General features: G+C 70.2%; 417 protein-coding genes, 8 tRNA genes and 3 pseudogenes. 211 read left to right on the top strand and 217 right to left on the bottom strand.

From position 1 onward, the window contains the following. Positions 1–130 (bottom strand): annotated as a pseudogene (locus ACQKQD_RS03160) (DNA-binding response regulator); the annotation flags it as partial. A gap of 419 nt (positions 131–549) precedes the next feature. Here ACQKQD_RS03160 and fliI point away from each other — a divergent pair. The 3 genes from fliI to ACQKQD_RS03175 all read left to right on the top strand — a co-directional run bounded on the left by fliI (position 550) and on the right by ACQKQD_RS03175 (position 3,670). After that, positions 550–1,902 (top strand): flagellar protein export ATPase FliI, encoded by a 1,353-nt coding sequence (fliI, locus tag ACQKQD_RS03165; RefSeq protein WP_020092905.1) that lies wholly within the window; start codon positions 550–552, stop codon positions 1,900–1,902. Positions 1,903–2,051: 149 nt separating this feature from the next. Continuing rightward, positions 2,052–2,459, top strand: coding sequence for a flagellar export protein FliJ (fliJ, locus tag ACQKQD_RS03170; RefSeq protein WP_012322462.1), 408 nt, complete (start codon positions 2,052–2,054; stop codon positions 2,457–2,459). 143 nt (positions 2,460–2,602) lie between these two features. Then, positions 2,603–3,670: a lysylphosphatidylglycerol synthase domain-containing protein gene (locus ACQKQD_RS03175; protein ID WP_100250756.1), complete on the top strand. Its 1,068-nt coding sequence runs from the start codon at positions 2,603–2,605 to the stop codon at positions 3,668–3,670. Positions 3,671–3,854: 184 nt separating this feature from the next. Here ACQKQD_RS03175 and flhA read toward each other — a convergent pair whose 3' ends face one another. After that, positions 3,855–6,002 carry a flagellar biosynthesis protein FlhA gene (flhA, locus tag ACQKQD_RS03180; RefSeq protein ID WP_020092902.1) on the bottom strand — a complete coding sequence of 716 codons (2,148 nt, stop codon included), beginning with the start codon at positions 6,000–6,002 and terminating at the stop codon, positions 3,855–3,857. Between the two features lie 237 nt (positions 6,003–6,239). Between flhA and ACQKQD_RS03185 the strand changes: the two genes are divergently transcribed. Then, on the top strand, positions 6,240–6,836 hold the full coding sequence (locus ACQKQD_RS03185) for a hypothetical protein (protein ID WP_042675231.1): 597 nt from the start codon (positions 6,240–6,242) through the stop codon (positions 6,834–6,836). A 40-nt stretch (positions 6,837–6,876) separates the two neighbouring features. Here the strand turns inward: ACQKQD_RS03185 and ACQKQD_RS03190 are convergent, their stop codons facing one another. Together ACQKQD_RS03190 and ACQKQD_RS03195 are read right to left on the bottom strand one after the other, a co-directional pair. Then, positions 6,877–8,118, bottom strand: coding sequence for a capsule biosynthesis protein (locus ACQKQD_RS03190; RefSeq protein WP_042675235.1), 1,242 nt, complete (start codon positions 8,116–8,118; stop codon positions 6,877–6,879). Between the two features lie 140 nt (positions 8,119–8,258). Continuing rightward, entirely contained in the window at positions 8,259–8,912 is a 654-nt protein-coding gene (locus ACQKQD_RS03195) for an ABC transporter ATP-binding protein (protein WP_012322467.1), read from the bottom strand. 395 nt (positions 8,913–9,307) lie between these two features. Between ACQKQD_RS03195 and ACQKQD_RS03200 the strand changes: the two genes are divergently transcribed. The 3 genes from ACQKQD_RS03200 (at position 9,308) to ACQKQD_RS03210 (ending at position 12,350) form a co-directional block, all read left to right on the top strand. Next, the gene (locus tag ACQKQD_RS03200; RefSeq protein WP_427507466.1) at positions 9,308–9,781 is read left to right on the top strand and encodes a PAS domain-containing protein; all 474 of its coding nucleotides are present in this window, start codon (positions 9,308–9,310) and stop codon (positions 9,779–9,781) included. A 55-nt stretch (positions 9,782–9,836) separates the two neighbouring features. Continuing rightward, positions 9,837–11,087, top strand: coding sequence for a formyl-CoA transferase (gene frc / locus ACQKQD_RS03205; protein WP_020092898.1), 1,251 nt, complete (start codon positions 9,837–9,839; stop codon positions 11,085–11,087). A gap of 84 nt (positions 11,088–11,171) precedes the next feature. Then, the gene (locus tag ACQKQD_RS03210) at positions 11,172–12,350 is read left to right on the top strand and encodes an HPP family protein (RefSeq protein WP_427507467.1); all 1,179 of its coding nucleotides are present in this window, start codon (positions 11,172–11,174) and stop codon (positions 12,348–12,350) included. Positions 12,351–12,353: 3 nt separating this feature from the next. Here ACQKQD_RS03210 and ACQKQD_RS03215 read toward each other — a convergent pair whose 3' ends face one another. From ACQKQD_RS03215 to ACQKQD_RS03245, 7 genes are all read right to left on the bottom strand, one after another. Next, a complete protein-coding gene (locus tag ACQKQD_RS03215) occupies positions 12,354–13,049 on the bottom strand; it encodes an alpha/beta hydrolase (protein ID WP_091682032.1) in 696 nt (231 codons plus the stop codon). Between the two features lie 280 nt (positions 13,050–13,329). Further along, a complete protein-coding gene (gene oxc, locus ACQKQD_RS03220; protein WP_427507468.1) occupies positions 13,330–15,075 on the bottom strand; it encodes an oxalyl-CoA decarboxylase in 1,746 nt (581 codons plus the stop codon). A 145-nt stretch (positions 15,076–15,220) separates the two neighbouring features. Next, a complete protein-coding gene (gene oxlT, locus ACQKQD_RS03225) occupies positions 15,221–16,507 on the bottom strand; it encodes an oxalate/formate MFS antiporter (protein ID WP_056531965.1) in 1,287 nt (428 codons plus the stop codon). A 134-nt stretch (positions 16,508–16,641) separates the two neighbouring features. Then, positions 16,642–18,447, bottom strand: coding sequence for a hypothetical protein (locus tag ACQKQD_RS03230; RefSeq protein WP_427507761.1), 1,806 nt, complete (start codon positions 18,445–18,447; stop codon positions 16,642–16,644). 174 nt (positions 18,448–18,621) lie between these two features. Continuing rightward, positions 18,622–19,710, bottom strand: a complete 1,089-nt coding sequence (locus ACQKQD_RS03235; RefSeq protein ID WP_427507469.1) for a branched-chain amino acid aminotransferase — start codon at positions 19,708–19,710, stop codon at positions 18,622–18,624. A gap of 115 nt (positions 19,711–19,825) precedes the next feature. Next, positions 19,826–21,586: an ABC transporter ATP-binding protein gene (locus tag ACQKQD_RS03240; protein WP_427507470.1), complete on the bottom strand. Its 1,761-nt coding sequence runs from the start codon at positions 21,584–21,586 to the stop codon at positions 19,826–19,828. Positions 21,587–21,678: 92 nt separating this feature from the next. Then, complete coding sequence (locus ACQKQD_RS03245; RefSeq protein ID WP_091682022.1) at positions 21,679–22,224, bottom strand: Spy/CpxP family protein refolding chaperone; 546 nt, start codon at positions 22,222–22,224, stop codon at positions 21,679–21,681. A 155-nt stretch (positions 22,225–22,379) separates the two neighbouring features. Here ACQKQD_RS03245 and ACQKQD_RS03250 point away from each other — a divergent pair, with 155 nt between their 5' ends. The 4 genes from ACQKQD_RS03250 (at position 22,380) to ACQKQD_RS03265 (ending at position 27,566) form a co-directional block, all read left to right on the top strand. Continuing rightward, positions 22,380–23,324 carry a metal ABC transporter solute-binding protein, Zn/Mn family gene (locus ACQKQD_RS03250; protein WP_427507471.1) on the top strand — a complete coding sequence of 315 codons (945 nt, stop codon included), beginning with the start codon at positions 22,380–22,382 and terminating at the stop codon, positions 23,322–23,324. Positions 23,325–23,497: 173 nt separating this feature from the next. Beyond that, positions 23,498–25,246, top strand: coding sequence for a heparinase II/III family protein (locus tag ACQKQD_RS03255; protein ID WP_091925096.1), 1,749 nt, complete (start codon positions 23,498–23,500; stop codon positions 25,244–25,246). An 84-nt stretch (positions 25,247–25,330) separates the two neighbouring features. Continuing rightward, on the top strand, positions 25,331–26,929 hold the full coding sequence (gene purH, locus ACQKQD_RS03260) for a bifunctional phosphoribosylaminoimidazolecarboxamide formyltransferase/IMP cyclohydrolase (protein ID WP_091980118.1): 1,599 nt from the start codon (positions 25,331–25,333) through the stop codon (positions 26,927–26,929). Positions 26,930–27,326: 397 nt separating this feature from the next. Then, positions 27,327–27,566 (top strand): hypothetical protein, encoded by a 240-nt coding sequence (locus ACQKQD_RS03265; RefSeq protein ID WP_020092886.1) that lies wholly within the window; start codon positions 27,327–27,329, stop codon positions 27,564–27,566. 600 nt (positions 27,567–28,166) lie between these two features. On the opposite strand, the gene ACQKQD_RS03270 is transcribed toward ACQKQD_RS03265, so the two are convergent. The 5 genes from ACQKQD_RS03270 to ACQKQD_RS03290 all read right to left on the bottom strand — a co-directional run bounded on the left by ACQKQD_RS03270 (position 28,167) and on the right by ACQKQD_RS03290 (position 37,089). Beyond that, complete coding sequence (locus ACQKQD_RS03270; RefSeq protein ID WP_020092885.1) at positions 28,167–29,801, bottom strand: MFS transporter; 1,635 nt, start codon at positions 29,799–29,801, stop codon at positions 28,167–28,169. Positions 29,802–30,095: 294 nt separating this feature from the next. Then, positions 30,096–31,778, bottom strand: a complete 1,683-nt coding sequence (locus ACQKQD_RS03275; RefSeq protein ID WP_427507472.1) for a cation acetate symporter — start codon at positions 31,776–31,778, stop codon at positions 30,096–30,098. Continuing rightward, entirely contained in the window at positions 31,775–32,146 is a 372-nt protein-coding gene (locus ACQKQD_RS03280) for a DUF485 domain-containing protein (RefSeq protein WP_020092883.1), read from the bottom strand. The genes ACQKQD_RS03275 and ACQKQD_RS03280 overlap by 4 nt, the downstream gene beginning before the upstream one ends. Before the next feature lie 135 nt (positions 32,147–32,281). Next, on the bottom strand, positions 32,282–34,228 hold the full coding sequence (gene acs, locus ACQKQD_RS03285) for an acetate--CoA ligase (protein WP_020092882.1): 1,947 nt from the start codon (positions 34,226–34,228) through the stop codon (positions 32,282–32,284). A gap of 266 nt (positions 34,229–34,494) precedes the next feature. Next, complete coding sequence (locus tag ACQKQD_RS03290; protein WP_427507473.1) at positions 34,495–37,089, bottom strand: PAS domain-containing protein; 2,595 nt, start codon at positions 37,087–37,089, stop codon at positions 34,495–34,497. A 259-nt stretch (positions 37,090–37,348) separates the two neighbouring features. Between ACQKQD_RS03290 and ACQKQD_RS03295 the strand changes: the two genes are divergently transcribed. Continuing rightward, positions 37,349–37,837: a phasin gene (locus ACQKQD_RS03295; protein ID WP_012322487.1), complete on the top strand. Its 489-nt coding sequence runs from the start codon at positions 37,349–37,351 to the stop codon at positions 37,835–37,837. Between the two features lie 129 nt (positions 37,838–37,966). Continuing rightward, the gene (locus ACQKQD_RS03300; protein ID WP_020092880.1) at positions 37,967–38,302 is read left to right on the top strand and encodes a hypothetical protein; all 336 of its coding nucleotides are present in this window, start codon (positions 37,967–37,969) and stop codon (positions 38,300–38,302) included. Between the two features lie 113 nt (positions 38,303–38,415). Here ACQKQD_RS03300 and ACQKQD_RS03305 read toward each other — a convergent pair whose 3' ends face one another. The 5 genes from ACQKQD_RS03305 to ACQKQD_RS03325 form a co-directional block, all read right to left on the bottom strand. Then, positions 38,416–39,063 (bottom strand): L,D-transpeptidase, encoded by a 648-nt coding sequence (locus ACQKQD_RS03305; RefSeq protein ID WP_091925084.1) that lies wholly within the window; start codon positions 39,061–39,063, stop codon positions 38,416–38,418. Between the two features lie 147 nt (positions 39,064–39,210). Then, on the bottom strand, positions 39,211–40,029 hold the full coding sequence (locus ACQKQD_RS03310) for a transglutaminase-like domain-containing protein (RefSeq protein WP_042672245.1): 819 nt from the start codon (positions 40,027–40,029) through the stop codon (positions 39,211–39,213). A gap of 75 nt (positions 40,030–40,104) precedes the next feature. Beyond that, positions 40,105–41,034 (bottom strand): transglutaminase family protein, encoded by a 930-nt coding sequence (locus ACQKQD_RS03315; RefSeq protein WP_042672246.1) that lies wholly within the window; start codon positions 41,032–41,034, stop codon positions 40,105–40,107. A gap of 72 nt (positions 41,035–41,106) precedes the next feature. Then, a complete protein-coding gene (locus tag ACQKQD_RS03320; protein WP_427507474.1) occupies positions 41,107–41,703 on the bottom strand; it encodes a NepR family anti-sigma factor in 597 nt (198 codons plus the stop codon). A gap of 120 nt (positions 41,704–41,823) precedes the next feature. Next, positions 41,824–42,990 (bottom strand): transglycosylase SLT domain-containing protein, encoded by a 1,167-nt coding sequence (locus ACQKQD_RS03325; protein ID WP_056531990.1) that lies wholly within the window; start codon positions 42,988–42,990, stop codon positions 41,824–41,826. Positions 42,991–43,219: 229 nt separating this feature from the next. Between ACQKQD_RS03325 and alaS the strand changes: the two genes are divergently transcribed. Beyond that, the gene (gene alaS, locus ACQKQD_RS03330; RefSeq protein ID WP_427507475.1) at positions 43,220–45,898 is read left to right on the top strand and encodes an alanine--tRNA ligase; all 2,679 of its coding nucleotides are present in this window, start codon (positions 43,220–43,222) and stop codon (positions 45,896–45,898) included. A 170-nt stretch (positions 45,899–46,068) separates the two neighbouring features. Here the strand turns inward: alaS and ACQKQD_RS03335 are convergent, their stop codons facing one another. The 6 genes from ACQKQD_RS03335 to mdeB all read right to left on the bottom strand — a co-directional run bounded on the left by ACQKQD_RS03335 (position 46,069) and on the right by mdeB (position 53,689). Beyond that, positions 46,069–46,338, bottom strand: a complete 270-nt coding sequence (locus tag ACQKQD_RS03335) for a hypothetical protein (protein WP_012322495.1) — start codon at positions 46,336–46,338, stop codon at positions 46,069–46,071. Between the two features lie 104 nt (positions 46,339–46,442). Then, the gene (locus ACQKQD_RS03340; RefSeq protein WP_020092873.1) at positions 46,443–46,853 is read right to left on the bottom strand and encodes a DUF2147 domain-containing protein; all 411 of its coding nucleotides are present in this window, start codon (positions 46,851–46,853) and stop codon (positions 46,443–46,445) included. 34 nt (positions 46,854–46,887) lie between these two features. After that, positions 46,888–47,496 (bottom strand): hypothetical protein, encoded by a 609-nt coding sequence (locus ACQKQD_RS03345; RefSeq protein WP_427507476.1) that lies wholly within the window; start codon positions 47,494–47,496, stop codon positions 46,888–46,890. 319 nt (positions 47,497–47,815) lie between these two features. Beyond that, the gene (gene lpdA / locus ACQKQD_RS03350; protein WP_427507477.1) at positions 47,816–49,543 is read right to left on the bottom strand and encodes a dihydrolipoyl dehydrogenase; all 1,728 of its coding nucleotides are present in this window, start codon (positions 49,541–49,543) and stop codon (positions 47,816–47,818) included. A gap of 8 nt (positions 49,544–49,551) precedes the next feature. Then, the gene (locus ACQKQD_RS03355) at positions 49,552–50,928 is read right to left on the bottom strand and encodes a 2-oxo acid dehydrogenase subunit E2 (RefSeq protein WP_427507478.1); all 1,377 of its coding nucleotides are present in this window, start codon (positions 50,926–50,928) and stop codon (positions 49,552–49,554) included. 76 nt (positions 50,929–51,004) lie between these two features. Next, complete coding sequence (mdeB, locus tag ACQKQD_RS03360; protein WP_427507479.1) at positions 51,005–53,689, bottom strand: alpha-ketoglutarate dehydrogenase; 2,685 nt, start codon at positions 53,687–53,689, stop codon at positions 51,005–51,007. Positions 53,690–53,869: 180 nt separating this feature from the next. On the opposite strand from mdeB, the gene ACQKQD_RS03365 reads away from it, so the two are divergent. Then, positions 53,870–54,358 carry an Lrp/AsnC family transcriptional regulator gene (locus ACQKQD_RS03365; RefSeq protein ID WP_020092868.1) on the top strand — a complete coding sequence of 163 codons (489 nt, stop codon included), beginning with the start codon at positions 53,870–53,872 and terminating at the stop codon, positions 54,356–54,358. Positions 54,359–54,592: 234 nt separating this feature from the next. Here ACQKQD_RS03365 and ACQKQD_RS03370 read toward each other — a convergent pair. The 3 genes from ACQKQD_RS03370 to ACQKQD_RS03380 form a co-directional block, all read right to left on the bottom strand. Further along, positions 54,593–54,668: transfer RNA gene (locus tag ACQKQD_RS03370), tRNA-Ala, on the bottom strand. A gap of 55 nt (positions 54,669–54,723) precedes the next feature. Continuing rightward, a tRNA-Ala gene (locus ACQKQD_RS03375) sits at positions 54,724–54,799 on the bottom strand. A 153-nt stretch (positions 54,800–54,952) separates the two neighbouring features. Continuing rightward, positions 54,953–55,339, bottom strand: a complete 387-nt coding sequence (locus tag ACQKQD_RS03380) for a TIGR02300 family protein (RefSeq protein ID WP_026604880.1) — start codon at positions 55,337–55,339, stop codon at positions 54,953–54,955. Positions 55,340–55,606: 267 nt separating this feature from the next. Here ACQKQD_RS03380 and aroA point away from each other — a divergent pair, with 267 nt between their 5' ends. The 4 genes from aroA (at position 55,607) to ACQKQD_RS03400 (ending at position 58,172) form a co-directional block, all read left to right on the top strand. Next, a complete protein-coding gene (aroA, locus tag ACQKQD_RS03385; protein ID WP_427507480.1) occupies positions 55,607–56,956 on the top strand; it encodes a 3-phosphoshikimate 1-carboxyvinyltransferase in 1,350 nt (449 codons plus the stop codon). A gap of 5 nt (positions 56,957–56,961) precedes the next feature. Further along, complete coding sequence (cmk, locus tag ACQKQD_RS03390; RefSeq protein ID WP_427507762.1) at positions 56,962–57,600, top strand: (d)CMP kinase; 639 nt, start codon at positions 56,962–56,964, stop codon at positions 57,598–57,600. Positions 57,601–57,692: 92 nt separating this feature from the next. Then, positions 57,693–57,768: transfer RNA gene (locus tag ACQKQD_RS03395), tRNA-Lys, on the top strand. 116 nt (positions 57,769–57,884) lie between these two features. After that, complete coding sequence (locus tag ACQKQD_RS03400) at positions 57,885–58,172, top strand: hypothetical protein (RefSeq protein WP_012322505.1); 288 nt, start codon at positions 57,885–57,887, stop codon at positions 58,170–58,172. Between the two features lie 73 nt (positions 58,173–58,245). On the opposite strand, the gene ACQKQD_RS03405 is transcribed toward ACQKQD_RS03400, so the two are convergent. Beyond that, entirely contained in the window at positions 58,246–59,184 is a 939-nt protein-coding gene (locus ACQKQD_RS03405; RefSeq protein ID WP_427507481.1) for an alginate O-acetyltransferase AlgX-related protein, read from the bottom strand. Positions 59,185–59,447: 263 nt separating this feature from the next. On the opposite strand from ACQKQD_RS03405, the gene ACQKQD_RS03410 reads away from it, so the two are divergent. Further along, positions 59,448–59,627, top strand: coding sequence for a hypothetical protein (locus ACQKQD_RS03410; protein ID WP_020092863.1), 180 nt, complete (start codon positions 59,448–59,450; stop codon positions 59,625–59,627). Between the two features lie 18 nt (positions 59,628–59,645). Here the strand turns inward: ACQKQD_RS03410 and ACQKQD_RS03415 are convergent, their stop codons facing one another. Continuing rightward, positions 59,646–59,936: a PilZ domain-containing protein gene (locus tag ACQKQD_RS03415; protein WP_020092862.1), complete on the bottom strand. Its 291-nt coding sequence runs from the start codon at positions 59,934–59,936 to the stop codon at positions 59,646–59,648. A 407-nt stretch (positions 59,937–60,343) separates the two neighbouring features. Between ACQKQD_RS03415 and ACQKQD_RS03420 the strand changes: the two genes are divergently transcribed. Further along, the gene (locus ACQKQD_RS03420) at positions 60,344–61,387 is read left to right on the top strand and encodes a hypothetical protein (RefSeq protein ID WP_091682001.1); all 1,044 of its coding nucleotides are present in this window, start codon (positions 60,344–60,346) and stop codon (positions 61,385–61,387) included. A 16-nt stretch (positions 61,388–61,403) separates the two neighbouring features. Here the strand turns inward: ACQKQD_RS03420 and ACQKQD_RS03425 are convergent, their stop codons facing one another. Together ACQKQD_RS03425 and ACQKQD_RS03430 are read right to left on the bottom strand one after the other, a co-directional pair. Continuing rightward, positions 61,404–61,745 carry a hypothetical protein gene (locus ACQKQD_RS03425; protein WP_020092859.1) on the bottom strand — a complete coding sequence of 114 codons (342 nt, stop codon included), beginning with the start codon at positions 61,743–61,745 and terminating at the stop codon, positions 61,404–61,406. A gap of 82 nt (positions 61,746–61,827) precedes the next feature. After that, positions 61,828–62,691: a formyltransferase family protein gene (locus tag ACQKQD_RS03430; RefSeq protein ID WP_020092858.1), complete on the bottom strand. Its 864-nt coding sequence runs from the start codon at positions 62,689–62,691 to the stop codon at positions 61,828–61,830. Positions 62,692–62,891: 200 nt separating this feature from the next. Between ACQKQD_RS03430 and ACQKQD_RS03435 the strand changes: the two genes are divergently transcribed. After that, positions 62,892–64,490 (top strand): cryptochrome/photolyase family protein, encoded by a 1,599-nt coding sequence (locus tag ACQKQD_RS03435; protein ID WP_427507482.1) that lies wholly within the window; start codon positions 62,892–62,894, stop codon positions 64,488–64,490. Here ACQKQD_RS03435 and bcsS read toward each other — a convergent pair. Next, positions 64,457–65,182: a cellulose biosynthesis protein BcsS gene (gene bcsS / locus ACQKQD_RS03440; protein WP_427507483.1), complete on the bottom strand. Its 726-nt coding sequence runs from the start codon at positions 65,180–65,182 to the stop codon at positions 64,457–64,459. The two genes, ACQKQD_RS03435 and bcsS, sit on opposite strands and share 34 nt — an antisense overlap. 293 nt (positions 65,183–65,475) lie before the next feature. Here bcsS and ACQKQD_RS03445 point away from each other — a divergent pair, with 293 nt between their 5' ends. Next, positions 65,476–66,078, top strand: a complete 603-nt coding sequence (locus ACQKQD_RS03445) for an exopolysaccharide biosynthesis protein (RefSeq protein ID WP_267965786.1) — start codon at positions 65,476–65,478, stop codon at positions 66,076–66,078. A gap of 9 nt (positions 66,079–66,087) precedes the next feature. On the opposite strand, the gene ldtR is transcribed toward ACQKQD_RS03445, so the two are convergent. After that, positions 66,088–66,600 carry a transcriptional regulator LdtR gene (ldtR, locus tag ACQKQD_RS03450; RefSeq protein ID WP_056527383.1) on the bottom strand — a complete coding sequence of 171 codons (513 nt, stop codon included), beginning with the start codon at positions 66,598–66,600 and terminating at the stop codon, positions 66,088–66,090. A gap of 160 nt (positions 66,601–66,760) precedes the next feature. After that, positions 66,761–67,219: a DUF6163 family protein gene (locus ACQKQD_RS03455; protein ID WP_026604878.1), complete on the bottom strand. Its 459-nt coding sequence runs from the start codon at positions 67,217–67,219 to the stop codon at positions 66,761–66,763. A 211-nt stretch (positions 67,220–67,430) separates the two neighbouring features. Here ACQKQD_RS03455 and hemB point away from each other — a divergent pair, with 211 nt between their 5' ends. The 9 genes from hemB to ACQKQD_RS03500 all read left to right on the top strand — a co-directional run bounded on the left by hemB (position 67,431) and on the right by ACQKQD_RS03500 (position 76,353). Beyond that, positions 67,431–68,489, top strand: coding sequence for a porphobilinogen synthase (gene hemB / locus ACQKQD_RS03460; protein WP_026604877.1), 1,059 nt, complete (start codon positions 67,431–67,433; stop codon positions 68,487–68,489). Continuing rightward, positions 68,486–68,854, top strand: a complete 369-nt coding sequence (locus tag ACQKQD_RS03465; RefSeq protein ID WP_091980143.1) for a hypothetical protein — start codon at positions 68,486–68,488, stop codon at positions 68,852–68,854. Before hemB ends, ACQKQD_RS03465 begins: the two co-directional genes overlap by 4 nt. Positions 68,855–68,963: 109 nt before the next feature. Next, positions 68,964–69,452 (top strand): RDD family protein, encoded by a 489-nt coding sequence (locus ACQKQD_RS03470; protein ID WP_427507484.1) that lies wholly within the window; start codon positions 68,964–68,966, stop codon positions 69,450–69,452. A 124-nt stretch (positions 69,453–69,576) separates the two neighbouring features. Next, positions 69,577–70,323, top strand: coding sequence for an arginyltransferase (locus tag ACQKQD_RS03475; RefSeq protein ID WP_091925038.1), 747 nt, complete (start codon positions 69,577–69,579; stop codon positions 70,321–70,323). A 119-nt stretch (positions 70,324–70,442) separates the two neighbouring features. Next, a complete protein-coding gene (gene purB, locus ACQKQD_RS03480; RefSeq protein ID WP_026604876.1) occupies positions 70,443–71,750 on the top strand; it encodes an adenylosuccinate lyase in 1,308 nt (435 codons plus the stop codon). A 79-nt stretch (positions 71,751–71,829) separates the two neighbouring features. Further along, entirely contained in the window at positions 71,830–72,687 is an 858-nt protein-coding gene (locus ACQKQD_RS03485) for a D-amino-acid transaminase (RefSeq protein ID WP_103985902.1), read from the top strand. A 112-nt stretch (positions 72,688–72,799) separates the two neighbouring features. Next, a complete protein-coding gene (locus ACQKQD_RS03490) occupies positions 72,800–73,102 on the top strand; it encodes a hypothetical protein (RefSeq protein WP_020092845.1) in 303 nt (100 codons plus the stop codon). A 157-nt stretch (positions 73,103–73,259) separates the two neighbouring features. After that, complete coding sequence (locus ACQKQD_RS03495; RefSeq protein ID WP_091925032.1) at positions 73,260–74,552, top strand: adenylosuccinate synthase; 1,293 nt, start codon at positions 73,260–73,262, stop codon at positions 74,550–74,552. 280 nt (positions 74,553–74,832) lie between these two features. Then, on the top strand, positions 74,833–76,353 hold the full coding sequence (locus tag ACQKQD_RS03500) for a histidine kinase (protein ID WP_427507485.1): 1,521 nt from the start codon (positions 74,833–74,835) through the stop codon (positions 76,351–76,353). A gap of 75 nt (positions 76,354–76,428) precedes the next feature. On the opposite strand, the gene rpoH is transcribed toward ACQKQD_RS03500, so the two are convergent. Next, the gene (gene rpoH, locus ACQKQD_RS03505) at positions 76,429–77,322 is read right to left on the bottom strand and encodes an RNA polymerase sigma factor RpoH (RefSeq protein ID WP_042672026.1); all 894 of its coding nucleotides are present in this window, start codon (positions 77,320–77,322) and stop codon (positions 76,429–76,431) included. Positions 77,323–77,559: 237 nt separating this feature from the next. Beyond that, a complete protein-coding gene (locus ACQKQD_RS03510) occupies positions 77,560–78,564 on the bottom strand; it encodes an RluA family pseudouridine synthase (protein ID WP_427507486.1) in 1,005 nt (334 codons plus the stop codon). A gap of 103 nt (positions 78,565–78,667) precedes the next feature. Between ACQKQD_RS03510 and ACQKQD_RS03515 the strand changes: the two genes are divergently transcribed. Continuing rightward, positions 78,668–78,743: transfer RNA gene (locus ACQKQD_RS03515), tRNA-Glu, on the top strand. On the opposite strand, the gene ACQKQD_RS03520 is transcribed toward ACQKQD_RS03515, so the two are convergent. Further along, entirely contained in the window at positions 78,703–79,524 is an 822-nt protein-coding gene (locus ACQKQD_RS03520) for a tyrosine-type recombinase/integrase (RefSeq protein WP_307188509.1), read from the bottom strand. The two genes, ACQKQD_RS03515 and ACQKQD_RS03520, sit on opposite strands and share 41 nt — an antisense overlap. On the opposite strand from ACQKQD_RS03520, the gene ACQKQD_RS03525 reads away from it, so the two are divergent. Next, on the top strand, positions 79,451–79,636 hold the full coding sequence (locus ACQKQD_RS03525; protein WP_234082252.1) for a hypothetical protein: 186 nt from the start codon (positions 79,451–79,453) through the stop codon (positions 79,634–79,636). The two genes, ACQKQD_RS03520 and ACQKQD_RS03525, sit on opposite strands and share 74 nt — an antisense overlap. 229 nt (positions 79,637–79,865) lie before the next feature. Here ACQKQD_RS03525 and ACQKQD_RS03530 read toward each other — a convergent pair whose 3' ends face one another. Continuing rightward, positions 79,866–80,126, bottom strand: coding sequence for a helix-turn-helix transcriptional regulator (locus tag ACQKQD_RS03530; RefSeq protein WP_020092840.1), 261 nt, complete (start codon positions 80,124–80,126; stop codon positions 79,866–79,868). Beyond that, on the bottom strand, positions 80,123–80,815 hold the full coding sequence (locus tag ACQKQD_RS03535; RefSeq protein ID WP_427507487.1) for a hypothetical protein: 693 nt from the start codon (positions 80,813–80,815) through the stop codon (positions 80,123–80,125). Before ACQKQD_RS03535 ends, ACQKQD_RS03530 begins: the two co-directional genes overlap by 4 nt. Positions 80,816–80,958: 143 nt before the next feature. Here ACQKQD_RS03535 and ACQKQD_RS03540 point away from each other — a divergent pair, with 143 nt between their 5' ends. From ACQKQD_RS03540 to ACQKQD_RS03555, 4 genes are read left to right on the top strand one after another with little or no spacing between them, the layout of a single operon-like run. Then, complete coding sequence (locus ACQKQD_RS03540; protein WP_427507488.1) at positions 80,959–81,576, top strand: helix-turn-helix domain-containing protein; 618 nt, start codon at positions 80,959–80,961, stop codon at positions 81,574–81,576. Then, a complete protein-coding gene (locus ACQKQD_RS03545) occupies positions 81,573–83,051 on the top strand; it encodes a DEAD/DEAH box helicase (protein WP_427507489.1) in 1,479 nt (492 codons plus the stop codon). The genes ACQKQD_RS03540 and ACQKQD_RS03545 overlap by 4 nt, the downstream gene beginning before the upstream one ends. Further along, positions 83,032–83,961 (top strand): DUF7146 domain-containing protein, encoded by a 930-nt coding sequence (locus ACQKQD_RS03550; protein ID WP_427507490.1) that lies wholly within the window; start codon positions 83,032–83,034, stop codon positions 83,959–83,961. The genes ACQKQD_RS03545 and ACQKQD_RS03550 overlap by 20 nt, the downstream gene beginning before the upstream one ends. After that, positions 83,958–84,665, top strand: a complete 708-nt coding sequence (locus ACQKQD_RS03555; protein ID WP_427507491.1) for a hypothetical protein — start codon at positions 83,958–83,960, stop codon at positions 84,663–84,665. The genes ACQKQD_RS03550 and ACQKQD_RS03555 overlap by 4 nt, the downstream gene beginning before the upstream one ends. Positions 84,666–85,197: 532 nt before the next feature. Here the strand turns inward: ACQKQD_RS03555 and ACQKQD_RS03560 are convergent. Both ACQKQD_RS03560 and ACQKQD_RS03565 read right to left on the bottom strand, forming a co-directional pair. After that, on the bottom strand, positions 85,198–85,701 hold the full coding sequence (locus ACQKQD_RS03560; RefSeq protein ID WP_427507492.1) for a hypothetical protein: 504 nt from the start codon (positions 85,699–85,701) through the stop codon (positions 85,198–85,200). Positions 85,702–86,252: 551 nt separating this feature from the next. Continuing rightward, positions 86,253–87,419 (bottom strand): matrixin family metalloprotease, encoded by a 1,167-nt coding sequence (locus tag ACQKQD_RS03565; protein WP_427507493.1) that lies wholly within the window; start codon positions 87,417–87,419, stop codon positions 86,253–86,255. A 126-nt stretch (positions 87,420–87,545) separates the two neighbouring features. Here ACQKQD_RS03565 and ACQKQD_RS03570 point away from each other — a divergent pair. The 5 genes and pseudogenes from ACQKQD_RS03570 to ACQKQD_RS03590 form a co-directional block, all read left to right on the top strand. After that, positions 87,546–87,960, top strand: a pseudogene (locus tag ACQKQD_RS03570) (transposase); the annotation flags it as partial. Between the two features lie 309 nt (positions 87,961–88,269). Beyond that, a complete protein-coding gene (locus ACQKQD_RS03575) occupies positions 88,270–88,833 on the top strand; it encodes a P27 family phage terminase small subunit (protein WP_427507494.1) in 564 nt (187 codons plus the stop codon). Further along, a complete protein-coding gene (locus ACQKQD_RS03580) occupies positions 88,830–90,890 on the top strand; it encodes a terminase large subunit domain-containing protein (RefSeq protein WP_427507763.1) in 2,061 nt (686 codons plus the stop codon). The genes ACQKQD_RS03575 and ACQKQD_RS03580 overlap by 4 nt, the downstream gene beginning before the upstream one ends. Then, on the top strand, positions 90,890–91,276 hold the full coding sequence (locus tag ACQKQD_RS03585) for a hypothetical protein (RefSeq protein WP_427507495.1): 387 nt from the start codon (positions 90,890–90,892) through the stop codon (positions 91,274–91,276). The genes ACQKQD_RS03580 and ACQKQD_RS03585 overlap by 1 nt, the downstream gene beginning before the upstream one ends. 582 nt (positions 91,277–91,858) lie before the next feature. Further along, the gene (locus ACQKQD_RS03590) at positions 91,859–92,713 is read left to right on the top strand and encodes a class I SAM-dependent methyltransferase (RefSeq protein ID WP_427507496.1); all 855 of its coding nucleotides are present in this window, start codon (positions 91,859–91,861) and stop codon (positions 92,711–92,713) included. A gap of 162 nt (positions 92,714–92,875) precedes the next feature. Here ACQKQD_RS03590 and ACQKQD_RS03595 read toward each other — a convergent pair whose 3' ends face one another. Both ACQKQD_RS03595 and ACQKQD_RS03600 read right to left on the bottom strand, forming a co-directional pair. Beyond that, positions 92,876–93,793, bottom strand: coding sequence for a hypothetical protein (locus tag ACQKQD_RS03595; protein ID WP_427507497.1), 918 nt, complete (start codon positions 93,791–93,793; stop codon positions 92,876–92,878). 241 nt (positions 93,794–94,034) lie between these two features. Beyond that, a complete protein-coding gene (locus ACQKQD_RS03600; RefSeq protein WP_427507498.1) occupies positions 94,035–94,400 on the bottom strand; it encodes a hypothetical protein in 366 nt (121 codons plus the stop codon). A gap of 1,038 nt (positions 94,401–95,438) precedes the next feature. Between ACQKQD_RS03600 and ACQKQD_RS03605 the strand changes: the two genes are divergently transcribed. Together ACQKQD_RS03605 and ACQKQD_RS03610 are read left to right on the top strand one after the other, a co-directional pair. Further along, entirely contained in the window at positions 95,439–95,945 is a 507-nt protein-coding gene (locus tag ACQKQD_RS03605; protein WP_427507499.1) for a helix-turn-helix domain-containing protein, read from the top strand. Between the two features lie 2 nt (positions 95,946–95,947). Beyond that, positions 95,948–96,304, top strand: coding sequence for a DUF3467 domain-containing protein (locus tag ACQKQD_RS03610; protein ID WP_427507500.1), 357 nt, complete (start codon positions 95,948–95,950; stop codon positions 96,302–96,304). A gap of 129 nt (positions 96,305–96,433) precedes the next feature. Here the strand turns inward: ACQKQD_RS03610 and ACQKQD_RS03615 are convergent, their stop codons facing one another. Together ACQKQD_RS03615 and ACQKQD_RS03620 are read right to left on the bottom strand one after the other, a co-directional pair. Further along, a complete protein-coding gene (locus tag ACQKQD_RS03615) occupies positions 96,434–96,703 on the bottom strand; it encodes a hypothetical protein (RefSeq protein ID WP_427507501.1) in 270 nt (89 codons plus the stop codon). A 133-nt stretch (positions 96,704–96,836) separates the two neighbouring features. Further along, positions 96,837–97,016, bottom strand: a complete 180-nt coding sequence (locus ACQKQD_RS03620) for a hypothetical protein (protein WP_427507502.1) — start codon at positions 97,014–97,016, stop codon at positions 96,837–96,839. 622 nt (positions 97,017–97,638) lie between these two features. Between ACQKQD_RS03620 and ACQKQD_RS03625 the strand changes: the two genes are divergently transcribed. After that, a complete protein-coding gene (locus ACQKQD_RS03625; RefSeq protein ID WP_427507503.1) occupies positions 97,639–98,100 on the top strand; it encodes a hypothetical protein in 462 nt (153 codons plus the stop codon). Positions 98,101–98,383: 283 nt separating this feature from the next. Here ACQKQD_RS03625 and ACQKQD_RS03630 read toward each other — a convergent pair whose 3' ends face one another. The 7 genes from ACQKQD_RS03630 to ACQKQD_RS03660 all read right to left on the bottom strand — a co-directional run bounded on the left by ACQKQD_RS03630 (position 98,384) and on the right by ACQKQD_RS03660 (position 103,775). After that, positions 98,384–99,778: a peroxidase family protein gene (locus ACQKQD_RS03630; RefSeq protein ID WP_427507504.1), complete on the bottom strand. Its 1,395-nt coding sequence runs from the start codon at positions 99,776–99,778 to the stop codon at positions 98,384–98,386. A 358-nt stretch (positions 99,779–100,136) separates the two neighbouring features. After that, entirely contained in the window at positions 100,137–100,355 is a 219-nt protein-coding gene (locus tag ACQKQD_RS03635; protein WP_427507505.1) for a hypothetical protein, read from the bottom strand. Positions 100,356–100,561: 206 nt separating this feature from the next. Next, positions 100,562–100,762, bottom strand: a complete 201-nt coding sequence (locus ACQKQD_RS03640; RefSeq protein WP_427507506.1) for a hypothetical protein — start codon at positions 100,760–100,762, stop codon at positions 100,562–100,564. Continuing rightward, positions 100,759–100,941 carry a hypothetical protein gene (locus ACQKQD_RS03645; RefSeq protein WP_427507507.1) on the bottom strand — a complete coding sequence of 61 codons (183 nt, stop codon included), beginning with the start codon at positions 100,939–100,941 and terminating at the stop codon, positions 100,759–100,761. Before ACQKQD_RS03645 ends, ACQKQD_RS03640 begins: the two co-directional genes overlap by 4 nt. A 202-nt stretch (positions 100,942–101,143) precedes the next feature. After that, positions 101,144–101,413 carry an exonuclease domain-containing protein gene (locus tag ACQKQD_RS03650; RefSeq protein WP_427507764.1) on the bottom strand — a complete coding sequence of 90 codons (270 nt, stop codon included), beginning with the start codon at positions 101,411–101,413 and terminating at the stop codon, positions 101,144–101,146. An 83-nt stretch (positions 101,414–101,496) separates the two neighbouring features. Beyond that, a complete protein-coding gene (locus tag ACQKQD_RS03655) occupies positions 101,497–102,747 on the bottom strand; it encodes a hypothetical protein (RefSeq protein WP_427507508.1) in 1,251 nt (416 codons plus the stop codon). A 704-nt stretch (positions 102,748–103,451) separates the two neighbouring features. Further along, entirely contained in the window at positions 103,452–103,775 is a 324-nt protein-coding gene (locus ACQKQD_RS03660; RefSeq protein ID WP_427507509.1) for a hypothetical protein, read from the bottom strand. A 131-nt stretch (positions 103,776–103,906) separates the two neighbouring features. Here ACQKQD_RS03660 and ACQKQD_RS03665 point away from each other — a divergent pair, with 131 nt between their 5' ends. The 4 genes from ACQKQD_RS03665 to ACQKQD_RS03680 all read left to right on the top strand — a co-directional run bounded on the left by ACQKQD_RS03665 (position 103,907) and on the right by ACQKQD_RS03680 (position 105,995). Beyond that, positions 103,907–104,278, top strand: coding sequence for a hypothetical protein (locus ACQKQD_RS03665; RefSeq protein WP_427507510.1), 372 nt, complete (start codon positions 103,907–103,909; stop codon positions 104,276–104,278). A 37-nt stretch (positions 104,279–104,315) separates the two neighbouring features. Continuing rightward, positions 104,316–104,732 carry a hypothetical protein gene (locus tag ACQKQD_RS03670; RefSeq protein WP_427507511.1) on the top strand — a complete coding sequence of 139 codons (417 nt, stop codon included), beginning with the start codon at positions 104,316–104,318 and terminating at the stop codon, positions 104,730–104,732. A gap of 35 nt (positions 104,733–104,767) precedes the next feature. Next, positions 104,768–104,977 (top strand): hypothetical protein, encoded by a 210-nt coding sequence (locus ACQKQD_RS03675; RefSeq protein WP_427507512.1) that lies wholly within the window; start codon positions 104,768–104,770, stop codon positions 104,975–104,977. An 820-nt stretch (positions 104,978–105,797) separates the two neighbouring features. Continuing rightward, complete coding sequence (locus ACQKQD_RS03680) at positions 105,798–105,995, top strand: hypothetical protein (RefSeq protein ID WP_091980151.1); 198 nt, start codon at positions 105,798–105,800, stop codon at positions 105,993–105,995. A gap of 55 nt (positions 105,996–106,050) precedes the next feature. Here the strand turns inward: ACQKQD_RS03680 and ACQKQD_RS03685 are convergent, their stop codons facing one another. Continuing rightward, positions 106,051–106,338: a hypothetical protein gene (locus ACQKQD_RS03685; RefSeq protein WP_427507513.1), complete on the bottom strand. Its 288-nt coding sequence runs from the start codon at positions 106,336–106,338 to the stop codon at positions 106,051–106,053. Positions 106,339–106,461: 123 nt separating this feature from the next. Between ACQKQD_RS03685 and ACQKQD_RS03690 the strand changes: the two genes are divergently transcribed. Then, the gene (locus ACQKQD_RS03690) at positions 106,462–108,282 is read left to right on the top strand and encodes a hypothetical protein (RefSeq protein WP_427507514.1); all 1,821 of its coding nucleotides are present in this window, start codon (positions 106,462–106,464) and stop codon (positions 108,280–108,282) included. Positions 108,283–108,360: 78 nt separating this feature from the next. Here ACQKQD_RS03690 and ACQKQD_RS03695 read toward each other — a convergent pair whose 3' ends face one another. Then, positions 108,361–109,047 (bottom strand): hypothetical protein, encoded by a 687-nt coding sequence (locus tag ACQKQD_RS03695; RefSeq protein ID WP_427507515.1) that lies wholly within the window; start codon positions 109,045–109,047, stop codon positions 108,361–108,363. Positions 109,048–109,397: 350 nt separating this feature from the next. Continuing rightward, positions 109,398–110,354 (bottom strand): class I SAM-dependent methyltransferase, encoded by a 957-nt coding sequence (locus ACQKQD_RS03700; RefSeq protein WP_427507516.1) that lies wholly within the window; start codon positions 110,352–110,354, stop codon positions 109,398–109,400. A 694-nt stretch (positions 110,355–111,048) separates the two neighbouring features. On the opposite strand from ACQKQD_RS03700, the gene ACQKQD_RS03705 reads away from it, so the two are divergent. After that, complete coding sequence (locus tag ACQKQD_RS03705) at positions 111,049–111,546, top strand: DUF6894 family protein (RefSeq protein WP_427507517.1); 498 nt, start codon at positions 111,049–111,051, stop codon at positions 111,544–111,546. 89 nt (positions 111,547–111,635) lie between these two features. Here ACQKQD_RS03705 and ACQKQD_RS03710 read toward each other — a convergent pair whose 3' ends face one another. Then, positions 111,636–112,412, bottom strand: coding sequence for a sigma-70 family RNA polymerase sigma factor (locus ACQKQD_RS03710; protein WP_244603161.1), 777 nt, complete (start codon positions 112,410–112,412; stop codon positions 111,636–111,638). A 113-nt stretch (positions 112,413–112,525) separates the two neighbouring features. Between ACQKQD_RS03710 and ACQKQD_RS03715 the strand changes: the two genes are divergently transcribed. From ACQKQD_RS03715 to ACQKQD_RS03730, 4 genes are all read left to right on the top strand, one after another. Then, positions 112,526–113,986 (top strand): helix-turn-helix transcriptional regulator, encoded by a 1,461-nt coding sequence (locus ACQKQD_RS03715; RefSeq protein WP_427507518.1) that lies wholly within the window; start codon positions 112,526–112,528, stop codon positions 113,984–113,986. Between the two features lie 216 nt (positions 113,987–114,202). Further along, entirely contained in the window at positions 114,203–114,385 is a 183-nt protein-coding gene (locus tag ACQKQD_RS03720; protein WP_427507519.1) for a CsbD family protein, read from the top strand. Positions 114,386–114,479: 94 nt separating this feature from the next. Further along, complete coding sequence (locus tag ACQKQD_RS03725; RefSeq protein WP_427507520.1) at positions 114,480–115,895, top strand: TAXI family TRAP transporter solute-binding subunit; 1,416 nt, start codon at positions 114,480–114,482, stop codon at positions 115,893–115,895. Positions 115,896–115,958: 63 nt separating this feature from the next. Further along, on the top strand, positions 115,959–116,435 hold the full coding sequence (locus ACQKQD_RS03730) for a YidB family protein (RefSeq protein ID WP_026605449.1): 477 nt from the start codon (positions 115,959–115,961) through the stop codon (positions 116,433–116,435). Between the two features lie 63 nt (positions 116,436–116,498). Here ACQKQD_RS03730 and ACQKQD_RS03735 read toward each other — a convergent pair whose 3' ends face one another. From ACQKQD_RS03735 to ACQKQD_RS03780, 10 genes are all read right to left on the bottom strand, one after another. Beyond that, on the bottom strand, positions 116,499–117,485 hold the full coding sequence (locus ACQKQD_RS03735; RefSeq protein WP_331299645.1) for an ABC transporter substrate-binding protein: 987 nt from the start codon (positions 117,483–117,485) through the stop codon (positions 116,499–116,501). A 138-nt stretch (positions 117,486–117,623) separates the two neighbouring features. Beyond that, the gene (locus tag ACQKQD_RS03740) at positions 117,624–118,889 is read right to left on the bottom strand and encodes an adenylate/guanylate cyclase domain-containing protein (protein WP_020096376.1); all 1,266 of its coding nucleotides are present in this window, start codon (positions 118,887–118,889) and stop codon (positions 117,624–117,626) included. Beyond that, entirely contained in the window at positions 118,886–119,284 is a 399-nt protein-coding gene (locus tag ACQKQD_RS03745) for a response regulator (RefSeq protein WP_020096377.1), read from the bottom strand. Before ACQKQD_RS03745 ends, ACQKQD_RS03740 begins: the two co-directional genes overlap by 4 nt. Further along, positions 119,281–121,359 (bottom strand): sensor histidine kinase, encoded by a 2,079-nt coding sequence (locus ACQKQD_RS03750; RefSeq protein ID WP_427507521.1) that lies wholly within the window; start codon positions 121,357–121,359, stop codon positions 119,281–119,283. Before ACQKQD_RS03750 ends, ACQKQD_RS03745 begins: the two co-directional genes overlap by 4 nt. After that, positions 121,356–122,333: an ABC transporter substrate-binding protein gene (locus ACQKQD_RS03755; RefSeq protein WP_056527425.1), complete on the bottom strand. Its 978-nt coding sequence runs from the start codon at positions 122,331–122,333 to the stop codon at positions 121,356–121,358. The genes ACQKQD_RS03750 and ACQKQD_RS03755 overlap by 4 nt, the downstream gene beginning before the upstream one ends. 123 nt (positions 122,334–122,456) lie before the next feature. After that, positions 122,457–124,766 (bottom strand): TonB-dependent receptor family protein, encoded by a 2,310-nt coding sequence (locus ACQKQD_RS03760; protein WP_427507522.1) that lies wholly within the window; start codon positions 124,764–124,766, stop codon positions 122,457–122,459. Between the two features lie 56 nt (positions 124,767–124,822). Next, positions 124,823–125,215 carry a DUF2946 family protein gene (locus ACQKQD_RS03765; RefSeq protein ID WP_427507523.1) on the bottom strand — a complete coding sequence of 131 codons (393 nt, stop codon included), beginning with the start codon at positions 125,213–125,215 and terminating at the stop codon, positions 124,823–124,825. Between the two features lie 25 nt (positions 125,216–125,240). Beyond that, positions 125,241–126,617, bottom strand: a complete 1,377-nt coding sequence (locus ACQKQD_RS03770) for a PepSY-associated TM helix domain-containing protein (protein ID WP_427507524.1) — start codon at positions 126,615–126,617, stop codon at positions 125,241–125,243. A 39-nt stretch (positions 126,618–126,656) separates the two neighbouring features. Then, on the bottom strand, positions 126,657–127,016 hold the full coding sequence (locus ACQKQD_RS03775) for a hypothetical protein (RefSeq protein WP_056527437.1): 360 nt from the start codon (positions 127,014–127,016) through the stop codon (positions 126,657–126,659). A gap of 153 nt (positions 127,017–127,169) precedes the next feature. After that, positions 127,170–127,243 (bottom strand) — tRNA-Gln (locus ACQKQD_RS03780). A 178-nt stretch (positions 127,244–127,421) separates the two neighbouring features. Between ACQKQD_RS03780 and ACQKQD_RS03785 the strand changes: the two genes are divergently transcribed. Next, positions 127,422–127,511 (top strand) — tRNA-Ser (locus ACQKQD_RS03785). A 72-nt stretch (positions 127,512–127,583) separates the two neighbouring features. After that, positions 127,584–127,808 (top strand): hypothetical protein, encoded by a 225-nt coding sequence (locus tag ACQKQD_RS03790; protein ID WP_427507525.1) that lies wholly within the window; start codon positions 127,584–127,586, stop codon positions 127,806–127,808. 384 nt (positions 127,809–128,192) lie between these two features. On the opposite strand, the gene ACQKQD_RS03795 is transcribed toward ACQKQD_RS03790, so the two are convergent. Then, entirely contained in the window at positions 128,193–128,642 is a 450-nt protein-coding gene (locus ACQKQD_RS03795; RefSeq protein ID WP_427507526.1) for a MucR family transcriptional regulator, read from the bottom strand. A 1,110-nt stretch (positions 128,643–129,752) separates the two neighbouring features. Between ACQKQD_RS03795 and ACQKQD_RS03800 the strand changes: the two genes are divergently transcribed. The 3 genes from ACQKQD_RS03800 to ACQKQD_RS03810 all read left to right on the top strand — a co-directional run bounded on the left by ACQKQD_RS03800 (position 129,753) and on the right by ACQKQD_RS03810 (position 132,019). Beyond that, complete coding sequence (locus tag ACQKQD_RS03800) at positions 129,753–131,444, top strand: methyl-accepting chemotaxis protein (protein ID WP_427507527.1); 1,692 nt, start codon at positions 129,753–129,755, stop codon at positions 131,442–131,444. A gap of 166 nt (positions 131,445–131,610) precedes the next feature. Continuing rightward, positions 131,611–131,754 (top strand): hypothetical protein, encoded by a 144-nt coding sequence (locus tag ACQKQD_RS03805; RefSeq protein WP_244435328.1) that lies wholly within the window; start codon positions 131,611–131,613, stop codon positions 131,752–131,754. Positions 131,755–131,812: 58 nt separating this feature from the next. Further along, a complete protein-coding gene (locus ACQKQD_RS03810) occupies positions 131,813–132,019 on the top strand; it encodes a hypothetical protein (protein WP_427507528.1) in 207 nt (68 codons plus the stop codon). 445 nt (positions 132,020–132,464) lie between these two features. Here the strand turns inward: ACQKQD_RS03810 and ACQKQD_RS03815 are convergent, their stop codons facing one another. Next, on the bottom strand, positions 132,465–133,682 hold the full coding sequence (locus tag ACQKQD_RS03815) for a flagellin (protein WP_427507529.1): 1,218 nt from the start codon (positions 133,680–133,682) through the stop codon (positions 132,465–132,467). Between the two features lie 200 nt (positions 133,683–133,882). Next, positions 133,883–134,335, bottom strand: a pseudogene (locus ACQKQD_RS03820) (transposase); the annotation flags it as partial. Positions 134,336–134,556: 221 nt separating this feature from the next. Here ACQKQD_RS03820 and ACQKQD_RS03825 point away from each other — a divergent pair. Further along, positions 134,557–134,949 carry an Ivy family c-type lysozyme inhibitor gene (locus ACQKQD_RS03825; protein ID WP_427507530.1) on the top strand — a complete coding sequence of 131 codons (393 nt, stop codon included), beginning with the start codon at positions 134,557–134,559 and terminating at the stop codon, positions 134,947–134,949. Between the two features lie 67 nt (positions 134,950–135,016). On the opposite strand, the gene ACQKQD_RS03830 is transcribed toward ACQKQD_RS03825, so the two are convergent. Continuing rightward, a complete protein-coding gene (locus tag ACQKQD_RS03830) occupies positions 135,017–135,325 on the bottom strand; it encodes a hypothetical protein (protein ID WP_091678191.1) in 309 nt (102 codons plus the stop codon). 170 nt (positions 135,326–135,495) lie between these two features. Between ACQKQD_RS03830 and ACQKQD_RS03835 the strand changes: the two genes are divergently transcribed. The 8 genes from ACQKQD_RS03835 (at position 135,496) to ACQKQD_RS03870 (ending at position 146,566) form a co-directional block, all read left to right on the top strand. Beyond that, positions 135,496–136,104: a PAS domain-containing protein gene (locus ACQKQD_RS03835; RefSeq protein ID WP_427507531.1), complete on the top strand. Its 609-nt coding sequence runs from the start codon at positions 135,496–135,498 to the stop codon at positions 136,102–136,104. A gap of 846 nt (positions 136,105–136,950) precedes the next feature. Beyond that, entirely contained in the window at positions 136,951–137,847 is an 897-nt protein-coding gene (locus ACQKQD_RS03840) for a LysR substrate-binding domain-containing protein (protein ID WP_427507532.1), read from the top strand. Between the two features lie 219 nt (positions 137,848–138,066). Continuing rightward, positions 138,067–138,816, top strand: a complete 750-nt coding sequence (locus ACQKQD_RS03845; RefSeq protein WP_091924205.1) for an SDR family NAD(P)-dependent oxidoreductase — start codon at positions 138,067–138,069, stop codon at positions 138,814–138,816. A 13-nt stretch (positions 138,817–138,829) separates the two neighbouring features. After that, entirely contained in the window at positions 138,830–139,681 is an 852-nt protein-coding gene (locus ACQKQD_RS03850; RefSeq protein WP_427507533.1) for a transketolase, read from the top strand. After that, entirely contained in the window at positions 139,678–140,700 is a 1,023-nt protein-coding gene (locus tag ACQKQD_RS03855) for a transketolase family protein (protein ID WP_427507534.1), read from the top strand. The genes ACQKQD_RS03850 and ACQKQD_RS03855 overlap by 4 nt, the downstream gene beginning before the upstream one ends. Before the next feature lie 303 nt (positions 140,701–141,003). Continuing rightward, complete coding sequence (locus ACQKQD_RS03860; protein WP_091678176.1) at positions 141,004–142,020, top strand: TRAP transporter substrate-binding protein; 1,017 nt, start codon at positions 141,004–141,006, stop codon at positions 142,018–142,020. A 12-nt stretch (positions 142,021–142,032) separates the two neighbouring features. After that, a complete protein-coding gene (locus ACQKQD_RS03865; RefSeq protein WP_427507535.1) occupies positions 142,033–143,934 on the top strand; it encodes a TRAP transporter large permease subunit in 1,902 nt (633 codons plus the stop codon). A gap of 757 nt (positions 143,935–144,691) precedes the next feature. Continuing rightward, a complete protein-coding gene (locus tag ACQKQD_RS03870) occupies positions 144,692–146,566 on the top strand; it encodes a Hint domain-containing protein (RefSeq protein ID WP_427507536.1) in 1,875 nt (624 codons plus the stop codon). Positions 146,567–146,593: 27 nt separating this feature from the next. Here the strand turns inward: ACQKQD_RS03870 and ACQKQD_RS03875 are convergent, their stop codons facing one another. The 3 genes from ACQKQD_RS03875 to ACQKQD_RS03885 form a co-directional block, all read right to left on the bottom strand. Then, the gene (locus ACQKQD_RS03875) at positions 146,594–148,282 is read right to left on the bottom strand and encodes a putative bifunctional diguanylate cyclase/phosphodiesterase (protein ID WP_427507537.1); all 1,689 of its coding nucleotides are present in this window, start codon (positions 148,280–148,282) and stop codon (positions 146,594–146,596) included. Beyond that, positions 148,279–150,129, bottom strand: coding sequence for an ATP-binding protein (locus ACQKQD_RS03880; RefSeq protein ID WP_427507538.1), 1,851 nt, complete (start codon positions 150,127–150,129; stop codon positions 148,279–148,281). The genes ACQKQD_RS03875 and ACQKQD_RS03880 overlap by 4 nt, the downstream gene beginning before the upstream one ends. A 290-nt stretch (positions 150,130–150,419) precedes the next feature. Beyond that, positions 150,420–150,620: a hypothetical protein gene (locus ACQKQD_RS03885; RefSeq protein ID WP_056522129.1), complete on the bottom strand. Its 201-nt coding sequence runs from the start codon at positions 150,618–150,620 to the stop codon at positions 150,420–150,422. 190 nt (positions 150,621–150,810) lie between these two features. Here ACQKQD_RS03885 and ACQKQD_RS03890 point away from each other — a divergent pair, with 190 nt between their 5' ends. The 3 genes from ACQKQD_RS03890 to ACQKQD_RS03900 all read left to right on the top strand — a co-directional run bounded on the left by ACQKQD_RS03890 (position 150,811) and on the right by ACQKQD_RS03900 (position 152,685). Continuing rightward, the gene (locus ACQKQD_RS03890) at positions 150,811–151,053 is read left to right on the top strand and encodes a hypothetical protein (protein ID WP_020091367.1); all 243 of its coding nucleotides are present in this window, start codon (positions 150,811–150,813) and stop codon (positions 151,051–151,053) included. Between the two features lie 34 nt (positions 151,054–151,087). Then, entirely contained in the window at positions 151,088–151,303 is a 216-nt protein-coding gene (locus tag ACQKQD_RS03895; protein ID WP_331299638.1) for a hypothetical protein, read from the top strand. A gap of 101 nt (positions 151,304–151,404) precedes the next feature. Beyond that, complete coding sequence (locus ACQKQD_RS03900) at positions 151,405–152,685, top strand: O-acetylhomoserine aminocarboxypropyltransferase (protein ID WP_020091369.1); 1,281 nt, start codon at positions 151,405–151,407, stop codon at positions 152,683–152,685. A gap of 128 nt (positions 152,686–152,813) precedes the next feature. Here ACQKQD_RS03900 and ACQKQD_RS03905 read toward each other — a convergent pair whose 3' ends face one another. Continuing rightward, entirely contained in the window at positions 152,814–154,601 is a 1,788-nt protein-coding gene (locus tag ACQKQD_RS03905) for an acyl-CoA dehydrogenase C-terminal domain-containing protein (protein ID WP_427507539.1), read from the bottom strand. 301 nt (positions 154,602–154,902) lie between these two features. Here ACQKQD_RS03905 and ACQKQD_RS03910 point away from each other — a divergent pair, with 301 nt between their 5' ends. Both ACQKQD_RS03910 and ACQKQD_RS03915 read left to right on the top strand, forming a co-directional pair. Further along, on the top strand, positions 154,903–158,172 hold the full coding sequence (locus ACQKQD_RS03910; RefSeq protein WP_427507540.1) for a hypothetical protein: 3,270 nt from the start codon (positions 154,903–154,905) through the stop codon (positions 158,170–158,172). A 138-nt stretch (positions 158,173–158,310) separates the two neighbouring features. After that, positions 158,311–158,748, top strand: coding sequence for a DUF3429 domain-containing protein (locus ACQKQD_RS03915; RefSeq protein ID WP_020091372.1), 438 nt, complete (start codon positions 158,311–158,313; stop codon positions 158,746–158,748). Between the two features lie 31 nt (positions 158,749–158,779). On the opposite strand, the gene ACQKQD_RS03920 is transcribed toward ACQKQD_RS03915, so the two are convergent. After that, on the bottom strand, positions 158,780–159,010 hold the full coding sequence (locus ACQKQD_RS03920) for a hypothetical protein (RefSeq protein ID WP_427507541.1): 231 nt from the start codon (positions 159,008–159,010) through the stop codon (positions 158,780–158,782). 150 nt (positions 159,011–159,160) lie between these two features. Here ACQKQD_RS03920 and ACQKQD_RS03925 point away from each other — a divergent pair, with 150 nt between their 5' ends. From ACQKQD_RS03925 to ACQKQD_RS03935, 3 genes are all read left to right on the top strand, one after another. After that, positions 159,161–159,889 (top strand): autoinducer binding domain-containing protein, encoded by a 729-nt coding sequence (locus tag ACQKQD_RS03925; RefSeq protein ID WP_020091374.1) that lies wholly within the window; start codon positions 159,161–159,163, stop codon positions 159,887–159,889. A 175-nt stretch (positions 159,890–160,064) separates the two neighbouring features. Beyond that, positions 160,065–160,688: an acyl-homoserine-lactone synthase gene (locus ACQKQD_RS03930; protein WP_026604656.1), complete on the top strand. Its 624-nt coding sequence runs from the start codon at positions 160,065–160,067 to the stop codon at positions 160,686–160,688. Positions 160,689–160,690: 2 nt separating this feature from the next. After that, a complete protein-coding gene (locus ACQKQD_RS03935) occupies positions 160,691–160,870 on the top strand; it encodes a hypothetical protein (RefSeq protein WP_020091376.1) in 180 nt (59 codons plus the stop codon). 78 nt (positions 160,871–160,948) lie between these two features. On the opposite strand, the gene ACQKQD_RS03940 is transcribed toward ACQKQD_RS03935, so the two are convergent. After that, on the bottom strand, positions 160,949–162,163 hold the full coding sequence (locus ACQKQD_RS03940; protein WP_020091377.1) for an NADP-dependent isocitrate dehydrogenase: 1,215 nt from the start codon (positions 162,161–162,163) through the stop codon (positions 160,949–160,951). Between the two features lie 206 nt (positions 162,164–162,369). On the opposite strand from ACQKQD_RS03940, the gene ACQKQD_RS03945 reads away from it, so the two are divergent. Further along, complete coding sequence (locus tag ACQKQD_RS03945) at positions 162,370–163,155, top strand: RNA methyltransferase (RefSeq protein ID WP_427507542.1); 786 nt, start codon at positions 162,370–162,372, stop codon at positions 163,153–163,155. Here ACQKQD_RS03945 and ACQKQD_RS03950 read toward each other — a convergent pair whose 3' ends face one another. Further along, positions 163,156–163,341, bottom strand: a complete 186-nt coding sequence (locus tag ACQKQD_RS03950) for a hypothetical protein (RefSeq protein ID WP_427507543.1) — start codon at positions 163,339–163,341, stop codon at positions 163,156–163,158. It lies immediately after the preceding gene. Positions 163,342–163,468: 127 nt separating this feature from the next. Here ACQKQD_RS03950 and ccmA point away from each other — a divergent pair, with 127 nt between their 5' ends. The 6 genes from ccmA (at position 163,469) to ACQKQD_RS03980 (ending at position 169,460) form a co-directional block, all read left to right on the top strand. Further along, positions 163,469–164,107, top strand: coding sequence for a heme ABC exporter ATP-binding protein CcmA (gene ccmA, locus ACQKQD_RS03955; RefSeq protein WP_091980482.1), 639 nt, complete (start codon positions 163,469–163,471; stop codon positions 164,105–164,107). Next, positions 164,104–164,772 (top strand): heme exporter protein CcmB, encoded by a 669-nt coding sequence (gene ccmB, locus ACQKQD_RS03960; RefSeq protein ID WP_012322650.1) that lies wholly within the window; start codon positions 164,104–164,106, stop codon positions 164,770–164,772. Before ccmA ends, ccmB begins: the two co-directional genes overlap by 4 nt. A gap of 311 nt (positions 164,773–165,083) precedes the next feature. Beyond that, a complete protein-coding gene (rpsT, locus tag ACQKQD_RS03965; protein WP_007561677.1) occupies positions 165,084–165,350 on the top strand; it encodes a 30S ribosomal protein S20 in 267 nt (88 codons plus the stop codon). 489 nt (positions 165,351–165,839) lie between these two features. Continuing rightward, a complete protein-coding gene (gene dnaA, locus ACQKQD_RS03970; RefSeq protein WP_427507544.1) occupies positions 165,840–167,336 on the top strand; it encodes a chromosomal replication initiator protein DnaA in 1,497 nt (498 codons plus the stop codon). 279 nt (positions 167,337–167,615) lie between these two features. Then, entirely contained in the window at positions 167,616–168,824 is a 1,209-nt protein-coding gene (locus tag ACQKQD_RS03975) for an acetyl-CoA C-acetyltransferase (protein ID WP_427507545.1), read from the top strand. 120 nt (positions 168,825–168,944) lie between these two features. Then, positions 168,945–169,460 carry a hypothetical protein gene (locus ACQKQD_RS03980; RefSeq protein WP_427507546.1) on the top strand — a complete coding sequence of 172 codons (516 nt, stop codon included), beginning with the start codon at positions 168,945–168,947 and terminating at the stop codon, positions 169,458–169,460. Positions 169,461–169,490: 30 nt separating this feature from the next. On the opposite strand, the gene ACQKQD_RS03985 is transcribed toward ACQKQD_RS03980, so the two are convergent. Then, positions 169,491–170,270 carry an EAL domain-containing protein gene (locus ACQKQD_RS03985; protein ID WP_020091385.1) on the bottom strand — a complete coding sequence of 260 codons (780 nt, stop codon included), beginning with the start codon at positions 170,268–170,270 and terminating at the stop codon, positions 169,491–169,493. A gap of 113 nt (positions 170,271–170,383) precedes the next feature. Between ACQKQD_RS03985 and ACQKQD_RS03990 the strand changes: the two genes are divergently transcribed. Continuing rightward, positions 170,384–172,585, top strand: coding sequence for a 3-hydroxyacyl-CoA dehydrogenase NAD-binding domain-containing protein (locus tag ACQKQD_RS03990; RefSeq protein ID WP_427507547.1), 2,202 nt, complete (start codon positions 170,384–170,386; stop codon positions 172,583–172,585). Here the strand turns inward: ACQKQD_RS03990 and ACQKQD_RS03995 are convergent. After that, positions 172,555–173,517, bottom strand: a complete 963-nt coding sequence (locus tag ACQKQD_RS03995) for a LysR substrate-binding domain-containing protein (RefSeq protein ID WP_427507548.1) — start codon at positions 173,515–173,517, stop codon at positions 172,555–172,557. The two genes, ACQKQD_RS03990 and ACQKQD_RS03995, sit on opposite strands and share 31 nt — an antisense overlap. 185 nt (positions 173,518–173,702) lie before the next feature. Between ACQKQD_RS03995 and ACQKQD_RS04000 the strand changes: the two genes are divergently transcribed. Together ACQKQD_RS04000 and ACQKQD_RS04005 are read left to right on the top strand one after the other, a co-directional pair. Then, positions 173,703–174,587 carry an amino acid ABC transporter substrate-binding protein gene (locus tag ACQKQD_RS04000; protein WP_056522091.1) on the top strand — a complete coding sequence of 295 codons (885 nt, stop codon included), beginning with the start codon at positions 173,703–173,705 and terminating at the stop codon, positions 174,585–174,587. Positions 174,588–174,602: 15 nt separating this feature from the next. Continuing rightward, complete coding sequence (locus ACQKQD_RS04005) at positions 174,603–175,661, top strand: GntG family PLP-dependent aldolase (RefSeq protein ID WP_427507549.1); 1,059 nt, start codon at positions 174,603–174,605, stop codon at positions 175,659–175,661. A 6-nt stretch (positions 175,662–175,667) separates the two neighbouring features. Here ACQKQD_RS04005 and ACQKQD_RS04010 read toward each other — a convergent pair whose 3' ends face one another. The 3 genes from ACQKQD_RS04010 to ACQKQD_RS04020 all read right to left on the bottom strand — a co-directional run bounded on the left by ACQKQD_RS04010 (position 175,668) and on the right by ACQKQD_RS04020 (position 180,399). Then, complete coding sequence (locus tag ACQKQD_RS04010; RefSeq protein WP_091678135.1) at positions 175,668–176,537, bottom strand: 3'-5' exonuclease; 870 nt, start codon at positions 176,535–176,537, stop codon at positions 175,668–175,670. 72 nt (positions 176,538–176,609) lie between these two features. Then, entirely contained in the window at positions 176,610–179,042 is a 2,433-nt protein-coding gene (gene ligA / locus ACQKQD_RS04015) for an NAD-dependent DNA ligase LigA (protein WP_427507550.1), read from the bottom strand. Between the two features lie 64 nt (positions 179,043–179,106). Then, positions 179,107–180,399 (bottom strand): MFS transporter, encoded by a 1,293-nt coding sequence (locus ACQKQD_RS04020; protein ID WP_427507551.1) that lies wholly within the window; start codon positions 180,397–180,399, stop codon positions 179,107–179,109. Between the two features lie 130 nt (positions 180,400–180,529). Here ACQKQD_RS04020 and ACQKQD_RS04025 point away from each other — a divergent pair, with 130 nt between their 5' ends. Both ACQKQD_RS04025 and ACQKQD_RS04030 read left to right on the top strand, forming a co-directional pair. Next, on the top strand, positions 180,530–181,246 hold the full coding sequence (locus ACQKQD_RS04025; protein WP_427507552.1) for a 4'-phosphopantetheinyl transferase family protein: 717 nt from the start codon (positions 180,530–180,532) through the stop codon (positions 181,244–181,246). Positions 181,247–181,331: 85 nt separating this feature from the next. Beyond that, positions 181,332–181,408: transfer RNA gene (locus ACQKQD_RS04030), tRNA-Pro, on the top strand. Positions 181,409–182,192: 784 nt separating this feature from the next. On the opposite strand, the gene ACQKQD_RS04035 is transcribed toward ACQKQD_RS04030, so the two are convergent. After that, positions 182,193–182,903: a restriction endonuclease gene (locus tag ACQKQD_RS04035; protein WP_427507553.1), complete on the bottom strand. Its 711-nt coding sequence runs from the start codon at positions 182,901–182,903 to the stop codon at positions 182,193–182,195. A 147-nt stretch (positions 182,904–183,050) separates the two neighbouring features. Next, the gene (locus ACQKQD_RS04040) at positions 183,051–183,803 is read right to left on the bottom strand and encodes a class I SAM-dependent methyltransferase (protein WP_100250882.1); all 753 of its coding nucleotides are present in this window, start codon (positions 183,801–183,803) and stop codon (positions 183,051–183,053) included. A gap of 211 nt (positions 183,804–184,014) precedes the next feature. On the opposite strand from ACQKQD_RS04040, the gene ACQKQD_RS04045 reads away from it, so the two are divergent. Next, positions 184,015–185,058: a hypothetical protein gene (locus ACQKQD_RS04045; protein ID WP_427507554.1), complete on the top strand. Its 1,044-nt coding sequence runs from the start codon at positions 184,015–184,017 to the stop codon at positions 185,056–185,058. A gap of 7 nt (positions 185,059–185,065) precedes the next feature. Here ACQKQD_RS04045 and tgt read toward each other — a convergent pair whose 3' ends face one another. Together tgt and queA are read right to left on the bottom strand one after the other, a co-directional pair. Beyond that, positions 185,066–186,202 (bottom strand): tRNA guanosine(34) transglycosylase Tgt, encoded by a 1,137-nt coding sequence (gene tgt / locus ACQKQD_RS04050; protein WP_427507555.1) that lies wholly within the window; start codon positions 186,200–186,202, stop codon positions 185,066–185,068. Next, entirely contained in the window at positions 186,199–187,263 is a 1,065-nt protein-coding gene (gene queA, locus ACQKQD_RS04055; protein WP_427507556.1) for a tRNA preQ1(34) S-adenosylmethionine ribosyltransferase-isomerase QueA, read from the bottom strand. Before queA ends, tgt begins: the two co-directional genes overlap by 4 nt. A 98-nt stretch (positions 187,264–187,361) precedes the next feature. Between queA and ACQKQD_RS04060 the strand changes: the two genes are divergently transcribed. The 3 genes from ACQKQD_RS04060 (at position 187,362) to ACQKQD_RS04070 (ending at position 188,819) form a co-directional block, all read left to right on the top strand. Then, positions 187,362–187,619, top strand: coding sequence for a hypothetical protein (locus tag ACQKQD_RS04060; RefSeq protein ID WP_427507557.1), 258 nt, complete (start codon positions 187,362–187,364; stop codon positions 187,617–187,619). Then, positions 187,616–187,834: a hypothetical protein gene (locus ACQKQD_RS04065; RefSeq protein ID WP_091924294.1), complete on the top strand. Its 219-nt coding sequence runs from the start codon at positions 187,616–187,618 to the stop codon at positions 187,832–187,834. The genes ACQKQD_RS04060 and ACQKQD_RS04065 overlap by 4 nt, the downstream gene beginning before the upstream one ends. Before the next feature lie 97 nt (positions 187,835–187,931). After that, positions 187,932–188,819 carry a cation diffusion facilitator family transporter gene (locus ACQKQD_RS04070; RefSeq protein ID WP_427507558.1) on the top strand — a complete coding sequence of 296 codons (888 nt, stop codon included), beginning with the start codon at positions 187,932–187,934 and terminating at the stop codon, positions 188,817–188,819. A 7-nt stretch (positions 188,820–188,826) separates the two neighbouring features. Here the strand turns inward: ACQKQD_RS04070 and ACQKQD_RS04075 are convergent, their stop codons facing one another. From ACQKQD_RS04075 to coxB, 10 genes are all read right to left on the bottom strand, one after another. After that, on the bottom strand, positions 188,827–190,083 hold the full coding sequence (locus ACQKQD_RS04075; RefSeq protein ID WP_427507559.1) for an SfnB family sulfur acquisition oxidoreductase: 1,257 nt from the start codon (positions 190,081–190,083) through the stop codon (positions 188,827–188,829). Positions 190,084–190,125: 42 nt separating this feature from the next. Beyond that, positions 190,126–191,241, bottom strand: coding sequence for a dimethylsulfone monooxygenase SfnG (sfnG, locus tag ACQKQD_RS04080; RefSeq protein WP_427507560.1), 1,116 nt, complete (start codon positions 191,239–191,241; stop codon positions 190,126–190,128). A gap of 212 nt (positions 191,242–191,453) precedes the next feature. Next, on the bottom strand, positions 191,454–192,218 hold the full coding sequence (locus ACQKQD_RS04085; protein ID WP_427507561.1) for an SURF1 family protein: 765 nt from the start codon (positions 192,216–192,218) through the stop codon (positions 191,454–191,456). Then, the gene (locus tag ACQKQD_RS04090) at positions 192,215–192,625 is read right to left on the bottom strand and encodes a DUF983 domain-containing protein (protein WP_427507562.1); all 411 of its coding nucleotides are present in this window, start codon (positions 192,623–192,625) and stop codon (positions 192,215–192,217) included. The genes ACQKQD_RS04085 and ACQKQD_RS04090 overlap by 4 nt, the downstream gene beginning before the upstream one ends. A gap of 115 nt (positions 192,626–192,740) precedes the next feature. Then, on the bottom strand, positions 192,741–193,604 hold the full coding sequence (locus tag ACQKQD_RS04095; RefSeq protein WP_427507563.1) for a cytochrome c oxidase subunit 3: 864 nt from the start codon (positions 193,602–193,604) through the stop codon (positions 192,741–192,743). A gap of 147 nt (positions 193,605–193,751) precedes the next feature. Then, the gene (locus ACQKQD_RS04100; RefSeq protein ID WP_427507564.1) at positions 193,752–194,363 is read right to left on the bottom strand and encodes a cytochrome c oxidase assembly protein; all 612 of its coding nucleotides are present in this window, start codon (positions 194,361–194,363) and stop codon (positions 193,752–193,754) included. Positions 194,364–194,373: 10 nt separating this feature from the next. Then, on the bottom strand, positions 194,374–194,538 hold the full coding sequence (locus tag ACQKQD_RS04105) for a hypothetical protein (RefSeq protein WP_020091409.1): 165 nt from the start codon (positions 194,536–194,538) through the stop codon (positions 194,374–194,376). A 5-nt stretch (positions 194,539–194,543) separates the two neighbouring features. Further along, complete coding sequence (locus ACQKQD_RS04110) at positions 194,544–195,494, bottom strand: heme o synthase (RefSeq protein ID WP_020091410.1); 951 nt, start codon at positions 195,492–195,494, stop codon at positions 194,544–194,546. A 215-nt stretch (positions 195,495–195,709) separates the two neighbouring features. Beyond that, positions 195,710–197,338: a cytochrome c oxidase subunit I gene (gene ctaD / locus ACQKQD_RS04115; RefSeq protein ID WP_020091411.1), complete on the bottom strand. Its 1,629-nt coding sequence runs from the start codon at positions 197,336–197,338 to the stop codon at positions 195,710–195,712. A 50-nt stretch (positions 197,339–197,388) separates the two neighbouring features. After that, on the bottom strand, positions 197,389–198,228 hold the full coding sequence (gene coxB, locus ACQKQD_RS04120; RefSeq protein ID WP_056522032.1) for a cytochrome c oxidase subunit II: 840 nt from the start codon (positions 198,226–198,228) through the stop codon (positions 197,389–197,391). Between the two features lie 370 nt (positions 198,229–198,598). Between coxB and fdhD the strand changes: the two genes are divergently transcribed. Continuing rightward, positions 198,599–199,372 (top strand): formate dehydrogenase accessory sulfurtransferase FdhD, encoded by a 774-nt coding sequence (gene fdhD, locus ACQKQD_RS04125; RefSeq protein ID WP_244540015.1) that lies wholly within the window; start codon positions 198,599–198,601, stop codon positions 199,370–199,372. A 23-nt stretch (positions 199,373–199,395) separates the two neighbouring features. Here fdhD and ACQKQD_RS04130 read toward each other — a convergent pair whose 3' ends face one another. Then, positions 199,396–200,220, bottom strand: a complete 825-nt coding sequence (locus tag ACQKQD_RS04130; RefSeq protein WP_427507565.1) for a hypothetical protein — start codon at positions 200,218–200,220, stop codon at positions 199,396–199,398. A 585-nt stretch (positions 200,221–200,805) separates the two neighbouring features. On the opposite strand from ACQKQD_RS04130, the gene gltB reads away from it, so the two are divergent. Together gltB and ACQKQD_RS04140 are read left to right on the top strand one after the other, a co-directional pair. Beyond that, positions 200,806–205,521 carry a glutamate synthase large subunit gene (gene gltB / locus ACQKQD_RS04135; RefSeq protein ID WP_091678091.1) on the top strand — a complete coding sequence of 1,572 codons (4,716 nt, stop codon included), beginning with the start codon at positions 200,806–200,808 and terminating at the stop codon, positions 205,519–205,521. Positions 205,522–205,623: 102 nt separating this feature from the next. Beyond that, complete coding sequence (locus ACQKQD_RS04140; RefSeq protein ID WP_427507566.1) at positions 205,624–207,057, top strand: glutamate synthase subunit beta; 1,434 nt, start codon at positions 205,624–205,626, stop codon at positions 207,055–207,057. Between the two features lie 35 nt (positions 207,058–207,092). On the opposite strand, the gene ACQKQD_RS04145 is transcribed toward ACQKQD_RS04140, so the two are convergent. The 3 genes from ACQKQD_RS04145 to galE form a co-directional block, all read right to left on the bottom strand. Further along, positions 207,093–208,520 (bottom strand): DUF459 domain-containing protein, encoded by a 1,428-nt coding sequence (locus ACQKQD_RS04145; protein WP_427507567.1) that lies wholly within the window; start codon positions 208,518–208,520, stop codon positions 207,093–207,095. A gap of 93 nt (positions 208,521–208,613) precedes the next feature. Next, the gene (locus ACQKQD_RS04150) at positions 208,614–209,801 is read right to left on the bottom strand and encodes a lytic murein transglycosylase (protein WP_427507568.1); all 1,188 of its coding nucleotides are present in this window, start codon (positions 209,799–209,801) and stop codon (positions 208,614–208,616) included. A 4-nt stretch (positions 209,802–209,805) separates the two neighbouring features. Then, a complete protein-coding gene (galE, locus tag ACQKQD_RS04155; RefSeq protein ID WP_020091419.1) occupies positions 209,806–210,798 on the bottom strand; it encodes a UDP-glucose 4-epimerase GalE in 993 nt (330 codons plus the stop codon). Positions 210,799–210,969: 171 nt separating this feature from the next. Between galE and galU the strand changes: the two genes are divergently transcribed. Further along, positions 210,970–211,839 (top strand): UTP--glucose-1-phosphate uridylyltransferase GalU, encoded by an 870-nt coding sequence (gene galU / locus ACQKQD_RS04160; RefSeq protein ID WP_020091420.1) that lies wholly within the window; start codon positions 210,970–210,972, stop codon positions 211,837–211,839. Between the two features lie 341 nt (positions 211,840–212,180). Here galU and ACQKQD_RS04165 read toward each other — a convergent pair whose 3' ends face one another. Then, the gene (locus ACQKQD_RS04165; protein WP_056522017.1) at positions 212,181–213,083 is read right to left on the bottom strand and encodes an N-formylglutamate amidohydrolase; all 903 of its coding nucleotides are present in this window, start codon (positions 213,081–213,083) and stop codon (positions 212,181–212,183) included. Positions 213,084–213,289: 206 nt separating this feature from the next. On the opposite strand from ACQKQD_RS04165, the gene cpdR reads away from it, so the two are divergent. The 4 genes from cpdR (at position 213,290) to ACQKQD_RS04185 (ending at position 215,355) form a co-directional block, all read left to right on the top strand. Further along, complete coding sequence (gene cpdR, locus ACQKQD_RS04170; RefSeq protein WP_003603128.1) at positions 213,290–213,646, top strand: cell cycle two-component system response regulator CpdR; 357 nt, start codon at positions 213,290–213,292, stop codon at positions 213,644–213,646. Positions 213,647–213,762: 116 nt separating this feature from the next. Continuing rightward, positions 213,763–214,032 carry a glutaredoxin 3 gene (gene grxC, locus ACQKQD_RS04175; protein WP_091678081.1) on the top strand — a complete coding sequence of 90 codons (270 nt, stop codon included), beginning with the start codon at positions 213,763–213,765 and terminating at the stop codon, positions 214,030–214,032. Continuing rightward, the gene (locus tag ACQKQD_RS04180) at positions 214,025–214,882 is read left to right on the top strand and encodes a carbon-nitrogen hydrolase family protein (RefSeq protein WP_091678078.1); all 858 of its coding nucleotides are present in this window, start codon (positions 214,025–214,027) and stop codon (positions 214,880–214,882) included. Before grxC ends, ACQKQD_RS04180 begins: the two co-directional genes overlap by 8 nt. A gap of 20 nt (positions 214,883–214,902) precedes the next feature. Continuing rightward, positions 214,903–215,355 (top strand): DUF1178 family protein, encoded by a 453-nt coding sequence (locus tag ACQKQD_RS04185; protein WP_091980542.1) that lies wholly within the window; start codon positions 214,903–214,905, stop codon positions 215,353–215,355. 23 nt (positions 215,356–215,378) lie between these two features. On the opposite strand, the gene ACQKQD_RS04190 is transcribed toward ACQKQD_RS04185, so the two are convergent. After that, complete coding sequence (locus ACQKQD_RS04190) at positions 215,379–215,867, bottom strand: disulfide bond formation protein B (RefSeq protein ID WP_427507569.1); 489 nt, start codon at positions 215,865–215,867, stop codon at positions 215,379–215,381. Between the two features lie 2 nt (positions 215,868–215,869). Continuing rightward, complete coding sequence (locus ACQKQD_RS04195; protein WP_056522002.1) at positions 215,870–216,451, bottom strand: YqaA family protein; 582 nt, start codon at positions 216,449–216,451, stop codon at positions 215,870–215,872. A 124-nt stretch (positions 216,452–216,575) separates the two neighbouring features. Between ACQKQD_RS04195 and ACQKQD_RS04200 the strand changes: the two genes are divergently transcribed. From ACQKQD_RS04200 to ACQKQD_RS04220, 5 genes are all read left to right on the top strand, one after another. Next, positions 216,576–216,660, top strand: a tRNA-Leu gene (locus ACQKQD_RS04200). Between the two features lie 171 nt (positions 216,661–216,831). Beyond that, positions 216,832–217,773: an NAD(P)/FAD-dependent oxidoreductase gene (locus ACQKQD_RS04205; protein ID WP_427507570.1), complete on the top strand. Its 942-nt coding sequence runs from the start codon at positions 216,832–216,834 to the stop codon at positions 217,771–217,773. Further along, positions 217,770–218,690, top strand: coding sequence for a histone deacetylase family protein (locus ACQKQD_RS04210; RefSeq protein WP_427507571.1), 921 nt, complete (start codon positions 217,770–217,772; stop codon positions 218,688–218,690). The genes ACQKQD_RS04205 and ACQKQD_RS04210 overlap by 4 nt, the downstream gene beginning before the upstream one ends. A 185-nt stretch (positions 218,691–218,875) precedes the next feature. Then, positions 218,876–219,049 carry a hypothetical protein gene (locus ACQKQD_RS04215; RefSeq protein ID WP_165923050.1) on the top strand — a complete coding sequence of 58 codons (174 nt, stop codon included), beginning with the start codon at positions 218,876–218,878 and terminating at the stop codon, positions 219,047–219,049. Positions 219,050–219,192: 143 nt separating this feature from the next. After that, positions 219,193–219,435, top strand: coding sequence for a hypothetical protein (locus ACQKQD_RS04220; protein ID WP_020091430.1), 243 nt, complete (start codon positions 219,193–219,195; stop codon positions 219,433–219,435). Between the two features lie 209 nt (positions 219,436–219,644). Here the strand turns inward: ACQKQD_RS04220 and ACQKQD_RS04225 are convergent, their stop codons facing one another. Then, the gene (locus ACQKQD_RS04225; RefSeq protein WP_427507572.1) at positions 219,645–220,280 is read right to left on the bottom strand and encodes a 2-dehydro-3-deoxy-6-phosphogalactonate aldolase; all 636 of its coding nucleotides are present in this window, start codon (positions 220,278–220,280) and stop codon (positions 219,645–219,647) included. Next, on the bottom strand, positions 220,277–221,155 hold the full coding sequence (locus ACQKQD_RS04230) for a 2-dehydro-3-deoxygalactonokinase (RefSeq protein ID WP_427507573.1): 879 nt from the start codon (positions 221,153–221,155) through the stop codon (positions 220,277–220,279). The genes ACQKQD_RS04225 and ACQKQD_RS04230 overlap by 4 nt, the downstream gene beginning before the upstream one ends. A 211-nt stretch (positions 221,156–221,366) precedes the next feature. Between ACQKQD_RS04230 and ACQKQD_RS04235 the strand changes: the two genes are divergently transcribed. The 8 genes from ACQKQD_RS04235 (at position 221,367) to ACQKQD_RS04270 (ending at position 229,573) form a co-directional block, all read left to right on the top strand. Further along, a complete protein-coding gene (locus ACQKQD_RS04235; protein WP_026604669.1) occupies positions 221,367–222,125 on the top strand; it encodes an ABC transporter ATP-binding protein in 759 nt (252 codons plus the stop codon). Further along, positions 222,118–222,858: an ABC transporter ATP-binding protein gene (locus tag ACQKQD_RS04240; protein ID WP_042674624.1), complete on the top strand. Its 741-nt coding sequence runs from the start codon at positions 222,118–222,120 to the stop codon at positions 222,856–222,858. Before ACQKQD_RS04235 ends, ACQKQD_RS04240 begins: the two co-directional genes overlap by 8 nt. 94 nt (positions 222,859–222,952) lie before the next feature. Beyond that, positions 222,953–224,170, top strand: a complete 1,218-nt coding sequence (locus ACQKQD_RS04245; RefSeq protein WP_100250902.1) for an ABC transporter substrate-binding protein — start codon at positions 222,953–222,955, stop codon at positions 224,168–224,170. Between the two features lie 28 nt (positions 224,171–224,198). After that, a complete protein-coding gene (locus ACQKQD_RS04250; protein ID WP_043380394.1) occupies positions 224,199–225,086 on the top strand; it encodes a branched-chain amino acid ABC transporter permease in 888 nt (295 codons plus the stop codon). 20 nt (positions 225,087–225,106) lie between these two features. Continuing rightward, entirely contained in the window at positions 225,107–226,093 is a 987-nt protein-coding gene (locus ACQKQD_RS04255) for a branched-chain amino acid ABC transporter permease (RefSeq protein WP_020091437.1), read from the top strand. Between the two features lie 144 nt (positions 226,094–226,237). Further along, positions 226,238–226,588, top strand: a complete 351-nt coding sequence (locus ACQKQD_RS04260) for a hypothetical protein (RefSeq protein WP_100250903.1) — start codon at positions 226,238–226,240, stop codon at positions 226,586–226,588. Positions 226,589–226,646: 58 nt separating this feature from the next. Next, positions 226,647–228,593: a DNA mismatch repair endonuclease MutL gene (gene mutL / locus ACQKQD_RS04265; protein ID WP_100250904.1), complete on the top strand. Its 1,947-nt coding sequence runs from the start codon at positions 226,647–226,649 to the stop codon at positions 228,591–228,593. A 212-nt stretch (positions 228,594–228,805) separates the two neighbouring features. Then, positions 228,806–229,573 (top strand): SDR family NAD(P)-dependent oxidoreductase, encoded by a 768-nt coding sequence (locus ACQKQD_RS04270; protein WP_100250905.1) that lies wholly within the window; start codon positions 228,806–228,808, stop codon positions 229,571–229,573. 40 nt (positions 229,574–229,613) lie between these two features. Here the strand turns inward: ACQKQD_RS04270 and ACQKQD_RS04275 are convergent, their stop codons facing one another. Next, positions 229,614–231,266: an AMP-binding protein gene (locus tag ACQKQD_RS04275; protein ID WP_020091441.1), complete on the bottom strand. Its 1,653-nt coding sequence runs from the start codon at positions 231,264–231,266 to the stop codon at positions 229,614–229,616. 220 nt (positions 231,267–231,486) lie between these two features. Between ACQKQD_RS04275 and ACQKQD_RS04280 the strand changes: the two genes are divergently transcribed. The 4 genes from ACQKQD_RS04280 to ACQKQD_RS04295 all read left to right on the top strand — a co-directional run bounded on the left by ACQKQD_RS04280 (position 231,487) and on the right by ACQKQD_RS04295 (position 234,230). Beyond that, a complete protein-coding gene (locus ACQKQD_RS04280) occupies positions 231,487–232,026 on the top strand; it encodes a phasin family protein (RefSeq protein WP_020091442.1) in 540 nt (179 codons plus the stop codon). Next, positions 232,023–232,961, top strand: a complete 939-nt coding sequence (locus tag ACQKQD_RS04285; protein WP_020091443.1) for an alpha/beta fold hydrolase — start codon at positions 232,023–232,025, stop codon at positions 232,959–232,961. Before ACQKQD_RS04280 ends, ACQKQD_RS04285 begins: the two co-directional genes overlap by 4 nt. Before the next feature lie 397 nt (positions 232,962–233,358). Continuing rightward, positions 233,359–233,799, top strand: a complete 441-nt coding sequence (locus tag ACQKQD_RS04290; protein WP_056521969.1) for a helix-turn-helix domain-containing protein — start codon at positions 233,359–233,361, stop codon at positions 233,797–233,799. 56 nt (positions 233,800–233,855) lie between these two features. Next, positions 233,856–234,230 (top strand): cupin domain-containing protein, encoded by a 375-nt coding sequence (locus tag ACQKQD_RS04295; RefSeq protein ID WP_427507574.1) that lies wholly within the window; start codon positions 233,856–233,858, stop codon positions 234,228–234,230. 7 nt (positions 234,231–234,237) lie between these two features. On the opposite strand, the gene rsmD is transcribed toward ACQKQD_RS04295, so the two are convergent. The 4 genes from rsmD to ACQKQD_RS04315 form a co-directional block, all read right to left on the bottom strand. Further along, positions 234,238–234,795, bottom strand: a complete 558-nt coding sequence (gene rsmD / locus ACQKQD_RS04300; RefSeq protein ID WP_091978370.1) for a 16S rRNA (guanine(966)-N(2))-methyltransferase RsmD — start codon at positions 234,793–234,795, stop codon at positions 234,238–234,240. Continuing rightward, on the bottom strand, positions 234,792–236,621 hold the full coding sequence (locus tag ACQKQD_RS04305; RefSeq protein ID WP_427507575.1) for a pseudouridine synthase: 1,830 nt from the start codon (positions 236,619–236,621) through the stop codon (positions 234,792–234,794). Before ACQKQD_RS04305 ends, rsmD begins: the two co-directional genes overlap by 4 nt. A gap of 132 nt (positions 236,622–236,753) precedes the next feature. After that, positions 236,754–236,930, bottom strand: a complete 177-nt coding sequence (locus tag ACQKQD_RS04310) for a DUF1328 domain-containing protein (RefSeq protein ID WP_012317097.1) — start codon at positions 236,928–236,930, stop codon at positions 236,754–236,756. Between the two features lie 77 nt (positions 236,931–237,007). Then, positions 237,008–237,199 carry a CsbD family protein gene (locus ACQKQD_RS04315; RefSeq protein WP_020091448.1) on the bottom strand — a complete coding sequence of 64 codons (192 nt, stop codon included), beginning with the start codon at positions 237,197–237,199 and terminating at the stop codon, positions 237,008–237,010. Between the two features lie 146 nt (positions 237,200–237,345). Between ACQKQD_RS04315 and ACQKQD_RS04320 the strand changes: the two genes are divergently transcribed. Beyond that, a complete protein-coding gene (locus tag ACQKQD_RS04320) occupies positions 237,346–237,834 on the top strand; it encodes a nucleoside deaminase (RefSeq protein WP_427507576.1) in 489 nt (162 codons plus the stop codon). 58 nt (positions 237,835–237,892) lie between these two features. Beyond that, positions 237,893–238,597, top strand: a complete 705-nt coding sequence (locus ACQKQD_RS04325; RefSeq protein WP_427507577.1) for an SDR family oxidoreductase — start codon at positions 237,893–237,895, stop codon at positions 238,595–238,597. A 7-nt stretch (positions 238,598–238,604) separates the two neighbouring features. On the opposite strand, the gene ACQKQD_RS04330 is transcribed toward ACQKQD_RS04325, so the two are convergent. Further along, on the bottom strand, positions 238,605–240,383 hold the full coding sequence (locus ACQKQD_RS04330) for an outer membrane beta-barrel protein (RefSeq protein ID WP_427507578.1): 1,779 nt from the start codon (positions 240,381–240,383) through the stop codon (positions 238,605–238,607). Positions 240,384–240,698: 315 nt separating this feature from the next. Between ACQKQD_RS04330 and ACQKQD_RS04335 the strand changes: the two genes are divergently transcribed. Both ACQKQD_RS04335 and ACQKQD_RS04340 read left to right on the top strand, forming a co-directional pair. Next, positions 240,699–241,208 carry a MucR family transcriptional regulator gene (locus tag ACQKQD_RS04335; RefSeq protein WP_100250913.1) on the top strand — a complete coding sequence of 170 codons (510 nt, stop codon included), beginning with the start codon at positions 240,699–240,701 and terminating at the stop codon, positions 241,206–241,208. Between the two features lie 153 nt (positions 241,209–241,361). Continuing rightward, entirely contained in the window at positions 241,362–242,537 is a 1,176-nt protein-coding gene (locus ACQKQD_RS04340) for an MFS transporter (RefSeq protein ID WP_100250914.1), read from the top strand. A 4-nt stretch (positions 242,538–242,541) separates the two neighbouring features. Here the strand turns inward: ACQKQD_RS04340 and ACQKQD_RS04345 are convergent, their stop codons facing one another. After that, positions 242,542–247,386, bottom strand: a complete 4,845-nt coding sequence (locus ACQKQD_RS04345; RefSeq protein WP_427507579.1) for an NAD-glutamate dehydrogenase — start codon at positions 247,384–247,386, stop codon at positions 242,542–242,544. 159 nt (positions 247,387–247,545) lie between these two features. Here ACQKQD_RS04345 and ACQKQD_RS04350 point away from each other — a divergent pair, with 159 nt between their 5' ends. The 4 genes from ACQKQD_RS04350 (at position 247,546) to ACQKQD_RS04365 (ending at position 251,263) form a co-directional block, all read left to right on the top strand. Beyond that, on the top strand, positions 247,546–247,962 hold the full coding sequence (locus ACQKQD_RS04350; RefSeq protein WP_100250916.1) for a MarR family winged helix-turn-helix transcriptional regulator: 417 nt from the start codon (positions 247,546–247,548) through the stop codon (positions 247,960–247,962). A gap of 29 nt (positions 247,963–247,991) precedes the next feature. Continuing rightward, on the top strand, positions 247,992–249,278 hold the full coding sequence (locus ACQKQD_RS04355; protein ID WP_427507580.1) for an MFS transporter: 1,287 nt from the start codon (positions 247,992–247,994) through the stop codon (positions 249,276–249,278). A gap of 192 nt (positions 249,279–249,470) precedes the next feature. Then, complete coding sequence (locus ACQKQD_RS04360) at positions 249,471–250,637, top strand: multidrug effflux MFS transporter (protein WP_427507765.1); 1,167 nt, start codon at positions 249,471–249,473, stop codon at positions 250,635–250,637. A gap of 98 nt (positions 250,638–250,735) precedes the next feature. Continuing rightward, positions 250,736–251,263 (top strand): DoxX family protein, encoded by a 528-nt coding sequence (locus ACQKQD_RS04365; protein WP_427507581.1) that lies wholly within the window; start codon positions 250,736–250,738, stop codon positions 251,261–251,263. Here ACQKQD_RS04365 and ACQKQD_RS04370 read toward each other — a convergent pair whose 3' ends face one another. Then, entirely contained in the window at positions 251,264–252,712 is a 1,449-nt protein-coding gene (locus ACQKQD_RS04370) for an MFS transporter (protein ID WP_427507582.1), read from the bottom strand. A 207-nt stretch (positions 252,713–252,919) separates the two neighbouring features. Here ACQKQD_RS04370 and ACQKQD_RS04375 point away from each other — a divergent pair, with 207 nt between their 5' ends. The 3 genes from ACQKQD_RS04375 (at position 252,920) to panE (ending at position 256,474) form a co-directional block, all read left to right on the top strand. Continuing rightward, complete coding sequence (locus ACQKQD_RS04375) at positions 252,920–253,810, top strand: DUF3313 domain-containing protein (RefSeq protein ID WP_020091460.1); 891 nt, start codon at positions 252,920–252,922, stop codon at positions 253,808–253,810. A gap of 218 nt (positions 253,811–254,028) precedes the next feature. Continuing rightward, positions 254,029–255,522: an IMP dehydrogenase gene (gene guaB, locus ACQKQD_RS04380; protein WP_091678020.1), complete on the top strand. Its 1,494-nt coding sequence runs from the start codon at positions 254,029–254,031 to the stop codon at positions 255,520–255,522. Positions 255,523–255,529: 7 nt separating this feature from the next. Next, on the top strand, positions 255,530–256,474 hold the full coding sequence (gene panE, locus ACQKQD_RS04385; RefSeq protein WP_427507583.1) for a 2-dehydropantoate 2-reductase: 945 nt from the start codon (positions 255,530–255,532) through the stop codon (positions 256,472–256,474). A 21-nt stretch (positions 256,475–256,495) separates the two neighbouring features. On the opposite strand, the gene ACQKQD_RS04390 is transcribed toward panE, so the two are convergent. Beyond that, positions 256,496–256,669, bottom strand: a complete 174-nt coding sequence (locus tag ACQKQD_RS04390; protein WP_165923052.1) for a hypothetical protein — start codon at positions 256,667–256,669, stop codon at positions 256,496–256,498. Between the two features lie 155 nt (positions 256,670–256,824). On the opposite strand from ACQKQD_RS04390, the gene ACQKQD_RS04395 reads away from it, so the two are divergent. Then, on the top strand, positions 256,825–258,183 hold the full coding sequence (locus ACQKQD_RS04395) for an RsmB/NOP family class I SAM-dependent RNA methyltransferase (RefSeq protein WP_427507584.1): 1,359 nt from the start codon (positions 256,825–256,827) through the stop codon (positions 258,181–258,183). 115 nt (positions 258,184–258,298) lie between these two features. Then, complete coding sequence (locus tag ACQKQD_RS04400) at positions 258,299–259,312, top strand: alpha/beta hydrolase (protein WP_427507585.1); 1,014 nt, start codon at positions 258,299–258,301, stop codon at positions 259,310–259,312. A 4-nt stretch (positions 259,313–259,316) separates the two neighbouring features. Here ACQKQD_RS04400 and ACQKQD_RS04405 read toward each other — a convergent pair whose 3' ends face one another. The 4 genes from ACQKQD_RS04405 to ACQKQD_RS04420 all read right to left on the bottom strand — a co-directional run bounded on the left by ACQKQD_RS04405 (position 259,317) and on the right by ACQKQD_RS04420 (position 262,964). Continuing rightward, positions 259,317–260,555, bottom strand: a complete 1,239-nt coding sequence (locus ACQKQD_RS04405; protein ID WP_427507586.1) for a peptide ABC transporter permease — start codon at positions 260,553–260,555, stop codon at positions 259,317–259,319. 106 nt (positions 260,556–260,661) lie between these two features. Next, a complete protein-coding gene (locus tag ACQKQD_RS04410) occupies positions 260,662–261,186 on the bottom strand; it encodes a DUF2937 family protein (RefSeq protein ID WP_427507587.1) in 525 nt (174 codons plus the stop codon). Between the two features lie 93 nt (positions 261,187–261,279). Continuing rightward, the gene (locus ACQKQD_RS04415; protein ID WP_427507588.1) at positions 261,280–262,293 is read right to left on the bottom strand and encodes a WD40 repeat domain-containing protein; all 1,014 of its coding nucleotides are present in this window, start codon (positions 262,291–262,293) and stop codon (positions 261,280–261,282) included. Continuing rightward, positions 262,290–262,964, bottom strand: coding sequence for a YoaK family protein (locus tag ACQKQD_RS04420; RefSeq protein WP_026604673.1), 675 nt, complete (start codon positions 262,962–262,964; stop codon positions 262,290–262,292). The genes ACQKQD_RS04415 and ACQKQD_RS04420 overlap by 4 nt, the downstream gene beginning before the upstream one ends. Before the next feature lie 207 nt (positions 262,965–263,171). On the opposite strand from ACQKQD_RS04420, the gene ACQKQD_RS04425 reads away from it, so the two are divergent. Beyond that, on the top strand, positions 263,172–263,603 hold the full coding sequence (locus ACQKQD_RS04425; protein ID WP_020091470.1) for a response regulator: 432 nt from the start codon (positions 263,172–263,174) through the stop codon (positions 263,601–263,603). Between the two features lie 24 nt (positions 263,604–263,627). Continuing rightward, positions 263,628–264,014: a photosystem reaction center subunit H gene (locus tag ACQKQD_RS04430; protein WP_427507589.1), complete on the top strand. Its 387-nt coding sequence runs from the start codon at positions 263,628–263,630 to the stop codon at positions 264,012–264,014. Positions 264,015–264,043: 29 nt separating this feature from the next. On the opposite strand, the gene ACQKQD_RS04435 is transcribed toward ACQKQD_RS04430, so the two are convergent. The 16 genes from ACQKQD_RS04435 to ACQKQD_RS04510 form a co-directional block, all read right to left on the bottom strand. After that, a complete protein-coding gene (locus tag ACQKQD_RS04435) occupies positions 264,044–264,673 on the bottom strand; it encodes a DUF2939 domain-containing protein (RefSeq protein WP_427507590.1) in 630 nt (209 codons plus the stop codon). A 24-nt stretch (positions 264,674–264,697) separates the two neighbouring features. Continuing rightward, positions 264,698–265,252: an RNA pyrophosphohydrolase gene (locus ACQKQD_RS04440; RefSeq protein ID WP_427507591.1), complete on the bottom strand. Its 555-nt coding sequence runs from the start codon at positions 265,250–265,252 to the stop codon at positions 264,698–264,700. Between the two features lie 94 nt (positions 265,253–265,346). Next, positions 265,347–266,582: a divergent polysaccharide deacetylase family protein gene (locus tag ACQKQD_RS04445; RefSeq protein ID WP_427507592.1), complete on the bottom strand. Its 1,236-nt coding sequence runs from the start codon at positions 266,580–266,582 to the stop codon at positions 265,347–265,349. Positions 266,583–266,757: 175 nt separating this feature from the next. After that, on the bottom strand, positions 266,758–268,095 hold the full coding sequence (locus ACQKQD_RS04450) for a S41 family peptidase (RefSeq protein WP_020091475.1): 1,338 nt from the start codon (positions 268,093–268,095) through the stop codon (positions 266,758–266,760). After that, complete coding sequence (locus ACQKQD_RS04455; RefSeq protein ID WP_091678000.1) at positions 268,095–269,450, bottom strand: murein hydrolase activator EnvC family protein; 1,356 nt, start codon at positions 269,448–269,450, stop codon at positions 268,095–268,097. The genes ACQKQD_RS04450 and ACQKQD_RS04455 overlap by 1 nt, the downstream gene beginning before the upstream one ends. A 12-nt stretch (positions 269,451–269,462) precedes the next feature. Continuing rightward, positions 269,463–269,957: a 23S rRNA (pseudouridine(1915)-N(3))-methyltransferase RlmH gene (rlmH, locus tag ACQKQD_RS04460; RefSeq protein WP_091978388.1), complete on the bottom strand. Its 495-nt coding sequence runs from the start codon at positions 269,955–269,957 to the stop codon at positions 269,463–269,465. A gap of 15 nt (positions 269,958–269,972) precedes the next feature. Beyond that, positions 269,973–270,305: a ribosome silencing factor gene (gene rsfS / locus ACQKQD_RS04465; protein WP_085986769.1), complete on the bottom strand. Its 333-nt coding sequence runs from the start codon at positions 270,303–270,305 to the stop codon at positions 269,973–269,975. Between the two features lie 129 nt (positions 270,306–270,434). Next, positions 270,435–271,094: a nicotinate-nucleotide adenylyltransferase gene (locus tag ACQKQD_RS04470; RefSeq protein ID WP_427507593.1), complete on the bottom strand. Its 660-nt coding sequence runs from the start codon at positions 271,092–271,094 to the stop codon at positions 270,435–270,437. A gap of 19 nt (positions 271,095–271,113) precedes the next feature. Further along, positions 271,114–272,412: a glutamate-5-semialdehyde dehydrogenase gene (locus ACQKQD_RS04475; protein ID WP_427507594.1), complete on the bottom strand. Its 1,299-nt coding sequence runs from the start codon at positions 272,410–272,412 to the stop codon at positions 271,114–271,116. A 159-nt stretch (positions 272,413–272,571) separates the two neighbouring features. Next, positions 272,572–273,687 carry a glutamate 5-kinase gene (gene proB, locus ACQKQD_RS04480; protein WP_427507595.1) on the bottom strand — a complete coding sequence of 372 codons (1,116 nt, stop codon included), beginning with the start codon at positions 273,685–273,687 and terminating at the stop codon, positions 272,572–272,574. Positions 273,688–273,757: 70 nt separating this feature from the next. Continuing rightward, entirely contained in the window at positions 273,758–274,786 is a 1,029-nt protein-coding gene (gene obgE / locus ACQKQD_RS04485; RefSeq protein WP_427507596.1) for a GTPase ObgE, read from the bottom strand. An 88-nt stretch (positions 274,787–274,874) separates the two neighbouring features. Continuing rightward, positions 274,875–275,471 (bottom strand): GNAT family N-acetyltransferase, encoded by a 597-nt coding sequence (locus tag ACQKQD_RS04490; protein ID WP_132366200.1) that lies wholly within the window; start codon positions 275,469–275,471, stop codon positions 274,875–274,877. Between the two features lie 186 nt (positions 275,472–275,657). After that, positions 275,658–275,924: a 50S ribosomal protein L27 gene (rpmA, locus tag ACQKQD_RS04495; RefSeq protein WP_012317134.1), complete on the bottom strand. Its 267-nt coding sequence runs from the start codon at positions 275,922–275,924 to the stop codon at positions 275,658–275,660. Positions 275,925–276,008: 84 nt separating this feature from the next. Next, positions 276,009–276,323 carry a 50S ribosomal protein L21 gene (gene rplU, locus ACQKQD_RS04500; RefSeq protein WP_010683509.1) on the bottom strand — a complete coding sequence of 105 codons (315 nt, stop codon included), beginning with the start codon at positions 276,321–276,323 and terminating at the stop codon, positions 276,009–276,011. Positions 276,324–276,512: 189 nt separating this feature from the next. Continuing rightward, positions 276,513–276,917 carry a hypothetical protein gene (locus ACQKQD_RS04505; RefSeq protein WP_234081062.1) on the bottom strand — a complete coding sequence of 135 codons (405 nt, stop codon included), beginning with the start codon at positions 276,915–276,917 and terminating at the stop codon, positions 276,513–276,515. A gap of 208 nt (positions 276,918–277,125) precedes the next feature. After that, positions 277,126–277,758, bottom strand: a complete 633-nt coding sequence (locus ACQKQD_RS04510) for a YceI family protein (RefSeq protein ID WP_091978391.1) — start codon at positions 277,756–277,758, stop codon at positions 277,126–277,128. 131 nt (positions 277,759–277,889) lie between these two features. Here ACQKQD_RS04510 and ruvA point away from each other — a divergent pair, with 131 nt between their 5' ends. The 8 genes from ruvA (at position 277,890) to ACQKQD_RS04550 (ending at position 284,152) form a co-directional block, all read left to right on the top strand. Next, positions 277,890–278,507 carry a Holliday junction branch migration protein RuvA gene (gene ruvA / locus ACQKQD_RS04515; RefSeq protein ID WP_020091486.1) on the top strand — a complete coding sequence of 206 codons (618 nt, stop codon included), beginning with the start codon at positions 277,890–277,892 and terminating at the stop codon, positions 278,505–278,507. Positions 278,508–278,700: 193 nt separating this feature from the next. After that, complete coding sequence (locus ACQKQD_RS04520) at positions 278,701–278,973, top strand: (2Fe-2S)-binding protein (protein ID WP_083916283.1); 273 nt, start codon at positions 278,701–278,703, stop codon at positions 278,971–278,973. Between the two features lie 44 nt (positions 278,974–279,017). Continuing rightward, positions 279,018–279,515 carry a bacterioferritin gene (bfr, locus tag ACQKQD_RS04525; protein ID WP_012317139.1) on the top strand — a complete coding sequence of 166 codons (498 nt, stop codon included), beginning with the start codon at positions 279,018–279,020 and terminating at the stop codon, positions 279,513–279,515. A 119-nt stretch (positions 279,516–279,634) separates the two neighbouring features. Further along, positions 279,635–280,432, top strand: a complete 798-nt coding sequence (gene dapB, locus ACQKQD_RS04530) for a 4-hydroxy-tetrahydrodipicolinate reductase (protein ID WP_056521879.1) — start codon at positions 279,635–279,637, stop codon at positions 280,430–280,432. Between the two features lie 17 nt (positions 280,433–280,449). Continuing rightward, positions 280,450–281,088 carry a 2,3-bisphosphoglycerate-dependent phosphoglycerate mutase gene (locus ACQKQD_RS04535; protein WP_427507766.1) on the top strand — a complete coding sequence of 213 codons (639 nt, stop codon included), beginning with the start codon at positions 280,450–280,452 and terminating at the stop codon, positions 281,086–281,088. Next, positions 281,089–281,736, top strand: a complete 648-nt coding sequence (locus ACQKQD_RS04540; protein WP_427507597.1) for an alpha-ketoglutarate-dependent dioxygenase AlkB — start codon at positions 281,089–281,091, stop codon at positions 281,734–281,736. It begins immediately after the preceding gene. A gap of 13 nt (positions 281,737–281,749) precedes the next feature. Further along, the gene (locus ACQKQD_RS04545) at positions 281,750–283,108 is read left to right on the top strand and encodes a DUF817 family protein (RefSeq protein WP_427507598.1); all 1,359 of its coding nucleotides are present in this window, start codon (positions 281,750–281,752) and stop codon (positions 283,106–283,108) included. 75 nt (positions 283,109–283,183) lie between these two features. Further along, on the top strand, positions 283,184–284,152 hold the full coding sequence (locus ACQKQD_RS04550; RefSeq protein ID WP_020091491.1) for a hypothetical protein: 969 nt from the start codon (positions 283,184–283,186) through the stop codon (positions 284,150–284,152). A 4-nt stretch (positions 284,153–284,156) separates the two neighbouring features. Here the strand turns inward: ACQKQD_RS04550 and ACQKQD_RS04555 are convergent, their stop codons facing one another. The 3 genes from ACQKQD_RS04555 to ACQKQD_RS04565 all read right to left on the bottom strand — a co-directional run bounded on the left by ACQKQD_RS04555 (position 284,157) and on the right by ACQKQD_RS04565 (position 287,296). Further along, on the bottom strand, positions 284,157–285,776 hold the full coding sequence (locus tag ACQKQD_RS04555; protein WP_427507599.1) for a gamma-glutamyltransferase family protein: 1,620 nt from the start codon (positions 285,774–285,776) through the stop codon (positions 284,157–284,159). Between the two features lie 157 nt (positions 285,777–285,933). Next, positions 285,934–286,356, bottom strand: coding sequence for a hypothetical protein (locus ACQKQD_RS04560; RefSeq protein WP_427507600.1), 423 nt, complete (start codon positions 286,354–286,356; stop codon positions 285,934–285,936). A gap of 136 nt (positions 286,357–286,492) precedes the next feature. After that, complete coding sequence (locus ACQKQD_RS04565) at positions 286,493–287,296, bottom strand: hypothetical protein (RefSeq protein WP_427507601.1); 804 nt, start codon at positions 287,294–287,296, stop codon at positions 286,493–286,495. Between the two features lie 361 nt (positions 287,297–287,657). On the opposite strand from ACQKQD_RS04565, the gene ACQKQD_RS04570 reads away from it, so the two are divergent. Next, the gene (locus ACQKQD_RS04570) at positions 287,658–288,695 is read left to right on the top strand and encodes an aspartate-semialdehyde dehydrogenase (protein ID WP_020091495.1); all 1,038 of its coding nucleotides are present in this window, start codon (positions 287,658–287,660) and stop codon (positions 288,693–288,695) included. A 71-nt stretch (positions 288,696–288,766) separates the two neighbouring features. Here ACQKQD_RS04570 and ACQKQD_RS04575 read toward each other — a convergent pair whose 3' ends face one another. The 4 genes from ACQKQD_RS04575 to ACQKQD_RS04590 all read right to left on the bottom strand — a co-directional run bounded on the left by ACQKQD_RS04575 (position 288,767) and on the right by ACQKQD_RS04590 (position 290,574). After that, positions 288,767–288,979 carry a hypothetical protein gene (locus tag ACQKQD_RS04575; RefSeq protein ID WP_427507602.1) on the bottom strand — a complete coding sequence of 71 codons (213 nt, stop codon included), beginning with the start codon at positions 288,977–288,979 and terminating at the stop codon, positions 288,767–288,769. Positions 288,980–289,043: 64 nt separating this feature from the next. Beyond that, positions 289,044–289,322, bottom strand: coding sequence for a DUF2312 domain-containing protein (locus ACQKQD_RS04580; RefSeq protein ID WP_026604676.1), 279 nt, complete (start codon positions 289,320–289,322; stop codon positions 289,044–289,046). Between the two features lie 116 nt (positions 289,323–289,438). After that, complete coding sequence (locus ACQKQD_RS04585; protein ID WP_020091496.1) at positions 289,439–289,747, bottom strand: DUF1244 domain-containing protein; 309 nt, start codon at positions 289,745–289,747, stop codon at positions 289,439–289,441. A 62-nt stretch (positions 289,748–289,809) separates the two neighbouring features. Further along, a complete protein-coding gene (locus ACQKQD_RS04590; RefSeq protein ID WP_427507603.1) occupies positions 289,810–290,574 on the bottom strand; it encodes an N-formylglutamate amidohydrolase in 765 nt (254 codons plus the stop codon). 190 nt (positions 290,575–290,764) lie between these two features. On the opposite strand from ACQKQD_RS04590, the gene ACQKQD_RS04595 reads away from it, so the two are divergent. The 3 genes from ACQKQD_RS04595 to pyk all read left to right on the top strand — a co-directional run bounded on the left by ACQKQD_RS04595 (position 290,765) and on the right by pyk (position 294,108). Then, a complete protein-coding gene (locus ACQKQD_RS04595) occupies positions 290,765–292,084 on the top strand; it encodes a glycerate kinase type-2 family protein (RefSeq protein ID WP_427507604.1) in 1,320 nt (439 codons plus the stop codon). Further along, the gene (locus ACQKQD_RS04600) at positions 292,050–292,532 is read left to right on the top strand and encodes a DUF1036 domain-containing protein (protein ID WP_170868104.1); all 483 of its coding nucleotides are present in this window, start codon (positions 292,050–292,052) and stop codon (positions 292,530–292,532) included. The genes ACQKQD_RS04595 and ACQKQD_RS04600 overlap by 35 nt, the downstream gene beginning before the upstream one ends. Before the next feature lie 139 nt (positions 292,533–292,671). After that, a complete protein-coding gene (gene pyk / locus ACQKQD_RS04605; RefSeq protein WP_056521857.1) occupies positions 292,672–294,108 on the top strand; it encodes a pyruvate kinase in 1,437 nt (478 codons plus the stop codon). Between the two features lie 36 nt (positions 294,109–294,144). Here the strand turns inward: pyk and ACQKQD_RS04610 are convergent, their stop codons facing one another. The 6 genes from ACQKQD_RS04610 to ubiG all read right to left on the bottom strand — a co-directional run bounded on the left by ACQKQD_RS04610 (position 294,145) and on the right by ubiG (position 298,344). Continuing rightward, the gene (locus tag ACQKQD_RS04610) at positions 294,145–295,161 is read right to left on the bottom strand and encodes an alpha/beta hydrolase (protein WP_427507605.1); all 1,017 of its coding nucleotides are present in this window, start codon (positions 295,159–295,161) and stop codon (positions 294,145–294,147) included. Then, the gene (locus ACQKQD_RS04615; protein WP_427507606.1) at positions 295,158–295,769 is read right to left on the bottom strand and encodes a tetratricopeptide repeat protein; all 612 of its coding nucleotides are present in this window, start codon (positions 295,767–295,769) and stop codon (positions 295,158–295,160) included. Before ACQKQD_RS04615 ends, ACQKQD_RS04610 begins: the two co-directional genes overlap by 4 nt. Before the next feature lie 138 nt (positions 295,770–295,907). Next, positions 295,908–296,033: a type B 50S ribosomal protein L36 gene (ykgO, locus tag ACQKQD_RS04620; RefSeq protein ID WP_003601867.1), complete on the bottom strand. Its 126-nt coding sequence runs from the start codon at positions 296,031–296,033 to the stop codon at positions 295,908–295,910. Positions 296,034–296,209: 176 nt separating this feature from the next. Then, positions 296,210–296,830: a PAS domain-containing protein gene (locus ACQKQD_RS04625; RefSeq protein WP_091677951.1), complete on the bottom strand. Its 621-nt coding sequence runs from the start codon at positions 296,828–296,830 to the stop codon at positions 296,210–296,212. A gap of 133 nt (positions 296,831–296,963) precedes the next feature. Further along, positions 296,964–297,536 (bottom strand): YbhB/YbcL family Raf kinase inhibitor-like protein, encoded by a 573-nt coding sequence (locus ACQKQD_RS04630; RefSeq protein ID WP_427507607.1) that lies wholly within the window; start codon positions 297,534–297,536, stop codon positions 296,964–296,966. 46 nt (positions 297,537–297,582) lie between these two features. Beyond that, on the bottom strand, positions 297,583–298,344 hold the full coding sequence (gene ubiG, locus ACQKQD_RS04635) for a bifunctional 2-polyprenyl-6-hydroxyphenol methylase/3-demethylubiquinol 3-O-methyltransferase UbiG (protein WP_331299581.1): 762 nt from the start codon (positions 298,342–298,344) through the stop codon (positions 297,583–297,585). Between the two features lie 226 nt (positions 298,345–298,570). Between ubiG and ACQKQD_RS04640 the strand changes: the two genes are divergently transcribed. From ACQKQD_RS04640 to ACQKQD_RS04660, 5 genes are all read left to right on the top strand, one after another. Continuing rightward, entirely contained in the window at positions 298,571–299,806 is a 1,236-nt protein-coding gene (locus ACQKQD_RS04640) for an aspartate kinase (protein ID WP_056521840.1), read from the top strand. Between the two features lie 186 nt (positions 299,807–299,992). Beyond that, positions 299,993–302,254 (top strand): phosphoenolpyruvate--protein phosphotransferase, encoded by a 2,262-nt coding sequence (gene ptsP, locus ACQKQD_RS04645; RefSeq protein WP_331299580.1) that lies wholly within the window; start codon positions 299,993–299,995, stop codon positions 302,252–302,254. A 221-nt stretch (positions 302,255–302,475) separates the two neighbouring features. Beyond that, entirely contained in the window at positions 302,476–303,561 is a 1,086-nt protein-coding gene (gene prfA / locus ACQKQD_RS04650; RefSeq protein ID WP_331299579.1) for a peptide chain release factor 1, read from the top strand. 8 nt (positions 303,562–303,569) lie between these two features. Further along, the gene (prmC, locus tag ACQKQD_RS04655; protein ID WP_056521834.1) at positions 303,570–304,469 is read left to right on the top strand and encodes a peptide chain release factor N(5)-glutamine methyltransferase; all 900 of its coding nucleotides are present in this window, start codon (positions 303,570–303,572) and stop codon (positions 304,467–304,469) included. A 420-nt stretch (positions 304,470–304,889) separates the two neighbouring features. Next, positions 304,890–305,942, top strand: coding sequence for a DUF4167 domain-containing protein (locus ACQKQD_RS04660; protein ID WP_100250945.1), 1,053 nt, complete (start codon positions 304,890–304,892; stop codon positions 305,940–305,942). A 69-nt stretch (positions 305,943–306,011) separates the two neighbouring features. Here the strand turns inward: ACQKQD_RS04660 and ACQKQD_RS04665 are convergent, their stop codons facing one another. From ACQKQD_RS04665 to ACQKQD_RS04680, 4 genes are all read right to left on the bottom strand, one after another. Beyond that, complete coding sequence (locus ACQKQD_RS04665; RefSeq protein WP_091677936.1) at positions 306,012–306,773, bottom strand: hypothetical protein; 762 nt, start codon at positions 306,771–306,773, stop codon at positions 306,012–306,014. Positions 306,774–306,784: 11 nt separating this feature from the next. Further along, positions 306,785–307,510 (bottom strand): RlmE family RNA methyltransferase, encoded by a 726-nt coding sequence (locus tag ACQKQD_RS04670; protein WP_020091511.1) that lies wholly within the window; start codon positions 307,508–307,510, stop codon positions 306,785–306,787. Positions 307,511–307,520: 10 nt separating this feature from the next. Beyond that, positions 307,521–308,603, bottom strand: a complete 1,083-nt coding sequence (locus tag ACQKQD_RS04675) for a Ppx/GppA phosphatase family protein (RefSeq protein WP_020091512.1) — start codon at positions 308,601–308,603, stop codon at positions 307,521–307,523. 110 nt (positions 308,604–308,713) lie between these two features. Next, entirely contained in the window at positions 308,714–309,187 is a 474-nt protein-coding gene (locus ACQKQD_RS04680; RefSeq protein WP_012317168.1) for a response regulator, read from the bottom strand. Positions 309,188–309,501: 314 nt separating this feature from the next. On the opposite strand from ACQKQD_RS04680, the gene ACQKQD_RS04685 reads away from it, so the two are divergent. The 9 genes from ACQKQD_RS04685 to ACQKQD_RS04725 all read left to right on the top strand — a co-directional run bounded on the left by ACQKQD_RS04685 (position 309,502) and on the right by ACQKQD_RS04725 (position 316,283). Then, positions 309,502–310,284: a cold-shock protein gene (locus tag ACQKQD_RS04685; RefSeq protein ID WP_091677933.1), complete on the top strand. Its 783-nt coding sequence runs from the start codon at positions 309,502–309,504 to the stop codon at positions 310,282–310,284. A gap of 96 nt (positions 310,285–310,380) precedes the next feature. Beyond that, the gene (locus tag ACQKQD_RS04690; protein WP_056521820.1) at positions 310,381–310,647 is read left to right on the top strand and encodes a hypothetical protein; all 267 of its coding nucleotides are present in this window, start codon (positions 310,381–310,383) and stop codon (positions 310,645–310,647) included. 161 nt (positions 310,648–310,808) lie between these two features. Then, a complete protein-coding gene (locus tag ACQKQD_RS04695) occupies positions 310,809–311,120 on the top strand; it encodes an iron transporter (RefSeq protein ID WP_427507608.1) in 312 nt (103 codons plus the stop codon). Between the two features lie 26 nt (positions 311,121–311,146). Then, on the top strand, positions 311,147–312,640 hold the full coding sequence (locus ACQKQD_RS04700; RefSeq protein ID WP_427507609.1) for a PepSY-associated TM helix domain-containing protein: 1,494 nt from the start codon (positions 311,147–311,149) through the stop codon (positions 312,638–312,640). Then, on the top strand, positions 312,637–312,984 hold the full coding sequence (locus ACQKQD_RS04705; protein ID WP_020091518.1) for a DUF3325 domain-containing protein: 348 nt from the start codon (positions 312,637–312,639) through the stop codon (positions 312,982–312,984). Before ACQKQD_RS04700 ends, ACQKQD_RS04705 begins: the two co-directional genes overlap by 4 nt. A gap of 308 nt (positions 312,985–313,292) precedes the next feature. Continuing rightward, positions 313,293–314,816: an aldehyde dehydrogenase gene (adh, locus tag ACQKQD_RS04710; RefSeq protein WP_020091519.1), complete on the top strand. Its 1,524-nt coding sequence runs from the start codon at positions 313,293–313,295 to the stop codon at positions 314,814–314,816. A 162-nt stretch (positions 314,817–314,978) separates the two neighbouring features. After that, positions 314,979–315,404, top strand: coding sequence for a DUF779 domain-containing protein (locus tag ACQKQD_RS04715; protein ID WP_026604679.1), 426 nt, complete (start codon positions 314,979–314,981; stop codon positions 315,402–315,404). A 28-nt stretch (positions 315,405–315,432) separates the two neighbouring features. Next, positions 315,433–315,846, top strand: coding sequence for a carboxymuconolactone decarboxylase family protein (locus ACQKQD_RS04720; RefSeq protein WP_427507610.1), 414 nt, complete (start codon positions 315,433–315,435; stop codon positions 315,844–315,846). Next, entirely contained in the window at positions 315,843–316,283 is a 441-nt protein-coding gene (locus ACQKQD_RS04725) for a cupin domain-containing protein (protein WP_020091523.1), read from the top strand. The genes ACQKQD_RS04720 and ACQKQD_RS04725 overlap by 4 nt, the downstream gene beginning before the upstream one ends. Positions 316,284–316,287: 4 nt before the next feature. Here the strand turns inward: ACQKQD_RS04725 and ACQKQD_RS04730 are convergent, their stop codons facing one another. The 7 genes from ACQKQD_RS04730 to gap form a co-directional block, all read right to left on the bottom strand. Next, on the bottom strand, positions 316,288–317,319 hold the full coding sequence (locus ACQKQD_RS04730; protein ID WP_427507611.1) for a tetratricopeptide repeat protein: 1,032 nt from the start codon (positions 317,317–317,319) through the stop codon (positions 316,288–316,290). Positions 317,320–317,336: 17 nt separating this feature from the next. Further along, the gene (locus ACQKQD_RS04735; RefSeq protein WP_427507612.1) at positions 317,337–317,981 is read right to left on the bottom strand and encodes a thiamine phosphate synthase; all 645 of its coding nucleotides are present in this window, start codon (positions 317,979–317,981) and stop codon (positions 317,337–317,339) included. 20 nt (positions 317,982–318,001) lie between these two features. After that, positions 318,002–319,072: a class II fructose-bisphosphate aldolase gene (fba, locus tag ACQKQD_RS04740; protein ID WP_020091526.1), complete on the bottom strand. Its 1,071-nt coding sequence runs from the start codon at positions 319,070–319,072 to the stop codon at positions 318,002–318,004. 63 nt (positions 319,073–319,135) lie between these two features. Next, entirely contained in the window at positions 319,136–319,360 is a 225-nt protein-coding gene (locus tag ACQKQD_RS04745; protein WP_427507613.1) for a hypothetical protein, read from the bottom strand. 91 nt (positions 319,361–319,451) lie between these two features. Next, a complete protein-coding gene (locus tag ACQKQD_RS04750) occupies positions 319,452–320,654 on the bottom strand; it encodes a phosphoglycerate kinase (protein WP_427507614.1) in 1,203 nt (400 codons plus the stop codon). Positions 320,655–320,688: 34 nt separating this feature from the next. After that, positions 320,689–321,183 (bottom strand): hypothetical protein, encoded by a 495-nt coding sequence (locus ACQKQD_RS04755; RefSeq protein WP_026604681.1) that lies wholly within the window; start codon positions 321,181–321,183, stop codon positions 320,689–320,691. An 89-nt stretch (positions 321,184–321,272) separates the two neighbouring features. Next, complete coding sequence (gap, locus tag ACQKQD_RS04760; RefSeq protein ID WP_012317185.1) at positions 321,273–322,277, bottom strand: type I glyceraldehyde-3-phosphate dehydrogenase; 1,005 nt, start codon at positions 322,275–322,277, stop codon at positions 321,273–321,275. Positions 322,278–322,729: 452 nt separating this feature from the next. Between gap and ACQKQD_RS04765 the strand changes: the two genes are divergently transcribed. After that, positions 322,730–323,014 carry a DUF4164 family protein gene (locus tag ACQKQD_RS04765; protein ID WP_091978416.1) on the top strand — a complete coding sequence of 95 codons (285 nt, stop codon included), beginning with the start codon at positions 322,730–322,732 and terminating at the stop codon, positions 323,012–323,014. 42 nt (positions 323,015–323,056) lie between these two features. Then, on the top strand, positions 323,057–323,428 hold the full coding sequence (locus ACQKQD_RS04770) for a cell division protein ZapA (RefSeq protein ID WP_427507615.1): 372 nt from the start codon (positions 323,057–323,059) through the stop codon (positions 323,426–323,428). Positions 323,429–323,500: 72 nt separating this feature from the next. Here the strand turns inward: ACQKQD_RS04770 and ACQKQD_RS04775 are convergent, their stop codons facing one another. Continuing rightward, complete coding sequence (locus ACQKQD_RS04775; RefSeq protein ID WP_427507616.1) at positions 323,501–323,935, bottom strand: winged helix-turn-helix transcriptional regulator; 435 nt, start codon at positions 323,933–323,935, stop codon at positions 323,501–323,503. 74 nt (positions 323,936–324,009) lie between these two features. Here ACQKQD_RS04775 and ACQKQD_RS04780 point away from each other — a divergent pair, with 74 nt between their 5' ends. Beyond that, complete coding sequence (locus tag ACQKQD_RS04780; RefSeq protein ID WP_427507617.1) at positions 324,010–324,894, top strand: NmrA family NAD(P)-binding protein; 885 nt, start codon at positions 324,010–324,012, stop codon at positions 324,892–324,894. A 15-nt stretch (positions 324,895–324,909) separates the two neighbouring features. Here ACQKQD_RS04780 and ACQKQD_RS04785 read toward each other — a convergent pair whose 3' ends face one another. The 3 genes from ACQKQD_RS04785 to madL form a co-directional block, all read right to left on the bottom strand. Then, a complete protein-coding gene (locus ACQKQD_RS04785; RefSeq protein WP_020091534.1) occupies positions 324,910–325,578 on the bottom strand; it encodes a GntR family transcriptional regulator in 669 nt (222 codons plus the stop codon). A 122-nt stretch (positions 325,579–325,700) separates the two neighbouring features. Next, complete coding sequence (gene madM / locus ACQKQD_RS04790; RefSeq protein WP_427507767.1) at positions 325,701–326,465, bottom strand: malonate transporter subunit MadM; 765 nt, start codon at positions 326,463–326,465, stop codon at positions 325,701–325,703. Positions 326,466–326,482: 17 nt separating this feature from the next. Next, positions 326,483–326,914 carry a malonate transporter subunit MadL gene (gene madL / locus ACQKQD_RS04795; protein ID WP_056521778.1) on the bottom strand — a complete coding sequence of 144 codons (432 nt, stop codon included), beginning with the start codon at positions 326,912–326,914 and terminating at the stop codon, positions 326,483–326,485. A 227-nt stretch (positions 326,915–327,141) separates the two neighbouring features. On the opposite strand from madL, the gene mdcA reads away from it, so the two are divergent. The 8 genes from mdcA to ACQKQD_RS04835 all read left to right on the top strand — a co-directional run bounded on the left by mdcA (position 327,142) and on the right by ACQKQD_RS04835 (position 335,055). After that, entirely contained in the window at positions 327,142–328,788 is a 1,647-nt protein-coding gene (gene mdcA / locus ACQKQD_RS04800) for a malonate decarboxylase subunit alpha (protein ID WP_427507618.1), read from the top strand. A 38-nt stretch (positions 328,789–328,826) separates the two neighbouring features. Continuing rightward, positions 328,827–329,135 carry a malonate decarboxylase acyl carrier protein gene (mdcC, locus tag ACQKQD_RS04805; RefSeq protein ID WP_427507619.1) on the top strand — a complete coding sequence of 103 codons (309 nt, stop codon included), beginning with the start codon at positions 328,827–328,829 and terminating at the stop codon, positions 329,133–329,135. Positions 329,136–329,137: 2 nt separating this feature from the next. Beyond that, a complete protein-coding gene (locus ACQKQD_RS04810) occupies positions 329,138–330,067 on the top strand; it encodes a biotin-independent malonate decarboxylase subunit beta (RefSeq protein WP_056521772.1) in 930 nt (309 codons plus the stop codon). Then, positions 330,054–330,770, top strand: a complete 717-nt coding sequence (gene mdcE, locus ACQKQD_RS04815; RefSeq protein WP_427507620.1) for a biotin-independent malonate decarboxylase subunit gamma — start codon at positions 330,054–330,056, stop codon at positions 330,768–330,770. Before ACQKQD_RS04810 ends, mdcE begins: the two co-directional genes overlap by 14 nt. After that, on the top strand, positions 330,763–331,422 hold the full coding sequence (gene mdcG / locus ACQKQD_RS04820) for a malonate decarboxylase holo-[acyl-carrier-protein] synthase (RefSeq protein ID WP_427507621.1): 660 nt from the start codon (positions 330,763–330,765) through the stop codon (positions 331,420–331,422). The genes mdcE and mdcG overlap by 8 nt, the downstream gene beginning before the upstream one ends. Further along, positions 331,419–332,345 carry an acyltransferase domain-containing protein gene (locus tag ACQKQD_RS04825; protein WP_427507622.1) on the top strand — a complete coding sequence of 309 codons (927 nt, stop codon included), beginning with the start codon at positions 331,419–331,421 and terminating at the stop codon, positions 332,343–332,345. Before mdcG ends, ACQKQD_RS04825 begins: the two co-directional genes overlap by 4 nt. A 176-nt stretch (positions 332,346–332,521) precedes the next feature. Then, complete coding sequence (gmd, locus tag ACQKQD_RS04830) at positions 332,522–333,505, top strand: GDP-mannose 4,6-dehydratase (RefSeq protein ID WP_091677880.1); 984 nt, start codon at positions 332,522–332,524, stop codon at positions 333,503–333,505. Positions 333,506–333,573: 68 nt separating this feature from the next. Next, entirely contained in the window at positions 333,574–335,055 is a 1,482-nt protein-coding gene (locus ACQKQD_RS04835) for an aldehyde dehydrogenase (protein WP_091677877.1), read from the top strand. A 38-nt stretch (positions 335,056–335,093) separates the two neighbouring features. On the opposite strand, the gene ACQKQD_RS04840 is transcribed toward ACQKQD_RS04835, so the two are convergent. The 9 genes from ACQKQD_RS04840 to ACQKQD_RS04880 all read right to left on the bottom strand — a co-directional run bounded on the left by ACQKQD_RS04840 (position 335,094) and on the right by ACQKQD_RS04880 (position 347,696). Beyond that, positions 335,094–336,323, bottom strand: a complete 1,230-nt coding sequence (locus tag ACQKQD_RS04840; RefSeq protein WP_244491763.1) for an O-antigen ligase family protein — start codon at positions 336,321–336,323, stop codon at positions 335,094–335,096. A 115-nt stretch (positions 336,324–336,438) separates the two neighbouring features. Then, positions 336,439–337,950 carry a lipopolysaccharide biosynthesis protein gene (locus ACQKQD_RS04845; RefSeq protein WP_427507623.1) on the bottom strand — a complete coding sequence of 504 codons (1,512 nt, stop codon included), beginning with the start codon at positions 337,948–337,950 and terminating at the stop codon, positions 336,439–336,441. Then, positions 337,947–339,170: a glycosyltransferase family 4 protein gene (locus ACQKQD_RS04850; protein ID WP_427507768.1), complete on the bottom strand. Its 1,224-nt coding sequence runs from the start codon at positions 339,168–339,170 to the stop codon at positions 337,947–337,949. The genes ACQKQD_RS04845 and ACQKQD_RS04850 overlap by 4 nt, the downstream gene beginning before the upstream one ends. Before the next feature lie 110 nt (positions 339,171–339,280). Beyond that, positions 339,281–340,537, bottom strand: coding sequence for a glycosyltransferase family 4 protein (locus ACQKQD_RS04855; protein WP_427507624.1), 1,257 nt, complete (start codon positions 340,535–340,537; stop codon positions 339,281–339,283). Further along, positions 340,518–341,654, bottom strand: a complete 1,137-nt coding sequence (locus tag ACQKQD_RS04860; protein ID WP_427507625.1) for a glycosyltransferase family 4 protein — start codon at positions 341,652–341,654, stop codon at positions 340,518–340,520. The genes ACQKQD_RS04855 and ACQKQD_RS04860 overlap by 20 nt, the downstream gene beginning before the upstream one ends. A gap of 44 nt (positions 341,655–341,698) precedes the next feature. Further along, a complete protein-coding gene (locus ACQKQD_RS04865; protein ID WP_170862904.1) occupies positions 341,699–342,925 on the bottom strand; it encodes a glycosyltransferase in 1,227 nt (408 codons plus the stop codon). Further along, on the bottom strand, positions 342,922–345,117 hold the full coding sequence (locus tag ACQKQD_RS04870) for a GumC family protein (RefSeq protein ID WP_427507626.1): 2,196 nt from the start codon (positions 345,115–345,117) through the stop codon (positions 342,922–342,924). Before ACQKQD_RS04870 ends, ACQKQD_RS04865 begins: the two co-directional genes overlap by 4 nt. Positions 345,118–345,128: 11 nt before the next feature. Next, positions 345,129–346,298: a glycosyltransferase gene (locus ACQKQD_RS04875; RefSeq protein ID WP_427507627.1), complete on the bottom strand. Its 1,170-nt coding sequence runs from the start codon at positions 346,296–346,298 to the stop codon at positions 345,129–345,131. Between the two features lie 309 nt (positions 346,299–346,607). Further along, complete coding sequence (locus ACQKQD_RS04880; RefSeq protein ID WP_427507628.1) at positions 346,608–347,696, bottom strand: acyltransferase family protein; 1,089 nt, start codon at positions 347,694–347,696, stop codon at positions 346,608–346,610. A 390-nt stretch (positions 347,697–348,086) separates the two neighbouring features. Here ACQKQD_RS04880 and ACQKQD_RS04885 point away from each other — a divergent pair, with 390 nt between their 5' ends. The 8 genes from ACQKQD_RS04885 to ACQKQD_RS04920 all read left to right on the top strand — a co-directional run bounded on the left by ACQKQD_RS04885 (position 348,087) and on the right by ACQKQD_RS04920 (position 357,820). Next, positions 348,087–348,335 carry an acyl carrier protein gene (locus ACQKQD_RS04885; RefSeq protein WP_427507769.1) on the top strand — a complete coding sequence of 83 codons (249 nt, stop codon included), beginning with the start codon at positions 348,087–348,089 and terminating at the stop codon, positions 348,333–348,335. Next, positions 348,332–349,495 (top strand): acyl-CoA dehydrogenase family protein, encoded by a 1,164-nt coding sequence (locus tag ACQKQD_RS04890; protein WP_427507629.1) that lies wholly within the window; start codon positions 348,332–348,334, stop codon positions 349,493–349,495. The genes ACQKQD_RS04885 and ACQKQD_RS04890 overlap by 4 nt, the downstream gene beginning before the upstream one ends. Further along, positions 349,495–350,451 carry an amino acid--[acyl-carrier-protein] ligase gene (locus tag ACQKQD_RS04895; protein WP_427507630.1) on the top strand — a complete coding sequence of 319 codons (957 nt, stop codon included), beginning with the start codon at positions 349,495–349,497 and terminating at the stop codon, positions 350,449–350,451. The genes ACQKQD_RS04890 and ACQKQD_RS04895 overlap by 1 nt, the downstream gene beginning before the upstream one ends. 4 nt (positions 350,452–350,455) lie before the next feature. Then, positions 350,456–351,427, top strand: a complete 972-nt coding sequence (locus tag ACQKQD_RS04900; protein ID WP_427507631.1) for a DUF1839 family protein — start codon at positions 350,456–350,458, stop codon at positions 351,425–351,427. An 8-nt stretch (positions 351,428–351,435) separates the two neighbouring features. Beyond that, complete coding sequence (locus ACQKQD_RS04905) at positions 351,436–353,871, top strand: glycosyl hydrolase 2 galactose-binding domain-containing protein (RefSeq protein ID WP_427507632.1); 2,436 nt, start codon at positions 351,436–351,438, stop codon at positions 353,869–353,871. Next, positions 353,861–355,651 (top strand): alpha/beta fold hydrolase, encoded by a 1,791-nt coding sequence (locus ACQKQD_RS04910; RefSeq protein WP_427507633.1) that lies wholly within the window; start codon positions 353,861–353,863, stop codon positions 355,649–355,651. The genes ACQKQD_RS04905 and ACQKQD_RS04910 overlap by 11 nt, the downstream gene beginning before the upstream one ends. After that, the gene (locus ACQKQD_RS04915) at positions 355,648–356,931 is read left to right on the top strand and encodes a hypothetical protein (protein ID WP_427507634.1); all 1,284 of its coding nucleotides are present in this window, start codon (positions 355,648–355,650) and stop codon (positions 356,929–356,931) included. The genes ACQKQD_RS04910 and ACQKQD_RS04915 overlap by 4 nt, the downstream gene beginning before the upstream one ends. Before the next feature lie 64 nt (positions 356,932–356,995). Beyond that, complete coding sequence (locus ACQKQD_RS04920; protein WP_427507635.1) at positions 356,996–357,820, top strand: alpha/beta hydrolase; 825 nt, start codon at positions 356,996–356,998, stop codon at positions 357,818–357,820. 73 nt (positions 357,821–357,893) lie between these two features. Here the strand turns inward: ACQKQD_RS04920 and cydB are convergent, their stop codons facing one another. Both cydB and ACQKQD_RS04930 read right to left on the bottom strand, forming a co-directional pair. Further along, entirely contained in the window at positions 357,894–358,907 is a 1,014-nt protein-coding gene (gene cydB, locus ACQKQD_RS04925) for a cytochrome d ubiquinol oxidase subunit II (protein WP_091677838.1), read from the bottom strand. A gap of 4 nt (positions 358,908–358,911) precedes the next feature. Then, complete coding sequence (locus ACQKQD_RS04930; RefSeq protein ID WP_427507636.1) at positions 358,912–360,354, bottom strand: cytochrome ubiquinol oxidase subunit I; 1,443 nt, start codon at positions 360,352–360,354, stop codon at positions 358,912–358,914. A gap of 55 nt (positions 360,355–360,409) precedes the next feature. Here ACQKQD_RS04930 and ACQKQD_RS04935 point away from each other — a divergent pair, with 55 nt between their 5' ends. Beyond that, positions 360,410–360,538: a hypothetical protein gene (locus ACQKQD_RS04935; protein WP_020091564.1), complete on the top strand. Its 129-nt coding sequence runs from the start codon at positions 360,410–360,412 to the stop codon at positions 360,536–360,538. Positions 360,539–360,586: 48 nt separating this feature from the next. On the opposite strand, the gene ACQKQD_RS04940 is transcribed toward ACQKQD_RS04935, so the two are convergent. Together ACQKQD_RS04940 and ACQKQD_RS04945 are read right to left on the bottom strand one after the other, a co-directional pair. After that, complete coding sequence (locus ACQKQD_RS04940) at positions 360,587–361,537, bottom strand: substrate-binding domain-containing protein (RefSeq protein ID WP_427507637.1); 951 nt, start codon at positions 361,535–361,537, stop codon at positions 360,587–360,589. Positions 361,538–361,573: 36 nt separating this feature from the next. Further along, positions 361,574–363,202, bottom strand: a complete 1,629-nt coding sequence (locus ACQKQD_RS04945) for a methyl-accepting chemotaxis protein (protein ID WP_427507638.1) — start codon at positions 363,200–363,202, stop codon at positions 361,574–361,576. A 996-nt stretch (positions 363,203–364,198) separates the two neighbouring features. Here ACQKQD_RS04945 and ACQKQD_RS04950 point away from each other — a divergent pair. Together ACQKQD_RS04950 and ACQKQD_RS04955 are read left to right on the top strand one after the other, a co-directional pair. Further along, positions 364,199–364,387, top strand: coding sequence for a hypothetical protein (locus tag ACQKQD_RS04950; protein ID WP_427507639.1), 189 nt, complete (start codon positions 364,199–364,201; stop codon positions 364,385–364,387). Positions 364,388–364,602: 215 nt separating this feature from the next. Continuing rightward, entirely contained in the window at positions 364,603–365,322 is a 720-nt protein-coding gene (locus ACQKQD_RS04955) for an HWE histidine kinase domain-containing protein (RefSeq protein ID WP_056521700.1), read from the top strand. 25 nt (positions 365,323–365,347) lie between these two features. Here the strand turns inward: ACQKQD_RS04955 and ACQKQD_RS04960 are convergent, their stop codons facing one another. After that, the gene (locus ACQKQD_RS04960) at positions 365,348–366,832 is read right to left on the bottom strand and encodes a methyl-accepting chemotaxis protein (protein ID WP_427507640.1); all 1,485 of its coding nucleotides are present in this window, start codon (positions 366,830–366,832) and stop codon (positions 365,348–365,350) included. A 413-nt stretch (positions 366,833–367,245) separates the two neighbouring features. Then, positions 367,246–368,088: a factor-independent urate hydroxylase gene (gene pucL / locus ACQKQD_RS04965; RefSeq protein ID WP_427507641.1), complete on the bottom strand. Its 843-nt coding sequence runs from the start codon at positions 368,086–368,088 to the stop codon at positions 367,246–367,248. Positions 368,089–368,261: 173 nt separating this feature from the next. Here pucL and ACQKQD_RS04970 point away from each other — a divergent pair, with 173 nt between their 5' ends. Genes ACQKQD_RS04970 through ACQKQD_RS04980 form a run of 3 tightly spaced genes read left to right on the top strand, consistent with a single transcriptional unit; the run spans position 368,262 to position 373,173 of the window. Further along, positions 368,262–369,101 carry an FAD binding domain-containing protein gene (locus ACQKQD_RS04970; protein ID WP_427507642.1) on the top strand — a complete coding sequence of 280 codons (840 nt, stop codon included), beginning with the start codon at positions 368,262–368,264 and terminating at the stop codon, positions 369,099–369,101. Next, on the top strand, positions 369,098–371,833 hold the full coding sequence (locus ACQKQD_RS04975; protein WP_427507643.1) for a molybdopterin-dependent oxidoreductase: 2,736 nt from the start codon (positions 369,098–369,100) through the stop codon (positions 371,831–371,833). Before ACQKQD_RS04970 ends, ACQKQD_RS04975 begins: the two co-directional genes overlap by 4 nt. Beyond that, positions 371,833–373,173 carry an NCS2 family permease gene (locus ACQKQD_RS04980; protein ID WP_427507644.1) on the top strand — a complete coding sequence of 447 codons (1,341 nt, stop codon included), beginning with the start codon at positions 371,833–371,835 and terminating at the stop codon, positions 373,171–373,173. Before ACQKQD_RS04975 ends, ACQKQD_RS04980 begins: the two co-directional genes overlap by 1 nt. Here the strand turns inward: ACQKQD_RS04980 and ACQKQD_RS04985 are convergent. After that, entirely contained in the window at positions 373,170–373,799 is a 630-nt protein-coding gene (locus ACQKQD_RS04985; protein ID WP_427507645.1) for a hypothetical protein, read from the bottom strand. The genes ACQKQD_RS04980 and ACQKQD_RS04985 overlap by 4 nt on opposite strands. A 252-nt stretch (positions 373,800–374,051) precedes the next feature. Beyond that, entirely contained in the window at positions 374,052–374,288 is a 237-nt protein-coding gene (locus ACQKQD_RS04990) for a hypothetical protein (RefSeq protein ID WP_427507646.1), read from the bottom strand. Between the two features lie 239 nt (positions 374,289–374,527). On the opposite strand from ACQKQD_RS04990, the gene ACQKQD_RS04995 reads away from it, so the two are divergent. Next, entirely contained in the window at positions 374,528–375,088 is a 561-nt protein-coding gene (locus tag ACQKQD_RS04995; protein WP_427507647.1) for a hypothetical protein, read from the top strand. 43 nt (positions 375,089–375,131) lie between these two features. On the opposite strand, the gene ACQKQD_RS05000 is transcribed toward ACQKQD_RS04995, so the two are convergent. The 15 genes from ACQKQD_RS05000 to ACQKQD_RS05070 all read right to left on the bottom strand — a co-directional run bounded on the left by ACQKQD_RS05000 (position 375,132) and on the right by ACQKQD_RS05070 (position 389,734). Then, positions 375,132–376,304, bottom strand: coding sequence for a DUF3800 domain-containing protein (locus ACQKQD_RS05000; RefSeq protein ID WP_427507648.1), 1,173 nt, complete (start codon positions 376,302–376,304; stop codon positions 375,132–375,134). Positions 376,305–376,567: 263 nt separating this feature from the next. Then, positions 376,568–376,963 (bottom strand): hypothetical protein, encoded by a 396-nt coding sequence (locus ACQKQD_RS05005; protein ID WP_427507649.1) that lies wholly within the window; start codon positions 376,961–376,963, stop codon positions 376,568–376,570. A gap of 278 nt (positions 376,964–377,241) precedes the next feature. After that, positions 377,242–378,318, bottom strand: a complete 1,077-nt coding sequence (locus tag ACQKQD_RS05010) for a hypothetical protein (protein ID WP_427507650.1) — start codon at positions 378,316–378,318, stop codon at positions 377,242–377,244. Positions 378,319–378,664: 346 nt separating this feature from the next. Continuing rightward, entirely contained in the window at positions 378,665–378,946 is a 282-nt protein-coding gene (locus tag ACQKQD_RS05015) for a hypothetical protein (RefSeq protein WP_427507651.1), read from the bottom strand. Positions 378,947–379,635: 689 nt separating this feature from the next. After that, positions 379,636–380,082 (bottom strand): PTS sugar transporter subunit IIA, encoded by a 447-nt coding sequence (locus ACQKQD_RS05020; protein ID WP_427507652.1) that lies wholly within the window; start codon positions 380,080–380,082, stop codon positions 379,636–379,638. A 45-nt stretch (positions 380,083–380,127) separates the two neighbouring features. Continuing rightward, positions 380,128–380,856 carry a response regulator gene (locus ACQKQD_RS05025; protein ID WP_091924434.1) on the bottom strand — a complete coding sequence of 243 codons (729 nt, stop codon included), beginning with the start codon at positions 380,854–380,856 and terminating at the stop codon, positions 380,128–380,130. Beyond that, positions 380,853–383,570 (bottom strand): ATP-binding protein, encoded by a 2,718-nt coding sequence (locus ACQKQD_RS05030; RefSeq protein WP_427507653.1) that lies wholly within the window; start codon positions 383,568–383,570, stop codon positions 380,853–380,855. The genes ACQKQD_RS05025 and ACQKQD_RS05030 overlap by 4 nt, the downstream gene beginning before the upstream one ends. 185 nt (positions 383,571–383,755) lie before the next feature. Beyond that, a complete protein-coding gene (locus ACQKQD_RS05035; protein WP_427507654.1) occupies positions 383,756–384,361 on the bottom strand; it encodes a K(+)-transporting ATPase subunit C in 606 nt (201 codons plus the stop codon). 21 nt (positions 384,362–384,382) lie between these two features. Beyond that, a complete protein-coding gene (kdpB, locus tag ACQKQD_RS05040; protein ID WP_427507655.1) occupies positions 384,383–386,473 on the bottom strand; it encodes a potassium-transporting ATPase subunit KdpB in 2,091 nt (696 codons plus the stop codon). 106 nt (positions 386,474–386,579) lie between these two features. Continuing rightward, positions 386,580–386,774, bottom strand: a complete 195-nt coding sequence (locus tag ACQKQD_RS05045; RefSeq protein WP_091677801.1) for a hypothetical protein — start codon at positions 386,772–386,774, stop codon at positions 386,580–386,582. Position 386,775: 1 nt separating this feature from the next. Further along, positions 386,776–388,491, bottom strand: coding sequence for a potassium-transporting ATPase subunit KdpA (gene kdpA / locus ACQKQD_RS05050; RefSeq protein ID WP_427507656.1), 1,716 nt, complete (start codon positions 388,489–388,491; stop codon positions 386,776–386,778). A gap of 23 nt (positions 388,492–388,514) precedes the next feature. After that, positions 388,515–388,604, bottom strand: coding sequence for a K(+)-transporting ATPase subunit F (locus tag ACQKQD_RS05055; RefSeq protein WP_020091582.1), 90 nt, complete (start codon positions 388,602–388,604; stop codon positions 388,515–388,517). A gap of 222 nt (positions 388,605–388,826) precedes the next feature. Next, positions 388,827–389,090 (bottom strand): hypothetical protein, encoded by a 264-nt coding sequence (locus ACQKQD_RS05060; protein WP_056521660.1) that lies wholly within the window; start codon positions 389,088–389,090, stop codon positions 388,827–388,829. Next, positions 389,087–389,227 carry a hypothetical protein gene (locus tag ACQKQD_RS05065; RefSeq protein ID WP_020091584.1) on the bottom strand — a complete coding sequence of 47 codons (141 nt, stop codon included), beginning with the start codon at positions 389,225–389,227 and terminating at the stop codon, positions 389,087–389,089. The genes ACQKQD_RS05060 and ACQKQD_RS05065 overlap by 4 nt, the downstream gene beginning before the upstream one ends. Before the next feature lie 297 nt (positions 389,228–389,524). Continuing rightward, entirely contained in the window at positions 389,525–389,734 is a 210-nt protein-coding gene (locus ACQKQD_RS05070; RefSeq protein ID WP_427507657.1) for a hypothetical protein, read from the bottom strand. Positions 389,735–390,036: 302 nt separating this feature from the next. On the opposite strand from ACQKQD_RS05070, the gene ACQKQD_RS05075 reads away from it, so the two are divergent. The 4 genes from ACQKQD_RS05075 (at position 390,037) to ACQKQD_RS05090 (ending at position 395,042) form a co-directional block, all read left to right on the top strand. Beyond that, a complete protein-coding gene (locus ACQKQD_RS05075) occupies positions 390,037–392,964 on the top strand; it encodes a response regulator (protein ID WP_427507658.1) in 2,928 nt (975 codons plus the stop codon). 49 nt (positions 392,965–393,013) lie between these two features. Beyond that, on the top strand, positions 393,014–393,373 hold the full coding sequence (locus ACQKQD_RS05080) for a response regulator (RefSeq protein WP_026604690.1): 360 nt from the start codon (positions 393,014–393,016) through the stop codon (positions 393,371–393,373). A 33-nt stretch (positions 393,374–393,406) separates the two neighbouring features. Continuing rightward, a complete protein-coding gene (locus tag ACQKQD_RS05085; protein ID WP_427507659.1) occupies positions 393,407–394,462 on the top strand; it encodes an adenylate/guanylate cyclase domain-containing protein in 1,056 nt (351 codons plus the stop codon). Between the two features lie 97 nt (positions 394,463–394,559). Next, positions 394,560–395,042 (top strand): DUF1203 domain-containing protein, encoded by a 483-nt coding sequence (locus ACQKQD_RS05090; RefSeq protein WP_427507660.1) that lies wholly within the window; start codon positions 394,560–394,562, stop codon positions 395,040–395,042. Positions 395,043–395,085: 43 nt separating this feature from the next. On the opposite strand, the gene ACQKQD_RS05095 is transcribed toward ACQKQD_RS05090, so the two are convergent. The 4 genes from ACQKQD_RS05095 to ACQKQD_RS05110 all read right to left on the bottom strand — a co-directional run bounded on the left by ACQKQD_RS05095 (position 395,086) and on the right by ACQKQD_RS05110 (position 401,653). Next, positions 395,086–397,947 (bottom strand): putative bifunctional diguanylate cyclase/phosphodiesterase, encoded by a 2,862-nt coding sequence (locus ACQKQD_RS05095; RefSeq protein WP_091677786.1) that lies wholly within the window; start codon positions 397,945–397,947, stop codon positions 395,086–395,088. Continuing rightward, entirely contained in the window at positions 397,944–398,753 is an 810-nt protein-coding gene (locus tag ACQKQD_RS05100; protein WP_427507661.1) for a PstS family phosphate ABC transporter substrate-binding protein, read from the bottom strand. The genes ACQKQD_RS05095 and ACQKQD_RS05100 overlap by 4 nt, the downstream gene beginning before the upstream one ends. A gap of 75 nt (positions 398,754–398,828) precedes the next feature. Further along, complete coding sequence (locus tag ACQKQD_RS05105; RefSeq protein ID WP_091677781.1) at positions 398,829–399,866, bottom strand: 2Fe-2S iron-sulfur cluster-binding protein; 1,038 nt, start codon at positions 399,864–399,866, stop codon at positions 398,829–398,831. Positions 399,867–399,880: 14 nt separating this feature from the next. Continuing rightward, positions 399,881–401,653 (bottom strand): ethylbenzene dehydrogenase-related protein, encoded by a 1,773-nt coding sequence (locus ACQKQD_RS05110; RefSeq protein WP_427507662.1) that lies wholly within the window; start codon positions 401,651–401,653, stop codon positions 399,881–399,883. A 750-nt stretch (positions 401,654–402,403) separates the two neighbouring features. Here ACQKQD_RS05110 and ACQKQD_RS05115 point away from each other — a divergent pair. Both ACQKQD_RS05115 and ACQKQD_RS05120 read left to right on the top strand, forming a co-directional pair. After that, entirely contained in the window at positions 402,404–404,005 is a 1,602-nt protein-coding gene (locus ACQKQD_RS05115) for a porin (RefSeq protein WP_427507663.1), read from the top strand. Positions 404,006–404,567: 562 nt separating this feature from the next. Beyond that, positions 404,568–404,861: a hypothetical protein gene (locus ACQKQD_RS05120; protein ID WP_020091594.1), complete on the top strand. Its 294-nt coding sequence runs from the start codon at positions 404,568–404,570 to the stop codon at positions 404,859–404,861. A 78-nt stretch (positions 404,862–404,939) separates the two neighbouring features. Here the strand turns inward: ACQKQD_RS05120 and ACQKQD_RS05125 are convergent, their stop codons facing one another. Genes ACQKQD_RS05125 through ACQKQD_RS05140 form a run of 4 tightly spaced genes read right to left on the bottom strand, consistent with a single transcriptional unit; the run spans position 404,940 to position 411,820 of the window. Further along, positions 404,940–406,325 carry a sensor histidine kinase gene (locus ACQKQD_RS05125; protein WP_427507664.1) on the bottom strand — a complete coding sequence of 462 codons (1,386 nt, stop codon included), beginning with the start codon at positions 406,323–406,325 and terminating at the stop codon, positions 404,940–404,942. Beyond that, positions 406,312–407,163, bottom strand: a complete 852-nt coding sequence (locus tag ACQKQD_RS05130) for a response regulator transcription factor (protein ID WP_307188506.1) — start codon at positions 407,161–407,163, stop codon at positions 406,312–406,314. Before ACQKQD_RS05130 ends, ACQKQD_RS05125 begins: the two co-directional genes overlap by 14 nt. Positions 407,164–407,168: 5 nt before the next feature. Continuing rightward, entirely contained in the window at positions 407,169–408,554 is a 1,386-nt protein-coding gene (locus tag ACQKQD_RS05135) for an efflux RND transporter periplasmic adaptor subunit (RefSeq protein ID WP_427507665.1), read from the bottom strand. Continuing rightward, positions 408,554–411,820 carry an efflux RND transporter permease subunit gene (locus ACQKQD_RS05140; protein WP_091677762.1) on the bottom strand — a complete coding sequence of 1,089 codons (3,267 nt, stop codon included), beginning with the start codon at positions 411,818–411,820 and terminating at the stop codon, positions 408,554–408,556. The genes ACQKQD_RS05135 and ACQKQD_RS05140 overlap by 1 nt, the downstream gene beginning before the upstream one ends. 589 nt (positions 411,821–412,409) lie before the next feature. Between ACQKQD_RS05140 and ACQKQD_RS05145 the strand changes: the two genes are divergently transcribed. The 3 genes from ACQKQD_RS05145 to ACQKQD_RS05155 all read left to right on the top strand — a co-directional run bounded on the left by ACQKQD_RS05145 (position 412,410) and on the right by ACQKQD_RS05155 (position 413,663). Then, entirely contained in the window at positions 412,410–412,697 is a 288-nt protein-coding gene (locus ACQKQD_RS05145; protein WP_427507666.1) for a hypothetical protein, read from the top strand. A 291-nt stretch (positions 412,698–412,988) separates the two neighbouring features. Then, entirely contained in the window at positions 412,989–413,294 is a 306-nt protein-coding gene (locus ACQKQD_RS05150) for a hypothetical protein (protein WP_020091600.1), read from the top strand. 117 nt (positions 413,295–413,411) lie between these two features. Further along, positions 413,412–413,663, top strand: coding sequence for a PilZ domain-containing protein (locus tag ACQKQD_RS05155; RefSeq protein WP_020091601.1), 252 nt, complete (start codon positions 413,412–413,414; stop codon positions 413,661–413,663). Between the two features lie 115 nt (positions 413,664–413,778). Here ACQKQD_RS05155 and ACQKQD_RS05160 read toward each other — a convergent pair whose 3' ends face one another. Further along, entirely contained in the window at positions 413,779–415,068 is a 1,290-nt protein-coding gene (locus tag ACQKQD_RS05160) for a D-serine ammonia-lyase (RefSeq protein WP_427507667.1), read from the bottom strand. A 108-nt stretch (positions 415,069–415,176) separates the two neighbouring features. Here ACQKQD_RS05160 and ACQKQD_RS05165 point away from each other — a divergent pair, with 108 nt between their 5' ends. After that, positions 415,177–416,130 (top strand): LysR substrate-binding domain-containing protein, encoded by a 954-nt coding sequence (locus ACQKQD_RS05165; protein WP_427507668.1) that lies wholly within the window; start codon positions 415,177–415,179, stop codon positions 416,128–416,130. 52 nt (positions 416,131–416,182) lie between these two features. Here ACQKQD_RS05165 and ACQKQD_RS05170 read toward each other — a convergent pair whose 3' ends face one another. Then, a complete protein-coding gene (locus ACQKQD_RS05170) occupies positions 416,183–417,073 on the bottom strand; it encodes a LysR family transcriptional regulator (RefSeq protein WP_427507669.1) in 891 nt (296 codons plus the stop codon). Positions 417,074–417,195: 122 nt separating this feature from the next. Between ACQKQD_RS05170 and ACQKQD_RS05175 the strand changes: the two genes are divergently transcribed. Next, the gene (locus ACQKQD_RS05175; RefSeq protein ID WP_427507670.1) at positions 417,196–418,074 is read left to right on the top strand and encodes an SDR family oxidoreductase; all 879 of its coding nucleotides are present in this window, start codon (positions 417,196–417,198) and stop codon (positions 418,072–418,074) included. Positions 418,075–418,127: 53 nt separating this feature from the next. On the opposite strand, the gene ACQKQD_RS05180 is transcribed toward ACQKQD_RS05175, so the two are convergent. Continuing rightward, on the bottom strand, positions 418,128–419,039 hold the full coding sequence (locus ACQKQD_RS05180; RefSeq protein WP_427507671.1) for a LysR family transcriptional regulator: 912 nt from the start codon (positions 419,037–419,039) through the stop codon (positions 418,128–418,130). A 95-nt stretch (positions 419,040–419,134) separates the two neighbouring features. On the opposite strand from ACQKQD_RS05180, the gene ACQKQD_RS05185 reads away from it, so the two are divergent. After that, complete coding sequence (locus tag ACQKQD_RS05185) at positions 419,135–420,229, top strand: aldo/keto reductase (protein WP_427507672.1); 1,095 nt, start codon at positions 419,135–419,137, stop codon at positions 420,227–420,229. A 55-nt stretch (positions 420,230–420,284) separates the two neighbouring features. Here ACQKQD_RS05185 and ACQKQD_RS05190 read toward each other — a convergent pair whose 3' ends face one another. Together ACQKQD_RS05190 and ACQKQD_RS05195 are read right to left on the bottom strand one after the other, a co-directional pair. Beyond that, the gene (locus tag ACQKQD_RS05190; protein WP_427507673.1) at positions 420,285–423,488 is read right to left on the bottom strand and encodes a glycosyltransferase family protein; all 3,204 of its coding nucleotides are present in this window, start codon (positions 423,486–423,488) and stop codon (positions 420,285–420,287) included. A gap of 32 nt (positions 423,489–423,520) precedes the next feature. Further along, the gene (locus tag ACQKQD_RS05195) at positions 423,521–424,516 is read right to left on the bottom strand and encodes a glycosyltransferase family protein (protein WP_427507674.1); all 996 of its coding nucleotides are present in this window, start codon (positions 424,514–424,516) and stop codon (positions 423,521–423,523) included. 158 nt (positions 424,517–424,674) lie between these two features. Here ACQKQD_RS05195 and ACQKQD_RS05200 point away from each other — a divergent pair, with 158 nt between their 5' ends. From ACQKQD_RS05200 to ACQKQD_RS05210, 3 genes are all read left to right on the top strand, one after another. Next, a complete protein-coding gene (locus tag ACQKQD_RS05200; RefSeq protein WP_427507675.1) occupies positions 424,675–426,372 on the top strand; it encodes a hypothetical protein in 1,698 nt (565 codons plus the stop codon). Then, positions 426,372–428,156 carry a glycosyltransferase gene (locus ACQKQD_RS05205; RefSeq protein ID WP_427507676.1) on the top strand — a complete coding sequence of 595 codons (1,785 nt, stop codon included), beginning with the start codon at positions 426,372–426,374 and terminating at the stop codon, positions 428,154–428,156. The genes ACQKQD_RS05200 and ACQKQD_RS05205 overlap by 1 nt, the downstream gene beginning before the upstream one ends. Before the next feature lie 88 nt (positions 428,157–428,244). After that, positions 428,245–428,958, top strand: a complete 714-nt coding sequence (locus tag ACQKQD_RS05210; RefSeq protein ID WP_427507677.1) for a hypothetical protein — start codon at positions 428,245–428,247, stop codon at positions 428,956–428,958. Positions 428,959–429,010: 52 nt separating this feature from the next. Here ACQKQD_RS05210 and ACQKQD_RS05215 read toward each other — a convergent pair whose 3' ends face one another. The 3 genes from ACQKQD_RS05215 to ACQKQD_RS05225 form a co-directional block, all read right to left on the bottom strand. Next, positions 429,011–429,829 (bottom strand): hypothetical protein, encoded by an 819-nt coding sequence (locus ACQKQD_RS05215; RefSeq protein WP_427507678.1) that lies wholly within the window; start codon positions 429,827–429,829, stop codon positions 429,011–429,013. A 171-nt stretch (positions 429,830–430,000) separates the two neighbouring features. Further along, a complete protein-coding gene (locus ACQKQD_RS05220; protein ID WP_427507679.1) occupies positions 430,001–431,485 on the bottom strand; it encodes a methyl-accepting chemotaxis protein in 1,485 nt (494 codons plus the stop codon). A gap of 442 nt (positions 431,486–431,927) precedes the next feature. Then, positions 431,928–433,367, bottom strand: coding sequence for a PLP-dependent aminotransferase family protein (locus ACQKQD_RS05225; protein ID WP_427507680.1), 1,440 nt, complete (start codon positions 433,365–433,367; stop codon positions 431,928–431,930). Between the two features lie 359 nt (positions 433,368–433,726). On the opposite strand from ACQKQD_RS05225, the gene ACQKQD_RS05230 reads away from it, so the two are divergent. The 10 genes from ACQKQD_RS05230 to ACQKQD_RS05275 all read left to right on the top strand — a co-directional run bounded on the left by ACQKQD_RS05230 (position 433,727) and on the right by ACQKQD_RS05275 (position 443,557). Then, complete coding sequence (locus tag ACQKQD_RS05230; protein WP_020091615.1) at positions 433,727–434,209, top strand: MSMEG_0572/Sll0783 family nitrogen starvation response protein; 483 nt, start codon at positions 433,727–433,729, stop codon at positions 434,207–434,209. A 69-nt stretch (positions 434,210–434,278) separates the two neighbouring features. Next, entirely contained in the window at positions 434,279–435,364 is a 1,086-nt protein-coding gene (locus ACQKQD_RS05235; RefSeq protein ID WP_427507681.1) for a Nit6803 family nitrilase, read from the top strand. Further along, the gene (locus ACQKQD_RS05240) at positions 435,318–436,421 is read left to right on the top strand and encodes an MSMEG_0568 family radical SAM protein (RefSeq protein ID WP_427507682.1); all 1,104 of its coding nucleotides are present in this window, start codon (positions 435,318–435,320) and stop codon (positions 436,419–436,421) included. The genes ACQKQD_RS05235 and ACQKQD_RS05240 overlap by 47 nt, the downstream gene beginning before the upstream one ends. Further along, positions 436,421–436,963, top strand: a complete 543-nt coding sequence (locus tag ACQKQD_RS05245) for an MSMEG_0567/Sll0786 family nitrogen starvation N-acetyltransferase (protein ID WP_427507683.1) — start codon at positions 436,421–436,423, stop codon at positions 436,961–436,963. The genes ACQKQD_RS05240 and ACQKQD_RS05245 overlap by 1 nt, the downstream gene beginning before the upstream one ends. After that, complete coding sequence (locus ACQKQD_RS05250; protein ID WP_427507684.1) at positions 436,960–437,955, top strand: sll0787 family AIR synthase-like protein; 996 nt, start codon at positions 436,960–436,962, stop codon at positions 437,953–437,955. Before ACQKQD_RS05245 ends, ACQKQD_RS05250 begins: the two co-directional genes overlap by 4 nt. Beyond that, positions 437,952–439,133 (top strand): MSMEG_0565 family glycosyltransferase, encoded by a 1,182-nt coding sequence (locus ACQKQD_RS05255; RefSeq protein WP_427507685.1) that lies wholly within the window; start codon positions 437,952–437,954, stop codon positions 439,131–439,133. The genes ACQKQD_RS05250 and ACQKQD_RS05255 overlap by 4 nt, the downstream gene beginning before the upstream one ends. After that, positions 439,130–440,398, top strand: coding sequence for an MSMEG_0569 family flavin-dependent oxidoreductase (locus tag ACQKQD_RS05260; RefSeq protein WP_091977978.1), 1,269 nt, complete (start codon positions 439,130–439,132; stop codon positions 440,396–440,398). The genes ACQKQD_RS05255 and ACQKQD_RS05260 overlap by 4 nt, the downstream gene beginning before the upstream one ends. A 260-nt stretch (positions 440,399–440,658) precedes the next feature. Next, complete coding sequence (locus tag ACQKQD_RS05265) at positions 440,659–441,108, top strand: DUF3617 domain-containing protein (RefSeq protein ID WP_427507686.1); 450 nt, start codon at positions 440,659–440,661, stop codon at positions 441,106–441,108. A 227-nt stretch (positions 441,109–441,335) separates the two neighbouring features. Next, positions 441,336–443,024 (top strand): methyl-accepting chemotaxis protein, encoded by a 1,689-nt coding sequence (locus ACQKQD_RS05270; RefSeq protein ID WP_427507687.1) that lies wholly within the window; start codon positions 441,336–441,338, stop codon positions 443,022–443,024. A 344-nt stretch (positions 443,025–443,368) separates the two neighbouring features. After that, positions 443,369–443,557 (top strand): hypothetical protein, encoded by a 189-nt coding sequence (locus ACQKQD_RS05275; RefSeq protein WP_020091625.1) that lies wholly within the window; start codon positions 443,369–443,371, stop codon positions 443,555–443,557. A 185-nt stretch (positions 443,558–443,742) separates the two neighbouring features. On the opposite strand, the gene ACQKQD_RS05280 is transcribed toward ACQKQD_RS05275, so the two are convergent. The 4 genes from ACQKQD_RS05280 to ACQKQD_RS05295 all read right to left on the bottom strand — a co-directional run bounded on the left by ACQKQD_RS05280 (position 443,743) and on the right by ACQKQD_RS05295 (position 445,184). Further along, positions 443,743–443,901, bottom strand: a complete 159-nt coding sequence (locus ACQKQD_RS05280; protein ID WP_165923055.1) for a hypothetical protein — start codon at positions 443,899–443,901, stop codon at positions 443,743–443,745. A 94-nt stretch (positions 443,902–443,995) separates the two neighbouring features. After that, a complete protein-coding gene (locus ACQKQD_RS05285) occupies positions 443,996–444,253 on the bottom strand; it encodes a hypothetical protein (protein ID WP_020091627.1) in 258 nt (85 codons plus the stop codon). Positions 444,254–444,373: 120 nt separating this feature from the next. After that, positions 444,374–444,580, bottom strand: a complete 207-nt coding sequence (locus ACQKQD_RS05290; protein ID WP_427507688.1) for a hypothetical protein — start codon at positions 444,578–444,580, stop codon at positions 444,374–444,376. Between the two features lie 109 nt (positions 444,581–444,689). Beyond that, entirely contained in the window at positions 444,690–445,184 is a 495-nt protein-coding gene (locus tag ACQKQD_RS05295; RefSeq protein WP_427507689.1) for an HD domain-containing protein, read from the bottom strand. Positions 445,185–445,295: the final 111 nt, after the last annotated feature.

Consider the following 445,295-nt stretch of genomic DNA (forward strand, 5'->3'; position numbering starts at 1 on the left):
CGTACAGCTTACCGAGATCGACACCCTCTTCCCCGAGGTCGGTGGTGTAGGTGTTGAAGTTCTCGGACTTGAGCATCAGCTCGATGCTCTGCGCGGTCGCGCTGTCGTCCTCGATCAAAAGTACCCGCATCGTCGGTCCCCAGCCCCGCCGGCCGCATCAGCGCGCAGACACGTCCCAGCCTTCGCCCGCCACCGGCCTGTGGACGGGCGCTCCGTCGCTCTTGACGTGGAACGCTATGGATTAATCGTTAACAAAACCTGATTCCTGCCCGCAAGCGTCTCGTTCGAAGTTCCGCGAGCTTGACAGGAGAAACACCGTTCCTCCGGCCTCGCCCTCGGCCCCGATTCCGATCCGCCCCCGTCCAGGCCGCTCGCCCCCTTCGGCGTAAGTACTTCCTGCGCAACGGTTCGATCCCCGGTGTTGTCCGTCGGACACACCGGTACGACTTCGTCGGGCGCGATTGTGGTCGCGACCCGGATCGAGCCGCTACGAGCCCGTGACCCGCAGTGTTAAGGAGGCCGGTAAACGAAGCGTTGAGAGCCAGGCCGATGACACAGGATCCGGCAAGATCCGTTGCTTCGCTCGCGTCGGCGCAGGCCGCCCTCGAGCGGATCGAGGTGCTGGAGACGTTCGGGCGGGTCGTGGCGATCCGCGGCCTGCTGGTGGAGGTCGCCGGACCTGTGGCCGCGATGCGACTCGGTGGCCGGGTCGACGTCGAGGGTGCTAACGGCCACGGGCTGGTGCCCTGCGAGGTCATCGGGTTCCAGGGCGATCGGGCGCTCGCGATGCCGTTCGGCTCGCTCGAGGGCGTGCGGCGCGGATGCCCCGCCTATGTCCGCGACGAATCGGCCGGCGCGATCCGGCCCTCCGGCGCTTGGCTCGGCCGGGTGATTGACGCCCTCGGGCGGCCGGTCGACGGGCTGGGCCCCCTTGTGCAGGGGCCAGACGTCTACCCCCTGCGCGCGGACCCGCCCCCCGCCCATGCCCGCACACGCGTCGGTGGACCGCTCGATCTGGGCGTCCGGTGCATCAACACCTTCCTGACCATGTGCGCGGGCCAGCGGATGGGCATCTTCGCCGGGTCCGGCGTCGGCAAGTCCGTGTTGCTGTCGATGCTGGCCCGCTACACGGCCGCCGATGTGGCGGTGATCGGCCTCGTGGGCGAGCGCGGCCGCGAGGTGCAGGAATTCCTCCAGGACGATCTGGGCGCCGCCGGGCTCGCGCGCTCGGTGGTCGTGGTGGCGACCTCCGACGAGCCGGCCCTGATGCGCCGGAACGCGGCCTACGTGACCCTGTCGGTCGCCGAGCACTTCCGCGATCAGGGCGCCAAGGTCCTGTGCATGATCGACTCGATCACGCGCTTCGCCATGGCCCAGCGCGATATCGGCCTCGCCGCCGGCGAGCCGCCCACCGCCAAGGGCTACACGCCGACCGTCTTCTCAGAGCTGCCGCGCCTGCTCGAGCGCGCCGGTCCCGGGGTGGGGCAGGGCACGATCTCGGCCCTGTTCACCGTCCTGGTCGAGGGCGACGACCACAACGAGCCCGTGGCCGACGCGGTGCGGGGCATCCTCGACGGTCACATCGTCATGGAGCGCGCCATCGCGGAGCGCGGGCGCTACCCGGCGATCAACGTTCTGCGCTCGGTCTCGCGCACCATGCCGCGCTCCTGCGACCCGGCCTACCTCCCGGTCGTGCGGCGGGCGCGGCGGCTGCTGTCGACCTACGCCGACATGGAGGAGCTGATCCGGCTCGGCGCCTACCGGGCGGGCTCCTCCCAGGAGGTCGACGAGGCGGTCGCGCTCATGCCCGATCTTGAGGCTTTTCTGGGGCAGGGTAAGGAAGAAGCAACGTCCATCGGCGATGGTTACGCACGGCTCACCGAGATCGTCGGCAGGGCCTAGGCACCATGGGCCGGGGCGTTAACGCTTCGGCGCGATCATGGTGCACGTGGGGGATCCGGGCGGGTCTGCCGTGGGCAGGCTCGCACACAGGCTCGGTCCGGGCACGATCCCGGTCGCGGCCTCAAGCGTTGCGTGGAGTGAGCGTCCTGATGAAATCGCGTGACACGCTGATCCGCCTGCGCCGCTTCCAGGTCGACGAGAAGCGCCGGCGCGTGACCCAGATCGAGATGATGATGGCCGACTTCCAGCGCATGGCGGTGGAGCTCGATCGCGAGGTCGCCGTCGAGGAGGCCCGGGCCGGAATCACCGACGTCGGTCACTTCGCCTACCCGACCTACGCCCGGGCCGCGGCGACGCGCCGGGACAACATGATCCAGTCCGCCCAGGCGCTTGAGGGCCAGCTCGCCGAGGCGAAGGCCGAGCTGGGCGAGGCGTTCGAGGAGCTCAAGAAGGTCGAGATCCTGAACGACCGCGAGCGGACCGCCGAGCGCGCTGCCGAATCGGCCCGCGATCAGGCCGCCATGGACGGGATCGGCCTCAACCGCGCCCGGGGCTGACGCGGCCCGTCGGACCGCTCGGCCGGCTTCCGCGGCACGAAACCGTCACGATCACCTGACAAGGGGGATCGCGGCGGCGCCATGCCGCTTGCAGCGCGTCGCGTGCCGGCGCATCAGGGGCTCTCCCCAGGGCGTCGGTGTTCATGAAGAAGATCAGCGAGTTCATCTGGCCCTTGATCGGCCTCGCGGCCGTCGTGATATCGGGCTACTTCCTCTACCAGGAATTGAAGACGACCTCGCTCGCGGCGATCTGGGCCGCGATCCTCGCGATCCCGCCCCACCGGATCCTGCTGGCGGCCCTGTCGACCCTGGTCGCCTACGCGGCGCTCGCCTGGTACGACCGGATCGCCCTGCTGCATCTGGGCGTGCGCCACATCTCGTGGCTCTTCGTCTCGCTCTGCTCGTTCACGACCTACGCGCTCTCGCACAATATCGGCGCCTCGGTCTTCTCGGGCGCCCTGGTCCGCTACCGGGCCTACACGGCCAAGGGCCTGACGGCGGCGCAGGTCGCCGTGCTGGTGGCGCTCTGCTCGTTCACCTTCTTCCTCGGGACCGTCCTCCTCGGCGGCTTCACGCTGGTGGTCGATCCGAACCTGCTGACGCGCCTCGAGGGAAAGCTCCCGGGCTTCCTCACCGATTCCAAGACCGCGCTGATCGTCGGCATCGGCATGCTGGGCTTCGTCGGCCTGTACGTGATCGGCTCGATCCTGCACCTGCGGCCGCTGCACATCCGGTCGTTCAAGCTCGAGTATCCCCGGCCCGGCATCATGGGGCGCCAGCTGCTCGCGGCGCCGCTGGAGCTCCTGGGCGCGGCGGGCATCATCTACTTCGCCCTGCCGGAGGCGATGAACCCGGGCTTCATCCCGGTCCTGGCGATCTTCCTGGCCTCCTTCTCGGTGGCGCTGGCCTCGCACGCGCCGGGCGGCCTCGGCGTGTTCGAGATCGTGTTCATCACCGCGATGCACATCACCGACGAGGCGCAGAAGGACGCGATCATCGCGGCGGTGATCATCTTCCGGATCTTCTACTTCTGGCTTCCGGCCCTGGTCTCGGTGATCGTGGTGATCGCCTTCGAGCGCTCGCGGTTGGCCGCGGCGATCGGCTCGGCCGCGCACGGGCACAAGGCGGCCGCCGTGCCGGAACCGCCCGTCGTCGTTCCCGGTCTCGACGCGCACGAGTTGGAGCGGGAGCTCAAGCAGAAAGCGATCTGAGGGCCTGACCGCCGTCTCGACGCGGGGGTGACGCCGCCTCAGCCCCCGCGCGCCACACCGCGAAACCCGGGATCGCTTCGCCGCGCGCTTCGTCTGCGCGCGGCGCGCGCCGATCCCGTGATTGCTCCCTCGGCCCGTGCGCCGGCACGAGTCTGCCCATGCCGGTGTCGCGGCCCCTGGGGCCTCAGATCGAGTTCACCGTCCGCAGTCGCGCCCGCGGGTGGATCTCCGCCTGGCTCATCACCGGCGTCTCGCGGCGGAAGCGCTCGATGATCGAGCGCACGAAGGGCCGCGTCTGGGCGGAGGTGACGAGCACCGGCATCTCGCCCTGGCGCGCCGCCGTCTCGAAGCGGTCGCGCACGGTGTTGACGAACTCGCTGAGCTTCGAGGGCTGCATCGCGAGGTAGCGCTCCTCGCGCTCGCCGACGATCGACTCCATGAACGCCTGCTCCCAGGCCGGCGACAGGGTGATGATCGGCAGCATGCCGTTCGGGTCCTGGTACTGTGCGCAGATCTGCCGGCCGAGGCGCGCCCGGACGTGCTCGACCACGTCGCGGGGGTTCTTCACGGCGCCCGCCACCTCGGCGATCGCCTCCACGATCGCCCCGAGATCGCGGATCGAGACCCGCTCGGCGAGCAGGAACTGCAGCACGCGCTGGATGCCGGTGGTGGAGATCTGCGACGGCACGATCTCCTTGAGCAGCTCGGCATGCTCCTTGGGCAGCTCGCGCAGCAGCTTCGAGACCTCGACGTGGTTGAGGAGCTCGGAGACGTGGGCCTTGATGATCTCGGTCAGGTGCGTCGACACGACGGTGGCGGCATCGACCACCGTGTAGCCCTTGAGCTGCGCTTGGTCGCGCAGGGCCGCGTCGATCCAGGTTGCCGGCAGGCCGAAAGTCGGCTCCAGCATGTGCTGTCCGGGCAGCTGGACCTGACCGCCCATCGGATCCATCGCCATGAACTGGCCTGGGAAGATCCGGCCGGTGCCCGCCTCGATCTCCTTGACCCGCACCACGTAGGCGTTGGCGTCGAGCTGGACGTTGTCGAGGATGCGCACCGACGGCATCACGAAGCCGAGTTCCGCGGCGAGCTGGCGGCGCAGAGCCTTGATCTGGTCGGTGAGCCGGTCCTGGCCCTCACCGTTGACCAGGGCGAGGAGCGCGTAGCCCATCTCGAGCTTGAGGTCGTCGAGCTTCAGCAGGTCGGTGACCGTCTCCTCCTTGGCGGCGCTCGCCGCGGCGACCGCGGCCGCATCCATCGGGGCGCCCAGGGCGTCGAGCGGCGGCGCGAGCTTGGCGGTCTTGTTGATGCGCCACGCCGCATAGCCGGCGCCGCCGCCCAGCAGGACGAAGGGCAGCATCGGCATGCCGGGCAGGAGGGCGATCAGCAGCATCACCGCGGCCGACATGCCCAGCGCCTTGGGATAGTGCGCGAGCTGCTTGCCGAGCGCCTTGTCGGCGGCGCCGCGCACGCCGGCCTTCGAGACCAGCAGGCCCGCCGCCGTCGACACGATCAGCGCCGGGACTTGGCTCGCGAGGCCGTCGCCGATGGTCAGCAGGGTGTAGCTCTTGGCGGCCTCGCCGAAGCTCAGGCCCTGCTGCGCCACCCCGATGATGATGCCGCCGACCACGTTGATGAAGGTGATCAGCAGGGCCGCCACCGCGTCGCCGCGCACGAACTTCGAGGCACCGTCCATGGCGCCGAAGAAGGAGGATTCTTCCTCGAGCGCCGCGCGCCGCGCCTTCGCGGTCTTCTCGTCGATCAGGCCGGCCGACAGGTCGGCGTCGATGGCCATCTGCTTGCCGGGCATCGCGTCGAGGGTGAAGCGGGCCGCGACCTCGGCGATGCGGCCCGAGCCCTTCGTGATCACCACGAAGTTCACGATGATCAGGATCGCGAACACGATGATCCCGATGACGAAGTTGCCGCCCATCACGAAGTGGCCGAAGGCCTCGATGACGTGCCCGGCCGCCGCCGTGCCCTCGTGCCCGTGCCCGAGGATCAGGCGCGTCGAGGCGAGGTTGAGGGCGAGCCGCAACATCGTGGCGATGAGAAGCAGCGTCGGGAAGACGGTGAATTCCAGCGGGTTGTCGATCGACAGGCCGGTCATCATGATCAGGACCGACAGGATGATCGACACGGCCAGCAGCAGGTCGAGCAGGATCGCCGGCAACGGGAAGATGAGGACCGCCAGGATCCCCAGCACGCCGGTCGCGAACAGCAGGTCCGACCGCTTCGACAGCGCCTGGAGATCGCCGCGCGTCGGCAGCGCGAGCTGGCCGAGGACGGCCGCCGCTCCTGTCTGTGCCGGCACGCTCGCCGTCTCTGCCATCGCTGCCATCCGCTGCCGTTCGCCCGGGACAGGCCCGGGACGTACCCGGCAAGATCTGCCGAGCGGATGGTTAGCGCGGCGTTAAGATGGGGCCGGCGCTCGCGGGAACCCGGGCCGCCGCGATCGCTTGATCGGTCGGCGAGAGCGTCGATCCGGCATCCGACCGCGCCCGCGTCCGGGCCGACCGCGCCGCCGCCACGTCTCCGGGCCCGGGCCCGGACATACCGGGAGAGCTCGATGGCCCTGCGCGCCCTGACCGCCCTGTTCGACGATTACGACGCCGCCGCGGGGGCGGTGGACCGGCTGGAGGCCGCCGGCATCCCCCACGCGGACATCAGCATCATCGCGAATCGCAACGAGCCCGCGGTCCCGCCGCGGGCGCCCGGGACCGCCGTTCCCCGACCGGTGGACGCGGCGGATTCCGCCGGCACCGGAGCCACGGTCGGCACGGTCCTGGGCGGCGGCGCCGGCCTGCTCGCTGGGCTGGGCCTCCTGGCGATCCCGGGGCTCGGGCCGGTGGCGGCGGCGGGCTGGCTCGTCGCCACCGTGACGGGCGCCGGCGTGGGCGCCGCGGCCGGCGGCCTGATCGGCGGCCTGACCGCCGCGGGCCTCAGCGCCGACGAGGCCGAGACCTACGCCGAGGGCGTGCGTCGCGGCGGTACCCTGGTGACGGTGCGCGCCGACGAGTCCCGGGCCGAGCGCGTCCTGTCCATTCTCGACCAAGCGGGATCGATCGATCTCGACCAGCGCGCCGAGGGCTGGCGCGCCCAGGGCTGGACCGGCGGCACCATCGGCCCGGCGGCGGTCGACCGGGGCACCGGGACCGGCCGCTGAGGATACCGGACCGTCCCGGGCGAACCCGGCGGGACGCGCGTCAGGTCATCATCTTCCGGGCGAACATCGCGGCGCCGAACAGGACGCCGGCGCCCGCGGTGATCAACGCGATCATCAGGAGCCGCCGCGGTTCGGTGGAGGATTCGGCCTTCACCGGCTCGACGATCGGGCTGAAGAACTCGATCTGCCGGGCCGCGATGATGCGCGCGCGCTCGTGGGCAGTCAGTACCTGCTGATAGTACTTCTCGGCGTTCTTGCGGTCGTTCTCCAGGACCTCGAATTTGGTCAACGCGTCGGAGAGCAGGCGCTTCTGCTCCGGATCCTGGCTGGCGGATTGCCGCTCGATCCGGGCGATGTTGTCGTCGAGGTCCTTCATCTGCTGCTTGATGTCGATGATCCGGCGGGCGTCGGGACCGAGGTCCCGCTGCCCGATCGCGAGCTGGAGCGCGAGGTTGATCCGCGAGGCCCGCATCTCGGCGATCATCTTGACGTTGATGTCGTTCGTCTTCTGCGCGTCGAGCACGCCCTCGCGGTTGCGCAGGTCGCGCGTCGCGAGGCGGATCTTGGTCATGCGCTCCTCGGCGAGCCGCAGCTCCCGCGTGCTCTCGGCGACGGCATCCTCGCGCGACTTGACGCTGAGGTCGTTCACCTTGCGCTCGGCCTCCTTCATGATGGCCTTGGCGATGGCGAGGGATTCCTGGGGATCGAAGGCCTCGACCTCCACCGACAAGATGCCGGATCCGGCCTCGACCTCGACGCCGACGCGCCGCTTCCAGTAGCGGACGAACTTCTCGATCGGCTTCTCCGGATCGAACCGCGAGAAGTAGTCGATGGACTCGTTGCTGAACCACTGGCGCAGCGGAAGCTGCGCCTCGAGGAGCTCCAGCATCGGACGGCTGAGGATGAACTCGCGCGTGATCAGCGTGTCCTGCGCCACCATCTGGTTCGCCATGCCGGAATTCGTCCCACCGGTCTCCGAGGACGTCTTCTCGGCGGAGCCGATGGCCGGCCGGATCGCGAATCGCGCCTCGCTGACGTAGCGGTCCGAGGCGATCAGGCCGTAATAGGCCGCCCCGGCGAGCGTCGGTAGCAGGAAGCAGACGACGAACAGGATCGGGATCCAGGGATCGTTCTTGGCGTCGGCCTGAAAGGACCGGATGCCCTTCTTGCGGTCGGCGAAGCGCGACATGCGCGCGATCTGCCGCAGCGACTCGCTCACCGCCTGCTGGCGGTCCGCGGGCGTGACCGGCTGCCCCTCGGCCTTCCGGATCTCCATGTTCATGGCCTGATTCCCGGCCTCCCCGGCCTCGAAGATCGACCCGTTACCGGGATCCCGCGCGCGCCGCACCCGGCGCCGCGACCGTCTCTCGCACGGCGAGGCGGCAAAAGCATGTCGTCGCGGTCCGGCCGCCGCCGGCGCGGTCAGGCGTTGAGGCGCCGGTACACTTCGATGGCGTCGTTCACGTCCTCGTAGATGATCGCGCGACCGTTCAGCAGGACCAATCCCTGCGTGCACCACTGCCGGATGGTCTCCATGGAGTGCGACACCATGATGATGTCGGCGTTCTTCCGGCGCTGCGAGAAGACCTCGTCGCAGCGCTTCGAGAACCGCGCGTCGCCGACCGAGGTGATCTCGTCGATCAGGTAGCAGTCGAACGGGATCGCCATGCTCATGCCGAAGGCGAGCCGCGCGCCCATGCCCGACGAGTACGTGTAGATCGGCACGTCGAGGTAGCTTCCGAGTTCCGAGAAGTCCTCGACGAAATCGAGCACCTTGCGCGGGTCCTCGCCGTAGATGCGCGCCACGAAGGTGACGTTGTCGCGCCCGGTCATCTTGGGATGGAAGCCGCCCGCGAAGCCGAGGGGCCACGAGACCCTGAGGCCGCGGTGGATCCGGCCGCGCGTCGCGTCCTCGGTGCCGGCGATCAGCCGCATCGTGGTGGATTTTCCGGCGCCGTTGATGCCGAGGATGCCGTAGGACACGCCCGGCTTCAGGGTGAACGACACCTGTTCCAGGATGGTCCGCCGGTGGCCTTCCGTCCGGTAGACCTTGCTGACTTTCTCGAAACGGATCACCGAAATGGTCTCCCGGGCGGTGTGCCGAACCGCCGGTCCGAGCTGCCTGACGGGCGGAGTCCTGCTCGCCGAAAGCGGCAAATCTGAGAAGGACATGAGCGCCTTGCCGCGTCGCGCGGCGGCGGTCGAACGGCGCGCGTCGGCAGACGGCCTCGCCCGGAAAGCTTCACCGGTCGCTTGAAGAAAAGTGCCACCTGTCACCCCGTCGGTTGACGCCATTCTCCATTTGGCATACCAAATACCAACCGAAGAGGGCGGGTGACAGCCCTTCAAGGATGCGGGACCGGAATTTTACCGCCGTTTCCGCGCGTGACGTTCAGGAAGGGCCGCCCCATGACAAGGCGCCGGACTGCCGCGATCCACCTCTCATCCGCGCTGCCGACCGGGTGGCGCCCATGACGGCGACCGGGCCGACTCTGGCCGCGCCCGGTTCCCTCGAAATACACGGTCTGGCCGAGGCGATCGGCGACGCGGTGGTGGTGTCCGATCCGGACGGCGCCATCACGGTCTGGAACCCGGCCGCGGAGCGCATCTTCGGCTTCACCGCCGCCGAGGCTCTGGGCAGGACCCTCGATCTGATCACACCCGAGCGGCACCGACGCCGCCACTGGGACGGCTACGCCAAGACCATGCGCACCGGCGTCACCCGCTACGGGGCAGAGACCCTGAGGGTGCCGGCGCTCCACAAGGACGGCCGCCAGCTCTCCATCGCCTTCACGGTGGGGATGGTGCGGGACGCCTCCGACCGGGTGACCGGGATCGTCGCCGTGATCCGCGACGAGACCGAGCGCTGGGCCGAGGAGAAGCGCCTGCGCCAGCGCGTCGCCGAACTCGAAGCTTCCTCGGATCCGGCCCGTCGGGCGCCTTGAGCCCGCCGGACGATCCGAAGGACCCGATCACCGAACCGCACAGGGAGAACGCCCAATGAGCAAGCCGCTGGAAGGCATCAAGATCATCGACTTCACCCACGTCCAGGCCGGCCCGGCCTGCACGCAGCTCCTCGCCTGGTTCGGCGCCGACGTGATCAAGGTCGAGCGCCCCGGCGCCGGCGACGTGACCCGCACGCAGCTGCGCCACGTCGAGGACGCGGACGCGCTCTACTTCACGATGCTGAACTCCAACAAGCGCTCGCTCACCCTCGACACCAAGACCCAGGCCGGCAAGGAAGTCCTCGAGAAGCTCATCCAGGACTCCGACGTCATGGTCGAGAATTTCGGCCCCGGCGCCCTCGACCGGATGGGCTTCTCCTGGGCCCGCATCCAGGAGCTGAACCCGGGCATGATCCTCGCCTCGGTGAAGGGCTTCTCGGACGGCCACCACTACGAGGACCTGAAGGTCTACGAGAACGTCGCCCAGTGCGCGGGCGGTGCCGCCTCGACCACGGGCTTCTGGGACGGGCCGCCCACCGTCAGCGCCGCCGCGCTCGGTGACTCCAACACCGGCATGCACCTCGCCATCGGCATCCTCACGGCGCTCCACCAGAAGAACAAGACCGGCAAGGGCCAGAAGGTCGCCGTGTCGATGCAGGACTCGGTGATCAACCTCTGCCGCGTGAAGCTGCGCGACCAGCAGCGCCTCGACGCGCTCGGCTACCTCGAGGAGTACCCGCAGTACCCCCACGGCGAGTTCTCCGACGTGGTGCCGCGCGGCGGCAACGCGGGCGGCGGCGGCCAGCCGGGCTGGGTGCTGAAGTGCAAGGGCTGGGAGACCGACCCGAACGCCTACATCTACTTCACGATCCAGGGCCACGCCTGGGCGCCGATCTGCAAGGCGCTCGGCAAGGAGGAGTGGATCACCGACCCGGGCTACAACACGCCGCGGGCCCGCCAGGACAAGATCTTCGACATCTTCAAGACGATCGAGGAGTGGCTCGCCGACAAGACCAAGTTCGAGGCGGTCGACATCCTGCGCACCTACGACATCCCCTGCGCGCCGGTGCTGTCGATGAAGGAGATCGCCGAGGACAAGTCCCTGCGCGAGAGCGGTACCGTCGTCGAGGTGGCGCACCCGAAGCTCGGCAAGTACCTGACCGTCGGAAGCCCGATCAAGTTCTCCGACATGCAGGTCGAGGTGAAGGCGTCGCCGCTGCTCGGCGAGCACACCGATGAGGTGCTCGCAGACCTGGGTTACACCCAGGAGCAGATCCGGGCGATGCACGAGGCCCGCGCGGTCTGATAAGGACCGCCCGACCTCAGTGACCCTGAGACAGGACGGCGCTCCCCGGGGCGCCGTCCTTTTCACGTGCGAGCCCCGGATCCGATGCGCGCATTCCTCAGCCGTTTCCTGCCGGAGCTGACCCCGGTCAGCAAGCGCGAGCGCCTGCGCTCGGCGGCCGGTGCCCTCGTGGGCATCCTGGCGACCGGCTTCGTCTGCCGGGTCTCCGTCCCGGCCGAGGCCCTGCCGGTGCTGATCGCCCCGATGGGCGCCTCGGCGGTGCTGCTCTTCGCGGTGCCGGCGAGTCCTCTGGCGCAGCCCTGGTCGATCCTCGGCGGCAACATCGTGGCGGCGCTCGTCGGTGTCACGGCGGCGGCCTGGATCGGCGACCCGTTCGTGGCGGCGTCCTGCGCCATCGGGGTGGCGATCGCGCTGATGATGGCCCTGCGCTGCCTGCACCCGCCGAGCGGGGCCGTGGCGCTGACGGCGGTGCTCGGCGGCCCGGCGATCCGGGAGCTGGGCTACGGCTTCGTGCTGTGGCCGGTGGCGGTCAACTCGCTGCTGCTGCTGACCACCGCCCTGCTGTTCAACAACCTCACCGGGCGCGCCTACCCGCACCTGCGCTCGGCCGGGCCCCGGACGGCGGATCCGCCCTCGGACGCCCGGGTCGGCTTCCGGGCCTCGGACCTCGACGCCGCGCTGGAGGATTTCGACCAGCTCCTGGACGTCGACCGGGGCGACCTGGAGCAGATCCTGCGGCGCGTGCAGATGCGGGTCTACGGCCGCCGCTCGGGCCCGATCACCTGCGCGGCGATCATGTCGCGCGACGTGATCGCGGTGGCGCCGGACGCGCCGCTCTCCGAGGCCATGCGGCTGCTGCGCCGTCACCGCATCAAGGCGCTTCCGGTCACCGACGAGGGCGCGCGCGTCCTCGGCATCGTCACGCAGACCGACCTGCTCGACAAGGCGGCCTGGGACCGGAGCGGGCCGCGCCTCGGTCTCGGCCGCCGCCTGCGCCTCACCGCCGAGCGCGGCCGCGCCCCCCACGGCTGCGCGGCCGACATCATGAGCGCGGTCGAGCCGGTCGGTCCCGACACGCCCGTGGCCGCCCTGGTGCCGCGGATGTCGGAGGCGGGGCTTCACCACCTGCCGGTGGTCGACGACGACGGCCGCCTGGTCGGGATCGTCTCGCAGACCGACCTGATCCCGGCGCTCCTGTCCGAGGCCGACGCGCCCGAGGCGCCGATCCGCGCCCGCGCGCCGGCCCGGGCCGCCCTGGCCTGACCCTCACCGGCCAGCGGGCGGATCCGCCAGGAAGAACCTGACCGCCTGCGCCACCACGGCCGGCTGGTGGGCGTGCGGTCCGTCATACTCGACGTAAGTCACGGGATAGCCGGCCTCGCGCAGGGCCGGCACGTGGACCCGGGCGCTCCGGTCGATCGGGATCTGCTCGTCCTGGGTCCCGTGCGACAGGAAGATGCGCGGCGCGCCGACCTGCAGGTGCACCGACAGGAACCCCGCCGACGAGACGATCAGGTGGCTCGCCACGTCGCCGTTCGCGAGCCCCGACGAGAGCGTGTAGCTGCCGCCGTCGGAATGGCCGGCGAAGCAGAGCCGCTGCGGATCGAGCAGGAACCGGTCGGCGACGTGACCCAGCGCCGCCGCGACGCGCTCCCGGTCGGGCCCGTGGCCGGCGATGACGATGTCCCAGGTCGGGAACAGGGATTGCGGCGCGAGGAGCAGGAAGCGCTCGGTCCGGGCGTGCGCCTCCAGCATCGGCAGGATGCGCTCGGCGCTGCCGCCGCCGCCGTGGAACAGCACCACGAGCGGGCAGGGCCGGCGCGGATCGAGGCCCTCGGGGACCACCAGCACCGCGTCGCGCTCGGCGAAGAGGCCGAGGTCGTGCCGGCCCGGGGGGAGGGGCTCCTCGGTCGGGAGCCGGTGGCGGAAGTGCAGGCGGCCGGCGAGGTCGGGGTCGATCATGGATGCACCGTCACCGAACGGATGACGGATCCGGCGCCGTCACTGCGGGCGCGGCGAAGCCATCCCCGCGCTCCGCGCGGAACTGGACCGCGCCGGCCCGGGTCGCTTCGCTTCACTCGCGATGACGGTGCGGGGAAGGTCTCCCGGGGGCCGGGAGCTTCAGCGGAACACCGTCCCGCGCGGATCCGCGACGCCGTTCTCGTCAAGGCAAAGAGCCGGGCTCGACACGCGAGCCCGGCTTCGATGGTGTGGGATCAGAGATCTCGCGAGGGTCTCGCCCTCACTTCTTCTTCCTGATCCCGCTCTGCGGGTTGAGGCTGCCGATGTTGCCGCTCTCGCTGCCGGCCGCCGGGTCGATGACGGCGTTGACGAGGGCCGGGCGGCCCGAGTTCATCGCCTCGTTGACCGCGCGGGTCAGCTCGTCCGGCGTGGTGACGTGGTAGCCGACGCCGCCGAAGGCCTCCATCATCTTGTCGTAGCGGGAATCCGGCACGAACACGGTGGTGGCCGGGTCGCGGCCGGTCGGATCGGTGTCGGTACCGCGGTAGATGCCGTTGTTGTTGAACACCACGATGCAGACCGGCAGGCCGTACCGGCAGATCGTCTCGACCTCCATGCCGGAGAAGCCGAAGGCGCTGTCACCCTCGACGCAGAGCACCGGCTTGCCGGTCTCGACGGCGGCCGCGACGGCGAAGCCCATGCCGATGCCCATGATGCCCCAGGTCCCGACGTCCAGGCGCTTGCGCGGCTGGTACATGTCGATGATGCCGCGGGCGAGGTCGAGGGTGTTGGCGCCCTCGTTGACGAGGATCGCGTCCGGCCGCTCCTTGACGATGGTGCGCAGCGCGCCGAGCGCGGCGTGGAAGTTCATGGGCGAGGCGTTGCTCATGAGCTTCGGCGCCATCTTGGCGACGTTCGCCTCGCGCTTCGACCTGAGCGTCTCGATCCAGTCGGACGGAGGCTGCTGCCAGCCCTGGCCCATGCCGTCGAGCAGCGCCTGCACGCAGGAGGCGATGTCGCCGACGACGGGCGCCACGATCTCGACGTTCGAGTCCATCTCGCGGGGCTCGATGTCGATCTGGATGAACTTGGTCGAGCCCGGCTCGCCCCAGCTCTTGCCCTTGCCGTGCGACAGCAGCCAGTTCAGCCGGGCGCCGACCAGCAGCACCACGTCCGAGTCCTTCAGCGCCGTCGAGCGCGCCGCGCCGGCCGAGAGCGGGTGGGTGTCGGGCAGGAGGCCCTTGGCCATGCTCATCGGCACGTAGGGGATGCCGCTGGTCTCCACGAGGGCGCGGATGGCGTCATCGGCCTGGGCGTAGGCGGCGCCCTTGCCGAGCACGATCAGCGGCCGCTTGGCGGATTTCAGGACCTCGAGCGCCCGGGCGATCGCCTCGGGGGCGGGGTGCTGGGCAGGCGCCGGATCGATCACCTTGACCAGAGACTTCTGGCCAGCCTCGGCGTCCATCACCTGGGAGAAGAGCTTGGCGGGCAGGTCGAGGTAGACGCCGCCCGGCCGGCCCGAGCAGGCCGCGCGGATGGCGCGGGCGACGCCGATGCCGATATCGGCGGCGTGCAGCACCCGGAAGGCCGCCTTGCACAGGGGCTTGGCGATGGCGAGCTGGTCCATCTCCTCGTAGTCGCCCTGCTGCAGGTCGACGATCTCGCGCTCGGAGGAGCCCGAGATCAGGATCATCGGGAAGCAGTTGGTGGTGGCGTTGGCGAGGGCGGTCAGGCCGTTGAGGAAGCCCGGCGCCGAGACGGTGAGGCAGATGCCCGGCTTCTGGGTGAGGAAGCCCGCGATCGCCGCGGCGTTGCCGGCGTGCTGCTCGTGGCGGAACGAGATGACCCGCATCCCCTCGGCCTGGGCCATGCGCCCGAGATCGGTGATCGGGATGCCCGGGACACCGTAGATGGTGTCGATGCCGTTGAGCTTGAGCGCGTCGATGACGAGGTGGAAGCCGTCGGTCAGATCGGGCTCGGCCTCGACCTCGGGGGCGGTGTGGACGATCTTGGCGACTGCGGTCATCACGGTTTCTCCCGGAAGATCGGTTTGGACGGGCGGCGCTCGGCGCCGGCTGGCTGGAGGATCCCCCGCACTCCCGAGGAGGGGGAGGGTGGGAGATCCGCGAAGGTCGGGCGTCGCTTGCGCGACGTCGTGGGGCGGGGGCCTATCAGGCCGCCCGGATCGGCTGGGCGCTGAGCGCCGCGGGCTGGTCCTCCGAGGCGAGGTAGCGGGCCCGCATCGGGCGCAGGACGAACATCGCCAGCGCCGCCGCCGTCACGTTGAGGACGATGATCAGCGTGAACACCGCCGACCAGCCGTAGGCCGCCGACAGGATGCTGGCGAAGGGGACGAGGAAGGCCGCGGTGCCCTTGGCAGTGTAGAGCAGGCCGGCGTTGCTGGCGGCGTACTTGGAGCCGAACGTGTCGCCGCAGGTCGCCGGGAACAGCGAGTAGATCTCGCCGAAGACCCCGAAATACACCGCGGTGGCCAGGACGAAGACCATCGGGACGTGACCGTAGGTCAGCAGCACGATCACCGCCAGCGCCGCCGTCGAGAAGGCGATGAACATCGTGTTCTCGCGGCCGATGTTGTCGGAGACGTAGCCGAAGAACGGCCGGCCGAACCCGTCGAAGACCCGGTCGAGCGAGATCGCCAGCGTCAGCGCCGCCATCTGGAGGCCGAACAGGCTCACCGGCACGCCGGCCACCTGGAAGTCGTGGGCGATCGGGGCGATCTGCGCCGCCGCCATCAGGCCGCCGGAAGCGACCATCACGAACATCACGTACATCACCCAGAAGACCGGGGTGCGCACCGCCTCGCGGGGGCTGCGGTCGACCTTAGTCTGCGGCAGGCGGGTCTTCTTGCGCTGGACCGGCGTGTTGGTCGACGGCTTGCGCAGCAGGAAGGCGAGGGCCAGCACCACGGCGCCCTGGCCGATGCCGAAGTACAGGAACGCGTCCTGGTAGCCGCTCGACGCGATCATGCGGGCGATCGGCACCACCGTGATGGCGGCACCCGCGCCGAAGCCGGCCGCGGTGGCGCCGGCGGCGAGGCCGCGGCGATCCGGGAACCACTTGAGCGCGTTGCCCACGCAGGTGCCGTAGACCGAGCCCGCACCGATGCCGGCGACGACGGCGCCGAGATAGAGCATCGCCAGGCTGTCGGCGTAGGCGTTGATGGTCCAGGCGAGGGCGATCATCACGCCGCCGAAGGCGACGACGATCTTCGGACCGTAGCGGTCGACGAACCACGCCTCGACCGGCACCAGCCAGGTCTCCGTGGCGACGAACAGCGTGAACGCGAGCTGGATCGCCGCGCGACCCCAATGGTAGCGCTGGTCGATCGGGTCCACGAACAGGGTCCAACCGTATTGAAGGTTGGCGATCATGGCCATGCAGATCACGCCGAAGGCGAGCTGCCACCATTTCGCCGAAGGCGAATCCTGGCGTTCCATCCCTGAGCCTCTCTCTTGGGCGGCGCGGCCTTGCTCTGGCGGCGTCTCTCGTGCCCCGACGATCATGCACATCCGTTCTAGGTATGCAATATACCAGGGTGAGACGGACTGGGTGAGGTGTCAGGACGGCGATATTATTCCGTTTGCCCGGCCGGAGGAATCGGTCCCCAGGCACCGAGCGTCGGTGCCTCCGCGGGGCTCAGAATCTCGTCGAGGGCGGGGATCGAGGCCGGGTCGGCCGGGAAGCCGATGAGGGCGCAGGCGGCCTCCCAGTCGGGTCCCGACTTCACCGCCGCCAGGGTTCCCGGATCCAGCGCCGTGATCCGACCGCGGTCGAGACGCATGAAGGCCCGGCCGGTCTCGGCCTGAACGAAGCGGACGACCGTCATCCGGCGCAGGCATTCGCGCAGGAAGCTGGTGTTGGCTGAGGCCGAGAGGTCGGCGCCGTCGAACACCGCGTCGGGCCCGTGGGCGAAGATGTCGACCTTGCGGAAGCGGTCGATGTCGATCAGCCCCTTCACGTCGAGGATGTTCAGAGTTCCGTCCGCCCAGAACGCGATGGTGCGCGGGCGCTCGCCCAGCGGCACGCTGTTGTCGAGGAACTCGCAGACCACCTGCTTGTCCCGGGCGAGCGCCCAGTTGAAGAACAGGCGCGGCATGCCGGTATAGGCCTCGACGTTGTGGGCCAGCAGGTCCTCGACGGCCTTGTAGCGGCCGAACAGCTCGCCGCGCTTCCAGGCGCGCTCCACGGTGTCGGCCGGAGGCGTGACCATGAACTGCATGTAGACGCGGTCGCCGAACCGGGTGAGCAACTGGCCGCCGCCGTCCGAGCCCGCGTCGGCCTGGAAGCTGTCGAACCGGAACCGGTCGATCAGCAGGTTCGAGATCCGCCGCTCCGCCGCCTTGCGGGTGACGTAGCGGTCGAGCTTCATGTCGATGATCTCGACCTCGTAGCCGGTCAGCGTCCCGGCGTACCGCGAAGCTTCGCCCAGGCTGTCGTAGTCCAGGAGGTACTTGCGCCAGACGTCGGGGGTGATCACCGCGAAGTCCGACCACGCCATGCCCAGCCGCCTGGCGAGGCCGAGCTGGTAGGGGCGGATCGTGCTCTTTCCGGACGCCGAGGCGCCCTTCACGTTCATCACCACCGGATGATCCTGCGGCGCCAGCCGCCGGTAGCGCTGCGCCTCGACGACGGCGTCGATCCAGGGCTCGATCTGCTCGCCGACGCGCCGGCTGCCGTAGCCGTTCGAGACCAGCGTCCCCGCGATGGTCCGCAGCCGCGCGGCGTCGCGGATGACCGCATTCTGCCGCGCGATGAGGCCCGACACCACGGCGCGCAGGGCCTCGCAGGCGGCCGTCTCCAGGGCGTCGCCGGCTTCGGCGGCGCGTCGCTGCCAGCTCTCGAGATGGCGCAGGGCCCGGGTCGCGAGATCCTCGCGCGGCGCCTGGACCGTCGGCGGGCGGCGCCCGAGCAGGCGGTCGAGCCAACGCGGCTCTGGCGGCGGCTGGGGAGGTCTCTCCTCCAGGATGGCGGCGATCTCGCGGGCGAGCACCGCGTCGGCCTCGGCGCGGATCCGGTCGAGGGCGGACTCGACCTCGGCGAGGCGCGGCTCGATGCCCTCGCGCAGGATGGTCGCGACGATGGCGCGGAAGTTCACGCCGAGATCGGCGTAGACTTCCCCCACCGGCACGGAGAGATCCGACATCACCCGGATCAGGACCTCGTGGACGACGAGGCGCCCGGCCCGGAACCGGGTGAGCTGGCGGGCGGGCAGCCCGCAGAGATCGCTCAGGTCCAGGGCGTCGCGGAGCGGCGTCTCGACGTGCTCCGGCCGGTAGACGGTCACGAGGGGCAGGAAGGCGGACGGCAGATCGGACCGGACGCCCGGGTTCCAGGGGCCGATGGGCGGCTCGGGAGAGTGGACCGACGCGTCCGTCACGCGCGCGGCAGCCGTATCCGTCACCGCGCGCCCCGCTGAAGACCGCCCGAGAAGTCCGCAACGCCCGCCGCGACCTCGGGACGAGGGCGTGGATCGGGCAGACGCCTGCCCGGTCCTCGCGGCGAACCCGGCAGTCCCGACCCCGACCACACGGCCGCGGGCGGACGCCGGTTCTCAGAAGATCTTCTGGAACCAGCCGTGGGCGTCATTGGAATTGCCCCGCTGGATGTCCACCAGCAGGCTCCGCAGCCGCTGGGCCACGGGGCCGGCCTTGCCGTTCCCGATGGTGAAGCTCTCCTCCCGGCCCTTCACGGTGCCGATCGGCGTGATCACCGCGGCGGTACCGCAGGCGAAGGCCTCGGTCAGGCGGCCCGCCCGCACGTCGGCGCGCCACGCGTCGATCGTGTAGGGCTCCTCCTTCACGGTCAGGCCCGCCTCCCGCGCCAGCGTGATCACCGAGTCGCGGGTGATGCCGGGCAGGATGCTGTCCGAGAGCGGCGGCGTCACCAGCGTGCCGTCCTCGAAGACGAAGAACACGTTCATGCCGCCGAGCTCCTCGACGTAGCGGCGCTCGGCCGCGTCGAGGAACACAACCTGCTCGCAGCCCTGCGACGCCGCCTCCGACTGCGCCGCGAGGCTCGCCGCGTAGTTGCCGCCGCACTTGGCCGCGCCCGTGCCGCCCGGGGCCGCGCGGGTGAAGTGCTCCGAGACCCACACCGTCACGGTGCCGGTCGGATCCTTGAAGTAGGAGCCGACGGCCGAGGCGATCGTCACGAACAGGTATTCCGAGGCCGGCTTGACCCCGAGGAAGGCCTCGCTGGCGATCATGAACGGGCGCAGGTAGAGGCTGCCGTCCGGCGTGTCGGGGATCCAGGCGCGGTCGATTTCGACGAGCCTGCGCATCGCCTCGACGAAGGCGTCCTCCGGGAGGGGCGCCATCGCCATCCGCTCGGCGGAGCGGCGGAAGCGCAGGGCGTTGGCCTCCGGCCGGAACAGGGCCGCGCCGCCGTCCGCGGTGCGGTAGGCCTTCAGGCCCTCGAAGATCTCCTGCGCGTAGTGCAGCACCGCGGCGGCGGGATCGAGGGGGATGGCCTCGCGCGCCTGGATCCGCGCGTCGTGCCAGCCGCGGCCGGCGGTGTAGCGCGCCACCACCATGTGGTCTGTGAACACCTTGCCGAAGCCAGGATTCGCCATCAGCGCGGCCCGCTCCTCGGCGGTCCGCGGGGCCGGATGACTTTGGATCTCGAACGTCAGGTCGCTCACGGTGTGGTCCTCATCGACTGAGGCCCTTATGGCGCGCTCCGGCGCGCGAATCTACGGAGCCGGCGCATGACGGCGTCGCCGCACATGCGCGTCACTCGGCGCGTCACTCGGCGCGTCACTCGGCGGTCGCGGGCTCCGACAGCTGCAGACGGTGCAGGCGCGCGTAGGCGCCGCCGGCGGCGAGCAGGTCGTCGTGGCGCCCGGTCTCGATCACCCGGCCCGCCTCCATCACGGCGATCTGATCGGCGTCGCGCACGGTCGAGAGCCGGTGGGCGATCACCAGGGTGGTGCGGCCGCGCATCAGCCGGGTCAGCGCCTCCTGGACGAGCCGCTCCGATTCGGAATCGAGGGCCGAGGTCGCCTCGTCGAGGAGCAGGATCGGCGCGTCCTTGAGGAAGGCGCGGGCCAGCGCCACCCGCTGCCGCTCGCCGCCCGAGAGCCGGCCGCCGCCCGGGCCGACCCGGAACCCGTAGCCTTCCGGAAGGGCCGAGACGAAGGTGTGGGCCGCGGCGGCCTCGGCCGCCGCCTCGATCTCCGCGGGCGTCGCCCCGGGCCGGCCGAAGCCGATATTGGCGGCGATCGTGTCATCGAACAGCACGACCTCCTGCGAGACGACCGCCACCGCGGCGCGCAGGGAGGCCAGCGTCACGTTCCGGACATCCTGGCCGTCGATGGTCACGGCGCCGCCGGTGACGTCGTAGAGGCGCGGAACGAGGTTGAGCAGCGAGGACTTGCCCGAGCCTGAGCGCCCGACGAGCGCCGTCACCGATCCGGCCGGGACCGCGAGGTCGATGCCCTCCAGCGCCGGCGCGTCCGGCCGGTAGCGGAACCGGACGTCGGCGAAGCGGATCGCGCCGCCGGTCACCGCCAGCGGCCGGGCCTCCGGCGCCTCGCGGATCGTGGCACTCTCGTCCATGACGTCGAAGTAGCGCCGCAGCGCGGCGGCGGCCTCCTGCAGGATGGCGTTGAGGTTGCCCAGCGCCCGGGCCGGCTGGGCGGCGAGGAGCAGGGCCGCCACGTAGCCGGTGAAGTCGCCGACCGTCTTCTCGCCGGCCAGGACCCGCTGGCCGACCAGCACCAGGACGCCCGCCACCGCGATGCCGCCGCCGATCTCCAGCAGCGGGTCGAGGCGGCCGCGGGCATTGGCGGCCTTCATCTTGAGGCGCCGCACCTCGTCGAGGGCCTCCGCGGCGCGGCCCTTGAGGTAGGCCTCCATCGCGTAGGCCTTGGCGACCCGGGCCCCCTGCAGGCTCTCGGAGATCAGGCTGGCGGTGGCGCCCATCTGCTCCTGGGTCGAGGTCGAGACCCGCCGGAGCTTCCGGCCGATCCGCCCGATCGGTCCCGCCACGAACGGGACCGTGACGCCGGCCACGAGGGTCAGCACCGGATCCATCCAGATCAGCGCCGCCACGAGCCCGATCAGCATCGCGATGTCGCGGAGCAGGACCGTCGAGATGCGGGTCAGCGCCTCCTTGATGAAGGCGAAGTCGGTGGTGAAGCGCTGGGTGAGCGCCGCCGGGCTCTCGCGGCCGAGCTGGGCGAGATCCGAATCGATGAGATGCCCGTAGAGCGCCGCCTGCATGTCGGCCTCGACCCGGGTCACCACCCGGTTGGTCAGCACCGTCTGGCCGTAGAGGGCGAAGCCGCGCGTGGCCGTGACGACGATCACCACCAGCGGTCCGTACGCGAGGGCGGCGGCGTCCTTGCGGTCGAAGGCGTCGAAGGCGGCCTTGATCAGCGCCGGGTAGAGCCCGGTCGAGGCGCCGACCAGGGCGATCAGCACCAGCACCACCGCCAGGGTGGCCCGGTGCGGGTACAGCCACGTGCGCCAGAGCCGGGCGAGGAGGGGAGCCGTGTCGCCGGGAAGGCGCGCCATGAGACCTACCGGGTCGGATCAGTGCCGCCCCGGGGCAGGATGCGCGGCGGCTGCGGTTTGCCGCCGCCGCCGCCGCGGATCAAGGCTTTTGCTCAGCGGCCGTCGCCGCGCGGCCCGTGATCGTCGCCGCGATCGTCACCGCGGTCCCGGTGCCAGCCGCCCCGCATGCCGTGGCCGCCCATCGGGCCCATCGGCCGGGCGAGGATCATGGCGCGCCGCTTCTGGTCCTGGTCGAGGCTGGCGTAGAGCGGCTGGGACGCGTCGGCGAGCTTGCGCAGGGCGTCGCCCCGCGCACTCGCCGCGTCCGCCATCGCCCGCAGCGCCGCCGGGGCGTCGTCGCTGAACTTCGGCCGGTCGCGCATCGCCTCGCGGCGCTGCTGGCGCAGCTTGGCCATGTCGCGGATCGCCGTCTCCACCGGTGGCCACAGCTTCTCCTGGTCGGCGTTGAGCTTCAGGCCGGCATGCAGGGCGGCGATGCGGGCATCCGTGAAGGCCGCGCGGTCCTCGGGGGTCAGCGCGCTCCAGCGGCCGTGCCCGCGGAAGCCCTCGGGTCCGTGATCGCGCGCGACCGCCGCGCCGGCGAGCCCGAGGCCGAGCGCCCCGGTCACCAGGATGGCCGCCGTCAAAGGTCGGGACATGGAAATCTCCGTCTCACGCTCGGGACGTCGCCGCGGCCCGCGGCGGCGCCCAACGCCGCGCATAGGGCACCCGCCGTGTATCCCGCTTGTGTATGTAACAATGTTACATTAGTGGCAGGCGCGACGGGGTTGCGGCAGGTGGAGCGGTGCGGCGCGTGGCGAGAACATTCCGGATCGCGGCGCTCGCGATCCTGTCCCTGTGGTTCGGATCGGCGGGGCCGGTCTCGGCCGCACCGCAGGACCGGCCGGTGCGGGCGGTGGCGACCTTCTCGATCCTGGGCGACCTCGTCCGGCAGGTCGGCGGATCGCACGTGACGGTGGCGACGCTGGTCGGTCCGGACTCCGACGCGCACGGCCTGAGCCCGTCCCCGGCCGACGCGCGCAAGCTCGCCGAAGCCGACATCGTGTTCGTCAACGGCCTCGGGCTGGAGGGCTGGTTCGACCGGCTTATCCGGGCCTCCGGCACGCGCGCCCCCGTGGTGGTGGCCTCCGCGGGCGTGAAGCCGATCCCCGCGCAGGACGAGCACGCCCACGAGGACGGCGACCACGGACACGGACACGGCGACCACGCCGTGGACCCGCATGCCTGGCAGGACGTCGCCAACGTGCGGACCTACGTGGCGAACATCCGGGACGGCCTCGCCAAGGTCGATCCGGCCCATGCCGACGCCTACCGGGCGGCGGCGGCCGCCTACCTCGCCGAGCTCGACGCGCTGGAGCGGGACGTCCGGGCGGCGATCGCCCGCATCCCCCCGGAGCGGCGGCGGATCATCACGACCCACGACGCCTTCGGCTACTTCGCGGCGGCCTACGGCCTGCGCTTCATCGCGCCGCAGGGCGTGTCGACGGACAGCGAGGCGAGCCCGCGGGACGTGGCCGCGATCATCCGCCAGATCCGGAAGGAGCGCGTGCCGGCGGTGTTCCTCGAGAACATCAGCGACCCGCGCCAGATGCAGCAGATCGCCCGCGAAAGCGGCGCCCGCGTCGGCGGCAAGGTCTATTCCGACGCGCTCTCGGCGCCGGACGGCCCAGCCGCGACGTATCTCGACCTGATGCGGTCGAACCTGAAGGCGTTCGACGCCGCGCTGATGCCGAGCTAGCCCGCCGGGAGGGCGCGCCGCCGCGATCCTTCGCCTTCACGGCGTCGGACATGACATAGCGTAAACCGCCGGTTAAGAGGCCCCCACTAGCCTTACGAAACGGGTGCCAGCCGATCCTCGTGCGCGAGGGCTCAAGGCCTTGGGGCCTTCAGAACGCGTAGCTCGGAGATCGCGTGGCTTGGGGGCCTGACCGCTGGCGCTTCTATCGGCTCGTCGCGCGCGAGACCGCGCGCGCGGTCCGCGCCGCCGGCGCCAGCGTCACAGCCCCGCCCGACATCCTCGCCCGGATGCGGGTCGCCGGCCTGGTGATCGCGCCGCAGGACCTGCGCACCTCCGACGCGACCTTCGCGGACGACATCTATGCCGGGTTGTTCGTCTTCGCCGGCCGATCGCTCGCGGCGAGCGGCGGCTCGCCCTTCGACTACGCGGCACCGTCGCCGGAATGGGCCGACGAGCTCTACGGCTTCGGCTGGCTGCGCCACCTGCGCGCCGCCGACACCGCGCTGGCCCGCGCCAATGCCCGCGCCTTCGTGGCCGATTTCATCGCCGGCCGCGGCGACGCGGCGCTCGCCCGCCAGACGCCGGTGGCGGCGCGCCGGCTGATCTCGTTCCTGTGCCAGTCGCCCCTCGTTCTGGAGGGGGCCGACCACGGCTTCTACCAGAACTTCCTAAAGGCGATCGGCCGCAACGCCCAGCAGCTCGAGCGCGACCTCCGGCGCGGTGTGCCGCCGCAATGGCGCCTGAACGCCGCGGTGGCGCTCTGCTACGCCGGCCTGTGCTGCGACGGCATCCAGCCGATCCTGCGCCGGGCGACCCGCATCCTGACGCGGGAGCTCGACCGGCAGATCCTGACCGACGGCGGCCACCGCTCCCGCGACCCGCGCTACGCCATGGAGCTGCTTCTCGACCTCCTGCCGCTGCGGCAGAGCTACCTGAGCCGCAGCGTCGAGCCGCCGCTGGCGCTCCTGCGCGCGGTCGACCGGATGCTGCCGCTGCTGCGACTGCTCCGCCACCCGGATGCCTCGCTGAGCCACTTCAACGGCATGGGCGCCACGGACGCGGACCATCTCGCGACCCTGCTGGTCTACGACGGCGCGCTCGCCCGCCCGCTGATGCACGCGCCGAACTCGGGCTACGAGCGCCTGGAGGGTGGCCGGGTGGTGATCGTCGCCGATGTCGGTGCCAGCCCGCCGCTGCCCTACGCGGTGAATGCCGGTGCGGGCTGCCTCGCCTTCGAGATGTCGAGCGGGCCGCAGCGCATCGTGGTCAATTGCGGCCTGCCGGCCAGCGGCGCGGATCTGCGCCTCCTCGCCCGCTCGACGCCGGCCCATTCGACGGCCTCGGTGGCCCACGCCTCATCCTGCCGGTTCCTCACCCGCACCGGGTGGTGGGGCGAGCGGCTGCTGGCGGACTGGCTGATCGGCCGGCGCGGGCCCGTGGTCCTGAGCGGTCCGTCGGCGGTGGCGGCCGAGCGGGCCGAGGAGGCCGACAGCGTCGTCCTCGCGGCCCGGCACAACGGCTACGCCCCCGAATTCGGCATCGTGCACGAGCGCCGCTGGCAGCTCTTCCACGCGACGGCGCGCCTGGAGGGCCGCGACGCCTTCCTGCGCCAGGGCAAGGGGCTCAGCCGCGGGCGGCGGCTGCGCCCGCAGGACGTGGCGATCCGTTTCCACCTGCATCCCGGCATCGCGGTGCGCAGCGTCCCGGAGGGGCTGGAACTCGCCTCGGCGCTCGGGGAGGTCTGGGTGTTCAGCGCCGAGAACGCCGAGATCGCCATCGAGGAGAGCGTCTACTTCTCGGGCCTGACCGGACCGCGCCGGACCGACCAGATCGTCCTTCATCTGCGGGTATCCGACGATGTGGAAGTCCGGTGGAGCTTCGAGCGTCGGGCCTCCGCGCCCCTGCGCGGCGTGGCGCCCTGACGGGTCTCCGGACAGGGCCGGCTGGCCGGGCTCACCGTTTCCATGCTACCGCGCCGGAAAATCTCGAACTTTCGGCACGAAGCTATGGCGCACGATCAGGTGCGGGTCTCCCGCGCGCTCCTCTCGGTCTCGGACAAGACCGGCCTCGTCGACTTCGCCCGGGCGCTCCACGCCCGCGGCATCGCGCTGGTCTCGACCGGGGGCACCCACCGGACCCTGCAGGAGGCCGGCCTGCCGGTCACCGAGGTCGCCGACCTGACGGGGTTCCCGGAGATGATGGACGGCCGGGTCAAGACGCTGCACCCGGCGGTCCACGGCGGCCTGCTCGCCATCCGCGACAACCCGGAGCACCAGGCCGCGCTCGCCGCCCACGGCATCGGCGCCATCGATCTCCTCGTGGTCAACCTCTACCCGTTCGAGGCGACCATCGCGGCCGACCGGTCCGACGCCGACTGCATCGAGAACATCGATATCGGCGGCCCGGCGATGATCCGCGCGGCGGCCAAGAACCACGCGGACGTCGCCGTCGTCACCGACGTGTCGGACTATGCCGGCGTCCTCGCCGCCCTCGAGGCGCAGGACGGCGCACTCGGCGCGGATCTGCGCCGGAGCTTGGCGCAGAAGGCCTTCGCCCGCACCGCCTCCTACGATGCCGCCATCGCCAACTGGATGGCGGGCCGCTTCGGCGCCGAGGCGCCGGCCCGCTTCCGGGCCTTCGGCGGTTCCCTTGGCCAGGAACTGCGCTACGGCGAGAACCCCCACCAGTCGGCCGCCTTCTACCGCGCCCCCGGTAAGGTCCGGGCGGGCGTGGCCACCGCCCGCCAGCTCCAGGGCAAGGAGCTGTCCTACAACAACTTCAACGACACGGACGCCGCCTACGAGTGCGTGGCCGAGTTCGACCCGGCCCGGACCGCCGCCGTGGCCATCATCAAGCACGCCAACCCCTGTGGCGTCGCCGAGGGGGCGAGCCTGCTCGAGGCCTACGAGCGGGCCCTGAGCTGCGACCCGACCTCCGCGTTCGGCGGCATCGTCGCCCTGAACCGGACCCTCGACGCCGAGGCGGCCCGCCGGATCGTCGAGATCTTCACGGAGGTGATCATCGCCCCCGACGCCACGCCCGAGGCGGCGGCCATCGTGGCCGGCAAGAAGAACCTGCGCCTGCTGCTGGCCGGCGGCGTGCCCGACCCGCGGGCCGGCGGGGAGACCGTGCGGACCCTCGCGGGCGGGCTGCTGGTTCAGAGCCGGGACGCGGCGGTCGTCGACGACATGCCGCTCACGGTCGTGACCAGGCGCGCGCCGACCGAGGCCGAGCTGGCCGATCTCCGGTTCGCCTACCGGGTGGCCAAGCACGTGAAGTCGAACGCCATCGTGTACGCGAAGGCCGGCGCCACGGTCGGCATCGGCGCGGGCCAGATGTCCCGGGTCGATTCCTCGCGCATCGCCGCCTGGAAGGCCGCCGAGGGGGCGAAGCGTCTCGGGCTGGCCGAGAGCCTCGCTGTCGGCTCGGTGGTGGCGTCGGACGCGTTCTTCCCGTTCGCGGACGGCCTCATGGCGGCCGCCGAGGCGGGCGCCACCGCGGTGATCCAGCCCGGCGGCTCGATGCGCGACGCGGACGTGGTCGCGGCGGCCGACGAGGCCGGTCTCGCCATGGTCCTGACGGGGCACCGCCACTTCCGGCACTGAGCCGGCGGGCCGTCTCCCGCCCTCCGGGACGGCGCGCCACCTCGGGGGCGGCCGCACCGGTCCGGACGCCCCGGAACGCCCGCGGTCGCGTCGCCGCGCCGCGTTAACGATACGCCGCGATCGGATCGGCCGGGTCGATTGTTTGCCGAGCGGGCGCTTCCGCCCAGCATTGCCGTGAACAGACGCGTTGCTCGACCAAGCTCGGCAATGAATGGTCGGCGTCCGGGAAAACTATCTTTGGTGCAACATTACGGGTGTAATATTCCAAACTTGTCGAATAGGCGCGGTGTCTGCGCCGCGGGTTGAAATTTTCTCGGCCGCACGCCATCATCGCGGGGAAATGCGCCGGAAGCTCGCGTGGAGAACTTCCTGGAACAGCTCCGGGTCGAGTGACGAGATGGTGGTCGCAGCGCTGTTGTTTCTCGTGGGATGGCTTCTCGGCCGATCCTACTCGGTGATCATCCTTGCCCTGACCTCGTCGGTGATCCTGTTCACCGCCACGACGATCTTCGTGTCGGTCTACGGGATCGACCTGCTGCGCGTCCTGATCGTGTTGGGATATCTCACCGCGCATCAGGCCGGGTATCTCCTCGGCGCCTATCTCACCGGGTACCCCGAGAGCGATCGGGGGCGGTGAGGCGCATCACCACCACCAGACCAGCCGTCCGGCGTACCCGTTGATCAGGATCCAGAGCCCAGCGGCGACGAGGGACCAGGTAATCACAAGGAGAAGCGGTGGCTTCGTGCCGGGCTGACTGCGCAGAAGTGTCAGGACGGTATTCACGTTCGATATCCCAGGGGCCCGGTGCGGAGGGAAAGCCGATACGGGCTCGTACCGCATCGGGTTCCACCGGGCCGATTGTCGGCAGGTTAAATCTTGTCCAGGCTCGGGTGACGGGCGCGCCCTCGATGAGCTCAGGGTCGCCGGTAAGATTACTTGCAGTTGCAATAAGTCGCCTCTCGCAACATCAAAATTTTGAACCAGGACAATTGACGCTCCGGATCCGGTCGGTGGAGGCCTGTTTCCGCCGGGCCTCGATACTTGACACATCCGTATAGGATCAGACGAAACGCAATCCGTGAGGAACCGCACGGGTCGCTATTTCGCCGCCGCGTTGCAGGCTCGACACAAGGGGGACGGCCGCGTCGTGCCGTACGAACGAGAACGCCCAGGCAGCGTGAGCTGCCTGGGCGTCTTTGACACGCGCCGGACCTCGGTCCGGCCGGCTCGCGCCGATCAGGTGTCGGCGAAGATGTCGCGATCCTTGGTCTCCGGCACGAAGAACACGCCGATGATCACTGTCGCGACCGCGATGACGATCGGGTACCAGAGGCCGAAATAGATGTCGCCGGTCTGGGCCACCATGGCGAAGGCGGTCGCCGGCAGGAGGCCGCCGAACCAGCCGTTGCCGATATGGTAGGGCAGCGACATCGAGGTGTAGCGGATCCGGGTCGGGAACAGCTCCACCAGCATGGCGGCGATCGGGCCGTAGACCATCGTGACGAAGAGCACGAGGATGAACAGCAGGCCGATCACCTGCGCGACCTGCGGCCGGAAGATGTCGAACGGGTTCGACATCTTGACGATCTCGGGGTCGCCGGCCTTCGGGTAGCCCGCGGCCTGCAGCGCGGCGGTCGTGGCCTTGTTGGCCTCGACGTTGCCGCCCTGCGGGTACGGGATCTCGGTGTCGTTGACCCGGATCGTGGTGGGCTGGCCGGCCGCGCCGGGGGCGGTCGAGTAGCGGACCGACGACTTCGACAGGAAGTCGCGGGCGAGGTCGCAGGGCTGGGTGAACACCCGGGTCCCGACCGGGTTGAACAGGGTTCCGCAGGCGGCCGGATCGGCCGTCACCGTCACCTTCACGTTCTCGATCGCGGCCTCGAGCTTCGGGTTGGCCGTCGAGGTGATCCCCTTGAAGATCGGGAAGAACGTCGCCGCCGCGATCGCGCAGCCCGCCAGGATGATGACCTTGCGGCCGATCTTGTCGGACAGCCAGCCGAAGACCACGAAGAAGCCGGTGCCGAAGAGCAGCGACCACGCGATCAGCAGGTTGGCCGTGTAGCCGTCGACCTTCAGGATCGATTGCAGGAAGAACAGCGCGTAGAACTGGCCCGTGTACCAGACCACGCCCTGGCCGGCGACGAGGCCGAACAGGGCGATGATCGCGAACTTCGCGTTCCGCCACTGGCCGAACGCCTCGGTGAGCGGCGCCTTGGAGGTCTTGCCCTCCTCCTTCATTTTCTGGAAGGCCGGCGATTCGGAGAGCTGGAGGCGGATCCAGACCGAGATGCCGAGCAGCAGCACCGAGACCAGGAACGGGATGCGCCAGCCCCACTCGGCGAAGGCGGCCTCGCCGGTGATGGTCCGGGTCGCCAGGATCACCATCAGCGACAGGAACAGGCCCAGGGTCGCGGTCGTCTGGATCCAGCTCGTGTAGAAGCCGCGCCGGCCGTTGGGGGCGTGCTCGGCCACGTAGGTCGCCGCGCCGCCGTACTCGCCACCGAGCGCGAGGCCCTGGGCGAGGCGCAGGACGATCAGGATGATCGGGGCCGCGATGCCGATGGTCGCCGCGTTGGGCAGGATGCCGACGATGAAGGTCGACAGACCCATGATCAGGATCGTGACGAGGAAGGTGTACTTGCGGCCGACGAGGTCGCCGACGCGGCCGAACACGAGGGCGCCGAACGGGCGGACGATGAAGCCGGCCGCGAAGGCCAGCAGGGCGAAGATGTCGCGCGTGGCCGGTGGGTAGGCCGAGAAGAATTGCGCGCCGATGATCGCCGCCAGAGAGCCGTAGAGATAGAAATCGTACCACTCGAACACGGTGCCAAGCGAGGACGCGAAGATCACCCGCTTCTCGGCCGACGTCATCGGCCTCGCGGCGTCCCCTGTCCGCGCACTCGCGGTTGCCACAGCCATGAAACAGGTCCTCCCAGACGCATTCGGGCGGCCCGCGACACGGATCGCCCCCTTACCGGCCCGATTCCCGGACGGTTCTGCGCACGGCGCAGATCACCTATGCGTTATCGCACCGATCAGGGCGGTCAACCGGTAAAGCGATTGTGAAGACCTTCATCAACATGGGCGCGTACGCAGTTGTCACCGGAACGACGAAGGGCGCGGCTCGCGCCGCGCCCTCCGCCCGTTCGACGCTTCGGAAGGCCGTCAGTGCGCGTGCGCGCCGGCCGCCCCGATGCCGGTCTCGGAGCGCACGTACTGCGCCTCGAAGGCGGCCCGCTCGCGCTGGGCCCGGCGGGACTTGTCCACGAGAGACACGATCCAGATCGTCGCGAAGGCCAGCGGCATCGAGAACAGCGCCGGGTTGTCGTAGGGGAAGAGCGGGGCGGGATTGCCCAGCGTGGTCACCCACACGGCCTTCGACAGCACCACCATGATGACCGCCGCGAGCAGGCCGACGAGGCCGCCGGCGAGCGCGCCCCAGGTGGTGGTGCCGCGCCACAGGATCGACATGGCCAGCACCGGGAAGTTGCAGCTCGCCGCCACCGCGAAGGCGAGACCGACCATGAAGGCGACGTTCTGGTTCTCGAACACGTAGCCGAGGTAGATCGCCACGATCCCGATCACCACCGCCGAGATCTTCGACAGGTTGACCTCGTGCTTCTCGGTGGTGCGCCCGCGGGCGATCACCTGGGCGTAGAGGTCGTGGCTGATCGCCGAGGCCCCGGCGAGCGTGAGCCCGGCGACGACCGCTAGGATCGTCGCGAAGGCCACCGCGGAGATGAAGCCGAGGAAGTACGGCCCGCCCACCGCGTTGGCGAGGTTCACCGCCACCATGTTGGTGCCGCCGATCATGTCCTTCAGCTTGTCGAAGGCGCCGGCCGGCCCGAGCTTGAAGTAGACCGGGTCCGACATCAGCAGCGCGATGCCGCCGAAGCCGATGATGAAGGTCAGGATGTAGAAGTATCCGATCAGGCCGGTGGCGTAGAACACCGACTTGCGGGCGGCCTGGGCGTCCGAGACCGTGAAGAACCGCATGAGGATGTGCGGCAGGCCGGCGGTGCCGAACATCAGGCCGACGCCGAGCGAGATCGCCTCGACCGGGTTCGACACCAGACCGCCCGGCGCCATGATCGCCTCGCCCTTCGGGTGGACCTGAACGGCGCTGGCGAACAGCAATTCCGGGTTGAAGCCGTACTTGTACAGAACCGCGCCGGCCATGAAGGTCGCGCCGCCGAGCAGCAGGCAGGCCTTGATCACCTGCACCCAGGTGGTCGCCTTCATGCCGCCGAAGGCGACGTAGACGATCATCAGGACGCCGACGATGATCACCGCGTAGAGGTAGGGCAGGCCGAACAGGAGCTGGATCAGCTTCCCCGCGCCGACCATCTGGGCGATCAGGTAGAAGGCCACCACCACCAGGGTGCCCACCGCCGAGATGATGCGGATCGCGGTCTGGTCGAGGCGGAAGCTCGCCACGTCGGCGAAGGTGAACTTGCCGAGGTTGCGCAGGCGCTCCGCGATCAGGAACAGCACGATCGGCCAGCCGACCAGGAAGCCCGTCGAGTAGATCAGCCCGTCGAAGCCCGAGGTGTAGACGAGGCCGGAGATGCCGAGGAACGAGGCCGCCGACATGTAGTCGCCGGCGATCGCGAGCGAGTTCGTCCCGGCCGAGATGCCGCCGCCCGCCGCGTAGAAGTCGGCGGCCGACTTGGTGCCCTTGGCGGCCTTGTAGGTGATGCCGAGCGTCAGCAGCACGAAGAACAGGAACATCAGGATGGCCGGCCAGTTCGTGGCCGATTGCGCGACGGCACCGAGATCCGGGCCGGCCGCGTAGGCGGCGCTCGCGACGATGGTGGCGAGCGTCAGGCCGAGGAGGAGGCGGTTCATCGGGCCACGCTCCGCTTCAGGGCTTCGCTCAGCGCGTCGAAGCGCGTGTTGGCCCGGGCGACGTAGACCCCCGTGAGCGCGAAGGCGAACAGGATCACGAACACGCCCGCGAACAGGCCGAGGGAGGCGGTGCCGCCGACCTTCACGGCGAGGAGCGACTTGTCGAAGGCGATCAGGCCGATGAAGCCGAAATAGACGACCAGCATCAGGATCGTCAGGATCCAGGCGAAGCGGGTGCGCTCGTGAACGAGCTGCTGGAACTCGGGGGTTCGGGCGATCCGCTCGACCTGCGGATCGGCGGCGGTCTCGCGTGGGCGTGGTCCCGGGGGCGCCGCGCGCCCTCGGGTGTTCAGTGTCGTGCCGCTCATGGGTGTTCCTCCCGCGAGGGCCTGCTCTGGCCCCCCGGTTCTTCGCGTTGAGACTCGTGGTTCTTGTTGGGAGCGGGCGCCGCCCCGGCACCCGCCCCGGTCCGAACCCGCGCCGCCGGGGCGGCGCGGGTGCGATCAGCCCCGGTTCTGCCGGTTCTCGATCAGGTCGTCGACGACGGCCGGCTCGGCGAGCGTCGAGGTGTCGCCGAGCGAGCTGAAATCGTCCTCGGCGATCTTGCGCAGGATCCGGCGCATGATCTTGCCCGAGCGAGTCTTGGGCAGGCCGGGCGCGAACTGGATCAGGTCCGGCGAGGCGATCGGCCCGATATCCTTGCGGACCCAGGTCACGAGCTCCTTGCGCAGGGCGTCGTCGCCCTCCTCGCCGTCGTTCAGGGTCACGTAGGCGTAGATGCCCTGGCCCTTCACGTTGTGCGGGTAGCCCACCACCGCGGCCTCGGCCACCTTCGGGTGGGCGACCAGGGACGACTCGACCTCGGCGGTGCCCATCCGGTGGCCCGAGACGTTGATGACGTCGTCGACCCGGCCGGTGATCCAGTAGTAGCCGTCCGCATCGCGGCGGGCGCCGTCGCCGGTGAAGTACTTGCCCGGGTAGGTCGAGAAGTAGGTCTGCTCGAAGCGCTCGTGGTCGCCGTAGACCGTGCGCATCTGGCCCGGCCAGGAATCGGCGATGCAGAGATTGCCCTCGCAGGCGCCCTCCAGGACCTTGCCCTCGGCGTCGACCATCTCGGGCTTCACGCCGAAGAACGGCCGGGTCGCCGAGCCCGGCTTCAGGGCGGTGGCGCCCGGCAGCGGGGTGATCAGGATGCCGCCGGTCTCGGTCTGCCACCACGTGTCGACGATCGAGCAGCGCTGGTCGCCGACGACGTTGTAGTACCACTCCCAGGCTTCCGGGTTGATCGGCTCGCCCACGGAGCCCAGCACGCGGAGCGATTGCCGCGAGGTCTTCTTCACCGGTCCCTCGCCGCCGCCCATCAGCGAGCGGATCGCGGTCGGCGCCGTGTAGAAGATGTTGACCTTGTGCTTGTCGACCACTTCCCAGAACCGGGAGGTCGACGGGTAGGTCGGGATGCCCTCGAACATCAGCGTCGTGGCGCCGTTCGCGAGCGGCCCGTACACGATGTAGCTGTGGCCCGTGACCCAGCCGACATCGGCGGTGCACCAGTACACGTCGCCTTCGCGGTAATCGAAGACGTACTCGTGCGTCATCGACGCGTAGACGAGGTAACCGCCGGTGGTGTGCACCACGCCCTTCGGCTGCCCGGTCGAGCCGGAGGTGTAGAGGATGAAGAGCGGGTGCTCGGCCTCCACCGCCACGGCGGGGCACTCGTCCGTCACCTGCTCGGCGGCCTCGTCGTAGTAGACGTCCCGGCCCGCCTCCATGGCGACGCTGCCGCCGGTGCGGCGCACGACGATCACGTGGTCGACGAGGTCGGTCCCGAGACGCTTGATCGCCTCGTCGACATTGGCCTTCAGCGGCACCTTGCGGCCTCCGCGCAGGCCCTCGTCGGCGGTGATCACCACCTTGGAGCCGCAGCCCTGGATGCGCGAGGCGAGGGAATCCGGCGAGAAGCCGCCGAACACGATGGCGTGGATCGCCCCGAGCCGCGCGCAGGCGAGCATCGCGTAGGCGGCCTCCGGGACCATCGGCATGTAGAGCGTGACGCGGTCGCCCTTGCCGACGCCGCGGTTGCGCAGGACGTTGGCCATCCGGCAGACCTGCGCGTGCAGCTCGCGGTAGGTGATGTGCTTGGATTCGTCGGGGTTGTCGCCTTCCCAGATGATCGCGGTCTGGTCGCCGCGGGTCTCGAGATGGCGATCGATACAGTTATGGGCGACGTTGGTCTTGCCGTCCTCGAACCACTTGATCGAGACCTTGCCGGGCTCGAAGCTGGTGTTCTTCACCGTCGAGAACGGCTTCATCCAGTCGATGCGCTTGCCGTGCTCGGCCCAGAACGCGTTGGGATCGGCGACCGAAGCCGCGTACATCTCCCGGTACTTGGCATCGTCCACGTGCGCACCCTCGCGCCACGCGGATTGAACCTCGATCACCTTGCCTACCATGGCGTCCCATCCCTGTTTTGGCGCCCGATCGTATCGCGGTCTCCGCCGCGCAGCCAGGACTTCCAAAGTAACGTAGCCGCCAATCTACGATGACGATATCATCGCAGTTTGGCGCGCTCCTGCGCAGCTCAATTCCCGTGAATAGATTGGGCGCAATGTAAGGGCTGATTGGGGCTTCGATGCTGCGCTGTCAAGCGCGCGCGCCCGAGCCCGCTGTCACCGGCGGCCCTCTGTTTCCGCCCCGCGGGGGTGGGGGGCGCTCACCCCTAGCCGTTGGCCGCCCGCCGCGCGGGCATGATGATCTCCACGAGCGTGCCGTCTTCCGGTCGGGCGGAGAGCTGCAGGCGCCCGCCATTGGCCTCCACGAGCGCCCGCGGCAGCGCCAGCCCGTCCTCGACATCGCCCTGCGGCGCTGCCGCCCGCGGCGCGTGGCCGGCGCCGGTCTCGCGCACCCGCACGGCGATCCCCGCGCGCTCGGCGGACCCGGTGGACACGATGATCTGGCTGCCGGCCGTGGAGCGTCGGATCGCGTTCTCGATCACCAAGCTGGCCGCGCGGCTGACCGAGCGCTCGTCGGCCTCCAGGTCGCCGATATCGGTCGAGAAGCTCGTCCGCATCACGATGCGCCCCCGCGCCGCCTCCGCCTGGAGCTGGGCGACACAGCTCGCCACGACGTCGTTGAGGTCGAGGGCGCGCGGCTCCAAGTGGAGCGCGCCGGCCTCGACGGCGGCGAGGTCCAGGAGTTTCCCGACGCGCTCCAGCATCGCCTCGCCCGAGGCCTTGATCTCGGCGAGGCAGCCCCGGTAGCGCGCGTCGCCGAGGGGGCCGAACGGTTCCTTCAGCATCGCGCCGGCCAGGTCGACGATCCCGGACACGGGCTCGCGGACGGCGCAGCCGAGCCGGTCGAGGGCATCGGCGCGGCCCGGCGCGGGCTCCTGGCCGCCCTCCGCGCTCCGCGCGAGGGCCTCGTCCTCGGCTCGGGCGATCTGGGCCACGCGCCGGCCCGCCGTCGCCGCCACGGTCAACGACATCGGAGCGCCGTCGATGCGCACGATCCGCCGCCCCGGGGCGGTGCCCCTCAGGGCATCGGCGACCGTCAGGACGCTCTCCCGGTCGAAGAGCGTGACGAAGCTGCTGCCGACGATCTCGCGCGGATCGCAGCCGAACAGGCTGGCCGCCGCGCGGTTCAGCGCGACGATGCGCCCGGCCCCGTCGACCGTGACGACGCTTGTTTCCAGCGCGTCCAGAGTCGCCTCGGCGCTGGCCGTCCGTTCGGTCTCAGCGGCGCGGGCGAGGCGCTCGGCCGTGAGGGCGTCGGCCATGTCGGCGTCCTCGACCGGGCGCACGACCAGGCACGTCGCGGTCGCGCCCGACCAGGGGAGGGCGCCGGCCCGGATTTCGACGGGACGGGCGCCGCCGTCGGCCGTCGCGACGGTCGTCCGGCGCGCGGATGGGTCGACCGTCTCCGCCGGGGGGAGGCCGGGCAGCAATCCCGGAAGACCGAGGCGCGCGAGGCTCGGCAGGTCGGGGTGGCCGGTCAGATCGAGGAAGGCGCGGTTCGTCGCGACGATCGCTCCGTCGCGATGGACCAGCACCGGCACCGGCAATCCGCCGAGGAGATCGGATTCCGGGGACGGCGGCGCGTCGGCGACCGGCTCGGCCTCCGCCGTCCCGGTCTCGACATCGGGATCCGCGGCGGTCGCGCTGGTCTCCGCCGGACCGGCCTGCGGCGCCGGGAACGGCATCACCGCCCCTCCCGCGGTCCGGGGCGACCCCGATCCGGCCTCGTCACCGGCGTAGCGGGCGCCCAGCGCGCGGGCGATCTCGCGGAACGCGGCGTGCTCGTCGTTCGACAGTGGCGCGGCGACGGGATCCGCGTCGACCGCGACAGGAATCGCGACAGGTATCGCGGCGTTGCCGGTCCCGGCCGGGACGGCAGCGGGCTTGGTAACCTCGGACCTTGCCGGCTCCGGCGTCGCGGAGGGCACGGGCTCGGGAACGCGCTCGGGAACGCGCTCGGGCATGGGCTCCGGGATCGGCTCCGGCGTCGCGACCGGTCTCGGGCTGCCGGGCGGGGCGCTGCGGATCAGGCCGAAGCCGCCGAAGCCCGAGAAGGCCGCGTCGCCCCGCCCGAGTGGGGCTCCGGACAGGTCGACCCGGAACGCCCCGGTGCCGGCATCGAGGACCGCCGGTTCCCCGCGGAAGGTGCGCCGGTCGCGCAGGGCCGCCAGCACGGCGTCGGCGCCGGAGAGGCGCCCGCTCTCGGCCAGATCCTGCCAGCGCTGCCCGACCAGCCCGGCGAGCGCCTCCGGGCCTGTGAGGGTCGTCAGGACACCCGCGGCATCCAGGCGCCAGAGGAAGCGGTCGTCGCGCCGGAGCGGCGTCGCCGGAGGCGATTGCGGCTCCTGGGGAAGCGCCCGCGCCGCCACGGTATGCCCAGCGGGCGCGTCGACCGGTGGATCGAACGGGCGGATCGGACGCGCGCGGCCAGCCGCCACCGGCGCGGTCGGCACGACGAGGATCGCGGGCCGGCCGTCGGCCTGCGCGCCGCGCGCCAGCCAGCACAGGACCGGCGGCGCGATCCGGCGGACATCGAGGCGCAGGCGCGCGAGGCGGGGCGCGGCGTCGCCCGCCACCGCGGTCGCGATCTGACGGGTCAGGTCGGCGAGGGCCGGGCCGTCCAGAACCGCGGCGAGACCCGCCGCCGCTTCGGACGCGGACAGGATCCGGGCCTCCGACGGGTCGATCACGAGATGCACGGCGTCGCGCGCGCCCAGAGCGGCCGCCAGCGCGGGCAGGCGCTCCCAGATCGCGAAGGCAGTCCCCAGCCCGGGCGGGGCTGCAGCGGCCGTCGGTGTCACTGTCGTCTCCAAAGCCCGCGACCTCGAACCCTAACGCGATCCTGACGCTCAACGGTCCCGCTTTGCCCGAGAAACGCGCGCGACCGTAGCCCTATTGTAAACTCCCCCGCGCCGCGGCGCTGGACTCTCGGCGCAACCGTCACACGTTTACGTTATGTCAACCTTAACGCCGTGAGCGCGGGTGGCATATGGCGGCGAATCAGTTATTGTGCACCGCACAAAGCGCCATCCACAGGCCAATGAAGAGAGGAGACGACGTATGAGCAACCCCCCGAACTACGAAGTTCCGGCCGAGATGCGCGACTTCGCCGAGAAGAGCGTCGAGCAGGCCCGGAAGGCGTTCGACAGCTTCATCGGCGCGGCTCGCCGCACCGCCGACACCGTGCAGGGCTCTGCCGAGCTGGCGCGCTCCAACGCGCTGGACGCGTCCTCGCGCGGCTTCGAGTATGCCGAGCAGAACGTGAACGCGGCCTTCGACCTCGCCCAGAAGCTCGTCCGCTCCAGGGACATGCAGGAGGCGATGCAGCACCAGGCCGAGTTCGTCCGCAGCCAGTTCGCCGCCATCCAGGCCCAGGCGAAGGAGTTCAGCGGCCTCGCGCAGAGCGCGATGCAGCAGGGCGCCGAGCGCGCCAAGTCGGCGATGCAGCAGGGTGCCGACGAGGCCCGCAAGGCCATGGAGCAGGGCCAGGACGCCGCGAAGCAGACGGCCCAGAACGCCCAGGACGCCGCCGAGCGCGCGTCGCACTGACGCTCGCACCGACGAACGGGGCCGCGGCCCGCTCCCAATCCGGGGGCGGGCCGTCTCGTTTTCGCCGGTATTGCCGCCGAGAGCCGCCGGGCGGACGCGTTGGGTCCGCGCCGAGTGAAGGGTTCAGGGATGCGCCTCACTGTTTCCGGCCGATCCGGCCTGCGTGGACCTCTCCGTCTGGCGGTCGCCGCCCTGGCGCTCGCCGCCGTCGCTCCGAGTAGCGCGGCCTTCGCCCAGTACTACGACGATCCGGGCTACGACGGCGGTTACCGGCCGGTCCCGCGCCGGGCGCAGCGCGCCCCGGTCGGCTACAATTGCGACGCCGTCCAGCAGGGAATCACCGGCCCGAAGCCGTACTCCTGCCCGCTGCCGGGGCCGCGGCCCCTCGGCGTGCGCTGCTTCTGCGACATGCCGATCGCCTCGTTCAGCCCGCCGCAGACGGCCGTCGGCCGCGTCGTTCCCTGAGGCGCAGCCCCGCGCAGGCGACCGCACACGCGACGGGCCGCGCGCCCGGGTGGGATGACGCGGCCCGTGCGGCACAGGCGGGCTAGGGGCGCGGGTGATCCCGCGCCGCGCGCTCAGTTCAGGACGACGACCTTGGCGCCGACCTTCACGCGCTCGTACAGGTCGGTGACGTCGTCGTTGGTCATCCGGATGCAGCCCGACGAGACCGCCTGACCGATCGTGTCCGGCTCGTTGGAGCCGTGGATGCGGTACTCGGTGCTGCCGATATACATGGCCCGGGCGCCGAGGGGGTTCTCGATGCCGCCCGCCATGTAGCGCGGCAGGTCGGGACGACGGGCGATCATGGCCTTCGGGGGCGTCCACGACGGCCACTCGCGCTTGGCGGTGATCTTGTTGGTGCCGCTCCAGCTGAAGCCCGGACGGCCGACGCCGACGCCGTAGCGGATCGCCTCACCGTTGCCGAGCACGTAGTACAGGCGCCGCTCGGCGGTGGAGACCACGATCGTGCCGGGCGCGTAGGGCGCGTTGAACGCGACGATCTCGCGGGGGATCGGCTGGACCTGCGCCTGCGGCGCGGCCTGCACGCCCTGGCCGTAGCCCGGGGCGTAAGAGCCCTGGTAACCGTACTGTCCCTGATCGGAGTAGTACTCGTCGGCATTATCCGTGCCGAAGGGATCGTACGACGAAGCGGCGAGGACGGGCGTGGCGGCAAGAACAGACACGCCCAGGAGCGCGGCGAGTGCGGTGACCGTGGTCTTCATGAGTGGCCTACCTGTGCAATAACCTTTGCCATTACAAGCGTGAGCATAGGCTGGCAGTTCCATACTTCCGCCCGGAATTTGCTGTCCGGCGGAATACGCAGGCCGGCTTGGCCGTGCGGTGCGCGATATCACGAACGCGTGCGCGGCTCAGGGGGCCTCGTCCGTGTGGACGTCGAAGCGCGCGAGGTGGGCGTAGCCGAAGTTGGTCGAGATGGCGCAGTCGGTGGCGTCGCGGCCGCGGGCCATGACGATGCGGCCGATGCGGGGCCGGTTGTGGCGGGCGTCGAACGTGTACCAGCGCGGCCCCTCTGGCCCTTCGAGGAAGACCTCGAACCACGCGGAGAAATCCATCGGCGCCGGGTCCTTCGGCACGCCGATATCGCCGAGGTAGCCGGTGGCGTAGCGCGCCGGGATGTTCATGCACCGGCACAGGGTGATCGCCAGGTGCGCGAAGTCCCGGCACACGCCCTCGCGCTGCATGAAGGCGTCGTGCGCGCTCCGGGTCGCGTCGGCGCGCTGATAGTCGAAGCGGATCCGCTCGTGCGTGTAGTCGACGATCGCCTGGACGCGGGCCCAGCCCTCCGGCGTGCCGCCGAACAGGGACCACGCGGTCTGCGAGAGCTTGTCGGTGTCGCAGTAGCGCGAGCCCAGGAGGAAGATCAGGACGTCGTCGGGCAGGTCCTGGACCGGGATCTGCCGGGCGTCCGGCACGACCGGATCGGGCTCGCCCGAATCCTCGACCGTGAAGTCGGCCGCGATGGTCAGCTGACCGGGCGGCGCGACGATGCGGTGGCAGATGTTGTCGAAGCCGTCCCGGTACGTCCGCGCCTCGAGCGGCGGATCGAACCCGATCGCGTGCGGGGTCAGCACGTCGTCGATCCGCGAGGGATGGACGCTCAGCATCAGGATCATCGGTGTCGGCTGCGACAGCGTGAAAGCGATATCGAAACCGGTCCTGATCTTCATCGGGGCCACCTTGCTCTGTCGCCGTCCGCGCGGAGTCGCCACGCACGCTCGTTCCGGGTCCGGGTGCGCGCGAACTCAACGCGCCAGGGACGTCTCCGGCCCCTGCACGGTTCGGGCCGCCGGCCCGTCGGCCGGCAGTTCCACCACGTCGACGTCGACGCGCATGCCGAGATCGTCGCTGGCGAGGCCGAAGAATGAGCCGTGCAGCGGCACGGCCTGGGCCGGATCGCGGGTCACCGCCACGCGGATCAGGTCGCGGTTGCCCACGATGCCGTTGGTCGGGTCGAACTCGACCCAGCCGGCGCCCGGGAGGTAGACCTGCAGCCAGGCGTGGGTGGAGCCGCCCCCGACGTGGCGCGCCCGGTCGTTGCGCGGGTTGTAGAGGTATCCGGAGACGAAGCGGGCGGCCATGCCGAGCGCCCGGACGCCCTCCATCATCAGCACCGCGAAGTCCCGGCACGAGCCGAGCTTCGTGCGCAGGGTCGTGAGCGGGTCCTGCACGCCCTTCTCGGAGCGGGCGAGGTAGGTGAAGTTCGCCCGCACGCTGCGCGTCATCGCGGCCAGCAGCTCCTGCGTCGGGATACGACCCTGCGGCGGCAGGAAGCTCCGCGCCCAGGCATCGACCTCGTGCCGCGGGTCCGGCCATTGCCGCTCGATGGAGCGGGCGAGGTCCGGCATGTCCTCGGCCCCGTAGCCGAACGGGTAGTGGGTCGCGTGCGGCGCCAGGGGGAAGACCGGCGCGTGCTCCGGGGTGTGGTCGAGGGTGATGCCGCAGTCGAAGGTCAGGGTCTCGGCGCGGGTGTCGAAGGTGGCGACCGCCACGCAGTTGCCGAACACGTCGAACAGCCAGCGCAGGGCGGCCGGCTCCGGGGCGATGTCGAGGGTCGCCGCGATCAGCCGCTGATCGTAGCTGTCGCGCGGCCGGAACATGATCCGGTGCTCGCCGAAGGCGACCGGACGCCGGTACCGGTAGACCGTGCGGTGGCGGACGGAGAGGATCGGCAAGTCGCAGGCTCCGGGCTCGCGCCGACGCGGTCACCGGCGATGCAAGGGCCGGGCCCTGCCGCGCGGAACGCCTCAGACCACCGGCGGGGCCGGGTCGGCGGCGGCGCGCTCGGCCTCGACCAGCACGTCGAGGGGGCGCCACGGCTTGGCGATGAAGACGGCCTCGGCCGGCAGCTCGGGGCGGGGAATGCCGTGGCCCGAGGTGATCACCAGACGGGCCCGGGGCCACAGGGTCGCCACCGCGCGGGCGAGCTGGAGCCCGTCCATCTCGCCGGCCAGCCGGACGTCGGCGAAGACGAGGGCGACGTCGCCCCCGCGCGCCTGGAGGACCGACAGGGCGGCCTCGGCGCTGTCGCACCCGACCACGTCGAGTTCGGTTTCCTCCAAGAGGGTCTCGGCGAGCGCGCGGATCTCGGGATCGTCCTCCACGACGAGCGCGAGACGCGGCGGACCGGCCTCGGCCGCCACGACGCTCGGCGCGCCCGGGGCGGCCTCGTCGCTCTCGTTCTGCCGCACGCGGCGGACCAGGGCCGCGAGGTGTTCGGGCACACCCTCGGTGACCAGATCATCGTAGAACGACGCCAGTTTCTGACCGATCTGATCGAGCGGAATACCCGGTGACAGCGTATCGGTGAGCGGCAGGGGTGCGCTCGTCTGGTGCTTTTTCAAGGACTCCCCCCGAAGTCGACTTCCGCGCCGCCCGAGGATGCGGCGCTCGAAGGAGGAAAGTCGGCAATCCGCCGCTGGTTGCGCCGGGCGTTCGGAATCCCGCCCGGCGTCACAGAGCCGTTACTGCGTGGCGAGCCCGGCGTCGGCGTCGGCATACGCCATGATTCCAGAGACTTGGCGGACGTTCTGGTAGCGCGTCCCGCGGGTGCTCATCATCGCCTCGAACTTCTCGTGCACCTGCGCGACCGACAGGCTCAGGGGCTTGCGGTGGCGGCCGCGCCCGACGAAGCGCCCGGCGGCGAAGAAGATCGAGCGGTTGGCCCGGGCCGGCCCCGGGAGCAGGGCCGCCGCGGCGGCGGCCGGCTTGTTCACGACGTTGGCGAGGAACTCCTCGGCGTCGTCCGGTCCGAGGAAGTGGGCGAGGTAGACCTCGCCGAGGGTCAGCTCGCGGCCGATGCGCAGGGCGATGCGGGCCGCGTCCCGCTTCAGCATCTCGCCGGCCATCAGCGCCGAGAGGTACGGGTCGCGGCGCAGTTCCAGCACCCTGGCCCGCTCCGCCGGATCGGTGATCACCGGCCGGTCGTTGGCGTCGGAGGTGATCAGCGCGGCGTCCTTCTCCAGCCCGTACTTGGCGCCGAAGTCGCGAACCACGCCGAGCCAGGTCCGCTCGATGAACTGGTAGAGGCCCGTCGCCGAGGAGGTCTTGGCCTGGACCGCCGTGACGAAGCTCGATTCCTTGTCGGCTACCGCCATCAGCAGCACCGGATCGGTCTGGACGGCCTGGGCCGCCCGGACAATCGTCTGCACGAGGTGGCGCCGGATCTTCATCGGGCCGAACTCGAGGATGTCGTTCGGGTCGCCGACGGCGCTCTCGGAGAGCAGGAAGTCGTACGACACGCGGTCGACCGTGTTGGAGCCGAGCTCGGTGTCGAGGTCGTGCACCGGGGCGAAGCTCGCGGCGGCGCGCAGCGGCGTCTGCTCCAGCGGGGTGCTGAGGGCGACGGTGTGGATGCGCGGGCGCGGCATCGGGAGCTCGGTGGCGGCCTCCGCGACCGACACGGCCGGCGACAGGCCGACCTTGGCGAGGTCCACGCCCGACCCGATCAGCGCGGCGCTGAGGCCGCCGGCGATCATCGAGACGGTGAGCAGGGAGCGGAACAGCGCGGGGCGGCTGCCATGGGCACGGCCCAGCATGGGCTGTGCGGCGATCACGTCGGCGCGGCCCGAGCCGAAATGGCCCTGCTTGCCGGTGATGGTCCTCGGCGATCCGACCGTGCGGCCCTGCATCGTTATCCCGACTCTCCACACGCCGCTGTGGCGCTACGGACTCACCATCGCTTGACAGATGTGGCGACAACACGGCCGCGCTTGTGGCCGAGTTGCGGCGTCCCGTGGAGATTTCGGGGCAGGCCGCCCGTGACTCGCGCGGCATCCCTCCTTAAGAGGGCGCCATGCGGGCGCCGGGCGGATGACGCGCGGCCGCCCTTTCCCGTCCGTACTGCCAGAGTCAGCCCCGATGAGCGGCGTCAACGAGATCCGGTCGACCTTCCTCGACTACTTCGCCAAGGCGGGCCACGAGGTCGTGCCGTCCTCGAGCCTCGTGCCGAAGAACGACCCGACGCTGATGTTCACGAACGCCGGCATGGTGCAGTTCAAGAACGTCTTCACCGGGATGGAGAAGCGCGCCTACGACCGGGCGACGACGGCGCAGAAATGCGTGCGGGCCGGCGGCAAGCACAACGACCTCGACAATGTCGGGTACACCGCGCGCCACCACACGTTCTTCGAGATGCTCGGCAACTTCTCGTTCGGCGACTACTTCAAGGACCGCGCGATCGAGCTGGCCTGGACGCTGATCACCAAGGAGTTCGGCCTCAAGCCCGACAAGCTCCTCGTCACCGTCTACGCCGACGACGACGAGGCCGCAGGCCTGTGGAAGAAGATCGCCGGCTTCTCCGACGACAAGATCATCCGGATCGGGACCTCCGACAATTTCTGGCAGATGGGCGATACCGGCCCCTGCGGCCCCTGCTCGGAGATCTTCATCGACCAGGGCCCGGCGCTGCAGGGCGGCCCGCCCGGCTCGCCGGACGAGGACGGCGACCGCTTCCTCGAGTTCTGGAACCTCGTGTTCATGCAGTACGAGCAGCTGGAGCCGGGCGTCCGGAACCCGCTGCCGCGGCCGTCGATCGACACCGGCATGGGCCTGGAGCGCATGGCGGCGATCCTCCAGGGCGTCCACTCGAACTACGACACCGACCTGTTCCGCGCCCTGATCGACGCGGTGGCCCACGCGATCTCGCGGGCGCCGGAGGCGGCCACGATGGCGTCCTACCGGGTGATCGCCGACCATCTGCGGGCGGCCTCCTTCCTGGTGGCCGACGGCGTGCTGCCGGGCAACGAGGGCCGCGGCTACGTGCTGCGCCGGATCATGCGCCGCGCCATGCGCCACGCCGAGATCCTGGGGGCCCGCGAGCCCACCATGTTCCGCCTCGTGCCGACCCTCGTGCACGAGATGGGCCAAGCCTACCCGGAGCTGATGCGGGCCGAGAGCCTGATCGCCGAGACCCTGAAGCTGGAGGAGACCCGCTTCCGCCGCACCCTCGAGCGGGGTCTGTCGATCCTCGACGCCGAGAGCCGTGAGCTCAAGGAAGGCGACAAGCTCTCCGGCGACACCGCCTTCACGCTCTACGACACCTACGGCTTCCCCCTCGACCTGACACAGGATGCCCTCAAGGCCCGCGGCATCGGCGTGGACACGGACGCTTTCGCGGCCGCGATGCAGCGCCAGAAGCAGGCGGCCCGCGAGGCCTGGAAGGGCTCGGGCGAGGCGGCGACCGAGACGGTGTGGTTCGGACTGCGCGAGCGCGTCGGCGCCACCGAATTCCTGGGCTACGAGACCGAGACCGCCGAGGGCATCGTGACCGCGCTCCTGCGCGACGGCGCCGAGGTGAAGGCCCTCGAGGCTGGTCAGACCGGCCTCGTCCTCGTCAACCAGACGCCGTTCTACGGGGAGTCGGGCGGCCAGGTCGGCGATACCGGCCTGATCCTGGCGCCGGGCGTGCGGGCGCGGGTGACCGACACCCAGAAGAAGCTCGGCGACGTGTTCGTCCATCACGTCACCGTGGAGGAGGGGTCGGTGAGCCTCGACCAGCCGGTCGAGCTGAAGGTCGACAACGCCCGCCGCAGGGCGATCCGGGCCAACCACTCGGCCACCCACCTGCTCCACGAGGCCCTGCGGCAGGTGCTGGGCGACCACGTCGCCCAGAAGGGCTCGCTGGTCAGCCCCGACCGGCTGCGCTTCGACATCAGTCACCCGAAGCCGATCGAGGCCGACGAGCTCGGCCGCGTCGAGGACATCGCCAACGCGGTGCTGCTGCAGAACGCGCCCGTCGTCACGAAACTGATGGCCGTGGACGACGCGATCGCGTCGGGCGCCCGCGCGCTGTTCGGCGAGAAGTACGGCGACGAGGTGCGGGTGGTCTCGATGGGGCTGCCGGTCGACGGCGACGCCGCGCAACCGCGCGCCAAGAACTTCTCAGTGGAGCTCTGCGGCGGCACCCACGCCGCGCGCACCGGCGATATCGGGGCGATCACCATCGTGGCCGAGAGCGCGGTGGGCGCGGGCGTGCGCCGGATCGAGGCGCTGACCGCCGACGCGGCGCGCCGTCACCGGGCCGAGGAGGCCCGGACGCTGGCGGCGCTCGCCGGCATCCTCAAGGCGCCGGTCTCGGAGGCGCCCGACCGCCTGACCGCGCTGATGGAGGACCGGCGCCGCCTGGAGCGCGAACTGGCCGAGACCCGTCGCAAGCTCGCCATGGGCGGCGAGGGCGGCCCGGGCTCGGGCGCGCAGCAGACCGAGATCGGCGGGGTGGCCTTCCGCCGCTCCGTCATCGAAGGGCTCGACATGCGCGACCTCAAGCCGATCGTCGACGAGGAGAAGAAGCGCCTGGGCTCCGGCATCGTGGCGGTGGTCGGCGTCGGACCGGACGGCAAGGCCGGGCTGGTGGTCGGCGTCACCGACGACCTGACCGCGCGCTACGACGCGGTCGGGCTGGTCCGGGCAGGGGCCGGGGCGCTCGGCGGGAAGGGCGGCGGCGGCCGCCGCGACATGGCGCAGGCCGGCGGCCCGAACGGGGCCGGGGCCGAGGCCGCCCTCGACGCCGTCGCGCAGGCCCTCACCGAGGCCGCCTGAGGCACGACGCGCCGTGGAAGGGCCGCACCCGTCACGGGTGCGGCCCGATCGTCCTCCGCGAGACCGGCGCGGTCGGCTTGAGAGAGCCCCGCGTCCGTTCCGGTCCCGGGCGAACATCGCGGCCCCCTCGCGGGTCCTGCGCCGCTCGGGTTACCGGGGATCAGGCGAGATCACCGGCTGCCGCCGCCGCCACCGCCCTGCGGCGCGACCCGCGACGGCTGGTTGGCATTGCCCGCCGCCGCCGAGTTGTTGGAGATCGTGTCGGCAGGCCGGCCAGTGGGCGAGTAGCTCACGGCGGCTTCGTTCCCGGTGGCGTCGATCTGCTGGCTCACCACGCCCGGCGCGCCGGGAGCGGGCGCGACGGGCCGGGCCTCGACCTGGGCGCTGGCCGGCGCGACGGTGGCGAGGGCGAGAAGGGCGGCGAGACATGTCCGGGTCATGAGAATCCTTGCTGGTTCCAGGCTCAGGCAACCTCAGTCGCGCGCGATCGATCCCGCGTTGTTGCGACGCGGCACCGCCTCGCCCCGGCGCCCGCCGCGCGCGATCACTTCACGCGCGTCCAGGTCTGCCGCTTGCAGAACACGCTCATGACGCAGCCGGAGACCTCGAGCGAGTCGGGTCCCGTGAGCTTCAGCGAACCGGAATAGGTCTTGCCGTCGTTCGGGTTGTAGAGCGACCCCGAGAAGCCGCCGCCTTCGGGCTGTCGCGCGTCGAGGATCTGGACGCCGACGACGCTGCGGCCACGCAGGGCCGGATCCGGGTTCTTCGCGTCGAGCCCCTTCCCGGGTGCGCTGATGATCGTGCCGCAGAAGCCGCCGCCGCAGGGCGCGATGCGGACCTTCGAACTGCCGGTTTCCGTCAGCCATACGCCGGCCGGATCGGCCGCCAGGGCCGGCGCGCACGCCGCGCCCGTCGCGAGCAGGGCCAGAACCGCGCGACGAAACCTCGAACCCATACCTGTTCCTCCCAACCGAGAACGCGGCCGGGTTCTACCGCGATGCCTGCGGCAGCGCACCGCCCAGATACGTCTCGACGACCTCGCAGAACGGCTGCCCGGCCCCGGTCGACAGCACGGCGTCGATCTCGAAGAGCGGATCGTCCGGTCCGGGCGCGGCGCTCCGGACCGGCGCGCGCACCTCGACGGTGCTGCGCACCGGGGCGAGGGGACGCACGACCCGGCCGAAGGGCGTGCGGGTGGTGTCCAGCGTCGCGTTCATCTCCGGCGTGAGCCGGGCCGGCACGTACCAGTTATCCGCCTCGGACAGGACGCGGTCCCCACAGGCAAGACGGACGCGGCGGTAGCGCACCGGCTCGTCCGGGCCGATCGCGAGACGGGCGCGCTGCGCGGCCGTCAGGGGCTTGTCGGCGACGGCCACGCGCTCCGCCACGAGGTGCGGGTCTCCGGCGAGCTTGTAGTCGGCACACCAGCTCTCGAGGGCGAAGGTCGCGCTGTGCGCCGCGAGGATACGGCTCCGCAGCGAGGCGATGAGCGCCTGCGGCCCGTCGGCGGCGGACGGCATATCGGCCGGCTTCGGCGCCTCGGCGGCATCGCGCGCCCAGCTCGGCGACCCGGTCACCGCGACCGACCCCAGCAGCACCGCGAGGGCCAGGGGCGGTACCCGGAACGCCTGTGCGGCCGTTGCGGGCCGCGGGGCCCCGCGCGCCGATCGATCCCGTGCCAGTAACGGCAAAATGCGGACGGCATGGCGGAAAGACTTTCCGATGTGCCACAGCATCTCGGATCATATCCTCCCAGCTGAACCACCAGATCTTCGCTACGTGCCGCCGCATCGAGGCCCGGCAGAACGCTCCGACCGGACGGCTTCCCGGCCGAGGCGGCGACGCGGGCCGAGATCTATACAAGACGCGGCGATCCGTCGAGCCGCCGGGCGGACGGGCCCGGCGCCGATGTCGTGTCTACCGACGGGCGACCGGCGGCAGGTCGGTGCAGAGGCCGAGCCCGGCCTCCGCCGCGAGACCGATCGTCTCGCCGAGGGTCGGGTGGGGGTGGATCGTCCGGCCGATATCGGTGGCGTCGGCGCCCATCTCGATCGCCAGCGCGACCTCGCCGATCATGTCGCCGGCGCTCGGGCCGACGATGGCGCCGCCGACGACGCGCCTGGTCTGCGCGTCGAACAGCAGCTTGGTCAGGCCGTAATCGGCGCCGTTGGCGATGGCCCGGCCCGAAGCGGCCCAGGGGAAGCGCGCCACCTCGACGGCCCGCCCGGCCGCCTTCGCGGCCGTCTCGGTGAGCCCAGCCCAGGCGATCTCCGGGTCGGTGTAGGCGACCGACGGGATCACGGCGGCGTCGAACCCGGCCTTGTGGCCGGCGGCGGCCTCGGCGGCGACGTGGCCCTGATGCACCGCCTTGTGGGCGAGCATCGGCTGGCCGACGCAATCGCCGATGGCGAAGATGTGCGGCACGTTCGTGCGCATCTGGGCGTCCACCGGCACGAAGCCGCCGTCCAGCGCCACGCCGGCCGCGTCGAGGCCGAGCGTCGCCCCGTTGGGCCGGCGGCCGGCGGCCTGGAGAACGAGGTCGTAGGTTCCGGGCTCGGCCCCGCCCGAGAAGGTCACGGCGATCCCGTCCGGTTTCGCCTCGGCGGAGACGACCTCGATCCCCGTCAGGACGCGGTCGAAACGGTGGGCGTTGCGCTTCGTCCAGACGCCGACGAGATCCCGGTCGACGCCCTCGAGCAGGCCGGGCAGGCGCTCGACCACGTCGACCCGCGCGCCGAGCGCGCTGTAGACGGTCGCCATCTCCAGGCCGATGATGCCGCCGCCGATCACCAGGAGCCGGCGCGGCACGGCGGGCAGTTCCAGCGCCCCGGTGGAATTCACGACCCGCGGATCGTCCGGGAGCATCGGCAGGGCCACCGGCGCCGAGCCCGCCGCCACGACGGCGCCCGTGAAGGTGACGTCCCGCGTGCCGCCGTCGTGCAGCGTCACCGAGACCGTGTCGGGCCCGGTGAAGCGGGCTGTCCCGCGGACCACCTCGACCTTGCGCTGGCGCGCCATCTGGGCGAGCCCGTCGGTGAGGCGGCGGACGGTGCCGGCCTTGAACGTCCGCAGCTTCTCCAGATCGACCGTCGGCGCGCCGAAGCTGATCCCGTGCGCGGCCAGCCGGACGGCCTCCTCGGTGACCGCGGCCACGTGGAGCAGCGCCTTCGAGGGGATACAGCCCACGTTGAGGCAGACGCCGCCGAGGGTCGCGTGGCGCTCGACCAGGATGACCCGCTGCCCGAGATCGGCGGCCCGGAAGGCGGCCGAGTAGCCGCCCGGTCCTCCGCCGATCACCAGGAGATCGCAGCCCGCGCCGGCCCGCGGCTTCGGCGGCGGCGCGGCGGGCGTGGGCGCGGGGGTCGGGGCCGAGGCAGGGGCCGGTTCGCCGCGCGCGTCGGTCGCCTCGACCGCGAGGCGGGCGACGAGGGTGCCGGCCGAGACCGTGTCGCCGAGGCCGACCAGCATCTCCACGAGGCGGCCCGCCGCGGGGGAGGGGATGTCCAGCGTCGCCTTGTCGGATTCGACCACCAGCAGGGTCTGGTCCTTGGCGACCGGCTGGCCGGGCGCCACCGGGATCTCGATGACGGGCACGTCGGCGTAGTCCCCGAGATCAGGGATGCGGATGTCGAGGGTCTCGGGCATGGCGGCGGTCACAGGAGTGCGCGGCGCAGGTCCGACAGGACCGAGGCCACGTGGCCGAGGAAGCGGGCGGCGGCGACGCCGTCCACGACGCGGTGGTCCCAGGACAGGCTGAGCGGCAGGATCAGGCGCGGCTGGAAGGCCTTGCCGTCCCAGACCGCCTCGGTGCGCGAGCGCGCCGCGCCCAGGATCGCGACCTCGGGGGCGTTGATGATCGGGGTGAAGCCGTCGCCGCCGATGCCGCCGAGCGACGAGACCGAGAAGCAGCCGCCCTGCATGTCGGAACCCGGGAGGGTTCCGGCCCGAGCCCTCTCGGCCATCGCGGCCATCTCGGTGGCGATCTCGATGAGGCCCTTGCGGTCGCAGTCGCGCACCACCGGCACCATCAGGCCCTTCGGCGTGTCCACCGCGAAGCCGACATGGACGTAGTCCTTCAGGACGAGGTCGCTGCCCTCCAGGGAGGAATTGAAGCGCGGATAGGCGCGCAGCGCCGAGGCCGCCGCCTTGATCAGGAAGGCCACCATGGTGACCCGGGCGGGCGGCGTGCGTGTCTCCGTGTTGAGGCCGACCCGGAACGACTCGATCTCGGTGACGTCGGCCCGGTCGAAGTTGGTGACGTGCGGGATCGTCAGCCAGTTGCGGCTGAGATTGGCCCCCGAGAGGCTCTGGATGCGCGACAGCGGCTCGCGCCGCACCGGCCCGTACTTGGCGAAGTCGACCTCCGGCCAGGGCGGCAGGCCGGCGCCGATGCCGGACGCGGCGGCGGGCGCCTGGGCCGGCGCGTCGAGGGCCGCCTTGACGAAGGCGTGCACGTCCTCGCGCAGGATCCGCCCCTTCGGCCCGGTGGCGGCGACGCGGTCGAGCCCGACGCCCAGCTCGCGGGCGAGCTGGCGGACCGACGGGCTGGCATGCACGTCGCCGCTTGTCGCCTGGATCGGGTCGGCCCGCATCGGCTCCGGCGAGGCCCGACCGGCTCCCTCTCCCGTGCGGGCGAGGGCTGGGGTGAGGGGGGTGCCGTCTCCGGACAACCCGGATCCCTCACCCTGTCCCTCTCCCGCACGGGAGCGGGGACCCGCGCCCTGCCCGGAAGCCGACGGCGCTGCGGCCGCGGCAGGCGGTGCGGCCGCGGTCTCGACCCCGCCGCCCTCGGCAGGCTCCACCGTCAGGATCGGCGTGCCCTCGGACACCTTCGACCCCACCGACACCAGCAACTCGCGCACGATGCCGGCGACCGGGGAGGGGACCTCCATGGTGGCCTTGTCGGACTCGATGCTGAGGATCAGGTCGTCCACCGCGAGGCGGTCACCGGGCTTCACCAGAAGCTCGATGACCGGCACGTCCCGGTAGTCGCCGATATCCGGGAGGGCGATCTGCAGCGCGGCGCTCATGCGGTCGGATGTCCGTGGCTCGGGCGTTCGAAAAGGGGGTGGGGGCGGGCTGCGCCCTGCGACGGGGCGCCCGGCCTCAGATCGTCCAGGGCGCGGGCGCGTCCGCCGCGATGCCGTAGCGGCGGATCGCGTCCGCCACCGTGGCGCGCGGCACCGTGCCGGCCTCAGACAGGGCGTGCAGGGCGGCGATGACCACGTGCTGCCGGTCGACCTCGAAGAAGCGGCGGAGCGCGTTGCGGGTGTCGCTGCGCCCGAACCCGTCGGTGCCGAGGGTGACGAAGCGCGCGCCGACATAGGAGGCGATCAGCTGCGGGTAGGCCCGGACGTAGTCGCTCACCGCGACGATGGGCGCCGTGCCCGGCAGCAGCGCCGCCACGTGGCTGACCGGCGCCTCGGCCTCCGGGTTGAGCATCGCCTGCCGCTCGGCCTCGCGGGCATCGCGGGCCAGCTCGCTGAAGCTCGTCACGCTGAACACCTCGGCCGCGACGCCGAAATCGTGCGCGAGCAGCGCCGCCGCCGCGATCACCTCCGGCAGGATCGCCCCGGAGCCGAGGAGCCGCACAGCGGCGCCCGTCCCTTGTCCGGCCTCCGCCCCCGACAGGCGGTACATGCCCTTCAGGATCCCGGCCTCCGCCCCCTGCGGCATGGACGGCTGGGCGTAGTTCTCGTTCATCGCCGTGAGGTAGTAGAAGGCGTCCTCGCCTTCCTCCATCATCGCCCGGGCGCCCCGGTCGACGATCACCGCCATCTCGTACGCGAAGGCCGGATCGTAGGCCCGGCAGTTCGGGATCGCGGCTGCCTGCATGTGGCTCGACCCGTCCTGGTGCTGCAGGCCCTCGCCGCCCAGCGTCGTGCGGCCCGCCGTGGCGCCGATCAGGAAGCCGCGGGCCCGCTGGTCGGCCGCCGCCCAGATCAGGTCGCCGACCCGCTGGAAGCCGAACATCGAGTAGTAGATGTAGAACGGCAGCATCGACAGGCCGTGGACGCTGTAGGACGTGGCCGCCGCCGTCCAGGACGAGATCGCCCCGGCCTCGGTGATGCCCTCCTCGAGGAGCTGCCCGTCCCGGGCCTCGCGGTAGTAGAGCATCGAGCCCGCATCCTCCGGCTCGTAGAGCTGCCCCTGCGGCGCGTAGATCCCGACCTGCCGGAACAGGTTGGCCATGCCGAAGGTCCGCGCCTCGTCGGCGACGATCGGCACGATGCGCGGCCCGAGATCCTTGTGTTTCAGGAGGTTGCCGAACAGGCGAACCACCGCGGTGGTGGTCGACATCTCCTTGCCGGCGGCCTCGAGGGCGAAGCCCGCGTAGGTGGAGAGCTCCGGAACCGGGACCGTCGGCGCCGTGCGGCGGCGGGCCGGCAGGACGCCGCCGAGCATCTCGCGCCGCTCGCGCAGGTAGCGCATCTCGGCGCCGTCCTCGGCCGGCTTGTAGAAGGCCAGGCCCTCCACCTGCGCGTCCGACAGCGGCAGGGCGAAGCGGTCGCGGAAGGCGCGCAGCGCGTCGACGTCGAGCTTCTTGGCCTGGTGGGCGGTCATGCGCGACTCGCCCGCGCCGCCCATGCCGTAGCCCTTCTTGGTCTTGGCCAGGATCACCGTCGGCCGGCCCTTGGTGGCCTTGGCGGCCGCGAAGGCCGCGTAGAGCTTGCGGAAGTCGTGGCCGCCGCGCTTCAGCCGGTCGACGTCTGCGTCCGACATGTGGGCGACGAGCTCGCGCACCTCCGGGTCCTCGCCGAAGAAGTGCGCGAGGTTGTAGGCGCCGTCCTTGGCACCGAGCGTCTGGTACTTGCCGTCCACCGTCTCGGCGAAGCGGCGCAGCAGGGCGTGGTTGGTGTCGCGGGCGAAGATCCCGTCCCACTCCGAGCCCCACAGCACCTTGATGACGTTCCAGCCGGCGCCGCGGAACAGGCTCTCCAACTCCTGGATGATCTGGCCGTTGCCGCGCACCGGCCCGTCGAGCCGCTGCAGGTTGCAGTTGATGACGAAGGTCAGGTTGTCGAGATTCTCGCGCGCGGCGAGCGCCAGGCCGCCGATCGACTCGGGCTCGTCCATCTCGCCGTCGCCGAACACGCCCCAGACGTGCCGGCCGGTGGTGTCGGCGAGGCCCCGGTCGCCGAGGTAGCGCATGAACCGGGCCTGGTAGACCGCGTGGATCGGGCCGATGCCCATGGAGCCGGTGGGGACCTGCCAGAAATCCGGCATCAGCCAGGGATGCGGGTAGGAGCAGAGCCCGTCGCCGGCGATCTCCTGGCGGTAATGCTTCAGCTGCTCCTCGGACAGCCGGCCCTCGAGGAAGGCCCGCGCGTAGACGCCCGGCGCGGAGTGCGGCTGGAAATAGACGAGGTCGCCGTCCGTGCCGCCCTTGAAGAAGTGATTGAAGCCGACCTCGAACAGCTCCGCCGCCGAGGCGTAGCTCGCCACGTGGCCGCCGAGCTCGCCGTAGGCCATGTTGGCACGCACCACCATGGCCAGCGCGTTCCAGCGCATGATCGAGGTCAGGCGCTCCTCGATGTCGAGGTCGCCGGGGTAGCGCGGCTGCTTCTCCAGCGCGATCGTGTTCCGGTAGGGCGAGTAGGGCAGGGCCTCGTCGAGGATGCCGATCTCCTTCGAGCGCCGCTCCAGGCGATCGAGGATGAAGCGCGCCCGGGCCGCGCCCTCGGTGCGGAAGACGGATTCCAGCGCGGCGAGCCAGTCCTGGGTCTCGGCCGGATCGTGATCCACCTCGGCGGACCGCGCAATCGTGGCTTTCGGCGGTATGGCGTTCATCGGCGCGGCCTCCCTGGTCGGCGCGATCATACGAGGATCGCGGCGGCGGGACATGCCGGATATTTGCCGCGATGCCGGGGCTCGCGGATTGATATTCCCTGATGCGAGCTGTAGGCGGCAAAACATGCCGCATCCTGCGCCTCAGGCCGCGCACGCGGCTCCCGACCGGAGACCGATCGCATGCCCGCCCGACCGGCCGCCCTCGACGCCGCGAGCCTGCGCATCCTCGAGTGCCTGCAACAGGACAGCGAGATCAGCATCGCGGATCTCGCGGAGCGGGTCGGCCTGTCGACGTCGCCGTGCTGGCGACGCGTCAACGACCTGAAGGAGGCGGGGGTGATCCGCGGCTGCGTGGCGGTGGTCGACCCGCTGAGCCTCGGGCTCGCGGTCAACGTCTTCGTCCACGTGTCGCTGGAGAAGCAGACCCAGGCCGCGCTCCAGGCCTTCGACGAGGCGGTGCGCAGCCGCCCGGAGGTGATGGAGTGCTACCTGATGAGCGGCGAGGCCGACTACATGCTGCGCGTCGTCGTCGAGGATCTGGGCCAGTACCAGAAGCTCGTCCTCGACCACCTCACGCGGATCCCCGGCGTGGCCAACATCCGCTCGAGCTTCGCCCTGGGGCAGGTGAAGTACACGACCGCGCTGCCGCTCGGTCACCTGACCCGCTGAGCCGGATTGATACAGCGAGGAGTTCCGATGCGGGCCTGGTCGGCCGGGACGGGTTCCGCCTGAAACCCTCGGGCGATGTCCTCTCCGCCATCACGAGCAACGCGTGGTGACTCAGGACCGCGCGACCTCAGTCGTCGCGCCGACGGGATCGCTTCGCTGCGCGCAGGGACGGTGCTGTGGGGATCTGCCTGACGGCGCGGAAGGCCGGGACGGCCGCGTCGCGCACGCGAGGAATGGTGGAGCCTAACGGGATCGAACCGATGACCTCTTCCATGCCATGGAAGCGCTCTCCCAGCTGAGCTAAGGCCCCATATTTTTAAACGCGGTCCGCGTCCCCGACAGGGCCGCATCGCGCGAGGGTGGGATGGTGGAGCCTAACGGGATCGAACCGATGACCTCTTCCATGCCATGGAAGCGCTCTCCCAGCTGAGCTAAGGCCCCACTTTTTACATCCACCGCGGTTTGGGTGCCGCGGGGTCTCGCCGGTCCGGGTCGCGGTCGGCGAGGCCGGTTCTATAGGCGGCTCGCATCGCGGACTCAACCCCCTTTTTCGCTGCCGCCGGGGGTTTTTGGTCGGGAGAGACGGAGGCCGCCTCAGCCCTCCTCGTCGTTCTCGATATCGCCGTCGATCAGGTCGGAGACGTCGTCGTCGCCGGAATCCTCTTCCTCCAAGAAGGTATCGTCGTCGGAGGATTCCCCGTCCTCGACCGAGTCGTCCTCGGGCGTCGGATCCGCGTCGTCCTCGGCGGCCTCGACCTCGTCGAGGGAGACCATCTCCGGGCCCTTCTCGTCCGTCTCGTCCTCATCGTCGGTGTTGGCCGGGCCCCGCGACAGCGCCGGGGGGGCCGCACGGCTGGAGGTGGCCACCGCCTGATAGACCGCGCCGCATTTCGGGCAGACCGCGGGATCGCGGGCGAGGTCGTAGAACTTCGCGCCGCAGCTCATGCACTGGCGCTTCAAGCCAAGTTCCGGTCGGGCCACGGGCGGACACCTCGTCGTCAGTACTGTCTCGGGGGAGGCGCCCCGTTAGTCGCGGTGAAAGCGCCTGTCAATCGAGCCCGCGCAGGGCGTTTCGGGCGGCGCGCCCCCGCGTGCGGCGCCCGGGATCGGCGCGGGCAGCGGATGGATGACGGCGGGCGGTGCCCGTGTTAACGGCGCGGCGATTTCACCGTCCGATTGCAGCGCCGCGGCAGGGCCGCGCGACGCGCCGGATCCAGGCCCACGTCTCAGAGCCCGAACGGACGTCCCGTGTCGCACGATTCGACCCCCCAGCCCCTCACCGCCGCGCCGGGCGCCCCGCTGCGCGGACGCCTGCGCCCGCCCGGCGACAAGTCGATCTCGCACCGGTCGATGATCCTCGGCCTGCTCAGCCAGGGCGAGACGCGGGTCGAAGGCCTGCTGGAGGGCGACGACGTCCTGCGCACCGCCGCCGCCGCGAAGGCGCTCGGGGCAGGGGTCGAGCGCCTCGGGGCCGGGAGCTGGCGGGTCCGGGGCGTCGGGATCGGCGGCCTCGGCGACCCGGCCGAGGTTCTCGATTTCGGCAATGCCGGCACCGGCTCGCGGCTGATGATGGGCGTGGTCGGCGGGCAGCCGGTGACCGCGACCTTCGACGGCGACGCCTCCCTGCGCTCGCGGCCGATGCGCCGCATCCTCGACCCGCTCACCCGGATGGGCACGCAGGTCCTGGCCGAAGCCGAGGGTGGCCGGGTGCCCCTGACCCTGCGGGGCCCCAGAGAGGCGATCCCGATCACCTACGAGACCCCGGCGGCCTCCGCGCAGATCAAGTCGGCGGTCCTGCTCGCCGGCCTCAACGCCCCCGGCGTCACGACCGTGATCGAGGCGGCTGCGACCCGCGACCACACCGAGCGGATGCTGCGCCTGTTCGGCGCCGCGGTCAGCGTCGAGCCGCACGGTCCGGGCGGCCACGGCCGCAGGGTCGCGCTGACGGGCCAGCCGACGCTGCGCGGCACCGACGTGGTGGTGCCGGCCGACCCGTCCTCGGCGGCGTTCCCGCTGGTGGCGGCGCTGATCGTGCCCGGCTCCGACGTGGTGATCGAGGGCGTGATGATGAACCCGCTGCGCATCGGGCTGATCACGACGCTCCTCGAGATGGGCGCGCAGATCGAGCGCGTGGCCGAGCGGGAGGAGGGCGGCGAGACCGTGGCCGACCTGCGCGTGCGCGCGAGCCGCCTGACCGGCGTCGACGTCCCGGCCGAGCGGGCGCCCGCGATGATCGACGAGTACCCGGTGCTGGCGGTGGCGGCGAGCTTCGCCGAGGGCCGGACCCGGATGAACGGCCTGCACGAGCTGCGGGTGAAGGAATCGGACCGCCTCGCGGCCGTGGCGGCCGGGCTCGCCGCGAACGGCGTCCGCCACGCGGTCGAGGGCGACGATCTCGTGGTCGAGGGCGACGGCACCGCGGCGCCGGGCGGCGGGACGGTGGCGACCCACCTCGACCACCGCATCGCCATGGCGTTCCTGGTGATGGGGCTCGCGGCGCGGAACCCGGTCACGGTGGATGACGGCGCGATGATCGCCACGAGCTTCCCGAGCTTCCTTCCGACCATGCAGGCCCTCGGCGGCCAGATCGGGGCGTGACCGCCATGCCGCTCGTCATCGCGATCGACGGACCGGCCGCGTCCGGCAAGGGTACCCTCGCCAAGCGTCTGGCCGACCATTACGGCCTGCCGCATCTCGACACCGGGCTCCTCTACCGGGCGGTGGCGCTCGCCCTGATCGACGCCGGCCTGTCGCTGGACGATGCCGCCGCCGCGGCGCGGGCGGCCCAGGCCCTCGACGCCGGTCGGCTCGACGATCCGCGCCTGCGCGAGCGGGCGATGGGCGAGGCGGCCTCTCGCGTCTCGTCGGTGCCGGAGGTCCGCGCCGGACTGCTCGCGTGGCAGCGCCGCTTCGCCGCCGACCCGCAGGGGGCGGTGCTCGACGGGCGCGACATCGGCACGGTCGTGTGCCCCGAGGCCGCGGTGAAGCTGTTCATCACCGCCTCGTCCGAGGAGCGTGCCCGCCGTCGCCACCGCGAACTGGCCGGCCGCGGCGAGGCGGCGACCTTCGCGGCGATCCTGGCCGACATCGAGGCCCGCGACGCCCGGGACGCGTCGCGCAGCGCCGCGCCCCTGCGCATGGCCGACGACGCGGTCCGGCTCGACACCACCGAGCTCGACGCGGACGCGGCCTTCGACGAGGCCCGGGACATCGTGGAGCGCACCCGCGGCAACGCGGCCTGAGGGTTGTCCACCTCCGTCGTGTTGACCCCCCGGTCCCGCTCACCTATTGCGGACGCGCCGTCCCCGACGGGCCGCCGCGCGGCCCGGGACGCGAGCGCGTAGCTCAGCTGGTAGAGCAACGGACTTTTAATCTGTAGGTCCTGGGTTCGAGTCCCAGCGCGCTCACCACATCATCGATCCTCACTTTTGACATCCGGCGCGGTCGGCGCCCTGCCCACATGAAAATCGGAACCCCTGGTTGCGCTTTGGGTTGGGGTCCCAACGCAACTGCGAAGGAGTCACCGATGCGCAAGCTCGCTCTCATCTCCGCCGTCACCCTGTCCCTCGGCGCGCTCGGCGCCACCGGCGCCCAGGCGCAGGGTTATGGCTACGGCTACGGCGGCCACCACGGCTACGGCTACGGCCGCGGCTACGATCGCGGCTACGGCCACCGGCGCGATTTCGGCTACCGCCGTCACCGCGGCCTGTCGACCGGGGCCGCCATCGGTCTCGGTATCGCGGGCGCAGCCGCCGGCGCCGCCGCGGCGGGCGCCTTCGACCGGGGCCCGGGCTATTACGGCCGCGGTTACTGAGCCGCCGCGCACCTGAGGGAGCAGAGCCCCGCCGCCACCGCGGCGGGGCTCTCGCTTTTAGAAGCGGCCGGGTTCAGCGCAGCCAGCGCCGGATCCGCTCCCGGAGCGTCGGGCGGACGGCCCGCCGCGCGCGCGCCGCCGCGAAGCGATCGATGCGGATCCGGTCGTTCGGAACCTGCCGCAGGAACCGCTCGGCGATCTCGAAGATGACGATGTCGGGCCGGACGTCCTCGACGTAGGCCCAGTCGATGTTCGCCGACCAGATCGCGTGCACCTCGGCGAAGGTCTCGGCCAGCATCGCCGTGAGCCGGGCGCCCGGGCTGTAGATGTAGGAATCGCCGAACAGCACCACGCGGCGCGGATCCGGCGCCTCCGGGTTCCTCAGGACGACGCGGGATCCGACGAACAATCCGCGCGGCCGCACCGCCCGGCCGGATTCCCGCACAGCCACCAGGGCGTTCGCGTCGATCCGTGCCGCGCGGCGCGCGAAATCGTAGGCGACGTACGCCTCGTCGACCGGCGGGACGAGCTTCTCGCCGAGGTCGAAGGTGAAGCGCTCGGTCGCGCCGGTCCCCGCGAAGACGTGCGCCGCCACCGGCGCGTCCAGGGCCTCGCAGAGCGCGCGGTACGCCGTCAGGTAGCCGCGGTAGGTCCAGTGGGTGTCCGTCCGCAGGTAGACGGGCTCCTCGGCCCGCGCCGCCAGCAGCGGTGCTTGCAGGTCGACCATCGGGGCGCCGCTGTCGCCGGCGACCAGCCGGGCGAGCCGAACGCCGGGCGGATCGTCGAGCCCCGGGAAGGGGCGGCCGAGCAGGTCCGGATAGATCGCGAGCTTGTCGGGGACGACGGTGTGCACGTGCCGGATCCCGAGGTCGTCGAGGCGCCGCGCGCGCCGCCCGATGAGCCGCGTCCAGCGCTTCAGGATCCGCCGCGAGGTCGCGGTGTCGCCGTAGAAGGCTTCGACCTCGCGGGCGCGTCCGACCCAGTACAGCCAGCCATCGTGTCCGACGGCCACGCCGTTGCCGCTCGTCTTCAAAGCTTCCGGCCTCCCGCCGCCCGCGACAATCCCCGTCGATGACGCTGGGCTCCCGCCTCGACGGATCCGCGCGGGATTGCAACCCCTTCGTCCCCGGGAGCGGCGGGAGCGCGCCGGCGGCTTTCCCGGCGCGCCGCCGCTTTCGCCGGCGTATCCGCGCCGCGGTGAAACTTTATGGCCGCGCCGCGGGTACTCCCGTCAGGCGCATCACACGGCGCGGCGTTGCGAAGAAGGGTCGACCCATGTCCGCGCTTGTCACGTTCGTCGGCTGCGGCCTGGTCCTGTCCGGGTTCGCGGCCGAGAAGTTCGCCGAGCGTCGCTGGCTCGCGGCGAGCCGGCCTGCACCCCTCGACACCCTCGCGGTCCTGGCGCTGGCGCTGCCGGCCGTCGGGCTCACGCTGATGGCGACGCTCGCGGTCTGAGCCCGCAGGGTCGACCTCTCACACGGCCTCGCCGCAGAACAGGACGCCGACCGTCCGCTCCTTCCGCCAGACGAGCTGGACCGCGTAGCGCATCTCGGCGCTCGCCAGCACGAGGTCGAACACGTCCTCCAGCAGCACCGCCTGCGAACCCAGGAACTCCAGCATCGCGCCGCGATCGGAGATGTTCATGACCTGGCAGGGATAGCGCGCGCCGTCCCGTTGCTGGGCGAAGGCCAGCAGGGCGGTGGGTCTCCGCTCGGTCGCCCGGCGTTCCGCGACGGCGGCAGGGGTGCTGGCGTTGCGGGACACGGCCGAAGTTCCTGCCCTGGTCGGCCGGTATGGCGCGATATCAGTAAAAATGCGCCGGATTCGCTAACATGTTATTGATGATCGACATCCGAGCGTCAGAATAGCAAGTCGCGCCCTGTCTATCGGACCGGTCTCCGGTAATCACCGCCGGTCTCGTCTCGGCGGCCCTTCGCCGGCCTTGATGAACCGGCCGATCAGGAGGCCAAGCGGGATCGACACCAGGAACCAATTGCGCAGGAATCGCAGGGCGGTCATCGGCTCGCTCCCAAGGCGCGGCGGGTGCCGCATCCGCGGGCGCCCATGGCCGGCGTCGCCGATGCGATGCTGTAACCTATCTGGTCCCGCGGGCGGGTTCTGCCAGTGCGATCCTGGGCGAGGCCGCGCCGAGAGGATATCCGGAGACGATCATGCGCATCCGCCCCGGCACCGCCCTGATGGCGTGCTTCGCGATCGGCGTTCCGACGGTCGCGGCCGCCGAGGCGCCCGGACAGCCGCCGCGCGCCGCGCCGGCGACGGATCCGGCGTCCGCACCGCAGCCGTGGCCGCCGAATTTCTCCCGCAGCGTGCAGGGGACCGGGGTGATGGGCCTCGATGGCGGCCACGTCTTCCTCTGGAACCGGCCCCAAGGCTTCGATCCGGTCTCGACGCTGCGGGTCGACCGGCACGTGCCGGAGGGGTCGGGCGAGGCCACCCACACCTACAAGGCGCTCTGGGCGCTGGGCTCCACCGGCCCGCACAACGCCGGCTACGAGTGGACGATCACGGGCGAGCTGCACAACCGCGCCCTCGCGAGCACCGGCGCGCAGAACGTCGCGGTCAACGGCACGATCTTCAAGGAGCCCAACGGGCTGGGGCCGGTCGGGCCCTCCTGGGCCGGCAATTTCAACTGTGTCGACATGACCGACGAGGCCGATCCGGTCGCATCCTGCATCGGCGCCGAGATCGACGTCTCGGCGCAGTCACCGACCACCGACCGCAACCGCCAGCGGGTCGGACTGCAGATCTCCACCGGCGGCGTTCCGGGCGCCCATACCGGCTACGGGATCCTGATGGGCAACCTCACCGGCTCCATCACCGACCGGGCGATCTCGTTCCAGGGGGAGGGGACCTACGGCATCGGCATCGACGCCGCCGCCGCGCGCTTCACCGGCGTCCCGATGCTGCTCGCGGCCGGGCAGGCGATCGGGCTCGACGGCAACCGCGAGGGCGGCTTCTCCCGCAGCCTCGGCTTTGACGGGCGCGATCTGGTCTACGGCACGGCGGCCGGGCCGGTCATGCGCGTGAGCGACAACGGGCAGATCGAGGCCGCTTCCCTCCGCGAGAGCCTGCCGCGGCCGCCCGCGAGCAGCCGCGCGCCCTGCACCCCCGGCGACCACGCCTGGGACGAGGCCTACGAGTACCGCTGCGTCGCGCCCGACCGCTGGAAGCGCGCGGTGCTCAGCGACTGGTGAGCGCCGCCGCCCGCCGTCAGCGGTCGAGGATGCGAACCACCGCGCGGGTGTCGGGATCGACGACCACGATCTTGTCGCCCGGCGCCACGAAGTAGCCGAAGCGGCGTAGGCGCGGGTTCGGGGCCTCCGTGAAGGGCGCGAGCCGCACGTCGGGCGGCACGATGCTGCCGGGCCGCAGCGGGATCGATCCGACGATCGGGCCCGGACCCACCGGCCGGCGCACGATGTAGTCGCGCACCACCACGTCGTCGTCGGGGCCGAACTCGTCGGGCGTGACGATCACCGCCTGCGCGAGGGCGGAGCCGGTGAACAGCGCGGCGAATCCGAGGGCTGCGGCGAGGCTGGCGCGGGTCGACATGGCGGACTCCCGTGGGGCCCCGGCGGAGTGCCCGGGCCGCCGGAAACATCGGGGTCGGCGTTCGGGTTCCCGGACGGGCCGGTCAGCGGCCGATCTGCCCGGCCTCCGCGAGGGGAACCGGCGACCAGCGGGTCAGCTGGACGTACCCGTCGAGGGCCGCCACCACGACGTGGCGGCGGTGGCGGTGCACCACCGCTCCGGGCGTGTGCGCGTGGCGCTCCTGCCACCCCTGCGCCTCCGCCACGTAGACCCGGGCATCGCCGAGCCGCGCGATCGTCTCGACCGTGCCGAAGGCCCGCACCCGGCGCAGGACCGTCTCGACGTCCTGCCGGAAGTCGAGCGTCCGGTCGGCGTCGGTCGCGCGCGGCCAGTAGGAGCCGTCACCCTGCGGCTCGGAGCGCCGCCAGCGGTTGGGCAGGTCGCGGCCGAGGGGGCCCGCGGCGAGGCGGCGCGCCGCCATCTGGCACTTGGCGAGCAGCGTCTCGTGGCTCTCGCGGGGGCTCAGGCCGAAGATCTCCTGCGCCAGGATATCGCCGGTGTCGAACCCGTCGGCGAGCACGTGCGCGGTGACGCCCCAGGTCTCGTAGCGGTCGAGGACCGCCCGGAACAGCGGGTAGGGGCCGCGGCCCGTCGGGAGCGGGGAGGGGTGGAAGTTGAGGCCGTAGGCGGCGCGGCCCTTCCAGCCCTTGATGAGCCAGGGATAGCCCGCGACCACGAGTGCCCAGTCGCGCCCGTGCTCGGCCTGGAGCGCCTCGATGTCCCGCTCGCGGATCCGCGAGAGCTGGATCGGCAGCCGCAAGGACCGGGCGCGGGCGACGACGACCTCGTTGTGGTCGTAGACCCCGTCGCAGGGGCGCGTGAACAGCTTCACCGGCGTCCAGCCGGCGTCCAGCAGACCCTCGAAGACCCCGCCGAGGAAGTCGATGCCGGCGAACGCGAACTTCATGTTTGCCGCCTGCGACCTTGTGCACGTGGAGGGCGCGGGTCCGCCGCCTGCCCGGCCGCGTCCCCGGGCCTACCTTGATTGGGCCGGCGGCGGTGGCAAGGGGGAACGGCGTGGTTCGGGTGATCTTCGACGGCGGGACCGGAGGGTTCGGCCGCGCCGCGGATGGCGGCCGCTCCGCCCCGGACGGGAAGGTCTGAGGCATGGCCGGGAAACGCCGCGCCGCGCCGTCCGGAACCCTGCGCTTCGTCCTCGGCGATCAGCTGACCCGCCGGGTGTCGAGCCTCGTCGACCTAGACGCCGAGCGCGACGTCGTCCTGATCGTCGAGGTCCGCGACGAGGCGACGTATGTCCGCCACCACAAGCAGAAGATCGCCTTCCTGTTCGCCGCCATGCGCCACTTCGCGGCCGAGCTGGAGGCGGAGGGCATCACGGTCGCGTACGTGCGCCTGACCGACGCGGGCAACACCGGCAGCTTCACCGGCGAGCTGGAGCGCGCCGTGGCGCGCCACCGGCCGGAGCGGGTCGTGGTGACCGAGCCGGGCGAGTGGCGCGTCTGGGAGATGATGCAGGACTGGCGCGAGACCCTGGCGGTCCCGGTCGAGATCCGGGCCGACAACCGCTTCCTGTGTCCGCGGGAGGATTTCGCCCGCTGGGCGGAGGGCCGGCATCACCTGCGGATGGAGACCTTCTACCGGGGCATGCGGCGCCGGACCGGCCTCCTGATGGACGACGGCGAGCCCGCGGGCGGCCGCTGGAACTACGACCCCGAGAACCGCAAGCGCCTGCCCAGGGGGCATCGTCCGCCGGACCGGATCGGCTTCCAGCCCGATTCCGTCACGCGCGCGGTCATCGCCCTCGTGGAGGCCGAGTTCGGCGACCATTTCGGTGATCTCACCGGCTTCTCCTGGCCGGTGACCCGGGCCGACGCCCTCGCGGCGCTCCGGCACTTCCTGGCCGACGCCCTGCCGACCTTCGGCGATTATCAGGACGCGATGAAGACCGGCGCGCCGTTCCTGTACCACGCGCTCCTGTCGCCCGCCCTCAACGCCGGGCTGCTCACCGCCGAGGAGGTGTGCTGGGCCGCCGAGCGCGCCTACCGCGACGGCGCGGCGCCGCTCCACTGCGTCGAGGGCTTCATCCGGCAGATTCTCGGCTGGCGGGAATACGTGCGCGGCCTCTACTGGGCCCGGATGCCCGCCTACCGCGACAGCAACGCCCTCGGCGCGGGCCGCGACCTGCCGTGGTTCTACTGGTCCGGCGAGACGGCGCTGAACTGCGTCGCGCAGGTCGTCGCCGAGACGCGCGCCCACGCCTACGCGCACCACATCCAGCGCCTGATGGTGACCGGCAACTTCGCCCTCATCGCCGGCCTCGACCCGGCTCAGGTTGAGGAATGGTACCTGATCGTGTTCGCGGACGCCTACGAGTGGGTCGAGCTGCCCAACGTCCACGGCATGGTGCTGTGGGCCGACGGCGGCGTCATGGGCTCCAAGCCCTACGCGGCCTCGGGCGCCTATATCGACAGGATGTCCGATTACTGCGCGTCCTGCGCGTACGACGTGAAGGTCAAGGCCGGGCCGGAGGCGTGCCCGTTCAACTATCTCTACTGGAACTTCCTCATCGAGAACGAGGACCGGCTGGCGGGCAATCAGCGGATGGCCATGCCGTACCGGACGCTCCGCGGGCTGGGCGACAGGCGCCGCGCCGAGATCCGCCGCGACGCGGCCGCGTTCCTCGACACCCTCGAGGCCCGGCCGAGCGCCGATCAGAGGGGCGACCAGACGGACAGGCTCAGGTAGGGGCAGGCACGGCCCCGGCCGCTCTCGGACTGGAGGCCCGCGGACGCGCGGAAGCTGTACCGGCCGAGGGCGAAGTCGGTCCCGTGCAGGCCGAAGCTCCACTTCGCGTAGCCGGTCCTGTCTGTGTAGAGGGCGGCCTCGGGACCCAGATAGGTCTCCCAGAGCCGGTAGCCCCAGGCGAGGCGCGCCCACAGGCTGTCGCGGGCCGACCCCGCGACGGCGCTCGCCTGGAGCAGCGTCGCCTCGCTCGGGCGTGCCCAGACCTCGCCGTGGAGCCGGAGCCCGAAGCGCGTCGGCAGGGCGTCGAAGAGCGGCCCCGCGATCAGCATCTCCCGCGCGATCTCGGGCCCGGCAAAGGCCGCGACCGCGCCCCAGTCGAAGACCCACTGGTACCCGGCCAGGGCGGCGGCGGCGACCGTGTAGCGCGTGCGGGGGCCGTCCGGACCGGACTCCGCGCGCCGCCCGCCACCGACGCTCGCCAGCGCGGTGAAACCGTCCTGCGCGAGGGAGGTGAGGCCGGCCTTCGCCCCGACGGTCAGGAAGGTGTCGCCGCCGGCATCGAGGCTGCCGAACAGCAGCGTGTCGATCTCGCTGCCGCCGGCGGGGTGCGAGACGGCCGCCTGTCCCGCGAGCAGAACCGCGAGAACGGGCGCGCGTCCAGCGATCTTCGGGCAAGGGCGCTGGTTCGGCACAGTCGAGCCTCCGACATCTGCGGAGGACGGTAAGAGAAAATTAACCGCGTTTCATCGCGATCCGCTCGCGATCCCCCGGAATTGTCGGATTCGCGCGCCGATCTTCGTGTCGCAGGGACGAGGTTGCTTCGGAAAGGTGCGTCGGCGCGCGCGCTGTGCTTGCCGGGACTTCGCGGGCCGTCCGCCGCGCGTCCGCCCGCGGGACGCCATCGCGCTGTCGCGAATCTGCCGTGCTTGGCGTGCCAGATGTTCTCGGCTAGAGCCCCCGCGGGAAAGCGAAGGTTGGCAGATCCTTGACCTCCGGTGCACGAACGTCGGACGTCCTCACCGTGCTGGCGAGCCAGGAGGGCGAGCGCCTCACCGTGGGCGACATCGTCGCGGTCCTGCGGGACCGTGCCTTCGCGCTGCTCGTGGTCCTGCTCGGGCTGCCGAACTGCCTGCCCATGCCGCCGCCGATCCCGCTGATCTGCGGCCTGCTCCTGCTCCTCGTGGCGATCCAGATCGCCGCCGGGATGTCGGCGCCGTGGCTGCCGCGGATGCTCCTCGGCCGCTCGATCGCCCTGACGGATGTCCGCCGCGCCGTCACCCGCGCGGTGCCGATCCTGCGCCGCCTGGAGCGCTGGTCGCGTCCCCGCGTCAGCGTGTTCGAGACCGCGCTCGGCATGCGCGGCATGGGGATCGTCCTGCTCGCCCTGGCGCTGGCGCTGATCGTGGCCGCGCCCATCGTCGGGCAGATCCCGCTGGGTCTCGCCGTCTGCCTGGTCGGGCTCGGTCTCGTCGAGCGCGACGGTCTGGTCGTGCTGGGCGGTCTCGTGATCGGGATGTTCGGCGTCGCCATCAACGCCGGCTTCGCCTACGCGGTGATCGCCGGGATCATCGGCCTGCTGAACCTCTGAGGGCGCGCCTCAGAGGCGGTAACGGATCTGATCGGTCCAGAAGCGCTCAAGGCGGGTGAGGGCCTGGTTCAGGCGAATGAAATCCTCCTCCGAGATCCCGCCGATCGGCGTGATCGTCCGGGCATGCTTGTCGTAGAGCCCCTGGATGATCTCGTGGACCTGGCGGCCCTTGTCGGTCAGGCTGATCCGGACGGAGCGCCGGTCGGTCTTCGAGCGGGCGTGGTGGAGATAGCCGGCCTCGACAAGCTTCTTCACATTGTACGAGACGTTGGAGCCCAGGTAGTAGCCCTTGGTCCGCAGCTCGCTCGCGGTCAGCTCCTTGTCGCCGATGTTGTACAGGAGCAGCGCCTGGACGCTGTTGACGTCCTCGCGGCCGCGGCGCTCGAACTCGTCCTTGATCACGTCGAGCAGCCGGCGATGCAGCCGCTCCACGAGGTGCAGCGCCTCGAGGTAGGAGCCCTTGGTGGAGGCGGCTTCCTCGGGGGCCTCGATCTGCGCGACTCGGGCGTTCTGGGTCTTCATCTCTGCCTCGCCATCCGATGATCCGGCACCCGTTGGATGCGGCGCCGTTGATGATGGCTAAGCTAGGGCTCGGGAATGAAAGGCGATTTAAGCGACAGGATGAATTCGCGATTTACTCTTCGCGGTAAAGACAAACTGAATGAAGACAAGAACGGTTCGTTCACCGTGCTTCCTGTGCGGCCAGCCAGGACAGCAGGAAGTACAACGTCACAACACAGCCTCCGAATACGAGCAGCGGCACCGATAACGGCAAGAGTTGCGGTGTCAGGACAGCGAGCGTCATCGCCGACGTGACGGCGAGCAACCAGATCACGCCGCCCCAGGCGCTCGTCAGCCACAATCCGATCGCCGCCGCGGCGTCGATCACCGCGAAGTAGACGATCGCGGATTGGCGGCCGAACGGCTCGGCCTCGAAGGGGCGCACGCCCGGCAGGACGTCGAGGATGGTCGCCCAGGCGAAGACGCTCTTCAGCAGCCAGACGAGGGCCGTGAGCCGCATGAACCAGATCAGCACTGTGTCCCACGTGCCGGACGCGGGGCCCTGGGCCCGCTCGATGCGGTCGCTCGGGATGCCGCCCGGCCGCGGCGTCCTGCGCCGGATCGGAAAGTAGCTGGGCACTATCGAGCGCTCGCGGATGGTGGGGGCCGGTTCATGGCGAAGGGCCGGGATCCTGATCGATCGGGCGGGGGTCGCCGGGTTGAAGCGGTTCCGCCGTCCGGCGTCAACGGTCGGGTTTCGTTGCGCCGGCCCGGTGTGGTAGTCGATCGCCTCCGGCGCACGGGCGCCGCGCGATCCGCGGCGTGGTCCGCGCGAACGGTAGCGAAGCCGCATGTCAGACACCCTGCCAGAGCCGCGCCCTCTCGCCGTGGAGGCCGCCCGCGAGGGCGCCCGCGTGGAGGGTCTGAAGATCACCCAGCGCCCGCGCCGGAACCGGAAGGCCGACTGGTCGCGCCGCCTCGTCCGCGAGCACACCCTGACGGTCGACGACCTGATCTGGCCGATGTTCGTAATCGACGGCGAGGGCCGCCGCGAGCCGGTCGCCTCGATGCCGGGCGTCGAGCGCCTCTCGGTGGACGAGATCGTCCGCGACGCGGAGCGCGCCGCGAAGCTCGGCATCCCGGCGGTGTCGTTCTTCCCCTACACGGAGGTGTCGCTGCGCGACCCGACCGGCTCGGAGGCGCTGAACGCCAACAACCTCGTCTGCCGGGCGGTCCGCGCCGTGAAGCGGGCCGTGCCCGAGATCGGGATCATGACCGACGTGGCGCTCGATCCCTACACGAGCCACGGCCACGACGGCCTGATGCGGGACGGCGCGATCCTTAACGACGAGACGGTCGCGGTCCTCGTCGAGCAGAGCCTGATCCAGGCCGAGGCCGGGACCGACATCATCGCGCCCTCCGACATGATGGACGGGCGCGTCGGCGCGATCCGCGCGGGCCTCGACAAGGCCGGCTTCCTCGACGTGCAGATCATGGCCTACGCGGCGAAATACGCCAGCGCCTTCTACGGGCCGTTCCGGGACGCGATCGGCACCAAGGCGGCGCTGGTCGGCGACAAGCGCACCTACCAGATGGATCCCGGCAACTCGGCCGAGGCCCTGCGCGAGGTCCGGCTCGACCTCGACGAGGGCGCGGATTCGGTGATGGTGAAGCCGGGCCTGCCCTATCTCGACATCATCCGCCGGGTGCGAGACGAGTTCCAGGTGCCGACCTTCGCCTACCAGGTGTCGGGCGAGTACGCGATGATCGAGGCGGCCGCCCGCAACGGCTGGCTCGACGGCGACCGCGCGATGGTCGAGGCGCTCCTCGCCTTCAAGCGGGCCGGCGCCGACGGCGTCCTCACCTATCACGCGCCGCGGGTCGCGGAGCGCCTGCGCAACCATCCGTGAAGCGCGGGCACCGCTGGCTCCTCGGGGCCGCGGTCGTGGTCGGCTTCCTCGCGGGGCTCGTCGCCTGCCAGGACACCCTGCGCCGGGATCGCGTCGCCACCTGCCGCCGGGCGCTCCCGGCGGTCGCGCCGCAGGACGGGATCCGGCTCCTGCGCGCGGCGCCGGGGCCGTCGGCGAATTCGGTGCGGGTCGACTACGCCGACGGGAACCGGCAGCACTGGCTGACCTGCCGCTTCGATGCCGGCACGACCCTGGTCGCCCTCGCCACCGAGGCGAGCACCCTGTCGGGCCCGTCCCTCTACATGCTCAAGCGCTTCTACCTCGACACGCCCGACGCCGCGGCCGGAGACCCGGCCGGGCGCTGAGGCGCGCCCACGCCCGCCGACCGACCCGCATCGGCACCGGATCCCCTTGCGGCCTCCGCGACGCGCACCCACCTTCACGTCCGCAGCCTCGCTTGCAGGACGCGACACCATGCAGAACCCACAACCCGGATACGCGCAGCGCTTCGAAGCGCCCGGCTACGCCACCGCGTTGCCGATCCCGTTCGTGCGGGCGAGCCTGGGTGGCCGGACGGTCGCCTATCTCCTCGACATCCTGTTCATCTTCGGCTTCACGGCCCTGCTGACCCTCGCGATCACCGTGATCGGGGTGGTCACCTTCGGCCTCGGCTGGACGCTGTTCGCGATCCTTCCGGCGAGCGGCATCATCTACAGCGCGATCACGGTGGGCGGGCCGAAGCAGAGCACGATCGGCCAGCGGATGATGGGCCTGCGGACCGTTGCGCCCGAGAGCGGCGCGCGGGTTGACGTCATCACGGCCGCGGTCCACGCGCTGCTGTTCTACGTGGCGATCTCGACCTTCCTGCTCTGGTGCGTCGACATCGCGTTCGGGCTCATGCGCTCCGACCGCCGCCTCGGGCACGACCTGCTCCTCGGCCTCGCCGTCGTCCACGCGCGCTGAGCCGCGATTCCGCTGATGAAAATCTGACGGTGCGACCGGCCGGGCCATTGAGCCCCGGCCGGTCGCCTGTACACTGTCACGCCGGCGCCGCGAGGATGAACCCGGCGCAGGGTCTGTGAGAAGCGTGACCAGCCACCCGCGCGACACACCGCAATTCTACCTCACCGCCCCCTCGCCGTGCCCCTACCTGCCGGGGCAGGAGGAGCGGAAGGTCTTCACCCACCTGGTCGGACGGCGCGCCCGCGACCTGAACGAGATCCTGACGCAGGGCGGCTTCCGCCGCTCGCAGACCATCGCGTACCGGCCGGCCTGCGAGACCTGCCGGGCCTGCGTCTCGGTCCGCGTGGTGGTCGACGAGTTCGAGCCGAGCGCCAGCCAGCGGCGCATCCTGGCGCGCAGCGCCGACTGGGTCGGCACGCCGGAGCCGAACCGGCCCGCCTCCGAGCAGTACGCTCTGTTCCGCCGCTACCTCGACGCCCGGCACGGCGACGGCGGCATGGTCGACATGACCGTGCTCGACTACGCCATGATGGTCGAGGACAGCCACGTCGACACGCACCTCGTGTCGTATCGCCGGCACGGGCCGGACACGGCGATCACCGGCCGCGGCTCCGGACCGCCGCTCGCGTTCTGCCTGACCGACGTCCTCTCGGACGGCCTGTCGATGGTCTACTCGTTCTACGATCCCGCGGAGGCCGCGCGCTCGCCCGGGACCTTCATGATCCTCGACCACATCCGCCGGGCTCGCGGGCTCGGGCTGCCGTACCTCTATCTCGGCTACTGGGTCGAGGGCTCGCGCAAGATGGACTACAAGTCCCGCTTCCGGCCGCAGGAACGGCTGATGGGCCAGGGCTGGGTTCGGATCGACTGAGCCCGGCGCGGCGCGCGTTTCACGTCGGTTGCCGTCCCGGCATGCCCGATGCGCATTGAGCGGCCGGCCCGGCGCATGCTACCGGCCACGCACGCAATCCGGACCGTGCCGAGGCCCCCATGATCCCCCGCTATAGCCGCCCCGCGATGACGGCGATCTGGTCGCCCGAGAGCCGCTTCCGGATCTGGTTCGAGATCGAGGCCCACGCCACCACGGCGCTCGCCGAGATCGGCGTCGTGCCGAAGGCGGCGGCCGAGACGATCTGGACCAAGGGCAAGGACGCGGTCTTCGACGTCGCCCGCATCGACGCGATCGAGGCGGTGACGAAGCACGACGTCATCGCCTTCCTGACCCACCTCGCCGAGATCGTCGGTCCCGAGGCGCGCTTCGTCCACCAGGGCATGACCTCCTCGGACGTGCTCGACACCTGCCTCAACGTGCAGTTGGTGCGGGCCGCCGATATCCTGATCGCCGACGTCGACTCGCTGCTCTCCGCCCTGAAGACCCGGGCCCTGGAGCACAAGCTCACCCCGACCATCGGCCGGTCGCACGGCATCCACGCCGAGCCGGTCACCTTCGGTCTGAAGCTCGCCCAGGCCTACGCCGAGTTCGAGCGCAACCGCCGCCGCCTCGTCGCGGCCCGCGAGGAGGTCGCCACCTGCGCGATCTCGGGCGCGGTCGGCACGTTCGCCAACATCGACCCGCGGGTGGAGCAGTACGTCGCCGAGAAGATGGGCCTGACCGCCGAGCCGGTCTCGACCCAGGTGATCCCGCGCGACCGGCACGCGATGTTCTTCGCGACCCTCGGCGTCGTCGCCTCGTCGCTGGAGCGGCTGGCGATCGAGATCCGGCACCTTCAGCGCACCGAGGTCCTCGAGGCGGAGGAGTTCTTCTCCGAGGGGCAGAAGGGCTCCTCGGCGATGCCGCACAAGCGCAACCCGGTCCTCACCGAGAACATCACGGGCCTCGCCCGGATGGTGCGCGGCTACGTCACCCCGGCCCTGGAGAACGTCGCCCTCTGGCACGAGCGCGACATCTCCCACTCGTCGGTGGAGCGGATGATCGGCCCCGACGCCACCGTCACCCTCGACTTCGCCCTAGCACGGATGACCGGGGTGATGGAGAAGCTGCTGGTCTACCCGGCCAACATGCAGAAGAACCTCGACCGGCTCGGCGGCCTGATCCACTCGCAGCGCGTGCTGCTGGCGCTGACCCAGGCCGGGGTCTCCCGCGAGGATTCCTACCGGCTGGTCCAGCGCAACGCGATGCCGGTCTGGCGCGGCGAGGGCGATTTCCTGGCGCTGCTCAAGGCGGACCCGGAGGTCGCCGCGGCGCTCCCGGCCGAGCAGATCGAGGCGTGCTTCGATCTCGGCTACCACTTCAAGCACGTGGACACGATCTTCGGGCGGGTCTTCGGCGACCGCTGAGACTCCGCACGATTCCTGCTTCGACCCGCGCTCGCGGGCCCGCGTTTCCGGGCCCGCGCCGAACACAGGACAGCTCCCCGTGACCGCTCCCCGCATCGTCTACCTCAACGGCCAGTTCCTTCCCTACGAGGAGGCGCGCGTGCCGATCATGGACCGCGGCTTCCTGTTCGCCGACGGCATCTACGAGGTCTCGGCGATCATCGACGGCAAGCTCGTCGACAACGCCGCGCACCTCGCGCGCCTCGACCGCTCGCTCGGCGAGATCGGCATCCGCAACCCGCACGACGCGGCGGGCTGGGAGCGCCTGCAGACCGAGCTCGTCGCCCGCAACGGCGTCAGCGAGGGGCTCGTCTACATGCAGGTGACCCGCGGGGTGGCCGAGCGCGACTTCGCCTTCCCTAAGGCCGGCACCGAGCCCACCGTGGTGATGTTCACGCAGGCCAAGACCGTGCTCGCCAACCCGCTCGCCGAGAGCGGCGCCCGGGTGATCACCGTCGAGGACCTGCGCTGGAAGCGGCGGGACATCAAGTCGGTGGCCCTGCTGGCGCAGGTGCTCGCCAAGCAGCAGGCGGCCGAGGCCGGCGTCGCTGAGGCCTGGATGGTCGAGGACGGCGCGGTCACCGAGGGCTCCTCCTCGACCGCGTTCATCATCGGCCGCGACCGCGTGCTCGTGACCCGGCCGCTCTCCACGGCGCTCCTGCCGGGCATCACCCGGGCCTCGGTGTTGCGCCTCGCGCAGGAGGCCGACCTGCGCATCGAGGAGCGGCTGATCCCGGTGGACGAGGTCTACGCGGCCCAGGAGGCCTTCTACACCAGCGCCTCCGCCTTCGTGATGCCGGTCGTCGAGATCGACGGGCGGTCAATCGGCGAGGGGCGGCCGGGCGCGCTGACCCGGCGCCTGCGCGAGCTCTACATCGAGGCCGCCCGCCAGGGTTGAGGCCGCCGGATCCGGTCCACAGGACGGGACGTCGGACCCGATCGCGGACAGGAACGGATCCCGTCTCCGACTGTTCCTCCCCGAATTCGTGTCTCGAACCGGGGAGGCCCTCGTGCCGAACAAGACCCTGCTCGCCGCCCTCGCGACGACCTTGGCGGCGACCGTCGCGGCAGTACCCGCCGGCGCCCAGACGACCAGTCCGGCCCCGGCGCCGCCCGAGCGCGTTCGCCCGAACGCGGACGCGCCGCCGCAGGACCAGTCGCTCAGCGACAAGCTCCAGAAGAACGACGGCGTGATCAAGCCGCCGGATTCCGGCACGACCGGCACTGTGGTGAAGCCCGATCAGTCCGGCTCCATGCCGGTGATCAAGCCGCACGAACTGCCCGGTCGCGACCCCGGTACCGAGGCCAAGTAAGCCGGTCGTGACCGGCTCCGGCCGACCGCCATGCGGTCCGAACATGCGGCCCCTTGCTTGATTTCGTTGCCCGGATCGCGGAAACGGCTCACGACGTACGTTGCCTGCACCCGTGGGCGGCGCCGTCCCGGTTTCCGTCGCGGGTAAGCAGGCAGGCATGGCCAACGTCGTCGTTGTGGGCGCCCAGTGGGGCGACGAGGGCAAGGGCAAGATCGTCGACTGGCTCTCCGAGCAGGCCGACATCGTGGTCCGTTTCCAGGGCGGCCATAACGCCGGCCACACGCTCGTCATCGACGGCGTGACCTACAAGCTGGCGCTGCTGCCGTCGGGCGTCGTCCGCGGCGGCAAGCTCTCGGTCATCGGCAACGGTGTCGTGGTCGATCCCTGGCACCTGATCGACGAGATCGAGCGGATCAAGGCGCAGGGCGTGGACGTCTCGCCGTCCTCCCTGCGGATCGCCGACAACGCGACGCTGATCCTGCCGCTCCACCGCGAGCTGGATCATTTCCGTGAGACGGCCAATGCCGGCCTGAAGATCGGCACGACCAAGCGCGGCATCGGGCCGGCCTATGAGGACAAGGTCGGCCGCCGCGCGATCCGGGTCGTCGACCTCGCCGACCCCGACGCGCTGCCGGCCAAGATCGAGCGCGTGCTGACCCACCACAACGCCCTGCGGCGCGGTCTCGGGATCGACGAGGTGAATGCCGAGGCGCTGCTGACCGAGCTGAAGGCGATCGCGCCGAAGATCCTGCCCTTCGCCGACACCGTGTGGTCGCTGCTCGACGAGGAGCGCCGGGCCGGCAAGCGCATCCTGTTCGAGGGCGCGCAGGGCGCGCTGCTCGACGTCGACCACGGCACCTACCCGTTCGTGACCTCCTCCAACATCGTGGCCGCCCAGGCGGCCACGGGCTCGGGCCTCGGCCCGGGGGCGATCGGCTACGTTCTGGGTATCGCCAAGGCGTACACGACCCGGGTCGGCGAGGGACCGTTCCCGACCGAGCTGTTCGACGAGATCGGCGAGACCATCGGCAGCCGCGGGCGCGAGTTCGGCGTCAATACCGGCCGCAAGCGCCGCTGCGGATGGTTCGACGCCGTGCTGGTGCGCCAGACGGTCCGGACCTCCGGCATCCACGGCATCGCGCTGACCAAGCTCGACATCCTCGACGGCTTCGAAGAGATCCGCGTCTGCACCGGCTACATGCTGGACGGCCAGCCGATCGACCATCTGCCGGCGAGCCAGGCCGCCCAGGCCCGGATCGAGCCGGTCTACGAGGTGATCCCGGGCTGGTCGGAGACGACAGCGGGGGCCCGGTCCTGGGCGGATCTGCCCGCGCAGGCGATCAAGTACGTGCGCCGGATCGAGGAGCTGATCGGGGCGCCGGTGGCGCTGCTGTCGACCTCGCCCGAGCGCGACGACACGATCCTCATGCACAACCCGTTCGAGGATTGACCCTTCGCGCGCTATCCCGTTGACGACGCGTGTTTTCGGCGGCCCTGCCTGTATCCAGTCCGCGCGGGCTTGATCTAGAACGGGCTGGCGGCCGGGCGGTCCGTATCGCGATCCGCCCGCCGTCTCGAAGGCAACCGGCGCGCGGGCCCTGATCCCGCGCGGCGGGATACGACAAACCGGCCGACGGCCGCGACCGGACCTGTCGGGCGGGCGCGGACCTCGGTCCCCGGCCTCCGACCGGCGTTGCCGGACGGCGGCCGAAGGGGCGGACCAGAGTATCATGGCCGATTACTACCCGCTTCTGGCCCGCGCGCTCGACGCGCTGCCGGACCGAACGCCCGCCCTGCGCAAGGCGGTCTACGACCGCGCGCGCAACGCCCTCATCAGCCAGCTGCGCTCCCTCGATCCGCCACTGTCGGAGGCCGACATCGATCTCGAGCGCCGGGCGCTCGACGCCGCGATCGAGCGGCTCGAGGTCGATCACGGCGGCCTCCCGGCCCCCGCCAACGATGCCGCGCAGGCGCCCGGGACGCCCGCTCCGGCCCCGGCCACGGTTTCGGCGCCGGCACCAGCACCGGCCGTCCCCGCACCCGCCGCGCCAGAACCCGCCGTCCCCGAGCCGATCGTCCCCGCGGCGACGGAGCCGGAGATCCCGGAGCCTTCCCCGCCGGAGCCGGGATCCGGTCCCGCGCTGGCGCCCATCCTCCCGTCGGCGAAGCCGCCGTTCGCGGTGGCGGCCCGCGACGGGGATCGGGAGGCCGCGGACGGGCCGCGTGAGGCACCGATCCCGATCGCGCCGCCGCGTCCGGGCACGCCGCAGACGGCCGCGCCCGACACGGCCCCGCCGGTCGCCGAGACGTCCGGCGCTGGGACGTTTGCCGCCGAGGCGCCCGCCGCCGAGGACCCTGACGCCGAGACGGCCGAGGGCGCGGGCGGGCGTCAGCGTCCGCGGATCGAGGTGGTCCCCCCGCGCACCGGTCGGTCGCGCGTGCTGCGCAACGTCTTCGTGGGCGGTGTCCTGGCTGTGGTGATCGGCCTGATCGCCGTCGCGGCCTTCCTGCTGCGCGACCGGCCGCAGAACCTGCCGTCGAACGGCACGGAGACCGCGGACACGCAGCAGCCGGAAGGCGAGACCAAGTTCGGCGACCGGGTCGGCGGCGACGCCGCCCCGGCCCCCAAGGCCCCGACGCGCGTCGAGAACGGCGCGCCGGCACGGGCCGCGGCCACGCCCGCGCCGGCCGACGCGGGCGTCGCGGTCGCGCAGAGGGCGGAACTCGTCGAGGAGGCGACGGGGGCCGAGGGCGGTCAGCCGACCGTGACGCCGGGGCGGGTGACGTGGCGGCTCGAGACCGTCAACGGGGATCAGGGGCAGCCGGTCCAGAACGCCGTCGTCGCCACCGTGACCATCCCGGATGCCGGCCTGACGCTGGTGATGACCATCCAGCGCAATCTCGACGCGACCCTGCCGGCCTCCCACACGGTGAGCTTGGCCTTCAGCCAGAGCGGCAGCAACGCCGCGTCCAGAACCGTCCAAGATGTCGGGTTGCTCCAGGCCAAGGACGAGCAGAGCGCCCGCGGCTCGCCGGTCTCGGGCCTGCCGGTTCGGGTCCGCGACAACCTGTTCCTGATCGGCCTGTCGTCGCTGCAGAACGACGTCGAGCGCAACACCGACCTGCTCCTCCACCGGAACTGGTTCGATATCGCGCTGCGCTACACGTCCGGCCGCCGGGCGGTGCTGACCTTCGAGAAGGGCGCCGCCGGCGCCCAGGTGATGCAGAACGCCTTCGACGCCTGGCAGTGATCGGTCGACGGCGCCCGCCGTCCGAGCCCCGACCCGAACCGGCGCGCCCGGCGCGTCGCGCGCCGGGCGCGCGGCTCAGCGGGCCTCGATGCCGGTCCGGGGCAGCTCGCGGCTCGCGATGTTGCGCTTGACCGCTTCCTGCACCTTCTCGAAGGCGCGGACCTCGATCTGCCGGACGCGTTCGCGAGACACGCCGAACTCGCCGGAGAGGTCCTCCAGGGTGATCGGGTCCTCGGCGAGGCGCCGGGCCTCGAAGATGCGGCGCTCTCGCGGATTGAGCACACCGAGGGCGTCCTTGAGCGCGGAGAGGCGGTTCTGACCCTCCTGCTCCCGCGCCAGCACGGTCTCCTGGCTCGGGCTGTTGTCCACGAGCCAGTCCTGCCACTCGCCCTCGCCCTCCTCGCGCAGGGGCGCGTTGAGCGACGTGTCGCCGGACAAGCGCCGGTTCATGTCGATCACGTCCTGCTCGGGCACGCCGAGACGGGTGGCGATCTGCTTCACCTGATCGGGCTTGAGGTCACCCTCGTCGAGCGCCGAGATCTTGCCCTTCGCCTTGCGCAGGTTGAAGAACAGCTTCTTCTGGTTCGCGGTCGTGCCCATCTTCACGAGCGACCACGAGCGCAGGATGTATTCCTGGATCGCCGCCTTGATCCACCACATCGCGTAGGTGGCCAGACGGAAGCCCTTGTCGGGATCGAAGCGCTTGACCGCCTGCATGAGGCCGACATTGCCCTCCGACACGACTTCGCCGATCGGCAGGCCGTAGCCGCGGTAGCCCATGGCGATCTTGGCGACCAGGCGCAGGTGCGACGTCACGAGGCGGTGCGCGGCCTCGCGGTCGCCGGCGTCGCGCCAGGCCTTCGCCAGCGTGAACTCTTCCGACGGCTCCAGCATCGGGAACTTGCGAATCTCGTCGAGGTAGCGCGAGAGGCCACCTTCGTTGGCGAGCACGGGCAGCGTACCGGCCATGGCATTCTCCTGGACCTTATGTCCCCCTGTCGGGCGGACGCGACGGACAACAGTGCCGTCCACTCGGGCCGCTCTTGAGCCGACCCTGCCGGCCCCCCATCTCGTACGGGACGCCGGGGAGCCGGTCGCGGTCGGTGACACCCACGTCGTCAACAACGCGCCACCGGCGATTTTGGTCGTACCATGTCACGATGTGACGCGGTACGGCGTGATCTTTCGCACGCCGCGACGCGGCGGTTACGGGCGCGGCGGCCCGTCCTCTTCCGCCCTCAGGGCCTGCACCAGCGCGGCCATATCGGGCGGTAGCGGGCTCTCGAACCGCAGCGTCGCGCCGGTCCGCGGGTGGCTGAAGCCGAGCAGTTCCGCGTGGAGTGCCTGGCGCCCGAGCGCCGCGAGGGCGGCGCGGGCCTCCGGCGTCAGGCGGGCCGCCTTGGTCCGGAAGGCGCCGCCGTAGACCGTGTCCCCGAGCAGGGGGTGTCCGCGATGGGCGAGATGCACGCGGATCTGGTGGGTGCGGCCCGTCTCCAGGCGGCAGCGCACGAGGGCGGCCTCGCGATACGCCTCGGCCACCGCGTAGTGGGTCACGGCGTGGCGCCCGCTCGCGTCCGAGACGACGGCGATCTTCTCCCGGTGGAAGCGCGACCGCGCGAGGCTTGCCTGGATCGTCCCGGCCCGCGGCTGGGGCAGGCCCCAGACGACGGCGGCGTAGGCGCGTTCCAGCGGTCCGGACCGGCCGTGATCGGCGAACTGGGCGGTGAGGCCCTGGTGGGCCACGTCGTTCTTGGCGACGACGATCAGGCCGCTCGTGTCCTTGTCGAGGCGGTGGACGATGCCGGGCCGGCGGACGCCGCCGATGCCCGACAGGCTGGCCCCGCAATGGGCGATCAGGGCGTTGACCAACGTGCCGCTCTCGTGGCCCGGGGCGGGATGGACCACGAGGCCGGCGGGCTTGTCGATGACGATCAGGTCGTCGTCCTCGTGGACGATCGGCAGATCCGCGGCCTCGGCCACCGGCTCCGCCGGGGCTGCCGGGGGCACCGTGAGCACGATGCGCGCGCCCGCGGCGACCTTGGCGGCCGGGTCGAGCGCCGGGAGACCGTCCCGCTGAACCTGGCCGGTGCGGACCAGATCCTGCAGCCGGGCCCGGGACAGCTCCGGGAACAGCGCGACCAGCGCCCGGTCGAGCCGCACGCCTCCCTCGGCCACGATCCCGGCCCGCTCGTCCTGCACGTTATCCACCACGACCGCTATCCGTCCCCGATCTGACCCGCCGCGGCGGATTTTCTGACGAAGGCACTTGCTCCCCCGCCGAGTGGTGGCTATAGCAGCCCCGCGCCGCCGGAAAGCTCCCATCGTCTAGCGGTCTAGGACGTCGCCCTCTCACGGCGAAAACAGGGGTTCGATTCCCCTTGGGAGCGCCACCGGCGCATTTTTATTCATCTCTGCCAGTGGTTTACCGGAAGTGGGACCTTCACCCGCCTCCGCGGTGGGACCACGACGCCCCGCGGCGAAGCGCTTCCAGGCACTGTCGGCGAGCCCCGCACGCTGGGCCTCGCGCGTGTACCGCTCCACCTCTTCCAGCGTCTGATGGCCCGTGACCGCCATGATCTCGTGCGGCGTGCACCCGCGCTCGGCGAGTCGCGCCGCTGTCGCTTTTCGCAGGCCGTGTGCCGAGCAGTGCGGGAGCCCGGCCTGATCGCACCACTCGCGGAAGCGGTTGCCGAATCCCGCCACCGAGAACGGCTTGCCGTAGTCCGTGACTAGGAAGGTCAGGTGCGAGGAGGGCAGGGCGGCGATCGCCTCGGCCAGATCGGGAAACACCGGCACGTCGACCGAGATGGGCTTGCGGTGCTCGTTCTTGGCCTGGATGTAGCGCAGGCGGCCATCGCGGATGTGCTGAGGGCCAAGGCGCGTCGCGTCCTCGCGCCGGCAGGCCGTGTAGAGCAGTAGCGCGAAGGCTAGCCGTGGCTTCGAGCCGAGCGGGTGCCGACGCTCAAACTGGTCGACCTCGTCCAGTGTCCAGGTGTGGTGCCCTTTGGTGACGTACTGAGCGCGCTTCACATCCCGCGTTGGATCTGCGTCAACGATGTCCTCCTCCATGGCCCATTGGAACATGGCCCGGAGCGCCTTGAGCATCGTGTTGGCGGCGGCCGGTGTCTCGGCCTTCTCGTCGCGCAGGCGCCGCACATGGCGCGGCTGCATCAGCGCGACCGATGCCGTGCCCTTGTCGCTGGCGGCGATCTCGTTCAGTGCGCGCTTCTGCCAGCCCTGTGTCGAGGCATCGAGCTTCTTGAAGGTCGGGCTTGCGATGTAGCGCTGCGACACGTCGATGAACGAGCCAGCGGCCGGGCGGCCGCCCTTCGCCGGCGTGACCTCAGACGCCCGGTCGCGAGCTGCCTCGTAGGCCTTCTGGAACTCGGCGGAGCCGGGCTTGCCATGGAGGCGCACCTTCTTCTCAGGCCGTCTGCGGAAGTAGTACCGGACGTTGCCGTGTCGATCGGTGTCGGCGACGACGAACGGCAGATCGATGCTGACCACGGAGTTCAGTCCCACGGGTTGTGGCCTGCATCATCGCCGCCGAGAGCGTCCCACGCCAAGTCGAGACGCCGGAGGTCCCAGACCACGCACCCGTCGATCCGTTTCGGCTTCGGCATTCGGCCGTCCCGGACCATCTCGTCGAATTTCGAGGGGCTGACGCCGACGTAGCGGGCCGATTCTTCGCGGCGCAGGCCGCGCCGGGGGCTGATCTCGAACCGAGCCGCCGGTAGAGGTGTCGCGTCATCCTGGCGGCCGCGTAGGCTCATCGCTTCGCACCCATCGCCACCGCCCATTCTGGGTTCTGGCCGGCTGAGCCGAACAGGACCGGCAGCACGTCCTCAATGACAGTGTGCAGCTCGGTCAGCCGGCGGCAGGAAGCATCGCTCGCCTCGCCGCGGATCGTCTGCGCCCACTTGCTACGGCCCGGCACCGGCTGATCCTTCGGGCCGAAGGCGTCGCCGGACACGAAGGCTTGAAACACCATATCGGTGGCGACGACGCCGATCCGGTCTTGGGTCTCGTCCGGCAGACCGCGCCAGGCCGCCTCGACCTGAGCTTGGTCCGGAACGCCGAGGCTGCGCCGATTTCCGCCCGACAGAATCAGTGGCTCAGGCGACTGATTTAGCTCAGCTTTTTGCTGCCGAACCGCCGAAAACCGCCCGCCCGACTCACATGCTATCAGAGCCCGTGCGAGATGCTCGATATGCTCGCCGTCTCGGTCGTATAGCGCTGCATCCCGGACGTAAAATGCGGCAAGCGCACGCAGCCCTTCCGCGGTGACCGGCATGGCCTGCCGAACCACTATCAAGGCATCGTGAGCGTCGGCTGCGGCTTGGTTGCAGGCCCGCATCTGGGCATCGTCGTCCTCGTCGAGATCCCGGCAGGCGACGGTGTGGGCCGCAGCCGCGGCGTCGGCCGCCTCAATCAGACTGAAGATCGGCTCGAGCTCTGGCACGTGCGGAAGGATCTCGGGCGCGCGGACGCCGGCCAGCGCCCCGGCGATGTGCTTGAGATCGTCTGAGGCTACCCGACGGCTGCGGAGCACGCCTACCGAGCCGCCGACGACCTCGTCGCGTCCTCCTCGCAGGAGGCCGGCCGATGAGCGTCGCAGCCGCCAAATGGGCCAAGCGCCAGCGCGTCCGTACCACCTGCCGGGTCGTCCTGACGGCCCTGGCCGACTTCGCCGATAAGCAGGGCCAGTGCTGGCCCTCACAGGCGACCCTGGCCGCCGAGACGGGACTGGCGGTCCGCACGGTCCGCCTCGTCCTCGCCGAGCTGACGGCCGCCGGGGCGATCACCCGCCAGCACCGGGGCAACGGATTCGGTGGCCGAGCCTCCGACCTGTTCGCCCTGACCATGGATCGGGACTTCGATCTGACGGCCGCCGAGCAGGCCCCCGAAGTCCCCGCCATTCCGGCAGATGATGCCGGTAAGGGAGGGGGGAGTTACCGGCATATTAAGGTAAGGTTAGCGGCATCTCACGGTAGGGTTAGCGGCACCACGTGCCGGGGAAAGAACCTACCAAGAACTACCAAGAACTATAGACCTAGCCGTGATGAGAGGTTTCAGGAGGAACCACTGCACGGGCACGACACGCCCGCCCCTGGCCCGCTCGACCCGTTCGGGGATGACGCATTCGGCCCCCCACCCTCTGACCGCGGCTTGGACAGCGACGCTTGGCTTGACCGCCAACTCGCCAGTGAGGGCGCCCGATGAGCCGGGAGCTTCGCCCCCACCAGATCCGGATCATCGAGCGGCTTCGGCAGTCGCTCTCGACCGGGCACCGCCGGCCGATGCTCCAGGCGCCCACTGGGTTCGGCAAGACCGTCGTCGCCGCCGCGATCGTGAAGGGCGCCCTAGCCAAGGGCAACCGGGTGCTGTTCGTGGTCCCGGCCCTGTCGCTGATCGACCAGACCGTGCGGTCGTTCTGGGCCGAGGGGATCACCGATGTCGGCGTGATCCAGGCCAGCCACCCGAAGACGGACGCGACCCGGCCCGTGCAGGTCGCCTCGATCCAAACGCTGCAGCGCCGTGCCATCCCCCGGTTCGACATCGTCGTGATCGACGAGGCCCACCGCTGGTTCGAGATGCTCGGGCTCTGGATGAAGGCCCCGGACTGGGCGTCGGTGCCGTTCGTCGGCCTGTCGGCCACGCCGTGGACCAAGGGACTGGGGAAGTTCTACGACGACCTCGTGCAGGTCACCACCACGGCCGAGCTGATCGAGGCCGGCTACCTGTCGCCGTTCCGGGTCTACGCTCCCTCGCACCCCGACCTGTCGGGTGTCCGTACCGTGGCCGGCGACTACCACGAGGGTGACCTCGGCGAGGCAATGAACAAGCCCGCGCTGGTCGCCGACGTCGTCGAGACGTGGCTCAAGCACGGTGAGCGCCGTCCGACGTTCGCCTTCGCGGTCGACCGAGCCCACGCCAAGAACATCCAGGCCCAGTTCGAGGCCTCGGACGTCCGCTGCGGGTACATCGACGCCTACACCAAGCCGCCGGAGCGGGAGGCACTGTTCCGGCAGTTCACGGCCGGCGAGCTGCAGGTGATCGCCTCGGTCGGGTGCCTGACCACCGGCGTGGATCTGGACGTCCGGTGCATCATCCTCGCTCGGCCGACGAAGTCCGAGATGCTGTTCGTCCAGATCATCGGCCGCGGCCTCAGGACGGCGCCGGGCAAGGCCGATTGCTTGGTGCTCGACCACTCCGACACACACCTGCGGCTCGGCTTCGTCACGGACATCCGCCACGATGCCCTGGACGATGGCCGCCAGCGGCAGAAGCAGGAGCGCAAGCAGCGCACCGAGGCACTCCCGAAGGAATGCCCGTCCTGCAAGTACCTGAAGCCCGCCAAGGTGCCGAAGTGCCCATCCTGCGGGTTCAAGCCGGAGAAGCAGACCGAGATCGAGTGCGAGGACGGCGACCTCGTCGAGATGACCCCGGCCCGGGCCAGAGCCGGCACGGTCGAGAAGGAATCGCTGTTCGGTCAGCTGAAGCACTACGCCAAGCGGCGCGGCTACAAGGACGGGTGGGCGGCCAACAAGTTCCGCGAGCTGACCGGCGTGTGGCCGGACCGGTACCACAACGCCCCGCTCGTCGAGCCGTCCCCGTTCATCCTGTCGTGGATCAAATCCCGCCAGATCGCCTGGGTGAAAGGCCGAGGAGGATCGCATGCGCACGCCGCTCGCTGAACGGGCTCGCGGGCACTGGGCGGCCCTCCTGCCGGATCTGGGCGTCGATCGGCGCTACCTGACCGCGAAGCAGGGGCCGTGTCCGATCTGCGGGGGCAAGACCCGCTTCCGGTTCGACGACAAGGAGGGCCGCGGCACCTGGATCTGCAATCACTGCGGTGCGGGAGACGGCGCCGACCTCGCGATGAAGGTCACGGGCATCAGCTTCAGGGATCTGGCCGAGCGGCTGGACCCGATCATCGGCGAGGCGCCCCCGGCAACGGTGAAGGCCGGTCGGACGCGGGAGGACTGCCGGGACAGCCTGAACCGGCTGTGGCGCTCGGCTTCGCCGGTCCGCCCCGGTGATCCGGTGGCTCGGTATCTCCGGAACCGGGTTGGGCTCACCTCCGTCCCGACCTGCCTCCGGACGGTCGACCACCTCCGCTACCAGGACGACGAGCCGTCCTTTCACCCGGCCATGATCGCCATGGTGACAAATCCGGACGGCTACCCGACAACCATCCACCGGACGTACCTGTCTCAGGACGGGCGCAAGGCCGACGTCGCCTCGCCGCGGCGGCTGATGCCCGGGACGATCGCTCCAGGCTCTGCGGTCCGCCTGTTCGACGCCGGCAGCACGCTGGGGATTGCCGAGGGCATCGAGACCGCCCTCGCGGCAGCCGCCCTGTTCGCCATCCCCGTCTGGGCAGCTGTGAACGCCTCTCAGCTCGCCAAGTGGGTGCCGCCGCCCGAGGCGACGGAAATCGTCGTGTTCGGCGACGCGGATGCGGCCTTCGTTGGACAGGCCGCCGCCTACGCCCTCGCGCACCGACTGGCACGGAAGGATCGCACCGTCACGGTGAAGCTCCCCGACCGTGTCGGCACGGACTGGAATGACGTCCTCCTCGAGCAGATGCGGGTTGAAGCATGAGCAAGCCGGGCAAGAAACAGCGCGAACGTGAGCGTCGTCAGCGCCGGGCAGACCGCAGGGCGGCTCAGCGGTCGCTCGGCACCCAGCCCTCTAAGGGGGCCACGGATCAGCCGTCGGCCGCCGATCCCGTGCGCGGTGGCGCGTCGAGCTTCATCGACCCGGCCCTGCGCTGGCACATGATCAAGACCGCCCCGCTGCTCGGACCGTTGGGCCGGCGGCGCCTCGACGACGCGCTCCGCCAGCGGGACGTTCGCGCCTTCCGGCCCCGGACTAGCGAGATCGTGGTCCGTCGCGGCCGCCGGGTCGTGCGGCACACGCCGCTGCTAGTGAAGACGATCATCGTCGGCGTGAGGGATCAGGATCACCTCGACGCCGTCGTTGGCCTGCCAGGCGTCGCGGAGGCGATCACGTACACGGCCGTCGACACGGAGAACGAAGGCAACATCCCCGGCTTGGTCCGCCGGGTCGCCCGCCTCGATCCCAAAGCCCTACAGCGGTTCTTCAACGCCTTGGCCGAGGGCGAGATCGTCAAGCCTGTCGGAGTCGAGGTCGGCAGCAACGTTGTGGTGATGGTCGGACCTTTCGCATCGTTCCCGGCGATCGTCGAAGCCATTCTCCCGAACGACCGCTTGAAAGTCGCAGTCAGTATCTTCGGTCGACCATCTCCCGTTGAGTTAGGGATTGCAGACGTGACGCTCGTGTAATATCTTCCAACCGTTCGAGCCTATTGTCGCCGCCGTACTCCACCTTTGGGTGTCGACGTTGTGCCGCGACGGAGACGGGTCAGACCGCTTCTCTGCAATGGCAGCGCAAGACCGGAACCGTGCACTCACAGGGCACGGCATCGAATGTCATCGATGTCGGCCTATTACGATGGGCAGACTTAATCAGCGAGGCCCGAAGCCCGTAGTTGGCTGGCTTCGCTTAATTTCTTCAAAGATGAGGCGGGCTGCCAGCCCGTGCGCCTCCCCTTCTGTTTGTACGTCCTGGATAATTCTGTACCTGTGCCGCACTCGGTATCCGCGGTGACGCTCGCTCTTGCACCTGAGATTCAGTCGTTCAACGCTCGTCCCGACCATGTGCGCCTCCTGTTCCCCAGGAGAGAAGCGCAGACTTCTGAAAGCTGCAAGGCGTACTGATGGTAGAGCCACCATCATGGTTTCCCTTTCTGAGCCGGGCGCGACCACTCTGAGGCGCCCCGCCCGTCGAACAATAATCGCACGCTGAGATTGATTCTCAGATTTTAGGACAAATTTTCCCAGGTCCGATCTGGTCTTTCAGTACATCAGAAACAATGTAGTCGTAGTGTTTCTGATTGGCAATTGCTCGTTCACACATGATTGGGCTTGACCGAAACGCATCATGAAAAACGGAAATCCAACCTGCGATCTCGGTATTGGTCCAAATATCTTCCGATACTCCGTATATATTATCAATTAGCTCGAGCCGGACATCCGCCATCGCTATCACGCGGCTCCGCTTCAGAGGATCGGAGCCGTCGACCTGCTTGCCTTCGAAGAAATATGGATGCAGATCCGGCTCCTTAACGAAATACAGAAGATGATCTTTCCAATCAGCCTCTAGTTTCTGATCATTTGCCAATCTCAATGCTTCATTCTGCGAACTCCACTGCCAAACTGCTAATGCAACACCAACTAGCGTCGAAAGAGCGATTGCCGTTTTAATGTACTCAAGGATGAGCTTAATTTCTTCTCTGCGCTGCTCTCGATCTCCAGACATATTGCCCTCCGCAATATATGCGACACTCGGACGATAGTTATTCGCTCAATTGTCGAACCGCAGCAATGGCAACGCATGAGCGCCGAGCCGCGATGGCTGAGCCAACCAAAGATGCGCGGACAATTCAGCGCCGCTCCGCATAAGGAAGCCCTTCTGATCCTGGTCTTTCCTGATCCAGATCTTTCTCGACAATGTGGTGGCGCATGCCGTGCAAATGGCACCACTCTCGGCATCGCTCGGCTGTAGAGACGCCGTCTAGGATGGCTGAACGCAAGCTCGGTCACCGCCGACCCGGAAATGCCGGCCCTCGCTGCCCGCACCAATCGCACTGGCCGGGCATTCGGGCTGCCCGGTGGATCTGCCCGCTCCAGAAGCGGGGCGAGCTCGTCTGGGGGGCGCCTGCGGCACCATGTCCTTCAGGTGCCCCTCATGTCGCGTCCGATGTCGATCCGTCCACGTCTGCTCTCCATCCCACCCCTCCAATTGGAATTTGTGTTTGCTCCGAGGCAGATGGAGATGGTGGGCAGAAGACCGGAAACAGCCTCTCAGTCCTAGCTGATAAGGAGGCCCACGCCGTCCCGAGAATCTACGAAGTTGGTTCGGGTCGAGATCACGTAAGGCCGACCGGCGATCAGCTTGGTCTCGATCATCAGGTTGGCATCGGCGCCGGAATCGTCCTCCGAGATGTGATGGCGCGGCTCGCCGTCCCGCTCTTCGAAGACGACGACACGCATGTCGGACTGGCCGACCGTCTGGATGCGGTACACCCGCGTGTCCTCAGGCACGAACGTGAACGCCGCCTGCGCGCCAATCTCCGCCGGAAGCGCCTCCATGCGCATTACCTGAATGTTGCGCCGCCGGAGTGATGGATAGGCCTCGAGGATGACGGTCTTGTCGGAGCTGTCCAGGTTATACGTAGCCGCGATGCCCGTCGCATTGTACGGGGCGGGATGCCTGATCATAGCCGCCGTAAATTCGTAGTGCATGATCGACTGAGGCCGCCATGACGATCCCCGCAGGCTGATACCCTGCAATTTGTTCAAAATGTTGTGCTGAATTCCAGGGAGTTTCCAGTTATTCGGTTCGCCGCTGAAAACTCGAATTACTTCTTCCTCGTTCCAAACAATACCGGAGTTCGGATTCTGGTGCTCGTGCTCAAGACCGAGCGCGTGCCCGATCTCGTGCAAGGCTGTCGCCCGACCCCAACGCGTTCTCACATCCCAACCGAAATTCATTGTCCGGCCGAGATCCTCGTTGCGCAGGCAGTCCGTGCCTACGTACGACCAGCTCTCGTTGTTGTGGTAGTTGCCAATCTTGATCTCTGCATCACCGGGGCGTTCGACCTCGACGAAGTCAAGCCCGATGCCGACGCGTTTCCACTCTTGGAAGGCGTCTCGCACGACGTCCTTCTCAGTCTCGGACCAACTCCAACTCGGATTAGAAGCGCGCTCTACGAAGCAGTAGTGGAGCGTTGTCGTGCTGACCCACCGCTTGTTATTGGAGTAAATTGCGTAAGCTCGATCAGTTCGGATATCGGGCGGCAGAACAATTGGTGTAACGGGAGGCTGCGCACAGAAGCACCGATCCCCGGGCTTAGGCTCCGCAACAGCTGGATCATCTGCTACAATCCTAGGATTGCTCTTCTTTACGTTGGCAGCTCTGCTCTCTTTCGCCATAGCAATAAGCTCCAGTTGACGCCGAATATCCGAACGAATCATCGCGCGCGAGATGAGTATATCAAATAATATAAGCTTTCAGGACGACATGACAGCGCGAAATCGCTTTTGCTACAGTCTGTTTGACCTGAGGGTGCAGTCGCGCGTTTGCCTCTTTAGGATAGGCCGATGTGGACGGGTGGATCGCGAGATCTGCAAAGACGAGGGGCTTCGCTACCCGAGCGACCTGACGGATGCACAGTGGGCGACGATCACCCCGCTTCTGTCGGGCTACGACTCGTTGAAGGTGGACCTCCGGGAGATGGTCAACGGCAGCCTGTCTCTGGAGAAGATCGGCTGTCCGTGGTGCTATCTGCCAACGGACTTCGTGCCACGCCCGACGGTACGCACGTGGCACGACTGCTTCCGGGCTGACGGGCTGTGGTCGAAGATCGCCGCATTGATGACGCATGCCGTGCGGCAAAAGCGCGGATGCGAGCCCGAACCCTCCACCGGCATCCTCGGCTAGCAGAGTGTCACTGGCGGACCACAGGCGGGGCCGCGCGGCACGGACGGCAACAAGAAGGTGCGCGGCATCAATCGCAGAGATCAACCCTGGCGCGCATGGTACGGTCTCAAGCGTTGGAGGGTGCTGAGAGCCGCCCAACTGACCCGCCAGCCCCTGTGCGAGAGGTGCAATGGGCGAGGCGTCCTGACCCCCGCCACCGTGTGCCACCACGTCGTGCCGCACCGAGGAGATGAGGTGCTGTTCTGGTCTGGCCCGTTCGCTTCGTCATGCTCTGATTGCCACGACAGCGATGAGAAGCGGATCGAGAACGGCGGGAAGGCCAGACCAGTCGTCGCCGAGGATGGATGGCCTGTCGACGGGTAGGGGCGGGTCAAAAGTCGTGGAGTGGGGGAGCAGCAACCGCATGGGAAGCCCCGCCCGAAACTCCGCAGGTTTCCAGCAAAAATCCGGATTCTGACCATGGGCGCCCGTGGACCACGCAAGAAGCTGGCTGAGCAGGATCGTCTCGACGGCAATCCCGGCAAGCGCGCCTTCATCGACCCGGGCGTCAGCGCGCTCGGCGACGTGTTCGTGCCGGAGCACCTTCACGAGGATGCGCAGGCCTGCATCGAGGTGATCCGCGGCTCGATGCCGCCGAAGGTCTACGCTGCCCTCGACAGCTTCCTCCTCTCCGGCTTCGCCACCGCCTGGACCGTCCACAAGCGGGCCGCGCACGAGGTCAGCAACCCCGAGTTCCCGTGGACCGTGGTCAACGGAGCCGGCAGCCTCGCGAAGAACCCATGGCTGAACATCTTGAGCGGCGCGCTGCGCGACATGATGGCGGCGGGCGACCGCCTCGGGCTCGACCCCAAGGCGCGCGCCGCGCTCAAGCTCCCCGCGGAGCAGCCGGCAAGCAAGTTCTCCGGCCTGATCGGGCAGCGCGGGTCATCGCGTTCGTTGAATGCCTGACCGTCCCGAGCGGTGAGGGTCAGGGCGGCCGGTTCAAGCTTCGGCCCTGGCAGAAACGCTTCATCCGGGACGTCTACGAGCCGCACGGCCTCGACGGGAAGCGGCGGGTCCGGCGCGCCATCCTGTCGATCGCCCGGAAGAACGGGAAGACGGCGCTCATCGCCGCGCTGGTGCTGGTGCACCTCGTGGGCCCGGAGGCGATCCAGAACGGCGAGATCTACTCGGCGGCCAACGACCGGGAGCAAGCCGCCCAGGTGTTCAAGGTCGCCGCGCAGATCGTGCGGGCGGATCCCGAGCTGTCCGGCCTGTGCCGTGTCGTGGATTCGACGAAGCATATCGCCTGCTACGGCAACGGGAGCTTCTACAAGGCCATGTCGGCCGAGGCCGGCACGAAGCACGGCCTGAACCCATCGCTGGTGATCTTCGACGAGCTCGCCCAGGCGCGGAATCGCGAGCTGTACGACGTCCTCGATACCTCGATGGGTGCCCGGGCCGAGCCGCTGTTCGTCACGATCAGCACGCAGAGCAACGACCCAGAGCACATCCTGTCGAAGCTGATCGACGACGGGCTGAGCAACGTGGACCCGACGATCGTCTGCCACCTGTACGCGGTGCCGGAGGACACGCCGGACGCGGAGATCTACGACGAGAAGACGTGGCGCCTCGCGAACCCGGCGCTCGGTGACTTCCGGTCTCTGGACGACATGCGCACGCTGGCCGCCAAGGCGCAGCGCATGCCGGCCGAGGAGCCGAAGTTCCGCAACCTCTACCTCAATCAGCGGGTCGCGCCGGTCTCGTCTCTGCTTACCCGGGCGGAATGGACCGCCTGCGCGGGGGCAGCCGAGATCGAAGACGGCGAGGATGTCTACCTCGCCCTCGACATGTCGGCGATCGTAGACCTCTCGGCGCTGGTGATGGGCACGGCCGGCGACCGCACGCGGATCCGCCCGTTTCTGTGGAAGCCGGCCGACCTGCTGGCCGAGCACAGCCGGCGCGACTTCGGTGCCGGGCATATGCGCTACGCCGAGTGGGCGAAGGCCGGCCAGCTGCTGACCTCGCCCGGCCGTTCGATCGATCCGGCGGTGATCGCGCTGCACGTCGCCGGCCTCGTCGACCGCTACAACGTGCTCGGGCTGGCCTACGACCGGTGGCGCATCGCCGACCTGAGGCGCGAGTTCGACCGGATCGGGCTCGCCACCTACGTCGACGGCGAGAAGGGCAGCGGCCTTCGGCTGGTCCCATGGGGCCAGGGCTTCAAGGACATGGCGCCGGCGGTCGATGCGCTGGAGTTCGGCATCATCGAGCGCAAGCTGGAGCACCCGGAACGTCGTGACGAAGTACAACAACGAGAGCGGCGAGAAGCCCCCGGTGATCGAGGAAGGGGCCGACATCAACATCACCGACGACAAGGGCAACCCGATCGGCAACACCGGCTTCACGGTCAACCACGTCCGGGACGTCTACACCCCGACCGTGACCCGCGAGACCGGCTCCCCGACGGCGGTCACCGCCAGCGCGGACTTCCGCCGGTTCGGTCGCGAGATCCTCGGCATCCGCCTCGACATCAAGGTCACGGGCGGCTCGGGCTACATCCGGGTCGCCCTGCCGTGTTCGAGTGGTGCATGGCGACGATGATGGTCCTCATCGCCATCACGCTGATCATGCCGGGCGACACGATGGAGCGGGCGGCGTTGAAGCCGATCGCCGAGATGGGCGCCAGCGAGGAGAACATGGCCCTGTTCTTCGGCGCCGTGGGCGTGCTGCGTGCCATGGCGCTCTACCTGAACGGCCACATCAACAACGTCGTGGTCGGACTGAAGGGGGCCTACATCCGCGCCGTTTGCGCGGCCGCCGGCTGCTTCATCATGGGGCAGCTCACGGGCGCGCTGGTGTTCGAGGCGTTCAAGGGGCCGGACGCGCCGAGCTTCGTGATCCCGGTGTTCGGGACGCTGGCCGGGTTTGAGGCGCTGTCCGTCTACATCGCCGCGCTCGACGGGGTGTCTCGCAAGACCCGGCTCGGTAAGGCTCTGGACCAGTTGGAGAGGGTGGTTGGTTGATGGATGCGTTCCTGACGTTCCTGGCCAACATCGTTGCGACCCAGCAGTTCTTCCAGGTGTGTGTCGGAGCCTGCACCATGTGGCTCGTCGGGTGGATGGTCACCCGCGGCCGCAGCGATAAAGACGCCCTGCCGGCGCCAGCCTCCGGGACAATCGCTGACGTGCCGGTCGTGCCGTTCACTGGCGGTCCACGCGACACGCTCGACATGCTGCGGGAGCTCCGCGACATGGCGCGCCGCCGCACCGAGGACAGCGGCCACATCAGGGAGTGCGTCCGGATCATCCGCGAGGAGACGAAGAAGCAGACGGAGCTCCTGCAGGAGATCGCCGAGGATCAGCGCATTGAGCATCGCCTGAACGCTGAACGCCAGCACCGTCATCCGTGACATGGGCGCCTGTCGAGCAGGACCTCGGCCTCGTCTGGGCCCTGGTCGCCCTCATGGTCGGCCTGATCCTTGGCGGCTGGGTCGCGGACCGGCAGCGGCCGCCGCGCGGCTAACCGGAACCGCGCCGTCTCCCGCGCGTGGACCAAGCCTCGACATTCCCCGAAGAGACCACCTTCAGCCCCGCCGGCGCCCGCCGTGCGGGTTTTTTCATGCGCTCTGCTCTGTGGCGCGGCGGCACCGCAGCAGGTCTGGCGCGGGCGCCCCATGGTTCACCGAAGGTCGATGCGCTGCGAACCGGATCGCTTCCAGGTTGTGGTAGAATGCCGCCCGGCGCCGCGCGCGACTGCGTGTTGCCGGTGTCCTTGGAAACATTCGGAAATAATGCGTATAGATTGCTGCGGATGTGATCAGTCCGTGTCCACAACTTGGTTTATCTGGAGTTTTCGCTACGTCGGCCGGAAGTATATTCAGACATTAGAATGTATAAATACGCACATATTACGTTCTGATATTTGATTAATTGCCGGAACGCATGCTAATGCCCCCGCCCTGTGATTTGCCGGCGGGCGGGCTCAATCGATAATGAACCAAGCAAGCGACAAGACACCACAGCCCACAATCGAAATGTTCAGCGGCGCTCATACGTTGGTGCCATACTACACCAATGGGCGGGTGCTCATGCCTGGATACCAAAATCCGGGCCTAGCTGTGCCGCTCGACGGCGACTATGTTGTCAAGACTGACCTGAATAGATCGCCATATCCCTGGCTGCGCGAGCGTATGGAGCGCAAGAGCAGGCAGTTCACGACCTTCGCCAGCGACATGAAGCAGTTCGCCGATTTCTCCGACGTGCGGGATCGCGACGTTGACGGCCGGACCCCATACCTGCCGAACGGCTACTTCAGCTACGGCGACGCGCTGGCCTTGACGACCATCCTCGCCACTCGCAAGCCTGCCCGCTATGTCGAGATCGGCAGCGGCAACAGCACGAAATTCGCACGTCGAGCAATCGGCAAGTACGGGCTGAACACCAAGATCGAGTGCATCGATCCCAACCCGCGTTCGAGCGTCCGCGAGATCGCCGATAAGTGGGTTCCCGAGGGCCTTCTCGATGTTGACCCGTCCTACTTCCAGTCGCTGGAAGATGGCGACGTGCTGATGCTGGACGGCAGCCACCTTCTGTTCCACGGCAGCGACACGACGCACTTCTTCCTCAGGATTTATCCCCTCCTGAAGTCCGGCGTCATCGTGCACGTGCACGACATTCATCTGCCGTATGAGTACCCTGAGGTTTGCGACCGGCTGTTCTGGAACGAGCAGTACATCCTCGCGATGTTGTTCTACTACAAGCCGATCTCTGACATCATTGCCCCCATCAAGTTCATGCATCACGAGGGAATGTGCGAAGAGGGCGCGAGCTTCTGGTTCGAGGTCTAGCGGGGTCCGGACCGGAAGCCGCCGCCCTGGCGCGCCGGCCCCTTCCCGGCATACGCTCGGCGGCGCACGCAATGACGGGCTGGACATGAGCGACACGGCATTCACCTCGAACCGCCCGGCTCCGGCCGCGGCGGTTTTTTCACGCCCGGTCCCGAACCTGCGCTACGCCAGTCCGGCCGCCTCTCGCAGATGGTTCAGCGCCCGGACGTAGCCGACGCGCGCTGGCCGGCGGCTCGCCAATCGGACCCGGACCAGACCGGCCAGCTTTTTCGGACCCTCTCCTGCCGGGTAGAGGTGGTCCGGGTCCCCGAAATCCTCCCAGGCGAAAGCGGAGTCTGCGAAGGCCTCGACGAGCTGAACCCGCCCCCGAGCGCAGAGGGCCCGAAGCTTGTCGAACAGCGGTGCGCCGTGCGGCAGCGCGGCCAGGTAGTCCGAGCGCATGGGCGGGACGACGACCACGACCTCGTCCCCTCGGCGCTTCGCGAGGGCGATGATCGCTGCGAGATGCGGGAGCTGGTCGGCCCGCTGGTGCTGAACCTCGCTCATGGCGACGTGCCGCGAGACGCGACGCGCGAGCGCATCTGGGGCTTCCGAGAAGAAGTCACGGGCGTTCGAGCGGATGAAGCCCCGATCGAGCACGGCCGGCGGCGATAGGGACTGATGCGGCCAGCGGGCGTTCAGGTCTATCGACCAGAGCAGGTCGTCCAGATCCTCATCCCACCGAACACCGAACGCCCGGCGCAGGAAGACGCATCGCGCATGATCGGAGCTCCGTGAGCAGTCAAAGCCGTAGGAGAACAGCGAGTAAAAGACGATGACGCGGCGCAACTGACGATTCCGACGCGCCGCCCATGCGTACATGGACGCGCTCTGCCGGATATCCTGACTCGCCGTGCCGAGGTTGAAGCTTCCGTCGAGGTGATCCGGATCGAAGCCGTACTCGCCATGTGACGAACCGACGATGACCGTGTCGATCTCGTCGCGGCTGTCCATGAAGGCATCCCGCTTCGCCTCCAGATTGGCGAAATAGGCGTTGGGGTCGAACGGAAGGCTGAGCGGCGGTTTGATGTGCTGCGACATGGCTGGGGCTGCGGAGCCCATGCCGGGCCGGAACCGCAACCATATCTAGAGCCGTGCGCCGGGTCTATAATCTGAGCTGTGATCGCTTTGAGCGTCGCGCGTCGGACCCTCAGATCTGGGCTCCCGCCTCGCTCGGACCTGCGCCACTATCGGCGCGGCACCTACGCTCCTCTGGATTGCAGCCCCGCCAGCACCGCCGCGCGGGGCTTTTTCGCATTCGGCACTATTCTCCAGATGCACCCTAATTGCAGGTCAACTTCCTGCCTTCGGCCATCCCGACCTTCCGGTAGTGTTCCAGACCGGACTTGATCGCCCGGCCTATGACCGCTCGGCGCACGTCTGGATTGCAGCGCAGATACTCCTCCTCGTTGAAAGCGTAGTCGCCACGCCCGCCCCGCGAGCCTCGGTCATAGTCCCGATCGTAGTCGCGGCGGTCGCGGTCGCCATAGCCCCGATCACCATAGCCCCGATCTCCGTAGCCTCGGTCGCGGGGTCCGTAGTCGCCGCGATCGTAGCCGTAGTCGCGCCCGCCGTATGGCTGTGCGAAGGCCGGAGCGGCTCCGCCGAGTAGCGCCAAGCCAAGGACGGTCGCTGAGATCACCTTCATGTCGTGCTCTCCGTTGTTGCGGTGCGTGAACGCTTTCAACGGCAGGCGGTTCGATTTGCCAGGGCGGGCGTCGAATCCTCGCTTTCAGCGTCACTACCGATGGGGGGCTTGTCTTTCCTTGCTCCTCACCCACTCTCAGTTGCAGGTTTGGTGGGATTCCTCCCTTGTCGATGCCGAGCCTGAGAAGCCCGCCCGGTCAGCCGGCGCGGGCTTTTTCGTGCCCGGAATCCCGGCCCGGGACGCGCGCGCTGCCAACCCCGCACGGCCCGGTAACCGCAGCCGGCCATCCTATCCGCGAGCCAAGTTGCGTATCGGCTCGGCTCACACGCTGGTGAGATCAGGCGCTCCCCCGCCCCGTGAGCAGATCGGGCCGGGGCTGAGCGGCAGCGAACCGTCTCATAGTCTCCAAGATTTGCTACTCACCGCTTGATCCATCCCAGAAGGTGTGGTTGCCGGTCACCGACCTATCCCTAGATGCATCTCGCTCAAGAACCTCGTCGCGAACGGAGGGGAACTCCCCACCGGCGATCTTGCGCTCTGCCGGATTGATTTATATGTCAATAGGCCAGTTTCTGGTAGGCCACTTGAGAACAGGAGCGTTGGCACCCGTCCCACATTCCCTCAGCCTACCAGCAGCGCGGGAGGTTTACGCCACGCCGTCCGTTCGCGAGATGCTCGATGGAATGTCAGCTGATCGCAGGAAGCTGAACCGTCATGTACGAGCTCGAGCCCACGTCGACACTTTCACGGAGGGATTACGGATCCCAGTTCGATGGCCACCATCACGGTCGGCAGAAGGTCATACTGCACTGTTAGATCGGCGAGATGAAGAAGTTTGGGAGATGAGAGCGAGAGACCCTAGCCCTGGGATTAGGATTTTTGGACGTTTTTTAGCTAAGGACAAATTTGCAGCACTTATATGGGCATATAAAGAGGAATGCATAACAGACGAGGAATACGCGTACTACAAATCTCAATGCTCTCGCGAATGGGGCGGTCTATTCGCAACGTTGCAGCCATATATAGGTCAGATCGCACATGACTACGTTACCAACTGCGTGGTTATCGAGTCTTGATCCACGGGACGACGCCACTATTCCGCAAGTTTGTCTTGTTTATTTGCAAGAACGCCTCAGAAGCCGTGTCTACGACGCTGTGATGATGGAATTTGAAAAAGCGTCGATCGAAAATGCGCTGACTCAGGCGAAGTTAGCGAGGCGTTTGGGCAGACGCCCCGAGCAGATAACGAGATGGCTCTCTTCGCCCGGGAACTGGACACTTGACACTATAAGCAACTTGTTAGCTGCTATTAATGGCAAAGAACTTGTTGCTGAAACTAAATACATACCGGGAATCGATACACAAAAGCTGTTCGAAAGCTCGATTTTAAGTGTCAACCTGTCAGAATTTTCTTCTAGCGCGCAGATCGAATACGATTTGACAGGCTTCGAAAAAGACGTCTGGTTTCAAATTTCCAGTTTTTCGGATCAGACCTATAGTATCGCGCCCCCCACCTTCTCTGAAGACGCAGAAATGGAGATATAAAAATGGCAGAACAACAGCTCGTCAGGTCGCCAAATTTCCAAGATATTTATAGCAACAGCACCACGCTGTCGATATCGCCATACGATGCGACGCTCGCTTTCGCCAGGATGGGAAATTTTGGGCCCAGCCGCACTTTGGAAGAGCTTGTACACGTTAGGGTTTCGCCGCAACAGTTGAAGTATCTTGCGCAAAATCTGTCTACTGCCGTAGAAGCCTGGGAGGCTGAGTTTGGAAAGATTGAAACCGTTGGCCGGAAAGGTCCAAGCCTCGAGCAAATGCGCAAGGGTCTTAGTTCGCTCAAGCCGACTCCAAAACCGGTAGATGCAGAACAAGACGCGACAAAGACTGGAAACAAGTAATATTTACCGCAGATGACGTCGTGCAAAATTAGTTCCTGGCGCGACCAGATCGAGCGCCTGTCCGAGCACGCCTCGCCGTGCTGATTGATGCTGCTCAGGCCGAGCGAGACGGGGCTAGTGCCGTCTGCCCTAGATCGGGCGAGCGACTTGGAGCGCGGATCTGATTGCCGCCCGCCGGCTGCCGGCCTTGGCCGTCGGCTCTTTGAAGGTCGCTGTCGCATGCCGATCGGCCTTCACGGCCGCCGTGAGATCGACGACGCAGCCGGGGGCAAGTTCGAAGGCGCCGATCTTCGGATTGGCGATAAATGCCTCGATCGCGACATCGAGTTGAGACCGCGTGATCATTCCGGCGTGAAGAAGATCGCCAACGGTCTCCAGCTGCGATCTCGACGAAGCCACTGCGCATCCTGCTTGATCTGAAGGCTCGGCCAACCGATCAGACCGCTTTTGGTTCGCCGCCTCATGTCTGATCGGTTTCGAAACCCTTAAGTGGCACCCCGGGTCAGACCTGGCAGATCGCGGCCAAAGGGCGCTAGCTCTCATCGTCGTTCACGGCAGCAATGGCCTGCTCGCGTCGGTGGATCTCCTCTACCAGGGCGTAGAGCAGCATGCGCGAAGCCGTCTGCATCTCTTGCGAGCCGTGGCGGAGGATCTCTTCGTGGTTGGAGATGCAGGCCTCTGCCATTGCCTCGAAATCGTCCCCTGCCGTCATCGCTCGCCCCCAGTGCGCAGACGGAACTGGCTCCCTAAGATTCAATTTCTAAGTGATTAATGTGTGGCAGTTTATCGCACCTAGGTAGAGCCTATGAGAGCAGGCAGGGCATCCCTTCGACCGCTGGGTTGGTCGACGCCTTCGTGTCGTAGGATCTGACGTTGGTGGTCATGAGCGAGGCAGATCAAGGACCTATGGGCCCCGCCCCAAGCGGCGAGCTTCTCAGTCGCATCGCAGCTGCACTTGACGTTCAGCCTGATGCGCTTCTGAGCGACCAGTCTCTGGAGATTGAAGCTCGTGATGCTTGTGAGCTGCTGCGGCTTTGGCATGGGCTCAACGTACCCGCGAACCGCCAAAAGCTACTGGCATTCGCTCGCACGCTCTCACTGAGCGAGAGCGCCAAGTGACCTGCAATGCTGCAAGCAAGATTTCGGCTGCACCCAGGTTGAGCGGCCTGCTCTGATCCAACCGCGATTCCCCCGCAAACCGATGGCCTGACAAAGGGAATCGGCGGCCATTCACATTCGTCCACCGGGCGCGAAGATCGTCGGCGCGGGCACCTTGAAGGCAGCGCCGGCCTCAGGCTTGTTCCGTGTTCGTTCGCGAGCGGAGGGCCACCAGAATGGGGCGCCTGGGGGATGCGGGGCCGGGTCGGGTGTATGTCGACTGCGCGACCTGCAAGCGCTCGGGCCGCTACACGATCGCCAGCCTGATCGATCGGTACGGGGCCGACATCTCGACGCTCGACCTACTGCGGCACCTGACGGCCTCGTGCCGTTACCAGCGCGCGCCAGGGGCGCCGCCCGCGCGGAAGTACGAGCACCTCTGCCTCGCCGCGATCACGCTGCCGCCGCCAGCCAAGCAGATCCCGCCGGTGCCGCCGGGCACCCCCTACACGGTCGAGATCTGGCGCGAGACCGGCGGCAACGTCGAGCTGCACCTCGCGACGATCTACCCGCTGTCGATGGCCAAGGCGGCGTTCGATGCAGCCTGCCTGGAATGGCCGACGCACGAGGTCACGCTGCGAGATCGGGCGCGGATCATCGAGAGGCGGGAGCGGCGGCCGCGGCGCGCCACCGGGTGACGTTCCGGCGCAACTCGCTGACCGCGAGACCGTCAGCCTCCAGGCGCACCAGCGCGCGGGCAGCGTGCGTGCCATGCTCCCAGCCGGTTATACCGGCGCGCTCGGCAATCCCGGTGGCGGTGGACGGCTCGCACGTCAGCGCCGCCAGCACGCGCGGGCGGATGTCAGGGCGCGGCCGTTTTTGTGTTCATTTGCGTCATTTAGAGATAATACGCGTCCACACACCTTCGAGATTGAGGGCTAGTGCTCATCGGCAGTTGAGCCTCCGAGATGTTTCGGCGCCTCAGAGATCGAAGCTAACTTTATCAAGCTTGGCCTCGTCGCAGTTTCGCTTGACTAGGTCCATCAATCCTCCATGGTTCTGGATGTGTTTCCATCCCCAGGGTGAGTAGGTATCCGCGCAGTGGACTTCGCTCGCGAGCACAGGGTTCGTGAGGATATGGGTGAACGCGTCGTAGGCGACCATGCGAGTTAGGGTCTCCGGCATGGTCTCACCGTCTCCGCGCTTTTCCGCAAAGAGGCCGATCATGAACTCGACCTCGTCCATCGACCGGTAGACCTCCTTCAAGGCGTCTGCGACTGTCTGGTTCTCCGCAAATTCATCGATAGTCTTGTAACGCCCTAGCTCGAAGCGCTCGCGGTAGTCGTTGAAGGACCGCAGACCAAAATCCCGAGACCATTTGAGACTACGTGCGTCCGCCTTCTCCAGAAAGCTCGGAGAGTTAAACAATCCAATGTGACCCGCGGGCTGGCGCGAGGCGGCGTCGAGGATGGCCTCAATGCCGTGCGTCTCAATGAGCTGGTTGTTAAAGCGGTACTCGCTGTGCGGAAGGTCCGCCCCAAGGAAGCGGAAGGTGTTGGGCACCAGCGGGTGCCAGCGGTAGAGCAAGTTAAATTCGATGGAGATCCGGTTGGTCCGGTACCAGCGCTTGCTCTCCGCGAAAGTCCTGTCGAGGGTGAAGGGGAAGACGCCGCCGATGTGGCGGATGTAGTCGTTGACGACGATGTCGAGTACCTGCCGGATGTTGATGAGCCGCGCCGTCTCAAAGAGACGGTTGTCATCCCAGCTCGGATATGCCTTGGCCAGCTCCCCTGCGAGCCGGTTGTGCTCACGCAGAAACAGGACGTTAAATACTGAGTAGGCCACGGTGGAGCCGCCGCGGTCGAGCCCAAGAGCGTAGACGTTCGCCTGACGCATGGGATCGGTCAGGGCTCCTGGTAACGATTGCTCGATGGCCTCCACCCATACGTCCAAGCGGCCTCCCCGGAGGTACGACAGGCCTGTCTCACGGATCGGGTCAGGATCATAGAACTGGGGATCGACCGAGCCGTTCTTAAACAGAAGCGGCGGCAGGTCGCGTCCGTCAGGCCCCTTGCGGGCTTTCATCCGACCGCCCTGCCCGTCCCGGAGTGCCCAGGTCGACGGTTCGTCGAGGCCGTAGAGCTGGCACAGGTCAATTTCGTGGTTAGACGTGTTGCGCCTTGGATCCAGTGGATGAGTGCGCAGAAAGCTATCAGTGAACCACTGCGCAAAGAAGGTAAACAGGAACGACGAGCGCTTGCTGTCGACCTGCGTCTGGGGGCGCTTCAGCAGCGCAAGGACCTGGGCCTCGGGCGGGTAGGGCCGCTGCTTCGGATCGTGCGGGCCGAGATGCCGACCGCTGAAGGTCCGATCCACGAGACTTGGCCAGGATGTGTAGCTCTCCGGAGCCGAGACAGGATCAGGCTTAGTATCGGTGTTGGGCTGCGTCGCAGGCGTTCGGGCCACGACTGGTGTGTAAGGCTTGCTGGGTGTCCACAGGGAGAACCGATGAGGTCTTGCCGGCGTTCGCGACGCAAAATAATCGATAATCATACGGTTGACCGCTGGTATAGCGCCCGGAACGAAGGAGCCAATCTTAACGAGCGACCCGCTGTAACCGGTCACAACGCCGGCTACGGAAGAAATAAACTTTTCGAACACCGGACCAACCTCCAGCCTAACGCCAGACTGGGTCCGGCTTTTCAATAAACGATCGCGCAATATCGGTAATTGGTCAATCAATTTTCTTCGGGTCTATGGGATTATTTTGCGTGCAATCTAATTTCCAAGTGGCCCAGATATTGAGCTTGGCAGCCACCATGCTGATCACAGAATGAGGAGGCGCTTCAACATGAGGGCGCGCGGTATCCAGAGCCGGAACCTCGTGACCCCGTAACCAAACCTGGGAATAGACTGCCACATTCGGCTGTTTCAGGTCGTGAGTGGGTGCCACGGTGGTATCTGCTTCTATCAACTCCCACCCGGAAGCAGACCGGCAGAAATCCACCCGTATCGGCCGGCTCGGAACTTCCGGACTGGGGCACCAGAGAACGGCAGTGTTAGCGGTCGAGTTCGTCGCCGATCGGCACCGCCGCGACGCCGGCGGCCCGCGGCGCGGTCACCGCCTCCACGATCGGGTCGGCGTCGTCGTCCATGCCGCTAACCCAGCGCGATCAGCATCCAGGTGCGGGCTTTGGCCATCAGGTCGCCGTCCCCGGCTGACGGTCCGGATGCGATCACGCGGGCGATGATGTTGCGCGCGTCCGCGCCGCTCATCCCAATTCCCTGCACGAAGCCGCTCAGCCGCTCCATCAGGCGGTCGACGGTCGCCGTGGGGTCGGGATCGGTGTCGCCGCTCATCCCTCCACCGGGTGCGCCAGAAGGATCGCGGTCCGGACCATGTTGCGCTTCCAGGCCGCCATGTCGGTGGTGAGCGCCTCGGCCGCGCGGGTGTTCGTGCGGAGCATCCCGACGAGGTCGAGGGTCCAGCCGTTCGCGAGGGGGTAGGGCTTCGGTCGCCAGATCCGCGAGCACCGCATCGACCGCGGCGTCGATCTCCTGGTCGGTGACCTCGGCCGCCTTGCGCAGTTCTGCGACGTTCGGTGCTTCTTTCGCCATGGCGGCGGCCTATTGCAGCCGGCCGGGCGAGTCCATCACACCGAGTTGCACGGTCAAATCGAGAAGATCGCCGCCGGCCGGGGCGCGGGCAGCCGCGTCAACTCGGCGTTGAGGAAGCCGACGTCAGACGGCGCGCTGTGGTAGACCCAGCGCGGCATCGCCGATGAATACCAGCAACTCGGGGACGATCGCGGCAAACAGCAGCTTATCGGTTAGGAACGCGTTTGTCAGCCCATGCACCACGAATGCGTCCAGATGCACGGCCATCTGCGGGTTGCTGTAGCGGTGGAAGGTGCTTCCGATGAGCGCGTGGCTCACCAGCTCGACTCCGCCAACTTCGACGATGCGGTCGACATTCGCATCGATGCTGAGGGTTTCGGCATCGAAGACGATCTCGTGCGTCCCACGACTTCATATCACTCGTTTATTCGTTCCGCCTACCGCGCTACAGAGACGTCCGAGCGCGATTGGCACGTTCACCACGTTTGTGTAAGAAATTTTGTATATGGATCTTCGGCAATCTCGCGAGCAGTATTGATAAATTCCGCCTGTGTCATGCCAAGTTTTTTTGGGATGCTGCACAATATTGCCACGCAGATGCAAGCTTTAGCGCTGGAGAGATCAGAAGTGCAGAAATCATCGTCTTTAATGTTTGTGATGATGTCCCCAGTTTCAGGATTGAGGCGGTAATTTAATTTCGCCGCGACTAAATCCTCTATAAATAAGTTGATTTCTACGGCTCCGCGCAATCCAATCAATCTTAGATTGTCCAACTTATCTCCCATATAAATCCAAACTAAAGCTTGGCCGACAATATCAGAGATATACGCGAAAGGAAGATGCGTTCTCATTGTCAATTGTATCGGATCGCAGTATGCTAGTTGCGCAATTGTGTTAATATCAGCATCACCTATCCGCTCAGCCGTAGTTTGATCGACTCCTGAGAGGCGCGTTACTTTTTCGGATGCCATGTCGCTCACAGCTTCTAATCCAAGCTGCTTGTTCGAAAGACGCTGCAAAGCGGTTTGAACTGATTGCAGCGGAAAGGCACCAACCGCGAATGATATGAAAGGACCTACTTCGTCTTTCACGAGCGATCCAAATGCGTAGCCAATAGGTATGGCTATGCTAAGCCTAATAGTATTACCTAAAATATCGGACGCGGACAAATTCCGGCGCGCGACCCTCAATATTATGTCCCATGAAACAAAAGCATAGGAACCAGCTGCGGCAGCGCAAGCTGTCAGCGGTACATTGAGATATGGATTTTCTAACAATATCCCATTGTACTTGTGGAGCATTGCTTCGCCAGTCGATCCAATCACATACGCGTTGATGGATGCAACGAAAATGAATATAGCTGAGGGGAATACAAGGTACTTCCTTCCGTACCAATTGTTGTAAAATTCATCAAATAGTTGCTTGGCATTTCCTGTGTCGACTTTCTTTTTCTGAAAAACTTCAAAATATGCTTGAGCAGCATCGCTATTGATAGCGGAAAGTATATCGTCTGCTTTTCTTTTCCATCCGTGTATAAAATAGATAAGCAAAGGATAAGCGGCGATAGTCGTAAGAATGACTGTTATGCATACTTTCAGCATGGGAATGTGGACAATTGTCAAATAAAACGCCACTGCAACAATTAAGGCAATTATTATAACTATCTCGAATCTTCTCTTCAATAAATCATCCAAATCACCCCAAAAAAAGCTCTCGCGCATTCTCATGTTGGCGGCCCACGATCGTATGAAAGCAATGGATTGTAACTTCCGCTTCTAGTGCCGGCAAGTGCAAGCTACACGGAGATTGATAATGGGCCCCTGGATTCCTAGCTTTGAAGCTGGCAGGGCGAACTCTCGAAGTTTCCCTTCGCCCATTCCGCGGCGGACGGCGCGGCGTGGCGGGTCAAGCTACGCCCGTCGGCGTTGATCGGCGTTTTGCAGTTGTGTCGCGGGCCGTATGGTGCACAGAGACCGGTTGCGTTCCTGGCGGCTGTCAAGATGCCGTCAGCGGTAACGATATTTTTATAGATCGACGACATTACCCGCCTGTTGATCGCTCTATCGCAAGCCGAATCTTAGCTGGAAGATGGCAAGCCCGAGCCGTAGCGGCGTCGGCATCGCAGACGGGTAGGCCTGGTGCCGCATCTCCTGCAAGTAGAGGAGATACGAGCGAAGAGCCGCAAGCTTAAGGCCGCGGATCGGCGCGGACGGTTCGAATGCCATAGCCATTCGGCTCTGCAGTTTGTCCGTCGTCGAGCTCATGGAGCCGACTCGCGGAGCGAGAGCATCAGATTGCCGTCCGTCAGCGTCTCGCCGTCGATCAAGCAGTAAGGCAGGCGGCCGGTCCAGAGCTCGACTGTGTGGCCACGGGCTGGAGGCGTTGCAACGGCTTTGCGAATCGAATCGTGGCCATCGCTCATAAGGCGAGGCTACCGCGGGCAGGGGAGGGGGCTAGTCACGCAAAAGTGGTTGCGCACCGACTGATTGCCGCCAACCACGGCTGCACCAAACGCTTTGATGGCGGCCGCCGGATCCACGTCCATCATCGCCTGCGCGACCCGTTCAAAATCCTTCGGCTGGACGCAGATCACGGCTTCCGCAGTACCCTTTCCGGCTGTAAATCGGACGCTGAAATCGACCGATGCGGGCGTGAGCTCAGGACCATAGCCCACCTTCATCCATGCCTCGTTCCCACTGTGAACGATGCCGCCTGAGTGTGTTCTGCGAAGCGATTTCAGGTTCATGGCTTCCATCCATTCTCGGATTTTGGCTGCGACTTTTCTGTTATCCGAAGGGCTGAGCGGTTGTGCGCATCAAGCCTAAGCCGAGTTGGTCTCACGTCGAGCAACACTTTCTAGCCAACCCGATCGGAGACACGGACAGCATGGCGCACGATGTGGACGGCTTCGATGTCAGCTACACCAGCCGAACGAGCTGGAAGGCGCATGTAAGCCGCAACGGCTCCGTCGTCGCTACGGCTCCGGTCACGTGGACGAAAGGCACGCGGAAGGATCCGGCGACCGGAAAGTGGTTTCAGCAGGTTTGGTTTCAGAATGCGGGCGAACTTGCAGCCGTGAATGGCAGCACAGACGCCTTTTTAGTAGCCGTGGCCGAGGCACACGACTACGCGACGCACCCCCATGCCTTCAAGCACTTCAATTGCATCTACGAAGTGCGGCCGACCGGCAAGCAGGTTGATCAGCACAGCATTGAATGCGAGGTTTTGCGCCGGGTGACAAAGGCCAGCGCAATTTAGCTCCGTCTTCTAGCAAAGTCGCGTCGCAGGCATCTCCATGTTTGGATTCTTCAAGCGCAAGCCCGGCACGCTCACCCTTATGGCGCAGGCCATTGACGATGCCCGCGAGCACGCAAGCGGCGCCATTCAAGGGGAGTCGGCGCTGTTCGTCGACGACGTGTTCAACGCCGTCGAGCGCATCATTGGCGACCATCGTGCTCGCGTGGACAAGTCGTTAGCGGACGGAATGACGCCGTACAGCCTTGCGGTGCTTCTGGCGCACAACCACTGCCTCAGCGAGCTTCAGACCGGGCGGCACATGGTTTATCGAGGCGTGACGAATATGGAGGGGGCAGGCTACCTCGCTATTTTCAGCTGGTCGTCGAATCGGATGGCTGAGATCGGGAACCGTACCGCCGACGAGGCTTCCTCGGAGCAATCCGAGGTCCGCGCTATGCTCAGAGAGGTCGGATAACCTCTGCTGGGTCGCGAAGCGAAAGGACGCGTCCCATGGACGATGACGTGTACGACCGGATCGTTGACCCCGATGGACAACCGCCATGGCTCCATCTCCTGCCGCCTCAAGGCAAGGCATGGCGAGCCAACGAGATCCTGAGGGGCCGCAACCCGGATCCATATCTCGAGGGGCAGCTTCGCAAGTCAGGCGAATGGCCGCCTGGAGCGAGCAAACTGACCCCCGTGCCCGAGGTCGATTCGTGAAGAAGTGGAGGGAGCAGCCGGTGGGACCTCAACGTCAAAAAACCCAATGATCCCGTGGGCGGATTTCGGGTCCCACTCCGACCTAAGCTGTTGATGCATCAGGCTCGGCGCGGTCCCCTTGGGAGCGCCAGCGCGCTGGCAGTCACCAGAATCTGCGAACTTTCTCCAAGAGACCTGATCGCGCGGAAAGTCCGGCTCGTTCCGTGGGCGCTCCGCGCCCTCGAGGCACGCGCGTCGTCCAGCCGCTGAGCTTCTTTACAGGCGATGGTTTGCGCCGGCCCTGTCGCGACCTTCCGGGGGCTGGGAAGCTCCGGCGGGACGGGGCCGGGTGTCCCGCCTCACCAGAACCAGATGGCGCGTCCGGCCACCGCGTAGATGACGAACCAGAGGCCGATGGCGAGGACGATAGACGCCACGACAAGGGCCGGATGAGGCCTCCTGCGGGTGCGGCCGGTACGAGCGGGGGCGATCTGATCCATGAGCGAGGCGGAAGCATCTCCGGCCGAACGCATGCCCGAAGGCTGCTCGCCCGGGGCGCTCGGGGCCCCGTGGATGCGGTCGGCGATAACGGTGCCTTACGACCAACATCCGCCGTCGCTGTCCTCATCAAAAGATGCCTACGCGCCGATCGGGTTGCCGGCTCAGCGCGTCGTGCGAATCTCCGAACGATCGCTGCCGAGCGTCGCAGCCTGTGATCGGCGGGGATATCGGGGATGGAACGCGATCCCACCGACATAGGATGTTGCGCGGCGCAACCCATTAACACGGCGCGACTTTCCGCCGGGCATGATCGCACGATGCCTCAGCCTGCGAGTTCGCGATGCATTTCAGGATCCAAGCCACCGGACAGCATCTCTGGACCTGGGTGCTCCTCGACGCGACCGAGATGACGGTGGCCGAATCCGATCGGTCGTTTCCCTCCCGGACGCAGGCCTCGGCGGCGGCTCTAGCCTTCGCGAAGCTGGTCGCGCGCGCCAGCCGCTCGCTGAACGGGGGCGCGTCGAGCGGCCTGCTGTAGGTGATCGCGTCCGCTGCAACCCCGCTGCGGGTTCTCGCGCCGCGGCCGCGGTCGATCAGCGCCAGCGCTCCTTCATGCAAGCGAGCAGATGGACGGTGCGCATACATCCCTCGCGATCTGACTGGGTGCGCGCGTTGACCATGCAGGCATCCATTCCCAGGGCCAGCAATTGACGATCAACGTCCGTCGTGCGGGCGCAGGAGAAGATCGGCTGAAAGCCCTCGAACCGGCTGACCTGCCAGAAGATCGCGACGAACGCCGTCAAGCAGAAGCCGAAGACCATTAGTCGGCTGTCGTAGAACCAGTGCCTACGCTCTCGGTTGTCGACGCCGCGCACGCGCATCCCTGTCCTCATCGCGCAGTCGTATGCCATCGTATCACGGACGGCTCCGCCCTGGCACAGGCGGGCCCCGCCACGCGGCGCGTGGCGTCGCGCGGGAAACACGCGGAAAACGGGATCTGAACTATGCGCCGCGGTCACCTCATCGCCCTGTGCCTCGCGCTGAATGCAGCTCGCGCATGGGCCCTGGATGCGCGAACGGTTCCTCCCGCGCACGAACCGGAGCGGCCTCGTCCTGCCGAGAATGGCAGACAGTGGCGCGGTTCGAGCGACGCGCGATCCGAGGCGAATGCGGCGGCGACCCTGCCGAGCGGCAGCGTCCTGAGCCTCGTCCAGCTGGCAGACCCGGTCGACAGCCCGCTCGTCGCCAAGTTCAGGGCCGTCCTGGCGACATACGATGATTTTGCCGCCCACGGTGATGGCAAGGCGTGGACAGAGTCCGCGGACGTGTGTCCCGCCATCAACGCCGCGTCGGCCTTCCTCGACGCCCGCGGAGGCGGGACCCTGGTCCTGCCTCCCGGCGTCGCCCGATGCGCGACGTCGCTGCGCGCGCCCAACATGTCCCGGATCAAGATCATCGGCCAGGGGGCAGGCGCCTTCTCCATCGCGGGAACCGAGCTGAAATGGGTCGGTGCGCTCGGTGTCGTGATGCTCGATCTTCGGAGCATGACACCCCAGACACCGGTGACCGCCGTGACGCTTTCGGACCTGACGCTGAACGGGAATGGACGAGCGAAGACCGGACTGCTGGTGCGCGGGCTGAAGAACTCCAGGATCGACATCATGGTGCGGGACACGACCGGTCCGGGCGTCGATATCGACGTCGACGAGGCTCGTGGTCCCCTCGCCAAGGGCCTCCTCACGGGATCCGTCTGGGCGGCGTTCACACCCGGTTCCGGCGGCCGGAGCGGGACCTACTCCGGTGTTTTCCTGGTGAGCGCCGGCATCGACACAGGAGAGGGCGCCAAAGCGACGATCACGGTCAAGGACGGGTCCGTGTCCACCATCGACGTTACGGAAGGTGGATCGAATTACGTGTTGGGCGATGTCCTGACTGTCCGGCCTTCCGACATCGGTGGGACGCGGGACGTAGCCATTACCGTTGCCAACTCCGGCAACGCCGCGTCCTCGTTCCTCGATACGTCGCAGAACGAGTGGAAGCTGCGCGTGACGCAGCAGGGCAGAGCGAGCCTGCGCGCGCAGGGCGTCCGTATCGGCCCTGGATCGCCTTGGCTCGACACCAACTCGAGTCAGTGGATCAACGTTCTGACGCTGACCCAAGAGGGAACAGGGTTCGAGATCGGCAACGCCGATACCAACGAGTTCATCTTCATCCGCGCCGATCGCGAAGGACGGACCGGAATTGGGATCGACCTGAAGGCCGGAGCCTGGACGTCGCCGTCCGCCGCGCGGGCCAATCGCTTCGGTACGATCTCCGCCACGGGCGGCTTGGTCGCGCGCGGGGGCGCTCGGCCGAGCGTCAGAAATGTCGTGGCCAAATACAATACCGAGAGCGGTGAGGCGCCGCCGAAATGGGAAGATGGTGCGGGCGTCAATATTACCGATGACAGCGGCCAGCCCATCGGGAATACGGGCTTTACGACGAACCTCGCGCGAACCGTCTACACGCCCGTCGTCGCCCGCGGCGGTACAGCCGCCGCGACTGTTTCGGCAACGGCCGATTACCGCCGATTCGGTCGCGAGATCCTCGGCATCCGGCTCGACGTCAGGGTAGTCGGCGGCTCGGGCTACATCACCGCATCGCTTCCCTGCCTGCCGTTCAAGGATACGGTCCTGACAGGATTCGACCGGGCGACCGGTCGATCCGTGCAGGGACGGATCGGTTTCGCCGATCCGAAAGTCTACATCTACAGCATGGACGGGACGGTGCCGGCGACCGCCAATGCCCAGCCTCTGCTCACCGGCGATCTGGAATGCAAGGATTGACGCCCAAGCCAGCTTCCATGATCGCGGTCTGACGTCGGCCGCATAGCTCCTTTCCTGCGAGCGGGGAGGACCCGTCGATCAGAGCTGACGCCCCGGAGGCAGGACAGCCCGGGCCAATTCCTGGCCATCCGCGCTGCGGCGAAGCACGATGGTCTGCTCCACGTCTTTGCGCAGCGGTGGAAAGAACGCGTATGTGAAGCCGTGATGCGCGTTGCCGATACCCGCCTCGCGTAGATCCGGACGAAATTTGCCCGCGATGACCGTATTGACGGTTGATTGATTGACGACGATGGCGATCACGGTCGGTGAGTGAGGGGTGGAGGGCGTGAAGGCCCAGCCGCGGATCCGGCTGTGGTCGGCCTCGTCGATGAAGCCCTGCAGCGATACGGGATCATGCCCTCCCGGCGACGCGGGCGTGCCGTGAGCCGGTGCAGATCCGGTCTTTGTCACCGCACCCATCGACAAGGCGGCGCGGGCGTAACCGCTTCGTCCTTCGGCAAGACCGTTCTGCAGAAAGTGGAGCAGCGGATTCTGTTCCGCGACAGCAACGTCCGGGTTCGCGGCCAGATAGCCTGTCGTGCTGAAACCTGGGCTCGGGTCACGCCCTTCCTTCCAGCCATGTTCGAGGAAGTGTTTCAGCGGATCCAGGCCGGCTTCGCGAACATCGGGGTTGCGATCAAGGTAGTAGGCCGGGTCGAAGCCGGGGAGCGGGTTGCCGAACAGGGGGCGGCGCTGATTGGATGAGAGGGGCAATCGGAACTTCATGGGTCATCCGAGCACGTCAGGGCTCGTGCTCGGTCTACCATTGCGGGTGAGGCCGCAAGCCCGGCGAACCGATTTCGAGGTGGCACGAAAGTCTCAGCGTCAGATGTGTCGCTGGCTCGCGGCGCGAGATCGATCTTGGGCCTCGCCGCTTCCGCGGGCTTCCGCGCTACGTCGATAGCTCCGCGTGTCGGTGGCTCGCTCGAGCCGCGAGCGTTGACCGTTCGCGGAGGACTGGATCCGATCCTCGCCATGCGCGATGGAGTGGAGGCGCGGTATTGCGAAGCGTCCGCCGCAGACCATCGCGCATCGAGGCTGGTGGGTGCCGAGCCATCACCGGATCGAGACGTGATCTACGTGCCTGTCCACGGTGCGTTTTCCGGTTGACGGCTGGCTACGATATGGAAGCCGAGTTCCGGATTGGCGTGTGCGTCCCAGTCGTAGGCGCGGGGATTGCCCGAACCACGCGGATAGTCGCGAAGCTGGAACGGGCTCTGGACCGGGTCTAGTCCTGACGCCGCGAAGGCGGTCTCCCACCAAGTGCGATCGCGGATCGTCGCGTGAAACTCGTGACCCGCCGCGTCGCAATCCGCGAAGGTCGCGATGGAGGCCACTACGACTCCGCCCGGTCTCAGGTGCTGGTGGATCGAATGCAGCAGTGTGGGCAGGTCCGTTTCCGGTATGTGCTCGAACAATTCCCAGGCCGTCACCAGATCGAACTGCTGGACCGCGCCGGCGCCGTCCTCGACGCGAAACGGGAATCGTACGTCGGCAGTGAACAGCCGGTCCGGAATGGTGCGCCACTCGGCGCGCTGCTCCTTCCGCGACCAGTCCGAGCCCTCGATCCCGATCGAGAAATGTCCGCGCCGTGTGAAATCCCAGACGAGCCCTCCGCCGGCCGAACCGACATCGAGGTGACGCAAGGGGAAACCGAAATGGGTTTCGCACGCCGCGACGAAGCGGGGCGAGCGCGTGTTGTCAGCCGCTGTGCCTCGCGGAAACAGATGGTCGGGCGTGTCGCCGGCAAGCGGGTTCGCTGTCGCGACACGCAAGTCGACTGGTTCGACCGCGCTTCCTCTGATCAAGGTCTCCAAGATATCTCGCTGCCGATCCTCGCATTCGAGGACGAATCGATCGAATCGAGCCTTGAAGTTATTCCAATTGATCGAGTCATAGTAGCAGTGTGTCTGCAGCGCCGAGATGCGTCCCAAGAGATCGTCGAGCTTGGCGTCGATGGCCGCGACCCGATCGGAGAGTGGGAGGTCGGGCTGCTCGATAGTTGTCGCGCGAGCCGCGTCGCTGTTGTCCACCAACCCACTCCGTTAACGCGCACGAGCCCAGCAGAACGACAGGCGTGATCGCGCATCTCCACTGTTCAGAGATATCTTAAGCCAAGCGGAGAGAGAAATACATTCATGTGAGGATTTCGGCGGAGCCGCCTGTGGACGAATCGCTGTATAATTGGGAAATTTCGCGCAGAAGTTAGTGTTTCAGATCGGGCTCCTATATTATAAGGTTGCTGACAACAACTCCGAGTTGATTTATGTCCGAGTTTGGCGGGGATGCTGTCATTGTGATTGGGCGCGTCGGATGGCCGACGGAATGGGACATCGGCGACGTATCCATTACCGGCCCGGGCGAAGGCGCCGCTGAGATCCGATAGGCTTTCGATCAGACTGCGCGGTGCGTGGCGCGCGAGGTCCCGTCAGTCGACACGTGCAGGCTCACGAGATTGTGCCTCTCCGCGTGCGCCAGATCTCGCGATCCGAGCGCTCGACCGCGTTCCGATCGCTGGATGAACCATCGACCAGCTACCGCGCGAGACGGATTTCGGCGCCCTGTGTTCGCTCTTCACGCGGGATACTCGATCCGTCGGTCGCTCGAGTAGCGTTAATTTCAGCCCGTCCCGTCGAACGCGCACCGATTGTCAGGACGTTCTTGCGGACCGGAGTTTTGCCGTATACCCCACATCGGAGAGCCAACGCGCGATCGAGGGCCGGGGGGATGCCGCTGGTTGTCATCTTAGCCGCCCTGTGCGGCGGACTGGCTGTGCTTGCCTTTGGCTGGCAAACGTTCGGCTTCTACACGGTAATACTCGCGTCCTGTGTCGCCAGTTCAGCCGCCGTACTGGTGGGTGGCGGACGCGCGCTCCTGAAGGTCGCGAGGTCCCGGACTTCGCAGGATCCGGCGAAGATCTTCGACATCGACAGGCTCACGAGCGGCGACCGCAGCGACTTTCGGCTCGTTCCGCGGCGCCTCTACTTCGACATCGAGCACGGTCGCGAGATCATCAAGGACGAGATCGGCATCGAGGCCGCGAGCATCGACCAGGCGCTCGACGACGCCCGGAGCGTGATCCGGGACATGGTCCAGGAGCTCGCCGACGAGGGCTACGCGGAGGACTGGGTGCTGGTCGTGCGCGATGCCAGAGGGGCTTCGGTCGCGCGCCTGCCCATCGAGCGGACGCCCGCGCAGACACGGCCCGACCGCCGCTCCGCCTGATCGATCGGGTGCGGCGTTCGCGTCCCCGCGATTGCTGGCTCGCGACCATGGCCCAGCATCCTGCGCCGGCCACCGGAGTCGCGCGTGTGTCAGCGCTCGCCCAGCTCGTGAAGCAGGCGGTCGCGGGCGCGGCTGACCCGGCTCTTCACCGTGCCCGGCGGGCACCCGATTACGGAGGCCGCGGCCTCGTAGGCAAGACCGTCGACGGCCACGAGGATCAGCGCCTCGCGATAGGCCGGGTCGAGCCGATCGATCGCGGCCCGGACCTCCTTCAGGCCCATGCTGTGCTCCTGGGCGGCCGGTTCGAAGAGGGTGACGGCGTGCGCGCCGTCGGGATCGGGGACCTCGAAGCGTCGCTTGCGTCGTCCGTTGATGAAGCCGTTGCGCAAGATCGTGAACAGCCAGGCCACCAGGCTCGTGCCGGGCTGGAAGCGCTGCCGGTGCTCCCACGCCTTGAGCAGCGTGAACTGCACGAGATCGTCGGCCTCGACACCGTCGAACGTCAGCGACAGGGCGTAGCGGCGCAGGCGCGGCACCAGGGCGATCAGATCGTCCTTGAACGCACCGGGAACCTGCCGTTCGGACTCGGCGGCATCCAGGGCCGCGGACAGGCGGCCCAGCACGCCGGCCAGCCGTGAGCTCATCTCGATCGGTGCAACTTCTGAATAGTACTGGCGCAGCCGATGACCGAGTTGCGCCTGGATATACGAGATGACGGGATCGGACGCGCCGGCCGGATCGCGCTCTTCGACAGCGGGCTTCACGGTGAAGCTCTGGGCTCGATGGGGTGGAGACAGCGTCGCGACGGGCACGACATCTCGCGGGAGGGCTGCGAACTTATCTCTGGTTGATCTCGACGACGTCAATGATGCAGGTATACCAGTGAAAATTGCGGATCGGGCGGAACCTGCTTGCGCGCAACCCGTTTGTGCCCCGCTGCGAGGGGCGCGGCGTCGAGGCGGCGGGGACCGGACGGATCGTGACGGCGGGTGTCGACAGGCATGAGCTCCGGCAGATCATCGCCGGCCTGAGCGAGGGCGTGATCCTGGTCGAGCCCGACCAGACCATCGCCTACGCCAACGCGGCCGCCCTGGCGATGCACGGTGCCGAGAGCCTCGACGAGCTCGGCCCAACCGTCGACGCCTATCGCGACCGCTTCTGCCTCCGATACCGCAACAATCACGAGCCGGAGAACTACCCGATCGAGCGCGTGATCGCCGGCGAGACCTTCCACGACGTGGTGGTCGAGGTCACGCGGACAGACCGGCCCGGTGTCGAGTTCGTTCACTCCCTCAGAGGCTTGGTCGCCACCGACCGCGACGGCAACCCGAGCTGCCTCGCGCTGATCCTGAAGGACGTCTCCGACCAGTTCGAGGCCGAGGAACGGTTCGAGCGCACCTTCAACGCCAACCCGGCCCCGGCGGTGATCACGCGGCTGTCCGACCTGCGCCACGTCAGGGTCAATCTCGGCTTCCTGGAGATGACCGGCCACACCCGCGACGCCGTCATCGGCCGCAGCGTCTACGAGGTCGACGTCCTGGCCGGCGCGCGCAACCGCGACCTCGCCGTCGCGCGGCTCAATGCGGGCGGCACGATCCCGCAGATGGAGGCCTGCCTCGACCTGCCCGACGGCGGGCGTCGCTTCGTGATCGTCGCCGGGCAGCCGATCGAGATGGGCGACGAGCCCTGCATGCTGTTCACCTTCGCGGACCTGGAGCTGCGCCGGAAGGCCGAGGCCGCCCTGCGCCAGAGCGAGGAGCGCTTCGCCAAGGCGTTCCGGCTGACGCCGATCCCGACCGTGCTGGTGCGGGCCGAGGACGGCCAGGTCACGGGCGTGAACGAGGCGTTCAGCCGGGTCTTCGGCCTGGGCGAGGACCGCGTCGTCGGCCGCTCGCTGGAGGAGGCCGGCCTGTGGGTGACGTCGTCCCAGCGGGAAGCCTTCGAGAAGAGGCTGGTGAGCGAGGGCTACGTGCTGGGCACCGAGGTCTGCCTGCGCCACGAGAGCGGCGCGAACCTCGACCGCCTGGTCTCGGCCGAGCGGATCACGATCAACGACGCCGATTTCCTTCTTCTGGTGCTGCAAGACATCACCGAGCGCAAGCACTCGGAGCGGGAGCTGTTCGACGCGATCGAGACGGTGATGGCCGACACGTCGTGGTTCAGCCGCGGGCTGATCGAGAAGCTGGCGAACCTGCGCCGGCCTGGCCGGGAGGGCGGCGACGCAGGGGCGCCGAACCTGACCGTGCGCGAGCGCCAGATCCTCAACCTGATCTGCTCGGGGCTCAGCGACGACGCGATCGCGCGCAAGCTCGGGCTGTCGCGCAACACGGTGCGCAATCACGGCGCCGCACTGTACCGGAAGCTCGGAGTCCATCGGCGGACCGAAGCGGTTGTTTGGGGCCGGGAGAACGGATTTCCACTCCAGGGACCCGGTGGCTGAATTTCATTGTACTGGTAATTTGGAACTATTGATCCACCAGACGTCGCCATCATCTGACCGCCATCTCACCGTCGGCGGACCGTTCCCCGGTCACCCGGTGATCCCCTCGGCCCCCGCGTGCATGCGGGGGCCGTCTATCCCGGTGGGCCGCGCGCCCGACCGGACCTCTCGACCGACGAGTACGACCGCCACCACGACCGTGAAGGAGCGCACGCGATGAGCAGCACGACCGACAAGATCAAGGGCTTGGCCAACGAGGCGGTGGGCAACGTCAAGCAGGCGGCCGGCAAGGCGACGGGCAACGACAAGCTGGTGGCCGAGGGCAAGGCGCAGAAGACCGTCGGCGACGTCAAGGACGGCGCCAAGTCCGTCGCCGACAAGATCACCGGCAAGCACTGAGCCCGTCCCGCGGCGCCGTCCCCTCGGCGCCGCCCTCAGGCCCTCGCCCGGCACGGTGCCGGGCCTGGCCGCTCGATGCGCGAGAGCAGAGCCGATGCGGCGCTTCGCCAGCCTCTTCCTGCGTCAGGAATTCGTCTTCCTGATGCTGGCCATCCTGCTGAGCGTCGGCGCGGGCGTGGCCTACTGGGCGTCGCGGGCCACCGTCCTGACGATCGCTGTCGCCCCGAAGGACGGAACCGAGCCGGCCCTGATCCAGGCCTACGCGGACGCTCTGGCCAAGCGCCACAAGGAGATCCGCCTCAAGATCCTGCCCTTCGACGACGTGCGCGACAGCGCCGAGGCGCTGGGCGACGGCCGCGCCGATCTGGCGATCGTGCGGCCGGATGTGGAGCTTCCGGATAATGGCCTGACGCTGGCGATCCTGCGCGACCAGGCGATGATCATCGCGTCGCCAGAATCCGCCGGGATCGCCCGCTTCCCCGATCTCGACCGCAAGCGCCTGGCGATCCTGGCCCACAGGGACGCCGACGAGGCGCTCATCCGCGCCATGCTGGAGCATTACGGTCTGACGCTGGTGACCACCGAGCCGGCAGGCGCGCTGCCGCCGCGCCACGTCGCCCTGGTCGAGATGGCCGAGAGCGACCTGGGCGCGGCCTTCGCCCGGAAGCGGGTCGACGCGGTGATCTCGGTCATCGCGCCGACCGCGCCGACGGCGCAGCGGATCGTCGGCCTCGTCCAGGCGGCCAGCCGCGATCGCAAGATCTCCTTCGTGGATGTCGAGAACGCCGAGGCGATCGTTGCCCGTCTGCCGCGGCTGCAGGTCGTCACCATGCCGGCCGAGACCTTCGGCGGCAGCCCCAAGGTGCCCGACGCGGAGGTTCGCACGGTCGGCGCCTCGTACCGCCTGATGGCGCGCGCGAACCTCGCCCGGTCGGTGGCGGCCGACGTCACCCAGCACCTGTTCGAGCTGCGCAGCGCCATGGCCAACGTCACGCCCGCGGCCGACTATTTTCAGGCGCCCGCCTATGACGGGACCGTCGGCGCGACGAGCGCCCGGCTGCCGATCCATCCCGGCGCCGTCGACTATTACGAGCGCGAACAGCAGAGTTTCATCGAGCGCTACGAGACCTGGATCTACCTGCTCGCCTTCCTCGGCGGCGGTATCGGCTCCGCGCTCGCCTGGATCGGCCAGCGCCTGTCGCGCCTGCGCCGGGAGCGCGTCGAGGAAGCGACGGACCGCCTGCTGAGGATCCGCCAGGAGGCGCAGGAGAAGACCGACCCGGCGCGTCTCGAGAGCCTAGCCCGGGAGATCGACGATCTCGCGGGCGACATCGCCAAGCACGCCCTCGAGCGACCGACCGAGGCGCGGACCATGTCGGCCGCGGCGATCGCCATCGACGCCGCCCGATCGACCGTCAAGCGCGCCATCACGACCGGCCGGAGCGCGGAGGACGGGTCCGCGTTGGCTGGCCGGACGGTCGCGAGCGACGCGGGCCCGAGCGGGGCCTGACCCATTGCGGCGGATGACCGCCGTACCACCCGGGCCGAGGGCCCGCCTCAAGAGGACGACGCGATGAGCAAGGGATACCCTTCGATGACCGCCCTGCTGGGCCTGCTGGCCGTGGCCGGTTACCAGAACCGCGACCGGATCGCCGAGTGGCTCGGCGGCCACGCCAAGGACGCGTCCCGGTCGCCGGCGCCGCAGGTCCCGCCCGCGACGGGTTCGACCATCCCGGCGAACCTGGATCGGCTCCTCGGCGGCGCCAGCGCGGGCGGCGTCGGCGGCCTCATCGCCGGGGGCCTGACCGAGCTGGTCGACCATTTCACCAAGGGCGGTCACGCCGAGACGGCCCAGTCCTGGATCAATCACGGGCCGAACCGCGACATCCCGACCGCGGATCTGGAACGCGCCATCGGACCGGACACGCTCGCGGCCCTGGAGCAGCGCACCGGCCTGAGCAAGAGCGAGCTGCTGGCGCGCCTCTCGCGCGACCTGCCCTCGGCCATCGACCGCTACTCGCCCGACGGACGCCTGCCGGCTTTCAGCTGATCCGCTCCATCGCGGTCGTCGCGGCGGTGCCGCCGCGACGACCGGCACCGGTTCCGGCGGCCGCTACTCGACCAGCTCGTCCACCTTCGCCATCAGCGAGGGCGAGATGGTCAATCCCAGGGAGGCGGCCGTCGTCAGGTTGAGCAGCGTGATGAAGCGCTCGCTCGCCTGCACCGGCAGGTCGCCGACCACCGCGCCGCGCAGGATCCGATCAATGTAGCCCGCCGCCCGCTGCACGTCCTGCTCGACGCTGGTCGTGTAGGCGGCGAGGCCGCCGAGATGGACCGGCGCCGCGTAGGCGTACACGGCCGGCAGGCGGTGGGTCGCCGCCAGATCGACGATCAGCTGGCCGTACACCCCGGTCACCGCGTCCGGCAGCGCGATGAGGCCGCCCTCCGGCTGGGCGGCGAAGCCGGCGATCGCCGCCTCGATCTCGGCCGCGTCGTGCACGCCCGCGATCCGGGCATCGATCCCGAGTGCCGGGCCGATCCGGGCCATCTCGGCCGTGTAGCCCGCCAAGCGCGCCCGGTAATCGGGGTTGATGAGGGCGAGCGCCCGCGTCACGCCGGGGCTGAGTTCCTTCAGGAGCTGCAGCCACTTGCCGACGAGGACGAAGTCGAAGTTGGTGAAGCCGGTGAGGTTCCCGCCGGGCCGCGACAGGTTCGTCACGAAGCCGCCGCCGACCGGGTCCTGAAGCATCATGAAGACGATCGGAACCGTCGTGGTCGCCCGCTGTAGCGCGGTCGCGCCGACGACGCCCTGCGCGAGCACAACGTCGGGCGCGCGGGCGACGATCTCCTCCGCCTGGACGCGCATCCGTTCGGCGTCGCCGTTGCCGTACTGCAGGTCGACCGTGAGGTTCTCACCCCAGATCCAGCCGGCCCGCTTCAGGCTCTCCTTCAGCGTCTCGACGATGACGGGACTGTCGGGATGCGCCTCGCCGTAGACGAGCAGGATCCCCAGGCGACGCTGACCCTTCGCCGGCGCGGCGGCGAGGGCCGGCCACGCGGCCGCGCCGCCGAGGGCCGCGATGACGTCGCGCCGTCTCATCCGCCGGTCTCCCGTCCGAACCCGTTCCGAGCATCGCCGATCGGGAGGGATTCCGATCGCACGCCCTCGGACGGTAATAGGCGCTGCCTTAAAGCGGGGCTATCGGGGCGGGCGACGGGGAAGCCGGGCGCGCGCGACTCAGCGGACCTCGACCCGACTGCCGCTGCCGCCGTTCAGCAGCCGCTTCAGGTGGAAGGCCGCGACGCCGTCGTCGGGGCGCAGACCGACCAGGGCCGCGAAGGCGGCCAGCGCGCCGGCCTCCCCGGTATCGAGCTTGGCGTAGGCGTCCTGGTACTGGGCGAGCAGCGCGTCGCCGTAGGCCGCTTCCGTCAGGGGTTCGTAGGCGCGCAGGGCCGTCTGCTTGCCGCGCAGGAGGAGGTCGCCGAGGGGGCGGCCGCGGAACTGTCCGGCGCGGATCACGACGGCGTCGCTGACGCAGATCCGCGTGCCGAAGGCCTTGTTGGCGTTCTCCAGACGGGCGGCCGTGTTGATGGTGTCGCCGTAGGCCGTGTAGTCGAAGTAGCGGCCGCCGCCGAAATTGCCCACGATCGCCGGTCCGGCATGGACGCCGATCCGCGTCACGCCGATCTCGATTCCCCGCTCGCGCCAGCGATTGCGGAAGCCCTCGGCCGCCTCGTCCAGGGCGAGGGCGCAGGCCACCGCCCGCGCCGCGTGGTCCGGCTGATCCCCCGGCGCGCCGAACAGGACGTGCAGGGCGTCGCCGACGATCTTGGCCACCGTCCCCTCGTGGGCGAAGACCACGTCGGTCATCTCGGCGAAGTAGCCGTTGAGGATCTCGGCGAGCTGCGCGGGGTCGAGGCTCTCCACCAGGCTGGTGAAGCCCGCGATGTCGGTGAACAGGGAGGCCACGTCGCGGCGGTGGCCGCCGAGTTCGAGGCCCGACGCGTCCCCCGCGAGCCGCTCGGCGAGGTTCGGCGAGAAGTACCGGGCCAGGGAGGCGTGGGCCCGCTCGGCGAGCGATTGCCGCCGCCGCCCCTCGCGCAGGTCCTCGACGTGGCGCAGCGTCCGCTCGATCGTCGTCTCGAGGTCGGCGAAGTCGATCGGCTTCGTCAGGAAGTCGAAGGCGCCCCGGTTCATCGCCGTGCGGATGTTCGCCATGTCGCCGTAGGCCGAGACGATGATGATCGAGGGGCGCTCGGCCAGCTCCTGCAGCTTGGCGAGCAGGGTCAGTCCGTCCATCCGCGGCATGTTGATGTCGGAAACGACCAGATCGACGTCGCGGCTCTCGGCCAGGCGGTCCAGCGCCTCCTGCCCGTCGTGGGCGAACAGGAACGTGACGAGGCCCTGCCGGATCTGGCGGCGGAACTTCTGGGTGATCAGCGCCTCGAGATCCGGCTCGTCGTCGACGACGAGGATCTTGGCGCTCGGGGCGCCGGGCGTCATTCGGTCCCCGCGAAGGCGGACAGACGGCGATCGATCTCGGCCTTCAGAACGGCGAAGTCGATCGGCTTGGTGATCAGGCCCACGGCGCCGGCGGCGCGGACCTTCTCGCGCGTCTCGGCGTCGCCGTAGGCCGTGATCATGATCACCGGCACGTCGGGGCGGGCCGCGCGCACCAGGGGCAGCAATTCGAGGCCGGTCATCCCCGGCATGTTGATGTCCGACAGCATCAGGATCAGGCTCGGCTCGTTCGAGCCGTTGATCCGCTCCAGGGCCTCCGCGGCCGAGTGCGCGAAGGCCATCGCGAAGCGTCCGGCGCGCAGCTCGCGGCGAAACTGCTGCCGGAACAGGTCCGTCACGTCGGGTTCGTCATCGACGACGAGGATCAGGACGTTCATGGCTGGCTCTCAGTCTCGGTCGCCGCCTCGGTCGCCGGCTCGGTCACCAGCTCGGCCGCCGTCACGGTCGGTGGCCGAGGCGGCGCGTCCGGCGTAACACTCTGCCGCGGCAGGGTGATGATGAATTCCGTGAAGGCACCCGGTTCCGTGGCGACGTCAACCGTTCCGCCGTGCTGCTTGACGAGGATGTCGTGGCTCAGCGACAGGCCGAGCCCCGTTCCCTCGCCGGCCGGCTTGGTGGTGAAGAACGGGTCGAACATCTTGGCCTTGACGCTGTCCGGGATGCCGGTGCCGTTGTCGCGCACCCGGATCTCAACGCCGTCGCCCCGGTCCCGGGTGGCGACCGAGAGCGTGGGCGCATAGCCGGGTTCGCCGTCGGCGGCCCGCTTCTCGGTGGCGTAGAATCCGTTCGACATCAGGTTCAGCAGGACCCGCGTGATCTCCTGTGGGTACAGGTCGGCGAGGCCGGCCGCCGGATCGTAATCGCGCACGAGGGTCACGTTGAAGCCGGGTTTCGCCGCACGGGCCCCGTGATAGGCAAGATTCAGGCTCTCCTCGACCAGCGAGTTGACCTCGACAGGGCGATGCTCGCCGGACCCGGTGCGCGAGTGGAGCAGCATGTTCTTGACGATCGAGTCCGCGCGCTTGCCGTGCTGGACGACCTTCTCGAGATTGCCCTTGAGCAGGCCGGCGAGTTCCTCGACCTCCGCGCGCGTGTCGGGGTCGAGGGTCGTCGGTTCGAGCAGCTCCCGCAGCTCGTCCACCAGCTCGTTCGAGAGCGACGCGAAGTTGTTGACGAAGTTCAGCGGATTCTTGATCTCGTGGGCGATGCCGGCGGTGAGCTGTCCGAGCGAGGCGAGCTTCTCGGACTGGACGAGCCGGCTCTGCGCCCGCTGGAGATCGTCGAGCGACCGGTTGAGGTCGCGGGTCCGCTCCTCGACCTTGGCCTCGAGCGTCTCGTAGGAATCCTGGACCCGGCTCGCCATCGTGTTGAACCGGTGCGCGAGGGTCTCGATCTCGTCGCCGGTGCGGATCACGATCCGCTCGGACAGGTCACCCGCGCCGAACCGCTCCGCCCCGTCCTCGAGCTCGCGGATGGGCACGACCATGCGCCGCGCGAGGAAGGTGCCCGCCACCGCCGCCAGCAGGACGCCGAGACCCATCAACGACGTGGTCTGGATCACGGATTCGAGTGCCGGCCCCATGGCGTCGCGCAGCGATTCCTGCACGAAGACGATCCAGTCGACCCGCGGGATGGTGGCGTGAGCCGCCAGCACCCAGCCGCCGTCGAGGCCGGTCGTGATCTCGTAGTCCTGACCCGCCATGCGGGAGCCGGGCAGGGCCGCCGCGACCTCGGGCAGGCCGGAGAGGTCGGTGTCGCGCAGGACGAGGCTCAGATCCGGGTGCGCGATCAGGCGACCGGTCGCCGTCGTCACGAAGGCGTAGCCGTGCTCGCCGACGTTGATCGCGCTGACGACGTCCCAGATCAGCTTGAGATTGACTTCCGCGACGGTCACGCCCGGGTCGCGGCCGGCATGGGCCACCGAGACGGTCATGTACGGCTCGGACCCGCGCCGGAAATAGACCGGGCCGAACCACGTCTTCTGGGCGAGCGCCTGGGTGAAGCGCGGCGAGGTCGAGAAATCCTTGCCGCTGGCGACGGCGTCCGGCTCCAGCCGGGAGACGCGCAGCTGCTCCTTGCCGGCCGGATCGAGGTACGCCACCTCCGTGATGGCCGGCGCCTGGCGCAGCAGGCGGATGAAGTCGTAGCGCTGCTGCTCGGGGGAGACGCGCCGCCACTCGGCGCGCGTCGTCCAGCCGATCTGGCCCTCGATCGAGGATAGGAAGGCGTCGACGCGCTCGGCGGCGGCGCGCGCCTTGGTGCGCTGCGTCTCGATCGCGGTCCGCTTGGCGTCCTGGTAGTTCAGCGTCAGGTCGACGGCGCCGTTGATGAGCAGCACGAGGCTGACCAGGCCCACGAAGGCCACCGCGAACTTCCCCGCGAGCGGCAGGCGGAACCAGCGCGGCGGCGCTGTCGCGGCCGGCGGGGAGGCTGTCGGGCGCGGCGCCGTCATTCGACGATCTCGTCCGCCTGGGCGAGGAGCGCCGACGAGATCGTCACGCCCATGCTGCGGGCCGTCTTGAGATTCACGATGAAGTCGAACTTCGTGGGCGCCTGGACCGGCAGGGTCGCGGGGTTCTCGCCGCGCAGGATGCGGCCGACATAGGCGGCGGCCCGGCGGACCGTCTCCACCGGATCCGGTCCGTACGACATCAGGCCGCCTCGGTAGGCGAAACGCCGGATCGCGAAGACCGCGGGGACCCGGAGACTCGTGGTGAGCGCGACGATGTGGTCGCCGTTGGCCTCGCTGAACGTGCCGGGGGCGACGATCAGGCCCCCGTCGCCCCGCCGCGCGAGCGCGGCGATCACGGGCTCGATCTCGGCCGCCTTGTCGATCTTCACCACCACCGGCTCGATCCCGAGCGCGGCCGCGGTGGCGCGGAACGGCTCGGCATAGAGGTTCTCGCCGCGGATCTCGGTGCTCGGATTGGACAGGAGCGTGACGTGCCTGAGGCTCGGAACAGCCTCCTTGAGGGCCGCCACCCATTTCCCGCCCAGCGGCGCCTCGTAGAGCGTGAAGCCGGTGATGTTGCCGCCCGGGCGCTGGAGACTCTCCACGTACCCGAAGCGGACCGGGTTCGAGGCGCCGACGAACACGATCGGGATCTGCTTCGTCAGAGCTGCCACGGCCGTGAGCTGCGCGCTGAGGTAGGCGAAGATCACCTGCGGCTGTGCGGCCACGAGTTCGGTCGCGAGGAGACGCGTGCGCTCGCGGTCGGCCCCGGTCCAGCGATCGTCGACCCGCTGATCGGGATGACCGTGGTCGCGCAGGCCGGCATGAAACGATTCCGCCAGCACCCGGCCCTCGGGATCGCCCTCCGCGAACGGCCAGAGGGCCGCGACATGGGCCTGACCCTGCGCCAGCACGGTGCGCGGCCACCCGGCGAGCGCCAGGGGCAACCCAGCGAGTACGGTTCGCCGCCTCATCGGACCATCGCGCCACATCCCCGCCCACGGCCCCGCCGCGCGCTCAGGCCCCGCCCTGCGATCGACTGCCGAAGCATAGTGTACGCTCGACGGCGACACCACGCGCGAGCCGCCGCGCAGTTATCAAAATGCCAGCCGCATGCCGCCGACGATGTTTCGCGGAGCACCCGCGAAGACCGATCCCGTGGTGGTCGCCAGCACGGCGGCGCCGTTCTGGAGTCCGGTCGTGCCGCTGATGCTGTTGGCGAGGTTCTGCGCGGAGGCGACGTAGGTCGTGTCGAACAGGTTGCGCACCTCGACGTACAGGCTCAGCCGCTTCGCGTAGCCGCCCGTCAGCTCCGTGGCGTAGTGCAGGTTGGCGTTGACCACCGCGTAGCCGGGCGCCTTCAGCAGGTTGGCGTTGTCGAGGTAGAAATCGCCCTGGACGACCGTCTCCACGAAGGCGCCGAGACCCGCGAGCGGGCCGCTCGGCACGTCGTAGCCGAGGCGGGCGAGGAGCTGGTGGGCCGGAACCCCGGGGATCCGGTTCCCGGCCCGGTCGAAGGACCGGCTCAGGCTGCCGGCGCTGAGCTGCTCGGTGTAGCGGGTGTAGATCTGGTCGTCGAACGTGTAGGCCAGCGTTCCGCGCCAGCCGGGCGCGAAGGCCCAGTCGGCGCCGACCTCGATGCCGCGATGCTCCGAGGCCGGCGCGTTGAACGTGTAGGCGAGGAGGCCGGCCCCCGGCGATTGCGAGACCAGCTCGTTGCGGAAGAACTCGTAGAACACGGTCACGCTCAGGCGGAGATCGGTCACCGGGCTCCACTCGGCGCCGAGATCGAAGCCGAGGTTCTCCTGCGTCCGGAGCTGCGTGTTGTTGCCGGGCAGCCCGGCCGGGGTGATGAACAGGTTGCTGGCGGCCGGCGTGGTGTAGCCGGTGGCGACCCGGCCGCGCAGCGCCCAGGCCGCGTCCGGCCGGTAGACCAGGGCCAGTTCGGGGGCGACGTTGAGGAAGGACCGGTTCGCGTCCGCCACCGTCCGCGTCGTGCCGCTCGCCGCGTACGCGTAGGCGACGTTGCGCCCGGTGATCGCCGTGGTCTCGGCGCTCAGGCCGAGGATGCCGGTCCACTGGTCCGACAGGCCCAGCTCCAGTCGCGCCCGGCCGCCGAGATTGGACTGCACCGCCGACTGATCGCCGATCAGCGCCCCCAGGCGCGGGCCGACGTAGGGGGCCCGGTTGAAGGTGGTGATGTGGTTGTCGATCGTGTTGTAGGCGAGCGCGACGTAGCCCGTCGCCGGCAGGCCGAACACGTCGCCCCGCCGGGTCAGGTCGGTCAGGAAATTCCAGGACGGGTAGGAGCCCCGCGACGCGGTCGTGTAGAACGGCTGGTCGAAGTTGCGCTCGTCGAAGCCGAGCTGCGTGCGCCACGTGGTGAACGCGTCGATGTCGTGCTCCCAGCGGGCGGCCACGATGGTCCGGCGGTCGTTGCGCCCGAAGCCGCCCTCGTCGGCGGTCACCGGCACGGTCGCGCCGAAGGCCCCGTTCCGGAACAGGTTGAAGGTGGTGCAGCCCGGGGCCGCGCTCGCCGCGGCGGCGCAGCTGCGCTGGTACGGGTTGATCTGGTACTGGGCCAGCGACGCGCGGGCGGGCAGGTTGGCGTCGAGGGTGTTGTTGATCACCTTCAGGGTGAAGCGGTTGTCCGGCGTCGGGGTGTAGCTCGCGAGCAGGTTGATGGTCTGCGTGTCGTAGCTCGCGTGGTCTTGGTAGCCGTTCGCGCGGACATCGCTGGCGAACAGACTGATCTCGAACGGGCCGCTGACGCCGCCGACGGTGAAATAGTTGCTGAGGTAGCCGAAGCTGCCGGCATCCACCCCGATCTCGTAGCCGTCGATCTCCCGCCCGGTGCGTGTCCGGAACGCGATGGCGCCCCCGGTGGCGTAGTTGCCGAAGAGCGGCGATTGCGGCCCGCGGAACACGTCGATCCGGCCGTAGGCGCGGGGGTCCGTGAGGTCGAAGCGCGACGCCCCGTCCGGCTGGGTGAGGATGAAGCCGTCCTCCAGGACGACGGTGTTCTTGATCACGCCGGTGGAGCGGGCGTTGTTGCCGCGGATCGAGATGACCACGTCGCGGCCGCCGTTCCCCTGCCGCACGGTCACGCCGGGGCTGTTCACCAGGACCGAGCCGATGCTGGTCGCCGGCCGGTTCGCGATCGTGTCGTCTCGGCCGATGCCGGTGACGATCTCGCCGACCGGGTGCTCGATCACCGCGGGCGCCGAGCCCGGCGGCGCCGCCACTCCGAAGGCCGGCGCGGCGGGCCGGCCCGCAACGGGCGCGGCCTCGCCCTCCACGGAGAGTTCCTCGAGGGTGACGGCGGCCTGGCCGAGGGCGGGGAGGGGGCTTCCGGCGAGCAGGAACGCGAGGGCGCCGCCGCGCAGGACGGGGGAGTCGGAGGTCATCGGAGGTCTCGTCTGATCGATGGGGCGAGCGGCGGCGCCGCCCGGAGGACGGGCGATCAGGCGGCGCGGGGCGGCCCGCGGGGCTGGCCGATGACGGCGGGGACCGACGCGGTCCGGACGGGGGGCGGGATCGGCCACGCCACCGCCGTCCAGCGCAGGCGGCGCGCGAGGCCGGGCGCGTGCGGGAGCAGCGGCGGGACGGCGCCGGCGCGACATAGCCGGCAGAGGGCGCAGGACCCCGGTGCCGACGCGCCAGGGCCGACCGCTGCGTCACCGGCCTGATCCGGCGCGTGCCCGCACACGATCTGGCCGGGCAGCGCGCCCCGATCCGCCTGCGCCATCCGGAGCGCGACGGCCGGCGCGAGCGCCTGGATCCAGAGCGCGAGCGCGATCAGCACCGCGCCCGGGAGGCCCGGGCGCCCGCGTCTCAGGCGTGGAGACGTGTGCACGGGCACGGCGCCCGCCCGCACCGGCTCAGCGCGCCCACCGTCTTCGGAGCCGGCCCGCGGCGAGGTCGAGGCCGACCATGGCGGCGATGGCGAGCCCGGTCAGCGGGAAGAGCGCCCCGAGCCCGAGGATGATCGCGGTCACGGTCGCGGCCACCCGCCGATCCGCGGGCCAGGGTGGCGCGCCGAGGCCGCCGGCCGGGCGCCGCTTCCACCACATCGTCCCGGCGGTGACGGCGAGCAGGAATGTGGCGAGGCAGAAGCCCAGCATCGCCAGCTGGTTCGCACGGCCCCAGTGCTCGCCCTTGTGGATGCCGATCCCGTACTGGATCGCCCGGCCGACCGGTCCGAGATCGGTGAAACGGACGTCCACCAGCGGGCGGCCGGAATACTGGTCGAGGGTGATGACCCGCTGCCGCGTGACGTCGCGCGGGTAGATCGCGGCGGCGTAGACGCCGTCCGCGCCGACGGGCAGCGCCAGCTCGAAGCCGGGGGGCATCCCCAGATGTCGAAGGATCGCCACGGCTTCGTCGATCCCGACGCTCGCGGCCGCGGCCGGCACGGAGCGCGGCACCGGCGCGTCCTGCAGGGTCCACCCGGCATCCTCCAGCCGGTCGCGCAGCGGCACCGTCGAGACCGGCCGATTCGCCCAGAGCGCGGCCGGTTGCCCGAGGCCGGCGGCGTTCGACCACGCGCGCAGTTCCTGCCCCCACCAGATCGACCAGGGCAGGCCCGTGAGGGCCAGGAAGAGCAGCCCGCCGCCGGCCACGAACCCGGTGACGGCGTGAAGGTCGCGCCACCACACGCGCCGGCGCGGGCCGCCGCGCACCGTGACGACGCCGCCCGCGCGGCCGCGGGGCCACCAGAGATACGCGCCGGTCAACACCAGGACGATCGCGAAACCCGCGACGATCTCGATGACGGCGTTCGCGAGGGGACCGACCAGGGCGAGGCTGTGCAGTCCGCGGACCACCGCCATGAACTCGCGGTCACGGTCGACGCGGTCGAGCACGTCGCCGGTATAGGGGTTCAGGTAGACGTGGATCCGGCGGTCGCCGGAAGCGAGCGTCACTCGCGCCGCGGCGTCCGGCGCGGCCGGGTCGATGTAGGTGACGGGCGCGCCGTCGGGCACGGCCTGCAGCGCGTTGAAGATCAGCCGGTCCGGGCCGATCGGCGCCGTCGCCTGCGGCGCGACCCGGGTCCGGTACGCGAACAGGCTGCCGTTGATCTCGTCCTTGAACAGGTAGAGCGCGCCGGTGGCCGAGAGGCCGATCAGGAAGGGCAGGCAGAGCAGGCCGGCGTAGAAGTGCCACCGCCAGACGGCCCGATAGACGGCGTCGCGGGACAGTCGCCGCGTTGCGGACGCCCCGTACGCGGGGGCGTCGCCGTGGAGAACAATCGACATGATGGGAGGTCCGGGCCTGAACGATCGGGAGCGGGATCGTCAGGCCTTGGGTGGACCTCGCGCGGTGCCGGTCGAGGCCGGCGGGCCGGTCGTCGGGATCTCGGATTCGGGGCGCCACGCGCGGCGCGTCTCGGCGGCGACGGGCCAGCCGGTCTCAGTCGGGTCGACGGTCGGCAAGACCAGCGCGCCGGCCTGCACGAGCGTGCAGCACGGATGAGCGTGCACCACCGGGCCGGCGGGGTCACTCGAGGCGTGACCGGCGCAGATCACCGCGTCCGGATCGACCCGGGCCTGTGCCGGGATGGCGAAGCCGAGGAAGGCTTGGAGCAGCAGCGCGTAGAGCGCGACCAAGCCGATGATCGCGCGCCCTCGAACCGTGAGAGGCTGGCACCGGCGCATGGACCGATCTAGGCGGCCGCGCCGCGGCGCGTCAACGGCCGACCGCTGTTCGGTCCGTGCCAGACCCACACCTCGCTGAGGATCAGAGGAGGATGCGCCGGGCTCTGGGCAAGAAAAAACCCGCCGGATCTGAGATCGGGCGGGCCGGCGCGGTGGCTGGGGGACCTGGATTCGAACCAGGACTAGAGGAGTCAGAGTCCACCGTTCTACCGTTAAACTATCCCCCAATCAGCCGTGAGCCCTGCGCATCCGGTTTCGAAGATGGCGGGGCAGAGCCCGCAGCGCATCGAGCGGCTCCGGGCGTGGGCGGTGAGATAGGCGGAATGGTTCGGGAGGTCAACCGGTTGTTCTGCTGTTGACGCCACCTCGGCCGCGGCCGTAACCGTGAGGTCGCGGATGCTGCCAGGAAGGGTGGCCGAGTGGTTTAAGGCAGCGGTCTTGAAAACCGCCGTGGGGGCAACTCCACCGTGGGTTCGAATCCCACCCCTTCCGCCAGCAGGCCTGGATCGTGGACAGAGTCCCGCCGTTTGGCGGTCCACCCCACCGTCTGCCCCACCCTGGGACTCGTTGGCTCAGGAACCCAAGACCGTCTCCGGACTGCGCGAGGCCGCCGAGATCACGGATCAGGCGATCGACGCCGCGGTCGACGTGGTGCTCGCGGATCTGGCGACCGAATCGTACCCGTTCACGAAGGGCTGCGTTCTCGACCTCATCGAGACGCTCGGCATGAACACTCGCGCGGCCGAGCCGCTGACCGCCGACAAGCCTGTCTGGAAGCGCATCCTGATCTGAACCGCAATCCTGCGCGCCCATCCGGTGAAGGGATGAGCGGGTTCATCGCCTGCCGGGCCGATCGGCAACACGGGTTCAATGACAACACGCATCTCGTCGCGGTTGGCGATCACCAAATCGTCGGAGCGGGCAGCGTCGTCACGAAGAACATACCGCCGAATATCGTCGCCGCAGGCGTGCCCTGCCGGGTCATTCGCCCGATCACGGAAGGGGATCGCACCGGCTTCAGATCGGTCCAAGATCGGCAGCGGGCCGGATGGCGATGTCCGCTCCTTTGCCTCTGCCCCCTGAAAGCGGACCGGGGCAGAACCACTCTGGCCAGCCATCACCTTTCGAATATTTCGCGAACGTCATGACTGGGCACGAAGCGTCGGAATGCGCCCGCTATCCGGCTGCAGTTTCCGGACCGGGATCGCGCTGGGACCGACCCTGAGCCAAGTTCCTGGCGATCCTGGACCGCTTCGCCGCGTAGGCAGGAGCGACCATCGGGTAGTCGTTCGGCAGGCCCCACTTCGCCCGGTACGTCTCCGGCGTCAAACCACAGGCGGTCAGATGCCGCTTGATCGTCTTGTACCGCCTACCATCCTCGAAGCTGATCAGTGCCTCGCGTGTGATCGACGCCCGGACCATCACCGGTGTCGCTTTCCTGTCTCCATCCGCGGTCGACGGATCGGTGGGCTGAAGGCCGGTCAGGGCAGCGGCCGCCGTCGCGATCAGCGCCGGCATCTCCGAGGCTGCGACGCGATTGTGAGACACGTAGGCCGCCACGAGGTTCGCCGTCATTGCGCTGTAATCGATGGAGACGTTGCATGCGTTGGCCGCATCATTATTCATTTCTCTGTCTACTCCCGCACATTTCGGTCGAAAATTGTCTATACGCCTTAGAAAGACGCGGCGCATATGAAATCTAATCCACATTAATGTAATGTATTCATAATGACTACTTTAGGTAAAGGCACTCGCGTTGATCTGGCTATCGGTGGTTGATATCCGGGCGATACAGCGCTTCGAGGCACTCGGAATCGCGTGCTTAGGACAATGCGCTTATCGTGATTCAACGCAGGGTGGCGTCGAGCGCATGACGCGCCTCACAGCAGGCCGCGTCTTGCAGGCGGCTCGACTCGTCACGAGGCGATCAGAATCGCTCACCGCGTTTCCGCCCTGACGAGTCTGGATCCCTTCCCGACGCCCGCGGCCGGTCGCATAACAGCGCTTCAGCGCCGGATTTTGTCTGCTCGGAACAGGGCCCTGTCAGCGTGACTATGCTCACGGCCAATCGCGACCCAACCGAGACGGCCGGAACGGAGCTGACGGCTCCTGAAAGCGGCCTTCCACGGATCGTCGGACTCTATCGATTGAATGCGGTGTCACATCCCGGAACGCGATTGCTGTGGGCCAAGTCTTCTGGATCTCTATAGAGAGCGTCAGGGCCTCGGGTGCGGGCTTCTTCCAGGAGATATCCGGTAGCCGGGATGAAGCTGCAAGTTTTCGGCAATCGCCGATCGCCTGGCCGCGATCGCGTCACGCCTCGGACCGTTGATGGGTCAGATACGTCAGCTGCCATGAGGCTTAAGAGGACGTCGGCTGTCTTGGAGCTTACCCCAACGCTGAATGTTAAGGATCAGGCATGCGGTGCGCCATAAGGCGACGGTGACCGCGATCAAATCTGCTACACCGATGATGATGCCGAGGCAGCCAGCCATCGAGCGTGACCTGTCTCGCGAATGCATGCTGGATACCGATATTCGCCATTAAGCATCGATTGATTGCGTTGTCGTATCTCCAGATATTCAGGTTCACACTCGTGATCTGCTCTATAATTCTATTATCGAATATGATATCGAAATCTCTGTTGCATGATCTGCATAATCAATGTATTTTAACCTTATTTTAAGTAATGCAGATTACTTTGTGTCACTTTAAGAAAGATAAAGTGGTACCTCTATGCTGCGAAACTCCAGTATCCTGATCAAGGCGTCTGTTCCGCTGCTGATCATGGCCGCAGTCGCCGCCGGTCTGGTTCACTACGCCATCGGAGAGCTCAATCTACTCGCAGGGCAAATGCGCGAGATCGTCGACACGCAGGCGGTCCGCCTCGAACGGATCTTGGCTGTCCAGGTCAACACCAACGATGCAGCGATCCAGGCGCGCAACCTTATTCTCGAAACCCGCGAGCAGGAGATGGCCGGCTATAAAGTGCGGTACGATGCGGCTGTAAAGACGTCACTCGATGCTGCGAACACCTTAGTCGCGATGGCGGACACGCCCGATCGGAAGGTCACCAACGAAACTCTCCAGAGTATTCTCAAGGAGTTCTACTCTGCTCTGGATAAATCCAACGCGCTCGGCCTCAAGAATGACAATGAAGCTGCTGCTAAGGTCCTTCTGACTGACGCTTCTGCTGCGCGCACCAAGATGCGGGATTTTGTTCAAGGTCGCGTCACGCGGCTGAACGCCGAGCTGCGCCAAGCCCGCGATGACTCCGAGCAGGCCGTCACCACGGCTAAAACCGTGCTGATCGGCGCCTCCGTGGCTGGCCTCGTCAGCGCCGTCGCGCTCTCCGCGCTGATCGTGATCTTCGGCATCACTCGCCCGCTGGGCAGCCTCGTGGGCGTGCTGCAGCGGATGGCCAAGGGCGCGGTCGACGCCGAGATCCGCGAGGCCGCCCGCGGCGACGAGATCGGCGCCGTCGGCAAGGCGGTCGAGGGCATCAAGACCATGGTCGCCCGCAAGGCCGCCGAGGAGGCCGAGGTCCGGCGCCGCGCCGACGCGGCCGCCGCCGCCGAGCGGAAGCGCACCATGGTCGAGCTCGCCGACGGCTTCGAGCGCGCCGTCGGCGGCATCGTCGGCCTGGTCTCGTCCTCGGCCACCGAGCTCCAGGCCACCGCCCAGCAGATGACCGCCACCGCCCAGGAGACCGCATCCCAGTCGACCACCGTGGCCGCCGCCGCCGAGGAGGCCTCGACCAACGTCAACACGGTGGCGGCCGCCGCCGAGGAGCTCGGCTCGTCCGTGCAGGAGATCGGCCGGCAGGTGACCGGCTCGGCCCACCTCGCCCAGGCCGCGGTGGGCGAGGCCGACCAGACCGCCTACCTCGTCCAGGCGCTTAGCCAGAACGCCGCGCGGATCGGCGACATGGTCGGGATGATCTCCGGCATCGCCGGCCAGACCAACCTGCTGGCGCTCAACGCCACCATCGAGGCGGCCCGCGCCGGCGCGGCCGGGCGGGGCTTCGCGGTGGTGGCCTCCGAGGTGAAGGCGCTGGCCGAGCAGACCGCCAAGGCGACCGAGGAGATCGCGCGCCAGATCGGCGAGGTCCAGGGGGTGACCGCGCAGGCGGTGACGGCGATCGGCGGGATCACGGGCCGCATCCGGGAGATCGACAGCGTGGCGACGTCGATCGCGGCCGCCGTCGAGGAGCAGGGCGCGGCGACCCAGGAGATCGTGCGCAACGTGGCGCAGGCCTCGGCGGGGACGAACGCGGTGACGGGCAACATCGCGGGCGTGGCGCAGGCGTCGGAGGAGACGGGGGCGGCCGCCGGCCAGGTCCTGTCGGCGGCCTCCGAGCTGTCGCGGCAATCCGAGCATCTCGGTGCCGAGGTCGCCCGCTTCCTCGCAACCGTGCGCGCCGCCTGAGGGTGGCCACGGCCGAGATCCGCGTCGTCCCGGCCCGGCCGAACGGCTCAGACCAGTCCGACCGGCTGCACGCAAATCTCGCTGCCGCGTACGCGCGGGGCGAGGATCTCGGCGCGCGCCGTACATCCAGGCCGGCGGCGAAAGGCTGCTCCAACTGAGCCGCGCGTTGGAGCACCCGATCAAGGATATGGATCTCTCGCTCCATGAGCTTGGGCTGCAGGATGCGGCCACGATCGAAGCCTTGCGAAGCTTCGTGAGCGCGGCAGAGGAGCTCGCCAACTCGACGCAGCGGTTTCCGCCCACTCTGTGACTGTGGCCGCCAATCGAAGCTGGACGCTGCACCGCCCCGTCGTCGCACGGAGGCCGCCTTGGGCGGGCTGTTGCTGATCTGTGATGACCTGACCCGGACCGGGCGCCTCGCACGTTCCCTCGGCCCCGCGCGGCGTTGCACCGTCCACGACCTGTATGACGACATCGCGCCGGCGGAGCTGCCGGACCTCAACGTCGGCGACGTCGCCGGGCTGACCTCGGAGCCGCTGCGCGCGACCGGCGCCCCGTTTCTGTTTCTCACCTAAGGCAACGCTGCCCGCGCCGAGGCCCAGGCCCGGCTCCTCGCTCCGACCGACATCCTCCCGGCCCTGTCCGTGCTCGAGCGGCTGCTGGATCGGATCGACCGGCTTCAGGACCGAACGGACTGGTGCCGACCCATACCGCTTTGTGGACAGCTGTCTGGCTGATCCCGAAAGCAGCCATCCGCCGGTCAGTCATCGACATCGGCTCAGAATGAATTGGGGTTCCTCAACATAGGGCCCTGGAGCATCTCTGGCCCTGCACTCGGCAGGCTGCTTCCAGATCTACGATTCCCCTACGTTCCGGGCAGTAGCGTTGTAACCGTCCCGCTTCTGCACGCTTTCGGCGCCCGGCAATCGATCGCAGGTAGCCGGGCGCCACTATCCATACCTTGGAATGCGTTCGCCCGGAGCCGAGCTCCGGGCGTGGTGTAGACGCTCAGGGTGAGGTTTACCGCAGGAGCTGGAGGACGCCCTGCTGGGCAGAGTTGGCCAGCGACAGGGCCGAGATGCCCATCGACTGGCGGGTCGACAGCGCCTGCGAGTTCGCCGCCTCCTGGTTCAGGTCGGCGTTGGTCAGGTTGGCCGAGCCCGTCTGCAGCACGTTGATCAGCTGCTTGGAGAAGTCCTGGCGGTTCTGAACCACCGACAGGTTCGAGCCCAGCGCGCTCGCCGCGGAATTCAAGGTCGCGTCGGCTTTGGTCAGGGTCGACAAGGTCTTGTTGACGTCGGCGTTCAGCAGGAAGTTGCCGAGGCCGTTCTGGCTCGACGAACTGTTCGAGCTGGTGATCGACGACAGGCCCAGGCCGCTGGAGGTCGCGTCGACCGAGGCGACGTTCAGGTTCGAGCTGCCGGTGTCGTTGAACTTGATGTTCATGTCATTGCCCTTGCCGGCAATGAGGTTGACGCCGTTGTAGCTGGCGTCGCTGGCGAGCTGCGTGATCTGGTTGAGCAGGTTGTTGTACTGATTGGCCAGCGAGGCGCGCTGCGTCACGCCCGAGATCGACAGGTCACTGGACACCACGGTGCTGGCGGCGGTGCCGTAGGTCGAGGCGGTGGTGGCCGAGGCGGTGAAGCCGAGCGCCGTCTGGCTGCCGGAGTTCTGGAATTCCACGTCCGCCTGAGCGTTCAGGACGATCTTGGTGCCGGTGCTGTCGGCCGAGAAGATCGCGCCGGCGCCGAAGGCACCGCTCGAAGAGGTCGAGGCCGAGCTGACCGCGGCGTTGAGCGCCGCGACGGTGGCGCTGATGCTCGAGGAGGCGGCGACCGTGGCCGAGACCGAGCTGCCGTTGATGGTCAGGAGCACGGTCGAGGAGGCGGTGCTGGCGCTGTAGGCGTTGGCGGCGGTGCCGGTGGTGGAGAGCTGGGTCGAGAGCGCCTGGCTGGCGATCGACTTGGCCTGGCTGACCAGCTTCTGGATCGAGGTGATGCCCTGGTTGGCGGCCTGGATCGACTGGATGCCGTTGGAGATGCCGTCGAGGAGCGAGTTCAGGCTCGAGGAGCGTCCGTCGAGGGCCTGGGAGGTGAAGAAGTTGGTCGGGTTGTCGAGGGCGGAGTTGACGGTCTTGCCGGTCGCGAGCCGGTTCTGGGTGGTCGACATCAGCTGGGCGGTGTCCTGCAGCGAGAGCAGGTTCTGCCGCGTCGCGGCCGACAGGGTGATCGAAGACATGGATCGCTATCTTTCTGACTCAACGCGCCGCTTTTTCGGCGGGCTCATGGACAACGGCGCTCGAAATTGATCAAGCTCGACTCGGAAACAATGCAGAAATTAAATTACCGAAGTGAACAGAAATATAACGACGCGCTTTGCCGGCGACTATACTTTTCATGGAACTGAGACACGTCGAGTCGCCCAAGGGTTGATTCTGAAGTGACGTGCCGCGTCAGGAGAAGATCGAGGGTTTCCACCGCCATGCGCAGCATCGAGCCCTCCTCGCACTTGGCCCCATTGTAGCCCACTCGCTCGCCGCTCTCGGGCAAGGAGCGCGAGGTCCGGCCGTCGAGCATGGCCGCCGTCGGCTCCGGCGTCCGACCCGCGGCGAGGTGCAGCACCGCGCGCGGATCCTCGGCCCGTTGCTCGAAGCAGCCACCTGATAGTCCGCGCTGCGCCTGCCGATACACGGCAAACCAGGGCGGCAGGTCGTGCGGCCTCAGCCGCCACGGGCAGCCGCTCCTGACGACGTGGCGCAGCGCGCTGAACACCTCCCGCAACGGGTGCTCGCGCTGACCGGCATCCTCGCGCGGCAGCGTCAGTTCGGGCGCGACTGGCGCCCGCTCCTCATCGGAAACGTCGGACGGATACGGCTCGCGGGCAGGGCTCATCCCCACCCACCCGAACATCAGCCCCAATCGGGACCCTAACAGCCTGAGAGCGCGTCTGAAGAGCAGAATCCACAATAGCCCCGCGCGGCGGTGTCGGCGGGGCAGAAGATGATGCTCTGGAAGAGCCGGAGCGGGTGTCGCATACCGCGGACCATATTGCCAAACCTGATGTGTTGGGTCCAGCAGTTGCCGGCGCCAGCGGCTGAGCTATTCTCATTCCTATGCGCACAGTCTTCGCTGTACTCAGTCTCGTCGCCGTCGGACCGGCCGCTGCTGCGGACGTCTACCTGTTCGATCTGCTGCGCCGACCCGACTACGAGCGCGTCTACGACGCGATGCTGAGAAGTGGTCCTTCAGTGCCGAAGTGGGTGGCGGCCTATAGCCGCACATTGAACGGACCGTCCCAACCTTCCAGAGAAATCAAAGCGGACGGCGAAACCTACCTGCTCGCTGACGTGTGCAAGGTCCACGACTGCCTCGACCATAAGCTTCAGGTGATATTCGCGCCGGGCGGGCGGCGCGCGTGGGGCCGGCTGTACGAGAATGGCCGCACCAGCTGGATAGGCAGCCCATCGCCGGCGCTCAGGAAGGCGGCCGATCGGATCGAATTCTGAGGCGGTCGCATATTCCACGTCGCCACGCCCCGATCGGCTCACCGGGCGGAGGGCCGGCTGTTCAGCCTCAGGCGCGCTCGGCGGTCTTCTGCACCAGTTCCAGGAGCCTGCGTCGATCCTCAGGATCACGGACCAGGTTGAAAGCGGCCAGCAACTCCGCGCACTCAGCGTCGCTGGCGACCGGGGCCACCGGAATGGCCGCGGCGGACGCTCCCGCATCGACGGCGTTCGGTGGCCTGTAGAACGCAGAGGGCGGCACCTGCACCGCTTCCGCGATACGACTCAGGAGCCGTTCCGTCCTCTGTTGCCGAAGCGTCGAGACCCCGCAGTCCTCCTCATGATGAAGGGCGCTGGGGGGCGGCGTCTTACTGCTCATAGGCCTCCGTCTCGGCGTCCCGCACGCGCCGTGTACACTGTTATACCGTTTCAAATTCTATTTGAATGCGTGTGAAGCGCAACGGTTGTGCTAGCGCAAAGCTTGCCCTTTGTGGTTGTGTCGTGCGACAGGTCACACGGGTGTGAGCGAACAGCGAGAGCAGGTACGGCGTGCCGAAGCCCCGATCCCTTGGCGGTCAGACGTGTCCGAAGGCATTTCAGTCGGCGCTCGATGAACTCGACGTCATCGGCCAGTGGGAGTGGGACGCGGCGACGGACTGCGCGCGCTCGGACGCCTTCGTGGCGCTGCTCTTCGATGTCGACCCGCAGCAGGCGGAGGCGGGCGTTCCACTGACCCAATACGTCGAAGCCATACACCCCGAGGATCGGGTGCGGGTTCTCGATCTGATCCGGCGCAGCGCCAGCGAAGGTAGCACCTTCCTGACCGAGTACAGGGTCATCTCGGTCGACCGTCAGACCCGCTGGGTTCTGGCGCGAGGCCGCTTCACCGCTGATCATCAGGGGCGACCGGTCGGTGGTGGCGGCATCCTCGTGGACATCACCTCACTGCGGATGAGCGAGGGCACTTTCGCGGAGGGCACGCGCCGCCCCGATGAAACCGCGCTCGACCAGGCCGCCGATCACGCCATCGCCGCACAGGAGGCGATTGTGGAGTTGCGAGATCCGGCTCTGAAAGCGCTGGCCGACGCGCTCTTGATATCGCTGGGCCGGAAGCTTGCGCAGCAAGAGGTGCAGGACCGGCGCCGGAAGATGAACTGATCGAGGGCGTTCTTGCCCCCTCACGACGCGGAAGCGCGCCCGACGTCACCAGCGTGTGAGGCGCGACGCGAGGCCGCTCATCGGCAGGATGGCCGGCGGCTACCACGCCATCTCCACTGACGGGTGAGCCGACGATCGATAGACTCGCGGCCGATGTACCGAATCTCGCCAGCAAGCCTCTGCCGGCTCTGCACGCTCGCTCAGACCGACGCCGCTTCTATCAGGTGAGCGGTTACCTGCTTGGCCTGTAGGTGGTCGGCTTGGTCGTCGCCACCGGGTCGTCGGATCCGGATTCGGAGAACGTCGAGTACAGCGTCACCGATACCAGTCGAGCCGAGTTCGAGGGGCAGCCCGGTCTATCCTCGTCCAGCTTGTACGGCCTCATGGATTTTCGCGCGACCGGTCCCCGGATCCGAAGCGCGTCCAGAAGGGTGGGCGTCCGGGGAACGCGACGACCGTGTCGGGCTGCCGGAGCCGGTCCTGATTGTCCGCTCAGGATGGCAATCGGATGTCGCGCTTTCGTCATGAAGCGGACGTGCTGCCTCCGGTTCGATCCTGCTGATTGGACCGATGCGCGCTGGTTCCCCGCGCGGACAGAAGGGGAAGCGGTCCGATAGGTGTTGCTTCGACCAGACACTGGCGCATCATCTCATGCGGCAGGTGCCCCTATGGAATGCCTAGGCCCTCAACCCGGAAGGCGACCGGTCATAAGGCGAGCAGGGCATCGTGACGCGTTATTCATTGTCGCGGACGCAGTCAGCGCAACAAGATCAAGCATCGTGAGGGAACTGCTCGCAAATAGGCGATATGATACTCTCATAAAATGGGAGACTTTAAGATAGCGTCATGGCTTCGGATCTTCCTTTGTCCGCGTTCCGCATCTTCGAGGCAGCGGCGCGACGTCGCTCTTTCAAGGAGGCTGCCGGCGAGCTGAACCTCTCGGCCAGCGCTGTCAGCCACGCCATGAGCAAGCTCGAGGAGTCGCTCGGCGTGCCTCTCTTCGAGCGCGTCGGGCAGGGTATCGCGCCAACGACAGCGGGAGAGGCGCTCCTCGACCACGTCAGCCGGGCTTTCGCCGAGCTGCATCGCGGGCTCGACCTGATCTCGACGCGCGGCTCGCAATTGCTGCGCCTGCATTGCGCCCCGAGCTTTGCCGCACAGTGGCTGACGCCCAGGCTGGCGGGTTTTCTGCGCGACCATCCTGGGATGGAGGTGCGACTGGCCGCAGGCATGGACTACGCGCGCTTCACCAACGACGAGTTCGATGCCGATATCGTCTACGGCCCCCCGCGCGGCGAGGGCTTGCTGCGCATGCCTCTCGGCGTTGAAACGGTGACGCCGCTCTGCGACCCGTCGCGAGCAGAGCAGATCAAGAAGCCGTCCGATCTGTTCCGGCATCCCTTGATCCAGAGCGACACGAAACTGGTGCGCTGGCCGCACTGGTTCGACAAGAACGGCCTCACGGCGCCGGCATCCGCAGCCTTGCGCTTCGACCGCAGCTTCCTGGCATTGACCGGAGCGGCCGACGGCCTCGGCGTCGCCCTGGAGTCGACGCGTCTCGCGGAACGGGAAATGACGATCGGACGCCTCGTGGCACCGCTTGCAGGTCGGTCAGTGGATATCCACTACACCGGTCACCATCTCGTCTTTCCGCCATCATCGCGACGGCGCGAACCTCTGAGGATCTTCGCGCGCTGGCTCGCTAGAGAACTGTCTGTATCGCCGAGCTCGGAGCTGGAATAGCGTTTAATGAGTTTCATTCATGTTTGAATGCAATCTTCGCGTTTGTTCATTGCCTCTCGGGCAGCCATAAGGGCGTCAACGATAGGACGCGAGGAAACGGCTCGGACGCTGACGCCCGTCAGAGCGCGGCCCAAGAGGGTGAGCTGGCTTCATGCCATGCTTTCTCCGCCTCCCATCGCAGAAGAAGCCGGGTTCGGCCGGTTTGCAGGGAGGGTCTACATGCTTCTCGAGAACAAGGTCTGCGTGATCACCGGGGCGGCCTCCGCCCGCGGCATCGGCAAGGCCACTGCCCGGCTCTTCGCGAAGCAGGGCGCCCGCGTCGTCATCCTCGACCTCGACGCCGGCCAGGCCGAGGCGGCCGCCCGCGACCTCGGTGACGGCCATCTCGGCCTCGCCTGCAACGTCACCGACCGGGGTGCATGCCAAGCTGCCGCCGATGAGACGATCGCCCGCCTCGGCTCGATCGACGTGCTGATCAACAACGCCGGCATCACCCAGCCGCTCAAGCTGATGGATGTGGGACCGGAGAACTACGACGCGGTCACCGACGTCAACCTGCGGGGCACGCTCTACATGAGCCAGGCCGTGGTCCCGCAGATGCGGAAGCAGAAATCCGGCTCGATCATCTGCATGTCGTCGGTCTCGGCCCAGCGCGGCGGCGGCATCTTCGGCGGCCCGCACTATTCCGCGGCGAAGGCCGGCGTCCTCGGCCTGCAGAAGGCCATGGCTCGCGAGCTGGGCGCTGACAGCATCCGGGTCAATTCCGTCACTCCCGGTCTGATCCAGACCGACATCACCGGCGACAAGCTCACCCCCGAGCTCAAGGTCGAGATCGCCAAGGGCATCCCGCTCGGCCGCCTCGGCGTCGCCGACGACGTCGCCAATGCCTGCCTGTTCCTGGCCTCCGACCTGTCCGCGTACATCACCGGCGCGGTGATCGACGTGAACGGCGGCATGCTGATCCACTGAGAGGGAGGACCTCATGTCAACCGAACGGCCCCACGAGGGTTCGAACATCTCGCTGGCCGACCGGGCCTACAATATCCGCCGCCACGCCCTGCTGATGGGCGAGGTCCAGGGCCAGGGCTACATCGCCCAGGCGCTCGGCATCTCCGATGTGCTGGCGGTGAGCTACTTCCACGCGATGACCTACCGTCCGGAGGATCCGGAATGGGAGGGCCGCGACCGCTTCTGCCTCTCCATCGGCCACTACGCCATCGCCCTCTACGCGGCGCTGATTGAGGCCGGGATCATCCCGGAGGACGAGCTGACGAGCTACGGCGGCGACGACAGCCGCCTGCCGATGTCCGGCATGGCCGCCTACACGCCCGGCATGGAGATCACCGGCGGGTCGCTCGGCCACGGGCTCGGGATCGCGGTCGGCATGGCGCTGGGCCTGAAGCGGAAGAACGCGAAGAGCTTCGTCTACAACCTGTTCTCCGACGGCGAGCTCGACGAGGGCTCGACCTGGGAGGCCGCCATGTCGGCCGGGTCGTTCAAGCTCGACAACCTGATCGGCATCGTCGACGTGAACGGCATGCAGGCGGACGGCCCCTCGCACGGGGTTCTCAACTTCGAGCCGCTGGCGCCGAAGTTCGAGGCGTTCAACTGGTTCGTTCAGCGGGTCGACGGCAACGACCTCGACGCGCTCGTGAAGGCCTTCGATGCCGCCCGGCACCATCCGGGTCCCGAACCCCGGGTGATCATCTGCGACACGAAGATGGCCAAGGGCGTGCCGTTCCTCGAGGAGCGCGAGCGCAACCACTTCCTGCGGGTCGAGCCGGCCGAGTGGACGCAGGCGCTGGAGATCCTGGACGAGGGGAGGGTGCATTGAGACGCTCGAAATATGAGAGGCCCGCGCCGCGCGTCGGCGGCGGCGCCAAGACCTCGGCGATGATCGCCTCGCTGGCCGCCCCGGGGCAGCGCACGAGGCCCGCCCCCTTCGGCCACGCCCTCGTGGAGCTCGCCAAGACCCGGCCGGACATCGTCGGCCTCTCGGCGGATCTGGCCAAGTACACGGACCTGCACATCTTCGCGCAGGCCCACCCGGACCGGTTCTACCAGATGGGGATGGCCGAGCAGCTCCTGATGAGCGCGGCCGCCGGCCTCGCCCGCGAGGGGTTCGTCTCGGTCGCCACCACCTACGCGGTGTTCGCGGCGCGGCGCGCCTACGACTTCATCTGCCTCGCGATCGCGGAGGAGAACCTCAACGTCAAGATCGCCTGCGCGCTGCCCGGCCTGACCACCGGCTACGGGCCCAGCCATCAGGCGACCGAGGATGTCGCGATCTTCCGCGGCATGCCGAACATGACGATCCTCGACCCGTGCGACGCGCACGAGATCGAGCAGTTGGTCCCGGCGATGGTCGCCCACCAGGGCCCGGTCTACCTGCGGCTGCTGCGCGGCAACGTCCCGCTGGTGCTCGACGAGTACGGCTACCGGTTCGAGTGGGGCAAGGCCAAGACGATCCGCGATGGCCGCGACGTGCTGGTGATCTCGTCGGGCCTGATGACGATGCGCGCCCTGGAGGTGGCCGAGGCCCTGCGCGAGGATCGGGTCGACGTGGCGGTGCTGCACGTGCCGACGATCAAGCCGCTCGACGCGGCGACGATCCTGGCCGAGGCCCGTCGCGGTGGGCGCCTCGTGGTCGTTGCCGAGAACCACTCGGTGGTCGGCGGCCTCGGCGAGGCGGTGGCGGGATTGTTGATGCGCGACGGTACCCTGCCGGAGCGCGGCTTCCGTCAAGTCGGACTGCCGGACGAGTTCCTGGACGCCGGAGCGCTGCCGACCCTTCACGACCGCTACGGCATCTCGACCGAGGCGATGGCTCGAAGCATACGCGGTTGGCTGTAGGCGCAGCCGTCGCTCGCGCCGACAAGCGACTGATCGCACCCATAACTGAGCTGAATTGAGATGATCGCGGATCTCCGCGTCCGCGATCATGCTGTGCCGTAGAAAGATTTCTCTATTCATTCGGTCGCATCGCGCGCTCCGAGCGATGATGCGCGCCTGAAAACAATTCACGAATTCAATATTCGATCAAAACAATAAAAACGCTCAGCAAAAGGGCGACCTGCACGCATGGGCAGAGGCCGGCGATCTCAAAGACCGTAGCAGGCGGGATCGCGCCACCGAGCATCATCAGGGAGTGAAATCGTGAGCACATTCAACATAAGCCGTCGGACACTTCTTGCCGGCGCCGCGGCTGTCCCGATCTTCGGCATCATCACGCGCCGGGGCGAGGCCGCCGAATTCGGCTACAAGCTCGCCACCGGGCAGGACCCGACCCATCCGGTCAACGTCCGGGCGCAGGAAGCGTGCGACCGGATCCGCGAGGCGACGAGCGGGCGCGTCGACATCAAGTTGTTCCCGGCCAATCAACTCGGCTCGGACACCGACCTGCTGTCGCAGGTGCGGAACGGCTCGGTCGAGTTCTTCAACCTCTCACACTCGATCCTGTCGACCTTCGTGCCGGCGTCCAGCCTGCCCAACACCGGCTTCGCCTTCAAGGATTACGATGCCGTCTGGAAGGCCATGGACGGGGCGCTCGGCGACTATGTCCGCGCCGAGATCGCCAAGACGCCGATCACGACCATCTGCAAGAGCTGGGACAACGGCTTCCGTCAGATCACCTCCTCGACCCGTGAGATCAGGACGCCCGAGGATCTGAAGGGCTTCAAGATTCGCGTGCCCCAAGCACCGATGTTGACCTCGCTCTTCAAGGCCCTCGACGCCGGGGCCGCGCCCATCAATTTCAACGAGCTGTACTCGGCGCTCCAAACCAAGGTCGTGGAGGGCGAAGAGAACCCGCTGCCGATCATCGCCACGACGCGCCTCTACGAGGTGCAGAAGTCCTGCAGCCTGACCGGCCACGTCTGGGACGGCTACTGGATCCTCGGAAACAAGCGCGCTTGGCAGAAGCTGCCCGAGGACCTGCGCGCGATCGTGACCAGGGAGTTCGACCGCTCGGGTCAGGATCAGCGTGCGGACGTGGCCAGGCTCAGCGACTCTCTGCGCACGACCCTGTCAGAGAAAGGGATCAGGTTCATCGATGTCGACCGCGAGCCTTTCCGTGCCGCTCTCGCCAAGACGAGTTTCTACAAGGACTGGAAGGCGAAGTTCGGTGAAATCGGCTGGAGCCACCTCGAAGCCGTATCCGGCAAGCTCGGTTGAGGGTGGGGTGTCATGCACGTCGATATCGCCGCCGCCGCCTCTGTCGAGGCAACGCCCAGTCACGGCCTGCACGGGCCCCCGCTGAGCGGTCACCCATGGCTCGGGACCGCCGATCGGTTCCTCGGTCATCTCGTCGAGATCCCGGCCGCCCTGCTGGTGCTGGCCGAGATCGGGGTGCTGCTCGCCGGCGTCGTGAGCCGCTACATCTTCCATGAGCCGCTCGTCTGGTCGGACGAACTCGCCGGCATCCTGTTCCTGTGGCTCGCCATGCTGGGCGCCGTGGTCGCCTTCCGCCGCGCCGAGCACATGCGCATGACGGCGATCGTCGCGATGACCGGACCCCGCACCCGCGCCTTTCTGGAAACAGTCGCGCTGGTGGCCGGCCTGATCTTCGTGAGCCTCGTCCTGCACCCGGCCTACGAGTTCGCGGCCGAGGAAATCTACGTCCAGACGCCGGCCCTCGATCTCAACAATGCGTGGCGCGCCGCTGCCTTGCCGATCGGCCTCGGCCTGATGCTGCTGGTCGCCGTCATCCGCCTCTTCGAAACGGCCGATTGGCGGATGACGGCCGGCGCGCTGGGGCTCGGCGTTGCGGTCGCGGGTGGGCTCGCCGCCCTCCAGCCTTGGCTGGCGGGGCTGGGCAACCTCAACCTGCTGCTGTTCTTCGTCCTCGGCGTCGGCGCGCTGGTCTTCTCCGGCGTGCCGATCGCCTTCGCGTTCGGCCTGTCGACCTTCGCCTACATCACGCTGACCACCAACGCCCCGTCGATGGTCGTGGTCGGCCGCATGGACGAGGGCATGAGCCACCTCATCCTGCTCGCCGTGCCGCTGTTCGTATTCCTCGGCCTGCTGATCGAGATGACCGGCATGGCCAAGGCCATGGTCGGCTTCCTGGCCTCGCTGCTCGGCCACGTCCGCGGCGGCCTGCATTACGTGCTGGTCGGGGCCATGTACCTCGTCTCGGGCATCTCCGGCTCCAAGGCCGCCGACATGGCCGCCGTGGCGCCCGTGCTGTTTCCCGAGATGAAGGCCCGCGGTGCCAAGGAGGGCGACCTCGTGGCCCTGCTCGCCACCACCGGCGCGCAGACCGAGACGATCCCGCCCTCGATCGTGCTGATCACCATCGGCTCGGTCACCGGCGTGTCGATCACCGCCCTGTTCACCGGCGGCCTGATGCCGGGCCTCGTGCTCGCCGCGACGCTCTGCGCGCTGGTCTGGTGGCGCTACCGCCGCGAAGACCTGAGCCACGTCGCCAGGCCGTCCGGTCGCGTCATCGGTCGCGCCTTCCTGGTGGCGATCCCGGCGCTCGCGCTGCCGTTCGTGATCCGCTTCGCCGTGGTCGAGGGCATCGCCACCGCCACCGAGGTCTCGACCATCGGCATCGTCTACGCGGCGCTGGCCGGCCTGCTGATCTACCGTCAGTTCGAGTGGCGACGGCTCTACCCGATGCTGGTGACCACCGCCGCGCTGTCCGGCGCGATCCTGCTGATCATCGGCGCGGCCACCGGGATGGCCTGGGCGCTCACGCAGTCGGGCTTCTCGGAAACGCTGGCCGTCGTGATGAAGGGCCTTCCGGGCGGCGCGCTCGGGTTCCTGTTCGTCTCGGCCTTCGCCTTCATCATCCTGGGCTCGGTGCTGGAGGGCATACCGGCGATCGTGCTGTTCGGGCCGCTGCTGTTCCCGATCGCGCGGGCGGTGGGCGTGCACGAGGTGCACTATTCGATGGTGGTCATCCTCGCGATGGGCATCGGCCTGTTCGCCCCGCCCTTCGGCGTCGGCTATTACGCCGCCTGCGCCATCAGCCGGATCAACCCCGACGCCGGCATGCGTCCGATCGTCGGCTACATCCTGGCCCTGCTGGTCGGGCTGCTCGCCATCATCCTCGTCCCCTGGTTCTCGATCGGGTTCCTCTGAGGCGATGCAACGCGATCCGGGGCGCGACTGCATCCACTGGGAGGCAGTCGCTTCCTCGTCGGGGGACTGTCCGATCAGCGCATCCGGGGAGGTGCCGCAGACCCGCGAGGCCGCACGGCCCGACCGAAGAGGGCAGTGAGCGCGGCCTGTCGCTCATCGGTCGCCCTGGACAAGGCCACGTGCTGGATCGGATCGCCGCTTGCCCCCGCGATCGCGTGCGACTGCGCCGGCTCCTTCCAATGCACGCGCGTTCTGGCCCGGAAGATCGGAGCTGCAATGGCTTGCGGGCCGGCATCGATCGCCTGCCTGAACAGCCTCTACGGCGACAGCAGGGGCGGACCCGAGGCTCATCGCGCGGCGACGTCCGAGCATCCGGTCGAGCATCACCCAGCGTTCCGATCCGCTGGCCGCGATGACGCGGTAGAGGCCCCCGCCGTCACCGGCCCTCCAGCCCGTCACGGCCGTTCCGTGCGGCGCCTCGATTGACCGTCAGCCAGTACGGCCGCAGCCGCGCGGCGCCGTGACTGATTTGCGCCACGTGGCCGATACGGTTAGTCAGCCTTAACCGTGTCGTCTTTGCCTGCTCGATGGCGCGACGCGACCGGCGGGCGTTCAGGCGATGGCCTGTCGCAGCCGATGCTCACTTCGTCCGCGCGACACGCAGGACATTATTAACTATTCGCGGATTGCTTGTTGGCAATCTTGATTTGACAGCGCGCCACGTCCGGCGAACCAGAATGGTGATGAGACGGCGTCGATGCTTGATCTGACGGGCTATCGCCTGACCTATGACGACGAGTTCAACGCGCGCAGCATCTCGCAGAACGGCGTCGGGACGACCTACCGCGATATTCGCGCCGAGTGGCGGTACGACGCCAACTCTGACATCGGCTTCGGCCGGTCCTCGTTCCTCGATCCCGGGTCCGGTTACGATCCCTTCAGCGTCCAGAACGGTGTCCTGACGATCACGGCGGCGCCGCCCGGGACGAGCGCGTCCGGCTATCCGGGGAGTTGGCAGTCCGGGCTCATCAGCACGCAGGGCAACTTCTCGCAGACTTACGGCTACTTCGAGATCCGCGCGGATTTCTCCAACAATCCCGATGCCTGGGACGCCTTCTGGCTGCTGCCGAATCAGCAGAGCCCGCAGTCGAGCAGCGCCAACGGGCACCAGGAACTCGACGTCGTCGAGCATTACGGAAACAACGACCGCGGCGTCTACAGCACGATCCACACGACCGACCCGCAGCCGCCCGGAACGACCTGGCAGCAGACCCGCCAAGTCTACAGCGAGATGCCCAATCCCAACGGGTATCACACCTACGGCATGAACTGGCAGGCCGATCGCATCAGCTTCTACGTGGACGGTCAGCTCGTCGGTTCGCAGGCGACGCCGTCCGACCTGCACAGCCCCATGTATCTGCTGGCCAACCTGGCCGTGCAGAGCACGGCGACGACGGGCACCCGCTTCAGCTCGAGCATCGACTATATCCGCGTCTACTCGAACAACTCCAACGCGGTCGCGGTGCCGCAGGACCGCGTGTCGTCGCCGGATGGCCGGGATCCGGGTTTGTACGGGGCGACGGCCGGTCTCCGGTCGGGCGCCGGCGCGGCCGGAGCGCAGCCGGGCGCGACCGGGTCGAACTCCGGTTCGACGGCGCCTGCATCGGGCGCCAACGGGTCGAATGGATCTTCTCAATCGTCCTCGGGGACGGCTCAAGGGACCGCGGCGCCGGGAAACGCCCCGTGCTACTGCACCGGCACGTCCATCAGGACCGACCGCGGCGACGTCGCTGTCGAGCGGCTCGCGGTGGGCGACAGGGTCGTCACGGCCGCGGGCCTGCATCGGCCGATCCGGTGGATCGGTCGCCGCACCTATCCCGGATCGTCCGCCCCGCCGACCGAGCGGCCCGTGCGCATCCGGGCCGGCGCGCTCGACGACCGCGTCCCCGCCCGCGACCTGCTCGTCTCGCCGGACCACGCCGTGTGGCTGGACGGGCTGTTCGTCGCCGCCGGCCACCTCGTCAACGGAACCAGCATCACCCGCGGTGAGCGCGTGATCGATCTCACCTACTGGCATATCGAGCTCGACAGCCACGACCTGTTGCTGGCGGAGGGCGCGCCGGCCGAGAGCTTCCTGCCCGCTCCCGGCCTCCGGCGGCTCTTCGACGGCCGCGATCCGGACGACAGCGCGATCGGTCCGCAGGCCTACGCGCCGCGCACCGCGCTCGGTCCCCAGCTCGCTGCCCTGCGCAGGCGGCTGATCCGTCGGGCCGGCGCGACGTCGCGTCCGGGCGCCGTGCGGGCGTGGCTGGATCGCTGCGCGCTGCGCGCGGACGGCGCGCTGCGCGTGGCCGGCTGGGCCCACGACGCCGCGCAGCCCGACGCCCCCGTATGCCTGGACATCGTGGTCGACGGGACGATCGTGGCGGTGACGGTGGCGGCGGAGTACCGCGCCGACATCGCGGCGGCGGGCGTGGGCGACGGCCGGCACGGATTCGACCTCGGCGTCGAGGCGCCCCTCGCTCCCGGTGTGCCGCACGTGGTCGAGGTGCGTCGCTCGATCGACGAGGCGGTCATCTGCGCCATGGCCGCGGACGCGGCGGGCGTGTGGCGGCCCCTGCTGGCCGCCTGACGCGCCACCGCGGCCGCGCGGCGGACGTCAGGCGCGCCGCATCAGGCTGGACGCGCGGAGGTCCGACGCGCGCAGGTCCGACGCGCGGCCGCGCGCGGCCGGACCGCGAGCCCCGGACATGCGCGGCGGCTCGGCCTGCCGGATCTGGTCGAGCAGCAGCGGGCGCGCGAAGTAGTAGCCCTGGGCGCAGCGGATCTGCGTGGCGCCGAGCAGGTAGGCGACCTCCTCGAAGGTCTCGACGCCTTCGGCCACCACCGTCATGCCCAGCGCCGCACCGAGCGACTCGATCGCCTTCAGGACGATCTGGCTGCGCGGCCGCTTGTCGATGTCGGTGATGAACGAGCGATCGATCTTCAACTCGTCCGCGGTGATGTCCGCTAGGGCCGCGAGGGACGAGTAGCCGACGCCGAAATCGTCGATCGAGACGCGCGCGCCGATCGCCCGGATCTTCGGCAGGACCTCGCGCTGGAAGCGGCCCGTCGTGAAGAAGGCCTCCTCGGTCAGTTCGAGCACGAAGCGCTCCGCGAGTCCCGTCTCGCCGAGCGCCGCGCAGAAGGCGGTCATGAACGGCACGTCGCAGGCCTGTTTGGCGGCGATGTTAAGGCTCACGGTGACGTCGGGTCCGAAAACCTCGTCGATGTCGGGCATCGCCCGCACCGTCTCGGCCAGGAGCTGCAGGGTGATCTCGTTGATCAGCCCGAGCTCGATGGCGAGGGCGATGAAGTCGCCGGGCGCCTGGATCATGCCGACCTCGTCGCGCCAGCGCAGGAGCACCTCGACGCCCGTGACCGCGTGGGAGCGCATGTCGACCTTGGGCTGGAAGGCGCAGCAGAAGCAGCGGTCGCGGATCGCCAGCCGGAGGCGCTGCTCCACGGCCATGCGGGCCGTGGCGGCCTGGCTCATCGCGTCGTCGAAGACGCTGACGCCGCCTTTCAGCTCGCCCTTCACCCGGTACATCGCGTTGTCGGCCTGCCGGGCGAGGGTTTCGTAGCTGTCGCCGTGCTCCGGGAAGAGGCTGACGCCGATGGAGGCGGAGGCGAAGATCTCGTGCCCGTCGATGAAGAACGGCTGCTTCAGGCGCTCCGAGATGGCGCGCACGGCGGCCAGCGCCGCGTCCCCGTCGGTGACGGGAGCGAGGAGCAGCACGAACTCGTCGCCGCCGATCCGCGCCAGGAGGTCGCTCGGGCGCAGCGCGCCGCCGATCCGGTCGGACACCTTGCGCAGCAGGGCATCGCCCGCGGCGTGGCTGTAGTAGTCGTTGATGTGCTTGAAGTTGTCGAGATCGATGAAGGCCAGGGCGAACCGGTCCCCCGGCGCGGACCCCGCCAGGACATCCGCGATGCTCTGCTCGAACATCGTCCGGTTTGGCAGGCCGGTCAGGGCGTCGATGAAGGCCTTGGTGATCAGCTCCCGCTGGATCCGGTGATGGTGCGTGACGTCGATCAGGGTCGTCAGCGTGAAACCGTCCCGGTCCTCGGCGACCGGCCGCGTCCGCACCTCGAGCATCCGGTCGTCGACTGCCTCGACGGTCCCGGCGTCCCGGGCGCCGGCCGCCGCGGCGGGAAGCGCCTGGACGGCCCTGTCCCCGAGGGCGCGCGCGGCGGCGTTGGCGAGGACGCAGTGACCCTGGCCGTCATGGACCACGACCCCGACGGGTAGCGCCTGGATGGCGGCCTCGAGCAGGGTTCGACGCTCCGGGAAAGCGGGCTCGCTCATGCCCCGCCCTGCTGCCACAGGGGCTTGGCAGCCTGGGCGCCGGTCTGGGCGCCGGTCTGGGCGCCGGTCTGAGCTTGGTCGCCGCCCTCCAGGGGGCGGCGGAGGAGGCGGCGATGCACCTGCTCGAGGGCGGCGCCGTGCGGGCTGTCCGAGCCCGCCTCGCGCCCGAGGCGCGCCGCCGCGGCCGGATCGCCGTCGTACCCGGCGACCTTGTTCATGGTGGCGCCGCGCCAGCGCTCGACGACGGCGCCGACGAAGGCCGCGCCGGCGACGGTCGCGTCGTCCTCGGCGGCCCTGCCGCTCGCGTCGTTGCGCGGGTGACGGGCCGACGGCAGCGGCCGGAAGGTCATCCGCGCCGGGATCGGGACGCCCTCGCCGAAGGCGATGACCTCGCCGGTCCCCAGCGACGGCACGAAGGTGAGGAGGTTGGCGGCGTCCGAAACGGCCGCGGCCAGGAAGGCCTGGTCGCGCGCGTTGGTCATGCGCATGGCGAACAGGGTGCTGCATTGCGACATGATCGTCGCGTCGAGCTCGGCCGGGCGCTGGGTGACCAGCCCGAGATGGACGCCGTGCTTGCGGCCCTCGCGGGCGATCCGCGCCAGGGCGCGCCGCGTCGGCGTGAAGCCCACCGACCGGTCGGCCGAGGCGAAGCGGTGGGCCTCCTCGCAGACGAACAGCAGCGGGACGGCGCCCTCGCTCCAGATGCCGAACTCGAAGGCGAGGCGGCACAGCACGCACACGACGGCGTCGACGACCTCCATCGGCAGACCGGCGAGCTGCATGATCGTCATCGGCCGCCCGTCGGGATCGAGCCGGAACAGGTGCGCCAGAATCTCGCCCATCATGTCGCCGCCGACATTGGCGTTGTCGAACATGAAACCGTGCCGGGGATCGTTCCGGATCGCCTCGATCCGGGTGATCAGCCGGTGATAGTGCATCCGGGAGACGCGGTTCTCGAGCCGACCCATCCGCTCGTCGATGAGCGCGAGTAGATCCTGCAGCATGTAGGGGACCGGCGTGTCGACCGTGTAGCCGGCGCCCTTGCCGAAGGGCCGCTTCACGATCTGGCGGTCGCTCGCCTCCTTGTACTGCCCGTACTTGCTCTTCGCGAGGGGGATCACCTCGGCCAGGATCTCGATCTCCTCGTCCACGGCCGGCCGGCCGCCGTAGATGACGTCGGCGATCTCCTCGAGGTTGAACAGCCAGAACGGCAGCTTGAGGGTCCGCGGGCTGATGACGCTCGCGCGGTCTCCGAAGCTGGCGGCGTACTCGTTGTGCACGTCCAGCAGGAAGACGCGCACGGCCGGCCGCGCCCGCATCACCTCGTCCAGGATGACGGTGACGCCGCTTGACTTCCCGACACCGGTCGCGCCGAGCACCGCGAAGTGCTTGGAGAGCAGGTCGTCGATCTTGATGCAGGCCGGGGTCTCGGGATCCTGGTAGAGCGCGCCCACGGCCGCCGTGCCGGTCGCCGAGACCTGATGGACGATCCGGAGGTCGGTGGCGGACAGGAGTTCCACATCGTCGCCGATCGCCGGGTAGCAGCTCACGCCGCGGCTGAAGCGGTGCGCGCCGTGCGCCGCGTGGATCTCGCCGAGCAGGTCGAGGCTCGCGTAGGCGCCCGGCCGGTGCCCGCGCTCGCTGCCCGAGGACAGCGTGGTGACGATGCCGACGAGGATCGCCTCTCCGGCACGGATCCGGACCAGATTGCCGACGGTGACGCGCACCCTGGGCCGGCCGCCCTGCACGATGAGTTCGAGATGGACCTTGGATCCCTCGATCGACGTCACCGCGCCCATGGGCGACGCGGCATCGTCGTGCCGGACCGTTCCGTCGCCGCTCGGCATCGTTCGCACCCTGGTCAGAAACAGAATCGGCGCGATACTGGTCGGGCGTGATTAAAGTTCTGACAAAGAAATATGGCCAGCGAAACAATGCTTAACCGATGCCTTACGGTTCGTAAGTATCGTCAAGGTTGTATTTGATGGCCACCGCGACGGTCGCGCGGGAGGACGCGGACCGGTCGGCGCATGATCCAGCGGGATCGTCTGCCATCGGCACGCCGGCGCGGCGCGGAAACACCCGCGCAAATTCCACATGGAAGGTCGTGTCCGCCCCAGCCGGTCGCGGCCGCAGCCTACGCGACCTGACCGTCGCCGAAATGCTCGCGCATCCAGCACTCTCCGGAGATCCGCGCTCCGTTCTGCGTCACGAACGCGTAGGGCGAGTGCTCCACAACCGCGCCGCCGCGGCTGCGGATGATCCAGCGAAAACACCGCGGATCGTCCAGGCACGGGACGATCTCGACGGTATGAGAGCGCGTGATTTCGGTCGTCATGACCTGTAAACGCTCGAGCGCGGGACTCCGCTCCACGGATCGTGTGTGGAAGGTTACCGAACGGTGTGGGCGCGCACGCCAGTTGGACCTGTCCGTCAGGTTCCGTGGCCGGAACCTTCCCCACCGCGGCCCGGTTCGGGCCGAGCCCTCCGGCCGGGCGCGGCCCGGCTCCGCGCGACAAGGATGCTGCATGCCGATCAAGGCCCTCAACGACCGCAAGAAGCTGTCGAACGACTTCAACGAGGCCAACGACGCCTTCATCGACGAGGTGCTGAGCGCGCTCCAGGGCGGCCGGATTCCGGTCGATCTTGCCCGCGCCTACCTCGCGCATCCGGTCGCGATGATGCACACGGACGGGGCGCAGGCCGTCGCCAATTACTTCGAGCGCATGCTGGCCCAGCGCCCGAACATCGACTGGACGCCGGGCGCCTGAGCGCTGCGACGCACCCCGACGAGAAGGAGCGCGGATGACCGCCGACGAGATCGAGGATCTGAACCGGGCGCGCGCCGCCCTGGCCCGCCAGCGGAACGCCATCGCGCGGCGCCTGGGCGGCCTCGACCTGGCGCCGATCTCCATGGCCGAGGACCTGACCCGGACCCTGCTCGCCATCGAGGCCGTGGACCGTGCCCTGGTCGATGCGGGCCAGCCGCATATCGACATCGGCCAACGGCCGGACGCCTAGGGATTGCGAAGCGCTCGGTCGCGCCCGAGTCTTCGCGCCCGAGTCTTGCGCCGCACTCCCAGGCGTGCGTACAGGCTCGGGTGCTCTGAGGAGACCCGACGATGTCCGACCGCATGCCCGGCTTCAACACGCTGGCGATCCACGCGGGCGCCGCCCCCGACGCGGCCACCGGCGCGCGGGCGACGCCGATCTACCAGACCACCAGCTTCGTGTTCGACGACGTCGACCACGCCGCGTCGCTGTTCGGGCTCCAGGCCTTCGGCAACATCTACACGCGGATCACCAATCCGACGAACGCTGTCCTCGAGGAGCGCATCGCCGCGCTCGAAGGTGGGACCGCAGCCCTGGCGGTGGCCTCCGGCCACGCGGCCGAGTTCCTGACCATGCACGCCCTGATGCAGCCGGGCGACGAGTTCGTGGCCTCCAACAAGCTCTACGGCGGCTCGATCAACCAGTTCAACCACTCGTACAAGAACTTCGGCTGGTCGGTGGCCTGGGCCGACAACGACGACCCCGCCTCCTTCGAGGCGGCGATCACGCCGCGCACCAAGGCGATCTTCTGCGAATCGATCGCCAATCCCGGCGGCGTCATCACCGATCTGGCGGCGCTGTCGCAGATCGCCAAGAAGCACAACATCCCGCTCGTCGTCGACAACACCATGGCGACGCCGTACCTGATCCGGCCGTTCGAGCACGGCGCCGACATCGTGGTGCACTCGGCGACCAAGTTCCTCGGCGGCCACGGCAACTCGATCGGCGGCCTGATCGTCGACGGCGGCTCGTTCCAGTGGGCCGGCGACGCGCGCTACCCGATGATGAGCCAGCCGCGGCCGGAATATTCCGGCATGGTTCTGGCCGAGACCTTCGGCAATTTCGGCTTCGCCATCGCCTGCCGGGTGCTGGGCCTGCGCGATCTCGGGCCGGCGCTGTCGCCGTTCAACGCGTTCCTGATCCTGAACGGCATCGAGACGCTGCCGCTGCGCATGCAGCGCCACTCCGACAACGCGCTGACGGTGGCCAAGCACCTGTCGACGCATCCGGCGGTGTCATGGGTCAGCTATCCCGGCCTGGAGACCGACCGGTACCATCAGCTCGCCCGGCGCTACACGCCGAACGGCGCGGGGGCCGTCTTCACCTTCGGTCTCAAGGGCGGCTACGACGCGGGCGTCAAGCTGGTGTCGAGCCTGCAGCTGTTCTCGCACCTCGCCAATATCGGCGACACGCGCTCCCTGATCATTCACCCGGCCTCGACGACCCACCGCCAGCTCACCGACGCGCAGAAGACCGCCGCGGGCGCGGGACCCGACGTGGTGCGGCTGTCGATCGGCCTGGAGGATCCGGCCGACCTGATCGAGGATCTGGACGCGGCGCTCGGTGCGTGAGCCCGGCGACATCGCGAGCGCGGTGAAGCGACCCTGGATTGCTTCGCTCCGCTCGCAAGGACGGCGGTGCTTCCAGCGATCTGACCAGAAGCCGCCGGCTGGCGCGAGGCGCACAGCCGGCGGGCTGCTCAGAACGCCTCCGCCTCCAGCGCCATGGTGCTCTCGGCCCCGGCCTTGATCCGGTTAAGGCGCAGGGCGGTCTCCGGCAGCATCCGCTCCATGAAGAACCGGCCGCTCGTGAGCTTCGACTCCCAGCGGGGGGAGGGGGCCTCGGCGTGCTTGGCCTGGGCGGCCTTTGCGATCTTCGCCCACATGTAGCCGAGGGCCACGAGGCCGAAGAGGTGCATGAAGTCGGTCGCGCCGGCGCCGGCATTGTCGGGCTTGCTGAACGCGTTCTGCATCAGCCACATCACGGCGCCCTGGAGGTCGTTCAGCCCGGCCTGGAGCGGCTTGGTGAACGGCGCCATGGCGGGATCCTCGCCGTGGTCCTTCAGGAAGGTCTGGACATCGCCCAGGAACGTCATCATCGCCCGGCCGCCGTCCTTCGGCAGCTTGCGGCCGATCAGGTCCATGGCCTGGATGCCGTTGGCGCCCTCGTAGATCATGGCGATGCGGGCATCGCGCACGAACTGCGACATGCCCCATTCCTCGATGTAGCCGTGGCCGCCGAGGAGCTGCTGGGCCTCGACCGCGTTGGCGAAGCCGCGGTCGGTGAACACGCCCTTCACCACCGGGGTCATCAGGCCGAGATGGTCGTCGGCGGCCTGCCGCTCCTTGGCATCCTCGGAGCGGTGCAGGATGTCGGCCTGGAGCGCGGTCCAGAGCATGAGGGCCCGGGCCGCCTCGTTGAAGGCGCGGATCTGCATCAGCGTGCGGCGCACGTCCGGATGGACGATGATCGGGTCGGCGGCCTTCTCGGGCGCCTTGGCGCCGGTCAGGGCGCGGCCCTGGAGCCGGTCCTTCGCGTAGGCGGCGGCGTTCTGGTAGGCGACCTCGGATTGCCCAAGGCCCTGGACGCCGACCGCGAGCCGCGCCTCGTTCATCATCACGAACATGGCGTTGAGGCCGCGATTCTCCTGGCCCACGAGCCAGCCCGTAGCCCCGTCGTAGTTCATCACGCAGGTGGCGTTGCCGTGGATGCCCATCTTGTGCTCGAGGGAGCCGCAGGACACCCCGTTGCGCGCCCCGAGGGACCCGTCGGCGTTCACCAGGAATTTCGGCACCACGAACAGCGAGATGCCCTTTGTGCCGGCGGGCGCGCCCTCGATCCGCGCGATGACGAGGTGCACGATGTTCTCGGCGAGGTCGTGCTCGCCGGCCGAGATGAAGATCTTGGTGCCGGTGAGGTTGTAGGAGCCGTCGCCGTTCGGCACGGCCTTGGTCTTGAGAAGCCCGAGATCCGTGCCGCAATGCGGCTCGGTCAGGTTCATGGTCCCGGTCCAGGCGCCCTCGACCATCTTGGGCAGGTACAGCGCCTTCTGCTCCTCCGAGCCGTGGACCAGCAGCGCCGCCATCGCGCCCTGCGTCAGGCCGGGATACATGCCGAAGGCGAGGTTCGCGCCCGAGGCGAATTCCTGGATCGCCGTGTTCAGGGTGTGCGGCAGGCCCTGGCCGCCATAGGCCTCCGGCACCGACAGGCCCATCCAGCCGCCGCTGGCGTAGGTGTCGTAGGCGGCCTTGAAGCCGGTCGGCGTGCGCACCGTCCCGTCGGCCTCGCGGCGGCAACCCTCGACGTCGCCCGTGCGGTTGAGCGGGGCGAGCACCTCCTCGGCGAGCTTCGCCCCCTCGCGGAGGACGGCCTCGACCACGTCGGGCGAGGCGTCGGCGAAGCCCGCCAGGTTGTCCCGGGCATGGAAGCCGAGGACGTCGGTGAGCAAGAACAGCGTATCCTCGACCGGAGCGCGATACTGCGGCATCTCTGGCTTCCCCCGTCTGGTGCGGGCCTCTCGGAACGGCCCGCCGCGTTGGCCGCATGTAAACGCCGCGCCGCTCCCGGAGCAACGGCTCCGCCCGCCCGGAGCGCGACAGGCGCGGCCGTTCCTCAGCAGCCGCGTGGTCGCGGCCATTACCGGGCCCATCAAACCTTAACTTCGTGTTTACCAAGAAAGTTAATGGTCACGCTCGAACGATCCGACGCGTGCGTCCGTGGATACCGAATTCCGGTCCCGCTCTGCGCCGAGGAAACGGACGCCGAACGCTGCCGACGACAGGCCACCGATGACCCGCAACGCGATGCCGCAGCTCGACAGTTTCGATCCCGAGGTGCTCGACGCGGCCCGCGACGTGGCGGCGCGGGCCGGGGTCCCGCTCGAGACCTGGATCGCGTCGGTGGTGCCGCAGCAGCAATCGGCCGGTCAGGGAAATCGCCGGCACCGGCGGCGCCACCGCGCCGAGCAGCTCGCTCTCGGCGGCAACCGGCCCGAGGCCTCGGCCGAGCGCGCCCTCCCGTCGGCCTCGCCCGACCAGCGGGCTCACGGGACGGCGCAGCGCGCCGAGGGCTACGGCGACGGTATCGCCGCTCTGATGGACCGCCTCGACGGTCTCGACCGCGCCCTCGACCACGAGCGGCGCGCCGCCCAGGACGCCGAGGCGCGCCGCCTCGCGGAGATCGAGGCCCGCATCGAGCGCGCCCTGAAGGCGGCCCCCGTCCAGCAGGTCACCGAGCGGCTCGGCGACATCGAGCGCCGCATGTCCCAGCTCGGCGAGCAGGTCGCCGCGACCCGGCCGCCCGGCCGTCGCCCGCGTCCCGCCGCCGCCGACATCCGCAGCGCCGTCCAGGACATTCGCCAGCGCCAGCGCGAGCTGGCACAGGGCGCCGAGCCGGCGCTCGCCGCGTCCGCGGCCGATGGCGGCGTCGTCGCCAGCATGCGCCTGGACCTCGCCCGCCGCCTGGAGGCGCGGATCGAGGAGGGCGTCGCCCCGTCGACCGCCCTGATCGAGCTTCAGGAGGAGACCACGCGCCTGCGGGAGGCGATCAACCAGCTCGCGACGAGCCGGGATATCGGCGCCCTCGAGCAGGCCGTCGTCACCCTGGCGAGCGGAATCGAGCGCGCCCAGGCGGGAACCGATCTCACCGCCATCGCGGTGCCGATCGAGCAGGTCCGGGCCCAGGTCGAGCGCCTCGCCGAGGAGGTGGCCGAGAACGTCCACAGCCGCGTCGCGGAGGACGTCCGGCGCCTCGCCGAGCGCCTCGACACCGCCGCCGCGACCGGCGCCGCCGGTCCGGACGACCGGACCCTCGCAGGCCTGTTCGACGAACTCGAGGAGATCCGCCGTCAGATTGCCGCGCTCGCCGGCCCGGAGCGCATCCAGGGTCTCGCGCAGAGCCTGCAGGCGGTGAGCGCGCAGATCGCCCAGCTGCAGCGGACGGCCGCCGGCCCGGACTTGCGGCCGATCTTGGAGGAGATCCGCAGCGACGTGAAGATCGCCGCGCCGGCGGCGCTGGCGGAGCAGATCCAGGCACTCGCCGAGAAGGTCGACGTGCTCTGCGCGCGGGACGACTGGTCCGAGCGCACCGGCGACGTGAACGTGGCCCGCTCGGGCGACATGGCCTCCATCCACGCCATGCTCCGCAGCCTCGCCGACAAGGTCGATCAGGTCGGCACCAGGTCCGAGCACGAGGGCCTCGACGCCCTGGAGCGGCAGGTGGTCTCGCTGGCCGGCCGCCTCGACGCGCCGCACAGCGCCGATCCGGCGCTGGCCGGGCTGGAGCGCACGATGGGCGACCTGCTGCGGCAGGTCACGGCGCTCCGGGAATCGGCGCCGAGCGAGGCCGCGGTGGAGCGCGCCGCCCGCAACGCGGTCGCGCAGAGCCTGCAGACATCCGGCCTCGGTGCCGCCGAGTCGGGCGAGATCGGCCTCCTGCGCGCCAGCCTCGCGGACATGCAGGCCCGGCAGGTGGCCTCCGATCAGCGCCTCGGCGCGACCCTCGACGGGGTTCAGTCGGCCCTGGAGCGGCTCCTCGTCCGGCTCGGGCCCGCCGAGGCCGTCCCGGCGCGGGGGCCGTCTCTCGACGAGCGCCTGATGTCGTCGACGAGCCCGGATGTGGCCCTCGCGCCCGTAGAGGCGCGCGCAAGGTCGCGGCGCGACAATGCCGAGGCATCCCGCCTCGCCGACGACCTTCTGGAGCCCGGCAGCGGCCGGCCGCCGCGCGAGCCGCGCGCTGCCCGCGAGCCCTCCGCCCGCCGGGCCGTGCAGGAGCGCCTCGGCGACGTCGCCGCCGCGCGATCCGCAGCCGACTCCAAGTCCGAGACCGACATCAAGACCAGCTTCATCGCGGCCGCGCGCCGGGCGGCCCAGGCTGCCCAGGCGGAGCTGGCCGCCGAGGCGCCTGCCGAGCGCCGGGAAGCCCGGAGTGACCGGGTCGCCGCTCTCCAGGGGGCGGCGACCGGCCGCCTCGGACGGTTGCGCGCCGAGATCGATCGCCGGCGCCGGCCGTTGCTGCTCGGCCTCGCGGCCATCGTGCTGGCTCTCGGCGCGCTCCAGGCGATCACCATGCGGGGCGCGGACGAGCCGCGGCCGGCGGCTCCGACGAGCCAGGTCGCGCCGTCCCGCGGCGATGCCGCGGAGGTCCAGAAGGACAGTGCGGACGTCTCCAAGGACGCTTCGAAGGACTCTTCGAAGGACGCCGCCAAGGAGAGCGCGGAGTCGAAGCCGGCGCCGGCTGATCCGACGACGACTCAGTCTCTGCCCAACTCCGTTCCCTCGGATGCCCGGCCCAACGCCAAGGCTGCGGTGCCGCAGGTCTCGGGGATGAACAGCCTGCAGGCCGAGTTCGGCAACCTGCCGCCGGCGCTGGCGAAGGTGAAGCTCGCCGCCCTCGACGGTGACGGCGCGTCGATCTGGGACCTCGCGACGCGGGAGGCCGATGGCCGCGGCATGCCGCGCGATCTGTCGATCGCCGCCAAGCTCTTCGAGAAGCTGGCCGCGGCCGGCTACGCGCCCGCCCAGTACAAGGTCGCGGGCCATTACGAGAAGGGCTCGGGCGTCGTCCGAGACCTCGACAAGGCGAAGCTCTGGTACGGCCGCGCCGCCGAGCAGGGCCACGCCCGCTCCATGCACAATCTGGCGGTGCTGTACGCCGAGAACCCGGCCGCCAACGGCAAGCCGGATTTCGCCTCCGCGGCCTCGTGGTTCCGGCAGGGCGCCGAGTTCGGCGTCCGCGACAGCCAGTACAATCTCGGCGTCCTCTACGCGCGCGGCCTCGGCCTGACGCAAGACCTGATCCAGTCCTACGCGTGGTTCTCCGCTGCCGCGAGCCAAGGCGACGACGATGCCGGCAAGAAGCGCGACGACGTGGCCAACAAGCTCAGCCCCGCCGACCTCGCCAGCGCCAAGAGCCTCTCGGCGAACTTCAAGCCGCGAAAGATCGACGCGGCGGTCAACGAGCCGCCCGCGCCGAAGATGCCGGCGAGCGCGCCGATGTCCCTCCTCGGCGCGCCGATGCCCGGCGCTGTCCCGTTCACGGCGCCGCCGCGCCGGAGCTGACGCCGCTCCGGGCCCGCGGCCCGGCCGCGGGTCCGACCTTGACCGCCACGCCGCGATGCGGGAACGCTGCGGCAGGGCGGCGTCGGACCGGGGTCGGATCGCGCGGGTCGCCAACCCTTGCCGATGCCCGGAGGATGGATGGCGCACCGGAACTCTGTCCCGATCGGCGCAATCGTTCTCGGCGTGGCCGGACTCATCCCGTTCCTGGGCTTCGCTGCCCTGGCGGTGTCGGGCACGGACGGCGGCCTGAGCAGCATCGGCCTGTCGCCGCGCACCATCCTGTCGGCCTACGGCGCCGTGATCGCCTCGTTCCTCGGCGGGATCCGCTGGGGCGCCGCCGCGGCGCGCAATGGCGGCAACGGCGATTATCTCGTGGCCATCGTGCCGTCCCTGGTCGCCTGGGCCGCGATGGCCGCCCCCGCACCGTGGGACCTGCGCATCCTCGGCGGCCTCGTGCTCGCCTGGGGCCTCATCGATCAGGATCTGCCCCGCCGCGGGCTCACGCCCCTCTGGCTCGGCCGCCTGCGCTTGGTCCTCTCGGGCGTCGCCGGGGCCGCGCTCCTCGTGGCGGCCTGACCGCGGAGCGGCGGCCGTGCGGCACGCGCCGTCAGGTCTCGCGGCTCATCTCGCGCAGCAGGTTCAGGACGGCGGTGCGCCGCGCAGGCGACTTGATCGCCTGGAACAGCGCGGCGACCTCCGCGCAGTCGCGCGCGTCCTGATCCACCGCGGTCTCGTCGGGCCGCTCCGTCTGAAGGAAGTAGGTCGGACAGACATTCAGCGTGGCTGCGATCCGTTCCAGTAGCCAGCGCGTCGTCGGCGGGGTTGCGTCGTCAGTCATACCGTTGAAACTCGCACTCCGCCCGCTGGACCGATTCAAACGGCAGAGCTTTCCGCGGCTACCCTAGCCTTTCAGCGGCGGCGATGCCATCCTCAGGTTGCGTTCGACTCATCATTTGTCGCAGTGCGTGCATCAATTTCGAGCTAGGGCATGCCGCATTCGAAGCACCTCGACAGGACCTTCAGCGTGTTGCGCGATCTGGAACGGGCCGCCTCGCCCGACGAGATCGCGCGGCTCCTGGTCGACGCCTTCACCCGCTACGGGGTCTCGTACATCATGGCCGGGATCGTCCCGGAACCCGGCCTGCCGAAGCGGCGGCACGCCGGGTTCGTGCTCGCGAGCACCATGCCGGAGGGCTGGGCCCGCCGGTACGTGACGCAGGGCTACGCGCTCCACGACCCCACGGTCCGGCGGCTGTGCACCACGGCGACGCCGTTCGACTGGAGCGCCGTGCTGCCGGATACCCCGACGGCCGGGCGCGTCATGAACGAGGCCGGCGATTTCGGCATACGCGCGGGCATCACGATCCCGTTCGTGACCCTCGACGGCGAGCCGGGCGGGATCAGCGTCTCGGGGGAGCGGATCGAGATCGATCCGGCCGAGCGCGTCGCCCTCAACCTCGTCGCGACCTACGCGGTCGGTCAGCTGCTGCTGATGAACAGCCGGCCGGCTGGGCGCGCGCCGGTGCGCCTCTCGCCGCGGGAGCGCGAGACCCTGCAATGGGCGGCGGAGGGCAAGACCGACGTCGAGATCGGCATCGTCATGGGCATCACTGCCGCCGGCGTCGACTACCATCTGCGCTCGGCCCGGGCGAAGCTCGACACCGTCAACCGCGCCCACACCGTGGCGCAGGCGCTCCGAGCGGGTCTGATAACCTAGAGAACGCGCCACGCAGTCCGCACATTCCGCGGCCCGGCATCGGTGAACGCGATTCGCACCGCGGCAAGTCCTTGGCGCCGCTGCCGGCTGCGCTCGCGGACCCTACGGTTTCTCGTAGTACACAGCCCTCTGTGAAACGACGAAAACCCACGTCAGACCAACGTGAGGTTTGCTCGTGATCCACATCGTCACCCCCGCCAACGCGGATCGCTACGCCGACGCGATGGAGCAGGCCTGGCGCCTGCGCCACGACATCTTCGTCGCCGAGAAGGGCTGGAGCGAGCTGGCCAGGCCGGACGGCCGCGAGATCGACCAGTTCGACACGCCGCACGCGATCCACTTCCTCGCCATGGAGGACGACACCGTCGTCGGCTACAGCCGGCTCCTGCCGACCACGCGCCCGCATCTCCTGTCGGACGTCCTGCCGCAGCTCTGCGAGGGCGAGCGGCCGGTCGGCCCCCAGATCTGGGAATGGACCCGCCAGGGCGTCGCCCGCTCGCACCGGGCCAAGGGCCGCGTCGTCAATCCGGTCTCGATCGCGCTGCTCACCGGGATCGTGGAGTGGGGCCTCGCCCACGGGGTCAACAGCCTGCTGCTGCAGATGCCGACCCTCTACATGATCCACGTCATCCAGCTGCATTTCCGCCCGCAGCCGCTCGGCCTGCCCGTCCAGATCGCCGGCGAGGAGATCATGGCCGCGACCGCCCGGTTCGACGCCCGCACCCTGGCCAAGCTCCGCGCCGTCCGCGGCGACAGTCGCTCGGTCCTCGTCTCCGAACCCGCTTACCTGGTGGCCTGAACATGATCTTCGACAGCAAGGATACCGCGCTGGACGCGCTCGCCGCGCAGTGCCTGCGGGTTCGCGAACTCATCGACTCGGTCGGCGATCCGCTGATGCGGGCCGCCATCGACCTCCTGCTTCTCGAGGTCGCCCGGGCCCTCGCCCAGACGGGTCCGCAGGATCAGGCGAGCGGCGCCTGAGGCGCCGGCGGCACGCGGATGCGAAAGCGGCGGGCGTCCCGGAGGGCGCCCGCCGCTTTTCGCGTCGAGGCTGGAGCCTCAGGCGCCCATCGCGGTCTTCAGGTTCTGGTCGACCTTGTCGAGGAAGCCGGTGGTCGAGAGCCACTTCTGGTCCGGTCCGACGAGGAGGGCGAGGTCCTTGGTCATGTGGCCGGCCTCGACCGTGTCGACGCAGACCTTCTCCAGGGTGGCGGAGAACTTCGCCAGATCGTCGTTGCCGTCGAGCTTGGCGCGGTGCGAAAGGCCCCGGGTCCAGGCGAAGATCGACGCGATCGAGTTGGTCGAGGTCTCGCGGCCCTTCTGGTGCTCGCGGTAGTGGCGGGTGACGGTGCCGTGCGCGGCCTCGGCCTCGACGGTCCGGCCGTCCGGCGTCATCAGCACGGAGGTCATCAGGCCGAGGGAGCCGAAGCCCTGCGCGGCCGTGTCGGACTGCACGTCGCCGTCGTAGTTCTTGCAGGCCCAGACGTAGCCGCCCGACCACTTCAGGCAGGAGGCCACCATGTCGTCGATCAGGCGGTGCTCGTAGGTGATGCCGAGCGGCTTGAACTTCGACTCGAACTCCTCCTCGTAGACCTTCTGGAACAGGTCCTTGAACCGGCCGTCATAGGCCTTGAGGATCGTGTTCTTGGTCGACAGGTAGACCGGGTACTTGCGCGCGAGGCCGTAGTTCATCGAGGCGCGGGCGAAGTCGATGATCGACTGGTCGAGGTTGTACATCGACATCGCGACGCCGGCCTCGGGGAACTTGAACACCTCCTTCTCGATGACTGTGCCGTCATCGCCCTCGAACTTGATGGTCAGGCGGCCCTTGCCGGGCACCTTGAAGTCCGTGGCGCGGTACTGGTCGCCGTAGGCGTGGCGGCCGATCACGAAGGGCTGGGTCCAGCCGGGCACCAGGCGGGGCACGTTCTTGCAGATGATCGGCTCGCGGAAGATCACGCCGCCCAGGATGTTGCGGATCGTGCCGTTGGGCGAGCGCCACATCTCCTTGAGGCCGAATTCCTGCACCCGCTGCTCGTCGGGGGTGATGGTGGCGCACTTCACGCCGACGCCGTGGCGCTTGATCGCCTCGGCGGCGTCGACCGTGACCTTGTCGTTGGTGGCGTCGCGGTGCTCGACGCCGAGGTCGTAATACTCGAGATCGACATCGAGATAGGGGTGGATGAGCTTGTTCTTGATCTCGGCCCAGATGATCCGGGTCATCTCGTCGCCGTCGAGCTCGACGACGGGGTTCGCTACCTTGATCTTCGCCATGGACCGATGCCTTCCCGCGTTGTCCCCGCGCACGGCATGCAAGGGCCGTGCGGTCGTTGTCCCGGGTGGCCTGACGGGCGCCCCGGGCCGGAATCGCCCCGCGACATAGCGCGGCCCTTCCGGCGACGGAAGGCGCGCGCTGTCATCCGGGCGGCATCGTCACTCGGCTCTCGACGGGTGCGGGGCCGCCGTGCCAGACGGCCGCCATGACGAGCCGAGACGCACAGGGCGACGCCCCCGAGGTTTCCCCGAGGAAGGTCACCCAACTGCCGCCCGGGATCGCCCCCGCGGTGATCCTGGTGGAGCCGCAGCTCGCCGAGAACATCGGCATGACCGCCCGTGCCATGGCGAATTTCGGCCTCTCGGAGCTGCGCCTCGTCAACCCGAAGAACGGCTGGCCCAAGAAGGGCGTGCGCGAGGCGGCCTCGGGCGCGACGCACGTCCTGGACGCGGCCACGATCTACGGCAGCGTCGCCGAGGCCATCGCCGACTGCCGGTACGTGCTGGCGACCACGGCGCGGGAGCGCGGGCAGATGAAGCGGGTCTTCGCGCCCGAGGAGGCCATGGGCGAGCTCGCGGCGCGCGAGGGCCAGCGCACCGCGGTGATGTTCGGCCGCGAGCGGGTCGGCCTCACCAACGACGAGGTGTCGCTCGCCGACGCGATCGTCACCTTCCCGGTCTCCCCGGACTTTCCCTCGCTCAACCTCGCCCAGGCGGTCCTGCTGATCGGCTACGCGTGGCGGCAGGCGAGCGGCCGGGCGCGCCTGCCCTTCACGGGCGAACTCCTGTCGCCGCCGGCGACCCGCGAGGCGCTGATCGCGCTGTTCGGTAGCCTGGAGGCGGCGCTGGATGGGGCCGGCTTCTACCCGCCGGAGAAGAAGGAGATCATCGCTCGCAACATGCGCGACATGCTCCACCGCATGTGCCTGACCGAGCAGGATGTGCGGACGTTTCGCGGGGCGCTGCGGGCCCTGGCGCGGAAGGGCGGCTGATCAGCCGGAGGCCGGCTTCATCTCCGGCGGCTTGCCGCCGCCGAAGCAGCGGCCGACCGCCTCCCAGAACGCCGTCTGCTCCTCGGGCGTGCACTCTGCCATGCGCGCCTCGACCTTGGCGCGTCCGGCCAACGCGTCGGCTGTCGCGGCGACCTCGGATTCGCTCGGGTTTCTCGCCTCGGCCATGGGCAATCCTCCGTTGCAGAACGAAAGCGCAGCTGGGCCGTGCGGTTCCGTTCCGCGGCGCAATCGGGCATGGAGTCGGCGATTCGCGGAGCGGCCGCGCGGTGGCGGGACGAGGGCGGGGTATCGGGTGCGGCTCAGCGTGGACAATCTGGCCTGCCGCCGCTCCGGCCGCCGCATCTTCGCCAACCTGTCCTTCGCCCTCGGACCCGGCGACGCCCTGGCGATCACCGGGCGGAACGGCGCGGGCAAGTCGAGCCTCCTCGCCATCCTGTCGGGCCGGCTGCGGGCCGATGCCGGGCGGGTCGACGTCTCCGACGTCGGCGAGGCGAGCCTGCCCGAGTGCCTCCACGCGGTCGGCCATCGCGACGGGCTGAAGAGCTCGCTCACGGCGGGCGAGAACCTCCTGTTCGCCCAGCGGCTCCTGGGCGCGCCGCGCCTGAACCCGCGCGCCGCGCTGGAGCGGCTCGGCCTCGGCCACGCGCACGACCTGCCGGTGGCCTATCTCTCGGCGGGCCAGCGGCGGCGCGTGGCCCTGGCGCGGCTCCTCGTCTGCGCCCGGCCGCTCTGGCTCCTGGACGAGCCGACCGCCGCCCTCGACACGGCCTCGCAGGCGGTGCTCGCCGCGCTGATGGAGGGCCATCGGGCCGGCGGTGGCCTCGTGATCGCCGCCACCCACCAGTCCCTCGGCCTCGCCGGCGCGGCGGAGCTGCGCATCGAGACCGCGGCCGCGGCGCCGGTCGCGGACGCGCTGGAGGAGTGGGCGTGATTCGCGCGGTCCTCGCCCTCATCGCCCGCGACCTGCGCCTCGCCGGCCGGGTCGGCGGTTCCGGCGCCCTGTCGCTGGTCTTCTTCCTGATGATCGTCGCGCTGGTGCCCTTCGCCCTCGGGCCCGACCTCAACCTGCTGTCGCGGATCGGCCCGGCGATCCTGTGGCTCGCCGCCGTTCTGGCCACGCTGATCGGCCTCGACCGCCTGTTCCAGGCCGACGAGGAGGACGGCTCCCTCGACCTGATGACCGCCGCGCCGGTGCCCCTCGAGCTTGTGGTGCTCGGCAAGGTCGCGGCGCACTGGCTGACCACGGGCCTGCCGCTCGCCCTGGCCGCGCCGCTCTTCGGGCTGCTGGTGGCCCTCGACGGCACCGCCATGGGCGCGACGTCCCTGACGCTGCTCGCCGGCACCCCGGCCCTGAGCTTCATCGGCGCGGTGGGCGCGGCGCTCACCGCCTCGATTCGCCGGGGCGGCCTGATCCTGGCCGTGCTGGTCCTGCCGCTGATGATCCCGACGCTGATCTTCGGCGTCTCGGCCGCGCAGGCGGCGAGCGGCGGCACGGTGCCGTTCCTCGTGCCGCTGGCGGTGCTGGCGGCGCTGACGCTGATCGCCGCCGTGGTCGGGACGCTGGCGGCGGCGGCGGCCCTGCGCTGGCCCGAATAGCCGGAGCGCTCCTGCGAGAGCCGGCCGGCGCCCGTCATCGTCGCGGCGATGCGGCCTCCCGCGATCCGACGTCTTCGGGGAGGTCTGCCGGATGCGTCCCGGCGCCCGGACTGACGCCGAGGCCCGCGATCCGGTTTCGCCTCCGAGCGCGTTGACGCGCGGCGCCCCCCTGACTATAGAAGCCGCTTCGCCGAGGGGCCGCGCTTTCGCGCGCGTTGCGTCTCGGCCATCGCCAGACAACCTGACGCGACGACCGATTTCCGGCACAGCCGGCCCGTCGGCATCGCCCGACGAGAAACACGAGGACGTACATGGCCAACACCGCTTCGGCCAAGAAGATGACCCGCAAGATCGCCAAGCGCACGGCGATCAACCGCTCGCGCCGCTCGCGCATGCGGACCTTCGTCCGCAAGGTCGAGGAGGCCATCGCCACCGGTAACCAGCAGGACGCGCTGGCCGCCCTCCGCGCCGCCGAGCCCGAGATGATGCGCGCTGCACAGCACGGCATCGTTCACAAGAACAATGCCTCGCGGAAGGTCTCGCGCCTCGCCGCCCGCGTGAAGGCGCTCGCCGCCTAAGACGCCACGCACCACCGAGACGGTCTCGAGCCCGGCCTTCGCGCCGGGCTTTTTCGTGCGCGCTGTCCGGATCGGGCCGCGCGCTGCCGGCGGCGCCATGAGTCGAAAGCGTTAACCCTATCCAAGAATCGGCACGATTGCGGTTCCCGGAAACGGCGTGTAACTTAACAGAAACTGACACCGGACAAGCAAAACACGACGATTTCGGGACTCCAGCGAATCGATCTGATTCGCCAAGACTCTAGCCGCCGTGTTCAGCTCCCGCGGGAACACTTGCGAATGGGAATCGGCGCCGTCCCCACAAGTCCCACTGTTAAAGGAACCGTAGGTAATTGTTGATAGGCTCTCCCAATCGGCAAAAGTTCCTCGCGGTGGGGTTGACTCCGTCTAGAGGACTCTGTCCCGCCCGTTCTTGCGGGACGCTGAGGGCGTAATTCGTGCGTACGCGCCGCCTGCGGGATTCCGTGGGCAGCGTCGGGAGAGCCAGTGATGCGTGTCGACGGAACGGTGGCGAGCGACGACGACGGGGGCCGCAACGGCGGCGGCAGCACGGATTACGGGTCTGCCTGGGCCCGGGTGAAGCGCCGGCTGCGGGCCGAACTCGGCGAGGACGTGTTCGCCAGCTGGTTCGCCCGGCTGGAGCTGGAGGCCGTGGCCGGCGGAACGGCCCGCCTGACGGTCCCGACCCGCTTCCTGAAGAGCTGGATCGAGTCGCACTACCTCGACCGCGTCCTCAACACCTTCAAGGCCGAGGTCGAGGAGATCGCGCGTATCGAGGTCGGTGTGCGCGGGACCGGGGCGCCGGTCCGTCCGGTCGCCGTCGGAGCCGCGAAGGCCGGCCCGGCCAGCGGCCCGCTCGCCCGCCTCCACGCGACCAGCTCGCCGATGCCGGTCGCCGCGGTCGCACCGACGCCCGAGGCGCGCGGCGCCGAGGCCGGCGGTGACCTGAGCGGCACGCCGCTCGACGCGCGGCTGACCTTCGCGAGCTTCGTGATCGGGCGCTCGAACGCGCTGGCGCACGCCGCCGCCGAGCGGGTCGCCAATCACCAGGGGGAGGGCGCGCTCTACAACCCGCTCTACCTCCACGCGGGCGTCGGGCTGGGCAAGACCCACCTGCTGCACGGGATCGGCCACGCCGCCCGCGAGGCCGGCCGCCGGGTGATCTACCTGACCGCCGACCGCTTCATGTACGGCTTCGTCAACGCCCTGAAGACCCAGTCGGCGCTCGCCTACAAGGAGCGGCTGCGGGGCATCGACCTGCTGATCCTGGACGACGTCCAGTTCATCCAGGGCAAGTCGATCCAGGCCGAGTTCGGCCACACGATCAACGCGCTCATCGATGCCGGCCGTCAGGTCGTGGTCGCCTCCGACCGGCCCCCGACCGAACTCGAGGCCCTGGACGAGCGGGTGCGCTCGCGGCTCGGCGGTGGCCTCGTGGTCGAGATCACGGCCCTCGACGAGGCCCTGCGCGTCTCGATCCTGTCGGCACGCCTCGCCGCCGTGCGGGCCGCGCATCCGGGCTTCGACGTCTCGCCGCAGGTGGCGGCCTACGTGGCCCGCGCGATCACCGCCAACGGCCGCGACCTCGAGGGCGCGGTCAACCGCCTGCTGGCCCACGCCACGCTCACCGGCACCGCCGTGACGATGGAGACGGCCGAGAGCGCGATCCGCGACCTCGTGAAGAACCGCGAGCCGAAGCGGATCAAGATCGAGGACATCCAGAAGCTGGTCGCCTCGCGCTACAACGTCTCGCGGTCCGACATCCTGTCGGAACGGCGTACCGCCGCGGTGGTGAAGCCGCGCCAGATCGCCATGTACCTGTCGAAGGTCCTGACGCTGCGCTCGCTGCCGGAGATCGGCCGCCGCTTCGGAGGCCGCGACCACACCACGGTGCTGCACGCCGTGCGGAAGATCGAGAAGCAGATCGGCGAAGATTCGGTGCTCGGCGACGAGGTCGAGCTGCTGAAGCGGATGCTTCAGGACTAGTCGAACGCGCGAGATTTCCCGCATCGCGTCCGGGCTGAGTTTGCTCTTTCAGGAGCAGGTTCGATCCGGGCGGGCGCGGGGACGGCCGGGCACCCGGCTGATCTGGCCGAGCCCGGACGAGCACGACCAAACCACCCCCGCTGTCACGCGCCCTTCGCCGGCTCCCCGCTATCGGGGCTGGCCGAGGGCGCGCGCGCCGTGGCAGACTGGCGCGAACCGAGACGGCCCTGTAAGGCCGCGTCGCCGACCGGCGAAGATCGACGCCCCGGGGGAGTGCTGATGACGGACGCCTTCATCTACGACCACGTTCGCACGCCGCGCGGGCGCGGCAAGGCGGACGGCTCCCTCCACGAAGTCACCGCCCTGCGGCTCGCCGAGACGGCGCTCCGCGCCCTCAAGGACCGCAACGGACTCGATACCGGCCTCGTCGACGACGTGGTGCTGGGCTGCGTCGATCCGGTGGGCGAGGCGGGGGGCGACATCGCCCGCGCTGCCGCCCTCGTGGCGGATTACGGCGCGCACGTCCCAGGCGTGCAGATCAACCGCTTCTGCGCCTCCGGCCTCGACGCGGTGAACTTCGCCGCCGCGCAGGTCATGAGCGGCCAGCACGAGATGGCGGTGGGCGGCGGCGTCGAATCGATGAGTCGCATCGGCATCGGCGCCTCGGGCGGCGCCTGGCCGGTCGACCCGGCGATCGCCATCAAGTCCTACTTCATGCCGCAAGGCGTCTCGGCCGACCTGATCGCCACCAAGTACGGCTTCACGCGGGACGATTGCGACGCCTACGCGGTCCGCTCCCAGGAGCGCGCCGCGAAATCCTGGGGTGAGGGGCTGTTCGACCGCTCGGTGGTTCCGGTCCGCGACGTGAACGGCATCACGCTGCTCGACCGCGACGAGCACATGCGCCCCGGCACCGACATGCAGTCGCTCGCCGCGCTGAAGGCCTCGTTCGTGCAGATGGGCCAGATGGGCGGCTTCGACGCCGTGGCGACGGACGCGCATCCGGACGTGGAGAGCGTGGAGCACGTCCACCACGCCGGCAACTCCTCCGGCATCGTCGACGGCGCCGCCGCCGTGCTGATCGGCTCCCGGGCCGCCGGCGAGGCCGCGGGCCTGCGCCCGCGCGGCCGGATCCGCGCCTTCGCCAATATCGGGTCCGACCCGGCCCTGATGCTCACCGGGCCGGTGGACGTCACCCGCAAGGTCCTGGCGAAGTCGGGCCTGAGCCTGTCGGACATCGACCTGTTCGAGGTCAACGAGGCCTTCGCGGCCGTGGTCCTGCGCTTCTGCCAGGCCTTCGACCTCGACCCGGAGGCGGTCAACGTGAACGGCGGGGCCATCGCCCTCGGCCACCCGCTCGGCGCCACCGGCGCGATGATCCTCGGAACCGTGCTCGACGAGCTGGAGCGGACCGGCAAGGAGCGCGCGCTGGTCACGCTGTGCATCGGCGCCGGCATGGGCACCGCGACCATCATCGAGCGGGTGTGAACCCCCGCGCGGCCGGGAGCGGCTCCGCGCCGCTCCCCAAAGTCCGGGAACGCTGCTAGAGGCGCGGGCGACGCTCGGCCCTTTCGCGGTCCGGACGATAAAACAACGGGAGACAAGCCCTTGAACCGCCTGATTGCGACGCTCTGTCTGGGCGTCACCCTGAGCCTGCCGGTGGCCGCTCGCGCCGATGACGCGGCGGACCGCGTCGCCGCGGCCACAAACCTCGTCAACAAGACCCTGATCAAGAACCTCCAGACCGGGTTCAACGTCGCCCTCGAGAAGACCGTGGCGCCGATGCCGGAGGCCCGCGCCGAGGCCGTGCGCAAGGAGCTGCTGGACGAGTTCGAGAAGCAGCGGACCCTCATGGTCCAGGGGCTCTCTAAGGACTACGCCGAGAAGTTCAGCCTCGCCGAGCTCAAGCACCTCGACGAGATCTACTCGGACCCGACCTATCTCAAGTTCCAGACGATGAACGCCGATCCGAACTCGTCGGTGACGGCGATCTCGCAGAACTCCGTCACCAAGCTGCTCAACATGCTCGCGGTGGCCGCGGCGACCGACAACGGACCGAAGCCCGGCACCCCGCCGGTGCCGCCTGCGCCGCCGGCCGCTGCGCCGACCCCGGCGCCGAAGTAGGCGATGAGCGCCGCGCGCGTCGGTCGGGTGTCAGGCCGCGCGCGCGGCCACCATGGGGGTGAAGCCCGCGACCGGGGGCAGCCCCTCCAGGAGGGGCTTGGCGAAGTGGTAGCCCTGGACGAGCGTGATCCCGATGCTGCGCAGGGCGTCGAGCTCCGCCGCGGTCTCCACGCCCTCGGCGAGCACCGCCACGTCGAGGGCTCGGGCGATGGCGACCACGCCCGAGACGATGGCGTAGCGCCCGGCGTCGCTGTCGAGGCCGCGCAGCACGTCCATGTCGATCTTGATCAGGTCGGGGCGGAAATTGGCGAGCAGGCTCAGGCCCGCGAAGCCGGCGCCGAAATCGTCGAGCGCCGTCAGGAACCCCTGCTTCCGGTAGGCGGCGACGATGCCCTTGACGTGATCGATGTCTCGGAAGCGCTCCTGCTCGGTGAACTCGAACATGATCCGCCGGTGTGCGAAGTCGATGCGCCGCGCCGCCTCGAGCGAGGCGCGGATGCAGGCATTCGGCTCGTAGACCGCGTTGGGCATGAAGTTGATCGACAGCCGCGTGGCGCTGTCGCGGGGAAACAGCGTGCCGGCGAGCTCGATCGCCTTGACGCGGGCGGCCTGGTCGAACTGGTAGCGGGTCTCGTCGGTCACCCGGTCGAGGATCGTGTAGGCCGGCTCACCCTTCGGGCCGCGCACCAGCGCCTCGTAGGCCCAGACGCTGCCGTCCGCGAGGTCGAGGATCGGCTGGAACGCCATCGTGAAGTCGAAGTCGAGCTTGGTGCCGGCGCGACAGGCGCGGCAGCCGGAATCCTTCGTCATGTGCGGCTTTCGGTGAGTGACCCCGGCCGGCAGACAATGGCCGGACGCGCTCAACACAACCTTAATGCAAGTGCGCCGGCGGATCGTCGGCGGAACCCAGGGAGGACGGCACCGTGACGCTGACCGATTTCCGCTTCGAGACCGATCCCGACGGCGTCGCTCTGGCGACCTGGGACATGCCCGGCCGCTCGATGAACGTGATCACCGAAGGTGTGATGGACCAGCTCGAGCAGATTATCGAGCAGGTCGCGTCCGACCCGGCGATCAAGGGCTGCGTCATCGCCACCGGCAAGGACAATTTCTCCGGCGGCGCCGATCTCACCATGCTCCAGGGTCTGGGCCGGGCCTACGAGCAGCTGAAGGCCGAGCAGGGCGAGGAGGTGGCGATGCGCCACTTCTTCGAGGCCTCCCGACGCCTGTCGTTGCTGTTCCGGCGGCTGGAGACCTGCGGCAAGCCTTTCGCGGCGGCGATCCAGGGCCTGTGCCTGGGCGGCGCCTTCGAGCTGGCGCTGTCGTGCCATCACCGCGTCGCCTCCGACGACGGGAAGACCCGGGTCGGCCTGCCGGAGATCAAGGTCGGCCTGTTCCCGGGCGGCGGCGGCACGCAGCGAGTCGCCCGCCTGATGCAGACCGGCGACGCCCTGCAGATGCTGTTCAAGGGCGAGCAGATCCGCGCGCCCATGGCCAAGGGCATGGGGCTGATCCACGCGGTGGCGCCGCAGGCCGAGATCGTGGAGCGCGCCAAGGCCTGGATCCGCGAGGGCGGCTCGGCTGTGGCGCCCTGGGACGTGCCGAAGTTCAAAGCGCCGTCCGGCAAGGTCTACTCGCCCGCCGGCATGATGATCTGGCCGCCGGCCAACGCCATCTACCGCCGCGAGACCCACGACAACTACCCGGCTGCCAAGGCGATCCTGGCCTCCGTTTACGAGGGCCTTCAGCTGCCGATGGACCTGGCCCTGCGGGTCGAGAGCCGGTACTTCGCGCATATCCTGCGCTCGACCGAGGCGGCGGCCATGATCCGCACGCTGTTCATCTCCATGGGCGAGCTGAACAAGGGTGCGCGCCGTCCGAAGGACGTGCCGGCCACGAACCTGCGCAAGGTCGGGGTGATCGGCGCCGGCTTCATGGGCGCGGGCGTGGCCTACGTCACCGCCCAGGCCGGGATCGAGGTGGTGCTGGTCGACCAGTCGGTCGAGGCGGCCGAGAAGGGCAAGGCCTACGCCCACACGCTCATCACCGGCCAGATCAACAAGGGCCGCGCCAAGACCGCCGACCGGGAGGCGCTGCTCGGCCGGATCCAGGCCACGGCGGATTACGGCGCCCTCGCGGAGTGCGACCTCGTGATCGAGGCCGTCTTCGAGGATCCGCGGGTGAAGGCCGAGGTGATCCAGAAGGTCGAGGCGGTGATCCGCCCCGACGCGATCTTCGCGTCCAACACCTCGACCCTGCCGATCACCGGCCTGGCCAAGGCGTCGCAGCGGCCCGCGCAGTTCGTCGGCATCCACTTCTTCTCGCCCGTGGAGAAGATGATGCTCGTCGAGATCATCAAGGGCGAGGCGACCGGGGACGCGGCGCTCGCCACCGCCCTCGACTACGTGCGGCTGATCAAGAAGACCCCGATCGTCGTCAACGACGCCCGCGGCTTCTTCGCCAACCGCTGCGTCGGCGCCTACATCCTCGAAGGCCACAAGATGCTCTTCGAGGGCGTGCCGCCGGCGATGATCGAGAGCGCCGGCCGCCAGGCGGGCATGCCGGTCGGGCCGCTGTCGCTCAACGACGAGGTCGCCCTCGACCTCGTGCTCAAGATCGCCAAGGCCACCGAGGCGCAGGTCGGGCAGGGCGCCGTCGACCCGGCGCAGAAGGCGATCCTCGCCGAGATGGTCGAGAATCAGGGCCGGCTCGGCCGCAAGAACCGCAAGGGCTTCTACGACTATCCCGAGGGCGCGCCGAAGCGTCTGTGGCCCGGCCTGAAGGACCTGCAGCCGAACCGCCTCGACCCCGACGCCGTCGACTTCACCGAGCTGAAGCAGCGGCTCCTCGTGGTCCAGGCGCTGGAAGCCGCCCGCACGGTCGGCGAGGGCGTGGTCACCGACCCGCGCGAGGCCGATGTCGGCTCGATCCTCGGTTTCGGCTTCGCGCCGTTCACCGGCGGGACCCTGTCGTACATCGACTTCATGGGCGCGGCGGCCTTCGTCGACCTCGCGCGGACGCTCGAGGCCAAGCACGGGCCCCGGTTCCACGTGCCCGACAACCTGGCCGCGATGGCCGAGCGCGGGGGCACCTTCTACGCCGGCGCCGAGAAGCGCGCCGCCTGAGCGACGTCGGCCGGACGCCCGCCCGCGGCGTCCGGCAGCTGGGCGAGCTCCTCCAGCAGGACCGTGCGCGCGCAGGCACCGAAGGCCCGCATCAGCCGCCCCCGGGCGTGGTCCGGGGGGAAGAGCAGCGCGAAATGCACCGGGAGGGCGGGGGCGAAGGGCCGGATCGCGATCGGCGAGACCTTCGCCTCCTCGTGGGCGGCCAGGGGGTTCATCACGCTGACCCCGAGCCCGGCCGAGACCAGGGTGCAGATCGAGGCGCCGAGGCCGGCCTCGGCGGTGATGGTCAGGCCGATGCCGGCGGCCTCGAAGACGGCCTCGGTCCGGCCGCGCAGGGCGCTCCCGAGCGACGCGGCGACGAAGGGCACGCCCTGAAAATCCGCGGGCGCGAGCGATTCCCGCGCGGCGAGGGCATGGTCCCGCGGCAGGACGGCGACGCAGGCGCGCGTCTCGACATGCTCGGCGCGCGCCTCCGGGGCGTCGCCGTACAGCATCGTCAGCGCGGCGTCGCAGGAGCCGGTGGCGAGCCAGTGGTTCACGGTCTCGTCGTCGCCGGAATGGATCGCCACGATCACGTCCGGATGCGCGGCCCGGAAGCGGACGACCGCGCGCGCGAGGAGCCCGCCCGCCAGTCGCGGCATCGCCGCCACCCGCAGCCGCTCCGCCCCGAAGGCGCGGATCCGCGCGGCCGCCGATTCCAGGCTCGTGAGGCCCACGAAGGCGCGCTCGACCTCCGCGTGGAACCGCGTCCCGTCGAGGGAGGGCACGACCCGGCTCCCGCTCCGGTCGAACAGGGGCAGGCCGGTGATCGCCTCCAGCTGCGCGATCAGCCGGCTGACCTGCGGCTGCGAGGTGTGGAGCCGGCGGCTCGCCTCGGTCATGGACCCGGTGGCCACCACGGCCCGGAAGGCCTCGATGTGCCGGAAGGTCATGCGCCGCTCGGCCATATCAGATCCGTATGCTCGGCAGGTGAATCGGCATTGGACGCACGCGCGCGGCCGCTCCTAGGATCAGTCGGCAAAGCTTCGGGCCGACTCCCCGTCGGGGCGGCCGGGCGCTGCGCCGGTTCAGACATAGCGAGGGGGTTCGGATCGTGTCGAGGACGCTGCCGCTTCTGTTGGCCACTCTGTGCTGGGCCGGCCTCGCCGCGCCGTCGGTCGCCGAGGGGCGCCTCGACAAGATCCGCGCGACCGGACAGATCAGCCTCGGCTTCCCGGACGCGTCGCCGCCCTTCGGCTTCCTCGACCAGAACGCCAAGCCGGTCGGCTATTCGCTGGAGATATGCGAGCACGTCGCGCAGAAGCTCAAGGCCGCGCTCGGCCTGCCCAAGCTCGAGGTGCGCCACGTGCCGGTGATGTCGGCGACCCGGATCCCGCTGATCAACAACGGCACGATCGACCTGGAATGCGGCACCGCCAGCAACCTGCCCGAGCGGCACAAGCTGGTCTCGTTCGCGCCGACCACCTTCGTGGCGCAGGTGGTGCTGGTGGCCAAGAAGGACACGCCGGTGGATGTCGACGACATCGCCTCGTTCCGCGGCAAGGCCATCTCGGCGCAGGCCGGCGGCGAGACCCAGCGCGTCGCCACCCGGATCAACGTCCGCGACAAGCTCGACATCCAGGTGATGCCGGCCAAGGACACCGCCGAGGTGTTCCTGCTCGTGGAGACCGGCCGCGCGGCGGGCGCCATCAACGACGACGCCCTGGCCCACGCCACGGTGGCGGGGGCCAAGCGGCCGGCGGATTACAAGATCGGCACCAAGGGCCTGGAATTCGCCCCCTACGGGATCCTGGAGCCGAAGGACGACGCGGCCTTCAAGGCTGCGGTCGACAAGGCGGTGGTCGAGCTGATCCAGGACGGGACCGTAGCGCGGCTCTACGGCAAGTATTTCGAGCAGCCGATCCCGCCGAAGGGTATCAACTTGGAGTTGCCGATGAGCGACGTGCTCAAGCGGGCGCTCGCCAACCCGACCGATTCCGGCGACGAGGCGGCCTACCGGTAGGGCGGCGAGACCGACATGCGAGACGATCACGGCGAAGCCACGGACGCACTGTCCGTGGTCGACCTGCGGAGCGACACCGTCACGCGGCCGACCGAGGCGATGTACGCCCGGATGCGGTCGGCGCCGCTGGGCGACGACGGGCTCGACGCCGACCCGACCGCCCGCGCGCTGGAGGAGACCGCCGCCGCGATGCTCGGCAAGGCGGCGGCCCTGTTCGTGCCGAGCTGCACGATGGGCAATCTGCTGGCGATTCTAGCTCAGGTTCAGCGCAGCGAGCAGGTCCTGCTCGAGGCCCAGGCCCACATGCTCCACACCGAGCGCGGGGCCGCCACCCTGACCGGGGCGTTCCTGGACGGGATCGCCGGGACCGACGGTGCCATGGATCTCGACCGGCTCGAGGACGCCCTCCGGCCGGGCGCGAGCCCGCTGTCGACGGCCATGATCGCGCTGGAGACCTCGCACAACGCCGCCGGCGGCACCGTGCTGCCGCCGGAGCATATGGCCGCGGTGGCGGAGATCGCCCGCGCGCGCGGCATAAAGGTCCATCTCGACGGGGCCCGCCTGTTCAATGCCGCCACCCATCTCGGGGTCGCGCCGGCGGACCTCGCGGCCCATGTCGACACCGTGTCGCTGTGCCTCTCGAAGGGCCTCAGCGCCCCGGTCGGCGCCGTGCTCGCCGGCGACGGACCGGTGATCGCGGCGGCACGGCGCCTGCGGAAGATGATCGGCGGGACGCAGCGGCAGGTCGGGATCGTGGCGGCCGCCGGCCTCGAGGCGATCACCGTCATGGGCGCGCGCCTCGTCGAGGACCACGACCGGGCCCGGCAGCTGAGCGCCGGGCTGAACGCCCTGCCGCGCCTCGCGGCGAACCTGCCGCAGACCAACATCGTGCAGGTCGACCTCTCTCGGACCGGGCGGGACAGCGCGCGCTGGGTCGCGGATCTCGACGCGGCCGGCATCCGCACGCGCCCGCTCGGCCCGCGGCGGCTGCGGCTCGTCACGCACCGGCACATCGCGGCGGCCGACATCGACCGCGCCGTCGCGGCCTTCCGCGCCTGCCTCGACGCGGCCTGAGCCCGGTCAGGCCGCGCCCGCGACCCGGGTCTTTGCGCCGAGCATGCGGGCGAGGAGCACGACGTCGCCGGCATTGTCCGAGAGCAGGTCGGTGATGTCGCCGACCTCCAGCGCCTTCACGTGGCGGCAGCGCATGCCGTAGCGGCCGGCCGTGCAGGTGCAGCGCAGCTCCGGGCCCCCCGGCCGTTCCTCCAGGCTGACGTGGTAGCGGTTGCCGGTCGAGCCGCGCATGGCGAACCGCAGGGCCGCCGGCGCGTCGGGGAAGCTTGCCACGGCCCGGGCGCTGATCGCACCCGGCACGCGGCGCGGCACGGCGGGACCGCCGACCGCCCGCGCGACCGGGAGGCCGAGCGCGGCCGCGAGGGCGTGCACGTCCGCGACCGCCCGCTCGCGCATCGCGGCGAGCGCGATCTCCGCGCAGGCGAAGGCGTCCTCGCCGGCGTCGTGGTGCTCGAAGCGGATGCCGAGGCGCCGCGCGACCTTGCCGAGCCCGCAGCCCTCCGGCGCCGGGAAGACCCGGCGTGCCACCTGGACCGTGCAGAGATAGGCGAGATCGGGGACCGGCAGGCCGGCCCGCGTCAGCCCGGCGCGCAGGACGCCGATATCGAAGCTCGCGTTGTGCGCCAGGATCAGCCCCCGCCCGAGATCGCCGAGATAGGGCGCCATGACGGCGGCGAAGTCGGGCTTGTCGGCGACGTCGGCCGGCAGGATCCCGTGGACGCGGATGTTGCCCGGTGCGAACCGCATCTCGGGCGGCCGGATCAGGTGGCTCTCGCGGCGCACGACGCGGCCGTCGGCGATCCAGGCCAGACCCACCGCGCAGGCGCTGTCACGCCGCTCGTTGGCCGTCTCGAAGTCGAGGGCCAGGACCGTCATCGAGGCTCAACCATGCCGGGTGGAAGTTCTCGGGGTGTTCCCCGAGAGGTCTAGGCCGCCCGGACTCGGGCTTCAACCCTGCGCCACCATCGCCAGCCAGTCGTCCTCCGAGACGACCCGGACGCCGTGCTTCTCCGCGTCCTTCAGTTTCGAGCCCGCACCGGGGCCGGCCACCACCAGGTCGGTCTTGGCCGAGACCGAGCCCGAGACCTTCGCGCCCAGGCGCTCGGCCACCGCCTTGGCCTCGTTGCGGGTCATCTTCTCCAGGGTGCCGGTGAAGACCACGGTCTTTCCCGCGAACGCTGAGGCCGCGGCGGCCCGCTCCATCGGCTGCACCGCCACCGCGTCGAGCAGGGCCGCGACGGCGTCGGCATTGTGCGGCTCGGCGAAGAACAGGAGTAGCGCGTCGGTCGCCACCGGGCCGATCTCGCCGTCGTCGGCGAAGACCCGGTAGGCGTCGCCGGGACGCTGCGCCGCAGCCCGCGCGATCGCCGCGCGCACCGCGTCGACGTCGCCGTAATGGGCGAGGAGGTTCTCGCGCTGGACGGCGCTCAGGCGCGCCCGCTCCTTGGCCGGCGCCGCGTCGTCCTCCGGGAAGCCGAGATCGAGGAGCCGGTCCCGGGTCGTGCCCCCGACGCGCGGCACCGCGGTGAGCTCGACCCAGTCGGGACCAGGCTGCGCCGCCGCGGCCTCGCGGATCGCCGCGATCAGCGTCGGCATGTCGGCGAAGCGCTTCGCCAGCGCCTTGGCGGTCGCCTCGCCGATCTGCGGGATGCCGAGGGCGAAGAGCAGGCGGTTCATCGGCACGGCGCGCCGCGCCTCGACGGCGGCGAGCAGGTTCCGGATCGCCTTGTCTTCGTCGTCGCCCTTCTTCTTGGCGGCCTTCTTCGGCGGCTCGGCCGTCCCCGAATCCGCGCGCCGCTCGGCCGAGAGCGCCTCGCGCCGCGCCACGATGGCGGCTTTGAGTTCCTCGAAGTCGAGGCGGAACAGGTCGGCGGGCTGGCGCACGAGCCCGGCCTCGAACAGGACCTCGATATAGGTCTCGCCGAAGCCCTCGAGGTCGAAACCGTTGCGCGACACGAAGTGCTTCATCCGCTCGACGCCCTGCGCCGGGCAGATCAGCCCGCCGGTGCAGCGGCGCACCGCGTCGGGCCGGCCGGTGCGGGGGTTGACGGCGCGGACGGCGCGGCTGCCGCAGGCCGGGCAGGTCTCCGGGAAGGCGTAGGGCCGCGAGTCGGCCGGGCGCTTCGTGAGGTCGACATCCATGACCTTCGGGATGACGTCGCCGGCCCGGACCACCGTGACCGTGTCGCCGACGCGGATGTCGCGGCCGTCGCGGATCGGCTCGCCGTCGGCGCCGACGCCCTTCACGTAGCCCTCGTTGTGCAGGGTGGCGTTCGACACGACGACGCCGCCGACCGTCACGGGACGGAGCTTGGCGAGCGGGTTCAGCGAGCCTGTGCGGCCGACATTGATGACGATGTCCTCGACGACCGTGGTGGCTTCCTGCGCGGCGAATTTGTGGGCGAGCGCCCAGCGGGGCGAGCGCGAGACGAAGCCCAGCCGCTTCTGGAGCGCGAGGTCGTCGACCTTGTAGACGACGCCGTCGATGTCGTAGCCGAGCCCGGCCCGGTCGGCCTCGATGCCGCGGTAATGGGCGAGCATCGCTTCCGTGTCGGTGAAGGTCTGGGTCCGCGGGTTCACCGGCAGGCCCCAGGCCGCGAAGTGCTCCAGCACGCCGGTCTGCGTGTCGGCGATCGGCGCCGACAGCTCGCCCCAGGCATAGGCGAAGAATCGCAGCGGCCGGGACGCGGTGATCGCGGGATCGAGCTGGCGCAGGCTGCCGGCGGCGGCGTTGCGCGGGTTGGCGAAGAGCGGCTTGCCGGCCGCCTCCTGCCGGGCGTTGATGGCGGCGAAGTCGGCGTGGGACAGGTAGACCTCCCCGCGCACCTCGCAGATCTCCGGCCAGCCGGACCCCGCGAGCACCGCCGGGATGTCCTGCACCGTGCGGGCGTTGGCCGTGACGTTCTCGCCCACCTCGCCGTCGCCGCGGGTGGCGGCGGTGTCGAGCCGGCCGTTCACGTAGCGCAGGGACAGGGACAGGCCATCGATCTTCGGCTCTGCCGTGAAGGCGAGGGGGGCGTCGTCCGGCCAGCCGAGGAAGCGGCGCACGCGCGCGACGAACTCGGCCACCTCCGCGTCGTCGAAGGCGTTGCCCAGCGAGAGCATCGGCACGGCGTGCCGCACCTTGGCGAACTTCTCCGAGGGCTTGGCGCCGACCGACGTGCTGGCGGCGCCCGTGCCGGCGAGATCGGGGAAGCGGGCCTCGATGTCCTCCAGGCGGCGGCGCAGCCGGTCGTACTCGGCGTCCGATATCTCGGGCGCGTCCTCTTGGTAGTAGAGGCGGTCGGCCTCCAGGAGCGCGTCCGACAGCCGCGCGTACTCGGCGCGCGCTTCCTCGGCGCTGAGGTCGAGATCGAGCGGTTCGGATTTCGTGGCGGCCATGCCGGGGTTCTAACGCATCGGCGGCCGGCGGGGAGTCGGCCGCGGCGCGCGATCCCCGATTCCCTCACCGGCGGGCGCCGAGCAGATCGCCGCGCCCCGCCATCCGGAAGGCCGCGAAGAACGTCGCGGCGACGAGGGCGGCGATTGCTTGCAGCGGCAGGAGCGGGGCCAGCCAGCCCGCGACCGCCGTCCCGGCGACCGAGCCGAGGTTCATGGCCGCCATATAGACCTCGAACTGCGTGGCCGCGCCCGGGCGGCCCCGGCTCGCCGCGAGCAGGGCCGGCATCAGGGCGACGATCAGCAGGCCGGGCAGCACGCTGGTGAGCGCCAGGATCGCCGGCGCCGCGGCCCCGACGAGGCCGGCGCCGATCATGATCCCGGCCAGCACGAAGGTGAGGGCACTGCCCAGCAGCAGGGCGCGCAGCGGCGACGCCGCGCCCGCGCGGTCCGACCAGAGTCCCACCGCGACGGCGCCGGCCGTGCCGCTCACCAGGGTCAGGAAAGCCTGGAGGCGCGACAGGCCGGCAGCCTCCCAGCCCTGACGCTGGAGGAGGTCGATCGAGAAGGGCAGCTCGAACAGGCCAAGGGCCGCGTCGAGGCCGAAGCACAGGGCGAGCAGCCGCAGGGCGCGCGGGCGGCGCAGCGCGATCACGGTGCGGCGCAGGAAGCGGCGGAACGGCAGGCGCCGCGGCGCCGGTCCCCGGCGCTCCAGGGACCAGAGCGGATCGGCCGGCGCCTTGCGGACCAGCAGCATCGGCAGGCTCGCGACGATCGCGGCGACGAGCAGCCAGCGGGCGCTCGCGGCGAAACCCCAATTCGCGAGCGTCCATCCGAAGACGGCGGCGCTGAGGCTCGTTCCGGCCACGAAGCCCGCGCGGGTGCAGGCGCTGACCCGGCCGAGTTCCCGGGTGGGGACGTGGTCCATGATCATCCGGTCGCAGGCGGTATCGAGGAGCGAGGCGAACAGGCTGTGGACGAGGAAGACCAAGCCGAGCGCGCCGACGGCGTCGCCCCCGGCGACGAGGAGCAGCGCCAGCGTCGCGTGGCATCCGACCAGCGCGGCGACCGCGAAGGGCCGGCGCCGTCCCATCCGCGTGTCCCCGGCCCGGTCCACCCAGGGCCCCCACAGCGGCGGCTGCAGCGTCCAGGGCAGGCCGGCCAGGGCGAAGTGCAGCCCGACCTCGGTTGCCGGGACGCCCCTGGCCGCGAGGTGGTTGGCGAGCGCCGTCAGCGAGAAACCCGCGACGAGGCCCTGGTAGAGGTAGGTGGCGAAGAAGACGCCGTAGCGGACGGACCGCTGGCCGAGGCTCGGTCTACCCAGGAGGCCGACGCGGAGATCCGCGCTGGACCGCGTCACCGCGCGCGGCGCTTCTTGCAGGAGACGGGCCGCGATCCGATGCTGCTCATTCCTGCCCCATCGGATCGTCGCCCGTGCCGTTTCGCTCTCCCGACGCTAGCGCCCCAGCTCCCGCCTCGCGAGGTGTCGCGTGAGCGCGGTGCAGGTCTGGATCGTCGACCTCGTCCTGTCTCCGAGCCAGGTCGACCGGTGCGATGCCGTCCTCGACGCCGCGGAGCGCGCGCGGGCTGACCGTTTCCTGCGCCCGGCGGATCGCGCCCGGTTCCGCGCCAGCCACGCCGCGCTGCGGCTGGTCCTCGGCGACGCGCTCGGTCTCGCGCCGGCCGACGTCGAGTTCGCCGCCGGAGCCGGCGGCAAGCCGGAGCTCGCGGGCCCGGCACGGGGCGCCGCCGACTTCAACCTCTCCCATTCCGGGGGGCGCGCGCTGATCGGGCTCACCCGCGGCGCGGCGATCGGCGTCGATGTCGAGGCCGTGCGGCCGATCGCGGACGCGCTCCGGATCGCGGCGGCCCATTTCGCCGCCGACGAGGTGACGGCCCTGGCCGGGGCCCCGCGAAGCGCGGTCGAGCGGCGCTTCTTCGGGCTGTGGACCCGCAAGGAGGCGGTGGTGAAGGCTTTGGGCAGCGGCCTGTCGCTGCCCCTCGACCGGTTCAGCGTCAGCGTTCCGCCCGAAGCGCCGCGCCTTCTCCGGGCCGCCGGCGACGCGTCCTGGAACCTGGACGGTCCGTGGAGCCTGGCCGAGGTCGATTGCGGGCGCGATCACGTCGCCACGGTTGCGTCCCGATCCGCGGAGGCGGAGATCACCTGCCACCGTCTTCCGGACGACTGGCCCGATCATCTGGGCTGAAAAGGCGCAACAGCGCGCTTGCGGTGCGGGAAAGGCGCGGCTATACACCCGCTCGCCGGCCCCGGCGGACACGCGGGACGGCCTTCGGAGTGTAGCGCAGTCTGGTAGCGCACCACGTTCGGGACGTGGGGGTCGCAGGTTCAAATCCTGCCACTCCGACCAAAATTCCCGCGATCTCAATTTCAGCGAGAACGGACGGTCACCCTTCGCAAGGGACCTCGTTGACGGATGACGCGTGGCTTCGCTGGTCGGCGTCCGCGTATTCCCAGACTCTCGCGAATGCGGCCACCTCGACCGGACCGAAGCCGTCGCGCCATCCCGGCTCCGCATCAGGCCGGTCCCTGTCTTGCACCCCGCTGATCACTGCGCGCGGAGGATCCTGAGGCCGCCCCGTCTGGCCCGTCCGAGCCGCGATCCTGGGACGGAGTCTCCCCGGACCCCGCCTTGCCGGGGCTCTCGCCCTGCGGGATCAGGGGCGCCATGGGCACGCTCTCCACGAGCAGCGCGATCATCTCGGACCGTGAACTCAGGAGAATGGCCGGCGGCTCGCCGGTGATCTGCCGCCATCGCCTGACGAAATCGCCCGCCGGCAACTCGGCGAGAGCGTCCTGTTCGGTCGCGGGGTGGTCCGTTCTGAGGGCTGCGGACTGATCCATGCGCCACAACGGCTCGAACCACGATTCGGCCTCAGCGTCCGGCCGAGATGGTGAAGCGAGCGTTAGTCCGATCGCGGAAGACGATGCCCGCAACGGCGGACCGGCGGGCGAGGCTCAGGTCGCTCGATGCGTAGAGGAGCATCGCGCCTGTCCCTCACGAAAGCGTGCGCGCCGGTCAGTTCATCGGCGGGACAGAGGGAGGCGCGTCGAGGAATGGACCCGGCGCGCGGCCGTGCGGGATGTCGTCGTTCTCATGGGCCCTCGTCGCACGACGCGGGGTCCGAGCGCGGTCAGGCGGCGAGCCGGAAACCGGTTCCGCGGGCCGTGCGGGGCGCGACCGTCGACTTGTCCCGGGGCAGCAGCAGGTCGATCTGCGAGCAGTGCAGCGCCAGGACGTTCTGCTCCTCCGCCATGGCGCGCGCCGCGCCGCTGAACCGGCCATTGGTCATCACGCACGCCGTGGTCGACCCGGCGCGCTCCGCCGCCGCCGCGACGTCCGAGATCGGGAGACACGCGACGTCGCGGTCCGCCCAATGCAGGCAAACGACGACGCGCGTTCGGGCCCGGAGGAGCACGAAGTGGTCCTGATCCTGGTAATCCAGGCGCCAGCCGGCCGCCTTCAGGCACCGCAGCATCAGCGCCTCGAAATGCGCCTGCGAGGCGCTCACGCGGTCGAGGAAGGTCCAGGACGCGACCTCGGCCGGCAGGATCGACGCGAATTCCGCGCTGACCAGACGCCTGAAGCCGTGGAACCGGACGACGGCGCGGAGCGGGCGCGAGAGATGGGCGCGGTGCAGCCTGACGAGTTCCCGGTCCCAGAGCGCCTCGAACGCGGCCGCTCCGCGCGCGTGGTGCTCCATCCACCGGTTCTCGATGATCAGGCGCTCGATCTGCGGTCGGATCGCGCGGCGACACCGCTCGGTGACCCGCTCCTGCAGATGCAACCAAGCGAGCAGAAGCAGGATGGCTATCACCCACAGGGCGAGGCTCGTCGCGAACATGGCGGCGGGACTTTGCGAAATAAGGCCGATGTCGCCATTTATCCGCCGCAGGAATTAAGCGGACATTGCGGATCACATGCGTACTGAACTCATCAGTACAAGTCTTTGGAGATGGTGAATTCTAAATTTATGTCCCCCGGCTGCCGCTCAGGTCCGCATGGCCACGAACATGCTCCGGCCCTGCTGGTGGTAGTAGCCGCTCTCCATCGAGCCACGGATGTCGCGTCCCAGCATGTCGTACTGCTCGTAGACCATGTCGAAGCCGCACTCCTTCAGAAGCTGAATCAGGGCCGGCTTGGTGGGCCAGAAAGAGCGCTTGTTGCTCCACGAGGTCCATTTGTGCGCCTCGAGCTGGCTCGTGTCGTCGAGATCGTGCTCGTGCATCCAGCGACCCGGCAGACCTTCATTCTCGGCGGGCGGCGAGAGCTGGAACAGGGCCTCGTTCGTGTCGGTCGCGAAATGCGTGTGCAGGATGATCACGTCGCGCACGCATTCGGCCATGAGGCGGATGAAGGCGGCCGGCCTGTCGAGATGGTAGAGCAGTCCGCAGCAGAAGGCGGCATCGAAGGGGCCGTGGGCCTCTAGGTTCCACACGTCGTCGTTGACGAAGGCGAGGTCGGGGACGCCGGCCCCATCCTTGACCCGCAGGCAGTTCTCGAAATTGGAGCGGCGCACCTCGACACCGGTGGCGCGCATCCCGGCGCGGGCGAATTCGAGCGTGTAGCCGCCCTCGAGGCAGCCCAGATCGACGATCGACCGGCCGGCCAGCCTGTGCCCGTAGAACAGCCGGAGCGAGCGCAGGGCCGCCTGGGTCCAGGGGCTGTCGGCGATCAGCCAGCCCGCCTCGGGCAAGGTCTCGGACCCGTCCGCGAGGCGGATGTTGTGTGCCGTGAACGTCATGCCGCCTCCCCACGCCGCCCACTCGTGCCGGGCAACGCCTTCGTCCGTCTATACGGGCGGCGGCCGATCGGTTCACGCGCTTTGTCGATCCGCCCGTATCGAACGGTCGACCGGCGGGATGGGTCAGGTCGGCGCGACCGCCGCCTCCACGGTGCGGCCGGGCACGCGATGCCCGCGACGGGGCCCGTCGAACGGCGTATGTAGCCGCCCGATGGATCCGCCCTCTCACAGCCAAGCCGGCCGGCGACCCGCTGGATGGGCCGGCTTCGCGCGCAGCTTCCTCGTCTGCGTCACCCTCATGGGCATGGCGCTGATCGGCTTCGTGGCCGCGGTCGATCCCTACGGACTGCGGGCCGCGCCCGGTCATGCGCCGGGGCCGATCATGGATGCCAATCAGCGGCTCTCCTATCCGCAGATCGCCCGCGGGGGGCCGTTCGACGCGGCGGTCTTCGGCACCTCGACGGCGCGACTGCTCGACCCGCAGGCTCTCGACGCGGCCTTCGGTGTCCGGTTCGCCAATCTGGCGGTGAATGCCGCGACGCCCGACGAGCAGGGTCGGCTCGCCGCGCTGTTCCTGGCCCGCCGGCCGATCCGCGCGGTCCTGTTCGGCCTCGATGCCCCGTGGTGCGCCGCCGATCCGCCGGCCCGGACCGCCCATGCCTTTCCTGACTGGCTCTACGCGGACCGCGTGCCCGGCGATGTCCTGCGTCAGGTCAGCCTGCGCTCGGTCACGACGGCCGTCCGGGCCGGACTCGCCGATCTCGGGCTGACGCGGGCGCGGATTCGCGGAGACGGCTACGCGGTCTTCACGCCGCCCGAGGCGCGCTACGACCTCGCACGTGCCCAGGCCCATATCCGCGCAGGCCGAGTGGACTCGGCGGCGGCGGACGCCCCCGAGCTGCCGATGCCGGCCCTCGACCGCCTGGACGATCTCCTCGGTCGCGTGCCCGCCGAGGCCCTGAAGATCGTGGCCTTCATGCCGGTGCATGCGGGGGCGCAGGGTTCACCGGGATCGGCGGCGGGCCGTCGCGAGGAAGCCTGCAAGGCGCGCGCCGCGGCGATCGGGAAGCGCCGGGGCGCGGTCGTGGTGGATTTTCGCCGGATCTCGCCGCTGACGACCCGGGACGCGAATTATTGGGACGCGCTGCATTACCGCCTGCCCGTGGCGGCGCGCGTCGTCTCGGATCTCGCGCGCGCCGTCGCCACCGGCCGCGACGATCCGGATGGAATCTACCGGGTGCTCGCGCACCCGTGACGCCCGGTCAGGCGGCGGCGCGCTCGGCGCTCGCCCAGCCGGCGCGGGTCTCTGCGCAGTACTCCGCGTAGCGGCCGTCCCGGATCGCCGCGCGCGCGCCGGCCATCAGGTCTTGGTAGTAGGCGAGGTTGTTCCAGGTCAGCAGCATCATCCCGAGGATCTCGTTCGAGCGCACGAGGTGATGCAGGTAGGCACGGGAATAGTCCCGCGCGGCCGGACAGGTCGAGGTCTCGTCGAGCGGCGCGGTGTCCTCGGCGTGGCGGGCGTTGCGCAGGTTGACCCGTCCGTGGCGCGTGTAGGCGAGGCCGTGCCGGCCGGCGCGGGTCGGCATCACGCAGTCGAACATGTCGATGCCGCGGGCGACCGCGCCGAGGATGTCGTCCGGCGTGCCGACGCCCATCAGGTAGCGGGGCTTGCCGGCGGGCAGGTGCGGCTCGACCGTCTCGATCATGGCGAACATGACCGCCTGCGGCTCGCCGACGGCGAGGCCGCCCACCGCGTAGCCCTTGAGATCGAGATCCGTCAGCGCGCGGGCGCTCTCGACGCGCAGGGCCGGCACGTCGCCGCCCTGGACGATGCCGAACAGGGCCCGTCCCGGCTGCTCGCCGAACGCGACGCGGCAGCGCTCGGCCCAGCGCAGCGACAGGTGCATGGCCTTCTCGATGGCCCCGTGATCCGCCGGCAGGCGGACGCACTCGTCGAGCTGCATCTGGATGTCGGAGCCGAGCAGACCCTGGATCTCGATGGAGCGCTCCGGGCTCATGTGATGCGCGGTGCCGTCGATGTGCGAGCGGAAGGTCACGCCCTGCTCGTCGATCTTCCGCAGGGCGGAGAGCGACATCACCTGGAAGCCGCCGGAATCGGTCAGGATCGGCCGGTCCCAGTTCATGAAGCGGTGAAGGCCGCCGAGCCGGGCCATACGCTCGGGGCCGGGCCGCAGCATCAGGTGGTAGGTGTTGCCCAGGACCACGTCGGCGCCGAGATCGCGGACCTGGCCGGGGTACATGGCCTTGACGGTCGCGGCCGTGCCCACCGGCATGAAGGCCGGGGTCCGGATCTCGCCGCGCGGCGTCCCGATCACGCCGGTGCGGGCGGTGCCGTCCCGGGCCAGCAGGTCGAAGCGGAAGTGTGCGCTGTCGGTCATGGGGTGTCCGCGCCCGGGCCTGGGTAGAGCAGGCTGGCGTCGCCGTAGGAGTAGAACCGGTACCCGGCGGCGATCGCGTGCGCGTAGGCCGCGCGCATCGTCGCGAGACCTGAGAACGCCGAGACCAGCATGAACAGCGTCGAGCGCGGCAGGTGGAAATTGGTCACGAGGGCGTCGACCGCGCGGAACCGGTAGCCCGGCGTGATGAAGATCTCGGTGGGTCCCGAGAAGGGCGCGAGCGTGCCGTCCGGTCGGGCCGCGCTCTCCAGCAGCCGCAGCGCCGTGGTCCCGACCGCGACGATCCGGCCGCCCGCGGCCCGCGCGGCGTTCAGGGCCTCGGCCGTGGCGGCGTCGAGGATGCCGATCTCCGCGTGCATGCGGTGGGCCTCGGTATCCTCGGCCTTGACCGGCAGGAAGGTCCCGGCGCCGACATGCAGCGTGACGTGGTGGCGCCGCAGACCGGCGGCGTCGAGATCGGCCAGCAGCGCGTCGGAGAAGTGCAGGCCGGCCGTGGGAGCCGCGACCGCCCCCGGATTGCGGGCGTAGACCGTCTGGTAATCGGTGGCGTCGCGGTCATCCGTGGCGCGCTTGCCCGCGATGTAGGGGGGCAGCGGCAGGGCACCCTCCGCGGCGATGGCCGCGTCGAGGTCGGGCCCGGCCCGGTCGAAGGCGAGGACGATCTCCCCGGCCTCGGCCTTCTCGAGAACGGTTGCCGCCAGATCGCCGAAGCGCAGCGCGTCGCCCGCCGCGAGCCGCTTGGCCGGACGCGCGAAGGCGCGCCAGCGGTCGGGAGCCTCGCGCAGGTGGAGCATCACCTCGGTGCGCTGGCCGGGGGCGCCGGGCCGTGTGCGCACGCCGTTCAGCCGGGCCGGGATCACCCGCGTGTCGTTGAAGACCAGGGCGTCGCCGGCCCGGAGGGCCTGGGGCAGGTCGCGCACGGTCCGGTCGGCCAGCGGCGCGCCGGGTCGGACCACGAGCATCCGCCCGGCGTCGCGCGGCTCGGCCGGGCGGAGGGCGATGCTGGTCTCCGGCAGATCGAAATCGAAGAGGTCCACGCGCATCGCCGGCTGCCTGCACCGAACGGCACGCGGTTTCAACCGCGGAACCGCCGGGGAGCGCGTCCGTTTCCAGCGTCACCGAGACGCGAGGCTCCCGATCCATGCCCTGGTACGCCGTTCGCCCCCGTGACGCCGCCGATCCCCGCTGGCCGCTCCCCGGCACGTCCGAGATCGTGCTGAAGGCCGAGGATCCGGAGACCGCCCGCGCGAAGTTCGAATCGGCCTACCCGAGCCAGCCCTTCGGCAGCCCTGGAATCCCGGTGCCGAACACCGGCGTCGGCAGCTTCCGCGGTGATCCGGACGCCCTGGTCGTGGCCGAGACGGGCGAGCCGCCGGCGCAGCGGGGGAGCGACGCGTGACGCCCCGCGGTCGCCCCCGGCGGGTTACCCTCGACGGGCAGCTCCTCGGGTACTGGGAGCGCGAGGCCGCCCGGCTGGAGACCCTCGCCGCCGGCGCGCGCTTCGCCTGGCAGCGCCGTCGCTACCTGCGCAAGGCGGAGGCCGCGCGCGCCAAGGCGGAGCCGAGCCGGCGGCGCGAGGCCGCCCGCGACAACGGCGGCGCGTCGGAGACTTAGCCGCGGCTAACACGTTTTCGGCGGCGTCGAACCTTTGCCGTGGCCTTGGCCGCGGCCGGTGCCGTATGGGCGCGGCGTCACCCCAACGGCGCGAACCATGGACCGCACCCAGAAAGCCGCCCTCTTCAGCGCGGGCATCGGCCTCGCCGTCACGGCGATGAAGTTCTACGCGGCGTGGCTCACCGGCAGCCTCGCCCTGTACTCCGACGCGCTGGAGAGCATCATCAACGTGGTCGCCGCGGTGGGCGCCTTCGTGGCCCTGCGGGTGGCGGCGCGCCCGGCCGACGAGGACCATCCCTACGGTCACCACAAGGCCGAGTTCTTCTCGGCGGTGATCGAGGGCGCGCTGATCGTGGTGGCGGCGCTGCTGATCCTGCGCGAATCCTATTTCGGGCTGCTCGCCCCGAAGCCCCTCGACGCGCCCGCGGTCGGCCTCGCGATCAACTTCGCGGCCGGGATCGTCAACGCGGTCTGGGCGGCGGCACTGATGCGCTGGGGAAGGCGGTGGCGGTCGCCGGCCCTGATCGCCGACGCGCGCCACGTTTTCGCCGACGTAATCACGTCCTGCGGCGTCCTGGCCGGCGTCGGCGCCGTGGTGGTGACGGGCTACCCGGTCCTCGACCCCGTGGTGGCCGGGCTGGTCGCCATGAACATCCTGTGGTCCGGCTTCCGCATGGTCCGGGAGTCGGTGGACGGCCTCATGGACAGGGCCGCCCCGGCCGAGATGGTGAGCCAGATCCGGTCGCTCATCTCCCAGCACGGCGAGGGCGCGCTGGAGGCGCACGACGTGCGCACGCGCTCCGCCGGTCAGGCGACCTTCATCGACTTCCACCTCGTCGTCCCCGGCGCGATGACCGTCGAGGATTCGCACGCGATCTGCGACCGGCTGGAATCCGCCCTGGAGACGACGATCCCCGGGGCGGTGGTGACCATCCACGTCGAGCCCGGCGAGGAGGCCAAGGCGCGGGGATTGCCGGTGCTGTAGGCGCCGGTCAGCTCCAGGCGTGGAGCGGCGGGTTCACGCCATTGAGGGCGTGGTTGCCGACGACCGCGTATTTCCAGCGGACGGGATCGTGCAGCGTGTGCGTGCGCGCGTTCCGCCAGTGACGGTCGAGATTCTCGGCGGCCAGAGTTGAGCGGGTCCCCGACAGCTCGAACAGCTTGTTCGACGCCGCCAGGGCAACCTCGGTGGTCAGCACCTTCGCCTCGGCGACCGCGATCTGGGCCGCCGCGACCGTCTCGGCGTCCGGCCGCGCGACGGCCGCGTCGAGGGCGAGACCGGCCCGGTCGAGCAGCGCCTCGGCGGCGTGCTGCCGGATGGTCAGGTCGCCGACCGCCTGGATCGTGTAGGGATCGTCGGACGCCCGCTCCAGCCCGCTGTCGATCCAGGGGCGGGCCTTCTCGCGGACGAAGCCGATGGTGTCGTCGAGGGCCTCGCGGCCGATCCCGGCATCGACCGCGGCCTGGATGATCTGGAACACGGCGCCGTCGGCGGTCGGCGCCGCGTAGCCCTTCCAGGCGGGCACCAGATGGGTCTTGGGCACGCGCACGTCGTCGATCAGCACGGTCCCGCTCGCCGTGCCGCGCTGGCCGAAGCTCGACCAGTCGTCGATCACCGTGAGTCCGGGCGCGTCCCGCTCGGCGATGGCGTACCAAGCGCGTCCCTCGGCATCGAGGGCGACGATCGGGACCAGGTGCGCGAGGAGGGCGCCGGTGGCGTAGAACTTCCGGCCCCGCACCACGACGTGGTCGCCGTGATCGGTGAAGCGCGTGTCGAAATCGGCCGCCCGCTTGGTGCCGCGCTCCGAGAAGGCGTTGCCGAACCGCGTTCCGCGCAGGACCTCGCCGAACAGCAGGTGCTTCTGCGCCTCGTCCGACACCGTCCGGATCGCCGCCAGGATGCCGAGATGGTTCTGGGCGATCTGCGCGATGGCGGGATCGGCGGCCGCCACGATGGCGATGACCTGCGCGAGGGTCCGGTAGGAGACCTCGGGGCCGCCATAGGCGCGCGGCACGTTGATCGACCAGAGGCCGCTCTGCGAGAAGGCGTCGAGCTCCTTGAGCGGCCGCACGGCGTGGCGGTCCCGCTCCGACGCGCCGGCCCGGAACTCGGCCGCGAGCCCGTGGGCCACGGCCAGCGCCTCGGCGTCGTCACGGATCACGTAGGCGGGTGAGGGCGGCCGCGCGGGGCCGGGAGCGCCCGGGCGGTGCTCCGGCTCGAGCGTGCGCGCATCGACGGCGATGTTCATGGCTCACTCCGATCAGTCGGGATACGGTTCGGCGGGCGGCGCTCAGGCGGCCTCGGCGCGCCGGTCGCGGGCGGCCTCGAGGGCGCGGACCCGCGGGATCACGTGCGCGCCGAAATACGCGACGTCCTCCTGGAAATGCAGGAAGGCCAGCAGGGCGAGGTCCGCTCCGGCATCCTTGAGCGCCAGGATCCGCTCGGCGATCTGGTCTGGCGTGCCGATCAGGTTGGTCTTGAAGCCGTCGTTGTACTGAACGAGATCCTCGAAGCTCGACTTGGCCCAGTTGCCTTCCCCTTCCGGCGAGGCCTTGCCGGCATTCTTGACCTCGTGACCGAAGGCCTTCACGGCGTCCGGGTCGGCGTTGTCGATGATCTCCTGAAGGACGGCGCGGGCCTCCTCCTCGGTGTCGCGGGCGATGACGAAGGCGTTGACGCCGATCCGGGGATGATTGCCGGTCTCGGCCGACTTGGCGCGGATATCGTCCACCTGCGCGCGGATCGTCTCCGGCGTGCCGCCATTCGTGAAGTACCAGTCCGACACGCGGGTCGCCATGTCGCGCGCGGCGCGCGACGAGCCGCCCTGAAAGATCTCGGGCAGCGGCTGGGCCGGCTTCGGCTTCAGCGTGTAGTCGCTGTAGCGGTAGAAGTCGCCGCGGAAGGTGAAGCTGTCCTGCGTCCAGATCCCGCGCAGGCTCCGTATGAACTCCTCCGACCGGCGGTAGCGCTCGTCGTGGTCGAGCCAGGGCTCGCCGATCGCCCGGAACTCGCCCGAGAACCAGCCGGAGACGATGTTCACCGCGATGCGGCCTTCGGTGAGCTGCGAGATCGTGGCGATCTGCTTGGCGGCGAGGGTCGGATGCCAGGGACCGGGCAGGAGCGCGGCAATCACCTTGAGCTTGGTGGTCGCGGCCAGCAGGGCGTGGCTGAAGGCGACCGATTCGTGCTGGTACTCGGCGCCGTAGCCCGCGGTGAACCGGATCTGCGTCAGCCCGTAATCGAACCCTGCCTCCTCGGCGATCTGCGCTAGCTTCCGATTGTACTCGGCGTCCCAGCTCGTGCGCTGGGGGATCTTGCTGATGACAAGCCCCCCGGAGACGTTGGGCACCCAGTAGGCGAAGCGGATCGGCTCGCGCGCCGCCGCGTCGGCGAGATGGCTGGTCATCCGGCGTTACCTCAGTTGCACGGCGGTCCGGCGCCGTGTCGTCTTCGGATGATCGCCGCGAACTGAATACACTATGCAGAACGCGACCGATCGCTCAAGAACACCGAAAGTATTCCGGGGCGATGGCCGTCGGTCAAAGGAACGGGTTGCCGTTTTTGAGCCGATCTCGGCGAGACTCTTCTTCGCCGAGATCCTGCGCGCGCGGCTTTGTCCTAGGCGGCGCGGGCCGCGGGCGAATCGTGCAGGCGGCGCCACGCGAAGACCGAGAACACGCCGATCAGGCAGGCGGCGAGGCCGAACCACGTGAATGCGTATTGCAGGTGGTTGTTCGGCAGGTCGACCCGGAGCTGGCCGCCGCGCGGCCACGTCGTCTGCCCGGGAACGGCGTCGGCCTCGATCAGGTAGGGCTCGACCGTCCCGAGGCCGCGCGCCGCCGCGATGCCGGCGATGTCCCGGTTGAACCACTCCCCGCGGGCGAGATCCGGCTCCGGCACGAACATCGCGCGGGGCTCGCTGGCGCGGAGAATGCCGGTGACCGTCGTCGGCCCGTCGATCAAGCCGTCCCGGCGGTCGCCCTGCGCCTTCAACTCCGTGGGGACGAAGCCCCGGTTGACCAGCACGACGCCGCCGTCCTCCCGGCGGAATGGCGTGAGCACGTAGAAGCCCTGGAGGGCGCGGCCCGGCGTCTCGCCCGGCGCCAGTCCGTGGACCAGGGTCTCCCGGTCGTTGAGGAACTGACCGTTGACCCGGACATGCCGGAACTCGTCGCGCGCCGGATCCCAGACATCCGCGGCCGGAGGCGCCACCGGCTCCGCGCGGCTCTGGCGCACGATCCGGGCGATGAGATCCTCCTTCCAGGCCCTGCGCTCGAGCTGCCACGTCCCGAGACCGAGCAGGATGGCCAGGGCAACCAGCGAGGCGAGCCCCGGCGCGACCAGGTCGCGCCAGCCAGCGCGGTGCGGTCCGCTCGCGGTCACGACTCGAAGCGCCCTTGCTCCGCCCGGTTGCTGAACTGCAGGGCGATCAGCAGGCCCTTGAGGGGCCGCACCAGGATCAGGCTGAGCCCGACCGAGAGGGTCAGGGCCACCAGGGCGTGGACCCAGATCGGCGGCTCGTAGGTGATCTCCAGCCAGAGGGCGAGACCGACCACGATCAGGCCGACGATCGACATGACGAAGAACGCCGGCCCGTCCGCGGAGTCGAAATGCGCGTAGTCGAGCCCGCACGCCTCGCAGGAGGGGCGCAGGCTCAGGAACCCTTTGAACAGGTGACCCTCACCGCAGCGCGGGCACCGGCCGCGCAGGCCGGTCGGGATCGGCGGAGGCGGCGAGTAGGTTCGGTTGTTCACGAGCACACTCCAGACCTGTTCCGTGCGGGACCCCATCGACCCGGGCGCGGGCCGCTCTCGTCGATACGGGGTTCGCGCGGCGTCGGAAACGCAGAAGGGCGGCCTGAGCCGCCCTTCGCAGATCCGCCATGCGGCGACGGGATGGTTCCGCTCAGTGAGCGCCGCCGCCGTGGAAGACCCCCGAACCCCACACGTAGATGGCGGCGAACAGGAACAGCCACACGACATCGACGAAGTGCCAGTACCAGGCGGCGAACTCGAAGCCGAGGTGCTGACGCGGGGTGAACTGGCCCGCGTAGACGCGGAACAGGCACACCGCCAGGAAGATCGTGCCGATGATGACGTGGGCGCCGTGGAAGCCCGTCGCCATGAAGAAGGTCGACGAGTAGATGCTACCCGAGAAGCCGAACTCGGCGTGGCTGTACTCGTAGGCCTGGCAGGCGGTGAAGAGCACGCCGAGGATGATCGTCAGCCACAGGCCGTACTTCAGTCCCTTGCGGTCGCCCTCGATCAGCGCGTGGTGCGCCCAGGTGACGGTGGTGCCCGAGGTCAGCAGGATCAGCGTGTTCAGGAGCGGCAGGTGCCAGGGATCGAACGCCTCGATGCCCTTCGGCGGCCAGACACCGCCGGTGAACTCCACGCGCGAGACCTGGATCGGGTCGGCGGTGTAGAGGGCGGCCTCGAAGTAGGCCCAGAACCACGCGACGAAGAACATCACCTCGGAGGCGATGAACATCATCATGCCGTAGCGGTGGTGAAGCTGGACGACGCGGGTATGGTCGCCGGAATTGGCCTCGTGCGCGACGTCCTTCCACCACGAGTACATGGTGTAGAGGACGCCGATCGTGCCGGCCCCGAAGATGTAGGGACCGGGAGCCAGGGTGCCGATCGTGAGGCTCTTCATCCAGAACACGGCGCCGAACGCCATGAGAAAGCCCGAGAAGGCCCCGATCAACGGCCACGGGCTCGGATTCAGGATGTGGTAGTCGTGATTCTTGGCGTGCGCCTCGGCCATCGTCCCGTCGCTCCTCACCCTCGCGCCCTGCACCGTTCCCGGCCTAACGCTGTTCGTTGCTTGCCCTAGGCCGGGCGCGGCACGCACCACACCCAAGCTTGCTCGCAGCTTTAGTCGCTGCGGCCCCGTGTTGTCACGGGTCCGCGATCAGAAATCGCCCTTCGTTCCCGAGGAAGACGATTTCGCCACCGTCGCCTTCACGGGTTCACCGTTCTTGGAGGCGAAGTAGGTGTAGGACAGCGTCATCTCCGAGAGATGCGCGGTGTTGGAGTCGTCCCGAACGGCCGGATCGACGTAGAACACCACCGGCACGTCCAGCGTCTCGCCCGGCTGGAGCGTCTGCTCGTTGAAGCAGAAGCACGCGATCTTGACGAAGTAGCCGCCCATCAGACCCGGCTGGACGTTGAAGGTCGCCACACCCGCCGAGGGCGCGCTGCCGGTGTTCTGCACGCGGAAGAAGACCGTCTTCGTCTCGCCGAGCTTCGCCTCGACGCTGCGCACTTCCGGGATGAACTTCCAGGGCAGCCCAGGCGCGACGTTCGTGTCGAAATGGACGACCATGCTGTCGTCGGTCCGCGCCGCGGAGGCCGAGAGGGCCGGTCCCTGCCGGGGCGTGCCGTCGTAGCCGGTCGCCTTGCAGAAGGCGTCGTAGAGCGGCACCGACGCGAAGGCGAGGCCGATCATGCCCACGGCGAGACCCGCGCAGGCGAGGGCGGTGCGCGTGGCGGCCCGGTTCGATCCTGATGGAGGAATTGTCATCGGGGGCGCCTCAGAGCGGCCGGGTCAGGATCTGAGGGCCGAGCTTGACGATCGTCAGCACGAAGAACAGCAGGACCCAGGCTCCGAGGGCGAGCGCGATCGCGATCGAGCGCTTGCGGCGGCGCGCCTCCTGCTCGGGCGTGAGCGGCCGGTACTGGATCTCGGGATCCGCCATGGCGCTCAACCCAGGACCGGACGGAACAGGCCGAAGCTCTGCTCGGCCAGGAGCGCCGAGAACAGCGCGAACAGGTAGAGGATCGAGAAGCCGAACATGCCCATGGCGGCGCGCCGCTCGGCATCCCCCTCGCGGTTCCGCAGTACCCGGATGCTGAACGCTACCATACCGAGGCCGCCCACGAGGCCGACCACCGCGTAGACGAGGCCGCCGAAGCCCAGGGCCACCGGCACGAGGCCGAGGGGTGCGAGCAGCAGCGAGTACCAGACGATCTGGCGGCGGGTGGAGGCGGGGCCGGCGACGTTCGGCATCATCGGGATGCCGGCGCGGGCGTACTCGTCGGCCTTGATCAGGGCGAGCGCCCAGAAGTGCGGCGGCGTCCAGATGAAGATGATGGCGAACAGGATCAGCGACTCTACGCCGACCGACCCGGTCACCACCGCCTGCCCGATGACCGGCGGCAGGGCTCCGGCGGCGCCGCCGATGACGATGTTCTGCGCGGTCGCCCGCTTCAGCCACATCGAGTAGACCACCGCGTAGAACACGATGGTGAAGGCGAGGAGCGCGGCGGCCAGGAGATTGGCGGCGAGCCCGAGCACCACCACGGAGGCGACCGAGAGGAACAGTCCGAAGCCCAGTGCCTCCTGGGAGGTGATCCGGCCCGACGGGATCGGCCGGGTGGCGGTCCGACTCATGACCGCGTCGATGTCGGCGTCCCACCACATGTTGAGGCAGCCGGACGCACCGGCGCCGACCGCGATGGCGAGGAGCGAGATCGCGCCGATGGCCGGCTGCACGTGGCCCTGCGAGACCACCATTCCGACCAGTGCGGTGAAGATCACGAGGACCATCACCCGCGGCTTCAGCAGGGCGAAGTAGTCCGGAACGTCGCCGCCGGCGGTCGTGAGGGCCGGGGCCGGAACGTCCGGTCCGATCGTGTTCGTCAGGCTCGTCATCGCGTCTGCCGCTGCTGTGTCGGCGCCCGGCCGCGCGCGTCACGGCCGAGTCGTGTCTCGAAATCGACGTGTTCCAAGGATCGGCGTGAGCGGGGCCCGGGACTTCTCCCTCGGCCCGTGCGGGTCGCCCTCATCGCTCGCCCTTGCCGGGAGGTCGGCCGACCGGCCTCCGGGGAAGGGCGAGGGCCGCGGACGCGGCCCTCGCGGGATGTCTATCAGTGCGCGCCGGGCTCGTCGACGATGCGGGGCAGCGTCTCGAACTGGTGGAACGGGGGCGGGGAGGAGAGCGTCCACTCGAGGGTGGTGGCGCCTTCGCCCCACGGGTTGTCCGCGGCCCGCTCCTTCGAGCGGAAGGCGAGGATCACGCCGATCACGAACACGAACATGCCGAGCGCGAAGATGTGGCCGCCGTAGGTCGACACTTTGTGCCACTGGGCGAACGCGTCCGGGTAGTCGGCGTAGCGGCGCGGCATGCCGGCGAGGCCCAGGAAGTGCATCGGGAAGAACAGGACGTTCGCGCCGATGAAGGCCAGCCAGAAGTGCAGCTTGCCGGCCCATTCGGGGATGATGTGACCGGTCATCTTCGGGAACCAGTAGTAGACACCGGCGAAGATGATGAACACGGCCCCGAGGGACAGCACGTAGTGGAAGTGCGCGACCACGTAGTAGGTGTCGTGCAGGTACTTATCGACCGCCGAGTTGGCCAGCACGACGCCGGTGACGCCGCCGACCGTGAACAGGAAGATGAAGCCCACCGCCCAGTGCATGGCGGCGGTGAAGCGGATGGAGCCGCCCCACATGGTGGCGATCCACGAGAAGATCTTCACGCCGGTCGGGACCGCGATCACCATCGTAGCGAACACGAAGTAGGACTGCGTCTGCAGCGACAGGCCGACCGTGTACATGTGGTGCGCCCACACGACGAAGCCGACGACGCCGATCGCCACCATGGCGTAGGCCATCGCGAGGTAGCCGAAGACGGGCTTGCGCGAGAACGTGGCGATGATGTGCGACACGATGCCGAAGGCCGGCAGGATCATGATGTACACTTCGGGGTGACCGAAGAACCAGAACAGGTGCTGGTACAGGATCGGGTCACCGCCGCCGGCCGGGTCGAAGAAGGTCGTGCCGAAGTTGCGGTCGGTCAGCAGCATCGTGATGGCGCCCGCGAGCACCGGCAGCGAGAGCAGCAGCAGGAACGCGGTCACCAGCTCGGCCCAGGCGAAGAGCGGCATCTTGTGCAGCGTCATGCCGGGCGCGCGCATGTTCAGGATCGTGGTGATGAAGTTGATCGCGCCGAGGATGGAGCCCGCGCCCGACAGGTGGAGCGCGAAGATCGCGAAGTCGACGGCCGGGCCGGGATGGCCGGCGGTGGAGAGCGGCGGGTAGACGGTCCAGCCGGTGCCGGCGCCGGACGCGCCGGGCGCGCCCTCGACGAACAGCGAGCACAGCAGGGAGCAGAAGCCCGCCACCGTCAGCCAGAACGAGATGTTGTTCATGCGCGGGAACGCCATGTCGGGCGCGCCGATCATGAGGGGCACGAACCAGTTGCCGAAGCCCCCGATCAGCGCCGGCATCACCATGAAGAACACCATGATGAGACCGTGACCGGTGACGAACACGTTGTAGGTCGCGGGGTTCGAGAAATACTGCAGGCCGGGCGCCTCCATCTCCATCCGGATGCCGAAGGAGAGGAACGCGCCGATGATTCCGGCGCAGAAGGCGAACAGCAGGTAGAGGGTGCCGATGTCCTTGTGGTTCGTCGACAGGAACCAGCGGGCGAAGAACGACGGCTTGTGGTCGTGGACCTCATGGGCCCCGGCATGGGCTGCGGCTGTAGCCATGGATTCGAATGCCTTGTGGATCTGATGGGGTCTGTTCGATCAGCCGGGGCTCAGCGGGCCTCGGCGAAGCTCGTGCCGTTGTCGATGCGGGCGTACTTGGTCTTCGCCTCCTTCAGCCAGTCGGCGTAGGCCTGCTCGCTGACCACGCGGACCACGATGGGCATGTAGGCGTGGCGCTGGCCGCACAGCTCGGAGCACTGACCGTGGAAGGTGCCCTCCTTGTCGGCCTTGAACCACATCTGGTTCAGGCGGCCGGGGACGGCGTCGATCTTGAAGCCGAAGGCCGGCATTGCCCAGGAATGCAGCACGTCGGCGGCGGTGACCTGGATCTTCACGATCTTGTTGACCGGAACGACCATCTCGTTGTCGGTCTGCAGCAGGCGCGGCTGCTTGTCCTCGTCGATGTTGGCATCGAACGTGAAGCCGCCGCCGGCCTCGGTCTGCGGGTACTCGTAGGACCAGTACCAGGCGTGGCCGACGACCTTGACGATCATGTCGGCCTTCGGATCCGAGAGCTGCGTGCGCAGCAGGCGGAAGGACGGGATCGCCACGGCGACCAGGATCAGCACCGGCACGATCGTCCAGGCGACCTCGATGGCGGTGTTGTGCGTGGTGCGCGACGGCGTCGGGTTCCGCTTCTCGCCGAAGCGGTAGACGCACCACAGGATGAGCCCGAGGACGAACACCGAGATGGCGAGGGACAGCCAGTGCAGGCCGATCTCGAAGTTCAGGATGTCGCGCGCGTTCTCGGTGACCGGAATCTGCCGGTCCATCTCCCACGGCACGGGCTGACCGAAGCCCGCGGCCTGCGCGCCGGATATCGGGAAGAGCAGGGCGCCGAGAGCGGCGAGGCTCCAGAGTGACCGGTTGATCGTCCGCACCGTCCGCATCTGCCTCTCGTGGCTCCCCTGAAACTGTCTGGCTGCCGCCGGACCTCCCCGTCTTGAACGCGTGCGGGATTGTACCGACGTGACGGAGTACCGGTTGTGTCACCCGGCATTATCCGACCGGCGCTTCAGACCACAAGGGCCGGCCACGTGCAACCGCACAAGCGTCGCATCGCGCGCTTTCCCGCCAGTTGACGGCGCCTCGTGGCGTCGGCGCACTAGGGGCCAGCGAAATCGTTCCCCGTCGCGTCGCGCCGGGGATGAAGCGTCGCGACGCGTTCGTGCCACGCCTGCGGAGTTCGAGATGTCCACCCAAACCGGCAGCCCCACCTCCGGTCCTCTGTCCTGCGCAGTGCCGGCGCCGATGCAGGTGATGACCTATACGGGCTCGGCGCCGAGGCCGGACACGCGGGCGCTGGCCGTCGAGGCGCCGGTCAACCTCGTCTACGGCAGCGTGCCGCACGCCGTGATGATGGCGACGCCCGCCGACCTCGAGGATTTCGCCTACGGCTTCAGCCTGACGGAGGGCATCGTCGACAGCGCGGAGGAGATCCGCGCGACCCGGGTGGAGACGGCGTCGGACGGTCTGCGCCTCCACGTCGAACTCGCGCCGGGCCGGCTCCGCGAGCATCTGGCGCGCAAGCGCGCCATCAGCGGCCGCACCGGCTGCGGGGTCTGCGGCATCGAGGACCTGGCGCAACTACCGCAGGCCGGTAAGCGGGCGGACTCCGAGGTCCGGGTCGGGCTGCCCGCCATCGCCCGCGCCCTGTCGAATCTCGACAGCGCCCAGCGCCTCGGCGCGGAGACGCGCGCGGTCCACGCCGCGGCCTGGGCGCGCCTCGACGGCGGCCTCGCGGCGGTGCGCGAGGATGTCGGCCGCCACAACGCTCTGGACAAGCTGATCGGCACCCTGATGCGAACCGGGACGCCCGTGGACTCGGGCTTCCTGGTCATCACCAGCCGCTGCTCGTTCGAGATGGTCGAGAAGGCCGCGCGGCTCGGCGCGGCCGTGATCGTCGCCATCTCGGCGCCGACGTCCCTGGCCCTCGACCGGGCCCGGTCCTACGGCATGACGCTCTGCGCCATCGCGCGGGCCGACACCGTGACGGTGTTCACGGGAGCCGAGCGGCTGACGGACGGCGCGTGACGCGCCGGTTCCGTCCGCCGAATTTACTCGGCCTGGCCCGGGACGATGGTCGCGCCGCCGATCACCCGAACCGGCTTCTTGTCCGTGGGCGGATCCTTCCAATCCTTCGCGGCCGGCTTGGCCGTCTCGGCCACGGCGGCGTCGGCCGGCTTCGACGGCGCGGCGGGTCGCGCCGCGGGAACCGGGGCCGGCGACTTCTCGATCGCCGCCGCCTTGGTCTCGGGTGCGGGACCGGCGTTCGGATCCGCCTTGGCCGTATCGGCCGGCGGGAGCTTGGGGGCCGGCGCCTCGGGAGACGTGCGGGGGGGCGGCTTCAGCTCCGGCGTCCGGGCGAGCGCCCCGCGCGCGACCCGCTTTGGCGGAGCGTTGGGCGGAGCGGTCCGGCCGACGCTGTCGGGATTCACGCCTTCGGGATTGGCCTCGGGCCGCAGGGCCTCGGTGCCCGGCCGGCGCTGGGGCCGCGCCACCGGACCGTCCTCGGACGGGACCGGCCGCATCGCGCGGCGGGGCACGACCTCGTCCTCGGTCCAGCCGAAGCCCGGTGCGGGTCGCTCCAGCCGAGCGACGGTCTCGGGCGCACCGATCGGCCGGCGGCCCACGATCCCGCCCGTCATGGGATCGACGAACAGCCGGACGGGCGCGCCGGCGGGACCGACGGCGTCCACCACGTAGACCCGCCCGTCGAAGCGCGGGCGGCTCAGGCCGCTGAACCCGCGATCTGCGAGGCGCCAAGCGACGACGCGAGGCGGAAGGACCTCTTCCTCGAAGGCGAATTGCGCGCGCGCGCCGCCCGATGCGCCCAGGAGAGCGAGCGCCGACAGGCACGCGGCGCGAAGCGTCCGGCTCATCGGGCTTGGGAGGCGCGCAGCGGCTCTGCTCGTCATCGTCACTCTTGTGCGTTCTGGGTTTGGAGACCCGGCAGAGTGTCCGGTTCGTGTCCGGTTCCGGCATGGTCCGGGCCGGTAGACCCGGACCTCGACCATGCCGGCGAGGTCGTTGCCCCGCATGCCGCTTGTGCTCGGCACGACCCGTAGAACCCGCGATTCGGGCGAGATTGCGGAGGCGCGGAGCGGGTCGCGGCCCGTCATCCAGAGCGGCGACACCGTCGCGGCCTGCAGTCTCTTGCTGAAAACATTTCAATCTGGCAGTTTCGCGACTTAGGACAGCACAACTGTCCCATCGGCCGTGCATCCCGGCCGTCGCCGTCTCGCGCGCGGGCGAGAAGTTTCGGCAGACGGACACGGGCGCGCCAGCGCACCGCTCTCCGAGCGGTCCGGGTCCTCGATGAACGCAGGCCGACGGACGTGTCCTCCCGGACCGGCCGGATGGCCTGCGGCAAGAGGCCGGGCGCGTGGCGCCGACGGCTTGCGGGCATGAAACATGCTCGCGGGTTCTTGGCTGCGGACGGGTTCGAGGGAAGGACGAGACGAAGCATGTCACAACGCAGACCCGCCGAAGAGTTTGCTGCGTCCACGGCCCAGGCTGCCGCCCCCCGCGGCGGCGCGATGCCGCTCATCGTGCGCGACCCCGCCTTTCCGAAAGCCCAGGGTTCCTACGATCCGGCCCGCGAGCGCGACGCCTGCGGCGTCGGCTTCATCGCCGACATGCACGACCGCCGGACCCACGCGATCGTCGAGCAGGGCTTGAAGATCCTGGAGAACCTCGATCATCGCGGCGCGGTGGGCGCCGATCCCAAGATGGGCGACGGCTGCGGCATCCTCACGCAGATCCCGCACGGCTTCTTCGCCGAGGAGTGCTCGCGCCTCGGTTTCGAGCTGCCGCCGGCGGGCTCGTACGCCATCGGGCAGTTCTTCATGCCGAAGGCGGAGGAGCCGCGGGCGATCATCCAGGAGATCGTCGAATCGTCCCTGGCGGCCGAGGGCCTGCCGCTCCTCGGCTGGCGCGACGTGCCGGTGGATCCGGAGGATCTCGGCGACGCCGTGAAGGCGACCGAGCCGCACCACCGTCAGGTCTTCATCGGCCGGCCCGCCTCGGTCACCGACCAGGACGCGTTCGAGCGCCGGGTCTACGTCGCCCGCAAGGTGATCTCCAACAAGGTCTACGGCCTCGACGACCCGCGGGTGAAGGAGTTCTACCCGGTCTCCGTGTCGACCCGGACCATCGTCTACAAGGGCATGGTGCTGGTCACGCAGCTCGGCGGCTACTTCCTGGACCTGAAGGACGACCGCTTCGTCTCGGCGATCGCCCTCGTCCACCAGCGCTTCGCCACCAATACCTTCCCGACCTGGCGGCTCTCGCACCCCTACCGGATGGTCGCGCATAACGGCGAGATCAACACGCTGCGCGGCAACGTCAACTGGATGGCGGCCCGCCAGGCGAGCGTCGATTCCGACCTGTTCGGCAACGACATCTCGAAGCTGTGGCCGATCTCCTACGAGGGCCAGTCCGACACGGCCTGCTTCGACAACGCCCTCGAGTTCCTCGTGCAGGGCGGCTACCCGCTCGCCCACGCGATGATGATGCTCATCCCGGAGGCCTGGGCCGGCAACCCGCTCATGAGCGAGGAGCGGCGCGCCTTCTACGAGTACCACGCCGCCCTGATGGAGCCGTGGGACGGTCCCGCCGCCGTGGCCTTCACCGACGGCCGCCAGATCGGCGCCACCCTCGACCGCAACGGCCTGCGCCCGGCGCGCTACATCGTCACCGACGACGGCCTCGTGGTGCTCGCCTCCGAGATGGGCACCCTGCCGATCCCGGACGAGAAGATCGTCCAGTCCTGGCGCCTGCAGCCGGGCCGCATGCTGCTGATCGACCTGCAGAAGGGCCGCATCGTCTCCGACGAGGAGATCAAGGGCGAGCTCGCCGCCGCGCATCCCTACGCCGACTGGGTCAAGAACACCCAGATCGTCCTGGAGGACCTGCGCCCGGTGCAGCCGCGCGAGTCCCGCGGCGACGTCAGCCTGCTCGATCGCCAGCAGGCCTTCGGCTACACGCAGGAAGACCTCAAGCTGCTGATGCAGCCCATGGCCGTCACCGGCCAGGAGGCGGTCGGCTCCATGGGCACGGACACGCCGCTCTCGGCCCTCTCCGAGAAGTCGAAGCTGCTCTACACCTACTTCAAGCAGAACTTCGCGCAGGTCACGAACCCGCCGATCGACCCGATCCGCGAGGAGGCCGTGATGAGCCTCGTCTCGTTCATCGGGCCGCGGCCGAACCTGCTCGACATGGAGGGCGCGTCCCGGCGCAAGCGCCTGGAGGTCCGCCAGCCGATCCTCACCAACGCGGATCTGGAGAAGATCCGCTCGATCGGGCATTTCGAGGATCGGTTCGACACCAAGACCCTCGACATGACCTACCCGGCCGAGACCGGCGCGGCGGCCATGGACGGGGCGCTCGACCGCCTCTGCGACCGCGCCGAGGCGGCGGTGCGCGGCGGCTACAACATCATCGTGCTCACCGACCGGGCGGTCGGGCCGGATCGGATCCCGATCCCGGCGCTGCTGGCCACGGCGTCCGTGCACAATTACCTGATCCGCAAGGGCCTGCGGACCTCGGTCGGCCTCGTCGTCGAGTCGGGCGAGCCGCGCGAGGTGCACCACTTCGCCTGCCTCGCCGGCTACGGCGCCGAGGCAGTGAACCCGTACCTCGCCTTCGAGACGCTGCTCGACATGAAGGACGAGTTCCCGCCGGACCTCACCGACGACGAGATCATCTATCGCTACATCAAGGCCATCGATAAGGGCCTGCTGAAGGTGATGTCCAAGATGGGCATCTCCACCTACCAGTCCTATTGCGGCGCGCAGATCTTCGACGCGGTCGGTCTGAACTCGACCTTCGTCGGCCGCGACTTCTTCGGCACGGCGACGACCATCGAGGGCGTCGGCATGGCGGAGATCGCCGAGGAGACCGCGCGCCGACACCGCGACGCCTTCGGTGACGCGCCGGTCTACCGGAACGCCCTGGATGTCGGCGGCGAGTACGCCTACCGCCTGCGCGGCGAGACCCACACCTGGACGCCCGACACGGTGGCGACGCTGCAGCACGCGGTGCGCCTCAACGTGCCGGAGCGGTACCGCGAATACGCCGAGCTGGTGAACCGCCAGGAGCACCAGCTGAAGACGCTCCGCGGCCTGTTCCGCATCAAGTCCGCCGCCGAGCTCGGTCGCGCGCCGGTCCCGCTGGACTCGGTCGAGCCGGCCTCCGAGATCGTCAAGCGCTTCGCCACGGGCGCCATGTCGTACGGCTCCATCTCCAAGGAGGCGCACGAGACGCTCGCCATCGCGCTGAACTCGTTCGGCGGCCGCTCGAACTCGGGGGAGGGCGGCGAGGAGGTCGAGCGGTTCAAGCCGCTGCCGGACGGGCGCTCGCGCCGGTCCGCGATCAAGCAGGTCGCCTCCGGCCGCTTCGGCGTCACGACGGAGTACCTCGTCAATTCCGACATGATGCAGATCAAGGTCGCGCAGGGCGCCAAGCCCGGCGAGGGCGGCCAGCTGCCCGGCCACAAGGTCGACGCCAAGATCGCCAAGGTCCGCTACGCCACCCCGGGGGTGGGCCTGATCTCGCCGCCGCCGCACCACGACATCTACTCGATCGAGGATCTGGCCCAGCTGATCTTCGACCTGAAGAACGTGAACCCGTCGGCGGACGTATCGGTGAAGCTCGTCTCCGAGGTCGGCGTCGGCACGGTCGCGGCCGGTGTCGCCAAGGCGCGGGCCGACCACATCACGATCTCGGGCTTCGACGGCGGCACCGGCGCGGCGCCGCTGACCTCGCTCAAGCACGCGGGCGGACCCTGGGAGACCGGGCTGGCCGAGACCCAGCAGACGCTGGTGCTGAACGGTCTGCGCGGCCGCGTCGCCCTTCAGGCCGACGGCGGCATCCGGACCGGGCGCGACGTGATGATCGCGGCGCTGCTCGGCGCCGACCAGATGGGCTTCTCGACGGCCCCGCTGATCGCCGCCGGCTGCATCATGATGCGCAAGTGCCACCTGAACACCTGCCCGGTGGGGGTCGCCACCCAGGATCCGGTGCTGCGCAAGCGCTTCAAGGGCACGCCCGAGCACGTGGTGAACTACTTCTTCTTCGTGGCCGAGGAGGTGCGGGAGATCCTCGCCTCGCTCGGCTTCACGAAGCTGGAGGAGGCGGTCGGCCGCTCCGACGTGCTCGACAAGGTCGAGGCCATCGCCCATTGGAAGGCGCGCGGGCTCGACTTCACCAAGCTGTTCCACCGGCCGAAGGTGGCCGAGGGCACGGCGATCCGCCACGTGGAGGTGCAGCACCACCCGATCGACACGGTCCTCGACCGGCGCCTCATCGAGAAGGCGCAGCACGCGATCGAGACCGGGGAGCCGGTGGTCATCACCGACACCATCCGGAACTCGGACCGGGCCGCGGGCGCGATGCTCTCCGGCATGGTCGCCAAGGCGCACGGCCACGAGGGCCTGCCCGACGACACGATCGTGGTGAAGCTCGCCGGCACGGCGGGCCAGAGCTTCGGCGCCTGGGTGGCGGCCGGCGTGACCGTCGAGCTGACTGGCCACGGCAACGACTACGTCGGCAAGGGCCTGTCGGGCGGCAAGCTGATCATCCGGCCGAGCGACGCGCTGAAGTCGCCGCAGGACCGGACGATCATGGTCGGCAACACCGTGCTGTACGGGGCGATCGCGGGCGAGTGCTACATCCGCGGCTCCGCGGGCGAGCGCTTCGCGGTCAGGAACTCCGGCGCGATCACGGTGGTCGAGGGCATGGGCGACCATGGCTGCGAGTACATGACCGGCGGCGTGGTCGTGTCGATCGGCGAGACCGGGCGCAACTTCGCGGCCGGCATGTCGGGCGGCATCGCCTACGTGCTCGATGAGGACGGCTCCTTCTCGGCGCGCTGCAACCTGTCGATGGTCGACCTGGAGCCGGTCGAGGAGGAGGACGACCTGATGCGTCGCTTCCACCAGGACGGCGACCTGGAGACCAAGGGGCGGGTCGACATCCTGGCCGACATGTCCGGGCACGACGAGGAGCGGCTCACGCAGCTCATCACCAACCATCTCAAGTACACGGGCAGCCCCCGCGCCAAGGCGATCCTCGACGACTGGAGCGGTTATCGCACCAAGTTCGTGAAGGTGATGCCGGTGGAGTACCGCCGGGCGCTTCGCGAGATGGAGATGGCGCGGATGCCGGTGGCCGCCGAGTAGGCGGCTTTCTGAGACCGGGCGGGCTCCCGCCCGGTCACGCACCCACACGAGACGACGACGCGGGCAGCGCAGTCAGAGACTGGCCGGCCCAGGGGCTGACCAATGGGCAAGATCACAGGCTTCCTCGAGTTCGACCGGCAGGAGCAGAAGTACCAGCTCGCCGCCGACCGGGTCCGGCACTTCCGCGAGTTCACGCTCCCGCTCGACGAGCACGACCTGACGAAACAGGCCGCACGCTGCATGGATTGCGGCATCCCGTTCTGCCACGGGCCGACGGGCTGCCCGGTCCACAACCAGATCCCGGACTGGAACGACCTCGTCTTCCAGTCGGATTGGGAGGAGGCGTCCCGCAACCTCCACTCCACGAACAACTTCCCGGAGTTTACCGGCCGCGTCTGCCCCGCGCCCTGCGAGGAGGCGTGCACGCTCAACCTCGAGAACCAGCCGGTCGCCATCAAGACGATCGAGCAGGCGATCGCCGACCGCGCCTGGAACATGGGCTGGGTGAAGCCCGAGCCGGCGCAGACCCGCACCGGCAAGCGCGTCGCGATCGTGGGCTCCGGACCGGCCGGTATGGCGGCGGCCCAGCAGCTCGCCCGCGTCGGGCACGACGTCCACGTGTTCGAGCGCGAGCCGAAGGCGGGTGGCCTGCTCCGCTACGGCATCCCGGACTTCAAGATGGAGAAGCGCCACATCGACCGGCGCGTGCGCCAGATGGAGGCCGAGGGCGTCGTCTTCCACTACAACCAGAACATCGGTGTGACGAAGTCGGTCGACGAGCTCAAGGCCGAGTTCGACGCCGTGATGTTCTGCGGTGGCGCCGAGGATCCGCGCAACCCGCAGCTCCCCGGCCAGGACCTCGAGGGCGTCCACTACGCGATGCCCTACCTCGTCCAGTCGAACCGGCGCGTGAGCGCCGAGCCGATGCGCGGCAACGGCGAGCAGCCGATCCTGGCCGCGGGCAAGAACGTGGTGGTCATCGGCGGCGGCGACACCGCCTCCGACTGCGTCGGCACCGCGTTCCGCCAGGGGGCCCTGTCGGTGACGCAGCTCGACATCCGCCCGCGCCCGCCGGAGCGGGAGGACAAGCTCACCGTGTGGCCCTACTGGCCGACCAAGATGCGGACCTCGTCCAGCCAGGCGGAAGGCGCGGAGCGCGAGTTCCAGGCCGCGACCCTGCGGCTCGAGGGGAACAAGAAGGGCCAGCTCACCGGCGTGGTCTGCGCCCGCGTCGATGCCAAGCGCCAGCCGATCGCCGGCACCGAGTTCGTGCTGCCGGCCGACCTCGTCTTCATGGCGATCGGCTTCGCGGGCTCGGTCCAGAAGGGGCTGCTGGAGCAGTCCGGGGTCGGCGTCGACAGGCGCGGTAATGTCGAGGCGAACGAGGACGACTACCGCACGTCGGACGCGAAGATCTGGGCCGCCGGCGACATGCGGCGCGGCCAGTCCCTGGTGGTCTGGGCGATCCGCGAGGGCCGTCAGGCGGCGCGCGCCATCGACGAGATGCTGATGGGCGCCAGCGTCCTGCCGCGCTGACGGCCTGCTGAGAGCGCGCGAAGGGCCCGCCCGGCTCAGCCGGGCGGCCAGCGGAAATCGTCGGCTCGGCCGGGCTGCGGCATCGGCGCGTTGCCGCGCAGCAGCGTCCGCTCCACGGTCCCGGAATTGTCCGGATCGCGCGGACGGCCATTCAGCAGCGCGCCGCCGGGCGACACCTCGCTCCGGCTCAACGGTACCACGGGGCCGGCCGCGGGCTTCACCGGGAGCGCCGGCACGCCGGGCGGCTCCGGCAGGCTCGGCAGCATCGCGGTGATCTGACGATCGATCGCCGCGGTATCGGTGGCCGGCGCGGTACCGTCGAGGCTCGGCCCGGGTGTCGCGGGCGGTGCGGTCGGCGCCACGGTCGCGGTCGGCGACGGCTCGGTCGTGCCCGGCACCGCGCCCATCAGCCGCTTCAGCTCGACATCGGCGAAGTGGGCCAGCTTCCGATCGCCCGCCTTGGTGAAATGGACACCGTCCGCGGTACGGAGCTTGGCGATCTGGCCTTCCGGATCCGGGCCCGACGCGGCGTACCGGTCCCGGTCGTCGACGAAGCCCGGCCAGATATCGACGTAGGTGCCGCCGGCCTTGGTAACGGTGTCCCGGACGATGTCATTCAGCGACGCGAGGTCCCGGCTCAGGGACTCGCTCTGGACCGGCGGCAGCCCGACCCAGATCAGCGGGATCTTGCGGTCGGTGAAGACTTTCGCCAGCGCCTCCACCCGGGCGCGGTAGAGGGCGCGCCAGCGGTCCGTGAGGGGATCGGCCGTCTCGTCGCCCTCGCGGATCGGCTGCCGATCGTTGGCGCCCAACATCACCAGGGCGTAGCGCACCTTCGCGTTGCTCTGGAGGTAGTCCTGCGCGACCTTCGGCCAGTCGACCACGTCCTTGCGCACCAGACCGCTGTCGCCCTTCGCGCGGTCGATCACGGCGACGTCGGCATTGTCCTCGAACACGTCGTCGAGGCCCTTGGCGAGATGGTCGGCGAGGGAATCGCCGAAGACGGCGATCTGGACGTTCGGCTCGGTCTTGGCGACCGCGGGCTTCGGCGGTGTCGGCGCCCGGGCCGGACGGACCCGCCGCTTCACCGCGGGGGGCGGACGCTGCGCCTCTCCGGTCGCGTAGGGATTGGTTCGCTGGCGCGGGGCCCGGTAGGTGCGCTCCGGCTGCGGCGCCACCGGCTGCGGCCTGTCCTCCCAGGGCCAGTAGAACTGGCGCGGCGCCTCCTGCTGCGGCGCGTAGCGGGGCTGGCGCCCGGACGTCCCGTCGTCGCGGTAATAGGCGTCCCGCGGCCGCCGGCGCGGCGGCGCCTGGTAATAGGTGCCGCCCTGCTGCTGGTAGCTGTCGCCCCACTGCGCGCGGGCTGGACCGCCCCCGAAAGTCGACACCTCCGCGAGCCCCAGCAGGACCGAGAGCCCGAGGATGAGGGGGCGTTCCGAAGGACGCCGACGAGCGAGGACCATGCGCATCCCGTACGCTTTACGCCGAACCGGGCCCGTTCGGACCGCGGCCACTATAGGTGGAAGCCGCGCGCGGGTCTAAACCTCTCGCCGGGCTCAGCGTCGCGGCGCTGCCTTCCCGGCCACGCGGGCGAGCAGGGCCGGCGTCGCGTACCCGTCGGCCGGCAATCCGACGCTGATCTGATAGCGCCGCACCGCCTCGCGCAGCTTCGGGCCCGCGCGCCCATCCGTCGGCCCGTCGTAGAAGCCGGAAGCCGCGAGGCCGGTCTGCAGGGCGCGGAGGCCCGGCCCGTCGAGGCGGGCTCCGGCGGGCCACGGCGCGGCCAGCGGCGGACCGCCGGCGAGGCGGTCGGCAAGGTGACCCACTGCCAGCGCGTAGGAATCCGAGGTGTTGTAGCCCCGGACCACCTCGAAATTGTCGGTGATCAGGAAGACCGGCGCGCCGAGGCCTCCGGGCAGGAACAGGCTGGCGCGCCCGGCCCCCGGCAGCGGCTGCCCGTCGGTGCGGCGAACGCCGCGCTCGGCGAAGCTCGCGAGATCGCCCGCGTAGCGGCTCAGGTCGAACTCCTTCGGCAGGCGCACCTCGTAGCCCCAGGAGAAGGTCGGATTCCAGCCGAGATCCTTGAGATAGGCGGCGATCGAGGCCAGCGAATCCGTCGCGCTGGTCCAGATGTCGCGGCTGCCGTCACCGTCGAAGTCGACCGCGTGTGCCAGGTAGGTGGAGGGCAGGAACTGCACCTGACCCATCGCGCCAGCCCAGCTGCCGCTCATCCGGTCGGGCGCGATGTCGCCGCGCTGCAGGATCGTGAGGGCGGCGAGGAGCTCGTCGCGGAACAGGCTGCCGCGGTGCCGCGCCTCGGCGAGCGTCGCCAGCGCCCGGACGGTCGGGACGCTGCCCGCACTCGCTCCGAAATCCGACTCGACGCCCCAGAACGCCATCATCACCGGACCCGGAACGCCGTAGCGGGCCTCGATCGCCGTCAGGGTCGACGCGAGGGTGGCGGCGCGGTCGCGACCGCGCGCGATGCGGCCGGCCGAGACCGCGCCGACGAGGTACTCCCAGACAGGCCGGCTGAACTCGCTCTGGCGGCGGGTTCGCGCCAGGATACCGGGATCGGGTCCTGTGATCCCGCGGAACGCCGCGTCGAAGGTCGCGGCGGAGACGCCCCGCGCCGCCGCGTCCGGACGCAGGGCCTCGACGAACGCCCGGAAGGCGTCCTCGGCGCGGGCCGGGCCGGTCGCGAGGCACGCCGCCGCGGCCAGGATCCATCGACGGGAATGCATCCGGTCAGATCCGATTGCGCTTCTCCAGGCGTTCTTCCCAGGCGAGGGCTTGGCCGACGATGGCGTCGAGGTCGTCGTGCCGGGGCTGCCAGCCCAGGCGATCGCGGATGCGCGCCGCCTCGGCGACGATTTGGGCCGGATCGCCGGGCCGGCGCGGGCACAGCCGCACTTCGAAGTCGCGGCCCGAGATCCGCTTCACGACCTCGACGACCTCGAGGACCGAGTAACCGCGCCCGTAGCCGCAGTTCAGCGTCAGGCTCTCGCCACCGGAGCGCAGATGGTCGAGGGCGAGGCGATGCGCCTCCGCGAGGTCCGAGACCTGGATGTAGTCGCGCAGGCACGACCCGTCCGGGGTCGGGTAGTCGGTCCCGAAGACGTCGAGCCGGGCGCGCTGGCCGAGCGCCGCCTGCGTGGCCACCTTGATCAGGTGCGTGGCGTTGGGCGTCGACTGGCCGGACCGTCCCTCCGGATCCGCGCCGGCGACGTTGAAGTAGCGCAGGACCACGTAGGAGAAGCCGTGCGCCGCGGCGGCGTCGGCGATCATCCACTCGCTCATCAGCTTCGAGCGGCCGTAGGGATTGATCGGCTTCAGCGGCAGGTCCTCGGGAACCGGCGAGGCCTCGGGCTCACCGTAGACGGCCGCGGTCGAGGAGAAGATGACATTCTTGACGCCGGCACGCACCGACGCCTCGATTAGCGCGCGGGTCTTCACCGTGTTGGCGAGGTAGTAGCCCAGGGGGTCGGCTACGGATTCGGGCACGACGATCTTGGCGGCGAAGTGGGCCAGGGCATCGATGCGGTGCTGCAGGATGGTCTGTGTCACGAGGGCCTGGTCGGCCACGTCGCCGACGACGAGCTTCACACCCTCTGGGACCGCCCAGTCGAAGCCGGTGGAGAGATCGTCGAGGACGACGACCTCCTCATGGCCGGCGTCGAGGAGCGCCAGCACCATGTGGCTGCCGATGTAGCCGGCACCCCCCGTCACCAGAACCGCCATCTCGCCCTCACTGCCGCCATCCCGGCAACTGCTTACGCCTTTGCAGACGGGAAATTTACGCCCCGCCGCCTCATACTAACGATGTACATGCTTGCGACGGCTCGCGTTAAGCTATCTCACTGACCGCACAGCTGACCACGTCGTTCCATCCAGTTCCGGGGTTACCGCTCGATGAAACCGATCCGCAAGGCCGTCCTCCCCGTCGCGGGCCTCGGCACGCGCTTCCTGCCCGCCACGAAGGCGGTCCCGAAGGAGATGCTCACGGTCGTCGACCGGCCAGTGGTGCAGCACGTCGTTGACGAGGCGCGCGCGGCCGGGATCGAGCACTTCATCTTCGTCACCGGCCGCGGCAAAGCGGTGATCGAGGACCATTTCGACATCGCGTTCGAGCTCGACCACACCCTTCAGGAGCGCGGGAAGACGGCCGCCTATGAAGAGCTGAAGAAGGACCTGCCGAAGGCCGGCCAGACCAGCTTTACCCGCCAGCAGGCGCCACTCGGCCTCGGCCACGCGGTGTGGTGCGCCCGCGAGATCGTCGGCGACGAGCCCTTCGCGGTGCTGCTCCCCGACATGCTGAGCCGCGGCTGTATGCAGCAGATGCTGGCCGCCTACGATCGCCACGGCGGCAACATCATCGCCGTCGAGGAGGTGGCGCCCGAGGAGACGCACCAGTACGGCATCGTCAGCGTGGGCGAGACCTACGGCCAGTCCTTCCAGATCACCGGGATGGTCGAGAAGCCCAAGCAGGGCACGGCGCCGTCGAACTTCATCATCTCCGGGCGCTACATCCTCCAGCCCGAGATCTTCGGGATCCTCGAGCACGGCAAGAAGGGCGCGGGCGGCGAGATCCAGCTCACGGACGCCATGATCGACCTGATGGAGAAGCAGGCGTTCTACGGCATGCGCTACGAAGGCCGGACCTACGATACCGGCTCGAAGCTCGGCTTCCTCACGGCGAACCTCGCGTACGCCCTGGAGCGGAACGATCTCGCAGGACCCCTGCGGGCCGAGATCGAGAAGCTGCTCAAGAGCCAAGGCTGAACGGCGCTGCGGGCGCGGATCCGATCACCGCGCCCCGCTAGGCGACACGTGCGACCGCATCGGTTCTCGCTCTCGTCCGAGCTACGCCTGCACGCGGCGACGCGCGCGGCGGCCAGCGAACGCGCTTCAGGTATGCGCGCAGAGCGGCCGCGGCGGGCGAATTGCGCTTGCTTCTTGTGCGGCGCACTTTAGTTTGTGCGTTGCGAGATCGCGATGGCGTCGCGGTCTCGCTGCCCTTCTTGGGCGTTTCCTCCCTAGACTTCGGGCCGCTCCTTCGGGAGTGGCCTTTTTTCTTTCCAGCATACCGCCGCTCCTCTTCGTGAACGGTCGGGGCAGCGCCCCTATTCCGCGGCCATCCGGCGGGGGACGAGATCGTCGAGGTCCTTGGCGACATCGGCGACGACGCCGCGCAGCGCCTCGACCAGTGCCGGGAAGCCCGCCGTCATCGCGAGGCTGGCCTCGTTCATGTAGAGGCCCCGATTCAGCTCGATCTGGAGCGCGTGGCGGTCGAGGTTCGGCTCGCCGTAATGCTCCGTGATGAAGCCGCCGGCGTAGGGCTTGTTGCGGACCACGCGGAAACCCCGGGCCCGGAACGCGGCCTCGAATCCGTCGATCAGGACGGGTGCGCACGCCGTGCCGTAGCGGTCGCCCAGCACCACGTCGGCTTTCATGTCCGGATCGCGGCCGAGGCTCGAGGAGGGCATCGAGTGGCAATCGACGAGCATGCAGTGGCCGTGGGTGCGCGCCGTGCGCTGGACCAGTCCGCGCAGCGCGCGATGATACGGCTTGTACAGGCTCTCGATCCGGGCGGTCGCCTCGGCGACCGGCAGGCGCCGGGCGTAGATCTCCTGGCCGTCGGCGACGACCCGGGGCACGGTCCCGAGACCGCCTGCGACGCGCATCGACCGGGTGTTGGCGAAGGGCGGCAGGCGCCCCTCGAACATGCGCGGGTCGAGTTCGTAGGGCTCCCGGTTCACGTCGAGGAAGGCGCGGGGGAAGTTGGCCCTCAGGAGCGGCGCGCCCAGTCCGACGACCGATCCGAACAGGCGGTCGACGTGGGCATCCTCGGAGCGGCGCAGGGTCAGCGCGTCGAGCCGCGAGGCCGCGATGAAGTCGGGGGGGTAGACGGCCCCGGAATGACCGGTATTGAAGACGAAAGGCAGGGTGTGCGCCGCGGGCTCGTCGACCGCGAAGGCCGGGGCAAATCCGAAGGCGTCTGGCTGTACCGGTTCGGTTGCAGTCATCGGCTGGTGGACACCCCGGCGGTTGAACGAGGACGGCAGGCGCTCACTGTGGTGTGCGATCGATCGCCTGTCCACTCCGCACCGGCGGCCGACGCAGTCGCCCGGGAGACACGCGGCGGCGGCTGCGCGCTCCATCCTAACACCTTGTTTACCATCGCCTCCCTTTATGGGATCAACTTCTCGACTCGAAGGCTCGGATCCGGCCGATGAAAATCCTGCTGGCGGAAGACGACAACGACATGCGCCGGTTTCTGGCCAAGGCGCTGCAGAACGCGGGCTACGATGTCCTGTCCTTCGACAACGGCCTCTCCGCCTACAACCGGCTGCGCGAGGAGCCGTTCGAACTGCTGCTGACCGACATCGTGATGCCCGAGATGGACGGCATCGAGCTGGCCCGCCGCGCCACCGAGCTCGATCCCGACATCAAGGTGATGTTCATCACCGGCTTCGCGGCGGTCGCCCTCAATCCGGATTCGAAGGCCCCGAAGGACGCCAAGGTCCTGTCGAAGCCCTTCCACCTCCGCGACCTCGTCAACGAGGTCGAGAAGCTCCTGGCCGCCTGATCCTGCCGGTGCTTCGTCGACGGCGCGCGCGCGTTGCCCTGTGACCACACGGGCATAGGCAAGGCGCGCCCCGCGCTCCTATATGTCCCGAGTTCACGCGCGGGACGACGATCGCGATGCAGCCGGTCACAATCTACACCACGGCTTGGTGTCCCTACTGCTCGGCGGCCAAGAGCCTGCTGAAGGAGAAGGGCGCCGCCTTCCAGGAGATCGACGTCGAGCGCGTGCAGGGCGCCCGGTCCGCCATGGTCGAGCGCGCCGGCGGCCGCACCAGCGTGCCCCAGATCTTCGTCGGCGCCACGCATGTCGGCGGCTGCGACGACCTCTACGCCCTCGACCGCGCCGGCAAGCTCGACCCGCTGCTCAAGGACACGGCCGATGCCTGAGCCCCGCTTCACAGCTGCCTGCGTGCAGATGCGGTCGGGGCGCGACCCTGCCGCCAATCGCGACGCGGCCGTGGCGGGCGTGCGCGAGGCGTCGGCGCGGGGCGCGGCCTACGTGCAGACTCCCGAGATGACGTCCCTGGTGGAGCGGAGCCGCGAGCGTCTGTTCGCCCACGTCACCACCGAGGAGCAGGACCCGACCCTGGCGGCGCTCCGCGAGGCCGCGCGTCAGACCGGAACGGTCGTCCAGATCGGCTCGATCGCGGTCAGGGCCGGCGACAAGATCGCCAACCGCGCCTACCTGATCGGCGCCGACGGGGAGATCCTGGCCTCCTACGACAAGCTGCATCTCTTCGACGTCGACCTGCCGAGCGGCGAGCGCTGGCGGGAATCCGCGACCTATTCCGGTGGCGCCTGCGCGGTGCTCGCCGAGACGCCGTGGGCCACGCTCGGCCTGACGATCTGCTACGACATCCGCTTCCCCGCGCTGTACCGCGCCCTCGCCGAGGCGGGCGCCGACGTGCTGACGGCCCCCGCCTGCTTCACCCGGCAGACCGGCGAGGCCCACTGGCACGTCCTGCAGCGGGCTCGGGCCATCGAGACCGGCGCCTTCGTGATCTCGGCGGCGCAGGGCGGTCGGCACGAGGACGGGCGCGAGACCTACGGCCACTCGCTGATCGTCGATCCCTGGGGCCGGGTCCTGGCCGATGCCGGAGGGGACGAGCCGGGGATCATCCTGGCGGAGATCGACCTCGCGCAGGTCGCGGAGGCCCGGGCCCGCATTCCCTCGCTGCAGCACGGCCGGCCCTTCACCGTCGAGCGCGTCGGTCCGCGGACTCGGGCCGCGCAGTAGTCATCACAGCAAGCAACAGAATGATCCGGTACAGTCTCGTCTGCGATGCCGCGCACGGCTTCGAGAGCTGGTTCCCGTCCTCCGATTCCTACGACACGCAGGTCACGCGCGGCCTCGTGACGTGCCCGGTCTGCGACAGCGCCAAGGTGAGCAAGGCCCTGATGGTGCCGAGCGTCGCCCGCACGGATCGGGAGCGCGCGCCGCCGCCGATTCCGAAGGCGGAGGCGCCGGTGACCATGATCGCCGAGCCGGAACGTCAGGTGCGGGCGATGCTGCGCGCGCTCCGGGAGCACGTCGTGGCGAATGCCGAGCATGTCGGGGCGCGCTTCCCCGAGGAGGCGCGCAAGATCCACTACGGCGAGGCGGAGGGGCGTTCGATCTACGGTGAAGCGAGCCCCGCGGAGGCGCGGGCCCTGATCGACGAGGGCATCGAGGTGGCGGCGATTCCGGTCCTGCCCGACGACCGGAACTGATCGGCCTCGCCGGTCCGCGCGCGTCAGGAACGCAGCGCGGCGGTCCCCGCGAAGGAGGCCAGCACGGCCGAGATCGCGGCGCTCCAGCCGGCGAGCGACACGCCCAGCACTCGGAGCGCGGCCACCGAGCAGTCGACCACCTTCGTGGTCTGCAGGCTGTTGAGGAAGTCGCCGACCTGGCCTGGATTGGCGCCGGTGCCGCCGCCGCAATCGGCGGGTCCCTGCCAGAAGCCCCATTCCGCGCCGGCGTGGTAGACCCCGATCCCGGCCCCGTAGAGTAGGCCGAGGGCCGCGAGCCCGAGGGCGATCCGCGCCAAGCGCTCCGGCAGGAACAGGGCCAGCAGGCCCAGCGGCACGGCGGCGTAGTAGGGCAGCCGCTCGGTCAGGCAGAGCTTGCACGGCGCGTAGCCGTATCCGTACTGGAGGACGAGCGCGGCCCCGACGGTGAGGGCGGAGGCGATCGCGAGCCAGAGGCCAGCGGTCTTGAGGCGCAGGGCAGCCGCCGTGTTCATCGCTACAGGATCACCTTGAAGAGCAGGAAGCCGAGGACGATGACGGCGACGGAGATCGCCGCGACCGCGTTCAGGTGCCGGTCGAGCACGCCGCGAATCTGGACACCGTAGCGGCCGAGCAATCCGGCGAGAATGAAGAAGCGGGCGCCGCGGGTCACGATCGACAGGATCGTGAACCAGAACAGGCTGTAATGCGCGAAACCCGACGTGATCGTCACGAGCTTGTAGGGGATCGGCGTGAGCCCCTTCAGCAGGATCACCCAGTGGCCGTAGCGCGCGTAGGAGTCCTGGAAGGTGGCGGCCGAGTTCTGCAAGCCGTAGAGGCGGATGAGCCACTCACCGACGGAGTCGAACAGCAGGGCTCCGATGGCGTAGCCGACCAGACCGCCGAGGACCGAGGCGACCGTCGTGATCGTGGCGTAGAACCAGACCCGATCCGGCCGGGCGACCGCCATCGGGACGAGCATCACGTCCGGTGGAACCGGAAAGAAGGAGCTTTCGGCGAAGGCCACGGCACCGAGCGCGTAGGGCGCGGACGGCCGGTCACTGAGGGCCAGGATCCACGCGTAGAGCCGGCGGAGCATTCAAGGTCCCGGATTATGAGATCGGCCGCCCTTTGAGCATAGGCGCCCCGCCTTGGCCAGATCGCCGACCGACGCAAAACAACACTTGGCCGAAGCCGCCGACCTATGCGAAGAGCGCTGGCACGCGGGTATGGCGGAATTGGTAGACGCGGGCGACTCAAAATCGCCAGCCGCAAGGCGTGGGGGTTCGATTCCCTCTACCCGCACCACGGCGCCATTGATCGCCGCGGGACTTCGCCGGACAGCCGGACCGTATCCGTGTCGCGTACACCGATCCCGTCCATGACAAGCGCGATTCCGTCGCTCTGACGCCGCGTGGCTCGGCCCCTATCTTCGCCCTCACGCGGCGGCGGGGCCGGTCGTTCAGACGGGGCAAGGGCGTGAACGAGCACGGAATTGTCGCGGTCCTCGGAGCCGGCATGGCAGGCGCGGCCGCCGCGCGCCGGCTGGCCGAGGCGGGCCTCCGCGTCCGAATCTTCGACAAGGGGCGCGGGGTCGGGGGACGCATGGCGACCCGGCGGGTCGGTGAGATGCAGTTCGACCACGGCGCGCAATTCATGCGCGCGCGCGGGCCCGCCTTCGCGGCCGAGCTCGGCCGGTGGACGCGGCTGGGCATCGTTGCGCCCTGGGCCGGCTCCGACCGCCATGTCGGCGTGCCGGGCATGACGGAGCCCGTCCGCGCCCTGCTCTCGGACCTTCCGGTATCGAGCGCGACGACCGTCGTGCGGCTTCGACGGCAGGGAGCGCGCTGGCACCTCGAGGACGCGGCCGGCACCGTGCACGGCCCGTTCGACGCCGTCGCGATCACCGTCCCGGCCCCTCAGGTCACGACGCTGCTCGAGGCTTCGGGCGTCGCGTTGCCCGGTGTCCGGCGCGCCACCTATGCGCCGTGCTGGTCGCTCATGGTGGCGACGGAGACGCGACCGCGGGATGTCCTCGTCCAGCCTCGGACCGATCCGATCGGCCTGATCGCGCACGATTCCGCGAAGCCCGGGAGGCCTGCCGGCTCGCGGCTCACGGTGCACGCGACGCCCGCTTGGTCCCGCGGACATCTCGAGGCCCCGCGCGAAGCGGTCATCGCCGCGCTTCTCGGAGCGGCCGAGCACGTCCTCGGCGCCACGCTCCGGCCGTCCCACGCGGAGGCACATCGCTGGCGCTACGCCCAGGTCGAGACCGCCCTGGAGCAACCCTGCCTGTACGATCCGGACCTGCGTCTCGGGGCAGGCGGGGATTGGTGCCTCGGCGCCCGGATCGAGGCGGCCTACGACAGCGGTCAGGCACTGGCCCGGTGCCTCTTGGCCGATCTGGGCCGGCCCGCGTGATCCCGCCGATCGCCTTCCATCCGGCCTACGAGGCGCCGCTCCCGTCAGGCCACCGGTTCCCGATGCGCAAGTACGGCCTGCTCGCCGAGACCTTGGTCGCCAAGGGTCTGGCGCCCCTGGGCTTCGTCACGCCGGAGCCCGCCAGTGCCGAGATCCTGCTACGCGCCCACGATCCGGCCTACGTGGACGCGGTGCTCGCCTGCGATGTCGGCCGGGACATCGAGCGGGCGATCGGCTTGCCGGTCGACGCCGCCCTTGTCCGCCGCTCCCGCGCCTCGGTGGGCGGCACCCTCTTGGCCGGGCGCCTCGCCCTCGCGGAAGGCCTCGCGGGCAGCGCCGCCGGCGGCAGCCACCACGCGCGGCGCCGGCAGGGCGCCGGTTTCTGCGTGCTGAACGATGTCGCGGTGGCGGCCCGCACCCTCCAGGCCGAAGGTCTGGTCCGGCGCGTCCTCGTGGTCGACCTCGACGTGCATCAGGGCGACGGGACCGCGGACTGCCTCGCCCTCAGTCCCGACCTGTTCACGCTCTCGATCCATTGCGAGAACAACTACCCGGCCCAGAAGATCGCCGGCGACCTCGACATCGGCCTGCCCGACCGGCTCGACGACGCCGCCTATCTCGATGTCCTGCGCGCCCGCCTGCCGCCGCTCCTCGACGCGTTCGCGCCGGATCTCGTCTTCTATAACGCGGGCGTCGATCCCCATCGGGACGACCGTCTCGGCCGTCTCTGCCTCACCGATGACGGACTGCTCGCTCGCGATCGCTACGTCGTGGCGCAGGCCCGCGCCCGTGGGATCGCGCTCGCCGCGGTGATCGGCGGCGGGTACACGCACGATGTCGAGGCCCTGGCGCGCCGTCACGCCCTGGTCTTCGAGGCGCTGGCCGCCGAGGCGGCCGCGGGATCGACGCTCGCGTGAGATGCTGCGCGGGAAACCTGCGCGAGTTCTCGGGGTGAGACCGGATTGCATCACGCGACGGTCGATATGCAGTCCTCGGGTTCACGGGAAAGGTTTTGGGAAGGGCTCCGGTCGAGGATGCGGGGCAGGCGGATTGATGAGGCGGATCCGCTGCTCGCACTCGATGACGCCGTTGGGGATCGACCATGCTCGCGCGGGTCTGGGACGTGGTGAAGGCGACGCTGGCGGTGTCGGCCCTGATCGCCGCCGCCCTCGTCTCGGCGGACAAGCTCGATCGCCAGAGATCACAACCGGTCGCCGGCGCGGCTCTGGTCGAGCCTGCGACGACCGGTGCGATCGCACCGGCGATACGTCCGTGACGTCAGCGGCCTTTCACTCCGCGGCCGCGAACCTGCGTCAGATTGAAACAAGCACGACGGGATATCTTTTCCGGCCTCGGCGTTCTCGCCGGACGCCGAGGCTTGGCCGCTCGCGGCCCCGATCCGCTCAGGAGACATCCTTGATGAAGTCCGCCACTTTCGCCCTCCTCGCGGTTCTCGTCGGCACGGCACCCGCGCTCGCGGAGACCGGCGCGGACCGGGCCGCCTGCACGCCGGACGTGATGCGCCTGTGCGCCGCCCAGATCCCGAACGCGGGGGCGATCACACTCTGCCTCCGCGAGAAGCGGGTGTCGCTGAGCGGTGCGTGCCGGACGGTGGTTGACCGGTCCGATCGGCCGGCTCGCGAGATCGCGAACCGCCGATAGCGCGACACCTTGGCAACCTGACACGCGCGGCCGGGCCTCGCCGGTGAAGTGCCGACCGCGACGACGCGGCGGCGATCGCGCTGTGAACCGGTCGCGCAGGCGCGGTCAGGCCGCCTGCGGAGGCGCGCATCGAGCGAAGGTCAGGGGGCGCGGCCCGAACGCTCTGCCGTGTCTGCTCGGCCCGACCGGACGGCCCGCCATCGGTGTCTTCAGGCGGAGCGCTTGAACGCCGCCACGTAGGCCGCGGCGTCGCGGGCGACGTCGGCCGCCAACTTCCCGGGCCGGTAAAGATTGGACCCGAGGCCGAATCCATCGGCGCCCGCCTGCCGCCAGCCCGCGATGGTCTCGGGCAAGACTCCGCCGACGGCCAGAACCCGCGTGTCCGGCGGAAGGACCGCGCGATGCGCCCGGAGCGCCAGGGGCGTCGCGACATCCGCCGGGAACAGCTTCAGCGCGGTTGCTCCCGCCGCCAGGCACGCGAAAGCCTCCGTGGGCGTCTGATAGCCCGGAAGGGAGACAAGGCCCGCCGCGACGGTGGCGCCGATGACGGCCGGATCGGCGTTTGGCGATACCACGAGGGTTCCGCCAGCAGCGGCGACCTCGCCGACCTGAGTCGGCGTCAGGACCGTGCCGGCCCCGACCAGCGCCCGCCCGGCGAGGCGCTCGGCGAGCGTCGCGATGCTCCGGAGCGGGTCCGGCGAGTTGAGGGGCACCTCGACGAGGGTGAACCCGGCTCCGACCAGCGCCTCCCCCACGGCGGGTGCCTCGTCCGGCGTGAGCCCCCGCAGGATGGCGACGAGGGGGCAGGCCGCGAAGGCTGCCTCGAACCGGTCGAGGATGGTCATGCCCGCAGACTCCAGATGGCGTGGATACCGGCCGTGGTTGAACCGTCCGGCACGATCACCGGATCCCCGCCCGCTTCGGTGATGGCGGCGGCGTAGAGCGACCCGAGGCGGCCGCCGCCGAGGAGATGGACCGGGCGCCGCCGGAGGTCGTCCCGGGTGCCGATATCGGCGCCGATCAGGATCCCGCTGGCATGGGCCGCCGCGTCCTCCGGGGCGAGCCGATCGAGCAGGAGGCCGGAGCGGACCTCGAACAGGGTGGCGGCGAGATTGCGGGACGCGAGGCCGCGCCGGACACCCGCGCGGAAGGGGGCCCCATCCTCGACCGTGCCGTCGAGCGTCCCGGCCAGGATCCCGTGTGCCCGCAGGAGGGCGAAGAATTCTCCTGTCATCACGGTGGTGAAATCCGTGATGGCCCCGTCGACGGTCTCGATCCACTTGTTGTGCGTGCCGGGCTGGCAGAACAGGGCCGTCGCCGGCGCCGCGCCCGCTCCGATCGCCCCGAGGACCTGGATCTCCTCGCCCCGCATCACGTCGGGGCGACCACCGCCCCGCAGAGCGACGCCGGGGACGATCCGGACGCCCGGGGCGGGCTCGAGGCAGGCTTCGGCCAGGGCGGCGAGGGTGGCCGGCGCGGCCACGTAGGGCGCTGCCTGCCAGCCCCGGTTGGAGCCGATCATGCCGACGGCGATGACGGGGTGGGCGCCCAGTCGCGCGCGCAGGGCCGCGATCTCCGTCGGATAGGCGTTGGGCGTCAGGGCGAGGACGCCACGCTCGTCGTGCAGGCTGTCGAGAATGACGCCCGCTTCCGAAACGGCGAAGGCCCGCCGGTTCGTCGTGCCCCAGTCGACGGCGATGTAGGCCGGGCGATCGCCCATGCCGAAACCTCTCAGAAGAGCCACTCCACGAATTGTCTGAGTTAAGTGCGGCGCGCAGCGCGGTCAAGTTCAGTCCGGCGGCCGTCGTGACACGGAGGGCCACTGATATCACTCCCGGGGGATTGTCGCGCCGCCACGAGCGTTTGCGATGGACTGTGCGGCTGGGGATCGGCGATATGGCGGCAAGAAATCGAACCCGGGAGGGACACGCTTGGCACGGGATGTAATCCTGGCGACCGATGGCCTGACGATGGAATTCCGCGGATTCCGGGCCGTCAACGGCGTGGCGTTGCAGGTCGAGCGCGGCACCATCCACGCCCTCATCGGGCCGAACGGAGCCGGCAAGACCACCTGCTTCAACCTCCTGACGAAGTTCCTGATCCCGACCGCGGGAACGATCCGCTATAAGGACCGCGACATCACCGGCCTGAAGGCCGCGGACGTCGCCCGTCTCGGGCTCGTGCGCTCCTTCCAGATCTCGGCCGTGTTCCCGCACCTCACGGTGATGGAGAATGTCCGCATCGCCCTCCAGCGGCGGCGTCGCGGCGATTCCTTCGACTTCTGGCGGCCCGAGCGGGTCCTGCGCGCGCTGAACGGCGAGGCGCTCGCCCTCGTCGAGGCGGTGGGCCTCTCCGACTTCGCCGACGTGCTCGCGGTCGAGCTGTCCTACGGGCGCAAGCGCGCGCTCGAGATCGCCACGACCCTCGCCCTCGATCCGGAGATGCTGCTCCTCGACGAGCCGATGGCCGGCATGGGCCACGAGGACGTCGAGCGCACGGCGCAACTCATCCGCCGGGTCTCGAAGGACCGCACCATCCTGATGGTGGAGCACAACCTCTCCGTGGTCGCCTCCCTGTCGGACCGGATCACCGTGCTGGCCCGCGGGCAGGTGCTGGCCGAGGGCGACTACGCCACGGTCTCGAAGGACCCGCGGGTGGTCGAAGCGTATATCGGGGCGGGACATGCCTGAGGCGGCTCTGAAGACACCTCCGGCGGCCGCGACCGACGCGCTGCTGACCGTTCGCGGCCTCGAGGGCTGGTACGGCGAGAGCCACGTCCTCCACGGCATCGACATCGACGTGCGCGCGGGCGAGGTGATCACGCTCCTCGGCCGCAACGGCGCGGGCAAGACCACGACCTTGCGGGCGATCATCGGGATCCTCGGCAAGCGGTCGGGCTCGATCGTCTACGACGGCGTCGAGACGGTGCGGATGGCGTCGCGGAACATCGCCCGGCTCGGGATCGGCTACGTGCCGGAGGAGCGCGGCATCTTCGCGAGCCTGACGGTCCACGAGAACCTGATGCTGCCGCCGCGGGTGAAGCCCGGCGGCATGTCGGTGGCCGACATCCACACGCTGTTCCCGAACCTCAAGGAGCGCGCGGGCAGCCAGGGCACCAAGCTCTCGGGCGGCGAGCAGCAGATGCTGGCGATCGGGCGCATCCTGCGCACCGGCGCCAAGCTGATCCTGCTCGACGAGCCCACGGAAGGTCTCGCGCCGGTCATCGTCCAGCAGATCGGCCGGACGATCCAGCAATTGAAGACTCAGGGCTACACCATCGTCCTGGTGGAGCAGAATTTCCGCTTCGCCCAGACTTTGGCGGACCGGCACTTCGTGATCGAGCAGGGGCGGGTGGTCGACATGATCCCCAATGCCGAGCTTGACGCCAATATCGACAAGCTGCACGCCTATCTCGGCGTCTGAATCTCGCACGCGAAAACCGTAGAAGCGCCAGAAAACGGCGACCCGATACTCGGCCGGCGGAGATCCGCCGCGCCGCTGGAGGATGGAAACGAAAATGCTCGGACGCATCGCCCGGCCCGTGACCCTCGCCGCCCTCGCCGGCGCCCTGATGATGGGCACCGCAGCCGCGCAGACGAACGTGAAGATCGGCATCCTGGGCGACCGCTCGGGCGCCTACTCGGACATCAGTGGCGAGGGCTCGGTCGTGGCCGCGAAGCTCGCGGTCGAGGATTTCAAGCCCGAGCAGCACGGGCTGAAGGTCGAGATCGTCTCGGCCGACCACCAGAACAAGCCGGATGTCGGCGCGGCCATCGCCCGGCAATGGTACGACCGCGACGCCGTCGACATGATCACGGACGGCGTGACGTCCTCGGTGGCGCTGGCGATCAGCCAGGTCACCAAGGAGAAGAACAAGGTCTTCATCGATACCGGCGCCGGCACCGCCGACCTCACCGGCCCGCAATGCACGCCGAACACCATCCACTGGGTCTACGACACGGTGGCGCTGGCCAACGGCACCGGCGGCGCGATGGTCAAGCGCGGCGGCAACACGTGGTTCTTCCTCACGGCCGACTACGTGTTCGGCCAGACCCTGCAGCGCGACACCAGCGCGGTCATCACCAAGAACGGCGGCAAGGTCGTCGGCTCGGTGAAGACCCCGTTCCCGACCTCCGACTTCTCGTCCTTCCTGCTGCAGGCGCAGGGCTCGGGCGCCAAGGTGATCGGGCTCGCCAATGCCGGCACCGACACGATCAACGCGATCAAGCAGGCGGGCGAATTCGGCATCACCGAGGGCGGCCAGGCGCTCGCCGGCCTCCTGGTCTTCTCCTCGGACGTGCACTCGCTGGGCACCAAGGTGGCGCAGGGGCTGGTGCTCACCGAGCCGTTCTACTGGGACCTGAACGACCAGACCCGCGCCTTCTCGGACCGGTTCGCCAAGCAGATGAAGAACGGCTCGAAGCCGACCGCGAACCATGCGGGCGTCTACTCGGACGTGCTCCACTACCTGAAGGCTGTGGCCGAGACGAAGTCGACCGCCGACGGCGCCGCCACGGTCGCCAAGATGAAGGCGATGCCGACGGACGACCCGCTGTTCGGCAAGGGCGTGATCCGCGCGGACGGCCGCAAGATCCACGACATGTACCTGTTCGAGGTCAAGAAGCCCGCCGAGTCGAAGGGCGAGTGGGACCTCTACAAGAAGCTCGAGACTATCCCGGGCGACCAGGTCTTCCGGCCGCTCAACGAGGGCAACTGCCCCCTGGTGAAGGGCTGACGGTGGGTTCGGGGCGCGGAGACCGGCCATGACCACGATCTTCGGTGTGCCGACGCAGGCCCTGTTCGGTCAGCTCCTGCTCGGCCTGATCAACGGCTCGTTCTACGCGATCCTGTCGCTCGGGCTCGCGATCATCTTCGGGCTCCTGAACATCATCAACTTCGCCCACGGCGCGCTCTACATGATGGGCGCGTTCGTGGCCTGGATGCTGCTCACCTATGTCGGTCTCGGCTACTGGTGGGCGCTGGGGCTCGCACCGCTCGTGGTGGGCGCCTTCGGCATCGTTCTGGAGCGGGTGCTCATCGCCCGGCTCTACAAGCTCGACCACCTCTACGGCCTGCTGCTGACCTTCGGTCTCGCGCTGATCATCCAGGGCCTGTTCCGCAACCAGTACGGCGTGTCGGGTCTGCCCTACGCGATCCCGGCCGAGCTGTCCGGCGGCCAGCGCCTGCCCTTCATGTTCCTGCCGAACTACCGCGCCTGGGTGGTGGTCGCCTCGCTGACCGTCTGCATCGCGACGTGGCTCGTGATCGAGAAGACCAAGCTCGGCGCCTATCTGCGCGCCGCCACCGAGAACCCGACCCTGGTCCAGGCGTTCGGGGTCAACGTGCCGCTGTTCCTGACGCTGACCTACGGGTTCGGCGTCGCGCTCGCGGGTTTCGCCGGGGTGCTCGCTGCGCCGATCTACTCGGTCAATCCCAACATGGGCGCCGACATCATCATCGTGGTCTTCGCCGTGGTGGTGATCGGCGGCATGGGCTCGATCATTGGCTCGGTGATCACGGGCTTCGCCCTGGGCCTCGTGGAGGGGCTGACCAAGGTGTTCTATCCGGAGGCGTCCGCCACCGTGATCTTCGTGATCATGGTGCTGGTGCTGCTCGTCAAACCCGCCGGCCTGTTCGGGCGCACGGCCTGATCGCGATCTGAGGCACCCCCATGGCCGACACCGCCGCCCTCGACGCCGCCCCGATCGCCGCCGCCGTGCCGACGAGTCGGGACGACAAGGCGCTCCACCGCCTCATCTTCGTGGGCATCGCGGTGCTGCTCGTCGTGGCACCGCTCGTCCTGTACCCCGTCTACCTGATGAAGGTGCTGTGCTTCGCGCTGTTCGCGCTCGCCTTCAACCTCCTGCTCGGCTACGGCGGCCTGCTCTCCTTCGGCCACGCCGCCTATTTCGGCATGGCAAGCTACCTCTGCGCGTACACGGCCAAGAGCCTGGGCTTCACGCCGGAGCTGGCGATCCTCGCCGGCACGGTCACGGCCGCTCTGCTGGGTCTGGTCTTCGGCGCCCTGGCGATCCGCCGGCAGGGCATCTACTTCTCGATGATCACCCTGGCGCTCGCCCAGATGGTGTTCTTCTTCTCCCTGCAGGCGAAGTTCACCGGCGGCGAGGACGGCATCCAGGCGGTGCCCCGCGGCAACCTGTTCGGCGCGATCAGCCTCGCCGACGACCGGGTCATGTACGCGGTGGTGGCCGTGGTCTTCATGGCCGGGATGCTGCTGATCTACCGGATCATCCACTCGCCCTTCGGGCAGGTGCTGAAGGCGATCCGCGACAACGAGCCGAGGGCGATCTCGCTCGGCTACCGCGCCAGCCAGTACAAGCTCGCGGTGTTCGTGCTCTCGGCGACGCTCGCCGGGCTCGCGGGCTCCACCAAGGCGATCGTGTTCCAGCTCGCCTCGCTCACCGACGTGCACTGGTCGATGTCCGGCGAAGTGGTGCTGATGACCCTCGTCGGCGGCATGGGGACGGTGTTCGGGCCGATCGTCGGCGCGCTGGTGATCGTCACGATGGAGACCTACCTGGCACAGTTCGGCGCTTGGGTGACGATCATCCAGGGCTGCGTCTTCGTGCTCTGCGTGCTGCTGTTCCGCGAGGGCATCGTTGGCCTGATCGCCCGGCTGATCCGACGGCCGCTCTAGGACGCGGGATCCGGGGCGGGTGGCGGTTGCATCGCGGCAACGCCCCCGTCGCGACCTGCAATGGCGGATCGAGGCTGCGACTTGTGGTGAGCTTTCGTTAACCAAGACTGCCCACGCTGACGGCTCCACGCTGTCAGGGCCACCATGACCCAGGACCGAACGCTCAGCATCGACGACCCGGCCCTCGACTGCCCGGTCGCACCGGACGTGGTCGGCCGCCTGATCAAGGCCGACCCGGACGGGGCCGCGCTTCTGCTCGACGGGATCCCGGAGGCGACGCGCGCCCGGCTCGCCGTCTGGCTCTACGGCCGCAGTCACACCCACGCGATCGGCGTCCGCGTCGCGGCGACCTGCGAGGGCCCGACCCTCCGGCGGACCGCGGGCCTCGTCGGGAACGTCCTCTACGACCTGTCCCGCCGTCCCGTGGCGGCGAGCCACGGACCGCGCGGGGGCGCCGGCCGCATCTCCCTGGGCGGGTCGAAGCGCCGCGCCTGACGGGTCGGCACGACCGGCCGATTGGATCGCCGCCGCGCAGGGACTATCCTGCGTGCCGATGTCCTCCCTGTCCGCGCCGTCCGTCCGCCGCCTCGACCCCATACTCGTCGACCGCATCGCCGCGGGCGAGGTGGTCGAGCGCCCGGCCTCGGCCGTGAAGGAACTGGTCGAGAACGCGATCGATGCCGGGGCCCGGGCCGTCGAGGTCACCGTCGAGGCCGGTGGGCGCCGGCTGATCCGCGTGGTCGACGACGGCCGCGGCATGACGCCGGACGATCTCGACCTCGCGGTCGAGCGGCACGCCACCTCCAAGCTCCCGGGCGGCGACCTCACGGCGATCGACACCCTCGGCTTCCGCGGCGAGGCCCTGCCGTCGATCGGCGCGGTGTCACGCCTCGCCATCGTCACCCGCACGCCCGAGGCCGAGGCGGGGGCGAGTCTGACGGTCGAGGCGGGGCTGAAGGGTCAGGTCCGCCCGGCCCCGGCCCAGCGCGGCACCCGGATCGAGGTGACCGAGCTCTTCGCCGCCACGCCGGCGCGGCTCAAGTTCCTGAAATCGGACCGGGCGGAGAACGCCGCCATCGCTGAGACGCTGCGCCGCCTCGCGGCGACGCAGCCCGGGATCCGCTTCACCCTGCGGGCCGATTCCGGCCAGCCCCTGGTCCTGCCGGCCGAGACCGGGGCCGAGGCGGAGCTGCGCCGGCTCGCGGCGGTGCTGGGACAGGACTTCCTCGCCAACGCCCTGCCGGTTTCCCTGGCCCGGGAGGGCTTCGCTGTGACGGGCCATGTCGGCCTGCCGACCTACCATCGCGGCGCGGCGACCCACATCCACCTCGCGGTCAACGGCCGGCCGGTCCGCGACCGTCTCCTGCTCGGGGCGATCCGCGGCGCCTACGCCGACACGCTGGCCTCCGACCGGCACCCGGTGCTCGGCCTCGCCGTCGCGTGCGACCCCGGCCTCGTCGACGTCAACGTCCACCCGGCCAAGACCGAGGTGCGCTTCCGCGAGCCGGGCCTCGTGCGGGCGCTGATCGTGAGCGCGATCCACGACGCCCTACGCCGCGGCGGCGCCCGCTCGGCCACCACCGGCGCCGCGCGGACCCTCGACGCCCTGCGCCCGGCCGGGGCGCCGCTCGCCACCCACAGCGGCGCCACCGCGCCGAGCCTGTTCCGGCCGACGCGGCCGGGCCCCTTCCCGAGCGGTGCACCCTCGGTGGCAGCGCCACCCGGCTACCGTTCCTCGGCGGCGTGGAGGCCGGCGCCGCAGCCGGCGCGGGTCGAGCCGACCGGCTTCGGCGAGGCCGCTCAAGCCGTCTGGGCCGGGCCCGAGCCCGAAGCCGTGGCGGCCCCGCCCCAGGCCGACACCCGCGTTGCCGCCGACGCTGTGGAGGCGCTCGATCATCCGCTGGGGGCCGCCCGCGCGCAGATCCACGAGACCTACATCCTCGCCCAGACCCGCGACGGCCTTGTGATCGTCGACCAGCACGCCGCCCACGAGCGCCTCGTCTACGAGCGGATGAAGGCCGAGCGGGAGGCAGGCGGCATCGCCCGCCAGGGACTCCTGATCCCGGACGTCGTCGAGATGAGCCCCGAGGAGGCCGACCGGCTGGTCGTGGCCGCCCCGGACCTCGACCGGCTGGGACTGTCCATCGAGGCGTTCGGGCCGGGGGCGGTGCTCGTGCGCGAGGTGCCGGCCGCGCTGATCGGCGCCTCGACGCGCAAGCTCGTCACCGACATCCTCGACGCCCTGGAGGCCAGCGGCGACGAGGAGGGCGGAGAGCCGGCGACCGAGGGCGGCCCGCTCGGGCGGCGCCTCGACGCGGTCCTGTCGCGCATGAGCTGCCACGGCTCGATCCGCGCCGGGCGTCGCCTGCGGCCGGAGGAGATGAACGCCCTGCTGCGCGAGATGGAGGCGACGCCCAATTCCGGACAGTGCAACCACGGTCGCCCGACCTCGATCGAACTGAAGCTCGCCGACATCGAGCGGCTGTTCGGCCGCCGATGAGGCGCCGCGCCGTCGATCCGGCTGGCGGCACGCGCGGGGCCGGTCCACAACGGCGTGTGACGCCGCGGCTCGAAGACCGGGGCGCCAGCCGTCCCGAACCGACAGTGCGCATGGGAGGCGCGGAGCCATGACCGATCTCGACAACTTCGGCGCGCGCCGCGCCGCCGCGCGGCCGACGTGCCCGGCACCCGCCGCCGCGTCGGTACGCTGAGATGGCGGGCCCGTTCGACCTCGCCGGCCGCCACGTCTTGGTGACCGGGGCCTCCAGCGGTCTCGGCCGCCATTTCGCCGGGACCCTGGCCCGCGCCGGCGCGCGCCTGTCGCTCGGCGCCCGCCGGGCCGACGCCCTCGCCGAGACCGTCGATCGCGTCGCGGCGGCGGGCGGTGAGGCCCACGCCGTCGTCATGGACGTCACCGACGCCGCGAGCGTTGAGCGGGCGCTCGACGCCGCCGAAGAGCGCTTCGGACCGGTGGCGGTGCTGGTGAACAATGCCGGCGTGACGGCGACGAAGCCGGCCCTCGACCTCGCGGAATCCGACTGGGACGCGGTGCTCGACACGAATCTCAAAGGCGTCTGGCAGGTCGCCCAGGCTACCGGCCGGCGCATGGTCCGGCACGGGGCGGGCGGCAGCATCGTCAACATCGCGTCGATCCTCGGGCTGCGGGTCACCGGCGGGCTCGCGCCCTACGCCACCTCGAAGGCGGCGGTCGTCCAGCTCACCAAGAGCCTCGCGCTCGAGTGGGCCCGCTACGGGATCCGGGTGAACGCCCTCGCGCCGGGCTACATCAAGACCGAGCTCAACGACGCCTTCTTCGAGTCCGATGCCGGCCGGGCGCTGATCAGGCGCATTCCGCAGCGCCGGCTGGGCGAGGCCGCCGAACTCGACGGGCCGCTCCTGCTCCTGGCCTCGGAGGCCGGCGCCTACATGACCGGCAGCGTCCTGGCGGTGGACGGCGGCCACCTCGTCTCCGGCCTGTAGTGGTCGCCCGAAACGGCTCCCGTCACGGGACCGGCGCGGGTCAGAGGGTCCGCGCCTGCTCGCGCAGGACGAATTTCTGAATCTTGCCGGTCGAGGTCTTCGGCAGCGGCCCGAACACCACCGTCTTCGGCACCTTGAACCGCGCCATGTGCTCGCGACAGAACGCGATCAACTCCTGGTCGCTCGGCACCGCTGCGCCGGGCTTCACCTCCAGGAACGCGCAGGGGCTCTCGCCCCAGGTCGGATCCGGCCGCGCCACGACGGCCGCCAGCATCACGGCGGGATGGCGCATCAGCACCTCCTCCACCTCCAGGCTGGAGATGTTCTCGCCGCCCGAGATGATGATGTCCTTCGCCCGGTCCTTGATCTCCACCGACCCGTCGGGATGCCAGACCGCGAGGTCGCCGGTCCGGTACCAGCCGCCGGCGAGGGCCTCCTCGGTCGCGCCCGGGTTGCCGAGGTAGCCCTTCATCACCGTGTTTCCGCGCAGGCGGATCTCGCCGACCGTCGTGCCGTCCCGCGGCACCGGCGCGTCGCTCGCGACGTCGGCGACGCTCACCGCCTCGAGCGTGGCCAGCGGCACGCCCTGGCGGGCCATGCGGGCGTGTCGCTCGGTGTCGGGGAGATCGGTCCAGTCCGGCTGCGCCAGACAGACCGTCGCGGGGCCGTAGCTCTCGGTGGCGCCGTAGAGATGCGTCACCTGGAAGCCGAGCTCCTCCATGGTGCGGATGATCGTCGAGGACGGCGCCGCGCCGCCGACCGCGCAGCGCACGCGCTGGGGGAACGGCACACGGTCCTGCGCCGGCGCGTGCGCGATCATCGAAAGGACGATCGGGGCGCCGCACAGATGCGTCACCCCGTGCTCGGCGATCAGCCTGAAGATCGCCGCCGGCTCGACCTTGCGCAGGCAGACCTGCGTGGCGCAGGCGGCGACACTCGCCCATGGGTAGGACCAACCGCTGCAGTGGAACATCGGCAGCGTCCAAAGATACACGCTCTCGCCGGTCAGGCCGAACGTGACGGCGTTGCCGAGCGCCTGGAGATAGCCGCCGCGATGGCTGTAGACGGCGCCTTTGGGATCGCCGGTCGTCCCCGACGTGTAGAGCAGGCAGAGCGACTGCCACTCGTCCTCCGGGCCGTGCCAGGCGTAGTCCGGATCGCCCTCGGCCAGCAGATCCTCGTAGGGCAGGGCCCCGTCGATCCCGGTAGCGCCGATCACCACGACGAGGACCGGCTCGGCGAGTTCCGCGAGCGCCCGCGCGGCCAGCGCGGCGTACTCGGCCTCGACGAGGAGCGCCCGGGCGCCCCCGTGCCGCAGCGAGAACGCGATCGTCGCCGCGTCGAGGCGCGTATTCAGCGGGTTCAGCACCGCGCCGAGCATCGGCACGGCGAAGTGCGCCTCGATCATCTCCGGGACGTTCGGCGCCAGGATCGCCACGGTGTCGAGTGGCCCGACCCCCCGGGCCGCGAGGCCCGCGGCGAGGCGCCGGCAACGCGCGTAGAGGTCCGCGTAGGTGAGGCGGCGGTGGCCGTCGATCACGGCGATCCGCCCGCCCGCCGCGGCGGCGGCCCGCGCCAGCAGGCTGGCGGGGGTCAGCGGGACGTAGTTGGCCGGCCGGCGCGCGAGCCCGGCCTCGAACGGATGAGAGCCCGTCTCGCGGACCTCGGTCTGGGTCGGACGGGTGTCCGTCATCGTGCAGCCTTCTGATCGGGCGGCGGGCGTGGCGTGCGCTCCGCGCGACGAAGATTTCGCCGCCGTCGTGCCTGTCAATCGCGGCCACCGTGGCAATGTGGGCCGCGCGCGGATTCTGTTACAGGGCCCTGTTGACGGGAGATCGCCCCTGGCGGATGCCCGTATTCCAGCGACGCGCCGTCGGGACCGCGTGCGACCGGCCCATCTGCGGGAGACGATTGTGGGGAACGACAACCTGCCGGCGATCTCCGGGGAGACCGGCCGCGCCGCGGTGGAGGGCAGCGTCGCCCGGGCGCGCGAGGCGTACGAGCGCTTCGCCGAGGCGGGCGAGATGGCGCTGAACGCCTTCGAGGCCTCGATGGCGCAGAGCTTCGAGGGCTGGCGCGCGGTGATGGGCTCCAGCCGCGAGACCGCGCACCAACTCACCGACAGCAACGTGGCCGGCGCCCGCCGGGTGCGCGAGCAGTGGGACGCCGCCGGCGCCCGGCTCTACAACGCGTTCGAGGACAACGCCGTCCACGCCATGGCGGCGATGCGCGAGATCGGCCACCGGATCCTCGTGGCCTCCGACACCAATGTCCGCGCGAGCCTCGACTTCGCGGACCGCGTCGCCAAGGCGGCAGATGCCCGCGAGGTCGCGGCGCTGAACATCGCGTTCCTGCAGGAGCAGGCGCGCCGGCTGACCGACCAGATGGTCGACCTCCATCAGACGACCGGCCGTCTCGCCCGCGAGGCCGCCGCGCGCACGGAGACCCCGTGACGGCCGGCACCGCGGCGCCCGTTCCCGGACCTGAGGCAACGCCGCGGCTCGACGACCTGAGCCGCGCCGACGTGCCGTTCCGGACCGGCCATTTCCAGGCCTACGCGCCCCACGACTTCCACCGCATCGCCTACGTGGAATGGGGTGACCCGGACAGCCCGCACGTCGTCGTCTGCGTCCACGGTCTCAGCCGCCAGGGCCGCGATTTCGACGCCCTCGGCTATCGCCTCGCGAAGCTCGGGTACCGGGTGATCTGCCCGGACCTGCCCGGGCGCGGCCTCAGCGGATGGCTGAAGGACCCGGAACTCTACGGCCTGCCGCAATACGCCGCCGACATGGCCGCGCTCATCGCCCATCTCCGGGTCCCCGGGAAGATCGACTGGGTGGGCACGTCCCTCGGCGGCCTGACCGGCATGGTCCTGGCCGCGGCCGCCCGCACCCCGATCCGCCGGATGGTGATCAACGATATCGGCCCGTTCCTGCCCTGGGCGCCCATCCGCGAGATCGGGTCGCGCCTGCGGGACGCCCCCCGGCTGCACCATAACCTCGCCTCGGGCGAATCGCGTCTGCGCACGGTGCTGGGCGCGTTCGGCCCGCTCACCGACGAGCAGTGGCGCCACATCGCCAAGCACAGCTTCTTCCAGGAGCCCAACGGCGGCTGGCGGCCCCACTACGATCCCGGCATCGGAGACGCCTTCCGACCGGGCCGCGTCTACAGCGTGAGCATGTGGCGCGACTGGGACGCGATCACCTGTCCGGTCCTGCTGCTCCGCGGCGAGCACTCGGAACTCCTCCTCGCCTCGACGGCCGACGAGATGACGCGCCGGGGACCGCCGACGCGCCGCGTCGAGATTCCCGATTGCGGCCACGCGCCCGCGTTGCTCGACGACGACCAGTTGCGAATCGTCCTCGATTGGCTCGGCCCGGCGGCGTGATTCCGTCGCCGGCGCGCGCCACCGAGCCCTGAGTCGACCGTTTGCTGTCGTACGGATTTCACTGGGATCGGCCCAGCGGGCCCAACGCAGCGCAGGCAACCCGATATCGCCCGGCAGTGTTCGAGAGTGAATTTTTAGCTGATCTCGCTCACTTATATTTGATCGGGCCCGGTATTTGAGTTGTTCTCGCGGCGGGCACTGGAGGGCCCAAATTGCGGTCTTCCGGACCTAAGATTTCGAGAGCGTAACCATTCGTTGCACGCGCGGCTGACCTGTGGCACTAACAGATGTCAGGTCTGGATCTTGGCCGCGCAATGTTGCACCTGTCGGTTGTGATTGGCGCCCTGGATCCGGGCGAGCAAGCCTGCAGACAGCAAGAACATTCGGACTACCCACTATGGCGAACCCAACCCCCAAGCCGAAGCAGACCACAGCCATCGATCACGGGGTCGGCAGCCGCATCGCGTTCCTTCGGGCGGCGAATGGACTGAGCCAGTCCGCGCTGGCCAGCGCGCTGGGCGTCAGCTTCCAGCAGGTCCAGAAGTACGAGACCGGCAAGAACCGTGTCGGTGCCGGCCGCCTGCAGGCGATCGCCGAGCGGCTCGGCGTTCCGGTCTCGAGCTTCTTCGAGCCCGAGCCCGAGGCGACGACGGATAGCGGTCCCGCGCTGCTGCGCGTCGCCGGCGCCGTCGAACTGCTCCGGGCCTACAATCAGATCGCCGACGATCAGATGCGCCGCGACGTGCTCTCCCTCGTCAAATCCGCGGCGCGGATCGGTCAGACCAAGACGTCGGACGGCGCGGCACCGCAGGCGGGCGGCGCTCCGCGCAACTCCTGACATCCGGGCCTTGCCCGGCGCCGATCCGGCGCCGTGCGGTCCCTGCAGGCGGGATCATGGACTCTCTCCCGACGCGCGTGACCCACCTGCTCGCCGACGTGCCGCTCCGGGCGGACGACGAGATCGTGTCGGTCCTGGTCTCCGAGCCGGGCCTGCGGGTGGAGCGCATCGTCTCGACCGGTCAGGCGAGCCCGCCGGGATTCTACTACGACCAGCCGGATGCCGAGTGGGTCGCCGTCCTGACGGGCGCGGCCGACCTTCGGTTCGCCGACGAGGCGGAGGCCCGTCGCCTCGTCGCGGGTGACGCCGTGCTGATCGCGCCGCATCGTCGGCACCGGGTGGAGTGGACCGACTCACCCACCGTTTGGCTGGCGATCCATTTCGGGTCTCAAGTCGGTGCTACGGATCCGGCTTCGCGCGATCGGGACTAAGCACGATTCAGGCGGCGAATCGGGCGATCGCCACGGCCGTATCCCCGTAGACGCGCCGCTCCAGTTCCGCGAATCCGGCCGGCCAGACGACCTGCGCGGCCTCGACCTCTTCGACGACGATGAGAGCCCCGGGCGCCAGCCAGGCTCCCTCGGCGGCGCTTTTCAGGGCGCGCGGCGCCAGATCACGGCCGTAGGGCGGGTCGCAGAAGACCAGCGAGAAGGTGCCCGCCGTGGAGGCCGGGCCGAGACGGGTCGCGTCCCGCCGAAACAGGCGCGTCACACCTTCGGCACCCAGGGCCTCGATGTTCTCGCGGATCACCGCGCGCGCCTCGGCGCCCTCGTCGACGAGGAGGGCGTAGGCGGCGCCCCGCGAGAGCGCCTCGAAGCCGAGGGCACCCGTACCGGCGAACAGGTCGAGGACCCGGGCGCCGGCGACGGCGTCGTCGTAGGCGTGGGCGAGCACGTTGAACAACGATTCCCGCAGGCGGTCCGATGTCGGCCGAATGGCGTCGGTGCGCGGCGTGGCGAGCCTGCGGCCCCGCCACGCGCCGCCGACGATCCTCACCGCGTCCCGCGCGGCGGCCGGCCGCCGCCGGGCTTGGCGCCCCCGCGCGGCGCACCGGGACGAGCACCAGGACGACCGCCCGTGTCCGACCCGCCCGCGGGTCCGTTGCGCCGACCCTGGCCAGCCCCCTTGCCGGCGAAACCGCCGGGCTTGCCACCGGGGCGGCTTCCGCCGGGACGCGCACCCCCGGTCTTCGGGCCACCGAACGCGGGCTTGCCCCCGGCGGCAGCGGGCTTCTGGCCGCGGAAGCCGCCCGGCTTCCGCGACGCGCCCTCCGCCGGCCCGGCGTCGAACGGTCGGTCGCGCCGGCCCCCGGGCTTGCCCCCGCGCTCGTCGAATCGCCGCTCGTCCCGCGGAGCCTCGCTCCGCGGGCTCTCGCGGCGCGGGCGCTCATCGCCGCGGCGCTCATCGCGCCGACCGGCGGGGCGCTCCTGCCGCTCCGGCATCCCCCGGTCGGCGAAGCGGCGCTTCGGCTTGGCGACGGGCTCGGGCTCCGCCGGCGTTGCGGACAGGCGCTCGACGACGACCCGGCGGTCGCCGGTCCGGATCGAGCCGACGCGCTCGCGGCCGCGTTCTGCCGCGGCCGCCTGCGCGGCCCGGGGATCCGCGCCGCGCCGGGGAATGCGCGTCCCCCGCGGCTTGGCCGCGTCCTCGTCGCGCCACGCGGAGTTGCGCGGTCCGGGACCGGTGCCCCCGGTCGAGACGCGCGGCGCCGGCGCGGGACGCGCGGCATTGCGCCGGGATGATGCCGGCTGCGCCGATTGGGCGTCCCGATCCGCCGGGCGGGTGCCACCGAACGGCGAGATCGGCTCGCGGACCGGACTGTCGAAATCCACGCCGGCCTGCTCGGCGAGGCTCTTGCCGAGCTGATCCTTGAGGACGCGGGTCCGAACCTCCTCGACCAGGCCGACCTCCAGGTCGCCGAGCTGGAACGGCCCAAAGGAGAGCCGGATCAGCCGGTTCACCGACAGCCCGAGATGCTCGAGGATGCGCTTGACCTCGCGATTCTTGCCCTCGCGCAGGCCGAGCGTCAGCCAGACGTTGTCGCCCTGCACGCGGTCGAGGGTCGCCTCGACGGGGCCGTACTCCATCCCGTCGATGGTGACGCCCTTGGACAGCCGGTCGAGTTGCGCCTGATCGGTGTCGCCGTGGGCGCGGACTCGGTAGCGGCGCAGCCAGCCCGTGTCGGGATGCGCGATCACCTTGGCGAGCCCGCCGTCATTGGTGAGCAGCAGCAGCCCCTCGGTGTTGATGTCGAGCCGTCCGACCGCCACGACCCGGGGCAGATCCTCCGGGAGCACGTCGAACACCGTCTGGCGGCCCTCCGGGTCCCGGGCGGTCGTCACCACGCCCCGCGGCTTGTGGAAGATCCACAGGCGGCTGCGCTCCCGCGACGGCATCGGCTCGCCGTCGATCAGGATCCGGTCGTTCTCGGTGACGTTGCGGGCCGGGGATGTCAGCGTCTCGCCGTTGACGCTGACGCGTCCGGCCAGGATCATCGTCTCGGCGTCGCGCCGCGAGGCGACGCCGGCCCGTGCCATCGCCTTCGCGATGCGCTCGCCGGGCGGCGTCTCGATCAGGGCTTCGGCGTCCGCGGACGCTTCGGGACCTGGCTCCGGCTGCGGCTCTGGCAGAGGCTCCGCCTGCGGGGCGGGCTGCGGCTTGGCCTTCCGCGCCGTCTTCTTCGCGGCAGAACTGGCAGGCCGCTCGGTGTCGGCATCGGCACGGCCCGCATCGGTGGGCGGTGCCCAGCTCTCGGTGCGCGCTGACTCGGGGGCCGGACGGGCGGTCCCCTCCGGCTTATCGTCGTTCGGCAAGTCGCTCATGCCTGCCGCTTATCAGAGCCGGTTCCGACAGGCGAGACGGGTTGTGCACCGGTGCGAGGCGCCTCAACGCGAAGAGGCGGCCCGTCGGGACCGCCTCGAAGACTTGGATGGCGGGTCGAAGACCCGCATTCGTCAGAGTCTCGGCGAGCGCCCGCGCATCACGCCGAACACGGCGGAGATCAGGAACAGCGCGATCGCCACGAAGAAGACGATCTTGGCCGCCTCCATCGCCGTGCCGGCGATGCCGCCGAAACCGAGGAGCGCCGCCACGAGAGCGACGACGAGAAACGTGACAGCCCAGCCGATCATGGCATCCTCGCGTTATTCGGGTCGGTTCAGTTCTGGAACCCGCCCGAGGCGGGTTCCGTTCCGGTCGCGCTCGACGATCAGAGCTTGTCGGTGGCGGACTTCACCGCGCTCTTGGCGTCGCCGACGGTGCCCTGGGCCTTGCCCTTGAGTTCCTGGGCGGCACCTTCGGCCTTGAGCTTGTCGTTACCGGTCACGTCGCCGATGCCCTGCTTGGCCTTGCCGACGGCCTCATTGGCGACGCCCTTGATCTTGTCGGTGGTGCTGCTCATGGCGTTGTCCTCTTGTTCGATCTGCGGCGGCGCCGCACTGGTTCCTGAAACGGTCACGGTCGGCGGAATGTTCCAGGCCTTAACATTGACTTGGGTCAGGCCAGGCCGCCGCCCCGGGTCCGTCGCGTCAGTGGGATGAGAACAGCTTGGCTGCCGATCCGATCCATCCGGCGCGAGCGGAAACGTCCGGACCGCTGACCGCGCTCGATCACGCTTTCGCGGCTGCCCGCGCCGCGGCCGTTGCCGGGGAGGTCCCGGTCGGCGCCGCGGTTGTCCGGGACGGGGTCATCCTGGCGGTGGCGCATAATCGGCCGCGCGAATTGCACGACCCGACGGCGCACGCGGAGATCCTGGCGATCCGCGCGGCCTGCGCGGCCCTCGGCACCGAGCGCCTCGTCGGCTGCGATCTCTACGTCACCCTGGAGCCGTGCCCGATGTGCGCGGGCGCGATATCCTTCGCGCGCATCCGGCGGCTCTACTACGGCGCGGCCGATCCGAAGGGGGGGGGGGTCGAGCACGGGCCGCGCGTCTTCGATCAGCCGACCTGCCACCACGTGCCCGAGGTCTACGGCGGGTTCCGCGAGCGCGAGGCGGCCGATCTGCTCCGGGCGTTCTTCGCGCAGCGCCGCGACTGACGCGGGGCGGGCGTACAGGTTCCCATCGGCCCTGGGCGGGTCAGCAGAGGAGGAGAGGATGATCCCGACCTATTCGAGAGCCCTGATCGTCGGGGCGGGCTCCGGCCTCAGCGCATCGCTGGCGCGCCTGTTCGCGGCCGACGGCATGACGATCGGCCTCGCCGCCCGGAACGTCGACAAGCTCGCCGCACTCGCGGCAGAGACGGGCGCGGCGGTCCATGCCTGCGATGCCAGCCGGCCCGCTGAGGTCGAGGCGCTGTTCGCCCGCCTGGAGCTCGCGCTCGGCGGTCCGCCGGACGTCGTCGTCTACAACGCGAGCGGTCGTCTCCGCGGCCCGGTCGCCGATCTCGACCCGGACGCGGTCGCCCAGGCGCTGATGGTGTCCGCGTATGGCGGTTTCCTCGTGGCGCAGGCCGCGGCGCGCCGCATGCTGCCGCATCGCCACGGCGCGATCCTGCTCACCGGCGCCTCGGCGAGCGTGAAGGGCTTCGCGGGATCGGCCCCGTTCGCGATGGGGAAGTTCGCGCTGCGTGGACTGGGTCAGAGCCTCGCCCGGGAATTGCAGCCCCAGGGGATCCACGTCGCGCACATCGTGATCGACGGCGCCATCCGCAATCCGGCCCGCGGCGGCGAGCCGCCGGAGGCCCCCGACAGCCATCTCGATCCCGACGCCATCGCCAGGGCCTATCGCGACCTCTTGCGCCAGGATCGTAGCGCCTGGACCTCCGAACTGGAACTGCGTCCCTGGACGGAGCGGTTCTGAGGCCGCCTCAGGGATTCACGCGCAGGCCGAGCAGGAAGGTGTTCTCCCGGAAGCTGGACCCGGCGACCGTGCTGTCGAACTTCTGATAGATGTACGTGCCGCGCAGGGTCAGCCAGCGGGTGAAGTGGTAGTCGAGCCGCGCGGTCGCCGAGAACCCGTTCTCGCGGATGCTGCTGCTCTGGTAGTCGTTCCGGAGATACGATCCGCCGAGGACGATCGAGAGGTTGCGCAGCAGGTCGTGCTGCACCTCGAGCGTCGCGACCTCGGTGAGCACGCCGCTGGAGCCCGGGATCGTCGTCTCGGTGACGCCGGTCGCGGCGGTGAGACGGACGGTCGTGAGCGGACTCGCCGCCCAGACCAGGGCCGCGTTGAGCAACGGCGCGTTGATGTCGCGCAGGCTCGGATCGACGTAGGTCCGATGCTGGATGCCGGCGGAGATCTCGCCCGTCACCGAGCGCGCGAGGCCGATGCTCGTCCCGAAGGCGACCGCGATGCCGTCCGAGTCGCGCCGGACGCCCGTCGCGTCGAAGCGGCGGTCGTAGACTCGCGTGTCGCCGAGCAGGTCGATGAACGGGCTGAAATCCGGGTTGATCTCGTAGGCCGTGCGCAGCTGCAGGCTGTACTGGTTCAGGTTGCGGTCGGACTGATTGACGATCGTCCCGTCCGCCAAACGCGCATTGTCGAACTCGGAGCGATCGACGGACCCACGCAGGGTGACCGACAGGCGGTTGAACGTCTCCGTCGCCCCGAGCGAACCGCCGTAGACGGCCAGGAGCGGCCGTGTCGTGGCGGTGGCAGCCTGGAGGTTGGCGCTCGACGTGCGCTGCGTGTCCACCAGGAACCGCCCCTCCGCGTCGATGCGCAGGTCCCGGTTGGCGTCGACGCGCAGCCGGACCACGCCGTCTGCCGCGGGGCGGCTCGCGGCCTCGTTCTGCGGGGTCTCGAGGTACGAGCCCCGGAGCGAGCCCTGCAGCGAGCTGGAGGACCAGTTGCTCCGGAAGTCGACCGTGGCGTCGGTGCGCAGCGCGACCGAGCCCTTGGCGATCTGGCGGGTGGTCTGGTCCGGGTTCGAATCGTAGCCGACGCTCTGGGCGAAGGTGGGCAGGACTGTGAAGGTGCCGACCTGATAGCCGATCGGCGCGTAGGCCGGATCGGTGGGGATCGCGCGCGCCAGGTCGGTGCCGAGGATGAAGCCCGGGGTCAGGAGGCCGAGGGCCGGCGCGATCGACTGGAACGGGAGGATCGGCCGGATCGGCGTCACGACCTGCGGGTTCGGGACCCCGACGACCGCCTGCTGGACCACCGGCGTCAGCCGCAGCGCCGGCGGCGGGATCTGCGTGACGTCCTGAGTGACCCGCCGCGTCGCCGAGCCGATCCGCCGCGGCGGAGCGGCGCGCGTGCGCAGGAGGGTCGACGGCGCGAGATTGGCCGGTGCCGTCGAGGATCCGCCGGTGCGCCGTCCCCCTGTGGTGACGCGGGTGCTGAGCTGGGACACGCCGGGCTGACCCGGGATCTGCGTCTGCGCGGGGGGCGAGAGCGGCGACCGGAGGCTGTCACCGCCGGTCTGCTCGCCGCCCGCCGCGTCGCCGCCGAGCGCCCCGCGATTCTGGTCGCGGCTCAGGCCGTCCGGGATGGTGCGCTTGAGTGTGGGCAGGCCGTTCGGACCCGTGTCCTGGCCGATGCCGGGATTGTCGGGCTGGCCGGTAACCGGGCTGGTCGCGTCGAACCGCTGGGCTGCCGCCGGTGCCGCGAGCGTGACGCCGAGCGCCGCGGCGGCGAGCCGCATCCTCCGCCGTTCCCACCGGTCAGCCGCCGTCCGCACCTGATCCCGGTCTCCGCCAAAGTCCCCGCCCAGAGCGCGGAGATTACAGGTCACACCGCCCCGGAACAGTGCCGGATGGTTAACGAACCCTAGCGGCGACGTGGTTAATGCCCCGTCAACGGCGGTGGGGCGGAAGGTTTGCGGCCCATCGATCCGATCTCACCTGTCGATCACGAATACGTTTGAGCTATTTCGTGCACTATGCTACATAGGTTCAGATTTCGGTCGACTCCGAGAGGAATTGATCGGCCTGAATGATTGTAACTCCTGAGGTTTGCCGTGAGTGAGAACGCAGGCAGTGAGCACAGCCCGGCGATCGGGCTCGCGGTCGATATCGTCGCCGCTTACGTGTCGAACAACTCCGTTCCGGTCTCCGAACTTCCCGGATTGATCGGCGGTATCCACGCGGCGCTGAACAGTTTGACAACTCAAGGTCGCGCCGCGAACTCGAGCGTCGAGAAGCTCAGTCCGTCGCAGATCCGCAAATCGGTCACGAATGATCATATCGTCAGCTTCGAGGACGGGAAGCCGTACAAGACGCTCCGGCGTCACCTGACACTGCGCGGCCTGACGCCCGAGGCCTACCGGGAGAAGTGGGGCCTGCCCCGGGACTATCCGATGACCGCGGCGAGCTATTCGGCGCAGCGATCGGAGCTGGCACGCGCCCTCGGGCTCGGACAGCAGCGCCGGAAGACCCGCGGAGGGGCCGCGGCCGCCATCGAGGCGCCCACTCCGCCCCCTGCGCCGACTGCGAAATCGCGGAGGCGGAAGAAGGTACCGGCTGAGTGAGAGGTCCGAGCCGGGGCTAAGCGGCGTCGTATCCGCGACGCGGCCCTTGCGCGCCGCGCAACTGTGCGCCGCGCCTCCGACGCTATCCATCGGCGAACGCGCTGCGATGCTGCTCTGCACCATCGAGCTCAGCCCGCGCCGAAGGACGTCCCCGTGCCGCCCCTGCCGATCCTCGCCCTCGCCGTCGCCTCGTTCGGGATCGGCACGACCGAATTCGTCATCATGGGCCTGCTCCCGGAGGTGGCGCAGAGCTTCGGCGTCACCATTCCCCAGGCCGGCTATCTCGTCTCGGGCTACGCCATGGGCGTGGTCGTGGGCGCGCCGATCGTGGCGATCGCGACCGCGGGCCTGCCGCGCAAGACCGCGCTGCTGGCGCTGATGGCGGTGTTCCTGGCCGGCAATCTCGGTTGCGCGCTGGCGCCGAGCTACGCCCTGCTCATGGCCGCGCGGATCCTGACGGCCTTCGCGCACGGCGCGTTCTTCGGCATCGGCGCCGTTGTGGCGCGGGATCTCGTGCCGCGGGAGAAGCGCACGCAGGCGGTCTCGCTGATGTTCGCGGGCCTCACCCTCGCCAACGTGCTCGGCGTGCCGCTGGGCACCGCCCTCGGGCAGGAGGCGGGCTGGCGCTCGACCTTCTGGGCGGTGGTCGTGATCGGGCTCGCGGCCGGGCTCGCGATCCAGCTCTGCGTGCCGGACGGGCTTCCCGGGACCCGCGGCCGGCTCGTCAGCGAGTTTCGCGCGCTCGGGCGCTGGCCGGTGCTGCGGCCGATGCTGATCTCGACGCTGTCCTCGGTGAGCTTCTTCACGGTGTTCACCTACATCACGCCGTTCCTGACCGGCGTGACCGGCTTCACGCCGCAGGGCGTGACCGGCGTGCTGTTCGCCGCCGGCACGGGCCTGACCGTCGGCAATCTCCTCGGTGGGCATCTGGCCGACCGGGGCCCGATGGCCACCATCGTCGGCAGCTTCCTGGGCATCGTGGCGGCCCTGCTGATGCTCGCCGCGGTCGCGCACCATCCGGCGCTCACGGTGGCGGTCGTGGTGCTCTGGTCGGGCCTGGTCTTCGCCCTGGTCTCGCCCCTCCAGATCTGGGTCGTGGAGGCGGCGAGCGACGCGCCGAACCTTGCCTCCACGCTGAACCAGGGCGCGTTCAACCTCGGCAACGCCACCGGCGCCTGGATCGGGGGCACGGCGCTGACCCTCGGGGCCGGCTACGGCCAGCTGCCGCTGATCGCCGCCGCGGTGTCGCTCGCCGGGCTCGGACTGGTGCTCACCGCGGTCGGCCGCGGACGCCGGAGCGTCATACCGGCATCCGCGCCCGGGGCCTGATCGATCAGTCGGCCCGGACGAGGTCGCCGAGCAGGCTCGCCGCCACCGTCGCCTTGGAGACCGTGAGGCCGGAGGCGCTGATCGCGTCCACGGCCTCGCGGATCCGGGCGAGCGAGGTGCCGCGCGCCCGGATCCAGGCCTCCACCGCGTCCGGCCCGGCGCCAAGATCCGCCACGACCTCGGCCGTCAACTTGCGGTGCGCGGCAGCAATGCCGGCGCCCGCGCGCTCCAATGCCACGCGGTCGAACGTGTCGGCCACCGGGACGGTCCGCGCCGCGGCGGCGAGGTCGTCCAGCCGGAAGGCGTGCTCCAGGGCGAAATACGTGGCCGCGACCTCCTCGACTGGGCGCCCACTGGCCTCGGCGACCCGGACGATGTCGGGGGCGGAGACCAGCGCGCTGAGCGAGGCCAGGCGCCGCGCCTGGGCCGGGGCCATGCCGTGCTCGGTCAGCTCCGCCGCGCGGGCGCCGATCGTCGCCAGCGCCTCGTCGCCGAGCACGTTGGGGAGGGCGGCCTCCACGGCGGCGATGCCGTCCCGGTAGCGGGCGACCACCGGGGCGAGGCCGCCGCCCAGGTCGAGGTTGCGGATGAACCAGACGATCCGGTTCGTCAGCAGATCCTGCACCTCGGCGTAGAGGTCGAGCTGGCCCTGGCCGGGAACCCGACCGGCGAGGCCGTCGATGGCGAGGTTCAGCTCCATCAGGCCGAAGGCGTCGCGGGTCACCGCGTAGGCCTTGGCGATGGTCGCGGCGTCCGCGCCGGTGCCGTCGACGAGGCGCGTCACCAGCGACGGGCCACCCCGGTTGACGATGATGTTGGCGAGCGCCGTGGCGATGATCTCGCGGCGCAGGCGGTGTCCCTTGACGGCGTCGGGGAAGCGTTCGCGCAGGGCCTTCGGGAAGTAGCGCTGCAGCTCCCGGTCGAAGTACGGGTCGTTCGGCACGGCGCTCTCGAGGATCGCGTCGTGCAGCGACAGCTTCGCGTAGGCGAGCAGCACGGCGTATTCCGGACGGGTCAGCCCCTCGTTCCGGCGCATGCGCTCGGCGAGCGTGCCGTCGTCCGGCAGGAACTCCACCGCCCGGTCGAGCCGGCCCTCCGCCTCCAGTGCCTGCATCGTCCGCATGGCGAAGCCGGTCTCCCCCAGCCCCCCGCGCTGGGCAAGGGACAGGGCGAGCGTCTGCAACTCGTTGTTGCGCAGCACGAGGCGCCCGACGTCGTCGGTCATGTCGGCGAGCAGGGTGTTGCGCGCCTCGTAGCTGAGCCTGCCGTCCCGCTCCGGCGTCATCAGCGCGATTTTGATGTTCACCTCGACGTCCGAGGTGTTCACGCCGGCCGAGTTGTCGATCGCGTCGGTGTTGAGGCGGACGCCCGCGCGCGCCGCCTCGATGCGCCCGCGCTGCGTCAGGCCGAGATTGGCGCCCTCGCCGACGACCTTCGCGCGCAGCTCCGGCCCAGTGATGCGCAGGGCGTCGTTGGCGCGGTCGCCGGCATCTTCGTCGGTCTCGGTGGTGGCCCGGACATAGGTGCCGATGCCGCCGAACCAGAGCAGGTCGGCCGGCGCCTTCAGGATCGCCTGCATCAGCTCGGTGGGCGTCGCCTCGGACCGGTCGAAGCCCAGCGCGGACCGGATCGCCTCCGAGAGCGGCACGGTCTTCAGGCTGCGCGGGAACACGCCGCCGCCCTCCGAGATCAGGCTCTTGTCGTAATCCGCCCAGGAGGACCGCCCCAGATCGAACAGGCGCCGCCGCTCGGCGAAGCTCGCCGCGGCGTCCGGGTTCGGGTCGAGGAAGATGTCGCGGTGGTCGAAGGCCGCGATCAGGCGGATGCTCTCGGAGAGGAGCATGCCGTTGCCGAAGACGTCGCCCGACATGTCGCCGACGCCGACCGTGGTGATCGGGTCGGTCTGCACGTCCACGTCGATTTCGCGGAAATGCCGGCGCACCGCCTCCCAGGCGCCGCGGGCGGTGATGCCCATGCCCTTGTGGTCGTAGCCCTGGCTGCCGCCGGACGCGAAGGCGTCGCCGAGCCAGTGGCCCTTCTCCAGCGAGAGGGCGTTGGCGATGTCCGAGAAGGTGGCGGTGCCCTTGTCGGCGGCGACCACCAGGTAGGCGTCGTCGGGATCGTGCCGCACCGTGTCGGGCGGCGGCACGATGGCGTTGTCGACGATGTTGTCGGTCAGTTCGAGCAGCGTGCGGATGAAGATCCGGTAGCTCTCGGTCCCATCTTGCATCCAGGCGGCGCGGTCGGAGGCAGGCGGCAGCCGCTTCGGGAAGAAGCCGCCCTTGGCGCCCACCGGCACGATCACGGCGTTCTTCACCTGCTGGGCCTTCACGAGGCCGAGGATCTCGGTGCGGAAATCCTCCGGCCGGTCGGACCAGCGCAGGCCGCCGCGGGCCACGTAGCCGAAGCGGAGGTGCACGCCTTCGACGCGGGGCGAGTAAACGAAGATCTCGAAGAACGGCCGCGGCAGCGGCATCGCCGTCACCTTGGCGCAGGCGAACTTGAAGCTGATCGTCTCTCGCGGCTGCCCGTCGGCGCCGGTCTGGTAGAAGTTCGTCCGAACCGCCGCCTCGACGAGGTTGACGAACCGGCGGAGGATCCGGTCGTCGTCGAGGCTCGTGACCTCGGCGAGCGCCGTCTCGATCTCGGCGCGTACCTCGGCCTCCTGCGCGGTCCGGTCACCGGTGAGCGCCGGGTCGAACCGGGCGCGGAACAGCGCCACGATCGCGCGCGCGATCCCGGCGTGGCGGCTCAGCGTGCCCGCGAGGTAGTCCTGCCCGTAGCGGATACGCAGCTGGCGCAGGTAGCGGCCCAGGGCCCGGAGCAGGGCCGCCTCCCGCCAGGGGAGGGCTGCCTCAAGGACGAGCCGGTTGTACCCGTCGGACTCGGCTATACCGTCCGCGATGGCGAGCATCGCGGCCTCCAGCGGGCGTTCCAGCGCCGCGAGGTCGATCGGGGCGCCGGTGGCGCGCTCGATCAGCATGTCGTGCAGCCAGACCCGCGCGGCCTCGTCCGTCCCGGACGGCGCGATCTGGTACGTGCGCTCGTTGATGACGCGGAAGCCGAGATTCTCGAGCGCCGGGACCCGGTCGGACAGCGCGATCGCCGTGCCGCGCGAGAACGCCTTCAGGCGGACCTGCGCCGCGGGGTCGCTGGGTCGCCGATCGAGATGGACGGCCCGCGGCTGAGTCTCGCCGAGGCTGTCGAGGATGGTCACGTCGGCGACGGCGACCTCAGGCTGGAAATTGTCCCGATAGGCTGCCGAGAACGCGTCGCCGTAGCGGGCGGCGAGTTGCCGCGCGCGGTCGCCCCCCTGGGATTCGGCCAGCGCCGCCCGCAGCGCGTCGCCCCAGGTCCGGACCAGGGCGACGATCCCGGCCTCCAGGGAGGCGGGATCGTGCTCGGGGCTGCCCTGATCGGGCAGGCCGATGATGTAGTGGATCCGGGCGAGCGAGCCTTCCGGGTAGTCGGGGTAGGACGCGCTGAGCCGCCCGCCGTAGGTCTCGGCGAGGTAGCTGCCGATCCGTCCGCGGATCGCGGAATCGTAGCGGTCCTTCGGGACGTAGACGAGCAGCGACACGAAGCGGCCGAACCGGTCGGGCCGGGACAGCACGCGGACCCGCGGGCGGTCGGCCAGGGCGGCGATGGCCAGGGTGAAACGGTAGAGCCGCTCGCCGTCGATCTGGAAGAGTTCGTCCCGCGGGTAGCTCTCCAGCACGGCGAGGAGGCTGCGGCCCGCATGGCTCGTCGGGTCGAGGCCGGCGCGCTGGACGACGGCCTCCACCTTCCGGCGCAGGACCGGAACCTCGCGGGCCGGGCTCGTGTAGGCGGAGGCGGTGAACAGGCCGACGATCCGCACCTCGCCCGACAGCTTGCCGAGGCCGGAGAACAGCTTGACGCCGACATAGTCCAGGTAGGCCGAGCGGTGGACCCGGGACTTCACGCTGGCCTTGGTGATGATCAGCGGCTGCGGCTCTTCCAGGAAGGCGAGGATCTCCGGCGTGTAGTCCACAGGCGTCCGGCCGCGGCGCAGGGGCGTGGCGCCCGGATCGCGGAGCACGCCGAGGCTCGACCCCTCGACCAGCGGGTGAGCGTCGCCGGCGATGCCGTGCTCCTGCATGCCGAGGATGAGGAACTGGCCGTCGGTCAGCCATTCGAGGAAGGCGCGCGCCTCCTCGGTCTCCGGTCCCGGCATCGGGGTCGGCCCGCGCCCGAGATCGGCGGCGAGGTCGGTGAGGCGCGCCAGCATGGCGTCGTGGTCGTCGCTCGCCAGGGCGACATCCCGGTAGACGGTCGCGAGGGCGTTCAGGAGCCGCTCGCCTGTCTCGGCCGCCACGGGGTCGAGGTGGATGTGGATGAAGCTCTCGCGCGCGAGACTGCCCTGCGCGTCCGCGGTCGTCTCCCCGACCACCCGGATGAGCCCGCCCGCGCCGTCCCGCTCCACCCCGAGGATCGGGTGCGCCACGAGCTGCGGGGCGAGGCCATGCTCGGTCAGTTCGGCCAGGGTCGAGTCCAGCAGGAACGGACGGTTGTCGTTGATCACCTCCAGGACCGTCGTCTCGCGCGCACGGCCGTCGCGCACCAGCTGGCTGTCGCTCAGGCGCAGCCGCGCCGGGTCGCCCGGTCTCCGCGGCTCGGACAGGAAGGCGCGGGCGCGGGCGGCGAGGTCCGCCAGGATTGAGGGGTCGTAGGGGGCGAGATCCTCCGGCGTCACGCGGCCGAACAGGTCGCGGACGAAGCCGCCGGGTCCGCCCTGCTCGGTGACGATGTCGGCGGCCGCCTCTATCAGCCCGGTGCGGGCCGTCTTCTGCTCCGAGGAGGACAACGCCGTCGCGGTCTCGAGTGTCATCGCGCTTCTCCCGAACCGGGTCACTCGCCCAAGCGATAGCAGCGTGACCGGCCGTGTCGATGACAGCGCCCGCCCGTTTCCGGGCCAACGGGTGTCGATCGCTGCGAACCGTCAGCTTCGCCTTGCCGAACGCCCGATGCGTGCATATACACCCATTCCATGAGCGCCCCGTCACCCGAGCCGTGCACCTGCTCCGCCCTGCGTCGCGCCACGCGGGCGCTGACGGCGATCTACGACGCCGCCCTGAAGCCGACCGGGCTCCGCGTGACCCAGTTCGCGATCCTGCGGCTGCTTGACCGGCTCGGACCGGTCCCGGTCTCCCGCCTCGCCGCCGAGGCGGCGCTGGAGCGGACCACGATGGGCCGCAACCTCGACCCGCTCAAGCGCCGCGGCTTCGTCTCGGTCACGCCCGGCGCGGCGGATCCGCGCGAGCGCCGCGTGTCCCTGACCGCGTCGGGCCGCGAGGCCCTCGCGGCCGCGACGCCCTACTGGCGCGAGGCGCAGAGCCGTATCAACGCCCGGGTCGATCCCGCGACCGTCTCCGCCCTGGCGGAGTCCCTGATCTCCGCCGCCTGACCGATCCGCCCCGCTTCCGGAGCCCGTCCATGACCGCCCTGACAGAGACGCGCCCCGGGTCGCGCCTGCACTACGCCTGGATCGTCGTCGCGGTGACTTTCCTGGTTCTGCTCGTCGGGGCCGGGGTCCGGGCCACCCCGAGCGTGCTGATCGTCCCCTGGGAACGGGAATTCGGCTGGACCGCGGCCACGATCAGCGTCGGGATCGCGCTCAACATCTTCCTGTACGGGATGATCGGCCCCTTCGCGGTGGCGATCATCGAGCGGTTCGGCCTGCGGCGCTCGGTCTGCGGTGCGCTCCTGATCCTGGCAATCGGCACCGCCGCCACGAGCCTGATGACCGCGCCCTGGCAGATGGTCCTGCTCTGGGGCCTCGTCGTCGGATCCGGGTCCGGCATGGTGGCCAACGTGCTCGGCGCCACCGTGGCCGGGCGCTGGTTCGCCAAGCGCCGGGGTCTCGTGCTCGGCCTGCTGACCGCGAGCAGCGCCACGGGTCAGCTGGTCTTCCTGCCGATGCTGGCCTCGATCGCGGTGGGGCAGGGCTGGCGCTCCGTCTCGCTGGTGGTCGCCGCCGCGACCCTGGCGCTGATCCCGCTGGCGGCCCTGCTCCTGCGCGACCGGCCGGCGGATCTCGGCCTGCCCCGCTACGGTGAGGACGCGGTGACGCCGACGCCGGTGCTGACCGAGAACCCGGCCGTGCGGGCGCTCCGCGGCCTGCGCATCGGCCTGCGCTCCCGGGATTTCTGGCTGCTCGCCGGCACGTTCTTCATCTGCGGCGCCTCGACCAACGGCCTGATCGGCACCCACCTGATCCCGGCCTGCATCGATCACGGCATCGCCGAGGTCACGGCCGCCGGCCTGCTGGCGCTGATGGGGATCTGCGACTTGGTCGGCACTACGGCGTCGGGTTGGCTCACAGACCGGTTCGACTCGCGCAAGCTCCTGGCCTGGTACTACGGGCTGCGCGGACTCTCGCTGATCTTCCTGCCCTATTCCTTCGACTACAGCTTCTACGGCCTGTCGCTGTTCGCGGTCTTCTACGGGCTCGACTGGATCGCAACCGTGCCGCCCACCGTCCAGCTGGCGGGCAAATCGTTCGGGGAGGAGAACGCCGCGCTGATGTTCGGCTGGATCGCGGCCGCGCACCAGATCGGCGCGGCGTCCGCGGCGTGGCTCGCCGGCATGGTCCGGACCGAGAGCGGCACCTATCTCGGCGCCTTCGTGGCGGCCGGCCTGCTCTGCCTCGTCGCCGCCCTGATGGCCGCCTTCGTGGGCCGCAAGCCCGACGCGCCGGCCCTGCGCCCGCTGCCGGCCTGAACTGCGCGGTGCGGGCAGGGTTGTCACAACTGTGCCGTGAAGGACGAGCCCTGATCGGCCCGTTCCCGCGCACCCCGAGAGCCCGCCGTGACCATCGCGATTCGGCCCGTGCCGCCGGTCCAGGACGACCGCGCCCCGCGGCCCTGGTCCGGGCCGGGCTTCGCCGAGTTCGTCGCCATCATCGCCCTGATGATGGCGGTGACGGCGATCTCCATCGACAACCTGCTGCCCGCCTTCCCGGCCATCGAGGCGCGGTTCGCCGTGGCCGATCCCAACCGGCTGCAGCTCCTCGTCTACGTCTACATGATCGGCTTCGGCTTCGCGCAGATCGTCTACGGGCCGGTCTCCGACGCAATCGGGCGACGGCCGGTGCTGCTGGCGAGCCTCGCCGTCTACGTGATCGGCTGCTTCCTCGCCATGGTGGCGCCGAGCTTCGGCTGGCTGCTCGCCGCCCGGATCATCCAGGGCATCGGCGCCGCCGGCGGGCGGGTGCTGTCGGTGGCGATCGTGCGCGACCGGTTCGCGGGCCGCGAGATGGCGAGCGTCATGTCACTCACCATGATGGTGTTCCTGATCGTCCCGATGATCGCGCCGGCGATCGGCGGCATGATGCTGGCGCTGGGCTCCTGGGTCTACGTCTTCGTCTCGATGCTGGTCCTCGCCTTCTGGCTGACGATCTGGTTCTCCCTGCGGATGCCCGAGACGCTGCACCCGGAATATCGCCGACCGCTCTCGCCGGCCGCGACCTGGGAGGCGATCCGCCTGACGCTGAAGACCCGCGTCGCCGTCGGTTACGCCACCGCGCTTGGGCTGATGACCGGCTGCATCATGGGCTACGTCGGCTCGGCCCAGCAGGTCTTCGATACCGGCCTGTACCACCTCGGCCCGCTCTTCCCGCTGGCCTTCGGGCTCGTGGCCGGCGCGATGGGCGCGGCGACGCTCATCAACGCCCGCGTGGTCCGGCGGCTCGGGATGCGGGCGATGTCGCACAGCGGCGTCATCGCCTTCACGCTCGTCGGCCTCGCGCAGGTCGGCGTCGGGCTGGCCTATCACGGCCACCCGCCGCTGGCCCTGTTCCTGTCGGTCCTCGCGGTGAATCAGTTCCTGATCAGCTTCGCGATGCCGAACTTCAACGCCCTCGCGCTGGAGCCCCTCGGCGCCATCGCCGGCACGGCCTCGTCGTTCCTGGGCTTCTACACCACGATCCTGGGCGCGTTCTGCGGCTTCCTGATCGGCCAGTCCTTCGACGGCACGGTGCTCCCCGTGGCGATCGGCTACGCGGGTCTCGGCGCCCTGTCGCTCCTCGTCGTCGCCTGGACCGAGCGCGGCCGGCTGTTCCGCGGCGGCGTCGGCGGTTGAGGCGTCGGTTGAGGCGTCGGTTGAGGCGTCGTCCTTAACGGGGTCTTCAGCGGAAAGTTGCAACACTGCTGTCCTGATCCACCCGACCGGACACGCCGATGCTCGCCCGCGCCCAGGACGGAACCCTCCTCGTCGCGCGCCTGCTGCTGGCCGCCGCGCTCCTGCCGACCGGGATCGCCCGGGCGCTCAACGTGTCGGGGTTCGCGATGACGCTCGCGGGGGCCGGGATGCCGTTTCCCAACGGCGTCGCCACCGCCGCCGTGGTGGTGCAGGTGTTCGGACCGCTCGCCCTGATCCTCGGCGTCCTGCCGGGGCTCACCGGGCTGGCGCTCGCGCTCTTCGCCGCCGTGACGGCCTTCGTGCTCCACCCGTTCTGGTACTATGTGGGACCCGCCGCGGTCGCCGAGCGCACGCTGATGCTGGCCGATCTCGGCCTCGCCGGCGGGTTCCTCATGTACGCCCTGAGCGGTCCGGGCGCCCTCAGCTGGCAGGGCTGGCGCGCCGGAACCCGCGCCGCGGCGCCGAGCGCGAAGCCCGCCTCCGCGAAGGCCTCCGGCAAGGGTAGCGCGCCGCGGAACGCCGGCAAGCGCGCTGCCGGCCGGCCGCCGGCCCGCGCCGCGGCCTGATCAGCCGTGCCGCGGCCTCATCTCGGTCGTCGGGGCGGGCGGCGCGGCAGACATCTTCCGCCCGGAGATCTCCGCGCCGGCATCCGGCGACAGGTTGCGGAAGGCCAGTGCCGAGGCCGCCGAGATCACGGCGACGGCGAAGAAGGCCGGCCCGAAATCCGAGGCCTGGATCTCCGTTCGGCCGTGGAACCCGGCATTCCCCTCGAGCGCCAGCGCGCCCAGCGTGACGCCGAGGCTGAGCGACAGCTGCTGGCAGACGCTGGCGAAGCTCGTGGCCGCGCTCATCTCCTTCGATTCGAGGTCGGCGTACGCGATGGCGTTGACGCAGGTGAACTGGATCGAGCGCGAGCAGCCGCCGACGAACAGCAGGATCACCATGATCCAGTGGGGCGTCTGCGCGGTGTAGAACCCGTTGACCGCCAGGAAGGCCGAGGCCAGCAGGGCGTTCCAGACCATCAGGGCGCGGAAGCCGGTGCGGCGCAGGATCCGCGGACCCAGAGTCTTCACGAACATCGCGCCGGCCGCCGCCGCGAAGGTGATCAGGCCCGACTGCAGGGCGTCGAGCCCGAAGCCGACCTGCAGCATCAGCGGCAGCAGGAACGGGATCGCGCCGGTGCCGATCCGGAACAGGCTGCCGCCGAGCACCGCGACCCGGAAGGTCGGCCGCCGCATCAGGTCGAGGCGGACGATCGGGTAGGGCACCCGCCGCGCATGTGCCCAGTAGAGCGGCAGGAGCAGCGCGCCCGCGGCGAGGCAGCCCCAGGAGACTTCCGCCGGCAGCAGGTGGCGGCCGAGGGAGGCGAGGCCGAGCATCAGGGCGGCGAGGCCGGTCCCGAGCAGCGCGAAGCCGAGCAAGTCGAGGGGCGGTCGCTCCGGCTCGCGCACGTCCTCGAAGTACAGGCTCGCCAGCACGATCCCGGCGCAGCCGATCGGCAGGTTGATGAAGAAGATCCAGCGCCAGTCGAACCACGTGGTGATCAGGCCGCCGACCGGCGGACCGAGCACCGGGCCGACCAGCGCCGGGAAGGTCAGGTAGGCGAGGGCCGTCACGAGCTGCGATTTCGGCACGCTGCGCAGCACCACGAGGCGCCCGACCGGCACCATCATGGCGCCCCCCATGCCCTGGAGGAAACGCGCGGCGACGAACCACGCGAGGCCGTTCGCGGCCGCACAGGCGAGCGAGCCCGCCATGAAGACCACGAGGGCCGCGCGGAACACCGTCCGCGACCCGTACCGGTCCGCCATCCAGCCGCTCACCGGGATGAAGATCGCGAGGCTGACCAGGTAGGAGGTCAGCGCCAGCTTGAGGGCGATCGGGTCCTCGTGGAGGCTCGCGGCGATGCTCGGGAGCGCCGTGGCGATCACCGTGGAATCGGTGTTCTCCATGAACAGCGCGGTGGCGACCGTCAGGGGGACGATCCAGAGCGGTCTTTGGGTGGTCGCGGGCATCACACAGCAGACGCATGTCGCGCCGCCGCGGTTGCACGGCAGCGCGGCCACCTCGCACCCTCATGTTTCGCGAATGTATCCATCGTGCAACAGAGGTTGAGCCGCGGCGCGGAGCCACCTTTTTTGCGGGTGCGCCAATGGCTAAGTTTCCATCACGCGTCCGTGAGGCCGCTCCAGCCGGCCCGGCGCCGGCGCGCGAGGATTTCGATGCAGCCCAGCCCCAGCAAGGTCCGCTCCGTGGCGCGGATCGCCGCCGGCGTCGCCCTTCTCTCGATGGTCGCCGCCTGCGGCACTGTCCTGCTCAACGATCGCGGCTCGCTGACACGCTACGACCGGCTGAAGTCCAGCGATCAGGTCGCCTCGGCCTCGCGGATCTACGTCGACCGGCCGGCCCTGGCGAAGGCCCGCACCGTCCGCATCATCCCGACGGCGTTCCACGCCGACGTGTCCGGCGCCGCCCCGCTGACGGCCGCCGAGCGGCGGCTCATCGCCAACGCCGCCGACCGGGCGCTGTGCTACGACCTGTCGCTGAAGTACGACATCGTCACCAGCCGTGACGCCGACCTGACCGTGCGGGCGCAGGTCACCCGCGTCGATCCGACGGACCTGCTCGGTGCCGGCGCGACGATCGCGGGCTCGGCGGGCGTGACGGTCGCCTCGCAGCTCGGCCTGAGCTTCGCCGAGGGTGTCGGGCGCGTGCCGATTCCGCGCGTGCCGATCGGGCTCGGGAGCCTGACGGTCGAGGCCGAGGCTCTGGACCGGCGCCGCGAGCAGCGGGCCGCCATGGTCTGGGGCGGAGCGGCCAACTCGTTCACCAGCCAGCCGCGCTTCTCCCGCGCCAGCGACGCCTACGACCTCGCCGGCGAGTTCGGCCAGGATTTCGGCTACATGCTGGCGACCGGCGACGACCCGTTCACCGCCCCCAACACGATCCCGACCTGGGACCGGATCCGCATCACCACCCTGGGCGAGGCGCCCCTCGACCCGGACTGCGAGGCCTTCGGCCGCGCGCCGGGCATCGACGGCATGCTCGGCGACTATATCGGCCTGCCGCCCGAATACACCGACAAGGGCCCGGCCACGCCGGCGATGCGCTGAGGCGCCCGCGCCAACTCCGCGTCTGACCGCAGACGTCCGTTCATGGCACTGACGCGCCCGTCGAGCGGGCGTGGATAAGCCTCGAGCCATGCGCGTTTTCGCGCTGCGACGCATCAACCGCGCATTGGCGCCTTCGCGGAGCCCGTGATACTGGCACTTGCCAACCCGATCCCCCAGCGCGGCCTCCACGCGCGCTGCCGTCCGAGGAAAGTTGGCACATGGCCCGAGTAGAAACCGCATCGATCATCGAGGGACTCACCTTCGACGACGTGCTCCTGCGGCCCGCCGCCTCCTCGGTGATGCCGACCGAAGTCAACGTCGCCTCGCGGCTGACCCGCACGATTCCGCTGAACCTGCCGATCCTCGCCTCGGCGATGGACACGGTCACCGAAGCGCCGATGGCCATCGCCATGGCGGCCAACGGCGGCATGGGCGTCATCCACCGCAACCTCGAGCCGCCGGAGCAGGCCGAGCAGGTCCGCCTCGTCAAGAAGTACGAGTCCGGCATGGTGATGAACCCCATCACCATCCACCCCGACGAGACGCTCGCCGACGCCTTCGAGGTGATGAAGCTCAACCGGATCTCCGGCATCCCGGTGGTCGAGCGCGGCCCCAACGGCTCGCGGGGCAAGCTCGTCGGCATCCTGACCAACCGCGACGTCCGCTTCGCGACGAACTCCAACCAGCCGGTCGCCGAGCTGATGACCCGCGACCGCCTGATCACGGTCCGCGAGGGCGTGACCCAGGACGAGGCCAAGCGGCTGCTTCACCAGTTCCGGATCGAGAAGCTGCTGGTCGTCGACGACCATTACCGCTGCATCGGCCTGATCACCGTCAAGGACATCGAGAAGCGCGTCGCCTACCCGAACGCCGTCAAGGACGAGCAGGGGCGGCTGCGCGTCGCCGCCGCCACGACGACGGGCGACAGCGGCTTCGAGCGGGCCGAGCGCCTGATCGACGCCGGCTGCGACGTGATCGTGGTCGACACCGCCCACGGCCACTCGATCAAGGTGCTCGATGCCGTCGCCCGCGTGAAGCAGCTCTCGAACGCCGTTCAGGTCATCGCCGGCAACGTCGCGACGCGGGACGGCGCCAAGGCGCTGATCGACGCCGGCGCCGACGCCATCAAGGTCGGCATCGGCCCGGGCTCGATCTGCACGACCCGCATCGTGGCGGGCGTGGGCGTGCCGCAGCTCACCGCGCTGATGGAGGCGGTCGAGGCGGCCGGCGAGGCCGACGTCCCGGTCATCGCCGACGGCGGCATCAAGTATTCGGGCGACCTCGCCAAGGCGATCGCGGCCGGCGCCTCTGTGGCGATGCTCGGCTCGCTGCTCGCCGGCACCGACGAGGCGCCCGGCGAGGTGTTCCTTTATCAGGGCCGCTCCTACAAGTCGTACCGCGGCATGGGCTCGGTGGGCGCCATGGCCCGCGGCTCGGCCGACCGCTACTTCCAGGCCGAGGTGAACGACACCCACAAACTCGTGCCGGAGGGTATCGAGGGGCAGGTCCCCTACAAGGGCCCGGTGGGCAACGTCCTGCACCAGCTCGCCGGCGGCCTGCGCGCCGCCATGGGCTACGTCGGCGGCGCCACGATCCCCGAGTTCCAAGAGCGGGCGCAGTTCATCCGCATCACCAATGCCGGCCTGCGCGAGAGCCACGTGCACGACGTGACGATCACCCGCGAGAGCCCGAACTACCCGTCGCGGACCTGAGGGACCGATGCGCACGCTGATCGTCGGGGCCGGCGCGACCGGCGGCTATTTCGGGGCGCGCCTCGCCGAGGCGGGCGCCGACGTGACCTTCCTGGTCCGGCCGGCGCGGGCGGCGAAGCTGGCGGCGGACGGCCTGAACGTCCGCTCGCCGCTCGGCGACCTGCATCTGCCCGCTCCGCCCACCGTCACGGCCGATAGGCTGGCCGGGGCCGGGCGGTTCGACCTGATCCTGCTGTCGTGCAAGGCCTACGACCTCGACAGCGCCGTCGCTGACCTCGCGCCGGCCGTGGGCCCCGACACCGCGATCCTGCCCGTGCTCAACGGCATGTCGCATCTCGACGTGCTCGACGCCCAGTTCGGTACGGACCGCGTTCTCGGCGGTTCGTGCGCGATCGCCGCGACGCTCGCGCCGGACGGCGCGATCCGCCACATGAGCGAGCTGTGCAGCATCACCTACGGCGAGCGGGACGGGTCGCGCTCGGCGCGGATCGAGGCGGTCGACGCGCTGATGCGCGGCCTCAAGTTCCAGCCGCGCCTGAGCGACGTAATCCTGCAGGAGATGTGGGAGAAGTGGGTGTTCCTGGCGACGCTCGCCGGGGCGACCACGCTGATGCGCGCCGCGGTCGGCGACATCGTGGCGGCGCCCGAGGGCACCGCGCTGATCTCTGCGCTGCACGCCGAATGCACGAGCGTCGCCGCGGCCAGCGGCTACGAGCCGCGCGCCGTCGTGGCCGAGCGGGCGCGGGCGCAGCTGACGGCGGCCGGGTCCACCTTCACGGCCTCGATGCTGCGCGACATCGAGAACCGGGGTCGCATCGAGGCGGACCACGTGATCGGCGACCTGATCGCCCGCGGCCAGCGGCTGGCGCCGGAGGTGCCGTTCCCGCTCCTGGCCGCGGTCTATACCGGCCTCAAGGCCTACGAGGCCCGCCGGGCGCGGGAGGCGGCCTGAGCCGCGCCCCGCGCGGACGCCTCAGTAGCGGCCGGGCGGCGGCGGGGGCGGGTTGCCGTATTCGAGCTGCGTCTTGGCATCGACCCGCGGACGCGGCACCGGCGTCAGCTCCGGCTGGGCGGCGGGCGCGCTCGCGCAGGCGGCGAGCGAGGCGGTGACCAGGGCCGCGAGGGCGACGCGAACGGTGGACGTCATGGGCTGGGGTACTCCCGGGATGCGCCCGCCATCGGACCAGTCTGGTCCGGCGGGGGCGGATGCCATACGACACGCGGCGGCCCGCACGGCGGACCGCCCGCAGCACGGTCTGCGCCGCGAAGGTGCAGGAAGCTCGGCCGTAACGTGGCGGCATCGTGGGCCAAGCGTGGCCGTTTCACGTCGTCATTGACGCATTCCGAAGGATCCGACCCCTGACCCCCGCCGCTCGCTGCTCCGCCGCCATCGAAGTCCTCACCGATATCGCCGAGCGGCGCCGGCCGGCCGCCGACGCCCTGAAGGACTGGGGTCTCGCCCACCGCTTCGCCGGCTCGGGCGACCGCGCGGGCATCGCCAGCCTCGTGTACGACGCCCTGCGGCGGCGGGCGTCGGCGGCCTGGATCATGGGCGCGGACACGCCGCGGGCCGTCCTGATCGGCACGCTACGCCTCCAGCAGGGGCTCGCGGCGGGTTCGGTCGCGACCCTGTTCACCGGCGAGCGCTTCGCGCCGGCTCCCCTCAGCAACGACGAGCGCGCGCGCCTCGACGGCGGGACGCTGCAGGACGCGCCGCCGGAGGTGGCGGGCGACGCGCCGGCCTTCGTGCTCCCGGACCTCGCGGCCACGCTCGGCGACGACCTCGTTCCGGAGCTGAAGGCGCTGGCGCGGCGCGCGCCCCTCGATATCCGCGTGAACGCCCTGCGCGGCGACCGCGACGCGATCCTGCCGGCGCTCGCGGCCTACGACGCCGCGCCGACACCGCACGCGCCGGCGGGCCTGCGCGTCCCGATCGGCGCCGACGGGCGCGGTCCGGCGCTCCACGTCGAGGCCGAGTTCCTGGAGGGCTGGTACGAGATCCAGGACGAGGGCTCGCAGCTCGCCGCGCTCCTCGCCGCGCCGCGCGCCGACGAGACCATCGTCGACCTCTGTGCGGGCGGCGGCGGCAAGACCCTGGCCCTCGCGGCGGAGACCGGCAACGGCGTCCGCCTGATTGCCACCGACGGCGATCCGCGCCGGCTCGCGCCGATCCACGAGCGCCTGCGCCGGTCCGGTGCGCTGGCCGAGGTGCGAACCCCGCGCAGCGGCAAGGCGCGCGCCGACGTCCTGGAGGATCTCGACGGCAAGGTCGACCGGGTCGTGGTCGACGCGCCCTGCACCGGGTCCGGCACGTGGCGCCGGAATCCGGATGCCAAATGGCGGCTGCGGCCCGGAAGCCTCGCGCTGCGAACCGCCGAGCAGGCGCAGGTCCTCGATCGGGCGGCGCGACTCGTCAGGCCCGGCGGCCGGATCGTCTACATCACCTGCTCGCTGCTCTCGGCGGAGAACGACGCGGCCGTCTCCGGCCTCCTGTCGGGCTGGCGCGGCCGCTTCGACGTCGTCCCCGCGGACGAGGTGCTGGCAACAGGGCCGGATTCGCTCCGGTCAGCCGTGCGGAAGACGGCCCACGGGATCCAGATGAGCCCGCTGCGGACCGGGACCGACGGCTTCTACGTCGCCGTCATCGCGCGAAAGAGCTGAGGCGCGCCGCCGCGACGGAACCCGCCTCGCGTCCTTGGGCGTTGCCCCCGCGCTCCCGCGGGAGCCGGGCTCGCCGGGGGGCGGTCCCGCGCGCGGCCTCACCCGGGAGATGCCTTTGCGCCTCGACCGCCGTCTCCTGCTCGCCGGTCTCGGAAGCGTCCTCGGGCTGCGCAACGCCCGGGCGGAAGGGCCGGCGGAGACGGCACCGCAGCCCGCGCCGCACGAGTCGATCCGGGCTCTGCCGCGCTCGCTGCCCGGCGCGGATCTGCAGGTGATCGAGCTGTGGCCCGGCGCGCCGCCGGGCGGCGGCGACGGGCCGAACCCGGACGGCTACCGCTACGTCGAGGGGACGTTCGGCGACGTCACCCGGGTCGCGCGGCCCTGTCTGCTGGTCATGCGGCCGGCCAATCCCAACGGCGCCGCGATGATCGTCGCGGCGGGCGGCGGGTACGAGTTCATCGCCCTCGGCAACGAGGGCGTCCCGGTCGGCCGCGTCCTGAACGCGGCCGGCATCACGGTCTTCCTCCTCGTCTACCGCCTGCCCGCGGAGGGCTGGGGCTCGGGGCCGGACGCGCCGCGCCAGGATGCCCAGCGCGCTCTCCGGCTGGTCCGGGCGCGCGGCGCCGAGTTCGGCATCGATCCAGCGCGGGTCGGCGTCCTCGGCTTCTCGGCGGGCGGCCACCTCATGGGCGAGACCGCCGTCGGGAGCGCCCGGGACCTGTACGCGGGCGTCGACGCCGCGGACGCCCAGCCGATCCGGCCCGCGCTGGCCGGTCTGATCTACCCCGTCATCACCATGCGCAAGCCGTTCGACCGGACCGCGACCCGCCGCATCCTCGTCGGCGACGACGTCACCCCCGACGAGATGAAGACCTACTCGGTGGACCTGCAGGTCGGGCCGGAGACGCCGCCGACCTTCCTCGTCCAGGCGATCGACGATCCCGTCGCCGTGGCCGACCATCCGCTGCTGATGTTCTCGGCGCTGCGCAAGGCGCGGGTGCCGGCCGAGCTGCACCTGTTCGAGCGCGGCGGCCACGGCTTCGGGCTCGGCGCGCCCGGGACACCCGTGGCGGCCTGGCCGGGCCTGTTCCTGGCCTGGATCCGCCTGCACGGCTTCCTGCGTGCCTGACCGCTCACTCGCCCCGCGTCTGCAGGCGATGCAGCTTGGCGACCTTCGGCCGGCTGGTCCGGAACTGGCCGCGCTCCACCGCGACGAATACCAAGATCGCGATGGCGACCGTCGTGAGCCACCAGACGGCAGTCAGCCCGACGCTCAGGCAGGCCACCGTGAAGGCGGCGGCGAAGCAGCCCATCGCGCCGGGAACGACGGCCGGGCCGTCCCGGCCGGCCCGCCGGATCGAGGCGTAGAGGGCGAAGGCGGCGGCGAGGGCGCCGACGATGCCGAGCTCGTACCAGAACTCGAAGAGCGCCGTGGTCGGTGCGTTGGCCGGCAGGAGGCCGACCAGGCGTCCGCGCAGGGCCGTCTCGAACCCGTGCCCTGTGATCAGCCGCACCGGATCGGAGGTGACGACCTTCTGCCAGCTCTTCAGCGACAGCACCGCGGGGGCGACCGGCCCCAGGAGCGCGGCTCCGACCGGCCGCGCCAGGAAGGGGAGCAACGGCGCCGCCGCCAGCAGGGCGGCCGAGAGGAGAGCGGTGAGCGTCACCCCGAGCCGCGGCCGGTAGCTCGTCACCGCGAAGGCGACGGCGCCGACCGACAGGGCGGCGATCTGCGTCCCGTCAGGCTGGACCGTGAGCGCCAGGGCGACGAGCAGCGCGAGGCCCAGCGCCTCCCGGTCGCGGCGGCGGGACCGCAGCCACGCGAGGGCCGGCCAGAGCAGCAGGATGAGCAGGACGAGGCCGCGATCGAGGGCCCCGTCATCCTCGACTCCGGGCGGCGCGATGTGGGCGCCGAACAGCCCGAGCATGATCGCCACGATCGCGCCCGCCACGACACCGAGCGGCAGGAGGTAGAGGTTGGCCGAGCGCATCCTGTCGGGGAGGGCGAGGTAGCCCAGAAGGGCGAGGCCGATGGTTGCGCCGAGATTGGCCAGCCGCTCCAGCGCCGGCCCGAGGAAGGGCGTCCAGGTCAGCGAGAGCGCCGACCACAGCACGACCAGCATGCCCGCCAGGAAGGCCGGAGCCGTCAGGAGGCGATAGGTCGCCGGACGGACCGGACGCTGGCGCCGGTCGATGACGCTGGCGATGATCAGGAGGATCACGGCGATCGGCGCGAGGATCACCGAGGCGCGTCGTGCGACCTGCGCGAGGACGGGGAGAACCACGAAGAGGCCGAAGAAGCCGATACGCCGCAGCAGCGCGGCGGCGTCGAGCGCCGGATCGATGGTGGTGGAGTTCGACGCGCGCGGCATCTTGCGCCTTCTCCCGGACCGGGACGGCCGGATCCCTGCTCGATACGCAAGGCTCGCGCAAGCTGCTGTAGACGTTGCGCCACAGTCTGGCCCGCGCGAACGGCGCTCAGGCGACGGTCGCGGTCTCCCGCGGGCGCCGGCGTGCGGCCCGCCGGCCGACATCCGACGCGACGCGCCAGCCGCCCCACGCGACGAAGAATCCGATCAGACCCGCGGCCAAGCCGTCGGCGTTCGTGGGCACAGCCGGGCTGAAGTCGTGATAGGCGGCCTCGGCCACCGGCACGTCAGGGTCGCGGAGCATCGCCACCACACGTCCGAGTGGGCTCGTCGCCGCATTCAGGGCCTGCTGCTGGGCGCTCAGGCGGGCGAGACGGGCGATGTCGGCCCGGGCGGCCTCGCCGCGGCGGGCGACGAGCTGGTCCGGGCTGGCGCGCAGCCGGTCGACGGCACCCTCGCGCGTCGTCCCGGAGGCCTGCGCGTCGGATTCGAGGACGGCCACCTGCCGACGCAGCTCGTCCGCGGCGCCCCCGAGGCGCTGCGCGTATTGCTGCGCGAATTCCGGGGCCTGCGCGGCGACCAAGCCTCCGAGCAGGCCGAGGGCGAGGCCGAAGGTGCGGAACACGCGAAACATGCCTGGCCTCCGGCGGGGGAATCGACCCCCGACAAAGAGCATGCGCGGGGCGGTGGTTCCAGCCGCGGGTGCGACGACCCCTGACCCTGCGTCTCAGCCCGGCAGCGTGAGGAGGCCGGCCTTGCCGTCGGCGCAGCCGAACAGCAGGCGGCCGCCGCGCGCGTCCCAGCCGAGCGCCGTGACGCCGCTCCCCTGGACGGCCGGTCGCACCAGCAACTCGGCCGCGTCGGTGAAGCGGACGAGCAGGATGCAACCGTCCTCGTAGCCCATGGCCAGGACCGGCGCCTTCGGGTGGAACGCCACGCGGGAGACGCGGGCCGGGCGGACGCCGCATTCCCGCGGGGCCTTGCCGGTCGGACCTTCCTTGGAATCGAAGGGCCACACGATCGCCGCCTCGGCCCCGCTGGTGGCGAGCCAGTTCCCGTCGAACGACCACGACATCGAGCGGACCTTGCCGGGATAGCCCGACATCCGCATGTGCCCGCGATCCGGCTGGAGGCGCCAGCCGTGCAGGCTGTTCTCCTGCATGGTCGATACCACGAAGCGCCCGTCCGGCGACCACGTGACGTCGATATGCGAGCCCTTCCAGGTGATCACCTCGGCCGGCGCCTCCAGATTGGGGTACCAGAGGCTCACGCCGTTGTAGTGGGCGACGCCGAGCCGGTAGCCCTTGGGCGCGAAGACGAGGCCGCGGGCGGAGGACGGCGCCTCGAAGGTCTTCTCGCGGCCCTTCGCGTCGCGGGCCACGACGGTCCGGCCGGCCGACCACGCCACCGCGCCGTCGGGATGGGCGGCGAGCGCGTCGATCCAGGCGCCGCCCTTGGCGAGGCCGAGCTGCTCCATCGCGCCGTCGGCGCGGATCGCCACCACGCGGCCGTCGTCGCCCCCGGTGAGCAGCCGGTCGACGCCGCCGGCCGCGACGAGGATCCCGCTGTCGGGATGGGCGGTGACGCGGGCGATCCCGTCCTCCCGCACCAGCGCGACCGTGCCGTCGCTGAGTGCCAGGGCCGGCACGTCCTTGAGGAAATGCGCGGCGAGCACGTGCTCGCCGGGCTCCAGCGCGGCGACGTGACTGGTGAGGGACGGGTTGCTGACGGGGCTGCTCATGTCGGGGGGACATTTGCGGCCGGCGGCGCGGTGCGCAAGACCAGGAAGGCGGTAATCAACGCCAGGCCACCCGAGATCGCCGCCGGGGCGATCAGCGCGTAGAGACCGAATTGCTGATAGGCCCGCGCGCCCAGGTAGGCGCCGAATAGCAGCGAGATCCAGACGGAGGCGTCGCCGAGCCAGCCGAGCGGATCTCCGGTGCGGGTCAGGGCCTGCGCGATCTTCTGGCCGAGGCTGAACAGCGCGCCGGTGACGAAGGTGGTGCCGGCCCGGAAGCCCTTCACCTGCGCCAGGACCGCGTTCTGGGATCCCATCGCCAAGGCGACGAAGAAGGCCGCGACGCCGAGTTCGGGCGACTGGAGTCCGAGCCCCAGACCGGCGAGGATCAGGAGCGACTCGTAGGCGAGGACCGCCGGCGTCGCCCAGCGCGGCGGCACCAGGATCGCCAGCCCGCTCCCGAGGACCGATCCCGTCAGGAACGCCAGGATCAGGATCGCCGGGAGGATCATGTGGTGCAGCTCGACCTGGGCGCCGAGAACGGCGAGCTGCGTGGTGTTGCCGCTCATGAAGGATGTGTAGAGGCCGCCGAGCCGTACGAAGCCGAGGGCGTCGACGTAGCCGGCCATACCGGTGAGGAGCAGGCCGACGCCCAACTGAGCCGGGCGGTTCACGGTTCGGCCCCGCGGTCGCAGATCGGTAACGCTCTGTTAACCATTCGGACGCCTTCGTTCAGGGGTGACGGGCCGCGGTTAACGCGTCGCTCACCAAACCCGAGCAATTCGATGCAAACACGGTGAACGCCGCGTCGGAAGGGGTCGTTGCCCCAGCGATCCGGCTCGGGAACACCGTGCCCCCGCCGGGTGAGTGGGAGTTGCGTCATGGTTCCGTTCGCCGCCGCGTTCGTCTGCCCGACCCTGCCCGTCCCGGACCGGGGGGCCGCCACGATCCTGGTCGTCGAGGATGAGCCGACCGTGTGCGAGCTGGCCGCCGAGGCGCTCCTCGAAGAGGGGTACCGGGTGCTCACCGCCGCGGATGCCTGGGAAGCCGAGGCGATCCTGGCCCGGGAGAGCGTCGACCTGCTCTTCACCGATATCGATCTGGCCCGCAACACGGACGGCCTGTCGCTCGCCCGGTGCGCCCGCCGGCTCTCGCCCGACCTCCCGGTCGTCTACACCTCCGGGGGCCGGGCTTCCCTGGCGGGCTGCGAGGCCGTTCCGGGCTCGGTCTTCGTGCCGAAGCCCTACCGTCCGAGCCAACTCGTGGCGCTGACGCAGGATGTCCTGCGCGCCGCGCCCCTGCACACCCTCTGAACTGGATCTTCGAGGATCACCGCCATGTGGCGCTCTCTTCCCGCACTCGGTCTCGCCCTCGCCGCCGCGGTCGCCGCATCGCCGGCCCGGGCCGCCTGCGACGTGAAGGGCGCGCAGATCGAGGAGGCGATCGCCAAGAAGAGCGAGCTGCGCGAGGACGCCAACGCCCAGCTGGTGCGCGATCTGCGGACTCTGCGCGACGCCGCGATCGTCCTCGAGAGCTACAAGTTTCCCGGCGAGTGCGAGGTCCTGCTGGGGATCGTGCGCTCCCTGCTCGCCAATCCGGGCAAGACCATCGAGCAGAGCGGCGACACCGACGAGGAGAAGGCCGAGGACCTGATCGAGGCGCGCGAGCCCAAGGCCGCGCCGGGCGAGCCCAAGGCCGCGCCGGGCGAGCCGAAGGCGAAGTAGCGCCTCGCCGTCCGGGCCGCCGCGCCGCCTCAGCGCTCCTCGCCGGCACTGGCCCCGATCTTGGCGCGTGCCAGGGCGCGGCTGAGCTTGGCGGCGATCTGCGCGCGCAGCATCTCCGCCATCTCGATATCCACGAGGCGCCAGCTCAGGCCGCGCAGCCGCAGCCGGATCCGCGTGCGCTCTGCGCGCGACCCTTCCGGCGGGATCGGGATCACGACCGCGCGGAAGCCGCGCATCTCCAGGGCCGCGTAGTACGGCATGAGCCGCCCGAAGCCGCGGATGACCAGGCCCTCCGGCCGTGTGCCGGCCGGGCGCTCGAGGTCGAGCTTGTCGGGCCAGCCATTGGCCAGCAGGTCCATCACCGTCTCCGGCGTCACCATCGTCTCCGCGAGCGCCAGGGCGAGGCCGTAGGCGGCGTCGTTGAGACGCTGGCGGTCGCGGGGCTCGAGGTCAGGATCGGTCTCGGACGCCGCGCGCATCGCGGCGGTGATCTGCCGGACGAGCGACAGGCGCAGCGTCCGGAAGTTCACGTGGCCCTCGACATAGGTGGCATCGTGCCGGCGCACCGCCTGCGCCAGGTCGTAGAGCGACCAGAGCGGGCTCATCGTGAAGGCGAGCCACGCCAGGGCGAGGGCGACCGGGACCGCGAGCCAGCGCACGGCCTCAGCGCCCCGTCCGCGCGGTCATGACCGCGCCGCCCATCGATCGAGGCCGGCGAAGGCGGCCACGACGCGCTCGTAGACCGGCCGCTTGAAGGGAACGATCAGGTCCGGAAGCTCGGAGAGCCGCGCCCACCGCCAGGCGTCGAACTCCGCCTTGTGGGCGCCGCCGCCGGGCCGGAGCACGTCGATCAGATCCTCGCTGCCGACGAAGCCGTAGGCGAACCATTTCTGCGTCTGTCCGCGGTAGCGGCCCTTCCAAGCCTGCTTCATCACCGCCGGCGGCAGATCGTAGGGGAGCCAGTCCGGAATCTCGGCCAGGAGCTTCACGGCCTCGGGCGGAACGTTGGTTTCCTCGTAGAGTTCGCGGCGGGCGGCGGCCTCCGCGTCCTCGCCGGGATCGATGCCGCCCTGCGGCATCTGCCACATGTGCGGACCGTCGACGTGCTCGGGACCGGCATCCTTGCTGCGACGCCCGACGAAGACGCCGCCGGACGGCGCGATCAGGGCGATGCCCACGCAGGGGCGGTAGGGCAGGGCGATGCCCGGGTCGGAATCCGTTACCATCGCGGCGACCATAGGTCAGGGGGAGGCGAGGCGGCAACGTCGACCAAGTCTTCACCGGCCCGGAAGGCGCCGGATCTACTTGCGCTGACTTTGGACACGGACACGCTCAATCGGCAGTCGAGACCCGCTTATCGCGGACGCCCCGCAGCGCCACGCTCGCCGGCACGAGGCGCAGCCCACGCGAGTCGATCTCCTTCGCCCAGCGGGCGATCCGATCGATGCTCAGCGGTGTCCCGGTCGCCGAGACCAGGGCGAAGCCGTTGGCGCGGGCCCGGGCTTCGGCCTGGGCGAGCGCGGCGTCGATCGCGTCGGCGCGCGGCGTGGCGTCGAGGACGATCTCGGCACGGGCCACCGGCGTCTTGCCCTTGTTGGCGGGCGCCGCCGCGGGTTTCGGGGCCGTGCCGTCATCGAGGAACCCGAGACCGCGGGCGCCGATCTCGCGCAGGACCGGCTCGAAAGCCGCGTCGGCCATCAGCTTGGAGCCCATGAAGTTCACCGCGCCGACGTAGCCCGGGAAGCGGCTCATCGCCCAGGCGAGGCGGTCCGCGTTCTCCGGTCCCCGCAGCGCGGTCAGCAGCGTCTGCGGACCCGGATCGCTGTCGGGATAGTCGAAGGGTTCCATCGGGAGTTGCAGGAAGATCTCGTGGCCGGCGTCCCGCGCGCGCGCCGCGGCGCGCTCGGCCTCGCCCCCGTAGGGTAGGAAGGCGAGGCTCACGGCGGCGGGCAGGCGCGCGGTGGCGCCCGCGGTCGCGGCCTGACCGACGCCGAGACCGGTCACCACAATCGCGATGCGCGGCCCGCTGCCGGCCTCCTCGGTCCGGGCGTAGACGTCGAGGGCGCGGATGCGGCCCTCGCCGAGCTTCGGCATGAGACCGTGGCGGCCCGCCTCGCTGATCCGCGGGTCGGGGGCCTGGGCGAGACGGGGGGCGCTCGGCGGCGGCACGCGGATCACCACCGCCTCGCTAGGCCCGCTGCCGGCTGGGCGCACGACCGTCACCCCGGACGCGGTCTCGACCTCCTCGGCGCTGCGCTGGAGGGGCGCCGTTCCCGGCGCCGTCGTGATGACCTGGGGCTGCTGAGCGACCGGGGCCTGTGCGGCCGGACGGGCCGCGGGTTCGCGCATCGCGATCGCCACCTGGACCCGGGGTTCACCGCCCTGGGGGTCGCCCAGCGCGAGCACCAGGCCGGCCGCCACCGCGAAGCCGGCCGCGAGCGCCGCGGCCGCGACCCGGGGCCTGCGGACAGCCGCGATCAGCCGTCCGATCCGGCCTGCGGGCTGCTCCGGCGCCGCCTCCGGCACCCCGAGGGGGCGCGTGAGGATATCGTCGGTGGACTCGGTCAAGCGGCTCTCGATACGGGATCGCGGTTCCTGCGCCGGTCGGCGCGGTCCCAACCCTCGCATCCATTGCGGCCGGGTATGGTTAACGTTCCGCTAACGCCCGGTCCCAGAACGGGAAATCCCGCCCGGCGGGTGGCCGGACGGGATCGGGTCAGAGGGGCGCGGGGTTGCCGAACGATCAGTTCGGCAGGCTCGGCTTCTGCTGCTGCGCGGGCGTGCCGTTGGCGGCGCCCTTCTGGATGCCGTGCAAGAAGTCCACGGCCGAGATCAGCTGCTTGTCCTTGGCCGGATCCGGCGGGACGTAGGCGGAGGATCCGCCGCGCTCGTCGGTGTCCTTCTGCTTCAGGTGGCCCTTCAGCCCGGCCTCACCCTTGGTCTCGTCCTTGCCCTTGAGCTCGTCCGGCACGTCCTGCGTGACCTCGACGTCCGGCTCGATGCCCTTGGCCTGGATCGAGCGGCCCGACGGCGTGTAGTAGCGCGCCGTGGTGAGCCGGAGAGCGCCGGAGCCGCCGAGGGGGATGATCGACTGGACCGAGCCCTTGCCGAAGGAGCGCGTGCCCATGATGGTCGCGCGCTTGTGATCCTGAAGGGCGCCGGCCACGATCTCGGAGGCCGAGGCGGAACCGCCGTTGACCAGCACCACGATGGGCTTGCCCTTGGTCAGATCGCCGGCCTTGGCCGAGAACCGCTGCGTCTCGTCCGGGTTGCGGCCGCGGGTCGAGACGATCTCGCCGCGATCGAGGAAGGCGTCGGAGACCATCACGGCCTGATCGAGTAGCCCGCCCGGGTTGTTGCGCAGGTCGACGATGTAGCCCTTGATCTTGTCGGCACCGATCTCGCCCGTGAGCTTGTCGATGGCGGCCCGCATCCCGTCGAAGGTCTGCTCGTTGAACTGGGTCAGGCGGATGTAGGCGACGTCGCCGCCCTCGATCTTCGAGCGCACCGGCTTGATCTTGATCACGTCGCGGGTGAGCGTGACGTCGATCGGGTCCTTCGACTCCTTGCGGCTGATCTTGAGCTTGACGCTCGAGTTGACCGGGCCGCGCATCTTGTCGACCGCCTGGTTCAGGGTGAGGCCCTGGACCTGGTCGTCATCGATCTGCGTGATGATGTCGTTCGCGAGCAGGCCCGCCTTCGCCGCCGGGGTGTCGTCGATCGGCGTGACGACCTTGATCAGGCCGTCCTCCATCGTGACCTCGATGCCGAGACCGCCGAACTCGCCGCGGGTGGTGGTCTGCATGTCGCGGAACGCCTTGGCGTCCATGTAGCTCGAGTGCGGGTCGAGCGACGTCAGCATGCCGTTGACGGCCGCCTCGATCATCTTCGACTCGTCCGGCTTCTCGACGTAGTCGGTGCGGACCTTCTCGAAGACGTCGCCGAACAGGCTGAGCTGGCGGTAGGTCTCGGCCGAGGCGGCCACGGCCCGCGGACCCGACAGGAAGTCGGTCTGGGTCGCCACCATGGACGTTCCGGCACCGAGGAAGGCGCCGAGCATGATCAGGGAAGTCTTGCGCATCAGCCGCGAACCTTCTCGCCAAGTACCGTATTATTCGGGCTCTTCGCCCACCACGGCTCCGGATCGATGGAGCCGCCGTCCTTCTTGAACTCGACGTAGAGCGTGGGATCACCCTCGGACCCGCCGGGACCCGCACCCCTGTCGCCCATGCTGCCGACCGGTTCGCCCGCGAGCACGAACTGACCGACCTCGACGCTGATCTGGTCCATTCCCGCGAGCAGAAGATAGTAGCCGTCGCCCGCGTTGATGATCAAGAGTTGGCCATAGGACCGAAACGGCCCGGCGAACTGCACCCACCCGTCGGCCGGGGACGAGACCGACGCCTTCGGGCGGGTCGTGAACGACACGCCGCGGGTCGTCCCGCCGTTGCCGTCGGGCTGGTTGAAGCCGCGTGCGACGCGTCCGCTCACCGGCCGCGGCACTTCGCCCCGCGCCTCGGCGAAATGCACTTTGGGCGCGAGCCGCGCCGGATCGCGGAAGCCGGCCGCGGCGAACCGCTCCTGCGTGATGCGCACCTCGCGCTCCGCGGCAGCCTTGGCCTCCTCGGCGGAGCGCTTCGCCGCGGCGACCTCCGCCTCTGTGCGGTCGAGCAGGTCCTTCAGGTTCTTGGCCTGCGCGCCGAGCTCGGTGGCGCGGCGCCGCTCGGCCGTGAGGCCGCTCTCCACCTCCGCCTGCCGCGCGCGCCGGGCGGCGACCAGGGCCTGCAGGCGCTGCTGCTCGCGCGCCCAGCCGGCGAGGTCGTTCGAGAGGCCTTCCTTGTCCTGCGCGATCAAACCGCGCAGCCTGATCATTTCCGCGAGATCGGCCGCGAGCGTGTCCACCTCGCCGCGCAGTTCCGGCACCACCGCACCGAGCAGCATCGAGGTCCGGATCGCGGCCAGCACGTCCTCGGGGCTCACCAGCACCGCCGGCGGCGGGCGGCGGCCCATCCGCTGGAGCGCCGCCAGGATCTCGGCGACGATGCCGCGCCGACCCTGCAGCGAGTGCCGGATCGCGGCCTCGCTCTCGCTCATCGCCTTCAGGCGCTCCTCCAGGCGGCTGAGGCGGTCTTCCGTCGCCTGCGCCTGTCGATTCGCGTCGAGGAGGGCGGTGTCGAGCTTCGCGCGGTCGGACCCGATCGCCGCGATCTCGGATTCGAACTGCGCGCGCTGTCCGGCGCTGGCGGCGAGGGCGTCCTGCACGCGCTTCAGGTTCTCGGCCCGGCGCTCCCGCTCCTCGTTGGCCCGCTGGATCGCCTCGGGATCCGTGGGCTTCGGAGTCTCGGCGCGCGCGGCGACAGTGATCGACAGCGCGGCCAGCAGGGCGAGTGCCGCGCGCGCGCGCCGCGACCCAGGCTTCGACTCGGGCTCGGACATCCTCACGGCCGCTCAGCCCGCCTCACCGCGATGGTACGGGTGACCGGCCAGGATGGTGAGGCTGCGATAGAGTTGTTCGAGGGCGAGCACGCGAACGAGTCCGTGGGGCAGGGTGGCGGCCCCGAACGACAGGATCAGCTCCGCGCGCGTCCGAATTGAGGCGTCCAGCCCGTCCGGGCCGCCGATCACCACGACCAGGGCCGGCCGTGCCGCGTCGCGCCAGGCGGCGACGCGCTCGGCCATGGCTTCGCTGGCGAGATCGGCCCGACCGCGCTCGTCATAGGCGACGAGGACACCGCCCGCGGGCAGATGGGTCGCGAGCGCCGCCGCCTCCTCGGCGCACCGGTCGGGGGCGCGACGGGCGCGGGATTCCGGGATCTCGACGCTGTCGCAGGACGGGAAGCCGAGGCCGCGTCCGAGTTGCGCGGCGCGGTCGCGATATCGTGACGCGAGTTCGCGCTCCGGCCCGGCCTTCAGCCGTCCGACCGCGGCCAGGACCAGGCGCACGGATTCGGATCCGGCCTAGCCGGCCGCGATCCCGACGGGGCGGTCGGCGCCCCACATCTTCTCGAGGTTGTAGAAGCCGCGGACCTCGGGGCGGAAGATGTGCACCAGCACGTCGCCGGCGTCGATCAGCACCCAGTCGCAGGCCGGCATGCCCTCGACCCGGGCGTTGCCGTAGCCGCGATTCTTCATCTCCTGGATGATCTTGTCGGCGATCGAGCCGACGTGACGCTGCGAGCGACCCGACGTGATGATCATCGTGTCGGCGAGCGAGGTCTTGCCGGCCAGATCGATCGCGATCGTCTCCTCGGCCTTCATGTCGTCGAGGCATTCGAGGGCGAGCGCCTTCAGGTCGTCCGAGCGCGCCTGACCGGCTTCGACCGGGGCCTGGACGGGGGTGCGGATCGTCTCCGTGTGACTGGTTTCGGGCAGAGTCCTGGTTCCTCGTTCTGCCGCACGGCGACGTCGGGCCTTGCGGGATCAGGTGAAATTGGCGGTATCGGGCCGCGATTGCAACCGCGCAGGCTTCGGCGGCGCCGTCCCCCGACCCGTGCGCGCGCGGATCTGCGTGGACGACAGGGTCGAGCGCGGCCCGTGCAGGAACATCCAGGCCGGCGGCGACCGCAGAGCGAGCGTCGACGCCGCCGCCTCGGGAACCCGGGCACCGGCGAGGCTTCGGGCCGCGCGGGCACTCAGCGGCGTCATGGTGAAGCCGGGCCGGTCGATGACGGCGATCGGCACGAGGCGGGCGATCTCGGCGAAGCCCTTCCAGCGATGGAAGGTCCCGAGGGAATCGGCTCCCATGACCCAGACGAAGTGAACGCCTGGGCACCTGCGCGTGAGGAAGCGCAGCGTCTGCACCGTGAAGCGGACGCCGAGCGCAGCCTCGATCCCGGTCACGGCGATCCGCGGGTGCCGGGCGATCTGGCGCGCCTGGTCGCACCGCGCCGCGACGGAGGGGAGGGCGCTCCGGCTCTTGAGCGGGTTCCCCGGGCTCACCAGCCACCAGACCCGGTCGAGCCCGAGCCGACGCAGGGCCGCAAGCGTCACGTGCCGGTGGCCCAGATGGGCGGGATTGAAGGATCCGCCGTAGAGGCCGATCCGCATGCCGGGAGCGCTCGGCGGCAGAGTCAGCCGCACGCCGAACCGTCAGTGCGCGTCACGGGCGGATCTGGCCGCTGCCGTGGACCCGGTACTTGAACGTGGTCAGCTGCTCGACGCCCACCGGCCCGCGCGCGTGCATCCGCCCGGTGGCGATGCCGATCTCGGCCCCGAAGCCGAACTCGCCGCCGTCGGCGAACTGCGTGGAGGCGTTGTGTGTGACGATCGCCGAGTCGACCTCGGCCAGGAAGCGCGTCGCCTCGGCGTCGTTCTCGGTGATGATCGCGTCGGTGTGATGCGAGCCGTAGGTCTCGATGTGCTCGATGGCGGCCTCGATCCCGTCGACCACCCGCACCGCGATGATCGCGTCGAGGTACTCGGTGTGCCAGTCCTCCTCTGAGGCGGCCGTCACGCGCGGATCGACCGCGCGCGTCGCGGCATCGCCCCGGACGGCGCAGCCGGCGTCGAGCAGGGCCTGGACCAGCGGCGCGAGGTGCGTCGCCGCGCAGGCGCGGTCGACCAGCAGGGTCTCGGCGGCGCCGCAGACGCTGGTGCGGCGCATCTTGCTGTTGAGCAGCACGGTGCGGGCCATGTCGAGATCCGCCGCCGCGGCGACGTAGACGTGGTTGATGCCGTCGAGATGGGCGAAGACCGGCACGCGCGCCTCGGCCTGGACGCGCTCAACGAGACCGCGGCCGCCGCGCGGGACGATCACGTCGACGCAGCCGTCGAGGCCGGCGAGCATCAGGCCGACCGCGGCGCGGTCGCGGGTGGGCACCAGCTGGATCGCGTCCTCCGGCAGGCCCGCATCGGCGAGCCCGCGGCTCATGGCCTTCGCGATCGCCATCGCGCTGCGATGGCTGTCCGAGCCGGCCCGGAGGATCGCCGCGTTGCCGGCCTTCAGGCAGAGCGCGCCGGCATCCGCCGTCACGTTGGGGCGCGCCTCGAAGATGACGCCGACGACGCCGAGCGGCACCGCGATGCGCTCGATCAGCAGGCCGTTCGGCCGCTCGATCGCGGCGAGCTGGCGCCCGACCGGGTCGGCGAGCGACCCGACCTTCTCGACGGCGTCCGCGATGGCCGCGAGGCGCGTGGGGTCGAGGGTGAGCCGGTCGATCAGCGCGGCGGTCTGGCCCGCGCTCCGGGCCGCAGCCACGTCCCGGGCGTTCTCGCTCAGGATCTCGTCGGCGCTCGCGCGGATCCGCTCGGCGATCAGCTTGAGCGCGACGTCCTTCGTCCGCGCCGAGGCCAGCGCCATGCGCCGCGCCGCCGCCCGGGCGCGGCGGCCGATCGCCGCCATCTGCTCCGGAAGGGCGTCGGCCTCGGCGAAGTCCGATCTCAGGTTCAGGACGGGCACGCTGGCGTCCTCGGTTGTCGACGGCCGCGCGCGCGGCCCGGACGGGGGGAGAGCGCCGTATTTGCACATCGAACGCCGTCCCGACAAGAGTGCCGGTCCGGGAACGGTGGCGATCATCGAGACAAAAATTGTAAATAGATTAGCTTGGGTCGACGATTTCTAGAATAGTGCCAAGTCATCGCGGTGCACCATCCAGGCGCGACCGGGATAATTGAGCAGTTCCGGAATGTGCGCGCTCGGATGACCGATGATCAGCGCGGCCTCGGCGCTGTCATAGGCCACGAGACCGCGGCCGAGGATCCGGCCCTCCGGATCGCGGATCATGACGGCGTCGCCGCGGGAGAAGCTGCCCTCGATCGCCCGCACGCCCACGGGAAGCAGGCTGGCCCCGCTCCGGAGCGCCTGCTCGGCGCCCGCGTCGATCGTCAGGGTGCCGCGCGGCTCCAGCGAGCCGGCGATCCAGGTCTTCCGGGCGGCCGTGGGCGTGGACCCCGAGAGGAACCACGTGCAGCGCGCCCCGTCCCGCACGGCCTTCAGCGGGTTCTTCCCGCGCCCGTCCGCGATGACCAGGTGCGTGCCGCCCGAGGCCGCGATCTTGGCGGCCTCGACCTTGGTGCGCATGCCGCCCCGCGACAGCTCGGAGGCCGGGCCGCCGGCCATTGCCTCGATCTCGGGAGTGATCCGGTCGACCACGGCGAGGTGGCGGGCGTCCGGATCGCTCTGGGGCGGCGCCGTGTAGAGGCCGTCGATGTCCGAGAACAGCACCAGCACGTCGGCGTCGATCATGGTGGCGACCCGGGCGGCGAGCCGGTCGTTGTCGCCGTAGCGGATCTCCGAGGTCGCCACCGTGTCGTTCTCGTTCACGACCGGCACCGCGCGCATCTCCAGGAGCTTCAGCACGGTGGCGCGGGCGTTGAGGTAGCGGCGGCGCTCCTCGGTATCCTGCGGCGTCACGAGGATCTGGCCGGCGACGATGCCGTGATGGCCCAGCGCCTCGGCCCAGTGGCGCGCCAGCGTGATCTGCCCCACCGAGGCCGCGCCCTGGCTCTCCTCCAGGCGCAGGACGCCGGGGGGCAGGCCCAGCACCGTCCGGCCGAGGGCGATGCTGCCCGAGGACACGACCAGAACGTCGACGCCGCGCTTGTGCAGCTCCGCGATGTCCTCGGCCAGCGCGGCGAGCCAAGCGTGGCGCAGGCGGCCGGCACTGCGGTCGACCAGCAGGGCCGAGCCGACCTTGATGACCACGCGACGGAATTCTTCGAGGGCAGGGATCATGATTCTTGCGGGACGGCGCGTTCGGGGCGGGTGTGAACCAAGACCCGCCCTTTGAACAGTCGGTCGAGGGCTACGGCTGCCAGGCGGCCGCCGGCTTCCGCTCGGCTTCGGCGCTGGCATCGATCTCGGCCTGAAGCGCGCGCAGCGCCTCGGGAACGCCCTTGCGGCTCGCCGAGGACAGGACCAGCGGCGCGCGGCCGGCGGCGCGCTTCAGCTTGGCCACCTGGCTCTTGAGCGTGTCGGCGTCGAGCGCGTCGGCCTTCGAGAGCGCCACGACCTCGGGCTTCTCCGCGAGGCCGTTGCCGTAGGCCTCGATCTCGCCGCGAACCAGCTTGTAGGTCTTGCCCGCATGCTCGCTCGTGCCGTCCACGAGGTGCAGCAGCACCCGGCACCGCTCGACATGGGCGAGGAACCTGTCGCCGAGGCCGACGCCCTCGTGGGCGCCCTCGATCAGGCCCGGGATGTCGGCGAGCACGAACTCGCGCCCGTCCGAGCGAACCACGCCGAGGCCGGGATGCAGGGTCGTGAACGGGTAGTCGGCGATCTTCGGCTTCGCCGCGGTGACGCTCGCCAGGAAGGTCGACTTGCCGGCATTCGGGAGCCCGACGAGTCCGGCATCTGCGATCAGCTTGAGCCGCAGCCAGATCCACATCTCCTGGCCTTCCAGGCCGGGATTGGCGTGTTTCGGGGCCCGGTTCGTGGAGGTCGCGAAGTAGGCGTTGCCGAAGCCGCCGTTGCCGCCCTTGGCGAGGCGGATCTTCTGGCCGACCTCGGTCAGGTCGGCGAGCAGCGTCTCGCCGTCCTCGGAGAAGATCTGCGTGCCGGCCGGGACCTTCAGGACCGTGTCGGCGCCGTTGGCGCCGTGGCAGTTCGAGCCCATGCCGTGCTCGCCCTTCTTGGCCTTGAAGTGCTGCTGGTAGCGGTAGTCGATCAGGGTGTTGAGACCCTCGACGCACTCCACCCAGACATCGCCGCCGCGGCCGCCGTCACCGCCGTTCGGTCCACCGAACTCGATGAACTTCTCGCGCCGGAACGAGACGCAGCCGGGACCGCCATCACCGGAGCGGACATAGACCTTGGCTTCGTCGAGGAACTTCACGACCTGAATCCTTTGTCGGGCGCGGATTCGCGACCCGCACCATCACCCTGTCGGCGGCCGCCGGCCAGTCCGGCGCCGCGGGGCCGCCTCAGGCGGCCCGCGTCATCGCCGGCTCGGACGGCGGAGTCTGCCAGCGCTGCCGGTCGAGGCTGAAGAGATCGACCGGAAGGTCCGCGCCGCGCGCCGGAAAGGGCCGGATCGCGCTGCCGGCCTGCGCGAAGCCGCAGGTCTCCAGCACGCGCCGGGACGCCGGGTTGACCGTGCGGGCCGAGGCGGCGAGTTCCGTCCCGCCCGTATAGGCGAAGAACGCGTGGCACAGGGCCGTCACGGCCTCGGCCATCAGGCCGCTGCCCCAGTAGGGCTGCCCGAGCCAGTAGCCGAGTTCCGGCGGTCCGTCGCTCCGCCCGTCGATGCTGACGACACCGATGAGGCTGCCCGGCGCCGCCCGTGGCGCGAGGGCGAGCGTGAGCGCCGAACCGGCGGCGTTCCGCGAGCGCGCCTGCAGCAGGAACGCGTCCACCTCCGGGGCCGGGAGCGGGTGCGGCACCCGCGCCAGCATCGCGGCGACCGACGGGTCGCCGGCCAGCTTCAGGATCGCGTCCCTGTCCTTGGCGGTCGGCCAGCGCAGCCACAGCCGCCGCGTCTCGATCCGGAAAACGTCATCACGGGTCAGATCGGGGAACATCGTGCCCTCGCAGGGCGGCGCTCCCGGCTCCGGGGCACCGCCTCAAGACGACGAAGGGGAGGATGGCGTCCCATCCTCCCCGGTGTTCCGTCCGACCTGCCCCGTCAGGGGCTCGGCAACGACGTCTCCGGTCCGGTGTGGGACACCGGGCGGGACGCCAGCTTCGCCACTCAGGGCGCCCGCCTCTTATTCCGCGGCCTCGGCCAGCGGGGTAACACCTACGAAGGCGCGCCCGCGGCGCGTCTCGAAGCGGACATGGCCCGGTACCAGCGCGAAGATCGTGTGGTCCTTACCCATGCCGACATTGGCGCCGGGATGCCATTTGGTGCCGCGCTGACGCACGATGATGTTGCCCGGAATGACGGCCTCCGAGCCGAACTTCTTGACGCCGAGGCGCCGGCCTTCCGAATCGCGACCGTTGCGGGACGAGCCGCCAGCCTTCTTGTGTGCCATGGGATGAGCTCCGAATTCTGAGTGGCGTGGATGCGGTCGCGGATCGGTCCCTCAGGACCGTACGCGCCCAGCGTCTGGCGTGCGTCAGGCCGAAATGCCGGTGATGCGCACGACCGTGTGGTCCTGGCGATGGCCGCGCTTGCGGCGGGAGTTCTGCCGGCGGCGCTTCTTGAAGGCGATGACCTTCTTGTCGCGGCCGTGGCGCACGATCTCGCCCGTGACACTGATGCCCGACAGGGTCGGGGCGCCGACCTGGGTCGCGCCCGCGCCGTCGGCGAACAGGAGGACCTCGCCGAAGGTCACGGCCTCGCCGGCCTCGCCCGCCAGGGAGGCGATGGTGATGGTGTCGTTGGCGGCGACGCGGTACTGCTTACCGCCCGTCTTGATGACTGCGAACATCGTTCTCTCGTGTTCTCGAACGGCCTCCGGGGCGGCTGCCCCTGGACCGGCTTCTTGTTTGAAGTCATTGAACGGGCGTTCGGCCCGGACAACGCGAAACGCGCGGACCCCAGCTGAGGCCGCGCGCCATGCGGGCTCAGTACGGGCGCGCCGGCGCCGTGTCAATCCGCGGCGGCCTGCTGGGCGGTGTCACCGGATCGGCGCGCCGGTCGCCAGGATGCCCTTCGCGACGCTGCCCGCCGGGCCGAAGGCGGCGAGGGCCTGCGCGCACCACGTCTCCCGGCCGTCGGCGGCGAGCTGCTGGCGCACCTGCGTGGCGCGGGTGCGCAGCTTCTCCTCCAGGATCGCCTCCTGCCCGGCATTGACGCGTGCCGCGAGGCGGAGCGTCGTCAGCTGGCCGGCCCGGACCTGCACGCCCGGGCAGGCCTGCTCGGCGATGATGGTCGTGGCCGCCGCCGAGGCGTAATTGTCGAGGGCCGACGCCGGCGCGGCCGGATTGGCCGGCGCGGCGGGCGCCTGCGCGGCGGCCGTCCCCGCGAGATTCAGCGTCAGGGCTAGCGTCAGGGCAAGGGTGGGGACACCGACACGCCGCACGGCTGAGACCTCCAGGGTAAGCATCGATCGGCGCGGTGGCGCACCCGCATCTTCGCGACGATGCCGGGCGCCGACCGGGAGACGCGCGTTCCCTTGGGCGCGCCCCTCGCCGCGGCGCCGCGACGGCGGCTGACTACACGTCCGGCGACGGGGCGTCACCCGCCGCGTCGGCCCGCGGTCGGCGCGCGGTCGGCAGACGGACCGGCCGTCAGGGCGCGGCCTTGAACTCGCCCTCGATGCGCAGGCTCACCTCGTCGCCGAGCTGCGGCAGGTAGGCGTTGATGCCGAAATCCGAGCGCTTGACGACCGCGCGCCCGTCGAAGCCCACGGTGTAGCGCTGGTCCACGGGGTGGATGCCGGCCTGGTTGAAGGTGGCGTCGATCGCGAACGGCCGGACCGTCCCCCGCAGGTTGAGGTCGCCGGTGATCCGCGCGGTGGTCGGGCTGGTGGGCTCGACCTTGGTGGCGGTGAAGGTGGCGCTCGGGAACTTGGCCGTGTCGAAGAAATCCGGGGCCGCGAGGTGCTCGTTCAGCCGGGTGCTGCCGGTGATGACGCCGCCGAGCGGCACAGTCACCTCGAGGCGGCTCTTCTCGGGCGCCTTCGGGTCGAGCTGGAGCGTGCCGCTCAGGCCGGTGAACTGGCCGTAATAGGTCGAATAGCCGAGATGCGAGACCGACCACGTGATCTTGCCGTGATCCGGATCGAGGACGTAGCTGCCGGGCCGGACCTGCGTCGGATCAGCGCTCGGCGCGACCGGTGCGGGCGGGGCTGCCGGGTTGTCCGCCGCCCGGGCCGGGCCGGCGCAGAGCAGGCCGATCAGGACAAGAAGTGGCGCGCGCATGTCATCCCCCCGTGACCGGCCAAGCTCGGCCGGCGCGGGCCCGTGATTTCATGATCTCCCTGCGCGCTCAAGCACGTCTGGCGAAGGCCGCCGCGGTTCTGTAGGCAAGCCGAGGTAGCGGCAGGCGTGGCATGATCGGCAAGCTCAAGGGCGTCGTGGACTCGTTCGGCGAGGATTTCGTGATCCTCGACGTGTCGGGGGTCGGCTACATCGTTCACTGCTCGGCGCGGACCTTGCAGCGCATGCCCAAGGTCGGCGAGCCCGCGGCGCTGTCGATCGAGACCCACGTCCGCGAGGACATGATCCGCCTCTACGGCTTCCGCTCGGACGCCGAGCGCGAGTGGTTCCGCCTGCTCCAGACCGTCCAGGGCGTCGGCGCGCGGGTGGCGCTCGGCGTTCTGTCGGTGCTGGAGCCCGAGGCGCTGGCGAGCGCCATCGCTACCGGCGACAAGGGCTCGATCAGCCGAGCCCCGGGCGTCGGGCCGCGCCTCGCCGCCCGGCTGGCCGCCGAGCTCAAGGACAAGGCCCCGGCCTTCGCGCCCGTCGATCCCGCGCTGGTCGCCCTTGCGGGCGCCGTCGAGGAGGGCGCCGCCCCGCAGCCGGTGGCGGACGCCGTCTCGGCACTGGTCAATCTCGGCTACCCGCAGGTCCAGGCCGCCGCCGCCATCGCGGCCGCGCTCAAGGGTGCGGGGGAGGGCGCCGAGGCCAAAGTGCTCATCCGGCTCGGCCTGCGCGAACTCGCCCGCTGACGGCCCGACCTGACAGTTGGGGCGCACTTAGATCGCACGCCCTTGACCCGCGCGGGCGGCGGTGCCATGTCGACCGCGACCAATAAGGTATTGAAAAGCAAGCTACTTTTCAATTCTTCTAAACTGGCGCGGGTGCCCCGGACGGTCGTCGACGACCGCGGCGGGCACGGGGATGACGGGATTTGCGGCGCGCATGATCGTCTGTTCTTGTAACGTCTTATCGGACGGCGCCGTGCGCGGCTGCCTCGCCCCCGGACCCGGCTGCCCGCGCACGCCCGCTCAGGTCTACGCCTGCCTCGGCTGCAGCCCGAAATGCGGGCGCTGCGCCCGCACGATCCGCGCGATCATGCAGACCGCGCTGGGCGAGGCCGCGGCGGCGGAGAGCAGCCATGCTTGCACGACGGCTTGCGCGAGCGCCTGTAGTTTGGTGAAATTCCAAACTGCGGATGAGGGAGTCGCGGCCTGATGCTTCTACCCCCCGCCTGAGAGCACGGTAAGGAGTACGGGGGCATGAAGGGCGACACCAAGGTCATCGAGTATCTGAATCGCGGCCTGCGCAGTGAGCTGACGGCGGTCAGCCAGTACTGGCTGCATTTCCGCATGCTCAATGACTGGGGCTACGTCGAGCTGGCGAAGTTCTGGCGCAAGGAATCGATCGAGGAGATGAACCACGCCGACCGGTTCATCGACCGGATCCTGTTCCTCGACGGGTTCCCGAACCTGCAGGAACTCGACCCGCTGCGGATCGGCCAGAACGTTCAGGAGATCCTGGAATCCGATCTCGCCGCCGAGAACGAGGCCCGCAGCCTCTATCTCGAGGCCGCGAAGTACTGCGATTCGATCAACGACCGCGTATCCAAGCGCCTCTTCGAGGATCTGGCCGAGGACGAGGAGGGTCACATCGACTTCCTCGAGACCCAGCTCGAGCTGATCAAGCAGATCGGCCTGCCGCTCTACGCGCAGAAGCATATCGGCGGCCTCGAGCAGATCGCCCCCGAGAAGGAGTGAGAGCGCCCGGGCTCCCGCCGCCCGCGCGGCGGAGCGGGGACCCGGACAGCGATGCGGGCAGGGGCGGGGCCGGCGCGGCCGCGTTCCTGCCCGCCTGAGACGGCAAGCTGGGGAACGGGATGCGGCTCGTGGTGGTCGGCGCCGACGGGCGCATGGGGCGGATGCTGATCCGCGCGGTGGCGCAGGCCGAGGGCTGCACGCTCTCAGCGGCGATCGAGCGCGACGGCTCGCCGGCGCTCGGCCAGGACGCCGGTGTGCTCGCCGGGCTGCCACCCCTCGACGTTCCCGTCACCGACGACGCCCTCACGGCCTTCGCGGGCGCCGACGGCGTCCTCGACTTCACCGCGCCGGCCGCCACGGTCGCCTTCGCCGAGCTCGCCGCCCAGGCGCGCATCGTCCACGTCGTCGGCACGACCGGCCTCTCGGAGGACGATTTCGCCAAGCTGAAGGCGGCCTCGTACCACGCCCGCATCGTGCAGTCGGGCAACATGTCGCTCGGCATCAACCTGATGGCCGCCCTGGTCCGGCGGGTCGCCAAGGCCCTGGGCGACGAGTTCGACATCGAGATCGCCGAGATGCACCACCGCATGAAGGTGGACGCCCCCTCCGGAACCGCGCTGATGCTCGGCGAGGCCGCCGCGGAGGGCCGCGGCGTCGACCTGAAGGCGGTTCGGGTCTCGACCCGGGACGGGCATACCGGCGCCCGCCGGCCCGGCGATATCGGCTTCGCCACCCTGCGGGGCGGCAGCGTCGTCGGCGACCACAGCGTGATCTTCGCCGGCACCGGCGAGAGCCTGACGATCAGCCACCACGCCGCCGACCGGGGCCTGTTCGCCACGGGCGCCGTCAAGGCCGCGCTCTGGGCGCATCCCAAGCCGCCGGGGCTCTACACCATGACCGACGTGCTCGGCCTGTGACCGGCGGCGCGACGGCGATGGAGCGGCTCCTCGTCCTCGTCCGGCATGGCCAGAGCGAGTGGAACCTGAAGAACCTGTTCACCGGCTGGCGCGACCCGGACCTCACTGAGCGCGGCGTCGCCGAGGCCCGGGCCGCCGGCCGCGGCCTCAAGCGGGACGGCTACGGGTTCGACCTGGCCTTCACCTCCGAGCTGGTCCGCGCGCAGCGCACCTGCGCGCTGATCCTCGAGGAGATGGGCCTCTCCGAGATCCCGGTCCTGCGCGCGCGCGCCCTCAACGAGCGCGATTACGGCGACCTCTCCGGCCTCAACAAGGACGAGGCCCGCGCCCGCTGGGGCGACGCGCAGGTCCACGCCTGGCGCCGGGGCTACGACGTGCGGCCGCCCGGCGGCGAGAGCCTGAAGGACACGGCCGCGCGAGTTCTGCCCTGCTACGTCGCGACGATCCTGCCGCGCGTGATGGCCGGCCAGCGGGTCCTTGTGGCGGCCCACGGGAACTCGCTCCGCGCCCTGGTGATGGTCCTCGACGGACTGACCGAGGCGCAGGTGCCCGATCTCCAGATCCGGACCGGCGTGCCGCTGGTCTACCGCCTGAACGCCGACACCACGGTCGCCTCCAAGACCGTGCTGGAGCAGGTCGTCGACGCGGACCGCTGAGTGGCGACGGAACTCGCACCGGGCCTGATCCACCATCCGGGCTTCCTCGACGCGGCGGCCCGCGCGCGGCTCGCCGCGGAGATCGCCGCGGTTCTCGCCGAGGCGCCGCCCGTGACGCCGCGCATGCCCCGCACCGGCAAGCCGTTCTCGGTGCGGATGTCGAATGCCGGACCCCTCGGCTGGGTCTCCGACGTCGCGGGCTACCGCTACCAGCCGCACCATCCCGAGACCGGTCGACCCTGGCCGGCCCTGCCGCCGACCGCCCGCGCGGCCTGGGAGACGCTGGCTGCCTATCCGGCCCCGCCGGAAGCCTGCCTCATCAACATCTACGCGCCGGGGACCCGCATGGGCCTCCACCAGGACCGCGACGAGGCGGATCTCGCCGCGCCGGTCGTGTCGCTGTCCCTCGGCGCGGCGGCCCTGTTCCGCTACGGCGGTCCGAGCCGGTCCGGCCCGACCCGCTCGGTCCGGCTGCAGGCCGGCGACGCACTGGTGATGGGTGGCGCCGCGCGGCTCGTCTTCCACGGCATCGACCGGCTCTACCCGGACGGCGACCTGCTGGAAGCGGCGGACGGGCCCGGGTTCCTGCCGCGGGGCGGCCGCTGCAATCTCACCCTGCGACGCGTCACGGTGCCGGCCACGCCATGATGCGCGACACGCCATGATGCGCGAGCGGGACCCGGAGCCGGTGCCGACCGCGATGCCGCCGGCGATCCCGGGCGGGCGCGTCAGCGCGGCAGCGCAGTGGCCGGCGCTCGCCGGCTTCGTCGCGGCCGAGGCCCGCCTCCAGGAGGCGGTCCTGGCGCGCGGGCGCGTCACGGCCGGGCTCTACGAGTTCGTCCGGTTCGGGCTCAAGCAGGGCTGGGCCTGCCTGTTCGGCGGCCTGCTCCTGGCGCTCATGCTCGGCACCCGCCTCGTCTGGCCGGCCCACGCGCCCGTCGCCCGTTACGACGCGCTGTTCCTCGCCGCCCTCGTGCTCCAGGTCGCGATGCTGCGGCTGCGGATGGAGACGTGGTCGGAGGCCCGGGTGATCCTGGTCTTCCACGTCATCGGCACGGCCATGGAGATCCACAAGACCGCGATCGGCAGCTGGGTCTACCCGGAGGCGAACCTGTTCCGGCTCGGCGGCGTCCCGCTGTTCACGGGCTTCATGTACGCGGCGGTCGGCAGCTTCCTCGCCCGCGTCTGGCGCCTGTTCGATTTCCGGTTCACGCGGCACCCGAGCCTGCGCCTGCTCGCGGTCCTGTCGGTGGCGATCTACGTCAATTTCCTCATCGATCATCGCGGCATCGACCTGCGTTTCGGACTCATCGCGGTCGCGGTCGCGGCCTTCGCCCCCGCGACCGTGTACTTCAAGGTCTGGCGGGAGCACCGCACCATGCCGCTCCTGCTGGGCCTGCTGCTCGTCGCGCTGTTCATCTGGTTCGCCGAGAATCTCGGCACGCTGTCCGGCACGTGGCTCTACCCGAACCAGCGGCAGCACTGGTCCATCGTCCCGGTGGCCAAGCTCTCGTCCTGGTTCTTGCTGATGATCGTGTCCTACACGCTGGTCGCGCGGGTGAACGGCATCGCGACCTGGCCGGCCGTGCCGGCCGCGCCCGCGCGTCGGGAGCTGCCGATGGCCCGCGCGACCCATCTCGGCCTCGTGGCCGCGGTGATCGCCTTCGGCCTGCTGCTGCGCGTGCCGCACTGGGGCCTGCCGCTCGCGATCCACCATTACGGCGGCGGGATCCTGTGGGGGGCGATGCTGTTCCTTCTGGTCGCGGCCCTGCGACCCGGCAGCTGGGGCCTGCGCACCTGCCTGATCGCCGCCTTCGCGGCCGCCGCGCTCATCGAGAGCAGCCGGCTCGTCCACACGCCGGCCCTCGACGCCTTCCGGACGACCCTGCCGGGTCAGCTCCTCCTCGGCTCCATCTTCTCGCCGTGGAATCTCCTCGCCTACGGCGTCGGGATCGGCGCCGCCGCCGCGCTCGCGCTTTCCCTTCATCGTGAACGCAGGCGCGCCGCGTTGCCGGCTTGACAGAACAGGTCGCCCGGCAGACCCATCGGGTGCGGACTAACCCAAAGTTGGGTCCACCAGGAGAACCGGTTTTCGATGCGGATGCGCAACCTGACGCTGCGTCTCGGACGGGTTCTGTGCGCAGCCGCGCTGGCGGCCAGCCTCGGCTCGGCCGCCCGGGCCGGCGATCCCGTCTATCCCGCGGGCTCGCGCTTCGGCTTCGACCCGCCCGCCGACATGTCGCTGTCGCGGCGCTTCTCTGGCTTCGAGCGGAAAGAGGGTGGCGCGACCGTGTCGGTCGTCGAATTGCCCGCGAACGCCTTCGCGGAGCTCGTCAGCGGCTTCACCGATGCCAACCTGCTGAGCCAGGGCTTCGCGGTCGAGAAGCGCGAGGAGGTCAAGATCGGCGACAACGAGGGCATGCTCTACACCGGTGAGCAGCCCGCCGATCCCGGCTCGTCCGCGCCGGCGATCCGGAAGTGGATCCTCGTGGTTGGCACACCGACCGTGACCGGGCTGATCATCGCCCAGGCGCTGCCCGACGCCGAGACCGAGGCCTCGATGCGCAAGATGGTGACCGGCGTCACCCTCCGGCCAGCCCTGTCGCTGACCCAGCAGGTCGACGCGCTGCCCTTCCGCATCGCCGACATGGCGGGCTTCCGGCCCGTGCGGGTGATGGCCGGCAACTCGGTCCTCCTCACCAGCGGCCCGAAGGACCAGATGCAGAATCTGGAACAGCCGATCCTCGTCCTCGCGCAGGCCGTGCAGCAGCCGCCCGGGGCCGAGCAGCGGGACGGCTTCGCCCGCGCCGCCCTGGCGTCCAATCAGACCCTCAAGGACTTCGTCATCGAGCGGGCGCAGAGCTACCGCTCGAACGGCGTCGACTGGCACGAGATCGTGGCCCGCGCCCTCGATCAGCCGACCAACCAGCCCGTCGTGGTCATGCAGACCATCCGGTTCGCACCGGACGGCTACGTCCGCGCCCTCGGCGTCGTGCGGCAGGATCAGCGCGACGGCGTCCTCGCCAAGTTCCGCCAGGTGGTGGACAGCGTTCAGGTCAAGTAGCGCGTCACCAGACGACGGCCTGCCCGTCGCGGCGCGGGTCGCTCGCGGCCACGTAGCCCTCGACGGCGGGATCGCCCATCCGCCAGATGAACTGGCCGGCGCCGAAATCCTGGTAGCTGTCCTCGATCACCTCGAGTTCGTGGCCGAGGGCCTTCAGGCGTTCCAGGGTCGCGCCCGGCATCGCCGCCTCGACGTTGATGTCGAGCCCCTCGTTCACCCGCCACCGCGGCGCGTCGCAGGCCGCCTGCGGGTTCTGGCCGTGGTCGATCATCCGCACCAGGGTCTGGACGTGCCCCTGCGGCTGCATGTTGCCGCCCATCACGCCGAAGCTCATCACCGGAGCTCCGTCCTTCGTGAGGAAGCCCGGGATGATGGTGTGGAACGGGCGCTTGCCGGGCGCCACCACGTTGGGGCTCTCCGGATCGAGCACGAAGCCGTAGCCGCGATTCTGCAGGGAGATGCCCCAGCCCGGGACGACCACGCCGGAGCCGAAGCCCATGAAGTTCGACTGGATGAAGCTCACCATCATGCCGGACTCGTCGGCCGCGGTGAGGTAGATCGTGCCGCCCGCGGGCGGCTTGCCCGGCCCGAAGACCTGGGCGCGGTTCCGGTCGATCAGCTTGGCGCGCTCCGCGAGGTAGGCGGGGTCGAGCATGGCCTCCGGCGTCACCTCCATCCCGCGGGGGTCGGCGACGTACCGGTAGGTGTCGCTGAAGGCGAGCTTCATCGCCTCGATCTGCAGGTGCTGCGACTCCGGCCCATCGACCGGCAGGCCGCCGAGGTCGAACTGCTCGAGGAGGCCCAGCGCGATCTGCGCCGCGATACCCTGGCCGTTCGGCGGGATCTCGTGCAGCGTGTAGCCGTGGTAGTCCTTCGCGGTCGGCGTGACCCATTCGGGGCGGAACGCCGCGAGGTCGGCGGCGGTCATCGCGCCGCCGTTGGCCCGCGCGTGCGCGGCGATCGCCTCGGCGATCTCGCCCCGGTAGAAGGCCTCGCCCTTGGTCTCGCCGATCAGTCGAAGGGTCTTCTCGGCGCCCGGGAAGGTCACCAGCTCGCCGACATCCGGCGCCCGGCCCCGCGGCAGGAAGAACTCCGAGAAGCCCGGCTGGCGGGTGATCGCCTCGATCCGGGCCGCGGCCGCCCATTTCTGCTGGACCACCACCGGCGCGAGGTAGCCCCGCTCGGCGATGCGGATCGCGGGCTGCATCAGGTCGGCGAAGGGGAGGCGGCCGAAGCGCTCGCTCAGCGCCGCCCAGGCGGCGACCGCGCCCGGCACGGTGACCGAGTCCCAGCCGCGCATCGGCGGCCGCTCGCCGGCGCCGTACTTCTTCAGGAAGTAGTCCCGGCTCCAGGCGGCCGGCGCCCCGCCGGAAGCGTTGAGGCCGTGCAGCGCCTTCCCGTCCCACAGGATGCAGAAGGCGTCGGAGCCGAGACCGTTGCTGCACGGCTCGGTGACGGTCTTGGCGGCCGCCGTGGCGATCGCGGCGTCGACCGCGTTGCCGCCAGCCTGGAGCATCTGGATGCCGGCCTGCGCCGCCAGCGCGTGCGAGGTCGCCACGCAGTTGCGCCCGAACATCGGCATCCGCAGCGACGGATACCCGGTCACCCAGTCGAACGGCTTCATCGCTCAGTTCCCGGTCTCGGCAGCCCACGCGCTCCCGCGGCACTTGGCATACAGGATATCCGGCCCCGGTGAAGGCGTGACCGGGCATGCCCGCCAACGAAAAACGCGGGCCCGAGGACCCGCGCTTTGCGAACGTGATGCTGCCTTGTCGAGCCGCTCAGTAGGGGCGGCCGTAGAGCGGCGAGGTCGGGTCTAGCCGGTCGACGAAGGAGAGGTCGACGTTGCGGATCGCCGAGGAGCGGGCGCCGATGAACGGCCCGTTCGTGATCGGATCCGGCAGGATGCCGCGGCCGAAGCGGTCCGTCGGGCCGTAGGGCGGGGTCAGCTGGTTGGACGCCGCGATCAGGTAGGGGTTCAGGGCCGGGTTGCGCGAGCCGCCGGCGCCCGGAACGTTCGAGGTCAGCGGCACGTTGCCGGCATCGAGCCAGCTGCGCGGGCGCACGCGGATCGGGAGCGGCCGGCTGACCCGGTAGATCGGGCCGAGGACGTAGCCATCCTGAGCCTGGGCGGGCGCGGAGGCCAGAGCGCCGAGGCCGGTGGCGGCGACGACGCCGAGAAGGGCGATCTTGAGCGAGCGCATGGCCAACCTTGTCCTTGAGTGCCATCAGTATGGCGACCGAAGCTTAACAGTTCGCCGCCTTTGACGATAAGACGCTTGGGCGAGGCTGTTGTTCCGCCCTTATGGCTGAGCTTGTGCGTTTTGCCACACTCCGGCCTCATTTTTTATTTTGCGGCCGCCGGATTAACGATCCGACCCTCCCGGGAGGCTCTGTCGCGGCCGATGCCGGGCACGCGCCCACCGGATCGGGCGCGACCGAGAAGGCCGCCGTCGTGGCGGCATCGGCGAGGTCGACGAGGCTCAGCGCGTCGAGCATGCAGCCGAGGGCCTGCGGCTCTGGCGGGCGCGCGAGGGGCGCGCAGAGCCATCCGTCGAGCTGGAAAGCCGTGTCGCGCGTGACGAAGCCGGTGCAGGTCCGCTGCGCGGGGCCCGCGAAGGTCACCTCCAGGGTCTCGACCGCACCGAACTTCGTGCGGATCTGATCGCGGGCGCCGGTCCGGGCCACCGCCAGGGCCGGCCGGTCGAGGGCCGGACCGTTCGCGGCGCGCCGGGCCATGAGCACGAAGAGCGTCGGCGGTGTGCCCGAGCGGGGCCCGCGGGTGAGCTGGACCCGCAGGGCCGGCGCCTCGATCGCCGCGACGTCGCCCCGGATGAGGGTGTCCTCGCGCAGCCCGGTCCGCGGATCGACGCGGGCGGACACGCGCACCGGATCGAGCCCGGGTTCCGCGAGCCCGAACTGGGCGACCGAGGCCGCGGGCGGTGCCGGCGAGGCCAGAACCGACGGGATGAAGGCGGTCTCCGCGGCCGGCGGCGGCGCGGGCGCGGAGGTCAAGGTCTCGCCGGGCCAGCGGGGGAGGGCCCACAGGAGGGCAATCGCCGCCGCGGCGAGGGCAGTGCGCAGGCCGAGAGATCCCGGGGAGACCGGGGCGTCCGGCGCGCGCGCGGCCCGGCCGTCCGGCACGCCGAGCCCGATCCGATCGACGAGGGGCGCTGTTCCGGTCAGGGGCGTGCTCCGTGGCGGCGGGAGGCCGCGGGGTGGACGCCAGCGTCGCGCCGAAGGATTGAATTCCCTCTGCCGGTCCGAGGCCGTCACCGGGTTTCCGGAGGCAGGGTGAATCGAGTGTTGCGCCGTCGGCGGCCTTGACAGCGCGCGCCCTTGCGCGCCTTGCTCGACCCGGCCGTCGCCCCCACCTCCGCGGAGGACGGGGTCTGCGGCCGCGCCCGTTTGGCGGGCGCGTCCGGCACGAACGATCCTTCGGCCGATTGTACTGGCACAGGCGCGGCACCCGGATCGGTCGGGGTTTTCCGCGCGGAGACGAGAGATGGGTTACAAGGTCGCCGTCGTCGGCGCCACGGGCAACGTGGGCCGCGAGATGCTCGATATCCTGGCCGAGCGGGCTTTCCCCGCCGACGAGGTCGTGGCGCTGGCCTCGCGCCGCAGCCAGGGTCAGGAAGTCTCCTACGGCGACAAGACGCTCAAGGTCAAAACGCTGGACACGTACGACTTCTCCGACACCGACATCTGCCTGATGTCGGCCGGCGGCGAGGCGTCGAAGGAGTGGTCGCCCCGCATCGGCCAGCAGGGCTGCGTGGTCATTGATAACTCGTCGGCGTTCCGCTACGACGCCGACGTGCCGCTGATCGTGCCCGAGGTGAACGCCGACGCGGTGGTGGGCTTCACCAAGCGCAACATCATCGCCAACCCGAACTGCTCGACCGCCCAGCTGGTCGTCGCGCTCAAGCCCCTCCACGAGGCGGCCACGATCAAGCGCGTCGTCGTGTCGACCTACCAGTCGGTCTCCGGCGCCGGCAAGGAGGCGATGGACGAGCTGTTCAACCAGACCCGCGCCGTGTTCACCGCCGGCGAGATCAAGCAGGGCGGCAAGTTCACGAAGCGCATCGCCTTCAACGTCATCCCCCACATCGACGTGTTCATGGAGGATGGCTACACGAAGGAAGAGTGGAAGATGGTCGCCGAGACCAAGAAGATGCTCGACCCGAAGATCAAGCTGACGGCGACCGCCGTCCGCGTGCCGGTCTTCATCGGTCACGCGGAATCGGTGAACGTCGAGTTCGAGCAGCCGCTCACGGCCGAGAAGGCGACCGAGATCCTGCGCGCCGCCCCCGGCGTGCTGGTGATCGATAAGCGCGAGAACGGCGGTTACATGACCCCCCACGAGGCGGCGGGCGAGGACGCGACCTACATCTCGCGCATCCGCGAGGATGCGACGGTGGAGAACGGCCTGAACTTCTGGTGCGTCTCGGACAACCTGCGCAAGGGCGCGGCCCTCAACGCGATCCAGATCGCCGAGGTGCTGGTCAATCGCAAGCTGCTGAACCGCGCCAAGCGCGCCGCCTGAGACTGTTTCCTCTCCCGCTGGGGGAGGGGGCTCTGTCCGGCGGATCCTCGGGACACGGTCCCGAGGATCCGTCACGGCTCCGGATCGTGACGCGGATCGGTCGTGCGGACCTTCCGTCCGCGGCGTGTCCGCACTGCGTGCTCGGTCCGGCTCTTCATCGCCGAGAGGCTTCGCGGCAGCCCCTTGAGCGCCGCGACCATCCCGGTCATCGACGGCCCGAAGCGGGCCGAGGGGCGGTTCACCGACGCCCGATCGCTGTTACCGACCGTCGCCTCGTCGAACACCGTGGTGCGGCTCCGTCGGATGCGGCAGGCGCGGACCGGGCGGCCTTCTCGCCGCCCGGTCCGGCTACGCCATGCCGAGGGCCTGCATGTAGAGCTCGAGGATCGCCTCCTGCTCCTGGCGCTCGCTGTGGTCCTGCTTGCGGATGCGCAGGATCGTCCGGACGGCCTTCGCGTCGAAGCCCCGACCCTTCAGCTCGGCGAACACCTCCTTGATGTCGCCCATGATGCCGGCCTTCTCCTCCTCGAGGCGCTCCAGGCGCTCGATGAACTGCTTCAGCTCGTCGGCGGCCACACCCTCGGCCGACGAGACGTCGCCGCCGGGCCGCTGCGCGGCGGTGGGCATCGAATGGGCGTTCATGGGGCTCTCCCGAATGCACGGCGCGGTTGCGCCCTGGACCCGTGGTTAACGGGCCCGCCTTACCGGAAGCTTAGCCGATTCGCCGCCGTCCGGCCGCCGCATCAATGGTCCTTGGCCTGCGCGGCCGAGAAGCCCGCCTGCTGCTCCGCACTCGCCTCCGTCTGGAAGCGCGCCTTCCACTCGGCGTAGGGCATCCCGTAGACCGCCTCGCGGCTCTCGTCCTTGGTCAGCGCGACGCCCGTCTCGTCGGCGGCGTCCTTCAGCCAGTTCGACAGGCAGTTCCGGCAGAAGCCCGCCAGGTTCATCAGGTCGATGTTCTGCACATCCGTCCGGTTGCGCAGATGCGCGACGAGGCGGCGGAAGACCGCGGCCTCGAGTTCCGTCTGGGTCCTGGGATCGATCTCGCTCATCGGTCGCAACTCTCTTCGGGTCGGGCGGGCCACACCCGATTTCGGGGTCGGCCCGGCGGAGATCAAGCCGCGAGCAGCGGGCGCAGCACGCGGGCGAAGCGCGCCGCCCACTCCGCCTGGCCGTCCGCGCCGGCGATCAGGTCCTGGCGGATCTCCACCAGGGCGTTCGCGAGGCCGCGCGCGGTGGCGTGGCGGTCGATCGTGTCGCCCGGCAGGCCGCCGCCGTAGGGCGCGTTGTCGCCGACGGTGAGCCCGGCCGGATCGGCTTCCAGCGCGCGGATCAGCGGGCGGGCGAAGCGGTCGTCCCGGTCGTACAGGATCCCGACCTGCCAGGGCCGCGCTATTCCGCGCCAGTAGGGCGTGAAGCTGTGCATGGTCAGGAGCACGGGCGGCCGGCCCGCAGCCTGGGCGGCGGCGATCGCGTCGTCGATGGCCGCGTCGAACGGCGCGTAGAACCGCGAGATCCGGGCCTGCTTCCCGGCCTCGTCGATCCGGGCATTGCCCGGCACGACGGCGCCGTCGGACAGGCGCATCACCAGGGTCGGATCGGCGCGCCCGCGATTCGGGTCGATGATGAGGCGGGAGAAGTTCGTCAGGATCGCCGGGGCGCCGAGCTGCGCCGCGAGGCTCCGCGTCACCGCCGCCGCGCCGATGTCGTAGGCGATGTGCCGGGCGTATTCCGACGCGGGCACGCCGAGCGCGATGTCCGGCGGCACGAAGTTCGAGGCGTGGTCGCAGGCGATGACGAGGCCGCAGGCGGGGTCGCCGGGAATGATCTCGCAGGGATGCGCGGGCGGGACGGCCGATTCTGTCTCCGGACGGGTCACGGGGCTCCGAGGTCTTCAGAGAGGTCTTCAGATCTGTGCGAGGGCACCGATGGCGCTTGCCGTCGCGCGGCCGCTCGGGCAGATCACCTATCAAGGATCGTGCGCTCACGGCAAGAAACGGGCCCGCCGCCCAGGGAAGAAACGGGCGGGGATCGCGCGACACAATGGAGAGAGGAGCCCGTTCGACGCCATGACCGACACCGTTCCGCCCGTCACCGACGCGGCCACCCGGGACCAGCGCGCGCTCCTCGATTCGATCCTCACGGCCGCGATCCGCGCCGCCCATCCGGATCTCTGCCTGCCGCCGCACCTGCCGGAGCCGAGCCCCGGCCGCCTGATCATCCTCGCCGCCGGCAAGGCCGCGGGCAGCATGAGCGCCGTGGCGAGCCGCTTCTACCGGCAGAAGCACGGGCTCGGTGACGACCGGATCGTCGGCCTCGCGGTGGCGCGGCACGGCTACGGGCAGGAAGCGCCGGGGATCCACATGGTCGAGGCGGGCCACCCGGTCCCCGATGAGGCCGGCATCTCGGCGACCCGCGAAGCGCTGCGGCTCGCCACCGAGGCCGGGCCCGACGACGAGGTCCTGGTGCTGCTCTCGGGCGGCGGCTCGGCCAACTGGATCGCCCCCGCCGGCGACCTCACGCTGATCGAGAAGCAGGCGATCACCCGGGCGATGCTCCGGTCCGGCGCGCCGATCGGCGAGATCAACACGGTGCGCAAGCACATCTCGCGGATCAAGGGCGGCCGCCTGGCCCTCGCGGCCCGCAATGCCCGGCGCGTCCTGACGCTGGCGATCTCCGACGTGCCCTTCGACGATCCGGCGGTGATCGCCTCCGGGCCGACCGTGCCCGATCCGTCGACCCTGGCCGATGCCCGGGCCATCTGCGAGAAGCGCGGCATCCTGCTGCCCGAGGAGGCGGTGCGCCTCCTGAACGACCCCAACAACGAGACGCCGAAGGCCGGTGATCCCGCCTTCGCCCGCGCCGAGTACCGCATCATCGCCCGGCCGATCGACGCCCTGAACGCCGCCGCCGAGGCGGCCCGCGCGGCCGGCTACGAGCCGATCCTTCTGGGCGCCGACCTGGAGGGCGAGGCCCGCGAGGTCGCGGCCGAGCACGCGGCCGAGGCCAAGCGCCACAAGGCGGCCGGCAAGCGCGTCGCGCTGATCTCCGGCGGCGAGCTCACCGTCACCATCCGCGGCGAGGGCCATGGCGGCCCGAACCAGGAATACGCCCTGGCGCTGGCGGTCGCGCTCGACGGCGAGCCCGGCATCTTCGGCATCAGCGCTGACACCGACGGGACCGACGGCGGGCGGGGCCTCGCCACCGACCCGGCGGGCGGCCTCGTCGACCCCACGACCCTCGAACGGGCCCGGGCCGCCGGCCTCGACCCGGCCGCGATGCTGGAGCAGAACGACTCCACCGCCTTCTTCGCGGCCCTCGGCGACCTCGTGAACCCCGGTCCGACCTGTACCAATGTCAACGACTGCCGCATCATCCTCGTCAATTAGCTCTCGCGTCTCGGCGGCTCAGCTCCTCCCGGCAGTCACGGTCCTCGGCCTCGCGCTCCTCGGCGCGAGCCCCGCCAAGGCGGACCTGCGCCTGTGCAACCAGACCGCCAGCAAGGTCGGGATCTCGCTGGGCTACCGCGATCCCCAGGGCTGGGTGACGGAGGGCTGGTGGGATCTGGCGCCGAAGGCCTGCGAGACGCTGCTCAAGGGCGCGCTGGCCGCGCGGTTCTACTACGTCTTCGCGGTCGACTACACGCGCGGCGGCGAGTGGAGCGGCCGTTCGCTGATGTGCACCCGCGATTCGGAGTTCACGATTCGCGGCATCGAGGATTGTCTCGCCCGCGGCTACGACCGCAACGGCTTCTTCGAAGTCGACACCGGCGAGCAGAAGAGCTGGACCATCCAGCTCACGGATCCGAACCGGCCGGACGCGCCGGCGAAACCGTGATGTGAAGGCGGCGGCCGAGACTGCGGTCTTGACGCTGTCCGGCCCGGGATGCTCACAGCCGATCTGCGCTCTCTGAGCCAGATCTTTCAACCGCCGGCGCTCGACGCCGCGCGGCAACGAGAACACGGAGGAAATACGCTTGAAACGGTCACGCCGCACGAAGATCGTCGCCACCCTCGGTCCGGCCTCCGATTCGCCGGAGATGATCGAGCGGCTGTTCCGCGCGGGCGTCGACGTATTCCGGCTCAACATGAGCCACCTCCCGCGCGAGAAGCTGCCCGAGAAAGTGGAGGCGATCCGCACCATCGAGCGCGAGGCCAAGCGGCCGATCGGCATCCTGGTCGACCTGCAGGGACCCAAGCTCCGGCTCGGCACCTTCGCGGAGGGTGCCGCGATGATCGAGGCCGGTGCCACCTTCGTGCTCGACGGCGACCCGACCCCCGGCGACGCCGCGCGCTGCCACCTGCCGCATCCCGAGATCCTCGAGGCGCTGGAGCCGGGCCACGCCATCCTGGTCGACGACGGCAAGCTGCGGCTGACCGTGCTTGAGACCGCGCACAACCGGGCCGTGACCCGCGTCGAGGTCGGCGGCCGGATCTCGAACCGGAAGGGCGTGTCCTTGCCGCACACCGTGATCCCGGTGCCGGCGATGACCGACAAGGACCGGGCCGACCTCGATGCCGGCCTGAACGCCGGCGCCGACTGGATCGCCGTCTCGTTCGTCCAGCGGCCCGAGGACGTGGCCGAGGTGAAGAAGGTCTGCGCCGGCCGCGCTCTGGTGATGGCCAAGATCGAGAAGCCGCAGGCGCTGGCCCGCCTCGACGAGATCATCGAGATCTCCGATGGGCTGATGGTCGCCCGCGGCGACCTCGGCGTGGAGATGCCCCTGGAGCAGGTGCCGGGCGTGCAGAAGCGCATCACCCGCGGCGCCCGGCGCTACGGCAAGCCAGTGGTCGTCGCCACCCAGATGCTCGAATCGATGATCACCGCGCCGGTGCCGACCCGGGCCGAGGTCTCCGACGTCGCCACGGCGGTCTACGAAGGGGCGGACGCCGTGATGCTCTCCGCGGAGAGCGCCTCGGGCGCCCACCCGATCGGGGCCGTGGAGACCATGAACCGCATCGCCGAGCAGGTGGAGCGGGACGCGATCTACTGGTCGATCATCCGGGCGCAGAGCGCGACCCCCGACGAGACGGCCGCCGACGCCATCGCGGCGGCGGCGCACCAGATGGTCGACGCGCTGAGCCTCGACGCGATCATGGCCTGGACCAATTCCGGCTCGACGGCCCTGCGCCTGTCGCGCGAGCGCCCGAACGCCACCGTGATCGCGCTGACGCCGCGGCGCGAGACCGCCCGCCGCCTCGCCCTGGCCTGGGGCACGCACCCGATCGTCACCAAGGACGCGAGCGACGTGGACGACATGTCGTTCCGCGCCGCCAAGTTCGCGGTGCGCGAGAAGTTCGCTGCCGTGGGGGACCGGGTGATCGTCGTGGCCGGCCTGCCGTTCGGCACGCCGGGCGCCACCAACCTCGTGCGGCTGACCTTCATCACCCGCGAGCACGCCGAGAAGGCGTGACCGCACCCGGCTAGGAGAGCGGGACCGGCCGGCGCGTCAGTGCGCGACGGCCGGCTCCGGACCGGCCGCGCCCGTCGCGCCGGCCAGCCGGGCGACCTCCTCGGTGACTCGATCGGCGGCGACGTACTGGAGCATGTGGCCGATGCCCGGCAGCAGAACCAGCCGCGCGCCGGGGATCGCGCGGGCCAGCGGCACCGCCTGCGTATCGGCGCGGACGATCGGGTCCGCCTCGCCGGAGATCACCAGGGTGGGCACGCGGATCGCGCCGTAGCGCGGGCTCTGCGCCGCGAGGGCACGCGGCAGGCCGAGCAGGTCCTGGACGTTGGCGAGGAGCGTTCCGGGCCGCAGGACCAGGTCCGACCGCGCCAAGTCCGGGTAATCCGCCCGCGGCGGTTGCGGCTGGAAGACCCGGCGCGCCGCCTCGGGCAGGAAGTGTCGCGCGATGGGCGGCCCGACCGTCCGGCTGAGCAGCCACGCCACCGGCGGGGTCACGGCGAGCCGCCAGTACCACGGCAGATCGGGCATCCGGTCCGGCATGGGCATCGCCACCGGCGCCGCGAGGGCGAGGGCCGAGACCCTGTCCGGGTGGTCCAGGGCCAGGGCCAGGGCGAGGGCGCCGGCCCAGGAATGGCCGAAGACGAGCGCCGGGCCGACACCCATCCGCTCCAGCGCCTCGGCGATCAGGGCGGCCTGCGCGGCCGGGGGCGCGGCGTCGTCGCCACCGATCCGGTCGCTCCAGCCGAAGCCCGGCCGGTCGAACGCGATGACCCGGAAACCCCGCGCCGCGAGCCGGCGGCCGATCCCCTCCATCGGATCCGACGCGTTGGCCGAAGCGCCGTGCAGGAGCACGACGGGTGGCCCGTCGGCCGGTCCGTCCTGCAGGGTCGCGAGGCGGCCGCCGGTCACCGCCACGAACGGGCCGGCCGGCGGGTTGGCTGCGCCGACCCGCAGGGTGATGATTAGCGTCGCCAGCGCGCCGGCCGCGAGGACGAGCCCGGCTAGGGCGAGGGGCAGGGCCAGGAGGGTGAGGAGGACGGCGGTCACCCGGCTCACAGGTCGCGGCCGTCGACCTCCGGAGTGAGGCGGTTGATCGCCTCGCCGATCTTCTCCATCTGCGGGTAGAGCGCCCGCGCCCGCCGGAAGGCGGCGAGCGCCCGCGCCTTGTCGTCGAGCGATTCGTAGATCCGGCCCATCGCGGCCCAGGCCTCGAAGTGGCGCGGCTCCAGCACCAGGGCCCGCTGCAGGTCCGCCAGGGCGTCGTCCTTGTCGGACAGGAGCCAGAACACCGTCGCGCGCCGGTTCCAGCCCTCCGACCAGTTCGGCTCGAGGGCGGTGACGCGGTCCATCAACTCGGCCGCCAGGGGAAAGTCGTGTGCGGTGACCGCCTGGCGGGCGCGGTCGGTGAGGAGGTCGGCGGTCGAACTGCCCGACCCGGCCATGCGCCGCTCGATCAGCCGGGCGATGCCCTTGGCCTCGGCCGGATCCTCGCTGGCGCGCAGGCGGGCGAACAGGTCGTCCAGGCTCGGCGGCTTGGGCGCCGGCTTCCCCTCGGGCGCGGCGCGGCCGGAACGCCCGGCCTCCGGGGCCGCTCGCGCCGCCGGGATGTCCAGGGCGAGGGCCGACAGGCAGACCAGGGTGGCGAGGAGGCGGGTCGGCGTCATGCGGCCAGACTGTGCGCCGGCCCGGGATCCGTCAACGTGCCGCGGTGCCGCGCGCATGCGGAAACGGCCGCACCCCTTCGGGTACGGCCGTCCCAACGTCGATCGTCGTCCGACCCGGCCTGACCGGGCGGAGCGGCCTCAGCCCTGGCGGGCCTTGAAGCGCTTCTGGGTCTTGTTGATCACGTAGACCCGGCCCTTGCGGCGCACGAGCTGGTTGTCGCGGTGGCGGCCACGCAGGGACTTGAGGGAGTTGCGGATCTTCATGGGTCTCTCGAGCCCGGAGGGCCGTCCGTTGTGTAGGGTGTCGGGAACGTGGTCACGAGGCTGGACGCGGGGTCGCGTCCGGCGATCACGGCTCACGCATCGCGGGATGGCGCGGCCATATCAGGATTCGCCCCCGGAAGGCAAGGCGCGACAGGCATCGAGCGGAGGGGGGCGGCTCAGTGAACCCTGTCGAGATCCGGCACCGCCGGTGCCAGCACGAGCTGCCGGCCGATCTCGTGCAGCAGCACGTCGAGCAGCGGCTTCAGGCGCTCGAACCCCGGCTGGGGCAGGCCGTCCTCGGCGGCGTTGTAGAGGGCCAGGGCCATCTCGGCGACCCGGTCGATGCCGCCGGCCGCCACGTCGGTCGCGCAGAAGGCGGATTCGTCGAGGAAGCCGTCGCGGCCGCACTCGGTCACATCGATGACGATCCCGTGGGCCTCGCTGACGCCGCCCTGCGCGTCGAGGATGAAGCGGCCGCGCGCGAGGATCCACCGGACCTCGCCCGGCTCCGGGACGGTCCGGTACTGCGCGATGTACAGGCCGCCCTGCCGGCGGAGGTCATCGAGGGTCGACGCGATCCGACGCTGATCCTCCGGGTGGATGCGGTCCAGGAAGCTTCCGAAGGTCGTGCCGCTGCCGCTTTTCGTCCTGGGCAGGCCAAGCATCGTCGCGGCGACGGGGTCGCACCGCAGAACATCGTCGGCGATGTGCCAGGTCCAAGTCCCGACATCCGACACAGCGAGCGCGCGCGCCACACTGCTGCCGCCCCGCCGCTTCGTGCGCACGCCGACGCCCACAGGCTCGATCTCCAGCCATTTTCAGGCGGTCTGCCCAGACCGCTTCGTTGGTCGACACAATACTGAGATCACGAATGCGGCACAACGCGCGAGTTCTGCAGGGCTGAGCTGTATCGCACCGGTATCGGCTGGATCAGGGACGATGGTAAACGCCGGTCAATATCCCCTTCGCGAGGACCTGACCGCGCATGGCCTCGATCAGCGCGCCGCGGCCCGGCGCCTCGGCGAGGGCGAGGGGCTGCCGCAGCGCGTAGATCTGGAAGAGGTACGGGTGAGGCCCGTGGCCGGTGGGCGGGTCCGGCGGCAGCCACTCCGCGCGCAGGAAGCTGTTCCGGCCCACGGCCTCCACGGTGCCCGCGTGGCCGGGCCCCGGCAGCGCGCCCTCCGGCAGGCCGGCGGGCTCCGGCGGGACCGACCAGGCGATGAGATGGACCAGCGGCCGGGGCGTCGGGCTGCCCGCATCCTCCACGAGGAGGACGAGGGCGGCAGTGCCCGCCGGCAGCCCGCTCCAGGCGAGGGGTGGCGACACGCCCGCGCCGTCGGCCGTGAAGCGCGCGGGCAGGTCCGCCCCGTCGGCGAAGGCCGGGCTCGACAGCGTCACGGTTTCGGGCACGTCGGGGAAGTCCGCGCGGGACGTCGTCTTCTCCAAGCCCGCCTTCAGACCCGACAGCGCCTCGCCGAGCACACCGGGAATCTTCTCGAGCATCGCCGCCTCCTCCGCCGCGATGGCAACGGCGGAGGAGGCGACCCGTTCACGTCGACCGCTCGGCCGCGACCATGTAGTTCACCGCCTTGTCGCGGCTGGTGCGCCACCCGTCCGTCAGCGGGTTGTAGACGACGCCAACCGTGTCGGTGACGTCGAGGCCGCCGGCCCGGATCGCGCGGGCGAGCTCGTCCGGCGTCACGAACTTCTCCCAGTCGTGCGTGCCGCGCGGCAGCCAGCCGAGCACGTACTCGGCCCCGACGATGGCGAGTGCGAAGGAGCGCAGCGTGCGGTTGAGGGTGGCCCCAAACAGCATTCCGCCGGGCTTCACCGCCGCGCAGGCGGTCCGCACGAAGGCCGGCATGTCGGAGACGTGCTCGACGACCTCCATGATCAGCACCGCGTCGAAGCTCTCGCCGCCGGCGACCACCGCCTCGATGGTCTGCCCGCGGTAATCCACCGGCACCCCGGCCGACTCGGCGTGGGCCCGGGCCATCGCGACGTTCTGCTCGGCCGGGTCGAGGCCGGTGACCCGGGCGCCGAGCCGGGCCAGCGGCTCCGAGAGGACGCCGCCGCCGCAGCCGACGTCGCAGATCGTCAGCCCGTCGAGGGGGAAGGGCGCCTTCGGGTCGCGGCCGAACCTGCGACAGAGGGCGTCGCGGATGTAGGTGAGCCGCACTGGATTGAACCGGTGCAGGACGCGCATCGGGCCGGTCTCATCCCACCACGTGGCGGCGAGCGCGTCGAAGCGCGCGACCTCGCCGCGGTCGACGAACCCTTCCGTGACCCGGTCCGTGGCTGACCTGTCCATGCGTGTTCCGTCCTCATGCCGGCGGGTGGGATCCGCCGCGCGGCGTCGTGGCCGCGTCGAGACCGCGCTCTAGCACGGCGATCGCCCGGAAGTCGCCGCGGCGCGCGGGCGCCATGCTTGGCCGGTTGTTGACACTCCTCCGGGCCGCTTGTACCCGCCGGGCACCGTCCGGACGGGGCTGCAGCGGCCCGTCCAATCGCCACCGGGAACCCGCGACCGAGAGACCATGCCCCGTCTGGTGATGAAATTCGGCGGCACCTCCGTCGCCAACGTCGACCGCATCCGCAACGTGGCGCGCCACGTCGCCCGCGAGGTGGCGGCCGGCTACGACGTCGCCGTGATCGTGTCCGCCATGTCGGGCAAGACCAACGAACTGGTCGACTGGGTCAAGGACGCGAACCCGATCTACGATCCGCGCGAGTACGACGCCGTCGTGGCGTCCGGCGAGCTCGTCACCGCCGGCCTCCTGGCGATCGCCCTGCAGAAGGACGGGCTCAAGGCCCGCTCCTGGCAGGGCTGGCAGATCCCGGTCGTGACGTCGGACGCGCACGGCTCGGCCCGCATCGCCGACATCGACCCGAAGAATCTCGAGGCGGGCTTCGCCAAGGGCGAGGTCGCGGTCATCGCCGGCTTCCAGGGCGTCCACGACGAGACCGGCCGGGTGACGACGCTGGGCCGCGGCGGCTCCGACACCTCCGCGGTGGCCGTGGCGGCCGCGATCGGGGCCGAGCGCTGCGACATCTACACGGACGTCGACGGCGTCTACACCACCGATCCGCGCATCGTCCCGAAGGCCCGTCGCATGGAGCGGGTCACCTTCGAGGAGATGCTGGAGATGGCCTCGCTGGGCGCCAAGGTGCTGCAGGTCCGCTCGGTGGAGCTCGCCATGGTCCACCGGGTGCCGACCACGGTCCGGTCCTCCTTCGATCCGCCGGACGCCGCGCGCCCGGGCACCCTCATCTGCGACGAGGACGACATCGTGGAACAGCAGATCATCACCGGGATCGCCTTCTCCCGGGACGAGGCGCAGATCACCCTGCGCAAGGTCAAGGACAGCCCGGGCGTCGCCGCCGCGATCTTCGGGCCGCTGGCGGATGCCAACATCAACGTGGACATGATCATCCAGACCGTGTCGGGCGACCAGTCGACCACCGACATGACCTTCACGGTGCCGTCCGCCGAGTACGAGCGGGCCCGCAAGATCCTCGACGAGGCCCGCGCGCAGATCGGCTACGCACAGATCGAGGGCGCCACCGACGTGGTGAAGGTCTCGGCGATCGGCGTTGGGATGCGCAGCCACGCGGGCGTCGCCGCCAAAGCGTTCCGGGCGCTCGCCGAGAAGGGCATCAACATCCGCGCGATCACCACCTCGGAGATCAAGTTCTCCGTGCTGATCGACGCCGCCTATACGGAGCTTGCCGTGCGCACGCTTCACTCGCTATACGGCCTGGATCAGGCCTGAGCCTGGGACGCGGGTTCGAGCGGGGCGCGTGGTGTGAACTGAACAGTCACGGGCCGATCCGCCGATCCCAGAACGCCTCTGGGACCAGCGACCCGGTCCATCCGGCGCCGGCCCTCCCGGGTCTGGCGCCAAGGTTGCAGGGTGGTCGACGCCAAGGCCGCTCACCGACGCTGGAACGACGAACCGATGCCCGCTGCGCCCGGAGGCCCGCGCCTGCTGCTGCGCCGCCTCCGCGAAGCGATGGCGGAGCCGGTCAGCCCCCAGGCGCGCCTCGACCGCATCGTCGTCCTGATCGCCGCCAACGTGGTGGCCGAGGTCTGCTCGGTCTACGTGCTGCGCGACGACAACACCCTCGAGCTGTTCGCCACGGAAGGTCTGAACCGCGAGGCGGTGCACCAGACCCGCATGCGCACCGACGAGGGCCTCGTCGGCCTCATCGCGCGCACGGCGGAGCCGCTCTCCCTCTCGGACGCCCAGAACCACCCGTCCTTCTCGTACCGGCCTGAGACGGGCGAGGAGGCCTACCACGCCTTCCTGGGCGTGCCGCTGCTGCGCGCCGGCAACACGCTCGGCGTCCTGACGGTCCAGAACAAGACCTACCGCGTCTACTCCGAGGAGGAGATCGAGGCGCTCCAGACCACCGCCATGGTGCTCTCGGAGATGATCGCCTCGGGCGAACTGGAGGGGCTCGCGCCGGACGCCGGCACCGCGGCCCGCCGTCCGGTCCTGGCCCGGGGCATCGCCCTCGCGGACGGCATCGGCCTCGGCTACGTGGTGCTGCACGAGCCCCGCGTCGTCGTGAAGACGCTGATCGCCGAGAACGTCGAGCGCGAGGTCGCGCGCCTCGACGCGGCGATCGAGGAGGTCCGCTCGGCGATCGACGCCCTGGTGGAGCGCGGCGACCGGATCGGCACGGCGGAGTCCCGCGAAGTTCTCGAGACCGTCCGGATGTTCGCCCACGACAAGGGCTGGCTCCGCCGGATGCGCGAGGCCGTGGGCTCGGGCCTGACCGCGGAGGCCGCGGTCGAGCGGGTCCAGTCGGACAACCGCGCGCGGATGATGCGGCAATCGGATCCGTACCTGCGCGAGCGGCTGCACGATCTCGACGACCTCGCCAACCGCGTCCTGCGCACGCTGATCGGCCCCGAGGCGGCCGGCGCTCTGGTGCTGCCCGAGAACGCCATCCTGGTGGCGCGCACCATGGGGCCGGCGGCGCTCCTCGACTACGAGGCCTCGACCCTGCGCGGCATCGTCCTGGAGGAGGGCGGTCCGACCAGCCACGTCGCCATCGTCGCCCGGGCGCTCGGCATCCCCGCTGTGGGCGAGGTCGAGAACGCCACCGCCCTGTGCGACGCCGGCGACGCGATCATCGTCGACGGCGTGGCCGGCGAGATCCATGTCCGGCCCGGTCCCGAGGTCGAGGCCGCCTACGCCGAGATGGTGCGCCTGCGCGCCCGCCGGCAGGAGCAGTACCGGGCGCTGCGTGACGTCCCGGCCCAGACCCGCGACGGCGTGCGCGTCGGCCTGCACCTCAACGCCGGCCTGCTGGTGGATTTCAGCCACCTGCAGGAGACGGGGGCCGAGGGCGTCGGCCTGTTCCGCACCGAGCTGCAGTTCATGGTGGCGCAGCGCATGCCGTCGGCGGCCGAGCAGGAGGAGCTGTACCGCAAGGTCTTCGCGGCCTCGGCCGGCAAGTCCGTCACGGTCCGCACCCTCGACATCGGCGGCGACAAGATCCTGCCCTACATGGCCAAGCTCGAGGAGGAGAACCCTGCGCTGGGCTGGCGGGCGATCCGCATCGGCCTCGACCGGCCGGCGCTGCTGCGCATGCAGCTGCGCGCCCTCCTGAAGGCCGCCGACGGCGACCCGCTCAAGATCATGTTCCCGATGGTCGCCACGGTGGACGAGTTCGTGCGCGCCCGCGGCATCGTCGAGCGCGAGAAGGCCTACCTCAAGCGCCACGGCTACCGGCTCCCGACCGATTGCCGCCTTGGCGCGATGATCGAGGTGCCCTCGCTCCTGTTCCAGATCGACGAGATCGCCAAGGAGGCCGACTTCCTCTCGGTCGGCTCGAACGACCTGATGCAGTTCCTGTTCGCGGTGGACCGCGAGAACCGGCGGGTCGCCGACCGGTTCGATCCGCTGAGCGTCGCGGCGCTCCGCGCGTTCCGCCTGATCGCCGAGCGGGCCAACGCGGCCTCCTGCCCGGTGACGGTGTGCGGCGAGATCGGCGGCCGGCCCCTCGACGCCATGGCGCTGATCGGCCTCGGCTACCGACAGCTGTCGATGTCGCCGGCCGCCATCGGCCCGGTCAAGGCGATGGTGCTGAGCCTCGACGCGGCCGCGATCGCCGCGCTGATCGACGCCGAGATGGCGCGGATGCACGACGGCGATTCCCTGCGCCCGGCGCTGACGGCCTTCGCGCACGCGCACGGCATCCCTATCTAAGCGCGAACGCGACCCTTGCCGAACATTCGGCCGGGGTTGTACGGCAACGCCACGACGATTTCGGTCGACGCGCCGCGGCTTCCGCTCTCGGACGGACGAGGCGTGGATTTGGGGGACGTCCTGCCGGGTCCTACACCCTCCAAGCCACGCAGCTCCGTCCCGCAGGACGAGACGCGCGCCCGGCCCGCAACCGCACGCGCAGACCTGCAGAAACACGGGCGATGATCCCCTTTCCCACCGAGCGCCTCGACGCCATCCTGGCGCGGCACGACATCGTCACCGCGCAGCTCGCCTCCGGCGAGATCGATCCCGAGACGGTGGTCCAGCTCTCCCGCGAGCTGTCCGACCTCGACCCGGTCGTGGCGGCGATCCGCGCCTACCGCGCCGCCCTGGAGAACTTCGCGGGCGTCGAGGCCCTGATCGATGAGCCCGGCACGGATCCGGAGATGCGGGCCCTCGCCGCCGAGGAGAAGCCGGAGGCGCAGGAGGCGCTCGAGGCCGCCCACCGGGACCTCCAGCTGCTGCTCCTGCCCAAGGACGCCGCCGACGAGAAGAGCGCGATCCTGGAGGTCCGCGCCGGGACCGGCGGCGACGAGGCCGCGCTGTTCGCCGGCGACCTGTTCCGGATGTACGCGAAGTACGCCGAGTCGAAGGGCTGGCGGGTCGAGGTGATCTCCGAGAGCGAGGGCACGGTCGGCGGCTTCCGCGAGGTCGTGGCCGAGGTGAAGGGCCGGGGCGTGTTCGCCCGCCTCAAGTTCGAGAGCGGCGCCCACCGGGTCCAGCGCGTGCCCGACACCGAGACGCAGGGCCGGATCCACACCTCCGCCGCCACCGTCGCGGTGCTCCCGGAGGCCGAGGAGGTCGACATCCACGTCAACGACGCGGACCTGAAGATCGACACGATGCGGGCCCAGGGCGCGGGTGGCCAGCACGTCAACAAGACGGAATCGGCGATCCGGATCACGCACCTGCCGACCGGCATCGTGGTCTTCGTCCAGGAGGAGCGGTCGCAGCACAAGAACCGGGCCCGTGCCATGGCGCTCCTGCGGGCGCGGCTCTACGACGCCGAGCGCAGCGCCAAGGATTCGGCCCGGGCGGCCGACCGCAAGGCGCAGGTCGGCTCCGGCGACCGCAGCGAGCGGATCCGGACCTACAACTTCCCGCAGGGCCGCGTGACCGACCACCGGATCAACCTGACCCTCTACAAGCTCGAGGAGGTGATGGCCGGGACCGCCCTCGACGAGGTGGTGGACGCCCTCATCACCGAGCACCAGGCGGAGTTGCTGGCCGCCGAGGGCATGGCCTGATCCGCGCCGTGACGCCGGACGTGATGCAGGACCTGACCCGCCGCGAGGCGCTGCGCGCGCTCACGGCGCGCCTGCACGCCGGTGGCGTCGCCGAGGCGGCGGGCGACGCCCGGTTCCTGCTGCTCGGCCTCCTCGGCCTGGAGACCCGCGACCTGCTGATCGAGGGAGATCGCCGCGTCGGCGCGGCGGGTGCGGCCGCCCTCGCGGCGGCGCTGGCCCGGCGGCTCGCCGGCGAGCCGGTCGCCCGCATCCTCGGCGCCTGGGAGTTCTGGGGCCTGCCGTTCCGGCTGGGCCCCGACACGCTCGTGCCGCGCCCGGACACGGAGATCCTGGTCGAGGTCGCGCTGGCGGCGCGGCCCGAGCGCGCCGCGCCGCTCCGCTGCCTGGACCTCGGGACCGGGACGGGCTGCATCCTGACGGCCCTCCTGTCCGAACGGCCGCGGGCCACCGGCGTCGGGCTCGACCGCTCCGAGGGCGCCCTGCGCGTCGCCCGGGACAACGCCGTCTTGAACGCCGTCGACGACCGGGCGCGCTTCGTCGCCGGCGACTGGTGCGATGCCCTGCGCGGCCGGTTCGACCTCGTGGTCTCGAACCCGCCCTACATCGCCCGCGCCGTGATCGCGACCCTCGCGCGCGAGGTCCGCGGCCACGACCCGGAGGCCGCCCTCGACGGCGGCACCGACGGACTCGACGCCTACCGGCGGATCCTGGACGGCGCGGGCGCGCGTCTCGCCCCGGGCGGCCTGCTCGTGCTCGAGATCGGCTACGATCAGGCGGCGGCCGTCACGGAGCTCGCGCGCGCCGCCGGCTATCGCGAGCGCGGGCTGACCCGCGACCTTGCCGGTCATGACCGAGTCCTGTGTTTCGACCGGCCGGAGGGTCTTTTATCCGGCCACAGGGATGCCTAAGTCTGGGTCGACCATCCCGGCACCGAAAAATTGCTTGTTGCATCAACCGGGGAACGCTAGAGTCGGCTTGAAGATCGCGAACCGTCCGTTAAGACGGACGGCTGTAAGGTCGGTGGTGACCATGGGTCGCCGATTGGTTCGCTGATCCCCCTAACCCGTCGAACCAGAACGCGCCGGTGCCAGCGCGGCGGGACGACACATTCGAACCTGACAATCGACTGAGGATCGGCGGCCTTCACCGGGCGCCCGGTTCGAAGGGTGGTCAGGCAGACGCGCGGACCGAAGAGCGGTCCCATGCGCGGCGCCGCCGGATGCGCTTGGCCGGTTCGCGCCACGAGATCCGCCCGGGCGCCTCCGTAGACAGTCGTTTGCGTGAACGAGGGTCATAACAGACCGATGAGACCAAACCAGAATCGACGGATGCGCGGCCGGAACCGGCCGAAGGGTCCGAATCCGCTGACGCGCTCCTACGAATCCAACGGTCCCGACGTCAAAATCCGCGGCACCGCGCAGCACATCGCCGACAAGTACGCGCAGCTCGCGCGGGATGCCCTTGCCGCCGGCGATCCGGTCGCCGCCGAAAACTACTTTCAGCACGGCGAGCACTACTTCCGTATTGTCTCCGGTGCGCAGGACCAGAATCGACCGGCTAACACCGGTGGCTATGCCAGTCGTCCCTACGACGACGACATGGACGAGGGCGACGACGACGCCCAGGGCAATGGCGGGTCGCAGAACGGTCACGCCTATAACGGCTACGACGACAACGATCCCGGCCAGCAGCCGCAGCCCTACGAGAGCCGTCCGGACGGGAACCAGGACGGCCGCCAGGGCCGCGACCGGTTCCAGAACCGCGACCAGCGCCGGTTCGACAACAACGGCCGTCAGGACTACCGGCGCCAGGACCAGCCGCGTCAGGATTATCAGCGCCAGGACTACCAGCGGCAGGATTATCGCCAGGAGAACCGGCAGGATCGTCAGGACCGCCAGGATTACGGCCGTCCGGACTATCGCCAGGAGCGGCACGAGGGCCGGCCGGATCGCCAGGACCGTCCGGACAATCGGCAGGATGGCCGCCAGGACGCGCGTCCGGACAACCGTCAGGACAATCGCGGCGACCAGGGCCGCTACGAGAACGGGCGCGGCGATGCCCCGCGCGCCGAGGCCCGGCAGGAGGCCCGTCCCGAGGCTCGCCCGGAGCGGGCCCCCCGCGCCGAGGCCGCGCCGCGCCGCGAGCGCCGCCGCGAGGCCGCGCCCGCCGCGGAGGCCGAGGAGCCCACGGGCCTGCCGGCCTTCCTGATGGCGCCCGCGCGCCCCGCGCCCGCGGTCGAGCCGTCGAGCGCTCCCGAGCCCGAGGCAGCGGCCGACGAGGCTCCGGCCGCCAAGCCCCGCCGCCGTCGGCGCCCGCGCTTCGAGAGCGCCGCTGACGAGGGCGGCGCGACCACGCCGGCGGCGGACGTGCCGACCGAGTGATCCGACATCGCGGATGACGTTGAAGCGAGGCCGTTCCGGGGAACCGGGGCGGCCTTCTTCTTTCGCGGCTCAGCGCGCAGACCGCCGCGCGGCCTTCCAGTCCGGGTAGGCGTGCACGCGGTGGATCAGGCGGCGACGCCGGCCGATCTCGCCGAACGGCGCGATCTCCCAGTCCCAGGCTTCCGGCGCGGGCGGCAGCGTGATCCCGAACAGCAGGTCGGCGCTGTCGACGGTCCGGCCCGCCCGGTCCTCCTCGCGCTGCACCGTGTCGGTGATCAGGCAGACGCGCTCGACGCGCCCGGCGAGCGCGTCGAGCGCCGCCAGGTGGGTCTCGACGAGGTGCGCGCCGAGTCGCGGGGGGGCCTCGCGGCCCCGGGTCTCGTGGGCCTCGATCGGGAGGAGCGGGATCTGCGACAGCAGATTCGCCGAGACGATCAGGTCGGCGTCCGCGCAGAGGTCGGCCCAGGCCCCCGCGAGACCGGCGCTGATCTCCGCGGTCGCCAGCGCGACGTTCGGGACGCGGCGGGCGGCGAGGCGCGCCGGCCAGGGATGGACGGCGTCCACGAGGCTGACCCGGTCGAACCGGCGGGCGAGGGCGTCGAGCGGCACGTCGTCGAGCAGGCCCGAGCCCAGCACCACCGCGTGCCGACGCTGCCGGGTCGCTTCGGCCGCCGCCGCGATCACGGACCGGGCCCGCGCGAGGTGCGGCGCCCAGGCCGCCCGGCAGCGGCGCGAGCGGGCGTGGAGCAGGCCGCTCTGTCGGACATAGCCGAGCCGGCGCAGGGGCAGCGGCGCCGGGTTGAGGACGGACAGGGTCCAGGCGAGGAGCATCGCCGGGCGTTTCAGCCCTCGTCGGCGGACGCGGCCCGGCCCGGCGCGCCCCGGTAGCCGGTCGCCAGGACGTAGAGCTCGCTCGAATCGGCCCGGCTCGCGGCCGGCTTGACGTGCCGGACCGTGGCGAAGTCGCGCTTCAGGTCCGTGAGCAGCGCGCCCTCGGTGCCGCCCTGGAGCACCTTGGCGAGGTAGGCGCCCCCGGGGCCCAGGATCTCGCGGGCGAACTCCGCCGCCGTCTCGGCGAGGCCGATGATCCGCAGGTGGTCGGTCTTCTTGTGGCCGGTGGCGTTGGCGGCCATGTCGGACATGACGAGGTCGGCGGGGCCGCCGAGCATGCCGGTCAGCCGGTCAGGCGCCTCGGGATCGAGGAAGTCCAGGGTGATGAACTCGACCCCGGCCATCGGCTCGATCTCCAGGAGATCGATGCCCACGACGCGGCCCGTCGGCCCGACCACCCGCGCGGCCACCTGCGACCAGCCCCCCGGCGCGGCGCCGAGGTCCACGATCTTCTGGCCGGGCCGCAGGAGCTTGTAGCGCTCGTCGATCTCCAGGAGCTTGTAGGCCGCCCGCGACCGGTAGCCCTCGCGCTTGGCGCGGGCCACGTAGGGATCGTTGAGCTGGCGCTCGAGCCAGCGCTTCTGGGACAGGGTCCGTCCGCGGCCGGTCTTCACCCGCTGCTTCAGTTCGCCCCGGACACCGCCGCCGGAACTCGCGCCGCCGCGCCGGTCGCTCATCGCGCCGCCCTCATCGGACCGCCTTCCGGTTCCAGACCCCGTCCTCCCGCATCATGTTCATCAGCAATCCTTCGCGCAGGCCGCGGTCGGCGATGCGCAGGCGCTCCGAGGGGAACGCCCTGCGGATCGCCTCGAGGATCGCGCAGCCCGCGAGCACGAGATCGGCGCGGTCGCGGCCGATGCAGGGGTTGTCGGCGCGCTGCTCCAGTCGCGTGTCGAGCAGGTCGTCGATCGCGGTCGAGACCGCGTCGTCGCTCATCCACAACCCGTCGACCCGCCGACGCTCGTAGCGGGCGAGGCGCAGATGCATCGCCGCGATGGTCGTCACGGTGCCGGACGTGCCGAGCAGGTGGAAATGCGGCGCCGTCGCCGCGGGCGCGGCGCGGAGCGCGAAGGCCGAGAGCTTCTCGGCCACCTCCTCGACCATGCCCTCGAACATGCGCCGGGTGACCTCGGCGCCGCCGTGGCGCTCGGCGAGCGTGACCACGCCGACCGGCAGCGAATCCCAGGCCCGGATCCGCAGCGTCGGGTCGGTCGACGGGTTGGCGGCCGCCCCGTCCAGCCACGCGATCTCGGTCGAGCCGCCGCCGATGTCGAAGATGATGACCGATTCGGCCAGCGGATCCGCGAGCGCCGCGCAGCCGGTGACCGCGAGATACGCCTCCGTCTGCCGGTCGACGATCTCGAGGTCGAGACCCACGCCGCGGCGGACACGCTCCACGAAGGCGGCGCCGTTCACCGCGAGGCGGCAGGCCTCCGTGGCGATGATCTTGGCCCGCTGCACCCCGCGGGCCTGCATCTTGGCCCGGCAGATCCGCAGGGCCTCCACGGTCCGCTCGATCGCCGCCTCGCTCAGGCGGTCGGATGTGCCGAGGCCCTCGCCGAGGCGCACGATCCGCGAGAACGCGTCGATCACGCGGAAGCCGCTGAAGGTCGGCTCGGCGACCAGCAGGCGGCAATTGTTGGTGCCGAGGTCGAGCGCCGCGTAGGCGGCGCGGCGACGCTCGCGGCCCGGCACGGGGGCTTGCGTCTGGAGCGGCACCGCGCCGGTCTGGATTCGGGACGGCGCGGCCGCGGCGGTCTCGTCCCTCATCGGCGCGGCCGTCGATCCTTCGGGTCGGCCCTGAGCAGCGCGCTCGGACTCTGTTGAACTGCGACCCTACAGGCTCGGCGGGGAACTGCAACGCCCCATCGCGGTCGCGCTCAGGCGACGGCCTTCATCGCGCTGGCCCGGCGCGGGATCGGCCGCAGGAGGCTCTTCACCTGCGAGTAGGGGCGGGGCCGGTTGATCACCTCGTCCAGCCGCGACCACAGGGTCTTGGGCGAGAACGGCTTGGCGATGATCTCGTTGACGCCGAGCGCCACCGCCCGGTCGACCACGTTCCGGCGGGGCTGGGCCAGCATCAGGATGATCGGGATCGTGGGGCAGGGGGAGGTGGTCGGGGTCCGCGCGAGCCGGATGAACTCCTCGCCCGACAGGATCGACAGGTCCCAGTCGATGATGCTGATGTCGGGCTTGCTCTCGGCGAGCACGCCCAGCGCCTCGGCCCCGTCCGGCGCCTCCAGCACGCGCTTGATGCCCACGCGCATCAGCATGTCGCGCACGATTCGGCGGATGTAGAGACTCTCGTCGACCACAAGAGCGGAGAGATCGGGGAAAGTCGGTGTCGCGATCATGGCCGGCCGGTTCTGCGGGGCGCGGGGCCGAGTCTAGCCGGACAGCCTTTGCGTTTCGCTAACGCCTTCCCTCGAATGAGAAAGGGCCGGCCCGCGAGCGGGGGCGGACTCCGTTGTTTGCCGCAAGAAAGTAACGAAACGGGCGCCTCTGAGCCAAGAAGGTCCTTGCGGTCAAGGCCCGATTGCGTCAGGACTGGGGCGTTATTCTTGGTTACCGCGACCTGGGGTAATGATAGTGCGGGGCGTGGGCTGTCTGGGATGGCGCGCACGCGGTATTCGAGACAAGGGCGGCGGACGGTTTTTGCGAGCTTTCTATGGGACGTGGTCGTGATTTCAGAGGGCCGCAGAAGCGCGGCTTCGACGAGAGTGGCGAGCCGAGATGGCCTGATCAGGCTCCCCCCAGCGGCGGATACGGCGGCGGCGGTTTCGGCGGTGGCGGCGGTGGTTTCGGCGGGGGCGGTTTCGATCGCGGCCCGTCGCGTGGCGCGGCTCCCGTCGCGTCCGGACCGGAGCGCGATGCGACGGTCAAGTGGTTCAACAAGGAGAAGGGCTTCGGCTTCGTCGAACTCGGCGACGGTTCGGGCGATGCCTTCCTCCACATCCGCGCTGTCGAGGCGGCCGGCCACGACGATCTGATGCCGGGCACCCGGCTGACGGTCACGACGGCCCAGGGTCAGAAAGGCCCGCAGGTCACGAGCGTCACCAGCGTCGACACCTCCACGGCCGAGGCGCCCGCGCCCCGGCGTGAGTTCCGTCCGCGCACCGGCGGCTTCGGCGCCGGGGCCGGCGGCGGCTACGGCGACCGCGATCGCGGTGGTTACGGCGGCGGCGGCGGCTACGGCGGCGGCGGTGGTGGCGGCGGTGGCCGTTTCGCCAGCGGCCCGTCGGTCGAGATGAGCGGCACCGTGAAGTGGTACGATCCCGCCAAGGGCTTCGGCTTCGTCTCGGTCAACGACGGCGGCAAGGACGTGTTCGTGCACCGCTCCGCGCTGTCCCGCGCCGGTCTCGATTCGCTCGCCGAGGGCCAGCAGGTCACGCTCGGCGTGGTCGAGGGCCAGAAGGGTCGTGAGGCCCAGAGCATCAACGTCGAGGATTGAGGATCCCGCGGCGGTCTCTTTGCCGCCGCGTTCCGCGAAGATCATGAGGCGGCGGCTCCGAGCGGGGCCGCCGCCTTTCTCGTTCGGGGACGATCGATGCGCCGCCTTGTGCTGTCCACGGCCCTGGTGCTGCTCGCGGGAACTGCGCGAGCGGAGGACTTCACGGGCTTCTACGCGGGGATCAACGCCGGCTACGGCTGGGGACACGCGCGCGACGGCCGCGCGGTCGGCCCGGCGTCCGGATCGGCCGCGGCGTTCAGCAAACCCGATCCCGGGGCCGATCTGCCGCCGAGCGCGCGGAATGCGGCGGTGGCGATCCGCAGGCCGAGCCGCGACGGCGCGTCGGGAACCGCCGGCCCGTAGCGCGGGGCGGCGAGCGTCGGATCCGACCTCGGCGCGCGCCGCTTTCCGGCGTCCTAAACGCCTCTTTTCACACTGGAATCGTTCCGGAACATAGGCGTTGCGCGGCGGCCCGGACCGCTGGTACGTCGCGCCATGGTCTCACGGGAACGAGGGATGGCGCCATGAGCGCCCGCGCCATGCCGACGCTGGCAAACCGCGCGGCGGTCGCCGGCCGGGTACTGCTCGCGATCCTCGGCGGCTACGCGGTCGCCGCCCTGTCGAGCGCGCTGCTGGCCCTGGTTCTTCCCTTCCCGCGGGCCGAGGCGGTCTCGGCCGGGACGCTGGCGAGCTTCGCCATCATGGCGGGGGCGGCGATCTGGGTGTTCGCGGCCCGCACGCTCGGCCGGGCGGCCGTCGTCCTGGGCCTGACGGCGCTCCTGCTGACCGGTGCCCTGTGGCTCGCCGGCGCCTTCGCGCACGGGGCGGCCGCGTGAGCCCGGCGCGGAGTGTCCGCCAGGCGATGGCGTGGCTGCACACGTGGTCCGGCCTCGTGGTCGGCTGGGTGCTGTTCGCGATCTTCGTCACCGGCACCGCCAGCTATTACCGCACCGACATCTCGCACTGGATGCGGCCCGAACTGTCCGCGACCGCACCGGATCCCGCCGCAGCGGCGACGCGGGCCGGGGCGTTCATGCGCCGGACCATGCCGGACGCGGCCGGATGGTCGGTCAAGCTGCCGAATGCCGAGACCCCGGCCGTCGAGGTCTACTGGTGGCCGCGTCCGGGTGGCCCGTTCCACCACGCGCTCCTCGATCCCGCCACGGGCGAGCCCGCGCGCATCCGCGACACGCGCGGCGGCGACTTCCTCTACCGATTCCACTTCGAGCTGAGCCTGCCGCCGATCTGGGGTCGCTGGATCGTCTCGGCCTGCGCCATGGTCCTGCTGATCGCGCTGATTTCCGGGATCGTGACGCACCGGCGCATCTTCGCCGACTTCTTCACCTTCCGGCGCGACCGCTCTGCGCAGCGCGGCTGGCTCGACGCCCACAACGTGGTCGGCGTCCTGGCGCTGCCGTTCCACCTGATGATCGTCTACACGGGCCTCGTCACCCTGTCGGCGATGCTGATGCCCTGGGGCATGAAGGCCGTCTACGGCGACGACATGCTGCGCTACTACGCCGAGGCCGGACTGGCGATCCCGGGAGCGGCCCCGGTCGGGCGCCCCGGCACGCCGCTGCCGCTCGGCGAGATCGTCGCCCGCGCCACGGCCGCCGGGGGCGAGGTGCCCGAGGTGGTGCTGGTCACGCGGCCGGGCGACGCCGGCGCCACCGTGACGGCGTATTTCGAGGAGCCGCACGGGCTCGCGCACCTGCACCCGCAGATCGCCTACGCGGCCGATACCGGTTCGGAGATCGCCCGGGTCGGCGAGGCCGGCGCGGCGACCCGGACCGGGGCCGTGATGGTGGGGCTGCACGAGGCGCACTTCGCCGCCGCCCCACTGCGCCTCCTGTTCTTCCTCTGCGGCGTGATGGGTGCCGCCACGGTCGCCAGCGGCCTCGTGCTCTGGACCGTGGCCCGGGCGCCGAAGGGCGCGGATCCCGAGGGTTTCGGCCTGCGTCTCGTGCGGTTCCTCAACCTCGGCACCATCGCGGGTCTGCCGGTGGGCCTCGCCGCGTATTTCCTGGCGAACCGGCTGCTGCCCGACGGGCTCGGGGCCCGGGCGGACTGGGAGGTGCGCGCCTTCTTCGCCGCCTGGCTCGTGGCCGCCCTCGCGGCGTCCCTGTACCCGCGACGGCGCGCGTGGTCGCTCGCCCTGGCGGTGCCGGCCTGCGCCTTCCTGGCGATCCCGCTGGTGGACGTGATCCTCATCGGCCAGCAGCGCTTCCTCGCCTTCGACGCCGCCATGGCGGCCGTCGGCCTCGCGCTCGGCCTCGCGGCCCGGCTGGCCACGCGGCGGGGCGTGGCCGCGTCCCGTCCGGCCAAGGTAACCCTGTCCCGGACGGTCGAAGCATGACAGCCGCCGCGCTGATCCTCAGCCTGCTCCTGAGCTTCTCGGGCTTCGCGGCCCTGGCCCTCAGCCTCGACCGGCACCATCGGGCCGCCTACCGCGTCGGCGTGCCGAAGGCGCGGGTCGGCAGCCTGCGGATGGCGGGCTGGTGCGGGCTCGGCCTGTCGTTCGCGGCGGCCGTCGCGGCGGGGGGCTGGAATTTCGGCCCGGTGCAGTGGGTCGGATCGCTGACGGGCTCCGCCCTCGCCGTGGTGGCGATCGTCGCGTACCGGCCCACGTGGCTGCGGAACGCGGCCCTGGCGGCGCTCCCGCTCGCGGCGGCGTCCGTTCCGCTGGCCCTGCTCGGCTGAGGAACGGCGCGCCGATTCGGCACATCATCGATTCGGCCGGTCGCCGGGTCCGGCCGATCGTCGCGCGGCGGCCGGCCGGACGGTGCCGGAGACGAGGCTCTTTTGCCCGCTCGCGGTGATGCCGGGAAGCGCGTAGGATCGGCGCACTCGCGCACTGGCCAAAAGTCCACCTTGATTCGGCAGGCCAAAAGCCATTGGCTGCGAACAGAGCGGAAGCGGATGCGGCCCCCAGGATCGGTCGCCCGAGCGCCAGCTTAAGCCCAAGAGCCGCGGTTCGCGAGGCCGGGGCCCACGGAGGGAACACAGCGATGAACAAGCCGGAATTCCTCGGCGACTCGAAGGTCAAGTCGCCCTTCTCGGCCCGCTACGACAACTTCATCGGCGGCCAGTGGGTCGCCCCTGCGGCCGGTCGCTACTTCGAGAACACCTCGCCGATCACCGGCAAGGTGGTGTGCGAGGTCGCCCGCTCCGACGCCCAGGACGTCGAGAAGGCCCTCGACGCCGCCCACGCCGCCCGGGAGGCCTGGGGCCAGACGGCGCCGGCCGAGCGCGCCCGCATCCTCCTCAAGATGGCCGACCGGATGGAGGAGAACCTCGATCTGCTCGCCCTGGCCGAGACCTGGGACAACGGCAAGCCGATCCGCGAGACGACCCACGCGGACATCCCGCTGGCGATCGACCATTTCCGCTACTTCGCCGGCTGCGTGCGGGCGCAGGAAGGCTCGATCTCCGAGATCGACCACGACACGGTCGCCTACCACTTCCACGAGCCGCTGGGCGTCGTCGGCCAGATCATCCCGTGGAACTTCCCGATCCTGATGGCGGTGTGGAAGCTCGCCCCGGCACTCGCCGCCGGCAACTGCGTGGTCCTGAAGCCCGCCGAGCAGACCCCCGCCTCGGTGCTGGTGCTGGCCGAGATCGTCGGCGACCTGCTGCCCCCGGGCGTGCTGAACATCGTCAACGGCTTCGGCCTCGAGGCCGGCAAGCCGCTCGCCTCGTCGCCGCGGATCGCCAAGATCGCCTTCACCGGTGAGACGACCACCGGCCGCCTCATCATGCAGTACGCGTCGCAGAACCTGATCCCGGTGACGCTGGAGCTCGGCGGCAAGTCGCCGAACATCTTCTTCGCCGACGTGGCGAACGAGGACGACGACTTCCTCGACAAGGCCCTCGAGGGCTTCACGATGTTCGCCCTCAACCAGGGCGAGGTCTGTACCTGCCCGAGCCGCGCGCTCGTGCACGAGTCGATCTACGACCGGTTCATGGAGCGCGCGGTGAAGCGCGTCGAGGCGATCACCCAGGGCTCGCCGCTGGATCCGGCCACGATGATCGGCGCCCAGGCCTCGGGCGAGCAGATGGAGAAGATCCTCTCCTACATCGACATCGGCCGGCAGGAGGGCGCGCAGCTGCTTACGGGCGGCGAGCGGAACGTCAAGGACGGCGAGTTCGCCGAGGGCTTCTACGTGAAGCCGACCGTGTTCCGCGGCCACAACAAGATGCGCATCTTCCAGGAGGAGATCTTCGGTCCGGTCCTGTCGGTCACGACCTTCAAGGACGATGCCGAGGCGCTCTCCATCGCCAACGACACGCTCTACGGCCTCGGCGCCGGCGTCTGGACCCGCGACGGGACCCGCGCCTACCGCTTCGGCCGGGCGATCCAGGCCGGCCGCGTCTGGACGAACTGCTACCACGCCTACCCGGCCCACGCGGCCTTCGGCGGCTACAAGCAGTCCGGCATCGGCCGCGAGACCCACAAGATGATGCTCGATCACTACCAGCAGACCAAGAACATGCTGGTCAGCTACTCGGCCAAGAAGCTCGGGTTCTTCTGAGTTTCTTCCCGGGTCAACCCCCGAGACAACTTCAGCCCCGGCCGCAAGGCCGGGGCTTTTTCGATCCCGGACCCGGTGACTATGCACTCCGCGCTCCGAAGGGCGCCGCAGTGGAAACCGGCCGGCGCGCACGCATATTCAGGCATCGACCGGGAGGATCGCATGAGTTCGGAGCAGAGTGTGGACGCCAACGTCGCCGAGCAGGCCGGCGCCGACGGGACGCCGCTGCGGGTCACCGCAACCCCGGCGGCCCTCGCGCTGATCGACGAGCTGCGGGGCGAGTACGGTCCGGTCATGTTCCACCAGTCGGGTGGCTGCTGCGACGGCTCGTCTCCCATGTGTTATCCCGTCGGCGATTTCCTGGTGAGCGACGGCGACGTCCATCTCGGCACCGTCGGCGGCGCGGACTTCTACATCAGCCGGTCGCAGTTCGAGGTCTGGAAGCACACGCACCTGATCCTCGACGTGGTGCCGGGCCGCGGTGGCATGTTCTCGCTGGAGAACGGGCGGGAGAAGCGCTTCCACATCCGCTCGCGCCTGTTCTCCGAGGCGGAGAACCGGGCGCTCGAGGAAGCGTGCAGGCTCTGACGGCGCGAGCTTCGAGGAAGGGACCGCGATGGCGACCGTGAAACTCTGGTCCGATCCCGAGGCCGAGGCCGACCCGCGCGTCCGCGCGGTCTTCGCCGACATCCGGGCGACCCGCGGATCCGACTTCGTCAACAATTTCTGGCGGGGCTTGGCCAACGATCCGGCACTGCTGGAGCGGACCTGGTCGACGCTCAAGACCGTCATGGGCCCGGGTACCCTCGATCCCCTGACCAAGGAACTGGTCTACATCGCGGTCTCGATCGCGAATGGCTGCCCCTATTGCATCCATTCCCACACCGCGGCGGCGCGGGCCAAGGGCTTGACGGAGGCCCAGCACGGCGAGTTCCTGGCGGTCGTCGGGATGGCCAACCAGACGAACGCGCTGGTCAACGGCATGCAGATCCCCGTCGATCCCGCCTTCAGAGTGGAGGAAGGTCCATGAGTTCCGCGTCCGGCACGGAGAAGCAGGGGTTCCGGGTGGTGCACGAGAGTGCGCCGTTCCGCGGCAAGCAGGGGCACATCTACCGACCGGCCGTCTCGGCGGAGTCCGTGGATTCGAAGGCACTGCACATGCAGCTCTTGGAGATCCCGCCCGGGGAGCGGGCCCACGCTCACAAGCACGAATCCCACGAGACGGCGATCTACGTGCTGTCAGGCGTGTCCGGCTGCTTCTGGGGCGAGCGGCTGGAGAACCACGCGATCGCGGGCGCCGGCGAGTTCGTCTACATCGCCGCCGACGTGCCGCACCTGCCCTACAACCGCAGCCAGACGGAGCCCGTCACCGCGGTAATCGCCCGGACGGACCCGAACGAGCAGGAGAGCGTCGTCCTGCTGCCGCACCTCGAGGCCGGCGTCGACTGGTCGAAGGCCGAGGTCTAGCGGCTCAGCGCTGCTCGATCCGCTCGTTGGCGAGACGCTCCGCCCGGGTGCGCTCGTCGGCCGAGAGACCGGAGAGGGTCTGATCCAGCCACGCGTCGGACAGGCCCTGTCCGGCCGCCGCGAGGTTCCAGGCGGCCGCCTCCACGGGATTCTTGGCGACGCCGCGACCCACGGCGTAGAGCCGCGCGACGCGGTTCTGCGCGATGGCGTTGCCGCGCGAGGCCGCGTGGAGGAAGTACCGTGCGGCCGCCCGCTCGTCCTTGGCGACGCCGGTGCCGTTGAACAGCAGGATCGCGTACTCGACCTCGCTGGCGAGATCGCCGTTGTCGGCGCCGCGCCGGAACAGCTCCGCGGCCTTCGACGGGTCCTTGGGCACGCCGCGGCCCTGCAGGTAGAGCACGCCGAGGTCGTGCTGGGCCGGGCCGATCTCGGCGTCGGCCGCCTTGCGGAACTGCGCCGCCGCTGCCGCCTCGTCGGCAGTCGCGCCGGTGCCGATCAGGATCAGTCCGAGATTGTAGGCCGCGGTCGGCGAACCTTGGGCCGTAGCCTGCTCGAGCCAGCGCCGCCCGCCCTTCGGGTCCTTCGGCATGCCGCGGCCGTCGAGGGCCATCAACCCGAGGGACGCCATGGCGGAGGCGTCGTTCTGCGCCGCGGCCAGGCGGTACCAGTCGGCCGCCTTCACCGGATCCTGCTTCACGCCGAGGCCCTGATTGTACAGCTCCCCGAGCAGCGTCATGGCGGCGGCGTCCTTGGGATTCGCCTCGATGCGCTTCGTCGCCTCGCGGAAGGCGGTGACGTACTGGCCCTTCTGGTAGGCGCCGTAGGCGAAATCCGGCGGCTGGCTGCCCGGCGGCGGCACGGCGCCCCGCGCGTAGTTCGGCGTGTAGGGGCTCGGCAGCTCCGGCATCGACGCCTTGCCGGTCTGCGCCGCGGGTCCGAGCGAGCCGGGCGCCGCGGTCCGGGCCGGATCGGCCGGCCCCGAGGCCGCCCAGGCCGGCGCCGCCAGCAGCGCGGCCCCGGCGAGAGCAGCCGCCAAGCGAACGTCGCGGCCCCTCACGCCTCGATCTCCCGGACGGCACGCTGGGCCCGCTCGACCGCGCCGGAATCCTGCAGCCAGAGGCCGCTCTCGAGGCCGACGAACTCCGCACCCGTCGCGGCGAGCGGCGCGATCTCGTCGGCGGCGGCGGCCACCGCGATGCAGGGCGTCTCGAAGATCTCGGCCCACCACGCGGCGCGGGCCCGGACCGTCTCCGCCTCGGGCGCGACGCCGTCCGGGTAGAGGCCGCCGAACATCAGGTAGTCGATGCCGGCCTCGCCGGCCTCCATCGCGCCGTGCTTGGTCTCGAGGCCGCCCGCGCCGAGGATGCGGCCGTCCCGGAGCCGGCCGCGCAGGTCCTTCAGGTCGCGCGGCTTGTCGACGTGGATGCCGTCGGCCCCGCCGCGGATCGCCACCGTGGCGAGGTCGCCGGCGAAGCCCGGGCAGGCGACGACCAGCGCCGCGCCGCGCTCCTGCACGATCGGGGCGACCGACTTGACGCGGGCCGTCAGCCCGCGCTCGTCGGTGGCGGCGAGCCGCAGGATCACGGCGGCGACATCGCCGGCTTCGCAGGCGGCCTTCAGGACCGTCACGAAGTCCGCGATGCCCTCCGCGTCGAGACCGTGCGGTCCGATCAGGGCGAGGCGGGCGCTGTTGCTCATCGCGGCCGACAATCCGCGCCCTACTGCGGGCCGATTTTCGGGTCGAGGGCGCCGCTGGCGTAGCGCTTGGCCATCTCGGCGACGGAGATCGGGCGGAGCTTCGAGCCTTTCCCGGCGGTGTTGAACTCCTCGAAGCGCTGCTTGCAGAGCTTCGTCATCGCCTCCATGGCGGGCTTCAGGTACTTGCGCGGGTCGAACTCGGAGGGGTTCTCGGTGAGCACCTTCCGGATCTGACCGGTCATCGCCATGCGGTTGTCGGTGTCGATGTTGATCTTGCGCACACCGTGCTTGATGCCGCGCTGGATCTCCTCGACCGGGACGCCCCAGGTCGGCTTCATCTGGCCGCCGTACTGGTTGATGATGTCCTGCAGGTCCTGCGGCACCGAGGAGGAGCCGTGCATGACGAGGTGGGTCGTCGGCAGGCGGCGGTGGATCTCTTCGATCACGTTCATCGCCAGCACCTCGCCGTCGGGCTTGCGGGTGAACTTGTAGGCGCCGTGACTCGTGCCCATGGCGACCGCCAGCGCGTCCACCTTGGTGGCCTCGACGAACTTCACCGCCTCGTCCGGGTCGGTCAGGAGTTGGTCGTGGCTGAGAGTGCCCTCGGCGCCGTGGCCGTCCTCGGCCTCGCCCTGGCCGCTCTCGAGCGAGCCGAGCACGCCCAGCTCGCCCTCGACCGAGACGCCGGCCCAGTGGGCCATCTTGGTGACGTTGCGGGTGATCTCGACGTTGTAGTTGTAGTCGGCCGGGGTCTTGCCGTCGGCCTTCAGCGAGCCGTCCATCATCACCGAGGTGAAGCCGTACTGAATGGCGGTGGCGCAGGTGGCTTCGTTGTTGCCGTGGTCGAGATGCATGCAGACGGGGATGTGCGGGTAGATCTCGACGAGGCCGTCGATCAGCTTGGCCAGCACGACGTCGTTGGCATAGGCGCGGGCGCCGCGGCTCGCCTGGAGGATCACCGGCGAGTCGGTGGCGTCGGCGGCCGCCATGATGGCGAGCCCCTGCTCCATGTTGTTCAGGTTGAAGGCGGGCACGCCGTACTCGTACTCAGCGGCGTGATCGAGGAGCTGCCGGAGGGTGATGCGTGCCATCGTGCGTGTCTTCCCGTTTCCCGTTTCGTCGTCCGCTCGATCGCCGGAGTTGCCGTCAGGCCCTCAGCTGAGCTGTATCGTGTCGCTCTGCCGAGTGCCTTGCTTTCGGTCAATCTCCGACGCGGCGCAGGGCATTCTTTCGGCGGATGATCGGCACCCGGACCGGTTCTCCAGGGCACCGACGGCCTCCGCGATCGCGCTGACACGCGCGTCGAAGCCGCCCGCCGCAGCCGGCATCGCCACGCGCGCCCGGATGCCCTTCAGGATCTCGAAGGTCGCGTTCGCCACGTCGTCACCGATCGACTCGGCCCCCCATCCGATGGAGGCCAGTCCCGTAGATAGGGCTCGGTCGAAGGGGGAGGAGAGCAAGGCGGCCGTCTCAGCCCTTCGCCCGCAGCGCCTCGACGCCCGGGAGGGCCTTGCCTTCCAGCCACTCGAGGAAGGCACCGCCGGCGGTCGAGACGTAGGTGAAGTCCTGCGCCACGCCGGCGTGGTTGAGTGCGGCCACCGTGTCGCCACCGCCCGCCACCGAGACGAGCTGGCCGGCCTCGGTCCGGGACGCCGCGTGCTTGGCGGCGGCCACGGTCGCGGCGTCGAACGGGGCGAGCTCGAAGGCGCCTAGCGGGCCGTTCCACACCAGAGTCTTTGCCCCGTCGATGGCGGCGTTGATCTCGGCGACCGAGCTCGGACCGGCGTCGAGGATCATGCTCGCGTCCGGCACGGCATCGACCGGCACGGTCTCGTGCGGGGCCTGCGCCTTGAATTCGGTCGCGGCGACGGCATCGACCGGCAGGATGATCCGGCAGCCGGCCTTCTCGGCCGCCGCCAGGATGCGCGTGGCGGTCTCTGCGAGATCCTTCTCGCAGAGGGACTTGCCCACTGCCTTGCCCTGCGCGTGCAGGAAGGTGTTGGCCATGCCGCCGCCGATCACCAGCATGTCGACCTTGGCGACGAGGTTCTCGAGGAGGTCGATCTTTGAGGAGACCTTGGCGCCCCCGACCAGCGCGATCACCGGGCGCTGGGGCGATTCCAGGCCCTTGGTCAGCGCGTCGAGTTCGGCCTGCATCTCGCGGCCCGCGTAGGCCGGCAGCCGGTGCGCCAGACCCTCGGTGGAGGCGTGGGCGCGGTGAGCCGCCGAGAAGGCCTCGTTGACGTAGACGTCGCCGTTCGCCGCCAGGGCGTCCGCGAAGGCCGCGTCGTTCTTCTCCTCGCCCGCGTGGTAGCGGGTGTTCTCGAGCAGGAGGACATCGCCGTCCTTCAGGGCCGCCACCGCCTGCGCGGCCGCGTCGCCGACGCAGTCCGCCGCGAACGCGACGCTGCGCCCCAGCGCCGCGCCGAGGGCGGGGACCACCGGCTTCAGCGAATCCTTCGGCTCGCGCTTGCCCTTCGGGCGGCCGAAATGGGCGAGCAGGATCACCTTGGCACCCTGCTCGGCGACCTCGCGGATCGTCGGCGCGACGCGCTCGATGCGGGTCGCGTCGGTCACCCGCCCGTTCTCCATGGGCACGTTCAGGTCGACGCGCATGAGGACCCGCTTGCCCTTGAGGGAGCCGGCATCGTCGAGGGTGCGGAAGGCGCTCATGCGGTCTGGTGCGGTCCTGTTCGGGGCGGGGCGGTTACTGCGCGGTGGTGCCGATGGTGGCCCGCTGCGGCAGCAGGCGGTCGAGGTTGAGCCGCTGGACGGCGACCATCAGGACCACGGTCAGGATGGCGGTGATCACGGCGGTGAGGACGAGGGCGCCGGTTCCGGGCAGGCGCCGGGTGCGCTCGGCGAGGCCGCGCATCTCCGTGCGGAGCGCCGCGAGGTCGGACTGGCGGGCGGACTCGTTCATCCGGTTCGCGGCGTTCTCGACCTTGTCCTCGACGCGGGACAGCAGCGCCTCGGAGCGGGCGTACTTGTCCTCGATGCGCGAGCACTTGTCCTCGATGCGCGCGAGCTGATCGAAAAGCTGGTTGGCCGGGAGCGCGTGGGACGGGAGCGCGGAGGCGGCGGGCGCGGCGGTCGCCACGGGAGGTGGTGCGGTCTGGGTGGTGGGCGGCGGCGGAGCCGGCCTGGGGGCGGGCGGCACGGCAGCCGGCCCGCTCGACGTGCCCTGCGAAGCGTCGGTCATCCCTGGAGAGTCCCTGGTTCGAAGAAAGGCCGTCCGAAGAGAGGTGCGGCCGCCGGCCTCAAGGGAGGCGGCGACCGCTGAAGTCCGGCTCAGATGAGCTTGGCCATCGCCACGGCCGTGTCGGCCATGCGGTTCGAGAAGCCCCACTCGTTGTCGTACCAGGTCAGGATGCGCACCAGCACGCCGTCCATGACCTTGGTCTGGTCGAGGTGGAAGGTCGACGAGTGCGGATCGTGGTTGAAGTCGATCGAGACGTTCGGCCGGTCGGTGACGCCGAGGACGCCCTTGAGCGGGCCGGAGGCGGCCGCCTTGATGGCGTCGTTGATCTCCTGAACCGTGGTGGCGCGCTTGGCCGTGAACACGAGGTCGACCGCCGAGACGTTCGGGGTCGGCACGCGGATCGCGGTGCCGTCGAGCTTGCCCTTGAGCTCCGGGAGCACGAGGCCGACGGCCTTGGCGGCGCCGGTCGAGGTCGGGATCATCGAGAGCGCCGCGGCGCGGGCCCGGTAGAGATCCTTGTGCATCTGGTCCAGCGAGGGCTGGTCGTTGGTGTAGGAGTGGATCGTGGTCATGAAGCCGCGCTCGATGCCGACGGCCTCGTCCAGAACCTTCGCCACCGGGGCGAGGCAGTTCGTGGTGCAGGAGGCGTTCGACACCACGTGGTGCTCGCCCGTGAGCTTGTCGTGATTGACGCCGTAGACCACCGTCAGGTCGGCGCCGTCTGCCGGGGCCGAGACGAGAACGCGCTTGGCGCCGGCGTCGAGATGGGCCTTCGCCTTGTCCTTCGAGGTGAAGATGCCGGTGCATTCCAGGGCGATGTCGACGCCGAGGTCGCGGTGCGGCAGCTCGGCCGGGTTGCGCACGGCCGTGACCTTGATGCGCTTGCCGTTGACCACGAGGAACTCGCCGTCGACCGCGACCTCGCCGGGGAAGCGGCCGTGCACGGAATCGTAGCGGAGCAGGTGGGCATTGGTCTCCACCGGGCCGAGATCGTTGATCGCCACGACCTCGATGTCGCTGCGGCCGGCTTCCGCGATCGCGCGCAGGACGTTGCGGCCGATGCGCCCGAACCCGTTGATGGCAACCTTCGTCACGGCGTGACTCCTTCCTGATGCGGCTCGCCGCGCGCCGGACCTCAGGGGGGCGGTCCGCGGAGCGGTCTCGGCGGCCCGCCATACCGTCCGGGCCGGGCCGGGCGGGATCTGGGCGGGCGGGTTTGAACCTGCGATGAACCGGACCGGGAGAGGCCGGGCTTCCATGCCCGTGACCGTCAATTCGGACGGTGCTGGCTGAGGCCTCGGAACTGTCGCGGACCGGCCCTCCGGCATGTCTCGCGCGGTCCCTCTCGGGATCGCGCGGCTGTCTAGCATGGAGCCTCGACCTGTCAAACGCGTGGCTGTGACAAAGACCTTCGATCCACCGACCAATAAACAGGGATCGCGACGATCCATTCGATCAGCGACCGGATCGGGGATCGAACGCGTTTTCGCGCTGGAATTTCGCCTGCATTCGACGGAAAGCTTCGCGTCGGGATAGACGAAGAACCATGGCCGACGAGACCGAGACCCGTTCCATCGACGACGCCCTCAACCGGCTCGAAGCGGCGATCAACCGCCTCGACGCCGTCGTCCAGCATCGCCTCGAGACGGACGCGCAGCCCGACGACCGGGACGCGGAACTCGCCCTGATGGACGAGGACCGGGCCCGGCTCGCCGCCGCCCTGGACGCGGCGAGCGCCCGCCTCGCCACGGTCTCGGCGACGACCGGGGAGGTCGGCCACCGGCTCGACCGGGCCATCGAGACCGTTCAGGATGTGCTCGGACGCGCCTGACACCACCGCCCAAGCCTGTCGGAGCGACCACCGGAGCGATCCTTGCCGCAGATCAACGTGACCATCGACGGCCGCAGCTACCGCATGGCCTGCGGCGAGGGTGAGGAGGCGCATCTCACCGGTCTCGCCGCCCTCCTCGACGGGCGCATCGGCGAGATGCGCAAGAGCTTCGGCGAGATCGGCGACATGCGCCTGCAGGTCATGGCGGCGCTGACCATCGCCGACGAACTCGCGGAACTGCGGTCGCGGATGTCGTCGCTGGAGAGCAGCGTCGCGGAGCTGCGCGCCGCCGCCGAGACCGCGGAGCGGGGGCGGACAGAGGATGCCGAGCGCGCGGCGTTCGGGATCGGTCGGGCGGCCGAGCATATCGGGCGGCTCGCCGACGCCCTCGGCGGATCGGCGCCGCGGGCCTGACCCTCTTCGCGCGGGCGGACAGCGCGAGGCCCGACGTCCTGAAGAAGCCGAGGCAGGCCGCGCGCGACGCTCCTAGAGGGGCGCTGCGTCGAACCGGGTCCGCGCCGCCCGGATCGCGCCGTGACTCTCCTCCGCCCATTGGACGAGGCGTGCCAGCGGCTCGAGCAAGGCGGCCCCGAGATCCGTGAGCCGGTACTCGACGCTGGGCGGCTTCGTCGGGAACACGGTCCGCGCGACGAAACCGTCCCGCTCCAGGTCCCGGAGCGTCTGCGTCAGCATCCGCTTCGAGATGTCGGGCAGCGTCCGAAGGAGGGCGCTGAACCGGTGCGGCCCGTCGGCCAGGGCGATCAGGAGCAGCATCGACCACTTGTCGCCGACCCGATCCAGCACGTCCCGCACCGGGCACGCCGCCGGATCGAGGGTGCCGGCCTGCCAGGCCGCGTACTTGGCCGCCAGCTCGGCGCGGGCGAGCGGCACCGCGGTTTCATCCGAGTAACCTGGTCCCAAAATCCTGCCTCCTTCACCGCGCTGACGGTCTCATCTAGTGACCTTGCTCCGATATTGAACCATGAGGAGCCAGCATGAGCTCGACCAGTCAGCCGACCTACTTCGTGACCGGCGCCACGGGCCAACTCGGCCGCCAAGTCGTCGCGGCGCTCCTGCAGCGCGTACCGGCGAGCGCGGTGATGGCCGGCGCGCGCGACACCGAGGGCGAGGCTGCACGGAGCCTGCGAAGCCTCGGCGTCGCGGTCCGACGGGCCGACTACGCGGACCCGACGAGCCTGGACGCGGCGCTAGAGGGCATCCAGCGTCTCCTGCTGATCTCGTCCAGCGAGATCGGCCGGCGCGTGGCGCAGCATCGCAACGTCATCGACAGCGCCAATCGGGTCGGTGTCGGTCTGATCGCCTACACGAGCGTCCTGCACGCCGACACGTCGGCACTCGCCCTGGCCGAGGAGCATCGCCGGACCGAGCGGCTGCTCGAAGCCTCCGGCGTGCCGTTCGTCCTGCTGCGCAACGGCTGGTACACGGAGAACTACGCCGCCGGGATCGCGCCGGCGCTCGCCCACGGCGCCGTCCTCGGCTGCGCGGGCGACGGGCGCATCGCCTCGGCCGCGCGCGCCGACTACGCCGCGGCGGCAGCCTCGGTCCTCACCGCCGACGGGCAGAGTGGCCGCATCTATGAGCTGTCGGGCGACGAGGCCTACACGCTGACCGAGTTCGCCGCGGCGATCGCTGCGGCCGCCGGCAAGCCGGTCACGTACCGCGATCTGCCGCAGGCCGAGTACGAGGCGGCGCTGGTCGGCGCCGGGATGCCGGCGGACTTCGCGGCGCTGCTCGCCGACTCGGACGCGGCCGCGGCCCGCGGCGCCCTCAACGACGACACGCGTCAGCTGAGCGCGCTGATCGGCAGGCCGACGACGCCCTACCGGTCCACGGTGCGCGACGCCGTCGCGCGGCTCTGAACCCGCGCCGGCCCGTCACTCCGTCTCGGCGATGTAGCGCCCCAGCGCCGCCGCGGCCCTGAGCATGTGGGCGCGCATGCGACGGGCGGCCGTCTCGCCGTCCCCCTCTGCGATGGCCGACAGGATCTCGCCGTGCTCCTCCCGCGAGCGGCGGATCCGGTCGGCGTGGCGGAGCTGCGTGCGCCGGAACGCGGCCAGCCGCTCGCGGATCGCCAGGGCCTGCTCGGCCATGAAGCCGTTGTGCGTCGCCGTGTAGAGTGCCTCGTGGAAGGCGCGGTTGAATCGGTCGTAGGCGTCGACGTCGCCCGCCTCGACCGCCTTAGCGGATTCCTCGTGGAGCTCCATCAGCTCCCCGCGCTCGAGGGGCGTCATCCGGTAGGTGGCTAGCCGGGCGCACATCGCCTCGATCTCGGCGGTCGTCTCGAACATGTCGGCGATCCGCTGCGGCGTCAGGCGCGCCACCACCACGCCCCGCCGGGGCCGGATCTCCACGAGGCCCGAGGCCGCGAGCTGGCGCAGCGCCTCACGGACGGGTGTGCGCGATGCGCCGTAGCGATCGGCGAGGTTCTGCTCGTCGAGGGCCGTGCCGGCCGCGATCGTTCCCGACGCGATGGCGTCGGTGAGCGCGTCGCGGATCCGGTCCGAGAGCAGTCCGCTGTCGATCTTCTGGAAGTCTCCGTGCATGCGCCGTTCCTCGATCGTCCCCTGAGCGGCGCCTGCCCGTCCTCGGGAAGACGATGCGGAACCATACCCTAATCCGCGCGTGCGGATCCGCTGTTCGGCCGGGAAGCCGGTGAGCCGACGCGTCAGCTGACCAGGGCCCGCACCGTCAGGAACAGGATCGAGGGTCCGACGAGGCAGCCGATGCCGGTGTGGAACGTTGCCGTCAGTGCGCCGTAGGGGACGAGCTTCGGATCTGTCGCCGCGAGGCCCCCGGCGACTCCGCTGACCGTACCCATCAGGCCGCCATACGCCATGGCCGAGCGCGGGTTGTCGAGGCCGATCAGCCGGGCGACCAGGGGCGTTCCGACCATCACCATCACCGCCTTGGTCACTCCGGTGGCGATGGACAGCGCCATCACGGTGGAATCCGCGCCGATCGCCGCGCCGGTGACGGGCCCGACGATGTAGGTGATCGCCCCGGCGCCGATCGTCGTGATCGAGACCGCGTCGTGATAGCCGAAAGCCACGGCGGTCAGGGTGCCGACGATGAACGGCAGGATCGTGCCCAGCGCCAGCGCCAGGACACCCAGTAAGCCCGCGCGCCGCGCCTCGATCACGTCGACCTCGAAGGCGGTGGCGACGATGGCGAAGTCGCGCAGCATCGCCCCGCCCATGAGGCCGATCCCGGCGAGCGCCGGGATGTCGGCGAGGCCCTTCTTCCCGCCCGTGTAGAGCCCGCCGACATAGGCGAGCACCAGACCGAGCACGATCGCGATCGCGGAGCCGTGGACCCGGCCGTTGGTCAGGTGCTTGGCGGCGAAGTTCGAGACCAGGATCAGCGCGCCGACCACCGCGAAGGCGGCCACGAGGCTCTGCTCGACGAAGACGTGCTCGATGCCGTGCCAGATGTCGTGTCCCATGGCGATCACCCCTTCCTGGCGACGGGTTCGGCGTCGCCGCCGATCACGGATCCGCCGTGCTCGACGGGGCCGCTGCCGGGATCGCGCCGGCCGATCCGGCTCAGCAGGGCGACCGCGCCGAAGCACAGGACCAGGGAGCCGGTCGCGGCGATCAGCACGATCGGGCCGCCGCTCACGGCGGCGACGACGTTCTGCTGGGCCGCCATGGCGACCACGATCGGGATGTACATCCCCGCCCAGAACTCGACGCCGAACTGAACGCCCTTCGTCAGGCGGCCCCGGCGGGACAGCCACAGGCGCGCGGCGATGAGCAGGATCATGGCGATGCCGACGCCGCCGACATTGGCCTTCACGCCGAGGGCCAGGCCGAGGAGATCGCCGAGATACACGCCGACCAGCGTGCAGGCGGCGAGCAGCGCGACACCGAGGACGATCATCGGCGTTGCCCCTTCGAGGAAGCGGCTCTTCCGGCCGCATCCGACGGCCGTATGGACGCGTGCGACATGGCGCGTTGCCCTCCCGGATCGGCCTCGGAGGCCGTTGGTGAAAGTATGCAAGATATTGACAGGCGCGCAATCCCGTATACGAAACTGTGATAGCGAAGGGTTTGAGAATACCAGAGCGCCCGCTATATGACGTTCGGTACACCGGTGGGAGCACGCGGATGGGCGAGTGGCGCGGTGAGAGGCAGGCGCGCGACGCGCGGATCGCGGCGGGGCGCGCCCATGCGGACGGCAAGGTCGTGCCGGCCGGAGCCGTGGTCGACCTCCTGGAGGCCATCCTGCGGCCCGGCGACCGCGTCTGCCTCGAGGGCGACAACCAGAAGCAGGCCGACTGCCTCGCCCGCGGCTTGAGCGCCTGCGATCCCGAGAAGATCCACGACCTGCACATGGTTCAGTCGGGGATCGTGCTGCCCGAGCACCTCGACGTGTTCGAGACCGGGATCGCGAAGCGGCTCGACTACTCGTATTCGGGCCCGCAGGGCGCCCGCATCGCCAAGATGCTCTACGGCGGCCAGATCGAGCTCGGGGCGGTGCACACCTACCTGGAGCTGTTCGCCCGCTACTTCGTCGACCTCACGCCCAACGTGGCGCTGATCGCCGGCGTCTCGGCCGACCGGAATGGCAACCTGTATACGGGGCCGAATACCGAGGACACGCCGACCGTCGTGGAGGCGACCGCCTTCAAGAACGGCGTCGTGGTCGCGCAGGTCAACGAGATCGTCGACGTAGTCCCGCGGGTCGACATCCCGGGCGACCGGATCGACTTCGTGGTCGAGGCCGACAAGCCCTTCTACGTGGAGCCGCTCTTCACCCGCGACCCGGCGGCGATGACCGAGACGCAGATCCTTATCGCCATGATGGCGATCAAGGGCATCTACGCCGAGTACGGCATCAAGCGGCTCAACCACGGCATCGGGTTCGGCACGGCGGCGATCGAGCTGCTGCTGCCGACCTACGGCGAGAAGCTCGACCTCAAGGGCAAGATCGCCACGCACTGGGCGCTGAATCCGCACCCGACCCTGATCCCGGCGATCGAGTCCGGATGGGTCAAGCAGGTCCACTGCTTCGGCTCCGAGGTCGGGATGGACCGCTACATCCGCGAGCGGCCGGACGTCTTCTTCACCGGCGCCGACGGGAGCCTGCGCTCGAACCGGGCCTTCTGCCAGACCGCCGGCCTCTACGCCTGCGACATGTTCATCGGCGCGACCCTGCAGATCGACCTGATGGGCCATTCCTCGACCATCACCCAGTCGCGGGTGGCGGGCTTCGGCGGGGCGCCCAACATGGGGTCGGACCCGCACGGACGACGCCACCCCTCCGACGCCTGGATGAAGGCCGGCCGCGAGGGCCAGATCGTCGGCGATCCGGCACTGATGCGCGGGCGCAAGCTCGTCGTGCAGCTGGTCGAGACCTTCGGCGACAAGCTGGTGCCGACCTTCGTGGAGAAGCTCGACGCCCTCGAACTGGCCAAAAAGATCGGCCTCGAGCTGGCGCCGGTCATGATCTACGCGGACGACGTCACTCACATCGTCACCGAGGAAGGCATCGCCAACCTCCTGCTCTGCCGCGACGCCGACGAGCGCGAGCAGGCGATCCGGGGCGTGGCCGGCTACACCGAGGTCGGTCGCGGTCGAGACCGGACGAAGGTCGAGGAGCTGCGCGCCCGGGGCGTCATCCGACGCCCGGAGGATCTGGGCATCGAGCCGCTCGACGCCGACCGCGCACTGCTCGCCGCGAAGTCGATCAAGGATCTCGTGCACTGGTCCGGCGGGCTCTACGAGCCGCCCGCCCGCTTCCGGAACTGGTAGCGTCGCGCGATGACGTATCCGCACCCGAGGAGCCGGCGATGGAATCCCTGACCTTCCGCCACACCACCAGGAAGCCGCTGGCTGGCTGGGCGCCGAGCGCGATCACCGGCGTCGTCGCCTCCGGAAACCTGGAGATCCTGTTGGAGCGGGTGCTGCCGCCGGATGCCTGCGAGGTGGCCATCGAGACCCCGATCGCCGGCTACGGCGACGTCTGGGAGGCGGTGGTGGCCGATTTCGTTGCCCGGGCGCAGCCGGGCGGCCTCCGCATCAGCATTAACGACGGCGGCGCCCGCCCCGACACCGTGTCGCTGCGCCTGCTCCAGGGCGCGCGGCTGATGGAGGCCTGACCATGGCTGCCGACCGCGCCGCGCGCTTCGATCCGGACGCCCTGAGCTGGTACGAGGCCACCGCCCGCCAGCGCGTGCTGGCGCTCACCGATCCGGGAAGCTTCCGCGAGTTTTTGCCGCCGACCGAGCGGCGGATGAGCCCGCACCTGCCGCTCTTCGACCTACCTCGCGCCTTCGACGACGGCATCGTGGTCGGGAGCGCGCGCCTCGACGGCGACCCGGTCCTGGTCGCCGCCCAGGAGGGCCGCTTCATGGGCGGCGCCTTCGGCGAGGTGCACGGCGGCAAGCTGGTCGGCCTGCTCCGCGCGGCTTTGGAGCTGAAGCCGAAGGCGGTCCTTATCTTGTTCGACACCGGCGGCGTCCGCCTTCAGGAGGCCAATGCCGGCGAGACGGCCATCGCCGAGACCATGCGGGCCATCGTCGACGTCCGCGCGGCCGGCATCCCGGTCGTCGGGCTGATCGGCGGGCGGGCCGGCTGCTACGGCGGCGGCGGCCTCATCGCCGGCACCTGCTCGCGGCTCGCCGTGTCGGAGAGCGGGCGCATCTCGGTCTCCGGCCCCGAGGTGATCGAGACCAACAAGGGCGCCGAGGAGTTCGATTCCCGCGACCGCGCTCTGGTCTGGCGGACCATGGGTGGCAAGCACCGTCGCCTGATCGGGGGCGCCGACGCCTTCTGCGCCGACACGGTCGCGGCCTTCCGCGCGGCCGCCCGCGACCTCGTCGGCCGAGCGCCGGCCTTCGATCTGGCGACCCTGGACGCCGAGCAGGCGCGCCTGGAGGCCCGGATCGAGCGGTTCGGCGATTGCCGCGACGCCACCGAGGTCTGGGCGCGCCTCGGCGTGAACGATCCCGACGCGGTGCCGGCGATGGACACGCCCGCCTTCGACGAGACCGTGACCCGGAGCCCGGAGGCCGACCATGACGCTCGCTGAGATCCTCGCCTCCCTGTTCCCGCGAGGACACGCGGTGGCGGTGCGCGACGGCCTCGTGACCGGGACCGGCCCCTTCGCGGACGGCCGAATGCACGTGGTCGGCGTCGACGGCGACACGCCGCTGGGCGTCGACGGGGCACTGGTCCTGTCGCGCGCCGTGCTCGACGCCGTCCGGGTTGGCGACCGCGCGCCGATCCTCGTGGCGGTGGATTCCGACAGCCAGCGCATGAGCCGCCGCGACGAGTTGCTGGGCCTCAACGAGTGCCTCGCGCATCTCGCCAAGGCGCTGCTCTTGGCCGACCGGTCGGGCCATCCGACGATCGGGCTGATCTATGGCCACTCGGCCGCCGGCGCCTTCATCGCCACGGCGCTCGCGACGCGGGTCCTCGCGGCCCTGCCCGGGGCGAACCCGAGCGTGATGGACCTGCCGTCCGTCGCCCGGGTGACCAAGCTGCCGCTCGACACGCTGAAGGACATGGCGAAGTCGACGCCCGTCTTCGCGCCCGGCCTCGACAACATGGTGGCGACCGGCGCCGTCCACGTGGTTCTAAACCCGGACCAGCCCCTGGAGGGTCAGATCCGCGATGTGATCGGAAGCCTGCCGGCGGAGGATATCCGCGACCGGCTGGGTGCCGAGCGGCGCGGTCGCCCGGTCGCCCGCACCGTCGCGGCGGCCGTGGCCGACCAAGCCCGTCTTGGCTGAGCCGTTCCGACGCCACGACCTCGTCCGGGTCGATCCGGCGGCCTGGGCGGCGTGGCGCGCGGACCGGCCCGACCTCGGCGCCGTCCCCCATCTCGAGGGCTGGGCCGCTGCGGGCCGGCCGCTGATCGTCCGCCGCCGCGTCCCCGGAGAGACCGGCGACGCGGTGCCGCTCGGCCTGCCGCTGCCGCCCGCGGACGGCAAGCGGCGGATCGGGCTAGCGCTGCCGGCTTCGGCGCTGGCGCCCGCACCGGTGGTGACCCTCGCCGAGGCCGTCGCCCGCGCGCCGGCGGCCTGGGGCTCGAGCCTCGACGCCCTGACGGCGCTCGGCCGGCGGCACGGCCTCGTGCCGCGCCCCTTCGGCAGCCTGCTCTGGCAGGCGGTCACCGGCCTGACCTACCTGAGCGCCAGCTCCGATCTCGACCTGCTCTGGCCGTGCCCACCACCGGTGCCGGTTGACCTTCTCGACGGCATCGCTGCCGTGGCGGAGACGGCGCCGATGGGCATCGACGGCGAGATCCAGTTGCCGGACGGCGCCGACCTGCACTGGCGCGAGCTGCGCGACGCGTTGGAGGACGGTTCGGTGCTCGCCAAGAGCCTGGACCGGCTGGTCCTGCGGCCGGTCGCGGGCCTGCGGGGCGCGCCCCCGGCATGACCCTCGCGATCCTCCTCTCCGGCCAAGGCGGCCAGCACCCGGCGATGTTCGACCTGACGGCCGATCATCCGGCGACCCAGGACGTGTTCGTGGCCGCGAGACCGCTCCTCGGCGGCGCCGACCCGCGCGTCTTGGCCCAGGCCGGCGGCGACAACCTGCACGCGAATCGGACCGGCCAGATCCTGTGCTGCGTCGCCGCCCTGGCGGCATGGCGGGCGCTGGCCGAGGCGGCGCCGGACCGGTCGATCGTGGCCGGCTACAGCATCGGCGATCTCGCGGCCTGGGGCGTCGCCGGGCGCCTCGACCCCGCCGACGTGCTGGCCCTGGCGGCAAAACGGGCGGAGGCCATGGACGCCGCGTCCGGCGCGGGGTTCGGCCTGGCGGGGATCCGCGGCCTGAGCCTCGACGCGCTCGCGGATCTCGCGGCGCGCCACGGCTGTCACCTCGCCATCCGCAACGCGGCCGACAGCGGCGTCGTCGGCGGTCCGCGCGCGGCGCTGGAGGTGCTGTGCCGGGAGGCGACCGGCGCGGGCGCGCAGCGCGCCGTGGTCCTACCCGTCCACACGCCGTCGCACACGCCCCTGCTCGACGCCGCGACGGCCGCCTTTCGCGACGCGCTCGTGGCGGTGCCGCCGCGCCGCCCGCTGCCCGGATCGCCCCGGCTGGTCAGCGGGCTGGACGGGAGCACGGTGTTTCGGGATGCCGAGGGTCGCGGGAAGCTGGCGCTCCAGATCTCGCGCACGATCGACTGGGCCGCCTGCCTGGAGGCGTGCCGCGAGTACGGCGCGGACCGCGTGCTCGAACTCGGGCCGGGCCACGCCCTCGCCACCATGGCCCGGACCGCGCTCCCGGCGGCGCGCGTCCACGCCATCGAGGAATTCCGGACGCTCGACGGCGTGGCGGACTGGCTCGCGCGACCTTAGCCGTGCCGCACTGGGGCCGCACGACCATTGCAGTAGGCTGTCGAGTTGCGACGCTAGTCTGGCGATGTGCCGCTCCGGCTCCGCTTGCTTGGCGCAATACTGATGTCGACACATCGCCTTGACGCGCGGCCCGTTGCGGTCGTAGCAGCCGGGCATCTTCGGGACGGGACGGGTTCATGACGGCCAAGCGAGCGCTGATCACGGGTGTGACGGGCCAGGACGGCGCGTATCTGGCGCAGCTGCTCCTGCAGAAGGGCTACGCCGTCACCGGCATCGTGCGGCGCTCCAGCCATGCCGGCGTCTTCGACCACCGGTTGAAGTGGCTCGGCATCACCGACGATGTCGAGCTGGTCGACGGCAACCTGCTCGACCAGTCCGCCCTGCTGCGCATCGTCCAGGCCACGAAGCCCGACGAGATCTACAACCTCGCCGCCCAGTCGTTCGTGACCTCGTCCTGGCAGCAGCCGCTGCTCACCGGGCAGGTGACCGGCCTCGGCGCCGTGCACATGCTGGAATGCCTGCGCTCGGCGGCCCCCCAGGCGCGCTACTACCAGGCCTCGACCTCGGAGATGTTCGGCCTGATCCAGGAGGCCAAGCAGAGCGAGTCGACGCCGTTCTACCCGCGCTCGCCCTACGGCGTGGCCAAGCTCTACGCGCACTGGATGACCATCAACTACCGCGAGAGCTTCGGGCTGCACGCGTCGAACGGCATCCTGTTCAACCACGAGAGCCCGCTGCGCGGCGTCGAGTTCGTGACCCGCAAGGTCACCGACGCGGTGGCGCGGATCAAGCTCGGCCAGCAGAGGGAGCTGCGGCTGGGCAACATCGACGCTAAGCGCGACTGGGGCCACGCCCGCGACTACGTGAAGGCGATGTGGCTGATGCTGCAGCAGGACCGCCCGGACGATTACGTGATCGCCACCGGCCGGACCACGACGGTGCGGGACATGTGCGAGATCGCGTTCAAGCATGTCGGCCTGAAGGTGGACGACCACCTGATCGTCGACCCGGCGCTGTTCCGCCCGGCGGAGGTCGAGGTGCTGCTGGGCAACCCCGCCAAGGCCAAGGCGACCTTCGGCTGGGAGGCCGAGACCAGCCTGGAGGCGCTGATCACCGAGATGGTCGACGCCGACATCAAGCGCCTCAGCGCCAACGCCTGAGCCGTCGGGCTCGCCGCGGGCGGGCTCCGGGTCCATATGGCGCGCATCCCCGGACGGAGAGGCGCGCCGTGAAGACCTACCAGCTCTACATCGACGGCCAGTCCGTCGATCCGGTCGAGGGCTCGTGGTTCGAGTCCATCGACCCCTATCGCGGCGAGCCCTGGGCCCGGATCCCGCGTGCCGGGCGGGCCGACGTCGACCGGGCGGTAGCCGCGGCCAAGCGCGCCATGTGGGACGGACCCTGGGCGACCATGACGGCCTCGGCCCGCGGCAAGGTCCTGCGCCGGATCGGCGATCTCGTCGAGCGCGAGGCCGAGGCGCTGGCCAAGATCGAGGTCCGCGACAACGGCAAGCTCTTCGCCGAGATGTACGGCCAGACCCGCTACCAGCCGGAATGGTGGTGGTACTACGGGGGCCTCGCCGACAAGGTCGAGGGCGCCCAGGTGCCGATCGACAAGCCCGAGACCTTCGCGTTCACCCGGCACGAGCCGGTGGGCGTGGTCGGAGCGCTGACGGCGTGGAACTCGCCGCTCCTGTTCGTCGCCTGGAAATGCGCGCCCGCGCTCGCGGCCGGCTGCGCGGTCGTGGTGAAGCCCTCGGAATTCGCCTCCGCCAGCACGCTGGAATTCGCCCGCCTGACCAAGGAGGCCGGGCTGCCCGACGGCATGTTCAACGTCGTCACCGGCTACGGCGGCGAGGCCGGCACCGCCATCGTCGAGCATCCGGACGTCGCCAAGATCACCTTCACGGGCTCGGACGTCACCGGCGCGAAGGTCTACGAGGCGGCCGCCCGCCAGATCAAGCGCGTGTCCCTGGAACTCGGCGGGAAGTCGCCCAACATCGTCTTCGCCGATGCCGACCTGAAGGCCGCCGCCGCCGGCGCGATCTCGGGCATCTTCGCGGCCACCGGGCAGACCTGCATCGCCGGATCGCGCCTGCTGGTGCAGAACAGCATCCGCCAGGAATTCACTGAGCGCCTGATCGAGCTCGCCCGGACCGCCAAGCTCGGCGACCCGATGCAGGCCGACACCAATATCGGGCCGATCACGACGCCGCCCCAGTACACAAAGGTGCTCGACTACATCGCGCTCGCCAAGAGCGAGGGCGCGCGCTGCGTGTTCGGCGGCAATCCCGCCTCCGGTCCCGGCGTGCTCGGCGGCCAGTTCGTCGAGCCGACGATCTTCACGGGCGTCACCAACGACATGCGCATCGCCCAGGAGGAGGTGTTCGGCCCGGTGCTGTCGATCATCGGCTTCGAAGACGAGGCCGAGGCGCTGAGAGTCGGCAACGACGTGATCTACGGGCTCGCGGCCGGCGTCTGGACCCAGGATATCGGCCGCGCGATGCGGATGTCGAAGGGGCTGCGAGCCGGCACCGTCTGGGTGAACACCTACCGGGCGGTGAGCTACATGATGCCGTTCGGCGGCATGAAGCGCTCGGGCATCGGCCGCGAGAGCGGCATCGAGTCGATCCGCGAGTACCTGGAGACCAAGAGCGTCTGGATCTCCACGAGCCGCGACGCGCCGGAGAACCCCTTCGTCATGCGCTGAGCCCGCGGGCCGCGCCGCGATCCGTGGCGGCGCGGTCCCTAAACCGGGGCCGATTGGGCGCGGTCCGGCGGCAGCGCGAGGGATGCCAGGACGAAGCCCATGAAGAAGAGGAAGTACTGGTTGACCGACAGTTCCTCGAACATGAGCGACGGGATCAGGAACACCGCGCTGTAGGTCAGGAACGGCCCGAAGGCGGCGGGCGCCAGCAGGATCCGCCCGAGGCCGGCGACGAGCAGCAGCGCCGCGGCGATGCCGCTCTGGAGTGCCAGCGACACGAAGCCGTTGTGTGGTGTCACGAGCCCGGTCAGGGCCTGCAGCTCCTCCCGGCGGGCGACCTCGCCGACGCCGAACGGGTACTCGAGGACCAGCTGGAGCGCGGTCACGCCGGACAGGAACCGTTCGTCGAAATTGCCCGTGACGTTGTGGTCCTCGGCGAAGCGCCGCTCGATCGCCTGGGACAGCGTCCCCGGCAGCGGGATCTCCCCCGTCACCGCCCAGGCCACGAGCAGGACGCCCAGGACGCCGAGCGCGGCCAGCACCGCGGGCGCCTTGAGGTTCCGCCGCATCAGCAGGCCGAGGAACAGGATCGGCATGAACAGGCCGGCGCGGTTGTTGGTGAACGGGAAGCTCGCCAGGAGGGCCGCGAAGTAGGCGAGATAGACGATCTTCAGGCGATAGCGCAGGCTGAGCAGCAGGGCCGCGGCCCCGGCCAGGGCGAAGACGTGGCCGGTCTCGTTGCCCGAGGCCCAGAGGCCGCCCTGCTTGTCCTGCACGAACAGCTTCAGCTCCTCGTCGAGCCCGTCCGTGGGAACGGCGAGTCCGAACCGGTCGAGCGGCATGCCGGAGGCGGCGAGTAGCAGGACCGCGAGGGAGGCGAGCATTCCGGCGAGCAGGCCGACGCAGAATGCGTCCTCGACGCGCCGGTCGCGGAACATCACCAGCAGGATGAACGCCTGGACCACGTAGAGCAGCAGGACGAGGGTCAGGTAGACGTCGCCCGCCTGCTTGTGCGCCTTCAGCACCAACGAGGCCGCGATCAGCGCCAGGATGCCGGCGAGGGGCGCGGCCTGCCGCAGTGCCTCCGCCACGACGGCGCGGCGCAGGCCCAACCAGGGGATGAGCAGGAACGGCAGCAGGTCGGACAGGCGCTGGAACGGCAGCCCGAAGGTCGAGGTCAGGACGTTGAAGTTCAGGGCGGCGCCGAGCAGGAACACGGCGAAGCGGTCCGCGAGGAGGGACGCGGCCGGCGCGCGCGTCTCGATCGGCAACGCCTGTCCCGCCATCACCCTGCACCGTCCCCGCGCATCGGCCGCCGATGAACCCTCCGCCGGCCGCGGCCTCTAGCGGGCAGTGTCGCCCACAAAGGTTGGCGGAGGGTGCAGATCAGGCGGGGCGTCTCAGGAACAGGCCGACGGCCGTGCGGAGCGTGCCGCGCATGAAGATCCAGGCCAGGCCCAGATAGGCCGCGATCCCGATTCCGACCGCCGCGAACAGGCCGACCCGGTCCCCGAGGGCGGCGTGGACCGGACCCTGGACGAACAGCACCAGCCCGGCCATCGCGCCGGCGCAGAGCGTGATCGGCGCGAGGAGCCGCACGAGCCGCCCGTTCGTGACCGGGACGACGCGCCCGACGCTGGCGACGATCGCGGGCGTGAACAGGTAGGCCCTCACCACATGCCCGGCGACCAGGGCGGCGAGGCCGAAGGGCGCGGTGACGAGGGCCGCCGCGGCGCCGAGGCCGAACTGCGCGCCGGCGAGCCGCAGGGCCGTGCCGTTGCGGCCCAGGGCCGTGAAGATCATCCACAGCATCGAGGTGGCGACGAATTCCGGGGCGAGGAGCGCGAGCGTCCGCAGTACCGGCGCCGCGTCGTGCCACTGGTCGCCGAACAGGAACGGGATGAGGGTCGGGGCGACGGCCGCCATGCCGAAGAAGGCGGGCACGGCTAGGAACGCGGAGGCCTCGGTGAATCCGTGGAAGGCCGCGGCCAGCTCGCCCGGACGGTCCTGGAGGCGCGCGTAGGTGGTCAGCCCGACCGTGGTCAGCGGGATGACCGCGACCTGGCTCACGAGGTCGATGCAGCGCCACGCGAGGCGCAGGTAGCCGACATCGGTGGCGGACAGGAAGTAGGCCGCGATGACTTCCTGGCTCCGGATCGAGGCGACGAGCAGCAGATAGGTGCAGAACAGCCGCGAGCCGAACGCGATCTGCTCGCGCACGGAGGCGAGGTGCAGCCGCATCGGCGGAATCCAGCGGGCCGCCGCCCAGGTCAGGAGCGTGGTCGCGGTCGCGGCGACGAGCCGCTGCACCACCAGGCTCCAGACGCCGTAGCCGTCGAGGGCCAACACGAGAGCCGCGGCGCCGCCGAGCACGTTGGCGCCGAGCGCCCGCAGGGCGAGCTTGCGGAAGCCGAAGCTCCGCTGGAGCCGCGCTTCGTGGATCGCACCCGCGGCGGTGATGACGAAACAGGCGGAGAGCGCGCACAGGACCGGCCGCAGCGCCGGCAGGTCGAAGATCCAGGCGATCGGGCCGGCCAGGGCCACGAGGCCCACGGCGCACAGGACGCCCGCGGCGAGCATCACCCAGAAGGCGGTGGCGGCGAAGTCCTCGTCGAGGTCGGCGCGCTGGACCACCGCGTCGGGCAGGCCGCAGCGGGCGACGATCTGCAGGATGTCGATGAAGACCGCGGCGATCGCCACCATCCCGAACTCGGCGGGCCCGATGAGGCGGGCGAGTACGAGGAACACCCCGAAGCTGAGGACCACGTTGCCGACCGAGGCCACCGCCACCCAGCGCGCGGCGTCGAACGAGCGCCGCGTCACCGCGGCGCCGGAGGCGAGCCCCGGCTCCTCCTCGGCGGCGGCCGCCTCCGACAGGACCGGCGCGGCGGCGCTCACGGGCGGCTCGCCCGACGCTCGGCAACGAGTTCGGCGTAGAGATCGAGGTACTTCTCGGCGACGCGCATCGAGGTCGATTCGCGGATGACGTGCTGGAAGGCGCGCTCGTCCGGCAGGTCACCGCGGCCGCGGGCGATCACGGTCCGCAGCCGTGCGGCGAGGTCGGCGTCGTCGCCCGGCGTGAACAGCCAGTCGGCGTTGTCCTCGCCGATCAGCTCGGGGATGCCGCCCGAGCCCGCCCCGATCACCGGAACGCCCATCGTGTAGGCCTCGTAGATCGTCCGCGGCGACGGCTCGGCCCAGAACGACGGGACGATGAGCACGTCGATCGCGCTGAGGAACTCGGCGGGTTTCGCCCAGCCAACGAAGTCGATGGGCAGGCCCTCGGCCTGCGCCTTGAACCGCTCGATCGAGTCGTCCATCGCGTGGCCGGCGACGAGGCAGCGCCAATCGCCGGGACCGATCCGCCGGAAGGCGTCGATCATCGTGCCGACCCCCTTCTCGGTGTTGATCCGGCCGAGATAGCCGAAGGTCATCGGCTGGCCGGTCCGGTCGATCCGGCGCCTGGCCTCCGGGTCGCCCTCTGGGACGGTGCAGGAGTAGAAGATCACCCGGCGCCGCTCGGGCGCGAGATGCGCGAACAACCCGTGGTCGACATGGGTCTTGAGGATCTCAGTCCCGACGCTGACGACGGCGTCGACCGACCGGTTCGTGATCTGCTTGGCGGCGTTGACCACCTTGCAGCCCAGGTGCCAGCGGTCGCACGGCTTGCCGTCCCTGAACATCGCGGCGTTGCCGCAGATCAGGTCGTACTCGCAGACCGTGTGGACGATCGGGATCCCGCGCTTGGCCGCCTCGCGCCAGACGAGAGTCGAGACGTCGAGCAGCGAGTGCGTGTTCACGATGTCGGGCCGGAAATCGTCGAGGACGCGGCCGAACTCGGCCGCGACGGCGAAATTCCACTGCTGCTTGAGCTTCGCCCAGGCGCGGCCGAAGCGGCTTGCCTGGGGCCAGTCCTCGAGCCAGAAATCGTTATGGTGGGCCATGCGGTAGACGGTGACGCCGCCGCGCACGCTCTTGGGCTCGGGCTCCCGGGCGATGCAGGCCGCCGCCACCGTGTGGCCGGCCGCGACGAGTTCCTCGGCGAGGTGCTCCACCGAGCGCTCGGCGCCGCCCACGATGTAGGGCGGGTAGAGGGCGCTGAGATGCAGGATCCGCAGGGGGCCGGTCACCGCGCGCGCGGCCGCCTGATCCCTCGGGCGGTTCCGGTCCTGGGCGCGGGGTTCCTCCGAGAGGACCCGGGCGTAGCTCGACGACAGGGTGGGGGTCATCATGAACGGCACTCGCTGAGGTGCGGGCGCTCCGCGCGGGCGGAAGGCTCGGAAAGCGGTTCGATGGAGGCCGCGTCGCGGGTCGCGGCGTAGAGATCGAGATAGGCGGTCGCCACAGCGACCGGATCGGTGCCAGCGCGAATGCGTGCGGCGCGGGCGAGCCCCTCGGCGAGACGGGCCGGCTCCGCGATGATCCGGGCCATCGCGGCGGCGAGCGCCGGCGCGTCGCCGGGCGGGACCAGCCAGGGGCCGGACCCGACCTGCTCGCCGATGCCGCCGGTCGCGGTGCCGATCACCGGGACGCCGCGCCCGTAGGCCTCTGCCACCGTCCGGCCGAAAGGCTCGGGCCAGATCGGCGGGACCACGAGGCAGTCGAGATCGTCCAGGAAGGCGTCGCGCTCGGCGTAGCCCGGGAAGGTCACGGGCAGGCCCTCGGCCAGGGCTCGGTAGCGGTCCAGTCCGTCCACGGCACGGCCCGCAACAGCGAGGCGCCAGCCCGCCTCCGGCAGGCGCCGGCAGGCGTCGAGGAGGACATCGAGTCCCTTCGCACCCTCGATCCGGCCCAGATAGCCGAACCGGACCGGCGCGCCCGGCGCCCGGTTCGCCCGCGTCACCGGCGAGCCGGGCGGGATCGGGTTCCAGATCACCCGGCGCAGCGCCGGCGGCACGTGGGTGAAGAGGCCGGCCGCGAGGTGGCGGTCGAGGATGTCCGAGCCCACGGCGGCGACGGCCGTCACGGCGCGCTGGAAGCGCCGGTGCGGCGCGGCGTAGAGGCGGCACTTGAGATGCTGCCGGGCGCAGGGACGCCCGTGGCGCACCATCGCGCCGTTGGTGCAGAGGCTGGTGAAGTCGTGCAGCGTGTGCACGACCGGTACCCCGAGCCGCCGCAGCATCGGCCAGAGCGCCGGCGGTAGCTCGGAGATGGAATGCGTGTTCACGAGGTCGGGGGCGAAGTCCCGGACCGCCCGCGCCATCCGGTCGACGGCGTGGCGGTTCCACTGCGCCGCGACCTTGTAGCGGAGGCGCTCGACCCGCCCGCGCTGCGGCCAATCGAGGATGTGGAACGGCGTCCCGTAGCCGATCCGGTAAACCGTGACGCCGTCCTGCAGGACCGGTCCGCCTTCGGTCCGCGCCGCGCAGGCAACGGCGACGCTGTGGCCGAGATCCGCCTGGGTCCGGGCGAGCGTCTCGACCATCAGTTCGGCGCCGCCGACCTGCTCGGGCGCGTAGAGCGAGCTAAGGTGCAGGATGCGCATGCGGCTCCTCCCGGGCGGAACGCGCCGCCGCGCCGTCTTGCAGCGCGTCGAGCAGCAGTGTCTCGTAGCGGCGCGCGGTCTCGGCCCAGTCGTAGCGCCGGACATTGTCGCGGCCGCGGGCGATCAGCGCGGCCCTGAGTCCCGACTCGTCGAGCAGGCGGCGCAGGCATTCGGTCAGCGCCGCCGCGTCGTCGGGATCGAAGGTGAGGGCGCCGGCTCCCGCGATCTCGGGCGTCGCGGAGCGGTCCGAGCAGATCACCGGACAGTCGAGGGCCTGCGCCTCCAGAACGGGCAGGCAGAATCCCTCGGCGAAGGACGGGACGCACAGGCACAGCGCGCCGCGATAGAGGGCCGCCAGCCTGTCGTCGCCGATGCCCGACAGGCGGGTTAGGGGGACCGGCGCGTCGCCGAGTGCGGCGGCGACGGCCTCGTCGGAATCCTCGCCGACGTGGACGATCCCGATCCCCGGCCTCCCGAGCGCGACCACGGCGCGCGCGAGGGTCGCGAAGTTCTTGTTGTAGAGGGCGTTGCCGACGGCCAGCACGTACGGCCCCGCCGGGACTTCGACGACGGAACAAGCCACTGATGGGTCCAGCATGGCCGCGGACGGCACGGTCCGCGTCCGGCCGCGGAGCTGCGGATAATGGTACTCCAGATCGCGCCGTGTCGCCTCCGAGACGGCGATTACCCGGGTGCTGTTGCCGAGGACCAGGCGGAAGATCTGGTCGGTGGTCAGGGCCTCGCGGGAACGGATGCGCTCGGGCAGGGTGCGGAAATAGAGGTCGTGCACCACGCTGACGCGGGCGCGTCCGCCGAAGGCCGCCCCGTACGGGTCGATGTTCAGCACCACGTCGATGCCGCGGGCGCGGCACAGCCGCGGGACGGCGAGGCACTGGCGCAGGACGTCGAGCAGCATGATCCGCGGCCGCGGCACCGTCACGACCTCGACGCGGTCGCGGATCGACGCCGGCAGCTGGTCGCGGCGCCACGGGGAGCGGAGCACCACCGCGAAGGTGCCGCGCGCGACTAGGCCGGCGATCACCCGGAAGGCGACGAGCGCGACGCCCGACGGCCGACCGGCATGCTGGCTCGGCATGTTGACGAGGACGCGCGGCATGGCGGGTCTGGCGGCTCCGAATAGGAAGGGGGATCGCCGGCCCGTCAGGCCCGGCCGGCGACCTGGAGGATGATGTCGGCGAGATCGCGCTGCATGCGCTCCGCGCCGTAGCGGGACAGCGCCCGCCCGCGCGCGAGCGCGGCGCGCGCCCTGAAGGCGCCGGGATCGGCGAACAGCGCCGACAGGGCCGCCGCGAGTCGATCCGGCCGACGCGGCGGCACCAGCGTCCCGGCCGCGCCGCCGTCGAGGATCTCGGCGGAGGCGCCGGCGTCGGTGGCGATCACCGGCACGCCGACCAGCATCGCCTCGACCAGGGTGCGACCGAACGGTTCGGGATCGACCGAGGGGTGCACGACCGCGTCGACCGCCTGCATCAGCCGGGGGACGTCGTCGCGCTGTCCGAGGAACAGCACCCGGTCCGAGAGGCCGCGCCGCGCCGCGAGGTCGCGCAGGTGCGCCGCGTAGGCATCCTCGCCGAAGAGCGGCGCCCCGACCACGACGCAGCGGAGGCCGGACAGGGTCGCCAGCGCCTCGATCAGAACGTCCTGCCCCTTCCAGGGCGCGAGGCGGCTGAAGACGCCGACGAGGGGGCCGTCCGGCAGGCCGAGTTCCGCGCGCAGAACGGCGGCGGAGCAGGGTGCCGGATCGACGTCGAGGCCGTTCGGCACGACGCGGATCAGCGACCGGCGCCCGCCGGACTGGACGAAGGCCCGCGCGGCGGCCTCGGAGGGAACGATCACCCGGGCGGCGCAGAGATTGGCGAGCCGGATCTGCAGGATGCGCTGCGCCCGGCCGAAATGCGCCCCGTCGAGGATGTCATGGAGGTGCCAGATCAGGGGGCGCCCGGCGGCGCGCGCGGCCAGAGACGAGAGCAGGAAGGCCTTCTGCGAGTTGGCGTAGACCACGTCGCAGGACCGGGCCGATCGGGCGATCTCCAGCGCCAGGGAACCGAGCTGTCCCAGGACCGGTAGCGCGCTCAGCGGTGACACGTCCCGCCGAAGGCCTGCCAGGGCGGACCGGCGGCGCGCGAGACGGATCTCCAGACCCGCGTCGCGGAGGGCCGCGGTCAGCGCGCCGTCCTCGAACAGGAAGGCGCTGGAGCCCGCCCAAGGCCGGACTGCGTCGCGGAGCACCAGCTCGGCACCGGACATCGTTCCGGTATGGCTCACGAACAGAACCCGCGGCCGCGCGGCGACGACGGACCGCGCGGCCTGCGCCCGGTCCAGGAGGCCGCGCTTCGCGAGCGCGTCGGCGGGGAGCACTTCGGTCATCGCGCGCTCGCGGCCGTGCGGGGATCGGGCAGCGGCATCACGTCGTAGGTCGACTGGAGGCCCGGGCGGACCATCGTCATGGCGATCCCGAGGACGTGTCCGCCGGCGCGGCGCAGGTTCGCCACGGTCTCGACCGTGTCGGAGAGCTGCGAGCGGCCGTAGCGGGCGCAGCAGAGCACGCCGTCGACGTGGCGGGCCAGCATCGCCGCATCCATCAGGAGGCTGGTCGGCGGGGTGTCCAGGAGGACGAGGTCGTAGCGGCGGCTCCACTTGAGGAAGTCGGCCATCCGGTCGCCCATCAGGAGCTCGGTCGAGTCGGCCGTCGGCGTTCCCGCGGGGATGACGTCGAAGCGTCCGGCCTCGACCACCGCGTCGGCCGGGTCGATCTCGCCGCGGAGCACGCCGCCGAGGCCGGGGCCGCGGCCGAGCCCGAGGGAGGCCTCGAAGTTCGGGCGCCGCAGGTCGCACTCGACCACCAGCACCCGGCGGCCGCTCGCGGCGCCGATGCCGGCCAGCGCGAAGGCCGTGAACGACTTGCCCTCCCGCGGCTTCGCCGACGTCACCAGGATGACGCGGGACTTGCCGTCGCCCGCCAGCACGAGATGGGCGTGCAGGTTGCGCAGGACGTTCTGCATCACCGGGTCGACCCGCGCCCGCGCCAGGGCCTCCGCGAGGTCGAGCTCGCGCTGCCGCTCGGAGAAGCGGCCGACGAGGCCGGTGGGCTCGAGGCTCGGCAGCTGCGCGAAGACCGGGGCGCCGGTGCCGGCCATGAGCTGCGCCGAGGTGCGCACGCGCCGGTCGGTGTAGTCGCGCAGCAGCGCGGCGGCGGCCGCGAGCACGCCCGCCAGCACGATGCCGCCCGCCAGGAACGGCACGGCCTTGGGCGAGAACGGCTCCTGCGGCAGCTCGGCTAGGCTGACGAGCCGCGTGCTGCCGGTGAGGATGCGCCGCTCGGTCTCCAGCTCGCCCGCCCGCTTGACCAGATCGGCGTAGCGGGTGCGCTTGATCTCGGCGTTGCGCACCATGCCCTCGATCGACGCCTCGTCGTCCATGGCGGCGGCGGCGTCGGTCTTCGCCGTCTCGAGCTGGGCGCGCAGCGACTTGGCCAGGGCGTTCGAAGCCTCGTAGGACTTGCGCAGGCCCTTGGCGACGTTGCCGATCTCCTGCTCGATCCGCGCGCGCAGGCTCGCCTGCTCGGTCTCGAGCGCCCGGATCACCGGGTGGTTCGCGCCCAGCAGGGTGCTCTGGTTGGCGAGCTGCGCGCTGACGCCGCTGAGCTGCTGCTTCAGCGAGACGATGGTCGGGCTTGCCAGGACGGCCGGGGCGCTGTCGGCGCCGCGGGCGCCCTTGGCCTCGATCTCGGAGAGCCGCGCGGCCGCGTCCGCCTTGGCGGTCTCGGACGCGGCGAGCTGCTGGCTGATGCTGGTGAGCCGCTCCGCGCTGATCGGGGCGAGCGAGCCCTTCAGCAGGCCCTTGCGGCGCCGGAAGGTCTGGATGCGGGTCTCGTCGGCCCGGATCGAGGCGTCCAGCTGGCTGATCTCGGTGTGCAGCCAGTCGGCCGCGGCCTTGCGGCTCGAGGCCTGCGCCTCGCGCTGGTCGTCCAGGAAGGCGTTGATCAGGCCGTTGGCCATCGTCTGCGCCGTCTCGGGCAGCGGCGACTTGTAGCCGATGGTGATGATGCGCGAGCGGCCGGAGCTCAGGACCGTGTAGCGCTTCTGCAGGTACTCGACGAGCGCGTTGCGGTCGGTCGTGAGCTTCGTGCAGGCGGCGTCCTTCTTCTCGCTGATCCGGTCGGGATGCCCGCCCGAGGCCGCGTAGCGGCACTCGGCCAGCACCGCGGCGACGAGGTTGTCGTCGATCGCGAGGCGCAGGAGCCGCGGCGAGCGGATCACCAGGATCTGGCTCTCGATGTCGGCCGGGTCGCCGATCTTCTGGATCCAGGCCATCGAGGCGTTGTTGGCGCCCGGTTCCGCCTCGGCCACGATGACCGAGCCGCTCGCCACGTATTGCCGCTGGATCATCAGCAGGGCGGTCACGGCGAGGCCGAGGACGCTGGCGAACACCGCCGCGAACAGGTAGCGGCGCTGCCAGATCCGGGCGAGGGCCGCGGCCAGCGGACCGCCGCGCGTTGGCTCCTGGGCGAGGGCGCGAACCGGCGTCCGGTCGTCCAGATCGACAGTCAGGAAGGACATGCGGCGCGTCCTCAGCCGACGGCTTCGAGGCGCGGCAGGATCCGCGGGCGCGTCTCGCAGGCGGCCCGGTGCATCGCCATCTGGTCGTCGACGAAGGTCGAGAACCGGCTGCGGAACAGCTCGGCCGAGAACTGCTCGGCCTGCGCCCAGCAGGCCTCGCGGGTGAAGTGGCTCTCCTGCAGCAGGAAGCGCTGGACGCACTCGGCGATCGCCACGGGCTCGGGCGTGTCGAAGAACATCCCGGTGCGCTGCGGGCCGCGGGTCTGGACCGTCTCGCGGGCGCCCCCGCGGCCCAGCGCGAGGACCGGCGTGCCCTCCGACGTGGCCTCGACCACGATGATCCCGAAATCCTCCTCGGCCGCGAAGATGAAGGCGCGGGCCGTGGCCATGAGGTGGCGCAGCTCCGCGTCGGGCACGAAGCCGGAGAACGACACGTTCGGCCCCGCGATCTCGCGCAGCCGCGCGGCATCGGGCCCGGTGCCCGCCACCACGAGTTCGAGGTCGGGGAGCAGCGCGAACGCGCGGATCACCGCCTCGACGTTCTTGTACGGCACCAGCCGGCTGGCTACGAGGAAGTGGTTGCCGCGCGCCCCGTCATACCGCTGGCTCGGCAGCGTGATCGGCGGGTGGATGACCTCGGCGGTGCGGCCGTAGACCTTGTGGATGCGGCGGGCGACGAAAGCGGAGTTGGCCACGATCGCGTTGGGACCGGCCGCCGTGCGATAATCCCAGACGCGCATCCGGTGCAGGATCAGCCGAGCGAGCACGCTCTTCATGCCCGCGTCGCAGCCGCTCTCCCGCAGGTAGGTGTGCTGCATGTCCCAGGCGTAGCGCATGGGCGAGTGGATGTAGGAGACGTGGAGCTGGTCGGGCCCGGTGAGGACGCCCTTCGCCACCGCGTAGCTGCTCGAGATGACGAGATCGTAGGCCGACAGGTCGAACTGCTCGATCGCGAGCGGCATCAGCGGCAGGTAGTTGCGGTGCCGCGTCCGCGCGAAGGGCATGCGCTGGATGAAGCTCGTATGCGCCTGGGTGTAGCCCAGCCGCGCCCGGTCCGCTTCGGGCAAGAAGTCGAAGAGCGCGAAGACATCCGCGTCCGGATAGATCCGCAGCAGCTGCTCGAGGACACGCTCGGCGCCACCGACGATGTACAACCAGTCGTGAACGATCGCGACACGCATCACAGCTTCCTCGTCGGTGCGCCGGACGCTGGACCATGCATTCCGTCCCGCCGGTCCCGCCGGTGACAGCGGGCCAAGGCACACACGAGAGGGTAATAGCAGCGTGATCTGTAAAAAAGGGGTCACCGCCGCAGCAACAGTCGAAAATAGGGCCTGTTTAGACGCGAGACGCGGCGTGTAAACTTAATTTTTGCCAATAATTAACGTTATGCGAAGGGTGTTCTCAGACCTGCAATCTTCGGCATGACTCCCCGTGGGTGCTCGCTGCGCCGGGTCGGCACACCGGCGGCGGGGGCCCGGCTGCGCGGCCTAGGAAGCGGCCGGAACGGGCAGGGGATCGGGCGAGGGCCGCCGGTCGAGCCGGCGCCGCAGGGCCGCGATCACCGGCGTCTCGACATACCGGAACAGCAGTTCGCCGGCGGCGACCGCCGCCGGGAACGCGATCGCGAAGATCAGGGCGGCGCGCGCGAAGCCGGGCGCGACGACGAGCGCCGCGATCTTGGCGGCGCTGTGCAGCAGCAGGTTGTGGACCAGGTAGAAGGAATAGCTGGCATTGCCCTGCGACAGCAGCCAGCGCGACTTCAGGGCGATGCCGCCCTGCTCCAGCAGCAGCATCGCACCGACGATCAGGACGGCCGCTGACCCCCAGATCAGCGGGCGCGCGAAGCCGGACAGCTCGGGGCTGACGCCGAGCGCGTCGGTCACGATCTGGCCGCCGAGGATGAGCAGAAGAGCGGCCGCGACGGCCGCGCACGCCACGCGCCGGACCGGGAAGCCCGCGGCCGGCGCCCGGAGCCGCAGGTAGGCGTATCCCAGCCCGATGCCGGCGGCGAACTCGATCAGGATCGGCTTCGTGTAGTACGCCCAGTAGAGATTCGACGCGGGCAGCAATCCGAGCAGGATCAGCGCCAGGAAGATCGCGGCCGCACCGAGCGCCCGGAAGGCGGGTCTCGGCACCATGAGCAGCCCCGCGAAGACCACGTAGAAGAACATCTCGTAATTGAGTGTCCAGCCCACGGAGTTCAGCGGCTCGACGAAGCCGCCGCGGGAGAACGGCATGAACAGCAGGGACTGGACGACGTAATCCGGCCGGATCTCCACGATCCCGATGGGCTTCAGGCCCGTCAGCGCGATCAGCGCCAGGGCAAGCGTGACGAGCCAGTAGACCGGGACAACGCGCGACGCGCGGCGGAGCAGGAACTCGCCCGGGCTCTCGCGGCGCCCGCTCGTGCTCACGAACATGATGAACCCGGAGAGCACGAAGAACACGTCGACCCCGCTCGCGCCGAAGGCGAACAGATCCGGCCTCGGCAGCACGGGGCCGATGTAGAGGCCGAAATGCGTGAGGAAGACGAGGTACGAGGCGACGGCGCGCAGAATTTGGAGGTTGTAGATCATCGCGCGCCGGCTGATCGCTGGGCCCGCCCGGGACGGGCGACGTCGCGCCCTTATGGCCGAGATGGCCCCGCCGCGTCACGACGAGTCCGGAAACGTCCTAAATGGCCCGCGTCTCGAATTTAAGATCAGGCGGGGCATTTACACGCATGAGTTGCTAAATCCGCGAAATCTCTGGACGGACGATCACGAAAGCAAGAGCTGGAAAGTGATCGTAAAGGTGGCGCCGCCGAATGTAGGCCGCCGGCCACATCCGGTTCCTGTTTGCACGGCGCGCAACCCTGTGTCGCCCTCTACGGACCGCTATTTACTATTAATCAATAGATAATTTGACGCCGAGCCGATCCGTTCAATAGCGTCGTGATAACTGGAATAAGGAGTTCCGCCTTGAACATCGCTCAAGACATCCGTGAGATTCTCGGGGCGAACGAAGCCTTCGCCGGGAAGGTCGACCAGCTCTCCGAGGATGACAGCCTGTTCGATCTCGGGCTGGACTCGTTCGGTTCCGTCCAGCTGATGCTGGGCCTCGAGGAGCGTTTCAGCATCGAGTTCCCCGACGAGCTCCTGAACCGCAAGTCGTTCTCGTCGATCCGCGCGATCCGCGAGGCCGTCTCCACCCTGATCCAGCAGGAAGCCGCATGAGCACGCTCGCCGCGCGCGCTGAGCGGGCCGCGGCGGTCGCGGCCCGCCACGCCGACGCCGTCGACCGCGAAGGCCGCTTTCCCGAGGAGGCCGTGGCCGCGATGAGGTCCGAGCGGCTGCTCGGCCTCCAGATCCCCGGCCAGTTCGGCGGCGAGGGCGCCGGGCTGACGCAGATCGCCGAGCTGTGCAGCACGCTCGGGCAGGCCTGCAGCGCGGCCGCGATGGTCTTCGCGATGCACCACATCAAGGTGTCCAGCCTCGTGACCCACGGCCTCGACAGCCCGTGGCACGGGCGCCTGATGGAGCGCATCGCGCGCGAGCAGCTGCTCGTCGCCTCCTCGACCACGGAGGCGGGCATCGGCGGCGACCTGCGCAACAGCCTCTGCGCCGTGGAGACCAACGGCGAGGTGTTCGCCCTCGGGAAGGACGCGTCGGTCATCTCCTACGGCGCCCACGCCGACCTGATCCTCGCCACGGCCCGGCGCCATCCGGACGCCGCGACGTCCGATCAGGTCCTCGTCGCGCTGATGGCCGACCAGATCTCCCTCGCGCGAACGGGCGACTGGGACACGCTCGGGATGCGCGGGACCTGCAGCGACGGCTTCCGCCTGGAGGCGCGGAATGTCCCGGTCGAGCAGATCCTCCCGAAGCCGTTCGCGGAGATCGCCGCCCAGTCGATGCTGGCCTCATCGCACCTCCTGTGGAGCAGCGTCTGGTACGGGATCGCGACCTACGCGGTCGACCGCGCCCGCGCCTTCGTGCAGGCCGAGGCGCGGCGCCGGCCCGGGCAGGTGCCGCCGACCGCGACGCGCCTCGCTGAGGTCTCCAGCGCGCATCAGGCCATGCGCGGCACCATCGTGTCGGCCCTGCGCCGCTTCGAGGACGCGCACGGCGACGCCGACACGATCGGCTCCGTCGGCTTCTGCGTGATGCTCAACAACCTGAAGATCACCGTCTCCGACATGGCGGTCGACATCGTCCGGCGGGCGCTCGCGATCGTCGGCCTCGCCGGCTACCGCAACGACACGCCCTTCAGCCTGGGCCGGCCGCTGCGCGACGTCCTCTCCGCGCCGCTGATGATCGGCAATGACCGCATCCTCGCCAACACCGCCAAGCTCCTGCTCGTGCAGAAGGGCAGCGGCCAGCTCATGAGCGCGTGATGGAATCGATCTCCTCTCCCCCCGGCGACGTCGTGCTCGAGGACGAGCCGGCCGGCGGTCCCACCTTCCTCGACCGCCTGTTCGACCACGGCCTGCTCGTCCGAACCGGCGTCGACGGCCTCTACGGCCGCAGCGGCGGATTCGAGAGCGTTGTCGACGCCCTCGACCGGATGATCACGCGACTCGGAGCCGCCGAGGAGGCCGAAGTGCTGCGCTTCCCGCCGGCCATGAGCCGCCCGGCCTTCGAGCGCAGCGGCTACCTGAAGGGCTTCCCGAACCTCGCCGGCACCGTACACAGCTTCTGCGGCGACGCGCGCGGCCACGCCGAGATCCTCGCCTGCCTCGAAGCCGGGACCGACTGGACCGGGCAGCAGGAGGCCACCGACATCGTGCTGACGCCCGCGGCCTGCTACCCGGTCTACCCGGTCGCCGCCGCGCGGGGCGCGCTGCCGGCCGAGGGCCGCCTGTTCGACCTGCAATCCTACTGCTTCCGGCGCGAGCCCTCGCTCGAGCCGACCCGGATGCAGCTGTTCCGGATGCGCGAATACGTGCGCATGGGCAGCCCCGAGCAGGTCCTGGCCTTCCGCGAAGCCTGGCTCGAGCGCGGCACGGCCATGATCCGCGCCCTCGGTCTCCCCCTCGCGATCGACGCGGCCAACGACCCGTTCTTCGGCCGCGCCGGCCGGATGCTCGCCAACAACCAGCGGGCGCAGGGACTGAAGTTCGAGCTGAACGTCCCGGTCAACAGCGTCGACAAGCCGACGGCCTGCCTCAGCTTCAACTATCACCAAGACCATTTCGGCAGCACCTGGGAGCTGCGCCAGGCCGACGGCGAGGTCGCCCACACGGCCTGCGTCGGTTTCGGCCTGGAGCGGATCACGCTGGCGCTCCTGCGCCACCACGGGCTCGATCTCGCCGCGTGGCCGGCCGCCGTGCGCTCCGAGCTGTGGGGTTAAGGCGGTGACCGCCGCGCTGCGCCTGCCGGAGGGTCTCGGAGCCGCGGGACCCTACGTCCCGCACCCGCTCCACGATTCCGGCCGCGACTGGCCGGAGACGAACTGCTACGTCGACCTCTGGATCGAGTTCCTGCACGGACGCGGCCTCGTGCCGGAGGCGATGCTGGGCTTCACCCTGAGGCAGGATTTCGAGGGCGACCAGTTCACCTTCTTCAAACCGCCGACCGGCGATATCGAGCGCCTCTACGGTCTGGAGGTGCTGGAACTCGCGGTCTACGGCGGCCTCGAGAACCACGCCGCGATCCAGGCCGCGGCCGGCCGGCCCGTGCTGGTCGAGGTCGACGCGATCTACCTGCCGGATACCCAGGGGACCACCTACGGACGCGAGCACGGCAAGACCACGATCGGGATCCTGGCCATCGATCCGGTCGCGCAGGAGCTCGATTACCTGCACAATGCGGGTCGCTTCCGCCTCGCCGGAAAGGATTACGCCGGGATCTTCGGGCCGGCGACGCTGCCGCCCTACGCCGAGTTCGTGAAGACCGTCGCACCGTCGCTCGGCCCGGCGGATCTGCCGGCGGTCGCGCGCGAACTGCTCGTCCGGCATCGCGCCCGGGCGCCCCGGCGCAACCCCGTCCTGGCGTTCCGCGACACCCTCGCGGCGACGGCCGCGGAGCTGGTCGTCCGGCCGCTCAGCGTGTTCCACGCCTACGCCTTCAACACGACGCGCCAGCTCGGCGGCAATTTCGAGATGCTCGCCAGCCATCTCACGTGGCTCGAGGCCCGGGAGGCCGGCGGATTCGGGCCTGCCGCCGCGGCCGCCGCGGACCTGAGCCGCGAGGTCAAGGCCTTCCAGTTCCAGCTCGCCCGCGCGTTCCATCGCCGCTCGGCCGAGGGCCTAACGCCGCGCCTCGACCGCCTCGCGGCGACCTACGACCGCGTCTTCGCGGATCTCGACCGCGCGTTGGACCGCTGAGAGGCGTCGTGGCCCGCATCCGCAGCGTCGACGACCGCGCGCCGGAGGTCCGGTTTGGGCCCTGGCGGCTCGCCGCGACGCCGGCGGGCGCCTGCGCGGGTCCCGGCGATCTGGACGGGGTCACCGACTGGATCGTCGCCGAGGTTCCGGGCACCGCCGCCGGCGCCCTTCGAGCCGCCGGACGCTGGAGCGAGGCGGCGCCGGAGCCGATCCACGACCGCGACGTCTGGTATCGGACACGCATTACCGGTTCCGGGCCTGCCCGGCTGCGCTTCGGGGGCCTCGCCACCCTCGCCGAGGTCTGGCTCGACGGCGTCCCGGTCCTGTGCGCCCGCGCGATGTTCGAGGAGCACGTCGTCGACGTGGACCTTGGCGGCGCCTCCGACCTCGCGCTGTGCTTCCGCGCGCTTCGGGCGGAACTCGACCGCCCGGCCAAGCGCGGGCGCTGGCGGCCGCGGATGATCACGCCCGGGTCGCTGCGCCACGTGCGCACCAGCGTCCTCGGCTTCATGCCGGGCTGGTGTCCCGAGATCGACCTTGTCGGGCCCTACCGCCCGATAACCGTCGAGCCGGTCCGCCCCCGAGCGAGCGCCGCGGATGTGCGTACGACCCTCGACGGCGACGTCGGCCGGGTGGCCGTGCGCCTGCGGGTCGACGGTCCGGTCGGCACCGTCCTCCTCCGGTGCGGCGGCGGCGAAGCCCCACTCGCGGAGGTCGAGCCGGGCCTGTTCGCGGGCGCGCTGGCGCTGCCCGGCATCGCGCCCTGGTGGCCGCATACCCACGGCGCACCGAACCTCCACCCGGTCGAAGTCCGCGTCGACGGGGCGCAAATCGACCTGGGCCGCGTCGGCTTCCGGACCCTGTCGCTCACGCGGCCGTTCGCGGAGGGGCTCGCGCTGGCCGTGAACGGCGTGCCGCTCTTCTGCCGAGGCGCCGTCTGGATGCCGCCGGACCTCGTCGGGCTGGGCTCGGACGGCACCCGCGCATTGCTCGAGCTGGCGCGCGAGGCCGGCATGAACATGCTGCGCGTGCCCGGGACGACGCTCTATCCGGCCCCGGACTTCTACGATCTCTGCGACGAGTTCGGCATCCTGGTCTGGCAGGACCTGATGCTCGCCAACTTCGACTACCCGCACGCCGAACCGGCTTTCGCGGCCGCGCTCGACCGCGAGCTGAGCGGATTTCTCGACCGCACGCAGACCGCGCCGTCGCTCTGCGTGGTCTGCGGCGGCAGCGAGGTCTGGCAGCAGGCGGCGATGCTCGGGGCGCCGCGCGCCGTCTGGGCCGACGCCTACTGCGCGGAGACGCTGGCGGAGCGGGTGGCAGCGTGGCGGCCCGATCTCGTCGTCGTGCCGAACTCGCCCTCCGGCGGCGACCTGCCGTTCTCGCCGCGCGGGGGTTGCACGCACTATTTCGGCGTCGGCGCCTATCGACGGCCCCTGGAAGATGCCCGCCGGGCCGAGGTCGGGTTCGCCAGCGAGTGCCTCGCCTTCGCCAACCCGCCCGAACCCGGCACGCCGGGCCCGACCGGACCGGCCGACCCGCTCTGGCAGGCCGGCATCCCGCAGGACCGCGGCGCCGATTGGGACTTCGAGACGGTGCGCGACCACTACGTCGGCGCGCTCTACGGCGTCGATCCGGCGACCCTGCGCGCCGAGGACCCGGACCGCTACCTCGAGCTCGGCCGCGCGGCGGTGGCCGAGGTCATGGAGGCGACTTTCTCCGAGTGGCGCCGGCCGCGCTCGCCGACGGCCGGCGGCCTCGTCCTGATGATGCGCGACCTCGCGCCCGGAGCCGGCTGGGGCGTGATCGACTGGACGCAGCGCCCGAAATCGGCCTGGTACGCGCTGAGGCGCGCCTTCCGCCCGGTCCAAGTCCTCCTGACCGATGAGGGCCTCGACGGCCTCCATGTCCACGTCCTCAACGAGACGGCGACGGCCCGGGCGCTGACGCTGTCCCTGATCTTCTGCGATGTGGCGGGCCGCGTCGCGGCGCGCGCCGAGCGCGATCTCGTGGCCGGCCCGCGGGCGGCGCTCACGTTCACCTCCGCGACCCTTCTCGGGCGCTTCTTCGACGCCACCGACAGCTACCGATTCGGGCCCCGGATCCACGATCTCGCGCACGCGCGGCTGACCGACTCCGACGGGCGCGTGATCGCCGAGAGCTTCCATGTCCTGAGCGCGGGGCCGCTCGACCGGTCGGCCGTCGGCCTCCGGGCCGAAGCTGTCGCGACCGAGGCGGGGCTGGGTCTGCGGATCAGCACCGAGCGCTTCGCCCGCGGCGTCCAGGTGCTGGCCCCGGGGGCACGGCCGACCGACAGCGGCTTCCACCTCGCCCCGGGGTCGAGCCGGATCATCACCTTCGCGGAGGCCGCCCGGCTCCCGCGCGGGCGCGTGCGGGCCATTAACAGCGACGAGATCGTGGAATTCGGTCATGACGGGTGAAGTCGGGTCCGAGGCCGCGGTGCCGGTGCCGGTGCCGGTGACCTTCGACGGGCTGTTCGGGTGGTTTCATCCGGCGGCCGGGACGCGGGGCGTCGTCCTCTGCGGGGCCTACGGCTTCGAGCAGATGGCCGCGCATCGGCCCTGGCGCTCCCTGGCCGAGGGCCTCGCCGCGGCGGGCTGCCCGACGCTGCGCTTCGACTATCCGGGTGAGGGCGACTCGGCCGATCTGGACGAGGCGCGGGTCGCTGGCTGCGTCGCTGCGGTGCGTGGGGCCATCGCGTACCTGCGCGCGACGACCGGCGTCGCGGAGATCGTCATCGTCGGCCTGCGGCTCGGCGCGACCTTCGCGGCTCTGGCCGGCGAGGCGGAGGCCGTCGACCGCCTCGTCCTGCTGGCGCCGGTCACGACCGGGCGCGCGTATCTGCGCGAGATGCGGCTGCGGGCGCAGACGATCGGCCGCCTGCCGGACGGGTCCGCCCCGGCGCAGGAGCCGGACAGCCTCACCGTGGGCGGCTTCCGGATGGAGGCGGCGTTCCTCACCGATCTCGCCGACCTGAACCTCGCGCGGCTCGCGCGGGCGCCGGCCCGCCACGCGTTGCTCCTCGCACCCGAGACCAAGGCGCTGGCCGCGAACCTCGGCGCTCTCGGCTGCGACGTGGCGACGGGAGCGTTCCCGGGTCTCGCGGCGCTCGTCGCCGATCCGATCTTCTCGGATGTCCCGACCGCGGATTTCGCCCGCGTCATCGGCTTCGCGACCGACGGGATGGCGGCCGCCGGGCCGCGACCTGGCGGCATCGCCATCGACGGGCGCCGGAACGGGCTGACCGGACCGGGCTGGGCGGAGGCGCCGGTCCGCTTCGGGCGCGGCCTGATCGGCATCCGCTGCCGGCCCGACCGGGCGGAGAGCGCGGCGCCGACGATCCTGTTCGTCTCGACGGGCATGAGCGTGCATTCCGGATGGGGGCGCCAGACCACGGATCTCGCCCGGCGCCTCGCCGCGGAGGGGATCGCGTCGGTCCGGTTCGACCTGCGCGGCATCGGCGACAGCGACGAGCGGCCGGACGGCCGCAAGCCCATCTTCGCCGCGGACGGCTTCGCCGACGTCGCGGCGGCGGTCGACCTGATCGCCGGCGCGAGCGGCCCGATCCTGCTGGTGGGCGGGTGCAGCGGCGCCTACGCGGCCTTCCACGCGCTCTGCCGGGACCGCCGGATCGACGGCGCGCTCCTGCTCAACCTCTACTGCTTCGACTGGGACCCGGATCAGGACCTCGACCAGGTCATCCGGCAGACCTTCGGGAGCGCGTCCACCTACGCGGCCCTGCTCAAGCGGGGCGCGACCTGGCGCCGGCTGATCCGCGGCGAGATCCGGATCGCCGCCATCGCCTCGGTCCTCGCCCGGCGCGGCATCGAGGCCGGGATCCGCCGCCTGCGCCGGGCTCTCCGCCCCGGTCCGCTCGGGGGCTCGCCCGCCCGGCGGGTCGCGGCCCTCCGTCGGCGGGGCGCGGAGATCCGCCTGCTCTACAGCGCGGGCGATCCGGGCCTCGCGGCCGTCCGCCGCCATCTGGGACGCTCGCCCGGACCGGCCGACCGCCGTGTCGGAGCGCCCGTGACGGTGGTACCGGGCGTGGACCACAATTTCGGTTCCCGCGAGGCCCAGGCCCGGGTCGCGGAGGCGCTGCAGGACCTCCTGCGCGCCGTCCGCCGCGCCCACGCGACGCGCACCGTCGCGGCGAAGGCCGCCGCGCCGGGAAGCGGTCTCACCCTGGCGGGCCGGACGTGACCCGTCTCACGCGCCGGTCGGCCCTCGCACTGGCGGCGGGCGCGCTCGCGGCCGGTCGGGCCGCCGCGGCCGAGCCGCTGCACCGCTGCGAGGCGCTGATCGACTCGATCGGCGTCAACGTGCATCTCGGCCATCGCGGCACCCCCTACGTCGACCGCTTCGCCGCCTGCGCCCAAGCGCTCGACGTACTCGGGATCCGGCACCTGCGCGACGACATCGTGCTCGTCGGCGACGAGCCGGCCGGGCAGTTCGAGCGCATCGCCGATCTGGCCGACCGGGGCTACCGTTTCAGCCTGATCTTCTACGACGGGCTCACGCCGGGGCCGCGGGTGCCGCCGGAGCGCTTCGCCGAGATCGCCGGCTGGGCCGGCGACGGGCTCATCGTGGCGGAGGGCGGCAACGAGCCGCCGGTCGCGGCGCGGCCGGGCCTCGCGCGGCTCTCGGCCGATCATCAGGCGGCCCTGTTCCGCGCGGTGCGGGCGGACACGCGGGCCGAGGCCGTGCGCGTGGCCGGACCGAGCTACATCCAGGGTAACGTCGCGGCGGCGCAGAACCTCGCGGCGGTCGTCGACCTCGCCAACATCCACGCCTATCCCGGGGCCGAGCACCCGGAAACCGACGGCGGCGGCAGCCTCGCGCGCTTCGTCGCGGCCGCGCGCCCGGTTTTCGGCGACGCGCCCGTGATCGCGACCGAGAACGGCTACCACACGGCGCTCGCCACCGGCAGCGCCCACCTGCCGATCTCGCCGGGACTGCGCGCCCGCTACCTCCCGCGGATGCTGCTCTGGAGCTACCTCCAGGGCGTGCGGCGGACCTACCTGTACGAGCTGATCTCCAGCTTCGACCGCGGCGACGCCGATCCCGAGAGCCGCTTCGGCCTTCTCGCCCACGACGGTCGCCCCACACCCGCCTTCGCGGCGGTGCGCAACCTCGTCCGGCTGTTCGGCGCCCCCGCCGGGGAGATCGCCGCCGTTCCGGCCGATCGCGACGTCACGCTCGGCAGCCCCGTTCCCGATCTCATCACCGCGCGGTTCGCGCGGCGAGACGGGGCGACGCTCGTCCCGATCTGGCTCGGCCTCGACGGCTGGGACCGGCGTAGCCGGGCACCCCGGCCGGACTTGCCGGCGCGGACCGCCGAGCTCCGGCTGTCACGGCAGCCCCGGCGGGTGCGCCTCCATCGCTTCGACGACGACGGCGCCGTGAGCGTGGTGGAGCTTCCATCGGACAGGCGGGTGCCGGTCCCGGTCACGGACCGCCTCGGCGTCGTCGAGCTCACCTAGGGTCGCCGCCGACGGAGGCGTTCCGTGACGCGCCCGATCTCCGACCCTCGCGGAGGCCTGATCCATGCTGAGCTACCTGGGTGACACGATCGTCGGCCTGACCCTCGCGGTCCTGAACGCGCTGGCGCCGCTCGAAGTCAACGTGGACAAGGGCGTCCCCTATGCCGACGGGAGCGCGCACCGCGCCGACATCTACCGGCCGGCTGCCGGGAAGCCGCGTCCGGTCGCCGTGTTCCTGTACGGCGGCGGGTGGCGGACCGGATCGAAGGACGAGGTTGCCTACGTGGGCGCGGCCTTCGCGCGGCGGGGCGTCGTCGCGGTCATCCCCGAGTACCGCCACGTGCCGGCGGCGAGCCTCCAGGACATCCTCGCGGACAACGCCGCCGCCGTCGCCTGGACCCTCGCGCACGCGGCCGAGTACGGCGGCGATCCCGCCCGCGTCACCGTCGTGGGGCATTCCTCGGGGGCCTGGGCCGCCGCGATGCTGGGCCTCGACGCGACTTGGCTCCAGCGGGCCGGCTCCAGTCCCGCCAAGCTCGCCGGGATCGTCGGGCTGGCCGGACCCTACGCGACTTCGGCGCTGACCGATCCGCTGGATCGCCAGGTGTTCGCGGGCAGCGATCCGGCCCTGCAGCCGATCAACCACGCCGCGGATCCCCATCCGGCGATGCTTCTGGCCACCGGCGCGGCGGATCTCGACGTCAACCCCGCCGGAACCCTGTCGCTCGACCGGGCGCTGCGCGGCTTCGACGGCAGGGAGACGATGAAGATCTACCCGGGTCTCGGGCACGGGCAGATCGTCCACGCGATGAGCTTCCCGTTCAGTCTCCGGTACTCGGTCGCGGACGACGTCGCACGTTTCGTCAAGGGCGCCCGTGCCGGCCCGTGAGGCCGAGTGCACGAGGGCAGGGGCCGGCGCGGCGCGCCGATCCCTGCGGTCCCCATTCGACGGGCCGCGGGTCTCAGTGATAACCCGGCGCGCCCGCCGCGACCTTGCCGCGGAACAGCCAGTAGACGTAGCCGGTGTAAGCCAGGATCATCGGGACCAGGATCACCGCGCCGGCCAGAAGGAACGCCTGGCTGCTCGGGTGGGTCGCCGCGTCCCAGATCGTGACCACCGGCGGGACGATCATCGGCCACAGACTGATGCCGAGCCCGACATACGACATGAGGAACAGGCCCAGGGCGCAGAGGAACGGCGTCACTTCGGCCCGCCGATCGAGCGCGACGAAGAAGCGCCACGCCAGCAGCGCGACCAGGGCCGGCACCGGCGCGGCCAAGGCGAGATTCGGCCAGGACAACCACCGCGCGCGGAACGCGTCGCTGAGGATCGGCATCGCCGCCGAGATGACCACGATGGCCACCAGCGTGACGAGACCGAGCCGGCGCGCGAGCCGGTAGGCCCGGAGCTGGAGCTCGCCCTCCGTCTTCCAGATCAGCCAGCAGGCGCCGAGCAGACCGTAGCCGGCGACCAGGGCGGCCCCGGTCAGCACCGAGAACGGCGTCAGCCAGTCCCACCAGCCGCCCGCGTAGGCGCGACCCTCGACCCGGATGCCCTGGACCAGGGCCCCGAGGCAGATGCCCTGGCAGAAAGTCGCCACGTAGCTGCCCCACGAGAAGGACCGGTCCCAGGTCCGCTGGCTCGCGGGCGAGGCCGCGCGGAACCGCATCTCGAAGGCGACGCCGCGGAAGACCAGCGCGAGGAGCATCAGGATCAGCGGCATGTAGAGCGCCGGCAGGATCGTGGCGTAGGCCAGCGGGAACACCGCGAACAGCCCGCCGCCGCCGAGGATGAGCCAGGTCTCGTTCCCGTCCCAGACCGGCGCCACGGTGTTGACCATGACGTCCCGGTCCGCCTTGCCGCGCACCGCCGGGAACAGGATGCCGACACCGAGATCGAAGCCGTCCATCACCACGTAGAGGAAGACCGCCGTGGCGATGAGAAGCGCCCAGATGAGCGTGAGATCGAGGGGCATCGGGCTACTCCGCGGGCTGCGCGAGGGGGCGGCCGGCAGTCGAAGCGCCGGCGACGAGGGCGGGGGCGGGCGTGATGCCAGCGGTGCGGATCGGCTGTCCGGGCGGCGGGCCGGGCTCGTGGGCGTGCGGCGCCTGATTGAACAGGTGCAGGAGGTACCAGATGCCCGCGCCGAACACCGCGAGGTAGACCGCCGCGAAGGCCGCCAGCGAGGCGGCGACGGCCGGGGCCGCCACCGGTGACACGCTGTCGACGGTGCGCAGCGCGCCGTAGACGGTGAAGGGCTGACGCCCCGCCTCGGTCACCGTCCAGCCGGCCGTGACGGCGATCAGGCCGGACGGCCCCATGCCGACCGCGAAGCGGTGCAGCCAGGGCGTGTCGTAGAGCCGCCCGCGGTGGCGCAGCCAGAGCGCGGCGAGACCGAGGGCGATCATCAGCAGGCCGAGGCCGACCATGATCCGGAACGACCAGAACACCAGGGGGAGGTTGGTCGGCCAGAGGTCGCGCGGCATGTCGTTGAGCCCGCGGACCTCACCGTCGAGATCGTGGGTCAGGTAGAGGCTGGCGAGGCCGGGAATCTCGATCCGGCCCCGCACCGCGCCCGCCTCCGCGTCCGGCCACCCGAACAGGATCGCGGGGGCCCGGCGCTCCGTCCGGAAATGACCCTCCATGGCGGCGACCTTGGCGGGCTGGTGCGCGTAGGAATTGCCGCCGTGCAGGTCGCCGATCACCAGCTGGGCCGGAGCCACAGCGGCGGCCATCCACATGGCCATCGAGAACATCAGCCGGGCCCGGGGATTGGCCCGGTCCCGCAGCAGGTGCCACGCGCCCACGGCGCCGACGATCATCGCGGTGGTGAGGTAGGCGCCGGTGACCGTGTGGGCGAAGCGGTAGGGGAAGGACGGGTTGAAGACGATCGCCCACCAGTCGGCCGGGTTGAAGCGGCCGTCCGGCGCGACGACGTGGCCGGTGGGTGTCTGCATCCAGGAATTGGCCGAGAGGATCCAGAACGCGGAGGTCAGGGTGCCGACGGCGACGAGGCAGGTCGCCAGGAAGTGGAGCCCCTTGCCGACCCGCTCAAGGCCGAACAGCATGACGCCGAGGAAGCCCGCCTCCAGGAAGAAGGCCGTGAGCACCTCGTAGCCGAGAAGCGGCCCGAGCACCGGCGCCGTCCGGTCGGCGAAGACCGACCAGTTCGTGCCGAACTGGTAGCTCATGACCAGGCCGGACACGACGCCCATCGCGAAGGCGACCGCGAAGATGCGGAGCCAGTAGCGGTAGGTGTCCAGATAGACGGCCTTCCCGGTGCGCAGCCAGAAGCCTTCGAGCACGGCGAGGTAGCTCGCGAGCCCGATGGTGAAGGCCGGGAACAGGAAGTGCCAGACGACGGTGAGCGCGAATTGGGCTCGCGCGAGATTGACTGCACTCGGCAGTTCGAGGGCGGACATCGCGGTCTCCAGGGGACGAACGCGGCAGCTCTGCCGTGGCCCGGATCGCGACGCGTTGATTCAGCTCAAGGCCGGTGCCGTGAATCTGAGGGCGTCGGCGCGATTGCGCTGGATCAAGGCCCTCGCCCGCGCCACCCGCGACATCCTGCAGGCGAGCACCCTCTGCTGCCTCATGGCGCACTGACGGGCCGAACCGGCGCCGGGACGACTGGCGTTTGCCCGCCGGCGCGGTCTAGCGCGAGAAGTGGGTGGTCGACATGCGGTCCGTGATCAGCTCGGACGGGACCCAGTCGCTGGGCGGAACCGGCTCGCGACGGATCAGCGCCAGGGCGTCGTCGACCGCGCGCCGGCCCTGGACGCCCGCGTCCTGGAAGATCGTCACGGCGAGGCGAAGGTCCTGCATCGCCTGCATGCCCTCGGCGGTGGCATCCACCCCGCCGATGCGGATCCGGCCCGCCGGAATCCCAGCAGCCTCGACCGCCTCGGCGGCGCCGAGCGCCATCTCGTCGCTGGTCGCGGCGATCGCGTCGATGCCGATGCCTCGGGCGAGCCACCCGGCGACGGTGGCCCGCGCCGTCGCGCGACTCGCATCCGTCGCGGCCTCCGCGACGAGGCGGAAGCGCGGGCTCTCCGCCAGCACCTCCCTGGCACCCCTGCTGCGGAGCGCCGAGACGGGATCGGTGGCGCTGCCCGCGAGGATCGCGACGCGTCCGGCGCCACCCGACATCTGGGCGAGCTTGCGCATCTGCAGCCGCCCGGCGACGAGATCGCTCGGCACGACCTGGGTGACGCGTCCGGCAAACCAGTCGGTCCGTGCGCCGTGGCCGATGAGGACGAGTGGTACGTCGGCTTCCAGGGCCAGCCGGGTGATCTCCTCGCGCGCCGCGGAGTCGACCGGCACCACCACGAGGGCGTCGGCTCTCTCGGCGATCAGCCGCCGCGCCTGCGCGATCTGCTCGTCGCCCGCACCGTCGGGCGCGTAGACGAAGCGAGTCGCGACGCCCCGCGCGCGTGCCTGCTCGTCGAGGCCGTCGTGCAGGCGCCGGGCGACGCCTGCCGGTGTCAGGAACGCGATGGTGGTGGCCGAGGCCGGCAGCGCCCAAGCCGCGAGAGCGAGAACGAGGGACCCCCTCCAGAGCGACCCGCCGATCGAGCGGCCGCGCGCCCACTCAATCCAGTTCATGCGGCCAGTTCCGTCCCGCTCTCAGCGGGCCCCGCCTCACGCCGCACGGAGGCTCTCCAGGAGGCCAGCGAGCGCCTCGCCGAGACGGGCGGCGTCCTGGGTCAGGCTGTCGGCCGCGGTCAACACGGCCGTCGTCGTCGGCTCGGCCGCCTCGGGAATCTCGGTGACGCCTGCGCCCTCCGCGTCGAACCCCTCGGTGCCGTCGGTCGCCTCCGCGATGGCCGTCACGATCTCCCGCGCGGTCGCACCCTGCCGCTCCACGGACTCGACGATAACGTTCGCCGCGCGGCTCATGTCCTCGACCCGCGCCGTGATGCCCGCGATCGCCGACACGGCCGCGTCGGTCGAGCCTCGGATCTCGGAGACGTGCTGGCCGATGATCTCGGTGGCCTCCCTGGTCTGCGCGGCCAGGGCCTTCACTTCGGAGGCGACCACCGCGAAGCCGCGGCCCGCGTCGCCGGCCCGGGCGGCCTCGATCGTGGCGTTGAGGGCCAGCAGGTTCGTCTGTGCTGCGATCTTGGCGATGAGGCGGACCGTGTCGCCGATCCGGTCGACGGCGCTGCTCAGCGCCTGAACGCGGGCGGTCGTCCGGGCCGCGTCCGCCGCGGCGCTTCCGGCCAGGGCCGCGGCGGCCTCAGCCTGCGCCCCGACCTCTTCGACCGCCGCGCCGAACGTGTCGGCAGAGACGGTGATCTGCCGGACCTTCGATCGCGTCTGCGCGAGCGCGGCGCCCAACGTGGTCGATCGAGCCGCCCCATCGCGGATCGCTTGGCCCACGTCGTCGGCGGTGACGCGCAGTGCCGCGGCGGTCGAAGACACGGCCTCGACCATGCCGCCGATCGTGGTCTCGACCCGCTCGGTCGCGTGCTCGATCACGGCGCGGCGCTGCTCGCTCTGAGCGCGCGACCGATCGGCTTCCGCGTCCCGCAACACGGCCTGCCGCAGCGTTTCCTGAACAGCTCTCGTCGCAGCCGCCATGACGCCGAGTTCGGTGCAGCCCGCTGCCGCCGGGACCGCGACGGTGAGATCGTGGTCGGTCAGTCGCTGCATGGTGGAGGCCAGCGCTGTCATCGGCTGCGCGACGCCGCGCAGGATGGCCTGCACCAGGACCAGGGCAGCCAGCGCAGCGGCGGACAAGCCGGCCACGAGGCTCGGGCGCAAGGTCGAGCCGGCGGCGTCGACAGCTGCGAGTTGCTCGGCGACCGCGGCGTCGCGGTCGGTCAGCAGCGCGTCGACATCCCGTGCGACGGCTGCCGCGTCGGCCTGAAGCGCCGTCGCCCGCACCCTGTCGGCGAGATCGCGTTCCCCAGCCCTGTCGAGGGCGGCCGCTTCCGTCTCCACGGCGAGGAAATGCTGCCACGCGTCCCACAGACCGCGAGCGCGCTCCCGCTCGTCCGCCGTCCTGATCGTCGGCACATAGGTGGTCCAGGCCTTGATGAATGCCTCGTGCGCCGCGGTTGTCCAATCGATGTCCTGCCGAGGGCCAGCCTCGGACGATACGGCGCGCGCGGGACGTTCCGACGCACCGAGCTCCTGTGTCCGCTGCTTCATGGTGCCGAGAGCCCGGACAGCCTCGATCTCCTGAGCCAGAGTGCGGCTGGCAGCGTCGATCGCGCCGACCTGCAATAGCAGGACGTAGACAATTCCAAATGTGAGCGAGCTCATCGACCCTGCGAAGACGATCACGATCGTTCTGAAACGCAGGGTGCAGCGATGGGTTGTTCGGATAAGGAATGGCACCATAATCCTGACCCTAGGAAGGATCACCATGGCGCGTCTATGTTACGGACCAAGAAAAATCAATTGCCTTCAATGGGCCAACAAATGCATCAAAATTTTTGAAACTTTGCTTCGGCCCTCGGTTAAGATATATCATAGGCTTATATCGGCAGACATATAATTTACACAATCAAACTATATAGGACAAATATCGGAATGGCGAGCGAGAGGGCGATGCATTATTGTAGGGGAAGCTGCTAGGCGTCCGAATCTGTCGCTGCCGGAGAGTCGCGCGGCCGCGCTCGTCAGTGAGCTTCAGGACCGGCTCTATACAGGCCGACGCGCGGGCCATGGCGTGCCTCCGGGCGGGCTGCTCGGAGGGCATATCGCAGCCGAGACGATCGCCGGGCGACGCGGCGACGGAGCCTCGGTCAGAGCGGCTTGGCCTGCTGTGCCCGCATCCACAGCAGGCCGGCGATGCCCATCCAGGGACAGACGAAGACGATGAAGGCGACCAGCCCCATGACGACCTCCCGACAGCGTGCGGCGGACCTCAGGAAACGCTCGTGGTTTTTGCCGGATCCCTCTGATCGGACATGGCCCGGGCTTGGCGCGCCATGGCGATCAGCTCAGAGGCCGTGAGACCGCGCGGCGGCGGCGGTTCAGGCAGGTCGGCCAGTCCCGGCGAACGCGGTGCCGGCGGAAGGGCAGCCGCGCGCCCGGGCCAGAGCCGCTTCAGCCGTCCTGCCTTCCGCAAGCTTTGTCCCGCCACGCATCCGTCTCCCACACATCGAAGTGCGGCCACGGGTAGGCGACCGGGGCAGGGATGGTTAGCCGAACCGAAACAAGGGTCGGACTCCGGCCCGGCGTGGGGCGTATGCGACGCCCCCTGGGCGGGTGCGTCCGCCGCCCTACCGCTGGCGTTTTCCGGATCGCCGGCGAATGGTGCAGGTCGAACCGGGCCCGACGACGACGCTCGGATCCTGCCGAAACCGCCATCCGGCATTCGGCCGGCTCGGGATGATCGCGAACGTCGACGCGGCCGAATTGTCGCTCGGGGTGATCAAGGCCGAAGCTTCGCGTGCGGCTCGGAGGTGCTTCGTCGAAGATCGGCCTCTGGTCAGAACGTAGCCTGAAACCTGGACGAATGATCGCCGGTATTGGCTGACAGCATCTCGGAGCTCGATGATCGCTCCGCGGCGGGGCGTGTTCAGGTCAGACGGGCACGAGCCGGCACTTCCCGCCCGGTTCAGCGAAAATCTCCGGTCTGTGATGCTGGCGCAGGTCCGCGATACGTTATGTGAGCTGAACGGAACCTCCCGGCTTTCGGCGCTGAGAGAGCGAACATGGCAGAGCCCCAAGCAATGGCCGCGCGCGTCGCGCACCTCGAAGCGGACAATGCCCGTCTTCGCCGCCTCCTGGACGAGTCCGGGACACCGGACGGTCTGCGTCACGGCTTGCGCGACACGTTGGCGATGCTGCGGGCGGTCCTGCGTCTCTCGGCCGAGACCGCCGAGACCGTTGACGGCTACGCGACGCATCTCGAAGGTCGGCTGGACGCCATCGCGCGCGTGCGGGTCGCGGCCGACACGTTCGGCGAGGTGAGCCTGCACACGCTCATCTCCGACGAGCTGATGATCCACCTGATCCGCGAAGGCGAACAGGCGACGCTGGCGGGGCCGACCGTGCGCCTCCGGCCGAAGGCCGCGCAGCTGATGGCCCTCGCGGTCCACGAACTCTGCAGCAACGCGATCGAGCACGGCGCCTTCGGTCTCTCGAAGGGCGGTGTCGACGTCACCTGGGTCGTCGCCGGCGCCGGGGCGAGCCCGCCCGGCGACCTGACGCTCGTCTGGAAAGAATCGGGGGGTATGGGCGTCGCGCAGCCGAGCCGCCGCGGCTTCGGCATGCAGGTGCTTACCGAGATGCTGAGCTACGAGCTGCGGGCAACCGTCGCGCTCGCCTTCGAGCCCGACGGCCTGCGCTGCACGGTCACCTGCCCGCTGATCCCCCGGATCGGGCGCTTGGTCGAGGACGAGCGCGCGGACGAAGGCGGCGATCCGGGCTGACCCGGCGGCGACAGCCCGGATCGCCTCAGCCGAAAGCCCGCGCGGTCTCCCGGACCTGCCGCGTCGCGCGGTCGGCACGGCCGCTCGCCCGCGCGATCGTGGTCATCCCGCCGGAGATCGCGGAGACGTCCTGTGCGGCGGTCTGCATGGTGCCCGACATCTCGCGCATCACCGCGGATTGCTCCTCGACGGCTGCCGCGATGGTCGACGAGGCCGCGTCCAGGGTCCGGATCGTGCCCTGGATCGTGTCGATGGCGTCGACGGCCTCCCGGGTCGCCGCCTGCGTCGAGGCGATCTGCTGGCGGATCTGTTCCGTCGCGCGCGCCGTCTGCGCGGCCAGGGTCTTGACCTCCAACGCCACCACCGCGAAGCCGCGACCGGCTTCGCCGGCACGGGCCGCCTCGATGGTGGCGTTGAGCGCGAGCAGGTTGGTCTGCGCGGCGATGCCGGAGATGAGGCTCAGCACCGCGCCGATCTGCGCGGCCTGGTCGCTGAGGCCGGTCACGATCCGGCCGGTGCGCTGCGCCTGCTCCACGGCCTGCCCGGCCATCTCGGCGGCGTGGCTCACCTGCTGGCTGATCTCATCCACCGAAGCCGACAGCTGCTCCGCGCCGGTGGCCACCGAGCGGATGTCGCCGGACACGCGGTCCACCCGCGTGACCGCCGCGTCGGCCTGGCGCGTCACATCCGCCACGGCGTCGCCGATGGCGTCCAGCTCGGCGCCGATGGCGCTCTGCGCGGCGGCGCGCTGCTGCCGCTCGTGGACCTGGGCGGTGATGTCGGTGGCGAACTTGACGACCCGGACGGGCCGTCCATCCGCGTCCGTGATCGGATTGTAGGTCGCCTGGATCCAGACTTCCCGCCCACCCTTGCCGGTGCGGCTGAACACGCCGGACTGATACTCCCCGCGCGCCAGGGCGGCCCAGAACAGCCGGTAAGCCTCGCTGGCGCGCTCCGCCTCGCCGACGAACAGGCTGTGATGCCGCCCCACGATCTCGTCGAGCCGATAGCCCACCGCGTCGAGGAAGTTCGCGTTGGCGGTGAGGATCGTGCCGTCGAGCGCGAAGGCGATCACCGCCTGCGAGCGGTGCAGCGCGCTGATCTGCCCTTCCAGATCGAGGGCGCGGAGCTTCTGGGCGGTGATGTCGGTGGCGAACTTGACGATTTTGACCGGTCCGCCGCGCGCGTCGAGCACCGGGTTGTAGGAGGCCTGGATCCAGACCTCCCGCCCGCCCTTGGCGAGCCGCTTGTACTCGGCGCTGGCGAAGGTGCCGCGCCGCAGCTTGTCCCAGAATTCCCGATAGGCCTCGCTCTCCCGCTCGGCCGGCGGGACGAACAGGCTGTGATGCCGGCCGCGGATCTCCTCGAGCGCGTAGCCCATGGCTTCCAGGAAGTTCGGATTGGCGTCGAGGATCGTGCCGTCCAGCGCGAACTCGATGGTGGCGAGGGACCGGCTCAACGCCGCGAGTTTGGCCGCGTGATCCCTCCCAGCCAGAACGCCCTCGAACATCGATGTCTCCGCATCCTGGGATGAGGGTGCGGCCGAAGCGCGCACCGAGCCGGTCGGATCAAGAATTTCTTGATCGAGATAAATTTTTATTGCGCCGGGCGACACCATAAACCTGTCGATGCCCGGCTCTAGCGCCGGCTTCGATAATAGGATGCCGTTGCGCGGCGGTTAAAATGGTTCGCTTTGCTCAAGAAAACCGCGGTGATCCGCGAACTGCGCAGTCCCACGCAATGAAAAGCCATGGGACAGCATAGATCAAGGGCCAGACTATCTTGCGTTGTGCGGCGCCCGTGTTCGCCCGCCGCTCGCCAGCCTGCGGTTGTAGGATTGCACCGCTGATCCACAGCCCACCGATCGACGCGGCGCGCGATGATGCGTGGGGAATCTGGGAAGGGCGTCGCGGCGCGGGCCGATCAGCCTGTCCGGCCGATCGTCGCCTCGATCCGGCCGTAGGGCTCGTCGGTCGGCAGGAAGACAACGCCCGGGTTGTCGAGGCCGAACGGTGTCAGGTCGATCGGCAGGTAGTGCTTGTTGGGCATGACGAAGCCGATCTCGGCCAGTTCCGGGACGGCGGCCAGGGCGGCCTCGCCCATCCGGTACATGCTGTCCTGGATCCCGCGGCTGTAGGTGGTGCCGAAGACGGTCAACAGCGTCGCGAGAATGCGGGCGTTGGTTCCGGCGTGATCGTGCGGCGCCGAGGCCCAGGTCCAGGTCGCGTCCATGCTGGTCGCGGCGATGCGGTCGGTCGTGTCGGGCAGGGTCCGGTACTGGTCCGCCACGAACCCCGTCCAGCCCGATTGCGTGGTCTTCATGAAGGTGTAGCCGCGCAATCCGGAGCGCAGGGTCGACCCGGTCCGGTCGGCGGTGAGCCCCACGAAGCCGGCGCCGTTCCCGTCGCGCGTGAAGGTGTGGCCGTGCGGCGCGTCGGCGATCGCGTGGCGGAGCCAGCGAACTTCCTCCGCGTCGATCGTGACGGTCTCGACCTGCGGGTAGGTCTCGAGCAGCACCCGCGCGACCGCGGCGACGAACCCCTCGGCGTCGAGCCCGAGATGCCGCGCCGCCGTCACGTTGACGATGTTCCGGATGCTGTCGGTGGCGATGGAGGCGCGGTTGTCACCCTCTGTCCAGGCCGCCTCGAAGCGCCCGGTCAACATGACCGACAGCGTCAGCTCGCGCGGCGTGTGGTGGTCGCCGTCGCGGGCGAGGCGCAGCACGCGAACCCGTTCCTTGCCGTACCGCGATGCCGTCAGGGCCATGGGGATCTCCGATCCGGACCGCCGCCGGCCATCTCACGCAAATCTGATTCATCCTAGGCCGACGTGCGTGGGGGCGCCAAGGTTCGAAGTTGCCGGCGCGGCTTGACCGGGGCCCGATTAGAACCGGCATAGTGTCGGGCCGGGCCGAACCGGCCTCGGACCGGCGAGCGGGCATGGACCTCAACACGATCGAGACCGTCGTCCGGCCGCGGAGTCGGACCGAGCTTCCCGCCTGGGCGGACGGCGATGCCTGCCTGGGAGGCGGGACGTGGCTGTTCTCCGAGCCGCAGGTCGGGATGCGGCGCCTCGTCGACCTCGCGGCGCTCGGATGGCCACCGCACGCCGTCGACGCGGAGGGCCTCACCCTCGCGGCGACCTGCACCATCGCCCAGCTCGACCGGCTGGAACTGCCGCCGGGCTGGAACGCAGCACCGCTGGTGGGCCAGTGCTGCCGCGCGCTGCTCGGCTCCTTCAAGATCTGGAACGTGGCCACGGTCGGCGGCAACGTCTGCCTCGCCCTCCCGGCCGGGCCGATGATCGCCCTAGCGACGGCCCTCGACGCGACCTGCACGATCTGGTCCGCCGACGGGGCCGAGCGGGAGCTCCCGATCCTCGACGTCGTCCTCGCGCCGCAGCGGAACGCCCTGGCGCCGGGCGAGATCCTGCGGAGCCTGTCGATGCCGGCCGCGGCGCTCGCGCGCCGCACGGCCTTCCGCCGCATCAGCCTCAGCCCGAACGGGCGTTCCGGCGCGCTGCTGATCGGGACGCGCGGCCCGGACGGCGCCTTCGCGCTCACCGTCACGGCCTCCGTCAAACGCCCGCTCCGACTCGCCTTCGACGGTCTGCCGGATCCGGCCGCGCTGATGCGGGCGCTGGACGAGGCGATCCCGGACGCGCTCTACCACGACGATGTCCACGGGCGGCCCGACTGGCGCCGCCACATGACCCGGCACTTCGCCGAGGAGATCCGCGGGTCACTCGACGCGGCGCCGTCGCCGGGAGCCGCGTCATGAAGCTCACGATCAACGGTGCCGCGCACGAGGGCGCGCCGAGAGCCGGGCAGTGTCTCCGGACCTACTTGCGCGAGGCCGGCTGGTTCGGCGTGAAGAAGGGCTGCGACGCCGGAGATTGCGGCGCCTGCACGGTCCATCTCGACGGCGAGCCCGTGCACAGCTGCCTGTTACCGGCCTTCCGCGCCGAGGGACGGAGTGTGACCACGATCGAGGGGCTGGCCGGTCCCTGCCGCGCCGACGCGGCCGAGCCGGCGGCGTTCCACCCGATGCAGGAAGCCTTCCTGGCGGCCCAGGGCTTCCAGTGCGGCTTCTGCACGCCAGGCATGATCATGACCGCGGCGAGCCTCGACCAGGGTCAGAAGCAGGATCTCGGCACCGCCCTCAAGGGCAATCTCTGCCGCTGCACCGGCTACCGCGCCGTGCGCGAGGCCATCGCCGGCAGCGCGCGCTCGGTCGAGAGCGACGGCTGCGGCGATCCCGTGGGCCGCAACCTCGCGGCACCGGCCGCGCCGCTGGTCGTGTCCGGCCGCGCCCGCTTCACGATGGACGCACCGCTCGGCGACACGCTCCACCTCAAGGTGCTGCGCTCGCCGCACGCCCATGCCCGGATCGTCGCGATCGACGCGACGGCCGCCCGCGCCATCCCGGGCGTCGTGGCCGTGCTGACCCACGCCGACGCGCCGACGCGCCGCTTCTCGACCGCCCGCCACGAGGACCCGCGGGACGACGCCTCGGACACGCGGGTGCTCGACCCGATCCTGCGGTTCGTCGGCCAGCGCGTCGCCGCGGTGGTGGCGGAGACGGAAGCCGCCGCGGAGGCTGGATGCCGCGCCCTGCAGGTGACCTACGAGGTGCGCCCGGCGCTCCTCGATCCGGAGCGCGCCCTCGATCCCGACGCAGCCCGCGTCCACGATCCCCGTGATTGCCCGGGCGAGGACGCACCGCCCCTGGAGAGCCATCCCAATCTCGCCGGCGAGGTGCACGGCGCGGTCGGCGACGTGGCGGCGGGCCTCGCCGAGGCCGACTTCGTCTATGCCGGGACGTTCCGGTCGCAGCGCGTCCAGCACGCCGCCATGGAGACCCACGGCTGCATCGGCTGGCGCGCCGAGGACGGCCGCCTGACGCTGCGCACCAGCACCCAGGTGCCGTTCCTGACCCGGGACACGCTGGCGGACCTGTTCGGGCTCGAGAAGGACGCGGTGCGCGTCGTCTGCGCGCGGGTCGGGGGCGGCTTCGGCGGAAAGCAGGAGATGCTGACCGAGGATCTCGTCGCCCTGGCGGTCCTGCACACCGGCCGGCCGGTGCGCTGGGAGCTGACCCGCCGGGAGCAGTTCGTCGGGACGACGACGCGCCACCCGATGCGGGTGGACGTGAAGGTCGGCGCCCGCCGCGACGGCACCCTCACGGCGCTGAGCCTCGACGTCCTGTCCGACACCGGCGCCTACGGGAACCACGCGGGCGGCGTGATCCACCACGCCTGCCACGAGGTGCTGGCCGCCTATGTCTGCCCGAACAAGCAGGTGAGCGGCCGCGCCGTCTACACCCACACGGTGCCGGCGGGGGCCTTCCGCGGCTACGGGCTGAGCCAGACGATCTTCGCGCTGGAATCCGCCCTGGACGAGGTCGCCCGCGAACTCGGCCTGGACCCGTTCGCCCTGCGGCGGCGCAACGCCGTCAAGCCGGGCGACGCCATGGTGTCGAATAGCCTGGAACCGCACGACGTGATCTTCGGCAGCTACGGGCTCGACCAGTGCCTCACCCTGGTCGAGGAGGCGCTGCGGTCCGATCCGGGGCCCGAGCCGCAACCCGGCTGGCGCGCCGGGACCGGCATGGCGATGGCGATGATCGACACGATCCCGCCGCGCGGCCACCACGCCGACGCGCGGGTCAGCCTGGACGCCGACGGGCACTTCACCGTGCGCGTCGGGACGGCCGAGTTCGGCAACGGCACCAGCACGGTGCATCGGCAGATCGCGGCCTCGGCGCTCGGCGCCGCGCCGGAACGTGTCCGTGTCGCGGGCGCGGACACGGATATCGTCGGGCACGACACCGGCGCCTACGGGAGCACCGGCACGGTGGTGGCGGGCCTGGCGACGCTGCGCGCCGCCGAGGCGCTCGCGCTCCGGATCCGCGCGCGGGCCGCCGAGATCGCGGGCGCGACCCCGGAATCCTGCCGCTTCGACGGGGAGCAGGTCGAGACGCCGGCCGGACCGGTCACGCTGGCGGCGATCGGTCCCCTGGACGCGACCGGCCGGGCCGACGGCAGCCCGCGCTCGGTGGCGTTCAACGTCCACGCCTTCCGGGTGGCGGTCGACCCGGTGAGCGGCGCGGTGCGGATCCTCAGGAGCGTCCACGCCGCCGATGCCGGGCGGGTGATCAACCCGATGCAGTGCCGCGGTCAGGTCGAGGGCGGCATCGCGCAGGCGCTCGGCGCGGCGCTCTACGAGGACGTCCAAGTCGCCGCGGACGGGAGCCTCGTTACCCAGACGTTCCGCGACTACCACATCCCCGCCTGCGCCGACGTGCCAGACACCGAGGTCCTGTTCGCCGACACGCACGACAGCGTCGGCCCCCTCGGCGCCAAGTCGATGAGCGAGTCGCCGTTCAACCCGGTGGCGGCGGCGCTCGGCAACGCCATCCGGGACGCGACCGGGGCTCGCCTGACCGCGACCCCCTTCGCGCCGGACAGGATCTACCGGGCCGTGGCGGCCGGCCGGGCGGGGCTCGCGTGATGGATCGCGCGCGGGACGCGGTGCCGGCGGCGAGGCCCGGCCTCCTGGAACGCACCTTCCGCCTCGCCGAGCACGGCACCAGCGTGCGCACGGAGGTTCTGGCGGGGCTGACCACCTTCCTGACGATGGCCTACATCGTCTTCATCAACCCGAGCATCCTCGGGGATGCCGGCATGCCCCGGGGCGCGGTTTTCGTGGCGACCTGCCTCGTGGCGGCGCTCGGCTCGATGATCATGGCGCTCTGGGCCAATTACCCGATCGCCCTCGCGCCCGGCATGGGGCTCAACGCCTACTTCACCTACGTGGTGGTCCAGCAGCTCGGCTTCAGCTGGCAGGCCGCCCTCGGCGCGGTGTTCATCTCGGGCGTGTGCTTCCTGATCGTCACGCTGACAGGCCTGCGCGCGCTGATCGTCGAGGGGATCCCGCGCTCCATGCGGATCGCCATCACGGTCGGGATCGGCCTGTTCCTGGCGATCATCGCGCTCAAGAACGCCGGCCTCGTCGCGGCGAGCCCGGCGACCTTCGTCACCCTCGGCGACCTGCACAAGCCCGAGGCGATCCTGGCGGTGCTGGGCTTCCTGATGGTGGCCGTCCTCTCCGCCCGGAAGGTGCGGGCGGCGCTGCTGTCGAGCATCCTCACCGTCACGGCGCTGAGCTTCGTCTTCGCGGGCAACACCTTCCAGGGAATCGTCTCTCTGCCGCCCTCGATCGCCCCGACCCTGTTCGCCCTCGACATCCCGGGGGCCCTCTCGGCGGGCCTGCTCAACGTGATCCTGGTCCTGTTCCTGGTGGAGCTGTTCGACGCCACCGGCACGCTGATGGGCGTGGCGAGCCGGGCCGGTCTCCTGACCGACGGGAAGATGCGCCGCCTCGACCGGGCGCTGATGGCCGATTCCGTCTCGGTCTTCGCGGGCTCGCTCCTCGGCACGTCGAGCACGACGGCGTACCTGGAGAGCGCCTCCGGCGTCGAGGAGGGCGGCCGCACCGGGCTCACGGCCGCCACCGTGGCGGTGCTGTTCCTCGCCTGCCTGTTCTTCGCGCCGCTCGCGGGCGCGGTGCCCGCCTACGCCACGGCGCCGGCGCTGTTCTACGTCGCCTGCCTGATGCTGCGCGAGCTGGTCGAGCTCGACTGGGACGATATCACCGAGGTCGTGCCGGCCTGCGTCACGGCCCTGCTGATGCCGTTCACCTACTCGATCGCCACCGGCGTCTCCTGCGGGTTCATCACCTACGCGGCGCTGAAGCTGCTGGCGGGCCGCGCCCGGGAGGTGAAGCCGATCGTCTGGGTGATCGCGGCGGTCTTCCTGTTCAAGTACATTGAAGGGCCGGGACTCCACTAAGAGATTGTGATATCAGGGGGATGCGAGCCGGAAACCGGTATACATAACGGGTAACACGATGCCGGATGGACGCCGGGTTCGACGGTTTGCGGGTCGCAAGGACTCCACGGTGGCACTGTTCCTCCTGGTACTTTGAATTCGGGTCGTACTCTATTATAAAAATAGTCATCGGAATTGGAGAAAACAGCATTCACAAGCCTGGCTGCCGAAGATATATCGGGTGCTAGCAAAAAATCGAAGAGAGGCATATATGGATGCAGGTATTGATCCATAGCTCCTTCGTAGAAGGCGCCGCTGTCAAAGCCAAAAACATATTTCGGAGTGGGAACTAGCCCAGGATCGAGTATCAAGGCTGACGGAAAAAGACTTGATAAACTTGCTGGTGTCATGTCATCTTTGTTGCGATATGAAATTCGTCCATAAAAAGCATAAGTCACCTTTTCCTTCAAGACCTTGCATTCGGTAATGGATGCGATTTCACTGGCGTCGATAATATCGCGCAAGGTGTAGCTGCTCGTCACATGGGTCAAGCCCAAGATTTTGTCAGGATTAGGCAGAGAAGATACGAAATTTGCAAGATCTTTCCGTGGCGCTCGCCCGCTAAGTGCGGTCAAATTCTTGGACAATGATGATCTCCTCGATCCCGATGATCGCAGTTATCGCGTGTAGAACGAAGAACGGGAAGCCTCAGCGCGAACCCTGCCACCTCAAGTTTGTAGCTGATCCCGTTCTAGCTCCGTTCGAGCGAATGAACACCTGCGATGGCTCGGTGTTTCACAACCTATGCGTTATGGCTCTGCACCGATCGCTGGCGACCTACGATCGATCCGCTCAGTTTGTGGAATCGGGCCTCGTTCTGAAAGGCCGTTTCCTTCGAGCTAGGCCGGTCTCGCCCGCTTCCGCACGACTCGGATACCCTGGCGCAGAGTGATCTCACTATGGGGATACGCACCCTCGACGGCTCCGAGCGCGGCCACGGCGCCGTCGAGCGGATAGATCACCGCCAGACGCATCTCGATACTCCCCCGCTCGCCCCAGACCTCGATCGTGAACGGATTGCCGGGAGGCACCGGGGGTTCAAGGCTCGCGGGTTTCGGTAGATCGAGCTTTGCCACGCTGCCAGCCTCGTACTTCCGCGGCAACTCCGCTCCCGGTACCCACTGATGTTTGGTATCGCGCCGATGACCGGCGACTGAGCTATCGCAGAGATCCTGGCCGAGCACGCGGTCGCCGCCGATCAACCCCCTAGACCGAGCTTGAATTGGGCGCGCTTCAGTGCTTCGTCGGGGCATCAACGATAAGGAGTGCCTGATCCTCAAGATCGATCGGGCGCCGCTTGTGGAAGGGGCCAACGATGGGAGAGGCGAAACGAAGGGCGATCGAAGCGTCTTGGTTCCAGGATCTGACCGCTGACGAGCAGAAGGTGGTGCTTCTCGCCCGGAGGCTGATCACGGTCCTGCCGATGCAGGGCGCCTGTTACCAGACGACGTTCTTCATGAAGTACCACCTCGAGACCGTTCACGGTATCGTCGGCCTGCCCGTCGTCGGCTTCGTCAACGATGGCACCGACGACATGTACCCCTCACACGCGTGGTACGAGTACAACGGTCAGAAGACGGACATCACGTTGGCGCGGCCGTTTCAGCCTCATCTCCAGCCGCCTGGACCGATCACCATTCATGGCCGCGTCGTTCGGTCAGGCAACCCCTACACCTATCACGCCGAGCGCCCGCCTGAAGGTGATGAACTGATCGCCCGGTATCTCCAGGATCCGGAGTCGCGGCCGATCATGGAGCACGCCGCTGCGCGTCACGCCGAGATGACCGAGACGGCGAAGGATAATTCCCTGATCCGGACGTACCTCGACAACGCACCGAACGGCATGACGTACGACCGTATAGTCCAGCGTCTCTGAGCGACTTCAGAGGCCGAGACCAGGACGGCTGCGGAATTGCTCTTCAATCGGCCGATGGGAGGCCCGCGGCTTCTGCGGCCTGCATGGCGGCGAGACGCCGCGCTTCGTTTTCACGCACGAAATTCTCCCCGAACTCCAGCTGCTCCCGGCTCATATCCGCCGACATCATCGTATTGAGATCGGACTCGAGGGAGCCTTCGACGCCAGCGAATGACATGTCGTTCTGCAAGGCATTTTTCATTGCGTAGTTCAGCAATTCTCCGGATCGATTTCCGATCTCTTTCCCATCGAGGGTGCGCTTGAACAGCCAGAGAATGACATCGATTACCTGTAGGCCGGCGCTGTTCTGCTCGGTCGACATCGTGAATTCGCTGCCAAGGACTCGTCCGAAGCGGTACGGCCGCTCCTCACCAGGAAAATGTACGGGCTGCTCTTCTTTTCGCGAGCTGTCACTGATGATAGCATGCCATTTCGTCAGGGTTTTACCGAATTGAGACTGTTCGTCGTGGACGATCTGCCTCACAGGTCGGTCCCACTTCTTGGAATGGTGTTCGATCCCGTCGAGCAGGTTGGTAAACGCCACGAAGTTCGGGGCGTTCAGAAGCCGGTCGACCTTGTTTTTCACAAACGTCGTAAAAGCCTGCGGGTTGTCTCGTGCCCACGTCAGAGCGTCCGTCGCGAGCTGTCGAGACCGGGCATCGTACAGACGGTCTACATTTCCGAGCATGGCCTCCGCGCCCTGAACGAACAACTCCTTCGAAGTCCGCTCGTTCGAGGCTGTCAAACAGTCCCATACAATGCTCGCCACTTCTTCAGTGACAACCGCGTGAGATAGTTTGAACATCAGCAAGAGCTTAAGGTGCTTCACCCAATAGACATGCCACGGGACCGCGACGTTCTCGCCCGCATCGAAGTAGGTATCGAAAACCTTAGCGGTCGCGAGATAACGCTTCTCAAGCCGCGAGAAGAAGAATCGCGACGGGCTTTTTTTCAGAAGGCGATGGAGGTCCGATGCGATGATCTCGATTTTTGCGACGCCAAGTTCGTTCGCGTGCAAGGCATCGCTGTCGACTTTGTGTGAGATCTGGAGAAGGGCGGCCTTGTTCACCAGATCAAAGTTGGTCTTCGATATCAGGGCCGCCGTGATGTAGTGAGGCTGGTTCGGATCGAAGATCTTGTTCCCGGTGTTCCCGCTTTCGTCGACATACGCCCACATCCAACGCCTCGTCGGTCCACCGATCTGTTTCAACCGGAGCTTGTAGCGGCGGAGGTCGCCAAACGGCAAGGCGAATCGGGAGAAGCTCTCGGTCTAGAGACCCGACGCTCGATCACGGCCGAATCGCACCGATGATCAACGCGCGGCTCAGCATTTTGGAAGGGGATCGGGCCGGCTCATGCGATATTGGGACGCCCTCCTGAATGAGGTTGGAGTCAAAGTCTCCGTCAGACCGGGGCAGCGTACGTGGGCCACTCCGAATGTCACGGCTGGACGCTGTTGCCCCCTTCAAGCGTCCGCCTCACGCTCGAGAGGCAGAGGATCTGATCCTGGCGAAGGTAGACCTCCTTCTGATCGAGCGCCTCGTCCAACAACGGCTTCATATTCAGTGCGGTGAAGGGATCCGAGCCGAAGGGGACGCTGCCGTCCTTGGGATGCGACGCCAGCTTCCTGGCCGTCTCGAGCGCGCAGTACTCAACCCATTCCGTCCCAAGTTCGAGACGTTTTGCCTGTGCGCCGACAGCGGTCCGGATACGCTTGTTCATGGCGATGATGGCCCGGCCCACATCGGCTCGGCTCACCTCCTGAGCGTCAGACACAGCCGGTGCGAAACAGAGGGCGGTCGCCGCCAGCATCAGCCGGATGTGGGTGCGCATCATGAGGTCCTTCGCAAAACATGTCGGAGGGGGGATACGCCGGCTGCTCAAGCGGTGCCGTGGGTTCAACCAAGTCTGACCAGGGTCTTCGCGAGCTGGGGACGGGCGTGAACTGGTGGCGTAAATCCGATCGGAGACCGGTAATTACGCCTCTCGGGCTTCTGGCATCCCGTCTTTCGATCACACTCGCTAGGTGTGTCTCGTCGCCGCCGGCAGTAGTTCTGAAACAACAAGGTCGTGAACAGGTGCCGTGTCAGCTTCGTGTCTGAGCGAGGGTTCGTTCAGAGTCTCTGCTGGCCTAATGTCCAAGTGAGGCTTGAGTCCGGATTGACGCCATCGCTGGTGGTTTGAACAGGCTTGAGGAAGAAATCTGTATCACCTTCCTCGAAGACATGCATCTTCCCCTGCTGCTGCATGACGACCTTCGGGTCGAATAATCCGCCTGTCTTGGTCGCCATTGGTCCAGACCACATATTCATTTTATCGACGCTAAAGTTTCCTTCGAGGTTTGAGGGAAATTTGCGGAATTGATCAAAAATCTTCCACTGCATCTTATGTTCTGGCCCTTTGACCATGAACATATCCAGATCTGTCTTTGTAGTTCCATTCTTTGGGCGCCACATGCTACGACGTTGAGGATCAGGGCTGCGCCAGATTTCTTTGTTGATCAACACGTCGTACGAGGCCTGCTCGAGACGCTCGGTAAACCATGCGCAGTCGATCTCCAGCGCAACATCGTCGCGTTGGTCCGCATGCGTCGCTCCGTCCCTTGCGATGAGCCATTTCTTGACTTCTTGCTCTGTATACCCAAAGACTGTGCCGCCCAAAAATTGCGTTAAGGGACCAATGATCTGGTGTCCGCCAGTCCTGAAAGCGCGTTCAAAGAAGCGTATTGCTTCACGAAGTTTTCCAGTTGCAGTTCCTGCTGCAAGGTACTCTGCCATTAGTGCCACGCCATCAAGGCGATCGTTTAGTTCGAAGACATGTTGTTCTGGGTCGAAACTGTAAGATCCTTTGGCGATGAGAGCTGGCGGATTTTTCACAATAAAACCGGTCGCCTCTTGCAGATATCGGAGGTCGTCGTTGTCTTCCGGCCGTAATGCCAATATCGGGTTTCCCGATGATATCTGTCTTGTGCAATTCAGTGCTACCGATATCAGATTGCTATATGTCTCTATACCTTCTTCGAGCTGTTCTCTAATCTTATTTGGAAAATTCACCAAACCTTCCTTAGTTTTCTTTGGCCTGTACGGCGCTTTATGGCCCGCCGGTAGTATGTATGTACCAGATCTTACCGTTTCCAGAAGATTCCCGACCAGAAACCTGTTATTTATTCCAAAAGAGAATTGAAAATCCATCGGAGGTCTTTGATCGGTGTCGAGCTTGAGCAAAGCGAACCGAACTAATATCATCGATCATTTGCTCCATCGACTCTTCATATCTGGCGACAATTGCTGGTTTGGCCGCCGCTATCCGTTGATCAATTGCTCCGTTATGCTGGCGCCGGTCTTTGAGAATGGCCGTCTTTTCCCTTGGCGTTGGTTGGAATCCAGAACTTAGCCGACACCTGCTAACCCTCTAACAGATCACCTTGTGCGCAATACCAGAATTGAATTGACACGATTGGCATGTTCCACAACTTGCAACGGACTTGGATGGAGCCACCCTTGTATTGGCGGTAACCCCATCCAGTAGATCGACGTATTACCAGTACAGGCGCTTATTAATATTGTTTAAGACACCGTACATTCCAAGTGCATTTATATGACTGTGCAGTCTCGGCGGAGCCCGAAAACGCATCTGACCATTGCGCTCCCAAACAGCGACGACCGATCCAGCCATTCCGGCAGCGCGGCTTCGTCCTTGCAGTTCGCTCATGATGTCATCCTGCTCGAACGACGACTTGTATTCGAAGCTCGAATCGAGCGGGACGATGACCATGTTCTGGCCAGACTGATTAACGTGCGCAACGTCAAAACTAGGCATGATTATACCTCGATATACCACTCGAGGCGGTCGGGCTTGACCACGGGCATTCGAGCGCCACAATGGCGCCCGCTGTCACACAGCTCGCTCCGCGCCCGACCACCGGGATAATGCGGATCGGAACTTCCGGGCCGTTGGGTGTTCCAGACCCAGCGGCCCTTTCGTTTCCGACGGTCGATCGTCCCCAGTAATTCAAAGCGAAGTCAGTTGACGAACGCCCCTTGCTGGGATGGCGAATCGTGGCAGGTTCACGATTCCACGTCAACAAGTAGTGTTCGATTCGCAGGTTCCCCGCTAGATGTTGTGCCGCCTCGCAAAAGCCTGTGGATATCCTCCTGTGTGGGGATAAGTCTCGGTCCGGCTTTCGGAAATTCGGTCGGCAAAATTTTATCCTCACGACCGCATTCAGCCAGCCCGAGGAGGCAGGACCGAACAGACAGTCATGATCCGGCGCATGGCGCATCGGCGACACATCCAGGGTCCAGGCAGTCCTCCGTGCCTTCACACGGTGAAAACTCGTCCGGTTCAATGGGTGTGGCGACGCTCAGATGCCGATGACACGACCGGTATACAACTCGTCGATTTCTTTAGGCTAAGATATTGCTTAATAAGGGTTTTTTTCCGCAATGCGGTCTTCCTGTTCAAGTTCGTCGAGACCGGCGGCGCGCACTGACGGCCGCGCGGCGCCCTTACCGGCCCGTCGCGGCCGCGTAGAGCGCCGCCGCGTCCCGCGCGGCGCGCATCGCCGCGGCGGCCCCGGGGTCGCGCAGGCGCCGCGCCACGCAGGCCAGCGCGTTCAGCGTCTCGCCCTCGGCGACGGCCGGGAGCAGCAGCAGGACGACGAGGTCCACCGGCCGATCGTCGACCGCGTCGAAATCGATCGGGTCGCGGAGCCGGGCCAGGATCCCGTAGGGGCGCGCGATGCCCTCGAGCCGCGCGTGCGGCAGGGCGATGCCGTCGCCGATCCCGGTCGAGCCCAGGGATTCGCGCCGGATCAGCGCCGGGAGGATCGTCTCCGCGGCGAGGCCGAGGGCGTTGGCGGCGCGGCGCGCCAGCTCCTCGAGCAGCGCCCCCTTGCCGGCAGCGCGCAGGCCGACGAGCGCGTCGGAGGGCGCGAGGATCCGGTCCACACTCATCGCGCGGGATCGCGGGCGCTGGGACACATCGGGTCGTCCTCGAGGTCAGTGGGCGGTCGCGCCGCCGGCGCCACGGTGCGGCGGGGCCGGCTCGTCGTCGGGCGCGCGCAGGCGGTAGCCGACGCCGGTCTCGGTGAGCAAGATCCGCGGCCGCTCGGGATCCGCCTCCAGCTTCTGGCGGAGCTGGCGCACGTAGACGCGCAGGTATTGCGGGTCGGACGAGGACGGCACGGAGCGCATCAGCTGCGCGTGGGTGAGCACCTTGCCGGCATGCAGGACCAGGACGCGCAGGAAGTCGTACTCGCGCGGCGTCAGCTTCACCTCGGCCTCGTCGACCTTCACGATCCGGCGGACCAGGTCGACCGACAGGGTGTCGACGCGGAAGATCGGCCGCTCGCCCCGCGCGGCGAGCTGGTGGCGCATGGCGGCCCGCAGGCGCGCCAGCAGCTCCGCCATGCCGAACGGCTTGGTCACGTAGTCGTTGGCGCCCAGATCGAGCGCCTCGACCTTGCCGCTCTCGTCGTCGCGGCTCGAAAGCACGACGACCGGGAGGTCGGGATGGCTCGATCGAACCGACCGCAGCAGGTCGTGGCCGCGCATGTCGGGCAGGCCGAGATCGAGGATCACGAGGTCGACACCCTCCCGGCCGAGCAGCGCCAGGGCGGTCCGGGCATCGGGCGCCTCCAGGATCGCGTAGCCCTGCGTGGCCAGGCCCATGCGCAGGAGCTTGCGGATCGGCGGCTCGTCGTCGACGACCAGGATCGTGGGGCTCATGCGGCGATGTCCCTGGGCGCGCTCCGGGCCGGAACCGGCAGGCTGACGGTGAAGCAGGCGCCGCCGCGGTCGCGGCGGTTCTCGGCCGTGACGGTGCCGCCCATCGCCTCGACGAAGCCCCGGGAGATGGCGAGGCCCAGCCCGGTGCCGGCCCGGACACGGTCGCCCTTCCGGACGCGGTAGAACTTGTCGAAGACCCGCTCGACATCCGCCTCGGGCAGGCCGTCGCCCTCGTCCAGCACGGCGATCCGGACCCGGTCGTCCGCGCGGCGCGCCCGGACCGTCACGGTCGAGCCCTCGGGCGCGTACTTGGCGGCGTTGTCGAGGAGGTTGACCAGGACCTGCTCGAACAGGACCGGGTCGAGCGCCAGCGGCGGCAGGTCGGCCTCGACCTCCACGGCGACGCGGTGTTCGGCGAGGATCTTCTGGGTGCGGCGCAGGGCGGTGTCGACCGTCTCGGCCACGTCCTGCGCGGAGAGGTTCGGCGCCACCGCGCCGGCCTCCAGCCGGGTCATGTCGAGGAGGTTCGCGATGAAGCGGTTGAGCCGCTCCGATTCCTCGATGATCGTGGCCAGCAACTCCGCCTTGGCGTCCGCGGGCAGCGCCGCCTCGAGGTCGCGGAGCGTGCTGGCCGCGCCCAGGACCGAGGCGAGCGGCGTGCGCAGGTCGTGGCTGATCGAGGTGAGCAGCGCCTGGCGCAGGCGGTCGGTCTCGGCCGCGCGCTCGGCCCGGTCGAGATCCTCCACGAGCCGGACCCGCTCGATGGCGAGGGCGCCCATGTCGGCCAGGGCGTCGAGGAGGCGGCGGCCCTCCGGCGACAGGATCGGCCCGGTACCGTCGGAATCGAGGCCGATCACCCCGATCGTCCCGCGCCCGGTCCGCATCGGCAGGAACAGGCGCTTGGCGCCCGGCAGCGTGTCGGCGCCCCGGCCCGCGGGCCGGTCGTTGTCGAAGGCCCACTGCGCGGCCGCGAGATCGGCCTCGTCCAGCATGTCCTCGGGCGGGTAGCCCGCCCGCACCGTGACGGCCTGGCCGTCCGGCAGCAGGAGGACGACGCGCACCTTCAGCATCGCGGCGACCTGGGCGCAGGTAGCCCAGAGCACGTCGTCGAGGGTGCCGCAGGCGGCGAGCTTCCGCGAGAAGCCGAACAGCCGCTCCGTGGCCCGCGCCCGGCCCTGGCTGACCACCGCGACGCGGCGGGCGCGGGAGGCGAGGTTCGAGACCAGGACGGCCACCAGGGTGAAGAGCAGGAACGCCGCGACGTTGGTCGGATCGGCGATGGTGAGCGTGTAGACCGGCGGCAGGAAGAAGAAATTGTAGGCGAGCGAGGCCGCCACCACCGAGACGAGGGACGGCCCGAGGCCCCAGCGCACCGCCACGGCCACGACCGCGGTCAGCAGGAACAGGTCGGCGTTCTCCACGCCCGCGTAGGGTTCCGCGACGATGGCCGCGCCGAGGCCCGCGGCGATCGCCGCCAGCGCGATCGCGTAGGGCCGCGCGTCGCGCCCCGGGCGCGGCGCGGTCACCGCCACGGCGCGGCGCGCCGGCTTCTCGCCCGGGACGGCCTCGCCGGGGACGACGTGCACGCTGATGGCGCCGCTGTGCCGCACGAGGTCGTACACCACCGAGCCGTTGACCAGCTCGAAGAGCCACGAGCGGTTCGCCTTGCCGACGACGATGTGGTTCACGTTGGCCGAGCGCGCGTAGTCGAGCACGTCGTCGGCGATCCGGCGCCCGCCCGGCAAGGTGACGGCGTCGCCGCCGAGGCGGTCGGCGAGCCGCAGGGCCTCGGCGATGCGGTCGCGCTCGGCCTCGCTCAGGGCCGCCGCCCGCGCGCCCTCGATGGAGAGCGCCGTCCAGGGTGCGTGCAGGCGGTCGGCCAGGCGCTTGGCGTGGCGCACGAGGCCGGCGGAGCGGGGATCCTCGTTCACGCAGACCAGCACGCGCTCGCCCGCCGCCCAGGGACCGGCGATCGCGTTGGCCCGCATGTGGCCGAGCAGCTCGTCGTCGACCCGGTCGGCGGTGCGCCGGAGCGCCAGCTCGCGGAGCGCCGTGAGGTTGCCGCGCGAGAAGTAGTGCTTGAGCGCGCGCTCGGCGTGCGTCGGAACGTAGACCTTGCCGTCCTTCAGGCGCTGGATCAGGTCGTCGGGGTTGAGGTCCACCACCTCGATGTCGTCCGCCCGGTCGAGGACGCCGTCTGGCACCGTCTCGCGCACCCGGATGCGGGTGATCGACGCGACCACGTCGTTGAGGCTCTCGACGTGCTGGATGTTGAGCGTCGTCAGGACATCGATGCCGGCATCGAGGAGCTCCTCGACATCCTGGTAGCGCTTCGGGTGGCGCGAGCCCGGGGCGTTGGTGTGGGCGAGCTCGTCGACCAGCGCCAGCGCGGGCCGGCGCGCCAGCAGGGCGTCGAGGTCCATCTCCTGCAGGACGGTGCCGTGATACGGAACGGAACGGCGGGGGATCGTCTCGAACCCGTCGAGCAGTGCCTCGGTCTCGGCGCGGCCGTGCGTCTCGACGACACCGATTACTACGTCGAGGCCTGCCTTCAATCGCGCCCGCCCGACGGTCAGCATCTCGTAGGTCTTGCCGACCCCGGGGGCGGCGCCGAGGAACACCTTCAGTCGGCCACGCGTCCGCTCCTCCCGGCGCGCGGCTTCGAGCAGGGCGTCGGGGGAGGGGCGGGTCGGATCGCGGCCGGTCTCGGGCATGATCGTCATCTTAGCAAAACGCCGCGGACAACGCGGGATCGTCGCGTCATCGCGAGCGGAGCGAAGCAACCCAGAGCAGCGGGACGCCGGTGGACGTGGCGCGGCTGGATTGCTTCGCTTCGCTCGCAAAGACGAAGCGGGATCCGCAGCGCAGCTTCGGGGTCCCCCCTGCTGCCGGGCGCGCCTCAGCGACGGGCGAGATCGTCGACCGCGAGGTTCAGCGCCAGCACGTTGACGCGCGGCTCACCCAGGATGCCGAGGGTGCGCGCCTCGATGCGGGACGACACCAGTGCGCGCAGCTTGTCCGCCGGGATGTTGCGGGCCTTGGCGACGCGGGGAACCTGGAAGTAGGCGGCCTCGGGCGAGATGTCCGGGTCGAGGCCCGAGCCGCTGGTCGTGACGAGGTCGACCGGGACGGGCGCATCCGGGTTCTCGGCCCTGAGCGCGTCGAGATCGCCCTTCACCCGCTCGGCGAGGACGGCGCTGGTCGGGCCGAGGTTCGAGCCCGAGGAGTTCGCCGCGTTGTAGGGCGCCGGCACCGTCTTCGAGGCGTCGGACGGGTCCGGCGCCGTCGTCGCCGAGGGCCGGCCGTGGAAGTAGCCGGCACCCGTGAAGTTCTGGCCGATCAGGCTAGAGCCGATGACCGTGCCGTCGCGCGCGATCAGGCTGCCGGCGGCCTTGGCGGGGAAGATGGCGCCGGCGAGGCCCGTCATCGCGAGGGGGTAGGCGAGGCCGGTGATCGCCGTCAGGGCGGTGAGCAGGACCAGGGCGGGGCGAAGCTGGTTGAGCATGGCAGGTCTCCTGGGACCGGTTCAGGCGAGGTGGAGGGCGCTGACGGCGAGGTCGATGGCCTTGATGCCGACGAAGGGCACCAGGACGCCGCCGAGGCCGTAGATCAGGAGGTTCCGGCGCAGCAGCGCGGCCGCGCCGACGGCCCGGTAGGTGACGCCGCGCAGGGCCAGCGGGATCAGCGCGACGATGATGAGCGCATTGAAGATGATCGCCGACAGGATCGCGCTCTGCGGCGAGGCCAGGCCCATGACGTTCAGCGCCTGGAGCTGCGGGTAGAGCGTGAGGAACATCGCCGGGATGATGGCGAAGTACTTGGCCACGTCGTTGGCGATCGAGAAGGTCGTCAGCGCGCCGCGGGTCATCAGCAGCTGCTTGCCGATGCCGACGATCTCGATGAGCTTGGTCGGGTCGCTGTCGAGGTCGACCATGTTGCCAGCCTCGCGGGCCGCGACGGTGCCGGTGTTCATGGCCACGCCGACATCGGCCTGGGCCAGCGCCGGGGCGTCGTTGGTGCCGTCACCGCACATGGCGACGAGCTTGCCGTCCGCCTGCTCCTTGCGGATCAGCGCGAGCTTGTCCTCCGGAGTCGCCTGGGCGAGGAAGTCGTCGACGCCGGCCTCGGCGGCGATCGCCGCCGCGGTCATCGGGTTGTCGCCGGTGATCATCACCGTGCGGATGCCCATCTGGCGCAGCTCGGCGAAGCGCTCGCGGATGCCGCCCTTCACGATGTCCTTGAGGTAGACCACGCCCAGCAGGCGGCCGTCCTTGGCCACGGCGAGCGGGGTGCCGCCGGCCTTGGCGATCTCCTCCGCGATGGCGCGGATCTCGGTCACGACGCCGGTCTCGGCCTCGGGGCGGATGGCCAGGGCGACGTTGGAGCCGCGCGAGGCGATGGGCTGGCCCGAGACCGAGGCGATGACGGCGTCGACCGCGCCCTTGCGGATCGACGTGCCCTGAAGGTCCACGCCCGACATCCGCGACTGCGCGGTGAACGGCACGAAGGTGGCGTTGAGGCCGCCCATGTCCCGCGCGCGGATGCCGTACTTCTCCTTGGCCAGCACCACGATCGAGCGGCCCTCCGGCGTCTCGTCGGCGAGCGAGGCGAGCTGCGCCGCGTCGGCGAGATCCTGCGCGGTGACGCCGCGGACGGGGCGGAACTCGGTGGCCTGCCGGTTGCCGAGGGTGATCGTGCCGGTCTTGTCGAGGAGCAGCGTGTCGACGTCGCCCGCCGCCTCCACGGCGCGGCCCGACATGGCGAGCACGTTGAAGCGGACCAGCCGGTCCATGCCGGCGATGCCGATCGCCGAGAGCAGCGCGCCGATCGTCGTCGGGATCAGCGTGACGAACAGGGCGACCAGAACGATCACGGGGATCGACCCGCCCGCGTAGCTCGCGAAGCTCGGGATCGAGGCCACCGCGAAGACGAACACGATGGTGAGGCCGGCGAGCAGGATGTTCAGGGCGATCTCGTTCGGCGTCTTCTGGCGCGAGGCGCCCTCCACGAGCGCGATCATCCGGTCGACGAAGGTCGAGCCGGCCGCGGCGGTGATGCGGACCTTGATCTCGTCCGAGAGGACCTGCGTGCCGCCGGTCACCGCCGAGCGGTCGCCGCCGGATTCGCGGATCACCGGGGCGGATTCGCCCGTGATGGCCGCCTCGTTCACGGAGGCCACGCCCTCGATCACCTCGCCGTCGGACGGGATCAGGTCGCCGGCCTCAACCAGGACGACGTCGCCGACCCTGAGCGTGGTGCCCGGCACCGTCTCGAAGGCCCGGCCCTGGCCGGTCAGGCGCTTGGCGGTCATCTCGGTGCGGGTGCGCCGCAGGCTGTCGGCCTGGGCCTTGCCGCGCCCCTCCGCGAGGGCCTCGGCGAAGTTGGCGAAGATCAGGGTGAACCACAGCCAGAGGATGATCTGGCCCGAGAAGAGCAGGTCGCTGCCGCCGGTGCCGAGGTCGCGGACGAACAGCACGGTGGTGAGGAGCGCCACGACCTCGACCACGAACATGACCGGGTTTCGGATCATGGCCCGCGGATCGAGTTTTCGTACCGAGCCGAGGAGGGCCGGCCCGATCAGGGCGGCGCTGAACAGGGATGACGTCTGACGCGACATGGGAGATGTCCGGAGGAGAGATTGAAGTGAGGCTGCCGTCCTTGCGAGCGGAGCGAAGCAACCCAGGGCCGCGCTTCGCTGCGCGCGCGATCACGGTTGCGGAGGCTCAGCCCCCGGCGCCGAGGGTCAGCGCGTAGGCGGCCAGCAGGGCGAAGCCGCCGAGCATCACGACGCCGAGGAGCGCCAGGATGAGGTCGGAGGTCCGCAGGGGCTGGGCGCCGCCGCGGTCGTGCCGCAGTGGAGAGCGGTGCAGCGCGAGGTGGTGGCGCGGGACGCGCCGGGCGGGGAAAGCGCGCGGCATCTCAGCCCCCCGTCGCGAAGGTCTGGCCGGCCGCGCCCGCGAAGTGCTCCACGATCGGGCCGAGCGCGAGCGACGGGAAGAAGGTCAGACCGCCCATGATCAGCACGACGCCGACCAGCAGCCCGACGAACAGGCCACCGTGGGTGGGGAAAGTGCCCGCGGAGGCCGGGACCGTCTTCTTGGCCGCGAGCGAGCCCGCGATGGCGAGCACCGGGATCTTCACGAAGAACCGGCCGACCAGCATGCCGACGGCGAGCGTGCTGTTGTAGAACAGCGTGTTGGCCGTCAGCCCGCCAAAGGCCGAGCCGTTGTTGGCCGCCGCCGACGTGTAGGCGTAGAGGATCTCCGAGAAGCCGTGCGGGCCGGCATTGGCCGGGCCGGCGAGGCCCGCCGGCACCACCGTCGCCAGGGCGGTGAAGCCCAGCATCATCAGCGGCAGGCAGAGGATGCCGAGCATGGCCATCTTCACCTCCTTCGCCTCGATCTTCTTGCCGAGGTATTCGGGGGTGCGGCCGACCATCAGGCCCGCCACGAAGATCGCCACGATGACGAAGATCAGCATGCCGTATAGGCCGGCGCCGACGCCGCCGATGATGACCTCGCCGAGCTGCATGTTGAGCAGCGGGATCAGGCCGCCGAGCGCCGTGAACGAGTCGTGCATGGCGTTCACCGCGCCGCAGGAGGCCGCGGTGGTGATCACCGCGAACAGCGCCGAGGCGCTGATCCCGAAGCGGACCTCCTTGCCCTCCATGTTGCCGCCGGTGAGCCCGAAGCTGCTGAGCACCGAGCTGCCGTTGGCCTCGGCCCAGTAGGTGACGGCGACGCCGGCCAGGAACAGGATTCCCATGGCGCCGAGGATCGCCCAGCCCTGACGCTCGTCACCGACCATGCGGCCGAAGACGTTGGTCAGCGCGGCGCCGATCGCGAAGATCGAGACCATCTGGACGAAGTTCGACAGGGCGGTGGGGTTCTCGAAGGGGTGCGCGGCGTTGGCGTTGAAGAAGCCGCCGCCGTTGGTGCCGAGCATCTTGATCGCCACCTGGCTCGCGACCGGGCCCAGCGCGATGGTCTGCTTAGCGCCCTCCAGCGTCGTAGCGTCCGCGTAGGCGCTGAGCGTCTGCGGCATGCCCTGCCAGACCAGGAACAGCGTGTAGGGGATGCAGATCGGCAGCAGCACGTAGAGGGTCGCGCGGGTCACATCGACCCAGAACGAGCCGATCGTGCCGCTGGAGGCGCGGGCGAACCCACGGATCAGCGCCACCGCGACCGCGATGCCGGTCGCCGCCGACAGGAAGTTCTGGTGCGTCAGGCCCAGCATCTGGGACAGGTACGACAGCGTGGTCTCGCCGCCGTAGGACTGCCAGTTGGTGTTGGTGATGAAGCTGGTCGACGTGTTGAACGCGAGATCCGGCGCCACCGCGCTCTGATCGGCCGGGTTCAGCGGCAGTACCGCCTGCAGGCGCAGGATCGCGTAGAGCACCGCGAAGCCCAGCACGTGGAACAGGATGATCGCGCCCGTATAGGCCAGCCAGTGCTGCTCCTGGCGGTCATCGATGCCGGATACGCGGTAGAGCCCGCGCTCGATCGGTCCGAGAACGGGCGAGAGGAGGGTGCGCTCTCCGGTGAAGACGCGGGTCATGTACGACCCGAGGGGCTTCACGAGCGCCAGAACGATCGCGCCGTACAGCGCGATCTGGATCCAGCCGTTGAGGGTCATGGGGGGAGATCCGTCAGGGCCGCTCAGAACCGCTCGGGGCGGACGAGGGCGTAGGTGAGGTAGACGAGGAGGCCGGCGGTCACGCAGGCGCCGAGGGCGAGATCGAGGGTCATGGCGGCCTCTCTCAGAGCCGGTCGCAGGCGGCCGCGTAGCCGGCCGCCGCGGCGAAGAAGGCGAGGCCCCCTGCGAGGAAGACGATGTCGAGCATGGTGGTCTGGTCCGGTTCGGCGGACCGGCCGCGGAGGCTCCGCGGCCGGCCTTGGCCGACCAGCAGTGTCGCCGGGAACCGCGTTAGGGTTCGAGCGAGGACCGGGCGGGAGTTTATAAGGGCCGCGTTAGGATCCGGCGTCGCCGCCGAAGCTGGCCCGGAGACCCGCGCAGGCGGCCGGCACGGTCAGCCACGCCGCGCCCGGGCAGAGACGGCGCCACCGGGCGCGATCGAGCCGGATCACCCCCGCCTCGCGGCCGAGGATGCCGCCGTAGGCGAGGCCGCAGACGCGGCAGCGGCCCGCCAGCGGCTGGATGGATAACCCCGGGGGTGCCGTGCCGGACGGCGACGCGGCGTCGCCGCGACAGGGCGGCGCGACTCCGGCGCTCACTGGACCCGCAGGGGTTCGAAGACGTTCAGCGCGAGCAGCGCGAGGGACACGGCGGACCACCCGCCGAGCGCGACGACCATCAGCGCGAAGACGCGGTCGGCCCTGCACTCGGCGAGGATGTAACGGACGATCGGCATGCGGAGGCTCCATCCGGGCTGATGCCCGATGGCGCGACCACGTCCGCATCGGCCGTGAGGGACCAAGACGCGCTCGGGGCGTCCGGCATAGGGATGTCATCAGGATGGGGGGCCGGCGCGCCCGTCAGCCCGAGAAAGCGCGGATCGAGCGCGTGCAGGACGCGGGGCGGTGAGTCGTGGGCGCCGGATCCCGGTTCGGCGCGGCCCACCGAGGCCGGGACGGGCTCGGGCGCACGGAGGGGATCTGGTGGCACGACGCAGCCCCCGGGAGCGTCCGGTCCGCGGCCGGGCGACGCCCTAGACCATCGCGGCCTCGGGCTGCTCGGTCGAGTTGAACACGACCTCGCCGGTCCGCTCGCAGACCACGGTGACAGAGGTCGCCCCGTTCTCGCGCTGCTGCAGGGGGAGCTGCGCGAGCGCGTAGGCCGTCGCCGCCTCGAGGTCGCACGGCCACAGCTTGGTGAAGCTCTCGCGTTTTCCGCGGCGAAAAGTGATCTTGTAAGCCATCGTTTCCTCCGTTTTCACGGAAGATACACCTTCTCGGCGTGCCGCCACGCCGCGCCGAGACATGGCACCGATGCGTTCCGGACGGGATTGGAAGCGAGAAGCCGGCAGACGGGCGACGAACTGCGCGACGAACGGCGAGCCCGTGACTGGGGCGGGACAGCGATTCCCGTACAGCTTGATCCGCAAAATAGACCATGCGACGGTGCCGAATAATGAATTGCGCGCCCTCGGGCATCGCGCAGATCAGGCTTGGCAGGGCAAGGCGTCACCCCTGGCGCGTCGGTGTCGGAGTGGTTCGAGGTATGTCCCACGCGCCGGCCGGATCACCCAGCGAGACAGGTCCGGCCGCCGACGCCGGCCCTAGCCGGAGCGCCGGGCCTCTCGACGAGGCCGGGGTCGCCAAGCAGAAGCTCGTCGAGGCGATCGAGAGCAGCTCGGAGGGCTTCGCGCTGTTCGACCCGGACGATCGCCTCGTCCTGTGCAACGGGCACTTCCAGGATTTCCATCCCGGCCTGTCGGCCATCATCGTGCCCGGCGTGACCTTCGAGGCCATCGCCAACGCCGTCGCGGAGACCTGCGTCGTACGGCCGGACGGGATGAGCGTCGAGGCCTGGGTCGCCGAGCGCATCGCCCATTACCGCGCGCCGCGCGGTCCGCTTCTGCAGCAGCGCGTCGACGGCCGCTGGGTCCAGGTCAACGAGCGCAAGACCAACGACGGCGGCGTCGTCGCGGTCTACACCGACGTGACCGAGATCAAGCGCGCCGAGCAGGTGCTCCAGGCGACGCAGGGGCGGCTGACCTACCTGCTCACCGCGTCCCCGTCGATGATCTGCAGCTTCGAGGTGGGGGGCCGCAACGCGCCGACCTTCATCAGCGAGAACGTGCGCGATCTCCTCGGCTACGAGCCCGGCGATTACCTGGCGGGCCCGGAATTCTGGCTGGAGCGGCTCCATCCCGACGACCGTGACCGCGTGCTCGCCGAGTTCCCGCACCTGCTCGCGGACGGGCACAACGTCATCGAGTACCGGTTCCTGCACGCGAACGGCACCTATCGCTGGGTCCGGGACGAGCAGCGCCTCCTGCGGGACGCGACGGGCCAGCCCGTCGAGGTGGTCGAGTCCTGGAGCGACATCACCGAGCGCAAGGAAGCCGAGCTGGCGCTGCAGAAGCAGACCGCCTTCGTCGAGCTGCTCCAGGCCGCCGCCGCGGCCGCCAACGAGGCCCCGACGGTCGAGGACGCCCTGCGCTTCTGCCTCGAGCGCGTCGCGCAGCACGCCGGCTGGCCCGTCGGTCACGCCCATATCCTGGCCCGGGACGGGACGCGGACGCTGCTCCCGACCGGCATCTGGCACTGCGACCCCGGCGCGGATGTCGCGCGATTCCAGGCCGCCACGGCCGCCACGTCGCTGGCCGCCGGATCGGGCCTGGCCGGCCGCGTTCTGGTCTCGGGCGCGCCGGAATGGAGCGTCGGGGACCCGTCGATGGCCGCGGACCCGCGCGCGCCGGCGGCGGTCGAGCACGGCATCCGGGCGGGGTTCGCCTTTCCGGTGACGGTCGGGCGCGACGTCGTCGCGGTACTGGAGTTCTTCGCCCGTGACGCGTCCCCGCCGGACGCCTCGCTGCTCCGGGTCATGAGCAATATCGGCGCGCAGCTCGGCCGCGTGATCGAGCGCAAGCAGGCCGAGGAGAGCCTGCGTCAGGCGAAGGAGGCGGCCGAGGAGGCGAGCCGCGCCAAGAGCAGCTTCCTCGCCAACATGAGCCACGAATTGCGGACGCCGCTCAACGCGATCATCGGCTTCACCCGGCTGGTGATGCGGCGGGCGAAGGATGTCCTGCCGGTCAAGCAGTTCGAGAATCTCGAGAAAATCCTGGCGAGTTCTGAGCACCTGCTCTCGCTGATCAACAGCATCCTCGACCTCGCCAAGGTCGAGGCGGGGCGCATGGAGGTGAAACCCTCGGACTTCGCCCTGGAGCCGGTCCTCGACCTGTGCCTCCGCACCGTCGAGCCCCTCGTCAAGCACGAGGGCGTGCGCCTCGTCCGGGACGTCCGGGACCCGCCTCCGATGCTGCGCACGGACGAGGAGAAGCTGCGGCAGATCCTGATCAACCTGCTCAGCAACGCCATCAAGTTCACCGAGGCCGGATCGGTCACGCTCCGCGTCCGCTCGGTCGATGAGGGCATCGAGTTCGCCGTGATGGATACCGGCATCGGCATCCCGGCGGGCGCCCTGAGCGCGATCTTCGAGGAGTTCCATCAGGTCGACAACAGCGCGACCCGGTCCCACAGCGGCACCGGGCTCGGGCTTGCGATCAGCCACCGGCTCGCGCGCCTGCTCGGCGGTCGGATCGGCGTCGAGAGCCGCGAGGGCGAGGGCTCGACCTTCACGCTCACCATCCCGCCGCGGATCGCTGGCGGCGCCGAGGTGCCGCCGCCCCCGAAGCCGGCACCCGCCGCCGTCACCGCGCCGCGCTCGGGCGCCAAGGTCGTGCTCGCGATCGACGACGATCCCAACGTCGTCTACCTGCTGAAGGAGAACCTCGCCGATGCCGGCTACACGGTGGTCGGGGCGGCGAGCGGCCAGGAAGGGCTGGTCAAGGCCCGGGAGCTGCAGCCGCGGGCCATCACCCTCGACATCATGATGCCCGGCACCGACGGCTGGCAGGTGCTGCACGCGCTGAAGACCGATCCGCTGACCCGGGACATCCCGGTCGTGCTGATCTCCATCGTCGACCAGAAGGAGCTCGGCTTCCGGCTCGGCGCGACCGACTACATCGTGAAGCCGTTCGAGCGGGAGGCCCTGATCGGCGCCCTCGCGCGGATCGCCCCCGACAACGAGCGCGTCCTCGTGATCGACGACGATCCCAACGTGCCGGACCTCGTGCGGCAGCTCCTCGACTCGGAGCACTGCACCGTCGACTGGGTGGCCGACGGCGCGGCCGGCCTGGAGCGCATCGCGCAGGCCCGCCCGAGCGTCATCCTCCTCGACCTGCTCATGCCGCGGATGGACGGCCTCGCCTTCCTGGACGCCCTGCAGGCGGATCCCGCCGCCCGGTCGATCCCCGTCGTGGTCCTGACCGCCGCGTCCCTGGATCCCGCCGAGCGCGGCATGCTCCGGGAACGGGTGCTCGGACTGATCGACAAGGGCGGGCTCGATCGCGCCGCCCTGGTCCGGGAGGTCCGCCGCGTGCTGCCGGTCCTGGAGACCGAGACCGCCGACGGTGACCGATGAGGTCGGCAACGACCCGCCCGTGGCGGCCCGCGACGCCCGGGACCGGCCCATGAAGCGGATTCTCATCGTCGAGGACGTCGCGCTCAACCGCGATCTGCTGACCCAGTTGCTCGAGGACGAGTACGAGATCCTGATCGCCGTCGACGGGGCCGCCGGCGTGGACATGGCGATCGCGCACCGGCCGGATCTCATCCTCATGGACCTGTCGTTGCCGCTCGTCGACGGCTGGGAGGCGACGCGCCGGATCAAGGCCGACGCGACGACCGCCGCCATCCCGGTGATGGCGATCACCGCCAACGCGATGACCGGCGACGAGGACCGCGCGCGGGCCGCCGGCTGCGACGACTTCATGACGAAGCCCGTCGACGAGGACCTGCTCTTCGCCAAGCTGCAGCACTGGCTCGGCTGAGCGCGGCCGTCTCAAGCCAGGAAGGGAGGACCCGTGGAGCCAGCCCGCATCCTCATCGTCGACGATGAGCCCTTCAACCTCGACCTGCTGGAGCAGGAGCTGGAGCTCCTCGGCCACGCCAGCGTGCGGGCGGCGAACGGGCGGGCGGCCCTCGATCGGCTGAGCGAGGAGCCGTTCGACCTCGTGCTCCTCGACGTGATGATGCCGGCCCTGGACGGCTACGCCGTGCTCGAGCGGATGAAGGCCCACGAGGCGTGGCGCCACACGCCCGTCGTCATGATCTCCGCCCTCATAGAGATCGGCAGCATCGTCCGGTGCATCGAGCTCGGCGCCTTCGACTACCTGCCGAAGCCCTTCGAGCCCGTGATCCTGGAGGCGCGCATCCGGTCCTGCCTGGAGCGGAAGCGGGCGCACGACCGCGAGGTGGCGCATCTGCGGACCATCGAGCGCGAGCGCAAGCGCGCCGACGAGCTCCTGCACGCCATTCTGCCGGTCTCGGCGGTGGCGGAGCTGATGGAGACCGGGCAGGTCAAGCCGCGGCTGTTCGGCGACGTCGCCGTCCTGTTCATCGACCTCGTCGGCTTCACCACGTGGTGCCACGACCAGAGCCCGGACGTCGTCGTCGCGGAGATCCAGCGCCTCGCGGAGGCCTTCGAGGTGGTCGCGCAGGCGCGGGGCCTGGAGAACATCAAGACGATCGGCGACGCCTTCATGGCCACGGCCAACCTGCTGCGGCCCCACGACGATCCGGTCTCCGCCGCCATCCGCTGCGCCGCCGACATGGTGGCGATCGCGGCCGAGGGCGAGCCGGGCTGGCGGATCCGCGGCGGCATCCATATCGGGCCGGTCGTCGGCGGCATCGTCGGCCGGACGAAGTTCACCTTCGACCTGTGGGGCGACACCGTGAACGTCGCCGCCCGGCTCGCGGGCCTCGGCGACGGGTGCGCGCTGCACCTGTCGCGCGAGGCCTTCGCGCGCCTGCCGGACCCGCGCGACGTCCGGCCGATCGGCCCGGTGACGCTGAAGGGCAAGGGCGCGGTCGACGTGTACTGCCACGCCCTCGCGGCCGGCGACGCGACCCCGGCCTGAGACGCCCGCGGCGGCCGCGGAGCGTTCCGGATTGCGCAGCAAGAAGCGGGATGCGGCGCGCCGGGACGGAGCTTAGGGCCCGTCCCGGAGGTGCACCATGACCCGTTATCGCTGCGTTCCGATCCCGACGGAGACCGCCGATCGCTTCCGTACCACCGGCCTTGACGACCGGGGCAACCCGGTCCGTCGGGTCGTCGCGACGGCGGATGGCGGCTTTCCCTGCCGACACTGCCTGCAGCTCGGCCGGCCCGGCGAGACCATGCTGCTCGGATCCTACGATCTGCCCGAGCCGCGCGGGATCTACTGGACACCCAGTCCGATCTTCCTGCACGCGGACGAGTGCCCGCGCGCCGAGGCGGCCGACGGCCTCGCGCCGATCGTCCGCGCGAACACGCTGGTCTCGGTCCGTGCCTACGACGCGGACCATCTCTGCCTCTACGATCTCGGACAGGTCTGTCCCGGGAGTGAAGCCGAGGTTCCGCTCCGCCGCGCCCTCGACGATCCGCGCACCCGCTTCGTCAACATCCACACGGCGCGGCCCGGGTGCCTCCTGTCCCGCGTGGAGCGCGTCGCCGACTGAGCGCGAGCCGCCGAGCCGCCCAACGGGCCCTTGCGCGGCCCGCTCAGGCCGCGACGTGGATATGCTCCTGCGCGTTGATGAAGGCCGCCACGCCGGCGGCCGGGATCGGCCTGCTCAGCAGGTAGCCCTGGACCTCCGAGAACCCGCTCGCCCGCAACCGGGCCAGTTGCTCCGGGGTCTCGACGCCCTCGGCCGTCGTCGTGATCTTCAGGCTGCGGCCGAGTTCGGCGACGACGTGGACGATCGCCGCCGCCTCGTCCTTCTCCAGGAGGTTCCGGACGAAGGACTGGTCCAGCTTGATCTTGTCGAATCGGAAGGTGTTCAGGGAGGAGAGGGACGAGTAGCCGGTCCCGAAATCGTCCATCGAGAACCGCACGCCTAGGGAGCGCAGGCGGCTGAGCATCTCGAAGCTCGCCTGATCCTGGCTCAGAATGACCGACTCGGTGATCTCCAGCTCGAGGCGGTGGCTCGGCAGCTCGGTCTTCAGCAGGACCTCCTCGACGAACCGGTCGAGATTGCCCTCGCGGAACTGGATCGGCGAGATGTTGACGGCGACCCGCAGGGAGCCGGGCCACGTCATGGCATCGGTGCAGGCCCGTTCGAGCACGTAGGCGCCGAGGGCGTCGATCAGCCCCGTCGCCTCGGCGACCGGGATGAACTCGCCGGGCGAGATCATCCCGCGTTCCGGGTGGTGCCACCGCGCGAGGGCTTCGAAGCTCGTCACCGCGTTCGTCGCCAGGTCGAACAGCGGCTGATAGTGCAGCTCGATCTGCGCGGTGCCGATCGCCAGCCGCAGCTCGCGTTCCAGCCAGCGCCGCTGGTTCTGACGCTCCTCCATCTCCTGCTCGAAGACGCGGACGCGCCGACCGCCGTCGGCCTTCGCGGCGTAGAGGGCGACGTCGGCGCGGCGCAGGAGATCGTCGCCGTCGGCATCCTCCGTGCCGGAGACGGCGATACCGAGACTCCCGTCGACGGACACGAACTGGCCGGCGAGGAAGAATGGCCGCCTGAGCTGGATCAGGATCTGCTCCGCCAGGGCGAGGACGCCGTCCGGCAGGTCTGCCTCGAAGAGGACCATCGCGAACTCGTCGCCGCCGAGGCGCGCCACCGTGCCGCCGGACGGGCACAGTCCGGTGAGGCGGCGGCCGACCTGTCGGAGGAGCTCGTCGCCGGCCGGATGTCCGAGGGTGTCGTTGATGCCCTTGAAGTCGTCGAGGTCGAGACAGATGACGGTCACCGCCCGGCCGCCGACCGCATGGTCCGCGAAGGCGGCGGCCAGACGGTCGGCTAGGAGCGCTCGATTCGAGAGGCCGGTCAGCGCGTCGTGGGTCGCGAGATGCGCGATCCGCGCCTGCGCGGTGACGCTCGCGGTGACGTCCTCGTGGGTCTCCACCCAGCCGCCATCGGCCATCGGCTCGACCGTGATCTCGATGCAGCGGCCGTCGGCGAGCGTCCGGGTGAGGGTCCGGCGGATCGGCCCGCTCTCCGCGGCCGACCAGTCCGTGAGACCGGCGAGCCGGTGAACCTCATCCTGTGTCGGGTCGAGATCCAGCACGCCCGGAGCGATCCCGTAGATCCGGCAGAACTGGGAATTGTAGACCTTGAGCCGGCCGTGGACGCCGAACATGCACAGGCCCTGGGACATGTTGTTCAGGGCGGCGTCGAAGCGCTCGTTCTGCTCCTGCAGCTGCCGCTCGCGCTCCGTCAGGACCGTGTTCTGCCGGAACACGTCGTCGCGCAGCTGATCGCGCTCCGAGAGGGAATGCTCGAGCACGACGACGGCCCGCGCGATATCGCCGACCTCGTCGGCACGGTCGATATCGGGCACGCTGACGTGCCAGTTGCCGCGCGCGACCTCGGAGACGGTCTGGGTGATGCGCACCAGGGGACGGGTGATCCGGCTCGACAGGAAGAGCATGACGACGGCGACGAGGCACAGCGTGAGACCGGCGACGACGCTGAGCGTCCGCAGCAGCGCGCGCGAGCTCTCCTCGCCGATGCCCACGACCTTGCCGGTGAGTTGCTGCAACTCCCGCAGCGGCGCCGCAACGCAGAGGCGTATGTCGGGCGGCTGCGGGATGCAGCGCGCGACCTTCTCGGCGCCGAGCACGGCGTGCAGCTCAGCGCCCGACGCGGGTCCGAGCTGGGCGTTGGAGACCTCCGATCCCGCCGAGGAGAGGAGGTTCTGGTCGGCGAGGATCAGGACGTCGCGGTTGCTCAGGGACGCGAAGGCCGTCAGGGTCGGCTCGTGCGCGCGCAGGACCCGGTACCCGACGAGGCCGCCAATCACCTCGCCGAAATCGTCGAACAGCGGCTCGCCGAAGATGTCGGCGACCGTGCCGCTCTCGGTGGCGGCGAGCGCCCGCGCGAGCGCGTCGTCCCAGCGCAGCGACAGCACGAACCCGTCCGCGTGCTCCCGATCGTTGCGGGCGAGCACGGCCCGCAGGGACGCCGCGACGGGCGACGTCCGGAACGCCGCGTTGGCGGCGAGGAGGTCCGCCTCGACGCGGTCGGCGGTCAGGGCGCGGAGATTGAGGTCGAAGGCGATGGCGCCGTCGAGATCGGCGAGGGCGAGAGCCGGCCGCAGAAGCTCCGAGGCCGCCACCGTGTTGCCGGAGAAGACCGCCTTCGCGACGTCCCAGCGCTTGGACATGGTGGCGAAGCGCCGCTCGACGTCCTCGCGCTGCATCTGGAGCCGCGCCGCGGCGAGCTTGGCGTCGCTGAGCAGGCGGTCGGAGAGCTGGGCCTCGGACCAGGTCGAGACCTCCTGCGCCTGCTCGCGGAGCGTCTGGCCGGAGCGCAGAACCACCAGGAAAACCAGGGCCGCCAGCGCGATCGCGGCCGTCGAGAGCGTGGCGCCGACGAGGCGCGCGCGCAGGGAACGCGAGAAGACGGTGCCGGTCACGGCCTGAGCGGGGCGCCGCCCCGCTCCGCCATGACCTGTCCCGCGCGGTCGGAGGTCGCGAAGGCGAGGAACGCCGACGCCGCGGCGTCGCGCGTGGCGGCCTTGTAGATCAGCGCGAGGGTCACGGCGCTCGGATAGGCCGGATCGCGCGGGGCCCGGCCGTCGATCGTCAGGACCGCGAGATCGCCCGCGAGCACCGGCGAGTACGGTCCGAAGCCGATCGCGCCGGGCGTCTCCCGCACCGTGGCGATCGCGTCCTGGGTCGTGGTCGCGGTCTTCGAGCGGCTGGTCAGGACGAGGTCGCGCCAGCCCGGCATGGTGGCTCGCAGGACCGTGAGCGTGCTGTCCGTGTCCTCGCGCCGGACGACGCGGATCTTCAGATCGGGGCCGCCGAGGGCGCTCCAATTGTCGACCGTGCCGGCGAAGATCGCGGCAGTCTGCGCGCTGGTCAGGTTGGTGACGCCGACGCCCTGATGGACGAAGATCGCCGAGGGGATGCGGGCGAGCGGCACCTCCACGAGTCCCTGGGCCTTCTCGGCCTCGGTCAGCGGGCGCGCGACCCGCCCGAGCCTCTGGCGCTCGCCGCCCACGGCCGCGACGGCGCCGCCGGAACCGATGCTCGGCGGCACCGACACGCGCGCGTCGCCGCTCTCGGCATTGTAGGCGGCCGCCACGGCCTGGAGCATCTCGATCCCGTCGCCCGTGCCGACGACCGCGAGGTCGTCCGTGCGCGCGGCGGCCGGCAGGGCCAGGAGGATGATTCCACCCGCGATGATGCGCCGAAGAGACGTGAATAACAGTGCCATAACCCGAGAATGCGCCTCGAGTGCTTAACCCGAGGTCACCGGATACCGTACACCGAAGGTGTGGTTGACGATCTGCTAGGCGACAGGCTCCGTTTTAGCGGTCCGATGACCCGCGACGCGCTGGAGGAAGCGCTGCAGGAAGTTAGTGTCGGACGGCGGTTTCCCGTCCGCGCCGCGCGCGGCCGCGTAGAAGGGATCGGCGTAGCAGGTCGCCCCGGTCGCCGCGGCGAGGAACTGGACAGCCGCGACCATCTCGGGGGCGCCCGCCGCGAGAACGGTGTCGTCGCGCGTGAGCATCGGCATGTGGAGCGTCGGCCGCCCGGGCCGGGCATCCGGAGGCGGGTTGCCGCCGCTGCAGGTCAGGACCGTCGTCGCCCCCCGCGCGCGCAGCCAGTCGAGCGCCGGGCGCATGTAGAGATTCTGCGGGTGCCGCGCGCCGGCCACGACGAGCAGGTCGCGCTCCGGCTCACGCATCCGGCTCGCGCGGGCGACTGCCCAGGCGGGCGCCCAGCCTACGCCCGATGAGACGATCACGAGACGGCCGCGCCCGAGCCGGTGGAAGGCGGTCCCGAACGGGCCCTCGACCTTCACGGCGGTTCCCGGTCCGATCCTGCCGCCGAGCAGCGGCGAGACCGCGCCGTCGGGCTGGCGGCGGATCTGGAAGATCAATTCGTTCAGTTCGCCCGATCCGTCCGCGCGCAGGGTCGGGCTGTAGTCCCGCGCGGGCAGCCCGGCGAAGGAGACCCGGACATACTGGCCGGGCAGGTAGGTCAGCCGCTTGCGCAGCGCGACCGTCACCTCGACGATCTCGGCGGTGAGATCGACGACGCGGTCCACGGTGCCGGCCCGCCGGACGGCTTCCGGAACCTCGTCGAATTCGATGACCGCGTCGGTGGTCAGGCGGGCCCGGCAGGCCTGCACGGTCTCGCCGATGCGCGTCCCCGCATCGTCGACCGCGCCCGCATGGATCCGGACGCGGCAGGTGTCGCACTGCCCGGTGGCGCAGTCGTGCGGGATCGCCTGGCCGGCCGCCAGACCCGCGTCGAGCAGGGTCTGGCCGGCGCTGGCGCTGACCCGCCTTCCGTTGATGACGAGGGTGACGCGTTCGGCCACGGCGCGCTCCCGGCTCAGCGCAGAAGGACTTCGACCGGCCGCATGTGCCGCGTGTGCCGCGTCTGCGTGTGATCGAAGGCCGAGACATACAGGTAGAAGGTGTTTCCCGGCAGGAAATCGACGTCGTACTTGCTGCCGGTCGCGATCTTGCGCGCGGCGACGAGGGTCCAGTGGTCGTCGGCCCAGTCGGCGGCCGCCGAGATCCCGGCGCGGTCCCCTGTATAGCCGTCGGTCATGAGCACGCCCGGCATCACGGTGCCGACCGGGATCTCCGCGTCGGCGGCCGCCGAGTACGGCACCGTCTCGGTCTTCTCGACCATCCACCACGCCGAGCCCGGCGACGTGCTGGCATCGAAGTCCAGATTCACGGTGCCGAGCCTGGCCACCGTCGCCTGCCAGTCCTTGGGAAGCCGCAGCGGCTCGACCGCCCCCGCGTAGCCGCCCGGACCCTCGAACTTGAAGTTGTAGCGGTACGCGCTGGTGCCGGGATCGCCCCAGTAGCCGGCCTGGTAGCGGCCCTTCACGGCCCGCTCGGCGGCGGTGGGGTCGGTGGGCGGACCGATATGCATGTCCTCGACGACGCCGAGCATGCCGCCGCGGGCCGCCTTCCACTGCCACATGTCGATGTAGCTGCCGTCGGTGGTGTAGTGGTAGCCGCGGCCGTTGAGCGGGGCGGGGGCGTCGGGCAGCGGCCGGGCGCCGAGATGGGTCGACCCGCCGCTGCCGAACGCGTCGGATCGCGAGAAGATCACCGCCAGCTTGTCCTCGTAGTAGGCGGTCACGTCCGCGCGCGCCGCGTCCGCGTCGAGGAGGTGCCAGCCGTCCGCCTTCTTGATCATCGGGACGCGCTTGAGCGAGCGCGACGGGTCCCACCAGCGGAAGGCGAAATACACGTTCGTCGCGTCGCGCACGGCGCGGATCTCGACGGTGGTCTCACCGGTCCCGCCGAAATTGGCCCCCTGCATCGTCCGGACCGAGACCGGGCGCGCGGTGCGCCAGACCGGGTCTTCGAGGAGCTTCGACAGGTCGGGCCCGGCCGACACCTTGTCGATCACCAGAGTGGACCGGCCCTTCACGTCCGCGAAGGCGAGGCCGCCGACGACGGGGAGGCCGATGATGGCGGCGGCCAGGAGCGGTCGCCGCCGCCGCGCCGCACCGTCCGCCAGGGCCGCCGGACGGAACAACCGAAGGAGCTGCCACAGGCCGCCGTACATGAAGTGCGCGAGGGTATGGACCGCGATGTAGGCCAGGGCGACCAGCGCGCAGGTGGCGTGCAGCCAGACCACCCAGCCGCCATAGCCGAGGTAGAGCGCGACCCCGGTACCCGTCAGGACGAGCGTGACGGCGTAGATCAGCCAGTGCAGCGCGACGTTGATGCCGCCCCACCGTGCCTTCCGGGCGGCCTTGCTTCGCCCGCTGACACGGAGGGCGCGGAGCCGCGACAGGCCGTTGCGATCCGTGAGACGCCCGCGCACGAGGTAGACCAGATAGGCGGTGATTCCGAAGAACAGGGTCAGGCCGGCCACGAAGTGGACGGTCCAGACTTCACCTTGCGGAAGCAGGGGCGCCAGGAACTTCGCGGTCCGCGCCACGGGTGCGTCGGCCGAGATGCGCAGGCCCGTGAGCAGGCTCGCCACCATGGCGATGGCGACCACCCAGTGAATCACGATGGTCCCGACATCGGAGCGCGGATGCCGGTCGACCTGCGCGGCGGCTGTACTGCGCCACCCGGGCGCGGTCTCGGCTCCGCCGGGCGGATGCGGCGCGAGGGTCAGCGGTTCCGACATTCGATCCTCCGCACCGTCGCCGCAAATTGGACGCGCTACGTTAGAACTTTGTAAATCATGATGCCGGCCGCGGGATATAGCCGAGCTTTGCAATCTATAACTCTTGATAGATATGCTTAACGGCGGTCTCGGCCCGGTCGGTCAACAGGGCATGCCGTGGCTCCGCCCCGCCGCGGCGCAAACCGTTTCAGGTCGCGCGTCGATGGGAGGCGGACGCGGCCGACAGGGTACGGCCTCAGAGCGGCACCTCAGCCATCTGTCATGACAGAGCGCTCAGTCAGGAATGCTTGAAGACAGGGTCTCCTAGCGCCGGCACGGGATCTGTCGCCGGATCTCGGGGAGCAGGCCTGATAGGGCGGCAGATGCCTCTTCATCCCTGCTAGCGACATCCACGGCGCAGAACTCAAGGTCTCGGTCGGCGGAGTCCACGCGATGGACCGAGCCATCAACCAGCCTCGCTGAGCCGACGCGGCCGCGATCCGCAGCTCGCCTCCCCCCGCGCTCCCATTTCCGCGATCAATTCAGATACAAAAACAAATTTCAGGAAGTCAATTCCGGTTGAAAAACGCAATCGCAATTTATTTGTAAAATCAAATCTTGACGGATACGGTCAAGCTGCCGAGCGATAGAACGGCCAATTCTCAAAAACTACTGCGACGTCGCACCGTGTCGGAACCCGTACACGTGCGTGAACGCGGATCATTGGGTTGACGCTGGCAGTGGCACGACCACGGCGTCGGATGCGGGGATATGATGACCAGAATCAAGGCGCTGTTACTGGGCTCCTCGGCCCTGATGATCCCGATCGGCGGTGCGTACGCTGCCGATCTCCCGACGTTCAAGGCTGCGCCGGTCGAGTTCGTACGCGTTTGCAACGCCTACGGCGCCGGCTTCTTCTACATCCCCGGGACCGATACCTGCATTCGTCTGTCCGGACGGGCGCGGTATGACTTCCTGTATCAGACCAGCAAGGTTCGCACGGGCGGCGGCGGAGACCTCACCGGCTATCTCGGCCTGATGCGTCTGAACCTCGATTCGCGGACCCAGACCGATTACGGAACCCTGCGCGCCTTCCTGCGCATCGATGTCGCCAACCGCAGCGGCCCGTTCCTGACCTCGGGATCCCGGCAGCGCGAGAGCTTGGCCATCGCGGGCCTCGGCGCCGACGCCTTCGGGCGCACGCAGACCTACGTCAACGCCGATAAGGCCTTCATTCAGTTCGCCGGGCTCACCGCGGGCCGCGCGTCCTCCTTCTTCGACTTCTACGCGCACGACTTCGAGCTGATCGGCGGCACGGCCGGTTCCGATACGTTCAGCACGAACCTGCTCGCCTACTCGGCGATCCTCGGGAACGGCATCACGCTGACGGCCTCGATGGAAGATCCGACCTACCGGCGCTTCCCGATATTCGGCACCGGCTCGGCCGTCGGGGCCTTCACGGCCGGCGGTGGCTTCGCGGGCTACAGCAACGCCTTCAACCCGTTCACCCCCTCGACCTGGCTGGCGCCGATCGTCGTCGGTCCCGGCAATGTCGCCTTCGTCGACGTCACCCAGAAGAGCCGCATGCCGGACTTCGTCGGCGCGGCCCGCATCGACCAGGCCTGGGGCTCGGCGCAGCTCTCGGCCGCCGTCCACGAGATCAATGCCGGCGACGCCGGCAGCACGGTCGCGGGCATCACCACCGCCACGACCGGCCTGGGCATCTCGCCGACGGGACGCGCCTCGAACGCCTACGGCTGGGCGGTCCAGGGCGGCCTGAAGGTCAACCTGCCGTTCATCGCGACGGGCGACACGCTCTACCTCCAGGGCGCCTACGGGCAGGGTGCCATCGCCTATACGGGCATCTCCAACTACACGGCGCCGTACGACGCCCTCGGCGCGGCGCCGGTCGGCGGCGGCTCGTTCGCGCAATACTACGCGGACGCGGTGCTCAACCCCGCGACCGGCCGCCTCGAACTGTCGACCTCGTTCTCCGCTGTCGCCTCCCTGCTCCATTACTGGTCGCCCGCCTGGCGCTCGGCCTTCTTCGGCAGCTACGCGCAGATCGACTACAACTCCAAGGGGCGCAACGCGCTGGGCCTCCTCGGCTTCGGCTTCGCCCCGGCCGGCGCCAGTGCGTCGAATGCCCTGGCCTTCGCCACGAGTCCCATCCTGCGGGGCAACAACCAGATGATCACCGGCGCCACCCTGATCTGGACCCCCGTGAAGGATCTCGATATCGGCGTCGAGGGCGAGTACATCCGCACGGCGCTCAACAGCGGCGTCACGCCGGACATCTCGAAGAACGCGCTGCGCTACGTCAATTCGCAGGATGCGGCCCAATTCCGGTTCCGCGTGCAGCGGGATTTCTGAACCGATCCGACGCGCCTTCGCGGGCGCAACGTCCAGTCTCGAGCCCGGCCGCAAGGCCGGGCTTCTCTATTTGGAACGCCAAGTAAGTTATCTCGTAAATTGGGCCATGTTCAACAAATAAAAGATCTTTTGCTTGCGATCGTCGCAAAATCATCTACAAGAGGGTCAGCTCTTCAGCGGCTTGCTTCGCCGCCGACCGAGCGGATGCTGTGGTTTCAGAGCGGCTGGTCCGGGTACCAGGGCAGGGCCGGTCTGACCCAGAGCTTCAGACCCATACGACTTCGCCGACCGGGCAACCGGTCGGCTTTTTCGTGCTCGCTGCCGGCGCAAGCCGGGCAGGATTGTCCGTCAGGCTTGGGCGACACAAGCCCTGATCCCGGTGACCGGGATGTGGCCGACCTGAGGCCATCCTCCACGAGAAATTCAAAAATCGTTTCAAGATTGAAGCCCGTCCAAAGAGCGAAAGAATTATTCCGCAATAAAATATAGAGTTTAAATGGGTATTGCAGCATCTTACTACCACGTCGCCGGTGAGCGACAGCTTGTGTAACGGGAGATCATCATGAAGAACATCGTCCTCGCCTGCTCGATGGGCGCGATGCTGATCGCGGGACCTGCTCTCGCTCAGGACGGTGGCGCGACCATCGATCCCAGCCTCATCGTCCGGACCAACGGCAGCGGCCTCGACGCGTGGTCCGCCTCCGAGGGCAACGACAAGGCGGGCGGCATGTGGGAGGGGGCGACCGGCTACAGCGCCGCGATCCAGCGGCCCAGCGCGGTCGAGACCGTCCCGGCCAATCGCCAGTGGAGCCATCTCAACAGCCGCGAGCGCCGCCGCGGCCAGCCCGCCTACTGAGCGCCCACCCGGTACGGCCCCGCGCCCGGCACGCCCCGCGATGCGGGACCGGCCGGGCGCGACGGCGTGACGACGGCGTCAGAGGGATGCGGCCGGCAGGAGGTCGATCGACGGGTGCCCCGCGACGCTGTGGGTCCAGCTGAGAGTCACGCGGCAGCCGCTCCCGTCGGAGGCGATGTCGAAGGTGGCACTGTGCAGCCGCGCGATGGAATCGACGAGGCTCAGGCCGATCCCGAAGCCGCTCTTGTCGGTCTTCAGCGCGCCGCGGCGGTACCGGGCGCGTACGGCGCTCAGCTCCTCCGCGGGGATGCCGCAGCCCGTATCGGTGACCTGAATCCCCGTCGGATTCCGGAGCAGCGCGACCGTCACCTGCCCGCCGGCCGGCGTGAACTTCAGGGCGTTGTCGATCAGGTTGCTCACCGCCTCGAAGATCAGGCTGCGGTCGCCCTCGATCGTGCACGGGCCGTCAGGCCGGTCCCAGAGAAGTCGGATGTCGCGCTCGATCGCCAGGGGCTCGTAGTACTCCACCGCATCCTCGAGCAGCCGGCCGAGATCGACCTGGGTGAAGCCAGATCGGCGCAGGCGGTCCTCCATCTCGGAGATGCGCAGCAGGGCCGAGAACCGGACGACGATGCTCTTGACCTCGGCCAGGACGTCCTCGTTGAAGGCGCGGAAGGCCGCGACGCTGTCGGCCTTGCGCAGCGACCGCTCCAGCGTGCCGACCACCCGGGTCAGCGGGGTGCGCAGGTCGTGGGCGATGTTCTCGTTGACGCCCTTGATCTCCAGCATCAGCCGCTCGAGCTGGTCGAGCATGTCGTTCACGACGCGCGTGAGGTGAGCGAGGTCGGCCGAGACGCCGCGCGTCGGCAGGCGCTCGCTCAGGTCGCCGCGCATGATGCGCTCGACCGCCTTGGTGATCGCATCGTTCTGCCGCAGCGAGCCGGCGCCGAACACGACGGCGCCGATCAGGCCGATCACGATGGTGGCGGCCATGCCCCAGACAAAGGTCTCGACCAGCGCCTTCTCGAGGGACTGGAGATCCTGGGCCGAGCGGCTGACCAGCACGTACTCGCCGCTCGGAAGCTCGGTGAGCTGGCTGAAGAGCGTGCGGCTGCGGTGATCCAGCGGCTGCGCCAGGATGAACGGCTTCCCGATCGGCGCCCTGTCGGGGAAGGCGATCGGCGCGCCGGCCCGGCGCACGTGGTCGGGCCCGAACAGGACGAGCGGGCGGCCGCCCTCGGCGAAATCCTCGGACGCGTCGATCCGCTCGCGCAGCGCGCGCGGCGACAGGTTCAGGAGGTGCTTCGATTCCCACTCGACCCATTCGAACGCGGCCTTGCGGCCGTAGCTGCGCGTGTCGACGTAGAGGAAGCCCGAGAGTGCCAGCGAGGCGGTCCCGAAGGTCGCGAAGAACAGGCACGCGACCCGGAAGCCGCTGGTGCGCCGGACCTCAAGAAGGCGCACGGAGGATGAAGCCCGTGTTGCGCACCGTGTGGATCCGCGGGTTCAGCCCGTCCGGATCGAGCTTCTTGCGGATCTTGCCGATGTGGACGTCGATGACGCTGGACTGGTGATTGAAGCTGTAGCCCCAGACGGATTCGAAGATCATCTTCCGGCTCACCAGCGTGCCGGCGTTCTGCATCAGGAACTCGATGATCGCGAATTCCTTGGGCAGGAGCTCAATTTCCCGGTTCCCGCAGTGGAGGACGCGCTCGATCAGGTCGAGGCGCAGGTCGCCGACGACGAGCTCGTTCACCGCCTCGGCCGCCATCTTGCGCCGCGCCAGCGCGTCGACGCGGGCGGTCAGCTCGATGAACTCGAATGGCTTGGCCAAGTAGTCGTCGCCGCCGGCGCGCAGCCCGTCGACGCGCTCGTTGACGGCCGACAGGGCGCTGAGGATCAGGACCGGCGTCGAGACCTTCGCGGCGCGCAGCTCGGTCAGCAGCGACAGGCCGTCGATCTCCGGGAGCATCCGGTCGAGCACGATCACGTCAAAGTTACCGTCCAGGGCCTTGCGTAGTCCGATGCTGCCACTGGGGGCTTCGTCGACCTGAAATCCGTATTCCGCGAGGGCCGAACCGATCTCCGCGGCGACCCGCCGGTCGTCCTCGACTACCAATACGCTGGCCATTCGTTTTTCCTTCTTATTTTGTATTCGCCGGCCCTGTCTGGTCTCCTGAGGCTCGGAGGGAGAGGTGGAATTATCCTCTTCGGAGCCGGAGTCAAATGCGGTTCGGTCGCGGCGGCCGACCTGCGTCATCCCGCCGGCGAAGCTTACAAGGGAGCGAGGGATCTGGACCATGCGCCTCACTCCGCGCTCGCCTGCTCGGAGAGCTTGGCTGTCGGGACCTGAGAGGCGACGGAGCCGCGGGGGACGACGCGGCTGCCGTCCTGAAGGCCGGCGGGCGGGTTGAGGACGACGGTCTCGCCGCTGTCGAGGCCGCTGCGCAGCTCGAGGCGCGTGCCGAGATCGCGCGCGATCGTGATCGGCCGGAGCCGGACGGTGTCGTCCGCCCCGACCACGGCCACGCGCGTCCCCTCCGCGTCGAAGATGAGCGCCTCGGACGGCACGATCACCCGCGGATGCGTGCGCGGCACCGCGAAAGTGACGGCGACGTAGAGGCCCGGCCGCAGGATTCCGTCGGGATTGGCGACGTCGACCTCCGTGTCCAGCGTCCGCACCGAGGATTGGAGAGCCACCGAGCTGCGCGAGACCGTGCCGTCGAAGGTCCGGTCCGCGATCTGCGCGACCTGGACCCGCGCCTTCACCCCGTCGCGGATACCCACGGCGGCCGATTGCGGCACCTGCACCGCGACGCGCAGGACATCGGTGCTGTCGACCGTGAAGAGCGGCGTCCCGGAGCCGGCATCGCCGTGGACGAGGTCGCCGACATCGACCTTGCGGGCGGTCACGATGCCGTCGAACGGCGCGACGACGTTCTCGAAGGTGGTCAGCGTCCGGAGCCGGTCGACGGTCGCCTGCTGGGCGGTGATGTTGGCTTCCGCGACCTTCACCTTCGCCTGCGCGGCGGCGAGGGTCGCGGTGGCGGTCAGCATCCCCGCCCGGGTCTGGTCGGCGTTCTGCTTCGAGGCCCAGCCTTGTCCGGCCAGCGTCGCGGTGCGGGCGTCGGTGACGTTCGCGAGCGTCACATTGGCCTTGGCCTGCTCCACATCCGCCTGCGCGACGGCGAGCTGCGCCTTGAACTGGCCGAGCTGGGCCTCGGCCTGCCGGGCCTGCTGGTCGAGGTCGGGCGCGGCGATCCGGACCAGCAGGTCGCCCTTCTTGACCCGCGACCCGATGTCGACCCGGCGCTCGGCGATGTAGCCGGTGGCGCGGGCGAAGATGTCGGCATGGTCGAAGGCCTCGGTCTGGCCCGGCAGGGTCAGCGTCATGGGCCCGTTATCCACCTGCGCCGGCCCGGTGCGGACCGTCGGAACGAAGTTCACGGCCTCGGCCTGGGTCTCCAGGGAGGCCTGGTAGGTCTCCCAGTGGTGCCAGGCGCCGAGGCCGAGGGCGCTGCCGAGCGCGAGGAACGCCACGAGGAACGGGCGCTTGCGCGGCGGCGGCGGCACCGCGTGGACGAGGGCCTCGCCGGCCCCGTCCTGCCGCAGCGGGTCGATCTCGACCGCGTGCTGGTGCGCCCGCGCGGCTGCCTCGGCGCCGCTCCCGGGGGCGTCGTTGAAACGGGTCATCAATAATCCTCGAGGGGCTTGATCGGGTTGCGGCGGAGCAGGGTGTAGAGAAGGGGGACGAAGAGCAGGGTCGAGACAGTGCCCATCCCGATCCCGCCCATCACCGCGCGGGCGAGGGCGGCGTTCTGCTCGGCGCCTTCGCCGGACCCGATCGCCATCGGGATCAGGCCCAGGAACATCGCGGAGGCGGTCATGAGCACCGGCCGGAGGCGGGTATGGCCGGCCATCAGGGCGGCCTCGCGGGCAGAGCAGCCGGTGGCCTCGCGGTGCTCCTTGGCGAAGGTGACGAGCAGGATCGAGTTCGCGCTCGCCACGCCGACCGACATGATCGCGCCGAACAGGGCGGGGATCGAGAACGCCGTGCTGGTGATGAACAGGCTCATCACGATGCCGCAGAAGGCCAGCGGCAGGGCGGCGATGACCACGAAGGGGTCGACCCACGTCTGGTAGTTCAGGACGAGCAGCAGGTAGACCGCCACCAGCGCGATCCCGAGCCCGAGCTCGATGCGCGAGAAGGCGCTCTCCATGCTCTCGATCTGGCCGCGGACGAGGATCTTGTCCGGGGCCGGGAGCTTGACCTGCTCCTCGGCAACGATCCGGTCCACGGCGTTTCGGACGCTGCCGAGATCCGCGTTCTGGACGTTGGCGAGGATGTCGAAGGTCGGCTGCTGGTTGACGTGGTTGATCACGGTCTGCTCAGGCTGCCGCTGCATCGTGGCGATGTTCGACAGCAGGATCGGGATGCCGGGCCTGTCACCCGCGTCCGTGTGCACCGAGACCGGCGTGTTCATCAGCTGCGTGATGTCGGCGTTGCGCCACTCCGGCGTCTGGACCCAGAGCTGGTACGGCATGCCGGACTTGGGATCGGCCCAGAAGTTCGGGCTGACCTGGAAGGAGCCGGAGAGCGAGACGTTCAGGTTCTGCGCGATGGACTGCTCGCTGACGCCCATCTCGGAGGCCAGCCTGCGGTCGACGTTCACGTACATCTGCGGGGCGTCGACGATCTGGTGCAGGTGGACGTCGACGGCGCCGCGGACCGCCGCGATGCGGCGGACGAGGTCCTGCGCCACGGCGAGGTCCTCGGCATCGTGCCGCCCGGAGACCTGCACGTCGATCTGCGCGACGGTCCCGAAATTCAGGATCTGCGTGATGATGTCGGACGGCTGGAAGTAGAAGGTGTCGTCGGGGAAGGCCTGGTGCAGGACCTGGCGCAGCCGCTTCTCGTAGAAGGAGATCGGCTTATGCTCACCCTTCAGGTTGATGAGCATCTGCCCGTCATTGTAGGCGACGAACGACGCATCCATGAAGGCGAAGTTGTAGTTCGAGGCGGGGAGGCCGATATTGTCCAGGATGAGCCCGAGCTCGTCCTTCGGGACGACCTGCCGGACGACGTCCTCGACCTGCGCGAAGGTCTTCTCCGCCTGCTCGATCCGCTCGCCCGGACGCGTGCGGATATGCAGGGTCATCTGGCTGGATTCGATCTGCGGGAAGTAGTCCTGACCGACGAAGGGGAAGATCGCGGCCGTCACCGCGAAGACGGCGAGCGCGCCGGACAGCGCGCGGGCCGGGTGGCCGAGCACCGCGGACAGGAGGCCGACATAGCCCGCGTGGAAGCGCGCGAACCCGCGCTCGAACGCGTTGCGGAAGGCGAGGGCGCCGCGCAGCGGATATTGAAGCAGCCAAGCGAGGGGCCGTGTCGGCGCGCGGAGAATCCGGCCGAGGACGGAGCGGCGGCGGGGTGGTGACGCCCCATCGACCTCGGCGGCCGGGCCGTGATGCCGGGCGTATTCCGGGGCGACCAGGACGTCGATGAGGATCGCCACCAGCGTCCGCGACAGGAGGTAGGAGGTCAGCATCGCGAAGACCACCGCCTCGGCCTGCGGGACGAAGAGGTAGCGGGGCGCGTCCGTGAGGAAGAAGACCGCCGAGAAGGCCGAGCAGATCGCCAGCGTGGAGATCAGGGCCGGCTTGGCGATGCCGGCCACGCCCTCGACCACCGAGCGCCGGAAGGAGAAGCCTTCCTCGAACATCCGGTAGGTGTTCTCGATCGCGACCGTCGCGTCATCCACGAGGATGCCGACGGCCAGGGCGAGGCCGCCCAGGGTCATCACGTTGATGGTCTGGCCCAGAGCAACCAGGATCGACAGGGAGGTCAGGATGCAGAGCGGGATGGAGACCAGTACCACGATGGTCGAGCGCCAGGAGCCGAGGAACAGCAGGATGGCGAGACCGGTGAGCCCCGCCGCGATCACCGCCTCGCGCACCACGTCGGAGATGGCGTCCGAGACGAAGACCGACTGATCGAACAGCGGCGTGATGGTCATGCCCTTCGGCGCGGCCGCGTGGATGTCAGGCAGCGCGGCCTTGACGGCGTTCACGACGTCCAGGGTCGAGGCCGCGCCGTTCTTGAGGACCTGCAGCAGGACGGAGTGGTGGCCGTCGGCGCGGACGATGTTGATCTGCGGGGGCGAGCCGTCCCGGACATGGGCGACGTCGCGCAGCAGGACCGGCTGGTTGTTCTCGACCTTGATCGGAATGCGGTTGAGCTGATCGACCAGCTGCGGGCTCGAGTTCAGCCGCACCGTGTATTGCTGCGTCCCGATCTTCGCGAGGCCCGAGGGCACGACGAGGTTCTGCTTGAGGACCGCGTTCAGGACATCGAGCGGCGTCATGCCGATCGCGCGCAGCTTGCCGGGGTCGAGATCGACCATGACCTGACGCGGCGCGCCGCCGTAGGGGGAGGGCAGGGTCGAGCCCGGCACCTCGGCGAGCCGGCGGCGGGTCCGGTACTGCGCGTAGTCGAAGACCTTGGTGAGCGGCAGTTTCGAGGACGACAGCGCCATCTGAATGACGGGCACCGACGAGGCGGAGAAGCGCATGATGACGGGGGGCTGCACGCCCGGCGGCATGCGCGAGCGGATCGCGTTCATCGCCGAGTCGACCTGGGTCATCGCCAGATCGATGCTGACCGCGGAATCGAAGTAGATCCGCTCGGTCACCGTGCCCTGGATCGACGTCGACTCGATCCGGCGGATGTTGTTCACGTTGCTCGACAGCGAGAACTCGCTGTAGTTCGTGATGCGCTGGACCATGTCGGTCGCGTCGAGACCGTTATAGGTCCACACCACCACCACCACCGGGATATCGACGGCGGGCAGCACGTCCTTCGGCGCGACGGTGATCGAGCCGAGCCCCGCGAGGAACATGAGGACGGCAAGAACATAGAAGCTCTTGCGAAACTTCAGAGCGAACCGGACGAGTTCCATGTGATCAGTGGGTGTCCCGCCGTGACCCGGCTCCCATTCCCGCGGGGTGCCCGCGTGGACTGGGAGCCGATCAAGCCTCGTGTGCGAAGAGAAGGCAGGGCGAATGCCCGGCACGCCGAAGTTATAGTCCTGGCAAAGACACTCTTCGAATGAATTCGGCACGACAAAATAAAGCGCGTTTAAGAAACTTAAAGCGGCAGCGGATCTCTAAAGTGCGTGGCGAATCCGATGCTTGCACTGTCTCCGTCCCAGGCCGCGGCCGGACGGGCGCGCATCGAATTTTAAAGAAAATTTCTCAAATCAATTCCGTTTTCACTGCTGAAAAGCCTATTTGATTGCAGTGCGCGCTCGGCTTGCGCCATCTTCCGAATGTCGAGATGGGCTGACCCGCCAACGTCGCTGAAGGCAGCGCGTCGCGGCCACGCGGTGATCCCGTCGGGCGGCTGTTCCGAAGCGCGCACGCGTTGTGGCGGGCCTGCTCGCAGAGACCGGCCGCTGACGCCCGCGGCGGTCTCGTCGAACACATCCAGGACATCCGGAGCGCGGCGTCCGCGCTGCCGATCTCGTGCGCGCGAGGAGGCGCGGGCCTATGACCAGACGATGTCTGCTGATCCTGGTCTCGGTGCTCTCACTGGCGCTGCAGACCGGCGTGGCGCTGTCCGAGAGCGAGATGCCGGCAGGAGGCGCCTTCATGAGCAGTTACACTTCGGATCCTTACTTCGACCCGCGGTCACGGTACTCGCAGGCGCACACCACCGGAGACATCCGCGGACAGCCGATGCTCGTCGAACCGGGCGACGCCCAGCCGCCCTGCAAGCTCTTCGACACGGCCTGCGCGGCCGCCTTCGAGCGCTCACGCCCCCACGCGTATCGCTAGGGCCGGCGCCGACCGGGCGAGAGCGGAGCGCTCGCCCTTCTCGGTCCGAAAACGGGCCCTTTGCCGCGCGGAGATGGGGCATGTCAGTCCGGCGTCGGATCGTCCGCGATCCTGCGCCGCAAGTGCACCAACCTCCAGCCCGAGACCGCGCCGACATCCCGCCACCGGCGGCTCGCGCCGGTGGGGCTGCAGTCGACGATACCTGTGAATTCTTGAGCCAGGTTATATCGCAAGGCGTTTGCGCGCTCTATCCCGTTGAAAATTGCACGTTGACGGCGTGCGGGATGAGCAATGATTGAACAGGGCCCACGGATAGCGCGCGAATTCCATGTCGGCGTCGGCGGCGACCGCTGGGCCCTGATGCGCGACCTCCAGACCGGACAGCCCTACGTCTCTCACTCCCCGGGCGATGACGCGCCGGAGGTCCAACTGGATCTCGGTTCCTTCCTCGTGCTGTTCACCGGGGAGGAGCGGGAGAAGCTGCTCCGCCTGATCGGGTCGCTGCTGCCGGACGAGGACGCGCGTGCGGATGCCGACGGCCGGGCCGGCACGTCGCGTCCGCTGACCTTCGTCTCCCGGTGGCTTCCCAATCGGTAGGTCGAGACTTCGGTATTAGCCACCTCGACGCGAATTTTAGGCGCAATTGAGTTCAGTTCGTAAACCGGCCCTTGATCGGTCGCCGCTTATCCTCCGGCGCTCTAGCGCGGAGTACTTATGGACAACCAGCGCAACGCCCGACGCGTCTCCGTCAACCTGAGCGGATGCATCTCGGTGGCCGGCCATCCCGCCATCCCCTGCGTGGTGCACGACATGTCGCGGTGGGGTGTTCGCCTCCGGCTCGTCGGGACCGAGCGGGTGCCCCCCGCGTTCACGCTTACGATCGACGCCACCGACACGGTGATCGGCTGCGAGACGGTCTGGAAGAACGCCGACGAGATCGGGGCCCTGACCGACCTGATGGAGTGAGCGACGGCCGGGTCTGGTACTCACTTTGAACCGGCCGCGGATCGCCTGGCGATCGGGCACGATCGAGGAGCCGCGGCCGCGCGGTCTCGGTTTTTGAGAAGACGTCCAGCGCGCCTCAACCGCGGGCGAGGGCCGCCTCGAATTCCTCGGCCGGGAGGTGCGCGCCGCCGGTCGTCCAGATCACGTGGGTGGCCGCGGCGCCGACCGCCGCGGGCAGCGTGGCGGCGAAGCGCCCGGCCGCCGCGAAGCCCGCCGCCGCCGAGGGCTCCAGGCGCAGGCCCGCCTCGGTCCACATCACCCTGAGCCAGCGGTACAGCGCGTCGTCGGGCACCGTGACCACGGCGGCCACCAGCTTCTCGAGCGTCCGGGCCACCAGCATCGACGCGGAGGCGCAGGCCAACCCGTCCGCCGCGGTGCGGTTGTCGAGGCCGACATCGTAGACGCTGACCGGGCGCTCGAGACCGGCCGCGAGCTGGACCAGCATGCACGGGGACGCGACCGGCTCGACGAAGACCGGATGCACGGCGTCACCGAACACGAGCTTCAGGCCGAAGGCGACGCCGCCCGGCGCGCCACCCACGCCGCAGGGCAGATAGACGAACAGGGGATGCGCCGGCCCCACCGCGATCCCGGCCTCCGCGAGCTGGCGCTGAAGGTCGAGGGCCGCGGCCGCGTAGCCGAGAAACAGGTCGACGGAATCCTCGTCGTCGACGAAATGGGCGTCCGCGCGGCCGGCAAACGCGCCGCGGGCCGCCGCGACCGCCGCCCCGTAATCGCCGCGATGCTCGACGACGCGTGCGCCGAGTTCGCGCAGGCGCTGCTTCTTCCACGCCTTGGCGTCGTGGGACATGTGGACCTCGACCGCGAAGCCGAGCGAGCGCCCCATCAGGCCGACGCTGAAGCCGAGATTGCCGGTGCTGCCAACCGCGATCACGTGGCGGGCGAACAGGGCGCGGAATTCCGGGTCGGCGAAGGCGGCGTAGGATCGCCCCTCGGTGAGCAGTCCGGCCCGCGCGGCCAGGTCCTCGGCATAGGCCAGGACCTCGTAGACGCCGCCGCGCGCCTTGATGCAGCCGGTCACCGGCAGCGCGTGGTCGGCCTTCACCAGCACGCGCCCGTCGGCGCCGTCCAGGACGTCCCGGGACAGGCGCTCTTCCAGCGGGACGAGCGGCGAGTCGATCCGGCCGGCGCCCTCTTCGGGGAACAGGCGCGCCAGGAGCGGCGCGAACCGCTGCCAGCGCGCCACGGCTGCGTCCACGTCGGCCCGGCCGGTCGCGAGTCCGGGCAGGACGGACGCGGTGGCGTCCAGCGCCGGGTTCATCCAGACCGTGGGGCTGGCGCGCCTGACCGCCTCCGGGATCCGGTCGCCCGGCGGTTGAGTCTGCATCCCGTCGACGGCTGCCATGGCGCTCCCGATCCTGCCCGGTTTGTCCGCGCCGACCCTGCGCGAGCGGCGCTCATGCGGCCAATTATATTCTCTGGTGCGGTCTATTAGGCCCGCTTATGGTCGGGCATGCTCGTGAGGCTCGACGCGCGCCTCGCCGGCGACCTGTTCTTCTTCCGCGTCCTGGTCGAGGCGGGCGGCTTCGCCCGTGCGGGCGACCGCCTCGCCGTCACGCAGAGCGCGGTCACGCAGCGGATCCAGCGGCTGGAGCGGCGCCTCGGGTACCCGCTGCTCGAGCGGGGCACCCGCGAGATCCGGCTGACCGCCGCGGGTCACGACCTGTTCGCCGCGGCGCGGAGCGGCTTCGACGGGATGGGCGAGGCCCTGCTCCGGGGGGAACGGCGCGAGGGCCGGGCGACGCTGCGGATCAGCTGCGTCCCCTCCCTGGCCTCGGAATGGCTCGCGCCAAGGCTGAAAGCCTTCAGCGACACGCATCCCGACATCGACGTCGCCGTCTTCGGGGAGACGCACGACCTGGATCCGGGACGCATGGGGCAGTCCGGTATCGACGTCGCGATCCGCTACGGCCCGGCGCCGCCTCCCGGTGCGACGGTCGTCTTCGACCATCCCGAGCCGGTCTACCCGGTCTGCGCCCCGGCCTACCGGGAGGCGGCGGATCCCGGCGGGGCCGTCGTCCTGCTCCATGACGCGACGCCGTGGGAGGCGGCCGCGAGCGTCTCGGAGGAGTGGGATCGCTGGATACGCGTCCACGGGGCGCCCTGGGGCGGCCGTGTCCAGAATCTCTACTTCAACCTCGCGCAACTGGCGCTGCGCGCCTCGCTCGGCGGCTCGGGCATCGCCCTGGGGCGATCGCTGATCGTCGCGCCCTATCGCGCCGACGGGCGCCTCGTGCCGGCTTGCGACGAAGCTGTCATGAACGGGCTCCGGTACTTCGTTCTCGTGCGTGCCCTGCCACTCGCGGGGCCGGCGGCGGCCTTCGTGGACTGGCTCGGCCGGACGATGGCGGGTCCGCCGGGCTCGCCCGAGGCGCCGCGTCGGGACGGTGCGGCGGAATGCGGATAGGGCACCGTCCCGCGCGCGCCGCGCTCGGCGCCCTTCGGTTCGAACGCTCGATCTACCGCCCGGCGGGTCGATCCGTCGACAGCGCGGCTGCCAGATGTGCGACGAAGGCGTTCACCTTGGGACTGACCAAGCGCCGGGACGTATGGAGCGCCCACAGCTCCGTCGGCGGCCCCTCCAGCCAGCCCCAGCAGGCGAGGCGTCCGGCCGCCACGTCGCCCCCGACCAGCGAGCGCGGGAGCAGCGCCGCGCCGGCGCCCGCCACCACGGCGTCGCGCAGCATCGGCAGCGAGGATAGGCGCAGGACCGGCACGGGCGCGTAGGACCGGCGCGTCCGGCCGTCATGGACCTGCCACGTCTCGTCCTGACGCGGCGTCCAGCGCACCGCCGCCGGCACGGTCGCCGCGTCGGTCCCGGCCGACGGTTCGGGACGCGGGACCTCGGGCGGCGCCACCAGCCAGAGCTCGTCCCGCAGGATACAGCGCCCGACGAGGCGCTCGTCCGGCTTCGGATTGACCCGGATGATCACGTCGAAACCCTCCTCGATCGGGTCGACGAACCGGTCCTCGGCGGAGATCTCCAGCTCGACCTCGGGATAAGCGCGGGCGAAGTCCGCGGCGACGCGGCCGAGCTGCGTGTCGGAAAGGAGCAGCGGCGCACTCACCCGGAGCCGCCCACGGGGTCGGTCGAGGCCGCCACCGACGACGGCGCCGGCCTCCGCGATCTCGCTGAGCAGCGGCCCCGTCCGGGCGTGGAGGAGCGCCCCCGCCTCTGTCAGGCGCAGGCTGCGCTCGCCCCGCTCGATCAGCCGCGTCCCGAGGCTCGCCTCGAGCTCGGCGACGCGCCGCGACAGCGTCGCCTTCGGCCGCCCGCTCGCCCGGGCGGCGCGGCCGAAGCCGCCGTGGCCGGCGACGAGATTGAAGTCGGCGAGCGCCGCGAGGTCCATGTGCTGTTCCAGATCCGGGACACCCAGTCCCGATCTTGCCGACTATGGCTCAGAAAAGGAACGGCGCATCTTCGGGTCATCGGCGGCCCGCTCGGGGCCGCCCCGCATCCAGGAGATCCGCCATGACCATCCTCGTCACCGGTTCCACGGGCCGCATCGGCTCCGCCGTCATCGATCATCTCGTCGCCGAGGGGGCCGCCCTGCGCGCTCTGACCCGCTCGCCCGAGAAGGCGCGATTCCCCTCGGGCGTCGAGGCCGTCCGCGGTGATCCCGCCGACATCGACGCGATGCGCGCGGCGCTGGTCGGGGTCGACACCCTGTTCCTGCTCGTCGCCAACGCGCCGGACGAGCTGACCCAGGCGATCACGACGCTCAGCCTCGCCCGCGACGCGGGCGTGCGCGGCATCGTCTATCTCTCGGTCTTCAAGAGCGAGGCCTTCGTCGATGCCCCGCACTTCACCGGCAAGCACGCCGTCGAGCGGATGATCGCGGCCCTCGACCTGCCCGCCACGGTGCTGCGGCCCTCCTACTTCATGCAGAACGACCTCGCCCAGAAGGAGCCGCTTCTCGGGGCCGGCCTGTATGCCGTGCCCCTCGGGCAGGCCGGCGTCTCGATGGTCGACGTGCGCGATATCGCCGAGGCGGCGGCCAACGCGCTGCTGCGCCGCGAGCGCGCGGCCGACCGTCTTCCGGCCGAGACCTACGACGTCGTCGGCCCGGACGCCCTGACGGGCGACGCCCTGGCGGAGATCTGGTCCGAGGCCCTCGGGCGCGCGGTCCGCTACGGAGGCGACGATCTCGACGCGCTGGAGCAGCGGCTCCGGAGCTTCGCCCCCGCCTGGCTCGCCTATGACCTGCGGGTGATGATGCGACGCTACCAGGAGGACGGCGCCGTCGCGACCGAGGCCGAGGTTGCGGACTTCGCGAGGCTCCTCGGCCGCAGGCCGCGCAGCTACCGCGACTTCGCGGGTGAGGTCGCCCGCGACTGGCGGGGCGCCTGAGCGGGGAGGCCCCGCGGGTACGGTCTCACGGGCACTGTCACGCGGGCACGGTCTCACGGGCCGGGAGGCGACGGCGCCTCCCGCCACCGCAGCGCGTCGATCAGGCTGCGCAGGGCGGGCGTGACCTGCCGGTCGGGGTAGTAGAGGTGGCAGCCGGGAAACGACGGACACCACGCCTCCAGCGCCTGGACGAGACGTCCCGCGGCCAGGTCGTCGGCCGCCTCGTCTTCCAGCATGTAGCCGAGCCCGGCACCGGCCCGGATCGCGGCGGCCGCGAGCCGGCCATCGTTCACGACGAGCTGGCCGGCCGCGCGCACCCGGATCTCGCGGCCGTCGCGGGCGAACTCCCAGGGCAGCAACCCACCGCCGCCGACGAGCCGGCAGTTCACGCAGCGATGCGCTTCCAGGTCAGCCGGGCTCTCCGGGCGCGGGTGGCGGGCAAAGTAGTCCGGGGTCGCGACGACCACCGTGCGCAGGTCGGGTCCGACCCGGACCGCCACCATGTCGCGCTCGACCGTCTCGCCGAAGCGGATCCCGGCGTCGAAGCCGGCGGCGACGATGTCGGTCAGGGGGTCGTCCACGATCACCTCCACCGAGACGGCCGGGTGGTCGATCAGGAAGTTGGGCAGTCTGGGCTCGAGGATCGCCCGCGCGGCGTACGCGAAGGTCGTCAGCCGCAGCCGCCCCGACGGCGCGCCGCGCCACTCGGCCAGCGCGTCGAGCCCGCGCGCGACGTCCTCGAGCGCGGGGCCGACCGACCGCAGCAGCCGCTCGCCGGCCGGAGTGAGCGCGACGCTGCGGGTGGTGCGGGCCAGCAGGCGCACGCCGTGACGCGCCTCCAGAGCCCGCATCGTGTGGCTGAGCGCGGAGGGCGACAGCCCCATCTCCGCGGCCGCCCGCGTGAAGCTGTGATGGCGCGCCACCGCCGCGAAAGCCGCCAGATCGTCGAGGGTGCCGCGCCGCATTCCTGAACTGTGCTCACAGGCGCATGCGGAATACCACGGCTAATCCCGATCCCGACGCCGGACTACGTCCAAGCCCTCAACAGTGAGGTGCGGCGATGGATCTGAGGCACTATCGAACCCTGGGACGCTCGGGTCTGGCCGTGAGCCCCCTTGCGCTCGGGACCATGACCTTCGGCGCCGCCCGCTGGGGCAGCGACGCGACGGTCTCGGCGGCCATCTTCGACCGTTACGTCGAAGCGGGCGGCAACTTCCTCGATACGGCCGACGTCTACGCGGGCGGTGCGAGCGAGACGATGCTCGGCGACCTGATCGCGGCGCGCGGTCTGCGCGACCGCCTGGTCGTCGCGACGAAGTCCGGCTTCCCGCGCGCGCAGGGCACGCCGCTCGCCGGAGGCAACAGCGCCCGGAACGTCCGCTCCGGTCTCGAGAGCTCACTGCGCCGTCTCAGGACCGGCTGGATCGACCTGTACTGGACCCATGTCTGGGACCGGACCACGCCGCCGGAGGAAGTCCTCCGGGCGCTGACCGACGCCGTCGCGCGCGGCGACATCCTGTATTACGGATTCTCGAACGCGCCCGCTTGGTACGTCGCGCAGATCGCCGCGCTGGCCCACGCCCACGGCCTGCCGGAACCCATCGGCCTGCAATACGCCTACTCGCTGCTCGACCGGGGCGTAGAACTCGACGTGCTGCCCGCGGGCCGCGCCCTCGGGCTCGGGCTGGTGCCCTGGAGCCCGCTGGCGGCCGGCCTGCTGACCGGCAAGTACGGGCGCGAGAAGCTCGCTCAGGCCGGTCCGGCAGGCTCGCTCCCGGACCGGGCCGGCGACGCGGCCGAGGGCGGCAGCGACGGCCGGCTCAACGGCGACAATCCCTTCGGCGGCATGCTGTTCACCGAGGCGAACTTCGCGGTGGTGGACGTGCTGCGGGCGGTCGCCGCGGACGTCGGCCGACCGATGGCGCAGGTGGCGCTGGCCTGGGTCGCGCGGCGATCCGGCGTCGCCTCGGTCCTGGTCGGGGCGAGCCGCCCGGAGCAGCTGGCGCAGAACATCGCCGCCCTCGAGGTCGTCCTGACGCCCGAGCAGCAGGCCCGCCTGGATGAGGCCGGGGCTCCGCCGCAACTCAATCCCTACTTCATCTTCGAGCTGCCGACGTCGCGCATCTTCGGCGGTGAACGGGTCGAGGCGTGGTAGACCCGCGTCCGCGATCGGCTCGGGGGATCGAGACCGGGCTTGCCGGTGAGCCCCGTCACTCCGAACGCGCCACCTGGGTGCGGAACAGCGTCGCGAGGGTCCGCAACGTCCTGTTGTGCGGCTCGGCGAGGGACACCGTGTAGGCGCCCGGATCGATGTTCGGGACGGAGGCGGTGATGCGCACCGTCCGCTCGTCGATCTTGAGGACGGGCGCCCGCCACGTCTGACCGTTGGTGCCGCGGAACACCGCCAGCGTGTCCTTGCCAAGCCGGGGCGCGGTCCCGGGGAACGCGACTTCCGCGGCCCAGAGCTGCCCCGGCGACACGCGGAGCGCGTCGCCGGCATCCGGCAGGCTGTGGTGCAGATCCGGGACGTGCGGCGGGCCGCTGACGAGATGGCGCGGCTCCGGAACGAAGCGCGCCGGCGGCTCGGTGTCGGGGGCGATGAAGATCGAGGCGACGTCTTCGAGGATGCGCAGGCTACCGTCGGCGATCTGGACGATCGCGAGCGCGTAGCGTCCGAAGGACATCCCCGCGACGTCGATCTGGCCGGTGAAGCCGGACGTCGCGGCAGCGGGTTCACCGTACCACTTGGCCACGTCCGGACGGAGATCGCTCTGCAGGGCGACCCACGATGTCCCGGTGCGACCCGTCAGCCGCAGGTAGATCGCCTTCGGCGCCGGCCCGGAGACGTGCAGCCAGCCGCGCAGGAACACGGAGGCCCGCGCGACGACCGACGAGAGATCCAGGCTCCGGTTCAGGCGCTCGTCCGTGCGCAGCACGTCGAGGCTCCAGCCGCACTCGCTGCGCCGGACCGGCCTCAGCGTCAGGCGACGGAACGCGTCGGGCAGTTCCGGAACCGGGCGCGCGCGCGCCGCCGCCATCACGGCGGGCGACGCCTCCGGCGCGCGGGCCGCCTCGTCCCACGCGATCGCCGCGCTGGTCCAGGAGGCGGCGTTCGTCCGGTATCCCAGGGTCTCGAGCCGCAGGTCGAAACCGTGCCGCAGGTGGCTGGGAACCCGTCCGTGGCGCAGCGGCCGCGCCTCGATCAGGCGCTCGTAGAGGGCGCGGACCGACCCGAGGTGGCCGTCGGTGTCGGGGAAGGATTTCCGGCCGATGGAGGCCTGCATCCGGGCGAGGCGGGCGCGATCGTAGTGCAGCGCGATGAGGCGCGCGCGGACGGCGCCGGCATCGTCCGGCGGGACCTTGAACCCGTCGACCCCGTCCTCGACGCGCTCGGCCAGGGCCCCGATATCGGCGACGATCGGGACCAGGCCCGCCTGCCACGCCTCCGTCAGCGCGATGACGAACGTCTCGGGCCAGGTCGAGAGGTGCAGCGAGACATCGCAGCCGGCCAGCAGGCCGCCGATCGCGTGCTGCTCGTAGGCGCCCGTCACGGTGACTTGATCCGGTCCGAAGCCCGTGACCGCCTCGCGGTACGGGTCGTCGATGCGGCCGATCACCTTGAAATGGATGGGATAGGCCTCGCAGCTCCGGATCAGGTTGATCGCCTGCTGACCGCCCTTGTGGGCCGCGAGATTGCCCAGGATCGCCACGGTCAGCCGATCGCCGTCGCGCCTGCGCCTGGACACCGGCCGCGCCCCGGCCGGCGCGGTGTTCGGCGCCACCATCGGGATCTCGACGATCCGGTCGGCGGGGATGCCGGGGAAGTAGCGCCGGAGGTAACCCGCCGTGGCGGGCGTGCTCGTGACGAAGGCGTCGATCGCGTCGGTCACCAGGGTCATCATGCCGTCGCGGCGCGCCTTGGAGCCGGGCGGATACTGGTTTCCCGAGACCAGGCAGGCGTCGCACTGGTCCGCCCCGCGATTGACGACGTCGCAGAACCGGCCGGTGTGATCGAGCAGCAGCCAGCGCTCGCAGATCAGGAAATGGTCGTGCAGATGGTAGACGGTGGGTATGCCGCAGGCCCGCGCGATCAGCGGCAGCGACAGCGGGACGTGCATCAGGTGATGGATGTGGACGAGGTCGACCTGATGCTCGAACAGCAGCCTCTGGAAGATCCCCTCCACGAACGGGTCCGTCGAGAGCGGCGGCGTGACGGGACCGCAGGCGAAGCTCTCCGCGATCCCCGGGCCCTCGAGCCGGAGCGACCAGCGCCCGTCGCCGAAGACGGAGAAAAGGAACAGGACGCGGTACGGCTCGCCGAGCTCGGTCAGCAGTTCCTGATAGACCTCGACCCCGCCGCCGGGACGATGCCCCATCCGGTTGTGGGTGAGCATCAGGACCGTGCGGGGCGCTGACGGTTCGAGGGGCGGCCGGCGCGTCTGCGTCCGGCGCCGATCGATCACCGCATCCAGGATCGTCGCCACGCGATGGTCGTAGAGGTGTTCGGCGCGGGTCCGCGCCTGCGCGGCGCGCGCGCGCGCGATGCGGGCCTCCGGTTCGGTCAGGGCCGTCAGGATCGCCTCGACCGCACCGGCCTCGTCGTCGCAGAGCGCGATCTCGGCGCCCGGCGTGTAGTAGGCGGCCGTCTCCGGCTCGGGCGACACCACGACTTGGTAGCCGCCGGCCAGCGCCGTCTCGAACAGCCGCGGCGGCGGCGTCGAACCGGTCGCCTGATCGGCGCGCGCCGCCGAGAAGATCCGGGGCAGGGTGAGCACGACGCGACTGCGGTTCGCCAGGAGGGCGAAGTCGCGGTTCCCGCAGCGCCAGTCCGTGACGAGCGCCTCGTCCTCCAGCTCCGGCGGACCGATATGCGCGTTCCACGGCAGCGCCAGCTTGAACTTCACGTCCCGCGGCAGCTTGGCCGAGAGCGCGTTCAGGGTCGCGACCCTGTTCGGCCACGCCGTTCCGATGAAGAGGAGATCGTAGCGGTAGCGCGCGTCGTCCTCGAGCACCGGGAGATCGTGGAAGAGCGACGAGGCGCCGAGGGCGAGGTGGTGCGCCCGGCCCCCGTAGGCCGGGACCGTGGCAAGGTCGTTCGTGAAGACCAGATCGAAGACCCCCGACCCGCGCACGTTCGCCTCGCGCTCGTACGGATCCTCCGTGGTCCAGAGCACGCCGGTCCGGGCGAGCCCCGCGAGCCGACCGACCAGGGGCGCGTGCGCCCGCGCGCCGCCGAAAGCGATCAGCGTGTCGAGACCCTGCTCGACGAAGGTGGCCAGGGCATCGCCGTGCCCGCCGACATGAACCCGGCCGACCGCGGGATGCCGGCGCAGTGCGTCCGCGATGGCGAGCACGAGGTAGCGGTTGTGGGTCTGCGGCTCGGTGTCGAGCAGCAGGATCGACAGGTCGGACATGCGCGGTCTCGTCCGTCTCAGCGGCGGCGTGATCAGGCCGGGACCGTCAGGCGGCTCAGATCGAGCAGGCGCGCCGCGCGATGCCGGTAGGTGTGCTCGCGGAGCGCCCGCGCCTGCGCCCGGCGCGCGATCGCCTCGATCGCGCCGGGCTCGTCGAGCGACCGCTCGATGGCGCGCGCGATATCGGCCGCGCCGTCCACCAGCAGGATCTCCGTGTCCGGCTCGAAATGCGCGCAGATTTCCAGGCCGGTGACGAAGAACAGCTGCGCCGAGCCCGATAGGGCGACCTCGAAGGTGCGCGGTCCCGGCGTCGCCTGCGGGAGCGACAGCCGGCGATTGGCCACGTCGAGGTCGCGGCCGATGTTGAGCGTCAGCCGCGCCGCCGCGGCGTAGTCGGCCATCTGCGCCGGCGTGAGGCGGCGGTTCACCGCGCATCGGAGCGTGTCCGGCCACTCGGCGCCCAGGATCTCCACGACGTGCCGGCACAGCAGATCGTCGATCCGGCGCATCAGGGCGACGCGGTTCGGGTAGGCAACGCCGCAGAAGAACAGGACTGTCTCCCGCTCCGCCACCGGGGCGATCGGCCGGAAATGCCGGTCAGGCGCCGCGGCCAGCGGCAGGTGGTGGACGTCGGGGTGCCGGTAGTGCTGCGCCGCCCAGGAATCGTTGCTCACGACGATGTCGGCGTAGAGTTCCGCCTTGAAGGCGTAGTCGAACTCGTACGGGTCGTCCGTCAGCCAGAAGATCAGGACGGCACCCACGGCGTCCGCGGCGCGCCGAAGCGCGCGCAGATCCGCCAGGTCAGGCACGAGACTTCCGACCGCGATCACGACATCCGGCCGGGTCGCCCGGACCGCCGCGACCGCCAGTTCCAGAGGGGTGTGTCTGACGCGCTCGGCGCCGAGCAGTTCGGCGAAGCCCTCGGCCAGATCGCTCCGGATCCCGGGATTCCTGTTGAGCGCATCGGGGAAGGTGCTCGTGACCAGGACGTGCGGCCCGGCCAACGAGATCGCGCTGACGAAATTCATCCCTCGTGACCTCGGCGAGACGGGCCAGTTTTAATTGCAGGTTAATGCCAATTGTAAGTAGACACGCAACTGTCGCATGTCCATTTCGTCGATTAATTTCCCCCAACCACTTGGCGATTGGGTAATTTCGGGCAATTCAATGTTGGCAATCAGGAAGTATGGCACGGGATGAAGTGGCAATAGGCGCGCCGCACCCGCCGCGCGAGCCCTGCGCCGAGACGTTGCGCCCCTTCCTGCCGTGGTTGACCGGCACGCTCCTGCTGCTGGGCCCGAAGCCCGACGCGGGGAGCCGCGCGCGCTGGGCTTCCGACGCCACCCTCGTCGCCACGGCGGATGGCGCCGACCTGCCGGCTTCCACGCTCTTCGATGGCGTCGTGCTGACGGGGCTGCTGTCGTGTCGCGACGACGGGGGCCGGGACGCGCTCGACGCGACGATCGCTTGGGCCCAGGAACGGCTGCGGCCCGGCGGGCGGCTGATCCTCGTCATCGACAACGCCCTCTCGCTCCACGGACTCGCTGCGGGCTCCGAGACGGTGGGGCAGCGCGGCTTCCCGAGCCTCGAGGGACGCCTCAGGTCGGACGGCCTCCGGCTGCCCACGCGGGCAGGCCTGAAACGGTCCCTGCAGGCCCGCGGCCTGGCCTATCAGGAATGGTGGTTCCCGTTCCCGGGGCGGGAGGAGCCCGTGAGCTTCATCGCCGAGCGGGGCCTCGCGCGGCCGGGCGGGTTCGATCCCGGACTGCTCGCGATCGGCGCGGCCGGGCCGGATCCGGCAGCCCGCGCGGGCGCGCTGTTCTCGCCGCGGCGCGCCTGGGCGACGGTGGCGGAGCAGGGGCTCATCGGCGATCTGGCGCCCGCCTTCGTGATCGCGGCATCGGCGGAGCCGCTGCCGCCGGACGACCGGCTGGCGATCCACGCGGGTTTGCGCCGCCGGCCGGAATTCGAGCGGCTGGTGACCTTCGCGGAGGCCGGGTCGCAGATCGTGGTGCGCCGCGCGCGCGCGTATCCCGACCTTCCCGCCGCGGTTCGAGGCGTCACGAACCTGTTGCCGTCGGAGACCTACGTGCCGGGCTCCCTCTGGTCTGAAGTTCTCGAGGCGCGGCTGGCGCGGGAAGGCTGGTGCCCGGACGCCGTCGCCGCCTGGGCCGGGACGTGGCTTCAAGCCGTCTCGCGCCGCTTCGCGGCGGGAGCGCCGCTCGAGACCCAGACGATCCTCCCGGGACCGGCCCTCGACGCCATCCCGAAGAATCTCGTCTCGGGCGCCGACGGCACGTTCATAGACCTGGAATGGGAGCTCGGGGTCCCTCTGGACGCTGGCCACCTCGCCGTGCGGGGCTTGGTCAACGCGCTGACCGATGCGCGAGACTGGCGTCCCGGCGGGCTGTCCACGCTGACCCTTCTGGATGCCCTGCGCGCCCTGCTGCCGCGACTCGGGCTGGCTCTGGACGATGCGCAGCTCGCCGACCGGCTGGCCCGGGAAAGCCGTTTCCAGACGATCGCCAGCGACCGGGTGACGGAGCGCGGCCTGGACTGGGCGGCGGCGACGCGCCTGCCGGTCGGCGAAGAGACCCGGATCGACGCGGATCCGCGCGCTGCGCTCGCGGAGGCCTCCGCGGAGATCGCGCGGCTGCTCGAGGAGAACGCGGCCCTGCGCGCCGCGCGCGCCGCCGACGCCGCCGCGCACGAGGCCGCCGCGCGCGAAAGCGTCCGCCGCACCGACCGCGTGATCGCCTACGCGGCCGAGATGCACCGCGCGCGCGACCACCTCCAGGACACCCTCGACGCCCGCCGCGCTTCAGCCGGTGACGGCAGCGGCCTGTCCCTTCGCCTCCTGCGTCTCATCAGAGGAACCCCGTGATGCGGCTGCTCGTCGCCTGTGACCACCTGGCGCTGACGGGCGGCCTGCTCCGGTTCGAGCGGGTCGGGCGGGTGCTCGCGCGTCGCGGTCACGCGTTCGCGTACCTGACTCTGGGCACCGGCGAGGACGGGTTCGAGACGCGGCTGCCAGTCCTGCACCGCGAGGACGCCGCGCGCGCGAGCTGGGACGCCGTCATGGTGCCCGGCGGCGGCTTCCCGGATGCCACGATCGAGGGATTCGCGGACCTCCGGGCCCCGAACTTCGGCGCCCGGATCCAGCACCTCCTCAACGCGCCGGTGCGGCGCGACGCCTACGCGCGCGTCACGCGGACCCTCGCGCCCGACCTCGTCGTGGCGAACAACGACCACTGGGACGACGCCGCCCTCCAGGCCCTCGGCCTGCCGTGGCGGCGCCTCGTCGGTGCGGTCGATAGCGGGCTGTTCGCGCCGCCCGTCTCGCCGCCCGCGCGCGGCGCGCGGCGCCGGCTCGGCGGCATCGCCAACAAGCGCCCCGCCGCGCAGCTCGCGGCGCTCGACAGGCTCGGTGACGCGTGGGCCCTGCACTGGTTCGGACGGCCGGACTGGGGGCTGGTGGGCGCGCGCGCCGATCTGGTGGCGTCGGGCCGCCTCGTCGTGCACGGGCCGCTGCCCGAGTCCGACCTGCCCGCGTGGTATCACGGGCTCGACGCGTTCTGCAGCGCGGAGGCGCATGCCGGCTGGTGCAACCCGGCTGCGGAAGCGATGGCCTGCGGCACGCCGCTCGTCTCGACCGTGCACGGCACGCTGGCTTTCGCCGAGGACGGCGTCACGGCCCTGGTGGTGCCGGACGGTCCGGACGCGGCGCTGGGCGCGGCCATCGCGGAGGCCGTGGACAGGATCGCGACCGATCCGGCCGGCGCCGCGTCCCGGGCCGAGGCGGGACGGGCGCGGATCCGGGCGCTCGACTGGGACACCTACGCGGACGGTCTGCTCGCCGTCGTCGCGGAGGCGATCGCGCTGCGGGCGGGCCGGACCGATGCGGTGCGCCCGTCCGGCCCGCCGCGCGAGACCGCGCTGCGCCTCGCCGACCTCGCGAGCCGGGACGGGCCCCTGCCGGAGGATTTCGACGCCCTCGGCTATATCCGGCTGCACGCCGACCTCGCGGCGCTGTTCGAGCACGCGTGGCAGGGGCAGCTGCACTACCTCGAGCACGGCCGTCGCGAGGGCCGCATCTACCCCTCGAACCTGACGCGGGCCCAGCAGAAGGCCGCCCAGGCCTCGCGGATCGCGCTCGCGGTCGACGGGCTCGACGGCTCCGGCAAGTCGAGTATCGCGCGGCACGTCGCCGAGGCGCTCGGCGCCACGGTGCTCAACCCGTTCAGCGGTCCGGTCGGCGCCATCCTGGTCCACCTCGCCCGGACGGGGCAGCACGTGCTGGCCGACGACGTGGCGCACGCGGCCGTGGCGGCGGCGATCGCCAACGCCCCGCCGGGACCGGTCGTGTTCGACCGGCACTGGTTCACCGCCTCGCAGCTCCTCTCGCCGGCCTTTCGTCCGGGCTGGGAGCCGCGCCCGTTCACCGTCATGTGCTGGGCCGACCGTCCCACCACCATCGCCCGCATGGTCGCGCGCGGCGTCCCGAACCCGTCGGAGCACATGACCGAGGCCCGGATCGCCGGCTATCGGGCGCTCGCGGAGGAGTTGCGGGTGCCGCTCCTCGACACGTCCCGCATCGCGCCGGAGGAGGGGGCCGCGCAGGTGCTGGCGATGCTGGGCGAGAGCGGCCACACGGCGCGGCGCGCGTGATCGCCGCCTCGCGGCGCGGCCTGTATGGTCGCGTCTCGGAAGCGGGTGGCCACACCGGCCATCGGCGTCGCGGGAGGGCGGGGCGATCGTGTTGAAACTCGCGCGCGGCGACCGTGGCCGGAACGTCCTGCTGCTCGGCATCAGCCTCCTCTTCGTCGCCGCCGGCCTCGGGATGATCGCCACCGGCGCGGATGGCGGCGTCACGACGACGGTGTTCTTCGGCGTGTGCGCGGCCGTCGCCGTGTGGCAGCTGCGGCCGGACCTGCTCGAATCCGAGAGCCGGTCGGCGGGGTCGCTGGCGGCGCAGTTCCCCGGCCCCGTGATCCTGCGCGCCTCGGTGCGGAAACTCCTGTTCTTGGCCCTGATGGCCGCCGGCTTCGGCGGCGTCACGCTCTGGATGGTGCTGCACGAGGCGCCCTCCACGGCGATGCAACTGCTGCTCTGGCCGGGCGTCGCGCTCTTCCTCGGCGGCGTCCCCTTCCTCATCCTGACGGCGATCCGCGGCTCGGCGCTGCACCTCGACGAGACGGGCTTCACCGTCGTGCAGCTGGGCCGCGCGCGGCGCGTCCGGTGGCGTGACGTGAGCGTGTTCGAGCCGGTCTCCATGCCGGGTTCGGGGCAACGCCTCGTGACCTTCGACGACACGAGCGCCGGCGCGACGCGCCTCGGGGCGATGAACCGGCACCTGATCGGGCGCAACGCGGGTCTGCCGGACAGCTACGGGCTGGATCCCGACGCGCTCGCCAGCCTGCTCACGGCCTGGCGCAAGCGGGCCCTGCAGCGGGAGGACGATCGCGTCTGAGGCGCTTCGTCGGCTGCGCTCTGGCGACGAGGTCGCGGTCGGATGGCGCGCCTCAGCGCGTGACGATGCCGGGCTCCTGCCGACCGGGACGGGGCTGCACCACGAGGAGACCCGCCGAGTAGATCAGCGAGACGAGGAGCGCGACCGTCAGCGCGAGCGTGGCACCGTAGGGCTGGATCATCAGGTGGAGTGTCAGCAGGGTCAGGCCGAAGCCGAACACCCCGCGGATCGCGACGCTCGCCAGCCGCGCCATCGCCGCCCCGCCGATGCGGCGATGGAGGATGACGAAGGCGCTCGTCATCGTGACCGGGAAGGCGGCGATGACCCCGGTCCTGGCGGGGCCCAGCGCCGTACTCAGCGCCAGGAGGGCCGCGACGAACAGTGCGACGGCGCTCGCGCGGATCAGCAGATCCAGCGGGCGCGGCCGCGCGACGACGGTGCTCCGCACGAGGGTCGCGCGCACGACGTGCCGGGTCGAGAGCGCGCCGGCCCCGTAGACTAGGGCGTTCAGCAGGAACGCCGTCGTCGGCGTCCACGTGAGTGCCGAGACCGGCAGGGCTGCCGCGAGCCACGCGAGGATCGCCGGCCCGAGGGTGGCGGTCATGTCCCGGCCGGCCGCCCGGTGGGCGTAGACGATCAGGAACAGGCCCGTCGCGGCGTTCGCCGCGAAGCCGTTCAGGGCCGCCCCGGCCACGAAGGCGGCGTCGTGCTCCATCGCCATGAACACGTAGGCCGGCCCCGCGGAGACCGGCAGGCTGACGACGAGCGCGCCCCAGACCGGTCCCAGCCACTCGGCCAGGACGGAGGCGAGCACCACCACGGTCCCTGAGGTCAGCGCCCGGATCAGGGCCGTCAGCCAAATCGCCGCCAAGGTCGTTTCCCGCGCGTCGCGCCGCCGACCCGGGCCGGCATCGGAGCCGCGCCCTCGCTATCATGCGCGGCCTGTCCGGGCCAAAGCACCCGGCTGGCGAATCCGCCCGTCTGAAACCGGTCGCGGCGACCCGCGAGCGCCGGTGCGCCCCCGGAACCGGGGCGGGCGACCTCAGCCGACGGCGCGCGCGGCTTCCCGGACCTGGCGGGTGGCCGCGTCGACCTGCTCGTTGGCCCGCGCGATCGCCGCCATGCCGCCCGCGATGGTCCCGACCCCGCGGGCGGCCGTGTGCATGCTGCCGGAGATCTCCTGGGTCACCGCCGACTGCTCCTCCACGGCCGCCGCGATCGCCGCCGAGATCTCGTCGAGCGCCCGGATCGTGCCCTGGATCGAGCCGATCGCCGACACCGCCTCGCGCGTGGTGGCCTGCGTCGTGGTGATCTGGTCGCGGATCTGATCCGTGGCCTTGGCGGTCTGCTCGGCGAGCGCCTTCACTTCCGACGCCACGACCGCGAAGCCCTTGCCGGCGAGGCCCGCCCGGGCCGCCTCGATCGTGGCGTTGAGCGCGAGCAGGTTGGTCTGGGCCGCGATGCCCTGGATCATGGTCACGACGTCGCCGATCTGCGCCGCCTGCCCGCTCAGGCCCTCGACGATGGTGCTGGTGTGCCGGGCCTGCTCGACGGCCTCGCCGGCCATCCGCGCCGCGTGGCTGACCTGCTGGCTGATCTCCCCCACCGAGGCCGACAGTTCCTCGGCGCCCGAGGCCACGCTCTGGATATCGCCGGACACCCGCCCGGCGAGGTCGACGGCCTCCGCGGTCCGGCGGCTGGCGCCCTCGACGGCGGTGCCGATCGTGTCGAGGTCGACGCCGATCGCCCGCTGCGCCGCGACGCGCCGGTGGCGCTCCTGGACCTGCGCGGTGATGTCGGCGGCGAACTTGACGACCTTGAGGACGCAGCCGCTGGCGTCGAGGATCGGGTTGTAGGTCGCCTGGATCCAGACGTCACGGCCGCCCTTGGCGATGCGGCGGAACTCGCCGCCCGCGAACTCACCCCGGCCAAGGCCCTCCCAGAACGCGCGGTAGCCGGCACTCGACCGCTCGGCCGGGTCCACGAACACGCCGTGGTGCTGGCCCCGGATCTCCTCCAGGCGATACCCCATCGTCTCGAGGAAGTTGCCGTTGGCCTCCAGGATCGTGCCGGTCGGATCGAACGCGATCACCGCCTGCGACCGGTGCAGCGCCGCGATCTGACCGGCGTAGTCGAGCATCAGCAGCTTCTGCGCCGTGACGTCGGACGCGAACTTGACGACCTTCACGACGCGGCCCGCGCGGTCGAGCACCGGGTTGTAGCTCGCCTGCACCCAGACGTGGCGGCCGCCCCGGGCGATCCGCTTGAACTCGGCCACCTGATGGGTGCCCTGCCGCAGGGCGTCCCAGAAGGCGTGATACGCCGGGCTGTCCCGGTGCGCCGCCTCCACGAACAGGGCGTGGCGCTGGCCCCGGATGTCGGGCAGGGCGTAGCCCATCATCGTCAGGAAATTGGCGTTGGCCGTGATGATGGTGCCGTCCGGCTCGAACTCGATGACGGCCTGTGAGCGGTCGAGGGCATCGAATTTCGCCGCCAGACCTTCACGACCGCGCAGGGCGCCGAGCATGATCCCATCCCTTCTTGTCATTGCCGGGATCCCGAGTGCGAACACGCGGTTCTTCTTGGGATCTGCCGCTGATTTACTGTCACGGCATGACGGCCTCGCATAATGATTGCGCACAATCGTGAACGATGACTTAAATCTGAACGGCACAATAGTTCGAGATTGAGGGGATGTGAGATAGTGCAAAACTACCAGAGGAGTAAATTTTTACGCAATCTTCGATATCAGTGACCGTAAACTATACAATCGACGGTACGGATTTCGACGCCGAGATCCGGCGCCGTCATGCTCTCAGGTTGCACGGAAGTTCATATGCTAACGTAGAATAAGATTTCTGGTCTTCGCTACCGGATCGGCGCACCGCGACGCGATGCAGCTGGATGCCACGCGCCGGCACGATTCGACCGACCCGACGCCCGCGGTCGAAGGGACGCGGCCGGCTCCGTCAGATGTAGGTCGAGGCCAGCGCCGGCGAGCCGTCCAGGGCGTGGGCCAGCCTCTCCAGCCCGTGGGCGATCTGCTGCCGGGTCGAAGGGCCGCCGAGGCAGAGGCGGACGGCCTCGGGCGGCGTCCCCGCGACGCAGAAGGGGTCGCTGCCGACCACCCCGAGACCCGCCGCGCGGCCCTGGCTGGCGAAGGCCGAGCGCGTCCATCCCGCCGGCAGGGTGATCCAGACATGGAAGGCGTGCGGGTCCGCGACGTAGGCCTCGGAGGGCAGCAGCGCGGCCGCGAGGCTCTGGCGCGCGGCCGACTCGGCGCGGACGAAATCCACGATGGCGTCCGCCGTCCCGTCCGTGATCCAGCGCGTCGTCAGCGCGGTCGAGATCGGCGACGCCATCACGGTGGCAGCGCGCAGGGCGTCGCCGAGGGGCAGGGCGGCCCGCGCGTTCGGGGCAATCAGGAAGGCGAGGCGAAGGCCGGCGCCCAGGCACTTCGCGACGCCCGCCACGTAGTAGGTGATCTCGGGCGCCAGTTCGGCGAAGCTCGGCGGCGGTGCCGGGCAGATGCGCGCGTAGGCGTCGTCCTCGATGATGGTGACCGCGTAGCGGCGGGCCGTCGCGATGACGGCTTCGCGCCGGGCACGGGACAGGGTCGCGGTGGTCGGGTTCTGCAGCAGGGGATTGAGGTAGAGGGCCTTCGGCGCTCCCCGCGTGCAGGCGGCCGCGAAGGCGTCGGGGTCGAGCCCGTGGCGGTCCATCGGGAGGCCGACGAGGCGCAGGCCCCGGTGCGCCGCGAGGGTCCGGATACCCGGATAGGTGATTCGCTCGACGCAGATCGTGTCGCCCGCCTGCGCGACCTGTCCCAGGATGCTGGACAGGGCGCTGTGCGCGCCGGGGCAGATCAGCAGGCGCTCGCGCGCCGCCGCGATCCCGCGACCCGCGAGCCAGCGCAGCGCGGCCTCCTTGTCCGCCTCCGTCCCGCCGAAGCCCTGGTAGCGCAGGAGGTCGGCGAGATCGCCCGAGAGCTCCGCGAAGGACGACCGCATGCGGGCCCGCAGGCCGGGCAGGTCGGGTTCCGGGGGCAGGTTCATGGTGAAGTCGACCGGTCCCGGCCGCCGGGGAAGGGCTGGCCCAGCGGTGCGGGCGGCGTCCGCCGGGTCGACCACGAAGGTGCCCCGACCGACCCGGCCCTCGATCAGGCCGCGCCTGTGGGCCTCGACGTAGCCGCGGGACACGGTCGTGAAGTTGAGGTCGAGCGTGGCGGCGAGCGCGCGCTGGGTCGGCAGGCGCGTGCCCGGAAGCAGGTGGCCGGTCCGGATGTCGTCCGCCAGCGCGTCCGCGATGGCCAGGTAATGGGGCTTGCCCCAGCGCCTGAGGTCCGGCGTCCAGATACCGGCCGCGTCGCCCCGGTCGACCGACCGTCCTCCCCGCCCGCCAGCCTTCATCCGTCCAGCACCCGCGACCTGAAAACCGATCAATGATCGATTGTATGGCTTGCAAGCGCCGTACCGGGCGCGTGACGGCCTATCACGGCGCGACCGATGCGTGCAATGCGTACAATACTCGTCGCCGAAGCGCGCGTCATCTGGCGACGACGTGCGCAAATCCTGATGATGAATTGTGCGTCGTCGAGTAGAACCGGGCGGATCGACTTCGCTCAATTGATCGTATCATTGTATGCATCGTAGGGCGCGTTATTGAATGCATTCCTGACGGCTCCGATCTGGCACATGGCTTGCCATCCGACTGTCTGAACGTGCGCAGCATCCCCTGCCGCGGGTCAGACCATCGAGGAGCGTGAGCAATGCCTGCCGTGAACCGCGAGCCGCACAAGAAGGGCGACGTCCTGGTCGACTACGAGGAGAAGGTCTTCGAGGACGTGAAGGCCGAACCGGGCCAGAAGGCCCTCGTCACCTTCCACACCGTGGCGTTCGAGGGCTCGATCGGCCTCGTCAACCTGCTCCAGGCCACCCGCCTGCAGCGCAAGGGCTTCGAGACCTCGATCCTGCTCTACGGCCCGGGCATCACCCTCGGGGTCCAGCGCGGGTTCCCCCGGCTCGGCGACGAGGCCTTCCCGGGCCATCTCAACTTCAACAACCAGCTCGAGAAGTTCATGGCCGAGGGCGGCAAGGTCTACGCCTGCCGCTTCTCGACACAGGCCCTGTACGGGCACAGCGAGGCGGCCTTCATCGAGGGTATTCGCATGATCAACCCCCTCGACGTGCTCGACTGCATCCTCCTGCACAAGCGCGACAACGCGGTGATCATCGACACCTGGACCGTCTGACGACCGCGCCAACGCCCCCGGCGGCCGCGCGCGACGCGCGCAGCCGCTGGCTCAGCCGGAGGACCACCCATGTCAGAGACCCGGATCGTGCGGGCTGCCGCGATCCAGATCGCGCCGGACCTCGACCGCCCGGATGGCACCCTGGAGCGCGTGCTCAACGCCGTCGACGAGGCCGCCGCCAAGGGCGCGCGCTTCATGGTCTTCCCCGAGACCTTCGTGCCCTACTATCCCTACTTCTCGTTCGTTCTCCCGCCCGCGCTCCAGGGGCCCGAGCACCTGCGCCTCTACGAGCGCGCGGTCGCCGTGCCGGGTCCGGTGACGCAGGCGGTCTCCGCGGCCGCACGGCGCCACGGGGCCGTGATCGTGGTCGGGGTCAACGAGCGCGATCACGGATCGCTCTACAACGCGCAGCTGATCTTCGACGCGGACGGCGCCCTGAAGCTCAAGCGCCGGAAGATCACGCCGACCTACCACGAGCGCATGATCTGGGGGCAGGGCGACGGCGCCGGCCTCGCCGTGGTGGAGACGGCGGTCGGCCGCGTTGGGGCGCTCGCCTGCTGGGAGCACTACAACCCGCTCGCCCGCTACGCCCTGATGGTGGGCCACGAGGAGATCCACGCCGCGCAGTTCCCGGGCTCCCTCGTCGGCCAGATCTTCGCCGATCAGATGGAGGTGACGATCCGCCACCACGCCCTGGAAGCGGCCTGCTTCGTGGTCAACGCCACCGGCTGGCTCACCGACGCGCAGGTCGCGCAGGTCTGCCCGGACGAGCGCCTGCGCGGCGCCTGCCGCGGCGGGAACTGCACCGCCATCGTGTCGCCCGAGGGCAAGCACCTCGCCGATCCCCTGGGACCGGGCGAGGGCATCCTGATCGCCGACATGGATCTCGCGCTGGTGACCAAGCGCAAGCGGATGATGGACTCGGTCGGCCACTACGCGCGGCCGGAGCTCCTCAGCCTGCTCCACGACGACCGCCCGGCCGCCTTCGTGCAGCGGCCGGCCCGTTCGCAGACCGCCCCCCGGAGCCCCGACCATGAGCAGCAGCCCGCTTCCGACGCGCCGTCCCATATCCCCGCCGGCCCCGACGGCCCCGACGGGCCTGATCGGGATGCCGACGGAGCGCCTGATCAACGCGTTGCAATCCTGCGGCGTTAGGCTCGCCGACAGCCGCGCCGGCGCGCCGAGCCGCCGCGGCGGCGCCGGCCCTTCGGACCACAAGGCGATGACCATCGCGGGCCGCACCGTGATGGTGCCGGTCCACACTGAGGCCGCCTTCGACTCGCCCTTCCTGGTGCGCCCGCCGGACGCGGACGGGATCGCGGTGATCGAGCACGCGGGCGTCGTGGTCGGCCACGTCACCTTCCCGGGCCGCCCGCGCTTCTACGCCCTTTCCACCTTCGACGGCGTGCCCTACGCGAAGATCGCCGTCCTGCACGGGCGCGACGTGCTGGCCACCACGGTGCTGCAGACCTGCATCCGCTACCAGAGCCGCGCGAAGACCTGCCAGTTCTGCTCGATCGGCCAGTCGCTGGCGGCCGGCCGCACGGTGGCCCGCAAGACGCCCGAGCAGCTCGCCGAGGTCGCCCGCGCCGCCGTGCTGCTCGACGGCGTGAAGCACATGGTCATGACCACCGGCACGCCGAACGCCACCGACCGCGGCGCCGCGATCCTGTGCGAGAGCGCCTTCGCGGTGAAGGCGGCCGTCGACCTGCCGATCCAGGCCCAGTGCGAGCCGCCCGACGACGACCGCTGGTTCGAGCGGATGAAGGCCTCGGGCATCGACGCGCTGGGCATGCATCTCGAGGCCGTCACGCCCGAGGTGCGGGCGCGGATCATGCCCGGCAAGGCGGGCGTGCCGCTGAAGCGGTACTACGACGCCTTCGCCGCCGCTGTCCCGGTCTTCGGGCGCGGCCAGGTCTCCACCTACATCCTCGCCGGCCTCGGCGACGCGCCGGAGGCGATCCTCGCGATGGCCGACCGGCTGATCGGGATGGGCGTCTACCCGTTCGTGGTGCCCTTCGTGCCGATCTCCGGCACGCCGCTGGAGAGCCATCCGGCCCCAGGGCCCGACTTCATGCACGCCGTCCTGAAGCCGCTCGCGGAGATGCTGGGGCGGGCGAACCTGCGCTCCACCGACATCAAGGCCGGCTGCGGCCGGTGCGGTGCCTGCTCGGCGCTCTCCACCTACGAGCGCGCGGGGGAGGCGGCCTGATGTTCGACCCCGTACCGCCGTACCGGCCGAGCCACTTCCGGGTGAAGGTCGCGGTCGCGCCGTGGGAGCGGCGCGCCTGCGCCGCCCTGCGCCGGCAGGTCTTCTGCGCGGAACAGGGGATCTTCGCCGAGGACGACCGCGACGCGATCGACGCGCACGCCTTCCCGATCTGCGCCCTCTCGACGCTCGGCGGCGACGCGGACGCCGTCGTCGGCACCGTGCGGATCCACGAAGACGGCGCGCGCCCGGGAACGTGGTGGGGCTCGCGCCTCGCCGTCGCCAAACCGTTCCGCAGCGCCGCCGCCCTCGGCACCGGCCTGATCCGGGTCGCGGTGTCCTCGGCCCACGCGCGGGGCTGCACCCGCTTCCTCGCGCATGTCCAAGAGGGCAACGTCGCGCTGTTCGAGGCCCTGCGCTGGGAGAGCCTCGACGCGCTGGACCTGCACGGGCGGCCCCACCGCCTGATGGAGGCGGACCTCGCGGCCTACCCGCCGATGCACGATCCCGAGCAGGGCCTCCTCACCTTCCGCAGGGCCGCGTGACCGCCGGGATCGACATCCGGGCGCTGGCCCGCCAGATTCGCGAGGCCCGCGGGGTCGGCCACAAGCGCGACATCGACGCGGTGGTGCGGCGGCTCGGGCTCGGGAGCCGGCACGCGGCCGTGCCGGTCGGCGACGATTGCGCGGCGATCCCCGACGGCGACGGGCACCTGCTGCTGGCCATCGAGGGCTTCCTCGACAGCTTCGTGGCCGACGATCCGTACTTCGCGGGCTATTGCGGGATCATGGTCAACCTGAGCGACGTCGCCGCCATGGGCGGGCGCCCGCTCGCCGTCGTCGACGCCCTCTGGGCCCGGGAGGCCGGGGCCGCAGACCCGATCCTGGCCGGCCTGTCCGACGCCGCCGCGCTCTACGGCGTCCCGGTGGTCGGCGGCCACACCAACACCCGCGCGGCCGCCGGCAACCTCGCGGTCGCGGTGCTCGGCCGGGCGGGACCGCGCCTGCTGACGAGCTTCGACGCCGCGCCCGGCGACGACCTCGTCGCCGCCATCGACCTGCGCGGGCGCTTCCGCGACCCGCACCCCTACTGGGACGCCTCCTCCGGCGCGCCGGGCGCGCGGCTGCGCGGCGACCTCGCCCTGCTGCCGGGCCTCGCCGAGGACGGCCTGGCCGGCGCCGCCAAGGACATCAGCATGGCGGGCATCGTCGGTACGGCCCTGATGCTGCTCGAATGCTCCGCCGTCGGCGGCGTCATCGACCTCGACGCGATCCCGCGGCCAGACCACGTCCCGCTCGCGCGCTGGCTGACGGCGTTCCCGAGCTTCGGCTACCTCGTGAGCGTCCGCCCCGACCGCACGGCGGCCGTCACCGCGCGCTTCGCCGAGCGCGGCATCGCGGCGGCCCGGATCGGGGGCCTCGACGCCGGCCGGGCTGTCCGGGTGCGGGACGCCTCGGGCGCCGAGGCCGTCGTCTGGGACTTCGCCGCCGGCCCGCTGATCGGCTGCGGCAGGGACAGCCAGGGGGCGACGCCGTGAAGCCGCTGCGCGTCGCCCTCCTGACCCACTCCACCAACCCGCGCGGCGGGGTCGCCCATTGCCTCGCCCTCGCCGAGGCCCTGTGCGAACTCGGTCACGCGGCGGTGGTCCACGCGCCCGACCCGTCCGGCCGCGGGTTCTTCCGGGACGCGTCCTGCGCGACCGTGGCGGTTGCCGCCGAGCCGGTCGCGGGCGGGACGGTCGACCTCGTGCGGGCCCGCATCAACGACTACCTGCGCCACTTCGCGAGCCCGGCGGTCCGCGACTTCGACGTGTTCCACGCCCATGACGGCATCGGCGGCAACGCCCTCGCGACCCTGAAGCACCGGCGCCTGATCCCGGGCTTCGTCCGGACCGTCCACCACGTCGACAGCTTCGCCGACCCCGTGCTCGCAGGCTGGCAGGACCGCGCGATCCGCGAGGCCGGCCGGCTGCTCTGCGTCAGCCGCCTGTGGGCCGACTGGATCCGGGACGCGATCGGCGCCGAGGCCGGGATCGTCAGCAACGGGGTCGACCTGTCGGTCTATCGCCCCGCGGCCGCGGAGGGCGACGCGGCTCTGCGGGCGCGCTGGGGGCTCGGCGCGGGGCCGATCGTCCTCAGCGTCGGCGGCCTCGAGCAGCGCAAGAACAGCCTCGGCATCATCGCGGGGTTCGCGCGCCTGCGGGCGTGCCACCCGCACGCCCAGCTCGTCGTCGCGGGCGGCGCCTCGCTCCTCGACCACGCCGGCTACCGCGAACGCTGCCGCGCGGCCCTCGTCGCCGCGGGTCTGGACGAGGGCCGCGGCGCGGCCGTCATCGTGACGGGGCCCGTCGCGCAGGCCGACATGCCGGCGCTCTACCGGGCCGCGGACCTGCTGGCCTTCCCGTCCTGGACCGAGGGGTTCGGCCTCTGCGTTCTGGAGGCCATGGCCTGCGGAACGCCGGCGATCGTCTCCGACCGACCGCCCTTCACCGAGTACCTGACGCCGGCCGACGCGCTGTTCGTCGACCCCGCCGACCCCGACAGCATAGCCGCCGCCATGGCGGCGGCGCTGGAACCGCGGACCCGCGCCCGCCTGCGGGCGGCGGGGCTGGAGCGCGCGGCCGCCCATTCCTGGCGCGCCTGCGCATTGCGTCACCGCGACGCCTACGCCGCCTGCGCCCGCGGCGCGGCAGCCTTCACGGAGTTGCAGCCATGACGACAACGACCCGTCACGTTCCCGTCGCTGTCGTCGGCGGCGGCCAGGCTGGCCTCTCGGTCAGCTACCACCTGAAGCAGCGCGGAATCGCGCACCTCGTCTTCGAGAAGCACACGGCCGCGCACACCTGGGCGACGCAGCGCTGGGACACGTTCTGCCTCGTCACCCCGAACTGGCAGTGCGACCTGCCGGGCCACCCCTACGACGGGCCGGACCCGGACGGGTTCATGAGGAAGGACGAGATCGTCGCCTACCTGAAGGCCTTCGTCGCCAAGGTGAGGCCGCCGCTCCGCGAGGGCGTGGCGGTCACGCGCGTGGCGCGGCGCGACGACGGCGTGTTCGCGGTCCGGACCTCGGAGGGCGACTACACCGCGGACGAGATCGTGGTGGCCTCTGGCGGCTACCACACGCCGATCATCCCGCGCATGGCCGAGAAGCTGCCGCCCGCGATCACCCAGATCCACTCGAATCAGTATCGGAACCCGGCGCAGCTGCCCGACGGCGCGGTCCTGGTCGTCGGCTCGGGGCAGTCCGGCGCGCAGATCGCCGAGGACCTGCATCTCGCCGGACGGCAGGTACATCTCGCCGTGGGCGACGCACCCCGCTGCGCCCGCTTCTACCGCGGCCGCGACGTCGTCGCGTGGCTCGCCGACATGGGCTACTACGAGAAGACCGTCGACGATCACCCGCTGCGCGACGGCGTCCGGGACAACACCAACCACTACGTGACCGGTCGCGACGGCGGCCGGGACATCGACCTGCGCCGCTTCGCCCTGGAGGGCATGGCGCTCTACGGCGTCCTCGAGGACTACGCGGCGGGCGCGCTCCGCTTCCGGGACAACCTCCGGCCCGCGCTCGACCAGGCCGACCGGACCTACAACGGCATCAACGCGGCCATCGACGCCCATATCGACGCGGCCGGCATCGCGGCGCCGGTCCAGGCGCCCTACGCCCCGGTCTGGGAGCCGGGCGAGCCGGTCACCGCGCTCCCCCTCGAAGGGTCCGGCATCGCCAGCGTGGTCTGGTGCATCGGCTTCGCGCCGGATTTCCGGTGGCTCGACGCGTCCGTGTTCAACGGCGCCGGCCAGCCGAAGCACAGGCGCGGCGTCACGGCCGAGGCGGGCATCTCCTTCATCGGCCTGCCCTGGCTGAACACCTGGGGCTCGGGCCGCTTCGGCGCGGTCGGCCGCGACGCCGAGTACATCGTGCAGGTGATCGAGGCGCGTCTCGGCGCCGGTGCGGTCGGCCTGAAGCGGGCGGTGTGAGCCGGATCATCATCCGGTCGAACCCAGGCGAAACCTCCCCTCAGTCATCCCGACATTCGGACCGCTCAAGCCGGGTATCCGCGGCCGAAGTGCCGATCCCCTCCAGTGTTCCGGAGCGAACGCTGGTCCAGGATCGACTTGTTCGCCTGTATCGCATCGGTTAGCCACGCCCCGTTGCGGCGCCTGAGTCGCGTCAGAGCCAGGGATCATCCATGCGAGCACGTACCGTCGGTATCGGAATTGCGGCGATTCTGTCCGTGATGACCAGTGTGGCCTCCGCCGAGACGTTGCCGGCACGCAAGGCCGGCCTGTGGGAGAGCAAGACCACGTCGCCCGACGGCAACACGACCGCGCGTCAATGCATCGACGAGAAGACCGATCAGATCGCGCAAGCCGCGTTCGGGGGCGGCCAGAACTGCGCGAAGCGCACCATCGTCAAGACGAGCACCGGCTACAAGGGCGAGACCGAGTGCAAGCTCGGCCCGATGCCGGCCGCGGGCACGACCGAGATCAGCGGCGACTTCAACAGCAAGATCCACATGGAGGTGGATACGACGCTGACCGGCATGCCGAACGCCAAGGAGCCCGTGCGACGCCAGATGGTGATCGACGCCACCTACATCGGTCCCTGCGCGGCCGGACAGAGCCCGGGCGACATCATCCTGCCCGACGGCAAGATCGTGAAGATGCCCCAGCCGGCGGCCCGATAGGCACACCGGCAGGCGCCTCGGGCGCGGGCGAGCCCGTCGGGTGCCGCCCCGCGTCCCCCTGGGCGCCGCCGCGGAGATCCATGCCGCGAAACCGGCATCCCTCCGTGAGACGGCGAGCGACAGCCCGCGATGCAGGGGAAGGTCTGATTAGCGGATATTAAATACATTTCGCTAATCGTGCGCCGTGCAGCCGCAGAATTGTTCTATTCGGCTGCGTCGAGGCCGCCGTGTCGCTACAAAGTGTCTCCATTCGTACAAAGCTGGTCGTGGCCTTCTCGGTCCTGACCGTTTTCGTGATCGGGCTCGGCGTGCTCGGGCTCGTGAGTACGCGCAAATTGCGTGAGCAGGCGGTCGAGATCGATACGAACTGGCTGCCGAGCATCCGGGCGCTGGGCGAGATCGACACGCTGACCGCCCGCAGCAGCGGCCTTCTCCTGCGGCACACGCAGGCGACCGATCCGGCGCTGCTCGCCAGCATCGAGAAGGATATGGACAGCTTCGACAGAAAGCTGGCCGACCGGGTCGCGGTCTACAAGGGCCTGCTCAGCTCGCCCGAAGAGCGGTCGCTCTTCGACGCGTTCAACCAGGAATCGCAGACCTTCAAGGCGGTGCGCAACGACGTCGTCGACCTGTCGCGCGCCGGGAAGAAGACCGAGGCCTATCAGCTCTACGAGACGAAGGGCCTCATCCCGCGCCGCGCCGCCTCCAAGGCCCTCGAGAAGCTGATCGCCATCAACAACGCCGGCGCCGATGCCGCGCAGGCCCAGGGCACCGCCGTCTTCAACGAGACCTGGACGGTGAGCCTCGTCGCGATCGCTCTCGCCGTGGCGGTCTCCGTTCTGTCGGGCGTGATCATCGTCCTCGGCGTCACCCGCGGCATCGCCGCGGTGGTGCGGCCGATGCAGGCGCTGATCGCCGGCGACCTGTCGGCCGAAATCCCGCATCAGGGCGAGAAGACCGAGATCGGCACCATCGCGTCGGCCATCGCGGTGTTCAAGCAGGGTCTTATCCAGATGAAGGCGCTGGAGGCCGAGACCGCGCAGGCGCGCCTCGCCGCCGAGGAGCAGCGCCGGATCGGCATGCGCCAGATGGCCGACAGCTTCGAGGCGGCGATCGGCGGCATCGTCGGGCAGGTCTCGGCCTCCGCGACCGAGCTGCAGGCCACCGCCGGCTCCATGTCGGCCATGGCAGGTCAGACCTCGGCGCAGTCGGGGGCGGTCGCGGCCGCCGCCGAGGAGGCCGCCTCGAACGTCAGCACCGTCGCGGCCGCCGCCGAGGAGCTCGGCGCCTCCGTCCAGGAGATCGGGCGCCAGGTCCAGGGTTCGGCCGAGCTGGCCCGCTCCGCCGCCGGCGAGGCGGACGAGACCGGCGCCCTCGTCCAGGAACTCAGCGGCGCCGTCGCCAAGATCGGCGACGTGGTGGGCCTGATCTCCTCGATCGCCGGTCAGACCAACCTCCTGGCGCTGAACGCCACGATCGAGGCCGCCCGCGCGGGCGCGGCGGGCCGCGGCTTCGCAGTCGTCGCCTCCGAGGTGAAGGCGCTGGCGGAGCAGACCGCCCGCGCGACCGGGGAGATCTCCAGTCAGATCGGCCGGATCCAGGGCGTGACCGGTCAGGCGGTCTCCGCCATCGGGACGATCACCGGGCGCATCCGCGAGATCAACAGCGTCGCCACCTCGATCGCGGCCGCCGTCGAGGAGCAGGGCGCGGCGACGCAGGAAATCGTCCGCAACGTCACCCAGGCCGCGCAGGGCACCGGCGAGGTGACCAGCAACATCGCCGGCGTGGCCGGCGCCGCGGAGGAGACCGGCGCGGCGGCGAGCCAGGTTCTCGGCGCGGCCTCGGAGCTGTCGCGCCAGTCCGAGCACCTGTCCGCCGAGGTCGGACGGTTCCTCGCGACCGTGCGCGCCGCCTGACGCGCCGACTGAGGAGCCCGGCGATATAGGCCGCTCCGGCCAGTTCATCGCCGGGGTGTGCCGCAGCACCTCGGCGGGGAAAGCTTGAGCTTACATCAGGGTCACACCGCGAACACAGTCGCGGACCTGATGGAGACTTCCATGACCCTCGTTGCCCGCTTCGCCCTCGCCACGGCCGTCGCCGCCGCCACCGTTGCGGTTCTCGCCGGGACCTACGTCGAGATCCTGGACCGCGCCCTCCCGATGCACTTCGTCTGAGACGGCGGGTGCGAACCGGTTGAAGACCGCATCCCGGGTCGCCGCCGTCCAGCGGCGGCGACCCGGGATGCGGGAGGGAGGTGCCGATGACACGAATCCTGACATCCGTCCTAGACGGCGCCGTGTGGGTCGCGGACGCGCTCGACGATATCCTCGTCGAGGCGGCTCTCGGCTTCGGCGCCGCCGTACCGCTGATCGCCGACCCGTCCGGCGATCCGCCGACCGGCGCAACCACCGGCCAATCCGAGACAAGTCCCTCGCCGATCCGGACTTGACCGCCCGGGATGCCCGGCCGTCGCCGGTGCCGACCCCGGAGGTGTCGCGACGGTCCGGATGACCGGGTTCCCCGGTCGGGCCGCAGAGACGTGTGGCCTCCGCCACAGAGGCAACGGACCCGCGTAACGAACAGCGGCGGCTCGGCGAGCGTCCCCGTCCGCACCTGCCCCGTTCGGGAACGGCTCTAGCGCTTCTGCGTGTTCGGCGCCGATTGGTCGGTCTGCGGCTCCATCTTGGTGGAATCGGGTTTCGTCGGCGTGTTGTTCTGCGCCTGCTTGTCGTCGCAGGCGGCGAGGCCGAGCAGCAGAAGGGCGGCAAGTGCGATGCGGGTGCCTAGCGGCATGGATCCTCCCTTTGGCGTGTGAGGGCGCGGAGATCCTGTTTGGCGATATCGCCAAACAGGATCTCCGCGCCGCTCGCTGCGCGACGCGGTCCCGTCAGCGGCCGCCGGCCGGCGGCTTGGAGCCGGATCCGGCATCGTTCGGGCCGGTGCTGTTCGTCGTGCCGGAGCGGCTCATCGAGCCGGTCGACGGGCCGCTCCCGGCGGCGCCGGGTGTCGAGCCGGACCCCGCGTCGCTCGGGCCGGTGCTGTTGGCCGTGCCCGACCGGCTGGTCGCGCTGCCGGCATTCTCGGCTGCCGTGGCGGGAATCGCGGCCGCGAGGAGGGCGGCGATGGCGAGACTCGTGACCTTCATGGCGGATCTCCCTCTCGGTCCGGCAATCGCTCTCGCGGAGCCGTTACCGGTCGTGCGGGCAACCCCGCGCCACCGCCGCTGTTCCGACCGCGCCGCCGACCGGCCGGCACGGGTCCCGGATCACGATGCTTCCGGTGGCGCGTCCTCCCGGACCGCAGCCGGGGTGGCGGCGCGCGCCTGCTCGTCGGGCATCCGGTAGCCGCGATCCCAGATGGCCCAGGATTCCGAATCCGCCGGATAGGGGTTGGCGGTGATCGGATCGCCGCGGTCGCGGGCGTGGCGCCCCTCGTCGCTGATCGCGGCGGGTGAACGGGTCGACGGTGTCATCGGCGCTTCTCCGGCACTCACATCCCCGGGTCCGGAACCTCAGCAGTCAGCCCGGGCGTTGCAGGATCTACCGGACGCTCGCGCGAATGTTCCCCGCCCGGGTTGGTGCTCAGCGGCCCGTGTACCCGCGCGTCGCCGCCGCCGCCTTCAGGCGCTCGAACGCCGTCGCGTAGCGCTCGCGCAGGAACGCGGCGTTGGGCGGGATCCGGGTCGGACAGAGGTTGTCCTCGGTATCGGACATCTTGATCAGCAGCGCGGCGAGGTTGCCGGCCGCGATCAGGGTGGTGATCCGCTCGGAATACGCGATCCGACTCTGCGACTTCGTGAGAAGCGTCACCGTCTCGACGATGTCCGCCTCGAAGCCGGCGGCGCGGAGGTCCGCCGCCGTGCGCGGGGTGTCCTCCAGCACATCGTGCAGGAGCGCCGCCTGCATGACTCGCATCGGGTCGATGTCGAGCCCGTCGATGAGTCGGGCGTGACCGGCCCGGTTCTGGGCGGCGTTCGCGACGCGTTCCAGGTGCCGCATGCACGGCTCGCCGCCCTTGTCGAGCTGACCCGCATGCGCCGTGAGGGCGAAGGTATGGGCATCGAAAATCGTCGGCACGCGACCGGCTCTCCAGATCGACCGGCCCGGATCGGCGCCGCGCCGGCTTCCCGTTCCGGGAAGTCGGGTCCCCGCCACGGCGTTCCCGCCGGGTCGCCCGCCGCGGAGCGC

The sequence above is a fragment of the Methylobacterium sp. NPDC080182 genome (genome assembly GCF_050281105.1).
In the GTDB taxonomy this organism is placed as follows: domain Bacteria; phylum Pseudomonadota; class Alphaproteobacteria; order Rhizobiales; family Beijerinckiaceae; genus Methylobacterium.

What these genes read in the sequence shown, in the direction of transcription:
- fliI (WP_020092905.1), top strand. Translation starts at nt 550, where the DNA reads ATGACACAGGATCCGGCAAGATCCGTTGCTTCGCTCGCGTCGGCGCAG.
- fliJ (WP_012322462.1), top strand. Translation starts at nt 2,052, where the DNA reads ATGAAATCGCGTGACACGCTGATCCGCCTGCGCCGCTTCCAGGTCGAC.
- ACQKQD_RS03175 (WP_100250756.1), top strand. Translation starts at nt 2,603, where the DNA reads ATGAAGAAGATCAGCGAGTTCATCTGGCCCTTGATCGGCCTCGCGGCC.
- flhA (WP_020092902.1), bottom strand. Translation starts at nt 6,002, where the DNA reads ATGGCAGAGACGGCGAGCGTGCCGGCACAGACAGGAGCGGCGGCCGTC.
- ACQKQD_RS03185 (WP_042675231.1), top strand. Translation starts at nt 6,240, where the DNA reads ATGGCCCTGCGCGCCCTGACCGCCCTGTTCGACGATTACGACGCCGCC.
- ACQKQD_RS03190 (WP_042675235.1), bottom strand. Translation starts at nt 8,118, where the DNA reads ATGAACATGGAGATCCGGAAGGCCGAGGGGCAGCCGGTCACGCCCGCG.
- ACQKQD_RS03200 (WP_427507466.1), top strand. Translation starts at nt 9,308, where the DNA reads ATGACGGCGACCGGGCCGACTCTGGCCGCGCCCGGTTCCCTCGAAATA.
- frc (WP_020092898.1), top strand. Translation starts at nt 9,837, where the DNA reads ATGAGCAAGCCGCTGGAAGGCATCAAGATCATCGACTTCACCCACGTC.
- ACQKQD_RS03210 (WP_427507467.1), top strand. Translation starts at nt 11,172, where the DNA reads ATGCGCGCATTCCTCAGCCGTTTCCTGCCGGAGCTGACCCCGGTCAGC.
- ACQKQD_RS03215 (WP_091682032.1), bottom strand. Translation starts at nt 13,049, where the DNA reads ATGATCGACCCCGACCTCGCCGGCCGCCTGCACTTCCGCCACCGGCTC.
- oxc (WP_427507468.1), bottom strand. Translation starts at nt 15,075, where the DNA reads ATGACCGCAGTCGCCAAGATCGTCCACACCGCCCCCGAGGTCGAGGCC.
- oxlT (WP_056531965.1), bottom strand. Translation starts at nt 16,507, where the DNA reads ATGGAACGCCAGGATTCGCCTTCGGCGAAATGGTGGCAGCTCGCCTTC.
- ACQKQD_RS03240 (WP_427507470.1), bottom strand. Translation starts at nt 21,586, where the DNA reads ATGGCGCGCCTTCCCGGCGACACGGCTCCCCTCCTCGCCCGGCTCTGG.
- ACQKQD_RS03245 (WP_091682022.1), bottom strand. Translation starts at nt 22,224, where the DNA reads ATGTCCCGACCTTTGACGGCGGCCATCCTGGTGACCGGGGCGCTCGGC.
- purH (WP_091980118.1), top strand. Translation starts at nt 25,331, where the DNA reads ATGGCGCACGATCAGGTGCGGGTCTCCCGCGCGCTCCTCTCGGTCTCG.
- ACQKQD_RS03265 (WP_020092886.1), top strand. Translation starts at nt 27,327, where the DNA reads ATGGTGGTCGCAGCGCTGTTGTTTCTCGTGGGATGGCTTCTCGGCCGA.
- ACQKQD_RS03270 (WP_020092885.1), bottom strand. Translation starts at nt 29,801, where the DNA reads ATGACGTCGGCCGAGAAGCGGGTGATCTTCGCGTCCTCGCTTGGCACC.
- ACQKQD_RS03275 (WP_427507472.1), bottom strand. Translation starts at nt 31,778, where the DNA reads ATGAACCGCCTCCTCCTCGGCCTGACGCTCGCCACCATCGTCGCGAGC.
- ACQKQD_RS03280 (WP_020092883.1), bottom strand. Translation starts at nt 32,146, where the DNA reads ATGAGCGGCACGACACTGAACACCCGAGGGCGCGCGGCGCCCCCGGGA.
- acs (WP_020092882.1), bottom strand. Translation starts at nt 34,228, where the DNA reads ATGGTAGGCAAGGTGATCGAGGTTCAATCCGCGTGGCGCGAGGGTGCG.
- ACQKQD_RS03295 (WP_012322487.1), top strand. Translation starts at nt 37,349, where the DNA reads ATGAGCAACCCCCCGAACTACGAAGTTCCGGCCGAGATGCGCGACTTC.
- ACQKQD_RS03300 (WP_020092880.1), top strand. Translation starts at nt 37,967, where the DNA reads ATGCGCCTCACTGTTTCCGGCCGATCCGGCCTGCGTGGACCTCTCCGT.
- ACQKQD_RS03305 (WP_091925084.1), bottom strand. Translation starts at nt 39,063, where the DNA reads ATGAAGACCACGGTCACCGCACTCGCCGCGCTCCTGGGCGTGTCTGTT.
- ACQKQD_RS03310 (WP_042672245.1), bottom strand. Translation starts at nt 40,029, where the DNA reads ATGAAGATCAGGACCGGTTTCGATATCGCTTTCACGCTGTCGCAGCCG.
- ACQKQD_RS03325 (WP_056531990.1), bottom strand. Translation starts at nt 42,990, where the DNA reads ATGCAGGGCCGCACGGTCGGATCGCCGAGGACCATCACCGGCAAGCAG.
- alaS (WP_427507475.1), top strand. Translation starts at nt 43,220, where the DNA reads ATGAGCGGCGTCAACGAGATCCGGTCGACCTTCCTCGACTACTTCGCC.
- ACQKQD_RS03335 (WP_012322495.1), bottom strand. Translation starts at nt 46,338, where the DNA reads ATGACCCGGACATGTCTCGCCGCCCTTCTCGCCCTCGCCACCGTCGCG.
- ACQKQD_RS03340 (WP_020092873.1), bottom strand. Translation starts at nt 46,853, where the DNA reads ATGGGTTCGAGGTTTCGTCGCGCGGTTCTGGCCCTGCTCGCGACGGGC.
- lpdA (WP_427507477.1), bottom strand. Translation starts at nt 49,543, where the DNA reads ATGCCCGAGACCCTCGACATCCGCATCCCTGATCTCGGGGACTACGCC.
- ACQKQD_RS03355 (WP_427507478.1), bottom strand. Translation starts at nt 50,928, where the DNA reads ATGAGCGCCGCGCTGCAGATCGCCCTCCCGGATATCGGCGACTACCGG.
- mdeB (WP_427507479.1), bottom strand. Translation starts at nt 53,689, where the DNA reads ATGAACGCCATACCGCCGAAAGCCACGATTGCGCGGTCCGCCGAGGTG.
- ACQKQD_RS03365 (WP_020092868.1), top strand. Translation starts at nt 53,870, where the DNA reads ATGCCCGCCCGACCGGCCGCCCTCGACGCCGCGAGCCTGCGCATCCTC.
- cmk (WP_427507762.1), top strand. Translation starts at nt 56,962, where the DNA reads ATGCCGCTCGTCATCGCGATCGACGGACCGGCCGCGTCCGGCAAGGGT.
- ACQKQD_RS03400 (WP_012322505.1), top strand. Translation starts at nt 57,885, where the DNA reads ATGCGCAAGCTCGCTCTCATCTCCGCCGTCACCCTGTCCCTCGGCGCG.
- ACQKQD_RS03410 (WP_020092863.1), top strand. Translation starts at nt 59,448, where the DNA reads ATGTCCGCGCTTGTCACGTTCGTCGGCTGCGGCCTGGTCCTGTCCGGG.
- ACQKQD_RS03420 (WP_091682001.1), top strand. Translation starts at nt 60,344, where the DNA reads ATGCGCATCCGCCCCGGCACCGCCCTGATGGCGTGCTTCGCGATCGGC.
- ACQKQD_RS03425 (WP_020092859.1), bottom strand. Translation starts at nt 61,745, where the DNA reads ATGTCGACCCGCGCCAGCCTCGCCGCAGCCCTCGGATTCGCCGCGCTG.
- ACQKQD_RS03430 (WP_020092858.1), bottom strand. Translation starts at nt 62,691, where the DNA reads ATGAAGTTCGCGTTCGCCGGCATCGACTTCCTCGGCGGGGTCTTCGAG.
- ACQKQD_RS03435 (WP_427507482.1), top strand. Translation starts at nt 62,892, where the DNA reads ATGGCCGGGAAACGCCGCGCCGCGCCGTCCGGAACCCTGCGCTTCGTC.
- ldtR (WP_056527383.1), bottom strand. Translation starts at nt 66,600, where the DNA reads ATGAAGACCCAGAACGCCCGAGTCGCGCAGATCGAGGCCCCCGAGGAA.
- hemB (WP_026604877.1), top strand. Translation starts at nt 67,431, where the DNA reads ATGTCAGACACCCTGCCAGAGCCGCGCCCTCTCGCCGTGGAGGCCGCC.
- ACQKQD_RS03470 (WP_427507484.1), top strand. Translation starts at nt 68,964, where the DNA reads ATGCAGAACCCACAACCCGGATACGCGCAGCGCTTCGAAGCGCCCGGC.
- purB (WP_026604876.1), top strand. Translation starts at nt 70,443, where the DNA reads ATGATCCCCCGCTATAGCCGCCCCGCGATGACGGCGATCTGGTCGCCC.
- ACQKQD_RS03495 (WP_091925032.1), top strand. Translation starts at nt 73,260, where the DNA reads ATGGCCAACGTCGTCGTTGTGGGCGCCCAGTGGGGCGACGAGGGCAAG.
- ACQKQD_RS03500 (WP_427507485.1), top strand. Translation starts at nt 74,833, where the DNA reads ATGGCCGATTACTACCCGCTTCTGGCCCGCGCGCTCGACGCGCTGCCG.
- rpoH (WP_042672026.1), bottom strand. Translation starts at nt 77,322, where the DNA reads ATGGCCGGTACGCTGCCCGTGCTCGCCAACGAAGGTGGCCTCTCGCGC.
- ACQKQD_RS03520 (WP_307188509.1), bottom strand. Translation starts at nt 79,524, where the DNA reads ATGCAGCCGCGCCATGTGCGGCGCCTGCGCGACGAGAAGGCCGAGACA.
- ACQKQD_RS03530 (WP_020092840.1), bottom strand. Translation starts at nt 80,126, where the DNA reads ATGAGCCTACGCGGCCGCCAGGATGACGCGACACCTCTACCGGCGGCT.
- ACQKQD_RS03540 (WP_427507488.1), top strand. Translation starts at nt 80,959, where the DNA reads ATGAGCGTCGCAGCCGCCAAATGGGCCAAGCGCCAGCGCGTCCGTACC.
- ACQKQD_RS03545 (WP_427507489.1), top strand. Translation starts at nt 81,573, where the DNA reads ATGAGCCGGGAGCTTCGCCCCCACCAGATCCGGATCATCGAGCGGCTT.
- ACQKQD_RS03550 (WP_427507490.1), top strand. Translation starts at nt 83,032, where the DNA reads ATGCGCACGCCGCTCGCTGAACGGGCTCGCGGGCACTGGGCGGCCCTC.
- ACQKQD_RS03555 (WP_427507491.1), top strand. Translation starts at nt 83,958, where the DNA reads ATGAGCAAGCCGGGCAAGAAACAGCGCGAACGTGAGCGTCGTCAGCGC.
- ACQKQD_RS03560 (WP_427507492.1), bottom strand. Translation starts at nt 85,701, where the DNA reads ATGTCTGGAGATCGAGAGCAGCGCAGAGAAGAAATTAAGCTCATCCTT.
- ACQKQD_RS03565 (WP_427507493.1), bottom strand. Translation starts at nt 87,419, where the DNA reads ATGATTCGTTCGGATATTCGGCGTCAACTGGAGCTTATTGCTATGGCG.
- ACQKQD_RS03585 (WP_427507495.1), top strand. Translation starts at nt 90,890, where the DNA reads ATGGATGCGTTCCTGACGTTCCTGGCCAACATCGTTGCGACCCAGCAG.
- ACQKQD_RS03590 (WP_427507496.1), top strand. Translation starts at nt 91,859, where the DNA reads ATGAACCAAGCAAGCGACAAGACACCACAGCCCACAATCGAAATGTTC.
- ACQKQD_RS03595 (WP_427507497.1), bottom strand. Translation starts at nt 93,793, where the DNA reads ATGTCGCAGCACATCAAACCGCCGCTCAGCCTTCCGTTCGACCCCAAC.
- ACQKQD_RS03600 (WP_427507498.1), bottom strand. Translation starts at nt 94,400, where the DNA reads ATGAAGGTGATCTCAGCGACCGTCCTTGGCTTGGCGCTACTCGGCGGA.
- ACQKQD_RS03605 (WP_427507499.1), top strand. Translation starts at nt 95,439, where the DNA reads ATGACTACGTTACCAACTGCGTGGTTATCGAGTCTTGATCCACGGGAC.
- ACQKQD_RS03610 (WP_427507500.1), top strand. Translation starts at nt 95,948, where the DNA reads ATGGCAGAACAACAGCTCGTCAGGTCGCCAAATTTCCAAGATATTTAT.
- ACQKQD_RS03620 (WP_427507502.1), bottom strand. Translation starts at nt 97,016, where the DNA reads ATGACGGCAGGGGACGATTTCGAGGCAATGGCAGAGGCCTGCATCTCC.
- ACQKQD_RS03625 (WP_427507503.1), top strand. Translation starts at nt 97,639, where the DNA reads ATGGGGCGCCTGGGGGATGCGGGGCCGGGTCGGGTGTATGTCGACTGC.
- ACQKQD_RS03640 (WP_427507506.1), bottom strand. Translation starts at nt 100,762, where the DNA reads ATGAGCGGCGACACCGATCCCGACCCCACGGCGACCGTCGACCGCCTG.
- ACQKQD_RS03645 (WP_427507507.1), bottom strand. Translation starts at nt 100,941, where the DNA reads ATGCGGTGCTCGCGGATCTGGCGACCGAAGCCCTACCCCCTCGCGAAC.
- ACQKQD_RS03655 (WP_427507508.1), bottom strand. Translation starts at nt 102,747, where the DNA reads ATGAGAATGCGCGAGAGCTTTTTTTGGGGTGATTTGGATGATTTATTG.
- ACQKQD_RS03660 (WP_427507509.1), bottom strand. Translation starts at nt 103,775, where the DNA reads ATGGAAGCCATGAACCTGAAATCGCTTCGCAGAACACACTCAGGCGGC.
- ACQKQD_RS03665 (WP_427507510.1), top strand. Translation starts at nt 103,907, where the DNA reads ATGGCGCACGATGTGGACGGCTTCGATGTCAGCTACACCAGCCGAACG.
- ACQKQD_RS03670 (WP_427507511.1), top strand. Translation starts at nt 104,316, where the DNA reads ATGTTTGGATTCTTCAAGCGCAAGCCCGGCACGCTCACCCTTATGGCG.
- ACQKQD_RS03675 (WP_427507512.1), top strand. Translation starts at nt 104,768, where the DNA reads ATGGACGATGACGTGTACGACCGGATCGTTGACCCCGATGGACAACCG.
- ACQKQD_RS03680 (WP_091980151.1), top strand. Translation starts at nt 105,798, where the DNA reads ATGCATTTCAGGATCCAAGCCACCGGACAGCATCTCTGGACCTGGGTG.
- ACQKQD_RS03685 (WP_427507513.1), bottom strand. Translation starts at nt 106,338, where the DNA reads ATGCGCGTGCGCGGCGTCGACAACCGAGAGCGTAGGCACTGGTTCTAC.
- ACQKQD_RS03690 (WP_427507514.1), top strand. Translation starts at nt 106,462, where the DNA reads ATGCGCCGCGGTCACCTCATCGCCCTGTGCCTCGCGCTGAATGCAGCT.
- ACQKQD_RS03695 (WP_427507515.1), bottom strand. Translation starts at nt 109,047, where the DNA reads ATGAAGTTCCGATTGCCCCTCTCATCCAATCAGCGCCGCCCCCTGTTC.
- ACQKQD_RS03705 (WP_427507517.1), top strand. Translation starts at nt 111,049, where the DNA reads ATGCCGCTGGTTGTCATCTTAGCCGCCCTGTGCGGCGGACTGGCTGTG.
- ACQKQD_RS03720 (WP_427507519.1), top strand. Translation starts at nt 114,203, where the DNA reads ATGAGCAGCACGACCGACAAGATCAAGGGCTTGGCCAACGAGGCGGTG.
- ACQKQD_RS03725 (WP_427507520.1), top strand. Translation starts at nt 114,480, where the DNA reads ATGCGGCGCTTCGCCAGCCTCTTCCTGCGTCAGGAATTCGTCTTCCTG.
- ACQKQD_RS03730 (WP_026605449.1), top strand. Translation starts at nt 115,959, where the DNA reads ATGAGCAAGGGATACCCTTCGATGACCGCCCTGCTGGGCCTGCTGGCC.
- ACQKQD_RS03735 (WP_331299645.1), bottom strand. Translation starts at nt 117,485, where the DNA reads ATGAGACGGCGCGACGTCATCGCGGCCCTCGGCGGCGCGGCCGCGTGG.
- ACQKQD_RS03740 (WP_020096376.1), bottom strand. Translation starts at nt 118,889, where the DNA reads ATGACGCCCGGCGCCCCGAGCGCCAAGATCCTCGTCGTCGACGACGAG.
- ACQKQD_RS03745 (WP_020096377.1), bottom strand. Translation starts at nt 119,284, where the DNA reads ATGAACGTCCTGATCCTCGTCGTCGATGACGAACCCGACGTGACGGAC.
- ACQKQD_RS03750 (WP_427507521.1), bottom strand. Translation starts at nt 121,359, where the DNA reads ATGACGGCGCCGCGCCCGACAGCCTCCCCGCCGGCCGCGACAGCGCCG.
- ACQKQD_RS03755 (WP_056527425.1), bottom strand. Translation starts at nt 122,333, where the DNA reads ATGAGGCGGCGAACCGTACTCGCTGGGTTGCCCCTGGCGCTCGCCGGG.
- ACQKQD_RS03760 (WP_427507522.1), bottom strand. Translation starts at nt 124,766, where the DNA reads ATGACCTCCGACTCCCCCGTCCTGCGCGGCGGCGCCCTCGCGTTCCTG.
- ACQKQD_RS03770 (WP_427507524.1), bottom strand. Translation starts at nt 126,617, where the DNA reads ATGTCGATTGTTCTCCACGGCGACGCCCCCGCGTACGGGGCGTCCGCA.
- ACQKQD_RS03775 (WP_056527437.1), bottom strand. Translation starts at nt 127,016, where the DNA reads ATGCGCCGGTGCCAGCCTCTCACGGTTCGAGGGCGCGCGATCATCGGC.
- ACQKQD_RS03795 (WP_427507526.1), bottom strand. Translation starts at nt 128,642, where the DNA reads ATGAATAATGATGCGGCCAACGCATGCAACGTCTCCATCGATTACAGC.
- ACQKQD_RS03800 (WP_427507527.1), top strand. Translation starts at nt 129,753, where the DNA reads ATGCTGCGAAACTCCAGTATCCTGATCAAGGCGTCTGTTCCGCTGCTG.
- ACQKQD_RS03815 (WP_427507529.1), bottom strand. Translation starts at nt 133,682, where the DNA reads ATGTCTTCGATCACCCTGTCGGCCGCGACGCGGCAGAACCTGCTCTCG.
- ACQKQD_RS03825 (WP_427507530.1), top strand. Translation starts at nt 134,557, where the DNA reads ATGCGCACAGTCTTCGCTGTACTCAGTCTCGTCGCCGTCGGACCGGCC.
- ACQKQD_RS03830 (WP_091678191.1), bottom strand. Translation starts at nt 135,325, where the DNA reads ATGAGCAGTAAGACGCCGCCCCCCAGCGCCCTTCATCATGAGGAGGAC.
- ACQKQD_RS03840 (WP_427507532.1), top strand. Translation starts at nt 136,951, where the DNA reads ATGGCTTCGGATCTTCCTTTGTCCGCGTTCCGCATCTTCGAGGCAGCG.
- ACQKQD_RS03845 (WP_091924205.1), top strand. Translation starts at nt 138,067, where the DNA reads ATGCTTCTCGAGAACAAGGTCTGCGTGATCACCGGGGCGGCCTCCGCC.
- ACQKQD_RS03850 (WP_427507533.1), top strand. Translation starts at nt 138,830, where the DNA reads ATGTCAACCGAACGGCCCCACGAGGGTTCGAACATCTCGCTGGCCGAC.
- ACQKQD_RS03865 (WP_427507535.1), top strand. Translation starts at nt 142,033, where the DNA reads ATGCACGTCGATATCGCCGCCGCCGCCTCTGTCGAGGCAACGCCCAGT.
- ACQKQD_RS03870 (WP_427507536.1), top strand. Translation starts at nt 144,692, where the DNA reads ATGCTTGATCTGACGGGCTATCGCCTGACCTATGACGACGAGTTCAAC.
- ACQKQD_RS03875 (WP_427507537.1), bottom strand. Translation starts at nt 148,282, where the DNA reads ATGAGCGAGCCCGCTTTCCCGGAGCGTCGAACCCTGCTCGAGGCCGCC.
- ACQKQD_RS03880 (WP_427507538.1), bottom strand. Translation starts at nt 150,129, where the DNA reads ATGCCGAGCGGCGACGGAACGGTCCGGCACGACGATGCCGCGTCGCCC.
- ACQKQD_RS03885 (WP_056522129.1), bottom strand. Translation starts at nt 150,620, where the DNA reads ATGACGACCGAAATCACGCGCTCTCATACCGTCGAGATCGTCCCGTGC.
- ACQKQD_RS03890 (WP_020091367.1), top strand. Translation starts at nt 150,811, where the DNA reads ATGCCGATCAAGGCCCTCAACGACCGCAAGAAGCTGTCGAACGACTTC.
- ACQKQD_RS03895 (WP_331299638.1), top strand. Translation starts at nt 151,088, where the DNA reads ATGACCGCCGACGAGATCGAGGATCTGAACCGGGCGCGCGCCGCCCTG.
- ACQKQD_RS03900 (WP_020091369.1), top strand. Translation starts at nt 151,405, where the DNA reads ATGTCCGACCGCATGCCCGGCTTCAACACGCTGGCGATCCACGCGGGC.
- ACQKQD_RS03905 (WP_427507539.1), bottom strand. Translation starts at nt 154,601, where the DNA reads ATGCCGCAGTATCGCGCTCCGGTCGAGGATACGCTGTTCTTGCTCACC.
- ACQKQD_RS03910 (WP_427507540.1), top strand. Translation starts at nt 154,903, where the DNA reads ATGACCCGCAACGCGATGCCGCAGCTCGACAGTTTCGATCCCGAGGTG.
- ACQKQD_RS03915 (WP_020091372.1), top strand. Translation starts at nt 158,311, where the DNA reads ATGGCGCACCGGAACTCTGTCCCGATCGGCGCAATCGTTCTCGGCGTG.
- ACQKQD_RS03920 (WP_427507541.1), bottom strand. Translation starts at nt 159,010, where the DNA reads ATGACTGACGACGCAACCCCGCCGACGACGCGCTGGCTACTGGAACGG.
- ACQKQD_RS03925 (WP_020091374.1), top strand. Translation starts at nt 159,161, where the DNA reads ATGCCGCATTCGAAGCACCTCGACAGGACCTTCAGCGTGTTGCGCGAT.
- ACQKQD_RS03935 (WP_020091376.1), top strand. Translation starts at nt 160,691, where the DNA reads ATGATCTTCGACAGCAAGGATACCGCGCTGGACGCGCTCGCCGCGCAG.
- ACQKQD_RS03940 (WP_020091377.1), bottom strand. Translation starts at nt 162,163, where the DNA reads ATGGCGAAGATCAAGGTAGCGAACCCCGTCGTCGAGCTCGACGGCGAC.
- ACQKQD_RS03945 (WP_427507542.1), top strand. Translation starts at nt 162,370, where the DNA reads ATGACGAGCCGAGACGCACAGGGCGACGCCCCCGAGGTTTCCCCGAGG.
- ACQKQD_RS03950 (WP_427507543.1), bottom strand. Translation starts at nt 163,341, where the DNA reads ATGGCCGAGGCGAGAAACCCGAGCGAATCCGAGGTCGCCGCGACAGCC.
- rpsT (WP_007561677.1), top strand. Translation starts at nt 165,084, where the DNA reads ATGGCCAACACCGCTTCGGCCAAGAAGATGACCCGCAAGATCGCCAAG.
- dnaA (WP_427507544.1), top strand. Translation starts at nt 165,840, where the DNA reads ATGCGTGTCGACGGAACGGTGGCGAGCGACGACGACGGGGGCCGCAAC.
- ACQKQD_RS03975 (WP_427507545.1), top strand. Translation starts at nt 167,616, where the DNA reads ATGACGGACGCCTTCATCTACGACCACGTTCGCACGCCGCGCGGGCGC.
- ACQKQD_RS03985 (WP_020091385.1), bottom strand. Translation starts at nt 170,270, where the DNA reads ATGACGAAGGATTCCGGCTGCCGCGCCTGTCGCGCCGGCACCAAGCTC.
- ACQKQD_RS03995 (WP_427507548.1), bottom strand. Translation starts at nt 173,517, where the DNA reads ATGACCTTCCGGCACATCGAGGCCTTCCGGGCCGTGGTGGCCACCGGG.
- ACQKQD_RS04005 (WP_427507549.1), top strand. Translation starts at nt 174,603, where the DNA reads ATGCGAGACGATCACGGCGAAGCCACGGACGCACTGTCCGTGGTCGAC.
- ACQKQD_RS04010 (WP_091678135.1), bottom strand. Translation starts at nt 176,537, where the DNA reads ATGACGGTCCTGGCCCTCGACTTCGAGACGGCCAACGAGCGGCGTGAC.
- ligA (WP_427507550.1), bottom strand. Translation starts at nt 179,042, where the DNA reads ATGGCCGCCACGAAATCCGAACCGCTCGATCTCGACCTCAGCGCCGAG.
- ACQKQD_RS04035 (WP_427507553.1), bottom strand. Translation starts at nt 182,903, where the DNA reads ATGTTCGCGACGAGCCTCGCCCTGTGGGTGATAGCCATCCTGCTTCTG.
- ACQKQD_RS04040 (WP_100250882.1), bottom strand. Translation starts at nt 183,803, where the DNA reads ATGACGTTCACGGCACACAACATCCGCCTCGCGGACGGGTCCGAGACC.
- ACQKQD_RS04045 (WP_427507554.1), top strand. Translation starts at nt 184,015, where the DNA reads ATGGATCCGCCCTCTCACAGCCAAGCCGGCCGGCGACCCGCTGGATGG.
- tgt (WP_427507555.1), bottom strand. Translation starts at nt 186,202, where the DNA reads ATGACCGACAGCGCACACTTCCGCTTCGACCTGCTGGCCCGGGACGGC.
- queA (WP_427507556.1), bottom strand. Translation starts at nt 187,263, where the DNA reads ATGCGCGTGGACCTCTTCGATTTCGATCTGCCGGAGACCAGCATCGCC.
- ACQKQD_RS04060 (WP_427507557.1), top strand. Translation starts at nt 187,362, where the DNA reads ATGCCCTGGTACGCCGTTCGCCCCCGTGACGCCGCCGATCCCCGCTGG.
- ACQKQD_RS04070 (WP_427507558.1), top strand. Translation starts at nt 187,932, where the DNA reads ATGGACCGCACCCAGAAAGCCGCCCTCTTCAGCGCGGGCATCGGCCTC.
- ACQKQD_RS04075 (WP_427507559.1), bottom strand. Translation starts at nt 190,083, where the DNA reads ATGAACATCGCCGTCGATGCGCGCACGCTCGAGCCGGAGCACCGCCCG.
- sfnG (WP_427507560.1), bottom strand. Translation starts at nt 191,241, where the DNA reads ATGACCAGCCATCTCGCCGACGCGGCGGCGCGCGAGCCGATCCGCTTC.
- ACQKQD_RS04090 (WP_427507562.1), bottom strand. Translation starts at nt 192,625, where the DNA reads ATGGGGTCCCGCACGGAACAGGTCTGGAGTGTGCTCGTGAACAACCGA.
- ACQKQD_RS04095 (WP_427507563.1), bottom strand. Translation starts at nt 193,604, where the DNA reads ATGGCCGAGGCGCACGCCAAGAATCACGACTACCACATCCTGAATCCG.
- ACQKQD_RS04100 (WP_427507564.1), bottom strand. Translation starts at nt 194,363, where the DNA reads ATGACAATTCCTCCATCAGGATCGAACCGGGCCGCCACGCGCACCGCC.
- ACQKQD_RS04105 (WP_020091409.1), bottom strand. Translation starts at nt 194,538, where the DNA reads ATGGCGGATCCCGAGATCCAGTACCGGCCGCTCACGCCCGAGCAGGAG.
- ACQKQD_RS04110 (WP_020091410.1), bottom strand. Translation starts at nt 195,494, where the DNA reads ATGACGAGCCTGACGAACACGATCGGACCGGACGTTCCGGCCCCGGCC.
- ctaD (WP_020091411.1), bottom strand. Translation starts at nt 197,338, where the DNA reads ATGGCTACAGCCGCAGCCCATGCCGGGGCCCATGAGGTCCACGACCAC.
- coxB (WP_056522032.1), bottom strand. Translation starts at nt 198,228, where the DNA reads ATGCGGACGGTGCGGACGATCAACCGGTCACTCTGGAGCCTCGCCGCT.
- fdhD (WP_244540015.1), top strand. Translation starts at nt 198,599, where the DNA reads ATGACCTATACGGGCTCGGCGCCGAGGCCGGACACGCGGGCGCTGGCC.
- ACQKQD_RS04130 (WP_427507565.1), bottom strand. Translation starts at nt 200,220, where the DNA reads ATGAGCCGGACGCTTCGCGCCGCGTGCCTGTCGGCGCTCGCTCTCCTG.
- gltB (WP_091678091.1), top strand. Translation starts at nt 200,806, where the DNA reads ATGTCACAACGCAGACCCGCCGAAGAGTTTGCTGCGTCCACGGCCCAG.
- ACQKQD_RS04140 (WP_427507566.1), top strand. Translation starts at nt 205,624, where the DNA reads ATGGGCAAGATCACAGGCTTCCTCGAGTTCGACCGGCAGGAGCAGAAG.
- ACQKQD_RS04145 (WP_427507567.1), bottom strand. Translation starts at nt 208,520, where the DNA reads ATGGTCCTCGCTCGTCGGCGTCCTTCGGAACGCCCCCTCATCCTCGGG.
- ACQKQD_RS04150 (WP_427507568.1), bottom strand. Translation starts at nt 209,801, where the DNA reads ATGCATTCCCGTCGATGGATCCTGGCCGCGGCGGCGTGCCTCGCGACC.
- galE (WP_020091419.1), bottom strand. Translation starts at nt 210,798, where the DNA reads ATGGCGGTTCTGGTGACGGGGGGTGCCGGCTACATCGGCAGCCACATG.
- galU (WP_020091420.1), top strand. Translation starts at nt 210,970, where the DNA reads ATGAAACCGATCCGCAAGGCCGTCCTCCCCGTCGCGGGCCTCGGCACG.
- ACQKQD_RS04165 (WP_056522017.1), bottom strand. Translation starts at nt 213,083, where the DNA reads ATGACTGCAACCGAACCGGTACAGCCAGACGCCTTCGGATTTGCCCCG.
- cpdR (WP_003603128.1), top strand. Translation starts at nt 213,290, where the DNA reads ATGAAAATCCTGCTGGCGGAAGACGACAACGACATGCGCCGGTTTCTG.
- grxC (WP_091678081.1), top strand. Translation starts at nt 213,763, where the DNA reads ATGCAGCCGGTCACAATCTACACCACGGCTTGGTGTCCCTACTGCTCG.
- ACQKQD_RS04180 (WP_091678078.1), top strand. Translation starts at nt 214,025, where the DNA reads ATGCCTGAGCCCCGCTTCACAGCTGCCTGCGTGCAGATGCGGTCGGGG.
- ACQKQD_RS04185 (WP_091980542.1), top strand. Translation starts at nt 214,903, where the DNA reads ATGATCCGGTACAGTCTCGTCTGCGATGCCGCGCACGGCTTCGAGAGC.
- ACQKQD_RS04190 (WP_427507569.1), bottom strand. Translation starts at nt 215,867, where the DNA reads ATGAACACGGCGGCTGCCCTGCGCCTCAAGACCGCTGGCCTCTGGCTC.
- ACQKQD_RS04195 (WP_056522002.1), bottom strand. Translation starts at nt 216,451, where the DNA reads ATGCTCCGCCGGCTCTACGCGTGGATCCTGGCCCTCAGTGACCGGCCG.
- ACQKQD_RS04215 (WP_165923050.1), top strand. Translation starts at nt 218,876, where the DNA reads ATGCTCGCGCGGGTCTGGGACGTGGTGAAGGCGACGCTGGCGGTGTCG.
- ACQKQD_RS04220 (WP_020091430.1), top strand. Translation starts at nt 219,193, where the DNA reads ATGAAGTCCGCCACTTTCGCCCTCCTCGCGGTTCTCGTCGGCACGGCA.
- ACQKQD_RS04225 (WP_427507572.1), bottom strand. Translation starts at nt 220,280, where the DNA reads ATGACCATCCTCGACCGGTTCGAGGCAGCCTTCGCGGCCTGCCCCCTC.
- ACQKQD_RS04230 (WP_427507573.1), bottom strand. Translation starts at nt 221,155, where the DNA reads ATGGGCGATCGCCCGGCCTACATCGCCGTCGACTGGGGCACGACGAAC.
- ACQKQD_RS04240 (WP_042674624.1), top strand. Translation starts at nt 222,118, where the DNA reads ATGCCTGAGGCGGCTCTGAAGACACCTCCGGCGGCCGCGACCGACGCG.
- ACQKQD_RS04245 (WP_100250902.1), top strand. Translation starts at nt 222,953, where the DNA reads ATGCTCGGACGCATCGCCCGGCCCGTGACCCTCGCCGCCCTCGCCGGC.
- ACQKQD_RS04250 (WP_043380394.1), top strand. Translation starts at nt 224,199, where the DNA reads ATGACCACGATCTTCGGTGTGCCGACGCAGGCCCTGTTCGGTCAGCTC.
- ACQKQD_RS04255 (WP_020091437.1), top strand. Translation starts at nt 225,107, where the DNA reads ATGGCCGACACCGCCGCCCTCGACGCCGCCCCGATCGCCGCCGCCGTG.
- ACQKQD_RS04260 (WP_100250903.1), top strand. Translation starts at nt 226,238, where the DNA reads ATGACCCAGGACCGAACGCTCAGCATCGACGACCCGGCCCTCGACTGC.
- mutL (WP_100250904.1), top strand. Translation starts at nt 226,647, where the DNA reads ATGTCCTCCCTGTCCGCGCCGTCCGTCCGCCGCCTCGACCCCATACTC.
- ACQKQD_RS04270 (WP_100250905.1), top strand. Translation starts at nt 228,806, where the DNA reads ATGGCGGGCCCGTTCGACCTCGCCGGCCGCCACGTCTTGGTGACCGGG.
- ACQKQD_RS04275 (WP_020091441.1), bottom strand. Translation starts at nt 231,266, where the DNA reads ATGACGGACACCCGTCCGACCCAGACCGAGGTCCGCGAGACGGGCTCT.
- ACQKQD_RS04290 (WP_056521969.1), top strand. Translation starts at nt 233,359, where the DNA reads ATGGCGAACCCAACCCCCAAGCCGAAGCAGACCACAGCCATCGATCAC.
- ACQKQD_RS04295 (WP_427507574.1), top strand. Translation starts at nt 233,856, where the DNA reads ATGGACTCTCTCCCGACGCGCGTGACCCACCTGCTCGCCGACGTGCCG.
- ACQKQD_RS04305 (WP_427507575.1), bottom strand. Translation starts at nt 236,621, where the DNA reads ATGAGCGACTTGCCGAACGACGATAAGCCGGAGGGGACCGCCCGTCCG.
- ACQKQD_RS04310 (WP_012317097.1), bottom strand. Translation starts at nt 236,930, where the DNA reads ATGATCGGCTGGGCTGTCACGTTTCTCGTCGTCGCTCTCGTGGCGGCG.
- ACQKQD_RS04315 (WP_020091448.1), bottom strand. Translation starts at nt 237,199, where the DNA reads ATGAGCAGCACCACCGACAAGATCAAGGGCGTCGCCAATGAGGCCGTC.
- ACQKQD_RS04325 (WP_427507577.1), top strand. Translation starts at nt 237,893, where the DNA reads ATGATCCCGACCTATTCGAGAGCCCTGATCGTCGGGGCGGGCTCCGGC.
- ACQKQD_RS04330 (WP_427507578.1), bottom strand. Translation starts at nt 240,383, where the DNA reads ATGCGGCTCGCCGCCGCGGCGCTCGGCGTCACGCTCGCGGCACCGGCG.
- ACQKQD_RS04345 (WP_427507579.1), bottom strand. Translation starts at nt 247,386, where the DNA reads ATGACACTCGAGACCGCGACGGCGTTGTCCTCCTCGGAGCAGAAGACG.
- ACQKQD_RS04350 (WP_100250916.1), top strand. Translation starts at nt 247,546, where the DNA reads ATGAGCGCCCCGTCACCCGAGCCGTGCACCTGCTCCGCCCTGCGTCGC.
- ACQKQD_RS04355 (WP_427507580.1), top strand. Translation starts at nt 247,992, where the DNA reads ATGACCGCCCTGACAGAGACGCGCCCCGGGTCGCGCCTGCACTACGCC.
- ACQKQD_RS04360 (WP_427507765.1), top strand. Translation starts at nt 249,471, where the DNA reads ATGGCGGTGACGGCGATCTCCATCGACAACCTGCTGCCCGCCTTCCCG.
- ACQKQD_RS04365 (WP_427507581.1), top strand. Translation starts at nt 250,736, where the DNA reads ATGCTCGCCCGCGCCCAGGACGGAACCCTCCTCGTCGCGCGCCTGCTG.
- ACQKQD_RS04370 (WP_427507582.1), bottom strand. Translation starts at nt 252,712, where the DNA reads ATGCCCGCGACCACCCAAAGACCGCTCTGGATCGTCCCCCTGACGGTC.
- ACQKQD_RS04375 (WP_020091460.1), top strand. Translation starts at nt 252,920, where the DNA reads ATGCAGCCCAGCCCCAGCAAGGTCCGCTCCGTGGCGCGGATCGCCGCC.
- guaB (WP_091678020.1), top strand. Translation starts at nt 254,029, where the DNA reads ATGGCCCGAGTAGAAACCGCATCGATCATCGAGGGACTCACCTTCGAC.
- panE (WP_427507583.1), top strand. Translation starts at nt 255,530, where the DNA reads ATGCGCACGCTGATCGTCGGGGCCGGCGCGACCGGCGGCTATTTCGGG.
- ACQKQD_RS04390 (WP_165923052.1), bottom strand. Translation starts at nt 256,669, where the DNA reads ATGACGTCCACCGTTCGCGTCGCCCTCGCGGCCCTGGTCACCGCCTCG.
- ACQKQD_RS04405 (WP_427507586.1), bottom strand. Translation starts at nt 260,555, where the DNA reads ATGCCGCGCGCGTCGAACTCCACCACCATCGATCCGGCGCTCGACGCC.
- ACQKQD_RS04410 (WP_427507587.1), bottom strand. Translation starts at nt 261,186, where the DNA reads ATGTTTCGCGTGTTCCGCACCTTCGGCCTCGCCCTCGGCCTGCTCGGA.
- ACQKQD_RS04415 (WP_427507588.1), bottom strand. Translation starts at nt 262,293, where the DNA reads ATGAGCAGCCCCGTCAGCAACCCGTCCCTCACCAGTCACGTCGCCGCG.
- ACQKQD_RS04425 (WP_020091470.1), top strand. Translation starts at nt 263,172, where the DNA reads ATGGTTCCGTTCGCCGCCGCGTTCGTCTGCCCGACCCTGCCCGTCCCG.
- ACQKQD_RS04430 (WP_427507589.1), top strand. Translation starts at nt 263,628, where the DNA reads ATGTGGCGCTCTCTTCCCGCACTCGGTCTCGCCCTCGCCGCCGCGGTC.
- ACQKQD_RS04440 (WP_427507591.1), bottom strand. Translation starts at nt 265,252, where the DNA reads ATGGTCGCCGCGATGGTAACGGATTCCGACCCGGGCATCGCCCTGCCC.
- ACQKQD_RS04450 (WP_020091475.1), bottom strand. Translation starts at nt 268,095, where the DNA reads ATGCGCAAGACTTCCCTGATCATGCTCGGCGCCTTCCTCGGTGCCGGA.
- ACQKQD_RS04455 (WP_091678000.1), bottom strand. Translation starts at nt 269,450, where the DNA reads ATGTCCGAGCCCGAGTCGAAGCCTGGGTCGCGGCGCGCGCGCGCGGCA.
- proB (WP_427507595.1), bottom strand. Translation starts at nt 273,687, where the DNA reads ATGATCCCTGCCCTCGAAGAATTCCGTCGCGTGGTCATCAAGGTCGGC.
- ACQKQD_RS04490 (WP_132366200.1), bottom strand. Translation starts at nt 275,471, where the DNA reads ATGTTCCCCGATCTGACCCGTGATGACGTTTTCCGGATCGAGACGCGG.
- rpmA (WP_012317134.1), bottom strand. Translation starts at nt 275,924, where the DNA reads ATGGCACACAAGAAGGCTGGCGGCTCGTCCCGCAACGGTCGCGATTCG.
- rplU (WP_010683509.1), bottom strand. Translation starts at nt 276,323, where the DNA reads ATGTTCGCAGTCATCAAGACGGGCGGTAAGCAGTACCGCGTCGCCGCC.
- ACQKQD_RS04510 (WP_091978391.1), bottom strand. Translation starts at nt 277,758, where the DNA reads ATGCGCGCGCCACTTCTTGTCCTGATCGGCCTGCTCTGCGCCGGCCCG.
- ruvA (WP_020091486.1), top strand. Translation starts at nt 277,890, where the DNA reads ATGATCGGCAAGCTCAAGGGCGTCGTGGACTCGTTCGGCGAGGATTTC.
- ACQKQD_RS04520 (WP_083916283.1), top strand. Translation starts at nt 278,701, where the DNA reads ATGATCGTCTGTTCTTGTAACGTCTTATCGGACGGCGCCGTGCGCGGC.
- bfr (WP_012317139.1), top strand. Translation starts at nt 279,018, where the DNA reads ATGAAGGGCGACACCAAGGTCATCGAGTATCTGAATCGCGGCCTGCGC.
- dapB (WP_056521879.1), top strand. Translation starts at nt 279,635, where the DNA reads ATGCGGCTCGTGGTGGTCGGCGCCGACGGGCGCATGGGGCGGATGCTG.
- ACQKQD_RS04535 (WP_427507766.1), top strand. Translation starts at nt 280,450, where the DNA reads ATGGAGCGGCTCCTCGTCCTCGTCCGGCATGGCCAGAGCGAGTGGAAC.
- ACQKQD_RS04545 (WP_427507598.1), top strand. Translation starts at nt 281,750, where the DNA reads ATGATGCGCGAGCGGGACCCGGAGCCGGTGCCGACCGCGATGCCGCCG.
- ACQKQD_RS04550 (WP_020091491.1), top strand. Translation starts at nt 283,184, where the DNA reads ATGCGGATGCGCAACCTGACGCTGCGTCTCGGACGGGTTCTGTGCGCA.
- ACQKQD_RS04555 (WP_427507599.1), bottom strand. Translation starts at nt 285,776, where the DNA reads ATGAAGCCGTTCGACTGGGTGACCGGGTATCCGTCGCTGCGGATGCCG.
- ACQKQD_RS04560 (WP_427507600.1), bottom strand. Translation starts at nt 286,356, where the DNA reads ATGCGCTCGCTCAAGATCGCCCTTCTCGGCGTCGTCGCCGCCACCGGC.
- ACQKQD_RS04570 (WP_020091495.1), top strand. Translation starts at nt 287,658, where the DNA reads ATGGGTTACAAGGTCGCCGTCGTCGGCGCCACGGGCAACGTGGGCCGC.
- ACQKQD_RS04580 (WP_026604676.1), bottom strand. Translation starts at nt 289,322, where the DNA reads ATGCCCACCGCCGCGCAGCGGCCCGGCGGCGACGTCTCGTCGGCCGAG.
- ACQKQD_RS04585 (WP_020091496.1), bottom strand. Translation starts at nt 289,747, where the DNA reads ATGAGCGAGATCGATCCCAGGACCCAGACGGAACTCGAGGCCGCGGTC.
- ACQKQD_RS04595 (WP_427507604.1), top strand. Translation starts at nt 290,765, where the DNA reads ATGACCGACACCGTTCCGCCCGTCACCGACGCGGCCACCCGGGACCAG.
- ACQKQD_RS04600 (WP_170868104.1), top strand. Translation starts at nt 292,050, where the DNA reads ATGTCAACGACTGCCGCATCATCCTCGTCAATTAGCTCTCGCGTCTCG.
- ACQKQD_RS04615 (WP_427507606.1), bottom strand. Translation starts at nt 295,769, where the DNA reads ATGACGCCGACCCGCCTCCTCGCCACCCTGGTCTGCCTGTCGGCCCTC.
- ykgO (WP_003601867.1), bottom strand. Translation starts at nt 296,033, where the DNA reads ATGAAGATCCGCAACTCCCTCAAGTCCCTGCGTGGCCGCCACCGCGAC.
- ACQKQD_RS04630 (WP_427507607.1), bottom strand. Translation starts at nt 297,536, where the DNA reads ATGCTCGAGAAGATTCCCGGTGTGCTCGGCGAGGCGCTGTCGGGTCTG.
- ubiG (WP_331299581.1), bottom strand. Translation starts at nt 298,344, where the DNA reads ATGGACAGGTCAGCCACGGACCGGGTCACGGAAGGGTTCGTCGACCGC.
- ACQKQD_RS04640 (WP_056521840.1), top strand. Translation starts at nt 298,571, where the DNA reads ATGCCCCGTCTGGTGATGAAATTCGGCGGCACCTCCGTCGCCAACGTC.
- ptsP (WP_331299580.1), top strand. Translation starts at nt 299,993, where the DNA reads ATGCCCGCTGCGCCCGGAGGCCCGCGCCTGCTGCTGCGCCGCCTCCGC.
- prfA (WP_331299579.1), top strand. Translation starts at nt 302,476, where the DNA reads ATGATCCCCTTTCCCACCGAGCGCCTCGACGCCATCCTGGCGCGGCAC.
- ACQKQD_RS04660 (WP_100250945.1), top strand. Translation starts at nt 304,890, where the DNA reads ATGCGCGGCCGGAACCGGCCGAAGGGTCCGAATCCGCTGACGCGCTCC.
- ACQKQD_RS04665 (WP_091677936.1), bottom strand. Translation starts at nt 306,773, where the DNA reads ATGCTCCTCGCCTGGACCCTGTCCGTCCTCAACCCGGCGCCGCTGCCC.
- ACQKQD_RS04670 (WP_020091511.1), bottom strand. Translation starts at nt 307,510, where the DNA reads ATGAGCGACCGGCGCGGCGGCGCGAGTTCCGGCGGCGGTGTCCGGGGC.
- ACQKQD_RS04675 (WP_020091512.1), bottom strand. Translation starts at nt 308,603, where the DNA reads ATGAGGGACGAGACCGCCGCGGCCGCGCCGTCCCGAATCCAGACCGGC.
- ACQKQD_RS04680 (WP_012317168.1), bottom strand. Translation starts at nt 309,187, where the DNA reads ATGATCGCGACACCGACTTTCCCCGATCTCTCCGCTCTTGTGGTCGAC.
- ACQKQD_RS04685 (WP_091677933.1), top strand. Translation starts at nt 309,502, where the DNA reads ATGGGACGTGGTCGTGATTTCAGAGGGCCGCAGAAGCGCGGCTTCGAC.
- ACQKQD_RS04690 (WP_056521820.1), top strand. Translation starts at nt 310,381, where the DNA reads ATGCGCCGCCTTGTGCTGTCCACGGCCCTGGTGCTGCTCGCGGGAACT.
- ACQKQD_RS04695 (WP_427507608.1), top strand. Translation starts at nt 310,809, where the DNA reads ATGAGCGCCCGCGCCATGCCGACGCTGGCAAACCGCGCGGCGGTCGCC.
- ACQKQD_RS04700 (WP_427507609.1), top strand. Translation starts at nt 311,147, where the DNA reads ATGGCGTGGCTGCACACGTGGTCCGGCCTCGTGGTCGGCTGGGTGCTG.
- ACQKQD_RS04705 (WP_020091518.1), top strand. Translation starts at nt 312,637, where the DNA reads ATGACAGCCGCCGCGCTGATCCTCAGCCTGCTCCTGAGCTTCTCGGGC.
- adh (WP_020091519.1), top strand. Translation starts at nt 313,293, where the DNA reads ATGAACAAGCCGGAATTCCTCGGCGACTCGAAGGTCAAGTCGCCCTTC.
- ACQKQD_RS04715 (WP_026604679.1), top strand. Translation starts at nt 314,979, where the DNA reads ATGAGTTCGGAGCAGAGTGTGGACGCCAACGTCGCCGAGCAGGCCGGC.
- ACQKQD_RS04720 (WP_427507610.1), top strand. Translation starts at nt 315,433, where the DNA reads ATGGCGACCGTGAAACTCTGGTCCGATCCCGAGGCCGAGGCCGACCCG.
- ACQKQD_RS04725 (WP_020091523.1), top strand. Translation starts at nt 315,843, where the DNA reads ATGAGTTCCGCGTCCGGCACGGAGAAGCAGGGGTTCCGGGTGGTGCAC.
- ACQKQD_RS04735 (WP_427507612.1), bottom strand. Translation starts at nt 317,981, where the DNA reads ATGAGCAACAGCGCCCGCCTCGCCCTGATCGGACCGCACGGTCTCGAC.
- fba (WP_020091526.1), bottom strand. Translation starts at nt 319,072, where the DNA reads ATGGCACGCATCACCCTCCGGCAGCTCCTCGATCACGCCGCTGAGTAC.
- ACQKQD_RS04750 (WP_427507614.1), bottom strand. Translation starts at nt 320,654, where the DNA reads ATGAGCGCCTTCCGCACCCTCGACGATGCCGGCTCCCTCAAGGGCAAG.
- ACQKQD_RS04755 (WP_026604681.1), bottom strand. Translation starts at nt 321,183, where the DNA reads ATGACCGACGCTTCGCAGGGCACGTCGAGCGGGCCGGCTGCCGTGCCG.
- ACQKQD_RS04765 (WP_091978416.1), top strand. Translation starts at nt 322,730, where the DNA reads ATGGCCGACGAGACCGAGACCCGTTCCATCGACGACGCCCTCAACCGG.
- ACQKQD_RS04780 (WP_427507617.1), top strand. Translation starts at nt 324,010, where the DNA reads ATGAGCTCGACCAGTCAGCCGACCTACTTCGTGACCGGCGCCACGGGC.
- ACQKQD_RS04785 (WP_020091534.1), bottom strand. Translation starts at nt 325,578, where the DNA reads ATGCACGGAGACTTCCAGAAGATCGACAGCGGACTGCTCTCGGACCGG.
- madL (WP_056521778.1), bottom strand. Translation starts at nt 326,914, where the DNA reads ATGATCGTCCTCGGTGTCGCGCTGCTCGCCGCCTGCACGCTGGTCGGC.
- mdcA (WP_427507618.1), top strand. Translation starts at nt 327,142, where the DNA reads ATGGGCGAGTGGCGCGGTGAGAGGCAGGCGCGCGACGCGCGGATCGCG.
- mdcC (WP_427507619.1), top strand. Translation starts at nt 328,827, where the DNA reads ATGGAATCCCTGACCTTCCGCCACACCACCAGGAAGCCGCTGGCTGGC.
- ACQKQD_RS04810 (WP_056521772.1), top strand. Translation starts at nt 329,138, where the DNA reads ATGGCTGCCGACCGCGCCGCGCGCTTCGATCCGGACGCCCTGAGCTGG.
- mdcE (WP_427507620.1), top strand. Translation starts at nt 330,054, where the DNA reads ATGACGCTCGCTGAGATCCTCGCCTCCCTGTTCCCGCGAGGACACGCG.
- ACQKQD_RS04825 (WP_427507622.1), top strand. Translation starts at nt 331,419, where the DNA reads ATGACCCTCGCGATCCTCCTCTCCGGCCAAGGCGGCCAGCACCCGGCG.
- gmd (WP_091677880.1), top strand. Translation starts at nt 332,522, where the DNA reads ATGACGGCCAAGCGAGCGCTGATCACGGGTGTGACGGGCCAGGACGGC.
- ACQKQD_RS04855 (WP_427507624.1), bottom strand. Translation starts at nt 340,537, where the DNA reads ATGCGCATCCTGCACCTTAGCTCGCTCTACGCGCCCGAGCAGGTCGGC.
- ACQKQD_RS04860 (WP_427507625.1), bottom strand. Translation starts at nt 341,654, where the DNA reads ATGCCGCGCGTCCTCGTCAACATGCCGAGCCAGCATGCCGGTCGGCCG.
- ACQKQD_RS04865 (WP_170862904.1), bottom strand. Translation starts at nt 342,925, where the DNA reads ATGACCGAAGTGCTCCCCGCCGACGCGCTCGCGAAGCGCGGCCTCCTG.
- ACQKQD_RS04870 (WP_427507626.1), bottom strand. Translation starts at nt 345,117, where the DNA reads ATGTCCTTCCTGACTGTCGATCTGGACGACCGGACGCCGGTTCGCGCC.
- ACQKQD_RS04875 (WP_427507627.1), bottom strand. Translation starts at nt 346,298, where the DNA reads ATGCGTGTCGCGATCGTTCACGACTGGTTGTACATCGTCGGTGGCGCC.
- ACQKQD_RS04880 (WP_427507628.1), bottom strand. Translation starts at nt 347,696, where the DNA reads ATGATCTACAACCTCCAAATTCTGCGCGCCGTCGCCTCGTACCTCGTC.
- ACQKQD_RS04890 (WP_427507629.1), top strand. Translation starts at nt 348,332, where the DNA reads ATGAGCACGCTCGCCGCGCGCGCTGAGCGGGCCGCGGCGGTCGCGGCC.
- ACQKQD_RS04895 (WP_427507630.1), top strand. Translation starts at nt 349,495, where the DNA reads ATGGAATCGATCTCCTCTCCCCCCGGCGACGTCGTGCTCGAGGACGAG.
- ACQKQD_RS04910 (WP_427507633.1), top strand. Translation starts at nt 353,861, where the DNA reads ATGACGGGTGAAGTCGGGTCCGAGGCCGCGGTGCCGGTGCCGGTGCCG.
- ACQKQD_RS04920 (WP_427507635.1), top strand. Translation starts at nt 356,996, where the DNA reads ATGCTGAGCTACCTGGGTGACACGATCGTCGGCCTGACCCTCGCGGTC.
- cydB (WP_091677838.1), bottom strand. Translation starts at nt 358,907, where the DNA reads ATGCCCCTCGATCTCACGCTCATCTGGGCGCTTCTCATCGCCACGGCG.
- ACQKQD_RS04930 (WP_427507636.1), bottom strand. Translation starts at nt 360,354, where the DNA reads ATGTCCGCCCTCGAACTGCCGAGTGCAGTCAATCTCGCGCGAGCCCAA.
- ACQKQD_RS04940 (WP_427507637.1), bottom strand. Translation starts at nt 361,537, where the DNA reads ATGAACTGGATTGAGTGGGCGCGCGGCCGCTCGATCGGCGGGTCGCTC.
- ACQKQD_RS04945 (WP_427507638.1), bottom strand. Translation starts at nt 363,202, where the DNA reads ATGAGCTCGCTCACATTTGGAATTGTCTACGTCCTGCTATTGCAGGTC.
- ACQKQD_RS04950 (WP_427507639.1), top strand. Translation starts at nt 364,199, where the DNA reads ATGGTGCAGGTCGAACCGGGCCCGACGACGACGCTCGGATCCTGCCGA.
- ACQKQD_RS04955 (WP_056521700.1), top strand. Translation starts at nt 364,603, where the DNA reads ATGGCAGAGCCCCAAGCAATGGCCGCGCGCGTCGCGCACCTCGAAGCG.
- ACQKQD_RS04960 (WP_427507640.1), bottom strand. Translation starts at nt 366,832, where the DNA reads ATGTTCGAGGGCGTTCTGGCTGGGAGGGATCACGCGGCCAAACTCGCG.
- pucL (WP_427507641.1), bottom strand. Translation starts at nt 368,088, where the DNA reads ATGGCCCTGACGGCATCGCGGTACGGCAAGGAACGGGTTCGCGTGCTG.
- ACQKQD_RS04970 (WP_427507642.1), top strand. Translation starts at nt 368,262, where the DNA reads ATGGACCTCAACACGATCGAGACCGTCGTCCGGCCGCGGAGTCGGACC.
- ACQKQD_RS04975 (WP_427507643.1), top strand. Translation starts at nt 369,098, where the DNA reads ATGAAGCTCACGATCAACGGTGCCGCGCACGAGGGCGCGCCGAGAGCC.
- ACQKQD_RS04980 (WP_427507644.1), top strand. Translation starts at nt 371,833, where the DNA reads ATGGATCGCGCGCGGGACGCGGTGCCGGCGGCGAGGCCCGGCCTCCTG.
- ACQKQD_RS04995 (WP_427507647.1), top strand. Translation starts at nt 374,528, where the DNA reads ATGGGAGAGGCGAAACGAAGGGCGATCGAAGCGTCTTGGTTCCAGGAT.
- ACQKQD_RS05000 (WP_427507648.1), bottom strand. Translation starts at nt 376,304, where the DNA reads ATGTGGGCGTATGTCGACGAAAGCGGGAACACCGGGAACAAGATCTTC.
- ACQKQD_RS05005 (WP_427507649.1), bottom strand. Translation starts at nt 376,963, where the DNA reads ATGATGCGCACCCACATCCGGCTGATGCTGGCGGCGACCGCCCTCTGT.
- ACQKQD_RS05010 (WP_427507650.1), bottom strand. Translation starts at nt 378,318, where the DNA reads ATGGATTTTCAATTCTCTTTTGGAATAAATAACAGGTTTCTGGTCGGG.
- ACQKQD_RS05015 (WP_427507651.1), bottom strand. Translation starts at nt 378,946, where the DNA reads ATGCCTAGTTTTGACGTTGCGCACGTTAATCAGTCTGGCCAGAACATG.
- ACQKQD_RS05020 (WP_427507652.1), bottom strand. Translation starts at nt 380,082, where the DNA reads ATGAGTGTGGACCGGATCCTCGCGCCCTCCGACGCGCTCGTCGGCCTG.
- ACQKQD_RS05025 (WP_091924434.1), bottom strand. Translation starts at nt 380,856, where the DNA reads ATGAGCCCCACGATCCTGGTCGTCGACGACGAGCCGCCGATCCGCAAG.
- ACQKQD_RS05030 (WP_427507653.1), bottom strand. Translation starts at nt 383,570, where the DNA reads ATGCCCGAGACCGGCCGCGATCCGACCCGCCCCTCCCCCGACGCCCTG.
- ACQKQD_RS05035 (WP_427507654.1), bottom strand. Translation starts at nt 384,361, where the DNA reads ATGCTCAACCAGCTTCGCCCCGCCCTGGTCCTGCTCACCGCCCTGACG.
- kdpB (WP_427507655.1), bottom strand. Translation starts at nt 386,473, where the DNA reads ATGTCGCGTCAGACGTCATCCCTGTTCAGCGCCGCCCTGATCGGGCCG.
- ACQKQD_RS05045 (WP_091677801.1), bottom strand. Translation starts at nt 386,774, where the DNA reads ATGCCGCGCGCTTTCCCCGCCCGGCGCGTCCCGCGCCACCACCTCGCG.
- kdpA (WP_427507656.1), bottom strand. Translation starts at nt 388,491, where the DNA reads ATGACCCTCAACGGCTGGATCCAGATCGCGCTGTACGGCGCGATCGTT.
- ACQKQD_RS05055 (WP_020091582.1), bottom strand. Translation starts at nt 388,604, where the DNA reads ATGACCCTCGATCTCGCCCTCGGCGCCTGCGTGACCGCCGGCCTCCTC.
- ACQKQD_RS05065 (WP_020091584.1), bottom strand. Translation starts at nt 389,227, where the DNA reads ATGCCGATCGTCCGTTACATCCTCGCCGAGTGCAGGGCCGACCGCGTC.
- ACQKQD_RS05070 (WP_427507657.1), bottom strand. Translation starts at nt 389,734, where the DNA reads ATGGCTTACAAGATCACTTTTCGCCGCGGAAAACGCGAGAGCTTCACC.
- ACQKQD_RS05075 (WP_427507658.1), top strand. Translation starts at nt 390,037, where the DNA reads ATGTCCCACGCGCCGGCCGGATCACCCAGCGAGACAGGTCCGGCCGCC.
- ACQKQD_RS05080 (WP_026604690.1), top strand. Translation starts at nt 393,014, where the DNA reads ATGAAGCGGATTCTCATCGTCGAGGACGTCGCGCTCAACCGCGATCTG.
- ACQKQD_RS05090 (WP_427507660.1), top strand. Translation starts at nt 394,560, where the DNA reads ATGACCCGTTATCGCTGCGTTCCGATCCCGACGGAGACCGCCGATCGC.
- ACQKQD_RS05100 (WP_427507661.1), bottom strand. Translation starts at nt 398,753, where the DNA reads ATGGCACTGTTATTCACGTCTCTTCGGCGCATCATCGCGGGTGGAATC.
- ACQKQD_RS05110 (WP_427507662.1), bottom strand. Translation starts at nt 401,653, where the DNA reads ATGTCGGAACCGCTGACCCTCGCGCCGCATCCGCCCGGCGGAGCCGAG.
- ACQKQD_RS05115 (WP_427507663.1), top strand. Translation starts at nt 402,404, where the DNA reads ATGATGACCAGAATCAAGGCGCTGTTACTGGGCTCCTCGGCCCTGATG.
- ACQKQD_RS05120 (WP_020091594.1), top strand. Translation starts at nt 404,568, where the DNA reads ATGAAGAACATCGTCCTCGCCTGCTCGATGGGCGCGATGCTGATCGCG.
- ACQKQD_RS05130 (WP_307188506.1), bottom strand. Translation starts at nt 407,163, where the DNA reads ATGGTCCAGATCCCTCGCTCCCTTGTAAGCTTCGCCGGCGGGATGACG.
- ACQKQD_RS05135 (WP_427507665.1), bottom strand. Translation starts at nt 408,554, where the DNA reads ATGACCCGTTTCAACGACGCCCCCGGGAGCGGCGCCGAGGCAGCCGCG.
- ACQKQD_RS05140 (WP_091677762.1), bottom strand. Translation starts at nt 411,820, where the DNA reads ATGGAACTCGTCCGGTTCGCTCTGAAGTTTCGCAAGAGCTTCTATGTT.
- ACQKQD_RS05145 (WP_427507666.1), top strand. Translation starts at nt 412,410, where the DNA reads ATGACCAGACGATGTCTGCTGATCCTGGTCTCGGTGCTCTCACTGGCG.
- ACQKQD_RS05150 (WP_020091600.1), top strand. Translation starts at nt 412,989, where the DNA reads ATGATTGAACAGGGCCCACGGATAGCGCGCGAATTCCATGTCGGCGTC.
- ACQKQD_RS05155 (WP_020091601.1), top strand. Translation starts at nt 413,412, where the DNA reads ATGGACAACCAGCGCAACGCCCGACGCGTCTCCGTCAACCTGAGCGGA.
- ACQKQD_RS05160 (WP_427507667.1), bottom strand. Translation starts at nt 415,068, where the DNA reads ATGGCAGCCGTCGACGGGATGCAGACTCAACCGCCGGGCGACCGGATC.
- ACQKQD_RS05165 (WP_427507668.1), top strand. Translation starts at nt 415,177, where the DNA reads ATGCTCGTGAGGCTCGACGCGCGCCTCGCCGGCGACCTGTTCTTCTTC.
- ACQKQD_RS05170 (WP_427507669.1), bottom strand. Translation starts at nt 417,073, where the DNA reads ATGGACCTCGCGGCGCTCGCCGACTTCAATCTCGTCGCCGGCCACGGC.
- ACQKQD_RS05175 (WP_427507670.1), top strand. Translation starts at nt 417,196, where the DNA reads ATGACCATCCTCGTCACCGGTTCCACGGGCCGCATCGGCTCCGCCGTC.
- ACQKQD_RS05180 (WP_427507671.1), bottom strand. Translation starts at nt 419,039, where the DNA reads ATGCGGCGCGGCACCCTCGACGATCTGGCGGCTTTCGCGGCGGTGGCG.
- ACQKQD_RS05185 (WP_427507672.1), top strand. Translation starts at nt 419,135, where the DNA reads ATGGATCTGAGGCACTATCGAACCCTGGGACGCTCGGGTCTGGCCGTG.
- ACQKQD_RS05190 (WP_427507673.1), bottom strand. Translation starts at nt 423,488, where the DNA reads ATGTCCGACCTGTCGATCCTGCTGCTCGACACCGAGCCGCAGACCCAC.
- ACQKQD_RS05195 (WP_427507674.1), bottom strand. Translation starts at nt 424,516, where the DNA reads ATGAATTTCGTCAGCGCGATCTCGTTGGCCGGGCCGCACGTCCTGGTC.
- ACQKQD_RS05200 (WP_427507675.1), top strand. Translation starts at nt 424,675, where the DNA reads ATGGCACGGGATGAAGTGGCAATAGGCGCGCCGCACCCGCCGCGCGAG.
- ACQKQD_RS05205 (WP_427507676.1), top strand. Translation starts at nt 426,372, where the DNA reads ATGCGGCTGCTCGTCGCCTGTGACCACCTGGCGCTGACGGGCGGCCTG.
- ACQKQD_RS05220 (WP_427507679.1), bottom strand. Translation starts at nt 431,485, where the DNA reads ATGCTCGGCGCCCTGCGCGGTCGTGAAGGTCTGGCGGCGAAATTCGAT.
- ACQKQD_RS05225 (WP_427507680.1), bottom strand. Translation starts at nt 433,367, where the DNA reads ATGAAGGCTGGCGGGCGGGGAGGACGGTCGGTCGACCGGGGCGACGCG.
- ACQKQD_RS05230 (WP_020091615.1), top strand. Translation starts at nt 433,727, where the DNA reads ATGCCTGCCGTGAACCGCGAGCCGCACAAGAAGGGCGACGTCCTGGTC.
- ACQKQD_RS05235 (WP_427507681.1), top strand. Translation starts at nt 434,279, where the DNA reads ATGTCAGAGACCCGGATCGTGCGGGCTGCCGCGATCCAGATCGCGCCG.
- ACQKQD_RS05240 (WP_427507682.1), top strand. Translation starts at nt 435,318, where the DNA reads ATGCCGACGGAGCGCCTGATCAACGCGTTGCAATCCTGCGGCGTTAGG.
- ACQKQD_RS05245 (WP_427507683.1), top strand. Translation starts at nt 436,421, where the DNA reads ATGTTCGACCCCGTACCGCCGTACCGGCCGAGCCACTTCCGGGTGAAG.
- ACQKQD_RS05260 (WP_091977978.1), top strand. Translation starts at nt 439,130, where the DNA reads ATGACGACAACGACCCGTCACGTTCCCGTCGCTGTCGTCGGCGGCGGC.
- ACQKQD_RS05265 (WP_427507686.1), top strand. Translation starts at nt 440,659, where the DNA reads ATGACCAGTGTGGCCTCCGCCGAGACGTTGCCGGCACGCAAGGCCGGC.
- ACQKQD_RS05275 (WP_020091625.1), top strand. Translation starts at nt 443,369, where the DNA reads ATGACACGAATCCTGACATCCGTCCTAGACGGCGCCGTGTGGGTCGCG.
- ACQKQD_RS05280 (WP_165923055.1), bottom strand. Translation starts at nt 443,901, where the DNA reads ATGCCGCTAGGCACCCGCATCGCACTTGCCGCCCTTCTGCTGCTCGGC.
- ACQKQD_RS05285 (WP_020091627.1), bottom strand. Translation starts at nt 444,253, where the DNA reads ATGAAGGTCACGAGTCTCGCCATCGCCGCCCTCCTCGCGGCCGCGATT.
- ACQKQD_RS05290 (WP_427507688.1), bottom strand. Translation starts at nt 444,580, where the DNA reads ATGACACCGTCGACCCGTTCACCCGCCGCGATCAGCGACGAGGGGCGC.